Raw genomic sequence first — 461,373 nt, forward strand, 5'->3', positions numbered from 1 at the left:
CAACGATTAACATTTTTAGTTTATCTTTTTTAACATATTTTAAAAGTGGCAGCGCTGCTTGAGCGCCAAGAGTTACTATGTCTTGATTGTTTGGAGGAACAGATTGTTCGCTTTGCCCAATGCCAATAGTGAATTTGTTTGGATCTATTTCGCGAGCTTTAGCTAAATCTGTTAAATCAACGTAATAGTGCGGTGTTGTAAAGCTGATTCTGTCAATTCCAACGGGATTGCTTTCAACGCTTGTGTTTTCATTATCTTTAAAAAGTTGTTTAGCGTGGTTGCTCTCAATGTTTTTAAGAGAAAAAGTCATTTTTTACTCTTTTCTTCTTTAAGAATTTCGTAAATCTTCAAGAAGCATTTTTGCAATTTTAATATTTCTATTTTTATCGCTCATGCTTGCAAGCTTATTCGTTATTTCTTCAATCTCTTGCATTTTCGCTCCTGCTGCTATTGCTATATTAGCTGATTGCAAGCGCATATGACCTTCTTGAATTCCAGGACCTGCAAGAGCGCGTAATGCTGCTAGATTTTGAACTAGTCCAAGAGAAGCTAAAACGTTTCGATACTCGTTACAAGTAGAGTATTTTCCAACGTGTATTGCTATTTGCGCTAATGGCAATGAGCTTATAGATCCGCCAACTATTCCTATTTGAAGTGGGATTTGGATTTGTCCGTAAAGTATTTTATCTTCGAGGCACCATGTTGAAAGAGGCATGTATCTTTTTGAGCGCGCAGCCCACGCATGAGCAGCTGCTTCTAGCGCTCGCGTATCATTTCCTGACGCGAGTGCAGCACCAACTATTCCGTTGAGTATTCCTTTGTTATGCGTTGCTGCGCGCTCTGGGTCAGCGGCGGCATATGCGCTTAATGCCGCGATGCGCTGCGCGAGTCGCGCACCTTCCTCTGCTCTTTGACTTTCAGGCAATTTTGTTGAAGCTAAAGCAATTGTAGGAAGGTGCACTTCTGCTGTAGTCGATTGTTTGCTTGTGTTCGTGAGTATTGCTGTTAGCGCTCGCGCGCCGAGCCAGCTTTCCAGCTGGGCTTTTACTGCTTCGCCAATAGTGTTTACGATGTTTGCGCCCATTGCATCGCAAGTGTCTACGTCAATCGACAGTTTGGCGAAGTTCGTAAAAGCTTCAACGCGGCATTCTCGCGCGCCGCCGCCTCTTTGCACAATCGATGGGTGAGCATCCTTTGCAATATTTAATATTTTTGTTTTTTCAGTTTCAATAATGTTTTTTAATTTCTGAGCGATTTTTCCGTTTAAGTCTTCGAAAATTATTTGTACTGTTGTTAAATATTTTTCAGATGATGCTATAACGCCATGTTCTTCGCTCATCGATGCGATTCTAGCTCCGTTACATGCTGCTGCAATCACAGACGGTTCTTCTGTAGCTAGAAGTACATTGTGTGTTTTGCTGTTTACAATCAATCCTCTGACTACGCCAACTGGGAGAGTGTATTTTCCGATTTGATGTTCAATCATGTGGTTTGCAACATCTGCAGGTATGTTAGTTTCAGAGCTTTCAGCTAATTGTTTTAGTAAAAGTTGTGATTCTTCTTCGTTTAGAAAACCTTCTGATTGCAACGTTTTTATGCGATTTTCTACGCTTAATTCACGGAAAGCAGTCATTGAAATCTTTTCCTTGTTTTTACTTTTACTATTTTTTTTTAACTTTATTCTTTCGCCGAATTTTTTTAAATTTTCCGCTTAATCAGACAAGCTTATTCAGCAATCTTAATCTGCCATCTTAATCTGCATCGCGACTCCAATTCCGCCGCCAACACATAATGCTGCAACTCCATTTTTTTGTTTACGCTCACGCAAAGCATATATAAGCGTTGTTAAAATTCTTGCTCCACTTGCTCCTAACGGGTGTCCGAGAGCGATAGCTCCTCCGTGCACATTTAACTTTTCTTCGTCAATATGCAATTGTTCGGAAACTGCAATACTTTGAGCTGCGAAAGCTTCGTTTATTTCAAACAAATCAATATCTTTAACGCTAAATCCTGTAGAATTTAGCATTCGTTCCATAACGTGTTTTGGAGCATAGCCCATTAAATCAGGGTCAATTCCACCTTCAGCAAATCCCACAATTTCAGCAAGATACTCAATTTTGTGTTCAATCGCGTAATCTTTACTCATAAGAACTAAAGCTGCAGCTCCATCGTTAATTCCACTCGCGTTTCCAGCAGTTACAGTTGATTCGTGTGAGCAAGCTAATTCATTTGAAGTATTAAAAAGCGTGTGAAGTTTAGATAATTGTTCAAGGCAAGTATCTTCTCTAGGGTGTTCATCTTTATATACAACGCTTCCGTCTTCAAGAGTTACAGGCGCAATTTCTAAGTCAAAATCACCATTTTTTTGTGCTGCTACAGCTTTGCGATGAGAATTTAGTGCAAAAAGATCTTGAGCTTCTCTTGTTATTCCAAATCGTGCTGCAACGTTTTCTGCTGTTGTGCCCATTGCGTTGCCAGTGAAAGCATCGTTTAAGCCATCTCTTTTTAAGCCGTCAACAAGAGTGAAATCACCGTATTTGTGTCCGCTAAAACGCATGTTAGTTGCGTAAAAAGGAACGTTGCTCATGCTTTCTGTGCCGCCTGCAACTACAACTTGCGCATCTTTCATTACTATTGCAGATTGTGCTAAACGTATTGCTTTTAAGCCAGATCCGCATACTTCGTTTATTGTCATTGCACAGCTAGATGTATCTAATCCTGAGCGCAACGCAATTTGTCTAGCTACGTTTTGACCGCTTCCAGCTTGTAACACGTTTCCAAAAATAGCTTGGTCAACATCTTTAGCGTCAATTGATGCGCGCTTGATTGCTTCTTTTGCTGCAATCGCTCCTAGGTCAACTGAGGATAGCGAAGATAAACTTCCGCCGAACTTTCCGATAGGTGTGCGTGCTGCGCTTGCAATCACAACTTCAGACATATGTTTAGCCACCTACTCAATTGTTTATGCGTATATTTACTAACCAGAGTACTTTACCGTATTTTTATGCAAAAGTGAGATTTGCGCAAAATTCTTCTCGTTTCTTTCACATTTTTAGATAGATATTTTTCAGGTATATTTCATGCACATATTTTAGATATCATTTTTAGGTAGCTATTTCATTTGCATATTTTACGTATCTATTTCAATGCAGTTTTCATATGCTTTAGAATAATCTATATTTTTAAAAATACTTTCACGCACTACTTACGTAAAGCACTACTTACGGAAAGCACTACTTACGTAAAGCACTACTTACGGAAAGAAATAGAGCCATCTGTTGGATTCATTTCCTCAACAATAGCTAGAGAATCTAAATCGTATCCAGCGTCACGTAACGCATCTCCGCCACCCTGGAAACCTTTTTCAATCGCAATTCCAATTCCAGCAACCGTAGCTCCAGCATGATTACAAATATCAATCAAACCTTGTAAAGCTTTACCATTAGCCAAAAAATCATCAATAATCAATACTCGATCTTCTTGACTTAAATATTTGCGAGAGACAATCACAGGAAACTCGCGTTGTTTAGTAAAAGAAAAAACAGTAGATACGTATTGATCTCCATCAAGATTTATAGATTGCGCTTTCTTAGCGAAAACTACAGGAATATTGCCAAAATGCCTTGCAGCTACGCACGCAATTCCAATTCCAGAAGACTCGATTGTAAGAATCTTAGTTATATTTGAATTTTTAAAATGCTCAGCCCATTCTTTGCCCATTTTGTCAAATAATTCAACATCGCATTGGTGATTAAGAAAAGCATCAACTTTCAAGACGTTTCCAGGTTTCACGATGCCGTTTTTGCGGATGCGTTCTTCCAGTTCTTGCACGATTGCTTTCCTTTCATAACAGTTTTCTTACGTTTTTAGTTTTTAATTTTGCAAACTTTAAATCTTTTTGCTAGTTGTGTGTGTGCATGAAATATTTGCATAAACACGCAATGTAAGATAGTAAAACTCAAGCATACCCCTGACTGTAATACAAATACGTATAGAAGCTTGTAAATTATGCTATTTTACTTGATTTTATTTGATCTTACTTGATTTTAGTATTATTTTCTTTCGCGATTTAATGACTGTTTTCTGCTTTTAATTATTATTTATTATTATCTTCATATTTTTTAAAAAAACTAAAAACACTAAAAGCTATTTTTAATTCAAATTCGATATTAAGTGACCTTAGTATGTGGTAAACCTGAGTGAATGAGTTTAAGCATGTACGTTACTGATTTGTTTGGCAATCCAGTTGAAAATGATGATGATAAAAATCATAAAAATCATATTTCAAAGTCATCTTCTAAATTGTCTCTCGAGTCTAATCTGAAAGCAGATAAGACTAAATCGCATATAAAAACTCCGAACACGCAGAATCGTATGTTGAGTGCGCAAAATCAGTCTACTAGCTATGGCAATCAGGATGCTATCTATCGAAATCAAATGTCTAGTTACCAGAGCAATCAAGACGCTGACGATTATGTCACTACTGACACTCCTAACACTCATGCCACTCATAAGTATCGTCAAAATGATTTTCAACAAATCGAAATTGATCCGCATAAACTCATAGACGGTCTTAACGAACAACAATCTAAAGCAGTGCAATACAAAGGTTCTGCATTATTGATTGGTGCAGGTGCAGGTTCTGGCAAAACGCGCGTGCTAACTCGAAGAATCGCTTGGATTTTAAGCCAATTTCACGAGTGGCCAAGTCATATTCTTGCAATCACGTTTACAAATAAAGCAGCTCAAGAAATGCGCGAACGCTTAGCTACGCTTATAGGGAATGAAGCTCTTAATATGTGGGTTTCTACATTCCATTCAGCTTGCGTAAAAATATTGAGAAGAGATGGAGGAATGATTGGTCTTAAACCAGGATTTTCTATCTATGACTCTTCAGATAGCGAGCGTTTGATTAAGCAAATCGAAACTGATCTAAATATTGATATTAAACGATTTACTCCAAAAGTTTTACGAGGAAAAATATCTGATTTCAAAAATAGTTTGATAACTTGGCAAGATCAATTGGAAGCTTACGCTCCAGATTATCACGTAGGAGTAGGCGGACAGAAGATTTCTAAAGTAGGTCAAAGTGAGTCTTTATACGCAACTGTTTACGCAGAGTATCAATATAGGCTTTCTATTGCAAATGCTGTTGATTTTGATGATTTAATTATGCGAACTGTGGAACTTATGAGAAAAGTTCCGCAAGTTGCGCAAAAATATCGTAGAAAATTCAGATACATTCTAGTTGACGAGTATCAGGATACGAATCACGCTCAATACGTGCTCATTCGCGAACTATCGGGAGTAGATGCGCAAGTTAAAGGATTTGCAGGATTTGCAGGATCTTCAGAATCTGCTTCAGCTCAAGTTTCAGGATCTTCAGAATCTGCAGGATCTTCAGAATCTACACAGAACGTTTCTAAGACTGTTTCACAGCATGTTTTATCACCTGCATCAATTACTGTTGTAGGTGATTCAGATCAGTCTATCTACGCTTTTAGAGGTGCGGATATACGAAACATACAGGATTTCGAAGAAGATTTCCCAGACGCTAAAACAATTATGCTTGAGCAAAATTATCGTTCTACTCAAACGATTCTTGACGCAGCAAACGCCGTTATATCTCATAATCAAGAGCGCAAGCCGAAAAAATTATGGACAGCATTAGGCAAAGGCGATCCAATAATTGGCTACGGTGCTAAAAACTCTTCTCAAGAAGGATTATGGATTGCTGAAGAAATATCCAGACTTAAAACTAAAGAAAATATTCCATACTCAAATATAGCTATTATGTACAGAGCTAATGCTCAATCGCGTGCTCTTGAAGATGCTTTAATTAAATCTGGATTACCATATCAATTAGTTGGCGGAACGAAATTCTACGAACGCAAAGAAGTTAAAGACACTCTCGCTTATATGCAAAGTATTGTGAACCCAGACGACGATATAAATATGCGTAGAATCTTTAACGTACCTAAAAGAGGTCTTGGAAATCGCGCAGAATCGCTTTTACTTTCTTATGCTAAAGCTAAAGGAATTAGTTTTTGGAATTCGATTGAACAATGTGAAAATATATCTGGAATGCCAACGCGTAGTATTACTCAAATCAAAGCATTCCACACTCTTATGTGTGAGCTTATGCAAATGGCTGTAAAAAATGATTCAAGACCTTCCATAATAGTTAAAAATATACTCGATTCAACAGGTCTTTTAGATGAGTTGAAACGTTCAGAAGATGAACAAGATTTAAATCGCGTTGAAAACTTATCGCAATTGCAATCAGTTGCATCTGAATATGAGCAGAATGCAGATGAAGTGACCCTTGCTGGATTCCTTGAGCAAACAGCTCTTGTTGCAGATTCCGATCAACTTCCTACAAGTAGTGAAGATACGGGAAAAATTACGCTTATGACTTTGCATACTGCAAAAGGTTTGGAATATCCTGTTGTGTTTCTAACAGGTATGGAGCAAGGAACTTTCCCTCATTCTCGTTCAATGGATAATGAATCTGAGCTTTCTGAAGAAAGACGATTAGCTTATGTTGGAATTACTCGCGCGAAGCAAAGATTGTATTTGACTTACGCATCTGTGCGCTCGCAATGGGGAGATGCGATGGATATGATTCCTAGCCAATTCCTTGATGAAATTCCTGAAGATTTGATTCATTGGAATTCTAAAAAGCCGTCTTATGATTATGACTCAGATGATGATTTTGATGATGAAGTTGATGATTTCGATGATGATTTCGACTATGACGATGATTTTATAGATGATTTTGACGATTCTTACGCTTCTCGTACTTCGTTTGGATCTCGCGCGCATAAGTCTAGCTCGAGTTTGAAATCTGCTAAAACACGTAAGAAATCTTCGTCTTATGGGAGTAGTTCGCGCTCGTCTTATGGATCGTCTTATGGATCTTCGTATTCAAGTAGTTCGCGTTCGTCTTCGTATGGTTCTTCTTCGCGCTCATCTTATGGTTCGTCTTATGGAAGTAGTTCTTCTTATTCAAGTGGTTCGTCTTATGGATCTTCTTATGGATCATCAAAATCGCGTTTTAAATCTAGTTCTGTAACTACTCGTAAATCTTCTATTACTTCTTCTCGCTCGTCTTCTAGTTCTGCTTCGCGCGATAATCAAGTAAATCGCGATAATCAGTTAAATATAGAAGATTTTCACGTTGGAGATAAAATTACGCATGACCAATATGGATTGGGAACTATAGTTGCAACGCAAGATAAAGGCAGAAATTCGATTATTACAGTTGATTTTGGCTCTGATGGCGTAAAGCGTTTAATGTTGAGAGTAGCTCCTATTGAGAAGTTATGAAGTTTTGAAGTTGAAAAGTTTTATCTAATGTATGAAACAGTAAATTTAAGAAGCTTTATACTTGAAAATTTGAGAGTTTTTCGTTTGTAAAATGAAATTTTTCGCAAATGAATTGATAGTTTTCTTAGAAAGTTAATTATAAGAATTTGTGATTATATCTATGAAAAGAAAATATTCAAGACTTGTTTTCTTTTTGCATGTAAGAAAAAATAAGAATGAAAGTAAGTACAAAAGATAAAACAAACAAAATAATTGAATATAAATAATTGAATAGGAACATGCAATAACTGAATAGAAATAATTGAATAGGAACATAAAAATAACTGAATAAAAATAACAGCTACTAAGACTATTTAATAGCTTTTGGGGGAGTTGTTTTAAGTGAGCTTGAAAAATTAAAGATTTTAAAAGACGTGGCGTTTGCAAACGTGAGCGCCGTATAGCGTGTTGCATTAGAGAAAATGTGACACAAAAATATAAAAATATATTTAGAAAGAGATATTTATGAAAAACAAATTATTTGCATCAATTCCAGCGATTGTTTTCGGAATACTTATTGCTATTGCTCCGTTCACTTTTGCAAAAGTATGCGGTTCAATGGGTATGTCAAAAATGCATATGATGCATGGAGCTTGCTATTACACTGGACAAGCAGCATTGGGAATAGGAATTATTATTGCTTTACTCGGAGTTGTTGCTTTGTTTGTAAAAGCTCCTGTTCGTGCTGGTATTAGCATTGCAATAGTTGCAAATTCATTATTGATGATTGCCGTTCCTACTTTCCTTATTGGTGTTTGCAATAGCCCTATGATGAAATGCAATTCAGTTACTCGACCAACTTTAATCGTGTTGTCTGTTCTTACAGCTGTAATTTCAGCATCTTGCGCATACTTCGATTTGAAGAATGAGTCGGAAAACTAAAATTGCATAATAACAATTTGTATAATTTCTAATTATTATGCAACGAATTACATTAAAGCGTTTGCCGCTGGAGAATCTTAAACGTAAGCCATTAAGAACTATTGCTCTTATAGTAGTTGCTGCATGCTTATCTGCTGTATTCTTTGGCGGCGCGCTTATTTCTATGAATTTATCTCGCGGATTAAAAAGTATGCGTGAACGCTTAGGCGCGGATATTATGGTAGTTCCACAAGGTACTAATACTAAAGCTGAAGCTTTGCTCACAAATGGCGGTTCAAGCACTTTTTATTTCACAAACAATATAGAAGATTTAGTTAAACGCGCGCCCGGAGTGAAAAAAGTTAGTGTACAAACGTATATTTCTTCACTCTCTGCAGGTTGCTGTGCTGAAAAGTTGCAAATTATAGGATTTGATCCTTCTACAGATTTTGTGATTGGACCATGGATTTACTCTCAGCATAGTTCTGTTTTGCATAAGGGAGATATGATTGCAGGCGCAAATGTTAGCGTATCTTACGACAATACTGTGCGATTGTATGGTCATAAATGGAATGTTGTTTCTCAACTTGCAAAAACCGGTACTAGCTTAGATAATTCTGTGTTTGTAAATAGGCAAACTGTGCCGCAAATAGTTGAATATTCAGCAAAAGTAGGCCATGTTGCTATTCCAAAAGAATATGCGACTAAAGCTATTTCTGCAGTTCTTGTGAAAGTAGATAAATCATATAGTCCTCAAAAAGTTGCAGATAATATTCGTAAAACAAGCGGATTAAGCAGCATTGGCATAATTTTCCCAGGTGGTATTACAGCAACAACTAAAGAGAACCTATCTATAGTAACTCGTTCAATTACAGTTGTAGTTGCTATTTTGTGGCTTATTTCAATTATTGTTATGGTTACAGTTTTTGCATCTTCTATTAGCGAACGCAAGAAGGAATGCGCGTCTTTAAGAATTATTGGCGTAAATCGAATAAGTTTAGTGAAAATTATTGTCAAAGAATCTTGCATAATCGGTTTATCTGGAGGTGTGATTGGAGTAGCTTTTGCATCGCTTATCTTATTCCCTTATAATTCTTTGATTTCTAAACAATTGCAATTGCCTTATCTTGAAATTACTGCTATTCCTGTTGTTATTTTGATTATTGTAGGCATTTTAGTTTCATTGATTACTACTCTTTTGACTTCAATTGTTGTTACGCGAAATATTGCTGTAGGTGAAGCGTATCTTAAACTTCGTGAAGGGGAATGAGATCTTGCTATGAGTGAAAGTAATTCTTTAAAAGATACTGAAATAGTATCTCTTAGTAATGTTACGCGTAATTTTATTCGCAGAAAAAAGATTTTCTCAGCTGTAGATAACGTTAATTTTTCGTTGAAATCCGGAGAATTTGTGGCGATTGTAGGGAAGTCTGGTAACGGAAAAACAACGCTTATAAATCTCATTGCAGGTTTGCTAAAGCCTACTTACGGTGATGTGGTTGTGTGTGGCTGTAATATTTCTTCATCGAATTGTTCCGATAATGAAATATCAAAATTGCGAGCTACTAGTATAGGCTATGTTTCTCAGACGCAAACGCTACTCCCAAATCTTACTGTGTGTGCAAATGTAATGTTGCCTATGTATGTAGCTTTTCCTGATTGTCAAGAAGATGATTCATATATTACTAGAGTTATGTTTTTGCTTAAAAAACTCGGTATTGATGATTTATTATGGTGTTATCCTAAAGAGCTTTCGGGCGGTGAAATGAAAAGAGTTATGATTGCTAGAGCAATGATGAGCAATCCTAAGCTTTTAATTTTAGACGAGCCAACAAGTGATTTAGATTCTGAACATACTCAGATAGTTATGGATATGCTAATGGATGCAGCAAATAATGGCTCAGCAGTTTTAATGATTACTCATGATTTGAAAGCAGCTAATTGCGCGGATCGCATATATTCCATGGATTGTGGAGTGCTCTCGCTATTAGAGAATAATGTTAATTGACAACGCGCGCTTTGCTATTAGTTAGGCAGAGATTTAAGATTTTTCGCCCTGAATGAGATCTTTAGTGCCATTTTTTATCGCGCACGCACTAACAGTTCGACACTTCGCTGGCAGGGAAGTCCACTGGACTTCCCCTCTGTGCCAGCTCACTCATCGAAGGAGCTTAAAGCGCACCATGCAGCTTTAATCTCAGTCGATTCGCAGCCCGATGGTGATTCATCGAATGAAGAAGAAAAATCGAAAAATCTCAGTGATTAACCGAAGATTAAAAGACTAAACATGCAAAGAGATCTCGGAGTTTCTCTTAGAGCAATGTAAAAATCTTGCGATGAGAGAAACTCCGAGAGCTCAGCCCCATTTGATAGGAAAATCCTGTAAATATTGGCTTAGAAGTTGCATACTTTTTGTTTACAAAGCATTGACCCCCGCAATGCGATCTGCATAGCAGGGGTCAAGCTGTATGTCCTTAAGAATGAAATCCAGAATTTAGCGAGCGTAGTACTCGACAACGTACTGAATGTTGACTTCAACTGGAATCTGATCGACTTCCGGTTTACGAGTCAAAGTAGCCTTCAAAGAGGCAAGATTCACATCGAGGTAACCAGGAACTGCTGGCAAAACATCGCGATGAACGCCTTCTGCAGCAATCTGGAATGGAACCATAGTCTGGCTCTTAGCACGAACTTGAATGGTTTGTCCTGGCTTGACGCGGTAAGATGGGCGATCTACAAGATTGCCATCAACCAAAATATGACGATGCACAACAAACTGACGAGCCTGAGCTGTGGTGCGAGCAAAGCCTGCACGCAAAACCAAAGCATCAAGACGAGTTTCCAAATCGGTGAGCATTGCGTCACCGGTCTGACCTGCAGTGTGCGTACCCTTTTCGTAAACAGCGCGAAGTTGTTTCTCGGAAAGACCGTACTGTGCGCGAAGACGCTGCTTCTCACGAAGACGTACTGCGTAATCGGACTCAGTACGACGACGAGTGCGACCGTGCTCACCTGGAGCATATGGACGCTTCTCGAAAATACGCTGAGCTTTTGGAGTTAAAGCGATGCCGAGGGAGCGTGAAAGACGCACCTGACGGCGAGAACGCTGAATATTAGTCATAACTAATCCTTTTAATTCTGTCGTTATCTGAACGGAACGCGAATCAAATCTTATGATTATTCGCGCTGAGCCGGCCTCTCCAGTGCTTCTTCGTGCATTACACACGAACACGTAAATAGCAAGATTTGCGTGCCGACCCACTGATGGGCTAAGGCTCCAGATGATGTCTATAAAAATAGACATCGCAAGATATGTTACACGTAGTGTGGAATATTAGTGTTAAGTAAGTTTGATTGTACTTTATTGGCAAATGTTTAGATTATTATATTTTCTCGGCGTTTCGTAAAAGTTTACATTTTCTTACAAAAATATGTTAAAAATACACACACATATGATATAATCTTTACAAGAACGCTCGTTATGTTACAAAATCTAACATAGTGAGTGCGCAATATAGTAATAAAGCATAGAATAGAAAAAACTATGCATAGGTATCTTCGGATTCGAAGACGATGGAGTCGAGATGTCTTACAATATTTCAAAAGAGCCAGCTCGGGAAAATGGCAGCGAGGGAGATAAGTTCAATAATGGGGGAACATCAGATAATACATTATTTCGTAATACAATTAATGATAATTTACTAGAAAATGAGAAGACTTTAACGCAAAACTTAGAAAATCAAAGCAAGAGTTACATTATGGAAAATAACATGAGCGATACTGAAGATTATTCAACAAGTAAATCTGATTCAAACGAAAAAACTTTCGCTATGGACGGTTTACATTCAATACCAACTAATGCAGGTTTTGCAGGCGCAGGCGCAGGGTTTGAAGGTGGAGCTGCTGCCGGTTTTGAAATCGACGAAAAAGGATCTGTCCGCTCTAAAATAAGCGATTCTCAAGTAATTAAAAGCTTAGAAGATACAGATGCTTTCGATGCTATAGACGTGGATTCAATTCGCGCATCGCAACAAAAAAATACTCCTGTAATCAATAAAATAACTAGTACAGGCGTTGGAGATTCTTCTCTAAGCGATCTTGTAACAAGCACAGAAGAACAATCCTCCTCGCTTCTTTCTTCTGAAGATGATTCTCCAGTTATATCAACTATTGCGCAAAGTCCTATCCGCGATTTTAACGGCGAATATCCATATAAACTGTATCGTCCTGGAACGTATGCAAGAGAGCATATTCGAATTACTGCTACAAAGCTTGCAGATGGACGTGATTTCTTCTATATGGACGACAATCCAGAATATGTAAGCGGTCGTAAAACTAGAGAGTTAAAAGATCCTCGCAAATTACCGTATCGCTTCTCGTATTTAGTAGATTCGGAAGGAAACGAAACGCCTTATACTGCTCCGCAAATGCGCCAAGATCCTCTTACTGGAGATTGGATTCCAATGGCAACTGCTCGCATGAACAGACCTATTACTGCAGGTCCAACTGTTTTAGCTAAAAGCAATCCTTTAGCTGCACGCAAACCGGGAGATCCTTATCAAGACGGTGAAGTTCCAGATACTGATTATGATGTTGTGATTTTTGAAAATCGATTCCCATCAATGGTTCAAGTTCCTGGAGAAAGCCGAGATATTAAGTATATTGATGGAAATCCTTTATGGAAGTCAGCTCCTGCTGCTGGTCGTTGTGAAGTGATTTGCTTTGGTCCAGATGAAAATCTACTTCCAGCAAATCTTTCAGTTTCTAGAATGCGTACAGTTGTTGAAGCTTGGGCTTTTAGAACTGCAGAAATCAGTCAAATTGATGGAATTGAGCAAATTTTCCCATTTGAAAATCACGGTGCAGAAATAGGCGTATCCCTAGCTCATCCTCATGGTCAAGTTTATTGCTATCCATTTATTGCTCCTAGACTTGAGCAAGAATTACGACATACAGAAGCATATTTTGATCGCACTGGTTCAAACTTGCTCAAAGATTTAATGAAAGCAGAACTTAATGCCTCAACTCGCGTGATTATGCGAAATCATAGTTGGGTAGCTTATGTTCCTGCTGCTGCTCGCTGGCCGCTAGAGGTCCATGTTGCTCCTGTTCGTGACGTTTTAACTTTAGATCAATTAGACGATCAAGAACGTTGGGATTTAGCGCAAATGTATATTACTTTGTTGCGTAGAGGTAATAAATTCTTTGTGACTAAAGATGGTGAAGGAATGGATTTGCCTTATATTGCAGCATGGCATCAAGCTCCTGTTCATGATTCGAGAAGAGCGCATTATCGTTTGAATTTGCAATTCTTCTCATTCAGACGAGCTGCTAATAAGATTAAGTATTTAGCAGGATCTGAATCTGGTATGGCTGCTTGGGTTTCAGATACAACTCCAGAGCTTATCGCTAAGCGATTCCATGAAATTGGAGAAATAGATTTAGATTAAATTAACAGAAGGCAGATATGTTATTACATCTTTACTTAGTTCGACATGGTCAGACTATGTTCAATCGCTATAATCGTTTACAAGGGTGGTCTAATTCTCCGTTGACGGATAGCGGTATTGCAGATGCTTATAAAGCTGCCGAAAAATTGAGTGATATTGATTTTGCAGCAGCGTATTGTTCAGATACAACTCGCGCTCTGGAAACTGCTGAAACAATTCTCGATGTAAACGAATCATCTGGACACTCGCGACCAAATCTTGTAAGCGATATGCATTTTAGAGAACAATGCTACGGTTATTTTGAAGGTCAAGATATGTCTATGGCTTGGTGGGCTGCAGGTGCTCCACATGGAGTGCATTCTTATAATGAAATCGTTGAAAAATTTGGGCTTCCTGCAACTCGCGACATGCTTAAAGAAGCAGATCCTTTTCACGATGCTGAATCAGATGTTGAATATTGGACTCGCGTAGAAGGCGGTTTTTTGCTTATCGCAGCGAATAAGAGTTTGCAGAATGGAGATAATGTTTTACAAATCTCACACGGAAACACTCTTTTAAGTCTTATGCATCGTTTTGCGCGTGGCGCTTACGATCTAAGTGAACGTCCTCGTAACGGTAGTATTACGCGTCTTGATTTTGATACAACTAAGCCTTTAGATAATGCAATTAGTGTTCAAGGTTATAACGAGTAATCTTAGGTTTTATCTTTTTATGCATGATGATTTTTCTCTAATTTGCTGCTGTGATAAGTTGCTTTTATGAGTCGCGACCGTTAGTTAGTCTTGTGTCATTGAAATACGGCAATTTTAAGTAGCAGTAGTAGCAATATTAGTGAAAATCTTAAAATAGAGGAAAGAGGTACGATGAGCGTTGGAGAAATTGCGGGACTTATTGCAGCAATTGCGTTTGCAGTACTTTCTGGCGTTTTAATTTACCCACTTATTCGATTGGGTAAAATGTTTGATCAAATTGCAAACACTGTTAAAGATTCAGGCGATCATGCTATTGATGCAATTGACGAGTCTTTAACTACTATGCAAAAAGTTAATAAGACTTTAGATGATGTAAACGCTATGTCTGATTCTGCTCGCACTACATTAACGAATATCAGCGCTCTTACTGATTTGTATGGTTCGTTCTTAGGAAAGCCGATTATAAAAGTTGCATCCGTTGGGTATGCAATAAAAGATACTTTTAATTCCTTCTTTAATAAGCCTTCTGTTCCAACTTCTTCTGCTTCTTTTGCTTCTTCGAGTTCTGATTCTTATGGATCTTCTAAGAGCAAATCATCAAATTCTGCTAGTTCTTCTAATTTTTCAGGACTAAAAAATTCAGCTGGTCATATTTCTGATGCAGCTTCCTCTATAGCAATGTCTGTAGTTTCTTCATTAGCTTCAGTTGTTGCTTCTGCTGCAACTGCTTTTGAATCTGTTTCTACTTCATTTTCAAAGTCTTCAGGTAAGTCTTCGGAAAAGTCTTCAGGTTTAAAGAGTGAAGATAAGTCTTATGAGAAGTCTTCGGATGAGAAGCGTGATGAAAAGCGTAACGAAAATGGCTTGGAAGATCGCGCAGAACAACCTGCTGAGAACGAAAAACAGTATGTAAAATCATCGAAAAAGATGCGTGGAAGTTCGCGTGGAAATTCTAGCGGAAGTTCTCGCGGAAAATCGACATCTTCTAAATATTCTAAATATTCCAAATATTCTTCTAGTTCTTCTAATCTAGATTCCTAAAAAGGAGTAATGATGCTTAAGCGATTGTTTTGGATTAGTATTGGTTTTATTGCTGGAGTTTTAACTGTTAGCAAGTTTCGTGCTTATTTGAAAACTAGGCTTTCATCTACTGGAAGCAAAATTTTAGATGATGAGAATCCAGATAATATTACTTTGCAAACTCTTTTAATTCTATTCAAAGATTTTAATTCAAGTCGCAAAAAGCGTGAAGAAGAATTAAATTCTAAATATGCAGAGGAATTTAACGTTTCCAAATACGAATATCATGATTTAGAGAGTTGATTTTTAAATACTCGTAGGATTATTTACTATAGCGTAGGATTATTTACTATAATTAACAATCCTGAAGATAATAAAATATTGCAGATTTATATATCTGTCTTAGCGCCTTAAGCATGATGGTATGATATTCTTTTGTGCCGCACTGTTACACGGCGTTTAATATAACACAAGGAGTTCATACCTATGCGCACAGCAGAAATTGCAAAGCGTTATCTTGATTACTTTGGTAATCATGGTCATATGGTCATGCCTTCAGCATCGCTGATTTCACCAAATCCAACTACACTTTTCACTATTGCAGGCATGGTTCCATTCATACCTTATCTTTTAGGAGAGCAGACACCTCCATCGCGCAGAATGGCATCGAACCAGAAGTGTGTAAGAACGTTAGATATTGACGAAGTTGGTAAAACTACTCGTCATGGCACATTCTTCCAAATGGTTGGAAACTTCTCATTCGGTGATTACTTTAAGGAAGAAGCAATTCATTACGCTTGGGAGCTTTTAACAACTCCACAAGATAAAGGCGGTTACGGTTTTGACCCAGAAAAACTTTGGGTTACAACTTATACTGACGATGACGAAGCTCGAGCAATTTGGAAGAACGAGGGCTTTGATCCAGAGCATATGCAAGTTTTCGGAATGGAAGATAACTTCTGGACTACTGGTGGCCCTGGTCCAGGAGGTCCATGCTCTGAAATTTACGTAGATCGCGGTCCTAAATATGGTAAAGACGGCGGTCCTGCTGCAGATGAATCTCGATTTATTGAGATTTGGGATTTGGTTTTTGAAAACTTCCAAGTAGATAACGTTAAATCTAAGACTGATCTTCATATTGTTGGAGAACTTGATCAGAAGAATATTGATACGGGCGCTGGTTTGGAGCGTTTGGCATACCTTATGCAAGGTAAGGAAAATATTTACGAAACTGATGAAGTTTATCCTGTTATTGAAGCTGCAGAAAAGCTTAGTGGCGTAAAGTATGGCAGCAACGCTGATGCGGATGTTCGTTTCCGTGTTGTTGCAGATCACGTGCGTTCCGCGTTGATGATTATGAGCGATGGAGTGCGTCCAAGCAACGTTGGTCGCGGATACGTGCTTCGCCGTCTTCTTCGCAGAACTGTTCGCGCAATGCGCATGCTTGGCGTGCAAGACCCAGTTTTGCCAACCTTGTTCCCTGTTTCTAAGGGCGCTATGGAACCAAGCTATCCGGAGCTTAACGATACTTTCCATGAGGTTAGCGAAGCTGCTTACGGTGAGGAAGATGCGTTCCGCAGGACTCTAGAAAAGGGTACGACTATTCTCGATTTGGCTGTTGAAAAAGCTAAGAAAGAGCACAGGGATGACCCTATGGTTGGAGGTGCAGACGCGTTTACTTTGCACGATACTTATGGTTTCCCAATTGAGTTGACTTTAGAGATGGCAGCTGAGCAGGGTGTTAAAGTTGATGAAGCTAAGTTCCGCGAGCTCATGAGTGAGCAGAAGAGCCGTGCACGAGCAGATGCTTTGAAGAAGCGTCATAATGTTGATGTTAGCGTTTATGACGATATTAAGAAAGCATTAGAAAAGCCGATTGACTTCCTCGGTTACACTGATTTTTCAAGTCGTTCCAATGTTCTGGCGATTGTTGAGGCAGGTAAAGGCTCTGTTAAAAGCGTTAGTGCTCCTGCAAACGTTGAGGTTATTCTTGATCGCACGCCATTTTATGCTGAACGCGGTGGTCAGATTGCAGATCAAGGAGAGATTATTTCCGATGATGGCGCAATTTTGGAAGTTGATGATGTTCAGCGTCCAATTAAGGATTTGATCGTTCACAGCTGCCGACTTACTGAAGGTACTTTAAGTGTTGGTGCTCCCGTGAACACGAATATCGATCAAGTTCGAAGAGCTGCTTTAGCTCGTTCTCACACTGCAACTCATACTCTTCACAAGGCTTTGCGCGAGGAACTTGGACCACAAGCAACTCAGCGTGGTTCTGTGGTTGATCCAGATCGTTTGCGTTTTGATTTCCAGTGGCAAAAAGCTGTTGATAAAGACGCTTTAAGACGTGTTGAAGCTCGAGTAAATGAACGTATTCGTGAAGATTTGCAAGTAGTTCCAAAAGAGATGCCAATTGATGATGCTTTCAAGCTTGGAGCTATGCACTTGTTCGGCGAAAAATATGGTGACGTTGTGCGAGTTGTTGAGATTGGCGATGGTTGGAGTCGTGAGCTTTGTGGAGGTACTCACGCTAAGAGCACAGGCAAGATTGGAATGGTTACGATTTTGTCTGAGTCTTCTATTGGCTCTGGAGTTCGCAGAATTGACGCTTTATGCGGTGAAGCTGCATATGAGTATGGTGCTCGCGAACATACTTTAGTTGCGCAGCTTGCAGACATGGTTAATGCCCGTCCAGATGAGTTGGCTGAACGCTTGGAATCTTTGCTTAATAAGATGAAGGATTCTGATCGTAAACTTGCTGCTGTTTATGAATCTCAATTAAATGAGTCTATTCCTTCTCTAGTTGAAGCTTGCAAGCAAAGCGATGCAAAAATTAAGCTAGTTGTGAAGAATGTTGGTAACTTTGGTTCTTTCGATGTTTTGCGAAAGACTGTTCTAGATGTTCGCTCTCGTTTAAGCGAGGATTATCCTGTAGTAGTTGCTCTTGCTGGAGTAAACGAAGAGGATCGTCCAATGGTTGCAATCGCTACTAATAATGCTGCTCGTGAACTTGGCGCTAAAGCTGGCGATTTAGTACGTACAGCTTCCAAGGTTCTTGGTGGTGGCGGTGGCGGCAAGCCAGACTTTGCTCAGGGCGGCGGCACAGATGCATCTAAGATTGATGATGCACTCGAATCAGTTAAAAACGAAGTTGCTAAGCTGTGAAGCATGATTATTTAACTTAAGCTTACGATGATTTGGCTGGGTGTTGATTTAGGTGATGCTAGGGTCGGTCTTGCTCTTTCCGACCCTGAGCTCACCTTTGCACATCCGATTGGGAATGTGCAAGTTCAGGGCGATTCTTTTAGGGCTATTGATGAAGTACTTTGCGTTATTGAAGATAACAGTGTTTCAAGAGTTGTGATTGGTTTGCCTTTACAACTCGATGGTTCTGAAGGTAAATCTGCTAAAAAATCTCGCAGGTGGGGTAAAAATCTTATAAAAAGAATGCAATTATTGCGTGATGAAAATGATTGGGAGTTATCTTACGTACCGGAAGTAGTTTGGAAAGATGAGCGTTTAACTACAGTAAGCGCTCACCGCCAGCTTTTACAGGCGGATCTTTCTACTAAAAAGCATCGTCCAATGGTTGATCAGCAATCTGCAGTTTTGATTTTGCAATCAGCTATTGATGATTACAGTAATGGAAGATGAAGGAGAGTATCTTGCCTGAGAATTTTGATGATTTTTTTGAGCGTCATGCTAAATGGACTAGCCAAGCTTCCGAGCAAGATGAGTTTTATGAGGATGATTCGCATGAGGATGATCCTCATGGTGTTGATTCGCATGGTGTTGGCTCGTCTAAATCAGATTCTTCTACAGATAACTTGTTGAAATCCATTTCATCAAACTCAAGTCCTATTTCATCAAACTCAACTTCTAGCGCGTCTAGTTCTTCTGAATCTAGCACGTCTAACTCATCTAATTCTTCTAGTTCATCTGAATCTAATTCATCAAAATCTAATTTACTTAATAGCAGAAAACACCGGCGGGCAATGCGAAGAAATAAATCTAGAAACTCAAGAAAATCGCGAAAACAAAAGCGTTTTAAAGCAATAATCGTTTTGCTTATTGTTGCTCTTATTGTGTGCTTTGCAGGTTATGGTTTGGCGCGAGCTGTGCGTTCTATGATTGGGTATCAAAGTTTATCTGCATCAGAGGATTGGCCTGGTCCTGGTGAAGGCTCAATAAGTTTTAGCGTTGAAGTTGGTGAAAGCGCGAATTCTATTGGCTCTAGACTAGAAAAAGAAGAAATAGTTAAGTCTAAAGCTGTTTTTACAAGTATTGTTTCTTCTAATAATAAAATTTTGTATCCTGGAATATACGAGCTAAAAAAGCATATGTCTGCTATAGATGTTGCAGATATTCTTTCAAATAGAAAGAAAGCTACAGGATTTTTGGAAGTGAAAGCTGGCGAGCGTTCTGTTGATATTATTAAGCGCGCGTCTGAAATTTCCGGTATTGATTATTCTAAGTTTAAAGCGATCTTACAAGCAAAAGGAGCTGGAATTTTACCTCAAGAAGCGTCTGGTAGCTTTGAAGGTTGGTTAGAGCCTGGTGTTTATAACGTTAAGGCTATGAAATCTGCTGAAAAAATAATGTCTGCAATGGTAGAAAAGCGAATCGCTAAGCTTAATGCAATTGGTGTACCTAAAGGCGATAAGCGAGAAAATATCTTGAAGATTGCATCTATTGCGGAAGCTGAAGTAAATAATCGCGAATATTATGGGAAAGTTTCGCGCGTGATTTTGAATCGCATAGACAAAGATATGCCTTTAGGAATGGATACTACTATAGCGTATGGTGCTGGTGTGAGAGCTATAGATCTTACTAAATCAATGTTAGATAACGCAAATAATCCTTATAATACTCGAATTCATAAAGGTCTTCCGCCTACTCCTATAAGCATTCCTGGTCCTAACGCTATTGCTGCTGCAATGCATCCTGAAAATGGTTCGTGGCTTTATTTCGTTACTACTGATTTGAAAACAGGAGAAACGAAGTTTGTAAATACTCATGAAGAATTTTTGAAGATTAAAGATGAGTATAAGCGTAATAATAAGGATGCTAATTAGGCGCTTGGCTTGGCTGTTTGGCTTGCTGGCTTTATGGTTTGATGGTTTGCCGTCTAACGGCTTCTGCTTGCTTGTGAAGTATGTGCGCTTTAATGCGTAATGCGCAAGGTGGCTGGATGTTGGCTAGTTAGCGGATTTGCTTGAAGTTTTGTTTGTTTAGTTAAGCTAGTTGGCTGGCATTTGGTGGCTGGCATTTGGTGGCTGGCTTTGTATTAAGTTTTCTGTTTTGTTAGATTTTCATGCTAGATTTTCATGCCAGATTTTCATGCCAGATAAATTGCTATTGCAATAATTGCAGATAATACTTCAACTGGGATGAATGCAATTCTATTTTTATAGTTGCTTTCGCTGATTGAGATAGAGTTTGTGTTTGAGTTTGCGCTACGGATTGCGCTTGCGCTTGTGATTGTGTGAGAGTTTGCGTTGTTCATGCTTGCGTTATTTTCGCGAAAGTTTTGATAGTTTTTGTTAAATTCTGCACTATTGATTGCTTCTGGTGTTTTTCTATATTTTGTGTGAAATATTTCATGAAATTTTTTATGTATATTGCATATAATAATTGCAAAAATTCCGATTACTCCAGTAAGTGCAATCCATGTTATTATGCTTTCGAATCCAAATAATATCAACGCTTGAGCGAGCATAGTTGCACAAGTTATATCTCCGAATCCAAGTGATTTTTTGCCTGCGATATAACGCATTATGACGTATAAACAACAACAGATAGCTGCGGAAATCCACCCTAAAAAAGTTATTGAAAAATCGTGTTTTAGAAGAATCGAATATATTGAAGTTGAAAGCGTTTGCAAAATAATCGCAAATATTACCCACGCTCGTGGCACAACAAAATAAAGTATATCTGTAAAACACAATGCTATTGCGCATATTAGCGTTGGAATAGCTGCTATCAGTGCACTAATTTGAATCATGAAATTATGTTAAGAATCAAGTATTTTTTATTCAAGAAAATTCTTGTAGTGTGGTTAGAAGTTAGCGCATGTGGTTAGAAGTTTTTATACGGTTGTAAGCGGTTTTTAATTGTGTGTCTAATTTTAAATATTGTTCTAAATTCTTGTAGTGTGGTCAGAAGTTAGTGTATGTGGCTAGAACTTCTTCTATGGTGGTTAGAAGTTAGCGTATGTGGTCAGAACTTCTTTTACGGTGGTCAGAACTTCTAGAAGTTATTTATATGCTTTGAGAATATTATTGAATGAGTACAATGAAGTTTTAAGAATCAGCATTATGGGAGGATATATGTTACGTTGGCAAACTGCCGGTGAATCTCATGGTGAGGCATTGGTCGCTCTTATTGAAGGCGTGCCTGCAGGAGTGAAGATTACGAGTGAAGATATTGTTTCTGCACTTTATAGAAGACGCTTGGGTTATGGTCGTGGCGCTCGCATGAAATTTGAGCAAGATAAAGTTCGTATTTTAACTGGAGTTCGTCATGGATTAACACTCGGATCTCCAATTGCTGTTGAAATTGCAAACAGTGAGTGGCAAAAGTGGAGTGAAGTTATGAGCGTAGATCCTTTGGACCATGAGATACTTCACGAAGGTCGTAACGCTGCGCTTTCTAGACCGCGTCCGGGGCATGCTGATTTAACTGGAATGCGAAAATATGGTTTTAATGATGCTCGTGAAGTTTTAGAACGTTCTAGTGCAAGAGAAACAGCGTCTAGAGTTGCAATAGGGGCAATTGCTGCTAATTTTTTGTATCAAGCTTTGTCTGTTCAAACTGTTGCTCATGTTATTTCTATAGGTGGAATTTATGCTAGTAAATCTTCAAAATTGCCTACTCCTAAAGACGTTTCTGCTTTAGATTCTTCGCCTGTTAGAACTCTCGATAAAGATGCTGAAAAGCGCATGATATCGCGTATTGACGAAGCTAAATCTGCTGCAGATACGCTTGGTGGAGTAGTGGAAGTTTTAGCTTACGGTGTTCCTGCAGGTCTTGGCAGCTATGTTGAAGCAGATAGAAGATTAGATGCAGCTCTTGCTTCAGCTCTTATGTCAATCCAAGCAATTAAAGGAGTTGAAATCGGAGATGGTTTTGAAGAAGCAAACGTTTCTGGTTCTGTTGCTCACGATGAGATTGTAAGAGATGAAAATGGTAAAATCGCACGTTTAACTAATCGAGCTGGTGGAATTGAAGGCGGAATGTCTAACGGTGAAACAATTCGCGTTCGTGCTGCAATGAAACCAATCCCATCTATTCCTCGTGCTCTTCGCACAATCGATATACTAACTGGTAAGGCTGCTCATGCAATAAATCAGCGTTCTGATTTCACAGCTGTTCCTGCTGCGTCTATAGTTGCTGAAGCTATGGTGAGATTGACTTTAGCAAAATATGCTTTAGAAAAGTTTGGTGGAGATTCATTGCTTGAAACAAAGCGAAATGCTGAATCTTACATAAATTCTTGGCCGGAGTATATGAAGTGAGTACGAATCAAATGCCTTTAGGTGTAATCATAGGTATGCCGGGTGCTGGAAAAACTCGAGTTGGCAGAGAAGTAGCTAATTTAATGCATATTCCTTTTATAGATACAGATGCAGAAATTGAGCAAGAAATAGGAATGAGCGTTGCGAAATATTTTCAGTCGCATAGTCAAGAAGAATTTAGAGTTATAGAAGCTAAAATAGTTCGAAATGCGATTGAAGGTTCTACTGCTTGTAGTGGAATTGTTTCTTTAGGGGGAGGAGCTCCAACTGATGAATCCACTCAAGAAGTTTTGAAAAAATATAGAGCTAATGGTGGCAGAATTGTATATTTGCAAGCAAATCCTAATGAAGCTATTGAACGTGTTGGAAGAAATAATAATCGCCCTATTTTTTCGGGAAGTGATTGTGCTACTCGTTGGCTTGAATTATATGAAAAACGCAATCCAATATTTCGAAGTCTAGCTAATATTTACATGCTCACGAATGGTGCTACTGCAAAAGGTGCTGCAGAAAAGTTAAAAAATATGTTAAATCAGCGTATGATACACGTGCCTTGCCCTGGAATTGAAGAATATGATGTGCGAATTGGAGAAGACGCGCTGGAACTTCTTCCTCAAATGCTTGGTGATTCAGTTAATCGAGTTGCTTTAATACACACTCAGCCAGTACAGCGACATAGTGATAAAGCTCGCACGATTTTGCGGCGTGCTGGATACGATGTGTATGAAATGCTAGTTCCAGATGCTGAAGCTGGAAAGACTGTGCGTGTGGCGGATTCTTTATGGTCGAAATTGGGTGATTTAGGTTTCACTCGTTCGGATGCAATAGTTGGTTTAGGCGGTGGAGCTGTTACAGATTTAGCTGGATTTGTTGCTTCAACGTGGATGCGCGGAATTCGCTATGTGAATTGCCCTACTTCTCTTCTTGCTATGGTTGATGCTTCTACAGGTGGTAAAACTGGCGTAAATACTTCTGCTGGAAAGAATTTAGTTGGAAGTTTTTACACTCCTGCAGGTGTTTTAGCAGATACTTTTACATTTTCTACTTTGCCTAAAGATATTTTTATTGAAGGCTTAGGAGAAGTTGTGAAATCTGGATTTATTCGCGACTTAAATATTCTACAAATTTTAAGCGATGAGCATAATAATAAGCTAATAAAAAGCTTTGATAGAAATGTTTTTGATAAAGCCAGCTCTATTAAAAACGTTGAGCTTAGCAATCTTATAACAGATCTTATTGAGCGCACTGTGAGAGTAAAAGTATACCATGTTTCAAAAGATTTGAAAGAACAAGGACTTCGTGAATTTTTGAATTATGGACATACTTTAGGTCATGCGATTGAACAGATAGAGCATTTCCGCATGCGTCATGGAAATGCTGTTAGCGTTGGAATGGTTTTTGCTGCTCAATTGGCGAAGAATTTGGGATATTTGACTTGTGAAGATGTTAAATATCACAAAGACTTGCTTTCTTCTCTTGGTCTTCCAATTTGTTGGACTAGTAGCACAGATTCTGAGAGTATGTTTAATAACGTATTAGATTTAATGCATAAAGATAAAAAAGCTAGAGGAAATATTCTTAGATTTGTGATTTTAGACGGCATTGCGAATCCAATTCATCTTGAAAATCCGCCTATTGAAGCTGTTCGAGATGCTTTTAATAGCGTTTATAAGCAAAAGTGAGATATTGTTTGAGGTAAATATGGAAAATAATAATCAAGCGAAAAAAGTTCTTGTAGTAAACGGTCCTAATTTAGGCATGCTTGGAGTTCGTCAGCCAGATGTTTATGGAATCGAAGATTTTGAAACTTTGCGCGCATATTGCCAACAATGGGCTTGTGAGCTTGGGCTGAATGTAGAAGTGCTCCAAAGTGATGACGAATCGCAAATGATTCAATGGATGCATGAAGCTGCTAAGTCGCATACGCCAGTTGTTATGAATCCTGCAGCTTTCACGCATTACAGTTATGCGCTCGCAGATGCAGCTCATATGGTTAAAGATGCTGGAGTGCCTTTAATGGAAGTGCATATTTCTAACCCTGCTGCGCGTGATTCTTTTCGTAAGATTAGCGTGATAAGCCCTGTTGCAACTGGAACTATTACCGGCATGGGGTTATATGGTTATAAGCTTGCGCTTGAGTCGGTTGCGCATTTAATTTGAGCTTGCGCTTTACTTGCTTTTATTTGCTTTTACTTTCTTTTACTTTCTTTTGAGCTTTGAGTATAGTTTAAGCAAGCCTTTTTTGCACAACACTTTAAGCGTCTAGGCTCGAAGATACCATGGAGTTCCATGGTTAGAAGAAAACATGGTAACTCTCAGGAGCATATTACAAAGCATATTTTTGTTACTGGCGGCGTTGTTTCGTCTTTAGGAAAAGGTCTTACTGCATCATCTTTAGGCAGACTTTTACGGAGCAGAGGACTTCACGTATTACAACAAAAACTCGATCCTTATATCAATGTTGACCCGGGTACAATGAATCCATTCCAGCATGGTGAAGTTTATGTTACAGAAGATGGAGCAGAAACAGACCTCGATATTGGTCATTATGAACGATTCCTTGATGTTTTCCTAAGCCAAAAAGCAAATGTTACTACTGGTCAGATTTATCAGTCTGTACTTCGTAAAGAGCGCGCAGGTGAATATTTGGGGCAGTGCGTGCAAGTTATTCCGCATATTACTGGAGAAATTAAGTCGCGTATGCGTGCGCAAGCTTCAGATGATGTTGATGTGATTATTACGGAAATTGGCGGCACTGTTGGAGATATTGAATCTCAGCCATTTTTGGAAGCTGCTCGCGAAGTTCGTCGCGATTTAGGTCCTGAAAATTGCATGTTTGTACACGTTTCTTTAGTGCCTTATATTGCTGCAGCGCATGAGTTGAAAACTAAGCCAACTCAACATTCTGTTATGATGCTTCGCTCTCTTGGTATTTCTCCAGACGCGCTTGTTTTGCGTTCAGATCGCCCTCTTAATCAAGGCATTAAAGACAAAATTTCGCTTATGTGTGATGTTGATGCTGAAGGCGTTGTTAATTGCGTTGATGCTCCGAGCATTTACGATGTTCCTAAGATTTTGTTCAACGAGGGCTTGGATGCGTACGTTGTTCGTGAGCTTGAGCTTCCATTCCATGACGTTGATTGGAATGAGTGGGAAGATTTGCTTGAGAGAGTACATCACCCTAAGCATGAGCTAAACATTGCAATCGTTGGAAAGTATATTGATTTGCCAGACGCATACCTTTCTGTTACTGAAGCGATTAAGGCTGGTGGATTTGCAAATTGGGCTAAAGTAAACGTGCGTTGGGTTGCTGCAGATAAGTGTGAAACTCAAGAAGGTGCTGCTGCAGCTCTCGATCAAATGGACGGTATGGTAATTCCTGGCGGATTTGGTATTCGTGGTATTGAGGGTAAGATTGGCGCACTTCGTTATGCGCGTGAGCATGGTTTGCCAACTCTTGGACTTTGCCTTGGATTGCAATCTATGGTGATTGAGTATGCTCGTCATGTTCTTGGTCTTGAGGATGCTAATTCAACTGAGTTTGAGAAGGATTGTGGAGATCCAGTAATCGCAACTATGGAAGAGCAGAAAGATATTGTTGATGGTAAGGGTGATATGGGTCACACGATGCGACTTGGTTCTTACCCTGCTCTTCTTGAAGAAGGCTCTATTGTTGCTGAGCTTTATGGCTCTACGCATGTTACTGAGCGTCACCGTCATCGTTACGAAGTGAATGTTGCGTATAAGGATCGTTTGCGTGAAGCTGGTTTGCGCATTAGCGGTCAAAGCCCAGATGGTAATTTGACTGAGTTTGTGGAACTTCCAAAGGATGTTCACCCATTCTACGTTGCAACTCAAGCTCATCCAGAGTTTAAGTCTAGGCCAACTAAGCCGCATCCATTATTTGCTGGATTAGTTGCTGCAGCTCTTGAGCATCAATCTAAAATGAGCAGCAAGTAGAATGAGTAGCAAGTAGTTTTAAGATTGTTGATTTTTACTCAGGTTGGAAGTGAGATGTGTTTCCAACCTGAGTTTTTTGGTGTTGGTGTGGCTGGGTGATGTGGTGTGTTGCGTGTTGTGGCTGAGTATGGTGTGTTGATGTGTGTTTTGTGCGTTTTTGATTGGTGTTTTTGAGTCTGTTTTGTGCGTGACTTTTGTGAAACCTTAAAGAAACCTGAAAAAATTATTAAAAAATTCTATATTCGGCGTGTTTTGTATATTTTTTGATTTTCTGCAAAAAAATTCGTAATTTATGATGTATTTTGAATGTTTTATGCAATTTTTACTAAAATCTTTATAATTAAAGCTTAATATAAGCTGAAAATTTTGGTTGAGTTTTCTTAAATCGTGATGTAATGTTTGAGTCAGTTACCGGAGGAATCCCTAGTTCCACTGGTACAAGCGGGAAACCGCAAAGGCAAATTGTTCTTCGCATACCCTAGTGCGAAGGAGAAGAAGAAAAGGAAAATATCATGTTAAATAAGAAGGCTATCGCCGCTTTTGCTGCTGGCGCTACTTTGCTCGCCGGCTTCGCTATGTCTACCCCAGCTTTCGCTGCTGATGCCAAGGCTGATAAGTGCGCTTCACTCCAGCAAGCTGTAGATGCTGCTCGCACTGAAAAGACAACTGCTGAATTGAAGAAATCTTTGAAAGAGATTGAACTTAAAGGTAAGACTGCACTCTATAAGAAGGCTGCTGCAGCAGTAGCATCTTATAAGACTGCCCTTAAAGATTATACTGACAAGAAAGCAGCTTATACAACTGCTACTGGTGATAAGAAGGATGAAGCTAAGGTAGCTCTTAACAAGTCAGTTGAAGCTCTTAACAAAGTATTGAAGTCTATTAAAGATGCTAACTATGTTGGCTTTAACGTTCCTACTGATGCAACTGTTGACACGTTCGCTGGAACTGAAGATACTTTCAAGGCTGCTCTCGAAGCGCCTACTTTTAAGCCAGCAGATGATTTTCTTAAGGATGTAAATGAAGCAGTTCAGAGGGCAGAGGATGCTTTGACTTTGGCTGAGAACCATCTTGCTAAGGCTGGTTGCACTGCAAAGCCAGATAAGAAGAAGCCAGGCAAGCAGAATCCTCAGGAGAAAAACAAGCAGAATTCTAAGGATAAAGGCAAGCATAACGTTCACATTAACACTAAGGGTCGTAAGGGCAAGAAGCAGCTCAGCAAGACTGGTGTTGGTGTAGCTTTCGCTGCTTTGGCTGCAGCTCTCCTCGCTGGCATGGGTGCTGCTGTTCGCAAGATCCGTCACTAAATTAACTAATCTAGTAATAATAGTTTGAATAATTTGTATGCGTTTACGTTTGTAAAATGCGTTATATTGCCATAAAAATGGTTTTATATCGTTGCATATGATTTCAATCTTTTGCTAGAATAGTGTGAATTTAAAAAAGGGCTAGGATTAAAATCTTAGCCCTTTTTAATATATTTTCCGGTCTATTTAAAGAAATCAACTTCTTTTAATTCTTAAATATATTCTTAAATATATGTTTCTAAAAACTTTTAACACTTAATAAAGTTTTAGAATTACTAGTTTTATTAACGTTCTATGAACAATAAACATAGAATACATACCACTTGCATGGTAAATTTACAAACTATGGCTCAGATTAAAGATATGTTGGAATCGTTGACACCTATTCGCATAGACGGACGTGCTGTAGACGAATTGAGACCTGTAAAAATCACACGCAATTTCACAAGTGTTCCAGAAGGTTCTGTGCTAATTGAATGTGGGAATACTCGCGTTATGTGTACTGCAACTTTTACAGTTGGCGTACCTAGATGGCGTAAAGATTCAGGACTCGGATGGGTTACTGCTGAATATTCAATGCTTCCGAGAGCCACTGAGCAGCGCACGGATCGCGAATCAGTTAAAGGAAAAGTAGGCGGTCGCACGCATGAAATCAGCAGGCTTATAGGTCGCTGCTTGCGTGGAGTAGTAGATATGAAAGCAATGGGTGAAACGCAAATTCAAATCGACTGCGACGTTTTACAAGCGGACGGTGGCACTCGTACAGCATCTGTAACTGGAGCGTATGTTGCACTTGTTGACGCATTGCGTTGGGCAGAAAAAAATAAGCATATTCACTCTGCTGATCGCGTTCTTAAAGACTCTGTATCTGCTGTATCTGTGGGAGTAATAAATGGTACTCCAATGTTGGATTTGCCATATATAGAAGATAGTCAAGCAATGACAGATATGAATGTTGCTATGACTGGTTCTGGGACTTTTATTGAAATTCAGGGTACAGCAGAACATCGCCCATTTAATCGCGATGAGCTAAACGTTTTACTTGACTTAGCTACTAAAGGAAACAGGGAACTTCAAGAAAAACAGCGTGAAGCACTTAGATCTTAATCGGATTTAAATGTGTTTGCTAAAGAGAGTTTGAATTGTATTAAATCATCTTATGAATTCTATGAGAAAGGCAGATAGAGTGAAAATTATTGTGGCAACGCATAATGAGGGTAAACTTGTGGAAATTAAGCGCATACTTTTTGAGGAGTGTGAGGATTTTGCGTGCCAGGTCACTCTATTAACAGCAGGCTCTTTAGGTCTTCCTGATCCAGTTGAAACAGGCGTAACTTTTGAGCAAAACGCTTTGCTTAAAGCTCGTTGCGTTGCAAGCCTTACAGGTTGCCCTGCGATTGCAGACGATTCTGGACTCATAGTTGATGTGCTTGGAGCTGCTCCTGGAATACTTTCTGCGCGCTGGAGTGGTGTGCACGGAGATGATTTAGCAAACAACACTTTACTTCTTAAGCAACTTTCAGATATTCCAGACCCATGTCGTACTGCTAGATTCCGTTGTGCTGTGGCTTTGGCTGTTCCTGAAGATTGCAATCAAATACATCAAGAAAGTGCTATGAACCATTCTCATAGTTTTGAAATAGTACGATTTGGTGAAATGACTGGCAGGCTTTTGCGCGAGTCTAGAGGTGAAAATGGTTTTGGATACGATCCGCTTTTTGTTCCAGATGATCAGCCTGTTAGAAATGGCGTGCAAATGGAAGGATTGACTTCTGCTGAGCTTAGCTCGGAAGAAAAAAACGCGATATCTCACAGAGGTAAAGCCTTGAGAGCGCTACTACCAGAATTGAAAGCAATGTGCTTTACTGAATGAAAGAATAGTATAGTAAAAGGCGCGCGCAAAGGCGAGTTAAGTAAAACTAATCTAGTAAACTCAGTAAGTATTCTAAAAACTAGTTTTAGTGAGCCAGAGGAAATTTATGTCTAAGTTCTTATTGAACAGAAAGTCTTGTGCACGTTCTTGCGAATCGGATAATAATATTGCGAATCGCAAAGAAGAAGAGCTTAGTGAAACTAAATCTGAAACTTCTGCTGATACTTCTTGCGAAACTTCATCTCATGCTTCGCGTCCTGAAACTTCCACTAAAACTTCCTCTAAAACTTCCTCTAAAACTTCCTCCAACACTTCCTCTGAAACTTCCTCTAAAACTTTTGACTCGTCTAAAGCTGCACAGCTTGCTATTTCAAGTTCTCCAGATTCGCCGAATCCTGCTTTTAGTTCGTCTGCTCGCACAATTTTTATTGGCATGATTCTCACTCTTTTAGGCGGAGCACTTTGGGGCACGAATGCAACAGTGTCTAAGATTCTTATGGGCGATTATCATGTAACTCCCTTGCAAATTGCGTGTGTTAGACAACTTGCTGCAGGCGTTCTTTTCTTCATAACAGCTAGTATTTGCACAAGAAAGCAATTAGTTAGTGCAGTGAAATCTACGCGTTCTTGGGGAATGTTCGTTTTAACTGGAATAGTATGTGTGTTGCTAACTCAAGTTTCATATTTATGGGCAATTGATTGGACTAATTCCGGCACTGCAACTGTGTTGCAAAGTCTTAATCTTGTGTTTGTGCTCGTATACGCGTGTTTGAAGAATAGGCGATTTCCTAACGTTCGTGAAAATGTTGGTGTTTTACTCGCTTTTGTTGGCACTGCTTTAATGGCAACTGGTGGCGATTTTTCTAAATTATCTCTACCTATTATGGGGCTTATCTGGGGGCTAGTAGATGCTGCTTCAACAGCAGCTCTTGCGATTATGCCAGTTAAATTGATTGCTAAGTGGGGAAATCTTTCAATAAACGGCATAACGTTTATTGTTGCTGGGCTGATTTTGTTGCCTTTTGTTAGACCATGGGAAACTATGCCTGCGTTGGATTGGCGTGGAATCGCTCTTTTTGCTTTTACTGTAGTTGGCGGAACTTTTGGAGCGTATTGGCTGTTTCTTTCAGGCATAATGCGAGTTGGTGCTGTTCGCGGAACTCTGCTTGGTGCTAGTGAGCCAGTGATGGCTGCGATTACAGCTGTAATGTTTACTGGTGCAGTGTTTTCTTGGGCTGATTTTGTTGGTTTTGCTCTTATATTCATAATGATGACTCTTCTTAGATGATTTGATTATCTGATGATTTGATTATTTTCTCGTAATCTTCCTCTAAAGCTCTAAAGAAATTATTTAATAAATTTTTGCTAAATTTTCTATACTTTCGGATTTTTTGATACTTTGGGGTTTTTCTATACTTTGGGATTGTTCGATACTTTCAGAATTTTCAGTATTTTCGAAATTCTTAGAACTTTTTCTACTTTCAGAATTCTTAGAATTCTCAATAAAATTCACGTTAAATTTTAGAAGAATTTCAACACGCTACTATTGCATATGAACATTCAAAATGTTATAGTTGCGGTAACGTTACCGCAAAAGGACGAGTAAGAAAATCGTTCTTAAGCAGTATCGGGCTTACTAGATATATGATCGGCGCCGATGGAATATCGAAGTAAGAAATAATTATTGATTGTGGTGTCTTATGCGTGGTTGCTTAAGAGCCGTTTCCCAAAGACGAGAGGAGTATATGGAAAACGTAATAGAAAGCTGAACGTGAGTAAAAAGAGCTTTTCATTATGCGAATAACTAACATGTAATAAAAGCCAAAGTAAAGCAATACTAAAACTCAAGTTAGAGTTTAGATAAGTGAACAAAATCTAAAGCAAGAGTTCTGGTAAGAGTTCGAGCAAAATCTAAAGTAAGAGTTCTGACAAGATCTAACGAAAGATTTCGAGTAAGATTTCTAGCAAAATCTAAAGTAAGAGTTCTGGCAAGAGTTTAAGTTAGCTTGAAAATTAAACGTAAATTAAACGTAGATCAAACATAAATTAAAAGTTCAACGCAATAATATAAGCTACAAATTAGTAAAGTATGTTGTGTTAAAGCTGGTAACAAAATCCAACGTGAAACTGTTGAGGAGGTGTTTATGACGTACATCACTATTCGCGATGTTGCTCAACGTGCAGGAATTTCAGTTTCGACTGTTTCTCGTGCGCTTAATAATAATGGTCGTATATCATTAAACACTAAAGCAAAAGTTGAGCGTGCTGTAGCGGAATTAGGTTATATTCCGGATTCTCGCGCTCAAGCTATGCGATCTTCTCGTACTAAAACAGTTGGATTATTAGTTCCAGATATTCGTAACGCGTACTTTGCTGAATTAGCTTATACTGTTCAAGACTCATTGTTTGATGCGGGTTATTGTGCGTTTATAGGAACATCTTCTGAAAGCGCAGCTCGTCAAGATTCATTCCTAGCAAGCATTCTTTCTCAAAGAATTGATGGTGCAATTATTGTTCCTCAAGGCGAAGTGACAGAAGCTTTGGAAAAATTGATTGAGCAGCATCTCCCATTGATGTTCATGGATCGACATGTAGAACCTCAATCTGGCGGCTTAGAGAATGTGCCTGTTGTTGATTCAGATCCTACTAACGGCATTTGTGACGCTTTGAAAGACATAAAACGTCATGGCTTTCTTTCTGTTGGTTATATTTCTGGGCCTATTGTCGCATCGCCTTCATTGCAAGAGCGTGAGCAAGTGTTTCGCAATGTTGCTTCGAAGATGTTTGGTGAAAATAATGTTTTCGTTGAATCAACAGGGTTTGATCAATCATCTTGCGCTAATGTAGTGAATCGTATGAGAAATTCTGGAGTTAAGGCGCTTATAGTTGGATATTCTCCGGATGCGTTGCGTGTGATGAACGTTATGGCTCGGGAAGGTTTAGTTATTGGAAAAGATATGTCGTTGATTTCATTTGATGATGTTGAAGTTTTCCGATTAGCTACTCCGCATATTTCAGTTATTTCGCAGCAGGTTCAAATAATTGGTCGCACTAGTGCTGAGCTATTTTTGGATATGCTTGAAAATAATTCTGAAGTGAAATCTCATCGCGTAGAAACAGTTTATATTCCACGCGAATCGCTTGGGAACGCGTGACTTTTGTAATGCGAATACGTTTAGAAAATACGTCTAAGTATTAAGTATTAAATATTAAATATTAAATACTAAATAATAAATACGTTTAGAGAATACATCTAAATACGTTTGCATAATTCAACATAATCTGTAATTTTTCGTAAGGCAATGATGCTAAGCGAAGGAGGCAAGACATGACGGAGCTGTCGTTAGTAGGAGTATCGAAAATATTCGGTAATTCTACAGTAGTTGACAATGTTTCTGTAACTGTTAAGCCAGGAGAAGTGCATGTACTTCTTGGTGAAAACGGTGCTGGAAAGTCAACTGTTATTAAAATGATGAGTGGTATTTATCAGCCAGATAAAGGCCATATTGAAATTAACGGTGAAACAGTTCGTATTCCTAATGTGGATGCGGCTCGTAAGTTTGGCATTGCTGTAATACATCAAGAGCTGAATCTAGTGCCAGAACTTTCTATTATGGAAAACCTGTTCTTAGGAACTATTCCTACAAAATTTGGCTTTGTGGATCGTGCCACAATGCGTGCTAAAGCACAAGATGCTTTGAAAGTAATAGGTCTTTCAGAAGATGTTAGTAAGCCTATGGGTGAGCTTGGTGTGGCTCGCCAGCAAATGGTTGAGATTGCAAAAGCTTTAATGCAACATGCGTCAATTTTGATTCTCGATGAGCCTACTGCTGCATTGACTAAGCGTGAGTGTGAACAGCTTTTCAGCATTATGGAAGATTTGAAAACTAAGAATGTTGGAATGGTTTTCATTTCGCATCATTTAGATGAAATCGCTAGGATCGGCGATGTTGTAACTGTACTTCGAGATGGAAAGTATGTTGACACTGTTGATGCGAAAGTTCCAGAAAAAGAGCTTGTGCGACTTATGGTTGGTCGGGATATTACTAATCAGTTCCCACACGGAAATCGCTATAAGGGCGAGGAGCTGCTTAAAGTTGAAGGCTTGACTAGAAAAGGAGATATTCAAAACGTTTCCTTCAGCGTGCATGCTGGGGAAGTAGTTGGATTGGCTGGCTTAGTTGGAGCTGGTCGTACTGAAGTTCTTCGTGCTATTTTTGGCGCTGATACTTATGATTCTGGTTCTGTGTATGTTGATGGCAAGAAGATTCCTAAAGCAAATATTGCAGGTAGCATTGATGCAGGTCTTGGATTAGTTCCAGAAGATAGACGCACTCAGGGCTTGATTCTTGAAGCATCGGTTGCTGAAAATCTTGGAGTTTCGACTTTGATTCCTACATCTCGCGTTGGTTTTGCTGATTTGAAAGGTCAGCGTGAACGTGAAGAATCGACTGCAAAACTTTTACGTATTCGCATGGAAAGCATCGATCAGCTTGCTGGTTCTCTTTCTGGCGGAAACCAGCAGAAAATCGTATTTGGTAAGTGGTCAATGGCAAAAGTAAAAGTGTTGCTTCTTGATGAGCCAACTCGCGGTGTTGATGTTGGTGCTCGAGTTGAAATCTACGAACTTATAAACAGTATTGTAGAAAATGGCGGCGCTGTACTTATGGCTTCTTCAGATTTGCCAGAAGTGCTTGGAATGTCTGATCGCGTGCTTGTGATGTCGAATGGAAAGATTAGTGGAGAGTTGGATGCAAGCCAAGCTACACAGGAAAGTGTGATGGAACTAGCTGTAACGCATTTGGATTCTTAATCTTTGACTAAAGAGATACGGAAATATAAATAAAACTAAAAATAAATTATCGATTTTTGATAATACTTATAAAAATATCGATAAAAATCTTATAAAACGTAAAAAGTTGCGGATTAGTTAAATAAGACTTGCGCATTGAAGCGTGAGAGTTATTTAAGATTCGCATATATATGAGGACAAAATCCGCATAGATAAAGGAGTATCGACGATGACTACTGAACAAAGTACGAAATCTCAGAGCTTAGGTTATGGCAAGAAAGATAAGGGTTTTCTGCCTGTAATTAAGCAATTTGCATCCCGTAATGGTGCGCTTATTGGTTTGATTATTTTGTGTGCAGTACTTTCTTGTGCAACGCCAGCGTTTTTGACTAGTGTCAATATTATTAACGTTGGTATTCAGGCTGCAACTGTTGCTATTTTGGCATTCGGACAAACATTCGTTATTGTTTCTGCTGGAATTGATTTGTCTGTTGGTGCAGTAGCTGCAATATCTAGTATGTTAGTTGCGTACACTGGTGCTTCAATGGGATTGCCTCCAATTCTCACTATTTTAGTTGGCATATTAACTGGTGCTGTATTTGGCTTAATTTCAGGTGTTGCTAATGCTTTCCTTAAACTTCCATCATTTATTGCTACTTTAGCTATGATGTCTGTAGCTCGTGGACTTACGCTCGTAGTTTCAGACGGTAGACCAATTTCTACATCTGGTATGGTGAACTTCTTCGGAGCTACTGTGGCTGGTATTCCAATGCCAATTGTGATGATGATTATTATGGGAGTTATTGCATCTGTAACTTTGAACTTTACAACTACAGGACGTTCTATGTATGCAGTTGGCGGAAATATGGAAGCTTCCAGACTTTCTGGCATTAACATTCATAAGACTCAGATCATGGTGTTCATTCTTTCTGGAGTTTTCTCTGCTATTGCAGGTTTGGTGATTGCAGGTCGTTTGCATTCAGCACAACCTCAGGCTGCAACCGGTTATGAGATGGATGCAATCGCTTCTGTTGTAATTGGTGGTGCTTCACTTTCTGGCGGCAAAGGTAAGATTTCCGGTACTTTTGTTGGCGCAATTTTGTTAGCAGTTATTCGTAACGGCTTGAATATTTTGAACGTTTCTTCCTTCTGGCAGCAAGTCGTTATTGGCTTAGTGATTGCTTTCGCTGTGAGCCTTGATACTTTGCGTAGAAAGGAAGATACTCACTGATTTTTAGGTTTCTTTATTTTCTGACCTCTCCTATGAGAAAGGAGGTGTGCTTCCTCAAATGGTATTGATTTAATACGTAAGCAAATCGATACCAGCACAAATAAATAAATACGGAAAAGAAAAATAAAATATAACTGAAGAATATAACTGAAGAATATAACTGAAGAATATAACTGAAAATATTGGGCTAAAGTCCAAATTTATAACTTAATGAATAACTTAAAATTTATAACTTAATGAATAACTTAAAATTTATAACTTAAAGGTAATGATCAAAAACAAAAGCATAATGATTACACATCGACTTGCTTAGCGAAGATTTGCAAATTGTAGCAAATTTAAGCAAAAGCGAGCGAGATATATTCGTAAAGTTTTGCGAGTGTATCTGATGATCAAAGGAGATATGATGAACAATCAAACATTGCACCGCAGTATTAAACTAGTTTGCGCAGCGATGGCGGCTGGAGCGCTTGTTTTAGGTATGAGCGCGTGCGGAAATTCAAATTCTAGCGATAAAGTTGCATTGTTAGTTTCTACATTAAACAATCCATTCTTCGTGGATTTGCGAGATGGAGCACAAGCTGAAGCAAAGAAGTTGGGTGTTGAGTTACAAGTTTCTGATGCTCAAAACGATTCTTCAAAGCAGCAGGATCAAGCTCAAAATGCTCAATCGCAGGGAGCTAAAGCAGTAATTATTAACCCAGTTGATTCAGATGCTGCTGCTCCTTCTGTTTCTCCATTGTTGAGTGCAAATCTTCCTGTAATTTCTGTTGATCGCTCTGTTACAGGTGTAGAAGTTACTTCACACATTGCTTCTGATAACGTTGCTGGCGGCGCTCAAGCTGCAGATGCTCTTGCAAAAAGCATGGGAGAAAAGGGAGAAGTGCTGATTTTGCAAGGTATTCCAGGTGCTGCTTCTACTCGTGATCGTGGTAAAGGTTTCAAGGATCGTATTAAGAAATACTCAGGAATCAAGGTTGTTGCTGAGCAGACTGCTAACTTCGATCGCGCTGAAGCTTTGAATGTTGCAACAAATTTGCTACAATCTCATCCAAATGCAACTGGAATCTACGCTGAAAACGATGAGATGGCATTAGGTGCTATCCAAGCGTTAGGCGCTAAAGCAGGTAAGGATGTTAAAATAGTTGGCTTTGATGGTACTGCTGATGGCATGAAAGCAATTAAGGCTGGTACTATGGCTGGCACTATTGCACAGCAGCCGAAGGAACTCGGTCGCGCAGCTGTTGAAGCAGCTGTTAAGGCTATTAAAGGTGAGAAAGTTTCTAAGACTGAGCCAATTACTGTGAAGACTGTAGATGCAACGAATGTAAGTGATTTCGAGTAATTGCTTAAAATTTGCATTTCGAAAATATAATTGAAAATCAAATTAAAAGCTATAACTGAAGAATATAACTGAAGAATATAACTGAATATATAACTGAAAAATAACTGAAAAATATGAGCTATGCTCAAAATATAACTAAAAATATAACTAAAAAATAATTAAATATATAACTGAAAAATAATTAAAAAATAATTAAAAAATATGAAAATGATTATATGGCGTTGGAATCGTTGCTTGATTGTAAATTGATACAGCGTTTTCAACGCCATATTTTTAAGAAGACTAATCATTCTAAAGTAAGCGGCAATCACTGTCGATACCGCACAATTGTAGAGTTTTCACGTCATAATTTAAGGAGAGAAAATGCTTACTCATGGTGTTTTGAATGCGCAACTAGCTCAAGCTATGGCTGGATTAAGGCATAAAGATCAATTTGTGATTTCAGATTGTGGTCTTCCTGTACCTGATGGCGTTGAGGTTATTGATTTAGCACTAGTATTTGGCGTACCTCGTTTTAAAGATGTGTTGGATGCTATTAAAGGCGATTTAGTGCTCGAGTCTGGTGTGATGGCTGAAGAAGCTTTAGGAAAAGAGCCTGAATCTTTAGTGAAAGACGCATTTGCAGTACCTTTAACTTATGTTCCTCACGATGGTGAAGATGGTTTCAAAGCATTGGTATCTCAAGCAAAATTCGTGATTAGAAGTGGGGAAACAACGCCATATTCTAATGTGATTTTGCGTTGTGGTGTGCCTTTTTAAAAGTGAATTGTGTAGAAAAATTGCGCTTGTTTTAAGTTGAATTTTATTGTTTGCTGTTATTGGCAAAAATCTTAGTTAGAGGAATAAAATGAGGCATTACGAAGAACTTAGCTCGCTTGAGAATTTGAGTAAAATTGCGGCTGTAAAAAATTTAAATGCAAATAGTGAGTCTGATTGCGCGGCTTTATCGCGTAAAAATGGCATTGCAGTAGTTGGCTCAATGAACGCAGATTACACGATTGTGGCAGATCGTTTGCCTAATCCTGGAGAAACTGTAAATGGCAATGAGATATGCGTGCTTCCTGGAGGAAAATCTGGGAATCAAGCTGTGTCTGCTGCAAAAATTGGTGCAAACGTTTGCATGTTTGGTGCAGTCGGAAATGATTCTAACGCTGATTTTCTTATAAATTCTTTGAAATCTGCTGGAGTAGATACAAAACATGTTCGTCATGTAGAAGATGTTAAAAGTGGAGCTACAGTAATCACAGTAGATTCTAAAAGTGGTGAAAATACAATAGTTTATGCTTCTGGATCTAACTGCAAAGTAGATGTTGATTATATTGAATCGGACTCAGTAAAGTCTGCTTTAACAAGCGCAAAAGTTTTAGGACTCTGTTTTGAAAGTCCTATGGAAACGGTTGCGCATTGTGCAAAATTAGCGCATGAAAATGGTGTTAAAGTATTGATTAACGATTCACCATTTTTAGATAAAATTCCTCAAGATTTAATTGATTCTTCAGATATTTTGCTTGTAAACGAGCATGAGATGGCACAATTATTGCATATTCGTGAGCCTGAAGATGGCGATTGGGATTCATTTGACTGGGAGCATACAGCGAAAGTTATGCATGATTTCGGTTTTGATGAAGCTATTGTGACTCTTGGATCAGAAGGCTCTGTTGTGTTGAATTATGCTGAAAAGGATCCTGTTTGCCGAATCCTGCCGCAAAAAGTTAAAGCAGTCGATACAACAGGATGCGGTGACGCTTTTATGGGCACAGTTTTAGCTTGCTTATCTTGCGATATGCAATTAGACGATGCTGCTGCTCTTGCTTCATACGTGTCTGCATACGCTGCTACTGGATTTGGCGCTCAAGCTTCATATGGAAGTGTAGAAGAGATTCGTAAATATTTTGGCAAGTGATTTTGAAAGCTTATCTTGAGAGATTACTTTGAAAGATTACTTTGAATCGTTTCGAGATTGTTTCTATTCGTTTCAAATCGTACTTTGAAATCGTACTTTGAAATCGTACTTTGAAATCGTACTTTGAAATCGTACTTTGAAATTGTACTTTTGAATCGCTTTGAATCGTTTTGAAATCGCCTATTTTCCTCACGACTTTACCAACTGGTAACATAAAGACCAGTATGTGCAATTTCGAAGGAAGGCTGATATGTCTACGATTCTTGAAGGTAATCCTACAAAGCACTTAATGCTGGTAACTGGTAGAGCATATCCGCAACTTGCGGATGAAACAGCACAATATCTTGGAATTGATGTACTAGAAACTACAGCTTACGATTTTGCAAATGGTGAGATGTACGTGCGTTTTACTCAGCCTGTTAGAGGAGCTGACGTATTTGTTTTACAAGCGCATACAGATCCTATTAACAATTGGATTATGGAACAATTGCTTATGGTTGATTCTTTGCGCAGAGCTTCCGCTAGAAGTATTAACGTTGTAGCTCCATTCTTCGGATATTCTCGCCAAGATAAAAAGCATCAAGGAAGAGAGCCTATTACAGCGCGATTGATGTTTGACTTATTCCGCGCTGCAGGTGCAACTCGCATCTTGACTGTAGATATGCATGCTGCTCAAGAGCAAGGATTCTTCGATGGTCCAGTTGATCATTTAACTGCAATGCCTGTGTTAATTGATTATGTGCGAAATACTATGAAGCTAGATAATGCAACAATTGTTTCGCCAGATGCTGGAAGAATTAAAGTTTCAGAACAATGGGCTGCAAAGTTAGGCGGTTTGCCTTTGGCGTTTATTCATAAAACGCGCGATATAACTCGTCCAAATCATGCAGAAGCTCATGGGATTATTGGAGATATCAAAGGTCGCGATTGTATTGTTGTTGACGATATGATTGACACAGCAGGAACGATTTGTGAAGCTGTTCGAACTTTGCGTCAAGCAGGTGCAAAGTCTGTAACTCTTGTTGCAACTCACGCTTTGCTTTCTGGTCCTGCAGTAGAGCGACTTAAGAATTGCGGAGCTCGCGAAATTATTTTGACAGATACAGTTCCAGTTCCAGAAGAAAAGCGTTTAGAGAATATGACAGTTCTCTCTATTGCTCCGCTTTTAGCTGCTGGAATTAGATCCGTATTCCGTTCTGGCTCGCTCGTTTCCTTGCGTAATGCACTTCCTGAAGATATGAAGCAGAGGAATATTTACGCGCATTAAGCGATAAATATGGATATTGGATCTTTTAGATTAAGCTAATTTTTACAGTCGTTACTTTAAGTTAAACTTAACAGGTTGTTCGTGTGGCAAATAAGCTACTGTGAACGACTTGCAAACACACTCCTGCTATGGAAAGCCCATAGCCGATAGTCCGAAGGAGGTGGGTGATGTCTGCACATAAGTATGAACTGATGTTCATTGCTGATCCAGAGCTTGATGATCGCGGTCTTAAGAAGTTGACTGAGCAATATCTTGAGCTCGTCACCAAAGAGGGCGGTTCTATTGATAACGCCGATTATTGGGGTCGTCGTAAGCTTGCTTATGAAATCAATGGCAAGACTGAAGGCAACTATGCTGTGGTGAGCTACACTGCTGAGCCATCTGTTAGCGATGAGCTTGACCGTGTTTTGAATCTTAATGAGTCTGTAATTCGTACGAAGATTCTTCGTAAGGATGCTAAGTAAACAGTAAAAACAGTAAAAATAAATAAGTACTGTATAAATCTGTAGATAAAAACTGTATATAAAGCAATAAGTAAAATTACACAAAATCACATTGATTTTATAAGACGGATTTTTTAAATCGCGTATATTGCGAAAAGCTTTAGAAAATCTGTGATATTTAAGAAAATCGATTGTATTTTGTAAAACGCAAGTCGAAAATATTCTCCAACTGCGATTCAAAGGGAGACTGATATGGCAGGTGAACCGGTTCTTACAGTGGTGGGAAACCTCATTGCAGATCCTGAATTAAGGAATACGCCTAGTGGCGCATCTTTAGCGAGTTTTACTGTGGCTTCTACGCCGCGCTCGTTTAATCGCAATTCAGGTAAATATGAGGACGGCGCTACTTTATTCATGCGTTGCACTGCTTGGAACGATTTAGCAACACATTGTGTAAATAGTATTCACAAAGGTGTTCGAGTAATTGTTCAAGGCCGTGTAGTTCAGAACTCATACGTAGCTAAAGATGGTTCTAAGCGTAATACTATTGAAATGGTTGTGGATGAGATTGGTCCATCACTAAGATATGCGACTGCTCAAATCACAAAAGTTTCATCAAATAGTGGTTTCGTTGGGAACGCCAATTCTTCAAATCAACCTATGAATGGTTCTAGCGGTTATGATGGAGGTGCGAATTATACTAACACCAACAGTAATTCTATGAATGTAACTCCTGCAGAAGATCCGTGGAGTGCATCTGCTCCTTCAAATGATGGTTTTGCAACATTTGGTTCAACATCAGATTTTGGCGCAGCAGGTGATGAGCCTGAATTCTAAATTGAGTTTAGGAATTTAATAATTTGCTTATTTGCTTATATTTACTAATAAAACATCAGTTAAAACGTATTTGAGAGAGGACATCCTATGTCACGCAAAAGGCCGCAACCACCGGTCAAGCCTTTCAAGAAGAAGCCAAATCCTTTGAAGGCTGCCAAGATTACTGAAATTGATTACAAGGACGTTGCATTATTGCGCAAGTTCGTTTCGGACCGCGGTAAGATTCGTTCCCGTCGTATCACTGGTGTAACCGTTCAGGAACAGCGCAAGATCGCGAAAGCAGTGAAGAATGCTCGCGAAATGGCTTTGCTCCCATACGCCACCACCGGTCGCTGATTGAGAGGATAAGAACATGGCTGAAACCAAGGTTATTCTCACGAAGACTGTTGCCAACCTCGGTCACTCTGGTGACGTTGTTGAAGTTAAGTCTGGCTATGCACGTAATTATTTGATTCCTCAAGGCTTAGCTTTTGCTTGGAATAAGGGAGCTGCTTCACAAATTGAGGCAATGCGCCGCGCTCGCCTTGCTAAGGCTGTAGCCACTCGTGAAGAGGCTGTAGCTCAGAAGGCTCAAATTGAGGGCACTGTTGTAGAAATCTCTGCTAAGGTTTCCGAATCCGGTAAGCTTTTCGGTGGTATTTCTGCAGATAAGATTGCTTCTGCTTTGTCTTCTAAAGCTCAAGTTGAAGCTCGTGCAATTAGTGTTGCCGCTATTAAGACTACTGGTGAGTTCCCAGCAACAGTTACGTTGCATCCAGAAATCACTGCTTCCTTTACTGTTAAGGTTGTAGCCGAGTAGTTTGAATAATCTGTGTTTATAGGTGTCTTACATTTTATTTAGATATCTAATTCAGGTTTTTCATATAACTCGAGTAGTTAAACGTGTTTAGTCTTCTAGTTTGACTAGTTAAATTCCTTGAATTCTTTCTTCGGATTTTTGAATTCTTTGAATTCTTTGGATTTTTCGAATGTGTAAAGTAGAGCTAGAAGACAAGTCCATTTGGATTGATCTTAAGCATTTACCTCGTGCATGTATGTAAAGTGTTTACAGCGTGCGCGAGGTTTTTTCATGTGCTATATCATAAATTCACAGTATGGGCAATTAGTCTACTATCATATAAATATGCCTAATATTCTCGATTTAATTACAAGCGATTTTCGTACTTTTGCACAGCGTCCATTTAACGCTACTGATTCGCTTGTATTTTGTGAATTATCTTATCTTCGTATGCCTTCGTCTGTGCCATTATATAGTGCGGATTCAAAAGGAATATCCACTGTTCCTATTACTGATTTACTCAGAGCTGAAGAGTTTTCAACGATGTTCTCTTGCGGTTCTCCTAAAGTGGATGAATTTCGTAAGAATTTACTTATGGCTGTTTTAGCAAATCCTAGATATCGCGGATTGCGTGTTGGCGAAGTTTTAGAACGCTTTGATGAATCGCATGAACAACAATTTGCTGGAGTTACTTTTGACTTAAGTAATTGTGAAGGTATTGATGATTCGTTTTTTGATGCAAAATCTAAGATGATTGGTTCTGGTTCTGGAGTAGCTGGTTCTGGAGCAACGGGTTCTGATTCTGTGTTTGGGGCAATAGGTTCTTCTGATTCAATTAACTCTGTTGACTCTGATTCTGCTGAAACTGACTCTGTTGTAAGTGATTCTGTTGAAACTGATTCTACTGAAACTAGTTCTATTGAAAACTCTTCTGATTCTGGAATTTCGAATAATTCTAGTCGATTCGGATTTTTTGCAAGTGCTGTAAAGCTTTTCAATAATATTCATAATATTTCGCAATTATTCGGTAAAAAATCCTCTATGTTCTCGAATCTTTCTAAGAAGAGATCATATTCTGGAGCGCTTGTAGTCGCATTTAGAGGTACTGATAATACGCTTGTTGGTTGGAAGGAAGATTTCAATATGGCATTTCGTTGCCCTATTCCAGCACAAGAATCTGCAGAAGAATATTTAACTTCTGTAGCGAAAAGATCTTCAAATAAGCGTTATAACTTGCGCTCAAATATACCTAGATTGCTTGTTGCAGGCCATTCAAAAGGCGGAAATATGGCAGTTTACGCGTCTATGAAGTTGGATTCGAATGATAAAAAATTAGGAAGTCGTATTGAGAAAATTTACTCTATGGATGGTCCCGGGTTTGCATCTGATGTAGTTAATATGGAAGTTTTTTCAGATGTTTCTTCGCGTGTTGAAAAAGTTGTTCCGACTTCTGCATTCATTGGATTGCTTATGGATTCAGCTTTAAAGTATCGCGTTACGCAAGCAGAATCTATAGGCTTAATGCAACATTTTGGAATGTATTGGCAAATTAAAGATGGCGATTTTGCTTATTGTGATTCCGTCACTCCGCGTGCTTTAGCGGTTTCAAATGCAGTTAATCATTGGATGTCTGGACTAGATTTTGACGATCGTAAGCGCAGAATAGATAATGTGTATAACGCGTTATCTAGTTTAGGCTATTGCACTTTCGATGAGATGTCTTTGCATTGGTCTGAAGTGTTGCCTAAATTATGGCAAATAACTTCTAATCTAGATGTGAAGTCTAAAGAATTATTGCGAGATGTTTTAATGGCTTTCACTGGTTTATCAAAGTAGTTTGAAAAAAATAGAAAATATGAGGATATTTGATGAGGATTCGCTTAGATTTTGCGTATGACGGTAGTGGATTTTATGGTTGGGCTAAACAGCCTAATTTGCGAACCGTTCAAGGTGAATTGGAATCTGCTTTGCATAAAGTTTTGCGAGTTCCAGAACGCGATTCAGTCAATCCTTTGCGTCTAACAGTTGCTGGACGTACTGATACAGGCGTTCACGCATCTCATCAAGTTTGTCATTTAGATGTTTCGCAAGATGTTCTAGAAAATTGTATTGGTCACATGTCTTGCGATTCTTTGAGTGCTCTTGAATACAGATTGCGTCACGTTTTACCTCAAGATATTGCTATTCATCGTGTTAGTGCAGCTCCGGATGGATTTGATGCTAGATTTTCAGCATTAGAGCGCACGTATGTGTATCGCATTGTTGACAGATCTGGTTTTGCGTTTGTAGATCCGCGTATGCGAGGATTTGTGTTACAAGTTGATTATGCGTTAAACGTTGATTGCATGAATCAAGCTGCTAAAATGATGGTTGGTTTGCATGATTTTGGATCTTTTGCAAAGCCAAATCCTGGTGGTACTACTATTCGCGAAGTTAAAAAAGCGTATTGGAATAGAATCTCACAGTGCGCTTGCAATCGTCTTGTTCCTCATTTAGAGCAAGGCTTATTGGAGTTTACGATTGTTGCAGATGCTTTTGCGCATAATATGGTGCGCTCGCTTGTGAATGCTTCTGTGCAAATTGGAATGTTGAAGCGTTCTCTTGATTGGTTTGACGATAAAATTCATAATCCTGTTAGAGAAGGGTCAACTGGACCAATTGCACCTCATGGTTTGACTTTAGAAAATGTTGCTTATCCTTGTGATAGTGATCTAGCTCTTCGTGCTAATGCTATTCGTGCGCGCCGTGATATTTCTGAACTAAATTAGTTATTTAATTAGTTTTTTGTTTGTGATTTGGTTGGGTGATCTGGTTTGGCTGCTCTGGTTGGGTGAGTGGTTGTGAGTGTTTTGTGGTTTGGTTTATGAGTGTTTTATGGTGTGGTTTACTTACTCAAACTCGCAGGTAGCTTTGCATATTCGCACGTTGGTTTATAATCGAAAAGTTGCATTTGCTTTCAGCTCACAGTTTTGTGATTGCAATGATTGGATGAATGTCCGAGCGGTCTAAGGAGCACGCCTCGAAAGCGTGTGAGGGTTTACGCCCTCCGCGAGTTCAAATCTCGCTTCATCCGCGAATAGGGTTTCTGGCAAATCGCTAGAAGCCCTTTTTTCATGCCTACATACTAGTGAGTAATGGCTGTTACTTGTCTCACAGACGTTACGCTCTTATGAGGTGCATTGTCATTATGCTTGTGTTACTAGTCTTTAGATTTTTAATTTAACTTTTTCGGAAATAACCCGAAATATCAACGTTCCTGACTTGTTTTCTGTGTTTTGCTGTTGTTGTGAGGCGTGGAAAATACTTACCTCACAGGAGCTTCAACTTTTTACGCATTCTCAAATGTTATTGCTTGTAGTAGTAAAAGTTATATTTTAACTTACTTTAGTTTTACAAATAGTTTGGATTAGGTGTAACTTCTTCAAACACCGTTTCGCTTTTTATTGTTCGTTAAGTATTTTCCGCACCTCACTTGTACATAATGAATGAGAAATTACATTGTCAACAAACTATTATTTTGATTACAAACGGTGTGTTTAGCGTGGGGAGTAAATGAATAATCATGTGTAAATAACATAAAACACACTGGTGATGTTGTTATAACAAATTTAGTGATGAAAATCACTGTATAAATAATTTGAAATTTATGAATATTTTGGTATTATACACAACGTATATCTGTAGTTTGCGCACGTTGTGTTGCGAAAAAATGATGCGAAAGATGATGCGAAAAACTAGCATTTGCGCTAATTATAGATGTCAAAAAATGAGAACAAACGATATTTCTGTTACTTTAGTTTTATGCAAAACGGCAGCAACAGTTGAATAAACGGAGCGAAGAAAAATGAAGAGGAATGTGAATATCAATAATTTTGTTGATTTACAAAAAATTGCAAAAAAGAATTCTTATGCGCCACTTTCTAAGAGTGTGTGTGCAGCAATGCTTGCAGGTGCAATGGTCCTTGGGGGGGGGTATTCATTTCTCCTTCGCTTGCATATGCTGACGGTTATGTAGCTCCTGACGGAAACATTTACTACGGTTACAAGTCAGACGCAGATTATAGTAAAAACCGCATTAAAATTGAAGTTCATTACTACAGCAACAAAGAAGATGCTGATAAAGATGAGAACCGAGATCCTCTTGGCAAGTTTGTACGCGTAAAGTACGTTGCAAATCTTAATTCTAAAGATAATTCATTTGATAGATGGGCATTCCGTCCAATGTGGTGGTATGGTGTTCCAGCTGGTTTAACTGACGTACACAATATTATCTACAGCCGTTTTGAGAAGTATACAGATGCAGGAACGCCTTCTACTTCGCAGCCTTCTGCTCCAGGTATTAGAAAAGATAGTGATAACGTAACTAAGCACTACAAAGACGCAAAGGACTGGAAGAGTATTTCCAGATTCTACGTTGAAGATCCAAGCAAGCTTAAGTCTATGAACGGCTTGAAAACTCTACTTGGAATAGATGGCGGTCAAAACAAAGGTTACGATGGTAATACTGCTGGCAATTGGGCAGAATTTTATGCTGCTTCCAAGGGCATGCAAGGAATGTTTATTGATTGGGAGTCTGCAGGTAAGCGCTTCTATGAGATGACTTACGTTGCAGAGTTGAAGGATGACGCGTGGAAGAACCGTGACGAGCATCCGCTTCGTTTTGCTGCTGGTGTTTACCGTTTCGCTGGTAATTGGCATATTGCTACTGGTCAGATTCACCGCGCTCCAAAGATTGCAGATAGCTTGAAGAACGTTAAATATCCATCTTTGACGACTGTTGTTAATGCTAATGAACTTAATGGTACTGAAAAGACTTCAGTTGAGACCGCTATTAGGAAAGCTAATGAAAACACCACAAAGCATTTCACAGATCTTCTTGACAAGATTGATGTAGCTAAAGACGGTACTGCAACTCTTACTTTCCATGACAAGACAACGATTACAATGCCTGGAAAGTTGCTTGTAGTAGAAGATAAAAAAGATAACGTTAAGTTCCCACCTGTATACCCTGCTCCGATTGGCGTTGTGAAGCCTGAGAGTTTAAGTGATGCGGATAAGCAGGCGATTATTAAAGGCTTTAAGAAAGCTAATAAAGACAAAGACTTCCTTAATAAAGTTAAGACTAATGATTCTGAAGCCTATAAGTTTGACAACACCAAGCAGGAACTTACTATTACTTATACTGATGGCTCTACAATCACAGTTCCTTATTCATCTTTGGTGTATCAAGGTGCAACTATCGCTGATTGGGCTCCTTACGTTGTGCCTTCTCCAATTGAGGTTGAAAATCCTTCAAGCTTAAGTGAACAAGAAAAGAAACAGGTTACTGACGCTTTCGACACAGCAAACGCTGACTTGGATGTTTACAATAATGCAAAGAAGAATGGTGCAACTCCTGTAACATTTGATGATGGTTTTAAGAACGCTATCATTACTTGGGCTGATGGCTCTACTAGCGCAATTCCTTCATGGCAATTCTTAACTAAGAAGCCTGCTGCTCCAACTCCTCAGCCACCTGCTCCAAAGCCAGCTGAAGAAAAGAAGACGTTCACGGTTGATTTGCCGGTTAAACCTACTTCTGTTAATTTTAATCCATTCAATATGAAGGACTCGGATTTAACAGATACTAATAATTCTACGCAACTTGATTCTATTAAAGGCGTATTGAAAGCAAAGGGTGGTAAGGATTCTAAGAATCCAAATACAAAAGTAGCCATTGATAGCGTTGAATATAGTGTTGAAAACGGTATAGGCTACATCACATTTAAGGCAACTGGATACGAAAATGCCAAGTATCCAATGGGTATGTTCTTTAAGCAGAAACCTGGTATGCAAACTCCTAAGGAAACTGAACATAATCCACAAGGAAAGACTCAATATAAGTACAAAGTTCAGCCTGTAGAATATGAAGGTGATACCGCTAACGCTCTAGATTGGGTAAAGGCTTTGAAGCAGTTTGTTAAGTCTAACTACGGCAAAGATTTAACGAATGATCTTACAGTTACTGAAACATATGTATTGCCTGAAGGTATAAAACCTGTAGAAGGTACTCAAGGATTACAACGTTTCGTTAAAGGTGAGAATGACGATAATGGTGTAGCTACTATTCATATTGGTGATAAGGGAGTCTTAGAAGTACAAGGTTACGAAAAGGGAGATAGTAGTCCGAAGACTCTATTCACTGTTCCAGCGAGCGAGTTGTACGTTAAGAAGAATGCTAGTGGCATTGATCACACTGTTTCGGATTTGAAGGATCTTGCTAAAAAGATTCGCGATGCAAAGAAAAACAGTGGTGTAACAGACAACGATTTGAAGCGCGCTGGTATTGATGCTAGTGACAACACTATCAACGGCATGAATGACGAAAAGGCTCTTCGTGAGCTTATTCGCAAGCTTACTGATGCAAAGAAGGCGGAGTATAAGTACAATACAAATCCGTACGAGGTTAGTAATCCAACTGCGCAACCGACTGATAATGATTTCCAAGCTGCAGTTAAGCAATTCCTGAAAGCCAATTACGATGATAGTAGCGCAACCGAGAAGATTGATAATCTTACATTTGCTGCAAACAGCGCAACGCTAACAGGTAAGGGCTGGACGCCAAAAGCTGGTACTTCCTGCTTGGAGCTTAATTCTGATACGGTAACATATGGCATTACTACCGTTTCTATTAACAATGATGGCAAGAGCGTTGACTTCAAGAATGGCGATACTGTTCTGTTTACAGTGTCTGCAACTGATCTCTACAAGAAGAAGACTGTTGCTCCTGAACCTGCTCCAACTCCAGACGCTTTGGTGCAGATGAAGGAGGATGCGAAGAAGATTATCGACCGTAATCCAAATCTGACTCCTGATCAGAAGCAACAGTTCAAGGATAAGATTGATCAGGCTACAGATCAGAAGGGTATTCAGGATATTCTTAATGATGCCAATAATAAGGGTAAGGAGAATAAGAACAACACAACTGATCCTAATATTCAGCAAACCATTAACGATAACAAGAATGGTGGAAAGGAAAAGAAGGATCAGGAGCTTAAAGCTGCTAAAGAAGCTGCTAAGAACGCAATCGAGAACCTTCCTAATTTGAGTGAGGAAGAGAAGAATACTCTTAAGGGTGAGGTTACTTCTGCAACTGACATTGCAGGTGTAAACACTGTTCTCGATAAAGCTAAGAAGCTCAGTGAACTTAATACCGTTAAGAAAGAAGCTAAAGAGGAAGCTAAAAAGCTTTACTTCCTTGACCACGGTACTGGTGCTGATGGAAATACTGCAGATACTCACACTGAGGATGCTGCTCTTAACAGCGTGCTTGGCTCTACTCCTGCAGAAGATTCTACTCTCAAAGCACTTGATGGTAAGTTGCAAGATTCTACTGCCACTGCAGATGATATTCGCAAAGCTTTAGATGCAGCAAAGGATGCTAATGTGAAAAACACGCAGAAAGCAAAAGATGCTGCAACAAAGAAACTTGAAGAGAAGAAAGATGCGCTTAGAAATGCTTATGATGCATTGACTCCTGAACAGCAAAATACTGCTAAAGAGAAGTATGAAGCTGCTATTCAAGCAATTGATAGTGCTGAATCTTCTGTGAACAAAGCAACTAAGCCTTCTGAAATCAAGACTGCTCTTGAAAGCGTGAGTACTGACACCATCAACGCTGCAAATCAAGCAATCGAAGCTGCTAAGCCTAAGCGCGATGCTTCTGGTAACGACAACGATAATGCTGCTGCTCTTGAAAAAGAGAAGAAGGAACAGATTGATCGCATCAATGAAAGTGACTTGCCTGAAGATAAGAAGCAAGAAGCTATTGGCAAAATCAACAAGGCTGATAAGCTTGGTGACCCAACTGGTATTGCTAACCGTTATTTGAAAGCTAAGAAGATTGATGATGCTAAGCAAGCTATTGACAACTTCAAGCATTTAAACAATGCTCAGAAGGATGCTTTTAAGGCAATTCTCAAAGATACTGATGCTTCTGATCACAAGAACGATGACGGAACAACTTCTGACGACATTGACGATGTGCTCGCTAACGCTGCAAACACCGATAATGCTATGGCTCGTCTTGAAGAGTTGGAGAAGAAAGCTAACGAATTTAAGAATGAGCAAGGTGGCAACTACTCTAAGCTAACTACTTCTGAAGAAGATCAGAATAAGAAGAAAGCATTCGATGATTATCTCTCGGATGCAACAACTCTAACTAAAGTTGATCAAGGTGCTGATAAGAGTGCTGATGAAGTCAATACTTTGTATGACGATCTTCTTAAAGCAATGCGCGCTATTGATCCTAATGCTCAAAGCGCAGGTCTTAAGACTGATGCTCTTCAAGCTGAGATTGACTCCGATAATACCTACAAGCCAGATGCTACTGCAGATCCTGCAAAGCCGGGCAATCCTGTTTACAACACTTCTTCTAAAGAAAAGAAAGCTGAGTTTGATAAGGTTTTGGGTGAAGCTCAAACAGTTTTGAAGGAAGCTGCTAAAGCTGATATTTCTACTGCAGAGAATGAATCAAAAGAGCAAAAGGAGATTGACGCTGCTCTTGAAAAGCTTGTTAAAGCTCGCTTAGCTCTTGACGGCGTTGACACAACTGATTTGCAAAATGAGATTGGTCAAGAATCTGCAACTACTTCTTCCGATGCGTATAAGTATGATTCTGAAGAAAAGCAGAATGCTTATAATAGTGCTCTTAATGCTGCTAAGAAACTCATCGAACAGTTGACTAGCGATAATCAGCAACACGATTCATCTCAAGGCGGCACGCAGAAGCCAAAGACTCAAGCTGAAAAGCAAAAAGCTGTTAATGAAGCTCTTGCAAATCTTCAAGCTGCTCGCAAAGCTCTGAAAGGCGTTGCTCCATCTAATTCAGGTTCTGGAGATAGTGGCAGCACTGGCGTTTCAGATTCTGAGCCAACAACAGTAGACAAGAGTGAGTTGAACTTGCAAATTGATAGCACTGAGTCAGATATTAAAGATGGCAATGCTGGTACTTCCGGCACGTCTTCTAATAATGCATCTGGCGAAGGTAATTCTAATGCTATTAAGAAAGCTGTTGAGGATTCTAAAGAAGTTAAGGAAGCAGATTCTAAAGTTGCTCAAGCTCAAGCTAATTTGGATGCAGCATTAGAAGAAGCTAAGAAAGTTTATGAAGATCCTCAAGCCACTCAAGCTCAAGTTGATGCTGCAACATTAAAGCTTAAAACTGCTCGTAAGGCTTTGGAAGATGCAAAAGCTGCTGCAGCTAAAGTTCGCGCTGATGTGCTAAAGAAGTTGCTAAAGTCTAAGAAACTCAGTAAGACTGGCAGCAATGTATCTGTGATTGCTATGTTTGCTTCTATGATTTCAATAGCTGCAGGCGCAATCTTCGTTTCAAAGCGTCGCGGAATCTCACGTCACAGCAATAAGTGAGATTGTGAAGTAAAAAGCGCAAGTTAAAATCCTCGCTTATAATCTTCGGATTGTAAACGAGGATTTTTTATTTAGAAGACTTATAAGTTAAGCTTGAAGATTCGCCTGTAGGGTATCCGAGTGAGTATGCGCGAAGAAGCCTTGAAGTAACTAATTTTATAAGTATTCGCTTGAACTTATTGACTATGTCTTTCTCGTTTAAGCTTTTGTTTTCGCTTTTGTTGCTGATTTCTTCTTCGCTGTTATCGCTTTCTTCGACTTCGTTTTTACTGTTATAAGCAGTTATATACATACTTGTATTAAAAGCTAGAAGTTCTTCTCGAGCGCATTCCATATATGTGATTGCAGCAATGTCTAAAGTTTTTGTGCTAGTATAATCGCGTGTTTTTCCAGAAGATAGTGCATCAACTGGCATGTTATAAGTCTTTTTTCGCACATCTTCGCCATTTCCTGCAATGTGCATAAAAATATTTGATATGCTGGCGATATTATCGCTTAGTTTAATCAATTTTTTATCTAAATTCTTAGCTGCTAAAGTTTGTAAAATAAACGCAAGCCTGTCTTCGCCTGCAGCTGCTTGAGCTAAAGGATTGTGCGACAATCTCAAACTTTCATTGTTGTGAGTAAATTCTCGAATGCTTTTAATAGCAGATATTTCTTCGTTTTTAGCGTAATCATTTATTTTGTTTGATGAATTGTTGGATGAGTTGTTTGATTTTTGCGAAAGTTTAAGCATTATTTGTGCATTTTTTATTGTTGCTTCTGCAAATTTTGTATCGCATTGGATTGCAACTTCTTGCCATGCTTTTGCAGTTTCCTTAAGAAAAGAATCTTTAATTGATTTGCTTATTTTACCTTTAGATTTATTACCAAAGCTGCTATTTTTGCTTCTGTCTTTACTTGTGTTTTCGCTCTTGTTGTTGCTTGAGTCTTTGCTTGAGCTGACGCTTTTTCTGTTATCCGTTCCGCTGTTTTCACTATCTACAATCTTTTGTTTTCTTTTTGCAATCGAATAAATTTTATTGCATAACTCCAATTCTTTTTGTGAAGTTTCAAGTGCTTGATTGTCAATACGAACAGATTTGCATGCAGATAAGTTAACAGTTAAACATATGCATAATGCTATGTAAATCAACGTTTTGCATATGTTTTTTGTGATTTTCAAGAAATCCTGAAGTGTCTGCATAATCTAATAGAATAGGCAAACAGTGTGACCAATTAGCAGCCTTGAGATTTTCAATAAATTGAGAGTCTTAAGAATATTTGTTAAATAATGGTCTAATTAGCGTGATTTTCTTAATAAAATTGCGTAAAGTTATCTAATTGGTTTAGATAATTATCTGATTGATTTAGATAACTTAAATAATTAAATAAGATAACAAAAACTGAAATTATAAATGAAATATACGAGAGGACGTGCACGATGGAATTGGATTTGGCGGGAATGCATCAGCTTGCGGCACAGCAGGGGATAAATGCCGAAGAGCTGGACGAGGCACTCGCCGAGGCTTTGCGTCTTGCATATATGAAAACTTCGCATCCTGCTAAGCATGCTCGCGTTGAGTTAGACGAGCGCGCTGGCACTTTTGTTGTATGGGCACGAGATGAGATTCCAGGTGTTCCTACGGAAGATAATCCTCATCCTTCGCCAACTCTTGGAGAAGAGTATGACGACACTCCTCATGATTTTGGTCGTCTTGCTGCTGCTACTGCGCGACAAGTTATTAGTCAGCTTTTCCGTAAAGCAGAAGATGATAGAGTTTTTGGAGCTTTTTCCGGTCAAAAAGGCAAATTGATTAACGGTATAATTCAGCAAGATTCCAAGGATTCTGCAAATATTCACGTTGCTGTTGGAGATGTTGAGGCTATTCTTCCTCGCCGAGAACAAGTTCCTGGTGAGCGTTATCGTCACGGAGAGCGCATTCGCGTTTACGTTGTAAATGTTGCTCGTGGTTTGCGTGGTCCAGAAATAGTTGTTTCTAGATCTCACCCTGATTTAGTTAGACGTTTGTTTGAGCGTGAAGTTCCAGAGCTAGTTTCTGGAGCTGTTTCAATCATGTCTATTGCTCGTGAGGCTGGTGCTAGAACTAAGATTGCTGTTCGCGCGAATACTGATGGAGTAAATCCTAAAGGTGCTTTAATCGGACCTGGCGGTGCTCGAGTTCGTGCTGTTATGGAAAATCTTGGTCAAGAGAAGATCGATATTGTTGATTGGTCTGAAGATCCTGCAAAATTTGTTTCGGCTGCTCTTTCTCCAGCTATTGCAACTCAAGTAACTGTTATAAGCGAAAAGAATCAGACTGCTATTGCTTATATACACGATGCGCAACTTTCTTTGGCGATTGGCAAAGAAGGTCAGAATGCTCGTTTAGCTGCAAAGTTGACTGGTTGGAAGATTGGCGTTGAATCAGCTGAAGAACATGCCAAGAAAGTTGAGGCTGCTAAATTAGCTCAAGCTGATTCTTTAGCAAATAAGTAAATTTTTAGCAACTTCGGAATCCAACGTTTCCGGTATGCTATTAGCTGGAATCTGGGCAAATTGCTTAACAAGTTGCTTTGTGAGTTGTTAAGCATGTGGATGACTCTGTAGTCCAGCTGTAAACGAGGTACAAAATCATGGTCGCACGATGATATATCGCAAGGTAAAATATCGCACGATAATATATAAAAAGCTCGCAATAATATAACGTGGCTGCGTAAATATTCGCGCTGCCACAGACTGAGGAGAACACTGAGTGGTAAAAAAGCGCGTGTACGAACTAGCCAAAGAATTTGGTGTAGACAGTAAAACTGTGTTAGAGCGTTTGAAGAGCATGGGAGAATTTGTAAAATCTGCTTCTTCAACTGTTGAGGCCCCTGTAGCACGCCGTTTGAAGACGGCGTTTGCATCCGATAACAATAATGCAAGTGCTACACTAAAACCTTCGAATAATAAAGCAGCTGATTTTGCAAATGATTCTGTTTCTGCAAAAGGCTCATCTACAAATGTTGCGTCACATTCTTCATCTAAGCAAAGTGAGCAGAAAAAGCAAGTTACAAGTGATAATTCGGACGCTGACGTTGCTAAAGCTGTTAAAGATTCTAAAGCTACTAAAGCTGGCGATTCTAAGAGCGATTCTAAGAGCGATAAGTCTTCCTCAAAGTTACAATCTAAGCAATCGTCTAAAGAATCTTCAAAGTCGCAAGCTAAAAGTGAGCTTAGCGCTAATTCACACGTTGAAAATCATGATTCTCACGCTAATAGCGGAAGTGAAAAGTCTGAAAAGTCTGAAAAGTCTTCAGCTCCTAAACCTGGCGCTCGAAATCGTTCTCATCAAAGTGTAAATACTTCTGGTAATAATTCTAATTCAGCTGGAAGTGCAAATAATAACGATCGACGTAGTGAACGTCATGAGTCAGCACGTTCTGGATTCCGTAATGGAAAATCTGGTCAAAGTCAGAACCAAAGCCAGAACCATTCTTCAGATTCTTCCCAAATGCCTCCACGTCCGCGTCCTCATCAAGTTCACGGAGCAAATTCTGGTACTCCTCGCCCTGGTAACAATCCATTCAGCAGAAAGCAAGGAATGCATGCTCCTACTCCAGGAGATATTCCTCGTCCTCATCCAATGTCGCGTCCATCATCAGAAAATGGTCGCGGTGGCAAACCTGGTCAGGGCGGTCAGGGAGCTGGCAATGGTCGCGGTCGCGGTCGTTCAGGAGCACGTCAAAATCAAGGTCAAGGTGCTCAAGGTGCTGCATCACGTCAAGGTCAGTGGAGTGGTTCACGCCGTTCTCATTCTTCAGGTGGCGCAAATTCTCGTCAGACTTCTAGTAATGAATCTCGCTTTGCAAATGCACAAGCAGCAGCAGGATTCCAAGCAGCAGCTGCAGGTGCTCCAAATGGTGGGCCATCGCGTGGTGGTCGTGGCAGAGCTGGAGCAGCAGGAGCATTCGGTCGTCAAGGCGGAAAATCTTCTAAAGCTCGTAAGAATCGTTTAGCGAAACGCCGTGAATATGAAGAGCTTAAAGCACCAGTGATTGGTGGTGTTCGTATTCCTTCTGGTAATGGCGCTACTATTCGTTTACGTCAAGGTTCAACGCTTTCTGATTTAGCTGAAAAAATCAACGTGAATCCAGCTGCTTTAGTAACAGTGCTTTTCCACTTAGGTGAGATGGCTACTGCTACACAATCTTTGGATGAGTCTACATTCCAAATTTTGGGCGAAGAAATTGGCTGGAATATTAGCATTGTTTCCGCTGAAGAAGAAGATAAAGAGCTTTTGCAGCAATTCGACATTGATTTAGATGAAGAAGAATTGCAAGAAGATGATGATCTTTACTCTCGCCCTCCTGTAGTTACAGTTATGGGCCATGTTGATCATGGTAAGACTCGTTTGCTTGACACTATTCGTAAGTCGAATGTTATTGCTCGCGAAGCTGGTGGTATTACTCAGCGTATTGGTGCTTATCAAGTTACTGTGAATCTTGAAGGAAAACCTCGTAAGATTACATTCCTTGATACTCCAGGCCATGAAGCGTTCACTGCTATGCGCGCTCGTGGTGCTGAACTTACAGACGTTGCAATTTTGGTTGTTGCAGCAGATGATGGCGTTATGCCTCAGACAGTTGAAGCTATTAACCATGCTCAAGCTGCTCATGTGCCAATTGTTGTTGCTGTAAACAAGATTGATGTTGAAGGAGCTAACCCTGAAAAGGTGCGTGGTCAGCTCACTGAATATGGTTTAGTTGCTGAAGATTATGGTGGCGACACTATGTTTGTTGACATTTCTGCAAAGCAAGGCACTAATGTTGATAAACTTCTTGAAGCAGTTTTGCTTACTGCAGATGCTGAGCTTGATCCTAAAGCAAATCCAAATATGGACGCTAGAGGTGCAACTATTGAAGCTCGACTAGATAAAGGTCGTGGCGCTGTTGCTACAGTTCTTGTTCAGCAAGGCACACTTCATGTTGGTGATTCTATTGTTGCTGGTACTTCTTATGGTCGCGTTCGCGCTATGCTTGACGAAAACGGCAATCACTTACAAGATGCAACTCCATCAACTCCAGTTCAGGTTCTCGGCTTGACTTCTGTTCCAACAGCAGGTGATTTGTTCTTAGTTACTTCAGATGATCGTTCTGCTCGTCAAATTGCTGAGAAGCGTCAAGCTACTGAGAGAGCTGCTCAGCTTGCTAAGCGCCGTAAGGTTGTTTCTCTTGAAAGCCTTAAAGAACAGTTCGCTAAGTCTGAAGTTGATATGCTGAATATCGTTATTAAGGGTGATTCTTCTGGTTCTGTTGAAGCTTTGGAAGATTCCTTGATGAAGATTGAAGTCTCTGAGGAAGTTGGAATTCAAGTCATTCACAGAGGTGTTGGCGCAATTACTCAGAACGATGTGAACTTGGCAACAGTTGATAAAGCTGTGATTATTGGCTTTAATGTGCGTCCAAATCGTCAAGTTGCAGACTTGGCTGAGCGCGAAGGCGTGGAAGTTAAGTACTACTCTGTTATTTACAAAGCTATTGAAGATATTGAAGCTGCTTTGAAGGGTATGCTTAAGCCAGAATTTGAAGAGGTTGTTACTTCACATTCAGAGATTCGCGAAATCTTCCGCTCTTCCAAGTTCGGAAATATCGCAGGTGTTATGGTCCAAGACGGCGAAGTCAAGCGTGGTACGAAGTGCCGTATTTTGCGCAATGGCGTTGCAACAGTCAACGACTTGGAGATTTCCAGCTTGCGTAGATTCAAAGACGATGTTCAATCAGTCAAAGAAGGTTACGAAGCAGGTATTAACCTTGGTACTTTCAATGACATTGAGCTTGGCGATATAATCGAAACATTTGAGATGAAACAGATTGAGCGTAAGTAATTATGGCAGGAACTAATCCTCGTGCAGCTAAAATTGCTGCGCTTATACAGCGTGTAATTGCTTCTAATATGGAGTCGCATTTGCATGATAAGCGTCTTTCTAATGTAACTATTACAGAAGTACGCGTTACAAATGATTTGCAAATCGCGAAGGTTTATTGGACTCAGCTTTCTCATTCTGGTAAAGAGCAGGGGGAGCGTCAGCGTGCTTCCCAGGCTTTACAGCAGGCTCACGGACGTTTGCGTTCTTTGGTTGGAGCTAAAGCTGGATTGCGTTTGACTCCGCAATTGCAATTTATCTACGATGAAGTGCCAAGCGAAGCGCATGAAATTGAAGATATTTTGGTTACTGCGCGCGCGAGAGATAAAGAATTAGCTAAAGCTCGTGAAAACGCTAAATATGCGTGGGAAGCTGATCCATATAAAAAGCCTCGCGAAGTAGAGGATTTTGAGGATGAGGATGAGTTTGATGATTCTGATGAGTCCTACGATTCTGAGGATTCTTACGAGTCTGAGTCTGATGATTCTGAGGAGTCTGTTAAAAGCTTAGAAGATTCTAAGGATTCAGAAGATTCTGCTGAAGACTATGAAGATTCTGCTGAAGACTCACAGTTAGATAGTAGCGAATTGGACTAGATTTCTCTAATGAGTGATCAAGCAGCAGATTCAGGTCTTATTCTTATTGATAAGCCTAAGAATGTAACTAGTCATGATGTAGTTGCGTGTGTCCGACACCTTTTACACACAAAACGTGTTGGACACGCTGGAACTCTTGATCCTCAAGCAACAGGTTTGTTGATTATTGGATTTGGTAATGCTACGCGCTTGTTGAATTATTTGCTCGGTCATAATAAATCATATGAAGCTGTTATTCGTCTTGGCGAATCAACTACTACTGACGATGCTGATGGGCAGATAATTTCTTGTGATGGCATTGAAAAAATTTGCAAAATAGAAGATTCTTCTGTAATTCTTAAAGAATTACGGTCTGTAGTTTCTAAGAATTTTCTTGGAACTATTATGCAAGTTCCAACAGCATTTTCTGCAATTAAAATCAACGGTAAGCGCGCATATGATTTGGCTCGTGAAGGTAAAGAAGTACATTTAGAGCCTAGGGAAGTAGTTATTAGCGATTTTTCATTATTTGATCCGCAATTTTCTACAGGCTTAAGTGGTGCAAAAGTACTTGATTTGCATGCTAATGTTTCATGTTCAAGCGGTACGTATATTCGCGCTTTAGCTCGTGATTTAGGGCAATTGCTTGGCGTTGGAGGACATTTAATAAAATTACGGCGCACTAGTATTGGCGATTTTTCTGTGAAAGATGCTCGCGTGTTGAAGCTTTGTGCTAAAACTCATGAATTTGTAGATCGAGATGGCGTTTTACAACATCGCTTTAAAGCTGTTCCTGAATCTAATTTTGATGAAAGTAAAGATATAAATAAATATTGCATAAGTATGATAGAGAGTGCAAAATATACTCTTCCTTTGATTGAAGTTGATAGTAGTCAAGCTAAAGATTTGCGTTTTGGGCGCTGGATTACGATTGAAAATAGTCAAACGTATCCTGCAATCGCATATGTAAAGCACGAAAAAACTGGTGATTGTGACGTTGTAGCAGTGCTTCAAATTGCAAAAAATAGTAAATATAAGCAAATCAAACCTGTTGTGGTATTTCCGGCAACACAGAAGACTGGTAAACTAGACAAATAGTGGATAAGATCATGACTTTATACGATGATTTTGTGGCTAGTCGTGATAAACAGTGAACGTGATAGTAGGGGTATGATGAAGGTCATCGATATTCGACCAGATGCTAACGGTATGATCAATTGGCCAACGCTAAGTGCTGAGCGTAAGTCGGTTGTTACGATTGGAGCTTTTGACGGCATGCATCGTGGGCATCGTGAGATTATTGGCAAAACAGTAGATATTGCGCATCGCAATGGTGCTTTTTCTGTTGTGATTATGTTTAATCCACGTCCTAGTACTGTGCATAATAATCCAGATAAATATGACGATTTTGGTGATTCTGAAAGTCCTGTTCCTGTTGACGATCAAGCCTTGAGCAGCGTGCGTCAGCGTTTGCGAGTTATGGCAGATTTGGGCGTGGATCATGTTCTTGTAGTGCGTTACAGTTTAGCTTTTGCTGCAAAATCGTATCGTTTCTTCTTGGGACAGCTTGTTGGCAAGTTGGGTATGCGCGCATTAGTTTTAGGCAAGGATGCTGAGCTTGGTGCTCATCGTTCTGGCAATATTCACACTATTGGAGAACTTGCTCGCGCTACAGGCGTTTTTGAGTTAGTTGTTGTTGATGATTATGGTCCAGGAGATGTTCGAGTTCCAGATCCTATTGTTCGTGAATCTCCACAAGAAATAGGCGATCCATCAAATCCTTCAGACGGTATGAATAAAGCTGAATATCGTGCTTGGAGTAAGGGAATGCAAAATAAAAAGGTTCGCGCTTGGAGTTCTACGAATGTACGTTGGATGCTTGCAACTGGGCGTGTTAAAGAAGCTTTTGAAATTTTGTATCAGCCGCATCGCGTTGAAGGAACAGTAGTTCATGGCGAGGAGCGTGGACGTGAGCTTGGATTCCCAACTGCTAATTTAGGTGAAACTATTGATGGATATGTTCCTTCAGACGGAGTTTATGCAGGTTGGCTTATTGATTTAGATTCTGATGCTGTTAAAGGCGTTGGTGCTTCTGATAGTGAAGAAAATAATTCTTCAGATGTTATTCCAACTGCAAGCTTGTTGCGCCGCGATGAATTGCATTTAGGAGCGCGTTCTCCATGGCGTTTTAAGGCAGCGATTTCTATTGGTTCAAAGCCAACTTTTGCCTCTGATGGTGAGCAAAAACATACAGTAGAAGCTTATGCTTTAACTGATGAGTGGAAAGATTTGTATGGGCATCGAGTTTGTTTGGAGTTTGCTCATTTCTTGCGTCCTCAAATGACTTTCAGCTCATTGGATGAATTAAAAGATACGCTTAAGAACGATGTTGCGAAAGTAGAAGAGCTTATAAGCAAAGAAGATTGTGAAACTCAAGATTCTCTTGTGTAGCTGAAAGAGTGTTTTGCATAAAAATATTTGATTATGCAAGACTTAACATTCTCTTTTATAGTTGAAAAATAGTTTCACTAGCTTAATCCCAATGCTTCTAAAGCATCTTTTATACAATGTACTTCGATTATTTCTAATCCTTGTATATTAGGCTTTTTTCTCATCTTGCATACGATCGCGCGTTTATATCCAATTCTCTTGGCTTCTCGAAGTCTAGGTTCAATGCGCGATGCTGATCGTATTTGTCCGTTTAAGCTTACTTCTCCAATTGCGCAAGTCTTATCTATAACAGGCTTAGTTTTAGCTGCGCTCGCTAATGCTGCGATTATTGCAAGATCGCATGCAGGTTCTTTTGCTTTTGCTCCAGCGATTGTTGAAACATATAAGTCTTGAGATAAAAGATTTATATGACCATGTCTATATAGAACTGCTGTAAGCATTGCAATTCGATTCGCATCTGCTCCTGAAACAGCTCGTCTAGGTGTTGGAAGTGCGGAGTTAGTAACAAGAGCTTGTATTTCAATAGGCAAACTTCTATGCCCTTCTAAAGTCATTGTTACACAAGTTCCTTCTGTGTTATTTTCTTGAGAAGATAAAAATAGCCCTGAAGGGTCCACAACTTCTTCAATGCCTTCTCCGCTCATATCAAAGCATCCAACTTCATCAGTTGGTCCAAAACGATTTTTAACAGCTCTGAGCATGCGCAAAGCTGTTTGAGAATCACCTTCGAACTGGCATACTGTATCTACTAAGTGTTCTAATGTTCTAGGACCTGCTATTGAGCCATCTTTAGTGACATGTCCAACTAGAAGTACAGGAATTGAATACGATTTAGCTACGTCAATAAGTGCGCTCGCAACTTCTCGAACTTGAGTTGATCCACCTGTAATACCTTCAACATCTTGTGAAACAATCGTTTGAGCGGAATCAACTATTGCTAATTCTGGTTGATATTTTTCTATAAGAGATAGAACTACGTCTAGGCTTGTAGTAGATGCTAAAAGAAGGTAATCGTTTATAGCGTTGATTCTAGAAGCTCTTAGTTTAACTTGCTCAGCAGATTCTTCTCCTGAAATATATAAAACTGGCTTAGATTTTGAAACTTCTGATTTTTTAGCTACTTTTCCAGCTGTTTCAAGTAATAAAGTCGATTTTCCAATTCCAGGTTCGCCAGCTATTAGTGTAACTGATCCTGGAACTAATCCGCCGCCTAAAACGCGATCGAATTCTTCAAATCCGCTTGATAATCTCATGTTATCGTTCGCTTGAATTTGTGTGATTGGTTGTGCTATTAAGTTGTTATCAGAGTAGTTTTGTGCTTCAAACTTGTTAAAAGAATAGTTATTCTCTGCTTTGTTTTGATTGTTGTTTTGATTGTTGTTTTGATTCAGATTGTTCTGTTGACTTTGGTTATTTTGCGTTCTTTTAGTATTTAAGTTTTGCATGTTGAACGTTTGCGTGCGAGTAGTAGATCTACGTGATTGTGACGCTTTAGAAACGCCTATAATTCGCGCTTCATGAAATTCATTTACAGTTCCCCATTCTCCGCATTCCGGGCAGCGTCCATACCATTTTAGTCCGCTCCAACCGCATTGAGAGCAAAGATAATGAATTGTAGATTTTCCAGCCATGCTTAGACGCTATATGTCTTTCAAGACATTTGTAAATACATTTGTAATGTTTTGCGTTTTTATATGTAATGAATTGTATTTATTTGCCGTCATCGCACTGTGAGATAATACAAGCATGTCATATAGCAGCAATTCAAATTCTAGTTCTCATTCTCATCGTGGGCTATTTATTGTTTTAGCTTCTGCAGGTTTAGTAGTTGTGCTTGCATTCTTATCTGCATTTGTGTGGCCTGGGTGGGCTTTGAATCATTCTGATAACACTCATTCTAAGCATGTTGCTACAGCGCCTAAGACGCCATCTATTCAAGCTAAAAAGTTGCCAACTAACGCTAGTGCTCTTTTGAAAGCAATGCCAGACAGTGTTCTTGATTTTGCTCGAGTAGATGCTTCTGCAAGTGCTATATGGAATAATGCATCTCCTTTAGAAGAATACACATTAAAGTATTCGACTGGAGAAAATGGAGATGATGTTTCCGTTATTGTTGCTCAATGGCCAACTAAAGATTCATCTACTAAGCAATATGAGGCTTTGGTTTCTGGCTTGAAAGGTGATGATTTAGCTACAGGAAAGATTCAAGTTTCTTCAAAGACAGTTGGCAGTTATATAGTGCGATCGTCTGAAGAAGATAAAAATCATGCTACTGTTATTTGGCAAAACGATACAGCTGTATTCCAAGTTTCTGGTGCTAAACAAGCAGTAGAAAGATTCTATCGTAGTTTCCCTATGTGATTTCTTGTTTTTAAAGAAAATAGCGTGTAATACAAGATATTCTCATAATGCTTTATGTTGCGTTTTGCAATTTGTGACATATTGCTTTTAATACATGCTATATTTGGAAAATATTGCACTAAAATAGTGTTTTGGCGTGAAAGTCGTTAAAACGGTGTACCATTAGCCAAGTTGCACACTTTACTAGGATTGGAGGCTTCAAATGGGTTCTGTCATTAAGAAGCGCCGCAAGCGGATGAGCAAGAAGAAGCACCGCAAATTGCTGCGTAAGACTCGTCATCAGCGCAAGTAATATATGCTGAGCGCGTCTGCCCGTTTGGGGGCACGTAATACTTTTAAAGCGTCGGAGATTTCCGGCGCTTTTTATAATTTTGTTTGAGTTTTTTGTTTGAGTTGGTTTGGGTTAATTTGAGTTGATTTTGGTTGGTTTGAATTAGCTTGAAATAACACTAATTAGCCTGAATAAATCTGAATAAATCTGAAATAGCTTGGATCAATCCGAAATAACGCGCTTTAAACCGAAATAATCCAATAATATTTTTTAGATATAAAAAAATAGAGCCTGCAAAATCGCTGGCTCTACTTTTATTTTTTACTTACTTATTTGGATTTGTAAGAGTACGTGGTCCGTTTGGATCTCCTACAATCACTGTATCTACCATGTTTAAGAACAATCCGTGTTCCACAACGCCAACAGTTTCAATCAAATCTTTAGCTAATTCTTGTGGATGTTCAATACGCTCAAGATGTAAATCAACTACGAAGTTGTTTTCATCAGTGCGGACTTCTTTGCCATCTGCATCTAAACGCAATACTGGCTTGTATCCGCGCTTTTCAAACTTACGAATCACTTGAGCAGATCCGAATGGAATCACTTCAACAGGGAGAGGGAATTTGCCAATTGTATCTACTACTTTGCTTGCGTCAACAATCCACACAATCTTGTTTGAGTTAATTGCAACAATTTTCTCCCAAAGAAGAGCTGCTCCGCCGCCTTTAATGCCATTAAAGTTTTTATCGACTTCGTCAGATCCGTCTATTGTGACGTCAATATGGTCAACTTCGTTGATGTCTAGAATTTTGATTCCGTAGCTCTCAGCTTGCTCTTGAGTGCGTCTTGAAGTTGTAACTCCTGTAAAGCTTAAGCCTTCTTCTTTTACTCTGCGTCCAAGTTCATCTACCAAAAAACGAACTGTAGAGCCTGTTCCAAGACCTACCATCATGCCATTTTTTACGATTTTTGCGGCTTCGATGCCTGCTGCTTTCTTAAGCGCATCTTGTTGTGCTTTATCCATTGTTCCTGCTTTCTTTTGTGATTACACAGCTTAATAGAAGTTTTGTGAAACTAAATGCGTTTTATACTTCCGTAAACTCATCAATAAGCTTCCGTAAACTTCTATATATGCTATGTATGGTGCATAGTTATATGCACTCATATATACATATACATATTATCCTTTAGGTTGATTTTTAACGATTGTTTGAGCTGGTTTGTATATAAAAAGATGTTGGCTCTAATTGAAGTGTTCCATCTGGCTGAACGTATCCGCTTATGTTGATTCTTCCGCTAATGAATCGAGCTTCGCCTGTAAAACTTGGACTTGTTGCAGGAGCTGGAGTGAATTTTAATATTCCAGATACGCTTAAGCCTTGTATGGATTTGTAATTATTTGTGACTGAGTCTTGTGGGTTTGTGTTTTGTGAGTTTGAGTCTTGTGGGTTTGTGTTTTGTGAGTCTAAGTCTTGCGAGTCTGTATTTTCTGTATTTTCTATATTGTCTAAGTTGTCTAAAGGAAAATCGCTATTCGTAGTATCGCTATTCGCGGTATTGCTATTTGTAGTATCGCTATTTCCAAAATCAGGATTAGTATTATTCCCAACAGTGCGATTCGCGTGATACTCCTCATTAGAAATCTTGTTTTCAAGTAAAAGTTTTGCCTCGTCAGGAATATCTGTTCCGCTTGCATAAGGAGAAGAAAGTAGGGATTTCCAGCCTTCTAAAGGAAGATACCCTTTTTTTGCTCCTTTTGCACAATCTTCTGCATAAGTTCGAGCTAAAGTATCGACTTTTTCATTTCCAGCGTTTCCTGCATGCCCTTTAACCCAAACGAATTTTACAGATCCTTTTCTTTTAGATATTTCTGCGTCAATCGCACGAATTAAATCAGAATTTTTAACAGGTTCATTTTTCGAATTTTTCCAACCATTCTTTTTCCAACCGTGAATCCAAGTAGTTGAACAGTTGATTGCATATTGTGAATCAGTTTCAATTGTTAAGTCTTCGCTTCCAGGATGCGCTCGCAAAGCTTCTAAAACAGCGCATAATTCACCAATCTGATTAGTTCCGTTACTAGCTCCGCCAGCATCTGCATTTCCTGTATGATTGTGTTCGTGAGCAGTTCCAATTTCATCGCTATGATCTGCCCAAGCCCATCCCATTGAACCATTCGGATTTCCAAGAGCTGAACCGTCAGTGGAAACAACAATCATTTTTCAAGCCTTTCGAATTCCATTTTTACGCTAATAAATTATGATTTATATCACAAATTTTAGCGTATGTTAAAACAAAATCATAAATCTTTTTAATTGCTTTGTGTTTTTGCGATTTTCATGTTTTTATGTTTTATATTAGATTTTTTGATTGCGCCAGTGTTCATTTTATTAGTATTTGAACACGTGTTTGTTCCTATTAGTGTTTGAATAAGTGGCATGTATTTTGATAAAAGTAATACAACATGGCGTAATTCGTATTATAAGTGAAAAATTTTTTTGTTACTTTTAAAGTGCGATTTTCCAAATCGTTGATATTGCTAATAAATCTGGGGGGGGGGTATTAGTTTGTTAGTGTTCACTGACTTTTGTTTATATTTTGAATGAAAATTTGTCTAGCTTATAAGTAGTCTTATTTAGTGTATTGGAGGTTAAAAGTGTGCGTTTAACCTCCAATCAATAGTCATATTGTAATAACGAATGCCTATTATCGACCTTTATTTGTTATTACGTCATTACTTTGTAATTGTGGCTATTTGAATTTTAAAAATGAAACAAATTTCATATGAGATTTGTGCGTAAAAAAGAGGGAATATGCGTACGACTACTACTAATTTAAAGCGCATTGTTGCGCTATTTAGTGAAGCTTTAATGCTATATGCATGCTGCATTTCAATATGTTGCAAGTTGTTTTCTGCAAAGTTCATGCATTTGTGTAAATAAGTTTAAAATTTACGGAACTGTATTTGCATAAATATTACTTTTTAGAAATTTTGCAATGTTATTCGTTAATTTTTAAATGTATTGCTATAGGTTTTTGTAAATCTTTTAGTATTCGATTTTAAGTTTTTAATCTTTTAACGTTTAACAATTGTCAGTGGAGTTGCTTTTAAGTTATTGCTAATTACGCGATTCTTTTAGCGTGTGTGATGCTTAGAGCGTATGGGTTGGTTTTGCGTTGGAGCGCATTAAAAGAATTATGAGAATGTTTAAGTTAAGTGAAGTAATGAGCAGCATTTGGACGATTACGCGAGATGCTTTCGCCTTTATAAGTGCGCGTGCTAAGAGCATATCTAAAACTATTCTTATTTGTGTGATTTCGGTTGCGATGTGGCTTCCGATGTGCATTGCTCCAAGCGCTGCTATTGCTAGTGAAACTGTTGTATCTAAAGCAAACGATTCTAAAACTAGTGCGTCTAGCTCGTCAGCTTCTTCTGGTTCATCTTCTTCCAGCTCGTCTTCGTCCAGCTCGTCGTCCGATTCTACTGATTCTTCCGATAGTTCCGATTCCTCCGATAGTTCAAACGCTGTATCTAACGCGTTGCGTTCCTTACAATTAGCTGCATCAAACTTAAGCGCAAATTCAAATAATCCTTTTACAAAAGCGTCTATTGCTAATAGATTTGTTAAAGATAGTTTTGGTTCTAATCTTTTCAATCTTAAAAATACGAGCAATCCTTTTAACGCTATATCTAGATTAAGTAATTTAGATGCGCAATCACAAAATCGCGCAGCGCAAAATCGCAGCGATGATCGCGATTCTTACCCGCCTTACACTCCTGGTTGCAATAAGGATTACGCTTTAGGTGAATGCTTCACTACTAAAGGTGATGGCGCTGGTTTGCGCGCTACTAACGGACACGATTTGGATGTTAATGGTATAGGATATAGGCAAGGTGGCGCTTTTGAGCGTAATCGTGGATACTATAAGAATGGCCCAGTTCCTGAAGATCCTTCCGGATCTAATCATTATGCTGAAACTTACTTCACGCCTTACCCTAAGGGTACGTATATTGTTAAGCGTCTTCGTAATCTTGCTTACGATGATGCAGGGCGAGGCATTGATACCAATAAAACACCTTTGGATGATGTTGCAGACTTCGTGTTCGTAAAGCGCACACCTAAGGCTTCCGGCGGCGGATTTGTGTGGGATGTTATTTTTAATGCTGGAGGTCGTACGCATGGTGCTGCAGATGCGCTAAATTACTTCACAGTTCCAGAAAATCAGATTCTAGACAAGGGTAGCGAAGGCGGAAGGCAGTATATTCAGCGCGTATTGTACACGGGTAGGGAACGTTCTGCTCTCTACTTAAAGAATAAGCACAATGAAGATTTAAAGAAGCAGAAGAAGCCAGAAGATCCGTCTTACGTTCCTCCTCGTGAAACTTGCTCATTCTCTTGGGATAATCCTAATGGTTTGTGCAGCATTGAAACTACCGGTGGCGATGTTTTGCCTAGTGAAACCATAGAAGATGCTTGGATTAAGTCGAATGATCAGATACGTGGCAACAATGGTTACTCGCATATTGTTAACACTCCTCAAATTGGCGAAGGTGGAAATCAGAAAGAGAACTATGAAAAGAACGGCAACTTCATAGGCACATGTAACGATGGCTATGCTCTTGACTGCATGCACAGCACGAATTACGCTTTCCCTTCTGGTGGTGACCATCAGCTTGCTCCTAAACTTGAAGGAGCGTATTCAAGAGGTTATAGCCCTGCGTATGTGAAGCTAATTGACAATCTTTATAAAGCTATTCGTGGCACAAAAAAGACTAAAATATTCCTCTTCACTAACAAGCTTAAAAACGGTGATTTGATTCCGTACACTTACAAGATTCATTTCACTACCACTACTGCTAGAGGCCATGAGAATGATTCGTTCTTCTATGGTGCAGGATCTTATTTTGGTGCAACTTCTCCTTCTTTAACGTATGGTAAGACTGATCCATTTGGCGCTTGGAGTAGCATTTACTCGCTGAAAGCAGCAGGTCGTTTTAGTAAGTCGTATCGTTACACTTCGTTGTATGAACAGTGGTATGGTGTGCCAAGAATTATGGATGTGCAGAGCCCGCGTCTTCACTTCCTTAAGGGTACTGGTTTAGGACCATTCGGCCCTGGTTTGAATAAAGATGGTGAATTCCCACTTGATGGTGATGATGATCCTTCAACCTACGGAAATAATGGTAAGTACATTTCTCGCTACGGTATATGCCTTGATTCCTCTGGTAAGGTTAATGAGAATTGTAAGATGGAAATTTCAAGTATGTTGCTTGAAGATGAGAATGGCAATCCTTTAATTAACAGGGCTTTGGCAAGTTCTCCAGGTATTCAAGAGACTAAAGATATTCGTTTACTTCCTGATTTTTATTCTCCAAATAACAATTATGCGCGCGGTAATCAGTGGTTCCGATACCCTGGCGTGGACGATCATAATACGAAGGATTCAACTCCTGGAAGGCATAATCTTCAGCTGAAGTATCGTAATGATTACTATCAAATCAGCGAAACGCAGGATTTGTGGTACAGAATTATTACGCAAGCAGATGTGTTTAAGCCTTTGCAAACTGAAGAGTGGAATAAAGACGACAAAACTCCTACGTATTATTCTTACGATAAGCCTCTTCCGAATCCGATTGTGCTTAATTCCGGTAGTGAAAATAAGGGATTTGTTAATTTTGAAAACAATAAGGGTCGTTTGTATGATCAGGTGAAGTCTTTTGATCCTAACCTTTACACAGACGTGCTTAATAGCGATCTCATGGGTAACCAGTTCAAGTACGGTTCAGTAAAAGATACGTATCCACTTGATAGAACCTATGAAGGAAGTAAAGATAATGGCGCAAACGATGCAATAAAAGATAACGCCGTATACAAGGCTGAGTGGACGGATAAGTGGGGAGATAATCTTAAGTCGAATACTCTTAAGGATGCTGAAACTAAGATTGCTGTCAAAGTTCCTATTGTAACTGTTTCAAACCGTTGCGCTCATTCTAAGATTCTTGACGATTTTAAAGATGAAACTGATGAGTCTAATAGGTCTGCTTCTAATGGCGATCGCTCTGCAAATTATGCGAATAGAGATGGTGGCGACAGGGATAGCGGTGACCGAGATAGCGCTGACCGCGATTCTAATATTCCTGAATGCTGGCCTAAGCCTCAACAATCAACTGCGCGTAATGTTTGGTATATTTACTATGCTCCTAAAGGCTCAAAGCAGGGTGATCCTGTGCCTGAAAAGCTTATAAATAAAGCTAAAGATAAAGCTGGTAGTTTATATCGCACGTGGATGCGTAATGGTTACAGCGCACAGTTGCAGGATGGTAAAAGTCCTGAAGTTTTGCCAAATTACGTGTTTGTAAAATATTTAAAGATTACTTTCTGGGACGATTCAACTACCGTTATACCTGTTGTGTTCCCGTACGTTGATTACGAGAAGCCAACGCTGGATGTAAAAGTTAGCGTTAATAACGGTAAGCCTATGACTGTGCCTGCTGATGGTTTGAAGATTGCAACTAAGAGCAGGATTAAGTTCTGGGTTAAAGGCCATGACGACAGGAAGATTATGCTTGGCGTCAATGGTAAAAACGATGATCAGAGTAAGTACAATGCAGAAATCAAGAAGTATGTTGGTAAGGATTTCTACAACGACTTCGAAATGATAACCAAGAGTAAGTCTGGCAAAGATTGTGCTAAAAATGGATGCGGTAACTTTAGCACAATAAGTTATGACGATTTTGTGCACGATAACGGTATGCCGAATACTGAGACAGACAAAGAGGGCTGGGTTATTAAAGATAAATTCAACGGCTCTAATGGTGGTTCGCCTCAAGTTGACGTTGCAGATAGAGGTGTGCACGATTTAATATTCCACGGCTGGGATGAAGTTGGAAATTCTGTAATAAAGAAGATTAGGCTGATTATTGTATCTCCTGGCTACGGTTTGCCAAACGTTTGGTGGGATAAGAAGAGGAACGGACATTATGTTGGTCGCGTGAATCCTTGGGATGAAGATAAGCGCGTGCGTTCAATTATGGTGAGAATTTGGCCGCGCGGTAAAGATGGTCCTGCGGAAACGAAGGATAAATCCCATGGCAAAGACTTGAGCTTTGACGAAAAGTGCCCTACGGATGGCAGCTGCTATGGCATTATTATTCAGCGGCACGGAAATACTGATCGTTGGGAGCAGGTTAATACTTATAAGGGTAAGAATTTAGCTGCTGGAGCAGATGCTTCTAGGGCGGCTGCTGATGACGATAGGGCTCATACATCTGACGATCAATTGCGTGAGAAATATTCAAAGCGCGTAATTACTTCTGATCTCGATAAGTACTTCAAGGGTTGCACTGCTAAAGATGGCGACAGTTGTGAAATCACTTTTGACCCTGCAACAGGAAATATTGAGATTCCAGAGTACTTTGCGGAAATTGGTTCCAGAATTTATGTGGACGCATACTCTGTAGCGGAAAATACTCCAAATAAGAGTCAAAATAATTTGTGGCCTATTATTGGAGATTATGCGGATCACTATAAGGATCACGAAGAGTCCGATCCGCTTCCGCTCGATATTACTTGGCCAAACGGATTAGTGCAAGTAAGCCCATTTGAATTAAACGATTCCGAAACAGGAGCTTTGCTTACTTGGATGCGTCACGACAATAAGAATGAGCGAATTTTTGGATACCGCAAGGAAGAAATCGGTATTAAGGGCGAAGATAAGTACGATACTTACAACCGCTACGATGCTTCTAACTCATTTACTTACGCATACGGTGAATCGAAGCCTCAGTACTCTTGCAAGGCGGATAATAGTCATAAGAATGATTTGCAATGGAAGTTGTGCTTGGATATTAGTCCTAAGCATGGCAAAGTCATCAAAGATGATAGTGATCTTGCTAAAATGGAACACTCTAAAAAGAATCTCACTATAGATAAGTTGGAAGCAAAGGATGAAACTGTTCTAAATCCTGCTACGCATGAAGTTACACGATATGTGAATATGCGAAAAGATTACAAGTGGGATCTTAAAAGCACAAAGGTTAGTGGAAGAGACTCTGACCCTGGTCTTAAGTGGTACGGAGATAGAGATTTTGGCAACGAATATTTAGTGTATAAGTGGGATATCAACACTAATAAAAAACTTAATACAGATGAAGTGTTGAATTTGATTAAAGGAACGCCTGTAATTCCAGACCCAACGAATAAGCCGCAACCATCGCTTAAAGGTCTTGACGGTTCAAAGAACAAGAACGAAATTTTGAAGACTTGGAATAATGGAGATACTCTTCCATATCGTGGAAATTCTTTTGGTTATGCTCCTAAGGATGGAACATGCACGCTTGGTCAAGATTCGAACGGTAATTATAACTCGTCAAATACTGGAAAATGCCAGTGGGAGAACGTGCTCAACTTAGTAAAGTATACACAAAAGAGTCTTGGTAACACATGGGGTTCTTTTGAAAGCAATGTTGACGTAAACATGGAGCTTAAAAAGAATGGCAAAGGTGAGTACGTTGAAACAGGTAATGAAGTTTCTATTACAGACAGAATAAACGAAGGCGAAAAGCATAGTACGTACGCAATTCACAAGCATTTCCTCATGCCTGGTGGAGCAAATGTTAACGGCCAGGCGGATGGCTTGGATATTGGTGACACGGATGATGACACTAAAGATGGCATAAAGCATGGAGTCATACTTGAAAATAGGAGAGTAAGGTATGTAAACGCCTATGATGATGTGCCAACTTTGAAGGTTGGTGTTGAAAATGATGAGCAACACGCAAAAAGGTATTTTGCTAAGCGGCCGTTCATGCATGCGCAACTGTATGTTAATAATGGTCAAGTTAACAATGATCTTATATTCCGCGTAAATGGTGACCAAAATACCACAACAAACGTAATCAACGTGTGGTTTGTGCCTGTGGATGGTCAAAAGCCAACGATTAGCGGTAAAAGCTACCCTGAAAAAAATAAAGCTTGGAATATTCACGGCAGCTGCATGCTTCCAGGTCAAGGCAAAAAAGAATGTAATCCAGTAGATAACGATTTAATTGATTTAGAGAATAACAATTGGTATAACACAGATACTGGTACATTACTTTTGCCTGAAAATTTGAAGCTGGATGACGACTTTAACGCATATACGCCGACCGGTTCGTACACTATTGGCAGGTGGCCTAATAGAAAGACGATTGATACAGGTCAATCAAGTAAAGCGCTTTTAGGCAATTTGCAAATAGATATTGAAGCAGAAGGCGTAAAAGATTCTAAAGGTAGAACTCCTCGAATACGTTTTGTGCGCGATGGCTATGAAGATAAATATTTAATCCGCCGCTTTATTGAACGTTACAGAAGCACGGATTTGCAAAATCCTGACCCTAAAAAGCCAACCACCTTTAGGCTGTTTGCTAAAACTTCGGATTCCGTTGGAAACGAAAGCGAAGAAACTGCTGTGGGCTGCTTTAAAACTAAGTGGACGAAAATGGAAAGTCCAAGCGTTGTTGCTTACTATGATGGCGAGAACAACGATCAGTCTGCAAATTCAGACAAGCTTTGGCTTAATGGAAACGACAGTTACGTTAAGAGGAATGGTCAAGCTGTTACAAACGCTCACAGAAATAATGTTGTTAAAGTAACATCGCCTCAATACTCTAAGCGAATGGTAGTTTACTACAATCCTAATAACAGCGCTGATAATGCTGTAACTGAAGATAAGCTCAGTATTGGAAAAACGCTTTCTGTTTGCTGGTTTGGTAACAAGGATTGGAGATATTGTGATGATAGTGAAAATAAGCCTTCTTCAGATGAAGTTGAGATTAAAAATGAAAACGGTAACGCTGTTGTTCTTTTCAAGAGAGGCAAGTTAGCTCCTGGAAGCGTGGTTAGAGCGCGTGCGCGAAGAGATATTGGACCATGGACGTGGATGCCTGGTGTTAAAAGCATTGAAGAACTCGTAGAAAATTCAGATGTGAGGAACGGGAATAGGAATAAGAGTGCTCGTGCGGCTTTAGTTGAGCCTGCTGGTGCAAGTAATCGTTCTAGCTCGCGTTCGTCTTCAAAAAATAGAGCTTCCGATGCTAATGAAGACACGCTTGACGTTCTTCCAATGGAAATAGCAAAAGAGAGAACAGACGAAGTGTGCAGGCCGGATGATGTTAAGCCAAGTGATTGGAAATCAAAGCCTTCCGATTGTGTGTACTTTGATGTTTCGATGCGCAGACGTATTGTGCAAGTGCACCCAATGCTGCTTAGTAATCCTGAGCAGCGAGCAATACGACTAGAGCTCACTAAAGAAAACCACAACACAGGAAAGTGGCTTGGTAACGATAGCGAAGTCGTCACAAATGATGACATAAAGCTGGGCGCTGGCAAGACTATGGTGACATTTAGAGAGTATGACTACAGGCAAACTGATGAGGACGGAAAGAATATTTATACAAAGCCTAAAGTAACTCCTAGCTATGGATCTATACCTCAAGAAAAGCAAGATTTGGTTGTGTTTACTAGTGGTTGGCGAAGCCGTGTGCTTGTGCCACTTCCTCAAAAGAATCAAGTTACGCGATTTGTGCGATTGCGCTCAGTTTATGGAATCAATAGCGATGGTAGTGGAAACACTAACGATGGCAAGGATGACGATGGCTTAGGAAACGGTGCCGCAGATTACGTTGTAGACGTGCCTATGAAGAATGAAACTCAAGATAGGTCTAAAGCGCCTAAGATTGAAGGTAGACCGGATGATCTTGGTCTTGTTCTATCTAAAGATAAAAAGTCGCTGTTCTACGTTTACAATCTTTCGGACAAAACTCCGGTTGACTACAATGCTGTGCAATCAGTGGTAAATCTTAAGCTAAATAAGAAGTTGCATCCAGATGATGAGTGCAAAGGCTTAGATGGTAAAACACCTTTGCCATTTGCGGATTGCCAGCCTTCGCTACGAGCTGAAATAAAAGGTAACGATAAAGTTATTGCAGAAACGACTCGTACTGACGGACTTAACGCAATAAATGGCAACATGATGTATACTCTGTCGGAAAGCTCAGAAAAGACGTCCTTCATAAACATTATTGATATGCAGGATATTACTGATAGAAATGGTCACAACGGTGGCGGATTCTCGCATATTAACGTGTGTAGAAAAGTAGACGACAAGCAGGTTTGCGGCGAAACTGCTGAAGATAACGCTTCTAGTCGTAAAGTAACTGATTTTGCTGGCAAACCTCGCTGGGGTAGCTCTGGAGCAATCGACCGTAGCTTTAAGCTTACTGACACGAATAAGATTTTTGAGTCTACGGGCAGTGACGGGCGAAATCGCTTGGATAACAGGCTTATTATGTCCCTTGGTGTGAGCTGGGTAGATAAGACGATTTACGATGCTCGCGGACGCGAATCTGAAGGAAGCGACCACGCAAAGCAAGACGCGAACGATAGTGTTGACGAAGCTGTAATGCCTGTGTACTTGGTTGCAACAGACAACGTTAAGCCAACAGTTAAAGCAGCTGGCGCGCTTGAAGGAACTAGTGTTACGAACCCTTACGGTGTTGACGTGGATAACATTGACTTCACGTTCAATACTAAAGACGAGAATAATCAGCATTCTGACTCTAGTGTTTCTAAAGATGGAGATAAGAAGAGATTCATAGACGCTTATGACGACTACGATACGCGCGCAACAGTTAAGAACAAGCTTAAGGTGTACGTTCGTAGGCTAAATGGCGGGAATCCGCAGAATCCTGAGTGGACTATCACTAAAGCTGACGGAAGTGTTGATACCGATGAACTTAAGAAGTTATTAGCACAAAATGGCAAAACTGCAATATACGCTGTGTATGCTCAAACTGAGGATTCGGTTGGCAATAAAAGCGAAGGCTATGATGCGCCTAAAGAGGATGGGTCTGCAATATTAGGTTACATACAACTCGGTGGTATAAACGTTAAACCAATTGCTCTTCCATTTAGTGGTGGTAAAGCTGCAATATGGTTCACTTTGTTGTTTGGCGTTCTGCTTGCTCTATTCTTGGCATCAGGAGCGTTCGGAAAGCGCGGATGGCTTGTATCAGTGATTAGAGCTAAAAGATTCGCACGCGCTTTTGGCAAGCATTGCAGCTCTTCTTTAAGAAACTATTAGAAGTAGTAGTTTCTTAAAGCAATTAAAGCTATAACGTATTTTCGTGATCGTAAATAATTTTAATTGCTTGTGTAGTTTTGCGTGCGTGTGAAAGCTTACACTATTGAATAATAAAAATAAGACTTGCGTTAGAATAATAGATTTAATTCCAGCGCAAGTCTTAATTCAAATTTATAAGTTATTTTAAGCTAAAGCTTTATCTACTACAGCAGTAGCTTCTTCAAGAACTTTGTCTAGAGCTTCTGGAGAAACAAATGACTCAGCATAAACTTTGTAAATGTTTTCAGTTCCAGATGGGCGAGCAGCGAACCAATTATTCTTGGTAGTAACCTTCAAACCGCCAATCTTAGCACCGTTTCCAGGAGCTTCTGTAAGCTTTGCTGTGATTTCCTCGCCAGCAAGCTTAGAAGCTTCAACATCGTTTCCGCTCAAGCTAGCGAACTTCTGCTTCTGCTCAAGAGTAGTTGGAGTGTCTACGCGCTTGTACCAGCTTTCGCCAAAGCGAGCAACCTGATCTTGGTGAAGCTGAGCTGGGTTCTTGCCTGTCTTTGCAGTAATTTCAGCTGCGAGCAAGTCTGGAATCAATCCATCTTTATCAGTAGTCCAAACGCGACCATCCTTGCGTAGGAAGCTCATTCCGGAGCTTTCTTCTCCGCCGAAAGCAACCTCTCCGCTAAAGAGTGGATCAACGAACCACTTGAATCCAACTGGTACTTCCACAAGTTTTGCGTTAATAGATGCAGCTACGCGATCAATCAAAGAAGAAGATACAAGCGTCTTTCCGATTGCAGTATTCTTTGGCCAATTTGGACGAGCACCACCGAACAAGTATTCAACGCACACAGCAATGTAATGATTTGGGTTCATAACTCCCCAGTTAGGGCACACAATTCCATGTCGATCTGCATCAGGATCTGTGCCACCAACTAGATCATACTTATCCCAAGCGCCAGCGTTAAGCTGATCAACTAAGCCTTTCATTGCGTAAGGGGAGCTTGGATCCATTCGAATCTTACCATCGTGGTCAATTGTCATGAATCGCCAAGTTGGATCAACTTCTGGACGAACAACGCCAATATTCAATCCATACTTTTCGTTCATAAGTGGCCAGTAGTTTACGCTTGCTCCACCAAGTGGGTCAATTCCTAAACGTACGCCACTAGAGCGTATTACATCAAAATCAATTACGTTTGCTAAATCACTTACATAGTGTTCGCGGTAATCGAAGCCTTCTACTAAATCAGATTTGATTGCCTCTTCGAAAGGCACGCGCTTTACTGACTTGTAGTTGTCAAGTAATTCGTTTGCGCGAGCTGCGATTGCGTTAGTTACGTCTGCAGGAGCAGGTCCTCCTGTTACAGGATCGTACTTAAAACCGCCGTCAGTCGGAGGATTGTGTGAAGGAGTCACAACAATGCCATCAGCCAAACCTTCACCGCTGAAACGTTGAGTGCCATCTGCTGCGCGATTATGCGTCAAAATTGCTTGTGACACAACAGGAGTTGGCACGAAGTCGCCGCGAGAATCCACACGAACGTGAACGCCGTTAGCAACTAAAACCTCAATAGCTGTCTTTTGAGCAGGCTCGGAAAGAGCATGCGTATCGCGACCAATATAAAGAGGTCCAGTTACGCCAGCTTTCTTGCGATATTCAGCAATAGCTTGCGTAATAGCCACAATATGAGCTTCGTTAAACGAAGTTTTCAAAGCTGAACCACGGTGACCGGAAGTGCCGAAAATCACGCGCTGTTCTGGAATATTTGAATTTGGAACTTCATCATAGTATGCGCCGATTAAAGCATCGACGTTGACTAGATCTTCTGGGGTGGCGGGCATACCCGCATTTTTTGCTACCATAATTTTTTATTTTGCCACGGCGGTGGTATTTTGGCTTACAGAAGACTCTAAGCTTTCTGGTACTCGCACGCATAATGCTTGTTTATCAACGCTAAAACGCAAGTGTTTTGTGTATCCTAGAATATCACCGTCTACTTGTACAGGAGCGGATCTTTCCAGCAATACTTCAGCTTCTAAACCTTGAAGTTGTTCTATTTTAGAGTTTGTTGAAAGTGGACTTTGTTGAGCTTTTCCAGTAAGTGTTTGATGCACTACATCACCAAATAAATTAGCCCATCCAATCAATCCGCCAGTAGTATCAATAATCTCAAAATCAAGTATTCCATCATCGTATGAAGCTTCTGGCATAAGCGAGAACATGGGAATCTGCCCACAATTTCCAGACATTAGTGTGCGGAATGATATTTCTTTTTTGCTGCTTTTAGTTCCATCTATTTGTGTAAAAATCACATTTCCTTTATATTTTGGTGCAAATAAGTGTTTTACACCTGATACGAAGTATGCGAGCCAACTTATGTTCTTTTTTAGTGATGGATTAGTGTCATCAATCATTAACGCATCGAATCCTATGCCTGCAATAATTAAAAATGCGTGACCGTGATCTTCATAAGGTTTATCTAATATCGTTACGCGCCCCATATCTACGCGCAACGATCCATGCGATGTTGCAACTTGAAGAGCTGCATATGCATCATCTACAGGAATTCCCATATTTCTTGCGAATAAATTACCTGTTCCAATAGGTATAATTCCCATTGCGTGTTCTGTGCCGCTCATTGCGCTCGCAACAGTTCTAACTGTGCCATCTCCGCCGACTGCTACTACTACATCCGCTCCATGTTTAAGTGCTTCTAAAGCACATTCTCTACCATCTTTGTTTAGCAAAGTATCAATAATTTCATATTGCATTTCATGAGATTGGCAATATTCTTTTATTGTTTTGCGATATTGTTCTGCTTGAGGTTTAGAAGGATTTAGAATAAATGCATAATGCACTAAATCGCCAGTTCTTGCTGCAACTGTTTCATTCATATGATGCTTCTTTAAGGCACGAGAAATAATCATGATGACGAAAGGCGCGCAAACAAGTGCAAACACAATCACCATGAGTATTATCGTGGCTTCAATTGGCATACTTATTATTTTTGCACAATATTTTATCAAAATGCGATATTTTTTATAATAATGTAAATATTTACGTTTTTTACACATTTAAATAGATAAATTTGAGTGCTTTTAATAAATGTTTGAGATGTGTGCTGTTGGTGTGAGTGTGGGTGTGCTGTGGGTTGTGTGTGTTGGCGTGAGCTGTTGGTTGTATGTCGTTGACGTTTAAGATGTGGATTTTTACTTGCCTAATCGGCGATAATCCCATCTATCGAAATGCTCCCAAATAAGTAATATTATTCCAATAAAAAATCCCATAGCACTTACAAATGTAAAGAAAATAGAAATAACATGTAAAAGAGCAAGCAGTAGCGTAACAACTAGTGCAATAAACCATATAATCGTACCTATAGCAAATGTAGTGCGTAAATCTACGCGTAACGGTTTTGGCGTATCTTTTCGCGCGTCTGGATTGATAATTGGTGCGAATTTCATAACGGCAATGATACAACGTGCTAAAGTCTTATATTTTTCTAAAGTCTTATATTTTTTCTTATAAAATAAGGCGTGGCTAGTCATCCGTAGTGCGTTGTATCCTTACTAAATTGAGAGTAAAAATGTGGGAAGTGTTTTTGGATTTTATTACGTTTCCTGCGTGTTTAGTTGATTTTTGTTGGGTGGTTTTTTATGAGACATGCTGCACATGGCGCTAAGAAAGTTTCACGTAGTGGTGATTCGTTTTTATCGCTTTTTGCATCCAGCCATGGATCTCATTCCGCTTCACATGTTTATAAGATTGACTCTGATTGTGGAGTAAATTGTGAAGTAAATTCCACTCCTGAGCTTAGTGTTGCGAATGAGTATGACGCAATTGTTTCTAATAGCGTTCACGATATTATTCCACAAACAAGGCGAGAAATTCGTTTAGCACGTTTAGCTACTGAAAGACGTAAAAGAACTATTATTTCTGCATCATTGATTGCGTTGGTTGGCGCTGTTATGACATCTAGCGTTGTTAATAGCTCTTCTAATTATTTAGTTGGTTCTAAGTCATATGAAGTCCCTGCTGATTCTTATCAGTCATCTGTAGAGAAGAGTTCGGATTCTGCTTCTAGATCTTATAATCGCGTTGCGCTAAATAGAGTTCGTTCTACGAGATCAAGTTTTTATGAAAATAGAGCTGTTGTATTAAATGGTCTTTCTACTGCTTCTTCTCACAATTCTAAATGGTCGCTTAATTCAGATACTAATTTCGATATTTCAGAGCTATCGCGTTCTGTTGCAAATAATCCGCAAGTTGCTTTATTGATGGAAGCAGATATAAGTAATTTGCCAAAAGGCTTTAATCCTAATCACGATAGTGGAGATAAAGGCAATACTTATGAATTCAGCCAATGCACGTGGTGGGTTTATGTGCGCCGTCATCAATTAGGCTTACCTGTAGGCTCTCATATGGGAGATGGCCGTATGTGGGCTAATTCTGCGCGTGCTCTTGGCTATTGGGTTGATCGTAGTGCAAGGCATCCGGGAGATATAATGGTATTTGCTCCGGGTCAGGCTGGTTCTGATCGTTATTATGGTCATGTTGCAATAGTCGAAAAAGTAAATTCCGATGGTTCTATTGAAACTTCGGAGTCTGGCGCAAAATTGCATGGAGGTACATTCTCGCGCAAATTTGAAGCTAGTGAAATTTCGAAATATCAATTCATTCACTATTAAATATTCTTATTTTTACGATAATTTTTCTTATATTTCTCGTTCTCGCTCATACTGTTTTATTTGTTCATACTTATGTGAGAACTATTGATTGTATGAATATGTGACTGTACTTAAATCAATTATGTATTAAGTTTATGCTAACATTTTCGAGATGGTTAAAAATAGCTTTTATTCACGTGTTTATGCTGCGATTGTTGCATGCGCGCTTATTCTTGCCATAATTCCAATCGCTAATGCATTTGCTGCTGATTCTAGTGATGCTAATGTTACGTCCACTCGTTCATTCCCTAAGGTCAACAGTGTAAAGCGTGATTTGTTTACGGAAGCTGTTTTTACTGATGTCGATTCTGATTCACATTGGGGTGGAATTGAAAGTCTAAAAGTTCCACAAACAAAAAGTGAAGCTGAGAGAAATGCTGATGCTGAGCGTCTTCGTATTTTAAATCGCCAAAATGCTTATAGTGAAGCAGCAAGCAGAAATTCAGATCGTGGTTCTGTAAATCGTGGCTCTTCAAGCAGAGAGCAATATTTTACTGTAAATCCTCCAGACGAGCGTTCAAGTGAAGCTTTGTTGAACTTTGCTGCTCAATTTGTTGGGAAAGTTCCTTACGTTTGGGGTGGCACAACTACTTCTGGTTGGGATTGCTCTGGTTTTGTTGGGTATGTTTACTCTAAGATGGGAGTAGATCTTCCTCGAACTGCAAGAGCTCAAGCTCAAGTTGGTAAAGCGGTTGCAAGCCTTGATGAAGCTCATCCTGGGGATATTATTGCTAGTAGTAGTCATGCAGCTATTTATGTAGGTAATGGCATGATTGTTAATGCGCAAAATAATGGTACTCAATATGCTCCGCTCAGGCAGATTTTCCGCGGATCATATTCAATTCGCCGCATACTTTAAGTTTTGAACGATTCAAGAATTATTATTGTTTCTTTTATTCTTTATTTCTAGCATATATTGTGTTTTTAAATATATGTTTTGCTTGCTTGATTTTGTGTCGCATTGACGTTGACGTTTGAAACGCGCTATTCTTGTTTTAAGTAATAAAATTAAGCATGACGATGTAGTTGTGCATACAAGACTGGAGGCGTGATTATGAACGATAAAGCCGTTCTTGTTGGTGTTGATGGATCGCACGCAAGTTATAAGGCTGCATGGTGGGCAGCGAATTACGCCAAACATGCTGGTTTACAATTACAAATTGTTTGTGCATATTCTTTACCAAGCTATGCAGCTGTTTCTTTTGATGCAACTTATTCAGCAATTGGCGATGATAATTTAGCGCATCGAGATGCTCAAGAGATACTTTCTAAAGCAAAAGCTGTTGCTAAAGAGCAAGGTGTAGATGCAACAACTCTTATAGTCACAGGAGATCCTTCTTCTGTATTTATTGAGCTTTCAAGAAATTATAAATTGATTGTTATTGGAAATCGTGGTAAAGGTGGTCTTGCAGAAAGATTGCTTGGCACTACGAGTTCTTCACTTCCTGCATATGCGTATTGCCCTATTGTGGTTGTTCCATATACTGATGACAATGGTCAGCGTATACATTTGAATAATACTATTCAAAAGATTGCTGTTGGCTCAGATGAGTCTAAATGGGGTCTGAAAGCTTTGGAAATTGCTTCAGATTTAGCTTATAGCTGGAATGCCCAGTTAGATGTGATTTCTGCTGCTCCTTACGTGCAAGGCGCAGAAGGCGATACTGCAGTTATGGAATCCTATATGGATGATCTAGAAGCTAGAGTTAAGCCGATTTTAGATAAGACTCCAGATTTGCAAATTCATTGCTCTGTTGTCCCTGGATCTGCTGTGACAGCTTTGACTCAAGCAAGTTTAACTCATGATCTTGTTGTAGTAGGTTCTCGCGGACGCGGAGGATTTACCGGATTATTACTTGGTTCTATCAGCCAAGGTTTGCTTCAACATTCTTCTAGACCAGTGTATGTTGTACCTCGCAAATATGTTGAATCGGATGCTGCAAAAGGTGCGTCTTTGGATTCTCATTCGATTCCTGTTGACGATATTAACGGTGTGCATGAAGTTGATGTACCTAAAGCAGATGTTTCTGAAGCTAAACAAATTGAAGAAACAATAGATCCATTGCATTAGATTTTCGCTGTATTTACTTCAAATTCATAGTTTGTTTTACAGAATTATCTTATTTGTTGTGGCTTCGCTCTAGGAGTTTCTCTCATTGCAAGATTTTTATTTTACTGTGTTTGTGAGGTGTGGGAATTACTTACCTCACAGGAGCTTCAACTTTTTACGCATTCTCAAATGTTGTTGCTTGTGGTAGTAAAAGTTAGATTTTAGCTTACTTTAGTTTTGTGAAGAGTTTGGATTAGGTGTAACTTTTAAATACCGTTTCGCTTTTTATTGTTCGTTAAGTATTTCCCACACCTCACTAGTACACAATCTATACTTAATTTACTTTTAGTGAATAAATTCATAGTTTATGCGTTTACTTCAAATTCAGCAGCAATCTAGTTGCAAAGTTGCAAAGAATTTTCAGCTGTTTTTGAGAATATTAGCTAATCCTAGATTTTTCAGTCGTTCTTCGCGCTTTAACTTTTTATTCTCGAGTTCAGCTTTGTTTATTTCAATAGCTTGCTTATATATTTCGATTAACTCTTGAGCTTGTTTCTTAAAATCATTGTTTTTCGAATATTCAAGCACATTTGCTTTAAGCTGATCTTGCTCAACTTTATTCATATTTATGACTTTAGTGAAAACAGCTTTGAAATCCTCTTTAGAATCCCATTGATAGCCATTTTCCCCGCTAATAATTTGATTTTCATTAGGCGGATCATGTTTAACAAGTGCAAATAATCCAGAAGCCATTGCTTCAAGCATGGAAAGAGAATGCATTTCTGAAAGAGAAGCTGTTGTGTAATAATCCATTGCGTATAAATATTTAGTAATATCGTCATGCGCAATAGGTCCTAAAAGATAAATTCTATCTTCAAATCCTTTTTCTTTAACGTATTCTCGCAAATATTCCAAATCTGGTCCGCCGCCTATTACGAATAAGCGAGCTTTTTCGCGAGGAAAATCACAATAAATGAAATTATCAATAAGCTCTTGAATATTTTTCTCAGCGCCTATACGTCCAACGAATACAAATGATTTTGTAGAATCTGAAATATCGTATTTTTTACGGAATTCTTCACGGAAAGCAAGTCGTTCAGGTGTAGGTAGGAATTTTTTATATTCAACAGCATTGCTTAGAACGACCACTTTTTTATTCACTTTTTGGCGATCAATATAAGCTTGAGCTTTAGAAGACATGCTTGTAATAATTGTGGCGTTTTTGGAGAATCGCATGAAATATTTTGAAGAAATATTTTTTGAAAACTCAGTAAAATGTTTTAGTCCAATATAAAACAAGAATTTATCGTATTCTGTGTGAAGAGTATAAACAACAGGTATATGCTCTTTTTTAGCAACTTCCAAACCGATTTCACCAATACCAAATTCATTTTGGATATGTATGACATCAGGTTTGAAATTGATAGGGAATTTTTTGCGCATGTATCCAATTGGGATTGCAACGCGATATTTATAAAGTTTTTTAAGCATAAAACCTGGAACATAAACTACGCCGTCAACTAGCTTAGTTTTATATTGCTTTTCAGATCCAACAGTTACTACTAGTACTTCATGTCCCATTTCTTCATACATTTTTTTCAACATGTATGATTGTGTTGCTACGCCATTTATGTATGGTGGATACGTTTCAGTAAAAATAGCTATTTTCAAAGTTTCCTCCAATTACATAAACAACATATCTAGTATATTATGTTTTTCCAAAATTTTTGTACGAATTTTTGATTTTTTAATAATAATCAATCTTTTTGTATTTTTTATTTTCCTAATGTTTGATTGTTACAGAAATTCTCACAGGAGAAGAGGATTCGAGAGTGTGCTTGACTGTGCATCCTTTGTTAATATGTTTTTCCATTCTATCTTTTAATGCGATAACTTCCTCTTCTGTAAGTTTATGATCCGCGATTGTTGCATCAACTGTTATATCTTCGTTAAATTGGCTGTAAGCTCCTTCGTCTGCATCGTATTTGCCACTTACTACTACGCGTGCGGAGGAGTTTTCTCCAATAGCATGTTCTATTGCGTATTGAGTGCTTAATGCAGTGCACCCAGCTAATGCTATTTGCATAAGCTCAACTGGATTGAACATTCCTTGCCCTTTGCCAAAAGTTAATCTAGCTCCATCATCGCTTAATGCTTCCCACGTGCCATCGTCTTTACGTTCTACCCATAATCTTCTGGACATTTTATGCTCCTTTGCTTTAGATGTGCATTGTGATTTTTGTTTGTTTGCAAAATAATTTGTATGTGTATATGTTATCACTTTAATGTTTAATGCGTATTGTGCTCACCGTATGCTAATCTCGTCTAGTTCAAGATTTGTAGTAATTACGTGTAATCACTGAATCACTGTATAAATAATTATGAAAGGCTATTGTGCCACACACTCATTATGCTGCGCATTCAATGCACAGCGGCGCTAAAAATACTAACAAAAGTCGCCGTAATAATAAAAAATATAATTCAAATAATTCTAGAAACTCATCTTTCAATAAGTCTAATGAGTTTGATGCTACTAGCAAAAACGTTAGTAAGAATAAGAATATTAGCAAAAACGTTAGTAAGAATGCTGCTAAGAATGTTGCTAAGAATGCTAATAGCATCGCAGTCAAGAATGTTAATAAGGAATCTAGAAAGAACGCTAAAAAGCGAAATCCTTTTGAATATAAGGCAAATAATAAGGCAAATAATAAAAATTACGAGCTGAATTCTCGTAAAAGTCGTAATCGTAAAGCAGATAAATTACGTGAAAGATTGCGTGAAAAAGCTTTACAATACGAAGAAATGGCTATTCGTGAAGCAGAACAAGATTTTGCAAATAAGTCTTCATTAGAACCATTAGATAGCAGTAAGTCTTCATTGCATAATAGTAAGTCTTTATCGGATAGAAATAAGTCTTTATCTCGTAAGTCTTTATCTCGTAAGTCTTCCGATTCAAGTAGGAGATCTTTCGATAACCATAATAATTCTTCTGTTAATCCAAAGAAAAATTCTGTAATAATTCCAGATTGTGCAATTGAATCTCGTGAAAGTTATAAAGATGATGTAACTTTCGAGCAACTTGGAGTTCCATCTTCTATTGTTGATGTTTTGCGTGCAGATGGGAAAATAAATGCGTTTCCAATTCAGCAAGCTACTTTACCTGATTCTTTAAAAGGCAAAAATATTCTCGGGCGTGGTAGAACTGGTAGTGGTAAAACTTTAGCATTTGCGATTCCGCTAGTTTCTCGTTTAGCAGAAAATTTTGTTGATTTAATTAACTCTGATAAAAAATCTAAGAATCGTAAAAATGAGGATTTGCCTTCTCCGCGTGCGCTTATTTTAGCTCCTACTCGTGAGCTTGTTCATCAAATTGACGATGTTGTTGCACCCCTTGCTGCAGCTTATGGTATGCGCACGGTTACTGTTTACGGTGGAGTTAGGTATCAGCGTCAAATATCTCAGCTTAAACAAGGAGCTCAAATTGTGCTTGCTTGCCCTGGGCGTTTGGAGGATTTGCTTCGTCAAGGTGCTCTTAGCCTTGAAAAAGTAATAGTCAGTGTGCTTGATGAAGCTGATGAAATGGCAGATATGGGTTTTCTTCCTGCTGTTACTAGACTTTTAGAACAGGTTGACCCAGATGGTCAGCGTATGTTGTTCTCTGCTACTTTAGATAAACAAGTTGCGACTCTTGTGAATAAATTCTTGCCGAATGCTGTTGTTCATGCGCTTGACGATGCTGATAGTCAGGTTGATACTATGACGCATCATGTTTTTGCAGTATCTTCAGGAGATAAATATGAAGTTTTGCGAAAGCTTGCGTCTGGTAAAAAGCGCTCAATATTCTTTACTCGCACAAAGTGTCAAGCTAAGAATATGGCAAAGAAATTTGTGCAACAGGGTATTCCAGCAGTGGATTTGCAAGGTAATCTTTCACAAAGTCAGCGTGATAGACATCTTGCTGTTTTTTCTGAAGGACAGGTTCGAGTTTTAGTTGCAACTGATGTTGCTGCTAGAGGTATTGACATTAGTGATGTTGCACTTGTTGTACAAACAGAGCCTCCTGAAGATCCTAAATCATTCTTACATCGTTCTGGTCGTACTGCTCGTGCAGGCGAAGAAGGCGATGTTGTAACTCTTGTGCTTCCAAATCAGAAGCGTTCTGCGCATATAATGCTTCGCCGTGCAGGTATTCATGCTCAAACTCAAGATGTGAATCAATCTTCTCCAATTCTTGATGAGATTGTTGGAGATGCAGCGCAGTTGCAAGAAGGTTGGAGTATGCCTGAGCCTAGCCAAAACAAGCGAAAGTCAAGGGGAGGTAGATCTCGCGGACGCGGCAGATATCGCGGACGCATGCATGAGCGTTCGCACAGCAATAGTGAAGGGAATGAATGATATTTATTAAGTTTACGGAAACTTATTAAAAGCTTTTAAAATTCTAAACTTTGCCGACACGCCGATATTTGCAGATGCATAGTCAAAGTGTTAATATCATATGGTTTGGTTAAAGGCCCCCTTCGTCTAACGGTTAGGACACCAGACTTTCAATCTGACAACAAGAGTTCGACTCTCTTAGGGGGTACAAATTAAAACGTCACTTTTGTAAGTGGCGTTTTTTCATATCTCGAATTATGTGATTTTTGGGGATAGTGCGATTTTTGGAATAGCCACCGTTTTTACGTATGTTTTATATTGAAGTGTTAATTGTCCTATAAACACAATTAGAATGTAGTTAAAAGTGAGTAAGGAGGCTGAAATGTCTGTGAGAAATGATCAATACGAAAATTCTAGTAGTTCTGATAACAATAATTATCAAAATGCGAATAATGCTCAGAATTTAGCGAATAATGGCAATGCATCGTTTTCTGCAAATCAGAATTCTTATAATCAAAACTCTTATAATCAAAACTCTTATAATCAAAACTCTTATAATCAATCGCAATATAATCAAGGCTCTTATAATCAGCAGCAATACGGTTATAATCAGAATTCTTATAATCAAAACTCTTACAATCAATCGCAATATAATCGATCTTCTCAGCCTAGCCAATATAATCAGCCTTATTTTAGTCAACAAAATCCTCAATATAATCAAAATCAGCAGTATTCGTCTAATCAGACGCAAGCTAACAGGCAGCAATTAAATCAGAAGCAGGTTAATCATCCTCAAACTAATCAGCAACAGGTTAATCAGCAGCAATACGGTTATAATCAATATAATCAGAATCAGCAGGCATGGCAGGCTCCTCAAGCTCAAAGATTCTCCAATCAGCCTTCTGCTACAGAAGCTAAATCTCCTTCTTATCCAAATCATAATCCTCAAACAGTTTCTCCTGTTTCTCCTGTTTCACGCGCTGTTCCAGGCAGCTATAATGCAAATAATGCATCTCAATCTTCGTACTCATATAACAATTCTTATAATTCTCAAAAAACAGATGTAAAACAATGGCCTGATCTTTGGGGTGATTCATATTCTTCATCTGCAAGTGACGAAATTACGCATAATGATTCAAATCCTAAGCCAGTCGAGAAAAGCGATGAACTTAATAAATGTGCTTTTTGGGGTCTTATTCTTGCATTCTTCTTCCCGGTTGTAGGATTTATTTTATCTGTGATTGCATTAAGCCAAATCAGAAAGACTGGTGAGCGTGGAAGAGTAAGAGCTTGGATTGCAATTGTAGTTAGTATTTTAATTGTTATACTAGCGATTAACGGTTTAGCTAATCATCTCGATGCTCAAACTTCAAAGTATTATTACCCTGAGCATGCGTATATTAAAGTTGGAGAAGATGGAAAAGATGATTATTATAACGATTTAGACGATGATGGATACACTGATTACGTTGATCCTGGAACGTCTGATTCTTCTTCTGATTCTTCTTCTTCGTCTGACTCTTCTTCTGACTCAAATTCGTCCGATAGTCAAGATAATTCCAATTCATCGGATGCTAATTCTGATAGTTCAAGTGATTAGAACAAAGATTTTTTATGCTGATGTCGATTGATCTTTGCTGGTCTTGGTTTACATTGATTGACATTGATTGTGTCGATTTAGATTGATTGATTGATGTCGATATTGATATTATTTTTTGGTGCTAATAGTAGCTTTTCGACACGCCGTAAATCCTTTAATTGTCACCAAGACACGCCGATTTTCATTTTTGACTTGCATTTGTTCGTTATTCATGTAAGATAGTGACTCGGCTGTTCAAGCGAACAAGCCACGGCCCCGTAGCTCAGTTGGTTAGAGCGCCGCCCTGTCACGGCGGAGGTCACCGGTTCAAGTCCGGCCGGGGTCGCGATGGTGAAAGCCCGGTTATTCCGGGTTTTTTATTCATCATGGCTCTGTAGCTCAGTTGGTAGAGCGAACGACTGAAAATCGTTAGGTCAGCGGATCGATCCCGCTCGGAGCCACGACTTGTGATTTAGCGCAGAAACTTTGTTTCAGCGCTTTTTGTTTTATTTAGCTATTCTAAGTTTTCTTAAGTGTTATTTTCCCAAAAGTGTGTGGTTGTTTCTGGTTATTTCCCAAAAGTGTTGTTATCTCGGGTTGTTTCTGGTTATTTCCAAAATGTTGTTATTGCGTTATATGGGTTATGTGCCAAAAAGTCTGTTATACGTGTCATACATCAAAAAAAAATTGGGGTTATAGGACAAAAATTAAGCGATCACTAATTTAATTAGTAATCGCTCAATCGCTCAATTTAGTTAATTTAATTCATTTAGCTTATGAAGAAAATCAATCGGATTGCTTCCAAGATTCAACGTCAATATGATGTGCTGGATTTGCTTGCCAAGCTTTCCATGCAGACTCAACAATATCTTTAACGTTATACTGTGCGTGCCAATTCATCTCTTCGTTAATACGAGTTGGATTTCCAATCAATTGAGGAGGATCTCCAGCACGGCGTGGCAATACTGCTTCTTTGAATGGTAGTTTTGTCACTCTACGTACTTCTTCAACGATTTCGCGCACTGAAGTTCCAGTTCCTGTTCCAACGTTGAATGCGTCATACTTTCTTTCATCTAGATCCAAATATCTTAATGCAGCAATATGAGCATCTGCTAAATCTGAAACGTGAATGTAATCGCGAATGCAAGTTCCATCTGGCGTTGGATAGTCATCGCCAAAAATAGCAGGTGCTTTGCCGCGCTGCAATCGCTCTAAAAGCATAGGAATAAGATTCAAAACTGCAGGATCTTCTAGTTCAACTGGTCCGCATCCAGCTACGTTGAAGTAACGCAATGCGCAGAAGCGTATTCCATAAGGCTTTTCACAAGCGCGAGCCATCCATTCGCCAATGAGTTTGGTTTGTCCATATGGATTGATTGGGACCATAGGAGATATGTCTTCAGGAACTACCTCTACAGGTGGTTCACCATATGTTGCTGCTGAAGAAGAAAATACGAGTTTTTTAGCATCGCTATGGCGCATTCCTTCTAGAACGTTTAACATGCCATTGAGATTTTGCTCGTAGTACCAAAGTGGCTTTTCCATTGATTCGCCAACTTGTTTGCGTGCTGCAAAGTGTATTACTGCATCTACATGCTCACTACGCATGATTTCTGCAAGTCGCTCTCCTGAACCTTGGGCTGCAATGTCCATTCCGTAAAGTCGAGCACCTTCAATGCGTGTTGGTTTGCCGTAGCTTAAATCGTCCACAACGACGACTTCTTGCTTGGCTTTATGAAGTGCGTGTACAACGTGTGCGCCGATGTATCCGCATCCTCCTGTAACGAGAACAGTCATGATTGACCTTTCTAGATATACTGATGAAACAAAAATGTTCGTTTTTGCTCACATCTGTTATGTTTTGCACTTTTAGTATACATCAATATGTAAAAATATTTTACATATTTTGTAATCTACAATAAAATACAAAAATGGCTAAACAGGTTTGAAGAATACGAGTCTGGATGATTATGAATAATGAAGATGCAGAACAAGAAAATAGTAGCATGATTTCAAAAGATCGTGCTGTGTTGTCTTTTGTTAGAAGATCTGCACGATTAGATGCTAGGTTGCAGCGCGCTAAAGATTCGTATTCTTCTAAATACTTACTAGATGTTTCTGAAGGTAATGGTTCTTTGCGCTTGACAAAGAATCTCATAATTGATAGAGAATGGATTTCTAAAAATTGGGGGAATAGCAATCCACTTGTTGTAGAAATTGGCTCTGGTCAAGGCGAAAATATTGTTTCTGCAGCATCCGCTAATCCTAATACGAATTTTTTGGCGTTAGAAGTATATGATCCAGGTGTAGCGCATACTATGTTGCTTGCTTCTAAATGTGAAAGTTCGTGCGAATCTGAGTCTTCTAGCGAGTCTTCTGGCGAGTCTTATAGATCATTAAAAGAATCTACTTATGATTCTTTTAACAATTCTTCTTATAACAATGAATCTAAAATCTCTAAAGGTCTAAAGAATTTAAGAATCGCACAAGTTAATGCTCCTGATTTTTTCAAGGCTTGTGACTCTAATGTGATTAGTGAAATATGGACTTTCTTTCCGGATCCTTGGCCGAAAATGAAGCATCATAAGCGTCGTATTGTTCAGAATGAACTAGCTCAAGATATTCACAAAGCATTATCTAAAGGCGGCTTTTGGAGGATTGCAACCGATATTGAAGATTATGCGTTGCATGTGCATGAAGTGATGGATAATAGGCTTGATTTCAAGAACATTGGACATAAATCTGTTAGTTTGCCAATTGAACATGTAGGTAAAGGTAATGCAGATGAAGCTGAGACACTTCCTCATGCTGATTTTTGCGAATCGGAGAGATTTGAAGGTAGAGTTCTTACGAATTTTGAGCGTAAAGGATTAGAAGCATGTCGAGTAATTCATGATATTACTTATATGAGTATTTAAGCTCCTATGAGTGTTGAAGCTCATATTATCGTTAAATATGATAGTTGTTGAGATTACTGAGATTTCTTATATTGCTGATATTGCTGAGATGTTGAGTAGGAAATAAAGAATGCGTGTTATTTCTGGGCGATTCAAGTCTATGCCATTAGCGTCTGCTAAATCGTGTACAAGACCTACTACAGATCGTGCGAAAGAGGCTATATTTTCACGTCTTGATGCATGGAATGTGCTTGAAAATGCTACTGTTCTCGATTTGTTTGCAGGAACAGGAGCTTTAGGTATTGAAGCATTATCTCGCGGAAGTTGCAAATTAGTATCTGTAGAAGCAAATTCTGCTGCTGCATCTCTTATTAGTAAAACAGCTAAACTACTACACGAATCTGCATTTTGGGATGATTGTCTTTCAATGAAAGTTGACAGTCGAAATGCAGAACAATTTGTGAGGGATTATAAAGGAGAAGCGTTCCAGCTTATATTTATAGATCCTCCTTATGCTTATGAAACTTCTGATTGCGAAAAATTGTTACAGTGCATAATTGACAATGGAGTAGCAAGTGTTAAATCTGATACTTTAATTGTTCTTGAACGTAGCACAAGAAGTGTTTTGCCTAAGCTTCCTCAAGGATGGGAAATTTTTGACAATCGACATTACGGTGAAACTGCTGTGCTTTTTATACAATCTAGTAGTGTTGAATAAAAGCGTGTTTTAGTAGTGTTGAATAAAAGCGTTTTGTTCAAGTTATAGTAAATCTTAGTTGTTTAACTTACGTGGATGCTTTCCAGATACTTCCCACCCAAGATTTATAAGTGTTTTCCTGTCTGCTTTATCTAAAGAAGTGCAATCTAATTTCTCAATTAAATCTGGACGAATTGCGTCAGTTCTTTCTAAAGCTTCATCTCTTCTAAATCTATCGACTTTCGCATGATTTCCAGATGTAAGAACTTCAGGCACGCTTAACCCTCTCCATGTAGTTGGACGAGTGTATTGACGATGTTCTAGAAGCGCGTCATCTCCCGTGTAGGATTCTTCTACAATTGATTCAGGATTGCCCATAAAACCAGGCATTAAGCGAGTGATAGCTTCAACCATTACACTTACAGCTACTTCGCCTCCGTTAAGTACGTAATCGCCAATAGAATATTCGCGAACGTCTATTCCGCATGACTTGTAATAATCAGGAATTCTTGCATCGTAGCCTTCGTACCTTCCACATCCAAAATCAAATGATTTGCTCTGCTTAATTCTGTTGCATCTACTTGATTAAAAAGTGGTGCGCAAGGATTTGGGAATATTAGTATAGGATAATTATTTTCTTTAATTGATGTATTAGTAAAGTTTTCATTAGTAATTTTACTAGATGTACTATTAGAGTTTTCATTAGTAATTTTACTAGAGGAATCATTTAAGCCTAATAACTCGTCTAAGCATTCAGACCATACTTCTGGTTTCATTACCATTCCAGCTCCGCCGCCAACAGGAGTATCGTCAACTGATTGATGAACATCATGCGTCCAATCGCGTAAGTTATATGCTTTTATGTTTAATAAGCCTTTATCTTGTGCTTTTCCGAGCAAGCTTAAATTGAGCATATTGAAATACTCTGGGAATACGGAAATAATGTCAATGTTCATCATAATTTGCTGTTTTAATTGAGCTTAAGAGTGCTTATATTAGTTTGATTAGAATTTACAGAATTTGTGCTAATTGCTTTGTTCTAATTGTTTTGTGCTGAGTTTGTTCTTACGAGCTTATGTTTAGTTTGTTCTTACGAGCTTTATATATTGGACTCATTGTTTTGAGTGGTTCAGCTATGCTTTTTATTTGAAGGATTTTATTGGATTATTTTCCATTAAAATCCGGGAATTAGTCCTCCAGGAGGGTTGATAGTTAAGTATTGATCCTTAATATCAATTTCTGGTACAAGCGCTTCAACAAACGGCACAAGAGCAGTTTTATTGTCTTCATCAATAGGATTAACAAGTCGAATTTTTAGCAAAGATTGCGCACCATCTAGAACATCTACAACTTTTCCTATAACTTGTTCAGGTTGCCCTAACTGGTTATTTTCGCATAATCTAGCTTCTAGTCCAACTAAATCCTTTATATACCAAGCGTTATGCTGTGCAAGATTTTCTGCGCTCTCAGCTGGAATATATAATTCCAACCCATTCAATGCTTCAGCATCGTTCCTATTTAAGGATTCTTCAAATAGCAGAATCCATCTGTTTTTGAATGTTCTAGCATTTTCAACTACTAGTTCGCGCGATCCATCTTGAGTATATAGGTGAGTTCCTGGTTTAAATCTTTCATATGGTTCATCTGTGAAAACTTGTACAGTTACTTCACCTTTAAGACCTTGAGCCTTACCAATACGACAAACCCTCAGCAGGTTATTGTAATCCTGTTGAGGGTCGTCATATGCGCGTTGGTTTTCTGCCACGTTCAATCTCACTTATGTATGATTAAATCACTTACGTACATCCATAATATCAACTCGCACATTATGATCGCTTAACGCTTGCATAACAGTACGAATTGCATTAGCTGTACGTCCTGCGCGGCCTATTACACGACCGATGTCTTCTGGGTTCACTCGAACTCGCAATAATTCACCGCGAGAATTTTCTAGTGAGCGTACAGAAACATCGTCTGGAAAGTCCACAATATTTTTAATGAGATGTTCCACAGCTTGAGCCAACATAACTACTCAGCCTTTTCCTCAGTATTGGCTTCTTCTGCTTCATTTGCAGCAGCTTCAATTGCAGCTTGAGCCTTAGCAGCTGCTTCAGACTTTGCAGCCTTAAGCTTTTGCGCTTCAGCTTCAACAGCTTCAACTCGAGCTTGCGCATCTGGGCCAGCTTCAGAAGTCTTTAATGTGCCTTCTGCACCTTCAAGACCTTTGAACTTCTGCCAGTCACCGGTAATCTTCAGAAGCTTTAATACTGGTTCGCTTGGTTGTGCACCAACGCCAAGCCAGTACTGTGCGCGCTCAGAGTCAATCTGAATCAACGATGGCTGCTTATTTGGATCATATACGCCTATTTCTTCAATAGACTTGCCGTTACGCTTGTTGCGTGAATCGGAAATCACAATGCGGTAGTAGGCGTAGAATTTCTTGCCCAGTCGCTTAAGACGAATCTTGGTTGCCAAAATGGCTCTCCTTGTATCTAAAGTCGTGAAATTTCGTTAGGGTGTGGGGCACTCCTTACGAGAATTCACTATGTTCCTCACGTAGTTGTGAAGAGGGCTACAACATACGCAAATAACTTTTCTATTATGCATATCGGCTTGGACGATTTAACTCAAAACTTATGCAAGTAATATATGCTAAATGATCAGTGCCTTTCACAGCAATAGACTTATGTGACAGCGCGTGAGATGAACAATTATGAGCGTTAAAAAGAATATGATCAAGTGTAAAATTCGGCCATCGTAGCCATGTAGGCCATGTGCGAAGTCTGCAGCCAAGTTCAATTGCGCTGTCTTTTAGACCAGATGACAATAATTTTCTAAAACTAGGATGATCAATTGTTGAGTTGAAATCGCCTGCAATAATAGTAATAACTTTGCTATTTTCTAATCTAAAAGTTTTTAGAATTTTAGAAAGTATTCTTATTCCTTCGCTCCAAGATACGCATCCTCTCATAGGGGATTTTGGATGAGCAGATGCAAAATTTAATGTAATATCGTCAATTTTTGTTGTTACTAAAGGTACGTTTGACGCGTCAATATTTACTGTTTTATCTAGTGTTCTTTGAGGAGAATATTTAGTAAAAATTGCGTTAAATCCGCCGTTGTCGTTTTCGCTTTCCTCGCCTAATTGTTGTGTTGAGAAGATATCTTCTATATGAAAATCATGTAATTTTTTTATGAGCTGCTTGTTCACTTCTTGCAATAGAAGTGTGTCAATATTATTTTCTTTTGCTATTTCAACTATTTGTTTTGCGTTTGCGCGACCATAACGACAATTTAACGTCATTATACGAATTTTTTTATTATAAGTTGATTCGTGATTATATGTATTTGATTTTGATTTAAAGAAGAAGTGAAAAATTTTTTTAATCTTTTTAAATACGTAAGGAGTATGTGAAGTAAAAGAAATAAGCAATATTATTATTGACGCTATACACTCATGCTTCATATTGAAAGCTGCGCTAATTATTGCTATTAGGAGCAACGGAATATACGAAAGTTGCAATAATGCAATCACGTATGGAAGTGGATTAAGTTTATCTGTGCCTGCTGGAATCCATCTAAGTAATTGCCATATAGCTAGTATTGCAAGTATTGCCCATGTTATTTGGCATAACAAGAGATGTGAGTCCATATTCCGCTGCTCCTGAATATTTTTGTTTTTCTATATGTTAAAAGGATTTATTGATCCTAGTTGTTCATAAATTTTTTTGCATTCAGGGCATACAGGATAATTTTCTGGATTTTGCTTAGGAACCCACACTTTTCCGCATAATGCTACGACTGGTCTTCCTGTAAGAAGTGATTTTTGTACTTGAAGTTTATCAACGTAGTGAGCGAAACGATCTGCATTTGAGCCATCGTCTAAACGGGCATCTTCTTTAGTATCTGGACGCTCTAGTATTGCAGTTGAAGTTCCAGATCCAGAATCTGGTGAAGACTCTGATTCACTCGAATTAACTACATTTGTTTTATATATTGATGACTTTAGATTTAAAGAGTCTGACTGTTCTTCATAAGACTGTTCTTCATAAGACTGTTCTTTGTAAGTCATGGTCTTCCTTTCTTAAAATATTTCAAGTAGATATATAAATTTAGTTTTACTTAAATTTTATTTAAAGATTGTGCTAAAGGTTTTATTTTTGCTCAAGATTTTATTTGTGTTATAGGTTTTATTTAAAGCACATCAATTTCTGTAGGGATAGCAGGATCTCCTCGCATTAAGCTTTGAGCAGAGATTGGCAATCGGCTTAAAGCTTTAGAGCAATGCTCTTGAGCGTTCATAATTGCATCATGACCAATGTATTTGGTATCTTCCTTACCGTCTATCATATAGTCAACTAGCAAATTCTCCCAATTTTCTTTAGGTTTAAAGTTTTTAAGAGATTCTTCAGATCCAGAAATAATGTGCTCCGCGTCAGCTATACCATTTTTAGAAGTAGAAAAATCATAAGATCGATAAGCTAATTTACGACCTGGAACAGTTGCTTTGTTCTTAGACTTCTTAGCAACAGGATGCATAATTCCATTTTGTCCTTCGCGTTCAGTCAACTTGTAAACCATAGCGCAAGTTGGTGCGCCTGATCCTGTAACAAGCATTGTGCCAATTCCATAAGAATCAACTGGAGCATTTTGCAATGAAGCTAAAGCGTATTCGTCTAAATCATTTGTAACAGTTATTTTCGTTGTTGTTGCTCCTAATTTGTCAAGCTGTTTTCGCACACGCATTGCCAACTCGCCCAAATCTCCAGAATCAATACGAACTCCGCCTAATTGCGTTCCAGCAACTTCTACAGCAGTCTTTACAGCTTCTTCAATGTTATAAGTGTCAACAAGCAAAGTAGTTCCTGTGCCAAGAGTTGCAATCTGTGCTTTGAAAGCATCGCGCTCATTATCGTGAACTAAAGTAAAACAATGAGCTGCTGTGCCAATAGCTTTCAAATCGTAAATTTGAGCAGCTAACAAGTTTGCTGTTCCTTTGAATCCTCCAATAATTGCAGCTCTTGATGCAGCAATTGCTGAAAATTCGTTTGTTCGTCTTCCTCCCATATCCATGCAAGGTCTTCCAGCAGATGCGCAAACCATTCGTGCTGCTGCAGATGCAACAGCGCAATCATAATTCAATATAGAAAGAAGTAGTGTTTCTAGTAATGTACATTCACCGAAAGTGCCTTCAACTTGCAAAATTGGAGAATTAGGGAAGAACATTTCTCCTTCGCGATATCCTGAAATTTTTCCACTAAACTTGTAGTTTTCAAGCCAAGAAATAGTTTCTTTACTTACTATGTGACGATCTGAAAGGAATTTCAAATCTTCTTCACGAAGGTGGAAGTTCCTTAATTGCTCAAGTATGCGTCCAGTGCCTGCAACTACTCCATAGCGGCGTCCTTCAGGAAGATGTCTAGTAAAAATTTCAAATACGCATTTTCTATTAGCTGTGCCATCGTGCAATGCAGCATCAAGCATTGTATATTCATACATATCTGTCATAAGCGCAGATGAAAATTCAGACATAATGTTCCTTTCATAAAACTAATGAATCGTCAACTAACAAATGCAGTGCATTACTCGCGAACATTCTGTATAGCTAATGAATTTTTATGCTTTGAAATTATCATATATCTAAGTCTATGCACTCGCTTTTTAGTTATTTTTTGATTTCATATTATGGGCTTAAATATTCAGTATGAATTGGGCTTAAATATTCAGTATGAATGAACACTTATAATGGCAACTATGCTTAATAATATGGGACACAAATCTTTAACTAAAGCTGCATCTGGGATGCGACTTTATAACACTGCATCGCATACTGTTTCTGATTTTAAGCCAATAAAACCAGGCCATATAGGTATGTATGTGTGTGGAGCAACTGTACAAAGTTCGCCACATATTGGGCATATTCGTGCTGCAATTGCTTTTGATATAATTCGTCGTTGGATGATTCGCTTGGGTTATGACGTAACTTTTGTGAGAAATGTGACTGATATTGACGATAAAATCATGAAAAAATCCACTCAAGCTGGTCAACACTGGTGGGAACGCGCATATATTTACGAAAGAGAATTTAGCGAAGCTTATAACATGTTAGGAGTATTACCTCCTACAGTAGAGCCAAGAGCTACTGGTCATATTACAGATATGATTGAGCTTATTGAGCGTTTGATTGAGCGCGGACATGCTTATGTAATTAAAGATGAGTCTGGAAATCCTACAGGAAATGTTTATTTCGATGTTCCAAGTTGGGAACATTATGGTGAACTTACGCATCAAAATCAGAATCAAGATAAAACTTTTGCAAGTGATTATGCATCTCAGGTTGCTGATGCTCTTGGTCCTAGCGTAGATAATATTTCAGAAGATAAATATAATCCTGTTGATGCTGCTGATGCGTCTAAAGATAAACATGATTCTCGTGATTTTGCACTTTGGAAAGCTCCGTGCGATTTTGATCAAAGTGATGCTAAATGGTCAACTCCTTTTGGTGTAGGTAGACCGGGATGGCATATTGAATGCTCTGCAATGAGTCACAGATATCTTGGAGATGAGTTCGATATTCATGGTGGTGGTTTGGATTTAAGATTCCCTCATCATGAGAATGAGATGGCTCAAACAACTGCAGCTGGTTGGAAGAGTGCTAATGTTTGGATGCATTCTGCTTGGGTTACAGCTAAAGGCGAGAAAATGTCTAAATCTTTAGGCAATGGACTTTCTGTTCCGTCTGTTTTAGCAAATAATAGCTCTTGGGTTGTTAGATACGCTTTGGGTTCTGTGCAATATCGTGCGATGTTAGAGTGGTCTGATCAAGCGCTAGTTGAAGCTAAATCTGCATATGATCGCATTATGAATTTCTTAGAGCGTGCTGGTCGTGCTATTGGTGAACAACCTTCTCGTGAAGAGATTACGTCAATTAACGCAGATTTGTTACCAGAAGAGTTTACGCAATCTATGAATGATGATATTAACGTTTCAGGTGCTCAAGCGGCTATTTTTAGCACGATTCGAAAAGGCAATTCTTTGCTTAATAATATTTCAGGAAGCGGAGATGATTTTAAAGAATCTCTTAGAAATGTAGTTGTAAGCGTTCGCGCAATGCTTGATACTTTAGGATTAGATCCTTATGCTCAGCCATGGGTTTCTAATTTTTCTAAAAATGACACTTGTGAAAACAATAACGCTGAGCATAATGCGCTATCTTCGCTTATTTGCTCTCAGCTTGAAGCGCGCGCAAAAGCTCGTAGCGTTAAAGATTTTGCAACTTCAGATGCTATTCGCGATTCTTTAAGTGCTGCTGGAGTTGTAATAGAAGATACTCCTCAAGGTTGCTCGTGGCATTTGTTGAATAAGTAATGATAGGATAAAGAGATTATGGCAATATTTAGTTCTTTAACAGACCGACTTTCTTCTGCATTTAAAAATTTGCGTAGCAAAGGCAAACTTTCTGATGCTGATATTGATGGTACTGTTCGTGAGATTCGTCGTGCATTACTTGATGCAGATGTTGCTCTTGAAGTAGTTAGATCTTTTACAGCTCGTGTTCGCGAACGTGCTCTTGGTGAGGAAGTTTCGCGCGCGCTAAATCCTGCACAACAAGTAGTTCGTATTGTAAATGATGAATTGACGCAAGTTCTCGGTTCTGGTGTTGATAGACCTTTGAATTTTGCAAAATATCCTCCTACTGTAATAATGCTTGCAGGCTTACAAGGTGCTGGTAAAACTACTTTGGCTGGAAAGCTTGGATATTGGCTTAAAGATTCTGGTCATACTCCTTTGCTTGTTGCAGCTGATTTACAACGTCCTAACGCTGTTACACAGTTGCAAGTAGTAGCAGAGCGTGCAGGAGTTGCAGTATATGCTCCGCAAAAAGGTGTGCAAACTGGTGGAGATAATTTAGCTGCCCCTGGAGTAACTGTTGGAGATCCTGTTAAAGTTGCTAGTGATGCAATCGAATTTGCTCGAAATAAAATGTATGACACTGTGATCATTGATACAGCAGGTCGTTTGGGCGTAGATGATGCGTTAATGCAGCAAGCTCGTAATATTCGCGATGCTGTTAATCCTCAAGAAGTGCTTTTTGTTATTGATGCAATGATTGGTCAAGATGCTGTTCGTACAGCTCAAGCGTTCAATGAAGGTGTTGATTTTACTGGAGTTGTGCTTTCTAAGCTTGATGGCGATGCTCGTGGTGGAGCTGCATTATCTGTAGCGAGTGTTACAGGTAAGCCAATTTTGTTTGCTTCAACTGGTGAAGGTTTGAAGGATTTTGAAATCTTCCATCCTGATCGCATGGCATCTCGCATACTTGATATGGGAGATATTCTCACTCTGATAGAGCATGCGCAAAAGCAATTTGATGAGGAAGAAGCTCGTAAAGCTGCATCTAAGATTTCTGAAGGTACTTTTGGATTTGATGACTTTTTAGATCAACTTCAGCAAGTTAGAAAACTTGGATCTATGAAACAATTGCTTTCAATGATTCCAGGTATGGCTCAACATCGTAAAGAGCTTGAGCAATTTGATGATCGAGAAATAGATAAAACTGAGGCGATTATACGTTCTATGACTCCGTTTGAACGTAGGAATCCTAAGATTATTGATGGTTCTCGTCGTGCTCGTATTGCTGCAGGATCTGGTTGTACTGTGAGTGCTGTTAATTCATTATTGCAACGTTTTGAGCAAGCAGCAAAGTTTATGAAGCGTATGGGTGCAGGTGTTCCAGGAATGGGCGGTATGCCTGGTTTTGGTGGACCTAGCCAGAAATCAAAGCGTAAAGATAAGAAAAATTCTAAGAAGAAGGGTTCTAAGTCAGGGAATCCTATGCGCCGTGAAGCTGAACAAATTGCACTACGCGCGCGACTTAGCGGAGCTGGTTCGTATAATAATTCCACAAATTCTTACGATAATAACAATGTGGATTCTGAGCCTAATATGATGAATGTTCCTTCAAGTCTAAAAGATTTGCTTTCGTCACAAGGTCAGAATAATTTATCTGATTTGCCGCAAATGCCTGATTTGCCGCCAAACTTAGGCGAAGGATTATCTGGTCTTTTTGGATCGAAGTAAAAGATATTTAGTAGTGAGGTTTATTTATGCTTTGGAATATTTTATCTCAATATGGCTTATTCTTAATGAAAGTTATAACTGGAGTTATTGCTCTTGTATGTATTTTAGCTTCGTTTAAAAAGTCAAGTAAATCTGATGATGACGATAAAAAAGAGATTACTATCGTCAATTTGAATGAAAAATATGATGATCAAAAAGATAAGCTTGAAGATGTTATGATTCTTAGTGGTTCTAAAGAAGAACGTAAGGCATCTAAAGAAGCAGAAAAACGAAAGAAAAAAGAAGAGAAGGAAAAGAAAAAGGAAGAGAAAGCAAAGTCTAAACAAGAAGCTAAGAATGCTTCTAAAACTTCTAATGACACTAATTTGGAAGTTAAAGATTCAGATGCAAATTCTTCTAAAAAGTCGCGTCTTTTCGTTCTAAAATTCTCTGGAAGTGTTAGCGCTAATGAAGTGAACGATTTGCGCGAAGAAATTACAGCTATGCTTTCTTTAGCTAAAGATGGAGATGAAGCTTTACTTCAGCTTGAAAGCCCTGGAGGATCGGTAGACGGATACGGCTTAGGTGCATCGCAATTACAACGTATTCGAAATCATAATATTCCTCTTACTGTTGCAGTAGACAGAGTTGCAGCTAGTGGCGGATATATGATGGCTTGCATAGCAGATCGCATTGTTGCAGCGCCTTTTAGTGCTATTGGATCTATTGGAGTTGTGGCACAAATTCCTAATGTTCACAGATTCTTGAAGAATCATGATGTTGATGTTGATGTTGTAACTGCTGGTAAATATAAGCGCACTATGACTGTTTTTGGAGAAAATACTGAAGAAGGAAAGCAAAAGTTCAAAGAAGAATTGAATGAAGTTCATCAATTGTTCAAAGATTTTGTGAGTACGCATCGTCCGCAAGTAGATATCGATAAAATCGCAACAGGAGAGTATTGGTATGCTGCGCGCGCTATTGAGTTAAAACTGGTTGATGCTTTAGGAACTAGCGATGATTTAATAGTTGATGCTATGAAAGATAAAGATGTTTATCTTATAACTACTAAAAAGTCTAAGTCCTTAGTAGAAAAAGTTGGTTTGCGCGCTGAAGCTGCAGTAGAAAATATTATTACTAATGTGATATATAAGAATTCTACTAACGCACGTGTTATGTAATTAACATGTTTAGACATGTTTAGCTATATTTAGCTAGTTGGTTATATCTAGATAGCTAGTTATATTTAACTAGATTTAGTAATTTTTGTAAGTATTTCAAGAAGACTTATTAAGAGATTTTGAAGGTATAGTAATGGTCAATTCAGAAGAGTCTATGCGCGATGTTAGCGAATTTTCTGATTCTGATATTGTAAAAAATATATCTTCTAGTGATTCTTCTAGTAGTAATTCTTTAAGTAGTGATACTTCTAGTGATTTTTCTAGTGAGTCTTCTGATAAGTCTTCTAGTGATACTTCAAGTAACAATACTTTAAGTAGTTCTTCTATCGGGCGTTCTCGTAATTATTCTTATAAATTACGCTGGTTTACAGTAATAGTTTCTTTTATCTTAAGCATTTCTGTGGCTTTTTCGTATATTTTATTTGATATTTACGATATTATTCCAGGTCCGCTAACTATCAAATCCGTAAATCATGTAAATCCAATCGAACGAGAAGATAGTTTCTTAAGCGTTTCATCCGTTTCATCACAAGCTGAAGCTGGAAGTAGTATAGATAAGGATTCAGCACAATCTCTTATAAAATCTTTAGTTGAAGATGCCGGTGTTGGAAATGATGTTTCTGTTGTAATAGAAGACTTTCATGGTAATGTTGTTGCAACGCACAATCCAGACATACCTAGAGAGCCTGCTTCTACTCTTAAAACTCTAACTGCTGCTGTTGCGTCACACACATTAGATATGGGATCTACTTTAGACACATTCGTATATGCTCTTAACGCTAAAGCTTCGAAGATTGTGTTAAAAGGCAATGGAGATATGCTCTTAGGTGCAGGTGAAAACGATATCAACCATGTAAATGGAAGAGCTGGTTTAGCTACTCTAGCGAAGAATACTGCTATAGCTTTGAAGAATAGGGGAGTTTCGTCTGTTCATCTTTCTGTTGATGATTCGTTATTTGGTGAAAAACGCTATCCACCTCTTGTTCATGAAAATAACGAAGGAAATTATTATTATGAGCCGACTTCATCTATGGCTATAGATTGCGGTCGTAAGCGTAATTTTAATTATTGGCTTAGCTTGGGTCATGATGCAGATGATTTAGATGATTACCCTCCTTTAGATCAAAATCAACCTAAAAAGGTAGCAGAAACTTTCGTTGATTTGTTATCGAAGCAAGGTATTAGCGTTGATTTTTCTGGTGAAATAAGTAAAAGCAAGTCTTTAATTACTGCGAATGCTTTTCCAATTGCGCATGTATCATCTGCAACTTTAAGTGAGATACTTGGATATATGCTTAGACGTTCTGATAATTCACTTGCAGAAGAATTTGGACGTTTAACAGCTTTAGCTAAAGGTGAAAGTAATTCTCCTGAAGGTGCTATTAAAAGTGTTGTTGAAGGATTAAAAAAATTAGGTGTTAATACTGAAGGTTTACATATGTCTGATTGTTCAGGACTTTCACCTAAGTCTTCATTGCGAGTGACTACTTTAGCTCAAGTGCAGTTACTTAATTTGAGAGCTGGAAAAGGTTCTGCTGCTGCACAAGGATTAGCTTTGCCTGGATTTATTGGTTCTGCTCGTAGATTGTTGAAAGATGAGTCTGCTCTTGGAATGATAAGAGTAAAAACTGGATCCTTAGATAAAGTTACTTCTTTGACTGGAAACGTAACTCGAAAAAAGGGTGGTACTCTTGTTTTTGCTGTTGTTGTAAATAATCCTAAGAGTCATGGAATGTCTTTTGCAGCAATTAGTAAATTTATGAGCGCTTTACCGAATTTATAAAGCGTAAAGTTTTAATTTATAAAGTGTAGCGTTTTATAATAAGAATATGGTTTATTCATCTCGTGTGCGTGCAGGAATTGGCGAAATTAGCCATTGTTTTGACGAATTAGATTTAACTGTTCAAGATAAACAATTTCTTCGCCATGGCTTTCATGCTCCGAAGTGTGATGCTCCATTGGTTCTTATAGCGTGTTCTGGCGGCAGGGATTCATTAGCTTTAGTTGCGTTAGCGTCAAAAGTTTGTGCAAGCAGAGGCTTGCGCTGTGGAGTTGTTATTGTTAATCATAATTTGCAAAGTTCTTCTGAAAAAGTTGCTATTGAAGCATCTAATCAATGTAAAAAATTGGGTATTAGCTCTGATTTAATTTATATCGAATCAATAAAAGTATTAGATAGCGGTATTGGTATAGAAGCTGCTGCTAGAGATGCTAGGTATGCTGCTATTATTCGCCGCGCTAAAATTTTAAATGCGTCAGTCGTATTATTAGCTCATACTGCTGATGATCAAGCTGAAACCGTTGTTATAGGTTTGCGCGATTCTTCAGGTTTGGAAGCGATTGCTGGTATGAATGCGATTATTTTTAGGGATGGTATTAGATTTGCTCGTCCACTTTTGCAAATTACTCGTGATGAAACTACGGGAATTTGTGAAGATTTTTCAATAAAGTGGTGGGATGATCCAACTAACGGCGATTGTGTACCTAAAAATCAAGAATTGCATAAGAATTACCCGTTGCGTTCTCGCGTAAGGCATACGCTTATTCCGTATATTTCTCATTTCTTTAATGCAAATATTGTTAATCTTTTATCTAGAGGTGCGAAGTTAGCACAAGACGATTTAGAATATATTAATTCTCAAGTTGATGATGTTGTTTCTAAAGTTATGACAGTTAATTTTTATAGTTCTACTTTTAACGATTCTGACTCTAAGCATTGTGATAATTGCGCTTGTGATAATTGCGCTAGTAGCATAACTTCGGATAATAAAAATATTGAGATTACTTTAGATGTTAAAACTTTAAAGGATTTCCATATATCTATTAGAAGACGTGTTATTGCTCGCGCACTTAGTCTTATGAATCTCAGATTTTCTTCTAGCCATATAACTTCTATAGATGAACTAATTAGTAATTGGCATGGTCAAAAGCCAGTTTCTTTACCTTGCAATGTCAAAGCGTGTCGCGTAGGCGTAAAAAACGCTTCAGTCATTCGTTTATGCAATTATAGGTAGCATGCAGATTTCAGATATACGCGATGACATTGACTATGAATTGATTAGTCATGATGACCTTATGAAGAGAATCCGTGAGGTTGCATCTCAAGTTAGTGAGGATTATAAGAATAGTAATCTTTTGTTAGTTGCTGTTCTTAAAGGAGCTGTGAACACGCTTGCTGTATTCTCGCAAGAATTGAGTATCAATGCATCTATGGATTTCATGAGTCTTTCAAGTTATGGTTCTGGTACTAAAACAAGTGGTAATATTACTGTCCGCGAAGATTTGAGTACTGATGTTGCAGGTCGCGATATTCTTATCGTTGAAGATATTGTAGATTCTGGTCGTACTCTAGATTGGTTGGTAAAAGAGCTTAAAAGTCGCGGTGCTGCAAGTGTTAAAGTATTCGCGTTGCTCACTAAGCCAGCTCGTCGTGAAGTAGATGTAGAGATAAATTATAAAGGTTTTGAAATTCCTGATGCGTTTGTTGTAGGTTTTGGAATGGATTACGATGAACGATACAGGAATTTGAATTCTATAGCTGTTTTAAAGCCATCAATATATGAGTCTTAATATATCAGTTAAGTAATTTGTATTTGAAAATATTATCTGAATTTATGTGTATTTAATGGAGTTTGAAAGGAGCCTGATTGTATGGGCGCTTCTCCTATGACACCGCGTGGTCCAATGGGAAATCCTCTTGGTGGAGGGGATAACAATAATCCATTTATGAATCCACGATCCCCTCGTAAAGACGGCAAAAAAGGGAATGATAATCGCGATAATCGTCAAGATAATGACGATTCTCGTAAGCCATTTTGGAAATCGCCTTGGACTTGGATTATACTTTTAGTTCTACTTTCCATAGTCGGTTTCCAGATGTTTGCGCATAATGGAGCGCAAAATATAGACACAAATGATGGTATATCTTTGTTGAAATCGCATAAGGCGAATTACGTAGAAATCATTGATAATAAGCAATTAGTTAAGCTTACGTTAAATGAAAACTTCCGTAAATTAGATACTCGAAGTAAGCAAAAGCGAGATTATGGTAAGGAAGTGCAATTCTACTACGTTTATGCTCAATCTAAAGATATTGTTAAGCAAGTTAAAGATGCTAAGCCTGTAAATGGTTGGAATGTGAACATTCAGCAGTCTGGTATTCTTTCTTACTTGTTTACTTCACTTTTGCCTATTTTCATTTTCCTCGGCATGATTTGGCTCTTGTTTAGCAAAATGGGAGGCAATGCAAGTAGTTTTCTTGGAATGGGTGGACCTCGCGGACGAGGAAAACTTATTGAAGGTAAAACTCCTAATACTAAGTTTTCTGATGTTGCAGGTGAACAGTCTGCAGTTGAAGAAGTTGAAGAGATTAAGGACTTCTTAAAAGATCCATCTCGTTATAAAGCTTTGGGTGCTAGGATTCCGAGAGGTGTGTTACTTTATGGCCCTCCAGGAACTGGTAAGACTTTGTTAGCTCGCGCTATAGCTGGCGAAGCAGGAGTACCGTTCTATGCTATGGCTGGTTCTGACTTTGTTGAGATGTTTGTTGGTCTTGGTGCTTCTCGTGTGCGTGAGCTTTTCGATGAAGCAAAGAAGAATGCTCCTGCAATTATTTTTATTGATGAGATTGATGCAGTTGGACGTCGTCGTGGTAGCGGTATGAATGGTGGACACGATGAACGTGAGCAAACTTTGAACCAGCTTCTCGTGGAAATGGATGGCTTCGATAATGATACGAATTTGATTATTATTGCAGCGACTAATCGTCCAGACGTTCTAGATCCTGCATTACTCCGACCGGGTCGTTTTGATCGTCAAGTTGCTGTAGAAGCGCCTGATTTGGAAGGACGTGAGGCGATTCTGAAGGTACATGCTAAAGGTAAGCCTTTTGTTCCAGATGTTGATTTGCACATGGTTGCTGTTCGTACTCCTGGTTTCACTGGTGCTGATTTAGCTAATGTACTTAACGAAGCTGCACTTTTGTGTGCTCGTTCTGGCGCTCAATTGATTGATAATCGCGCTATTGATGAAGCTATAGATCGTGTTCAAGCAGGACCTCGTAGAAGGTCAAAGGGAATGGCTCTAGATGAGTTACGAAATACTGCTTATCATGAAGGCGGTCACGCGCTTGTTGCTGCTGCATTGCATCATACTGATCCAGTCACAAAAGTGACGATTTTGCCTCGTGGGCGCGCTCTTGGATACACAGCTGTTATGCCTACTGCAGATCGCTATTCTGAATCTAGAAATGAATTGCTTGATCAAATGGCTTATGCTATGGGTGGAAGAACTGCTGAAGAAGTTGTATTCCATGATCCAACTACAGGAGCTTCTAACGATATTGAGAAAGCTACTGCAATTGCAAGGAAGATGGTAGTTGAGTACGGTTTTTCATCTAAGCTTGGTTCTGTAAAGTGGATGGATGCTGATGATGATTCTTCTGGCTCTCTTGATTCTTTGCAGCCTAGAAAGTTCTCAAATCGTACTGCTGAAGTAATAGATGAGGAAGTTCATAATCTTATTGAAACTGCTCATAGCGAAGCATGGGAGATTATCAATAATAATCGCGATGTGTTAGATGAGTTAGTTCGTCAATTGCTTGTAAAAGAAACTTTGAACGAGAAAGAGCTAAAAGAAATATTTAGTAATATTCGTAAAGCTCCTGAACGTGATTTGTGGCTTTCAAACGAGCAACGACCAGATTCTGATATTCCTCCTGTTGAAATTCCAGAAGTTTTGAAGCGTAATGTTTCTGATAAACAAAACGCTGATTAGTATTTCTAGTAGATAAGGTTATTTTGTAAATCATTGTAAATAAATATCTTTATAACTAAGTGAATATTTGGAAATAAAATCTTTTAAGTATTGTTGCTTAGTTATTTAAGTTGTATAAAGATATAAATAAATGATTATTATTAAGTAATCGCTCGAGAGTGAAAAAAGGGGGTCAATATGGATGCCATCAAATTTACAGGGATTAGGCCTAAAGGTGGGAACGTTCTTATTGGCCCCTATTGTATTACTGGAGTTGATGTAGCATTACGTCTTTTTCTTCATGCTGCTGTAAAAGGTGAAGTTTCTCAAACAATTGATATAGCTCAAGTTACTCAACGTCTTGCTAGAGATTTACGTGCGTGCGAGAGTGAAGATTATATTCTTAGCAATCCTTCTATTACTCTTGAGCTTGTAGCTGGTAGATTGATTGATTCCGCTTTGCGCTCATGGCAAGTCAATGAAGCTGAAATTACTGTTCATGCAGCTTTTCGCGCGAATAAAGAAAATGATAATACTGCTGAGAGTGATATAAAGGTTTGCGAAGTTAAAGAAAATAGTGATTCTAATCATGTTTCTTCTTCTCATGAGCCAGCTGAGTCTTCTAAGTCAACTGATTCTTCAAATGGTTTGAATGTTGAATTAGATGATATTTCTGTGACTCTTCGAAGAGTTGCAGATGATGTTGATAATTCTCTTGAAAATCCAATGAAATCTTTGTCTGCTCCTTCTTATCCTAATTATGATTTGAATTATGATGATTTCGACTATGACGATGAGAGATATATTCCTGACTCTTACAAACCTTATGAAAATGATGATAGTAAAGAGTCTGATTTAAATAACAATCAAGATTCAAATAATAGCTTGAGCAAATCTTATGATGATTCAGGTGATGATTCAGAAGAAGATTCATTCGATAATTCAGTAGAAGATTCATTAAACGATAATGAAGATTCTCACGCTCGTCATGCAAATAAAAACGTATTTTCTTCTAAAAATGATGCTGAAAACTTAAGTGAAGATGATTATATTAACCTGGAAAATGGTGTTCCTTCACTAAAGAATTTAGGATTTACTAATCATAAATCATTCTTGTCATATGACTGCGAAGATGATAGTAGGCTTGATGATTACTTTAGCGGTATGCAATATGACGATAATGTTATAGATTGTGGAAGCGATGCTGTCAGTTATGAGTGTGAAGACACTGATTCGGAATATAAGCCTCGTCCTTCTCAATATTTCCCTATGAAAACTACTACGATTGTAGCTATGCGTGGTCCTGCTAAAGATGTTACTCGTTTAGCAATGTTCGATAGCATGGTAGCTTGTGAGCAAAGCAAAAAAGTAGTGATGCGAATTGACGGAATTTCCGCTCTTTATATTGTAAGTAGTGATTCTTCAGACGAATATTCTGCTGTATTTGTTGTGTCTTCAAATGTTGATGAATACGATACTATTCAACGATTGTTACAAATTTCTCGTGCTCATTCTAAAGATATACAAATTCATATTATTGGAATGCGTTTGTATAGTGCTCCAGAAAAATCTACGAAATCAGTTGATACAAGTATTTTGGAAGCTAAAGATGCAAGTATTGTTTTGTCTAAGCTTTCAGCTGCTGAGTTACTTCCATGGGATCAAGTTGAAAAAGATGCTTTTATTGATGGAAATCCTATAGGGTATTTGATGGCGTTTACGCCTGATTCTCCAAATGTTGGTATTTATTCAGAACGTTGGATTATGGGGAATTGCTAATGAAAGCTTATCGTACTCCTTGGTGGTATTTTGTACTTGGTTGTATAGGCGGATTTGTGCTTGGCGCAATGTCTGTTTCTATGACTGAATCCAGTGCAATTATGGTTGCTGGAGCGCCATGGATTGTGATTCTAGTAATGATTATTCTAGGTATTACAACTTTTGTACTTGCTTGGCAAACTCATCAATATGCAACAGCGAAACCTGAAGATCGCAAGGTGCCGAATCATCGTAAATTCGTTATTGCACTCATGCTTTCTAAGTCATTGGGTATGGCTTGTGCAATTTTAATAGGCTGGTACATTGGGCAAATTGTTATGAGTGTTTCTCATAGTGAAGTTCCTATTTATGCATCTGTTGTTCGTGAATGTTCTATAGCAGCGTTAGTTTGCTTTATTGACATGATTATTGGAATTGTTGGTGAATGGTTGTGTCAATTACCGCCTGAAGATAAAAATGAGAGAACTGAGGATTCTCAGCGTGCGTCTGCTCCAGTCGCATAGTTTGACCTTAATTTAATCAATATGCGTGTTGTTTTTAGATTTTTTACACTAGTTTCAGTAGCTGTAATGATTGTTTCTCTTACAGCATGCGAGCCGCAAGGTGAAGCTGTTGGGGATTCTGGTAAATCTAACGATATTGTTCATGATGGAATTGATGTGAATGATATTCATATTGTTCTTATAGGTTCATCTTCTTTCTCTCTTGATACTTCAGTTCTTGATTCTTGCGCTAATTCTGGAATGAAAGCATCTTATGTTTCTATTTCAGATATTAAAAATCCTGCTAGTGCAGCTTATGATGCTATTCGCGATGCTTCTAGCCGTAGGTCTTCTTTAGTGATTATTAACGAGATTAACGTTAATTCTCATGACGATAGTGATTCGTATGATTCGTCTGATTCTTATAAGTCGTCTGATTCGTCTGCTTTTTCTAATAAAAATAGCTCATCTAAGCAATCTAATAAATCGAAGTCTAATAAATCGAAGTCTAAAAGTAGCGAAAACATGTCATCGTTAAGAAAATGGGAATCTGCTTTGCTTGATGTTAGGCGTGCAGGAATTCCTGTTTTGTTAGTTAATCCTATAAAACCTCCTAGCGATACTACGCTTTATGCAGCTAAAGCTTATTTCCCAACGTATTTAAAAGATAAAGAAAAAATAACAAAAACGATTAAAAATAGAAATATTAAAAAAACGTCTTTATCTAAAATTGTTCGTGCAATAATTGACAATATTCCACATGAAAAGGAAGTGATTGTTGATGAAAGATAAATTATCAAATAGTAATAATGATATTAAATCTTCTAAGGAATCCAATTCTTTGAGAGCCTATTCGCATTCTGAAGCATCACTTCCGTATGTTGAAGAGAATGGTTTATCGGATTCGCAAGTTGAACAAGCTGTGTTAAAAGGTGATGTAAACATTACGTCTAAAAGAACTTCACGTTCTATTGTAGATATAGTTAGATCCAATGTTTTCACGCTTTTTAATGCGATTATTTTTATTGCAATGGTTGTAGTTTTGTCTACTGGCTCATGGAAAGATGCTGTTTTTGGGGCAGTAATTTTAGTTAATACTGGTATTGGTATTGTTACAGAACTTAAAGCAAAGCATACTTTAGATAAACTTTCTATTCTTATAGCATCGCGTTCAATAGTTAGACGAAATAATGAAAATGTAGAAGTTGAGCATAAAAATATAGTACTTGGCGATTTGCTATGGGTGCGTTCTGGCGAACAAGTTCCAGCAGATGTAGAAGTTTTAGATTCGTGGGGTCTTGAGATGGATGAATCCATGCTTACAGGCGAATCTGCTACAGTGCGTAAAATTACTGGCGATTGCGTATATTCTGGCTCTACAGCAGTTTCTGGAGTAGCTTTAACTCGAGTGATTGCAGTAGGGGAGAATAGTTATGCTTCTAAGTTAGCTTGCCAAGCAAAAGTTTATACAAAGACTATTTCGGATTTAAGTCGCGGAATAAATAAGATTTTAAAATATATGACTTTTGTAGTTGTGCCTTTATGCGTATTGCTCGTATGGTCGCAAATGCATAAAGTTGGAGGATTTGTATACGCGTGGAGCACTGGAGAGTGGAGAGGTGCTGTAGTTTCAGCTGTGGCTGGAGTTGTTGGAATGATTCCTGAAGGTCTTGTATTGCTAACATCTCTTAATTTTGCTGTTGCTGCTATGCGTCTTGCGCGTAAGAATACATTAGTTCAAGAGCTAGAATCTGTTGAAACTTTAGCTAGAGTTGATTGCTTGAATTTAGATAAAACGGGAACTATTACAGATGGCGGTATTGCTTTTGTTGGAATAAAAAATCTTAATAATTTTGAATCTAGTTTAAGTGATTTAAATAAGTTAAGCGACACAGCTTATCCAAGTGATTTAAGTGACATAAGTGATTTAAGTATTTCTCAAGCTCTTTACGATTTGTCTAATGAAGAAAATCCAAATGCTACTGGAAAAGCTATTATAGATGGTTTAATGCAAAGTGGTATTAAGCCTAGTGAAAATATTTCTGTAAGACTTCCATTCTCATCTTCAAGAAAATGGAGTGCAATATGCTATGAATTTTCAAATTCTGAATTTGCTACTTGGTATATTGGTGCTCCAGAAGTATTAACAAGTTCTTTTGAGTGCGAAGAAGATTATTCTTCAATTTTGAATCTTGTTAATTCGTATGCTGAACAAGGTGAACGCGTGCTTATGCTTGCGTGTGTAAAAAATAATTACAAACAAAGTTTTTCAGATAATCCTACTATTTGCTCTAAAGCTAAGCCGATTGCTTTAGTTCGTTGTTCTGAAAGAGTGCGTGCTGATGCGTATAAGACTCTTGAATGGTTCCGCAATCAAGGTGTTAGATGTAGAGTGATTTCAGGAGATAATCCAACAACTGTTGCTTCTGTTGCTCGCAAAGTTGGTTTAACTGGAGATGCAAAGCCAATAGCAATGGATGCTCGTAAACTTCCTGATGATATTCATGAATTAGCTAAAGTTATTGAAAACGTTGATGTTTTAGGAAGAGTCCTTCCTGAGCAAAAGAAAGCTATTGTTGAGGCTCTTCATATTAACGGTCATGTTGTTGCTATGACTGGTGATGGAGTAAACGATACTCTTGCTTTGAAGGAAGCTGATCTTGGAATTGCAATGGGTAATGCTGCTCCTGCTGCTAAGGCTGTAGCGCAAGTAGTATTAGTTGATTCTCAATTCTCACATCTTCCGGATGTCGTAGCTCGTGGGCGTCAAGTAATGGCAAATATGGAGCGTGTTGCTGGACTTTTCTTAGTAAAAACTGTGTATTCTGCATTGATTTCTGCAGGTGTTGTGTTACTTGGGTTGCATTTCCCTTATTTGCCTAGACACATAACTTATATTGGCTCATTGACGATTGGAATTCCGGCTTTCTTGCTTGCTCTAGCTCCTAATACACGCAGATATTTGCCAGGATTCTTGAATAGGGTTGTAAGATTTGCTTTGCCTAGCGGTTTTGCTATAGCAGTATCTGTACTTTTAACAGCTTTTATTGGTAGTATTCAAGGTATTACTACTATTCGCAGCATATGCGCTGTTATTGTTTTCGTAATTGGCATTCTAGTCTTGTCTAGAGTTTCACGTCCTCTATTTTCATGGCGAGCAATTATGGTATTGCTTTTTGCTTTGATTGGCGTTTTAGGTGCTTTTATACCATTTGTATCTAAATTCTTTGAAATTCATATACCGACTTACGGATTTGAACTCATATTTATGATTAGCGCTGTTATTTGTGCTGTAATACTTTGGTTTGTATGCGTTACGATATCTTTTAATATTCGTAAAGTGTTGAATAATATCGTTAAGCGCTGAATAATATTCGTAAAGTGTCGAAGTGCATTACTTTTATGCTTACAATAGAATTGTGTTCAGTATTTTAGAAATGTTTTCTGTTGGTGTTGGTCCTAGCTCTTCGCACACAGTAGGGCCTATGCGTGCTGCTTATGATTTTGTTACTTCTCTCAAAGACAAAGGAATATTGCGTAATGTAAAACACGTATCAGTAACACTTTATGGCTCGTTATCTCTTACAGGTTTAGGTCATGGTACTGATCGTGCTTGTGTTGCTGGTCTTGAAGGTAATCTTCCAGATGATGTTGACACTGAGCACATGATGACTATTAGGCAAGATTGTAAAGCAAGTGGTACTTTAACTCTTGCTCATGAGCATACTATTGATTTTGATTATGACAATGATGTGATTTTTGAAAAATGGAAACGTATGGTTGTTCATCCAAATGGTATGCGATTTGTTTGTACTGATTCAAATGGTGATTTAGTTGATGAGCAAGTATGGTATTCAATTGGCGGAGGATTCATACGTATTGGCAAACCTGATGATGCAATGGTTGGATTGCATGATCGCACTGATGCAGAAAGTGATGAATCGAATAAATTAGATAATCCTAAAAATAACGACTCTATTAAAGATTCAACAGTTCCATATCCATTTATTTCGTGTGATGAGCTAATTTCTATTTGCAATAAAGAGCATATGTCTATAAGTGATGTTGTGTGGCAAAATGAATTAGCTTTGCATGAAGGCGATTCTTGCTATGTGCGCAACTATTTATTACATGTTTGGAATGTGATGAGTAAATGCGTTGAAAATGGTTGCAAATCGACTCAGAATATTTTGCCTGGAGGATTAGATGTTCCTCGTCGTGCTCCACGAATGTATAAAAGACTTTCTGCTAATTCAGATATGTTGCGAAATGATAGATGTCGCGCTGATTGCGCTTTAGAGAGTTCTGATTCTGCTTGGGTGAATCTTTTTGCGCTCGCTGTAAGTGAAGAAAATGCTGGTGGTGGGCGTATTGTAACTGCTCCTACTAACGGCTCTGCTGGCATTATTCCTGCGGTATTGCAATATTATTGGCGTTTTGTTGATTCTGCTGATGAAGATGGTATTGTGCGATTTTTGCTGGCTGCTGGAGCTGTTGGTTATTTGTTTAAGAGGAATGCTTCTATTTCTGGTGCAGAAGTTGGTTGTCAAGGTGAAGTTGGTTCTGCTTGTTCTATGGCTGCTGCTGGATTGTGTGAGGTTTTAGGTGGAACTCCTGAGCAAGTTGAAAATGCTGCAGAAATAGGAATTGAGCATCATTTAGGTTTAACTTGTGATCCTGTTGGCGGTCTTGTGCAAATACCGTGTATTGAGCGTAATGCTATGGCTGCAAATACTGCTATCAATGCTGTTAGAATGGCTATGCTTGGAGATGGTTCTCATATAGTAAGTTTAGATAAAGCAATTAAAACTATGAAAGAAACTGGTCACGACATGATGTCGAAGTATCGTGAAACTTCTAAAGGCGGTTTAGCTGTAAATGTCGTTGAGTGCTAGTTTTTAATGTGAACTTTAGTACTAGTTTTTAATGTGAACTTGAGTGTTAGATTTTAAGTATGTATAAGTATGTAAATATGTACTAGTTTATTAGCGTTGCAAGTGTATAGTAAACGTAATACTTGAGTGCTAATCTAAAACACGTCATAATACTGTATAATTGTGTAACCTATAGCATGTTTCAAAAGTTTATAAAGGAGGTAAAATGTCAAAGGATATGCCGCAAGTGCTTGCAGAGTTTGGTACTACGCCAACGGTGACGTTCCCAACGGCCACGCCGCCAGCAGGTCTTAAGATTGTTGAATTGGTTGAGGGAGATGGTCCTCTTGTTCGTTCAGGAGATACTGTAACTGTTAATTATCATGGAGTTGTTTGGGGTTCAGATAAGCCGTTTGATTCTAGTTTTACTCGTCATACTCCTGCAAGTTTTGCAATTGGCGTAGGTCAGGTAATTCAGGGTTGGGATCGTACTGTTCCGGGTCATAATGTTGGATCTCGTTTGTTGGTTTCAATTCCTCCTGAGTGTGGATATGGTTCTCGTGGAGTTCCTCAAGCTGGAATTCCTGGTGGAGCTACGCTTGTATTTGTGATTGATATTATTTCGACTCGCTGAATTGCGTGTTGCGTCGAGTAAAGGAGATTGCTATGGAAGAAGAAAAAACAATTTTGTTGACGCAAGAAGCGTATGACAAATTAAAAGAAGAGTTAGAGCATAGAGAAGGCGAATATCGCGAAGAAATTACTGAGCGTATTGCAGCTGCACGAGCTGAAGGTGATTTGTCTGAAAATGGAGGATATCAGGCTGCTCGTGAGGAGCAAGGTAAGAATGAAGGGCGTATCAATGAGCTTATTGTTAAGCTTCGTAACGCTAAGATTCTTGAAGCTCCAGAAGATGGTTTAGTTGGCAATGGCTCGTTAGTTGTTCTTGAATTAGCTGGAACAGAGATGACTTATGTAGTTGGTTCTAGAGATATTGCTGTTGCAACTGAATACGATGTAGTTAGCCCTGAATCTCCAATTGGTGCAGCTATTATGGGAGCGCATACTGGAGATACAGTTACTTACTTCACTCCTAATGGTCGTCAAATGTCTGTAACTATTAAGAGTGCTCATCCAATGTCTTGAGTATAACTCGTTTAGATATTAAGAAACGGCATCCGTTATTCGGATGTCGTTTTTTTTTTATGATTTTTTGCCTATAGCTTTGATTTTTAGCTGAAAAATCATTCAATTGAATTTTTAAAAATCAAAATAGTGGAAAATCCTCATTAAAAAAATATATTTTTTGTAAAAAGTGGGGATTTTTGGTGATGGGTGGAGTAAAATGGGGAGCATTGTGCACGTGGCATAGCGCATATTGTTAAGGAGGTGGTAGTATGGTACGTTCTTCACATAGCAAAGAATCGCACAATATTGCCAATTCTTCCTCTGAAGCTATGCCTAATGATGTTAATAATTCTCAGAAAATGCATATGCCAGTGCAAAAGTATGATCAATCTAAAGCATCAAATAATAGTGCGAATGCGCAAACATCTGCAGTTTATTCACAAAACTATTCAGATTCTTCTGCATGTTACTATGCTCAGCAAGCTCCTCAGCCGGTGTTTAACTCTCCTTTGCCGCCTAATTGCCAGCCTGCAATGCCTATGTATTATGCTCAAGCACCTCAAGCTCCTCAGGTGACTCCTCAGCAAGTCCCTCAGCAAGCTCAATTGCGCACCATGCCTGTGCAATCTCCGATGCAAGTATCTCAGCCTACATCTGTCATACTTTTAGGAACGTATACTCCAAAGATTGATTCTAAGGGTCGCGTTGCTTTGCCTGCTAAGTTTCGTGCGCAATTGGGAACTGGTTTTGTTATGGCTAGAGGTCAAGAGAGATGTGTTTATGTGCTCCCAATGCAAGAATTCCAGCGTATAACTTCTCAAATTCAGCATACTTCAATGAGCAATAAATCTGCTCGCGATTATTTGCGAGTATTTCTTTCTGGAGCGGTTGATCAAGAACCAGATAAACAAGGTCGTATCGTTGTTCCTCCAATGCTTCGCGAATATGCAAATCTCGAAGATGAAATTGTCGTTATAGGCGTTGGAACTCGTGCTGAAATTTGGAATAAGACAGCTTGGAATGAATATCTTGCGGATCGCGAACAGGGATACGCTGATATTGCGGATGATGTACTTCCGGTGGTGATGTGATGACAGATATTACAACTATTCACCAGCCTGTACTTCTACAAGAATGTGTTGATCTTGTTTCTCCTGCACTAAATCATGAAGGAGCAATAGTTGTTGATTGCACTTTAGGACTTGCAGGTCATGCTAGTGCATTTTTGAAAGCTGCTCCTCTTGCAACATTAGTCGGAATAGATAGAGATAGTGAAGCACTTTCATTAGCTACAGCCAGAATGCGTAATGAAGGTCTTGAAAACCGTTTTATTCCAGCACATGCAGCATTTGATGAAGTAAGTGATGTGCTTGAATCTCATGGAATTGATTTCATTGATGCTGCTTTTATGGATCTTGGATTATCAAGCTTGCAAATTGATGAAACAAATCGTGGATTTTCATATTCTCATGATGCTGCTTTAGATATGCGCATGGATGTATCTCAATCAACTACTGCTGCAACTATTCTTGCAACTTATGATGAGAAAAGTCTTATAAGAATTTTCCGTGAATACGGTGAAGAGCGTTTTGCTGCTCCTATTGCTCGTAAAATTGTTAAAACTCGTGAATCTAATCCTTTGACTACTTCTAGCCAACTTGTTGATTTAGTAGATAATGTTATTCCAAAAGCACATAGAGCACCTGGAAATCCTGCTAAGCGTGTATTCCAAGCTTTAAGAATCGAAGTTAATGGAGAATTAGATAAGCTTTCTAGAACTTTACCTCAACTTGCTTTGTATTTGCGTAAAAATGGGCGTCTTGTTGTTGAGTCTTATCATTCTTTGGAAGATATAACAGTTAAGCGTTTTATGAATCAAGGTTTAACTGTTGATGTTCCGTCTTCAATGCCTGTAATTCCAGATGATGCGCAACCTTTCTTTGAGTCTTTGACTCGTGGAGCAATTAAAGCTTCTAGTGAAGAAATAGCTCATAATACTCGTTCTGCATCCGTTCGTTTGCGTGCAATTGAGTTGAAGCGTGATTTGCCTGCTCATTTCCGTAAGCGTTTTGAAGATGAAGCTTTAGGTGTGTTAAGTGTAGATGGCAAGTCTGCTTTTAATCGTATTTCTCGCGCTAAAGGAGGTAGATAATGAAATTGCCTTCTTTAAAAAATCGTTTGCCAAGAGTATCTTCGTCTACTTCTTCTGCTCCAGCTGGCAGATCAAGTGTTAAAGATACGCACACTCGTAATGAGTATTCAGGTAGCGTGAATAAATCTCGCTCATATTCAGAATCTGTTAAATCGCCTATTTTAGAGCATTTTAATAAGGTTGTTGCGTGGAGTAATACGAGTATGGTTCCTGTTTTTAACATTATTATCATCGTGTTATTCCTAGTTATTGCGCTAACTGTTTCATTAGCTATTCGTACGCAAATGGCTGCTCTTTCTTTTGAACAAACAAGATTACAAATAGCTATTTCTAAAGAGCGTCAAGATCTTGAAAGTAAGCAAGCTCAATTGGATGCGTTAGAAGCTCAGTTGCCTGCTAAAGCTCAAGAAATGGGTATGATTCCTCAACAAGGTGCAATCACTATTGATTTAAGCGATTATGCGAAAAAGCATGATGATAAAAAAGATTCTAAATCCAGCTCTAAGAATGATAAGTCTGGATCTAATTTTGTTGAGAAATCTGACTCTAATTCTGGTTCTAATAAAAAGTCAGAAACAAGAGAACAAAAAGATAAAACTTCTAAATCAAAAATTAAGACTAATAAACCAGCAACACAGGAGAAACGATAATGTTCAACGCTATAAAGAGATTCATTTCTCAATACAGTGTATTTACACGTAAATGTATGACTATCGTATTCCTTTTTATGTTCTTAGCTACAGTAGCTATAGTTAAACTCAGTTCCGCGCAGATTATAAATTCTCGCCAAACTGCTGAAGCTGCACAATTAGAACGTAGTAGAGTGCGTAAGATTGTTGCTCGTCGTGGACGAATACTTGATGCTAATGGAACTGTGTTAGCGCAAAGTATTGAAAGATACAACATTATTGGCGATCCTTTGAATGCGCAAACATTTATTCCTACTGCTTGTAGTGCTAAAACGAAGAATAATTGCCATTCAATTAACGGAAAACCTGTTGAAGCAACTGGTGCTTTAGCGGTTGCACGTTTGCTTGCTCCTGTTTTACATATGACATCTATGGAAATTGGCGGTAAATTAGCTACTTCTGGACGTTATACTGTTATTAAGCGTGATGTAAGTCCTGAAGAAAAGCAAAAAATTGATAAATTAAATCTTTCTGGATGTATTTACGCTGAGAAAAGTAGTAAGCGTGTGTACTCTAGCGGTAATATTTTAGGATCTTTTATTGGTGCTGTTGTTGATGCTGGAGAAACTGATTCTAAAGTAGCTAAAGGCCGTAAAGGTGATGTTGGAATCTCAGGAATTGAATTAAGTGAAGATAAACAATTGACTGGAGTTGACGGTTATCAGCGTTATCAGGGGAATGGAACTGGTTCTCAGCGCATTCCTGGAACTGTTTTGGAAACAAAGCCTGCTGTAAATGGTAACGATGTGAAATTAACTATTGACAGCGATGTTGATTGGTATGTTAAAAAAGCTTTAATGGATGGTAAAAATACTTATAAAGCTGAATGGGGTATCGCTGTTGTGCAAGATATTCACACTGGTCAAATCCTAGCAATTGAAGATACAGATACTATTGATGCTGGCAGCGTAGAAGCTAAGCGCAATATTTCTCGTGCTGTTAGCCAAGTTTTTGAGCCAGGTTCTGTTGGAAAAGCATTGTCTATGGCTGGAATGTTGCAAAGTGGAGCTCATAAGCTTACAGATCAATTCGCTGTTCCAGGATCTATTAACAAGAATGGTCAAGTTTTCCATGATGCTCACAGCCATGGTGTTGAGCGTTTGACTTTGGCTGGAATTTTAAGAAAATCTTCTAATGTTGGCATGATTCTAGCAGGCGAAAAGTATCCTAATAACAAGCGTTATGAGTTTCTTTCAAAATTTGGTATTGGACAATATACTGGCTTAGATTTGCAAGGTGAATCTAAAGGAATCTTATCTAGTCCACAATCTTGGGATGGACGAAAGCAATATACTGTTTTGTTTGGTCAAGGATATGCTACTAATGCTTTGCAAATAACTAATGCAATCGCGACTATTGCAAATAAAGGTGTAAAGCTAAAGCAATCTGTTATTAAGTCTGTAATCGATCCTAGTGGAAGAGTGAGTGAAAATAAGCGTCCTGAAGCTACGCGAGTTTTGGATGAAAATGTTGCATCTCAAATGATGGATGCTATGGAAAGTACTGCTGAATCTTATAAGAAATTCTTGCGTATTGATGGCTATCGTATTGCTGCTAAAAGTGGTACTGCACAGGTTGCTGGTTCAACAGGTAAAAGTCTTACTTCTATTGTTGCTGACTGTGCTGCAGTTATGCCTGCAGACAATCCTAAATTTGCAATAACAGTTGTATTGAAAAATCCTCGAGGAACGTATGGTGTTGTTACTGCAGCACCTATAGTTAAAACAATTGGTGAGTTCTTGATGCAAAAGTATGATATTCCTCTGTCTGCTCCTCGTGGAAACGCAACTGCTGTAGAATGGTAATGCATTACAAGTTAGAGCGAGTGTGAATATTGAATATGAATGCTGTTGATGAGTTTTCAAGAACTCGTGTTACGTTAGGTTATGCTGCTGAAAATTACGGTTTTGAAGTAGTTCCAGAATTTTGTTCTGGTGTTACTGTGACTTCTGTTGCTTCAGATGTGCGTAAAGTGCGTCCTGGTGCATTATTTGCGCCGACATGTCATGTTGATCGTCGTCAATTGGAAGCTGCTCGTGATGCAGGTGCTTATGCTGCTCTTGTTCCTCCTGAGTTTAAGTCAGAAGCGAATAATATTGGCATGCCTTTACTTATTTCTTCTTTCAATCCAATTTCACTTGGCAAGCTTGTTTGTGATGTAAATAACGATCCATCTTCTTGTGTAGCTACTTTTGCTGTTGCTGGAGATGACGATGATGATATACACGCTAATGTATTGCGTTTAGCTGATTTTCTTCATATGCTTGGTAATCCTGTTGGTGTTATAAGTGATGCTGGATCTTCATCTTTGCAACGGGAATTGCAATTAGATTATCCTTTAGGAATTGCTGATTTACAACATAATCTTTCTGTTTGTGTAGAAGATGGTGCTGCTGCTGTTGTTATCGCTTTGAATTCTCAAACGTTAGAAAAAGATGCTTTGCAATCTGTAAATATTGATGTTTTAGGTGTAGAGAGCGAAGAGAAGCGTACAATTTCACTGATTCCTCCAACTCCTCCTGAAGAATCAATTAAGAATTTCTTAAGTAGAAATAGCTATAAAGATTCTTCTAAAAATGAGAATAGTGAGAATAGTAATAGTAGTGAAAATAGTTTTAATGCTAATACTATTCATTCTGAGAGCTTTAAAGATTTCGATTCTGATTCTAAGTTGGATTCTAAGTTGGATTCTAAGGATTCTAATGTACTTGTACAAAAGGTTGATGTTAAGCCTGTTGTAAGTTTCTATTCTTTGCAACAGCGTTACGGCTTTTATTGTCGTGAGCGTTCGTATTGCATCACTAGAACTAAAGAATCAGATGAATTAGCTGATTTAGTAGATAGCATTGGTGGAAAAGATGTGAATCGTCATCTTTCTCTTTCTATTGCTATGGTTCTCGCTGCTGGCGTGCGCCGCGGAACAATAAAAAGTGCATTGCGAGTATCTCGTGAATTACATTGATAGCCGTGTTATACATTGATAGCCGTGTTATAATGCAAAAATTTAAGATTTTGTTGCTATTATATATTTCGGTCGTTTGTATTTTGTTGCATGAACAAGTTATGAACATGAAATGAATAATGCTGATGTATGCCGATACGATGCAAAATCGTTATTAGGAGGATTTGATGAGCTGCACTGAAAGCGCTGATAGTTACAAATCTCATATTGGCATGATGCCTATGAGTGTTAGCGAAATTGCGCAAGCAGTGAACGGTGATGTTCATGTTGATGCGTCTTATGATTGTAATAAAGTTTGCGCTTTTTATACGTGTAGTGATTCTCGGCAAGTACGCGAAGGTTCTGTATTTGTAGCTATTCAAGGCGAGCGTGTAGATGGACATGATTATGTAGATAAAGCTGCAACTGTGGGCGCTTCAGTTGCGATTGTCAACCATTTAGTTTCTGGTGTTTCTTCTTGTTTTCCTCAAATTGTTGTTAAAGATACTGTTAAAGCTTTAGGTTATCTTGCAAAGCATAATATTGAGCGCCGCCGTGAAAGTAGTTCTCCTTTTACGATTATTGGCATTACAGGTTCTGTTGGTAAAACGACTACAAAAGATATGCTTAGAACATTGTTAATGAAGATGGGTGAAACTGTTGCGCCTATTGGTTCATTTAACAATGAAATCGGTCTTCCTTTAACAGCTTTGCGTGTTGGAGAAAACACTAGATTCTTAGTAGCAGAAATGGGAGCTAATCACGTTGGTGAAATCACGTATTTAACTAATATTGCTCCTCCTGATATTGCTATTGTGTTAAAAGTTGGTGTTGCTCATTTAGGTGAATTTGGTTCTGTTGAGCGCATAGCTCAAGCAAAGAGTGAGATTGTAAAAGGCTTAGTTCCTCACGGCGTTGCTGTTTTGAATGCGGATGATAGTCGTGTAGCTGCTATGCAATCTTTAGCTGATGAAGATAAAATACGTTGGTTTGGAATTAAAAATAAAAAATCGCAGTATTGCATTATTGCTGAAGATGTGAGTTTAGATAGCTACGGTTGTGCTTCAGCTGTATTTAAAGAGTTTAATGCATGTGAATCTGGCGTTAGTGAATCTAAGACTACGGAATCTGGTGTTAGTGAATCTAAATCGCATGAATCTAGCCAAAATATCCATCTTTCGTTGCAAGGTGAGCATAATATTATGAACGCTCTTGCTGCTGCTAATGTCGCTAGATATTTTGGAATGAAGTTAAAAGATATTGCTGAAGTTTTGCATAACGTTTCGCATATAAGCCCTCATCGTATGCAAGTTTCAACTGTTTGCAATAATAATAATAATAATCAGTCTTTCACTCTTATTGATGATTCTTTCAATGCTAATCCAGATTCTATGAAAGCTGGAATTGATGGATTATGTGCTTATGAACGTTGTGATAATAATTCGCTATTTCGTATTGCTGTTCTTGGTTCTATGTTGGAACTTGGAAAAGATGAAGATTTTCTTCACGGCAATATTGGCGCTTATGCAGTTTCGCATAAGATAAACGCTATTATTGCAGTCGGCTCTAAGGATTCTAAAGATTTAGATCATTTAGCTGAGTGTATTGTAAATGGAGCATTAAGCTCTTCAAAAAATAATTCGCTTGAAAAATTAGATGATTCTGCATCAAAAACAGAAGTTTTTTTGGTGCATGATACGATTGAAGCAGATAAAAAAGTTTGGTCGCTTGTTGCGCAGCATTCGCGTAGTGTAGTGTTGTTAAAAGGATCTCATGCGTCTGGTTTAAGCGCGTTGGCTGAGAAATGGGATTGTTTGCAATCTTCTAAACAGCAAGAGGTTACTTGCGTTGAATCTTGTAGTCAAATGGAGGTTAAGCGTTGATTGCTCTTATTGTAGGAATCTTAGTGGCTCTGCTTGTAACTATTATCGGAACGCCTCTTTTGATTCGTTTAGTAAATCATTTGCATTACGGTCAATATATACGTCAAGATGGTCCTCAATCTCATAAAGTTAAGCGTGGAACGCCTACTATGGGTGGAGTAGTCATAAACTTGGCTGTTGTTGCAGGATGGTCTGCATCTGCTTTATACCGTTATTTCTCGTCTAATCGTGCTCCTTCGTGGTCTGCAGTGCTCGTGTTATTTGCAATGCTTTCCATGGGTTTGCTTGGGTTTATTGATGATTTTGCTAAAGTTCGTAAAAAGCGTAATTTAGGTCTTTCTGTTGGCGCTAAACTTACTGGCCAAATCATTTTTGCAAGTTTGTATGCTTTACTTTCTCTTATTCTTCCAACTCCTTCTGGATTCTCAAGTGCTCAAATGGGCGTGAGTTTTATTGAGAAGCCATTTTTTGATTTCTCTATTTTTGGAACTTTTATAGGCACAATATTATTTATTGTTTGGGTTAATTTCTTAATAGCTGCTTGGTCTAATGCTGTTAATTTGGCTGATGGCTTAGATGGATTAGCTTCTGGATCTTCAATGATTGCGTTTACTGGTTATGCGCTAATTGCTTTTTGGGAATCGTATCACGTTAAAGGTTCAGTTAGACCAGGATTTTCTTACGCTGTTTCCGATCCGCTTGATTTAACTATTATTGCTGTTTGTGCAGGAGTCGCATGTTTCGGATTCTTATGGTTTAATTCGAATCCTGCTCAAGTCTTTATGGGAGATACTGGCTCTTTGGCTTTGGGTGGATTATTTGCATCACTATCAATTGCTACACATACAGAATTTTTGGCTGTTATTTTAGGCGGATTATTTGTGATTGAAACTATGAGTGATGTTATTCAAGTCGGTTTCTTTAAGCTTACTCATAAAAGAGTGTTTAAGATGGCTCCGATTCATCACCATTTTGAGCTTCTCGGTTGGACTGAAACAAAAGTAGTTGTTCGTTTCTGGATGATTGAGTTTATGTTTGTGCTTTCTGCATTGATGATATTCTATGCAGATTGGGCTGGTCGTACTGGATTATTGATTTGATTGAATCCAAGATTGTCTTTTTAATCGGAAGATAATAATTGGATTGTTGCAATTAGATTGTGTTAGTTAAATGGTTGCAATTTAAGGATGGCAAATATGACATGCGATTTTAGTGATAATTGCAAAGAATTTCCATTTCGCAGAGTTCTTGTTGCAGGTTTGGGTATTTCTGGTCGTGGAGCTGTAGAAGTATTGCATAAAATCGGTGCAAGTCCTATTAGTGTAGATGAAAATAAGCCTGAAGCAGACCTTCATGATTTTAATGCGATAGATTGGTCGAATATAGACGCTGTTGTGACATCTCCTGTATTTAATCCTCGTACTAAGTTTTTGTTAGATGCAAAGAAACACAATATTCCAGTCATGAGCGAAGTAGATCTTGCGTGGCGTATTCGCGTAAAATCTCAAAAAACTAATTCTCCTGCTTTATGGGTTGGTATTACTGGTACTAACGGTAAAACTTCAACTACTGAAATGACTTCATCTATGCTTAGTGCATGTGGTTTTGATGCACCAGCAGTTGGAAACATTGGCCATTCTTTATCTCATGCTGCTTTAGATAAAAGTCATGATGTGCTTTGCGTAGAATTGAGCTCTTTCCAATTGCATTTTACTAATTGTTTGAATCTTGATTGTGCAGCTATAACTAATATTGCTGCAGATCATTTAGATTGGCATGGCTCGATTCAAGCATATGCTGCAGATAAATCTAAAGTTTTTAACGGTGTTAAAAAAGTATTAGTATACAATGCTCAAGATTCTAGGGTTTGTGCTTTAGCTAAGTGCGCGAAGATTGAATCTGGGTGTAAGCGTGTAGGTTTTACGCTTGAAGCTCCTAAAGATGGAGAAATTGGCGTAGAAAATGGTTGGATTGTAGATAAAAGTGGTATTTCGGGTGCTAAGTACGGAGAACCTAAAAACATTGTTCTTATTAAAGATTTGAAACATTTATGTGAGCCAGATGGAACAGTTTATCCTCATTTATTAGCAGATGCTTTAACTGCTTTGGCTTTAACTTTTGGAGTAACAGATAATGTGAGTAAAGCTGTTCAAGCATTGTGTGATTTTACTCCAGGCGGACATAGGATTCAAACTGTTGCAAGTTTTAAGCCAAGTAATTTACGTGCAGAAGATTCGATTCGTTTTGTTGATGATTCTAAAGCAACTAATGCTCATGCTGCATCTGCATCGATATCTAGTTTTTCTAAGAAATCAGTAATATGGATTGCTGGTGGATTAGCTAAAGGCTCTCATTTTGAAGATTTGGTTGCTTCTTCTAAAGAAATCATTAAGGCTGTAGTTGTTATTGGAACAGATCAAAGACCTATTATTGAAGCTTTACGTAAATCTGATTCAAATATACCTGTAACAATAATTGCTCCTGATGCTTCATATTCTCACTCTTATAAAAATGTTGATGATTCTCTTGTAAATGAGATAGAAAATGAGAATATTATTTCTCCTGATTCTTCTTTAGGTCAGGAAGTTATGCACAAAGCTGTTGAGGCTGCTGGAAATTATGCTGAACCTGGAGATGTAGTTCTTATGGCTCCTGCTTGTGCTTCAATGGATCAATTTGTTTCTTATGCGGATCGTGGTAATCGCTTTGCTCAAGAAGCTCAACGATGGGTACAAAATCATGTCAAATAAACGATTTTCTTGCAAGCGTTCTGATAAGAAGAGTTCTAGCGTTGTTCATAGCATAATTAGAAGTATTGTTCGCAATATTGTTTATGCTCTAACGCATGTAATCTCAATGTCTGATTACGTTGAAAGCGATTCTAAAAATTCTAAGTCTTCTAATAAGTCTTCTAATAAGTCTTCTAATAAGTCTTCTCGTTCAGTTAGTAGTGGTTCGTCTTCTACTAATTCTTTTAGTTTGTTCGATAATTCTAATTATCGTAATGGCGGTAATGGTGGCAATGACGCGCAAGAATCATTGAATGACGCGAAGAGCGCGAATGAAGCTGAATCTCAAACTTCATTCAATAATAAAAAATTACAAAAATCAGCTTTTCGTAAATATATAGGAGTTCGTAGTATTTTCAATCCTTTGTGGTGTTTGTATGGATTGAGATTATCTGTTGTACTTCTTTCTGTTTTTGGTGTTTTTATGGTGATTTCTAGTTCATCTATAACGCTTATAAGTAGGAATAATTCACCTTGGGGTAAAGGACTTTGGCAAGCTGGATTTTGCATTGCTGGATTTATTGCTTATTTTCTTTTATCGCGTGTTGTTCCAACTAATTTCTATAGAAAGAAGATTGGACTTATATATATTTTTGCAATCGCAATGCAAATTTTGACGTGGATTCCAGGTATTCGTCACGAAGCTAACGGTAATGCTGGTTGGATTAAAATAGGCTATATTTCGTTGCAGCCTGCAGAGATAACAAAGCTTGCATTATGTATGTGGCTTCCTATGGCGTTGTTGATTGCTGCGAAACGTTATAAGAGTATTGGATTTAAAGCTTATTTTCCTGTTCTTATTGGTTTAGCTTTCCCTGTTCTTCTTATTGTTGCTGGTAAGGATTTAGGTACGGCATTGATAGTAATTTTTATTGCTTTCGTGTCTTTCTACATTGGCGGTTTCCCTACTAAGTGGTTATTTGTTATTGCTGGATTAGCTATTGCAGGCGTGTTGTTGATGATTGTTACAAGTCAAAATCGTATGCGAAGAATTTTTGCTACTTTCTATGGATGCGATGCAAAAGATATTCGTGGCGTTTGTTTCCAGTCTATTCACGCTCAATATGCTATTGCATCTGGCGGTTTTCTTGGTGTTGGTATAGGTAATTCTCGTGAAAAATGGAACTATTTGCCTTATGCTCATAATGACTTTATTTTTGCGATTATTGGTGAAGAAATGGGCTTTTTAGGAGCTTCTATCGTTATTGCATTGTATATAGTTATTGGTTGGTGTTTGATTGCTTCTGCACTGAAAGCTCGTAGTAGGTTTATATCTATAGTTCTTGTGTGTATTGCATCTTGGATTGTTGGGCAAGGCTTAGTTAATATTCTTGTTGTTGTTCAAGTATTGCCTGTTATGGGTGTTCCTATGCCGTTTGTTTCTGCAGGTGGTTCATCGCTTGTGATGTGTCTTGCTGCTATAGGTGTAGCTGATTCTTTAATGAGAGAAAATCTAAGAACGTTGATTGTTTATAATGTTCCGATTTCTGGATTAAAAAAATCTTCTTTAAGTAAAGTTGGAAGTGCTAAAGATTCTGTGCGCTAATGTTGTTAAGTTATTTCAGTAATACTTAGGAATCGCAATGCTTAGGAATCGCAATGCTTAGGAATAGTAATGTTTAGGAATAGTAATGCTTAGGAATCGCAATGCTTAGGAATCGCAAGTAGAATTATTTTAGTGTAAAATATATGCAGTTTTGTTTAGTGTTTCATCGAATTTTAATGTGGATTAGGGGTGTCAATGAAGTCAGATAATGAAAAGCATTTACATATTGTTCTTGCTGGTGGGGGCACTGCTGGGCATGTGAATCCTCTATTAGCTGTAGCAGATGCTATAAAAAATCGCGAAGCTGATGCTTGCATCAGTGTTATTGGTACTTCTGTTGGTTTAGAGAAAGATTTAGTTCCTTCAGCAGGATATGAACTTGATGTTATTGAAAAAGTTCCTTTTCCTAGAAAACCTAATTTAGATGCTCTTAGTTTTCCTTTCAAATGGATACGTGAAAGTCGCAAAGTTCATGATATTTTAACTTCGCGTAAAGCAGACATAGTAGTAGGGTTTGGTGGATATGCGTCTGCTCCTGTTTATGCTCAAGCGCATGCTATGCATATTCCGATTGTAGTTCACGAACAAAATGCTAGAGCAGGTATGGCGAATCGTCTTGGCGCTCGTTGGGCATCTATGGTTGGTTCCGTTTATGAATCAACTGGATTGCAAACTCAAAAAGGTGTTAGTGTTGAACGTGTTGGATTGCCTTTGCGTCCAGCTATTTCACAACTTTGTACACAGCTTTCTGCTGATTGTGATGTTGCTAGAGAGCAAGGAGCTCATAATTTAGGATTAGATCCGAATCGTCCAATTATATTGGTTACTGGAGGTTCTTTAGGAGCTGCAAGTATAAATCGCGCTGTTGCGAATGCGTCAGATGATTTGCTTAAAGTAGCGCAAATAATTCATTTAACTGGTCGTGGTAAAGCTGAATCAGTTCGAGCATTGGTATCTGTTCATGCTGGTTCTTCAAATATAAATGATATTAAGCCTGAACATGCAGGTCTTGGCGATTATCATATAGCTGAATATTTAGAGCGAATAGATTGGGCTTTTGCTTGTGCTGATTTAGTTATATGCCGTTCTGGTGCAGGAACAGTTGCAGAAATTTCTGCTTTAGGTTTGCCTGCAATATATGTACCTTTGCCTATTGGTAATGGTGAGCAGCGTTTTAATGCTGAGCCTGTTGTTGATGCAAATGGTGCAATCATGGTTAATGACGATGATTTTACAGATCAATGGTTAAGAAGTGAGTGCCTAGATTTATTGAACGATAGTAAGCGTCTAGAAGATATGAGAGATAAATCATGGAGATATGGCATTCGCGATGCTGCGGATGTTATGGCGAATAGGATTCTTAAAATAGTTTTAGAAAGTGGAAGATAATTATGAATATTCGTGCAAATTCTACTGGTAGTGTATGCGAAAATTCAGATAAGAATTCAGATAAGCGTTTTGGTGAGAATTCAGATAAGAATTCAGATAAGAATTCATACGAAAATATAGTTAAAAATGTAGCAAAAAATATGAATCCTCAATGTGCAGCTTTTGATCATAATAAAACTGTGTCTTCTTTAGGGCGAGTGCATTTTATCGGTATAGGCGGATCTGGAATGAGCGTACTTGCTCAAATGCTTCATGAAGATGGTGTGGAAGTAACAGGATGTGATCGTGAAGAAAATGATCATACTAAGCATCTTCGTAATTTGGGAATGAAAATATATATAGGTCAATCACCTTCTCATATTCATGAGTCAGATGTAGTTGTGTATTCAAGTGCTATTAAGCCTACAAATAGTGAAATTGTAGAGGCTTTTAATGAAGGTGTGCAAATTGTGCATCGAAGTGATATTTTATCTTTGCTACTTAATGATAAGCGAGGTGTTACTGTTGCTGGAGCACATGGAAAAACAACTACTAGCTCACTGATATCGCATATTCTTTCTAGTAAAGGATTGGGCGATTTAGCAGATCCGAGCTATGCGATTGGTGGCTCTCTTCAAACAGTTAATGGCGCTCCCGCAGATGGCGGTCATGCTGGTTCTGGTTCGATTATGGTAGCTGAAGCAGATGAATCTGATGGTAGTTTTGAAAAGTATCATCCGTATATTGCTGTTGTTACAAATGTAGAAGCTGATCATCTTGATCATTATGGGAATGAAAGAAATTACAGAAAGGCTTTCGTTGAGCATCTTTGCCACGCTGAAGGTCATATAGTTATATGTGCTGATGATGAAGGTGCTAGATCGGTGTTAGAAGAATTACCTGATTCTTCTCTTTCTAAAACAATTGCTTATGGATTGGCAGAAAATTGGCATAATAAAGTGAGCAAGCGTGTGCTAGAAAATGTTTCGTTTGTGAGTATTGAACAAGAGCGTGAGCAAGCTGGTAGTGGTAGAGAAGTATTCTCTTTGATTTTACCGTGTAATCTTTCTAAGCTTTGTGCTTACTCAAATAATGATGAAGCTCTCGAAAATTGTGCTGTTTCAAATAGCGATTCTTACGATAAAACTAGTGTATTTGTTTTACAAGTGAGCTTAATGATTCCTGGATTGCATAATGCGAGAAATGCTACTGCTGCTATTATTTCAGCGATACTTTTAGGCATGGATCCGCACCTTGCAGCACAAGGTGCTTCTGATTTTCGTGGAGCTTCTAGAAGATTTGATATTCGTGGTTGTGTAAATGGTGTTACAGTCGTGGATGATTATGCTCATCATCCTACTGAAATCGAAGCTTTATTGCGAGCTGCTAGAAGAAGATATCCTGATTCTAATATTCGCGTTTTGTTCCAACCTCATCTATTTTCTCGCACTCGCTGTTTTGCGCATGAGTTTGCACATGCATTAAGTCTTGCAGATGATGTGATTGTTACAGGAATTTTCCCAGCACGTGAAAAGCAAGAAGATTTTCCAGATATCCATGCAGAAACTATTGTTCGCGTAGCTAGAGAAGATGGTTTGAAGACTTCTATGCAAGCAGTAGAAGATATGTTTGAAGCTGCAAAGATTTTGAGTGCTCGTGCACAGGCAGGAGATGTACTTTTTACTGTTGGTGCAGGAAGTATTACTAATATGACTTCTGTAATACTTAAATCTTTAGAAAACAGGTGAAGAAATTATAGTTGGTATACTTGTAGGTAGACTTATAAGTAATGTATGAGTGTAAATATCGGTAGTTATTTAAGAATTGCGATTAGACTAAAAAGCAATTAAGTCTGTGAGTGACTCTATAGGTAATTATGTAAACAACACGTATAGATACGTAGGTAAGGTATGGCGCGCAGTATTTTTGGCACATCTAACGATGATTCGCATAAGCGTAAGTCTTCACCTCGCATAGCTGTTTCTCATGAATATGAAGATGAGCTTATTGACGATGAAGATTTGAGTCATAAAAATGTGCGTTCCGTTAAGTCAGCTTCTTCTAAGGTGCGTTCTGCAAAGTCCGCATCCTCTAAGGTGTGTTCCGTTAAGTCTTCGAAATCTTCTAAGTTAAAATCTTCTCGCTCTTCTAGAGAATTACGTTTTGCAGAATCTTCATATAAAACACAAGAAAATCTTGATTCTAAAAAGGTTAGTTCTGCTAAGTCAGCCTCTCCTAAGGTGCGTTCTGCAAAGTCCGCCTCGACTCAATCTATTTCGACTCAATCCATTCCTGTTAAATCTGATTTGGCTGGTCCTAGAACTGAAGAATCGCATTTCGTGGATGCTAGGAAATTAAGTGTAGCTGATTTCGTATCTAAAATACTCTCTAGTACAGCTGGATCGTTGGGGGTTATTTCTAGACCTAAAGTGATTGATTTTAGCGCGCGTAAAAAAGAGAAAAATACAGTCCGTGTTCGTACTTTTGTTATTAGACTGTTTTTAGCAATCCTTTCGATAGGTATAGCAGGATTTTTAATTTGGTTATTGCTATTTTCTCCAGTCTTTTGTTTGGAAAAAGATAATATAACTATTGTTGGTGCTAACGAATGGGTTAGTAAAGAAAAGATTTCAAATATAGCTTCTGGGCAAGTAAATAAGTCGCTATTTTTAGTATCTTCACAAGATGTGATTAAGCAACTTAACGATATTCCTGGTGTAACTGAAGCGAAAGTTGAAAAAGATTTTCCTAAAAGCTTACATATTACTGTATTGTCGCAAAAACCTGCTGCAATGTTAAAGAATAAAGCTAATGGTAATTTAACAGCAGTTGACGTTAAAGGGCGTGTTTTGAACGTTGTAAGTCATGTGTCAATTAGTGGAATACCGGTTATTGAAGTTGACGATGTTGACCATAGTTTAAGCACCAGAGCGATTTTAGAAGCTATTAAAGTTGTAAGTTCAATGCCTGAGTCTTTAAGAATGCAGATTACGAAAGTTAGTGCTAAAACTCAAGATTCAGTTGAAACTGAGCTAGGCGCTTCTCATAGAAATATTGTATGGGGAGATGCGTCTGATTTGAAATTAAAGAATGCTATTGTAGATAAGCTTATAAATGATCCTAGTAAGATTGGCAATAAAACTCAGATTGACGTTTCTGCTCCTACTAGGCCGATTTTAAAGTAAGACTTAAAGTAAGAGTATAAAGTAAGAGTATAAAGTAAGAGTATAAAGTAAGAGTATAAAGTAAGACTTAAAGTAAGATTAAAGATTTTGTCTTAACTTGTTGTATAATAGTAATTCGTGTGTGCCAACGGCGTGCCTTATGTTATAGGTGTGTCTGTTGGGATATCCCAAGCGTTGAAGATAGAGCGCAGTAATGTGTTTCTGGAGATGCGAGGGCCATCGGGCCGGTGGACTGTGGCTTTTACTCTTTAACTGATTCATGCGTTAAGGTGTGCTGCAGTGTGGCGGTTTCACCAAATATAAGATATTAATGAATCGGAGAACTTAAGTTGCCTACGATTGAACAACTCGTCCGTAAGGGACGTCAGGCCAAGCCGAAGAAGTCAAAGACTTTGGCCTTGAAAGGTAGCCCGTTGCGTCGTGGCGTGTGCACTCGTGTGTACACAACCACTCCTAAGAAGCCAAATTCCGCGCTTCGTAAGGTTGCTCGTGTGCGCCTCAGCTCGGGTATTGAAGTAACCGCCTATATTCCAGGCGAAGGTCATAACTTGCAGGAGCACTCCATTGTGCTTGTGCGTGGTGGCCGTGTGAAGGATCTCCCAGGTGTGCGTTACCACATCGTGCGTGGCGCACTCGATACCCAGGGTGTCAAGGACCGCAAGCAGGGTCGTTCCCTGTATGGAGCAAAGAAGGCGAAGTAAAACATGTCACGTAAAGGACCTGCAAAAAAGCATCAGCTGCTTCCTGATCCAATCTACGGCTCGACCGTCGTGGCTCAGTTGATTAACAAAATTCTTCTCGATGGCAAGAAGTCTATCGCAGAAAACATCGTCTACACCGCTCTTGAGCAGGTGAAGGCTAAGACCGAGCAGGAGCCAGTTTCCGTGTTGAAGCGCGCTCTTGATAACATTCGTCCAAGTCTTGAAGTTCGTTCACGCCGCGTTGGTGGCGCAACTTACCAAGTGCCAGTCGAAGTTAAGCCTGCTCGTGCAAATACTTTGTCCCTTCGTTGGCTTACAGACTTCTCACGCGCTCGCCGCGAGAAGACAATGGCTGAGCGTTTGGCTAACGAAATTCTCGATGCTTCTAATGGCTTAGGTGCTTCTGTGAAGCGTCGTGAAGATACCCACAAGATGGCAGAAGCTAATAAGGCTTTTGCTCACTATCGCTGGTAATCCGCAAGATATTCGGTATCGTAAAGAGCTAAGGATAAAATTATGGCACAAGATGTGCTTAACGACCTGAATATGGTTCGTAACATCGGCATCATGGCGCACATTGATGCTGGTAAGACTACTACAACCGAACGTATTCTCTACTACACTGGTAAGAACTACAAAATCGGTGAAACCCATGATGGCGCTTCTACTATGGACTTCATGGCACAGGAGCAGGAACGCGGTATTACTATTCAGTCTGCTGCAACTACATGCTTCTGGAAGCGTCAAACTCATGACATAGATGATCGTTACCAGATCAACATCATTGATACCCCAGGACACGTAGACTTCACTGCTGAAGTGGAGCGTTCTTTGCGTGTTCTCGATGGTGCTGTTGCTGTCTTCGATGGTAAGGAAGGCGTGGAGCCACAGTCTGAAACTGTTTGGCGTCAGGCAGATAAGTACAGCGTTCCACGTATTTGCTTCATCAATAAGATGGATAAACTTGGTGCTGATTTCTACTACTCTGTTAAAACCATTAAGGAAAAGCTTGGCGCTAAGCCACTTGTTATTCAGCTCCCAATTGGCGCTGAGAACGATTTTCTTGGTGTTGTTGATTTGATTCGTATGAAGGCTTACGTCTGGAATGACGTTAAGGACGATATGGGTGCTCACTATGACACCGTTGACATTCCTGCAGATTTGCAAGAACGTGCAGAAGAGTATCGTGCTGAACTTATGGATCAAGTTGCTGAAGCTGATGAAGAGTTGCTTGAGAAGTATCTCGAATCTGGAGAACTTTCTGAAGAAGAAATTCGTTCTGGTATTCGTAAGCTTACTATTGCTCGTGAAGCATTCCCAGTAACTTGCGGCTCTGCATTCAAAGATAAGGGTGTTCAGCCAATGCTGGATGCTGTTGTTGATTTCCTTCCAAGCCCAGAAGATGTTCCATCTATTAAGGGCTTCAAGCCAGGCGATGAATCTGTTGAAATTGACCGTAAGCCAGTTAATACTGATCCATTCGCAGCTTTGGTCTTCAAGATTTCAACTCATCCATTCTATGGCAAGCTCGTGTTCGTACGTGTTTATTCTGGTGAAATTAAGCCAGGCGATTCTGTGTACGATTCTACGAAGTCTAAGAAGGAACGCGTTGGTAAGATCTTCCAGATGCATGCAGATAAGGAAAATCCTGTAGATTCTGCAGAAGCTGGTAACATCTACACATTTGTTGGTTTGAAGAATGTCAGCACTGGTGACACGTTGTGTGACGAGAAGAATCCAATCTCATTGGAATCTATGACATTCCCAGATCCTGTTATTGAGGTTGCTGTTGAGCCAAAGACAAAGGCTGATCAGGAAAAGATGAGCTTGGCGTTGGCTAAGCTTTCTGACGAAGATCCTACGTTCCAGGTTAAGACTGACGAAGAATCTGGTCAGACTTTGATTTCTGGTATGGGCGAACTTCAGCTCGACATTATCGTTGATCGTATGCGCCGTGAGTTCAAGGTTGAAGCGAATGTTGGTAAGCCACAGGTTGCTTATCGTGAAACGATTCGCAAGGCTGTTATGAACCAGGAATACACTCATAAGAAGCAAACTGGTGGTTCTGGTCAGTTCGCAAAGGTTTTGATGAACTTCGAACCTCTCGATACAGAATCTGGCGAAACCTATCAGTTCGTAAATGAAGTCACTGGTGGTCATATCACCAAGGAGTTCATTCCTTCAATTGATGCAGGTGTTCAAGAAGCTATGGAATCCGGCGTCTTGGCAGGCTTCCCAGTGGTTGGAGTTAAAGCAACAGTCACTGATGGTCAGACACACGATGTTGATTCTTCTGAAATGGCATTCAAGATTGCAGGTTCTATGTGCTTCAAGGAAGCTGCACCAAAGGCTCATCCAGTAATTCTTGAGCCAATTATGGCTGTTGAAGTGCGTACTCCAGAAGAATACATGGGTGACGTTATGGGCGATTTGAACTCTCGCCGTGGAAACATTCAGTCTATGACTGACGCTACTGGCGTTAAGGTTATTGATGCGAAAGTTCCTTTGAGTGAGATGTTCGGATACATTGGTGATCTTCGTTCTAAGACTCAAGGTCGCGCAATGTTCACCATGCAAATGGATTCTTACGCAGAAGTTCCGAAGGCTGTTTCGGACGAGATTATTAAAGCACAGCGCGGCGAGTGACGCGCACGCTACTTCGGTGTTTTGTGTCCCCGGTCAACGCTAGAATTCTGTTCGTTGACTGGGTTCTGGCACCGAAGTGGCACCTAACCCAGAAACCCAGTAATATGTAGCGAGATGCTTCACATAAGATTGTGATGCAAACTACTAGACGTCCAGGAGGACAAACACATGGCAAAGGAAAAGTACGAGCGTACTAAGCCGCATGTCAACATTGGTACCATTGGTCACGTTGATCACGGCAAGACTACCCTGACCGCGGCTATCTCCAAGGTGCTGCACAGCGAATATCCTGATTTGAACCCTCAGTATGACTTCGATCAGATTGATGCCGCTCCAGAAGAGAAGGAACGCGGTATTACTATCAACATCGCACACATCGAGTATCAGACTGATGCTCGTCACTACGCTCACGTTGATGCTCCAGGCCACGCCGATTATGTTAAGAACATGATTACCGGTGCTGCTCAGATGGATGGCGCAATCCTCGTGGTTGCTGCTACTGATGGCCCAATGGCTCAGACTCGCGAGCACGTTTTGCTTGCTAAGCAGGTTGGTGTCCCGAAGATTCTCGTAGCTTTGAACAAGTGCGATATGGTTGATGACCCAGAGCTTATCGATCTCGTTGAAGAAGAGGTACGTGACCTCCTCGAAGAAAACGGCTTCGATCGCGATTGCCCAGTCATCCGCACTTCTGCTTACGGTGCTTTGCACGATGAAGCTCCAGATCATGACAAGTGGGTTGAAACCGTTAAGGAGCTTATGAAGGCTGTTGACGAGTATGTTCCAACTCCAGTTCACGATCTTGACAAGCCATTCTTGATGCCAATCGAAGACGTATTCACCATCTCCGGTCGTGGTACCGTTGTTACCGGTCGTGTTGAGCGTGGTAAGCTCCCAATCAACACCCCAGTTGAGATTGTTGGTTTGCGTCCAACTCAGACCACTACTGTTACCTCCATTGAAACCTTCCACAAGCAGATGGATGAGGCTGAAGCTGGCGATAACACTGGTCTTCTTCTCCGCGGTATCAACCGTACAGATGTTGAGCGTGGTCAGGTTGTGGCTGCTCCAGGTTCTGTAACACCACACACCAAGTTTGAAGGCGAAGTTTACGTCTTGACTAAGGATGAAGGTGGCCGTCACTCGCCGTTCTTCACCAACTACCGTCCACAGTTCTACTTCCGTACCACCGATGTCACTGGCGTTATCACCTTGCCAGAAGGCGTTGAAATGGTTCAGCCTGGCGATCACGCAACCTTCACTGTTGAGTTGATTCAGCCAATCGCTATGGAAGAGGGCTTGACCTTCGCTGTTCGTGAAGGTGGCCGTACCGTTGGTTCCGGTCGTGTGACCAAGATTCTTGCCTGATTTTCTTCTATGAATTATCAAGCATAATCGTTAAAGCGATAGCTTAATAAAGACCTCGTGAGTGTGTATTTCACTCGCGAGGTCTTTTTGTATTTTTTGTACTGTATTTTTCGGGAAATAACGGCTCAAATAACACGGGAAAATCACGAGAATGACATGAGAATAAGGCGAGTGCTAGTTTATGAAGTTAATGCATATTTATATTTTTAGGAATTTTTACGAATTATGTATGTAAATTAAATGTTAAATAAAAATATTTTCGATGTTAATTAAGTTTATTCAATGGGGGGGGGTATTGGCTTTATTATGCCATTTTTTAGTATGGTAGATAATTTTTTTCTGTTTTAATACTGCTTTTATGCTGTTAAATCAAAGATTTTTATTACATAAATAGTGATAAAGTTTCCAACAATATTTCTTCTGCGCTTTAGTCGTTTGGGGGATATGTTCATATTCATTCGAGAGGAGATTGTTGTGAAGTTCACTAGAACGTCATACCTAACTCGGTTAGCAGCATTAGGCATTGCTGCAGCAACATTGCTCGTGCCGTTAAGCCAGGCAAATGCTTCTGAAAATAAAAATAATGAAGAAACTAGTACAAGTTTTGCTATAAAAGATACAAAAGATAAGTCATCTAATCTACTAGAGTCTTCTGCTAAAAAATTAGCTCACAAGAATCTTATAGATAGTGAAAAGCTATACAAAAAATTTGGTTCTAAAACAGTTGTAAATTCTAAAAAACCAGTTACTGTTATAGTCACTTTAAAGAAGCAGCCGAAAACTCCTTCTAAGCAACAAGAACAGGATAACAAATTTAATCAAGATCAATTGATTAAAAAATGGTCTTCCAAGTACGATATGAGCGTTCGCCGTCAATTCGGCTATCTTATGAATGGATTTGAAGCAACTCTTCCATCTAATAGAATTGTTGACTTACAAAATGAGCCTGAAATCGCTTCTGTTGCAAAAGAACGTCTATATTATCCTCTTGAAAATTATGCTCGCACGTTACAGGGTGTGAATGAAGAATTTAAGAAGAAGGGTCTTGATGGCACTGGAATGCTTGTTTCAATTATTGATACAGGTATTGATCCAACACATCAAGATATGAAGCTTGATGATTCAGCTAAGAGCCATTTGAAAATGAAACCAAAGAAGGGCTTCACAGATAAAGTTCCAGATGGTTATAACTACGCTGATGAAAATTATACTATTACAGATAACGGTGCTGAACAGCATGGCATGCACGTAGCTGGAATTGTTGCTGCTAATGGAGATGAAGGAAATAAATTAGCTAAAGATAATTGGCGTGTTGATGGTGTTGCTCCAAACGCACAGCTGCTTGCTATGAAAGTGTTCTCAAACATGCCGGGTTCACATGGCGCTCGTGATTCGGATATAGTTGCTGCAATTGAGGATTCTGTGAAACTCGGTGCAGATGTAATTAACATGTCACTTGGATCCGATAACGGCTTTAGTGGCACATCAAGTGCTACAGGATTAGCATTAAAGAAAGCTAGAGATGCAGGAGTACTTCCAGTTATTTCTGCTGGAAACTCCGGTTTGAATTTCTCTCCATCTGGTGGTGAAGACGATGCTCTTGGAAAATGGGATGATGCAACTTTAGGATCTCCTGCAGCTTTCCCTGAAGCTTTTAGCGTAGCTTCTGTTGAAAATTCTAACGTTACTCAGCTTAAATCCGAGTGGTTTGACAAGGATAATACTAAAACTGGAATTCCGTATTCACCTGCCTCAGGAAAAGCTGATAATAAAGCTCATGAGCTTGTAAATATTAACTTTGGCGAAGAAGATGATGTTAAAGATTTGGATCTTACTGGAAAATATGCTTTAGTTGAGCGTGGTAAGATTTCATTCGTTGATAAGTTCCAGAATGCTATAGATCATCATGCTTCTGGTGTGATCGTTTATAATAAAGCTGGGGATTCATCACAGTTCCTTGGCATGGAAGGCGTTGATAAATTCACATGCTTTGGAGCATCAATTCGTCGTGAGGATGCTTTGAAGATTGTTGACGCTATGAAAAACGGGAAAGTGAAAATTTCCTTTAGTGATTCATTTATGGTTAATAATAATCCTGAGTCTTTAAAGCCATCAACGTTTACATCTTGGGGTCCAACGCCAGAACTTGATTTCAAGCCTCAGATTGCTGGCATCGGAGGTAATGTTTGGTCCACACAGAATGGAAATAAGTACACAAGCATGTCTGGTACTTCCATGGCTGCCCCAAACGTTTCCGGTCTTTCAACTTTAGTAATTGAGAATTACAAGAAGCGTTTCCCGAATCTTTCTCAACAAGAGCGAGTTAAGAGAGTAACTCAAGCGTTGATGAATACGGCGCAGATTCTTGGCAAATCTAAGAAGGTCAATGATATTGGTACTAATAAACTTGTCCCATATGCTCCTCGTCAAATTGGTGCTGGTTTAGCGCAAGTTGATAAAGCTGTTGCTACTAACGTGATTGCTACAGTAAACGGAAATTCTTATGTAGCGCTTCGTGAAGTTAATGGTGAACGTAATATTACTGTTAATCTCCATAATTACAGTGATACTCCAGTTGAGTATGAAATTCCTAATCAAGATGTTGTTAATGAGTCAAACGATAAGTCAAAGAATACTGAAACATTTATTAGCGCTAATGATTCTTTGACAACTTTAACTAGAACTGTAACTGTTCCAGCTCAGCAAACGGTTAAAGTTTCGTTCAATCTTGGAGTTGATTCTTCACATGATCATTATGTTGAAGGTTGGGTACGTTTCATTTCTAAGACCAGTGGTCAGCCTGATTTAGCAGTTCCATATTTAGGATTTGCTGGTAATTGGAATCGTGAAAATATTATCCTTGCTCCTAAGGATACTTATGGTAAATCTGCAACTAAGCTACTTGCAGGACCTTATTTCATGATGCCTGCAGTGCAAGTAAATAAGGAATCTGACAGTGCTTATGAGTTCTCTCCTAATGGTGACGGCGTATTAGATTCCTTAGTTCCAACTATGGTCTTGTTGCGCAATGCTGCTGATTTGCGTTATTCGATTCTCGATAATAACAATAAAGAATTGCGAGTGTTAGGTGAGGAGCATGATGTTTCAAGAATTAGCTTAGGTAATTTTGGTTCTCTTGATGCAGCTGAAGCTGCTTACACTTCTGCTGTAACTAAGTTTGATGGTAAAGTATACAATCCTCAAACAGGAAAATTTGAAACTCTTCCTGATGGATCTTACAAGTATCGTATCTCAGCTCGTTTAGGTGATAAATTCGCTTGGCAGCATTGTGATATGCGATTCAATATTGATACGCATAAGCCAGAAATGATAATTTCTGATCCTCAAAATGTGAAAGTTGATGATAAAGATGATGATGGTCATCCAATAAAGGGTGATGATGGTCAACCAATAAAGAAAGATGCGCAAAAAGTTACTATTCGCGTCAAAGATGCTATGAAAAGCGAACTTAGTAATTTGATGGTTTCAAGTCAATCAAATGATCAAACTATCAAAATGTATGATGACGATTATGAAAAAACACCATGCAAGACAGATAGTGAAGGTTATCACGTATGCGACGTTATCTTAGATAAAGATGACACTTATATCAGTGCAAGCATAAAAGATATGGGTGGCAACTGGAATGATCAAAGTAAAGTCTTTAAAGCTAAGTCTTTGTATCTTACAGGTAAAAGCATACTTGATGGCGAGAAGCTTGGTTTGAAGGATTTGAAAAATGGTAAGGTTGATCTTATAGGCTATGTAAGTAAAGATATAAGTACTGTGAAGGTTAGCGTTACTAACGGTAGTGATACTGTTCAAACTCTTGATTTGAAACCTGAAAACATGAAGTTTGACGCAGGCTTATTGTTGAAAGACGGTAAGAATGATGTCAAAGTTGAAGCTTTTGATTCTTCAGGAGCGTTAGTTGCTTCAGATAGCCTTACAATTTACTTTAATTCTAATATGCCAACTATTAGTGTAACGAATACTAACAGTGATGGAATGTTAGCTGTTAATGCTGATGGTTCAGTAGAAATCAAGGGTAAAGTTACGAACACAGATAAGCTACAAGTTTGGTATAAGCGTGCAAAAACAGCTTCAGATCCTGATGAAAGTGATGATTGGCTGTTTGGCGGTAGTAAGAAAACTACTGTTGACGCTCGTGATAAAGTCAAAGTCGAATCTGATGGAACTTTTGATGTTACTGTAAAACCTCTTGAAAGCGAAAAGAGTATCACATTAGTTGCTATGAATGATGGTAACAGTGTTAAGCAAGATATTGGCTTAGCTGGTCGTGCTACTGTATCGAAAGCTAATACTAGCGATGAAGATGAGTCTTTGAAGTTGATTGTTGCTGATAATATGAATCTTCTAGATAAAAACTATACTTGGATTCATAGCGATAAAACTGATTCAAAAGATATCACTAAAGATTCGCTTACATTAAGAGGTCATGTAGATAAGAGTAAGAATATTACGTCTATATCGTTTACTAAAGCAAATCATGTAAAAGATGATGGCGAATATGAAAATCCAGAGCCAATAACTACAGCGCCGGATGAAGAAGGTAATTTTGCTATAACGTTGCCTATGCATCCTGGAGTTAATGATTTCCATCTTCTTATTCAATCTGGAGAAAATAAACTCTTTGATGGTCCAGCTGCTATTTACTTTGATAATGAAGCTCCAAAAATTACATTATCTAAGCCAGAGCTTTATGATAATACGCTCTTTACTAATAAAGATACTGTAGATTTTGAAGGTACTTTAAGTGATGACGCATTTGGATATGATTTCTATATCAATGGTTCTGTAGTATCTGATTTTATGTCTTACGATGGTGGTGGAGCTGATGTAAATCGTAAAAGCTTTACTACTACTGTTCCTGTATCCAATAAAGATCATATTCTTATGCAATTTGGAGATAAGAATAAGTATCAATTTGCTGGAATGATTCCTGTAGTTGTTGATAAAGATTTGCCAACTATTGATAGTAATTTGCAAAAGAATCAAAAGATAGACGATTCATATAACATTACAATTAACGCAAAAGATAAGAATATTAAATCTCTTCATGTGTTGATTGATGGTGTTGAAGTTGGTTCTGCAGAAAATAACTTACGCAAGACATTAGCAGCAAGTTTGCTTTCTGAAAAAGAAAGTGATGTAGAGAATAATAAACCTGCAGTTCCAGATAAGGATAATTTGACTGTTAATGTTTCTGGTAAAGATATCAATGCTGGTAATCATACAATTACTATTCAAGCAGAAGATTATGCAGGAAATATTGCTGTTGATAATTCGTCTATCGATTTTGTAAAGCTTGCTCCGCCAGCTCCGTCTGTTGACGTGAAAGCTCCTCAAGCGCCTGAGTCTGTTTCGAGTCTTGATAAGTCTGTTAAGGGTAATCTTGTTGTTGGTGCAAATGAGAATAATGTTGCTCGAGCAGGTATTGAGAATCCTATGATTTTGACTTTCGCAGGCTTGCTTGATGCGAATACTGGTTCTGGTACTGGTGATTCAGATGGTTCTGGTTCAGGTTCGGGTACTGGTTCTGGTGCTCCGTCTGGTTCTACTCCTAAAGCTCCAGGTGTCGCTAAGGGTGAGAATGATGTTTCTGCTACGCGCGAGTTTGTTAAGGATCTTATTAAGAATAAGGTTGCTTATGCTTATGCGTATATTTATTCTTCGCCTAAATTATTAAAAGGTGAGAATAATACTAATTACGTGAAAGTAACGTTAGACGGTAAGAAGGTTAAGTTTAATGCGATGATTCCAGGAAATTATTCTGGTATTCATACTATCGTGTTGCTTAATTCTAAAGGTCAGCAGATTGCTTGGACTAATGTTTATGTGATTCCTTCTAATGCTGATCAATTTGTTGAAGCTAATGCTGAAACGTATTTGAAGTATTATGAGAATCCTGTGTCTTATGACAGTTCTAGTGAGTCTAGTGACTCTAGTGTGAAGTCAGATGATTCTAAGAATGATGTTAAGAATGATTCGGATGATTCTAGGTCTTCTAATGACTCTAGTGATTCTCATCGTAATCGTCGTCATGATTCTGTTAAGAAGTCTAAGTCTAAGGTTGCTCATACTGGCGTAGATGTTATGCCTGTGATGATGATGAGCGTTATGCTTATTGTTTGTGTCGTATTCTACGTTAGTGTTAGAGAGGTTAAGGAGTTAGTTTCTAGAGTTAATGTGTTGAGCTAGTTTTAGTTCGATTGCGGCTGTTTTAGTTGCAATAAGTTTAATGCTCTTCGTTTTGTGAAGTGAAATTCATGAAGCGAAGAGCATTTTTGTTTTATTTAATTATTAGTTTGTTTTATTTAATTATCAATTGTTTTTAGCTATTGCTTAGTTAATCAATTTTATGATTTGTAAATATAAGCATTATTTAATATTAAATTTTTAGGAATTTTTACGAATTATGTATGTAAATTAAATGTTAAATAAAAATATTTTCGATGTTAATTAAGTTTATTCAATGGGGGGGGGGGTATTGGCTTTATTATGCCATTTTTTAGTATGGTAAATAATTTTTTTCTGTTTTAATACTGCTTTTATGCTGTTAAATCAAAGATTTTTATTACATAAATAGTGATAGAGTTTCCAACAATATTTCTTCTGCGCTTTAGTCGTTTGGGGGATATGTTCATATTTATTCGAGAGGAGATTGTTGTGAAGTTCACTAGAACGTCATATCTAACTCGGTTAGCAGCATTCGGCATTGCTGCAGCAACATTGCTCGTGCCGTTTTCTGCAGTTCCTGCTTTTGCACAAACAGTTGCAGATGTAAACAATAACGAAAAATCTGCTTCTGTTGACGCAAATAAATTGCTTAGTGACGCTGCGCAAAAAGGTCACGTACCAACAGAAGCTGAGATTAAAAAAGCTATTAAGGCTTTTTCTGAAAATCATAAGAATTCTGATGATGTTCCTAAAGGTTCAATACTTGAAAAAGCAATAGAAGATTATAAAAAAGCATATAAAAATGAATTCGACTTCAATTCTAAAAAAGAAGTGAATGTTATAGTTACACTTAAGGGTAAAAGTGGCATAGGGAAGGGTGTTGCTTCTGCTCGTATGGCTCAGCAAAATAAGCTACTATCTAAATGGTGTGAAAAGTATCAAATGAAAGTTCGTCGCCAGCTTGGATATTTGGTGAACGCATTTGAAGTTACAATGCCTCAGAATCTCGTTTTAGAGCTTAGAAAAGAGCCAGAAGTCGAATCTGCTCATAAAGCACGTAAATTCCATACTATGGAAAATAATGCGCGTGTTCTTCAAGGAGTGTCTGAAGCGTTTAAGAAATATAAGCTTGACGGTACCGGTATGTTAGTTTCAATTATTGATACCGGTATTGATATGAATCAGCCAGATATGAAGCTTGATTTAAGCGCAAAAGCTCATATTAAAATGCAACCAAAGCCAGGTTTTACAGATAAAGTGCCTGACGGTTATAATTTTGCAGATCAAAACAATAACGTTAGAGATGACATTAGTGAAGAACAGCATGGCATGCACGTAGCTGGAATTGTTGCTGCTAATGGAGATGAAGGAAATAAATTAGCTAAAGATAATTGGCGTGTTGATGGTGTTGCTCCAAACGCACAGCTGCTTGCTATGAAAGTGTTTTCTAATGAAGCTAGTAGAGCTGGCGGTGCGGATGACGCTGATATAGCTGCTGCTGTTGAAAAATCCGTTGAGCTTGGTGCTGATATTATAAACATGTCTCTTGGTTCAACCAATGGTTTTAGTGGAGCTTCAAATATTACAGGTCTAGCCTTGAAGAAAGCTAGAGATGCTGGAGTTCTTCCAGTTGTTTCAGCTGGAAACTCTGGTTTGAATTTCTCATCTAACGGTGAAATAGATGATGTTTTAGGAAAGTTAGATGATGCAACTCTTGGAACTCCTTCTGCGTTCCCTGAAGCTTTTAGCGTAGCATCTGTTGAAAATTCCATTATGACAGAGAAAAAAGCTACTTATAAAGCAGATGGTTCCGATAAAGGTACAGATATACTTTATAGGTTAGCGACTGGTAAACCTGATGGACAGGAGCGCGAAGTTGTTTCTGTAGGATACGGAAGATCGTACGATGATGATTCTGACGATCCTGATATAGATGAGTATGATGGCGTAAACGTTCACGGTAAATACGTATTAGTTGAGCGTGGTAAAATCAATTTTGCTACAAAATTTAAGCATGCTTTTGAAGCTGGTGCAGCAGGCATACTTGTTTACAATAATGATAAAGGTACAGAACAATTCCTTGGTATGGCTGGTATTGAAGGATTTGGTAAAAAATTTGGAGTATCGATTAGACGTTCTGACGCGTTGAAAATGCTTGATGAGCTTAAACAAAATAAGAAAGTTAAGATTTCTTTCAGCAATAATTATGTAAGTGCTCCAAATCCTGATAGCATGCATCCTTCAGGATTCACTTCTTGGGGTCCAACGCCAGAACTTGATTTTAAGCCTCATATTGCTGGAATTGGTGGAAATGTATTCTCTACTCAGAACGGTACAGGCAATTATGTGAATATGTCTGGTACTTCCATGGCTGCTCCAAATATTTCCGGTCTTTCTGCTCTTATGGTGCAATATTATAAGAATCGTTTCCCGAAGCTTTCTGCAAAAGATCGAGTAAAAAGAGCAACTCAAGCATTGATGAATACAGCTAAGATTCTTACATCTAATGGTAAAGATGATGGTGTTCCATATGCTCCTCGTCAAATTGGTGCTGGTTTAGCGCAAGTTGACAAAGCTATGGATACTAATGTTATTGCAACTGTAAATGATGAATCTTATGTACCTCTTCGTGAAGTTAATGGTGAACGAACTATTACAGTCAATTTGCATAATTATGGAAGCAAAGATTTAACTTTCAACGTTCCAACTGAAAAAGTATTAAATGAATCTAATGAAGCTAATAAAGATACTGTTACAAATATAAGTAATGAGAATTTAACTCCTCAAAATTGCAATGGCAGTATTTTAGTAAAAGCTAATAGTGTTGCAACAGTTGAATTCAAGCTTAAACCAGATACTAGTAAAGATCACTATATTGAAGGTTATATTCGATTTGAATCAAAAGATTCTAATCAGCCAAGTCTTTCAGTGCCATATCTTGGTTTTGTGGGAGATTGGAATAAGGAACCGATTCTTGTTGATCCAAACAATGAGTACTCTTCCGATGTTAAAGCAAGTACAACTCTTGTTTCTGCAGTAAGCAATACTAATAAAGTAAAAGTGAATCGTGAAGGTGAAGCTGCTAAATTAGGTTCATTCTCTCCTAACAAAGATAAGCTTTTAGACACTATTATCCCATCTTTAATGATGTTCCGTAGTGCTGAAGAAGTTAAGTATTCTATATATGACGCTAAAGGCAAGCTGATTAAAGACTTAGGTTATGATAATTATGTTAGCCGTAGCGATTACAGGAGTCTTAAAGGAAGCGCTCATGGTAATGAGAGTTCGACTGGTGAATGGGATGGTAGTGAATACGATCCTAAAACCGGTAAAGAAGTAACTGCTCCTGACGGAATATATACGTATAAGGTTACAGCTAAATTATCTAAGAATTCTGATCGTTTCCAAACCTACACTATGAAGGTTGGTCTTGATACAAAAGCTCCTAAGATTAAGGTTTCTGATCGTGACTCTAATGGTGATGTGATTATTACTGTTGTGGACGATTTGAGTGAAACTTATGTGCCTGATGTTCATATAAATGGCAAATGGGCTGCAGTTAGAAATGTAGATAAAACATGCCAGGAAAAAGATGAAAAAGGCGCTTGTAAGTTAAACTTTGATCCTTCTAATCCTGCAACAAAGCATACTTATAAGGTTCATATTGGCTCTGATGCTAAATTCCTTTATGTCTCAACTAAGGATTCTGCTGAAAATAAGAGTGGCTATGTTTATAAGATCTTCAAGGATTCTACAGATTCTAAAGATGTTGTTATAAATGGTGCTTCTAAGCTTGCAAGTAAGACTATGGCAATTAGGTTCATGTCTAAATTCGATGGTGACGATAATCTTTATCTTCCTATCGGCGGTTATGCTTCCGATGATGTGAAAGATATTAAGGTTTCAGTTACTTATAAAGATAATGGGAATAAGACTGTAACTGTTGATGATAAGCATAAGAAATTCTTCGAAGATAAATCAGCTTTTGCAGCTTATGTTCCTCTTGAAAACGGTGTTAATCACATTGTTGTTACAGGTTTAAACTCTGCAGGTTCTTCAATTGGCACTGCTGAAGTTGATGTAACTTTCAATGCTCATGCTCCAAATATAACAGTAACTAATTTGAACAAGAATAATAATCTTGATGTTAAAGAAAACGGCGAAGTTACTATTAAAGGTAAAGTTACTGACGATAAAGGTGACAAGCTTTCGATGCATTTGGATTATGTTAAAACAGCTCAAACTCCTGATGGTGGTGTTTCTGTTGGTAGCGGTTCTTCTTCTGGAGAATTTGTAGATCCTGATGATGTAAAGCTTAATGATGACGGTTCATTTGAAGTTACTGTCAAGCCTGATGCTTCCGCTTATACAGTTACTCTAACTGCATCTGATGGTGCGAATGATTCTTCTAAAGTGTTTGCTTTAGAAGGTCGTACGAAGCCAGTAGATAAGTTTGATAATGAAGTTCATAGGATATTCAGCAAGGATTATGACTTTGAAATAGATAAGGAATCCGCAAATAAGTTTGAAGGAATGAACACTTATATAATTCAACCAAAATTGAAAGACGGTAAGCCAAATCCTAATATAAGTGGTAATTCCTTTACAGTAACAGGTAAAGTTGGACCTAAGATTTCAAACATAGTGTTCACTCCTTCTGCTGAAGTAGTTGATGGTCATATGAAATTGAAAGATTCTATTGTTGCTGTAATTAAAGATGGTCGTTTTTCTGTGACTCTTCCTATGCATGTTGGAATAAATGATTTCCGTATGCAACTTAAAGAAAAAGTTAAGAAAGAAGGATCAACTGAGGAATCTGAGAGAAGCTTCCTTGATACTAAAACAAGATTCTACTTTGATGTAAATCCGGCTAAGGCTGTGTTTAGTACTCCTAAGCTTTACGGAAATACGTTGTTTACAAATCAAGATTCTGTAGACTTCGAAGGTTCTATGAGTCAAGATAGCTTTGGATATTCTCTGCTTATAAACGGCAATATAGTTAGCGAATTCTTCTCAACAGATGGTGGAGGAGAAAAAGTAAACGAATCTTCATTCAATAGGAAGTTTGATGTAAAAGATAAGGATATTATTCATGTAGAAGTGAATAATACAACCGCTTCATCTTTGCAAACATTCATACCTGTAGTTGTTGATAAGTTGAATCCTAAAGTTAATATTGGCGTAGAAAGCAATGAAACTATTAAAGATAATAGATCCGTCAAAGTGAAAGTTAAGGATGATAATCTCAAACTTGTAAAAGTATATGTTGATGGTAACGTTGTTGCTTCTAGTGAAAATCAACTTGTTTCCAAGAGCATTGAAGATACTCTTACTGATGCAGATTCAGATAATAATAGTGAGAGTAATGTTTCTGCAGATAAGCCAGATAAAACAGAGTTTGATTTTGATATTCCAACTTCTGATTTAACTAATGGTAAACATGTTATTAAAGTAGAAGCAGTTGATTATGCAGGTAATATCACAACTGATACTGGTGATAGTAGCGATACTATTTCAAAAGTAATTGTGGTTGACCACTTAGAGCCTCCATCTTCTTCTGAAGAAGCTCCTGAAGCTCCTGAGTCTGTTTCGAGTCTTGATAAGTCTGTTAAGGGTAATCTTGTTGTTGGTGCAAATAAGAATAATATTGCTCGAGCAGGTATGGATAATCCTATGATTTTGACTTTCGCAGGCTTGCTTGATGCGAATACTGGTTCTGGTACTGGTGATTCAGATGGTTCTGGTTCGGGTTCGGGTACTGGCTCGGGTGCTCCGTCTGGTTCTGCTCCTCAAGCTCCAGGTGCTGCTGGTGAGAATGATGTTTCTGCTACAAGCGAGTTTGTTAAGGATCTTATTAAGAATAAGGTTGCTTATGCTTATGCGTATATTTATTCTTCGCCTAAATTATTAAAAGGTGAGAATGATACTAATTACGTGAAAGTAACGTTAGACGGTAAGAAGGTTAAGTTTAATGCGATGATTCCAGGAAATTATTCTGGTATTCATACTATCGTGTTGCTTAATTCTGAAGGTCAGCAGATTGCTTGGACTAATGTTTATGTGATTCCTTCTAATGCTGATCAATTTGTTGAAGCTAATGCTGAAACGTATTTGAAGTATTATGAGAATCCTGTGTCTTATGACAGTTCTGATGACTCTAGTGACTCTAGTGTGAAGTCAGAGGATTCTAAGAATGATGTTAAGAATGATTCGGATGATTCTAGGTCTTCTAATGATTCTAATGATGATTCTCATCGTAATCGTCGTCATTATTCTGTTAAGAAGTCTAAGTCTAAGGTTGCTCATACTGGCGTAGATGTTATGCCTGTTGTAACAATAGTTTCGTTGCTTCTTGTTTGTGTCGTATTCTACGTTAGTGTTAGAGAGGTTAAGGAGTTAGTTTCTAGAGTTAATGTGTTGAGCTAGTTTTAGTTCGATTGCTGCTGTTTTAGTTGCAATAAGTTTAATGCTCTTCGTTTTGTGAAGTGAAATTCATGAAGCGAAGAGCATTTTTGTTTTATTTAATTATTAGTTTGTTTTATTTAATTATCAATTGTTTTTAGCTATTGCTTAGTCAATCAATTTTATGATTTGTAAATATATAATATTTATTTACTATTCTCGTCTATCTCCAAGTAATTGAAGAAGATAAACAAACATATTTATGAAGTCTAAGTAAAGTTGCAAAGCGCATAAAATAGACAATCTTTTTATAGCTTCAGGCTCATTTTCATATTGCTCAAACAAAGCACGCGTTTTTTGAGCGTCATAAGCTGTAAGACCAGCAAAAAGTAATATTCCAATAGCAGCAACTATCTTAATTAAGTTATCTGATGGAGCAAAGAATGATAGTGCTAGTTGTGAGATAACGAGTACTATCACGCCAACCATAAGAATTGGTCCAGCTTTAAGCATGTTGACTTTAGTAGTAAGTGCAAGCATTGTTAAGCATAGGAAGAATCCTGCTGTAAGACAAAATACTAAAGCTATTGAAGCTGTTGTGAAAATATCGAAAATCACTCCTAAAGTAAATCCTGTAATTGCAGCGTAAATATAGAATATAGCGCGCGCGACTCCAACTCTCATTTTGAAGATGCGTATGCCTAAAACAGTCGACAATATGATTTGAACAAGTACAATGCCAATCCATCCAAACATTCCAGTGCTTTGAATAAAGTAATAGAACGCGTGAGTCGTTTGTGTATACATTGCAACAAGCGCAGTTACTAACAAGCCAATTGTCATTTCGCCATAAACTTTAGTTATTGACGTGTGTTTTGCTCGTTCATATGCGTAAACAGCATTAGTATCAATAACAGGTTGTGAGTTTCCGTATGACTGTTGATCGTAATATGTCATATCGCTCCTTACTATTTGAAACTTATATATTTAAAAGTAAATAATTCACTATAGCACAGTTGAATTAACTTTAGTATAGTTACATTTTTACATTATTAGAACTTATGAGTTATGAATGAGGTGCATTTTCTACGCGAGGAGTACCGTTAATATCGCGGTGGATTCCTTGCATTAAAGCTTCAATTTTTTGCAAATTGCAAGCGCAATCAAGCAATGTTTGTGAATGTTCTGCAAGCTTACTATCTGGTAAATCAGCTTTATAACGCAAAGCGTGTTCCAAACTAGCCCAATAATCCATTGCGATAGTGCGGAATTGGACTTCTACAGGCGTGTAATGAGCGCCGGAAGAAAGGAATACTGGAACTGCGTAAATCACGTGCAAGCTCCTATATCCATTAGGCTTAGGATTTTTAATATAATCCTTTACTTGTAGAACTTGAATATCTGTTTGCTCAGAAAGATATTGAGCTACAGCATAAACATCATCGCGATAGTTGCATATAACTCGTATTCCAGCAACGTCAAAAAGGTTATCGCGTATAGCATGAGTAGAAATATCTAGATTACGTCTATGAAGTTTTTCAAAAATAGAATGCACAGATTTTAGACGGCGTTCCATGTGATGAATAGGATCGTGTGAGAAGCGAACTTGGAATTCGCTATCTAGAATTTCAAGCTTTGTGCTGATTTCATACATAGCTCCTTCATAAACTTGCATCATGTTTACGAAGTCATCTATCTGATCATTAGGCAATTCTGATATATAGTCACCTTCTGCTACCTTTGCATCGGTGCTTCGCAGACGTGCATAAAGCTCTGCGGAATTTACGCGGTTATGACGATCAAGTATCACGTCTTTATATCATACACATAAAGCTTTGAAATTGCCTGAGAATCTTTGCTAATCTTTGCTGATCTTTGCTAATCTTTACTTAAATGTATCGCCAAGATGATGTTGAGTGACGTTAGTATTTAAATAATTAGTTGAATCTGCATCATGAATAATTGACATAGCAGCATCTGTAAGATCTGGTCTTAAAGCATCCAGCCAATGAATGCGAGCATCGCGTCCAAACCAGCCCATTTGTTTACGTGCAAGTCGTTTAGTTTTTTGTGCAATATCTGCGAAAGCATCGTCTTCGCTACATAATCCATCTAAATAATTGATAATTTGCTGATATCCAAGAGCTCTAGAAGCAGTAACGCCTAATCGATTCCGAATTTTAAGAACTTCATCTACAAAACCTTTTTCTCGCATTATTTGAGTTCTAATATCAATTCGTTTGTCTAAATCTTCACGTTTCAAATCTAATCCAATTTGTACGCAATCAATCACATACTTATAGCGCGGAAGACTTGCGGAATATGGTTTACCTGTTAGCTCAATAACTTCAAGAGCGCGAATAGTACGCCGTGGATTACGCGCGTCCATTTTAGATGCAGCAACTGGATCTTTTTCTTTTAATTCTTCAAATAAAGCTAGACCTCCAACTTTCCGCTCACGCTCTTCTAAAGCTTTTCTAATTAACGGATCTGTTCCAGGGAAAGTAATATCGTCAACTGCGGCGCGTGCGTATAATCCACTTCCGCCAACTAAAATTGGTCGTATTTCACGATCTTGAAGTTCATGAATACAATTTCTAGCTAAAGTTTGAAAGCGAGCAACGCTCATAGTTTCTTCTGGATCAATAATATCAATTAGGTGATGTGGAACTTCAGCTTGTTCTTTTGCGCTTGCTTTAGCCGTACCAATATCCATATATTTATACATTTGATAAGCATCTGCGTTAATAATCTCAGCTTTAACTCCATTTTTAGCTAAACGTTTAGCTATCAAAATGCCTAAAGATGTTTTGCCTGAAGCAGTTGGGCCAACGATTGAAATAACTTTTAATGAATTATCTTTTTCATAAGATAGACACATATTCGTTAGACTCCTGTTACGCTTAATTTTCAATAATGTAGCTACACTTGTTGAATTATATAAAAACTGACGTGATATGTGCAAAAAATATTATTAGTTTGTATTAAACTACGTATTCCGTATGCTCAAAATTATTTTAATAATTGAGGATGGCAATAGTTATGTTAAATATGTTGAAATTGAAAAAATTTTTGATTTTATTATTTACGTTAATAATAGTTATACCTCTGTTTTCTGGATGTTCAAACAGTAAGCAGAGTAGTAAAAAATCTGGATCGATAGAAAAAGTATGCGTTCATAATGCAAAAACTGCTGCATTGTATAAAAAAGTTTTAGCAAATGCTAGTAAATATAATTTTGATCCTGAAGGAACTGAGGATTCTGATAATAATCCTAAAGAAACTAAGTATTCTTATGCATTGGTCAATATGAGTAATAGAGATGTTCCAGATCTTATTCTTCGAAAAGATGCTAATTACATGTATCCTTTGAAGCTTTTTACTGTAAATAAAGACTACAGTGATGTTGTTTCTTCAGATGACTTAATTCATGAGGGTATGTATGTTTCAAATGGAATTAGAGTTTTTGTAGAACAATATGTAAATACTAATGCGCTAAGATACACTGAATTGTCTGGCGGAACAGGTGAAGCTGAAATTTATAAAGTTACTATGAATATTGCGAATAGTAATCCTGTTGAAAAAGAGAAATATTGGTCAGGGATAATTACTGATTCTCCTAAAGATAAAGTAAAACAAATCAATTTTGTTAGTGTAAATAACACTAAAATTCTCGATGATTTAGCTAAAACTGAAGATAATACTTATAAGAAGTCTATAAGTAGAAAAAGTGGAAAATCTGAATCGAAGAATAAGAATTCTAAGAAAGAGAATAAAAAATCTAAGAATGTTAAATCTTTAGCTAAGAAGATCGAGGACGAAAAAGCGAGTGGGCGACAAGTTGTTTTCGGAACTGTGAGAGTTCTTTCATATGATCAGGTTCTTAAAATGCAGAATATGCCAGATCCTAATCCCGGTTATGATCACAGTCGTGAAAACTTTATGCTGCTTATTTTTGATAATAAATCAAGCATTCTCTTAAATCATAGCGGAGATATGGGTAATACTCCTAAACCTAAAGATGCAAGTATGTTTGCATTAGAAAAAGATAGTGAAGCAGAACGAGCTATGAAAAAATATATTGGGAAAAAAGTTTATGTAAGCTTTAGAGTAAATGACGGATTCTTCCCTTCTGATACTAGCTTGCCTTTAGGTGAGCCACGGTTGGAAGAGCTAAAAGTTATTGAATAATTTTTAGCTCTTTCAAAAACAACTAATAGACTTTGCAATGTATATAATTTGTGATGTCTATTAGTTGTTTTTTTAAATATTGCTTGCGTTCATTAGTTTATTACTTAATTTTTCTAAAGCGAGTGGTTGGTGTGAGTGTGCGGTTTTAGAAAGTAGATGTATAAACTTCTTCAATAGCACTTTCACTCATCGGCATATATGAGTTTTTCAAAAGGCGTTGCTGTTCTTTAACAACACTTTTAGACCAGCTTTGAATCATATCTTTTTTCATGCCATACTCGTGGAGCTTATGCTTAGGAAGAATTGTGTTAAGCACTTCATCAAGCTTATCTAGAACATCATCTTTAGAGCATTCAAGAATGTTAGACATAAATTCGAAAAGTTTAGAAAGTTCAGTGTTGTTCTTTTCGCTGTCTTTGTTTTTTTCGTTATTTTCACAATCGTGTTTAGCATAATAGCGTAAAACGCTTGTAAGAAGAGATGCATTTGTTTCGCCGTGAGCAACGTGGAAAGTACCTCCAAGAGGATAAGCCATAGCGTGAACGCAGCCACATCCAGCATTACCAAAAGCGATGCCAGCGTAAAGACTTGCTGAAAGCAAATCGTCTACAACTTGTTTTTTCGCGTTATCTCCGGCGTTCACAACTTTCATATAGCTTTGCAAAATAAGACCACAAGCCTTATAGCTAAACATTTTCGTAAGATCAGTTGCAATTGGAGAAAGTGCAGACTCAATTGAGTGTGTAAGAGCGTCAATAGAGCTTGTTGCAAAAACGTAGTCTGGAAGGCTTTTCAATAATTCTGGAATAAGAATTGCGTCACTAGCGTAGCAAGCATCGTTTGCTAAACCCTTCTTGGTATTGCGCTTAGTAAGCGAGAACACTGCAACGTTCGTAACTTCTGAGCCAGTTCCGCAAGTAGTTGGAACAAGAATAAGATCTGCTCCTTTTTGTACAGGAATCTTTCCGTCAACTAAATCTTCAAGTGGGCTAGTATGTTTTAGTGCGCAAACTTTAGAAATATCTAAAACTGTGCCGCCGCCAATTCCAATCACGCGTTTTGCAGGAGTGTGAATATCGCTCATAATTGCGTCAACCATTGCATCGCTTGGTTCGCCTTTACCGTAATTTTCTTGGAAAATCACATCGCAATCAAGATTTAAATTGCCAAAATATGGTTCCCAAATGTATTTGTTAGTTATAACTAAGTCGCCTTCTTTAAGATTAAACTCTTTTGCAAAATCTAGAGCATTGTCGAATTTGTGAATAGTTGGCTTAATTGATAGCTGTTTCATCCTAGACTCCTTTGTTTAATCTACTTGTATTGTAAGCTGAATTGAAACAAAATAACTACTTTATTGTAAGACGTGCTTACGTTAAAAGCAGATGGTTTTTAATGTCAGACATGTAAGTTTATGACGTGTGTGTAGCTAAGTGAATTGTAAGCATACTCTAAAATGCGCGGATTTGTGACTTGCATATTAAGTGTACTCTAAAGATAATTACGCATACTTGTGAAGTTTCAGTCGCGCGCTTAACAAGTTGCATGTAAGTGCTTAACGAGTTTTATGTAGGCGCTCAAGCGCGCATAGAAGTATGCGCAAGACGCGTGTGCTTTTCGTTGAGTTACTTGCTTTGACCTTTGCCGAAAGCGCGTAAGCGAATTCCATTCCAGTCTGCACTTACAGTCAGAGGAGTTGCTGCATTCATTCCAGCTGTTTTTGCTGCAGATTGAACAGTGCTTGAACTTGGAGCTCCTGGGCGCCCTGGCTTAGGAATGAGAACCCACATTGGAGCGTCATCACTTAGCATGTTAGTGGCATCCATGATTGTGTCAGCAAGCTCATCTTCGTCATCGCCATCACGCCACCAAATGATTACGCCATCTACTGCAGAATCATAATCTTCATCTACAAGTTCTACGCCAGTAAGTTGTTCAATATTTGTACAAATGGCATCATCGACATCGTCATCCCATAGCCATTGTTGTATGACATCTCCGGATTGGAATCCAAATTCTTCTGCATGTTGAAAAGCTGTCTGTTCCACGTCACTCAATATATCAAATCGTCGCGAAGTGCGCTAAATTTACGGCGTGTATTCACATTTTCTTCTTTTTGTATATAAATTTACTTCAGTTATGAATTCGGATATTGGTGATTTTAGTGATAAAAATAATAAATATTTTAACTAAAAATAGTAATTTTTACAGTTTAATTTCGAGCGATTTCGTACGACACGCTTAAGACGCGCTTGAAAAATAAAGGATTTTACATAAATCACTATATATTGTGAGGATTCTTTGCTTTAACACTAGATATTGGATATGGTTCGGGTTATAGTTAATCGAGTTGCTCAAGATTAAGCATGATTTTTGTTTGATTTTGGCATTCATTTTACGGCAAAATCGTAGAAGTTAAATTAAAACTGAGAAATCAAGAAAGGTCTGTACAATGCAGGTCTACGAAACGACTTTGGAATCGACATCAAAAGATGAAGTTATCGCAGAAGGAAATGATTCTTCTAGTGATTCGCAGAAATCTCGTGTACTTGTTGAGAAGCGCGATGGTCGTGTGGTTGATTTTGATCCAATGAATATAATTATGGCGATTAAAGCTGCTTTTAAGGACTTAGGCAAAGAAGTTGGTCCTCAAGAAGAGCAGATGATTCGAGATATTACGGATCATATTGAAGCTGAGATTCAAGATCGTTATAATGGTCCAGCAAAAATTGAAGACATTCAGACTTTGGTTGAGCACAGTCTTATTGAAAATCATTTGTATGAGGTCGCTCGTTGCTATACAAGCTATCGACTAAATCGAGATATTGATCGTGCTAAAGCTACGGATATCAATGAAGCTGTTAATCGCCTTGTGAATCGTGATGAATCTTTGGTTCGTGAGAACGCAAATAAAGATTCAAATGTTTATGCAACTCAAAGAGATCTTCTTGCTGGAGCTGTTTCTAAAGCATCTGCATTCTCTATGCTTCCTCACGCTGTTTCTAATGCTCATATGAAAGGCGATATCCACTTCCATGATGCTGATTATTCGCCTTTTACTTGCATGAGTAATTGCTCACTTCCAGATTTTGGCGACATGCTAGCTAAGGGATTCGCTCTTGGCAACGCTATGATGGATAGTCCGAAGTCAATTGGTACAGCTGCTACTCAAGTTACTCAGATTATTAAAGATATTGCTGGTGCGCAATACGGTGGTCAGACTGTTAATCGCACTGACGAAATGCTTGAGCGTTATGCAAAGTGCGATTATGACAAGAATCTTTCCATGGCAAAAGCAATGATTCCTGATTCAACTCCAATTCAAGTCGCTAAAGATATGATTGATGGTTTGAAAGCGCAAGAACCAAAGAATCTTCATTGTTCAGATAGAGATCCTCTTCCACCTGACGCGCCATTTGACGATAATTTGAGTGAGCTTGATCAGATTCGTGAAATTTACGCGAAGATTATGACGCGCAAAGCTATTTATGACGCTATGCAAACTATGGAATATCAAATCAACTCTAATCGTGTTTCTAACGGTCAGACTCCGTTTGTAACTGTTGGTTTTGGCTTAGGTACTTCTTGGTTTGCTCGTGAAATCCAGCGTGCTATATTGCTAAATCGTATCCGCGGACTTGGTAAAGATCGTCACACTGCAATCTTCCCTAAACTTGTGTTTACTATTAAGCATGGTGTAAATGCAGACCCTCAAGACCCTAATTACGATTTGAAGCAACTTGCTCTTGAGTGCTCTACAAAGCGCATGTATCCAGATGTTGTGTTCTATGAGAATATTGTTAAAATTACTGGCTCATTCAAAGCGCCTATGGGTTGCCGTTCATTCCTTCAGGGTTGGATTGATCCAAAAACTGGTAAGGATGTTGAAGATGGACGTATGAATCTTGGCGTTGTGACAGTCAATGTTCCTCGTATTGCTCTTGAATCTCATGGAGATGTAAACAGGTTCTGGAAGCTTTTTAATGAGCGAATGGAAGTTGCTCACCAAGCATTGAGATTCCGTATTATGCGTTGTAAACAGGCAACTCCAGTGAACGCTCCAACATTGTTCCGATATGGTGCTTTTGGTCGTTTGGAAGCTAACGAGAGTGTTGATCAGCTGTTCCGCAATGAACGCGCTACGGTTTCTTTAGGATACATAGGATTGTATGAAGCTACTTCTGTGTTCTATGGCAAGGATTGGATGCAAGATCACAGTTGGAATGAGGATGGCAAGCAATTTGCGCTTTCCTTGGTTCGCCGTATGAATCAGCTATGCCAACAGTGGTCTAAAGCTGAAGGTTACCATTATTCTGTTTATTCGACTCCTGCTGAGTCCTTGACTGACCGCTTTAACCGTATGGATCGTCAAAAGTTCGGTCGCATTGAAGGCGTAACAGATCACGATTTCTACACTAATTCTTTCCATTATCCTGTTTGGTTGCAACCAACTCCTATGGAAAAGCTTCGCTATGAAGTTGATTTCCCGTATCTTGCTTCTGGTGGATTCATTAACTACTGTGAATTCCCATGCTTGCAGGCAAATCCTAAAGCTTTGGAGGCTGTTTGGGATTATGCTTATAAGATTGGCATTGGTTATTTGGGTACGAATACTCCAATCGACCATTGCTTTGTTTGCGGATTCCAGGGCGATTTTGAGCCAACTAAGGAAGGTTTCCGTTGCCCTGAGTGTGGCAATAGTGATCCTGATAAGTGCAATGTGACTAAGCGTACTTGCGGATACTTGGGCAATCCTGTTCAGCGCCCAATGGTTCACGGTCGTCACGAGGAAATCGCGCACAGAGTAAAGCATATGTCTGGTGAAACTGGTCATGTGACTCTGGATAATGGCGAATCTCGTGAGTGGTATGAGGAAACCAAGTAAGTAAATAGAAAGTTTGCGAAATGCTTACTTCGAGTTCGTGAAATGCGTAGCTCAAGTTTGTAGCTCAAGTTTACAAAAGTAATCGTGTTTCTTGTGTTTGTTGTTTGGTGATAATCTAGCCGTTAGAAAATGTACGTTGCGTTTTGTAATTACATTTTTTGACGGCTGGATTTTATTTTATGATTTATTTGGAGTTTATTTAGTAATTTATATGGAGGTATGTCATGGCTCGCATCAGCTTGCATGATTTTGCGCCTACGGACGCAAATCGTGGGCCATGGATTCCTACATCTCTTTCTAATAATCCTCGCGCAGGTCAGTGGTCAAGTGGACGAATGAGTAAGGGGATGGTGGCTGATTATAAGCGCTTTCTTATGACAGATGGAGAAGGTATTCGCTGTTCGCTTTATGTTTCTGGATGCCCATTTCATTGTGTTGAGTGCTATAACGAGTCTATTTGGGATTTTCGCGCAGGTTATCCTTATACTCAAAAGCTTGAAGATCAAATTATGTCGGATTTAGCTGAGCCTTATGTACAAGGATTAACTCTTCTTGGCGGAGAGCCGCTACTTAATACTGGCATATTGATTCCTTTATGTAAGCGTATTCGAAACGAATTTGGTCATACGAAGGATATTTGGAGTTGGACTGGTTACACTTGGGAAGAGCTTATGCGCAAAGGCGAAACTTCAGATAAGCTTGAGCTTTTGCAATATGTAGATATTCTTGTTGACGGTCGATATATGAAGGATTTGCACGATTCGTTATTACAATTCCGCGGATCTAGTAATCAGAGGATTATAGATGTGCCTAAATCGCTAAAAAATCCACATGATCCGCCTGTTATTTGGGAAAAATTACATGATCAAGAGCGTTTTATCCCATCTATTTACGGTAAAGATCGAGCTAAAGGTGAAGGTGACGCATCATAATAGTGTTAAAACGCATCGTAATAGTATTAAATAAAATAATACGTATATTCAACTAGCAATGTAGCTTTTGTGAATGCTGATAGCAGTGTAGCTTTTGCGGATACTAATAGCAATGTAGCTTTTGCGGATACTAATATCAATGTAGCTTTGTGAATACTAATAGCAGTGTAGCTTTTGTGAACGCTAAATTGCTCTATGCTTTCATACGATTTTTCTCTTATACATAAATTTTATAAATGTTATAAAAATAACAGATTGTTTTATTGAAGTTGATAAATATGCGCGTTTTAGATGATACAGTAGCCTTTGGTGTTTTCGCCCAGGCTGTGTAGGTCAGGGAACATCCATTAGAAATTACAATACGCAGCGTAAAGTTGAAGGAGCTTTTATGACTCATACTTTTAATAATGAAACATCTAATTCGAATATCACAAATGATGAAAATAAGTTAAGGAAAGATGTAAGTAAATCAACAGTTGATGCAAGTAAATCAATGGATAATGCCAATAAATTTGAGCTTCCTTCAATGATTAAAGTTAATAAATTACGTTGGCGCGTAGCAGATATAGCATTAGCTTCTGCTTTAGCTGCTGTTTTTGGTGTGGTCTATTGGGGATTTACTATGTTGTTCTTCTCTCAGATTTCGCCTATCTTGCGAAGTATTGTCCCTGGTTTTGCAAGTATTTTGCATGGTGTTTGGTATATGTCTGGACCCCTCGCTCTTATTTTAATTCGTAAGCCTGGCGCTGCAATTTATGTGAATGTTATTGGAACTATGTTCGAGAATATTCTTGGACAGCAATATTCATCTTTTATTGTTCTTCTTTCTGCAGCTTTGCAAGCGATTTTTAGCGAGATTCCTTTCTTGCTTACTAAATATCGCAAATATAACATTAATTTGAGTATTTCGTCTGGTGTTTTAACTTCTATTGAATATGGTATTTATTTAATATTTGTTTTTTATCAAGGTCGAGGATCTAATTATTATACTGTTCACATGATTTGTGAGATTATTAGCGGTTTTGTGATTGCTGGTGTTCTTCCTTGGGTTTTGTATTTTGCTATACGTAAGACTGGTGCTTTAGATAATTTTGCATCTTCTCGTTATATTGTTACTGAAAGATGATTTAACGCTGCCGGTTTTAACATTTTCGACTCACTGAGATTTGGAAACGTTTATGGGTGTGTGCTAATCTAGTCGTTGCTGAGTTTATCAGCGTGGGGCTTTAGCTCAGTCGGTTAGAGCAGCGGACTCATAATCCGCCGGTCCAGGGTTCAAGCCCCTGAGGCCCCACAAATAAAAGTAAAGCTTCAACTCGTTTGATTGATATCTTGCAAGTTGAAGCTTTTTATTTTTTATTTTTTGCCTATAGCACTTGTTTTTGTTTTTTTATCTTATTTATTTTATTCGCTATTTTTTATTTTTAACATTTTCGCGAATCTATGCCACTTTATGCAAATGCTCGTGAACATCATGATTCACGAGCATTCACACTTGTTTTTTTAATCGTAAATTTTTACAAACCTGATTCAGAAAGGTAGTCTGTTATATTTTCAGGATACTTTGGCCACGCTCCAGCTTGAGTGCATACATAAGCTGCAGTGTTTATTGCATTGCGATGAGCTTGCTCAACAGAGTCACCTAATAATATTCTTGCCGTAAAAGTACCGGAGAATGAATCGCCTGCTCCAACAGTATCGTTTACATCAACGTGAGGTGTTGGGAATGTTGAATTCTCGCCTGTTTTTGTTGTAATAGTGCTGAATGTAGATCCACCTGTCAAAATAACATAATCTAATCCGTAGCGCGTTTGGAACCACTTGCAAGCTTCATTATCTGAAGTTTCACGAATGTTGAACATATCTCTTAGCAAAAGAAGTTCTGAATCATTTAGTTTAAATACAGTAGCTTCTTTAAGGAGCGCTTCAATCAAATCTTTTGAATAGTGGTCACTACGAATGTTAATGTCAAAGAACTTCATTGCTTCTGGTTTAGCATGTTTTAGAAGTTCTAACACAGTGTCGTGTGTTTCTTGAGATCTTAATCCAAGCGTTCCAAAGCATATAGCATCTGCTTTCGATACCAATTCAACTAATTCATTAGTGTAAACAATGTGATCCCATGCAACATTTCTAACTATTGTGTATTCAGGTATGCCATTTCTAAGTGCTACGTTTACTGTGCTAGTTGGCCAAGCATTTTTTTGTATGATGTTCTTAATTCCGGCTTTTTTAACTTCTTCAATAAGTTCGTTGCCGAGGTCGTCTTCTCCAACTGCGCTAATAACATAACTTTCAGCTCCATTTGCTTGAGCATGATAAGCAAAGTTCGCAGGCGCTCCGCCAACTCGTTTCCCTTGGGGGAGTAAGTCCCAAAGTAGCTCTCCAAGTGAAATGACAATTGGCTTAGACATAGATTTCCTTTCAAATACGCTAATTTTTATAATTTTTATAGTTGTTAATGCGCATTTTTGAATTTTATGATGCGCAAATGTTATAAACAGATTTGTAAATTGTCATAACATTATAATTATGGTGTATACGTGCGATAAAACAAAACTTCTATTTTTTGAATATATCATTTTTAGCACTTTGCTCAGCCATCCAAGCTTCAACATCATCAATTTGCTTAGGAATATCTATTGAAAGCCATTCTGGTCCGTTTTCAGTCATCAAAACGTCATCTTCAATACGAATTCCGATTCCTCTCATTTCTTCAGGAAGCATCAAATCGTTTGTTGCGAAGTATAATCCTGGCTCAATAGTGAAGATCATTCCAGGAGTTAATGGAGCGCCTTGGTAAGCTTCGTAGCGAGCTTGAGCGCAATCGTGCACATCTAATCCTAAATGATGCGCTACTCCGCATGCATGCCAACGGCGATGTTGCTGTCCTTCAGGAGAAAGAGATTCTTCTACGCTAACTTTCAAAATACCCCAGTCATGCAAGTGCTCAGCTAATACGCGCATGCATGCATGGTGAATACTTGAATAAGTTGCTCCTGGCTTAGCTGCTTCAAAACCGGCTTGTTGAGCGTCAAGCACACATTGGTAAAGCTTTTTTTGCAAGTCAGAGAATTTACCATTAGTTGGGAAAGTGCGTGTTATATCAGCAGTGTAAAGGCTGTTTACTTCAACTCCAGCGTCAATTAAGAGAAGTTCTCCGTTAGAAACAACGCCAGTATTTCGCATCCAATGTAAGATTGGAGCATGCTTACCTGAAGCAACGATTGTGTCATATCCGACTTCGTTTCCACATTCTCGCGCTACAGAGTTAAATGCGCCTTCAATCATGCGCTCAGAATTTTCTTTATCAAGTGCATTAGGTAAGCGTGTGAGCATTCTATCAAAGCCAAGCTTTGTAGCTGCAATTGCCTTACGCATTTCACGAATCTCATACTCATCTTTAAGCATTCGAGCTTCTGCTGCAACTTCATGTAGTTTATCGTCAGAAGAAATATTTTCATCTTCATTTGTAAAACCGCTTGCTGCACGTAGTGCATCAACGTGTGATGTTAAGTTTTCATCAGCTTCGCGAATAATACGTACTTTCACGTTTTCTTTTGCGCTCATATTTTTAGAAAGAGCGTCATCTAGTTCAGCAATATCTCTAGTTTCAATTCCAGTCATCGCTTTAAGTTCTTTCAAACCTGCGCGAGGACCAACCCAATATTCTCCGTAATGAGGATCCTTATAGAATGCAGAAGTGCTGTTGTCTGCGCGAGGTGCAACGAAAAGCTGGCAAGTATGTGTTTTTCCAGATTTTTCTTCTTCGCTACCTTTTTTAACTGGCTCCATTACGAGTACTGCTCCAGCCTCATAATCTTGACCTAAGCCAGTGTAGTATGCAAAAGTTGTGTCTGGGCGGAATGCGTAATCGCAATCGTTGTTGCGTACTTTGTGCTGTCCTGCTGGAATAACAAGACGCTCGCCAATAAACCTTTTACCTAGTGATTCGCGGCGTGCAAGTGTATATTTTGAAGATTCAAGTGGCTTTATTTCTTGTTCCTGATTGTCCCAGCAACTTGTCATGAAATCTTTGAAGGAATCGCTATTTGGGCGAAGAGAACGATTGTTCACTCTGTCTTCGACTTTCTGTGTTCCGTCAGCATTTAATTTCTCACCATGTTCAGTTGGCTTGTTCTCAGCCATTTCTTGCTCCTTGAATCTTGTTTTATTATTTTTTGATCTTTAGATTATTAAGATTTGAATTTTTGTTTCGTTGTTCTTATTAAGAAAAGTCAATAATTACTAACATAGTATGATTTACGACTTTTTTCGACTTAACTTAGATTATTTTCAAAGATTTTATATGTAATTTACAAATATAGGTGAGTATAGATTTATAGAATTCTCATATTTATCTCTGCTGAGCTGTTTTCAACGTGCGCGATGAAAGTGGAACTAAAAATCTAATTCAGGGCGAAAATCTTAAATCTATGCCTAAATAGTGTCTATGCGCTAACAGGAAAATAAATGTGTGAAAACTTTTAAATCTTTTCTTAACTGATAGTAAAGTATATTTTGTAAATAATCTTGGTAAGAATCTTCGTTTTGTAATCTTATTCATAATGCTGAATTTTTTTATTCTTTTAGTTGTTGGTATCAACTAATCTAGTTACATGGAAAATGAGTGATTGTGTTTACTAAATATGGGGGAGATTTTGTCTATAGAAAATCCAAATCGCTATAATGAACGTCTTATAGATGTTGAACGTAATATTATGAGCAGAGCTCCAGAGCATAATAAAACGAACCTTGATCTTGATCGTATGAAGCTTATTTTAGATATTTTAGGTCATCCAGAACAGTCTATGAGAGTTATTCATATTACAGGAACTAACGGTAAAGGCTCTACTGCTCGTATGGCAGAGTCTATTTGCAGAGCTTACGGGTTGCGTACTGGATTATATACTTCTCCTCATTTGCAACGAATAAACGAACGAATAGTGATTGACGGTCAAGAATTGAGTGATGATCAATTTGTTGATGTGTTCGATCAAATGAAAGACATCATAGACATAGTAGATGCGCGAATGGAATCCGCCGGAAAGCCGCGTATGAGTTTCTTCGAAGTTCTAACATCTATGGCTATTTGGGCTTTTGCAGATGCTCCTGTTGACGTTGCTGTTATGGAAGTTGGCATGGGCGGAGAATGGGATGCAACGAATGTTATGAATGCAGATGCTGCAATTATTGGCCCTGTTGATATGGATCACATGCAATGGTTAGGAAATACTGTTGAAGAGATTGCGCGTACTAAAGCTGGAATTATAAAGCCTAATTGCACAGTTATTTTAGGTCCTCAACCTCATGAATCTAAAGTTCTTCCGATTATTCAAGAAGTTGCAGCTAAAAATAACGCAACTTTGCTAAGGGATGCTTCTTATGGTCAAGGGGAGCTTGAAGTAGTTTCGCGCACTCCTGCTGTTGGTGGTCAAATTGCTACTTTACGTACGCCTAATGGCACTTATGAGGATGTTCCGATTGATAAATTTGGAAAGCATCAAGCTCATAATGCTTTGGCAGCTCTTGCTGCATCTGAAGTTGTGCTCCCTGTTAATGGTGCTCTTGAAGGTGATTTAGTTGCTGAAGCTTTAAGTCAGGTTAAAATTCCAGGACGAATTGAGCAGGTTCGTAATTCGCCAACAATCATTATTGATGGTGGTCATAACGTGAATGCTGCTGAAACTTTAAGAGCTACGATTGAAGAAAACTATCATTTTGATAAGCTTGTTGGAATTGTTGCAATGATGGCAGATAAGCAGGTTGAGGAGTACTTAGGCGTACTAGAACCAATATTGTCTAAGATTGTTGTGACTAGCAATTCGTGGCGCGATCGTGTTATGCCTCCTAAAGAATTAGAAAAGATTGCTATAAAAGTATTCGGTAATGATCGTGTGATTCGCGAAGATGAGCTTCCTGATGCTATTCAAACTGCAGTTAATTTAGTTGATGAAAGCGATGAACTTGGTGTTGGGTATGGCTTGGGAGTTCTTATTTGCGGAAGCTTTGCTACAGCAGGTGATGCTCGTACTATGCTTGTAGAGCATATAAATCCAGATTTGTTAAAGACAAAAGCTGAACGAGCAATTCATCCTAATATAGATGAATCTGGGTCTAATCTAGAGTCATGATATTTAATTAGGGTTCAGACAATTAAATGTTTGAACCCTAATTTTTATCAATTTGCTAGCGTTAAGATTTTTGGGGAATAACCCAGATTTTTATGTTTTTCTACTTATTTTGACTAGCGAGTTACTAATTATTTAACTATTTAACTATTTAATTATTTAACTTCAAAAAGCCGTTTTACAATGAAAGAATCACCTTCATAAGGAACATGCTTATTTTGGTGTTTAATCCATCGCTCATCGCCTTTTCCTATTATTAGGATTATGTTTAGTTGATTATCGTTTTGGTTCGAACATTTTCGTGCATCGTAAATACTGTATTCAACTGCATCAGGTCTATCTACAATTATGTGCGATTTTACATTTTGATTTGTTATATATTTTCGCATGTCTTTGCAAATATCCATCGCGTCTTCAGTATCAGTATCTTCAATAGTGAAAACGAATTGGTCAATTCTATCTTGAGCTGCTTCAACAATCTCTTTTCTGCGGTCGTAGGCTTTATTTCCCGCAGATCCTGTTACAAGCGTAATGCGAGGATCATCTTTCCCGTATTTATTTTCTACAAAATCAAGTAATGCTTTCATAGAAATATAATTATGTGCATAATCTACTATTGATATAGTGTTTGATTGAGAGTCTTTGAAATATTCCATTCTTCCAGGTATTTTGATACCTTCGATTGCTTTTAATGCACTCAAATCTGTTTCTTGGTTAATTCCTAATTCTCCTGCAATAGCAATTGCAGCTAGTGCATTTTCGTAATTAAAATCTCCTGCAATTGATAACGTAAAATCGTCAATAGGGCAGTAGTATGTTGTGTCTGTGCTGTCATTGCTGTCTTTACTGTCATTGCTAGTGATTTCGCAATTGTCAACGTGATTGCTATCGTAATCTTCTTCTTGATCATCTTTTATAGCAATGTAATGTTTTTCACTATTTTCTTCAGGTATTGCAATGTAATCAGGAGTAATAAGCTCACTGTAATGCTCAATGTCGCATAATGATGAAGAATCTTCTTTAATATTTTTAGTATCTTTAGTATTGTCGAAATTATTGTTATCGTTTTTGCAAGAGTTTTCTAAGCTTTCTGCTTCCTCGTCTTTCTCGCTAGAATTCTTAGAGTTCTCGTTGTTTTCCTCGTACTCGTCATCCCACACGTCTTCTACTATTTCGTTCTTCTTAATTCGAGCAAAAGTTGTTACATTCACATTATGATTTTTTGCATCTTGTAATAAAAGATCCGCATGATCTGCATCAGCGTTAAGTACTAAGCATTTAGAATTTGCAATAAGCTGACGTTTGCAATACAAGTAATCTTCGAAAGTTGGATGCTCTATTGGACTTATATGATCTGGACTAATGTTTAAGAATGCTCCAACGTTAAAGTGCAATCCGTAGACGCGATCCACTTTGTATGCTTGAGAGGAAACTTCCATCACTAAGTACTGCATACCGTTATCTACAGCTTCACGCATCATTTTGAAAGCGTCAAAACTTTCTGGAGTAGTCAAATCTGATTCAACATATGTTTTACCATCTAAACAATTGTCTACAGAAGAAAATAGTGCAGCTTTTCCATGAGAATATTCGTTAAGAATTGCATGAGTAAAGTATGCAGTAGTTGTTTTTCCTTTAGTTCCTGTAATTCCAACTACAGTAAGTTTTTCTTCAGGATTTCCAAAGAACGCTGCCGAAAGCACGCTCATTGCTTTACGAACATCGTTGACAATTAAGCCAACTGAGTTAGTGTAATTTGCGTAACTTTTCTCAGCAACATACGATACAAGACCTTTAGAATCTGCATCTACAAGATATTCCGATTTAAAATTGCCTTTAATAAATAAAAGTGTTCCATTCTTAATATCGCGTGAGTCATAAGTTGCGTGAGTAAAGCAAGAATCCGCGTCAATATTATCAAAATAATACGGATTTAATGACCATATCTCATTTTTAGAATGAGTGGAATCCTCGTTATTTTCGCAATGCTTAATAGTACAATCTGTTTTTGGTTCTTTGTGTTGAATCATCTCTCGCAATAAACCATGTTTTTGCAGCAGTTCGCTTGCTGCTTTTAAGGATAATTTACTACAGTTACTCACTTTATTCCCTTTTATTCATATCGATGTGTGAATCGTATGCAATAATGATTTTTTAAAATTGCTTATAACTTATAATATTTGCTTTAAAATTAGGATTCTAGGATTCTTATAACCATTCTCCGCGAATTGGCTCTCTACTTCGAGATTCAAGCCATCTATTAAAGCTATCTTTCCATTTGCAATAAGCTTCTCGCTGCCAATCCATCATGTTCACTAAAGTCATATTGCGTACTTGATCATACAATGCGCTCATTGGAGCAATTAAATCAAGAGCTGCAACTGTGTCTGCTGTAGCATCATGAAAATCTCCAATAGGTTCAACTCCATAAAATTGCGAAGCAAGAGTAAGAGTTCGCTTTCCAGAACGTTGAGAAAGTGCGCGATCGATAACAAGAGGATCAACAGTTAATATGTCGTTTTCGCTAAGAGAGCTTATATTGCAAGTTGCTCGATTATTCAAAGATTCAAGATCCCAGCGTTTTAAATCACTACGCAACATTGCAATATCAAACGGAGCATTATATGCAAGCAATGGAATATTTTTTGATTGCGCAATACTCACAGCTTTTGCTAGTAATTCTAACTCTTGAACAGGCTCGCCGCCGTGAGCTTGAAGATATTGATCGCTAAAACCATTTACTTCACTAGCTTTAGGATTCATAGGCTGATGTGGGTTAATAAGCCAAGTAGACACAATATCTGCACTATGCCCTGCTTCAGGATTTCTTAAAACAAGTGTAGCGGAAACAATGGCATCTTTACCAATAATCGCTCCTGTAGTTTCAGTATCAAAGCCAAGAAGCCATGATTTTGAAAGCAAAGTATTCTCATCTTGCTCATTAGATGAGTTTAAAGCATTTAAAAGTTCTTGAATATTAGTTGGCATAGTAACAATATTACAGCAATATGTTTATGGCGCGCGATAACACGATTTTGTTATAACAAAAAAGCTCACGTAAAACGTGAGCTTTGAAGTATTTGTAAGCGAATTACAGCTTAAGCATTTGGTCTTTTGCCGTGATTTGCTGCTTTTTTACGACGCGCTTTGCGCTTACGTCCACGCATGCCCATAATAAACTCCTTAACGATTAAAAGCATAACCTTAGGGATTATCGCACGTTGGCAAGACGTTTAGCGATGATTTGTTTTTACAAGATTTTTCGATTAGGCTGCTATGTCTGCAACAGTCGCGTTTAAAATGCTAACAATATCTTTAGGATTAAGAACTACATCAAGTCCACGCTTTCCGCCTGAAACAAGTATTTCGTCAAATTTCATAACGCTACTATCTAGAACTGTTTCGTGATGAGTTCTCTGCCCAAATGGAGAAATTCCTCCAACTACATATCCGCTTTCTCGTTGAGCTACTTCTGGACTAGTCATACTTGCTTTCTTAGCGTGAACTGCGCTCGCAATCGATTTCATACTTAATCGCCCATTTACTGGCACAATTCCTATTACGCGTTTTTCGCCTGTGTCTACCATTAGAGTTTTGCACACTTGTTCTGCGTTTACTCCAAGTTTTTCAGCTGCTTCTAATCCATATCCGTCTTCCATGTGATCTGAATCGTGTTCATATTCGACTACTCTGAATGTGACTCCTGCTTTTTCTAATTGTGCTATTGCTGGAGTTGATTTCGATGTTTGCTCATGTTTCTTGCTCATTTTATATCCAATATTTGTGTGAATTTTTTACTAGTTCAATACTTAATACTTATTTTTCAGTAATTATTTGTTTAGTAATTATTTGTATTTTACTGTTTAATTTATCGATGTGTAGTAATAAATATTTGGTTTATAACCTAACTATTTTAAATATTTTTTGCAATTAACACTTATGAAAACCCCTTGCGATGAATCACCGCAAGGGGTTTGTTTTTAGCTTAATATATTCGTTTACTTTTACTTTACGAATTCAATTTTTAAAATTTCACTCGGAAATTTCAGCAAAGTAGAGAAGTGTACGAATCATGTTAGCAGTGAAGCCGTATTCGTTATCGTAGAAGGTAACTGTACGAGCCAAAGTTACTCCATCAACAGTGTTTACGTCAGTTTGAGTTGGATCGAACACGCCACCGTGTGTATCTCCGATGATATCGGAAGACACGATATTGTCGGCATTGTATCCGAAGTACTCGCAATGTTCAAAAGCCTTCTTGAATGCTTCGTTGATCTCTTCAGTAGTAGCTGGCTTTTCAAGAACGGTTGTCAACTCTGTAACAGATCCATCTGGAACTTGAATGCGCTGAGCGTGACCTTGGAGCTTTCCGTTTACTTCTGGAACAACCTTGCCGATTGCTTTAGCAGCGCCAGTGGAGTGCTCAATAGTATTGCAAGCTGCAGAACGATTGTTGCGTGGCTTGCTTCCGCGTGGTCCATCGAGAATCATTTGAGTTCCGGTGTATGCGTGGATTGTTGTCATGAATCCAGACTTAATGCCCCAGTTATCTTGCAATAACTTAACCATTGCAGCCATGGAGTTAGTGGTGCAAGAGCCTGCAGACACAATGTTGTCGGTTGGCTTCAAGATTTCGTGGTTAACGCCGAACACAACTGTTGGAGTGGTGTCATCTTTAGCAGGAGCGGAGATGAGTACCTTCTTAGCTCCAGCATTCAAATGAGCTTGAGACTTTTCTGCAGAAGTGTAGAAGCCTGTGCACTCGAGTACAAACTCAACTCCATCGTTCTTAACCCATGGAATGTTATTTGCATCTTTTTCTGCATAAACCTTGTAAGTCTTGCCGTCAACTACGATTGCATCTTCAGTTGATGTTACTTCAACTGGAGTGCCGTCATCATGGCGGAAAGTGCCGTGAGTGCTGTCGTACTTCAACAAGTAGGCAAGCATTGAAGGAGTGGTCAAATCATTGATGGCTGCGACTTCGATGTCACCAGCCTGACCGCCACGAGCTTGAAGCTCAAAAATGCGGCGGAATGCTAAACGACCGATACGACCAAAGCCGTTAATACCAATCTTGACTGTCATGTGGTTCTCCCTTGAGTAAGACCTTTATTGTCACGCCTTGTGCGAGTTTTTCTCGTTGATTACAAGACGCGCTGTAGGCCTTCGTTATATTGAACTAACGTGTTCATTCTAATGTGCGGTATGTACTAGAAATGCTAATGAATGACGTTATTATTGGCACATATAAGCATGTGAATAGTTAGCGTTCACATGATGTGTTTTATGAAAGTTTCATTATAAATTTATGATAATTTTTGTGTAGTTTTTGTTTATTTGCAATTTTTCATAACAATTCTTTATTTGCAACTTTTAGAACAATTCTTGGTATGTATTTTATACTGATTTTTCGAAACTTTTTAGCATATAATTACAAGTTCACTGGAACTCAATGCAAGTTTCAATGTAATTCTCAATACAATTCTCAATACAAGTTCACTGATTATACTAGTAACTTATACGCATAATCAGTTTAGATTATTTCTATATCTCATATACGTGTACAAACCGCTATTTGTTCTTCAGATAGTTCTTCAGATAGTTCTTCAGATAGTTCTTCAGATAGCATTTATTTAATAAACAGTTCATAGACAGTTTATAGAGAATTAGAAAATGAAATGTTGATTAAATCTAGTATTCATTCCTTAGATGTCATTGATTGAGCAGCTGCTGTAGTTGAATCAGTAGGATCTGATTCGCTATCTAAAGGAGTTGCTAACGCTTCAGATATTGAGAAATCAATTGAGCCTAAATCTCCACTAGGTCTTTTAAACCAGCTAACTTGTGGCAGTGGTGCATTGATTGGGAAAGTAACTATTAGAGTACCTTCATGAACGTCTACGTGAGCTAAAGTGTTGTCTATCAATTCGTTACTTAGCCCTTGGACAGCATCTCCAAACATTTTCGCATGTTCAAGTTGATATTTTAATCCTCTTTCATTTACGTCATACGAAACAGGAGTATGTGAAAATACTGATACCATGCGTCCTTCGCCGCCGCATGATTCAGGGAAGTCTAGTGAAGCATTATGTATTGCTGTAACAATCTGACCGTTGCCATATAGGAATCCGATTCCACCTCGTACAGCAAGCCTTACCATAAGTTGAATATTAGAAATAGTGTGATCAACGCGGCCGCCAAGTCCTCCAAAAATATGGAACTCGCGCGCACCTTTTGCCCAACCAACTTTTAATGCTGAAAGCAAATCGGGGTCATCTTTTTCTTCTGGAAGACGCGTTATAGTTGCATCATTAGGGAGTTTTAGTCTTACTGAATCAAAATCTCCTATAAGAGCGTCTACATGTAATCCAAGCTCACATGCGTGATCCCATCCGCCGTCAGCTGCAATTGTTAAAGCTCTATCAGGTATTTGCTCGCGTGTGTGATCGTAATAATCTCCAGCTGCTAATACTACGCAACGTTGTAAAGGTTCCATGCGTTCATAGTCTACCTGTTTTGTTTGCTAGCTCAAGTGTTCTCATATATTTTATTGTGACATTTTTGTTACATTGCTATACAAATGTTGATAGACGCTAACAAAGTTACAGTATTTTTAGCATTTAAATATTGTCTGGGCTGTTAGTATAATGAATATTCGGCTTGAGTAATCAAGAAAGTGGGATTCCCCACCTGGAAGCCGTAGCGGTTTCGGGTTCATGACTTTGGTCATATGAATGCTAATCATAAGCATGTTTTGTATTTAATCAAATATGCGTTTTGATTAGTTACGAATCTGCTATTACTTCTTGGTTTGTATCTCGCTAGATTTATAAGGATTGGAGTCATCATTAGCGACGAACCACGCATTAACGAAGAGATTCGCGTTCCTCAGGTACGTCTTATAGGACCAAAAGGCGAACAAGTTGGGGTTATTGCAACCTCAGTTGCGCTAAATTTGGCTAGGGAAGCGAATCTTGATCTCGTTGAGGTTGCACCTACTGCTAAGCCTCCTGTAGCCAAGCTTATTGACTATGGCAAGTACAAGTACAACGAAAAGATTAAAGCTCGTGAAGCGCGTCGAAATCAGAGCACTGCTGAGATTAAGGAAATTCGTTTCCGTCTTAAGATTGATGATCATGATTTTGAAGTAAAGAAGAGCCACGTACTTCGTTTCTTAAATGGCGGCGATAAGGTAAAAGTTACTATCATGCTGCGTGGCCGAGAACAATCTCGTCCGATTGGTGGCGTGGAGTTGTTACGTAGGCTAGCAGATGAGGTTTCGGAAAGTGGAACAATTGAGTTTGCTCCAAAGCAAGAACTTCGCAATATTGTTATGACTCTTGCACCTAAGGGTAAAAAAGTTCATACGCAATCCGAGCAGCGTCGTCGTGGCGCAGAGTCACGTGCTGAACGTCAGGCTCGTCAGGCCGCACGTCTTGCAGCTAAGCAGGAAATCCAAGCCCAGGCCGCGGCTGCATTAAATTCCGCGCAATCCGATCAACATCATAAGGAGGGCAGCAATGCCGAAGATGAAAACTAATTCCGCAGCGTCCAAGCGCGTTCGCCTTACTGGTACTGGTAAGGTAATGCACGATGGTAGCGCAATGCGCCACAACTTGGAGCATAAGTCTGCTCGCAAGCGTCGTGCTTTGTCTGAAGATAAGGTTTTGGCTCCAGCACAGAGCAAGAAGCTCAAGGGCTTACTTGGTAAGTAAGCATTACTTATATAGCTTGTAATAAGACGCATAAAATATTTTTTAAGAAAGAGGAATACTTATGGCACGAGTAAAACGCGCAGTGAATGCTCACAAGAAGCGTCGCGTTGTTCTTGATAGGGCTTCGGGTTATCGCGGTCAGCGCTCCCGTCTTTACCGCAAGGCAAAGGAACAGCTGCTCCACTCATTTACTTATAACTTCCGTGATCGTAAAGCTCGTAAAGGTGACTTCCGCAAGTTGTGGATTCAGCGTATCAATGCCACTGTCCGCGCTGAAGGCATTACTTACAATCGTTTTATTCAGGGATTGCGTTTAGCTGGCATCGAATTAGATCGTCGTGCTCTTGCTGAGCTTGCAGTTTCTGATATTGAAACTTTCAAGGCTGTTGTTGATGCAGCTAAAGCAGCTTTGCCGGATGATGTAAATGCTCCAGTTGAAGCATGATTTAATCGAGTCGCTCATAAATAAAATTTTTAGCATGCTTAGTATTGCGTATTAGCATTATTAGAATTGTTGGCATTATTAGCATGTTATGTGTAAAATGAGTTGAAGATTTCTTCTCCTTTAAGCCCGTCATTTTGGCGGGCTTTTTCTTTTGTTTTTGGGAAATAACACGAAATAACACGTTATTTTTTTAATTTATCTAGCTCTAGGATGGCTCATCACATATGCTTCAATCAAAGCATCTGGGCTAATATGCGTATAAATTTGCGTTGTTGTAACAGAAGCATGTCCAAGAAGCTCTTGAACAGTGCGTACATCTGCTCCGCCTGCGATCAAATGAGTTGCAAGTGAATGTCGTAAAGTATGAGGATGTAATTGTCTTGAAAGTTTTGCGCGTTCTCCAGCTTCGCTAACTATTAACCATGCTGATTGTCTAGAAAGTTGATTGCCACGTTTATTCAAAAAAATAATTGACAGCTCATGTTTACTTCTAGATGCTAATATTGGGCGAGATTTTTCAAGATATTTACGAAGTGCTCTAATAGCGCATCCGCCAATTGGCACTAAACGTTGTTTAGAACCTTTGCCAGTTAGTTTTACAACTGATTCGTCTAAGTCAAAATCTTCAAATTTTACTCCAACAGCTTCAGAAATTCTCGCTCCTGTAGCATATAAAAACTCTAGTAAAGCGCAATCTCTAAGCGAAATAGCGTCTTGACTGCCGAAGTTTGAAGCAGCATCAATCACTCTATTCACTTCTTCTATGCTAAGTACGTCTGGCAAGTGTTCTGCAAGTTTGGGAGATTTTACGGATTTAGATACATCTACTTGTACATATGAATTAGATAACATAAAACGATGCCATTCATGAATGCTAGAAATCCTTCGAGCAATAGTATGTGAGCCTAATCCAGATTCAGTTAAATATCGCACATAAGATTCAATATCTAGTTGTGAAATGTCATTAACGTTGTTGATATTTCGATTATTTTGTAGCCAATATGTATAATCTTGCAAATCTGAAGTGTATGAATATATTGTTTTCTTTGAAAGTCCTCGCTCTATATCTATATACGCAATAAATCGTTTCAAGTATGTTGTAAAAGACTGTGAGATATTGGTTATGTTATAAGAAGAATCAATATTTGAGCGCATATTTTCAATTATATTACTTATATTCGTTACTTATTTATTACTAAGGCTGAATTAGATAATCCGAGTTTCGTTAAGCATACCTATTGATAGCATGGAAAACATGCCTACTGATTTACTTGGACGTGAATATGAAACTTTTTGCGCGCCTGAACCATTGACTTCTCATGGACCTGCGCGTGTTATTGCTATGTGCAATCAAAAAGGTGGTGTTGGTAAAACTACAAGCTCTATCAACATTGCTGGTGCGTTAAGTCAGTATGGTCGTAAAGTTTTAATAGTTGATTTTGATCCGCAAGGTGCTGCAACTGTTGGTCTTGGAATTAACGCCAATGCTCTTGACAATACTGTTTATACAGCTCTTTTCGATTCTTCTGTAGATGTTCATGATGTGATTCGTCATACTGCAACAGAAAATATCGATGTTATGCCTGCAAATATTGATCTTTCTGCTGCTGAAGTGCAATTGGTTACTGAAGTTGGTCGCGAACAGATTTTAGCTGGCGTTTTACATAAAATTCGCAATGAATATGATGTAATTATTGTCGATTGCCAGCCTTCATTAGGTTTGCTTACTGTCAACGCTCTTACAGCAGCTGATGGCGTTATTATTCCTGTTGCTGCTGAGTTCTTTGCATTGCGCGGAGTTGCATTACTTATGCAATCGATTGAAAAAGTTCAATCTCGTATTAACCCTAATCTGGAAGTTTTTGGCGTGCTTGTAACAATGTATACGCGCACTCTTCACAGTGAGGAAGTATTGCAACGAATTTATGAGGCATTTCAAGGTCGCGTGTTACATTCTGTAATCTCTCGTTCAATTAAGTTGCCTGATTCAACAGTTGCAGCAGTTCCGATCACTATTTTTGCTCCTGAGCATAAAACAGCTAAAGAATATCGTGAAGTTGCACGCGAGTTAATTTCTAAAGGCGTTGTAGCATAGTTTTAGTTTTAAAAACTTGGCTTTATTGTTTCTGTCTAACTTTGTTGTGCAAGCTGTCTGCGCTCGCGAGTAGAATCGGCGAGGTTTGGCAGTTTGACGATTTTGGTTTTGCCAATAACATTATGCAGCTATTTGAGTTATTTTATGCTTTAGTTAGCTGTGTTTGAAAATTACTTAAACGCGAAGAATGGAAGAGGTTTGTGATGACTGTTCGCGGTGATATTCGAAATGTGGCAATTGTGGCTCATGTCGACCACGGTAAAACCACTCTGGTAAACGCCATGCTTCAGCAGTCGCACGTATTTTCTGAGCGCGAGGAAGTTCCAGATCGCGTTATGGATTCCAATGATTTGGAACGCGAAAAGGGTATTACTATTCTTGCTAAGAACACGGCTGTTCAGTACACTGGCCCATTGGCTGAAAAGTATGGTCACCCAGAAGGCATCACTATTAACGTGATTGATACTCCAGGACACGCTGATTTCGGTGGAGAAGTTGAGCGTGGAATTTCTATGGTTGATGGCGTTGTTCTTCTTGTTGACGCTTCTGAAGGCCCACTTCCGCAGACTCGCTTTGTGCTTCGTAAAGCTTTGGAAGCTAAGCTTCCTGTTATTTTGTGCGTAAATAAGGTTGATCGTCCAGATGCTCGTATTGAAGAAGTTGTTGGAGAATCTACTGATTTATTGCTTGGCTTAGCTCAAGATGTTGTTGAAGAAGGAATTGATCTTGATCTCGATGCTTTGCTTGATTTACCAGTGATTTATTGTGCTGCAAAAGCTGGATATGCTTCTGTAAATCAGCCAGAAAATGGAGCTCTTCCAGATAACGATAATTTGGAGCCTTTGTTTGATTCTATTATTTCCAATATTCCTGCTCCGCAATACGATGAAGGCTCTCCTCTTCAGGCTCATGTTGCAAACATTGATTCCTCTGATTTCCTTGGACGTTTGGGCTTAGTGAGAATTTACAACGGAACTTTGGAGAAGGGTAAGACTTACGGTCTTTCCCGCGTTGATGGTTCTATTGAAAACTTCCGTGTTTCCGAGCTTCTTCGCACTCAAGGTTTGGAGCGTACTCCTGTGCCTTCAGCTGGTCCTGGAGATATTGTGGCTGTTGCTGGTGTGAACGATATTATGATTGGCGAAACGATTGTTGATCAAAATGATCCAAAGCCACTTCCATTGATTCATGTTGACGATCCAGCTATTTCTATGACTTTCGGTGTAAATGATTCTCCTCTTGCAGGAACTGAAGGCAAAGATCATAAGCTTACTGCTCGTATGATTAAGGATCGTTTGGATCGAGAGCTAATTGGTAATGTTTCTATTAAAGTTATTCCAACCGATCGTCCAGATACTTGGGAAGTTCAAGGTCGTGGCGAGCTTGCGTTAGCTGTTTTAGCTGAGCAAATGCGCCGTGAAGGATATGAGCTTACAGTTGGTCGTCCTCAGGTTGTTACTAAGACTATTGACGGCACGATTAACGAGCCTATGGAAAGCACAACAATTGACGTTCCAGAAGAATATATGGGTACTGTTACGCAGCTTATGGCTGATCGTAAAGGTCGCATGGATTCTATGAGTAACCACGGTTCTGGCTGGGTTCGTTTGCAATTTACTGTGCCTTCACGCGGACTTATTGGTTTCCGTACAGCTTTGCTTTCTGCTACTCGTGGAACTGGTATTGCAAGTTCTATTTCTGCAGGTTACGCTCCGTGGGCTGGTCAAATTGTTACTCGCCAGAACGGTTCTATGGTTTGCGATCGCAAAGGTGTTGCAACTCCTTATGCTATGCAACGCTTGCAAGCGCGAGGTGTCTTCTTCGTAGATCCGCAAAGCCCAGTTTACGAAGGTCAAATCGTTGGTATTAACAACAAGCCAGACGAGTTGGATGTAAACATTACTCTTGCTAAGCACATGACTAACATGCGTTCTTCAACTGCTGATGTTCTCGAAACTTTGACTCCGCCAATCAAGATGAGTTTGGAAGAGTCGCTTGACTTTGCTAATGAAGACGAGTGTGTTGAAGTTACTCCTGAATCTATTCGTGTACGCAAGATTATTTTGAGTCGTGACGAGTGGTATAAGTGGCGTGCAAAGCAGCGCCGTCAGAATAATGCTGCGTGATTTTATATAGTTTTATTTGGTTTATAAATAAAATGCGCGTAATTTATGTATTGAATTGTAATTTTGCATAAGTTACGCGTGTTTTATATTTTGTAGCGGTAGGTATTGTTATGAGCGTAAAACCTTGGTCGCATAATCTTCCTATTTGGGGTAGATATGCTGTTACTTTGTTATCGGCTATTTTATGCGGATTGATTGGCACGTTTTCTCATAGAGTTGGTGCTGTAAGCAATATTCCTATTGGCTTAATTGTAGCTTTATTGCTAATAAGTTTATCTGCTTGGTGTGCAAGGTCTAGGACGGCAACGCTGGGACTTTTAGCTCATACTGTATTCAGTAGTGCTGTTGCGTGGATTTTAGCTTTAAGACTTATTGGTACTGCTGTGATAGTTCCAGTTGGGTTTAGTGGACAACTTCCGTGGCTTTCTCAGCATGCAGGATATATATGGCTTTATGGCGTGATTTTAATTCAACTAATTATGTTGCTTCTTCCATCTAAATGGTTTGTTATTAAACCTAGCGTGTCACTATCTGCACAATCCGAAAAATCAGCTTTTGATGAATCTGTTTCTGATGAATCATCTTCTGATTCAAAGAGTTCTTTAAAATAAGCTTTTGATGAATTGGTTAATTGAACAAATCATCTAATGATCTTGAAAAGTAAAGTTACTTTATAATATAACACTGGATTTTAGATATTACTCTAAAATCCAGTGTTAAAGAAAAAATCCATATATTTTTTACTATTTTTCTTGATCGCGATTTTCAAGTATTTTATCGACTAATTCATGTTTTGCATCGATTTGATTGCTAAAACCTGGGCGAATGTCTAATTTAAGCAAAACTCCTGTGCGATATCCTTTTTCAACTAATACCATTGTTGCGTCTTTCACAACTCGCATAACATCATCGAATTCGCCTTCAATATTTGTAAACATTGCATTTGTTTCGTTTTTTAATCCAGATTCTCGTATTACTTTTACTACATCTGCAACGTATGTGCTAAGTTCTTCTCCAACTCCACTAGGAGCAACACATAAAGCTGCTACTGTGTTAGTTTTATGCTCGTTTTTAGTTTGTGTATCATCTGTATTAGTCATATCCGTAATCCTTTCAAAATATTTGCATAAAATTTACGTTCACTTTCATAATATACGCATGCTATGTGTTAATAAAATTGTGTGATTGAATAGTGTGCTTACAAGAATAGTTCATGTAAGACTTTGTAAATATTTAGATATTTATTTTTGTATATTTATATGTGCTTATAATCCTTCTTGTGTATTTGCTTATGCGTATAGCTTATTTGATAGTCATTTTGCGCGTTTTGGCTAGTTTTGGGTTGTTTTTTGCTGGTTTGTTACTTGTGTTTAATTTGTTTTTGGCTAGTATTCGTGCGTATAGAGAACTAAAAGTCTGATTAAAATTATGTTTCGCGTCACAGGGTTTTTCTATAATAAACACCGTTTTCACCCAGATTTCTTAAATTTTCATGAAAAAGGTGTATTGTGGCTGTTTCTAAGCTTGATGAAGTTGTGTCGTTGGCTAAGCGTCGCGGATTTGTGTTCCCTGCTGGCGAAATTTATGGTGGTACGCGTTCTGCGTGGGATTATGGTCCATTGGGCGTTGCATTGAAAGATAATATCAAGCGCGAATGGTGGCGTTACATGGTTACAACGCGCGGAGATGTAGTCGGTGTAGATACTTCTGTGATTTTGCCTTCACAAGTTTGGGTTGCGTCTGGTCACGTTTCTGTGTTTAATGATCCTTTGATCGAGTGCTTGAATTGTCATAAGCGTCATCGTGCAGACAAGTTGGAAGAATCTTATGCTGAAAAGCACGGCGATAAAATGCCAGAAAATGGTTTAAAAGATATTGCTTGCCCAGATTGTGGAACTCGAGGGAACTGGACTGAGCCGCGTGACTTCAACATGATGCTTCGCACTCATTTAGGTCCTGTTGAAGATGAAAATAGCTTGCATTATTTGCGCCCAGAAACAGCTCAGGGAATTTTCGTTGACTTTAAAAACGTCATGACTTCAACTCGCCAGAAGCCTCCTTTTGGTATTGCAAATATTGGTAAGTCTTTCCGTAATGAAATTACTCCTGGAAACTTTATTTTCCGCACTCGCGAGTTTGAGCAGATGGAAATGGAGTTCTTTGTAGAGCCTGGAACTGATGAAGCTTGGCATCAATATTGGATTGATACTCGCGTTCGTTGGTATGTTGATTTGGGAGTCAATCCTGAGAATTTGCGTATGTATGAGCATCCTAAGGAGAAGCTCAGCCATTATTCAAAGCGTACTGTAGACATTGAATACAAGTTCGGTTTCCAAGGATCTGACTGGGGAGAGCTTGAAGGTATTGCAAATCGTACTGACTATGATTTGTCTGCGCATTCGAAACATTCTGGTGAGGATTTGAGTTACTTTAATCAAGCTACTGGCGAAAAATACGTGCCTTACGTTATTGAGCCTGCTGCTGGTCTTACTCGCTCGCTTATGGCGTTCTTAGTTGACGCTTATGACGTTGATGAAGCTCCAAATACTAAGGGTGGAGTTGATAAGCGTACAGTTCTTCGACTCGATCCGCGATTAGCTCCTGTTAAGGCTGCAGTTTTGCCATTGAGCAAGAAGCCAGAATTACAATCGGTTGCTCAAGATTTAGCTGCAGATTTGCGTCAGCATGACTGGGTTATTGACTACGATGAAGCTGGCGCTATTGGCCGCCGCTACCGCCGTGAAGACGAAATTGGCACTCCTTTGTGCGTAACAGTTGATTTTGATACTTTGGAAGATCATGCTGTTACTATTCGCGAGCGCGATACTATGAAACAAGAGCGTGTTTCTCTTGATAAAGTTGCTGATTACGTGGCTGGCCGCATTAACGAGAAGCGTGTTAAGTATCCTCAAGGTCCTGTGGAAATTGTTGGTACTCGTGCTGCTGATGGTGCTATGGATGTTGCTAAAGAAGCAGGAGAGGATGAATCTCAGCCTGTTAAGATTGCTCAAGCTGGTGGCTTGTACTAATCAAATGGTGGCTTGTACTAATCAAATATAGTTTTTACGCTAATCATTTGAAATAAACTTTAATAAAGCATATTTATAAACACAACGAATGGAGATTATAGCAATATGAATTTTTCTATAAAACCAGTAGATTTAGGTAAAGTTCATATTGCTACTCCTGTTGTTCTTTCTCCAATGGCTGGTATCACGAATTGGCCTTTTCGTGTTATTTGCAAGGAATACGGTCATGACGGGCTTTACGTTGCAGAAATGATTACAGCGCGTGCTCTAGTTGCAAGAAACCCAAAAGCTCTTAGACTTTGTCGTTTTGCTCCTAGTGAAAAAGTGCGTTCTCTTCAACTTTATGGAGTGAATCCATCTATTGTGGAGCTTGCTGCTCGTATTGTAGTTGATGAAAATATGGCGGATCACGTTGACTTAAACTTTGGTTGCCCTGTGCCTAAAGTTACGCGTAAAGGTGGCGGATCTGCTCTTCCTTGGAAAACAGATTTATTGCAAGAAATTTTGCATCGCGTTGTAAGCGTGTGCGAGCCAGCTGGAATCCCAGTTACTGCTAAATTTCGTGTTGGTATTGATGATTCTCATGAAACGTTTATTCAAGCTGGTCATATTGCGCAAGAAGAAGGTTGTGCTGCTGTAACTTTGCATGCTCGAACTACTGCTGAATATTATGGTGGTCATTCAGATTGGAATCGTATCGCTCAGCTTGTAGAAGCTCTTGATATTCCTGTTTTTGGAAATGGTGACATTTGGGGTGCAGATGATGCGCTAGAAATGTTTAAGGAAACAGGCTGTGCTGGTGTTGCTATCGGTCGCGGTTGTCAGGGTAGACCATGGTTGTTTGCTGATATTCTAAACGCTTGTAATGGTAGTAGTGAGCGTGTTAATCCAACTCTTGCAGAGGTTTGCAATGTGATTCTTCATCATTTGGAATTGCTTGTTGAATTTTATGATGGCGATGAGCGCATGGCTGTTCATGATTTACGAAAACATATCGCATGGTATCTTAAAGGATTTCCTGTTGGAGGCGGAACTCGCAAAAACTTTATGGAATGTGAGTCTGTTGAAGATGTTAAGCGCAATATTGATTTGTTAGATGGTTCGTTGAAGTTGCCTGAGCGAGTTTTAGACACGCCGCGCGGAAGAATACGATTTGCTAAAAAAGTTCACTTGCCTTATGGCTGGTTGGATTCGCGTAAAACATCTCACGAAGAGCGTGAAGAGCTTTTTGGGGACGATCCTATGGATGCTAGTTATTAAATTTTATTAGTATTTTCAAGGGTTTTCTGCATTTTGAGAAGAATGATAAACTTTTGTTTATGCATCTAAACTTATATAAGCAAAAACGCAATAATAATTTGCGTATAGGAAGGTGTATTATCTGACTAGGTGATTTTTTTAAGTTTTATTAGTAAAAAGTCGCCATTATCGAGCGTTTTGCGCTAAAGTATTGCGTAAACGTGCTTGAGTGACAGGAGACAACGGTGAGCGAGATTGCCCAGACTGACAATTTCAACGACAAAACCATCATTAAGGTAGTCGGCGTCGGTGGTGGCGGCGGTAATGCCGTCAACCGAATGATCACCGAGGGCTTACAGAATGTAGAGTTTGTAGCTATAAATACAGATGCTAAAGATTTGATGCGCTCGGATGCTGACGTAAAGATTTCATTATCAGACGCTTCTAGTAGAGGACTTGGAGCTGGAGCAGATCCTGAAAAGGGTGCTAAAGCTGCTCAAGATCATCAATCCGATATTGAAGAGGCATTAAAGGGCGCCGATATGGTGTTTGTTACTTGCGGCGAAGGTGGTGGCACTGGTACTGGTGCTGGTCCTCTTGTTGCTCGTGCAGCTCATCAGCAAGGTGCATTGACTATTGCTGTAGTCACTCGTCCATTTAGCTTTGAGGGCCCTCAGCGTGCTGCCTCTGCAAATCTTGGTATTGAAAATCTTCGTAAAGAAGTTGATGCTTTGATTGTTATTCCTAACGATCGTTTGTTAGAAGTTTCTGATCGTGCTATCGGAATAATTGATGCTTTTAAGTTAGCTGATACTGCTTTGCTTTCAGGTGTTCGTGGAATTACAGATATTATTTCAACTAATTCATATATTCATGTTGATTTTTCTGATGTAACAGCAATTTTGCGCGGTGCTGGCACAGCATTGTTTGGAATAGGTGCTGCTAAAGGTGAAGATCGTGCAACTCAGGCTGCTGAGATTGCTATTAGTTCTCCTTTGCTTGAAGAAAGCATTGAAGGCGCTCATGGTGCTTTGATAAATATTGCTGGTCCTTGCGATTTGAAGTTGCAAGAAGCATCTGCTGCTACTGAATTGGTTCGTAAAGCAATTCATCCTGAAGCTCAAATTATTTGGGGTCTTTCTTTGGATGACGCTTACGGTGATGAAGTACGTGTTACTGTTATTGCTGCTGGTTTCGATGCTCATTGCAAGAAGGATGATTCTGGTTTAGCTGGTAAGTTTGTAGATATGCAAGCTGGCGTTGATCATGTTGCTCCAGCTCAATCAACATCTCAGGTTTCTGCTCAACAGCAGCAAGCGCAATCGCGTCCACAAACGCAAGCTACAACGAATGCTCCTTCTATGTTTGAAGAGCCTGCTGCTAATCGTTATGAAGCGCCTGCGCCTTCTGCTCAACCTGCTGAAGAACTAGATGAATTAGATATCCCTGATTTTCTGCGCTGAAACTTAATAGAGGAGGGTTGTTAAATGGCTGGATTAGTAAATCACTTAATGTCATATATGGGCATGTCAGACGTACAAGACGATGATGTGATTGAATCTGAAGAACAAGATAAATCGTTTGATAACGATTATTCTGTAGCTCCAGTTAGTATTCAGCATGATGATACTTCTCGCAGTAGGGATACGTTTTCTAGATCTAGCGGAGCTAATCGTATGAGTAGAATTACTACTATTCATCCTAAGTCATATGATGATGCGCAAATGGTCGGTCGTGCTCTTCGAGATGGTACTCCTGTTGTTTTGAATCTTACAGGTGTTTCAGAATCAATTGCGTATCGTATTGTTGATTTTTCGGCTGGTGTTGTGTTTGGTGTTGGTGGTTCTATTGAACGAGTAACTCCGAGAGTATTCTTACTAAGCCCTTCTCAAGTAAATATTAAGGTTGAAAGTACTGCTAAGAGCAATTCAGCCAGGGATTTATTTGCGGACTAGACTGTTAGCAAATCGCATTAACATATGTTGATTTGATTACACAATTTAATATTTATTTTATGTAAGGCAATGCTTTTGTTAAAATGCATTGCCTTATGTTTTTAAATATCGCTTTTTATTGTTCACGAAGTTTTCTGTGTGGGGGGGGGGGGCAGGTTCTTTGCCTATAGCACAGTTTTTTCATACAGCAATAGTATGCAATCTGTTTAGCTTAACTTAACTTACAAAATCACATATAATTAAAGACTACGAATATAAATTGATGGAGTTTACTTAGATAATATGATTAAAATTTTGTTATTTTTTATAGTACTTGTGTTATCTCTACTTATTGACGCGTATATGACAATACTGTTTTTGCGAGTTATTTTTGATTGGTTGCATGTATTTTTCCCTTCATTGCGTTTTAAAGGTGTGTTAAGTATTATTCTTCGCGTTATTTACTATCTTACAGATCCGCCTTTAATGTTTTTAAGACGTTATATTCCTCCTATGAATATGGGTAGAATAAGTTTTGATACGTCATTTATTGTTTTGTATTTTGCTTTGATAGTTCTGAAAAATCTTATTTATTTTCTATAAATAATTTCTAGCGTGTAGATTATTGAAGTTAGTAGTGATTTTAGATGAGAGTTTGAGTCGTGATCTTGATACTAAGATTACAAGAAATGAATAATATGTAGCGCGAGCAATGCTTGAAGAACCCTAAAAAATAATGGATTTAGTGTAGGATTTCCTAGTTATTATCTAAAAATAAATTAGATATGAAAACAAATATTATTTGTAATTTTATTTTTAATACTCGTGTTTTGATGTAATTGGTGACTCAACGTGGTAGCATCAAAGAGATATATATCTTGGAGCATCGTCCCCAAAAGTGAGGTGTAATGCATTATGACTCTTTTAACGCCTAAAGATATTCGAGAGCATACTTTTCAAATTGTTCGTTTTAAAGGCGGATATGACGTTGACGAAGTTGACGATTTTTTGGATCAAGTAACTGAAACTATTGAAGCTCTTGGTCAGCAAGCTGTTCAGGGGCTTGGTGCTTCTACTCAGTCGCTAGGTCAGGATGTTGCTGGATTAAATAAAAAGATTGCTGAGCTTACTTCTCAAGTTGCATCTTTGAATGAAGAAAATGAGTCTTTGCGCGCATCTTCACAGCAAAATTCAGATAAAGAAGATGTTGTTTCTGCAAAGCTTAGTGAAGCTGAAGAAAGTAATCGCGCGTTGTCTGTGCAAAACGAGCAGCTTAAAGAACAGCTTGATGCTATGAGCAATCAAATTGATCAGCTTACAGCACAAGCAGCTAAGTCTGATAATGACGATAAAGCTCAAGCTCAGGAGCTTGAATCAGTTAAGCGTGAACGTGATGATTTCCGCGCTAATAGTGAGAATTTGAGTCGTGAGCTTGATTCTATTCGTCAACAACTCGTTGTAACGCAACAAGAAAATGTTAAAGTTCAGGATTTGACTCGTCAACTTGAAGAATCTCGTCAGCGTGAAGAGCAATTGCGTCAGCAGGTTTCAAAGTTAGAGCCTAATACTGAAACTGGTAGCTTGCAGAAAATTGCTGGAGCTGGCGCTGAAGCAGTAGGTTCTGAACCAGAGCGTGCTACAGCAATGTTGACTCTTGCAATGCAATTGCATGATCAATATGTTGATAAAGGTAAAGCTAAAGCTCAGCAGATTGTTGAAGAAAGCCAAGCTCGTTATAACGAAGTTATTGCTAAGGCTGATGATTATTCTAATCGCACTCGTTGCGAAGCAGACGCGTATAGCAAGCAGACTCGTGATGATGCTGATGATTATTCTGCACGTACTCGTTCTGATGCTGATGCTTATGCTGCTCGTGCTCATAATGAAGCTGATGCTTATTCTGGCAAGGTTCGTCAAGCTGCAGATGATTACTCTAAGCAAGTTCATGATCAAGCAGATCAATATGAAGCAGAAGTTCAGCATCGTGCTGCAGATTACGATGCAGATACTCGTACTAAGGCTGATGCTTATGCTCGCCAAGTTCGTGAGAATCTTGAGAAGCAAACTAAGGTTATTGAGGGCAACATTCAGAGTCTTAAGCAATTTGAAACTGAATATCGTACTCGCTTGACTGATTTCCTTGGTCAGCTTGTTGCTCAAGTTTCTGACGAAAACGCATATGCTGCTCTTGGTCAGAAGCAGACTTCGAATGAAGATAAGCAGGAATAGTTTTAAAGACTAGCGTAACTTTTAAATGTTTTCGCTTTTAAGTCGATTCTATTTCTATTACAGATCGGATAAAAATTGACGCATAGAGATGTGCGTGTGGAACGGCTGCGTGTTCGCGCAGCCGTTTTTGCACTAATTGTTTTTGCTGGCGTAGCATTAGATCGAATAACTAAAATTTGGGCTTTAGCAACGCTTAGTGATGGGAGAAAAGTAGAGATTCTTCCACGTTTGCTTTCTTTAACTCTTGTACGAAATCCTGGAGCATCTTTTGGTTTAGGATCCTCTTTTACATGGGTTATTAGCATATTAGCTTGTGCTGCTTGTGGTGCAATGATAGCTGTTCTTAAGCGCACGAAATCTTTGTATTGGACTTTTGCGCTTGCTTTAGCTTTTGCTGGAGCTTTTGGAAATCTTATAGATAGAGCGCAATACGCTGATGGCTTTTTGGACGGAAAAGTCGTAGATTTTATAAATTACGGCTGGTCTGTTGGTAATGTTGCAGATATTGAACTTTTCGTTGCAGCTATTTATATAGTTTTGCTTGTTTTTGTTGGACTTCCTCTTGTGGAAAAAAGTGATAATACGATTAAGGATTTTGCAGAGTCTAATAAGTCTAAGGATTCTGAAGATTCTGATAAGTCTGATTCGTTTAAGAATAAATTTGCAGATTCTGATTCTTTAGATAATGATTCTAAAGAATCTTGTATAGATACTCATTTAGATAGTGAATTATAGAGAGCGTGTATGAGCGATTCTTTATTGCCGATTCCTAGTGAACTCGTTGGAAGTCGTTTTGATATAGCATTATCAAAAATGATAGGTGTTTCTAGAGCAAATGCAATATCTTTAATTGATAGCGGGCAAGCAAAAATTGCAGATAAAAAATCTCATAAATCATCTATTTTGCAAAATGGCGATTTAATTATACTTTCTAAAAAAGAAGATATAGTTTCTAAACCTGTTTTGTGTAATATGCAAATCGTGTATAACGATGATGACATTGTAGTCGTAGATAAGCCTGTAGGAGTGGCTGCTCATGCAGCTGCTGGATGGCAAGGTGCAACTGTAGTAGAAAACCTTCTTGCTATGGGCATAAACATTAACGTAACAAAATGCGAATCTTACAGACGAGGAATAGTAAGTCGATTAGATGTTGGTACTAGTGGACTTATGCTAGTGTGCAAATCTGATTTAGCTTATGAAGTTATGAAACAGCAGTTTAAAAATCATGATGTTATAAAAATCTATCATGCTTTAGTGCAAGGAAATATTAAACAAGATAAGGCTACTATTGATGCTCCAATTGGTAGAGCAAAAGTTTGCGATTTTCGTTTTACTGTAACTGAATCAGGAAAGCCTGCGATTACACATTGGGATGTTATAGAGCGCTTTAGGGGAGCTACTTTAGTAAAAGTTAATTTAGAAACAGGTAGAACGCATCAAATTCGCGTTCATTTCTCGTCAATAGGACATCCTGTTGTTGGGGACCCTATGTATGGAGCAAATCCTCAATTAAGTAAGACTTTGGGGCTTTCTAGGCAGTGGCTTCATGCAATGACTCTAAAATTTAAGCATCCTCGTACGAATAAATTGATTGTTTTAGAGTCAAAATATCCTTCAGATTTGCAACACGCTTTGCAGGCCGTGCGCCAATTATGAAAGAGAGCATATTTATAAAACAGGTCATATTGAATCTATAAAATAGCGACTATGACACATCCAGAAACTTCTTTTGTTCACTTGCACAATCATACGCATTATTCGCTTTTAGACGGTGCTTCTAAGATTCCAGATCTAGTTGCGCGCGCAAAAGAGTTAGGTATGCCAGCTATTGCGATTACAGATCACGGAAATATGCATGGCGCATACGAAATGTGGAGCACTGCTGTAAAGAACGGTATTAAGCCTATTATTGGAATCGAAGCTTATGTTACTCCAGAAACAGCTCGTCAAGACAAAAGCAGAGTTCATTGGGGAACTGAAGAACAAAGAAGTGACGATGTTTCTGGCGGTGGATTGATTACACACATGACAATGTGGGCTCAAAATGATGAAGGACTCGAGAATCTTATTAAAGCGTCTTCTATAGCTAATCTTGAAGGTCTTGTTATGAGATATCCGCGTATGGATAAAGACTTGCTTTCAACTTATTCTAAAGGCGTTATAGCGTCTTCTGGATGCCCATCTGGAATTATTCAAACTCGCCTTCGTCTAGGACAATTTGATGAAGCTCTTAGAGCAGCTGGAGAGTTTCAAGATATTTTTGGTAAAGATAACTTTTTCATAGAATTGATGAATCACGGTCTTTCTATTGAAACTCGAGTTACAAAAGATTTGCTTGAGATTTCTAAGAAGTTGAATGCTCCTCTTCTTGCTACTAACGATTTACATTATGTTCGAGAAGAGGATCGTGAATCACAAGATGCAATGCTTTGTATAAATTCTGGTTCTAGACTAGACGACCCGAATCGTTTTAAGTTTGACGGTTCTGGCTATTACTTAAAGTCTGCAGAGCAAATGCGTGAGCTTTTTAAAGAATTCCCTGAAGCTTGTGATAATACTTTAGAAATTGCTCGTAGATGCAACGTTATGTTTGATGACGGTGAAGATGGCGCTTTTATGCCACAATTTGACTGCCCTGAAGGTTGGGATGAAACTTCGCTGTTTCTTAAAAAAGTAGAAGAAGGTTTGGAACGTAGGTATAACAATAACGTTCCTATTGAAGTGCTTAAACAAGCAGACTACGAGTGCGGTGTTATATGTCAAATGCAATTCTGCGGATACTTCCTTGTTGTTGCAGATTATATTAACTGGGCTAAAGAGCATGGTGTTATGGTTGGTCCAGGCAGAGGAAGTGCAGCAGGTGCGATGGTTGCGTATGCAATGGGAATCACTGAATTAGATCCTATGAAGCATGGTTTGATTTTTGAACGATTCTTGAATCCTGAGCGCGTGTCTTTGCCTGATATTGACGTTGATTTTGACCCTGATGGACGAGCTAAAGTTCTTGAATATGTTGGTGAAAAGTATGGTAAAGATAAAGTAGCACAATGTGTTATTTATGGAACTATTAAAACTAAGCAAGCTCTTAAAGATGCTGCTCGAATAATGGGTTACGAGTTTTCAGTTGGAGAAAAAATAACGAAGATTTTACCTCCTGCAAAAAACGGTAAAGATATGAGTTTGCGTGAGATTTTTGACGAAAATTCTAAGCGTTATGCTGAAGCTCGAGAATTCCGTGAAATGTATAATTCAGATGAAGATATAAAGAAAATTACAGTAGAAGCAAGAGGTATTGAAGGTTTGATTCGCCAAACTGGTGTACATGCTTGTGCAACAATAATGGGATCTGAGCCTATAACTAATACTTCTCCTCTTCTTGAACGTACTGATGGAACTATTACAACAACTTTTGAATATCACACTTGCGAAACGCTTGGCTTAGTTAAGATGGACTTTTTAGGTCTTTCTAACTTAACTGTTATTAGAGATACTATTCGAAATGTTGAGAATAATCGTCATACAAAAATTGATTATACGAAAATACCTTTAGACGATAAAGAAACTTACAAACTTCTTGCAAGAGGAGATACTTTAGGAGTTTTCCAGCTTGATTCTGATGGTATGCGAGCTCTTCTTCGTACTTTAAAGCCAGATAATTTTAACGATATTTCGGCTTTGATTGCGCTTTATAGGCCAGGTCCTATGGATATGGATTCTCATACAAACTACGCTAAGCGTAAGAACGGTTTGCAAAAGATTACGCCTATTCATCCAGAAGTTGCAGAGCCATTAAAAGATGTTCTAGGCGAAACTTATGGTTTGATTGTTTATCAAGAGCAGGTGCAATCTGCTGCGCGTATTTTAGCAGGGTATAGCCTTGGCAAGGCAGATGTTTTGCGCCGAGCTATGGGTAAAAAGAAGCCAGAAGTGTTGGCTAAAGAGAAAATCCCGTTCTTTAAAGGTATGCAAGAGCATGGGTATTCTAAAGAAGCTGCTCAAGCTGTGTGGGATGTTTTAGTTCCATTCTCTGGTTACGCGTTTAATAAAGCTCATTCTGCTGCATACGGTTTGATTTCATATTGGACTGCTTACTTAAAAACGCATTACCCTGTTGAATTTATGGCTGCGTTACTTCAAAACGAACGCACGAATAAAGATAAGACTGCACTGTATTTAGGTGAAGCAAGGCGCATGGGAATTCGTATTTTACCTCCTGATGTTAATGAATCAGTATTAGAGTATTCTGCTGTAGGCGATGTTGTGCGATTCGGTCTTGGAGCAATTAGAAACGTTGGAGATAAAGCTGTAAAAGATATTATTGCTGAACGTGAATCTTCTAGAGGACGTTTTGTGAATTTCAAAGATTTCGTTAAAAGAGTTTCTTTCGATGCTCTTAACAGAAGGCTTGTTGAATCTTTGATTAAAGCTGGAGCTTTCGATTCTATTGATCCTAATAGGCGTGCTATTTGGGAAATTTGTGGACAAATGATAGATTCTGTAATACCTATTAAGCGTAAGCAATTGGAAGGGCAGTTTGATTTATTCTCTAGTATTGATGTAGATAGTACAGATAAGTCGTTTTTAGGCGATGTTGAAGTAAATGTTCCTGATGTAGAAGAATGGGATAAAAAAACAAAGCTTAATTTTGAGCGTGAAATGTTAGGACTTTATGTTTCTGATCATCCTTTGAGTGGTCTTTCTGCTGTTTTAACTAGCTTGAGTGATATGAGTATTGCTGAATTGATTGATAAAGCAAAAACTATGAATGATCACACTCAAGTGACTTTAGCAGGTCTAATTACTGGTGTAGATAGACGTGTTTCTAAACAAGGTAATGCGTGGGCAATAATCACATTGGAAGATATGGAAAGTTCCATACAATGTATGTTCTTCAGCAAAGCGTATGAAGCTGCTGCAAATGATTTTGCGATTGATCAAATAGCTCAAATTCGAGGAGTAGTTGAGGTTCGTGATGAAACAGTTTCTTTGCGTGGTAAATATTTTGAAATACCTTCTTTGGAATCTGTAGATTCAAGACCTCTTAATATTGTTCTTCCTCATATGAGTATCAATAAACCTAAATTAGACAAGTTAAGTTCTATATTATGTGAGCATCCTGGTTGTTGCGAAGTTAATTTAGCTATTGTTGACGATCAAGGAAATTCGAAAGTATTTGTATTTGGAGATAAGTTTAGAGTTAAACGTGATACTTCGCTTTTTGCTGAAATTAAAATACTATTCGGTCCTAGTTGCTTGCCAAGCGCGTGATTATTTTAATTGAAGTGATTAACGTATAGCGTATTCGATTTAACTTATTGTAAAATATAGAGAATATAAGCTGAATTTTGTAAATATTTGTGATGTTTACAATAATGTGTTTAATATGCTGATTGATAAGCTCTAGTGAAAGCTGATGAAAGTAGTTTTAGGAAGCGGAGTATTAAGATGAGCGGGGATGCTAAATCGCAAGAACAAGATAATTATAAGGATTCTATTGAGGGTCAGGATTCTATTGAGGGTCAGGATTCTATGTCTGATTCTAAAGATAATCAAAATAAGAGCGATAATGATAATGCTCAAAGTGATCAAAATAATCAAAGTAAAGAAGATTCTTCATACGATTCTAAAGATAATTCGCATGTAAGAACTTCGTTTACTGATGAAGAACTTGATGCAGCATTAGCTAATTTTGAGCGTGAATTTGATGTAAATAATATAGATTCATCTTCTAATGTTGAAAATTCTAATGAATCTTCTAGAAGCTCTTCAACTAAATCGGAAGAATTAAATAATCCTGATAATCTAAAAGATGGAAATCAAATTCCTGAAGCCATAGATATGACTACTCTTCATAGAAGTAAAGAAGCTGAAGAAGCTGCTAAAAAGTTTGAAGAAAATACGTCTTTTGAAGATACGCTTGAAGGTTTAACTGGTCAGAAAGCTCGTTCTGCAGTAATTAGCACTTATGTTAATAAAGCAGATTTATTAGCTGCATTTTGTAAAATTTCTAAGATTTCTGCTATTTGTGTTCCGTCAGAAACCGGTAGCATAGCTATTTTAAGGAATCTTAATAATGATGAGCCAGAATGTGCAGTAGTTCGATTAAGTGAATTATTAGGTCCTGTTGCAATGATTCTTTTAGTAAACAGAGCTAATAAACTTGATGTATCTGTATACGAAGCTGGAAAGACAAAAGAGATGTTTCTTCCTGCTCCTTTAGCTCTGACAATTTTACCTGATGAAGTAGCAGATGTTGTTTTAGGTGTGAGTGCAATGAAAGATTTTCAATTAACAGATGAAATCTTTGATTCTGAGAAACTAACTTTTAACAATGCGATGTCAATTTGTAATAAATATTTTACTAAGTTCGGTATGTGAGTAAAATAGATTTGCTTTGTGCGATTTGATTATAGATCACATTAACAATAGGTAAATTCCTCATGCATATTCATAAAAATAGACATGTATAAGGGATAATAAATATACGGTAAGATTTTCCGAATTTATACAGGACTATAAAGATTATGGATAGACAGCAAGAGTTTGCTTTGCGCACAGTTGAAGAGCGTGACGTACGATTTATTCGACTATGGTTCACTGATGTATTAGGAACATTAAAATCTGTTGCTATTGCTCCAGCTGAACTAGAAGCTGCATTCGAAGAGGGAATTGGTTTCGATGGTTCTGCAATAGAAGGAATGACTAGAGTTTTAGAAGACGATATGATTGTAAAACCAGATCCTTCTACATTCCAAATTCTGCCTTGGCATGGTGGCCCACAGGGGACAGCTAGGATGTTTTGCGATGTTTTAACTCCTGATGGCGAGCCTTCGCTTGGAGATCCTCGTCATGTGCTTAAAACTGCGCTCGCTAAAGCTAAAGAAAAGGGCTTTACTTTTTACGTTCACCCGGAAATAGAATTTTATTTATTTGAATCTCAAGATGATTGGTCTAAAGCTCCTGTACCTATTGATGAAGGCGGATATTTTGACCATGTTCCTAGAAGTTCGGCAATGGATTTCCGCCGTAGTGCTGTAAGCATGCTTGAACAGATGGGTATTTCTGTTGAGTATTCGCATCATGAGGGTGGTCCTGGTCAAAACGAGATTGATTTACGTTATGCAGACGCTCTTACTACTGCAGATAATATTATGACTTTCCGCACTGTTGTTAAGGAGATTTCTCTTGAGCGTGGAATGTATGCTAGCTTTATGCCTAAGCCTTTGACTGATCAACCTGGTTCTGGAATGCATACTCATTTGAGTTTGTTTGAGGGAGATACGAATGCTTTCTATGAAGCAGGTCAAGAGTTTAATATGTCTTTGATTGCTCGCCAATTTGCTGCTGGTATTTTGCATCACGCGTCTGAGATTTGTGCTGTTACTGATCAATATGTCAACTCGTATAAGCGCTTGTGGGGTGGTGCTGAAGCTCCAAGCTATGTGTGTTGGGGTCATAGTAATCGATCTGCACTTTTGCGTGTTCCGCAATATAAACCTGGGAAAGGCAATTCTTGCCGTATGGAGTTTAGAGCTCTTGATCCTGTAGCTAATCCTTATCTTGCATACTCTGTTTTGCTTGCTGCTGGTTTGGATGGTATTGATAAGCAAATGACTTTGTGTGATCCTACTAGCGATGATGTTTGGGAGCTTACAGATGCTGAGCGTCAAGCTATGGGAATTCAGCCTCTTCCTGAGTCTTTGGATGAAGCTTTGAAGATTATGGAGAAGTCTGATTTTGTTGCTAGCGTTTTAGGTGAGCATGCTTTTGAATACTTCTTGCGCAATAAGCATCAAGAGTGGGAAGAGTATCGCCGTCAGGTAACTCCTTATGAGCTTGAAAAGTATTTGCCACGTCTTTAAGTTTTGCTTATCTAAATTTAAAGTTTTGCTTATCTAAGTTTAGACGCTTTAGTTTTTCTGAATAGTTTTGAATATTTAGTGAGTCTAGGGTTGTCATTAAGATAGCGTAGGTTCCGGTTCACGCGAAGCTATTGGGGTTTTGCGACCCGGGTCGCCTGGATTCCATAGGAGACATTATGAAGCAGGGTATTCATCCCGATTATCACGCAGTGCAGGTTACATGCTCATGCGGAAACACTTTCGTAACACGTTCCACAGCTAATGGTGATCATATGACTGTTGATGTGTGCTCAAAGTGCCATCCATTCTATACTGGCAAGCAGAAGATTCTCGATACAGGCGGTCGTGTTGCTCGCTTCGAGAAGCGCTACGGTAAGAAGACTAAGTAGCTTTTATAACGCCAGCCTTGTTTTCGTGTAACTTCACGAATCTTGGCTGGCGTTTTTAGTTTAGTTGATTGTACTTAATTCGTTTAGAATGCGTAAATTATCTTAATTGTGTTTAAGCTAGTAAAATCAGCGCTTCTATGTGTGAAGTACAATGCAACGTACAAATAAAAGCAAAATAAAAGCATAATTATAAGCAAAATAAAAGCAAAAGTATAAGCAAGATAACGTAAGATAACGTAAAATTAACGCTTAATTTATAAATTTCTTTAGTCATCTATCAAAGGAATACAATGGCTGAGTCAGTAGATGAACAGTTCCCATCGGCTTCAACAGCGTTAGAAGAATATCGCGATATTGAGGCTCGCATGGGAGATCCAGAAGTAGCATCGAATCCAGATGCTATCCGTAAGCTTGGTAGAAGACATGCTGAGCTTGGTTCAATTGTGAATGCGTATCTCGCTTATAAGCAATTATGTGAGGATTATGATGCAGCTAATGATATGGCTAGTGAAGATCCTGATTTTGCTGAGGAAGCTAAGCGTTTAGAAGAACAATTGCCTGTAGCTAAAGAAAAATTGCGTACTGCTTTAATTCCTAGAGATCCAGATGATGCGCGAGATATGATTATGGAAATCAAAGCTGGCACAGGTGGTGAAGAAGCAGCTTTATTTGCTGGCGATTTGTTGCGTATGTATATGCGTTATGCTGAAAAACGTGGATGGACTACTGTTATTCAGAGCGAGAATTCAACAGAGCTTGGTGGAATAAAGGATGTTCAGCTTGCGATTCGTGCAAAAGGCACTCCTGCTCCGGAAGACGGCGTTTGGGCAAGTATGAAATATGAAGGTGGCGTACATAGAGTTCAGCGAATTCCAGTTACTGAATCTCAAGGTCGTATCCAAACTTCTGCTGCTGGTGTGATTGTGTTTCCGGAAGCAGATGAAGATGATGACGAAATTGAAATCGATCCAAAAGATTTGAAAATTGATATTTTCATGAGCTCTGGTCCTGGCGGTCAGTCTGTAAATACTACGTATTCTGCAGTTAGAATGACTCATATTCCAACAGGAATTGTTGTAAGCATGCAAGATGAAAAGTCACAAATTCAAAATCGTGCTGCAGCTCTTCGCGTATTAAAATCACGTTTGCTTGCTATGAAGCATGAGCAAGAAGCTCAAGAAGCAGCAGACATGCGCCATTCTCAAGTTCGATCTCTTGATCGTTCAGAGCGAATTCGCACGTATAATTTCCCTGAAAATCGTATTGTAGATCATCGCACAAACTACAAAGCTTATAACTTGGATCAAGTGCTTGATGGTGATTTACAGCCAGTTATTGACAGCGATATTCAAGCAGATGAAGCAGATCGTTTAGCTCAAGCTAAATAGTGATTTTATATTTATTTCGTTTGTTATGCTTTTACTTTTGCAAAATGCTATTGAGCGCCTTCGTAAAGCAGGCGTTGAGTCAGCAGAATATGACGCTCGTTTGTTGTTAGCTCATGCGTGCTCAGTGAGTTTATCTGAACTCGATAAAGCTCTGATTATGGGAGATTATAAGAGTTTTGACGTTGAATATAAAAATCGTTACGAAGAATTTATTATAAGACGTGCTTCCAGAGAGCCTTTGCAATATATTGTTGGCTATGCGTCTTTTCGTTATTTAGATTTGAATGTTGCTAGCGGAGTGTTTATACCGCGTCCTGAAACTGAAATAGTTGTTGAAGAAGGATTGAATTGGCTACGTGAATCTTGTATAAAAAATCCTATTGTAGTTGATTTGTGTGCAGGATCTGGAGCTATTGGTTTGTCTGTTATAACTGAATTTCCAAACGCGCGCGTGTGGGCAGTGGAAAAATCTTCTGAAGCATTCAAATATTTATGTAAAAATGTTGAGCATACTTCGAAAATATATAAAAATATTGATATTTTATCTAATTATCACGCGATTTTGGCAGATGCTACAAAAAACGATATACCTGAATTGTTAGATATAAAAGGAAAAGTTGATTTAGTTATTACAAATCCGCCTTATATACCGCAAAATCAAATTCCTGAGCAGATTGAGGTTCGTGATTATGATCCAGAAATGGCGTTATATGGCGGTTCGTTAGATGGCTTGCGTATTCCAGAGCAAATTATGCGTGTATCTTATGAGCTTGTTAAGAAAAATGGTGTAGTTGTTATGGAACATGATATTTCGCAAGGCAAATCTCTTAAAGAATATGCTATGAGTATTGGTTTTTCGTATGCTGATGTGCGCAATGATTTGACGGGAAGACCGAGGTATCTATTTGCTTTAAAGAACGTAAAATAAAATTGCGTAAGCAGTATTGTATCGTAAAATTGAATATTTTTGTATTTTGTAATGAAATTAAGATTGTAATGAAATTAAGAGGCGAATATGATGAGTAAAATTTGTAGTATTAATGAAGAATCACTTCAGCTCGCTGCTCAAATTATCAATGCTGGTGGAGTAATAGTAGTTCCAACTGATACTGTTTATGGAGTTGCTTGCGATCCATTTAATGAAAAAGCAGTTGCGAAGATTTATGAGCTTAAGCGTAGACCTAGAACGAAAGCATTACAAATTTTAATGAGTGGTGTTTGTGATTTAGAAAAGCTTGGATTATATTTACCGGATCCTTTAGATAAATTAGGTCAGAAATTCTTGCCTGGTGGTTTTTCTCCGATAGCATTTGTTAAGAAGAATTCTAATGCTTCTAAACTTGCTACTATTTGTGTTGCTAATAATAGTGTTGATGAAGCTACTCAAGGTGTACGTGTTCCAGATTGCCCGCGCTTGATGGAAATTTTGCGTGTTACAGGTCCTTTAGCTGCTTCTAGCGCTAACAGAAGTGGTGATACAAGTGCTGATAGTGTTGAAGAAGCATTTGATGCATTTGGTGAGGATATACCTTTGTACTTGGATGCTGGTCGAACTCGTTCACATGTTGCAAGTACGGTTGTTGGAGTTGATAAGAACGATAAAGATGGAATAGTTGTATTTCGTGAAGGCGTAATTTCAGATTGTGAAATACGTAACGCATTACATTAAACACGTTTTTTAGTAGCGTGCGTTATTTGCGTTTTATGAGAAGTGTTGTGTGTTATGTGTTTTATGTTGTGTGAGTGTCTTTTTGCAAGTAAATGTGTGTTTTGAGCTTATTAAATTTGATAAATTTTATTGATATAAGAGAAATAATAATATAAGAATATGTGTTCAACGCGTGTTAAGAAAGGCATTTAATATGAGAGTGTACTTGTTTATTTCGGCAATTGCCGGTGGTGCAACTTGGCTCATTATGCCTCTTATACGTCATCTTGCTATAACTATGGGTGCAGTTGGGAAAGTTAGAGCTAGAGATGTTCACACTATACCTACACCTCGTATGGGTGGTGTTGGTATGTTATTTGGTTTGGCTGTATCTTTGGCTTTTGCAAGCTCTATGCCTTTTATTTCTGGTCTTTTTGCAGGTACGTATCAGCCGTGGGTAGTTTTAGCTGGAGCTGTAATGATCTGCTTGCTTGGAGTATGTGATGATATTTGGGATTTAGATTGGATGCTAAAGTTATCTGGACAGCTTCTTATAGCAGTGTTTGTAGCATGGGGTGGATTGCAAATTGTTACTTTACCGTTAGGCTCTCTTGTCACTGCTTCTCCAAGTTTATCTATTGCTATTACTGCATTCTTGATTGTTGCATCTATTAATGCAGTAAATTTTGTAGATGGATTAGATGGACTTGCTTCTGGAATTGTTGCAATTGGTGGAATCGCATTTGCTACATATTCCTATATTCTTGCTAGGACATCTCCAATATATGCTTCTATGGCAACTCTTATTGATGTAGTTATGGTGGGTGTTTGCATAGGATTTATATTGCATAATTGGCATCCTGCAAAACTATTTATGGGTGATTCTGGTTCTATGTTAATAGGATACTTAATTACTTGCGCTTCGATTATAATGACTGGCCATATTGATCCTTCAGCTGTTCATACGAGTGTATATTTGCCTGTGTTTATGCCTATTTTATTGCCTATTTTGGTTCTTTTCTTGCCTGTGTTAGATATGTGTTTAGCAATTGTTAGAAGAGTTAGTAAAGGTCAGTCACCTACACACCCTGATAGAATGCATTTGCATCATAGAATGCTTAGAATTGGTCATTCTGTGCAAGGTGCTGTTTTAATTTTATGGGGATGGGCTGCACTGATTTCGTTTGGATCTATAATGATTCTTTTCTTCAAAGCTATTTACGTTATTATTTGTATGATTATTGCAACACTATTGCTTACTGTTCTCACTCTTATGCCTTATTTGCGTAAGAGATTGCCGGAAATTCATAATTCTTAGAAACGCTATTTTTACAAACGTCATAGCAAAAACGTATAGTAACCCTATGGCTACAACTGATATTAACGCGGAAATCCTGTATGCTCCTGTCCCTCCAGTTTTTGAGAAGCTTGGACTTGCTTATGACGATGTTCTATTGCTTCCAAATGAAACTGATGTTATTCCGTCTGAAGTGGATACTTCTACTCATTTGACTCGTGAGATTACCATGAAAGTGCCTGCTATTTCGGCAGCTATGGATACTGTTACTGAGTCAGATATGGCTATCGCTATGGCGCGAAATGGTGGCATTGGTGTATTGCACCGCAATCTTTCTATTGATGATCAAGCTGCGCAAGTAGATATTGTTAAGCGCAGTGAGTCCGGTATGATTACCGATCCACTTACTGTTCACCCAGATGCAACGCTCGCCGATTTAGATAAATTGTGCGGGCGATTCCATATTTCTGGTTTGCCAGTAGTAGATAGTGAGAATCGCCTAGTTGGTATTATCACTAATCGCGATATGCGTTTTATTGCTTCCGAAGATTATGATCGCTTGAAAGTTAAGGACGTGATGACTCGTGAGAATCTAGTCACTGGTCCTTCAAATATTTCTAAAGAAGATGCTCATCGTCTTTTAGCAGACAATAAAGTTGAAAAATTACCTTTAGTTGACTCTTTTGGTAAGCTTACTGGTTTGATTACAGTAAAGGACTTTGTTAAGACTGAGCAATATCCAGATGCTACTAAAGACGATCAGGGTCGCTTGCGCGTGGCTGCTGGAATTGGTTTTCTTGGTGATGCTTGGCAGCGTGCTTGCGCTCTTATGGAAGCTGGAGTTGACGTTCTTGTGGTTGATACTGCAAATGGAGAAGCTCGTTTAGCTCTCGACATGATTCGCCGCATTAAAGCAGATAAAGCTTTTGATGGCGTGCAAATTATTGGCGGTAATATTGCTACTCGACAAGGCGCTCAAGCTATGATTGACGCTGGTGTTGACGCTGTAAAGGTTGGCGTAGGTCCAGGTTCTATTTGCACTACTCGCGTTGTTGCAGGCGTTGGTGTTCCTCAACTTACTGCTGTTTACGATGCAGCTCAGGCTTGTAAAGCTGCTGGTATTCCTTGCATTGCTGATGGTGGTATTCACTATTCTGGCGATATTGCTAAGGCTTTGGTTGCAGGTGCAGACACTGTTATGCTCGGCGGTACATTGGCTGGATGTGAGGAAGCTCCTGGTGAGAAGGTTTTGCTTCATGGTAAGCAATACAAGCTTTACCGTGGAATGGGATCTCTTGGTGCAATGGCTCCTCGCGGTAAGAAGTCTTACTCAAAGGATCGTTACTTCCAGGCAGACGTTACTAGCTCCGATAAAGTTGTTCCAGAAGGCGTTGAAGGTGAAGTTCCATACCGTGGTCCGCTTAATGCTGTGCTTTACCAGTTGCTTGGCGGATTGCATCAGTCTATGTTCTACGTTGGTGCGCACAATATTAAGGAATTGCAAGAGCGTGGACGCTTTATTCGCATTACAGATGCAGGGCTGCGCGAATCGCATCCTCACGATATTGTGATGACTGCAGAAGCGCCAAACTACAGCGGTTTCCATAATTAAATCGCGTGGTGCGCGTGGTGCGCGAGTTACGTGAGTTGCGCGTATAAGTCGCGTATAAGGCGCAATTAATTTTGCACTAAACGGCGAAAAGTTACGCAAGTTATCTACAACTTGCATGCTTTTCGTCGTTTTTTGTTTTGACAAGACGGATAAAATTATTATATAGTTAGTGGGATATCCCACTAAAAATGAGGTGATTTTGTGGAAGTAGTGAAAGATTATGACGTTCGTCTTGATAGTAAAAAGCGTGTAACTCTGCGTGGTGCTAAATATCCTTATTACAATGTTAAAGAATGTGATAATGGTTGTATTTTATTAGAACCTCGTGAACTTACTGTTCCAAAGAGTATATCTTCTAGAACTCTTAAAAGTATGGATGAAGCAATTCGCAATTTTAAAATTGGCAAAGTCTCTGAACCAGTTGATTTTTCTGACGAAGCTCGTCGTCAAGCTGAAGCTCATGAGGGAAAATCATTTAATAACACAGATGAACTTATGCAGGATTTATTAGATGCTTAAATCAGTATTTCGTACAACTTAGTTCATAGTAGTCTCTACGAAGATGTAGGCTGATGGGTTCGAAAAAATATTAGGAAAGGATAAAAATGGTTGAAGCTAAGGAAGATCTTACGTTTACTCCGGAAGAATCGCGCTTAATTTGGATTGATTGCGAGATGACTGGTCTTGATATTTTCCACGATGAATTATGCGAAGTATCTGTAGTTCCAACCGACTTTAATCTGAAAGTTTTGGACGATGGCATTGATTTAGTAATTAAGCCAAGCGAAGCTGCTGTGGCTCATATGAATGATTTTGTACGCAATATGCATACGTCTTCTGGGCTCGTTGATGAGTGGAATAAGAACGGTTTGCCACTAGAAGCAGCGCAAAAGCAGGTTGTTGAGTACGTAAAGCGTTTCTTGCCAGCTCGCGGGAAAGCGCATCTTGCAGGAAATTCTGTTGGATCCGACAAAAAGTTCCTCGACCGTTACATGCCAGATTTAATGGCAAATTTGCATTATCGCGTAATAGATGTAAGTACGTTGAAGGAGATTTCTCGTAGACTTTACCCAGACGTTTATCGAAATAAGCCGGCAAAACACGGCGGTCACCGCGCGCTCGCGGATATTATTGAGTCGATTGACGAGCTTCGTTACTATCGCGATATGATGTTCGTAAAAGCTCCAGGTCCAAGCGAAGCACAGGCAAAAGCAGGTGCACAGCACATTGAAAGCACGAGCTTGCTTCGCGATTACGAAAATCGTGGAGAAGCGTTAGAAGACGTAAATTCCGCAGAAAAGCGCGATTATTAAACACACAAGGTACTGCCAATGAAGCAATCTGAAGCCTTAAGCATAATTGACGCTGGTGCAAGCGTATTTGTTACTGGTGCTCCTGGTTCAGGTAAAACATATGTGTTGAATAAAGCTGTTCGTTCATTGCGTAAGAATGGATTAAGTGTTGCTTTAACAGCTTCAACAGGTATTGCTGCTACGCATTTGAACGGACAAACTATTCATTCATGGAGCGGGATTGGCGTATCTAATACTCTTACAGCTACTCTTCTTAAAACTATTCGTTCTCGGCGTGCTAAAAATATTAAAGCTACTGATGTGCTTGTTTTGGACGAAGTTTCAATGATTCATGCGTGGCTTTTTGATATGGTTGATGAAGTTTGCCGTAAAATACGCAAAAATTCTGCTCCTTTTGGAGGATTGCAAGTAGTTATTTCAGGTGATTTTTTTCAGCTTCCACCTGTGAGCACATCTGCTAGAAATCGTGATATGTTTGATCCAAGTCCTGAGTTCAATTCTTCGCGTAAAAGATATGCTGATGCAGGTAAGAATCCTGAAGGATATATTACAGAATCATTTGCTTGGGACTCTTTAAATCCTACTGTATGCTATTTAACTGAGCAGCATAGGCAAGATGACGAAAAGTTACTTGATGTTTTAACTGATATTCGTTGCGGTTCTGTAACCTATTGCGATAAACAGCTGCTTGCTGGACGTCTTGGTGAGTATCCTAAAGATGATTCTGTTGCTGTGCATCTTTTTCCAACAAATTCACAGGCAGATGGTTTGAATAATGTTAAGCTTAATTCAATTGATGGCGAATCTTATGAGTTTGTTGCAACTGGTGATGGACCTAAAGATCTAGTTGAACGATTGAAGAAGAATATGCTTGCTCCAGAGCATTTAGTATTAAAAGCTGGAGCTGCTGTAATGGCTTTAAGAAATGATCAAGACAAACAGTATGTGAATGGTTCAATTGGTAAAGTTTTAAGATTTACTGCTTCATCTAAAGGTGGCTGGCCTATTGTTGAGTTTGAAAACGGTAATATTGTTACTCTTAAGCCAGCTACTTGGGAAATGACAGACGGTGAAACTGTTCTTGCTAGTGTGAATCAAGTTCCGCTTCGTTGCGCTTGGGGGATTACGATTCATAAATCACAAGGCATGACTCTTGATGCTGCTGTAATGGATTTGAGAAGGACTTTTGCGCCTGGAATGGGTTATGTTGCGCTTTCTAGAGTAGAAAATCTTGAAAGTCTTTACTTAGAGGGAATTAACGATCGCGCGTTTAGTGTTTCTGCTGACGCTGTTCTTCTTGATAGCGTATTGCGCCAATCTTCACAGCATGCAAGTGAAATGCTTGCTAAAGATGGTGCAGTTGCTTTTGTAAAAAATAATAATGAAGACGATTATGCGAAAATACAAGAGCTTGATGTCTTTGCAAACAATCACAAAGATGATGCTGTTAATGCTAATGCTGATGATGCTGTCAACGATGAAAAAGATGATGCTGTCAACGATGAATTTGTATTTAACGATGAATTTTGATTGCATATAAATGAAGTTGAAATATATGTGAATATGGTAGTGAATATTGTAGTAAATATTGTAATGAATATGGATTAACAATTATGCATAAACTATTGTATATGTGCTTAAACAAGTGTTTATGTCCTCATGCGCAAATAGATTGGAACGCATGAATTCCAATGTACTTCGTATGTCTAATATGTTTCTTCGTACGCTGCGCGAGGATCCTGCAGATGCGGATGTGACTTCCGCAAAACTAATGCAGCGCGCAGGATATATTCGTAAATCCGCTCCGGGCGTGTGGACGTGGTTGCCGCTTGGTTTAAGAGTTTTAAATAAAGTTGAAGCGATTATTCGCGATGAAATCAATGCTATTGGTGCACAGGAAGTCCACTTCCCGGCACTTCTTCCGCGTGAGCCTTATGAGGCTACTAACCGTTGGGAAGAGTACGGAGACAACATTTTCCGCCTTAAAGATCGTCATGATGCTGACTATCTTCTTGCTCCTACTCACGAGGAAGTTTTCACTCTTCTTGTAAAAGATATGTATTCTTCTTACAAGGATTTGCCAGTTACTTTGTATCAGATTCAAACAAAGTATCGCGATGAGTTCCGCCCTCGTGCAGGTCTTATTCGTGGACGCGAGTTTATTATGCAAGACGCTTACTCGTTCTCTATTAACGAAGATGGTTTGAAGTCTGCTTATGTTGACGAGCGTGCTGCTTACGCTCGTATTTTCGACCGTTTAGGAATTAAGTATGTGATTGTTCATGCTGTTTCTGGTCCAATGGGCGGCTCTGATTCTGAAGAGTTCTTAGCTCCAATGCCAATTGGTGAAGATACTTTTGCTCTCGCGCCTTCCGGGAAAGCTTGGAATGTTGAGGCTTTGACAACTCCAGAAATGCAAGATGTTGATTACTCAGCAACTCCTGCTGCTCTTGCTCTAGAAACTCCAGATGCTAAGACGATTGAAGCTTTGGTTAAGGTTTCTAACGATTTGCATCCTCGCGAAGATGGCAGAGCTTGGCAGGCAAGCGATACTTTGAAGAACTTGATTATTGCTGTTAAGCATCCTGCTGACGCTGAAGGTGGCGAGCACGAGGAGCCATGGCGCGAAATAGTTGCAATTGGTATTCCTGGCGACCGACAAGTGGATATGAAACGTCTTGAAGCTCAGTTTGCTCCTGCAGAAATTGAAGAAGCAAATGAGGAAGATTTGAAAGCTCATCCTGAGTTTGTTAAAGGATACATTGGATTTAGCGTATTAGGTCCTCAAGCTCGCCAGGATGGTAGTGGAATTGAAAATCCAGTTCGCTACTTGATAGATGCGCACGTTGCAAAAGGCAGCGCATGGATTACAGGAGCGGACGAGGAAGGAAAACACGTTTATGACGCTGTTTATGGACGCGATTTTGAAGCGGACGGTGTTGTTGAAGCAGCTCTCGTTCGAGATGGAGATATGAGCCCAGATGGTTCTGGTCCGTTAAGTTTTGAGCGTGGCGTGGAAATAGGTCAAGTGTTCCAGCTTGGATTAAAGTATTCTAAAGCCTTGGGCTTAAGCGTTCTTAATGAAAACGGTAAAGCTGTGCCAGTGTGGATGGGTTGCTATGGTATTGGCGTTAGCCGTGTGATTGCGTGCTTAGCGGAAACTCATCATGATGATTCTGGTCTTGCGTGGCCAATGGCGATTGCTCCAGCTCAAGTTCATGTTGTTGCAACCGGAAAAGATCAAGTTGCTTTTGACGCTGCTGAAAAGGTGGTTGAGGAGCTTGATAAGCGAGGAATTGAAGTAATCTTTGACGATAGAGCAAAGGTTTCACCAGGTGTAAAGTTCAAGGATGCTGAGCTTATTGGTGTTCCTCTTGTTGTTGTTGCAGGTCGAGATACTGTGAACAATGGAACGATTGAAATTCGCAATCGAGATGGCTCAAACGTTGAAGCTGTTCCAGTTGAGGATGCAGTGGATCGCATTGTAAGGCGCGTGACGACCTGCTTGAGCGCTGCGATTTAGCGCGCAAAAGCAATTCGGAGCGCCGAGCTTGCTTAGTATTGAAAGTCCAGTGGACTTTCAATGCAAGCGAGGTATGACTTTGTGTTTTTAACGAAGGCATGGTGGGTTTGTTTGGTTTCACTTTAGGGATTGTGTGTTGAGTGTAGTGCGTGACGACCTGCTTGAGCGCTGCGATTTAGCGTAGCTTTTTAAACTGAGTCACAACTTGTGAAACTTGCCGTCAGGAATATTGTTATATTCGCATATTAAAGCGTTTTATATGAAGAATATAGATATTCTTGACGGCAAATTATATAAACAAGTTATATAAGCAAGTTAAATTATAGGCAAAATTTTATATAAGCAAGTTATATAAAATTTAGTTTTTAATTTACAAAAATATTTGTGTTATAGACCAAATATTTTTATTTGCTATCTTTCACCTAAATATCTAAATCACTGTCAAATTCCTTATTTACAGATTGTGAGTTAGAATTAGATTTTTCAATATTATCATTCCCAGTTTTGTTGATATTATTAGGTTGATTACTATTTGACTGATTTGCATGCTTTGTGAATTGAGTAGTTCCACGATTGAGATCGTGTCCGATTGCAGAAGCTTCTAAGATTACTCTGCTATAGTCAGATCCATCTTTTTGCCATGCTTCAGTGTTTAGAATTCCACATACAACAATCGCATCGCCTTTGTGTACACTTTGCAATACGTTACTTGCTAAGTTTCTGTATGCTTTTACTGTCATCCATGTTGTTGGTTTATCTACCCAATGTTTTTCTTCAGCATGATAGTAAGAAGGTGTATTGGCTATACGTAGCGAACATGCTGTAGTTCCTCCATTTCTGCCAAATTCTATAGGGTCTGCGCTAACATACCCACTCATAGTAATAGTTGCTTGTTGCTGAACCATATTTAATCCTTTCACAAAATTGGACTGCAGCTATTTCAGCCCCGAAACCAGAGCCTTCATTGCCCCTGAGCTTCGCAGCTCTCAGGAAACGCTGCAGTACTATCTACTATGAAGTATGTTCGAAGTTTTGCATAGAAAAAAATGCTTTTGTGGTCAGAAGTTATCTTCTATCCACAAAAGCATTAAAATCTTGACTTTTTAATTGAAAAGAGTTACTAAGTTCAATCGAGTATGTAGTAGTAGCTTGCTTTTGAAATTCAAATTATAAAATAGTAGATGATAGTAGAAAATAAATAATTGCGCTACTTGCACTATTTAGTTACTACTATCATCTATTCATCTATCTTTTATTCATTTATTCATCTATTCACTTATTCATTTATTCATATTTTGGTCTATAGTCACATATTTTAAATCTTTAAATCTCTTAAAGTATTTAAAACACTATGCTTTACCAAATATGCACACGCTCGCTTGGAGCAAGCCACATTTCATCGCCTTCTTTAACGCTGAAAGCATCGTAGAACAAGTCCACGTTGCGCGCAATTCCGTTAGTGCGGCATTCGGCTGGGGAGTGTGGGTCGATTTGAAGGTATTGCTCTGCAATCTCATTACGAGCTTTGGAACGCCACACAAGCGCGTAGCTTAAGAAGAAGCGTTGCAAAGCAGTGAAGCCATCAATTGCAGGAGCGTTTAACAAAGTTTCGCGAATTGCATCGTCACTTCCGTCAATCTCTTGCCCATTGCTCTTTTGCAAAGCAAAAGCGTACGCTTTAAGCGCAATAGTTACGCCGCTTAAATCGCCAATATTTTCGCCGATTGTTAAAGCACCGTTTACGTGAGGCATTGCATTGCGCTCTTCTTTGCTCTTTAAGTGAGAGTATTTAACAATAAGTTGCGTTGGCGTAAAAGCATTGTATTGCTCAATAAGCGCTTTAGTGCGCTCAGTAAAGTTGGTTTTGTCTTCTTCAGTCCACCAATTGTTAAGAACACCATCGCCATCGTATTCGCAACCTTGATCGTCAAAACCGTGACCGATTTCATGACCTATCACAGCACCAATAGCACCGTAATTTGCTGCGTCTGGAGCGCTCGGGTTAAAGAATGGAGGTTGCAAAATTGCAGCGGGGAACACGATTACGTTAAGCAGCGGATCGTAGTAAGCGTTCACAGTTTGCGGAGTCATCTGCCATTCTTCACGATCCACAGGCTTTCCAGCTTTTGCAGTATACCTACCAAAGATAAATCGAGAAACTTCGCGCATATTTTCAATTAAGCCAGCGTATTCCTTAATATTTAGCGCAGAGTAGTCAATCCAATGGTTTGTGTAACCAATATTTGGCTCAAACTTGCTAAGCTTTTCCAAAGCCTTTGCCTTAGTCTCCTCACCAAGCCAGCTGCTGTGAGAAATAGATACGCGGTATGCGTTAATAAGATTGCTAACTAAGCCTTCCATATACTTTTTAGAAGACTCAGGGAAGTGCAAGCGCACGTACTCGCGGCCAACTTCTTCGCCACAAGCATCGTCAACAACTCCGATTGCGCGCTTCCAGCGGTCGCGCTGCTTGGTGGCGCCAGAAAGGACTTTGCCGTAGAAGTCAAATTTCGCTTGCGCAAAATCTTCGCTTAACATGCTTGCCCAGCACAAAATCACATGAACGCGTGCCCAAAGCTTTAGATCTTCTAAGTCAGCTTCTTGCCAAATCTTATTCAATCCTTCTATAAAGCTTGGCTCGTGAACTACTACTTTGATAAAAGCTTTACGAAAATCTATTGGCTGATTCTTTGCTTCTTTTGAATTATCGTAAGCTTTTTGAGCAGAGTCTAAGAAAGCGTCAAGATTTAACGCTTCAAGTGTTTTTGCTAAATCAGCATAATTGTAAGGATTATAAGTTTTTTGAGAATCGCGTGTTGCTACATTATCCCAATGTTTGCTCGCGATTTGTGTTTCCACCTTCAAGAAACGTTCCGATTGCTCGCTTGTAGTAGTGGCATCTCCGTAACCAGCTAATCGCAGCAACTTTGCTACCATTTTTACGTATTCAGCGCGAATCGGAGCGTAATTATCTTCGCGATAGTATGCTTCGTCTGGCAAGCCCAATCCAGCCTGCTCAATGTGCATAATATTTGTCTTAGGATCTTTAGGATCGCCGTAAACACCAAAAGCAAACATTGCATTTGGTCCGCCGTAAGGGTTAAGCGTGCCGAGAGTGCGAACCAAATCTTCCTTGCTGTTAGCTGCATCAACAGCATCTAAATCGCTTTTAATTGGCGTAATTCCAGCTTTTTCGATAGCTGCAGTATCCAAATAGTTACGGTATAAAGCTTGAGATTTTTTGGCTGAGCAGTCTTCGCTTTCTAAAATATCTCGAATTTGCTTCTCTGCATCTTCTGCGAGTTTGTGAAAAGCTCCGAACATTGGTCTGTCTTCTGGAAGAGTGTAAGTGTCAATCCAAGGACCATTTACATAGCGGAATAAATCGTCTTGTGGGCGAATAACTGATGAGAAGGAAGCTGGATCAAAATCTACAGGAGAAATCTCTTTCTTTGCTTCCTCAATATTGTTATTATTGTTGTTTTCATTGTTATTAAGCATGAGCCTAGCTTACAAGTATTAAGCGACAGTGTTTGTTGTAAAGTGTGCGTTGATATATTTTTATTATTTTCTAATTATTTGCAGCTTTTTTGTTTCATTTTCGTCTTATTTTTGCGCTATTTTCGTGCTATTTTCGTGCCTGCGCGTTAGTCTTAAAGCATGATTGAACTTAAAACTCCATCTGAAATTGAAGCGATGAAACCTGCAGGTCGCTTTGTCGGTAGTATTCTTAAAGATTTGAAAGCAATGACTAAAGTTGGAACGAATCTTCTTGAGATTGATGACTTCGTTCGCCAACGCATTATTAGCCGCAAAGGTGCGTCTTCTTGCTATGTTGACTACGCTCCTGATTTTGGAACAGGTCCTTTTGCGCACTACATTTGCACTTCTGTAAATGATGCTGTTCTTCACGGTGTTCCGTTTGATTACAATCTTAAAGATGGCGATTTGCTAACTCTCGACTTAGCAATTAACGTTGATGGTTGGGTTGGGGATTCTGCTATTAGTTTCGTTGTAGGAAAGCATGCTGATCCTGAGGATTTGCGTTTGATTAAGTGCACTGAGGAAGCTTTACAAGCTGGTATCAATATGGCGCAGCCGGGGAATCGCCTTGGAGATGTTTCTGCAGCTATTGGATGCGTTGCTCATGATTATGGTTACAGTGTAAATCTTGAGTTTGGTGGTCACGGAGTAGGCCATATTATGCATGGTGATCCGCATGTTCCTAACGATGGAACTGCTCATCATGGTTATAAACTTCGCCCAGGCTTGGTAATTGCTATTGAACCGTGGTTCTTAAAGACTACTGACGAGATTTATCAAGATCCTAAGGACGGTTGGACTCTTCGTTCTGCTGATGGTTCTCGCGGTGCGCACACTGAACATACGATTGCAATTACTGAGAATGGTCCGGAGATTTTGACCGTACGCTAAAATTTGAATAGTAATTGCGTAAAACGTATATAAAGAGGTACTTTAAGTAAATGGCGGAATTTGATTTTGCTCAAGCGTTAAATGATGTTGAAGCAAAGTATTCTTCTATTGCTAAAGCAATAGACGTTGAGACACTAAAAAATACAATTGCAGATTTAGAAAAGCAAGCTGCAGAGCCTGGGCTTTGGGATGATTCCGAGCGTGCTCAGAATGTTACGAGTAAGCTTTCTGCATCTCAATCTCAATTGAAGCGTTTACAAGATGTAGAACAACGTATTGAAGATGCTAAGACTTTAATTGAGCTTGGTCAAGAAGAAGACGATGCATCTTCCATGAACGAAGCTCAAGAAGAGCTTGTAAATATTGCTCATGAGTTGGATGATATGGAAGTTCAAACTCTTCTTGACGGCGAATATGATGCGCGTTGCGCAGTTGTTACGATTCGATCTGGCGCAGGTGGCGTGGATGCTGCTGATTTTGCGCAAATGTTGCTTCGTATGTATTTGCGTTGGGCTGAGCGAAATGGCTACAAAACTAAGATGATGGACACGTCTTATGCAGAAGAAGCTGGTATTAAATCTGCTACTTTCCAAGTAGATGCACCTTACGCATATGGTCGTCTTTCTGTGGAAGGCGGAACTCACAGAATGGTTCGTATTTCTCCTTTTGACAATCAAGGTCGCCGTCAAACTGGTTTTAGTGCAGTTGAAGTAATTCCTTTAGTTGAAGCTACAGATCATATTGATATTCCAGATTCCGATATTCGAGTTGATACTTTCCAAGCGTCTGGCCCTGGCGGACAAGGTGTGAACACAACGTATTCTGCTGTTCGTATTACGCATTTGCCAACTGGATTAGTCGTTTCTATGCAAGATGAGCGTAGTCAGATTCAAAATCGTGCTGCTGCTATGTCTGTTTTGCAATCGCGTTTGCTTGTGCTTAAGCATCAAGAGGAAGCTGCAAAAAAGAAGGAGCTTGCTGGTGATATTAAAGCAAGTTGGGGAGATCAGATGCGTTCTTACGTACTTCACCCTTACCAAATGGTGAAGGATTTGCGTACCGGCTACGAAACTTCGCAAACTCAAGCTGTTTTTGACGGTGATATTGACGGTTTTATTGAAGCTGGTATCCGTTGGAGACATGAGCAAAGAGTTGAAGCTCAAAAAGAAGCTGAAGCTCAAAAAGAGGCGGAAATGTGATGTTTGCGCGTCTAACAAAAATATGAATCTTTGTGCTTTTATGTAGAATTTTGTAGCTTTACATAATTATATGCAATACAGAACTAGATAATAAAAGTAGGATAATAAAGGAAAGTCAACATGTCACTGATGTCGTTAGAACATGTGTCTAAGATTTACCCGAAGGGTTCGCGTCCAGCTTTAGATGATATTTCTTTAGATGTTAATCGCGGTGATTTCGTATTTTTAGTAGGCGCTTCCGGATCTGGTAAAACTACTCTTTTAAGTTTGCTATTGCGTGAAGAAGAAGCGAGTAGCGGAGAGATTCATGTTGCAGGCAATGATTTAAGACGCTTAGCAAATCGCCAAGTTCCTCAATATCGCAGATCTCTCGGATTTATATTCCAGGATTATAAGCTTTTAAACAATAAGACTGTTTATCAAAATGTTGCTTTTGCTTTAGAAGTGATTGGTACGAGTAGAGCTACTATTCGTTCGCTAGTTCCGCGTGTTTTAGAAACAGTTGGATTAACAGGAAAAGAAAATAATTATCCTCATGAGCTTTCAGGTGGTGAAGCTCAACGTGTAGCTATTGCTAGAGCGTATGTAAATCATCCTCAAATTATTCTTGCCGATGAGCCTACTGGTAATTTAGATCCGACTACTTCTCTTGGAATTATGGAAGTTCTAGATGCTATTAACAGAACTGGCACAACTATTGTTATGGCTACGCATAACGAAGAAATCGTGAATTCTATGCGTAAGCGTGTTGTTGAGTTGCATGCTGGCAAGATTGTTCGAGATGAGCGTGAAGGCTCTTATGATTCTGCTCTTTATTTTCCAGATGCTGATGTTGAGCAAAATTCTAAAGCTCAGCAATCTGTTGATTTATCTTATAAAAATAGCGAATCAGAATCCGCCAAAACAGAAGAAAATAAAAATGATTCGTATAATAATTCTGCCTCAACTGCATCTTCGAAAAATAATGCGAATGAGTTTGATAGCGATAGCGAAAATGCGTCATCAATTGACTCTTCAAAATACGATGCAAAATCTGAAAAAGTTGAATCTGATTCTAAAGAACGTGAGAGTTCTAATAATTCGCAATCTTCAAATTCTTCTAGCTCATCTTCTAGTTTTTCGTATAGTAGTGAATTCAAGAATGGTGCTCAACATAAGAGATTGTCTAAAAAAGAGCTTCGAACATTACAAGCTCAGCAGGCTTTAGATTTAGTTGCTAATACTTTGAAGAATTCAGAATCTGAAAATGAGGGTATTGCGCGTTTAGCTCAGTCAGTGCATTCCGGTCGTACAGGTCGTTATGGTGAAGTTTTCCAATCTTTGGAAACAACTATGACATGGGGGCGCGGATTAGTGTTGGATTCTGGTAATGATTCTGAGTCTGGTCATAGTTCTGAGCTTGGTTTGGATCATAGTTCGGATCCAAATTCTGGTTCTAATAATAATCCTCCTGCTCCTCCAGCTCCTCCTGAATTTAATAAAAATGATAAAAAGCGCTCTGCGTCTAGTAGTTCTAAAGCTGATTCTTTAGAGCAAGGAAAGAATAATGCTGAAAATAGCGATAATAATTCTGCTAATGGTTCTTTCAGTAGTAATTCTTACGCAAATGATGAAGATGCAAATTCTATTATCGATGGAGAGAATAAATGAGATTACGATTCATATTTTCAGAAACATGCATAAGTTTACGCCGCAATGTTTCTATGATTCTTTCTGTCATGCTAGTTACGTTTATTTCGTTCCTTTTCATAGGTTCTTCTGTGTTAATGCAAGCTCAGATTACTAAAGCTAAAGGTGATTGGTACGATAAAGTTGAAGTTGTTGCATGGCTTTGTCCTGACGGAACAAGTCAGTCTGCAACCTGTGCTTCTGGTAAAGCTCCAACTAAAGAAGAGATAGTTAAACTTGAGGAAGTTGTTAATCAAGAGCTTGGAGATGACGTTTCTCACATTACGTATGTTAGTAGGGAAGATTTTTATAAGAATACTTTTTTGAAACAATATCCACAAGGAATTTATCAAGGTCGTACTCTTACTGCTGCAGATATGCAAGATTCTTTACGTTTGAAATTGCGTAATCCTATGAAATATCAAGTTGTTTCTGAAGTCCTTTCAGGTCGCAGCGGCGTTGAAAGTGTTGTCGATCAGCGTCAAATTTTTGATCCTGTTTTTAGTGTATTGAATCGAGCTACTGCGATTACAGTCGTATTAGCTGCTGTGATGGTTATTGTTGCTATTTTGCTTACTGGCACGACTATTCGTATGTCTGCTGCTTCTCGTAAGCAGGAAACAGAAATTATGCGACTTGTTGGTGCTTCAAATTGGACTATTCGCATGCCGTTCATTCTTGAAGGTGCTATAGCTTCATTCATGGGTTCGCTACTATCGGGTCTTGTGTTGAGTGCCGTTGTAAAAGTGTTTATTACAGATTGGCTTGCTCAAAAAGTTAAGTGGATGCCATTTGTCAATCAAGCTACTGTATGGGTGACTGTTCCAATGCTTGTTATAGGTGCTGTAGTTCTTTCTATTATTGCTTCTTCTGTTGCATTGCGTAGATATTTGAGAGCATAATACTCAAGAACTTAAAAAGCTGTACTTAAGATTTAAAAACTGTACTTAAGACTTAAGATTTAAGACTTAAGGCTTAAAAACTTAAAGGATTGAGAACTTAAAAACTTAAAGACTTGTACTTAAAAGGTTTATTTAACTTATTTAAAGTGTGAATTTTATATGATTCTTTTACTTTTGTAAGTTTTTATAATTCAATTAAAATGTTATACTTACACGAACAGAAGCGTTGAAAGGATGATTATGAAGACTGTAATGAACTTCAATAGTCGTTTTCATATTGCGATTAGTATGTTCATGGCTTCTACATTAGTTCTTTTTAGTTGTATAGCAATGTCTTTGTTTACTGTTTCTCCTGCGAATGCTGTTAGTATGCGAGAATACAACAGGAAATTGCAAAACAATGCTGCATTGCGTAAAAAATTATCTGGAGTTAGTAAAAAACTTGCAGATAAAATAGTGGAATTAAATGATCTTAATGAGCGTCAAATTCCTAATCAAATTCGTGCAGCTGAGCAAGCTCAACAGCAGTCTGAACAGGCTCGTAGTCTTGTTGAATCAACTAATCAACGTCTTGAATCTGCAAAAAAAGATAAGCAAGATTTAGAAGAGAAAATTAAGCAAACTGGTGCAGATTATGATGATGCAAAAGCAGCTGTTGCACAGCTTGCGCGCGAAAGTTTCCATGGCTCTAGTTCTTCGCATATTATGGCTATGCTAACTAATTCCACAACTACAGAACAGTTTGTAGGGAAGTTGCAATCTGATTGCGCTGTTGCTCGTAGTGAGTCTAATGCGGCTCATAATGCTGCTGTAACTCTTAATAATTCTATGAATCGCAAGCAGCGTTTAGAAGCTATTGAAGCAGAAATCGCAAAGCTAAAGCAAAAAGCGCAAGATCAAGCAAAAAGCGCTGAGGCTGCTGCTGCTGCTGCTAGAGATAAGCAAAAACAGTTGCAAGATTTGCGAGATCAGGGTGATGCGATTCGTAAACAATTGGAGAGTGAAAAGAGTAGTTTGAAATCTCAGCAAGCTCGTGAAGCTGCAGAGATTATTCAAATGAAGTCTGCAATTGATGCTCAAGCTAGAGCTTTAGCTAATAGTCCTCTTGCTCGTCTTGATCCTAGGAATGGTAATCGTCAGCAAGGTGGTAGGCGTATATCATTGAATCGTCCTGTTTTGCAGCCTATGCCTGTTTCTGATGGTTTTGCTAATGGAATGGATTACACTGTTCCTGGAAATTGTCCTGAGGGTTCTGGATTCTGTTACGGGCATAACACTGGAAATACTGGCGGACCTGTTACGTATCCTGCGCGTAATTGCACTCTTTGGGCGTATTTGCGCAGATCGCAATTATCACTTCCTGTTGCAACTCATATGGGTAATGGTGCTGATTGGGCTAATACTGGTCGCCGTTATGGCTATTTAGTTAATAATATTCCTCATGTTGGTGCAGCTATGGTGTTCCCTCGTGGTGCAGCTGGATCTGACAGAATGTATGGGCATGTTGCGATTGTTGAGCGCGTGAATTCCGATGGATCTGTTTTGATTTCTGAAGGCGGAGTTGTGTTTTCTACTTTCCCTCATTACAGAACTATACAAAATGCGTCTAGATACGAGTTTGTGCATTACTAATATGTGATTTGTAGTCTAAATAATAGATAGCTTCTTGTAATTTTTATGAGGAGCTATTTTATTAAGAATTTTATAAGAAGCTAGTATTTTGGAGTGAAAAGTGGATAAGAAACCTGCTCAAGATGGTACTTTAACGGTTGCTAATAATCGTAAAGCTTACCATGATTATGCTGTTGAGGATTGCTATGAAGCTGGTCTTGCTCTCACTGGTACTGAAGTAAAATCACTTCGTGAAGGTCGCGCTTCTTTAGCTGAGTCATTTGTAAGTATTGATAGACGTGGTGAAATGTGGTTGGAAGGTGCGAATATTCCAGAATATTTGAATGGAACTTGGAATAATCACGCTCCTAAACGTAAACGTAAATTATTACTTCATGCTATTCAAATTGCTAAGCTTTCTAGGCAAACAGAAGCTAAAGGATACACTGTTATTCCTTTGAGATTATATTTTCGTGGCAGTTTCGTAAAAGTTGAGATTGCTTTAGCTAGAGGTAAAAAAGAATTCGATAAGCGTCAAGCTTTGCGTGAAGAGCAAGATAAGCGTGAGGCATTGCGTGCTATGCGATATAAAAATTTGCGTTCTCGTGCTATTTGATATTGTTTTAGCTATTTTGTATGAGTTTTATCTTTGTAAAAGAAAGCATTTTAACTTTTTCGATATTGCATGTAGATGCTTGTTTTAGTAACAGTAGTTTTCAGAATAGTAGTTTTAGAAATAATAATATTAGCAATAGTAATATTGCAGATTGTTAAATTGTTTCGCGACACATAATTATTCATTTTTATGAATAATATACAGTTTTATTTTTGCGTATTCTTATTATTGCGCTAAATCGCTGTATGTGTATTCTTGTTTATGCAAAACTTGTATAAATTCTGCCCTAAATTGTAACGTTCTCCTGTATAGTTATACATATCAATGTAAATTATTTATTTTTAAACACTGATTTTAGGAGAAGGTTATGTTTAAATCCGTTAAGAATGTTTCTGTTGCTGTTTCATCGTTATTATTGTTAAGTCTTTGTGCATGTGGTCCAGCTGATTCACAGGCGTCTGATCCAGATATTGCAAGAAGTTATGATGTCAACTCGATTAAAAAAGACCCTGAAATTGCTGCAATGCTTCCTGAAGATGTTATTAAAAGCGGTGAACTAACTGTAGGTGTAAATGTAAGTTATGCTCCTGCAGAATTTTTTGCTGCAGATGGAAAAACTCCTGTTGGATATGAAATTGATTTTTCTAAAGCTTTAGCAAAAGTATTTGGATTGAAAGCTAAGATCGTTCATGCTCCATTTGATGCAATTATTCCTGCTATTGGTAGTAAATATAATGTTGGAATTTCTGGTTTTACTGTTAATGCAGAGCGAATGAAAAGTGTTGATTTTGTAACTTATGCTAATGCTGGATTATCTTTTGAAGTTCGTAAAGGAAATCCAACTAAAGTTAATCCAGACAATTTATGCGGTAAAAAGGTTTCTTTACAAACTGGTTCAGTAGGGGAGCCTGTTATGGAAGAAGCGAAGAAACAGTGTGAAGTAAAGAAAGATAAGCCGCTTGAAATTATGAGTTTCAAAGAACAAACTGATGCTACTGTAGCTTTATTATCAGGTAGAGCAGATGTTATGTATGCTGATACTCCTGTTGCAGGTTATGCGTCTATTAAAAATGATGGAAAATTGGAAATCATAGCTAATAGTAAAGATTCTGAGCCAATGGGTGCTGCTGTCAAGAAGGGTGATTCCAAGATGCTTAAGGCTGTTAAAGCTGGTATTGATAAGCTTATGCGCTCTGGCGTTTATAAAGACATCTTGAAAAAATGGGGTGTTGAAAATGTTGCTGTTGATAAGTCAGTTATAAATCCTGAAGTTTAAGCATGTTTAAACAATTTTGGAGTAAATATTATGGACTTAAAAACAGAACAATTTTCTAAAAATAACTCTTCTGAAGAACAGTTTGAGAAGATTTTGCCTGTTAAGAAAATTGGCCCTATTGTTGCAGGTATTGTAAGCGCAATTATTGCATGTGTTCTTTTATATGGTATTCTTACGAATCCTCGTTTTGAATGGGATCAAGTTGGAATATATCTTATAAGCAATAATGTTCTTTCTGGTATTTTCTGGACTTTGTGGTTGACTTTGCTTTCTATGGTTATTGCGATTGTGTTGGCGCTTTGTTTGGCGATGATGCGTAAGAGTGTTAATCCTGTTTTGCGTGGTGTTAGTTGGTTTTTTATTTGGTTTTTTAGGGGTACGCCTGTTTATACTCAGCTTGTGTTTTGGGGTATGTTTGCTGTTCTTGTTCCTAAGTTGAGTTTGGGTGTTCCGTTTACTAGTGTGGAGTTTTTCTCTATTGATTCTAATGTTGTTATGACTTCTTTTAATGCTGCTGTTATTGGTTTGTCTTTGAATGAGGCTGCGTATTTGTCTGAGATTGTTCGTGCTGGTTTGGAGGCTGTTGATGTTGGTCAGGTTGAGGCTGCTAAGTCTTTGGGTATGTCTCGTTCTTTGATGATGTGTCGTGTGGTTCTTCCTCAGGCTATGCGTATTATTGTTCCTCCGTTGGGTAATGAAACTATTGGTATGTTGAAGACTACTTCTTTGGTTTTGGCTGTTCCTTTTACTCTTGAGTTGCAGTTTGCTACGAATGCTATTGCTAATCGTATTTATAAGCCTATTCCTCTTCTTATTGTTGCTAGTGTTTGGTATTTGGTTATTACTTCTGTGTTGATGGTTTTGCAGTCTATGTTAGAAAAGCATTTTGGTAAAGGCTTTGAAGCACGAGATATTGTAAAACATACGCAATTGTATGCAAATACGGATCAGCGTACAGATGAGTCGTTAAAAGTTCAGCAAAAAAATGTTCAAAAGCGTAATGATGCTACTATGTTAGGTTTTAATGCTTAGTGATAGCATATTTACATTATTTGTGTGATTTTAAGGATGATAATTTAGTAGTATTATCAATGGTAGTTATGACGGGGTGTGAATATGGATACTGAAAATAATGAATTTGTTAATAAAAATATAGATGATTCTAAGTCTTTTGAGGATAATACTTCAGAAGATGCAAGCAATAGTCTAGATGATGCAAGCAATAGTCTAGAAGATGCAAATAGTACTTCAACTGTTGCAGTATCTTTAACGAATGTTCAAAAATCTTTTGGATCTATTCAAGTATTAAAAAATATAAATATTACTGTTGATTCTGGCAGTGTAACAGTTATTTTAGGCCCATCAGGATCTGGTAAATCTACTTTATTGCGTTTAATAAATCAACTTGAAACTCTTACTTCTGGGAGCATATGTATTTATGGAAAGCGTATTGGAGTAAAGAAAGTAATATATAAAGGTAAAGAGCGTCTTCGAGCTCTTAACGATAAAGAAATTTCCAAACAGCGCTCTAAGCTTGGAATGGTATTTCAGCGTTTTAATTTGTTCCCACATATGACAGCATTAGAAAATGTTATGGAAGCTCCTGTTCATGTGTTAGGAATGAAAAAACAGGATGCGCGTGATTTAGCAATTAAAGAGCTTAAACGAGTTGGAATGCTTGAACGCATGAATCATTATCCTGCTGAGCTTTCTGGAGGTCAGCAACAACGTGTTGCAATTGCTCGTTCTCTTGCTATGAAGCCGGAGATTATGCTGTTTGATGAACCAACGTCTGCTCTTGATCCCGAACTTGTTGGTGAAGTTTTGAATGTTATGCTAGATCTTGCAAAAGAAGGTATGACTATGATTGTTGTGACTCACGAGATTGGTTTCGCAAAAGAAGTAGCAGATCAGGTTGTGTTTATGGATGATGGAATGGTTGTAGAGCAAGGCGATGCAAGTATTATTGACAATCCTAAAACAGATAGATTGAAAGATTTTCTTAAGCATGTTCTTTAGCTTATAGCTATGCAATTTCTTGTAATCAAAACTTCATGTACTTTGCTTACATAAATTTTGTATGAATTCTTATGAAAGCTATGATTGTTTATGTGTTGATAGTGGTAAAGTTGTGAGCGTATTTGCTATCTTGCTTTAAGGGATCTTATGATTGAAGAACGTTTTGATGCTACAAATAACAATTTGCATCGTAAAAAGAGGTTTTCTTTATTACCTCCTTCTCGTTTGATACGTTCTATTGCTGCTTTTATTTCCGCAACACTAATAGGTATTTCTGGAGCATGTGGAACATCTGACGTAGAAGGTAGCGATCCTTTATTATCTCGCAGTTATAACGTTAATAATATTAAAAAAGATGAGAAAATAGCTTCTCTTCTTCCTAAAAAGATTTTAGAAAGAGGAGAACTCGTTATGGGAACGAATATTGGTTATGCTCCTGCTGGATTTTATGCTCGAGATGGCAAAACTGTAGTTGGCTATGAGATTGATCTTAATAAAGCATTGGCAAAGCTTATGGGAGTTAAGCTAAATATTGTAAACGCTCCATTTGATGCCATTTTGCCGTCTGTTGGAACTAAATTTGATATAGGTGTTTCTGGCTTCACTGTTAGCAAAGAGCGAGAAAAGTCGGTTGATTTTGTGACTTACGCGGATGCTGGTTTGCTATTTGTTGTTCGTAAAGGAAATCCAACGAAAGTAAATCTTAATCATTTATGTGGCAAAAAGGTTTCTGTTCAAGTTGGAACTACAAGTGAATCTCAAATGTATGATGCTCGTGACTTGTGTAAGATTAAAAATGATTCTCCTCTTGATGTTCTTCCGTTTAAAGAACAAACTGATGCTACAACGGCTGTAGTAGCAGGGCGAGTAGATGTTATGTATGCTGATACTCCTGTTTCTAGTTTTGCTATTGAACAAACAGATAATCAACTTGAGCCTTTAGGTAAGAGTAAGGATAAAGCTTTGATGGGTATTATTACGCAAAAAGGCGATGAGCAGCTTGTTAAGGCAATTCAAGCTGGTATAGAAAAACTTATTCAAACAGGTGATTATAGAAAGATTATGGAGTCTTGGGGAGTTGAAGATATTATGATTAAGAAACCTGAGATAAATCCTAAAGTATGATTTTTGCTTTTGTTAATTTGCAATATATATGCTGATTTTGATTGTGTCTAGTGTAATATTGTGAGTATGCTTTCTAAAGAGAATAACAATGATAAGATTTTGCCAGTTAAAAAAATTGGCCCTATCGTTGCAGGCATAATCGTTGGGGTAGTGTCTGTATTTTTACTGTATTCTATAGCTGCAAATCGTAGATTCGAGTGGAATATAGTACTTAAGTATATTTTCAATGAAAATGTTCTTTCTGGTATTTTCTGGACTTTGTGGTTGACTTTGCTTTCTATGGTTATTGCGATTGTGTTGGCGCTTTGTTTGGCGATGATGCGTAAGAGTGTTAATCCTGTTTTGCGTGGTGTTAGTTGGTTTTTTATTTGGTTTTTTAGGGGTACGCCTGTTTATACTCAGCTTGTGTTTTGGGGTATGTTTGCTGTTCTTGTTCCTAAGTTGAGTTTGGGTGTTCCGTTTACTAGTGTGGAGTTTTTCTCTATTGATTCTAATGTTGTTATGACTTCTTTTAATGCTGCTGTTATTGGTTTGTCTTTGAATGAGGCTGCGTATTTGTCTGAGATTGTTCGTGCTGGTTTGGAGGCTGTTGATGTTGGTCAGGTTGAGGCTGCTAAGTCTTTGGGTATGTCTCGTTCTTTGATGATGTGTCGTGTGGTTCTTCCTCAGGCTATGCGTATTATTGTTCCTCCGTTGGGTAATGAAACTATTGGTATGTTGAAGACTACTTCTTTGGTTTTGGCTGTTCCTTTTACTCTTGAGTTGCAGTTTGCTACGAATGCTATTGCTAATCGTATTTATAAGCCTATTCCTCTTCTTATTGTTGCTAGTGTTTGGTATTTGGTTATTACTTCTGTGTTGATGGTTTTGCAGTCTATGTTAGAAAAGCATTTTGGTAAAGGCTTTGAAGCACGAGATATTGTAAAACATCAATTAAAAAAGTAAATTTATTTGCATATAATGTGTAAATCTTGAGATAAACAACTATATTAAAGTACAATAAAAGATTATGTGTGGCATTGTTGGATATGCAGGTTTTGGAAAGATTTGTTCTAAACCTTTGCAAGTTTGTTTAGATGGATTAGAGCGTTTAGAGTATCGTGGATATGATTCTTCTGGTGTAGCTCTTGTAGCTTCCGGGATGAGTGTTGCATCTGTGCGTAAAAAAGCAGGTAGGCTTTCTAATTTACGTAATGATATTATTGAAAATCCTATGCCGCAATCTAGTGCAGCAATAGGTCATACGCGTTGGGCTACGAACGGCGCTCCTTGTGACGTGAACGCACATCCTCATACAAGTGCAGACGGAAAAATTGCACTTATTCATAATGGAATTATTGAAAATGCTGTTGTTCTAAAAGAGCAGCTTCATGAAGAAGGCTATGAGTTTTCTTCACAAACAGACACTGAAGTAGCTGCAAAATTACTTGGGAAAATTGCTAATGAGATTGTAGAAGAAACTGGTAAGCCGGACTTGTTTGCTGCGATTCGTCGTACTGCAAAAATGCTTAAAGGCGCTTTTACTCTTTTAGCAGTTGATGTTCGTCAACCTGGTATTGTTGCTGCTGTTCGTCACGATTCTCCGCTAGTGGTTGGTATTGGAGATAATGAGTATTTCTTAGGGTCTGATGTTGCAGCTTTTGTTGCTTATACAGATCGAGTTTTAGAAGTCGGTCAAGATCAGGCTGTGTGCGTTGGAGATATTGATGGTTCTGGTAAATCAATCCTTTTGCTTACGGATTTTAGTGGGAAAGTAGTCGATAATCCTACTTTCTTTACTGTAGATTGGGATGCGTCCGCAGTAGAAAAAGGTGGATGGGATTCCTTTATGGATAAAGAGATTCATGAAGATCCTCATGCTGTCGCAGATACTTTAAGAGGAAGATTTGATTCTAAAGGAAACATAATTCTCGATGAAGTTCGTATTAGCCAAGATGTATTGCGAGCAATAGATAAAATAATCGTTGTTGCTTGTGGAACTGCAAGTTATGCAGGTTTAGTTGCAAAATATGCTATTGAACATTGGGTTCGTGTACCTGTAGAAGTTGAATTAGCTCATGAATTCCGTTATCGTGATCCTATTTTAACGCATCGCACTCTTGTAGTTGCTATTTCACAATCTGGTGAAACTATGGATACGCTTATGGCTTTACGTCACGCACGCGAGCAGGGTAGTAGAGTGTTAGCAATATGCAATACTCAAGGTTCTAGTATTCCTAGAGAGTCTGATGCTGTGCTTTACACACATGCTGGCCCAGAAATCGCTGTTGCATCAACTAAAGCTTTTGTGGCGCAAATCGTGGCAGCGTATATGCTTGGTCTTTATTTAGCTCAAGTAAAAGGCACAATGTATCGCGATGAAATACAGCAAATCGTAATGCAATTAAAAGCTATGCCGGATAAAATTCAAGAAATACTTGATTCTCAAGAAAATGCTATTTTGCAGGCTGCTAAAAGGACTTTAGAAGCTAAATCTTTCTTGTTCTTAGGAAGACATGTAGGCTATCCAGTTGCAATGGAAGGCGCTCTAAAGCTTAAAGAAATTGCATATACTTTTACAGAAGGTTTTGCAGCCGGAGAGTTAAAGCATGGTCCTATTGCGCTAGTTGACGATGGGGAACCTGTTGTTGTAATCGTTCCTTCATCTCGCGGACGTGACGTTTTGCATTCAAAAGTAATCTCAGGTATTGAAGAAGTAAAAGCGCGAGGTGCTTTTACAATAGCAGTTGCTGAAGTTGGTGACTTGGATGTTGAACGTTATGCGGATATAGTTTTCTGGAGACCTAAGTGTCCAACTCTTTTAAGTCCTCTTGTTGATGTTGTTCCTTTACAAATATTCGCTATGGACATGGCTAAATTAAAGGGTTATGACGTTGATAAGCCTCGTAATCTTGCTAAGTCAGTAACTGTTGAGTAGCGTGTAAAAATTATATGTGTGCGCATAAAAGTAACATTTCAAGGCTTGACTTTAAATTTGTTAGATACTTTAGAATTCCTTATGTGTTTCGTAATTCTTTGTATCGCTTTTTAATATTGCTTTTATGTGCTATTTTCGTAATTTTTTCTGGTGCTTGTGGATCTGCAGATTTTAGAACGCATATTACTGTTTGGTCTTGGGAGCCAAGCATGAAGCGTATCGCGAAAGAATTTGAAAAAAGTAATCCAGATGTTCGCGTTACTGTTAAAGATACGAGTGGTTACAATGTTCTAAATAATGCTATTCAAGACGGTTATGGTATGCCAGATGTAGCGCAATTAGAGTATCACGCTTTGCCTCAATATGCTGTTAGTGGTCAGTTGCTTGATATTACAGATAGAGTTAGAGATACTAGAACTTTTTATACTCCTGGAACTTGGTCATCTGTTAAGTTAGGGGATAGGGTTTATGGTTTGCCTATGGATTCTGGTCCTATGGCATGGTTTTATAACGATGATGTGTTTCGTCAAGCTGGAGTAGATGCATCAAAAATTCATACTTGGGAAGAATATAAACATGCAGCTCGAAAATTGAAAGATATTGGTGTTTATATTGCTGCAGATTCGGGTGATGCTAGCTTTTATGATGCGATGATTTGGTTAGCTGCAGGAAGACCTTTTGTAACTTCGAATGATGGAAAAACTGTAACCGTGCGTTTAAATGAAGATGAAGGAACGAAGCAATTCACTAAGTTCTGGCAATCTATGATCGATGAAGGTCTTATTGAAACTAGACTTAATACGTGGTCTTCTAGTTGGAAGGCTGCTATCGGTGATGGGAAAGTGGCGTCAGTTTTTGCTGGAGCTTGGATGACTTCTTTGCTGTTATCTAATGTTCCAGGTAGTTCTGGATTATGGCGTGTTACTACTGTTCCTACTTTGCATGGTGAGAATAGAAATGCTGAAATGGGTGGTTCTGCGTTATCTGTTTTGCAATCTAGTAGGAAACCTGAGGCTGCTATGCGTTTTGTGGATTATGTATGCCATAGTTCTAAAGGAATTCGTATTAGAGTAGATGGTGGAGCTTTTCCTGCAGATATTGTTACGTTACACGATGAATCATTCTTGAATAAAACAACAGTACGTGATTTACGTGGTATTGACATACCTTATTTTGGAGGTCAAAAATTTAATCGTATTTTTTCTGTTGCAGCAGATTATGTTGATACAAGATACAAGTATCTTCCGTTTGAAGTTTATGCTCGTAGTGATTTTAGGTCAACAGTTGGTCAAGCTTATGATTGGAGTCGTAAATCTCGCGCGCGATTAGAAGTGCAAACAATGATCGATGCTGGTATAACTAATGCTGATGGTTCTCAATTAAGTCTTCCAGATGATCCAGGTCCTAGAATTTCTTTAGAAAAGGGTCTTGCTTTGTGGCGCAAAGATTTGCAAGAATACGGATATAATCAAGGATTTGTTGTTCGATAAAATCAGATTATATATGTGCATGTTATTCCTAAATCATATATGCATATCTGTTTCTTGACTTTCTAATACTAAATAATCCACCAAAGTAATGCTAGATAATACTAAGTAGTACTAGATAATGCTAAGTAATACTAGATAGTGCTAGATAGTGCTAAATAACACTAAATCTAAATAATGTATTTGTATGTATTAGTTACTAAAACGTGTTTCGATTGTAAATTTCTGCCATACCTTCGAAAATTAGATTAGGATCATAGTAGTCTATTTCTTCTATATCTTTTTCAAAAAGTCTACCTAATCCGCCAGTAGCAATAACTTTAAACGGCTCATTTATTTCACTTTTGAATTGTTTAATAGTGCGTTCAATTCCGCCGAGAAAACTATAATACAGTCCTGCTTGCATTGCTGGGCGAGTTGATTTTGCTAATATCGATTCTGGTCGTGAAATTTCTACTTCTGGAAGTTGCGCTGTGTTATCCCATAAAGCTGCTGCAGCTGTGCGAATACCTGTGCATATGAGTCCGCAAGTTATAGCTCCATTTTTATCAACATAGTTGTATGTTGTTGCTGTTCCAAAATCAATTACTAGTGCTGGTCCGCCGTATTTTGCGAATGCTCCAACGCAATCTGCTAAGCAATCTGCTCCAAGCGTTTTAGGCTCGTCTATTCGAATATTCATTCCAGTTTTTACACCAGGGCCAACAATCATAGGGTCAATATTTAAGAATTTAATAATACTTGAACGGAATGAGTGCATTACTTTTGGCACAACAGAAGCAACTATGACATCATCTACATCTTTTATGCTAAATCCACTTAGATGAAGGAATTGCGTAATCATAATTCCATATTCATCTGAAGTGTGATTCGCTTTTGTAGTCATTCTGTAAGTTCCAACAATATTATCGTTTTCTAAAAACCCTAGAACTATATTTGTGTTGCCAATATCAACTGCTAAAAGCATATTTTCCTCGCTGTGAACGTGTTTTGTTTTTATATATTCTACATTTTATTCTTCATTGTTTTCACAATATTCGTAATTCAAAGGAAGAGTTATTTCAAAGTTTGGACCACGTTTATCGTCTACTACTTTTACGCTACCATGATGAAGCTGTGCTGCCCATCTTGCAATAGATAATCCTAGTCCTGTTCCTCCAGATTCTGTTCCAATGCCTTGGTTTCCTTTTACAAATCGCCGGAAAATTTCAGATCGTTCTTCTTTTGGTATTTGCTTTCCAAAGTTAATAACATTACTTATTAGAGCATTGTTTTGAGAATCTGCATAAGCTGTAATTAGTACTTTTGTATTATCTGGAGAATGTTTAAGAGCATTAGAGATAATATTTGTAAATAATTGTGAAAGTCTATTTTGATCTCCAGTAAGTTGTATATTATCGTCAATTTTTACGTAAATATTATGATTGTGTCCGCTATCTGCTATCTCTAAAGGTTCTACTATTGAATCAATAAATTTCGAAAAATTAAACGATGTTATATTAAGATTTTCTGCTCCTGCTTCTACTCTAGATAAGTCCAATAAGAATGTAATAAGATCTGCAAGTTTATGTGTTTGATTTAATATAGTTTCCATATTTGCAGGAGTTGGTTCGATTACTCCATCTGCAAGATTTTCTAGCATTGCTTGTAATGCTGAAACTGGTGTTCTAAGTTCGTGGCTTACGTTTGCTATAAGATCTCTTCGCATTTGGTCTACGTGTTCTAATTCTTCAGCCATCTCGTTAAATGCAAGAGTAAGTTTTCCTACTTCATCACTTCGATTTTCAATTTCTACTCTTACTGAATAGTCGCCTTCAGCCATTGATTCAGACGCATCTCGCATTTGGCGCAATGGTGCTATTAAGCCGCGCGAGAATGTATATGTTATTCCTAGTGCTACTGCAAGAGTTAAAGGCATTGCAATCCATCCATTTAATCCCATTTTCAGAAGGAACCACGCCATAACAAATGCTATTGCTGTAGCTACAACAATAATCGCTGATAACTCGCTTTTTAATGACGAGAAGAATTTTAGTGACGAGAAGAAGCTTAGTGGATGTGATAAGTTTTTTATATTTTTAACACTATCCACATTAAAGTTTTTGAGATGATTATTTTTTCTTTTCGACTTAATATCAATATCAATATCAGAGTTTGTGGTGGAGTTTTTTCTCGATTGTGATTTTTTCATAAGATTATATTATCTTTAAATTGTGTAAAAATTGTTTTATGATTTGTTACTAATTGTAGTTAAATACACTAACAAATCTTAATGTTATTTCATTTCATTACATCACATCATATTACTTATAAATTTTAAGTTATTTGTATTTTAAAATATATGTTTATTTATAGAATTTTCCTATTTGTTGTTGCTGAGCTGTCGGAGTTTCTCTCATCGCAAGATTTTTACATTGCTCTAAGAGAAACTCCGATAGCTCTTGGCATGTTTAGTCTTTTAATCTTCGGCTAATCACCGAGATTTTTCGATTTTTCTTCTTCATTCGATGAATCACCACTTCGTGCTGAGGTTCATCTCATTCAGGGCGAAAAATCTTAAATCTCTGCCTAACTAACAGCAAAGCGTACGTTGTAAAACAAACTATAAGTAGTTTGCAAGTTAATATTCGATGGCGTAAGAAAGTGGGGAATATGTGATTTGTTAGCTTTGCGATTTAGTGGACTTAATTTTCTATCGTTAATCGTTTGAGCTGTTGCAATTCTCGCTTATCATAGGTTCAAAAGCGTATCCAATTCCGTGTACTGTGCGAATCCATGAAGATCCTATTTTGTGTCTTAAAGACTTTATATGTGAATCAACTGTTCTAGTCCCAGAAGCGTCTGGCCAATCCCACACTTTTTCAAGCAATTTTTCGCGCTTAAATACTGCATGAGGTTTACGAGCCAATGTTGCTAATAAGTCGAATTCTGTAGGAGTAAAATGAACTTCTTCATTGTCAATAGTAACAATACGCTGACGAGGATTGATAACTAGATTTCCAAAAGTCATTGTTCGTTCATTTTCCAAATTCTTAGCTATTTGAGTAGCGCGATCTACGCGCCGCAACAGTGCTGCGCATCTTGCTATAAGTTCTCGTGGCGAAAATGGTTTCGTCATGTAGTCGTCTGCTCCAGCGCTTAATCCCGATATTTTATCTGATTCAGCATCTCTAGCTGTTAGCATAAGAATTGGTACAAGACGTTTAGAAATAATCCTTTTAGTTGCTTCAATGCCATCCATTATTGGGAGCATAATGTCCATAATAATTAGATCTGGCTTAAGCTGTTCTGCTACTTTAACAGCAGACGCTCCATCAGATACGACCCTAGCGCGCCATCCTTGTGCAGCTATGCGCTGTGCAATTGCCGTAGCTAAATCTGGCTCATCTTCAACCACAAGAATAGTACGAGGAACTCCGTTACCTAATGGAGCGTTAAGCATAATCTAATAAACCCTTTCAGTGTTTCACTGGTTTCAAGAATACTGCGCCTAATGCTGGAACAGTAATTCTTGCTGAGTATGGGCGAGAATGATATTCTTCAGCTGCTGCAGTAAATGTTCCATTGTGAATATCTGAACCGCAATACTTTGCATCGTCAGTTGTAAGAATTTCTTCCCACTTGCCACCCTTTGGAAGTGCAACTTGATAGTCTTGCCAAGCCTGACCAGAGAAGTTCACTACAACAACAATTTCTTCGCCATCGTCACCAATACGCATGTAGCTCAAAGTATTGTGATCAGAATCATCGCTTGTAAGCCATTGGAATCCATCAGGCGTAAAGTCTTGACTCCAGAATGCTCTTGAACTCTTGTATAAAGCATTCAAATCAGCAACAAGCTTTTGAACACCTTGATGGAACGGCCATTGCAATTCGTTCCAATTAAGCGAATTGTTGAAGTTCCATTCGCTTGATTGTCCAATTTCTCCACCCATAAATAGTAAGTTCTTTCCTGGGTGAGACCATTGATAGGCGAGTAATGCGCGCAATCCTGCGAATTGTTGCCATTCGTCTCCTGGCATCTTGCCAAGTAATGAGCCTTTTCCATACACAACTTCATCGTGGCTCAAAGGCAAAACGTAATGCTCAGAATAAGCGTATACCATTGAGAACGTAATTTCATTGTGATGCCAACGTCTGTTGATTGGTTCTTCTTTAAGATATTGCAACGTATCGTGCATCCAGCCCATATTCCACTTCAAGCCGAATCCTAAGCCACCCATATCTGTTGGTGCAGTAACTCCTTGATAGGCTGTTGATTCTTCTGCAATCATCATAATGCCAGGATTATTTTTGTAAGCAGTGGCATTTGCTTCTTTAATGAAGTCGATTGCTTCAAGATTTTCGCGTCCACCATAAATATTTGGTCTCCACTGACCTGCCTCTCGGCTGTAATCTAAGTAGAGCATTGAAGAAACTGCGTCAACTCTGAGTGCATCAATGTGATATTCGTCAAGCCAGAAGCATGCATTCGCTACTAGGAAGTTACGAACTTCGTGACGTCCAAAGTTGAATATGTATGTTCCCCAATCAGGATGTTCACCGCGCATTGGATCAGGATCTTCATACAAAGCAGTACCGTCAAAACGTCCAAGTGCGAAATCATCCTTAGGGAAGTGTGCAGGTACCCAGTCCATTATTACGCCAATTCCGGCTTTATGGAGCTTATTTACTAAATACTTGAAATCATCAGGAGATCCAAGTCTAGAATCTACTGCGTAATAACCAGTTACTTGGTAACCCCATGAACCGGAGTACGGGTATTGTGTAAGAGGCATAAACTCAACGTGAGTAAATCCTTCTTTTACTACATAGTCAACTAGGCTGTCTGCTAACTCGCGATAATCGCTTAAATCACGATTCCAGCTATTGGCTTGTACTTCGTAGATGCTTATTGGACCATTATGTGCATCGCTTTTAGCGCGCTTATCCATCCAATCTGTATCATGCCACTTAAAGTCTGAATCTACAACAACAGATCCAGTGTTTGGTGGAACTTCGTGAGAACGTTCCATAGGATCTGCTTTCATAATCCAAGATCCAGATTGTGTAAGAATCTCAAATTTGTAAACTTCTCCTGCGCCTACGCCTGGAATGAAAAGTTCCCAAATTCCAGAAGATCCTAATGATCTCATAGCATGACGGCGTCCATTCCAATAGTTGAAATTGCCAACTACTCGAACAGCACGAGCATTTGGTGCCCAAACAGAAAACGCTGTACCTGTGACTTTTTTGACCATTTTTCCAGTTTCAGGAGAAACAAGTCCCCATGAATCTGTAATGGTTTTAACGTGTGCGCCTAATGCTTCCCACAGGCGTTCATGTCTTCCTTCGCCGAACAAATACATGTCTAATTCGCCAACTTGAGGCAAATAACGATATGGATCATCGTCAACTGACTCAGTCCCGTCTATTTCAACAGTGCGAACTCTATAGCTTGGTACTGAAAACTCTTTTGAACGAGCATGTTTAGTTGCAGGAACAACAGCTGTAAAAATGCCATTATATTCGTGCTTAGCTTCATATTCACCAGATTTGGTGATGATAATTACTCTTTTCGCCATTGGTCGCAAAACGCGCACAGTGGCAGTGCCTTCGCTTTTGCCTGTTCCAAGATGTCCACCAAGGACCTCGTGTGGATTGTAATATTCTGCATTGCTCACCGCGGCTAATACATCCTGTCGGACTGCAACCGCGACTGCATCCTCATTGATGGTAGAAACTGTACTCATGGTTTCCATAATACATGCTTTATGGAAGTAAGTCGCGTGTTTTTTAATATCTTATTAAAAAATATTAAAAATTTCTTCAAGTCGTTAGCTTATGAGAAACTTTTATGAGTTTTTCTGTGCATACGGAGGGTTCTGTGGGATATCAAGTCGGCGATATGGTCGTCTATCCTCGTCATGGTGCGGCGCGTGTCGAGGAAATCAGCGAGCGGACAGTAAAAGGAATAACACGACAATATTTGCGTCTTGTTGTTTTGTCATCAGATGGTTTAGAGATTAACGTTCCTGTTGACAGCGTTAAAAAAGTTGGCGTTAGAGATATTGTAGGCGCGAAAGAAGTAGCAAAAGTATTTGAAATTTTGCGTACTCCAATCATCGAAAAAGAGATGAATTGGTCAAGACGCTATAAGCTTAATGTTGAGAAGATTGCTACTGGAGATGTCAATAAGATTGCAGAAGTTGTGCGTGATTTATCTCAAAGAGATATTGATGAGCACGGACTTTCAGCAGGTGAAAAGCGTATGCTTTCTAGAGCTCGTAGCATTTTAATTTCTGAAATTGCTTTATCTGAGAAAATTGATGAACAGGAAGCTGAGCGTTTGCTTAATGTAAATCTTGGTTATGCTAAAGCTAAGGATGGTGACGAAAAGCATCATACTTCTTTCCCACAAGAGCCTGCTTCAGAAACATTATTGCTACTTGCTAAGAATTCACGTAAATCTCGCAAAAAGTAAGTAACTATAAAATTTTCGCCACAAGAATTAAGTATTACAAGAATTAAGTGCATAAAGTAAGAATTAAAATAAATCCTGCTTTAACATATCGCACATTTTTGTTTAATAACCAATAAAATAAGCCTTATCTAAAATCTACTTTCAGACAAGGCTTATTTTTTAAATTATCGTTAAACTTTTGCAGATAAACTAATAATTAAACTTTTACAAATAAACTAATTGAATTACTTTCCAGGATCTTTTTGCCCTTCATTAGAACGAACTGGACCTGGAAGAACAGGTTTTGGTTTCTCTGTAATTAGTCTACTAGGTTTTTCTTGCTTATCTATAGCCAAACGCATTGAAGCACTTGTTTTTGTTCCATTTTCGATGTCATCTAAAATTTTAATAATCCAAGTGTCAAGTTGTTTAGCGTATGAAGGCATTAACTCACTTACATTAACTATGCTAGTGTAGCTTCTTCCAGCAATTCCATTGATTACGTTAATATTGTCATTCTTATTTTTTTGTGAATCGTTTATAAGAACGTCAATATGCCTATCTTCAAGCAATTTACTGAATTCACCTATGCTTTGAGTGCTTGGATCTGTACCTTGAGCAATTGATGAAATGTAATCTTTAGGTGCACTATCTTTAATATTTATGTCTGAAAGAAGCCAGAATATAATAGGTGATGTTGATGCAATCTTATATTTTGCATGAACACTTGCAAACTTATTTAGATAAGCATCGAGAGTTTTTTCCTTATCTTTCCACTTATTAAAGCGCGAAGTAAAATCTTTGCGTTTTGCAGGATTTATTCGCGAAAAAGTTTCGTATAGAGAATTTGCCATTGCGCTTCTAGCATCTCTTGAGAACCACAAATATGGGTTATCTCCGTTTAATGCTCCAACAGTACTTGCTGCACTTACTAATTCTGTTTTCTTTGGTAAGTTTTTTGTTGCCCAATCATCATAACCTGCGCCGTTTACTACTATAACTTGAGCAGAATGCAATGTTTTAGAATCATTATCGCTTAATTTTGCGTCATCGACATTTGCATTTGATCCGTTTAGCAAGTTGACTACTTTTACATCTTCTCCGCCAATTTCTTGAGCTAAGCTACCCCAAGTGTCTAGTGTAGATACTACTGAAATTGGCTTGTTGCTTTTAGCTTCTTCTGGTTTTGTTTGAGTGCTAGGTGCTTGAGATCCGCATGCAGCAACACCAAATCCAACAACCAATGCTATTGCGTACGTTGCAATAGCATTGATTGTATTCTTCAAAGTTGTAACAGTGATACGCATTGAAACTCACTCCTTCCGCCGCGTCCACGCCGGCAATTGTCGTACGCTCCACATGTCCACGTATATTACATACAGCTGTCGTACACTTTTTATATATCTCACGATAGTCTATGGATACGAATTATGCGAGTTGGAAAGTGATGATTTTATGGTGATTGTATTAGATGGTAAAGCGTTATCGAATAAGATAAAAATAAGTTTAGCAAAGCGAGTTTCTTTACTTAAAGAAAAAGGTATTGAACCCGGATTAGGTACTTTGTTAGTTGGCAATGATTCTAGTTCTATGAAATACGTTGCAGGTAAACATCGCGATTGTCAGGAAGTTGGAATTCGTTCTATTCGTTATGATCTTCCTCAAGATGCTAGTGAGGAAGATGTTCTTAAAGCTGTTGAAAGTTTAAATAATGATCCTTCTTGTACAGGTTTTATTGTGCAATTGCCTTTACCGAAAGGCATAGATGAAAAGAAAATAATTGAAGCAGTTGATCCTAAGAAGGATTGCGATGGTATGCATCCTTATAATTTAGGGGAACTTGTTATGCATATTTCTGGAAAGATTACAACGCCTTTGCCTTGTACTCCGAGAGGAATATTAGCTTTGCTTGACGAATACAATATTAACCTTGATGGCAAAGAAGTTTGTGTTCTTGGACGTGGTATTACAGTTGGACGCACTATTGGATTGTTGTTGACTAGACGTGGTGTAGATGCAACAGTTACTTTGTGTCACACTCATACGCGTAATGTTCATGAGATTATGCGCAGATCGGATGTAATTATTGCAGCAATTGGTAGTGCTGGGTTTGTAAAGCCTGATGATGTTAAGCCAGGCGCTGTTCTTGTTGATGTAGGCTTGTCTTTTGTATTTGATGAAGAGTCTGGTAAATATCGTCTAAAAGGGGATGTTGACGTTTCGTGTAGAGATATTGCTGGAGCGTATTCGCCTAATCCTGGTGGCGTTGGTCTTATGACTAGAGCAATGTTGTTAGCTAATGTTGTAAATATTGCAGAAAATCAAGTTTGCTAATATTTTGCATCTTTAGGTTGTTTGTTAGCTGGTTGTTTGTTAGCTGGTTGCGTGTTTGTTGTGGTTGATTGCATGGATGCAATCAAGAGTACTTGCATTGAAAGCACACTGTGCTTTCAACATTGAGCAAGTCCTCTCGCATTAAGCTCGTTTGAAGCGCGAGCTTTGCTTCAAACGAGGGTAATGCGACACACCCGAGCTCCTAAGCTAACTTTGGCTATGCCTATCTATAACATTGACAGAGCGTGTGCGAAAAGCTCACGTTACATATACAAACATAATTTAATATCGAGTAATATCCACCCCAAGAAGAAACCACTAATAACTAATGGCAGAGAATAATAACGAAGTCGCCAAGGTTGCGATTAATGATATTGGCACCGAAGAAGACTTCATCAAGGCAGTCGATTCAACCATCAAGAATTTTGATGATGGTGATTTAGTTGAAGGTACAGTCGTAAAGATTGATCACGACGAAGTATTATTGGATATCGGCTACAAAACTGAAGGTGTAATTCCTTCCCGTGAACTTTCCATCAAAAAAGACGTTGATCCAGATGATGTCGTTGGAGTTGGCGACACTATTGAAGCACTTGTTGTTACTAAGGAAGACAAGGAAGGACGTCTTATTCTCTCCAAGAAGCGTGCGCAATACGAGCGTGCTTGGGGCGATATTGAGAAGATTAAAGATGCAGACGGTATTGTTGAAGGTACTGTTATTGAAGCTGTTAAGGGCGGCTTGATTGTAGATATCGGCTTGCGTGGCTTCTTGCCAGCATCCTTGGTTGAGATGCGTCGTGTACGCGATCTTTCTCCATACATTGGTCAAAAGATTAAAGCTAAGATTCTTGAGCTTGATAAGAATCGCAATAATGTTGTTCTTTCTCGCCGCCAGTTCCTCGAGGAAACCCAGTCTGAAGTTCGCGAAACATTCCTTTCGCAGCTTAAGAAGGGTCAGATTCGTGAAGGCGTTGTGTCTTCTATCGTAAACTTCGGCGCATTTGTTGATCTTGGCGGTGTTGACGGTCTTATTCATGTTTCTGAGCTCTCTTGGAAGCATATCGATCATCCATCTGAGGTTGTTAAGGTTGGAGATAAGGTCACTGTTGAGGTTCTCGATGTTGACTTCGATCGCGAACGTATCTCCCTTTCCCTTAAAGCAACTCAGGAAGATCCATGGCAGCGCTTTGCTCGCACACACGTTCCTGGACAAGTTGTTAAAGGTAAAGTCACTAAGATTGTTCAGTTTGGCGTGTTCATCTCAGTTGAAGATGGAATTGAAGGCTTAGTACACATCTCTGAGCTTGCTAATCGTCATGTAGAGAATCCTGAAACTGTTGTTAAGGGTGGCGAAGAAGTATTCGTTAAGGTTATTGACGTAGATCTCGATCGTCGTCGTATTTCCCTCTCCTTGAAGCAGGCAAATGAGGCTGTTGATCCAAATTCTGAAGATTTCGATCCAGCTCTTTACGGTATGCCAGCTGAGTACGATGAAGAAGGAAACTACAAGTATCCAGAAGGATTCGATCCAAATACTAACGAGTGGATTGCTGGTTATGAACAGCAGCGCGAAGAGTGGGAAGCACAATATGCAGCAGCTCATGAATTATGGGAGCAGCATAAGGTGTTTGCCGCTAAGGAACTTGCTGCTGCAGCTGAGTCTGCTGCTCAAGATGGTCAGAGTGAAGAAGCTGAAAAGAAGCCTGAAGTAAAGGAAGAAAAGAAAGAAGAAGTTGCTTCTAATTATTCTTCTGAAGCTCAAAGCGAAGGTACTTTAGCTGATTCTGATCAATTAGCTCAATTGCGTGAGCAGTTGTTAAGTGAAAAGAAGTAGTTGTAAGTTTTGTTGCAATTATTTAATTCATAAATAATATTTATGTGCTCTGGAAATATTTTCAGAGCACATTTTTATAAACAATAGCTATTGTTTATAATACGAATAGCTATTGAATATCTATTGTAATTAGTTTTATGCGGTTAGTGGTAGCATGATTTTTGGTTTGCGACTGAAAGTCTACTAGAGGTTTGAGAGTATGAGCGAGCATAACAATTTTGATGATTTTAATGATGATGCGAATAATTTCAATAACGCTGATTCTTCAATCTACAATGTTTCAAATAATGAAGATGACGATGCGACTACTTCTATGAGTATTTCTGATATTGAAAGCGCGTCTAAGAAATCATCCGATGACCTTTTCAACAATGTATCTGAATCTTATAAGAATGGTGTTAAAGATCGTGTAAAAAATCGTTCTGCTTCTGCATTCATATATTCCTTGTTGATTGTTTTAGTTTTAATTATTGCAGGTTATTGTTTAACAGCTTGGTATTTCCACGATCGCGTAGTTCCTGGTGTGCATTTTGGTAATGAAAAATTTAGCGAACAAATTGTTGGAAAGAAAAGTGATGAAGTTGCTCATATTGTTGAGCAAGCGATTTCTGATTCTTCATTTGAAATAAGCGATAACAGAGGCGGTAGTCTTACTTCTAGCTTAGGTGATATGAAAGTTAAGTCAGATGTTCAAGCTACTGTTCGCAATATTATTAGCGCTAAGCACGATAATTTGTTTACTATGCTCATGCCTTGGGTAACTCGCAATGTTCCACTTTCTGCACAGCGTAATGATTCTGAAATGAATAAAAGCGTTGTAACTTATTTTGTGAAAGATAAAGATAGAGCTATTCCATTTACTTCTAATTTCGATGAAAAAGAGTCGAAGTTCGTTGTTAAAGATGGTGAAGCTGGTAGTTCTGTTGAAACTTTGCCGGTTCGTGAAGCTGTAAAAAAGATGATTGCAAATCCTGGTCATGTTGCTAAAGTATCGGTTGTTTATAGGCGTGTTGATTCTCCTATTCAGCGTGATGAAGCTCAAAAGTTAACTGATCAACTTAATTCTGTTATTTCAAATGAAATTAAGTTCGATAATGGCAATGGTAAAGATTTTGTTGTTCCTAAGAATGTAATTTCTAAGTGGATATCTATTGATGTAGATGAATTTAAGCATAAGCTTTCTTATGATATTGATTCTAAAGCTGTAAATGATTGGTTGTCTGGAAATCTTCCTAAACAGTTGAATCAAGTAAAAGTAGATCAGGAAGATTCTGTAGACAAGAATGGGAAAGTTATTTTCACTGCTACTAAAGGCGTTGATGGTGTTTCTATCAAGTATTCTGATTCTGTTTTAAAGCAAGTAGTTGATGCTTTAAAGAATAAGAAAGCTGTTAAGATTTCTGTTCCTTCTGAAGTATCTAAGTTTAGCGTTGAACGCAAGCTTGTTGAAATGCGAATTGTAGTAGATAAATCTTCTCAGACTGCAACTGTGTATAAGAATGATGAAGTTGTTAAGACATTCCCAGTTTGCACTGGTCAGACTAATTTGACTGAGTCTGATTCTGGTACTTTCCATATTTATTTGCGTTACGATGTTAAGACTATGCGCGGTAGACATTATGATGGAAGACCTTATGTTCTTCCTGGAATTCGCTGGGTTAGCTTCTATAATGGTGGCGAAAGTTTCCATACTGCTGCTTGGAATTCTGTTGGCATTGCAACAGGTGATCCTAAACGACATGGTTCTAATGGATGCGTGAATATGTATGAAGCTGATGCTCATTGGATTTACGATAATTGCCCTCGCGGCACTATTGTTCAAGTTATTGGTGAAACTCCAGAAAACCCGGTGCGTCCGTGAACGATCCTAAAGACGCTATAGCTTTAGATTCATCTGAGCTTAATAGCGCTAAATCTAGTGTTGATGAAACTAAGCGGGGAAAACTTGCTGAGAAGAATGAGAAATCTTCCCCGCTTAAACCTGTTAGGTGTGTTAGTAGCACGCCTATACCGGTTCATGTTACGTCTACTTTGTTTGATACTCCAACTCCTGAAGAGAGAATTGACAATAAGCCGTTTTTAGTGAGGTGCACTAGGCGTTTTATAACTTCAGTTGTTGGATTATGGATGCGTTTGGCTGGTAAAATCTCGAGAAAATGCGGATTGTATCCTAGTGTTGAGCCTTATATTGGATATGGTACAGATAAGTACGCTCGACTTATTTGTAGGACTGTATACGCTCCCAAAAATGGCAATCATTCGGTGTTAAAGCGCGGAATTTACGCAATGCTTGTTGTTCCTGCTGTAAGAGTTCGCGTATCGATTTCAATTGATAATATTCCTGTTGAGAGTGCTCAAATCGGTGATTCTGAAGCGTATGATAAGCCGGATTCTTCAGGTGTAGGCGGTGCAGAATATTGTATTTCAGATCGTGCTGGGTATCTTGATTTAATTACAGAAAGAGCTTTGTGTGTTGGCAAGCACATTGTTAGCTATAGTGTGGAAGGCCGTGAGCCTGTAGAATCAAGTTTATTTGCTATATCTTCATCTGCTTGTATTGGTGTTATCTCGGATGTAGACGATACTATAATGGTTACGCAAGCTCCTTCTATTATTAAAGCTTCGTACAACGTTCTTATTATGAATCCTGAGCATCGTTCTCCAGTAAGTGGCATGGCATCAATGTTTTCAGATATTTCTAATCTTCTTCCGGATGCTCCATTTTTCTATCTTTCTACATCTCCTTGGAATGTTGAAGCTTCGATTAGACATTTTATTTTGCGAGAAGGTTTTCCAGAAGGTCCGCTTTTATTGCGTGATTTAGATCCGCGTCCTAAAACGTTTATTCCTACTGGGCCTCAGCATAAAATGGAATTTGCTGCTCAACTTATGGACGATTTTCCGAATATGCGTTTTATTTTAATTGGCGATGATGGTCAAAGAGATCCAAATACTTATTCTCGAATTATTAAGCAATATCCAGGTAGGGTTGTTGCTGTTGGGATTCGTCAATTAAAAAATCATGCTACTGTTAAAGATTTTCGCAATCGTAGTAATCGTGATTTTAATATATCTCTTTCAACTTCGCGTATTGCATATAGTGATATTGATAATACTGTTGAAGCGTCTGGTGCTGCTGGAACTGTTGATGGAGTACCATTTTTTGTTGCTCCAGATGGAGTATCTCTTGCTAAAACTATGTTGCCTTATTTACAAAATTTTAAAAATAAGAATGATGTAATTCGCTAATTATTTTTATTTAATTCAATAGTTATTTGTGTAGTAATTCGTTAGTTATTTGTGGTGTAATTTTGGGAAATAACCCATAATTTTCTAGTTTGTTGTGATGTAATTTTCTAGTTTGTTTTAGCTTAATTCGTTAATTTTTAGCTTAATTCGTTAATTCATAAAAGCGAAAAATGCAACTGTTAATTTCTTAATTCGTTTTAGCGTTTTGTTGAATTAATCTTAATAAAGGCTTTTTGCATAAGATTTTAGGCTATTTTATTGAGTTTAAGTACACGTATATGTGTAAGATTTCTATCAACTTGAGTTTTGATTCTTATTAGTAATCTTAATTTAATGTTGTATGAATTGTATATATAGAGAAAGCGTGAAAGTTATGGATAACACTAACGAGCAAAACAATGTGTATTCAAATCCACAATCTCAGCCACAGCAGGCTCCTCAGCAGGCTCCACAGTATAGCGAGCCTCAGTATGCTCAGCCACAGCAGGCTCCTCAGTATGCTCAACCTCAGTATGCTCAGCCTCAGCAAGCTCCACAGTATACTCAGCCACAGTATGCTCAACCACAGTACGGTCAGCCACAGTATGCTCAGCAAACTCAATATTCATCGTTGACTAATAATACTGGTGTTTACGGTCCTACTAGTAGTAAGAGCAAGCTTGCAGCAGGTTTGTTAGGTATTTTCCTTGGCGTTTTCGGCGTACATAATTTTTATCTTGGACACACAGGTAAAGCTGTTGGTCAATTGCTTATCACTATTCTTTCTTTCGGAATGTTATGGTTTGTTTCTAGCATTTGGGGTTTGATTGAAGGTATTTTGATTCTTTGCTCCAAGCCTGGAACTAAGTGGCATAAAGATTCTGATGGTGCAGAATTGCAAGACTAAATTTAGAATTTTGCATTATAATCAAGAATTTTAATTTTTTATGTAATACCCTAGTGGCTCTAAGTTGCTAGGGTATTATTTATAAGTTATTAGGGGATTATTTATAATTAAAATATGACGATGATGCGTATTGCTGTAACTGGAGGAATTGCAGCTGGAAAATCTACTGTTGTAAATCATTTGCGCTCTCTTGGTGCGTTTGTTATTGATTATGACGTTTTAGCTCGTAAAGTTGTTGAGCCTGGAAGTAAAGTATTTAAAGAAATTGTTCGAGTTTTTGGTAACAATGCAATTACTGGTGACGGATATTTAAATCGTGCTTTTATTGCAGATTGCATTTTTGGGGATGATAGCATTCATAAGCAAGCATTAAATAAGGTTGAGTCTATTATTCATCCTGCTATTTATGATTGCGCGAAGCTTTTAGAGAAGGAATATATTAGTAGAATTTCTAAAGAAAATCCGTATAACTTAAATTGTTTTAGTTGCGTGATTGTGCACGATATTCCTCTTCTTGCTCAAGTGGTAGATACTATTCCATTTAAATTTGACTATATTCTTACTGTTGAAGCTCCTAAAGATATTCGCGTTGCGAGGATCCTTCGCGAAAGAAATATGACTGAAATTCAGGCTTTAGCACGCATAAATAATCAGATTGGAAGCGATGCTCGTAAAAGTATTGCAAATTATGTAGTTGATTCAACTAAACCAATTGATTTTATGCTTAAAAGTGTTGAAGATGTGTTGAAATCATGGTTGCGAGATGTGAATATGCGCGATGTGAATATGTGCGATGTGAATATGCGCGATGTGAATCAGCGATGTGAATAGGTGTGATGTGAATAGTAGTGTTTTTAAGTAGTGGTGTGAGTAGTGTTTTAACTAGTGATGTGAGTAATAGTGTTAGTAATAGTGCGAGTAATAGTGTGAGTAATAGTGTGAGTAATTTAAGTAGTAATTTAAGTAGTAAAGCGCTTGGAAGTGAAGAATAATGTCAAATAAAATTCAGCGCACAAATAAGCCATTTGTAGTAGAAGCGCCTTTTAAGCCTTCAGGAGATCAGCCTAAAGCAATTGAAGAGTTGTCGAATCGTATTGAAAATGGAGAAAGTGATGTTGTTCTTATGGGCGCTACTGGTACAGGTAAAACTGCCACAACAGCTTGGCTTATTGAGCGTTTGCAACGTCCGACTCTTATTATTGAGCCAAATAAAACTTTAGCTGCTCAGCTTTGTGCTGAGTTTCGAGAGCTTATGCCGAATAACGCTGTGAGCTATTTTGTGTCTTACTACGACTATTATCAGCCGGAAGCGTATATTCCACAAACAGATACGTATATTGAAAAAGATTCTAATATTAACGATGATGTTGAGCGTCTTCGTCACGCTGCAACAGCAAACCTTTTAACTAGAAGAGATTGTGTTGTTGTTGCTACAGTTTCATGTATTTATGGACTTGGTACTCCAGAAGAGTATGCAGATCGAATGCTTGTTTTAAGTGTTGGTGAGCAGATTGACAGAGATGATTTATTACGTCAATTTGTAAGCATGCAATACAAGCGTAATGACATTGCTTTTACTCGTGGCACTTTTAGAGTTAGAGGAGATACAGTTGAGATTATTCCTGTTTATGAGGAATTAGCTGTGCGAATTGAGTTCTTTGGAGATGAAATTGACAATATTACAATGCTGCATCCGCTTACTGGGGATGTAATTCGCAAGGAGAGTAGCGTTCATATTTTCCCTGCATCGCATTATATTGCAGGTCCTGAGCGGATGGAGCACGCGCTAGAAGCAATTGAGGTTGAAAAAGAAGAAAGAGTAGCTCAACTTAAAAAGCAAGGTAAGCTTTTAGAAGCTCAGCGTCTAGAAATGCGAACTACTTACGATTTAGAAATGTTAAGACAAGTTGGAGTTTGCCCTGGAATAGAGAATTATTCTAGACATTTTGACGGTCGTGAAAAAGGCACTCCTCCTCATACTCTTCTTGACTTTTTCCCAGATGATTTTCTGCTTGTTTTAGATGAATCTCATGTAACTGTTCCGCAAATTGGAGCAATGTATGAGGGTGATGCTTCTCGTAAAAGAACTCTTGTAGAGCATGGTTTTAGGTTGCCTTCTGCAATGGATAATCGCCCGTTGAAGTGGAAAGAATTTTTGGAGCATGTTGGTCAAACTGTGTATCTTTCTGCAACTCCTGGCGACTACGAGTTGGGTCTTTCAGATGGTGTAGTTGAGCAAATTATTCGTCCTACTGGTTTACTCGATCCTAAAATTGAGGTTCGTAAAGCACAAGGACAGGTTGATGATTTGTTAAATGAGATTAAAGCAAGAATTTCTAAAAATGAGAGAGTTCTTGTTACTACTCTTACTAAGAAGATGGCAGAAGATTTAACTGATTATTTTCTTGAGCTTGGTATTAAAGTTGAATACTTACATTCGGATGTTGATACTTTGCGCAGAGTGGAGCTTTTGCGATTTCTTCGTGAAGGAAAGATTGATGTTATTGTTGGCATAAATCTTCTTCGTGAAGGATTGGATTTGCCAGAAGTTTCTCTTGTTGCGATTTTAGATGCAGATAAAGAGGGATTCTTAAGATCTTATCGTTCTCTTATTCAAACAATTGGTCGAGCTGCAAGAAATGTTTCTGGAACAGTTCTTATGTATGCGAATACTGTTACAGATGCAATGAGTAAAGCGATTAGTGAAACTGAGCGCAGACGTAACAAGCAGATTGAATACAATAAAGCGCATGGTATTGATCCTACGCCTTTAAGAAAGAAAATTAGCGATGTAAACGATATGTTAGCTAAAGAAGATGTTGATACTCAAACTTTGCTTTCTGGAGGCTATAGGAATGCTGGTAAGGTTGGTAATTCGCATTACGGAATACCAAAAGAGCCTAATCTTTCTCGTGTTAGTAAAGAAAAGCGTATTGCTAATGTTTCTGAACTTCCTAAAGATGAGATTATGTCTTTAATTAAGAATTTGAGTGAGCAAATGCATGTAGCTGCGGAGCAGTTGCAATTTGAGCTTGCAGCGCGTTTGAGAGATGAAATACGCGATTTGAAGAAGGAATTGCGCAATATGGAGAGTATGTGATTGTGAGAGTATGTGATTGTGAGAATATGTGATTTGGAGAATGTTTGCTTTTGGGAATGTTTGATTGTGAGAATTTGATTGTGAGAATATTTCTGTGAACGTTCACAAAACGCCGTATTATTATACTTTTAAGGTCATAATAAGTTGATACACTAGATACCGGAATTTGAGTATTTTACTCATAACAATCAAGAAGAAATAGGTAGGCATTATGCGTAAAGCCAAAATCGTTGATACTATTGGTCCAGCTACCGAATCGTTAGAGGGCATTACTAAGCTCGTTGAATCTGGTATGGATGTTGCTCGTCTTAATCGTTCTCACGGTACTCCTGAGGATCATTTGCGTGTGTACAACAATGTGCGTGCTGCTTCTAAATCCACTGGCCGTAATGTGGCTGCTCTTGTTGATTTACAAGGTCCAAAGATTCGTTGCGGTTGGTTCAAAAAGAATGAGAACGGCGAAGATAAGGTTTATTTGAAGGAAGGTCAAGAGTTCGTAATCACCACTGATGATATTGAAGGTGATGAGCATCGTACTTCCACAACTTTCAAAGGTTTACCTGGAGATTGCCATGCAGGAGATCCGATTTTAATTGACGATGGTAAGGTTCGCCTTGAAGTCACTAAAGTTGAAGGCAATGACGTACATACGAAGGTTGTTGTTGCAGGACCAGTTTCTAGCCACAAGGGTATTAACCTTCCAGGTGTTGCTGTTTCTCTTCCAGCTTTAACTGAAAAAGATGAGGCTGATCTTCGTTGGGCTATTCGTACTGGCGCAGATATTATTGCAATGTCTTTCGTTCGTTTTGCAAGCGATATTGATCGCGCTCATGAGATTATGGATGAAGAAGGTCGCCGTATCCCAATCGTTGCTAAGATTGAGAAGCCACAAGCTGTAGAAAACTTGGAAGAGATTGTTAAGACTTTCGATGGCATTATGGTTGCTCGTGGAGATATGGCTGTTGAAATGCCTCTTGAAGAAGTTCCTCTCGTTACTAAGCGTTGCATTGAGCTTTCTCGCCGTTATGCAAAGCCAGTAATTGTTGCTACTGAGGTTCTTGGAACTATGGTTAATTCTCCAGTTCCAACTCGTGCAGAAGCTTCCGATTGCGCTAACGCTGTTCTCGATGGTGCTGACGCGACTATGACTTCTAACGAAACTGCTGTTGGCAAGTATCCAGCTGTTACAGTCCAAACTATGGCTCGTATATCTCAATTCGCTACTGAGCACGGTTACGATCGTATTCCAGCTGTTGAGCTTGATATGTCTAGTACTGGTGCAGTTTCTTCTGCAGCTGTTGATTTAGCAGATAAGCTTAATGCTAAAGCTATTGTTGCTTACACCCAAACTGGTCGCACGGTTCATCGTATTTCGCGTGAACGTCCTGTTGCTCCAATTTACGGATTGACAAACAACGAACATACGTATCACTGGTTAGCTTTGAGCTGGGGTACTGAATCCTTCTTGATTGACGAAGATTATCACGAGATGAATCGTCATGATTTGATGATTTTCACTGATAAAGTTCTTCGTGAAGCTGGTAAGGTTTCCGATGGAGATAAGATTGTTGTTTTGAGCACTGCACAGGGTGAGCGTCAAGCAGGTCGCACTGATTCTATTTACGTTCATACTGTTGGAGCTTGCGACTAATATTACGCTGTTTTGACTTGCAACTTACATCTTATAGGTTGTAGGTTGTAAATTTTAATTTGTAACTTGTAATGCGCGCTTCCTATTTTTAGGTTGCGCGCATTGCTTGTATCTAATCACAAATATTCGGGTTATAGATAAAATATTCAATACTGCGACACGCGCAAAATTTGTAAACCTTTGAATATGAAAAAAAGTGTGGTATAGTCAACAAGTCGCACGAAGTTGCGAATAATTAAAAATGCCCCTGTATCCCAATTGGTAGAGGAAACAGCCTCAAAATCTGTACAGTGTGAGTTCGAGTCTCACCGGGGGCACTGTATTTGTTAAGATATTTTTATTTTTATTGATTTTCCTTTATTTGTTGCTGATTTTTCTTATTACTACTATATATTGTGCTTCAAGTCGTTCTGTTTTGTGTCATATAGTGTTATTAAGTTTGTGAGTGTTGTTCTCGCTAAAGTATCAAGAGTTTAAAATATTAAGCTTTTAAGTTTTTTTAAAATTATTTCGCGATGATTTTCTCATAATCTGGTGATTTAAAAAAATATTACTAATTTTCTATTTTTGCTTGAAATTAACCATGGGGGGGGTATAGTTCTACTCGTAAATGCGAATATCTGGTTACCGTGCAGCAAGATTTAGTGCAGTTTTTAAAAGTTGCATTGAATTTTGAGTATTTAAGAACAGCGTTTATAACAACATAAGGAGAGTAGTTATGACTGCTCTGAAGTATGGTTTCTTAAAGTGTGCGTGTGTGATTCGCGATTTCGTCGCCCGCCACTATAACTCTGGCGTTGCAAGAGAGTTTAAAAGGTCTTCTTGCGCCGCTTTGCGCTCAAATGCGCCTAAAAACACATCTGTAAAATCATCCAGAAGCGAATTGCAAAGCGTATCTCAAAAAGCATTTCAAGTTATTGCCAAAAACGAGTTCGTAAAATCATTCAAAAATGCGCCTAAAAGCGCTTCTAGTTCGCATGTTATAAGAGCGTTACTTTCATTATTTGTTGCGTGTGTGACTTTGCTTGCTGCTTTTGTGATTGCTCCAACTTCTGCTTTAAGTGCGAATCAGAGTAGTAGTAAAGAAACTGGCAGTGAGAGAGCTGTTGATGCAAATGCTGGCTCTGCTAAGGATGGATCTTCTAAGGTTAGCTCTTCTGATACTAGTTCTTTTAAGACTGATAGTGATAAGAAGACGTTTGAGCAGAAAAATGAGTCTAATAATATTGACCATACTAAAAGCAGCACTGATTCTTCTAAAGATTTATTAAATAATAAGGAATCGAAGTCCGTTGAAAAGCAGAATCTTGTAGGTTCATCTGTTAATAAAACTAATTCAACTGATTCTGTTTCTCATAAAAATTCTGTAGGCTCTGATTCTACGGATTCTACTAGCAATATGGATAGAAGTGCTGGTGAAACACCTGAGCTTCCTGCAACGTGCAAAGGTAAAAGGTATGATACTTTCGCAACGTGCTACACCATTAAATATAAAGATGTAACAGTTAAATCAGGTGAGTCTGTTATTGCTCAAGCAGAAATAAAAGTTCATGGTCATAAGAAGAAAGACCCTCCTGTATCATTACCTAAAGGTACGCGGATTGAATTATCTCAGAGTGTAGGTGATGGCAAGAATAACGCATACGATTTTGCTTTCTTCAATGGCAGTGATGGTGATTACAGTGCTAAATCTATTGAGAATGTAAATAATAATAATAATCTTTCTATATTATTCAAGCCGAACAAATTTTATGCAGGTGATTATAGCCTTAAAGTAATCGCTTATTATCCTGATAACTCTAAATCTGAAAAATCATTTAGCATGAAAGTTACTAAGACTATTGGTGAGAATGATTTAAAGCTTAGCTTATACGATTTTGGAAAAGAGCAGGATGGTACTGCGGTAAGTGGCAATAAAATTACTATAAAACCAAAGTCTAAAGGTGTTGCCGGAAGTACTACTGGCGGTACTGATAAGAAAGATACTTACGATTCTATTAATAAGCTTTTTATTGATTCGCAGTCGAAAGATAAGCCTGGTGTTATTCATCACCATATGATTTGCTATAAGAGTGGCAGTACTGATTATACGTTAGACAGTGTTAATGGTTTGAGTCTAGGTACGCAGACTCAGTTCAAGCATATGGAAGGTACTCGACCTGATGGTGCAAAGGATTCTGCTGTGTATGAGAGTGATCCTTATACTGAGGAATCTCAAAGCTGGATTAGTGGCAAGCCGAGCGGTGACGGAACTTTTGAGTGCACAGTGTTTGCTTTTAAGGATGCTAAATTACTCCACGACCCGAATGGTGGAGGGGGTAAATTCCAGCCAGATTCTACATTAGTAAAAGAGTTTGATAATAGAACAAAAACTTCTACAGGCTTAGAGTCTATGCTTAAGGGAAACATTGTTGAAGATAAGTGGTTAAATAAAGAGGATATTAAGCTAGGCATTGACTTTAGTTATCAGAAGATAACAATCCAATTTGGCGGTAAGGATCTTTCGCTGAAAGTGTATCCGTTTAAAAATGCCGATGGAAGTTTGCCTGATGCTTTGGCTGATGGAAGTGACAGTTTTTCTCTTATACAAGGCGCTGAGATTAAGCCGTTTATTGATGCAGTTTCGCAATCAAATAACTCGAAGATCACTTTGCGCATGCTGTGCTCGAAAGGCGAGAAGAAGAATAATTCTACTGGTACTGGTACCGGTACCGGAAGCGCTGGCTCAACTGACGGTAATAGCAGTGCTGGCTCAAGTGGCGCTAATACTGGCGGTGGCTCGACAGACTCGCCTTCTGGATCACAATCTTCTCAATCTGAACAGCAACGGGATTTACTTGAATACAAGACTTGGAAAACTAGCATTACTGGTCTTGGTGTTACTTTGCCTAGTGATCAAAAGCCTTGCGTTACTGACTCTAAAGGCAATACACAATGCACGTCAGTTGATAGCAAGACTGTTGCTGCGCGAACTAATATAGAAGCGAGCATAAAGCCTGAAGAAGTTGGCGACTATAAGTGCGTTGTTTACGCGTTAAAACAGAATGTGCTTGACTCTGATGCTTGGAAAACTTACGAAACTAGCTTTAAGAATAATAGCGCCATAACAAATGGTGACTCTTTGTTAGAAGGCAGCAATAAAGCTAAGTTTGCTGATTTTAAGCAGGGCACTGATTGGCAGAAGTACATGCTTAAAATTCAAGTTGTTAAGTTTAGTCTTCCTAATGCTGGAGCGCGCGGTTGGAACATGTTTTTGAGCGTGCTTTGCGCTCTAGTTACAACTTTGATTGCTATTTATGTTGTTTCCGATTCAATTAAGCGTTACCATTCAATGCTAAATGGAAGGCGGCGATGCTGATGTGAAAGCTGCCTACATAATCAAGTTTTGCTCGTGTATCCGTGTACTACGCGTAGCGAAAATAAAAACATAACTAGATTAACTAATCCAATATATCCAGGGTAGTCAAAACAAACAGAAAACAAACATAGAAAGTGCCGAGTAAGTACGTAAACAAGTGCAAAATCGGTACTCGAACGAACACATAGTAACAAACACAAAAACAAAACAACTTAACTCAACTTCTATTAGAAGCGTGAGAAAAGGAGATAATATGAACAGATTATCAAGAAAATTCGCAGCGACACTAGTTTCGCTTGCGATGGCTGGCACGCTGTGCATTGCTGGCGCTGTAACCGTGTCCGGAGTTGCGTGGGCTGCTCGTCCGCCTGTTCATCAAGGCGGTGCTAAACCTAAGGATCCGTGGGTTGAGGGTGCTCCTAAAACTGGTACTATAACCATTCTTAAGTGTGAGAAGAAGAAAGCTGATGATAAAGATACTTCTCAGACAGAATGCCCAACTGGTTTTAAGCCACTTAAAGGCGCTAAGTTCACGTTGACTAAAGTCACTTCTGTTAAGGAAGGAAACGAAAACGTTACTTTAGATCTTAGCAAATTTGAGTCTTGGCAGAAGATTGCGAAACTTGTTTCTAAGCTAAATGATCACACTATTAAAGAAAATGGCGATGAAATTACGCTTGGAACTACAAAATCTGGTGACGGTCAGAATGTATTTGAAAGTGCAGAAACTGGCGAGGACGGTCAAGTAAAGTTCGAAAATAAGGATCTTGGCTTGTACAAGGTTGAGGAAACTAAAGTTCCTGACGGCTACATGGTTTCTGATACGAAATCCTTCTATATGACTCTTCCTTTGCCAGAGTACACTACAACAGGCGAGGGTGATAATGCTAAGACGAGTGTGAAGTATAACTATAACCCTACTGTTTACCCGAAGAATATGAGTACTTCAGACTCTATTGAGAAGGTTTACGATAAGGCTAAGTTCGCAAGCGTTAAGGATAAAGTGCCTTTCACAATTACTGCGAAAGTGAACAAATTTAAGTCTGAAAAGGCTTTGACTGCTGAAGATCTTCAAGGTTATAAAGTCTTCGATGATGCTCCAACTTCTGCTTTCAAGACTATCGATAAAGCTGTTGTAAAGAGCGTGAAGATTAACGGCGAAGAGGTTAAGAATAACGACACTACTACCTATTACAATGTAGAAGATCCTATTGCGAACAGTACTCAAGATGACTACAAGAATGATGATGCTAATGAAAATCAGAGAGGTCTTGTTGCTGGTCACACTCGTATTTTAGTTAAGTTCGAGAAGGCAGGTCTTGAAAAGATTGCTGACGCTATAAACGCTTGCAAGAATAACGGTGACACTGTTAATGTTGAAGTAAATCTTGAGTTTGAGCTTAGCGATACTTATAAGAACACTAAAGTGACTAATGGTTCTGTTGCTGATAATGATAAATCGCAGGATGAGATTGTAAACAAGTCTGGTTTCTTCCCAGCTCATGAAAAGAGTGAGAAGGCACCTTCTCCAATCATTCCTAACGGTGAAAAATCTAACGCGACTATTGACTTTGGCTTCCTTCAAGTTCACAAGTACTACATGAATGGCAGCACTAAGACTGATCTTGCAGGTGCTAAGTTCAGGATTTTCGCTGATAAAGATAAGGCGAAGGCTTGCGCTCAAGGACTTGCGGATCTTACCAAGAAAGCAAGTGAAATCCCAGAGTGTGAAGCTGCATCAACTCTTGCTGATGCTCCTAAAGATCCACAAGCTGGTGCTACTGATGACCTAAAGACTACTGCTGCAACAGACGCTAAAGGTAACTTCACAACTCCATACAAGGTTCGCGCGAAAGACACTGTTTATCTTGTTGAAGTTGAAGCTCCTCAAGGTTACGCGCTTTCTCCTGAAGTACACGAAGTGACTGTTCAGAAAGATTCTGCTACGCCAGAAGAGTTTGAAGACCTCAAACTTAGCTCTAAGGGCAGCAAAGACGGTAAGACCTACTTCTGGTTCAACCTTCCTGCAACTGGTGCTGCTGGTGTGTTGATTTTCGCGTTAGCTGGCATTGGTTTGATTGCTGCTAGTGTGATTCTTTACATTAAAAACCGTAAGGAAGAAGAACAGAAGACAGCTTGATTTGTTTTCTAAAACTGGCTTTGTAGTCAAATAACAAAGTGTGAGTCTAGGGTTTTTAGATAAATCCTAGACTCACTTGCTCTATCAAGAGAAAATCCCAAACTCGCGCAACGCACAATAAATTACTTACATAAACATTAAGAAAACGAGGAAGCATGAAATTAAACAATGCTGTTAAAAAATTATGTGCTCCCTTCAACAAAATTGTTTCGCGCAAGCGCAAAAAATCACATTTGCGTAGAATTCTAGAGCCAATTATTCTCGCTCTCGCTGCAATACTATGTTTCACTTACCCAGTTGCATCAACATTGTGGAACAACAAAGTGTCGAAGGAGATTTCCGTCGCTTATGATCGTTTAAGTCGAAAGAAGACTGAGAGAGCTAGAAAGAAAATTTTACAAGCAGCTCGTAGTTATAACAAGCGACACAAGTCTATTATCACTGTTGATCCTTATAACGGAACTACAGATTATATGCAAACTCCTGAATATAAAGATTATATAAAGCAATTGGCTGAGCCGATGGGAATTATGGGCATTGTTAAAATCCCTAAAATTGGCGTGAAATTGCCGATTTACCACGGAAGTTCGCAAGATGTTTTAGCTAAAGGTGCAGGTCACTTGTATGGCACGGATTTGCCTGTTGGCGGTAAGAATCGTCACACGGTTGTGACAGCGCATACGGGTTTGCCGGATGCAACAATGTTTGATGCTTTAGTTGATATTAAAAAAGGCGACTTCTTCTACTTTGACGTGCAAGGAGAAACATTACAGTACAAAGTGTTCCGTATTAGCATCGTTGACCCACATGATATTAGATTGCTTCAACGCGAACATGGGCGTGACTTAGCAACACTTCTTACTTGTACTCCGTATGGAGTTAATACTCAGCGGCTTTTAGTAACTGGGTATCGTATATTGCCGAATCCTGTAGAGTTGCCAAAAGACTCTTTGCAATGGCCGTTTTGGATGACGATGTTTTTAATAGCTGTAATTAGTTGTGCAATTATTCTCACTACTATGATTATTGCTATGGTTCAAAAACATAAACGCGATCGCTTGCAACGCGCTAAGCATTTAATTCTCAACTAGTTTTCAGCAAGGTTTTATTACTGTACTGGTGAGTTGTGGAAAATACTTACCTCACAGGAGCTTCAACTTTTTACGCATTATCAAATGTTATTGCTTGTAGTAGTAAAAGCTAGATTTTAGCTTACTTTAGTTTTATAAAGAGTTTGGATTAGGTGTAACTTCTTCAAGCACCGTTTCGCTTTTTATTGTTCGTTAAGCATTTTCCACACCTCACTAACACAGTCAGCAACAATCAATAGGAAAATTCTGTAAACCTACGAGATTATTGCTAATTAGATGTAGCAGATGAAACACATGAAAACGGATTATTAAGTTTTGCGTTAATAAAGAATATAATAAATAACGTTTAGCGTGAACGCTTGTGTTGCAATGTTTGAAAGGAACAAAGATGATCCATAATGCAAAGTTTTGCGTAAAGATGTGCAATGTGCGCAAAAACAAGACGAATATAAAATCGTATGCGATAATTGCTTTTATATTATCGTTAGCATTATTAGCATTATCAATCATCCCTTTTAATTCAGCGTTTGCTTCATCTGCAGATAATAAAAGTCTTGCCTTTTCTAAGGGTGTTATTGTTACTGCTTTTCAGCAGAATTGGAATAGTGTTGCTAAGGAATGTGAACAAACTTATGGTCCTGAAGGTGTGAAGTATGTTCAGGTTTCTCCTCCTCAAGATCATATTAAAGGTGAAGCTTGGTGGACTTCTTATCAGCCTGTGAGCTATAGCTTAAATTCTAAGCTTGGCACTGAAGCTGAGTTTAAGAATATGATTACTACTTGCAAAGCTAAGGGCGTTGGAATTATTGCTGATGCTGTTATTAACCATATGACTGGTTTTGATAATAAAGATACTGTTGGTGTTGGTGGAAGTAAGTATGATGCGTCTACTCAAACTTTTACAGACGCTGGATACACTAAGGACGATTTCCATCAAATAGCTGAAAGCATTAGCAACTATAATGATCCTGAACAAGTGTGGAATTATAGGCTTGTTGGATTGCTCGACTTGGACACTTCTAAGGCGCACGTGCGTGAAGTTTTAGGTAAGTATTTTGCTAAGCTTTTGAATCTTGGTGTTGCTGGTTTCCGTGTGGACGCTGTTAAACATATGTCTCCGGAGGATGTAAAAGGAATCAAACAAGCTGCTGCTTTAGCAGCTCATACTACTCCAGATAAAATTTGGTGGATGCAAGAAACTATTGGCGATATTAATGGCTCTAAAAAAGTTCAGCCGGATCAATATCTTGCAACTGGTGAAGTTGACGAATTTGAGTATTCACATCGTTTGCGTAATTATTTTTATGGTTCTATTGAAAATTTGAAACATATTACAGACAATCTTATTCCTAGCGATAAAGCTGCTATTTTCGTTACGAATTGGGATACTGAGCGTGATAGCTCAACTCGCGTTCTTACTTATAAGGATGATGAAAAATATGAGTTAGCTAATGCTTTTATGCTCGCTTATCCTTATGGAACTCCTAATATTTATTCTGGATATAAGTTTGCGAAACGTGACGAGGGTGCTCCTGGTGCTACTGTTACATCCGTTCCGAATGTGACTTGTGGCAAGGATTCCAATTGGCAGTGTACTCAGCGTTGGACTTCAATTCGCGGAATGATTGGATTCTATAATGCTGTTAAAGGCACGAAGGTGACTAAATGGCAAGATGACGATGATAATAATATTGCTTTTAGTCGTGAGAATAAAGGATTTTTAGCTATAAACAATACTGATAATCCTCATAAAGTTTCTTACAAGACTGATTTGCCTGACGGCGAGTATTGCAACGTTTATGTTTCAAACAAGTGCGCTCATACTGTTAATGTTAGCGATGGGAAAATTGATACTACGATTCCAGCTAATTCTGCTGTTGCTATTCATGTTAAAGCTGTGAAAAGCTTTGGTAATTCTTCTAGAAGAACTATGATTATTTGGGTTTTTGCTGTTATTGCTTTAGTGTTTGCTTTCTTGATTAACAGGCATATTGCATCTCGTAACATAAAACTTAAGAATTCTTCTGCGTCTTCTACATCTAATTAGAAATAATCTTGTAGGTTTGTTTTACAGGATTTTCCTATTTGTTGTGGCTGAGCTGTCCTATTTATTGTTGCTGAGCTGTCCTATTTATTGTTGCTGAGCTGTCGGAGTTTCTCTCATCGCAAGATTTTTACATTGCTCTAAGAGAAACTCCGACAGCTCTTTGCATGTTTAGTCTTTTAATCTTCGGCTAATCACCGAGATTTTTCGATTTTTCTTCTTCATTCGATGAATCACCATCAAAGATGCTGAGGTTCATCTCATTCAGGGCGAAAAATCTTAAATCTCTGCCTAACTAATAGCAAAGCATACCTTGTCAACAAACTATAGATTATCGAACAATAATAGTTGTTAGATTTTTTGTTATATGGACTGATATACTCTATAGTTTGATGGGTACGTTTTCTATTAATGCGTTTTTATTGTAACGTGGCGGTTCTTTAAAAACGTTGTTAGTAGGCATTGTGCATGTAAATGTTTACGTGTTCATCAATGTCAATGTAAACGATGGAGAATATGCGTTGGCACCAATGAAGGAAAGGATAATGATGAATCGTCATCGGGATTTCGCATCGAAGATGGTTTCAATAGCAGCTTCAGTTGCAATGCTTGTAACATGTTTTGCTGTTACTGGTAATGCGAATGCTGAAAATACTGCCGGGGAGGGGGTTGCTTCCGGTAGCAAAGAAACTTCTAATAATGTAACACTTACTGGCAAGGGTGTTATTGTTACTGCTTTTCAGCAGAATTGGAATAGTATTGCTAGTGAGTGCACTAATACTTACGGTCCTGAAGGTGTGAAGTATGTGCAAATTTCGCCTTCTCAGGATCATATTAAAGGTAAAGCTTGGTGGACTTCTTATCAGCCTGTGAGCTATAGCTTAAATTCTAAGCTTGGCACTGAAGCTGAGTTTAAGCATATGATTACTACTTGCAAAGCAGCGAATGTTGGAATTATTGCTGATGCTGTTATTAACCATATGACTGGTTTTGATAATAAAGATACTGTTGGTGTTGGTGGAAGTAAGTATGATGCGCCTAATCAGTCTTTCCCGGATGCTGGATACACTAAGGACGATTTCCATCAGAGCACTGAAGAGATTAAAGATTATACGAATGCTGAAGAAGTTTGGACTCACAGGCTTTCAGGCTTGCTTGATTTGGATACTTCTAAGGCGCACGTGCGCAAAGTTTTAGGTAAGTATTTTGCAGATTTGTTGAAACTCGGTGTTGCTGGTTTCCGTGTGGATGCTGTTAAGCATATTTCTCCAGAAGATATGAGGGGCATTAAAGCTGAAGCTATAAAGCAATACAACGAAAGTGTTGACGACAGCAAAAAGATTAATGACATCTGGTGGATGCAGGAAACTATTGGCAATCCTTCTGAAGCTGAACAAATTAAGCCTGCTGCACATTTAGGCGAAGGCGAAGTCAACGAATTTGGCTACTCTTACCAGCTTAAGCAAAACTTTAAAGGCTCGCTGATGAAGGCAAGCAAGCCGTTGAACAAAATTCAAGACGGAATGGTTGAAAGCGATAAAGCTGCTATTTTCGTTACGAATTGGGATACAGAGCGCGGTAACAGCGTGCTTACATATAAGGACGGTCGCCGTTACGCTTTAGCAAACGCGTTCATGCTCGCGTGGCCATACGGCACTCCAAACGTGTATTCCGGATACAAGTTCGATAAGAATGATGAAGGTGCGCCTGGTGCAACTGATATTTCTGTTCCAGATGTAACTTGTGGTAAGGATTCCAATTGGCAGTGCACTCAGCGTTGGACTTCGATTCGTGGAATGGTTGGATTCTACAACGCTGTTCAAGGTGCGAAAGTTACGAATTGGCAGGATGATGGCGATAACAACATTGCTTTTAGCCGCGAAAAGAAGGGCTTCTTAGCGATCAACAATTCGCTTGACGAAAAAGAAGTTTCTTATAAGACTGATTTGCCTGATGGTGAGTATTGCAATGTGTACGCTGCAGGTGACTGCTCTAAGACTGTTAAAGTTGCAAATGGTGAAGTTAAAACCAAGATTGGCGCTCGCGAAGCAGTAGCTTTACATGTTAATGCAACAAAATCTAATCATCCAAAAGGCTCTGCTGCAGACGCATCTGATCCTCAATATGGTGTAGAAAAGCCTGATGCAGGCATGCCAGAAGATCCTACAACAACTATTTACTTTAAGCCAGATGAAAAGTTTAAAGATAAGAAAGTATATGTTCATTACGGCATAGGCTCAAGCTGGACTACAGCTCCTGGCGAAGAGATGCAAAAGGCTTGCGATGGTTGGTATAAGAAGACAATTACAACCAATGGCAAAGCTTATGAAGCAGTGTTTAATAATGGTGAAAACTACTGGTATCACGAAGGAGATAATAATAACTTTAAGATTCCAGCTCACACTGATTCGTATGTAGCTCAAGATCACAAGGGTAGTGTTGGAGTAAATCCTTGCCCAGTAGCATATAAGCCAAAAACTACTGTTCGAATCCACTACAAGCCAAAAGCTGGTGATAGTCGTGATATTGTCATTTGGTTGTGGGGCAAAGACAAGGATGGTAAAGATTTACCTGGAGCTTGGCATGAGTTCAATGGCAGTGATAAATTCGGCAAAGTTTTTGAAACTACAGTTGATGGAGCTTTTGAAAACAAGTCGCTTTCCTTTATTACTACTACAAAAGATTGGAATAAAGACGGTGGCGATCGTGCTATTGAAAACTGTGCAAGTGGTCTTGCTGAAGCTTGGGTAACAGGCGGAACTTGGACAAATCCTAATGAAAAAGATACTAGCGATAGCACTAAGTTCACTGCTCCAGACAATCTTAAGAATAAGCCAAAAGAGTTAAAGGTAACAGTTCATTATCGCAGGAATGCTGGCGATTATGAAGGTTGGAACATGTGGACTTGGAACGACGGAACCAGTGGTACTGCTCGTTACTTCACTTCGCATGATGATTATGGCAAAGTTGCAACCTTTACTGCTAAGAATGCTGGCGGTATTGACAGTGTTGGCTTCAAAGTTAGAAAATCTACGCCAATTAACGCTTGGGATAAACAAGATCCTAGTGACCGACTTATTCCAAACAATGCAATTAAGCTAGATCCAAGTGATCCAAACAAGGGTAGTGCTGAAGTCTGGTTAATGCAAGATGACATGACAGTATACTTAAACGCTACTATGCCACAACTTACAGCTCACGTGATGTCTGCTGATATTGCTGGCTTAAAGAAGTTATCTGTAAAAGTATCTGGTGACGTGTCTTCTGTAAAAGACTCTGACGTAACACTTTTGGATGCTAGTGAAAATCCTGCCACGACTGTTGAGATTGCTTCTGTTAAAGCTAATGGTTCAGAGATTACTATCGAAACCAAGAATGACCTTAATATTAAGCATAAGTATGAGTTGAGTATTAAGGGATTAGCTAAAGATATTAAGCTTTCTGCTTCCTCAAAAACTGGTGCTAGCGTAATTCGTACCGATGAATTCGATAAGAAATATGCTTATACTGGCAATGATTTAGGTGCTGTGTATTCTGCTTCTTCAACTACTTTCAAGCTTTGGGCTCCAACAGCAACTGAAGTAAAGTTGATTACTTATAAGTCGACTCAAGAAAATGCTGAAAAAGACAAAGAAACACCTATGACAGCAGAAGATCATGGCGTATGGTCTGCAAAGCTTGATGGCGACAAAGCTAATACAGCTTACGCATATGAAGTTCATTTTGCTGATGGCACAGTGAATGTTTCTGCTGATCCTTATGCGAAAGCTGCAGTAGTAAACGGTGAGCGTTCTGTTGTATTAGCAGATAAAGACGCAGGTAACGCTGGAAATCGTATGCCAAGCTTTACGAATCCAAGTGACGCAACAATTGCAGAAATGGATGTTCGTGACTTCTCAATCAATCCAAACTCTGGTATTAGCGATGCTCATCGTGGTAAGTATCTTGGCGTAATAGAAGAAGGTACTAAGACTAAAGATAAGCAGAATGTTTCTGGCTTTGATTATTTGAAGTCGCTTGGTGTCACTCACGTGCAAATCATGCCAATGTATGATTTTGGTTCTGTGAATGAAACTGGTGACTTGAGCTATGGAAAGCCAGGCGCTCAAAATTGGGGTTATGATCCAGAGAACTACAATGTTCCTGAAGGATCTTATTCTACTGATCCTGCTAATCCAACAGCGCGAGTTAAGGAAGCTAAGCAAATGATTGCTGGTCTTCATAAAGCTGGCTTGCGTGTGATTATGGACGTGGTTTACAACCATGTTTATGATGTGCAAAAGCATTCGTTTAACAAGACAGTTCCTGGATACTACTTCCGCTATAAGGATGGCGCTCTGAATGGTAATTCTGGATGCGGTAACGATACTGCGTCTGAGCGTCAAATGATGCGCAAGTATATTTTGGATTCTGTAAAGTATTGGGCTACGAATTACAACCTTGACGGCTTCCGATTTGATTTGATGGGCTTAATTGACTTGAAGACTATGCAAGAAGTGCGTGCTGAGCTTAATAAGATTGATCCTTCAATTATTGTGCTCGGCGAAGGCTGGGATATGAATAAACTGCTTCCTAAGAGCGAGTCTACTATTCAACCTAATGCTTATAAGATTCCAGGAGTAGCGTTCTTTAACGATTCATTCCGTGATTCTATGAAGGGTTCTGTGTTTAAGGATGAGAGTACTGGTTTTGTAAATGGCAATACAGATAAAGGTGTTAAGGCTTTGCTTGAGCATAATTTGCTTGGTTGCCAATTTGGCACGAGTACTGTTAAGTGCTGGAATGGTAATGCTGAAACGCACTTTGCTGATGCAGGTCAAATTGTTCAGTATGTTGAAGCTCACGATAACTTGTCGTTGTACGATAAGCTAAAGGTTTCTGCGCCTCAAGACACTGAAGACGTACGATTGAAGCGAGTAAAGCTTGCAAATTCAATGATTTTGCTTTCGCGCGGCATGCCATTTATTCAGCTTGGTCAAGAATTCTTGCGAACTAAGAACAGTAACGCTAATAGTTACAATGCTGGCGATAAAGACAATGCTCTTGATTGGAATCGTGCTGCTGACAAGTCTGATTCCGTGAACTATTTCAAGGGATTGTTGAAGCTACGCAAGAGCATTAAATCTCTTCGTGATTTTGATTATGCAACAATTAACAAGAACATGAAGATGATTGATGGCACTCCTGATGGTGTAATTGCTTACACGCTTAACGATGCAGATAAGCAATATGTTGTAGTTTTCAATGCTAATAATGCTGAAACTCAAGTAAAGATTCCAGCAGGAAAGTATTCTGCTCTTGTTGCTGATGGCAAAGTCAATGAAACTGCTCAAGAGGCTAGTGTTTCTGCTGACGGAACATACAAGGTTGCTGCTCTTTCGACTGCTGTGTTGCTTAATGCTGAAAAGAAGAGTGAGCCTGTAACTCCATCTCCTCAGCCTGGTCCTGTAACGCCTGAGCCTGGTCCGGCTCCTCAGCCACCTGCTCCGGTTGTTCCTGCGCCAGCACCTCAACCACCAGCGCCAGTAGTGCCTCCAGCTCCTGCGCCTTCTGCTCCTGCAGCTCCAGCTCCTAAGTCTGTTAAGAAGCTTTCTCCTGAGTTGAAGAATACTCTTACTGTTGGTAACAATAATGTTGCTACTGCAGGTGTTGCAAACAAAGTTATATTGAATGTTTCAGATAACGAGTTTATTGAAAAACTTAAGAGTGATGGAGTGATTTACGCTTACGCGTATATTTACTCTAATCCTCGTTTGCTTAAGAGTACTGATGGTTCTAAGTATGTGACTGTTCGAATGGTTGATGGCAAGCCTGAGTTTAACGCTTTGTTCCCATCTGATTATTCGGGTAAGCATACTGTTGTGTTGGTTGATGAAACTGGTAAACAGATCGCTTGGGCTAATATCACTGTTAAGAACACTGTTAAGAAACAAGTTAAGAATAATAGTGAGTCTAAGAGAGCCAAACGCAACCTCACTAACACTGGCGTGAATGTTTTGAGCGTTCTTGTTGTTAGCTTGTTAGCGTTTGCTGTTGCGTGTGCTCTGCGTAAGCTTCGCGCAAACTAAACATAAGCAATACAACTGATATAACTGAATAATTGATATTTCGTAATATCAGTTTGCGATTACTAGGGGTGGAAGATTTGCTCTTATAGCAGTCTTCCACTCTTGTTTTTATTTAATAGTAGATATTCTAAAAGTCGTATGCTTTTAAATTTGATTTTAAGTGTTTTATTTTTTAATTTGACATACCATTGATTAACGTATTTTTTATAAAAGTGCTAAAATTTTTTCGGTATAGTGATGCAATAATAGACTATATTATTAAGTTTATTTTGTGTGAAGTTCTTATATTAGAGCTTTGAGTTATACTATGCATGGTCTTGAGCTATCAAGACTTTTTATCACGGGAGCTTGTTCTATACAGGCTGAGAGGGCGAAAGCCGACCGGAAACCTGATGCGGGTAATGCCGCCGTAGGAAGGAGTATCATGCGAAATATTCGTATTATTGGTGCAGGTATCATTGGTTTAGCAACAGCGTGGAGACTCACGGAAGCTGGCGTTAAAGTCAGCATTATAGATCCAAATCCAGTTTCTGGCGCTTCTCATCATGCTGCCGGCATGTTAGCTCCTACAGCAGAAATGCAATATCAGCAAGAAGCGTTATATCCACTTATGTTTGAGTCTGCAACAATGTACAAGGAATTAGTTGATTCGGTTGCAAAGTATACTGATAAGCCAACCGGTTACTTAGAGTGCGGATCTTACGTAATTGGTGGCGATGCAGCAGATAACGAGCACGTAAACGAGTTGCTAAATTTGCAGCACCGTTACGGACGTAGAGCTGAGCATATTTCTGTTAGTAAGCTTCGTGAGATTGAGCCTGCTCTTTCGCCAACTATTGCTGGCGCTGTGAGTGTTCCAGATGATCATCAAATAAATCCTCGTCTTTTCACTGCAGCAATGATTGATGCACTTGAAAAGCGCGGAGTTGTGATTGAACGCCGCTCGAGCACTCCAGATGATTTAGGTCCAGATACAGTTTTGGCTTCTGGTTTAGGTGCAAAAGATATGCTTCCGCAGCTTAAGCTTCGCGCTGTTTGGGGAGATATGATTCGAATGACGATTCCGGAGCCATTGCGTCCAATTCTGAGTTCTGTTGTTCGAGGTTTTGTGCACGATCGACCAGTGTATTTAGTTCCTCGCGCTAAAGAAACTGGCGAGCTTGTGCTTGGTGCTACATCTCGTGAAGATGATCGTGATATTCCAAAAGTTGGTGGAGTTCTTGATTTGCTTCGCGATGCAGCAAGCGTGCTTCCTGGTATTCAGGAATGCTCTATTACAGAAGTTACTGCAGGAGGTCGTCCTGGAACTCCAGACGATTTACCATTTATTGGTATTGATCCTAAGACTCATACTACGATTTCTACAGGCTACTTCCGTCATGGAATTTTGCTTACAGCTTTAGGATCTTCTTTAACTACAAAGCTTGTGCTTGAGCAAGAGCTTACAGAAAAGGAAAAGGGATTCTTGGAAAGCTGTGATCCTGCACGTTTTTAGTATTAAATTTTTTAATAGACGTTAATAAAGGTTGAATTATGCAAATCATCGTCAATGGTGAAACTATTCAAGTGCAAGATGGCTTAACAATTGCTGAGCTTATTGCGAAACGATATGGCTCTGATGCGGGTCCTGGCATAGCAGTAGCGATTGGCGATGATGTGCTAACTCGTGCTCAATGGAAATCAACGCTTATATGTGATGGAAATCAAATTGAGATTCTTAGCGCAGTACAAGGCGGATGACTTTAAATAATTTGAGTATCTTTGTAAAAATTTATATAAAAGGCTTAAAATGACAGAAAATAATTCTAAAGACAATGTAGAAGAGAATAGTGATTCATGGCAGCTTTGCGGCAAAACCTTACATTCAAGGCTTTTGCTTGGCACTGGTGGTATGACTAGCATTGACATTATGGAGAAGTCGCTTGTGGCTTCGGGTGCACAAGTCGCAACTGTTGCGCTCCGCCGTCATGCAAAAACTGGAGTTGATATTTACGGCATGTTGCAGCGTCATAATATTAACGTTTTGCCTAATACTGCAGGATGCAAAACTGCTCATGATGCTGTTCTTACTGCAAAAATGGCTCGCGAATCTCTTGGAACCGATTGGATTAAGCTTGAAGTTATTGCAGACGATGATACTTTGCTTCCAGATACTCGTGAAGTTTTGATCGCTGCTGAAAAGCTTGTTGAAGAAGGCTTTAGCGTGCTGTGTTACACGAATGACGATCCAATTGTGGCTCGTAGATTAGTTTCGCTTGGTGTGAAAGCTATAATGCCGGGCGGTGCTCCAATAGGTACAGGGCTTGGAATTTTAAATCCTAGAAATATTGAGCTAATTGTTCAAGAAAGCAATGAATCAAATATTCCTGTGATTTTGGATGCAGGCGTTGGTACTGCTTCAGATGTTGTTAAAGCATTTGAACTCGGATGTTCTGGAGTGCTTCTTGCAAGTGCTGTAACTCGTTGCCAAGATCCTGTGAAGATGGGTTATGCAATGGCTGCTGCAGTGAAAGCTGGAAAGCTTGCTCATGATGCTGGTCGTATCCCTAAGCGTGAACATGCACTTGCTTCTTCTCCTGTTGAAGGTCGCGCTTGGGCTGACTCTGTATTATAAGTGATTAAATGTTGATTGATAAAACTTATGATAACGTGCAGGAGCTTGAGGATGAGCGTACTTGCCGCAACAAGCTCTTGCCGTATTTTACTTATGAGCATCAGAAATTATTGCGTAATGCGAAAGTTTGTATGATTGGCGCTGGAGGGCTTGGTTCTCCATGCTTGCTTTCTCTTGCTGCTGCTGGCGTTGGTGAAATAACTATTTGTGATGATGATGTTGTTGAGCTTTCTAATTTACAAAGGCAAACTTTATACACTGTTAATCAATGCGGAGAATCTAAAGCACAACTTGCTAAAAAGCGTTTGCAAGCTTTATCTCCAGGATTAAAAATAAATCTTGTGTCACGTTTTAATAAAGATAACGCTGAACAACTTGCAAAGAATCATGATTTAATAATTGACGGCTGTGATAATTTTGAAACGCGTTTTTTGATTGCAGATACTGCTTGGAGTGTAGGAACTCCAGAAGTTTACGGTTCTGTGCTCTATTATGAAGGTCAAGTAAGCGTTTTTGTTCCATTTAAAGGTCCAAATTTACGAGATTTGTATCCTTGCCCTCCTCCTGAAGAAATTGTTCCAAAGTCTGCCGTTTTAGGCGCTACTGCAGCTATTATTGGTGCAATGATGGCTACTGAAGCAATAAAGCTTATAACTGGTTTAGGTCGTCCTCTTATCGGGGTTTTAGCTCGTTATAATGCTTTAGATAATTCTTTAAGGCATTTCAAGTTCTCTTCTTGATTTTTTACTTTGTTATTACGTCTTTTAGAGTTTTTGCAACTTCTTTAGGGTTTTTTGCGCGCATAAGTGCAGAAACAGTACATACTCCATCGATTTCGAGATTTCTAATAGGGAATACTGTATTTTCGTGGATTCCTCCGATAGCTAATGTTTTTACACCCATTTTATGAGCTACTTTAGCTACTTCATTAACTCCGTCAATTCCAAGTGGTGGCACATCGTGTTCTTTAGTTGTTGTAGCGAAAGCTGCTCCAATACCTATTACATCTGGAAGAGGTACATCGTGTTCTTTGCACTCTCTATAAGCTTTTTCCATTAAATCAGGTCTTGCACAAGATAATCCAACCATCCATTCTGCAGGAATCTGTTTGCGTGCTTCAACGAATGGCATATCTTTTTGACCTATATGCAAATTAAATCCGAGTTTAGAAGCAACGTTGACTGAATCATCAATGAAAATAGGTACATTTGCATGACGTGATTTTATTAACGCTTTTCTAAGTTTTATAGCTTTAGAAGAAATTGTTGCATCGTCACAATATTTATCTCGTAGTTGTAATACAGTTACTCCGCCTTCTACGCTATCTACAGCTACGTCTTCTTCAGCACGGTTGCTCATTTTAGGATCAGTAACTAAGTACAAAGTCCAATCTGTTGGTTCAATAGTGAACTCTATATTTGTGAGTTCTAGCATTTTTTCAACGCTTAGAGTTGATAATGCGTCAATCCACAAAGTGCGGAATGTTCCTGGTGCTATTGAAAGTTGTTCAGCGTATGATCCTGCAGCTTTAGCGTGAACGTGAGCTGCTACTGTTGCAGCTAATGGTCGTTCTGGGTTTGCTCCAACATAAGCTGCTATTAGTGCTCCAAGAGTGCAACCAGTGCCAACCACTTTTGTCATGATCTTACTTCCGCCTGTTATTCTAGCGAAGCATCCGTGTGCGTAAACTGCGTCTTCTACTCCAGAAATTGATATAACAGACCCGTATTTTTTGGCTAGTTTTCTAGCTGCTTGGATAGCGTTGTCAACTGTATCTTTAGCGTCAACGCCTTTCATATCGCTTTTTATTCCTGAAAGAGCTAGAATTTCAGACGCATTAGCGCGTATAACAGTTGGATTATGTTTTATTATATCTTTTACAAAATTATTTCTAGTTTCTAATGCTTCTAATCCAATTCCAACAGGATCTAAAACCCATGGAGTTCCTGATTCTTCACAACCTTTAATAGAACTGTATATTGCGCGCGATCTTGAATCTTTTTGGAATGTTCCAACGTTTACGAGCACTCCGGATGAGATTTTTGCAATATTATATGATTCTTTCGGATCGCATACCATAATAGGAGATGCTCCTGCTGCTAACAGTGCATTAGCTGTTATGTCTTGCACAATTATGTTTGTTATGCAATGCGTTAAAGGATTATTTTTGTGTACTGTTTCAATACATTTTCTTACGTCATTTATAAACATTCTTTTGCGCGCTTTTTTTGAAAATGATGTATCGAAATATGTATTTTCGTTTTTAATCATGTTTTCGTGTTTGTTATCGTTATTAAGCATTTTATATGATATTCCCTTCGCTAGTTCTAGCTAGATCAGGTTCAACGGGTGTAATCTCAGCGCATTTTGCGCACCCCGAACCGTGATATCACGCGATGTCATGTGATATCTAGATTTTTGATTTTATCGCTTTGGATGTATTTACTGTATTCGAGTTTTATGCATATTTTGATTGATATTGATAATTTGTGTCTATATTTTAATTGTATATAATTGACTTATAGTGTTTATTTTAGGCGTTTTATTTCGTTAAAATACATTGGAGAAGAAGATATGAATTGCTCGAAGTGCGGATATAATAATTCTGAGGATTCTAAATTTTGTGAAAACTGCGGTAATAATCTTGTAAGAAAAGATGATTCAAATTCTAAACCTACATACATTCTAGATCAGCAAAAGTCGTTATCGAATCAGCCGAATTTTAGTAGAACTAATCAATCTACTCAATTTAGTAAGGGTTTAGCGTTTAATAATTCTCCGAATAATCTTTCACGATTCAATAACACTAATATTTCTGCTTCTAGTGGAAATAATAATTTAAATAATAATGATATTAGTTCTAGCAATGTAAATCCTCATACAAATAATCCTCATACAAATAATCTGAATCAGGCTCCGAATCAACCTTTGCATCAACCTTCTTTTGGAAACGGTTCTTCGTCTTCTTCGTCTTCTCAATCTTCTCCATACAGTCAGTCGAATCAATACCAATCTTCACAGTATTCATCTAATCAAGGCTACGGTTATCAGCCTAATTCTCATATGAGTCAACCAGGATCTGGGCAGTCGTCTTATTCTAATTCTTATCAAAATAATGGTTCGTATTCGCCTAATAATTCATATTCAGTTGGGAATAATCCTCAATATTCTAGACCGTATGGCGCTCCTCAATCAAATCCTTCGTCAAATTATCCAACAAGACCTTACGGAAATCCTAAAGGAATTCCTTCAAATAGTGCGTCTTCGTCTGCTGGCGTTCAATCTTCTGCTGGAGTTCCTGCTCAATCGTCTGTGACATCTAGTTCTGTGCCATCTAGCTCTGCATCATCTAGCTCTGCATCATCTAGCTCTTCTGTACCATCTGGTTCTTCGCCGTATTATTATTCGAATTCTCTTAGTTCGACACCTAATGATGCAATGGACTCTGCTATTTCATCTATTGCTAATGGTTTTAAGAATGTTGCTTATGGTACTAAGAATGTGTATTCAAAAATTGTTCTTTGGCCTTTGTGGGTGAAAATCGTATCTGTGATTTGCACGATTCTTATTATTACTGTTCCAGCTGGATTGATTTCCTATTATAATTGGGTAAATCGCTTCCAAATGCCATACGGTAAACTTCGTTCAGCGATTACTCAAAACGTAGCTGATAATTACAAAATAAGAATTGTTGGCTCTGACGTTAGAGATTATCCTCATGTTAAATTGTATTTTTCTGTGACAGATAATACTGGAGAATCTTTGGAGATTGAATCTCCAACTGCAGCTATTAAAGAAAAAGTTGGTAAAGGTTCAGATATTGAACGTAGAATTCGCAATATTGAGCGTATAAAAGACAAGCAAGGCGTTGGCTATGAAATTATGCTCGATAAGTCGTATTCTATGTACAATTCAATGGACATCATGAAAAATACAATGAAAGACTTCGTTAGAGCTCTTAATTATAAAGTTGGAGATAAAGCTGAAGTTATTTCTTTTGATACTTATTTGATGTATATGGCTTCTTATACGAAAGATGAAGATAATCTTCTAAACGGCATAGATAATATGGAGCCTTACGGTAATACTGCTTTATACGATGCTTTGTACACTGGCGTTACTAATGCTTCTAAAAGAATTGGAGCTAATTGCGTTATTGCGTTTACAGATGGCGAAGATAATATGAGCCAGCATAGTATGGATGATGTAATTTCGTTTGCAAAGGATAAAGGTATTCCGATTTATTTGATTGGTACTGCAGATGCGAATACAACTTATTTGCAAACTATTGCTGAACAAACTGGTGGATACTTCTGGAACTTGAAATTTATCAAAGATATGAGCGAGGTTCTTGATCGCATTAAAGCAAACCAAGATAATGTTTATTGTCTTGAATACGATTCTGATTCTTCTGCTGACCCATATGCAGATCGTGTTATTTCTGCTCTTCTTGCTGATTCTAAGCATAGTTATTCTGGCGGAATAGGCGATGATCTTCCGTTTAATCCTATTAGAGGAGAAAAGGTTCAGAAAGCTTCTTACACAGTTCATAAAGGCGATGTTACTTGGACTGAAGCTAACGCTGCGTGTATGCAAGATGGAGCGCATTTAGCAACTATTCCTACTAAAGATGAAGAAGATAAACTTATTCAATTAGCTGAAGAAAATGATATTAAGTATGTTTGGATCGGTGGATATACGTCTGAGCGACCAAATGGAGATGTGTTCGCGCATTGGATAACTGGTGAAAAAACAACTTATACAAATTGGATGCAAGGTGAGCCAAGTCGTAATGATCGAGATGGTTCTCCTGAGTTTTATCTTATGTTGTGGAAAGTTGGGGATCAATGGTCTTGGAATGATGAGAGGGATAATCTTTATAATTCTTCTTATTTGCATGACACTTTTTCCGGCAAAACAGGATACATTTGCAAAGTAGATTCTAAGAATTGATGAGTATTTTAAACTTTTATAAGTTTATAAAAGTTTAAATTATTGATAAGTTTAAGCGCGTAAAATCAAAACGTGGTGGTGAATATGTTTAATTGCAAAGATCCGCGGTCTTCGGCTCACTCGAACCCACGCATAAGACGTGATGCAAATCGCGCAACGCGTGTATGTATGCGGCGTGTTCACAGCTTTTCGTTGCGAAATATATTTATAAGTTTTGTGTCTGTAATTGCAATTATTTCTGTTATATCTGTAATTATTTTTGGCGCTTATAAAATTTATGAAAATAGTTTGCCTAGCGGTTTTAATGCATCTTCGCGAGAAAGTATACTATCTAATTCTAGAGATAAATCTCATAATGCTACAAAAAAATATCGTTTTCGTTTTAATGTTTCAAATGAAGAAGTCGATAAAATACTGAAATCTATGACTCTAGAAGATAAAATTGCTCAAATGTTTATGGTAACTCCTGAACAATTGATTGGTGTGAAGAATGCTGTTACTTCCACAAATAGAGCAACATATAAGAGATTTTACGCGATTCCTGTTGGCGGAATCATGTATAAGTCCGAAAATTTGTTAGATCCAAATCAAACTAAAAATATGATATCTAGTTTTCAATCTTTAAGTCAATCTAGAGTTAGTTTGCCTGCATTGATTTCAGTAGATGAAGAAGGTGGAACTGTAGCTCGTGTTAGTAAAAATCATGCTATGAATGTTAAAGATTCTCCTAATATGAGCGATGTTGGTGCGTCTAAAAAGACTATCAAAGCGTTGCAAATTGGAAGATATATGGGCAAGTATCTTTCTGATCTAGGATTTAATGTTGATTTTGCTCCTGTAGCAGATGTTTTAACTAATCCGAATAATGAACTAATGCGTAAAAGATCATTTGGTTCTGATCCTAATCTTGTAACTAATATGACTTCTGCTTTTACACAAGGATTGCAATCTTCTAATATTTTTGCTACTTATAAGCATTTCCCTGGTCATGGTTCTACTAAAGAGGATTCTCATAAAGGTATTACTATTTCTGATCTTAATGAAAAAGAATTGGAACATGTTGATTTGAAACCATTCAAAGACGCGTCTGAAATTGGAGTGCAATTTATTATGGTTTCGCACGTGTCTTATCCGAAAGTTACAGGCGATAATACTCCAGCGAGCATGTCTGAAAAGATTGTTACAGGTTTAGCTCGTAAAAAGTTGAAGTATGACGGTGTTCTTATATCTGATTCTATGGGTATGGGTGCTATAACTAATTCTTTCTCATCAGGTCAAGCAGCAGTTCAAGGTATTCGTGCTGGATTAGATATGCTTTTGTGCCCTCAAGATCTTTCTGTAGCTTATAAATCCGTATTGAGAGCTGTTCGAAATGGTTCTATAAGTGAGAAACGTATTGACGAGTCTGTTCGCCGTATTATTAGAGTTAAGTTGCATCTTGAATCTTCATCTTTAAATTAGTTATTTTGTTTTGCTTTTTTTGTTTTATTTTTTTGTTTTATTTTATAGTTTTTCAAGTTGTTTTGTTTCGCTATATTTATTTTTTATTCAAATTATATTTGCTTTTGTACGCTTATAGTGTTAGCATCAATGACAACACAAACTTATATCTTATTTGAATTAAGTTTTGTGAATAACCACTGTAAGTGTATGAATTTGGGAGGTAGATATCATGCGTAACATGAATGCTCAATCTCTCGATGTTCGTAGTGCTGTTCGTATGTGGTGGTGGCAGACTTCTCTTTGGCGTAAGTTTACTCTGAAGTTTTAGAAGCTGCACAAATAAAGTAAAGCTTGTAAAGACCTCCGGGTAAACCGGGGGTCTTTTTGTATAACAAGCTTAATTTTCAAAATCACAAAAATTCGATTGCGCTATATTCGCTTATAGAGCATAAACAAGGAGAGAAATCATGGATAACGAAATGAATGAAAAAAATGGAGTTGACGCTAATATTACCAATCCAACAACTTATGACGCATCATCAATGATGCAAAATGTGAAAGTAAAGCATCATGCTTTAGATATTACTTCATTAGTTTTAGTTGCAGTTTTATTTGCTGCAGGATGCATTCTTGATTTTACTGTTGCTAAACCTCTTCGTATTGGAAATATCCAGCCTGAGTTTGTTATTGCTTCCTTCTGCTTGGCGATTTTATTAGTTCGTCCAAAGATTTATCAAGGAGCTATTATTGGAGCCCTTGCTGCAACATTAATTCAACTTAATACTTCGATTCCATTCCTTGAATATGCGTGTGATATTCCTGCTGCAATTATTATGACAGCTATTTTAATTGGATATGTCCATCTCTTCCCAAAGGATGCTGCTCGTAAAGTAAGTGTTTTCCCATTTATTGCTACTTTTGTTACAACAGTAATTTCTGGCTGCATTTTCGCTTCTATTGCTACTTGCTTTATTATGCATTCCCCAGAAATGATAATAGGAATGTTGCCAATTATTTTTGGCACTGCTGCGTTTAATGCTATTATTGTTGAGATTCTTTACACTCCAATAAGGCTTGTATTGCATAAGTAAGTGAATTCAGCTACGTAAAATGCATGTAATTTTATTTGTTATTATTTGTAGGCATAGTGTGCGTAGTTATGAATTAAGCGTAGTTATGAATTAAGCGTAGTTATGAATTAAGCGTGGGTTGGCACTAGCTATGAATGTAGTTAGTGCCAACTTGTGGCGTTGTTTTATGCAAAAATTCGTGTGTTTGTGCGAGTGTGTTAGAGTTGAGAATTGTTATGCAAACAAAAAAAGAAGAGATTTCAGACAATCGCTTACTTGAACGGACGGGACAGCGTAAAGAGATTATGGAAGAAACTCATGATTCCAACAGTGTTAAGCCATTGCTTGAATTAAACGATGTATCTTTTCAATACATTATTCATCGTGATGGAAATAATGAGTCTAAAGATAAGAAACATAATGAAAGTAATCTTAACTTTGCTCTTAATAAAGTAAATCTTAGTATTTATACAGGTGAATTTGTTGGAATTATTGGACCAAGTGGCGCTGGTAAAACAACTCTTGCTTCGCTTTTTTCTGGTGCTATTCCTCATCATTATTCAGGACATCTTTCTGGAACTGTGAATATTGCAGGATATGACACTAATAGTCTTGAACTTACTAATATTGCTTGCTTAATTGGTTCTGTTATTCAAGATATTGACGCTCAAATGGTTGCTGCAAATGTGGAAGACGAGTTGCTTTTTGGTTTAGAAAACTTTTCAGTTCCGCACGATGAAATCCTTCCTCGTATAGAGAATGCTCTTGAAACTGTTGGTATTACTAACTTGCGTAATCGTGATTTAGATACGCTATCTGGAGGTCAGAAGCAGAAGGTTGCTATTGCTGCTATTTTGGCTTTAAAACCTAAAGTTATGGTATTAGATGAGCCAACTTGTGCGTTAGATCCAGTTTCTTCTCGTATGATTTTCGATGTTTTAAGAGATTTGAATAGAAACTTTGGTATTACTGTTGTAGTAATTGAGCAAAAAGTGGCTTTATTAAGCGAGTATTGTAAGCGTCTTATTGTGCTTTCTAAAGGTGAGCTTGTGATGGATGCTCCTACAGGAGTTGCTCTTAAAAATGCTGATTTGCTTAGTGAAGTTGGTATCAATTATCCGCGTACTACTCATCTAATTAAGCAATTGCAAGAGGAACAAATTTGTAGTAATTCTGAGCTTACTGTTGGAGTTGAAGAAACTGTAGATACTATTGTTAAAACTTTGCAATCTGATATTCCTAATACTTCTAATACTTCTGATTCTTCTAATTCTTCTAATACTTTTGATTCTTCTAATATTTCTGAAACTTCTGATGAAAATAATGCAAATATTTTAGAATCTGTTAATGAACTTTCTGACTCTCGCATTATAAAATCTAATAGTTTTGCAAATCCATGCTTATCGCTGAATCATGTGAGTTTTGCTTATACAAATGGTGTTAAAGCTCTTGAAGATGTTTCATTTAATGCAAACAGTGGTGAATTGATTGCGTTAATTGGAAGAAATGGCGCTGGTAAAACAACTATTACAAAGATTATCAACGGTTTATTAAGACCTACAAAAGGTAGTGTAATAATCGATGGAATTGATACTAAAACGCTACGAATCAGTCAAATAGCAAAATATGTATCTACATTATTCCAAAATCCTGATTATCAATTATGCAAAGAAACTGTTCTTGAAGAAGTAGCTTTTAGTTGTAAGTTAATTGGTGAAGATTCTAATCAAGCTCAAGCGCATGCAATGGAAGTTATTGAAAAACTTAATCTTAACCCTCTTGATATTCCGTTCATGTTGTCTCGCGGTCAGCGTCAAATGGTCGCATTGGCTGCAACTGTTGTAACGTGTCCTAAAATACTAGTTCTTGATGAACCGACTTGTGGTCTTGATTATCGCGAATGCGTTCGAATTATGCAAGTAGTTGAAGATTTGCGAGATCATGGATGTTGTGTGATTATGGTTTGCCACGATATGGAAGTAGTACTTGATTACGCAACTCGTCTTATAACAATCAATGATGGGAAACTTATTATTGATGGATGTGCTCGCGATGTTTTTGAAAATCCAGAAGTTACTAAAGCTGCTTCATTATGTCCGCCATTACTTTGTTCTGTTTCTAAAGGTTTAGTTGAGCACGGTTTTAAGCAATGTGATGGTTTATATGTTAGATCTGAACTTGTAGAAGCATTGCGAAACGCTAAATCGCGAATAAATAGAGATTTTAATTGTGAAAAGTAAGGTAGCTGATATTTATGAAAACGAAATTATTGACTTACCAGCATGGAAATACATTTTTTCATAAAGCAAATCCTATTGCTAAACTTGCTCTTGCAACAAGTGCAGTAATAAGTGTGTTTATTGCTCAACAGTATAGTGTTCTTATTGCTTTAATAGTTCTTACATTAGTATCAATAGCTTGTTCACATATTTTCTCTTCTATGCTTACTCTTATTAAAGCTGTTATTGTATTCACTCTTGTTATGTTTATTATGCAAACAATTGTTATGCAAAAAGGTCACTATATATTTTTATGGTTTACTCAAAGTGGTGTTGATATTAGTGCAAAATCTTCTTTAAAACTATTTTGCTTTGCATTGCCTTTAGTTAGCGTTTTTAATGTAACTAAATTAAACGATCTTGCAAATTCTATAGTTCAATATTTGCATATTCCATATTGTTATGCGTTTACGATTACTACTGCTGTTCGTTTTGTGCCAATTTTCGCACAAGAAATGTCTGCTATTAGTGAAGCTCAAACTGCTAGAGGAGTCGAGTTTGATACGAAGAATCCTTTTAAAAAGTTAATACTTATGGCTCCTTTAATTGTGCCTTTAGTTATAACTTCTGTGCGCAAAGCAGATTCGTGTGCTTTAGCTGCAGAACATAGGGGATTTTATCTTAGAAATAGCGCATCTTCATATTATAAATATTCATTCACTTGGCGCGATTTGATTATATTTACTATTTCTGTGATTCTTCTTGTTGCTCCTATACTTATTTCGTGTTTCGCTCCATACATAGTGTGATGCAAGTTCTTAGTATGTGTAAATCTGAATATAGGTTGTTTTAACATTCAAGCGTTTTGTTAAAAGCATTGAGGTGTGTAATGAATAATATTAAGTTTTGGATTAAAGGCGCTCGCATATACACGCTTCCTATTGGCTTAGTTCCAGTTGTTATGGCTGGTGTTGTGGCTTTAAGAGTAGTTAGAAATTCATATTGTTTTATTAGTTCAACTAATGTTTTTAGGTTAATAATACAATTCATACTTTGTATCGGTATCGCGCTTTTCTTGCAAATATCTGTTAATTACGCTAATGATTATTGCGATGGCATTAAAGGTTTGGATGATAATCGCAATTTGCGAAATACAGTCAATAATGATTTTCAAGAGAAGAATAAGTCATCATTATGCGATGTTTCTTGGAAGTTAGCTGATGCTGGTATTACAAGACATCAAGTTCGTAACGCTATGATTATTTGCGCATTATGCGGATGCTTATGCGGTTTGATTGCTGTTGTTATCTCAGGATTATGGTCGTTTATTTTAATAGGTATCTTATGTTTAGCTTCAGCATGGTTTTATGCAGGAGGTAAACATCCGTATGGATATTACGGTTTTGGGGAAATAAGCGCATTTACATTTTTTGGACCTGTTGCATTCATTGGAACTTTATGCATTATTTTTTATGGAATTGGAATTTCAAATCATATTGTTATAAATTCTCCGCTTTCTTCTTTTGCATGTGTTGCAATGTCTTTTATTCCAGGAGGTTGTTCTGCATGCTTAATGATGATTAACAATCTTAGAGATATAAATGTAGATAAAAATCACGGAAAGCTAACTGCAATGGTGCGAATTGGTGAAAAAGCAGGGCAGACCTTGTGCTCTTATGTAGTAGTTATGGTATTAGTTTTTATGACTTTTTATTCTGTTGCTAGTTTGATTTTCCCATCTTTTATGCCATCTGTTTGGCATTTTGGAGTTAATTTTAAAGACGGATTGATTCAAGGTTTCGCGTTTAATACTTTTAGATTATGTTTATTTATATCTCAATGTATTTTGCAATTAGCTGTTCTTGCAATTATGTTCATTAAAGGAATTTCATTGATACGAGTATTGCATAAAAGCGATTACAAACGTGCTTTTCCATTATGCGTTAGTGTATCTATGTTAACTGCAATATCTACATTGTTATCTTTGTTATCTATTTTGTGATATCTTTTGTGATATCTTTTGTGATTATAAAAATTACTTTTACTGCCTTAACTTTTTATATAAAAGCGTTGCCACTTGCGCGTCTTATACATGCTTATATGTACGATTGATACTCACGAACGTTGTGCGCGTTATGCCTGAATTGGGTAAAAATTACACATACTACCGTGTGGTATATGTGAATGAAGTGTTTGTTGGCATGCGCTCGCTAAAAGATACACGGCGGTGTTGCCTAAAGTTGGGCAAGGAAATGAGGTTTGTATGTCTGAATTACGTGATGGTGAAGCATCTGGCGAAATGCCTGTGGTGCTTACTGATGAGGAGCTTAAAGCCGCTGCTAATGAAAATCCTAGTGAAGAATCTAATGTAGATGATGGAATGCGCACTGTAGTTGTTGCAGAAGATGAAGCTGTTAATCGCATGGATTTAGTCGCAATGCTTGAAGACAATGGTTACAAAGTAGTTGGTCAAGCTGCTAACGGTGAAGAGGCAATTGAATTAACTCGTAAACATCATCCGGATGTTGTTTGCATGGATGTTAAAATGCCGGTTGTTGATGGTATTCAAGCTGCAGCTACTATTTGCGATGAAAATATTGCTCCAGTTGTTATGCTTACTGCATATTCTCAAACTGATTTAGTTAAGAAAGCAACAGGCGCAGGTGCTATGGCTTATGTTACTAAGCCTTATGAGGAGTCTAAACTTCTTCCTGCATTAGAAGTTGCTATGGGTCGTTTTGGTGAAATCAATGATTTGCTTGATAGCGTTGAGCGTACAGAAACTCAGCTTCATGATACTGAAGATCAGTTGCGTGCAACTGTTGAAAAGCTTAAGAAAGCTGAAGATACTCTTGAAGAGCGTAAGCTTGTAGATAGAGCTAAAGGCATGCTTATGGATAAAGCTGGGTTCTCTGAGCAAGGAGCTTTCCGTTGGATTCAAAAGACTTCTATGGATCAGCGTATTCCTAAGAAGCGTCTTGCTATGGCAATTATCGCGAAATATAGCGATGATAAGCCATCTGAAGAGTAGTGATATTTTTTGTTATTTTATTTTTAAAAATAAGTTATAGTTATACGGAATGTAGGTGAGTGGTCAACAGTGAATTCCAACATCGTCGAACCTTCAGATAGAAAGAACGAGAAAGGGACGTTGCTGGTTGTTGATGGCCATTCGCTTGCGTTCCGTGCTTTTTTTGCTATACCTTCAGAAAAATTTGTAACTCGAGATGGTCAGTCAACAAATGCTATTTGGGGATTCATGACCATGCTTTCGACTGTTATTGAATCAGAAAAGCCAAATAAATTAGCGATTGCTTTTGATGTTAAAGGTGGAACTTTTAGAAATAAAATGCTGCCTCAATATAAAGGCACGCGAGATGCTGCTCCAGAAGAGTTGATTTCTCAATTTCCAATTTTGCAAGAATTATTGAAGTCTTTAGGTGTTGTTTACGTAGAAAAGTCCGGATTTGAAGGTGACGATATTATTGCAACAATTGCTACGATGGGTGAAAAGGATAATTATCGAACTTTAGTTTTATCTGGAGATCGAGATGCTTTTCAATTGATCGATGATCATATTACAGTGTTGTATCCTGGTCAGCATTTCAAAGATTTGAAACATATGAATGCTGAGGAAGTGTTTAATAAATATCAAGTTTTTCCTAATCAATATCCTGATTTAGCAGCATTGCGTGGTGAAAAATCCGATAATATTCCTGGTGTTCCTGGAGTTGGTGATGGTTATGCTGCTAAATGGATAAATCAGTTTGGTGATTTAGAAAGTATTTTTGCGCATGCTGATGAAATTACTGGTAAAAGAGGTGAAGCTTTACGAGATAATATTGAGCAAATCCGTTTGAATCGTAAAGTTAATGCACTTGTTAGAAATGTAGATTTAGATATAAAAATTGACGATTTAAGTTATGGTGCGGTTGATGCTTCTAAATTAGGTTCTATTCTTTCTCGTTTGGAATTTGGTGAGAATAAGAAGCGAAAAATAATGCGTGTGTTCAATTATAATAAAAAAGATTTGGACGACGACATGTATACTATGCTTCATGCTTCGCAAGATAATTATTCTAAAGAATCTACAAGTAGTAATTCTAGTAGTTCTAGTAATTCTAGTAATTGTGATTCAAATAAAGCTTTCGAGAATTCAAATTATAGCGAATTAGACAATTTAGAAGATGAGATTGACAAATGTGAAGTTACTAATATAACTTCTGTTAAAGATGTAAATGATTGGTTTAATTCTGTTTCGGATTATCTGGATTCCCAGTTGAATTCTCAGCTGGATTCTGATAATAATGAGAAAAATATTAAATGTCCGCTTGTGCTTTATGCAAATGAAACTCAGCATGATAATTATAATGGTGTCCCTCGTGCGGACTCTCTTGTAATTATGGTAGATTCTAAAGTTGCTGTTATTAAATTGCAATCTTCGCAATTACTTTTCTTGTCTAATTTGCTGAGAAATAATGTAGATTCTAGCGGAAATAATATTTGTGATTCTTCATCTAATTTGCACAAAGCGACTGAACTTTCTAGTGATTCTTCTGCTAACGCGCATAATAGTGACCATAATGATAGTTCTTCTAATAAGAAAACAATTTTGCTAATATTTGATGCTTTGCGATCATATATACGAAAATATTCTTCGTTAGTAGTTCTTCATGATTATAAAAAACATTTAGCATTATTAAGATTCCTAACAGTTATTGATTCTTCAAATGATTTCACTCCTGCGATGGATACTCGTTTAGCTGCTTATCTTGTTGAGCCTGATTCAAAGTCAGAAACTATTGAAGGAGTTGTAAAACACTTTTTTGGCGTTGAGATTGAAGCGTCTAACGAAACAGTAGCTACTAAGCAAGGTGAATTAGATATTCTTCTTGATACAGATTCTGCTGATTTAGAACAGCAATCAGTACAAGAATCAGATAGTTTTAAACAACTTATTACTAAAGCTATTCTTATTCGTGCGTTATTTACGTATTTTACGCCAATTCTTAGCGAACGTAAGCAAACATCATTGATGTTAAACCTTGAAATGCCAATTTCTAGAGTTCTTAGAAGAATGGAAGATTGCGGTGCTGCTGTAGATATGAATCGCTTAATTGAGATGCGTGATCAATTTGTTTCTGATTCGCAATTGGCTCAAAATATCGCGTGGGATATTGCAGGTAAGCATGTTAATTTGCAAAGCCCTAAGCAAGTGCAACAAATCCTTTTCGAAGATATGGCATTAAAGCCAACTCGTCGTACTAAAAGTGGATCTTTAACTACAAATGCTGAAGCTCTTCAAGAATTGTATGCGAAAATAGATCCTGATGAGCCAGCTAGCCAATTTTTAGGAGCTTTACTTAAGCATCGTGAAACTAATAAGTTGAAGCAAATTGTTCAAAGTCTTATAGATGCAGCTCATTATAAAGATGGCAGAGTTCATACTACCTATGAGCAAACTATTGCAGCTACAGGTCGTTTAAGTTCAGTAGATCCAAATTTGCAAAATATACCTAATCGTAATGCTCAAGGTCGTGAAATTCGCGCTGCATTCGTTTCAGGTGAAGGTTATGAATCGCTTATGAGTTGCGATTATTCGCAAGTGGAATTGCGTATTATGGCTCATGCTTCTAAAGATGAATCTTTAATTAAAGCATTTTGTTCTGGTGTTGATTTCCATAGATACGTAGCAAGTATGGTTTATTCAATTCCTATGGATGAAGTCACTTCTGATCAGCGTACTCATGTTAAAGCTATGAGTTATGGTTTGGCTTATGGTTTAAGCACTTATGGTTTAGCGAAACAGCTTTCTATTGCTCCAAGAGAAGCATTGGTGTTGAAAAATAAGTATTTTGCTACTTTTGGTAAAGTTCATGATTATTTGGAATCTTTAGTAGATAAAGCTCGTTGCCGTGGATATACAGAAACTATGTTTGGTAGAAGAAGATATTTCCCTCAATTACATTCTAAAAATCGTGTTCTTCGTGAATCTGCTGAGCGTGCTGCTTTGAATGCTCCTATTCAAGGAACTGCTGCAGATATTATGAAAATGGCGATGATTAAAGTAGATAATGATTTGCGTGAAAACGGAGTTTTAAGTCGAGTTATATTGCAAATACACGATGAACTTGTTCTTGAAATAGCTCCCGGAGAGTTAAAACAAGTTGAAAATATTGTTCGTAATGCTATGGAACATACTGTTGATTTGAGTGTTCCTCTAAGTGTTTCAACAGGTGTAGGTTCTGATTGGCAATTGGCTGCTCACTAATTTATATAGTTGTTTAATATTGGAAGACTAAGAAACGCTAAAAGATAGAAAAAGAGAAAATTATGGCGTCATTATTTCAAACAGTACAAGCGTTAGAATCGCTTTACCCTCTTGAATTTGCTGAATCTTGGGATGAGCCTGGACTTATTGTTGGAGATATGTCTGCATCTGTTAAACGTATTGTATGCGCAGTTGATCCTACTTTAGAAGTTGTTAAGCGCGCGTGCAATATGGGTGCTGATTTATTAGTAACTCATCATCCTCTATTTTTCCGTGCTGTACATGAAGTTTCTGGTCGTTCAGTACGTGGTGAAATTGTTCGTAATCTTGTAGAAAATCATTGCGGATTATGGGTTGGTCATACTAACGCTGATTGCGCTTACAGGGGAGTTGCGCATGCTGCAGCTGATTCTTTAGGTTTGTTTAATCAACATCCTCTAGTTTTTCAAACGAAAGATTCTAATGGTAATGAAGTTGGATTAGGAAGAATCGGAGAATTAGATAGTCCAGTTAGCTTGAGTGAATTTGCTAATAGAGTGTTTAATGCAATACCTCATAGTGAAGTTGGAATACAAGTTTGTGGCGATACTGATGCTCAAGTTTCTAAAATAGCAGTTTTGCCTGGGTCTGGGGATTCGTTATTTAATGAAGTTAGAGCAAGTGGTGCAGATGTATATGTTACAAGTGATTTGCGCCATCATCCTGCTCTTGATGCTATAGAGCAAGCTCGTTACGAGTTTTCGTTGCGTAAAAATTGTGGATTATTGGATTCATGTGATTCTAATTTTAAGCCTATGCTCATTAATACTGCTCATAGTGCAATAGAGTCATTGTGGTTTAACTATGCTGTTGAAGACATATCTAAAGCTGTTGAATCTATTTGCGGTAGTGCTCCTCAAGTTGTTTTGCTTAAAGAGTCTACAGATCCGTGGAATTATGTAATTCACTAGTTTTAGCGTGTTTATAGTTACTTCTATGTAGCTTTTTGCGTTTTAGTTTGTTTTAATTACATAAATTTTATTGATAAATTTCTGAAACAACACGCAAAATAAGGCTGTTTATAAACAAAAATTTGCACAATAAAAGTATTTTTAGCGTATTCTTTATACTTTTCTAAAGAAACGCTAATATATTCATGAAACTTGCAAAAATATATGCGATACTTAGATTATGCAGATTAGACCAGGTTCTATGTACCCGCTTGGTGCCACGTATGATGGCGCGGGTGTGAATTTCGCGCTATTTTCAGAAGTAGCAAAGCGTGTTGAATTATGTTTGTTTGATGAGCAAGATAATGAAACTCGTATTGATATTGCAGAACAAAATTCATATGTGTGGCACACTTACATATCGGGTGTTCAGCCTGGTCAACGTTATGGGTATCGCGTTCATGGACCGTACGATCCAGCGCACGGATTGTGGTGTAATCCAAACAAGTTACTTCTGGATCCTTATGCGAAAGCTATCGAGGGTAATATTGACGGAGATGAAAGCCTATTTTCTTATTGGTTTAATAATCCAGACGATATTACAGCAATGAACACTTTAGATTCTGCATCTCATACAATGAAGGCTGCAGTAATCAATCCTTACTTTGATTGGGGTAATGATCAGCACCCTATGATTCCTTACCATGACTCAGTTATTTATGAAGCTCATGTTCGTGGTATGACTAATTTAGATCGTCAAGTTCCTCCGGAAATTCGTGGAACTTATGCTGGCTTGGCTCATCCAACTGTTATTAGTTATTTGAAGAAATTAGGTGTTACTGCTATAGAGTTAATGCCTATTCATCAATTTGTAAATGACTCATTCTTGCAAAATAAAGGTTTGAGTAATTATTGGGGATATAACACAATTGGATTCTTTGCTCCGCAAAATTCATACTCTAGCTCTGGTCAGCGCGGAGAACAAGTTAATGAATTTAAAGCAATGGTTAAGGCTTATCATGCTGCTGGTATGGAAGTAATTCTCGATGTAGTTTATAACCATACTGCTGAAGGTAATGATAGAGGTCCAACTTTAAGTTTCCGTGGTATTGACAATCGTGCTTATTACCGTTTGGTTGACAACGATCAAAGACATTACTTTGATACTACTGGAACAGGTAATTCTCTTCTTATGCGCTCGCCTAAAGCTTTGCGTTTGATTACTGATAGTTTACGTTATTGGGTTACTCAAATGCATGTAGACGGTTTCCGATTTGATTTAGCTGCAACTTTGGCTCGCCAATTCCAAGAGGTTGATAAGCTTTCAGCGTTCTTCGATATTATTGAGCAAGATCCAATTATTTCAAGTGTTAAGCTTATTGCTGAGCCGTGGGATATTGGAGTTGGGGGATATCAAGTTGGAGGATTCCCTCCAAGTTGGTCTGAGTGGAATGGAAGATATCGCGATTGCGTTCGCGATTTTTGGCGTTCTCAGCCTTCAACACTGCCTGAGTTTGCTAGCCGTCTTATGGGAAGCTCAGATTTGTATGAGCAAAATGGACGAAAGCCTGTTGCTTCTGTGAACTTTATTACTGCTCATGATGGTTTCACTATGAATGATTTAGTGAGCTATAACGAGAAACATAATGAAGCAAATAAAGAAGGCAATAATGATGGTGCTAACGATAATCGCTCTTGGAATTGCGGTGTTGAAGGACCAACAAGTATACACGATGTAAATGATCTTCGTCAGCGCCAAATGCGTAATCTATTTTCAACTTTGTTAATGAGTCAGGGCATTCCTATGATTTGTGCTGGCGATGAGATTATGCGTACTCAAAATGGTAATAATAATGCATATTGTCAGGATAACAGTATTTCTTGGATGAATTGGGAAGTGAATGAAACTCAACAAGAAATGTTTGATTTCGTTTCGAAACTAATTCATTTGAGATTGGATCATCCTGTATTGCATCGTCGTAGATTCTTTACTGGTCGTCAAGCGGATGATGATGTTTCAGAAATTCCGCAAGTTGAGTGGTTTGATCACACCGGTGTTGTTATGGATATGCATGCGTGGACTAATACTCACGCGTTGTCGGTTATGATCTATTTGAATGGTTCAGATATTCCAGAAACTGACTGGTATGGACGGAGAATGGTAGATAATGACTTCATATTGATTTTTAACGCACATTATGAGCCTATTACATTCACTTTGCCAGATAAAAGATATGGTGAAAAATGGACTTTAGTTGTTGATACTAATAATCCTAAAGGTCCACAATTGCATTATGAATCTGGTTTTAATATCGTTGCACATTCAAGGAGTTTTTTGCTTTTGATGAGCGAGAAGTAGAGCGTCAAATAACGTATACGTTTGTTTACAGAATATGACTGTTGTTGTGAAGCGTGGAAAATACTTACCTCACAGGAGCTTCAACTTTTTACGTTCGTTTAAATGTTGTTGCTTGTAATAGTAAAAGTTAGATTTTAGGTTACTTTAGTTTTATAAAGAGTTTGGATTAGGTGCAACTTTTTTAAATACCGTTTCGCTTTTTATTGTTCGTTAAGTTTTTTCCACGCCTCACTAGTACATGATGAGTGCGAAATTACATTGTCAGCAAGCTTATACGTAGTTTTACAAAACTCATCATTTTGATTGCTAGTCAAAAAGTGTATAAAAATTATTTCGCAAACAATCACATAGTTGAAACATAATGCGTAGAATCTTTGTATTTTACGCATTATGTTTATTTTGTGAATATGAGTTACCTTGTATTCTGTCGCTTTGTAGTGCTGCAACTTGTCGAGAAAATACTATAATCCATCCTAAAAATAGAAGGCATGATAGTGCTTCAACATTTGTTAGAGTGTTGTGCCCATTTAACCATTGAGTTCCAGCTAATGAAGTAATAATTATTGCTAAATCGGATGCTATATAAAAAGTTCTTGAAAGCTGCGGTGCTAGCCATGGAAGTCCAATAAGAACTGCTCCTACTAATAGTGTTACACCGCGAGCGCATAAATCGTGTATGAATGGGTGAGGAGTATATCTAAATGTTCCAATTCCTATGAATGCTATTCCTCCAAGAATCAGTAGGGTAGCCATAATGCTAGTGCGAATATAAAAATATTTTATAGGATGATCTTTATGATTATTGCATTTGTTGTTTGTTTGTTCGTTTAGCTCATCTTGTGTTTGTGTATCTGATTGTATTTTGTTTTTAAGAGTGTGTTGAGCTTCTATGAATTCTTCAATTGCGAAGTAACTTGTAATAATAATGCAAATTCCAGCCAATATTAGTGTTGCGTTAAACATGCTAGCTGCAAATGTTGTTCGATCTCCTAATTGTGAAAAATTATTGTTATACCAGTATGGATCATCTGATGTTAGTCCAGCTGTTGCTGCTCCTGAGATAACAAAAATAGGTAATAATGATGCAACGGTTTTTGCTTCTAATAGTTCAGCTTGCACTAGTGTTGCGTATCCTACTATTCCTGAAAGACCTGAGCAAAGTATAGGAAGATAACTGTTGACAACTGCTCGTCCTACAATGCTATTGATTATTGATAGTAGTGCGAAAGACATGAGAAACATTGTTGCGCCGTAAATAGTTGATAATGCGCTTATTTCAAAAGTGTTTTTTATGATTTTTATTAAGCGTTTTTTGTCGAATTCTCCATGAGTGCGTAAATATCCTACTATGAAAGCTCCCATGCTGCATATTGCGACTGTGCCTGAGGCAACTGTGAATAAACGTTGGCTTACTTGCCAAATGGCTGGCATAGTACCCATGTAAATATACATGATAGCTATAGCTAGTATTGCGCAGACTAGGAATGATATAAGACCTGCTGCTTCTGCGCGTTGGAATTTACCCATCATTTAACCTTTCTTGTTTCATGTATATTGTATTAGTGCGTGTTGAAATGCTGTTTAGTGTTTGGGTTTGTTTAGTGTTTGGGTTTGTTTAGTTTGTTAGAATTATTCGTATATAAAACGAGTTTTAATAAGACGTGTTTTAAACACATATTGGAAATATATTTTTATAATTTATATATTTACAGCGTGTCGCATTTGTGTTGAGCGATGATTTGCGCTACACTAATCACTTGTGCTTGGAACTGGATTTCAGTTAAAAGCATCGGGGTGTAGCGCAGTTTGGTAGCGCGCCTGCTTTGGGAGCAGGATGTCGCAGGTTCGAATCCTGTCACCCCGACCATCAGTAAAGCCTAGGTGTGAAGCCTAGGTTTTATTATTTCTTTCACAATATATTTGATTTTTGCTTATAATCAGATTTTTTGACGTACGTCTTTTAATATGTCTTACTAACGTGTAATGTTGTAGTGTTAGGCTTTCGCAATTATAGATTTTTGCGTTCGCCTTGTTTATAAAAATATTGACTCGGGAGCCGCAAGGCTGAGAGGAAGCATTAGCTTCGACCGATTGAACGTGAGCTAAGCAATATTAGCAACGGAAGTCGCTCTTTTCCCGTGCCCAAATCTATTTATTTTAGAAAGAAAGGCACTTATTATGGTTGATACTTCAGTATCTAAGCATTCTAATCATTGGCGTGTTATTGACATTGTTATAGCCGCTATTATCGCAGTTGCGTCTGGCGTATTGTTCTGGGCTTGGGACATTGTCTGTGCAGCTCCTATTGGTTTTTGTGCAAGTCTTTTGCCTGGCGCTGAAGGTTTGTGCAAAGGTTTTTGGCTGTTTGCTGGTCCTTTAGCTGCATTGATTGTTCGTAAGCCTGGTGCTGCTTTGTTTGCAGAAACACTTGCTGCATTTGTTGAACTTTTATTAGGCTGCCAGTGGGGTGTTGGTTCATCTTTAATTATTGGAATTATACAAGGAATCGGAGCAGAACTTGCTTTTATCTTCTTCTTGTATAAGTCTTGGAATTTTCTTACAGTGTCTATTTCTGGAGCTTTAGCTGGCTTAGCTTGCTTCTCATATAACTGGTTAGTCAAAGGACAAAAATGGAATGCACAATATGCTTTAGCAAATGTTGTTACTTCTATTATTTCAGGATTGATCATTGCTGGCATTCTTATGTGGGTTGTACAAAAAGCATTAGCTGCAACTGGTGTGCTTGATCGTTTTGAATCTGGACGTCCTCAAGCTTTAGTTTGATTAAGTGTCAATAATGTCATGAAAATCGCGCTTTATTGTCATACGTGGCTTTAAAGCGCGATATTTTAATTATTTATAAAGCTTTTAAATGAAAGTTTATTATTATGCAACTTGCGGATAATGCTGCTTGGAATCCTGCTAGTGTTGTTGCTAAGGATTGGGGTTGGCGTCATGCGACTCGTAAAGATTTTGTATTGCGGCATATAAATATTAAGATTCAACCTGGTCAGAGAGTGCTTCTTTTAGGGGCTTCAGGAGCTGGTAAAAGTACGTTGATGTCAGCTTTAGCTGGAGTTCTTGGTGATGAAACTGAAGGAATGGCTGAAGGAAGTCTTTCTATTGACGATATTGATGCTTCTAAAGCTCGCGGAAAAGTCGGTTTAGTTATGCAAGATCCTGACTCGCAAATAATACTTGAGCGCATTGGTGACGATGTTGCTTTTGGTAGCGAGAATATTGGTGTTTCTGCTGACGAAACTTGGAATCGTGTTCGTCAATCACTTAAAGCAGTGGGGCTTGAAGATATCACTTCTGGTAGTATCGGACTTCGCCGTTCTACTCAATGTTTATCTGGAGGTCAGCGTCAGCGTCTTGCTTTAGCTGGTGTACTTTCTATGCATCCTGGTTTGCTGCTATTAGATGAGCCAACTGCCAATCTTGATCCTGAAGGTGTAAAACAAGTTCACGATGCAGTTTCTAGAGTACTTAACAAAACTGGCGCAACTATGGTTGTTGTTGAACATCATATTGATGTGTGGATGGATTTAATTGACAGAGTTATTGTAATAGGAAAACCTTGGCAAGCTCAAGAAAATAATAGTTGTAAAGAAGATAGTAATATTGCTGATTCTTCGAATGAAAATAATTCTTGTGTAGTTGAAAAAAGTAATGATGTTTCTTCATGCTGTGTGATTGCTGATGGTAAGCCTGAAGAAATATTTGCGAAGTATGGAAATATGTTAGCTGATGGAGGAGCATGGGTCCCAGGTCGTAAGATTAAGTCTTTTGCTCCTAAAAAATCACATGATAATAGCTCTAAATTAGCTCTTTACACTGATGATTGTGCGTTTGGTAGAAACAAGCCATTAGCAGAGCATGTTAATATAGGTTTCCGATTTGGAGAAGTAAGCGTTTTAATGGGACCTAATGGTGCTGGCAAGACCACTTTAGCTCTTACTTTTGCTGGATTGTTAAAGCCTATATCTGGAAGCGTATGTTTAAATGAAGATTTAGTTCCAAAAGGGCGTAAAAACAATCTTTTTACTTGGAAAAGTCATGAGTTGCTAGGAAGAGTTGGAATGGTATTTCAAGAACCTGAACATCAATTCATTACTCAGTTTGTGCGTGATGAAGTTGCAATAGGTCCAAAAAAGCAAGGTAAAAGTAAGCAAGAAGCTTATAAAATTGCAGATGAAATGCTTGAAAGAATGAATCTTAAACGTTTCGCTCTAGCTAATCCTTATACTCTTTCTGGTGGTGAGAAAAGGCGTCTTTCTGTTGCGTCTTTGCTTGCTGCAGCACCTCGTGTTGTTATTATGGATGAGCCAACTTTTGGTCAAGATTTTACTACTTGGACTTCTATGGTTGAGTTGATTGCACAAATTAGAGATAGTGGTTCTGCTGTAGTTATGGTCACTCATGATGATGCTTTAGTTCAGGCTTTGGATGCTCGCGTAATCAGGGTTGCTTCTGAAGATTCTACAGAAAATACAAGTTGCGATGAAAGGAATGTAAAATAATGAAGAAAACATGCGATATCGCAACAGTTAAAAAAATAAGTGAAGAAGATTTGCTAAAAATTTCGCGTATTAACGTAACTCCATCATCGGATCGTGTAGAGCCTGAAAGACTTAAATCTCCATCGTGGTTTATTCGTAAACTTAATCCGATTAGTCGTTTTATTGGAGCACTATTTCTATGTTTACCAATGTTTATTACGCTTGATATCGTATCTTCTTCAGTAGCTTTCTTATTAGATTTAATTCTTCTAGCTATTGCTGGAGTTATGCCTTGGACTGTTTTACGTAATACGTGGCCAGTGTGGATTGCTGCATCTGGAAGTTTTATCTCTGTTCTTTTATACGGACAAAGTTCTGGAAAAATGCTATTTCAATTTGGCTTGATTCATATTAGTCAAGGATCAGCATATTTTGCTTGTAGCACATTTGTACGTGTTGCTGCAGTAGCAGTGCCTGGAGTTATTTTGGCTATTGGACTTGATCCAACTGATTTAGCAGATGGTTTAGTGCAAATCTTACATTTTTCGCCTAGATTCGTATATGGAGCATTAGCAGGATTGCGTATGTTTACCTTATTACAAGACGATTGGCGTGCTTTCGGTCTTGCTAGACGTTCTCGCGGTGTAACTGATAGTAAGGCGATACAACGTATGTTTTCTCAATCTTTTGGTTTGCTTGTTCTTTCTATTAGACGTGGTACAAAACTTGCAACTGCTATGGAAGCTCGAGCTTTCGGTAGTGATATTAAGCGTTGCCCAGCTAGGGATTCAAAGCTAACAATTGTAGATTGGATTTTTTACGCTATATGTATTCTAGTTCCTGCTATTGCTCTTACCGCTGCAATAAAAACTGGATATTATCATAATGCTTTTATACATATGTAAATAATAATAATAATAAAAGTGTGTTTGATACTTTAGTATGATTACAGAATTGCTTTTAGTGTCAAACACGCTTTTTATTTTTAAAATAACGCTTTTTTATTTTGTGTAAAAGACGCTTTTTTATTTTAAAACATGCTTTTTCTTTTTGCGTACATATTGCTAGATAGTATCGTAGTATGAGTGAGCTTAACGAAACAATGCAATCCGATTTTTGGTATGCTCCATATGTTTCTAATCCTTTGAATGCAACTGTAACTTTGCCTGGTAGCAAATCTTTGTCAAATCGATATTTAATTCTTGCATCTGTTAGCACTAAGTCAGTTGTCTTACAAGGATTATTGCGCTCGCGTGATACTGAACTTATGCTTAATGCACTATCTGTATTTGGTGTTAAAACTGAGTCTTTAAGTGATGATGGGACGAAAATTCGTGTGATTGCGCCCAAAGATGGAGTTTTTCATGTAAAAAATAATGCTGAAGTATATTGTGGGTTAGCTGGAACTGTAATGCGATTTGTTTCTGCTTTAGCTTTGTTTGCGGATAATTCAGTGCGTTTTGATGGCGACTCGCAAGCATACGCGCGTCCTATGAAACCTGTTCTTGATGCTTTAGAGCAACTTGGTGCAAAAGTAACATACCATAGGGAAGTTGGTTTTTTGCCTTTTACTGTTACTCCGCCTTCGAGTGAAATTCTTAAAAATAGTTTTAAAAAGATTGTGCGCATAGATTCGTCAGCATCTTCACAATTTATTTCATCATTGCTGTTAATTGGTTCACGCATTCCTGGCGGATTAGAGCTTGAGCATATTGGTAAAACTTTGCCTAGTATTCCTCATATACGTATGACTATAGACGATATTTGTAAAGCTGGCGGGGAAGTAGAAGTTCTTCAAAATAAAGTTTGGAGTATTAAATATAGCGATTTAACATTGCCTGATATTGTTAGCGTAGAGCCAGATCTTTCAAATGCAGCGCCATTTTTAGGAGCAGCATTGATTGCTGGAGGAAGTGTTAGCGTACCTAATTGGCCGCTTTCTTCAACTCAACCTGGAGTCTTGCTTCCTGAAATATTAGAAAAAATGGGTGCAAAAGTTAGTTTTGAAAAAACAAGTGATGATTCTGGAATAATTCATGTAGTAAGCAATGGTGTTATTAAAGCAATTCCGTATCTTGATTTAAGTCAAGCAGGGGAGATTGCTCCAAGTATTGCAGCTATTTTAGCTTTTGCAGATGAGCCAAGTGAACTTCATGGTATTGCGCATTTGCGTGGTCATGAAACTAATCGTTTGCAAGCTTTAGTTAAAGAATTGAATCGAGTTGGTATTGGCTCTAGAGAACTTGAAGATGGAATTCGTATTGAGCCAAGGAACAATATGCATGGTGAGATTATGGAAACTTATGCAGACCACAGAATGGCAACGTTTGCTGCAATGCTTGGATTGCGTATAGAAAACATTCGCGTCAAAAACATTTCCACAACTCGAAAAACTATTCCTGATTTTCCAGGCATGTGGCATAAAATGATTGAATAAACAAATACTTGAATAAAAAATGACCGAATAAACAAATAATCCCGAGCCTAAATGGAACCCGGGATTATTTATTTAGAATTTAGTAGACGCTAAAATTTTTGTTTTTAGCGCTCAAACTTGTTGCCGTAGGTATCTTCGCCAGCTTCAGCAATAGCTGCAGCCTTGCGTGCAATCGCCAACTCTTCATTAGTTGGAATAACAGCAATAATCACAGAGCTATCTGGAGTGGAAATAATGCGTGGCTCTTTAGAGCGAACCAAGTTCTTTTCTTTATCGAGCTTTACACCGAATGGTTCAAGCTTTTCGCATACTTTAGCGCGTACGATTTCATCATTTTCACCAACGCCAGCAGTGAATGTGATTACATCGACTCCGCCCATTTGAGCAGTGTAATTGCCAATGTATCCTACGATGCGATGAACGTATACTCCGAGAGCGAGCTTAGCGTCTTCATCGCCTTGAGCAATAAGTTTATGAATATCACGCAAATCACCATGACCAGTCATGCCCATCATGCCGGAACGCTTGTTGAAGAGAGTATCAAGCTCATCAACGTTCATGTGAGCATTACGAATAAGGTGGAATACTACTGCTGGATCGATATCACCAGTGCGTCCACCCATCATTAAACCTTCAAGTGGTGTTAAGCCCATAGAAGTTTCAATTGGCTTGCCAGAAATTTGAGCAGAAGCGGAAGCGCCATTGCCAATGTGCAAAACGATTTGTTTCAAACCTTCAGCAGGTTTTCCAACAACGCTTGGAACAACGGAACCAATGTATTCGTGAGAAGTTCCGTGAGCACCGTATCTGCGGATATGGTAGCGATTTGCAATTTCCTTGTTCAAAGCGTAAGTTGCAGCAACTTGTGGCAAATCGTGGAAGAATGAAGAATCGAATACCATAATTTGTGGAACGTCTGGCAAAAGTTCGCTCATAACTTCTGCTCCAACAGCTTCTGGACCGTTGTGAAGTGGAGCTAAAACTGCCAAGTCTTTAACTTTGTTAATTGTCTTGGCATTTACTAATGCAGGCTTAGGGAATGTTAAGCCACCTTGCACAACTCGGTGACCTACAGCTACAATGCCAGATTCAGAAAGCTTTGGACCATATTCTTCGAAGAATCCAAGTACGCGTTTCAAACCTTGCTCATGATCGTGAACTGGTTCATCGAATTCATGTTTTTCGCCATTGAATACGTGCTTATAGTGGCCATCAACTGGCTCACCGATTTTCTCAACTATACCGGAAGCAATACCTTCGCCGCTTCCAAGATCAACGAGTTGATATTTAATTGAACTAGAACCAGAATTGATAACAAGAACGGTTTTTGCCATGGGGGCATCCTCCATAAAGTATTGATAAGGCTAGTAAATTGCCACAGCCAAGTGTACATGCAAGTTTATACAACACTACTTATAGTACATTAAATGTTTGTAAGTAATTTACAGCATTTTTAAGTTTGTTAGTTTATTTATTTGTTTGTTAGTTAGTTAGTTTATTTATTTATTTATTTATTTGGATTGTGCTTCAATAGCTGTAAGTGCTACTGTGTTAATAATATCTTGTACCAATGCTCCTCGGGATAAATCATTAACAGGTTTATTAAGTCCTTGTAAGATTGGGCCTACTGCTAATGCTCCGCTAGAACGTTGTACAGCTTTATAAGCAATATTGCCTGCACATAGATCTGGGAATACAAATACATTCACATGACCTGCAATAGAGTTTCCTTTAGCTTTTGATGATGCAACAGTTGGGGACCATGCTGCATCAAATTGAATAGAGCCAACAACTTGTAAATCTGGCGCTTTTTCATGAACTAATCGTGTTGCTTCTTCCACCATATCTACGTCTGGCCCTTTTCCAGATCCGAGAGTTGAGTATGAAAGCATGCCTACTTTAGGATCTAGTCCAAATGCTTTTGCAGTATTCGCTGATTGAATAGCGATATCAGCTAATTGTTCAGCATTAGGATTTGGATTAATAGCGCAATCTGCAAATATTGCAACGTGATCTTTGAAGCACATTATAAATGCTCCAGAAACTAATTTTGTTCCAGGCTTAGTTTTAATTACTTGGAGTGCAGGGCGAACTGTATTTGCAGTTGAATTTATTGAGCCAGAAACAAGACCGTCAGCTTGACCTAGAACTACTAGCATAGTTCCAAAATAGCTCGCATCTTTCAGCTGCTCTCTAGCTTCCTGTTCGCTCAGCCCCTTCTTTGCACGTAGTTCACAAAGTTTAGTAATCATATGCTTAAGCATTGCTTCGTCATTCATAGATTGGAAACTTGCTTTGCATATATAATCTAGATTCAATTCTTCAGCGCGTTCTAAGATTGAATCGCGTTCGCCTACGATAATAAGATTTACTATATCTCGTTGCAAGAGGTAATCAGCTGCTTTAAGAATGCGATCCTCTTGTCCTTCTGGAAGAACTATTGTTTTTTTATTTTCTTTAGCTTTACCTAAAAGATTGTATTGGAAAGCGTAAGGCGTAATCGCGCGTTTGAATGTTTGGTGTAGTGCGTTTAATACGTCTTCTTCTTTAACTGATTCTTCGAAAGTTTTTATTGTTTGCTCAATATTATTGCTATCTATTTCAGGAAGAACCCAAAGCGGAGTGTTACGTATATGAGAAACTTTACCTTCAATATTTGAGCAATTTTGAGATGTATAATCTCGTATTATTTCAGAGCCTATTTTCTCGTTGCAATCCGTGACGAAAATGCCTATAACTTTTGAACTTTCTTTAACGATTCTTGCATTTTGTGCATCGATAGTTTTTAATACTTGTTTCGAGGTGCGATTTTTTGATGAAACAACAAGGAAAATTGGAGATGCTAAATCCGCTGATATTTGTGCATCAAAAGCGAAAATGTCAGGATCGTATACTGGAGTGTAATCGCTTGTAATAATTACGCAAGCTTGAGCTTGTGTCTTATTTAATAATTCGTTGTAAGATGCAACAATATCTCCTCTTACTACTTCTTTATTATCTTCTACTTCTAAATCGCTTACACCTATAACATTATCAACGCTAGTGTTGCTGTTAGTTAGTTTTAAAAGTGAAGCAGTGAAAGCATCGTCTTTATGAGCATATGGTCTAAAAATAGTTGTTGAAAGTCTGTGTGCTAATAAATTTGTGATTCCTATAGCAACAGCATTACGCCCATTATTGCATTGCGCACTTATGATAGAAACATTAGTTAGTGACACGCCTTTTCTCCTTTGATTCGGTTCGTGTTTAATATGCATTTAATCATATATTAAATTTTCTAGAACAAAGTTGTGTAATTTTGCATTGTATATGATTGTGCGAACTGCGCAACTTTATTTTCGTTATCATTCTAAACCATTTTAATAGTGTACATGCGAAGTATACGCGTTTTGTTTTAGTTTTATGTAGATTAGATTGTTTTGGTTTTGGTTCTGTTTTTGGTTTTATTTTTGTTTGATTATGATTTTTAAGACGCGACTTATAATTTACAAATAAAAAAATAGTATTGCCAACATATGCTGACAATACTATTTTTATATCGATTTTATATCGATTTATTCCCATTCGATTGTTGCAGGTGGCTTAGAAGTCACGTCAAGTACAACTCGATTGATTTGACGGCACTCGTTCGTTATGCGAGTGGAGATTTTTGCTAAAACATCATAAGGTACTCGTGACCAATCTGCTGTCATTGCATCTTCAGAGCTTACTGGACGAAGCACAATTGGAGATCCGTATGTGCGTTCATCGCCCTGAACTCCAACAGAATGTACGTCTGCTAGAAGTACAACAGGGCATTGCCAAATATCACGATCAAGACCGGCTTTAGAAAGTTCTTCTCGAGCGATAGCGTCAGCTTCACGAAGAAGTGCTAAACGTTCTCGAGTAATCTCTCCAATAATACGAATACCCAAACCTGGGCCTGGGAAAGGTTGACGCCATACAATCTCATCTGGAAGTCCAAGTTCGTGTCCAATAGCGCGAACTTCATCCTTAAATAAAGTTCGTAAAGGTTCAATAAGCTTAAACTTTAAGTCTTTTGGTAGTCCTCCAACATTATGGTGAGATTTAATATTTGCAGCTCCATCGCCGCCACCAGATTCCACAACATCTGGGTAAAGCGTGCCTTGTACTAGGAATTTGACTTCTGCGCCAGATTTTCCAGCTTCTTCAATAACTTGACGTTGAGCTTTCTCAAAAGTGCGAATGAACTTTTCGCCAATAATTTTACGCTTACGTTCTGGTTCGCTTACGCCTTTAAGTGCATCGAGAAAATCGTCTTCTGCATCTACTGCAATAAGTTTAATTCCTGTTGCTTTAACGAAATCGTGCTTGACTTGTTCAACTTCACCTTTGCGAAGTAAACCATGATCAACGAACACACATGTCAGTTGGTTTCCAATTGCTTTATGAACTAATGCTGCTGCTACAGCTGAGTCAACTCCACCTGAAAGACCACAAATAACTTGTGCATCCCCAACTTCGGCGCGAATTTTTGCAACTTGCTCATCGATTATATTTGAAGGATTCCAGTCGTTTTCTAATCCTGCGCATTTGTGTAAGAATGTAGAAATAAGCTCTTGACCCAATGGAGTGTGCTTTACTTCAGGATGCCATTGAACGCCATAAAGTTTACGAGATTCATCTTGCATTGCTGCAACTGGAGCGCCTTGAGTGTGGGCGAGTACCTCAAAGCCTTCTGGAGCACTCTCAACTGCAACGCCATGACTCATCCATGTGTTTTGTTCTATAGGAGAATTTGCAAGTAATCCTTTTGTGTTGTCAATTTTTGCTTCAGTTTTTCCGTATTCGCCAAGTGCAGCTTTATCTACGTTTCCACCTAATTCATGTGCCATAACTTGGAATCCATAGCAGATTCCTAATACTGGCACTCCTGCTTCAAAAATTTTTGGATCAATATCTGGAGCTCCTGGCTCATAAACTGAAGCTGGTCCACCTGAAAGGATAATGGCTTTTGGATCTTTTGCAAGCATTTCGTCTACAGGCATAGAGTGGGGAACAAGTTCTGAATATACATTTGCTTCTCTAACTCTTCTAGCGATAAGCTGTGCATATTGTGCGCCAAAATCAACGACAAGCACTGGTCCTTTTGCCATGATTCTCCTTTATATATTTCAACACGATTCAACTTATAATAGTGGCGCTTTTAGACGTTAGTGTTTGATTATGTTGAATTTCTTATACAAATATATTATGTGTGTGCTTTATGGTTATTTTTCTTTATGCCTATGTTTGTTTAGAAGATTGCGCTGTTGTAAAAGCATATGATTTGTTAGTTTCTTGTTAGTGTGTTGTTAAGAATTAAGGTATTTAATATATAAAACGAACATAAAACTTAACATAATATATACAAACAACTATTTTTTTGTGCACTTAATCGCACATTTTTTCAACATAAGTGCACGAAGAAGTAACCAAACGAACAAAAGTCAGGCGCTGGAACTATACTGGAGCAGATGGAAAAAGAGGTGCAATACTTTTGTTTTGCAGCCTCTATAACCAAAATGGTAATGATCAAATGCACTGAAAAGTGCTTTAGTACAGGAGTACACATGACGAGTCCTGTTATTGGCACCCCTTGGAAGAAGCTCAATGCTCCAGTTTCCGAGGAAGCTATCGAAGGCGTAGACAAGTATTGGCGCGTTGCTAATTATCTCGCTATCGGTCAAATTTATCTTCGCAGCAATCCTCTAATGAAGGAGCCTTTTACTCGCGAAGACGTTAAGCATCGTCTGGTGGGCCACTGGGGTACTACTCCAGGTTTGAATTTCCTTATCGGCCACATCAATCGTTTCATCGCTGATCACCAGCAGAATACTGTTATTATTATGGGTCCGGGCCACGGCGGCCCAGCAGGTACTGCTCAGTCTTACCTTGACGGTACTTACACTGAGTACTATCCAAAGATTACGAAGGATGAAGCTGGCTTGCAGAAGTTCTTCCGTCAGTTCTCTTACCCAGGCGGTATCCCTTCACACTTTGCTCCTGAGACCCCAGGCTCTATCCACGAAGGTGGCGAGCTCGGTTATGCACTTTCACACGCTTATGGCGCTGTTATGAACAACCCAAGCTTGTTCGTTCCAGCAATCGTTGGCGATGGTGAAGCTGAAACTGGTCCTTTGGCAACTGGTTGGCAGTCCAACAAGCTTGTGAACCCACGTACTGATGGTATCGTTCTTCCAATCTTGCACTTGAATGGTTATAAGATTGCTAATCCAACTATTCTTTCCCGTATTTCTGATGAAGAGCTTCATGAGTTCTTCCACGGCATGGGTTACGAGCCATACGAGTTCGTTGCTGGCTTCGATGATGAGGATCATCTTTCTATCCACCGCCGCTTTGCTGACATGTTCGAAACTATCTTCGATGAGATTTGCGATATTAAGGCTGAAGCACAAACTAACGATGTAACTCGTCCTTACTATCCAATGATTATCTTCCGCACTCCAAAGGGTTGGACCTGCCCGAAGTTCATCGATGGCAAGAAGACCGAAGGTTCTTGGCGTGCACACCAGGTTCCACTGGCTTCCGCTCGCGATACCGAAGCTCACTTCGAGGTTTTGAAGAACTGGATGAAGTCCTACAAGCCTGAAGAGCTTTTCGATGAAAAGGGTGCTGTGAAGGAAGACGTTCTTTCCTTCATGCCAAAGGGCGAACTCCGTATTGGCGAAAATCCAAACGCTAACGGTGGTCGTATTCGCGAAGACTTGAAGCTTCCAAAGCTTGAGGATTACGAAGTCAAGGAAGTTAAGGAATTCGGTCACGGCTGGGGTCAGCTCGAAGCTACACGTCGTCTTGGCGTTTATACTCGTGACATTATCAAGAACAACCCAGATTCCTTCCGTATCTTCGGACCAGATGAGACCGCTTCCAACCGCTTGCAGGCTGCTTATGAAGTAACTAACAAGCAGTGGGACGCAGGCTACCTTTCTGGCTTAGTCGATGAGCACATGGCTGTAACCGGTCAGGTTACAGAGCAGCTTTCCGAGCATCAAATGGAAGGCTTCCTCGAGGGTTACTTGCTCACCGGTCGTCATGGCATTTGGAGCTCCTACGAATCCTTCGTACACGTTATCGACTCCATGTTGAACCAGCATGCAAAGTGGCTTGAGGCTACAGTTCGTGAGATCCCATGGCGTAAGCCAATCTCCTCTGTGAACTTGTTGGTATCTTCTCACGTATGGCGTCAGGATCACAACGGCTTCTCGCACCAGGATCCAGGCGTAACTTCCGTGCTCTTGAACAAGACTTTCAACAACGATCACGTAATTGGCATTTACTTCCCAGTAGATTCCAACATGTTGCTTGCTGTTGCTGAAAAGGCTTACAAGTCCACAAACATGATTAACGCTATCTTCGCTGGTAAGCAGCCAGCTGCTACTTGGTTGACTCTTGACGAAGCTCGCGAAGAGCTCGAGAAGGGTGCTGCTGAGTGGAAGTGGGCTTCCAACGCTAAGAACAATGACGAAGTTCAGGTTGTTCTTGCTGGTGTTGGCGATGTTCCACAGCAGGAATTGATGGCAGCTGCCGACAAGTTGAACAAGCTTGGCGTTAAGTTCAAGGTTGTAAACGTTGTTGACTTGCTTAAGTTGCAGTCCGCTAAGGAAAACAACGAAGCTTTGACTGACGAAGAGTTCACTGATCTCTTCACAGCAGACAAGCCAGTCCTCTTCGCTTATCACTCCTATGCACATGACGTTCGTGGCTTGATTTACGATCGTCCAAACCACGACAACTTCAACGTTCATGGTTACAAGGAGCAGGGCTCCACAACAACTCCATATGATATGGTTCGCGTGAACGATATGGATCGTTATGAGCTTACTGCTGAAGCATTGCGCATGGTTGATGCTGCTAAGTATGCCGACGAAATCAAGAAGCTTGAAGACTTCCGTCTTGAAGCATTCCAGTATGCAGTCGACAAGGGTCTTGATCACCCAGACTACACTGATTGGGTGTGGCCAGGCGTTAAGACCGACAAGCCAGGCGCTGTTACCGCTACCGCTGCAACTGCTGGCGATAACGAGTAGTGTGAATACTGTTAGATTCATACTTGTTTAGCTAATTGTTAGCTTAATCGGGAGTTAATTTTCTAAAGATTAGCTCCCGATTTTTATATCTGTAAAATGGTGATTTGGCACTCTAATACTTGATTTAGCACTGTAATACTTGATTTAGTAATCAAATTATTTGTGAATCAATAAAATTATTTGTGAATTGTTTTATTATCTTTTAATGTAATAATTAAGTCATATTGGTCGCAATCTTCCAAACATTTTTAATAAAAACATGTTGAAAACTAAACAAATGTTTAGACAATAAAACATATGTTTAATTTTTTGAAAAAATGTAAAATAAATTTACAATTTAATTTATTTATGATTTTGACCTTATATTTTTCCGTTTTTCGGCGTGTCGAATCCGTATTTTTTCCATATAATATTATGAAAATCATAAATTTTTATAAGAAAAACGTTGTTATGTAGGTTTTTATATCGTTAAAAAGATATTATTAAAAAGTACATTAAAATACATGTGAGCTATACGATATTGAAGGTAGAGATTAAAGATAGAGTAGTTCTATCAACTTGTCATGTTCGCTTGCTTTGCACTTACTTTAATGCACTTTATTGATTCTGTTTTGCATTAGATTTGCTAAACAGAATATATCGTCATTTATTATGCAAAGTTTCGTTCAACTTCGTTATTGTTAGCAGGCTCAATATTTATTTATAAATATAAGGAGTGAACCGTGAACGGTGTTCTATCTGTGTTGCTTGACATTTTTCGACAGCCAGCAGTAATTGTTGCGTTAATATCTATGATTGGCCTAATCGCACAGCGTAAGAAAATATCAGATATTTTGCAAGGTTCTATTCGTACATTAGTTGGTTTCTTAGTATTAGCTGCAGGATCTGGAGTTATAACAGATTCGTTAGCTCCTTTTGGAAGTATGTTCCAGCATGCTTTTAGAGTACAAGGTGTTGTACCTAATAATGAAGCGATTATTGGTACTGTATTGTTGAAATATGGTTCAGAGTCTGCTCTTATATTCTTCTTCGGAATGATTGTAAATATTGTTTTATCTATAACTTCTCGTTTTAAGTTCATTTACTTAACTGGTCATGTTGCATTTTATATGGCTAGTATGCTTGCTGTTATATTTAATGTATCTGGATTTGCAATGTGGGAAGTATTGTTGTGGGGCTCTATTGCTCAAGGCTTATTTATAACTATTTCTCCTGCTATTGTTCAGCCTTTTATGACAAAAGCTGCCGGTAAAGACGATGTTGCTTTAGGTCATCCTGCATCTGCTGGAGTTGCATTAGGAGCAATAATTGCTCGACTTACTTCTTCTAAAAAGAAGCCATCTAAGTCGACTGAAGATATTAAGTTCCCTTCTGCTTTAGGTTTCTTGCGCGATACTACAGTTCTTATAACAATTTCAATGGCAATAATTTATGTTGTAGTAGCTTTATTTGCTGGTTCTCAATATATTGAAAGTCAATTATCTCATGGTCAAAACTTTATTATATTTGTAGTTCTTAAAGCTGCAACGTTCTCTGCAGGCGTGTTTATTATTCTTGCAGGAGTTAAGGTTGTTTTAGATGAAATAGTGCCTGCTTTTAAAGGTATTTCTGAAAAGTTAGTTAAGAACGCAAAACCAGCTTTAGATGCTCCAATGACTTTTGGTTTTGCTCCTAATGCGGTTCTTATCGGATTCTTGTCAAGCTTTGTTGGTGGTCTTCTTGGAATGATTATTATGATAGTTTCTGGCTCAACAGTTGTAATACCTGGAATTGTTGCACATTTTATGGCTGGTGGAGTTGCAGGAGTTTTCGGAAATGGACAAGGCGGACGCAGAGGTTGCGTAATAGCATCTTTCGTAAATGGTATTTTTATCACGTTCTTACCTTTGTTGCTTTTGCCAGTGCTTGGCGATTTAGGTTCTGTAAATTCAACGTATTCTGATGCTGATTATGGAGTTACTGGTGTAGCTCTTGGATATGCTAATGTTTTTGGCGGTCGTGCTATCTTAGTTACTTCTGTAATCGTTTCAGTAATAATTTTCTATGTTGTTTCTTTTATTACGGCTCGCTGCAAAGTAGAAAATAATATCGAAAAAGTTGTTTTAGAATCGTAAATTATTTCATAAGATTTTCATATTGCTTGAATAAGTATCCGTAACTTTGATACTATTGATTCACATAGTAATAAACAAAAGCCGTTGTTACTGTTTTGATTGTATAGCGTTATTTTGCGCTTATGATTATTATTGTGGCAACGGTTTATTGTAGTATTGTGAAGCAATTAAGAAGATTTTAACTTTTAAGATTGTTAGATTTTAGATTTATTGTTATTGCAAAGGCTCTGTTTACTGTATTTGATTAAACATTGGAGAGTGATGTCATGCCTGATGGAGTGCCAAAATATATAGCAGTTCGAGATAATCTTCGTCAGCGCATAGATTCTATGAATCCCGAAGAACAGTTGCCTCCAGAGGTTGAGCTTTGCAAACAATATAATGTTAGTCGTATTACGCTCAGGCATGCTGTTGATAGTTTGATATTAGAAGGTTTGCTTGTTCGAGAGCAGGGTAGAGGTACTTTCAGAGCTAAAGGGATAATAAATAGCCAAAATAGGGAATTTATTTCTGATCGTATACAAGGATTTTATCGCGAAAGTGGTTCTTCTAGTTGTTCTATTAAATATAAGGTTTTGGAAAATAATGTTATAAATGATGAAGAAGCTGCTTTACAATTAGGCTTGAATGCTAATGATGATCTTATTTGTTTAAAGCGATTGCGCTATGTTGATAATATTTTATCTCATTACAGCACAGTGTATTTAAATGCTTCTCGTTTTCCTAAGATTTTAACGCATGATTTTTCTGAATCTTCTTTAGCTGATTTTCTTTTTAGTACGTATGCAATATCTCTTGCTGAAAATGAGATTTCAGTTCACGTTGAAAAACTTTGTAATCGAATGTCTGAAGTTTTAGAAGTTGACGAAGGCACTCCTGCTCTTGTTGCTCAATCTGTTGTAAAAGATAAGTTTGGAACTATTATCGCTTTTTGTGTAGCTGTTTATACTCCGAATTATGGAGATATACATTTCCATTTGCACTCAATCAATTAGTTTTTGGGTATTGCTCGAATTTATTGATATTTTGGATTAAATCTTGATATCTTGATGTTTGCTGTGATATCTTTGGCTGATTACTTTGTTATCTCGTTTGTTTGCTCTGTTTTGCATTGCTCTGTTTTGCGCGTGACTTTAATGTTTAATTTTGCGTGATACTTAGGATTCTTACATAATTTACGCTTAATTTATGGCATTTAATCGTTGCATATGCATAAAGAAAAAATAAAATCACAGAATTTTGCACATTATTTACAAATTTAGCCTATTTTTAAGGTGTAAAAATAGGCTAAAAATGTTGATATATCAGCTCTCGCTGTATGGTGTCCGGAGCGGGAGTTGAACCCGCACGCCTGTAACAAATAGGCACTAGCACCTCAAGCTAGCGCGTCTACCATTCCGCCACCCGGACGTATTTTAGGCAACAGATAGAACTATAACACCTTTTTGTGAACTTTGCTTCGGCGTGTTGCAAATTATTTGATATTTTGAAGAATAATTTTAGTTGCATCTATATTCGGTTGAAAATCAATAATATTGACAGGTTTGTTATATATTTTATTTTGATTGTCAATAAAAGAATGCTGCGGAAGAATTGCGTTATTGTGATTAGGGTAGTCGAGCCTAGTGAAAGATCCGCGTGATTCGTGGCGATTTAACGAAGCGTAAAGTATTGCTTTAGAAAGAGTAATCATATTTTGTAATTCGTATATTGTTGTCATTTCTTGGTTGAATATAAGAGAAGTGTCGCGTGGTTTTAATTCTCTCGCGCTTTTTTCAATTTCGCTAATTGAATTTAATGCTTCAAGAATTGTTTTTTCACTACATCTAACAGCAATAGCATGTTCCATTACTTTCCCTAATTGTGTGAATAAGGCATAAGGATTACTTTCTGTGCTTTGTTCTGTGTTTTCTACTGTGTTATTTATTGTTTTATCTTTTGTTTCGCTAAGCATATGACGAATTATATTTGCTCGCTTAAATGTAAGATTTTTAAGTATTTCATTAGATGATTTATTTATTTCATGAGTATTTTCAGTATTTTCAGTATTTTCAGTTTCAAAATTTATATTATTTAGCTCATTGTTTGTTTGCGTGTTTGTTTGCGTGTTTGTTTGCGTGTTTGTTTGTAAGTAGTTGTCATTTGAGTTGTCATTTGAGTTGTCACTAGTGTTGTAACTAGAGTTGTCATTTAAGTTGTCAGTCGTGTTGTTTTGCAAGTTATTTTTAGAGTCAATTTGTGAAGTTTTTATTGAATTTGCTATTGATATTCCAGCTTTCGTTCCAAAAAGACAAGCTTCTAGTAAAGAATTTCCCCCAAGTCTATTTGCTCCATGCACTCCAACGCATGAGCATTCTCCAGATGCATATAATCCTTGTATAACTGATTTTTGATTTCCATCCCACTTATATACTTCTCCGTTTAAGCTAATCGGGATTCCTCCCATAGTGTAATGTGCTGTTGGCTTTATTGGTATGAAATAATGAGATGGATCGTAATTGCCGTATTTTTCTATTGTTTCAAGAACTTGCGGTAAAACTTCTTTCATATGATCTTTTTGTATATTCGTCATATCTAGCCATACGCAATCTTTTGATAAGTTATCGCTATGAGTATCTTCTACGCCTCTGCCTGCATCTATTTCTGAAATAATCGCTCTGCTTACTACATCTCTTGGTGCTAAGTCTGAGTGTATGGAATCGTAATTTTTCATGAATGCTTCATTTTTAGAATTGCGTAATATTCCTCCTTCGGATCTAGCTGCTTCAGAAATCAATATTCCTGTGTGAGATAATCCTGTTGGATGGAATTGTATGAATTCGCAATCTTCTAGTTGTAATCCGGCTTTTAGTGCTAAAGCCATTCCATCGCCTGTTAAATCCCATGAATTTGATGTTGTACTAAAAAGTCTTCCTGCTCCGCCAGTTGCAATCAATAATGATTTAGTAGATATAGATAGAATGTTGCCATTTGATTCATTGTATGCAACAATGCCTTCAACTCTATTTGACTCGTGATTTATTGCAATATCCGTTACATAGCATTCTTCTGCAAAATTAATATTTTCAGCTACGCATTGTTGCCATAGACTATACAATATTTGATGTCCTATTCTATCTGCAGCATATGCTGCACGACGAATCGGTTTTTGACCGAATTTAGAAGTGTGTCCGCCAAAATTTCGTTGAGCTATGTGTCCATCGTTTGTGCGACTAAAAGCAACTCCATAGTGTTCTAGTTGTATAACTGTTTTTGATGCTTCTTTTGCTAGTATTTTTGCAGCATCTTGGTCACTAAGCCAATCTCCTCCGTGAACAGTATCGTAATAATGCCATTGCCAATAGTCTTGATCAATATTGCTTAAACTTGCAGCTATTCCGCCTTCTGCAGATCCTGTATGTGCTCTTAAAGCTTGTAATTTAGATATAACAAGTACAGATGGTTTTTTGCCATTTTCTGTTAGTTTTTTATATGAATCTGACTTTACTATTCCAATAGCTGCAGAAAGTCCTGCTGCTCCTGATCCAATAATCACAACATCGTATTGCAATGATTTAATATTTGGATATGAACTTTTATTTGTAGTTGATTGTTCGCTAAGAGTTGATGGCATAGTTCTATTTTCTCACAATATTGAATTATTTATAGCAAAATATTCTAGATTTAACGTCAGGATTTCTTTGTTAGTATTAAGCTATCGTTGTATCTTTTAATAAAACCATTTATTTCGAGCATAGTTATTATTCCAGAAAATTCTGCAATAGATGGCATTGAGTTTAGAATTGCTGTTGAGTCTGGCATAGCTGTTGAGTCTTGCTGTGTTTCAATTTCAGAATCTGTTGTTGATTTACTTTTCTCAAATCTATTTTCTTTTCCTTTTATTATTTCTAAAGTTGTGTTGTATATTGCATCCATATTTGCAATCATGTGACGTTTTTTGCATAGTTTGATTGCGTGCAAAATATAATTTTGTAAATTATTATTTATAGATTCTTCAAAATAGTTTTCTTCATTGTTTTTTGTTTCTTTCTTGAAATTAGATTCACAATTATTTATCAATTCGCTATTGCAAGACTTTGTGTGGTTGTTTGTGTGGCTGTTTGTGTCATTATTGATTTTCTTATGCGAGTTCATGTTTGTATCATTGCTACTGTCATAGCAGTATTTTGCCTTAAAAGTCTTATTTTTAATTGAATCTTCTAGTTTTGCTTTATGCTTATTCGGGTATATAGATTCAATATCTCCAAAAGAACATATCATAATAGCTTTTCCATCGCTAATTAGCTCATTGCATCCTGTGTTATGCGGACTAGTAATATCTCCAGGTATTGCATATAGTTCACGATTTAGATTTGTTGCCCAGCAAGCAGTGTTAAGTGCACCAGATCTAATTCGAGCTTGAGCTACTATAACTTTAGAAGCGAGTGCTGCAATAATACGATTTCTTATTAAAAATCTTCTAGCAATCGGTGTTGTATTTGGGCATAATTCGCTTATACATGCTCCACCATTTGTGATTATTTTTTTAAAAAGATTTGCATTAGAGCTAGGACCAATATTATTTAGTCCTCCTGCAAATACAGCAATTGTTGATCCAGAAGGAGTTGATTGTGATTCGCAAACTTCGCGTGATTCTAATGAGCCCCAATGTGCTGCTGCATCGATTCCCATAGCTCCTCCAGATATTACTGTATGACCTCTTAATGAGCTTTCGTACGCTAATCTTCTTGCTATTTCATGTCCATAATCATCGCATCCTCTTGATCCAACGATTGCTATAGGATGATTGCATTGTATTAAAGCTCCAGGGTTTCCTAATCCCCATAAGCATAGTGGTGGAGCCCATCTTCCATGTAGTGCCAAGTCTTGAAGTTGAATTGGCCAATAAGAGCTGCTTGGAGAAATAATCCATTGAGTTTTGTTCATTGTAAACCATGAAGTTAGTTGCTGAATATTCCATGATGGTAAATGACTTAATCTCATACACCATTTTATAATTGAGCGATGTAAAGTTGAAGTTAAGCCTTGAGTATTGTTGTATCCCCATGATGAAAGTCCTTGTAAAAAGTATTGTTCTAAAACATTAGTATGAGGATTGCTTTCAATTATCTTAATAAATTCTTTATTTGAGTTTTTATCTGTAGAAGAATCGTAATTTTTACATATTTGTGTTTCGTGTTTATATATCTTTGATTCATCATTATTTATATTCTGTTTGCTATTTTCTAAGCTTGTATTGGATTTCGTTATTTGAGTTTCGTCTAGTATAAGTTTCAATTGTTTATTGTCGTTTTTATGTGTAGATTCGTATTTTTCGCATAAAATTGCTGTAATCATACGTAATTTTTGCACTATTGCGCAAGCGTTTGGTGCTCCAAGTATTAAAGCATACATAATCGCATCTGCTCCATCTAAGCAGAATGTCAATATTGCTCTTGATAACGTTTCTGCGTCAATTTCATAAAGATCATTTGAACTTGATTCTTTTACTTCGCTTAAATTATCTGTCTGACTATTGTTATTATTTTGTTTAACGCAAAAATTGTTTTCATTTAATGATTCTTTTGTGGTATTTTCTGTTTTTTGCACCCTTGTGCGTAAATTATTTATTTTATAAGTGTTCATATTTTTTCCTTGTTTTTAAATGTATTGTTGTAGATACTTTTGCTGTATCATTCAGTTTGCGTCTACATGTTTGTGTCTAGCAGAAACGCTTTCGATGACGACTGTTTTGCCGTTTAGTTTCAATGTTTGTTTTTGCATGTTTTGTTTTTGTAAGTTTTGTTTTGGCTGTTTTCGCTGTTCTGTTTTTACTTATATTCTTGTTCTTAAGCTAATTGCTTGAGCCATATCTGTTACGTCAGGCGAAACGTGACCTGCAATATCTGCAAGAGTCCATGCAAGTCTTAATGCTCTATCTGCTCCTCGTAAACTCAATTGATGTTTTTCTAGAGCGTTATTTACAAGCATTAAAGCATGTTTTGAAGTATATTTTCTTAGCCATGTACCAGAAGCTTGTGCGTTGCAATTCCAGCCTTGTTTGACGAATCTAACTTGTGCTATTCGTCTAGCTGTTGTAACATTTTTCCGCATCATTGCACTAGTTAGTATAGGCTTTCCATTGTAGAGAGCATTATTGTTTAAGTTATTTTGTTTTATATAACTTTGCTGTTCTAATTTATTAGTTTCATAATTATTTTTCTCATTATTGCTTAAATTAGAATTGTCAACGTTTGATCTTATATCGCGCGTATTTTGTGGAATTATTATTCTTTCAACTGGTGGCACATCCATTTGAATATCAATTCGATCTAAAATTGGTCCTGAAAGCCTAGAAAAATAGCGTATTCTGTCTTTCTCTTTGCACGTGCATCTTTCGCCGTTTCCATATGCATATCCACAAGGGCAAGGATTTGCTGCAATTATAAGTTGGAATTTTGCAGGATAAAAAGTAGTTCCTTTAGATCTCGATACTGCTATGAATCCAGATTCCAAAGGTTCTCGCAATGTTTGTAAAACTCGTGGTGAAAATTCTGGTGCTTCATCCATGAAAAGAACTCCACAATGTGCGCGTGTAATAATTCCAGGTTTTGCGATTCCTGTTCCTCCTCCTATAAGAGAAGCAGATGAAGAAGTGTGGTGAGGTGCTTCGAAAGGCGGTATGTCACTAATTCCGTAATATGGTAAAGTTCCGCATAAAGATCTTATAGATGCTACTTCTATCTGCTCTTTTTCATTAAGAGGGCACATTATTCCAGGCATGCGTGAAGCGAGCATAGTTTTTCCAGATCCTGGAGGTCCAATCATCATAACATGATGTCCTCCTGCTGCTGCAACTTGCAAAGCCCATTTTGTGTGTTCTTGTCCAAGAACTTCAGACATATCTCCAATAGAGTGTTGTATGTCTGATTCTAAAATTGATTTTTGCGCTGATGTGTGTTTTTGCTCAGCTTTTTTCTGATTTTCAGTATCATTTTTATTGCTATAGTCGAAATTATTACTATTATTTTCGCCTCTATTGAAATTTTTGTTGCAGCGCTCGCTTACTTGTATGTGCTCATATGAAGAGTTTCCAGTTGCTTGTAATGCGCGTTCTCTGTTTAATTGTGCATATTTTCTATTCTTAGAATCAAGTTTTCCATGAAGTTCATCAACTAAATCAAGAATATGTTTTATTCCAATTGCATCGATGCCGTCTACTAAATTAGCTTCATCAAGATTTGCTTGTGGGATAATCATCCTTTTTATTCCCATTTCTTGAGCAAATAAAGATATTGGTAGTAATCCGTTAATTGGAAGAACTGTTCCATCTAAGTTAAGTTCTCCTAAAATAACAGTATTGTCTAAAGATTGTAGAGGAATAATACCTTTAGCGCTTAAAATGCTTGATGCAATTGCTAAATCATATGAAGATCCGCTTTTAGGCATAGAAGCTGGTGAAAGATTGACTGTTATTCGTGATTCCGGCCAATCGCAATGCAATGATTGATAAGCTGATTTTACTCTTTCTCTTGCTTCGCTAAGTGAAGTATCTGGTAATCCGATAATAGAAAAAGCTGGAAGACCTGGGGATATGAATGATTGTATTTGTATTGTAAATGCTTTAAGACCTATAAGACCTACAGATAACGCGTTTCCGATTGTCATTAGAATGCTCCTTGAACGTGTTTGAATTGAATATTTTCTTCTATTGATTCATTGTTTTCGTAAAATTTCTTTTTGTTACTGATGCTGCTGGTGCTTGTGATGCAAGGGATTTCGTTAGTAGTGCTTGTGTTTTTACTTGTGATGCTTGTGTCTGCGTTAGTGATGTAAGGGATTTCGCTTATAACAGCGTTTTCTTTTATAATTTTTGTGTTATTTGCATTGTTGTTCACGTTTTTCGTTGCAATTGTTATAGATATTGCATCGAATCTTGTGATGTAGTGGCAAATTTTTGAGCCATTTTCTTGTAACCATTTCATAGCAGTTTTGCGCGTTTTTACACATTTTTTATAAGTTATTGCTTCCATTGGTGTTCCGCATTTAATGCTTCTTCTGGTTTTTACTTCTACAAAAACTAATATTTTTTGAGGAGTTATCATCACAATATCTAATTCGCCAAATCGGCAATGCCAGTTTCGATCTAGAAGTATCCATCCTTTTTGCATAAGTTTTAACGTTGCGTATGATTCTCCTAGAGCGCCAATTTTCTTGCTATCTTTTTCTTCGCACATAGATTTTGCTGTGTGCGAGAGTTGGTTTGAAATATACTTTTCCCAATTGTCGAGTTCATAGTTTGCTGAGTTGCTAGCATAATATGATTCGCAATCTGTGTTTGTTTCATAATCGTAATGTGTTTCTTCCATGTTGTTATTTCATCAATGAAAATCGAAGAAATCCAGTTTTTTGAATCTATGTGGTCAGAAGTTCTTTAACGGCGTGTTGTGTTTAAAATCAATAATTAAAATTTCAAATCATACTTAAGTTTGAGTTAAATTTTTTTATTTAATAAATTTCAATCTTTAGAACGATATCAATTCATAATAATTTACTTTAAGTTTGATTATTAGCAATAGGTTTACTATGCAATCAATTAAATCTATAAAGGAGCTGGAATGGATAGTGAATATGGACAAAATTCATATGCGAATAATACGTATGAATTTGGAATTGATGCAAAAGATAATAGATTTACTTCAAATAATATTGATTCGGAGCTAATTGGTGAAACAGCAGTTGCAGCTTTGCATGTTGTAAAAGATTTCGGAAAGGGTGCAGGTATTGTTCACGCTTTGCGCGATGTAAGCGTTAGCTTTGAGCGTGGTAAATTTACTGCAATTATGGGCCCGTCTGGCTCTGGTAAATCAACTTTAATGCATGCTTTAGCTGGTCTTGACAGCGTTAATTTCGGAAAAGTTTTAGTTGATGGCTTAGATATTACAACCATGAATGACAAACAGCTTACGCTTATGCGTCGTGAAATGGTTGGTTTTATTTTCCAAAGTTTTAATCTTCTTCCAATGTTTGACGCTGAGCAAAATATTCTTATGCCTCTTACTTTGGCAGGCAAAAAGCCAGATAAGCAATGGTTTAACACTTTGGTTTTAACTCTTGGCTTGCAAGATCGTTTAAAGCACAGGCCTGCTGAGCTTTCTGGTGGTCAGCGTCAGAGAGTTGCAATTGCTAGAGCTTTGATTTCTAAGCCTTCCGTAGTTTTTGCAGACGAGCCTACTGGTAATCTCGATTCTGCTTCTAGTTCAGAAGTTTTGCGTTTCTTGAAGAAGTCTGTAACTGAGTTTGGTCAAACTGTGATTATGGTTACGCATGATGCAGTTGCAGCGTCTTATGCAGATCGAGCAATCGTATTTGCAGATGGTCAAATCGTTGAAGACGTGCAAAATCCTACTGCACAAGGCATGAGCAAGATGCTTATGGAGCGAAGTGAAGAGCCTAGCGTATACGTAAATTCTGATGCATCTTCTAATTCTTATAATTCTGCTCAATTGCAATAACAAGGTGGTGAAGTTAGAATGTGGAAAATTGCACTAAAACTTATGCGTAAAAGCGTACGCATGCTAATCGCCTCTGGAATTGCAATTCTTATAGGCAGCATGTTTATGAGCGCTACTTTGCTTTTTGCAAATAGTGTTGACGACTTGGTTGTTCGCAATGCAACAGAAGAATTTGGTAGTGCAAATTATGCAATCTCATTTAAAAATCCTAACAGTTCTCCAAGTAGTGAAATTCATTACAAAGACCTTCATCTAGATGAAATATCGAAGATGCCTGGTGTTAATGGCATTCGCAGTGATGACGCGACTGCGCTTGTAAAAGTAGAAAAAGGTGATAAATCAGTTACGAGTATTGCTTGGTCTAGTGGTTTGTATGGAAATCTTCCTGTTTATAAATCAACAGAAGGTAGGGATCCACAAAAAATAGGCGAAATTACGCTTATTAAAAGTATTGCTAAATCAATACATGCAAACGTTGGCGATACTATAACTTTGGTTAAAGTAGATGACACTGGCGGAGATAAAGAAAAATCGTACGATGTTCGTGTGGTTGGTCTTGTAGACGATGGAGAACATTCTCAAATACCAACTTCATATCGCGGTACGTATCTTGGTGGCGTAACGAATGATTTTTGTGCAAAACTCAATAATCTTAAGAATTTTGACAATCAAGTTGTGCAAAGCAAAGTATACATGAGTATTGATGAATCTAAAATAAACGATTTATCTCATAAGATTAACGCTTTGCTTCCAGAGCAATTCTCACTTATGTCTAGGCATGAAGTTGGTGTAAGAGCTGTTCGAAATATTTCCAACGGCACTAATTTTATAACTATGTTCCTTATGTCGTTTGGTGTTTTAGCTCTGCTGGTTTCTTCTCTTGTTATTGCAAACACGTTCCAAGTATTAGTTGCACAGCGTAGGAGAACTCTTGCACTTTTGCGCGTGATTGGCGCACAATCGCATCAGCTTTATGCAGCAGTTTTACTTGAAGCTGCAATACTTGGAGTTATTTCTGCTTCTATTGGCGTGCTTTGTGCAATTGGATTTATGGGCGCAATTAGTAACGTGAATATTAATTCTGGACCATTATCTAAGATTCCTTTGATTGTTTCACTTCCTGCGATTGTATGGCCAATAGTAATTGGCGCAATTGTAACAGTTCTTGCTTCTATGAGTGCTGCTCGTTCTGCTACAAAAGTAACTCCGATGGAAGCGTTGCGTCCAATGGATTTGATTAAAGATAAGCGAGCAAGTATTCTTCGTGCTGTTTTCGGAGTGATATTTATTGTTGCTGGTATTTTAGCTACAGCTTTAAGTATTAATATTTTAGCAAGCATGCTTGCTGGGAGGTCAGTTAATGCTGGTTCGAACTCTTGGATGACTTTGCTTGGAGCGATTTTTGGATGCTCGCTTGTGTTCATTGGTATTGTTATTACTGCAACATTCTGGATGCCGTTTGCTATGAGAGCAACTGGCGCAGTTATGGCACTTTGTGGGCCTTCATCTAAAGTTGCTAACGCAAACGTACAGCGAAATCCTAGAAGAGTTGCAGCGACTGGAACTGCTTTGCTTATTGGTGTAACGCTTGTTTCAACAGTTGTAACTGGCGCAATTTGCGGTAAAGCAACTCTTAAAGGTGTTGTTGACGATCGTTACAGTGTTGACATTATTGTTCAAGGTAAGAATGTTGATGAGTCTTTAGCTGCTGACATTTCAAAGATTAGTGGAATAAAGCATACTGAGTTGCTTCCTGCAGTTCCTATGACTTTTAAGAATGCTAAAGGTGAAACTGAATACACTCTGGTAGCTGGAGTTGATAATGTAGATCAACTTCGAAATGTAATGCACACTGATCTCGATGGCGTTAATATAAACAAGGATTCTGTGCTTTTACCTAAGCCTGATGAAGGTGAAGAACCTTTTGATCTTAAAAAGGGAAGTCTTAATTTGCAAGCTTACGTAGAAAAGTACAATTCTAATGACGATAATAATGATAATTTTACGCCATTTACTGGCATGAATACGGATTCTAGTAACAATAATAAGAGTATTACTGTAAAGCAAGTTCAGTTTAAGAAGTATCGAAATGTTTCAGTAGATTCAAACAATACTTCTTTTGTTAGCAAATCTTACTTCAATAACTACCTTAAGCCTACAACGCATATTCTGCTCATTTCGCTGAATTCTAGAAATGCGAATCTTATAGATATTGTTAAAAATATTCGAAATGTTACATCTAACTATGCGGAAGTTATGTCTACAGGAAGCGTGTTTGAGCGAGCGATGTGGGAGAGTGCTATTGATACAATGATGATGCTTCTCGTTGGCTTAATAGCAGTAGCTGTTGTGATTGCTTTAATAGGCGTTGCAAACACGCTAAGCTTGTCTGTTATTGAGCGAACTAAAGAATCTGCAACTTTGCGTGCAATAGGCATGACAAGGGGACAGGTTAGGAGATCTCTTGCGATGGAAGCAACATTGATTTCACTAACAAGCACTGTTTCTGGCTTGATTGTTGGAACAGTGTTTGGATGGATTGGATCCTACATGGTGTTTAGCGTAATTGGCAAAGTTCCGTTTGTAATTGATTGGACTATTTACGCGGTTCTCGCTCTAATTGCTTTGTTTGCAGCGCTTCTTTCCAGTGTGCTTCCAGCTCGTAGAGCAGTTAAGTCTTCGCCTGTTGTTGCTCTTGCAGACGAATAGTATTTACAGTAATTAAAGGGTTATAGGCATCTTGGTCTATAACCCTTTAATTATGCATATTTTTAACTAAATGATATTACTTTATTCAGCAGCTGCTGCAGCGGAATAAACAATGTATACAATAATTAAATAAAATATGTGCAATGAAAAATATTAAGTAATTTCTCATAGTGGCTGAAAATTTTATGTAGCTAAAACGTTTAAAGTAGTGCTGACATGTTTAATCACATGTTGGCATTATTTTTTTCTGTTAAGATTTCGACACGCAGAGTGTAAGCGGTTTTAATTTGTAAAAAAGTAAGTATTGTTTACGAATAACATTCAACATAGTGTATATTTATCCACTGTATAATCAAGTTTTTCAGTATATTCTTGAATTTGTTATGTTTAATATACGTAATCAATTTGTTAACAGGAAATATTCCGTATCTTTTGACTTGTTTTTGTATTTATTACTTTGTTATGCTCAGATTGACTGCTGACATAAGTTAGACATGAAGGCCGCTACGAGCAAGGAGTAGAAAATATGGTAACGGTCAATAAAAAATCTGCCGCAGTAATCGCAGGATTGTTGTTGTCTTTGCAAAGTCCAATGCCAGCATGGGCTAAAGATGCAGCGAACGAAGTAAAAGATAATACTCTTACGGTATCAGAGACGACTGTTAATGCGTCTACTGAAAATAAATTATTGCAAGTTGAGCATAACATTGAAGAATTAAAGTCCAAAATTGATGAGCAAACTAAAAATCTTGAAGATGTAGTCAATAAATTAAATAAGACTATAGAGGAAATTCAGACTCTAACAAAAGGTATTGCACAAAGACAAAAAGAACTTGATGGAATAAAGAAAGTTATTGGAACTGATTTAGCTCAAGCACAAGCTGCTATAAAAGATCTTAAGAAGCAAAAGCAGCGAAAAGAAGCAGAACTTAAAAATCTTGAAATTCAAAAGAACAGTCTAAAGATAATTATGAAAAATCAAAAAATGAATTAGATTCTCTTATTTCTCTTGAGAGTGAAGAATCTTCTAAGAAAGATTCATACGAGAAAATATATAAAAACTATGAGAATAAGATGCAGGTTCTTAATTCAGACATTAAAGTTCTTTCTGAAGAAATAGAAAAGGATAGAGCTGCTCTGCTAAAACTTATTGCTAAAGTAGATGAAGCTTCGAAATCATTGGATGATGCAGAGCATCAAGATAATGCAGATTATGATAAATTGCGTTCTGATCTTGAAAATGCTGAAAAAGAGTTTAATTCTTTAAATCAGGAAATTGGTGTAAAGAAGCTTAAGCTTAGCGATATGAATTCTACTTTGAATCAGCTTGAGCCTAAGTTTAATGAAGCTGTAAAGTCGTTCGAAGAGCAATCTAAGCAGCTTGAAAGTATTAAGCAAGATTTAGAAATTGCAAAACAAGATACAGAAGATAAGCTTAAAGATTTGAATGATAAGACTAGTTCTATTGAAAACATTAAAGAAGAGCTTTCTGCAATAGAAGTAGATATCAACAGTTATGAGCTTTCTTATAATGAATCTGAAAGAAATAAAAAGATTGATGGTTTGCAAACAAATATTGCTGTACTTAAAGATCTTCTAAAAAATTTACAAACTCAAAAAGAAAACGGTGAAACAGCAAAGAATAATTTAGAAGATACTTTGAAGGATCTTAAGAATCAGCATAGTCTTGCATTAGCTGAACTTGAAGCTTTGAAAGCTTACAAAGCGGAAAATAAGAAGAAGAGCTCTGAAAGTGGCTCTACTTCATCTGTTCCTAAAAGAAATAATTCTGATTCTCAAACACAATCTAATGAATCTGAAAGAAGAATTGCTCCTAATAATCCGCAATCTTCTGTAAATTCAAAAGATAATTCTGATTCTTCGGGAGCGCCTTCTAAAAAGCATTCTGGAACTTCTTCTGAAACTCCTTCCGAAGCGCCTTCAAGTGAAACTAAAGAAACTTCTTCTAATCGTGTTAATAAAGTAGAAGAATCTGTTAAAGTAGTTAGCAAATCTAAAGAAGAAAAACCGGTTAAAGCAGCAGTAGTTCGTGTGTCTAAATCTTCGAGTAAATCGAATGATTCAGCAAGTAAAGCTCAATCGCATACGAATACTAATTCGAACAATTCTTCTAAAAATGGTAATTCTTCTGACTCTCAGGTTCCAGAATCAAATGCTAAAGAAGTTGAAAGCACTGAAGGAAGTGAAGAAGTTAAAGAAAAAGAGCCTGTTGCTAGAGATAAATCGCATACTGAAGCAAGCTCTGTAAGAGAGAATAAGGTTGCTGAAAATATAATTTTGGCTGTTGTAGCGCTTGTTGCTTTTGCAGGTATTGCAGCTACTGGTGTTACTGTTATGCGTCATCGACGTAAGTAATAAGTACAGCAGAATCGAAATATTATGTAGCTTCTTTAAGCTTATATCACAGTTTGTGACTAGAAAGAGGTTGAAATTGCATAGTGCATTTCAACCTCTTTTGAATTTAGTAATATGTATTCTTATCTAATAGATAATGATAAAAGAATTGAGTTTTGAATGTTGCATTATTACTAAAACTATTGAGCAGATATGAAGATAAGTAAGATAAGTAAGATACACGCTTAAAAAATACTTATAAATAAGTTTTATAATAAATCGTAAAATTAAACTTATTGCAAGAATAAGATTAAAAGTATAAATTTAATGTTTAATTAAATTATTTTCGTATGCATAAACAACTGCTTGAACTCGATCTCTAGCATTTATTTTAGATAGAATATGCGCTACGTGTGTTTTAACTGTTGGTAGTCCAATGAATAATTTGCTTGCAATTTCTTGATTCGATAATCCGTGTGCAAGTTCTATTAAAACTTCTAATTCGCGATCAGTTAATTCTGATACTTTAGTATTCGTTATATTTTGTGAATTTTTATCGTTATTATTTGAATAATTGCTTGAATTATGTTCCATCATATTTTCAATCAAGCGTTTAGTTGCACTAGGTGCAATAATTGCATTCCCTTGATAAACAGTTCTTATTGAATTAAGTAATGTTTCTGGTTCTGTATCTTTAAGTAAAAATCCTGATGCTCCAGCATGAATTGCAGCCATAACATATTCGTCAAGATCAAAAGTTGTTAGAATAATAATTCGAGTATTTACGCTTATTTTTTGTTGCAAAATCTTACGAGTTGCTTCTAAGCCATCCATGCTTGGCATTCTAACATCCATTAAAATAATATCTGGTTTCTCAATTTCTGAAAGCTTAACCATTTGCTCGCCGCTGTTAGCTTGAGCTACAACGCGCATATCTTTTTGTGAGTTGATTACCATTGCAAAGCCAGCGCGTACTAGCTCTTGATCATCTGCGATTGCTATGCGAATTATTCCAATGTTTTCCATAATTTAATAGTATCAAGTTATTGTTGCTTATTTTCAATACTGTGTTGAATTTGTTCATCAATAGAAGATGCAGGATGTAATACTAGTTTATTGTTTTTTGAATTGTGAACATTTGTATTTTTATTTATTGCTTCATCGCTAGAGCCGGTTTCTCGTAAAATTCCAAGCAAATTTCGCATATATTTAAGAGCTGAGCGACCTTCGCTACCAATATTTTTGAATGCTTTTTCAATATCTTCTTTTTGTTGATCTATGTCATTTGAAGGTTGCAAATTGTTGTTTTTGTTGTTTTTGTTGTTGGCTTCTATATTGTTGTTGTTATCTATATTTGTGTTGTTGTCTTCGTTGTTGTTTTCGTTATCTTCTGTATTCTCGTTGTTTTTTGCTTTTTCGTATTCGTTTAGCATTGAAATTCCATTATTTGCAGCGTTTATAACTCTGTGCAATGTAACAGAAACTTCTTGTTGAATATTTGCGCTAATACGTTGTCTTTCTGCGTTAGCAATAAGAGTTTGTAATTGTTGTTGTTCTTTTTCTAATTCAATTTTTCTAGTTTTAAGAAGTAACAAGTTATTATTGTCATTTCGCTTATAGTATGCAAAAGCAATCACAATAAATAAAACTATAGAAAGTAAAAATCCTATAATAAGTCCAATTGCTATAATTTGCGTGAAATCATAAAAATTGGAAATATTATACTTAGAATCGAAAAATTGGAACAGAGTTACGTTCATTGTAAATTTTCGCGAAGAAATAGCAGTTTTTATGCCGAAAATAGTGCATTCAACAAGAGTGGCTGCGCTAACCCATTTCCATGTGTTCTTTTTCCCATATAGAACTGATGCATAGATAATAGCAGGCACAGTTAAGTTTGCATAAATAATATTTTGTAAGAAAATCAATTGTAATGCAGAACAAATTGAAACAATTATAGCGCATGCTGTTGGAGCTTTTCGCCGAAACATCATAGGAACTATAGTTGTTAGTGTAAATACTCTATACATTATATTAACGAAAATTGTATTGCAATTATCGTAAGGTACTGTATTTCCTAGAATTGAATCGTATGTTGGAATTATAAGGAAAAGTATGAGCCATGGAGAGTAACAAATAATATCTCCTATAAGCCAGTGTTGTTGCATCCATTGAGATATTTTTTCAATATTATTTTCTGATCTAACTTTTTTACTATTAAATCCTTTTCCTGTATCTTTTATATTTTTTATATTTTGCTCACTATTTTCTATTAAAGTTTGTGTTTCATTTTTATTAGTATTTTCTATATTGATAGGATTTGTTTTTAAGTTTGAACTAGTTGCTTCAATTCGTGAGCTTGAGTGTTTTATTTCTGATATTCTATTACCTAATAATTTTAGTGTCGCTTTATCGTTTTGATAAGAATATGGTATGAAAGCAATAATATTAAATGATCCATCTTCTAGTTTTCCGGAAGTTAATTTACCGTTTATGCGCTCAAGTCGTTCTTTCATTCCGATTAAGCCATATCCGTGTTTTGTTTTTGAGTTGATATTTTGAGAAGATTCTGATCCATTTTTATTTATTTCATTGTTAATTATTAAAGTTAAGCCTTTAAGATCCCATTGTTCATGAATTTTAACTCTAACGCTATCTCCAGCATGCTTTCGTATATTACTAAGTGCTTCTTGTATAACTCTATAAGCTACGGCTTGCGCTTGTGAATCAAGCATGTTTGAAGAGTTTTTCCCATCGACAGTATGCCAAAAAATATTATTTGGAGATGCAACTCTAGCTTGCTCAATAAGTGAAGATATTTCAGAGTAATTATCTTCATGTGAAGAAGTTTCGCTTAATGCTTTTAGCATTTTCTTCATATCGTTAATTGCTCGTTCTGCTTCATTTTTAATTATGATCATAGTTTTTTTAGCAAGAGGAATATCGTGTGACGCAGCATATCTTCCGCCATCTGATTGCACTATGATAATCGAAAGCGTATGTGCAACTATATCGTGCATCTCTCTAGCAATTCTTGCACGCTCAGAAGTGACGGTAATATGTTGCCAGTGTTTGCGATTAGCTAAAATAGTTGCATTATTTTCTTGCAAAAGTTTAATAAAATGCAAGCTTGAGCGTTGCCAATAACCAATAATAACTGTGATAGTAGTTGCTATAATTGCAAAAATTACTGAAGGTAGCGCGAAATTCAAAATAATTGATGTGCACACAGCTGGATGGTTTGCTGAAGGATTATAAATTTTGCAAGCGTATATTATTCCTTTACTTGCTTTTCCTGAAAATGATCCTATTACGATTGACCAAGATATTGAAATAGCAGACAAAATAGTAGTTATATAAGCAGCAATAACAAATGCTCTAGAATGTTCAGGTTTTCCTCTTGAAATAACGTTAGAAAGTAAAATAAATCCTAGAAAATCATCAAAAAGTAGAGAAGGTCCTAAAAGCAAGTGGATTATGCAAACGCAAATAAATATAATAGCTACTTGGCTTGGCCATATTTTACGCACGCATATCAGTGATGCAATAACAATTCTAACTATTATGACAGTTACTATACTTCCTTGTGTTATAAGACCATCAATTCTATTCCAAGGATATTTAAACATTGTAAAAGATATAAAAATAATGAATATACTACAAATCAAATCTTTTATTGTTATTTCATTTCTTAAGCGATTCATTGCATTTCGTAGTGCATGCTGTATATTCATATCTACTAGGCTAATGCATAGTTCTTTATAGAACAATCGAACTTTAGTATGATTTGCGATTTTTAGCATTTTTGATTTTGTGTTTTTGTTGAATGATTTCGTATATTCGCATGATTTTGTGTTTTATTCTAATAGAGTAAAATATAGTAAATTCGTAGTTAATTTCACATTGATAGATTATTTGTTAGTAGAATATGTCTTATAGTTATCTATAGTTTCGCTTAAGAATTTTGTGTAGAAAGGCGAGTTGTCATGACTTTATTAACACATTATTACGTACCAGGGTTATACGTAGAAGAACGTGCTATAGATGTGCCTCTTGATTGGGAAGGAAATACTCCAGGAGATCAAGTTAAAGGTGAAACAATTCGTCTATTTTGTAGAGTTATTACTTCTCCGCAGCACGCGCATGACGATTTGCCGTTGCTTGTGTTCTTGCAAGGAGGACCTGGTGGGCAGTGCCCTCGTCCTCTTTCACCTTCTAGTGATGGTTGGATTGAAGAAGCTGTTAAACATTTTAGAATAGTTTTGCCTGATCAGCGTGGAGTTGGTCGCTCTTCTAGAGTTGATGCTTCAACTATGAAACGTATGGCTGCTGACGGTGTTAGTGTTGAACATCAAGCTTGGTATTTGAAGCGTTTCTTAGCTGATTCTATTGTTCGTGATTTTGAGCATTTGCGTATTAGTGAATTTGATGCTAAGCCTTGGGTTTCATTAGGGCAAAGTTATGGTGGATTCTTAACTCTTACTTATCTATCGCTATTCCCACAAGGTCTAATCGCTAGTTTCACAACTGGCGGTATTCCTCATGTTCCAGCTAATGCTCGCGAAGTATATGAACATACATTCCCTCGTATGGCCACAAAAACAGAGCAATTCTATGAGAGATATCCGCAAGATGTTGCTAGAGTTGCTGCTATTGCAGATAGAATTTCGCAAGGAGATGTAGTTCTTCCTAATGGTGAAAATCTTACTGTTGAAAGATTACAAACCTTAGGCTCGTCTTTTGGTATGAAACCGAGTTTTGAGAGAATTCATTGGGTGCTCGATTCTGCTTTTTCTGATGCAGATGGTTCTCTTAAAGCATTTAAACATAGTGGTGGTTCTATCAGTGGTTCTCTAAGTGATGAATTCCTGTATTCAATCATGGATGAAACTTCTTCTAGTCCTCTTTATTGGCCTCTTCAGGAGTTTATTTACGCTGATGGTGAATTAGATAATCCTATTCGTTGGGCAGCTCAACAAGTTCGCGACTCTATGCCTGAATTTTCTTGTTCTGCTCGTCCTCTTCTTTTTACTGGGGAAGCTGTATTCCCTTGGATGTTTGATCAAGAACTTGCGTTAAGTCCGTTTAAGCCTGCTGTTGATAGTATGATGGAAGATAAAAAATTTGGAAAGATTTATGATGAGGAACAATTATCTAATAATGAAGTTCCTCTGCAAGCAGCTGTTTATTTCGATGATTTGTATGTTGATTCTGGATTGCAATTAGATACGTTGTCGCGTATATCTAATTCACATTATTGGACTACAAATGAATTTGAGCATGATGGTGTTCATGGTTCTAAAGTATTTCGTCATTTGTTAGATGAAGCTAGAGATAGGGGAGATTTACAAGCTTTATATAAGTAAGCTAATGATTTATTATAATGATCTATTATTAGTAATCTTGAATAGTGATTTAGATTCGCAGTTCATGTATTGTAAATAATCATGCGTGAAAATAGGAAAATTGGTCAAATTTAGATGGGATTTTATTGGAAATGAGTTCTGATTTCGTTGCAACAGTAGGATTTATTGGATATGGAAATATGGCGCAAGCAATTGCAAAAGGACTAACTAAGTCTGGTGTTAATGCTTCAAATATTGTTGCATGTGCTGCACATTATGAGAAATTAGAACGTAATTGTTCTTTGCTTGGCATACGTCCTATGCGTAGCGCTTTAGAAGTATGCCAAGTAAGTGATGTGATTATTATTGCAATAAAGCCTCATCTGATTGAGTCTGTGCTCTTGCCTCTTTCTGATTTGATTGTTAAACGCGGCATTGCAATAATCTCAGTTGCTGCTGGTTGGAATTTAGAGCGTTATAAAGAAGTTCTTGGGAATGCTGCAAATGTTCAATGCATTATTCCTAATACACCTATTGCTGTTTGCAATGGAGTAACTTTAGCTGAATCTACAAATAGTCTAACGAAAGAGCAAATAAAAATGTTTAATGCTCTTTTTGAACCTATATCTCTAATAGAGTATGTTGATGCAAAAGATATGAATATTGCTATGTGTGTTTCTAGTTGTGCTCCTGCTTTTACGTCAATGTATATGGAAGCGTTAGCAGATGCAGGCGTAAAGTACGGATTGAAACGTGATTGTGCTTATCGTCTAGCAGCTAAAATGATTGAAGGAGTTGGAGCATTGTATATGGATTCTCGAATGCATCCAGGAGAGATGAAAGATTCTGTATGTTCTCCAGGAGGAACCACTATTCGTGGTGTTGCAGAATTAGAATCTCGTGGTTTTAGAGGAGATGTGATTGCTGCTATAGATGCTATTGAAAAAAATAAATAGTCGAATTGTAAAGTAAATTAGTATTAGTAAATTAGTATTAGTGTCGTGCTTTCCGCGCGCAGGTCTAGACTAGGTGAATATGTCTTTAACAATAGGAATTGTTGGTTTGCCTAATGTTGGCAAGTCCACTATGTTTAATGCTTTAACTCGCAATAATGTATTAGCAGAAAATTATCCATTTGCAACTATTGAGCCGAATACTGGTATTGTTCCATTGCCTGATCATCGTTTACCAGTATTAGCTAAATTAGTTCATACTGAAAAAATCGTGCCAGCAACAGTTACTTTCGTAGATATTGCAGGTATTGTTAAAGGTGCATCTGAAGGTGAAGGTTTAGGAAACAAGTTCCTTGCAAATATTCGTGAAGCAGACGCAATTTGTGAAGTTGTTCGTGCGTTTAACGATGACGATATTGTTCATGTGAATGGCAAAGTTGATCCTGCAGACGATATTGAAACTATAAACACTGAGCTTATTCTTGCAGATATGCAAACTATTGATAATGCATTGCCAAAGCTAGAAAAAGATTTACGCGGAAAGAAAGTAACTCAAGAGTATGTTGATGCTGTAAATCTTGCTAAAAAGATTCTTGCTTCTGGAAAGACAATTGATCAGGCTCATAACGAAAAGCTTATTGATAAAAACGATGTGTATGATTTGCATTTGCTAACTGCTAAGCCGTTTATTTACGTGTTCAATGTTGATGATTCTGAGCTTTGTGACGAAGATTTAAAGTCTAAACTTTCAGCTTCTGTTGCCCCTGCTAAAGCAATATTCTTGAATGCTCAATTTGAGTCTGAGCTTACTGAACTTGATGAGGCTGATGCTCGTGAAATGTTAGAAGATGCTGGTTTGAAAGAATCAGGTTTAGATCAGCTTGCGCGAGTTGGATTTGATATTTTAGGACTTCAAACTTACTTAACTGCGGGTGTTAAGGAAGTTCGCGCTTGGCAAATTCATAAAGGCTGGACTGCTCCTAAAGCTGCTGGAGTTATTCACACTGATTTTGAGCGTGGATTTATTAAAGCAGAAGTTGTATCTTACAATGACTTTGTAGAAGCTAATGGTTCTATGCCTAAAATCAAGGAAGAAGGAAAGCTTCGTCTTGAAGGTCGCGACTATGTGATGCAAGATGGCGATATAGTTGAGTTTAAGTTTAATGTGTGATTCTGTATTATTGATGGAGATGTTATGCGAGTGTTTAGTGCCGTGATTAACGATATAAAGAAGTTTTCTAATACGATGAAGAGTTTTTTTGATTCGTGGGCTCATGGAACTATGTTGCATCGTTTTATTGGCTTAATCATTATTATTGTTTTAGTTATTGACTATTTAGAATATGTTGATTATTCAATAAAAAGTGTTGCTTCTGTTAATAGTAAAATTTACAGTGTTTCCAATAAGAAGAAACATAATATAATTAAGCTCAAAAAACGCAATACTGTGCCATCTCCAGTTAAAAATTCTAAAAAAGATGCTGCTGAAAAAAAGAATCCTGACGACATCTGGAAGAATCCTACTGGAGGAGCGTATCCTGATATTAAAAATTTAGATAAAAAGAATATTTATTTGAAAGTAGACACAAGTTCACAAACTGTTACTGTATACAATGGTAGTGAAGTGCTTTACACTATGATTGCAAGTACTGGAATCGGTAATTTAACTCCTAAAGGTACTTATAAGATTACTGATCGAGGAACTCATTTTTATAATCCTAAAGAGCGTTTAGGTGGAGATTATTGGGTTGGGTTCAAACAGTCCAAATACTTGTTCCATACTGTTCCAACTGGTCGCAGATTTGGTACTTATATTAAATCAGAAGCTCGTAAATTAGGTCACAAAGCTTCTAATGGTTGTGTGCGATTAAGCGTTCCAGATGCTAAGTGGATTTATGTAAACATTCCACAAGGCGTGAAAGTGAAAATTATCTAAAATTTCATAAAATATACGATGCTGTTATTTAATAGCATCAACTAATTACATGAGAGTTTAGATACGGAAACTATGCGCGCAAAACATTATGCGTTCGTTCAAGAGGTTTAAGTTAGCTCTGTGATGTTCGCAAAATTCATTATTTTTTCTTTGAGTTGTTCGTTATTTTAATCTTTTTTGTGACCATTTTGTAATGTTTTAATCATTTCTAATAGTTGCTTAGGATTTGTTTCTGGAAGGTAAGAGCTTGTAACAGCAAGTGATATTTGAGCGAGTTTCGCTGAATCTTGATAACAAATGTATACAGGATTTGCGTCTGGTTGGAATTTCTTTTTGAAGAAGTATAAAGATTTAAATCCGTATGCTGGTTCTAAAATGTCTGAAACCATAGTTAAAGCATGATTTATAATATTGCTTTCATTGGAGTTTTCTTGTATATCTTTATCTATATCTTTATCTATATCTATATCTATATCTTTATCCTCAATATCTTCCATACCAGCTAGAGGAGCAGCAGATAAGCTCATAAATTTTACAGCTGATTCTGTGTGTTCTAATCCTTCATCTCGTAGTCTTTCAGCCATTCTAGCTATGAGGAATTCCATAATTCCGTTAGGGCTATCTGTGCGATGTCTCATAAAATCAAGAGTCCAACCAATTATCTTATTGTGCTGATATGAAGGCATCCAACTTGTTATTCCTAAAACTCTGTTATGTAAATCTATTGCGTAAAGAAGAATAACTCTAGAATCTTGTAATTCTTCAATTCCGCCAAGAGTAAATTTCATTTCTGGTAATGCTTTAAGTTCTGCCCATTCTTCAGAAATTTCAACAATCTGTCGTTTGATATCATCTTGCGCTTCATCAAAAGTACTCATTATATCTGTAATGCCTTCGCGCTTAGCTTTATTTATTGCAGTGCGAATATCTTGCCATTTTTTACCACGAGTTTGCCAACTATTTGGATTAATAATCATTTCAGTTCCGACTTTTATAGAAGAAAACCCTAATTCTTCTAAAATCTTACGTTGACTTTCATGTACAGCATAAAAAACAGGTGCCAACGAATTTTTTTCGCAAAATTGTATAAATCCTTTTATGCTTTGTCTATATTCGCTTTGTTCTCCAAAAGGACCTGTAAGAGTTAAAGCAATACCGTATTTAACGCGATAAGCTATTGCTGAATTTTCACTAGGAGAAAACCAGTAATGATTTCCTTGCCAAGTGGTCATGAAACTCATTGTTTCTCCGCCACATTCTACTAGTTTACTTGCTTTATTGCGGTCTTCTTCATTTAGAGAAATAATAGTTCTAAACCATTTTACGCAAACAAATACTACTGCTGCCCAGAAAATTACGCCTATACTTTGCATAACTACTGATATAAGTGTGCTTCTAGGTATAAGCATTATTCTTGTTCTACTTGCGAATCCCATTGGCATCCATCGCCCTGGTAAATCTAGTATTAAGTTATATAAATTAGCTGTAGGATGGAATTTTTGAGGCAATAGCAATCCTATTGAAATGTATGCTATTGAAGTAAATAGTAATGTTAAAAATATGATTGTAAGACCTATTATTACTTGACGTTTATCTGTATGAATTGAGAAGTGTTTAATGTTTGAAACTAATAAAATAACAATAATAATAGGTGGAAAAGCTGTTAGTGCAAACGCAACTGCAGAAGCATTATGACCTGTATTAGGAGTGTTTTGCATAGATGCAATTAAAGGCAAAATAGTAAAGTATGTTGTTGCAAAAATTGCTGTGATAGTATTAACTGCGATTGCTGTCCATGCTGCAAGTCGTCTTCCACGTAGTAGTCCCCAAGCTATTAAAAGCATTGCAGCCATTGGTAAGGCAGCGCGAATCCATAATCCTCCATAAGCTGTGTGATGTAATCCTACATGTAGTAAGCAGCTTGCAGAAGTTGAATTGCTCATGCATCTTGTAAGCCAAGATTTTCCTCCTAATTCTGGAGACATGAACAATCCTAGCATTGTTAAAATTCCAGCATGAGAACGAGATGAAAGAGCTAATATTGGTCCTATTGCCATAACTAATTGTGATATTGCAAATAACCTTCGTACTTCGTAGTCTGTTCCTTGCCACCATTGTCTTTGTTTTTTTGTTTGTGAAGATTTATCTGTATGGGATTTTAGTGAGAGTTTCCCTATTATTTGACCTGTAATAGCAGCCATAAGAGTGCAATAATCTCCTGGATTACCGCTATATAACAGCATTGCGAATGTTATTGTGTATCCAACTACCAGCATTCTTCTTCGAAGAAGTAAAGATTGGTAGTATGCTGCAGCCATAAAGATTCCTACAAATAATGTAAATGGTGAAAGCCGAATTGGAATACGTCTGATCCAACCTAAATTGCTAATAATCGTTGAAAGTGCGCCTATAAGTGTTAATCCAAATATTATTCCTGAGCATGTGCTGATAAGAGAAATACTTATCATGCGTATTTTTTTCATGTGAGTTTCTGCTAAACCAATCAAAATAATTGAAAGCGCAGCGTTAATCACAAGTGAAGATACGCTGTTGACATAAACAAGTGTTTTTAATAATTGTGATAAAAATACAGGAATATTATTGTGACCAAAGAATAATGCGTTTGCAATTTTTGGTTTTCTGTATACAAATAATCTAGATAAAGTTGCGTCTGTGCCATTAGCGTACAAGTGAGAGATCGTTGTGAAAATCCAATTGACTATGTTAATAATAATCAAGGTTGCTGCTGTGTATGTTGCAAGAACGCGTCCGCGAATCCAAGACATTATGTCTTTAAAAATTACGCGCATGTGATTGTTGTGTGCGTTTGGTTTCTGTGTTTTAAATGGTATTTTTTGAGAAGTGTTTGTATCTCTAGTTGTCTGTTGATTTAGAATTTCTTGGATTGTTTGAGTGTTTTGCTCAGTGTTTGGTGAGTTTGGTGATGGATTCTGGCATGTTTTCGCGGAGTTTTGCTCAGCGTTTGGAGTGGTTGGAGTTTTTTGCGTGTATTGCTCAGTGTTTGGTAAATTTTGCTCATCATTTTGCTCATTTGATTGTTCTTTTACAGATGTTGCTTGCATTTTATTCTCGTTTCGCTATTCTCAGATTTAACAATCTTTATATCGCTATACGTGTAAAGAGGTGGGAGAGTGTCGCTGATTCCTGTTCTTTTAGAAAAACGATCTATTGCTACTTGTAAACCTGCTTTTACTGTATACCAATCATGACCATGAGATTTTGCAATCATAGTTATAACATTCATTCCTGCTTTATGAGCAGCTTTAGATATAATGTTTTGATTTTTTTGTGAATCCAAATCCCATTGACCTGCAATAGAATAATAATATTGGTTAAGAGGAGCTTTTTTGCTCATAATTACTGTAGGAACATGATTTTCATACGCTTTAGTGTTTCCGTCAAAATAGCGATTTATAGTTTGTAAACGATTTTTATAAGTAGGTTCTAATTCGCCGCCTGCTGCAAAAATATTCCCATAGATATCTGGATGAGCAGGTACTAATTGCGTACTGCAAGTTCCTCCTTGAGAGAATCCTCCCATCATCCAAAAATTAGGATTAGTGTCGACAGTAAGATTTTTAATTATCCAATTTGGAACGTCTTTAGTGAGATATGTTTCAGCTTTACCATAAACATTCGTGTCTGCGCATAGAGAGTTATGCGATTGATCGCCATTTTGATCAGGAGATATAACTATAGGTGCAAGACCATTATGCTTTTTTGCAAAATCATCTAAAGTGTTCACAATATCACTTGCTGAAAAGAATCTATTAGGGCTTCCTGGTTGTCCGGCTAACATAACCATTACAGGCAATTTTGGAGGATTTTTTACTAAAGCAGCAGGTGGAAGATATACGTTAGCTATACGAGCGTTAAAATGTGATTTTGGAGCAGGAATTTTTACAGATCTAGTAATCCCATTTTTAGGTATAGTAGGCAATTTATGTTTTTTTGCTAACTCTTTCCATTGTGTAATGCTTAAGTTTGAAGATTTTTTCTTAGTTTTTTCTAATTTAGGATATCCGCCTAATCCAAAAATCGAGCCAATAGTTGTGTATTCGCCATAAATTATATCTACTTGCACAAGAGTGCTTAATAATACGAGAATTATTGTAAAAATAGCAAAAATTCGCTTTAAGCCTTTCGATAACACTGCACTAGTTATGCTAAATGCGATTAAGCTTATTCCTATTGCAATGCTTATGTTTACAAGCCATCCGAGGCTTACTCCAAAAATAAGAAAAACATCTGAAATAAGCCATATAATAAGCAAACCTATCAGAAATGCTATGAAAGTTATTCCAAGTTTTATTAGAGTTGGAATAATGTATTTCTTTTTCTTATTAAAAATAGATTTAGAGCATAATAATATTATTAGTGACAATCCAGTTAGGATGAATAAACTTATTGGTAGCCATCCTTTTATAAGACTTATTGATTCCAGTGCCTTCATAATTTTATGATTCTCGTCCTTAATTACTAAACATATCCGAAGTAAATATAGTTTAAGCTTTTGAGTTTTTCCATAAAAGTTTTATTTTTTTTTACATCTAATATCATGATATAAGTAATAAATATTTTCGCATCAGTTAAAAGTATGAAATTATTTTTAAGTAGTTTTATGAAATATTTGTTTTTGTTTTTATTTTTATTGTTATTTTTTATTTGTTAAGCTTTTTATCTTTTTTGTTCTTATCTTTTATTCTCTTTATTGTAGAGATTATTTTAGAAAAATTATATGTGATTTGAGCTTGTATATATGTGATTTGAGCTTTATGACGATACTAATAATTACAATATAGACATATTGCGTATTTTTAGGTGTATTTATTAAGAATGATTGGAATAAGTTATGAATGAAGTTGCTCAAGAAGCTTTAGAAGATGAAAATAAGGATGGTGTAGATAAAAGTAAAAAGTTTTTTGATAAATTGAAAGTTCAATTATCTAAGTTCCAAGTGCCAATTCCTAGATGGCTTTATATTGTATTTTTCATTCTTAACGATATTGCTTTAGTAGTGATTTTCCAATTGGGAGTGCAAACTGGAAATAGAGAGCAAGTTTTACAAAGTTTGCAAGAAAATCTAAATCGCATGTTCCAAAACATGATAAATCAGTTGAACTTTGTGCTCATTCTTAATTTACTGATAGCTGCTTTTATTTACGCAATATTGCTGTTTATAACTAATCGTTTTTGGATTACATCGATGATAATTCTTTCAGTTTCGCTTGTAATTTCAATTATTGAGTATATGAAAATATTCGTGAGGAATGAGGCTATTCTTCCAGCAGATTTAAATTTTCTTCAAAGTGATACAGGATCTATATCGACATTTTTGCCTTATAACGCTAGTAGAGTAATTTTTTACGCAATTGTTGGAGTAATTTTATTGGTCCTGATTTTTATGTCTATTCATTTTATAGATAAGAATCGTGGAAAAGTAGTATGGTTTGAGCGTCCTCAATTGCGATACGGTGTTCGCGGTGGCATTGTTATTGTTATTTTCAGTATTTTTGCATGGTATGTTTCAACTGTAGGCACAGTGAATTCTTTTGCAAATTCATTCAATCAATCTATGGGCGATTATCCAGTTATGTGGGATTCTGCTTATGATGCTCAAATGAATGGACCATTGTTGGCTTTTATGCGTCAAGTTAATACGAAAGTTATGACTGAGCCACAAAATTATAATGAGAAAACAATGCGTCAAATCGCTGCTAGATATGAGAAAGAAGCTAAGAAACTTAATTCTTCAAGAACTATGAAGATTAACGATAATACTCTTATTATGGTTCTTTCTGAATCATTTGCAAATCCGGAACGCATTCCAGGACTTTCATTTAATAAAAGCGTTGTGCCTTTTATTGAAAGCGTGAAGAAGTCAAATGATAGCGGTCTTATGCTCTCGTCTGGCTATGGTGGAGGCACTGCAAATCTCGAATATATGTCTATGACTGGTTTGAGTATGGTTAATTTTGATCCTTCTCTTACTAGCCCTTATCAACAGTTAGTGCCAAAAGTTTCGTTTGTTCCAACTATAAATCGATATTGGAATGATGGTAAGAATTCTGTTGCTTTCCATCCTTTTGAGCCTTCTATGTATTTGCGTGCGAAAAATTATAAGAAATTTGGATTCACTAAGTTTTATTCATTACGAGAGCCAGATGTTATTTCTTATCAGAATCATATTGATGACGCTCCTTATGTTTCTGATGAATCTGCTTACGATAGTGTTTTGGAATCGCTTAGAATTAAGAATCAGCCAGAATTCGTACAATTAGTTACTATGCAAAATCATATGCCTTATAACAATTGGTATAAGGATAATGATTTTAAAGTTACTTCTACTGATTCAAGCAAGCCTTTAGGAGTAGAAGAGTCATCTATTATTCAGACTTATGCTAAAGGTGCTAATTATACAGATAAAGCTACAGAGAAATTCCTTGATAGTTTAGATCAATTAAATAAGCCAATAACAGTAATGTTCTATGGTGATCATCTTCCTGGAGCTTATTCAAGTGCAAGCGCGAATAAGAAGAATTCTCTTGTATTACATTTAACTGATTACTTTATTTGGTCAAATAAGTGCGCTCGCAATGAAATGAAGTCGCCTGAAAGTATTCGTGTTGAACCAGAATCATATTCTTCTCCAAACTTCTTCATATCGCAAATTGCAAAACATATGAATGCGAAAGTTTCACCATATGTAGCTTTCTTGACTGTATTGCGTAGTCATGTAAGCGCTATGGAACCTCCAGTAGTGAATACTATTCAATCGTGGCAAAGAATTCCTGAAGGTAATTCTATTTATCTTGACAATTCTGGAAAGCCAATGACCTATTCGCAATTAGATAAAGAAACTAAGCGTTTGTTAAACGACTATAAGCTCATACAATATGATGTTACAGTTGGAAAGAATTACATGCGTGATATGGGTTTCTACACTATGCCGTAAATATTAGATTTGCTTCTAACGCTTGATTTTACAATGCTTTAGAAGCAATATCATGTCTAAAGAACATATGTGTAAGATTGAGTTTGTCTAATATGCTATAAACCTTGTTTTGCGCATCTAAAACATTTTTCCCGTGTACTTGTACAAGAGCTACTCTTCCAGAAGAAGTGATTAAAGTGTTTTTATCTTCTTTATCACTTTTAACTCCTGCAAAATAAACGTGTTGACATTGTTCTTCATCAACAGGAATTTTAGGGAGAGTTGCTCCTAAAATAAGTGTTCCAGGGTATCCTTCGCTAGCAATAATTACTCCAAGTGTGATTCCATCTTTTTTCCATGTGAAAGTTGGATTTTTATGATTTAGAATATTCCAAATTGCTGTAGCAAAGTCTGAAGTTAATCTTGGAAGAACAACTTCAGTTTCTGGGTCTCCAAATCTAGCATTAAACTCAATAACTTTAGGTCCCTCTTTAGTTGCAATTAAGCCAGCATAAAGTATTCCTGTAAACGGAGTTCCTTCTTTTGCCATGCCTTCTACTGTTGGGCGCACAATCTCGTTAATAGCTCGTTCGACTATTTCATTGCTTATTTGAGGTACAGGGCTGTAAGCTCCCATTCCTCCAGTGTTTGGACCAGTATCGCCGTCATGAGCTCGTTTATGATCCTGAGAAATTGGCATAACCCAAAAATCAGTTCCGCTTACAAAACTCATAAGAGAAAATTCTTGACCTTGCAAAAAATCTTCTATTACTACTTTTGCTCCGGCAGATCCAAAACGTTTGTCAACAAAAATATCTTCTAAAGCATCAAGAGCAGTTTTCTCGTCCATTGCAACAGTAACGCCTTTTCCTGCTGCCAAGCCGTCTGCTTTAATTACAATTGGAGCGCCATGCTCAAGTACGTAGTTTTTAGCTGGCTCTAGGGATTCGAAAGTTTGATACGCTGCTGTTGGAATATTATGCCGATCCATAAGTTTCTTAGCGAAATCTTTAGAGCCTTCTATTTGAGCAGCGGCTTTATTTGGGCCAAAAGCGGGAATGCTGTGAGCTTCAAAATCGTCCACGATTCCGTTCATAAGTGGCACTTCTGGTCCAATGAACGCAAAATCGTAGTTGTTATCTTTAACGAACTTAATAAGAGCTTCGTGATCCGACTGGCTTATGTTTACGGTTTTAATTCCGTCTGCTTCAATACCAGGATTTCCAGGAGCAACAGTTACCTCTTCAACGCTTTCACCTTTAAGAAGTGTGTGTGCAATAGCGTGTTCGCGTGCGCCTGAACCAATAACTAAAACTTTCATTTTCTGTCCTTTATAGTTTTATTGCAACTCAACTGCAGCGTTTTCGCGCTCAATCATTTTGCCAATAACATAAGCTGTTTCATTATTTTCGCTTAGTGTGCTCAGTGCTTCTTCAGCTTTGCTTTCATCAACCGCCAAAACCATGCCAATACCCATATTAAACACGTTGAACATTTCTGTATGATCTACATTCCCTGCTTTTTCAATAACGTTGAAAATAGGTGGAATACTCCAGCTATTAGTGTTAATTTTAGTTGCAAGATTATTTGAATACATGCGAGGAATATTTTCAATAAATCCGCCACCTGTAATATGAGCAACGCCTTTAATAAGATGTTTTTCAAATAATGGTTTTAATGCTTTTACGTAAATGCGAGTAGGTTCGAGCAGAACTTCGCCAATAGTTTTTCCGTCAAGCTCTTCAAGTTTAGTGTTTACATCGTATCCTGCTTCTTCAAACAAAGCTTTACGCACAAGCGAGAATCCGTTCGAGTGAACACCGGAAGAAGGTAATCCTATTAAAACATCACCTTTGCAAATAGTAGATCCGTCAATAATGTTAGATTTTTCGGCTACTCCTACTGCAAATCCTGCTAAATCGTATTCATCTTCATCGTACATTCCTGGCATTTCAGCGGTTTCGCCGCCAATTAAGCCTGCTCCTGCTTGAATGCATCCATCTGCGACTCCTGAAACGACTTGTTCGAGTAATTTTGGATTATTTTTTCCGCAAGCAATGTAATCAAGGAAAAATAGTGGCTCTGCGCCTTGAGCTGCAATGTCGTTCACGCACATAGCAACGCAATCTATTCCGATTGTGTTATGCTTATTCATCATTTTGGCAATCATGAGTTTTGTTCCAACTCCATCTGTGCCAGAAATTAAAACAGGTTCTTTGTATCCAAGACAAGCTAAATCGAATAGGCCTCCGAAACCTCCAATGCCACCCATAACGCCTTTGCGTTCAGTGCGTTTAACATGCGATTTAATACGACGTACTACTTCGTATCCTGCTTCTACACTTACGCCGGCTTCTTCATATGCGTGTGGCATAATAGATTCCTTTCATAATTTATAATTGTTAAAATTCTTTAAGTTGCATGTCAATTTCAAAATATACGAGTTTTTCTAATATATTTTGTTTTTTTTTGTTGTTTGTTTTGTTATTTTTATTTTGTTATTTTGCGCTAAGAGTTTATTGCTTTTTATTTATATGAATACTTACTTTTTGCTCGTATTTCATTTAAATGTTCACGTTCTTTTTCAGAAAGTGAAGATAAAAACTCATTTGCATAATCGTCTAATGAAGTAGGGTAGTCGCCATTGAAATAAGCAACGCATAAGCCTGAATAAGGAGCAGGCTTATTTAAACCAATCGACTCAATTAAGCCATCTAATGATAAGAACGACAAAGAATCAGCTCCAATATATTCTCGGATTTCATCAATTGAGTGTTTAGAAGCAATCAATTCTTTAGTAGTTTGAATATCAATACCATAGAAGCAAGGATATTTAAGAGGTGGTGAAGAGATACGCATATGTACTTCTTTAGCACCAGCTTCTCTAAGAAGTTGCACAATGCGTTTAGAAGTAGTTCCTCGAACAATAGAATCATCTATAACTATTACTCGTTTTCCTGCAACTACACCACGTACTGCTGAAAGTTTCATGCGTACGCCTTGTTCGCGCAATTCTTGAGTAGGTTGAATAAAAGTTCGAGCAACATATTGATTTTTAATCAATCCCATTTCGTTAGGAAGTCCGCTTGTTTCAGCATAACCAGCTGCGGCAGAAAGAGATGAATTTGGTACTCCAATAACCATATCTGCTTCAACAGGAGATTCTTTAGCAAGACGAGAGCCCATACGCTTTCTAGCAGAGTGTACGTTAATTCCATAAATATTAGAATCTGGGCGTGCAAAATAAATAAATTCCATTGAACACACAGCATGTTGAACATGCTTTGCATAACGTTCAATTCTGTAGCCGTCATCGTTAATAACAATAATTTCGCCAGGCTCAATATCTCGTATAAATTCTGCGCCTACAATATCAAGTGCGCATGTTTCAGATGCTAATACGTATGCTCCGTTGCTCATGCGACCTAAGGAAAGTGGACGGAATCCGTTAGGATCTGTTGCTCCTATTAGAGCATTACCTGTGAGCAATAAGTAAGCAAATCCGCCATGAACAGTTTGCAAAGCTTCTTTCAAACAATCCATGAAACTAGTTTTATTTGATTTGCGTATTAAATGCATTAAAACTTCTGTATCTGAATTTGAGTGGAAAATCGCTCCTTCATCTTCTAATTTATGTCGAAGAGTTGTGAAATTAGTCAAATTTCCATTATGACCTAAAGCTACATCTCCATCATGGAATCTAAATAAGAATGGCTGAATGTTTTCAATACTACCTGATCCTGCAGTAGCATAACGGACGTGTCCTATAGCGCTATTTCCAGTAAGTCTATCTATTATTTTTTCGTCACTAAAAACTTGCGTTAATAATCCTAATCCTCTATGTCCGTGCAATTTACCGTTATCGTTCGATACAATTCCTGCACCTTCTTGACCGCGATGTTGTAATGCATGCAATCCGAAATAAGTAAGCCGCGCGGCATCAGGATGACCCCATACACCAAATACTCCGCACTCCTCGTGTATATCTTCAAGTTCTGCAGACATATTCACCCCCTAAAATCAAGTGTGTAAGTCAATGTGTTAGTCACTCAAATAAGTATATTGTTATATTTCAAGTTTTTACGAATATTTCGTAAATTATGCTGTGAAATATTGGACTCCTGCACTAAATAAATCTTGAGTTTTAAAATCAGGAATATTCACATATAGTCCTTTTCCGCTACGTTCGCAATGTCCCATCTTTCCGAAAACTCTTCCGTCTGGGCTTGTAATACCTTCTACGCATTCAATAGAACCATTTGGATTCACATCTAAATCCATAGAAGTTTTACCGTTAGAGTCAACATATTGAGTTGCGATTTGGCTATTAGAAATCAAAGCGCTCATTACTTCAGGAGTTGCAACGAATCTACCTTCTCCATGAGAAATAGCTACAGAATGTACATCTCCAACTTGAGTATTGTAAAGCCATGGAGAAAGATTTGAAGCTATTCGAGTGTGAACAATACGACTTTGATGGCGTCCAATAGTGTTAAAAGTAAGAGTTGGACATTCTGAATCGATTGGAACAATATCTCCAAATGGAACTAATCCAAGTTTTATAAGAGCTTGGAAACCATTGCAAATGCCGAGCATTAAGCCATCACGGTTGTTTAATAAATCTCTTACAGCATCGCTAACTTCTGGATTCCTAAAGAATGAAGCTATGAATTTTGCAGAACCATCTGGCTCATCTCCACCTGAGAATCCGCCTGGAATCATAACTATATGACTGTTTTTAATCTCTTTTACTAGCTCTTTAGCGGATTCAGTAATATTTTTAGCATTAAGATTGTTAATAATAAGAGTGTGTACGTCTGCTCCTGCTTTTTCAAAAGCTGCTTGAGTGTCGTACTCGCAATTATTTCCAGGGAATACTGGAATGATTACTCTAGGATGTTTAAGAGGCTTTAACCTGTGCGAGCGCATATGATTCTTCTTGTAAATCCTAGCTTTAGTGCTAATAGTTTGAACTTTATTATTGATCTCATTTTCAAGATTTGCGCTTTTATAAGGGAATATGCTTTCCATGCTAGATTCCCAATCTTTTTGCAAATCGTTTAAATCAATTCGTTCTCCTGAAGACGAAGTGAAGTAATAATCTTCGCAAGTTGTACCAATAACGCTAATAGATACATTATTAGACTCTTGTGGAATAGATTCTTCGTTTTCAATCTCAACATAAAATGTTCCATATGCATTTGCAAACAAATCATCATCGCTAATATTTTGTAAAGTAATACCTATGTGATTTCCTAGCGTCATCTTAAATAAGCTTTCTGCACTAGCACCATAACCTGGCGTTGAAGCAGCTAAAGCTTTTTTAGATTGTGTAAGATTTTGCATAATTTGCAATGCTTCTAAGAAGCTTTCGCTCTCAGGCGTAATTCCATCCGATTTATAACGCGGAGAAATACGTATAACTTTATGATTTATTCCTTTAAATTCTGGGGAAACTGTTAAACGTGCATCTCCAGTAGAAACAGCGAAAGAAATTAAAGTAGGAGGTACGTCAAGATTCTCAAAGCTTCCACTCATAGAATCTTTTCCGCCTATTGCTCCAACTCCATAATCAATTTGTGCGCTTAATGCTCCAAGAACTGCTGCAACAGGTTTTCCCCAACGTTCAGGCGCGTCTTGAGGTTTTCCAAAGTACTCTTGCAAGCTCAAATATGCGCGTTCTTTAGTAAATCCGCTTGCAACAAGTTTAGCTAGAGATTCCACTACAGCAATGTAAGCTCCTGTGAATTGATTTTTTTCCATCAAATATGGATTAAATCCCCAAGCCATTGCAGAAGCTGTATTTGTTTCACCAAATACAGGGAATTTAGCAACCATAGATTGTGCAGGAGTGAGTTGGTTTCTTCCTCCGAAAGGCATTAAAACAGTTGCAGATCCTATAGTTGAATCAAAACGTTCACAAAGTCCTTTATTTGAAGATACGTTTATGTCTGATACAAGTTCGCGCATGCGAGATTCTAATGGCAAATCAGATTGATTTTGCCATGGATTTTCATATGTTTCTCCGGAAACTACATGTAAAACTTGTTTTTTTGCAGCTCCGTTAGACGCTAAGAATTCTCTGCTTAAATCTACAATGGTTTTTCCTCGCCATGTCATACGCATGCGAGCTTCTTTTGTAACAGTAGCAATAATTTCTGCTTCTAGATTTTCTTCTCGAGCGTATTTTAAGAATAAATCAGCATCGAGCGAAGAAACGTCTACTGCCATTCTTTCTTGAGATTCAGAAATAGCAAGCTCAGTGCCATCAAGCCCTTCGTACTTCTTAGAAACCTTGTCTAAGTTAATAATCAATCCATCTGCTATTTCACCAGTAGCAACAGAAACGCCACCTGCTCCAAAATCATTGCAACGCTTAATAAGTTGGCAAGCATCCTTGCGTCTGAAAAGTCGCTGTAATTTGCGTTCAATAGGCGCGTTGCCTTTTTGCACTTCAGCTCCGCATTCTTCAATACTATCTGTATCTTGTGCTTTAGAAGCACCTGTAGCGCCACCAATTCCGTCACGTCCAGTACGTCCGCCAAGAAGAATAATTACATCACCTTGAGATGGTGTTTCTCTACGTACATGATTTGCAGGTGTTGCTGCAACAACAGCGCCAACTTCCATACGTTTTGCAACGTATCCTGGATGATAAATTTCATGAACTTCACCAGTCGCAAGTCCAATTTGATTACCGTAAGACGAATAACCAGCTGCTGCTGAAGTTACGATCTTTCGTTGTGGTAGTTTTCCAGCTAAAGTTTCGCTGATAGGAGTTCGCGGGTCTTTAGCTCCTGTAACTCGCATAGCTTGATAAACATAAGAACGTCCTGAAAGAGGATCTCGTATGCATCCTCCAATGCAAGTTGCAGCTCCGCCGAAAGGTTCTATTTCAGTAGGGTGATTGTGTGTTTCATTTTTAAATAAGAACAGCCAATCTTCGTCATGTCCATTGACGTCGACTTTAACTTTAACAGTGCACGCGTTTATTTCTTCAGATTCATCAAGATTTTTTAATTCTCCAGTATTCTTCAAATATTTTGCGCCAATAGTAGCCATGTCCATAAGGCATATTGGCTTATTTTCGCGATTTAATTGTCTTCGCAAATCTAAATAACGATTGAAAGCTTTACGCACTAAATCATCGTCAATTGAAATATCTGTTAGTTCAGTTCCGAAAGTTGTATGTCTGCAATGATCAGACCAATATGTGTCGATAACGCGAATTTCTGTAATAGTAGGATTTCGTTTCTCAGCTTTAAAATAATTTTGGCAGAATTTTGCGTCAGCCAAATCCATAGCTAATCCGCGATCTTTAATAAAATCTTCTAAACCAGAATCATCTAAATCGTTGAAACCGTTAAGTATTTCAACATCTGCAGGTATTATGCTTTCAGTTTTAAGAGTATTAAGTGTATCTAAAGATGCTTCGCGTGCTTCTACAGGATTTATAACATATCGCTTAATAGCTTCAATATCTTCGTCTTTAAGATTTCCAGTAAGTGCAATTACTTTAGCGCTACGAACTTGAGGTCTTTCTCCTTGACTAATAAGCTGAATGCATTCGCTTGCTGATTGTGCTCGCTGATCGAATTGTCCAGGTAAGAATTCAATTGCAAAAACATGTTCGCTTGTGCGAATAGGCAAATAATCGTAAGTATTATCAACAGGAGGTTCGCTTAATACTGTTTTCACTGCTGTATCAAATAATTCTTGTGATATACCGTCAATATCATATCTATTTATGATTCGTAGTGACTTTAGTTTGTCTATACCAAGAATTTCCTTAAGTTCGTGTAGAAGTTGTTTTGCTTCTATCGCAAAATCGGATTGCTTTTCTACATACACGCGAAATACCACGGTGAACCTGCCTTGTATTTTGTCTGTTTGTTAAAGTTTTTAGTTTTAGCTTTTCATCAAGTTTTGTGTTTTGCTTATTATTCTTTAAGTCTTTATTTAGATTTATTGGAAGTTTATTGTCTTATAAGACTTAAGGATATTTTGGCTTATAACATGATATTTTTCTTTTAAGAACACGCATGGCTCGCACCTAAAAGATGCGAGCCATATTTTTTAATGTTCGTTATATTCGTTCGGATTGATTTCCTCGCAATTAAGATTTTCGCTTTGAGCGAGAGATTTCAATCTGCTGTATATCTCTTCGTATGCAGGAATTATATCTCCTAAATCTCTTCTAAATAAATCTTTATCTAGATGATTTACATGAGAAGAATCTGAATCTGTATTTCGTTTATCCCAAAGTCTGCAAGTGTCTGGCGTAATTTCATCAGCTAGAAGAATGTTTCCTTGTGAATCTACGCCTTCTTCAATCTTAAAATCAACAAGTTGAACATCAATCTTTGAGAATATGTCTAGCAAAGCATTGTTTACTGCATGAGCTTGTCTAGTTATTTCTGCAAGCTCTTGTTCCGTTGCTAAACCTAGAGCTAAAACTCCTTCAGGGTTTATGAACGGATCTGCAAGTTCATCTGATTTGACGCAAAACTCAAGCAATGGCTTCTTTAGTGGAGTGCCTTCTTTAACTCCATATCGTTTTGCAAAAGAACCAGCAGCAGTGTTGCGCATGATGATTTCTAATGGGAACATTCGCATGCGCTTTACGAGTTGTTCTGTGTTGGAAATACGCCCGAGGAAGTGGCTTTTAACTCCGCGTGCCTCGAGTAGATGGAATAGTAAAGAAGTTATTCTGTTATTTAAGCTACCTTTACCTTCGATCTGAGCTTTTTTCAGACCGTTACCAGCGGTTGCTTGGTTCATATATTCAACCCATAGCACATTGGTGTCATCGGTAGCATACAGTTTTTTGGCTTTGCCTTCATACAACTTGTCAAGTTTTTCCATTGACTCGCCTCTCTTTGTGCATCTATAGTTGCAGGCGCAAACCAACAATATTTGTAGGTTTACCTGACCGTGGCCAGCACGTTTAGACTAACAATTGTCACCTACATTTTTATTACTTAATTATTGGAAATAAACGATTTGTAAATTTGTATATTCCTTTATTTTCAATGTCTTTAACATATGTTTAGGCATTTTGGAGTATAGAAGCGATGCGTGTCGCGTTATGTCGAGCGTCACTTTCAGTTCGACCTGTTGCTAATGTGACTGCCATTCTTCTATGTCCATGAACTTCAGGTTTGTTGAAAATGCGAATATTTAATCGCGTATTTTCGTTTTCTTGTTTTTGTGAATCAAAATTTTCTAGTTGTTCTAAATCTAGAGCGTTGTTAAGGTTGGTAAAGCCAACAGGTCCATCTCCATTTACGACAATTGCGCAACTTGCAGCTACTTCATTTTTGCGAAGAGAAAGTGCAACGTGGCTGCGAGTAATCGGTACACCTAATATAGCTAAAACGTGAAGAGCAAATTCGCTATAATATTGAGAAATCATTGTAACCATGCCTGTGTCATGTGGGCGAGGTGAAAGCTCATTAAATAGTAGAGAACCATCTTTTAGTACAAATAACTCCACTCCATAAACGCCCCAACCTTTTTCGCCTTTTTCTTGAGCTAAATTAGTGAGTCCTTCTACTGCTGTTTTTGCTATTTCTTTCGCTTGAATGCGTATATTTTCTGGAATGTTAGCTGGCTGCCATGATTCTTTATAGTCGCCATTTTCTTGGCGCTGTGCTATGGGTTCACAAGTTATGATTCCAGCACAAGAGCTTACTGTTAGTACAGTTAATTCATAATCTAGTGGAGCTAAAGATTCGACTATAACGCGTGAATTATTATTTGATTTAGAAGATGCTGCACGGCGACCATGTTGTGCTTCATTCCAAGCATCAAGTAATGATTCTGGTTTTCTAACTATTGACTGTCCGTGTCCTGAAGAGCTCATGACTGGTTTTACTACGCAAGGGTAACCAATTTGTTTTGCACTTTCGCATAGTTCTTCATAGTTTGATGCAAAGCGATATGGGGTAGTTGGTAAATTTAAATCCTCGTGAGCGATTCTACGCAGCTTTTCACGATCCATTGCTATTGATGCAATATTGGAACTTGGAACTACTTGAATATTATCTTTTTTAGCATTAAATAATACTTCTGTTGCTATTGCTTCTACTTCAGGAATAATAATATCTGGTTTTATTTCTTCAATAAGAGCGCTTAATAATGAGCTGTTAGTCATATCTAATACGCGTGCAACATGTGCAACTTGCATTGCTGGAGCATTTTCGTAGCTGTCTGCTGCGCATACTCTTACACCTAATCGCATTAGTTCAATTGCTATTTCTTTTCCTAATTCTCCTGATCCAAGAAGTAATGCAGTTGTGTTATTTTTTTGCGTAATTGAGCCAAAAATGCGATTGGTTGAATCATTTTTTTGTGCGTAATCGTAAGAACTCATACGTCTATTGTGTCATTGAGTATTGAATTTAGATATTTGAATAGCGACTCGCCGAGAAACATCCACTAGCAGAAAATAAAAAAATAGTGTATAGTATCCCTTTGTTGTGTGAATTTTTCACACATATGGTGGCTATAGCTCAGTCGGTAGAGCATCTGATTGTGGTTCAGAAGGTCGCGCGTTCAAGCCGCGTTAGCCACCCCACTTATTTAAACGGCTTTTTAGCCGTTTTTTTTTTTTATGGTTTTTTGGGGAATAACCCATTTTTGTGGAATAACCCCGAATTTGCATGTTAATTAACACGCATTACGTTTTAGAGTATTTTGTGGAGTAATCTGAGTAAAATGTAAAAAGGTTGGTGAATAAGGATATTTGCGTTTAAGGAGTAATATATGGCAGACAAAAAGTCGTCATCTGAAGCTTGGTGGAAGTCTACTTTACTTTTTATTCCGCGCCTTATTGGTAAGATTGTGCGCTCGCTTTTTGGTGTAGGTGAATATGATGAAGCATACAGAAGAGATGGGCTTTGTTTTATTATGCTTGCATTTTCAGTGCTGTTTTGTGCATCTGAATGGTTTAGAGTAAAAGGCTTTATTGGTGTTTGGTTACATATTTTAGCTTCTAGCATTTTAGGTGTAATGAGTGTGATTTTGCCTGTATTGCTAGTTGTTGTTGCGATTAGATTGATGAGAAATAGCGGAGTAGGCTCTGGTAATACTCGCGTTATTGGCGGATTCTTTTTGCTATTGTTGTCGATTTGCTCAATTATAGACATATCTTGCGTGCCTAATAATGCTTCTTTTAATATGAGTAATTTGCAAAAAGCTGGAGGATTATTTGGATTTGTTTTAGGTTCGCCTTTTTCATGGGGACTTTCTCGCACTTTTGCGCTAGTTCTGTTTACGCTTATTTTGCTATTTTCGTTATTGTTAATATCTAGATTGCATGTTACTGATATTTCTGCTTTCTTTATGCGTGTAATCAAAAATAATTCGAAAAAGTCTTCTGATAAGTCTTCCGATAAGTCTTCTGAAAAATCGCATAAAGATTCTCGATTAGTTAGTAGTTCCTCCGATTATGCTGATAATACGAGTAATTCAAACGGTGACGCTTTGGAGTTTGCTGAAGGTGTTCCTACTCACGAAATTAGCGATGAACAAGAAGTTAATGAAACTAAGCCTTCATTATTTAAATGGATTAGATCGTTGTTTAATTCAAAGAATAAGAATGATAATAAAGAATTACTTGATAAGTATGCAGGGGATGATGCTTTTGATTCTGCTGCTTTCGTTCATGGTGTATCTAATGAAGAACCTGTTAATCACACTAGAAGAATAGCAAGTAATAATCCGTCTTATGAATCTAGAGTCAATGATGATTCTAGATATGGTGATTGCGTTGGAAACACAGTTCCTGTAGATGTTCCTAGTGATTCTAATCTAAACGCTTCTTCCAAGATGAGCATTGATGAATTTCCTAAAGCTCCAATGAGTTCTTTGGGATCTATGGCTGGGGCAGCTCCAGTTGCTTCATCGCTAGATCCTTGGAGTGCTATTCCAGAAGAGCAAATGGAAGGATATAGAAAATCTCAAGAGCAGAATGAAAATGGTTATTCTATTGCAAGCCAGAGTAATTCTGCTAATTCTGCTAACAATTCTTCTAATAACGAAAATTCTTCTAACAATACAAGCGATGCAAATTTGGAAGATAAGCCATATGTTCTTCCGGATATGAATTTATTGGCTCATGGAAAACCTCATGTTGCTCGTACTGTTGCAAATGATAATGTGATTCGTGCTCTGACTTCTACTTTTGAGCAATTTGATGTTGATGCTCACGTTATTGGATTCCTTAGAGGTCCATCTGTTACGCAGTATGAGGTAGAGCTTGGACCGGGTGTAAAAGTTGAAAAAGTCACGAATTTGCAAAAAAATATTGCTTACGCTGTAGCTAGTACTGATGTGCGTATTTTGTCGCCAATTCCAGGAAAATCTGCTATTGGTATTGAAATTCCAAATGTTGATCGCGAAATCGTTCATTTGGGAGATGTTTTGCGCTCTGAGAAAGCAATGCAGGATCCTAATCCTATGCTTACAGGCGTTGGAAAAGACGTTGAAGGTCATTTTGTAACGGCTGCTCTAGATAAAATGCCACATTTGCTTGTAGCTGGTGCAACTGGCTCTGGTAAGTCGAGTTTTATTAACTCAATGCTTACGTCAATTATTATGAGAGCTACTCCTGAGCAAGTTCGTATGATTATGGTTGATCCTAAGCGCGTGGAGCTTTCCGCGTACGCTGGCATCCCACATTTGCTTACACCTATTATTACTGATCCTAAGAAGGCAGCTCAAGCTCTTGAGTGGGTTGTTAAAGAGATGGATGCTCGCTACGACGACTTGCAATTCTTCGGTTTCCGTCATGTAAAGGATTTCAATAAGGCTGTTCGCGAAGGAAAGGTTCATGCTCCCGCTGGATCTGAGCGAAAAGTTGCTCCATACCCGTATTTGCTTGTTGTTGTGGACGAGATGGCTGATTTAATGATGGTTGCTAAGAATGATGTTGAAAGCTCTATTCAACGTATTACTCAGCTCGCTCGAGCTGCAGGCGTGCATTTAGTTTTGGCTACTCAGCGACCTTCAGTGGATGTTGTAACTGGCTTAATTAAAGCAAATATTCCTTCTCGTTTGGCTTTTGCTACTTCGTCTGCAACAGATTCCAGAGTTATTCTAGATACAGTTGGAGCAGAAACTCTTATTGGTCAAGGAGATGCTTTATTCCTTCCAATGGGAGCTGCTAAACCTCAACGCGTGCAAGGTTCATGGGTGAGTGAATCTGAGATTCGTAAAGCTGTAGAGTATGTTCGCACTCAGCGCAAGCCTAAGTATCGTGAAGATATTGAGCAAATGGCTCAAAAGGCAGATGCTCAAGCTCAAAATAAGCTTAAAACAAGCGATATTGGCGATGATATGGATGAGTTGTTGCAGGCTGCAGAGCTTGTTGTTGGATCGCAATTTGGCTCAACTTCAATGCTTCAGCGAAAGCTACGTGTTGGATTTGCTAAAGCAGGTCGTTTGATGGATTTGCTGGAATCTCGTGGTGTAGTTGGTCCTTCTGAAGGTTCTAAAGCTCGTGAAGTTTTGGTTCAGCCGGAAGACTTGCAAAAAGTTTTGGCTTTTATTCGCGGAGAATCTGATTCTATCGATTAGTATAGGTTTTGCGTTTGCTATACCATATTTGTATAGCTGTTAGGGAGGTACATAAATGAGAAAAAGCGTTAAGTTTTCTTTGTTTGATGGTTGGAATTATGCGCCTAATATAGTTACATATGTTCGCATTGTGCTTGCGATTGTATTTATTGGTTTATATCTTGCTTCTGGTGCATATGGTGTTCATTCTGTTGGTGCGCGTTGGGGAGCATTTGTTATTTTTGCATTAGCTGCATCAACAGATAAATTAGATGGCTATTTGGCTCGTAAATATAATCAAGTTACTGAGTTAGGTAAATTATTAGATCCTATTGCTGATAAGCTTTTAATATTATCTGCTTTAATTATTGGTGCAATATTTTCTGAAATACCATGGATTGTCACATTGCTGTTTGTTGTTCGTGAAATTGGTATAACTGTTTTGCGTTTTTATGTTATTAAAAGAGGTGGTAAGGTAATTGCTGCTTCCTCTCTTGGTAAATATAAGACTGTTGCTCAATCTTTAGGTCTTGCGCTTATTCTTCTTCCTGTTGTAAATACTATTGTTAATTTAAGAAAAATATCTGCGTTTGGTATAGCATATCTTGCGCTTGCTGATGCTTTGATTTATATTGCATTGCTTTTAGCTCTATGCTCTGGTTATACATACACTAAAGGTGCTTTTGCTGCGCTTAGTGCTTTAAAAGATGGGGATCGCGGAGTTGTTGATGTTGAATCTACTTTAGTTTCTGAAACTTCTGAAGATGATTTGAATTCTGTGGATTCTGAAGAATCTTTTACGAGTAAATCTGGTAAATCTTCTAAATCTGGTAGTGATAATTTAGAAACTGAAGAATTTTGATTTTGATTTAGAACCTGATTTTGATTTTAATGGAAGATGATTGAAATGCACAGTGACGCATCTGTTGTTATTGAATATTGTGCGCAAAATCGTTTGCATGTTGCTGCATCTGAATCTTTGACTGGTGGTTTGCTTGCTAATGCTTTTGTTAGTGTTCCTGGTGCGTCACAAGTGTTTTTAGGCTCTGCTGTAACGTATGATATTCACGCGAAAGCAAAGATTCTTGGAGTAGATGCTGATTTTCTTAAATCGCATGGTGCTGTGAATGCTTCAGTTGCAAAACTTATGGCTATTGGAACTGCGAGATTATATAGCGGCTCTGGTTGGGATTATAAAAATAAAAGCTGTGAGAAAGATTTACAAGATTCCAATTTTCCTGTAATAGGACTTTCTACTACTGGTGTTGCAGGTCCTGGTCCGGATTATGATGGCAAGCCTGCAGGCTTGGCTTATATTGGTATTTTTTTGCCTAAATCAGTTATGCTTTCTGTATTTTTAGATAGTGAATCGTTGAATAATTCTTTTAATAAAAAAATATTGCATATTAAAAGTATTGAAAACTATTCGAATTTGGATGTGTGTGAATCTGATTCCGGAACGTTTATTTCTTGCGAATTGCAAAATAGTGGTAGTCGTGAAGAAGTTCGTAATAGTGTTGTTCAAAAGTTGATTAAATTGTTGTATTTATTGCTATGTAAGGATTGTGAAAGCGTTGCGTGAACGTGAATTTTGGGAACTTCTTGAAGAAGTTTTTGGCAGTAGCCTTGGGCGTAGCATAGCTAAGGATCAATGTTTGCAAAAACTTGATGGTATGAATGTTTGCCAAGCTTTGCAAGCAGGTATTGAGCCGAGGGTTGTTTGGAACGTTTTATGTGATCATATGGGAATTCCAGATAATAAAAGATGGGGTAAAGATCATAATGCTCCGCCTATGCCTGCTGCATAATTTTTCAAGAGGCTTGAATATTTTAGCGCAACACGCGAAATCGAACAAATGTTCGTAAAGTGTTATATAATACTTTTGTCGGGCTGGTTGCAGCGTGGAAGGCTATGTAAATGTCTTATTGCGTGTGCGTAGTTTATATAAATAAATTGAGCTACGTAAATGCAATGTTACGGACTTCTGACCACATTGCTCTCAAACGCTTGCACAGATGTCATGTGCAGGTTAATCTCATCGATACAGACCGCACATGTGAAAGGAGTAGCAAACATGGTGCAACAAGCAAAATCGAAAACTGCTGCTGGTAGATTGATTGATGCAGATCGCACAGATCCTCGCCGTCAAGCAGCTTTGGAAACTGCTTTAGCGAATGTAGAAAAGCAATACGGAAAAGGTTCTGCTATGCGATTGGGAGATAAACCAATGCAAGATGTGGAAGTTATTCCAACAGGATCTTTGGCGTTAGATATGGCACTTGGCATTGGCGGCGTTCCTCGCGGACGTGTTGTTGAAGTTTATGGTCCAGAATCCTCTGGTAAAACAACTTTGGCATTGCATATTGTTGCTAACGCTCAAAAAAATGGTGGTGTCGCTGCTTTTATTGATGCTGAGCATGCATTAGATCCTGTATATGCGAGAAAGCTTGGAGTAGATACTGATTCGCTTATAGTTTCTCAGCCAGATAATGGCGAACAAGCATTAGAAATTGCTGATATGTTAATACGTTCTGGTGCTTTAGATGTTATTGTTATTGATTCAGTTGCAGCTCTTGTTCCTAAGGCTGAAATTGAAGGTGATATGGGAGATAGCCATGTTGGTTTGCAAGCTCGTTTAATGAGTCAAGCTTTGCGGAAGATGACTGGCGCTTTAGCTCAAGCAGGAACTACTGCAATTTTTATTAACCAGCTTCGTGAAAAAATTGGTGTTTTCTTTGGTAATCCTGAAACAACTACTGGTGGTAAAGCTTTGAAGTTCTACGCTTCAGTGCGTATGGATATTCGCAGAGTTACTACTATTAAAAACGGCGAGGAGGCTGTTGGTAATCGTACTAAAGTAAAGATTGTAAAGAATAAGATGGCTCCTCCTTTCAAATCAGCCGAATTTGATGTACTTTACGGTGAAGGAATTTCCACTGAAGGATCCGTAATTGATATGGCTGTACAATGCGGAGTTATTAAGAAATCTGGATCTTGGTTTACTTATGAAGGTGATCAATTAGGTCAGGGTAGAGAGAATGTTCGTAAGTTCTTGAAAGATAATCCTGCTATTACTGAAGAAATAAGTGATAAAGTTAAAGCTGCTTTTGGACTTATGCGCCCAGAAGATCAATTTGCTGAAAATGATGATGATTTACTAGATAATACATCTGATAAGTCTTCCTCACTTGCTTCTGATAGTGAAAAGTCTTCTAAAACTTCTTCTAAGTCATCTAAGTCTTCTAAAACTTCGAATTCTGAATCTACAGAAGAATCAGATTCGTATTTAGAATCAGGTGAAAACTCTACTGAAGAATAATCTGCCTTTTTGGGTGGTAGTGTAACGCAGTATTCATGAATAGGTGATTGTATAAAGCAATATTGGTAGCGTAAAAATGATTAGTGTTGAAAATTTTCTTCGCAGCCATAAACCTGTTAATTCTTCTTCATACAATAAGAAGTCTATAAAACAGGTTGATACTAGTAAAGCGAATGATTTTGACAGTTGTAAGGAAGCTGCTTTGCGCATATTAGATTATGCTGCAAGATCTTCTTATGATTTGAAAAATAGACTTCTAATAAAAGGTTATGAAGAAAATACTGTTGACACAGTAGTAAATCGCTTAGAAGAATTGCATTTAATAGATGACAAGCGATATATACAAACTTTCATACAATCATGCGCATCTAGAATGCTAGGTGAGCGAGCTACCAGAGTTGAATTACAAAGAAAAGGTATTCCTTTAACTGTTTCATCGCCATTATTACAAGAAGCTAGAGAAAATGGAGTTTTTGAAGAAGCTGCTTGGCAATTAGGTAGGAAAGTTGCTTCAAGAACTAGGAATCTTGACTTATTAGTGCGAAAAAGACGATTCTTTTCAGCTGGAGCTAGAAAAGGGCATGATTTAAGCGTAATAAAAGAGATATACGAAGAGCTTTTTACGAACAATGAAGAGTAACTAGATATGTTAATTGATAAGCTAATTGTATAGAGCTTTAAGCAGTAAGTCTAATTGTAAGGCTAATTAAAGGTCTGCTTAAAAGTCTAATTGTAAGGCTAATTAAAGGTCTGCTTAAAAGTCTAATTGTAAGGCTTTTAATTGTAGAGATTTAGTTGCTAATTTTAGAGATTTAGATGTTAATTGTTAGAGAGGTTAATTTTACATAATTAGCCTCTCTAACCTTAAAATGTTTATTTTATTTGATGCTTAACTTTTTATTTAGTAAAATCATGCGCTTGTTTTTGAACATAGTTAGTCATTTCAGTGATATCAATAACATCGTTAAATCTTGGAGTTTGATTTTCAAGATTCCTAAGCATGCTTGGAGCTTTAGTTCCTGTAGCAATACTTAGGGCATCCATGCATTTGAAATCATCCATATCTTGTACATGATCGATATTCAAAGCACTAGCAACAACTCGAGGGAACTTATAAGGACTTGCAGTACTCAATAGAACGCGTGGCACGTTAGAATCATGAGGGATATTTTGCATAACAAAATATCCGCATGCTGTATGTGGATCAATCACATAATTGTATTTATTCCAGCAATCAGATATTGCTTCTCTTATTTGATTTTCATTAGCCCAGCCACATCCAAATAATTTTCGTATATTTTTAAGTACGTCTTCAGGTATTTCAAATGCTCCCCATTGTTGTAAGTCATTCATAAGCATTTGTATTAAACGCGTATCTTTATTGCACATATAATACAGCATTCTTTCCAAATTAGATGAAACTAAAATATCCATAGAAGGAGCAACAGTGTGATGGAATTCACGCTGACGGTTATATGTGCCACTTAATAAGAAATCAAATAATACGTTGTTGCTATTGCTTGCAACAATAAGATGTTTAATCGGAAGACCAAGCATTTTTGCATAGTATCCAGCAAGAATATTGCCGAAATTTCCAGTTGGTACGCAAAATTCTATTTCGTCGCCAATTTTTATCTTTTCGTTTTCAATTAGCTGTTTGTAGGATGCAAAATAATAAACAACCTGTGGTACTAGGCGTCCAATATTTATAGAATTTGCAGATGAAAGCGATACATTATTTTCAGAATTTAATTCCATCTTAAGCTTATTATTAGTGAAAATCTTTTTAACTCCTGTTTGAGTATCGTCAAAGTTTCCTTTAACTGCACAAACTTTCACATTTTTTCCGAGTTGAGTAGTCATTTGCAATTCTTGTACACGGCTGACTTTTTCATATGGGTAAAACGTGATTATAGAAGTTCCTTTTACGTCAGCGAATCCTTCTAATGCAGCTTTGCCAGTGTCGCCAGATGTAGCAGTTAGAATCATAGTGTTTTCATCGCTTTTAGCATTTTTAGCGTGCATCATAAGTTGTGGCAAGATTTGCAATGCAATATCTTTGAAAGCGCATGTAGGTCCGTGGAAAAGTTCTAAAACAAAATCGTTAGTCTCTCCAAGCTGCTTAATTGGAGTAATAGAATCATTAGACCATTGACTTCCATAAGCTTTATTTACGCAATCTTCAAGTTCTTTTGAAGAAAAATCTGGAAGTAGAATAGTTAAAATATCTTTGGCGATTTCTTGATATGATTTTTTTGTAAGCTCACAAATGTCGTAGTGTTGCTTGCCTAAGGAATCTGTAATAAATAATCCTCCATCCTCGGCAATTCCTTTACATATAGCTTGCTTTGATGTACATGACTTAGCTGTTGAGCGTGTGCTGTGGAAAATTGCATTATTTTCAGATTCCATGATTCCTCCGAGTTTGAAACGCTTATAGCTTATAATCATGCATTTTTAATATGATTTTATATAGTACTAGATGCGCTAGGCTAGTGTGTTTATGATAATCTCATATTTATAATAATTGCTAAGTTTGTAACAAAAATGAATTCAATAATTTTTTAAGGGGTGAATCTTTGTTGGTTGGTGAAGAGTCTATTAGTGTTAATCGTTTCAGCAGTATGCCTTCAGATAATGGGGAAGAGTTGCATGCAAGTAATGGGGAAGAGTTGCGTGCTGATAATCTAGTAAATAATCGTGCTATTGACGCTAGAAAAGCTCAAAGAGATTTTTCTCATGTAAATACTTGTTCTAAAAATAAATTGTTAGTAAAAATTGCTGAACGCTTAGAATCTTCTGCAAAATATATTGCAAAAGCAAATGCAATAGATATGAGTGAAGCTAAGAATAATGGTATGGACGCTGGCAAACTAGATAGGTTGCTTTTTGACGAGGAACGTATTAAAAAAGCGGTTCAAGGTGTGTTTAAGATTGCGCAATTGCAAGATCCTGTTGGTGAAATCGTTCAAGGATATACGTTACCTAATGGGATCCGTCTTTCTAAAGTACGTGTTCCTATAGGAGTAATGGGCGTAATTTATGAAGCTCGACCTAATGTGACTCTTGATGTTATAGCTTTATGTATTAAATCTGGTAATGCTGTCTTATTGCGTGGTGGAAGTGCTGCACAGCATACTAACAGCGCTAGTATTTCTGTGATTCAATCTGTTATAAAAGAATCAAATTACAATGCAAATATAGTTCAATCAGTTGATGATTTAGGTAGGCTAGGTGCTAAAGCAATGATGCATGCACATGGTTATATTGATGTTTTAGTGCCAAGAGGTGGTTCAAATCTTATTTCTGCAGTTGTTAAAGAGTCGACTGTTCCAGTTATTGAAACTGGTGCTGGAAATGTTCACATTTATGTAGATAAAAGTGCAGATTTTGAAAAAGCTATACCAATTATTATAAATTCAAAAACACAGCGTGTTGGTGTGTGCAATGCCGCAGAAAAATTACTTGTACATAAAGATATAGCGAAAGATTTCTTGCCTAAAATTGCATCTTCTTTAGCTGAATATCACGTAGTATTACACGCTGACAATGAATCTTATAATATTCTGAAATCTTCTAATATTTCTGACTTGAACATTGAACATGCTACTTGTGAAGATTGGAATCGCGAATATTTGTCTTTAGATATGGGAGTAAAGATAGTAGAAGATGATATTGATGCGACTTGTCATATTGCAAAATATTCAACTGGTCATACTGAAACAGTTATTGCAGAAGATTATGAAACTATTCAACGTTTTATCTCTAATGTCGATTCAGCAGTAGTTATGGTAAATGCTTCTACGCGTTTTACAGATGGCTCAGAGTTTGGTTTTGGTGCAGAGCTTGGTATTTCTACGCAAAAATTGCACGCACGCGGTCCAATGGGATTGCGTGAAATGACAACAACTAAGTGGATTGGGTATGGAGATGGTCAAATAAGGTCATTAGGCGAGGTATTGTAAGAATATGGTTGATGAAAAAGCAAAGGATTCTCATTTAACTCCTTTAGAATCTTTAGACGTTGCTGCGCAACGTTTGTCAATAGTTCGTTATGTTTTTCTAGTGCAAATTGAAGATGGTATTTCATCAGCTTCTGCTCGTTCGTCGTTGGAATATGCTGATGCTGTTCTTATGGGATGGCCTGAAGGTGATGATAATGACGTTATTATGCCTCCAGATGATTCATCAATGCAAGAAGTTTATACAACTATGCGTTTAATGGAAGATAATATTGCTTCATTTAGTGAGTTTGAGCGCTCTGGTGACATTGACAGAATGTCTGATACGTTAGTAGAAATAACTAATAACGTTGCTAAGATTCGCGGTATATTCCAGCCTAATTTCCCTCTTCCTACTTTCGCTGAAATACAGCGTGTTGTTACAGATGAATGGAATGAAGAAATGGGCAACATCGATCCTGATAGTGCAAATGATGCTTCAGAAGTTAAAAATGAAACTCGATTGGAAGAGAAAGAAGACGAATCGCATGAGTCATGATTCCTCTTCTTCTACGAGTCCTAATTATTTTTTAGATACTAGTTGTAATTCAACTCGTGAAGATTGCCGGCGAATGTCGGATTTATTTCAAGGGGATTTAAACAAAGCTATAGCTGCACCACCTACTGTTGCAACAGCTAATTCTATGCGTAAATCAACTAGGGGTAATGTTCACGCGCGTCAGCGTATTGGAATTATGGGTGGAACATTCGATCCTATTCACAATGGGCATTTGGTTGCAGCGTCTGAAGTTGCTTGGGTTTATGATTTAGACGAAGTTATTTTCGTTCCTACAGGTAGGCCTGTTTTTAAGCTTGATAAAAAAGTTACAAATGCTGAAGATCGTTATCTTATGACAGTAATTGCAACCGCTTCAAATCCTAAATTCACTGTTTCTAGAGTAGATATTGACAGACCTGGTGTTACTTACACTATTGACACTTTAAAAGATATTCATTCTCAACATCCAGATGCAGAATTGTTCTTTATTACAGGTGCTGATGCTATTGCAGAAATTATGCAATGGAAAGATGCTCGTGAGATGTGGAATTTAGCGCGATTTGTTGCTGTAACTCGTCCTGGATATTCTAGACCTGAAAAATTAGCTTCTTCTCATTCTCCTTTAGTTCCTCGTGCTGCAAATATGAATATTTCGTCTATTGACGATATAGCAAATAGTGATTCAAAACATCTTCCTGTTGATATTTTGGAAATACCTGCCTTGGCTATATCTTCAACTGATGTTCGTAGACGCGCGCAAAATTCTGAACCAGTATGGTATTTAGTTCCAGATGGAGTAGTGCAATATATTGTTAAGCACGGTTTATATGTGAAAAGTTAGGCGTTTATTGGCTTGTCGCTTTCGTCTTCGCAAATGGCTAGTATTAAGTAAGTTCAACTCAGCGAACTAGCGTTTGGAGATATGGTGAGCATAATCCTTGAAGGAAAGCCAGATAAAAACCTTGTTCTTGTTACCGGTCGTGCCCATCCGAAACTTGCTCGTGATGTGGCATCTCAGCTTGGTATCGAAGTGTTGGAAACTACGGCATATGATTTCGCTAATGGTGAAATGTATGTTAGATACACGCAGTCTGTGCGTGGTACTGATGTATTCGTTTTACAAAGCCATTGTGATCCTGTTAATAAATCTATTATGGAACAGTTGATTATGATTGATGCTTTGAAGCGTGCTTCAGCTAGATCTATAACTGCCGTTTGCCCATTGCTAGGGTATTCTCGTCAAGATAAAAAGCATCGTGGGCGTGAGCCTATTTCTTGCCGTTTGATGTTTGATTTATTGAAAACAGCTGGTGCTGATCGTATTATGAGTGTTGATTTGCACGCTGCTCAATCTCAAGGCTTTTTTGATGGTCCTGTTGATCATTTGATTGCAATGCCTGTTCTAGTTGATTACGTGCGAGATCGTTTCCGCGATGATCTAGATAATGTTACTGTAGTTTCTCCGGATGCTGGTCGTATTAGAGTTGCTGAACAGTGGGCACAGCGTTTAGGTGGCGGTCCATTAGCTTTTGTGCACAAAACTCGAGATATCACTTGCCCTAATAAAGCTGTTGCGAATAGGGTTGTAGGCGATGTTAGAGGACGCGATTGTGTTATGGTTGATGATTTGATTGATACAGCTGGAACAATTGCTGGTGCTTGCAACGTGTTGAAGGATGCTGGAGCTAAGTCTGTGACTGTAGTTGCAACTCATGGCGTGCTTTCTGGTCCTGCTATAGAGCGTTTGAAATCTTGTGGCGCTCGCGAGGTAGTTTTGACTGACACTGTTCCAATTCCAGAAGGCAAGCGTTGGGATGGTTTGACTGTTCTTTCTATTGCTCCACTTTTAGCTAGTGCAATTAAAGCAGTGTTTGAAGATGGATCTGTTGCAAAGTTATTCGATACTTATCCTGAACATCACGGTCAAGGTTTCTTGTTTGCATAAAAATTAAGTTAGATTAGTGTTTTTATTTTATGAAGTATTCGAAAGTGCTTTTAGGTTACTGTAATGCACTGGAAAATATATAAAAATAAATACTAGAAGGTGACGCGCCACGCCAATTTGACGTTTTATGATATTGTGGCATAATTGAGTTTTGGCGGTTTTTCCGCCGTTCCCTCATGGTGTAAAGGCAGCACACGGGTCTTTGGAACCCTTAGTCTTGGTTCGAATCCAGGTGAGGGAGCTTGTTTTAAGCGCTACTTGGTTTTCCAGGCGGCGCTTTTATTCTTTTATAGATATCATGCGATAATTCGTAATAGAATGAAAGAAAAGTAAAAATGACTTTAAGCAAGGAGCATGAGTGGAAGATTATAAAGTAGCTGCTGCGATTATATTAGCTGCAGGTGATGGAACGCGCATGCGTTCAGATACTCCTAAAGTATTACATTCTTTTGCTGGTAAAACTTTCTTAAATCGCGTAATGGATGCTATGTCTGGAGTAAATCCTGCGCAGCTTGCAGTAGTAGTCCATGCTCAAGCTGAGCGTGTTTCTGCAGCTGCTTTGAGTTATAACGCTAATGCGAGAATAGTGAATCAAGATGATAAGCCAGGAACTGGTAGAGCAGTGCAATGTGCTATGAAAGATCTTAACGAAGCTAAGAAGAACAGTGAAAACGGAGATTTGCAAGGCGCTGTTTTAATTGCTGCAAGCGATATGCCACTTCTTGATACTCAAACACTACAGTCGTTGATTGATTTCCATAAAAACCATGGCAATGTTGCTACTGTTCTTACAGCAGTTTTAGATGATGCAACTGGTTATGGCCGTATTGTTCGCGAAGCTAATGGAGATGTTTTGCGTATTGTTGAGCACAAGGATGCTAATGCAAACGAATTAGCTATACATGAAGTTAATACTTCAGTATATGTCTTCGATGCACAAGTTCTTTCTGATGCAATAGCTAATTTGAATTCTCAAAATGCGCAAGGAGAATTTTATTTGACTGATGCATTAGAGCACGCTCGCACTCTTGGGCGTGTTGGAGCTATGGCTGCTCCAGATCCTTTAAGTGTTGAAGGTGTTAATACTCGCGTTCAGTTGTCTGTTCTTTCAAAAGCTTATAACAAGAGAGTATGCGAGAAGTGGATGCTTAAAGGTGTGACTATTTTAGATCCAGATACTACTTGGATTGAAGATGATGTTGTGCTTTCTAAAGATGTAACAGTTCTTCCTGGAAGTTTTTTGCAAGGTCATAGTGTCGTTGCAAGTGGTGCTGTAGTTGGACCTTATACTACTCTTATTGACGCTAGAGTTGATGAAGATGCTACAGTTGAGCGCTCGCGTGTGCAAGAATCGCATATTTGCCGCGGTGCTAATATTGGTCCCTGGACGTACTTGCGTCCAGGAAATGTTCTTGGCGAAGAATCTAAAGCTGGCGCGTTTGTTGAGATGAAGAAAGCTCATATTGGGAATGGTACGAAAGTTCCACATTTGAGCTATATGGGTGATGCTGATTTAGGTGAGCACACGAATATTGGCGGTGGCACGATTACAGCAAATTACGATGGTGTACATAAAAACCATACGACTATTGGATCTAATGTGCATGTTGGAGCGGGAAATCTGTTTGTTGCTCCTGTTTCTGTTGCAGACGGTGTTACAACAGGTGCAGGATCTGTTGTGCGTCACGATGTTCCAGCGGATTCAATGGTGTATTCTGAGAATACTCAGCATGTTGTAGAAGGTTGGAAGCCTGCATGGGAGCGCTAGTTAAGTGAGCGCTAGTTAAGGAGAAAAATAACTATGACAGCTTTAGAAAGTTCTGTAAATGCTATCCGTATTGCTGCTGAAGCAGCTGATAGGTTAAAAGCTGCTAATTGCCAAGCTTTTGACGTTAGCAATTTGCTTGGAATTACAGATGCTATGCTTGTTGTTTCAGCTTCAAATGAGCGTCAAGTATTGTCTGTTGCTGAAGAAGTCGAAAAAGACTTGTACTTAAAAGATAACAAGCGTAAACCAATATCTCGAGAAGGCTTGGAGTTAGCGCAATGGATTTTGCTTGATTTTGGTGATTTTGTAGTTCATATTATGCATGAGGAAGCTCGTCAATTTTATCGCTTAGAGCGTTTATGGAATGATTGCCCTGCTATAGATTTGCAACTTAAAGACCATAGTGAAGATGATGCGTATGGCGATAATCAAGAGTCTGAAAGGTAGTGCCAAGTAATGGTGGATTTTGTTGAAAGCGCTGCTAAAGCTTGTCATAATACGAACTTAAACAGTTCCCATGAAGGACTTGCGCGTTCTGTTATGCTTATTCGCCATGGTCAAACGCCTTATAATGCTCAATTTCGTCTTCAAGGAATGATTGATATTGCTTTAGATGATTCAGGAATAGATCAAGTGACTCGTTCTGGTAAAGCTTTGCGAGTGCTTTTTGGAGCTTCCGATTTAGAAGATCCAAAGAATCCAAATAGCGAAGAGTGCGTGCGTATTACTCCAGAAGAAGCAGATGCAAGTTTTGTTGCTATTGTTTCTCCTCTTATTCGCGCGCAGCAAACAGCTCACGCTTTTGCAGATAAGATTGGGCTTAATGTGCACGTTGAAAATGGCGTGCGCGAGCGCTTCTTTGGCGAGTGGGAAGGACTTAACCGCCAGCAGATTAGCGAAAAATGGCCGGAAGATTTTAACGCTTGGGTAAAAGGCGAAGGCGGAGAGCTTAAGCACGGTGCAGAAACTAAGCAAGAGGTTGGCGAGCGCGCAGCTGCAACTGTTGAACAATGGGCGCGCAAAACCGGATCGGATCGAGATTTACTAGTGTTTTCGCACGGCTCTTGCCTTTCGCAAACTGTTCATAAGTTACTTGGATTAGATAAAGTAGATCCTTCTTATAAGACGATTGGTGGAATGGGAAACGGCCGCTGGGCGCGTTTAATTCCAAGTCTTAACGCGGATGGTTCAATTCATTGGCGTTTGGATGCTTACGATCAAGGTCCTGCAGCAGATCCTACAAGCCAACGTCTTATACGCATTTGGGGTGCAGCTTAAGTGTCATAATATCTTCTTTTTTGCCACTTATATTCCAAAAGCTACCGTTTAGCGATTTTGTAAAGACAGACTATTTACAGTGCCGTATAGTCAAAATTACAAAACAAAAGCTAGTAAACGCTAAGAAAAGTTAGCAAAAGCTAGTAAACGCTAACGGTAGCAACGGTAGTATACGGAAGGGAGGCTTGATGAAAGTAACGATTGCTATTGTGCCGCCAGAAGAAGAGCAGCACGCTCAATTGTCAGTTCACAATATTGACGACAATCTTAAACGCATCATAGCTCAGTTGCAAAGCGTTGATTCTAAAAATGCAAAAGCAAGCAGCGCTGATAATAGTACTGTGAACACTGAAAATAATACTGCGAATGCGGCAAATAGCAACAGTAATTCATTTATATATGGTTATATTAACGATTCGATTATTGTTATGCACGAGCCAGATGTGATTATGATTTGCGTTGAAAATTCGCGCGTAATCATCCACAGTGATAAAGGCGAGTGCGTGTCTTACAAGCGCCTAATGGATTTCGACAATCCGCAATTCGCGTCTTTTGTGCGCATATCTAAATCTGCAATCGTGAACTTGAATCGCATTGTTCGAGTCGATCCAGGATTCGGTGGAAGCATGAGCGTAAAAATGGACGATGGAAGCGTTGAGTGGATTAGTCGCAGATGCTTGAGCTCATTCAAAAAGCGCTTAGGGATGTAGTTATAAACGTAATAACGAATGTAGTCAAATATAAAACTATCAAAATTTTAATACTGATTTTTTAATACTAGATTTTAATACTAGATTTTAATACTAGATTTTAATACTAGATTTTAATACTAGATTTTAATACTAGATTTTAATACTTAAAAAGGAAGCGATTATTATGGAAAAGCAAGTTGCAACAATAGGAAAAACAATTGTAAAAAACATTGTTAAAGGCATTAGCATAGGATGCATTATTTTTACAGTAATGTCTTTTATTTCAAGCCTATTAGCTCATAGCGCGGTTGGAAACAGAATTGCGTCTTATGCTGTTGCATCGTTTGTTATAGGCATAGGCTATGGAGTATTCGCTATTTTTTGGTCGAATGATCGCATGTCAAATGTTGCAAAGTTCGTTTTTGCGCTAGTTCCACCAATTGCTATTCAATTTATTGTGTCTGTGATTGTTGGGTGGATTTCATTCAAAGATGAGCCAGCTGTGATTTGCGGATGGATTGCGTTCACTGTTATTTTCCCGATTGCGATTGCTGCAATAATTTATTACTTCGAGAAGAAGAAAGCGGAAGAAATGAACGCTAGATTGCAAGCATTGCGTAAAGAAAATAAGTAAATTAGTTACAACTAAATAGTCGAATAAGAATAGTCGAATAAGAATTGAGTGGTGTTCATCTTCGCCTTTGAGGACGAACGCCACTCGATATTGTATGACGCTTGTTGAAAACGTACTAATTCGGCGTTTTGCAATATAATTTTTAAGAATTAGTCTTTTGTTATTGTTTTACCTGCATTAGCTCCAGAAGTTAAATCTTGAATTTCGCTAATTTCCATAACTGGAACTGCTGCAGGCTTTTTTGTGCCTTTTTCTTCTGCAATTCGCACTTGCTCCTCGTAAATCGCGTCATCTGTGTGAAGAGTTACAGTTCCGCGGAAGCGATAGCCTTTCTTTTCTGCTAAATTAGCAAACGCAACTACTAGCTGGCTTCCGTCTTGTAAGTTCTTAAAATGCTGTCCTGCAGTGCGTTCATGGTAGGCAAGGTGATTGTCATCAAGTACGAACATAGACATTTTTGGCCCTAAATCAAGCTCGCCATCTTTACTAATCGTTGCGATCCAAGCTAAATTATTTGCAATAAAATCTTTCATATCATCTGTGAGCTTTGCCATAATATTCCTTTCTATATTTTCAATTGCATTCATTATATTTATTTTATGCAATTAAGTTACAAGTAATCTTTATTGATACATTACGCTTATTGTGGATTGTATACGAGAGCTTAACGTAAAAAATTTCAAAGTTGTGATATAAATCACCGATTCCGAAATATATAAAGTCTATTTACATAATACGACTGTTGTTTGGGGTGAAATTTCGGAAATTTTACAAAAAAACGCTGAAGAGCTGTACTTTTCCTTTATTTGTGTATATTCTTATGATTTTATAAAGCATTTTTGCCAACTTAAAGAAAAATTTAAGGCATAGAATTGGAAGGAGTGACATGAGTATACAGAATGATGTTCAACCAAGGCAGTCTAATCGAATGAGCGTAAATATTGCTCGAATCATGTTGCTAACTTGTGCTGCGATTTGGGGCGGTAGCTATGTTTCTTCAAAATATGCTCTTAATGTTTTTCACCCTCAATGGCTTATGGGTGTGCGCATGATCGGCGCATGCTTAATAATGGGCGTGATTTTCTTTAAGACTATTCGTAAAACTTTTACGTCTAAGTTGATTATTCCTTCTTTATTAACAGGAATTACGTATTACGCAACGCTTGTATTGCAAACTGAAGGTTTGCGTTGGGTTGATCCTGGTAGAAGTGCATTTCTTACTGCCGCGTATTGTGTGATTGCGCCATTTTCTGCATGGCTTATTATTAAAAAGAAGCCTACTGTTCTAGGCATTGTTGCAGCTTTCACGTGTGTAGTAGGTGTTGGTTTTGTTGCTTTGAAGCCAGGTATGTTCGCATTAGCATTCTCTAATGGTGATCTTTTGACTTTAGCGTGCGCTGCTGCATTCGCGTTTAATCTTACTTTTTTGGCTTATTATTCGCGAAAATATAATCCTATAACATTAACCTTTGGTCAATTCGTTGTTTCAGGAGTTCTATTTTTAGCTGGAGCTGTTATTAGTGAGCCATTACCAAACTTTAGTGAATGCACTCAATTAGGCACTATTTTCAATATGTTCTATTTGATTGTTGTTGTAACTGTAGTTGCGCAGATTATGCAAAATTATAGTCTTGTTTATCTTTCTACAGCTAATGCTTCTGTGATTATGTGCACAGAGAGTTTGTTTACATTGGTTTTTTCAAGTTTGCTTTATGGTGAGCGTGTAACTTATATGGCTTTTGTTGGGTTTGCTTTAATCTTTGCTGCTATTTTGCTTGCTAGTCTTTCTGAGCATATAGCGCATAAAAAGATTATTAAGAATACTCAAAATAATACGAAAGAGAAAGATTGTGTTGCATTGTTGCCTGTAACTTAAATGCTAATCTTAAGTTTTGTAACATTGTTTTGCTTACAATCCAGATTTTGGATTGTAAGCATTTTTTTATTTTCTACGAACGAAAACGCTGAATAACTTTATAAGTTTGTTTCTGTTTTTGCTTAAAATGTTGATATTTCAAGGGCTTTTAGTATGAAAAAGGGCTCCTAGTGATTTGCTAGAAACCCTGTTGTGGAGCTAGGGGGATTCGAACCCCCGACCCCCTCCATGCCATGGAGATGCGCTACCAGCTGCGCCATAGCCCCGTTTTTAAATATACAGTTCAAACGAACCTTTGATAGAATACAACAAATCTTCTTTTTATCCAAATGCGGCGTGTCGTATAGTTTTATATCTAGTCGTAGATGCAATTGCTAGTATTCTTAATATATTTTCGTTTTTTTTTACTATTGTTTTTATTTCTTTCACTTTAAGATTTATTTATTTAATCAATCAATCAATTTAATCAATCAATCATCCACTTACTAAATTACCTAATTACACAATCATTTAATCATTTAATCAATTGCTTTTAGGCATATTAGTTACTACCTGTTCCAGAGTTTCCTTTAGTAGAGGAGCTTCCAGATCCTGAAGATGAGCTAGATCCTCCAATAGATCCTGATGAGCTTCCAGATCCTCCAATAGATACTGAAGAGTCATCTTGAGATCCAGATTCTGAAGATGATTGAGATCCGGAAGAATCCTCTGTAGAACTTTCTCCATTAGATTGTCCATTTGTATCTGTTTGAGAACTATGATTTGGATCATTTTCATTATTACGCGTTGTACTATTATTAGTATTCGATTCTGATCCAGATTCAGAATCTTTAGATTTCTCGTGTGAATCGTTAGAATCGTTTGAATCCTCATAATCATTATTTGAAGGATTTTCTGTATTATTTCCTTCCTGATTTTTCTTTTGTTTATAATTCTTCTGATTTTGATTCGTATTTTGCTGTTCTATAGGCTGATTTATGTTATCTGTGCCTTTTCCTTGAGTTAATAATAATATTGCTCCTGCTGTTATAATCACAGCAACTAAAGCACTTAATATTGCTACAATTATTACCAATTTTTTATATTTATTTTCGGCTATGTCGCTATTGCTGTTTTCGTTATTGTATAAATTATTGCGATTATATGAATTTGTATAATTTTGTGAATTTTGTAGTGCTTTTGAAAGTGCAATAGGCTCATCTGAACCCTCTGAAAGTTCCATATCTTCTTCGCGTTGCTCTCGAATTGATGCAAGTTCCATAACGCGAGTGTTGTTAATACTTTCTTCATGCGCTTCTGAGCTAATCGTTCGTGCTTTATGTGTTTTATTATTGTTATTACTGTCATTTACTAAGTTTGCAATATTGGTCATGTTTTCATCTCCAATTGTTTGCATAATCTCAGTGTCGTCTATTTTATTAGATGTGCGACTCAGGTTTTGGATTTTTTCTTTTGAAGCACGTATAAGATTTTGATAAAATTGCGATGCTACAGCAGATACTATTGAACCTATTGCAGCTCCAATTACAGATCCTGCTATTCCGATTTTTGACGACAATAAGAGTGATGTTACTGCTGCAAGAGAGCCTGCGAGTACTTGTATAAATGATATGCCTTTGAAGAAGTTCTTCACGAGTACTACCTTAAACGAAATTATTATGTAACGCTGATAATACTAAAGAATTATACACAATTATGCAACTAATAATTATAAAAAGAATCCTCGCTACATTTAAGTAACGAGGATTGCAATAAACTCTAGTCTGCATGCAGTTACATGCACGAACCTCACAGAGCGTTAATCGCGAGGGCGAGAGCAGACTTACGGTTAGCAGCCTGATTCTTGTGAATCACGCCACGACCTGCAGCCTTGTCAAGCTTCTTAGCTGCGACTGCGAAAGCAGTTTCAGCTAAAGCTTTGTCACCGGCGGCGATAGCTTCGCGAGTAGCGCGGATAGCGGTTTTCAAAGCCGACTTAACGGCTACGTTACGCTTATGCGCTTTCTCGTTAGTGAGCACGCGCTTCTTCTGCGACTTGATGTTTGCCACTGTTACTCCAAACGACGTTTGCTATATAAGGACATACAGAGGGAAAGCATAGCATGATTGTAGGATAAATTGTTTTTATGAAATTGATTAGTGTAGATAATTTCATATTGTTCGCAAATGACTAATATTAAGGTAATATAGTTTACTTGCAGCATAGTTGTGAATTTTTGGATTACATATTCTTATATTTGTGATTATAAATTTTACTATGTTGCATCGTATTTGACTTATTAGCACGTATAGAAGGAGATATTTGCTTTGATTACATCGCATAACCAGCCAGGATTTACGGATCAATCGTTGATACGCAATTTCTGCATTATTGCGCATATCGATCATGGCAAATCTACTGTAGCTGATCGTATTTTGCAACTTTCCGGAATAGTTCCAGAGCGAGAGATGAGAGATCGTTTCTTAGATCGTATGGATATTGAGCAAGAGCGCGGTATTACTATTAAATCTCAGGCTGTGAGAGTTCCATGGACTTTTGAAGGCAAAGAGTATTCTCTTGGAATGATTGATACTCCAGGACATGTTGATTTTACTTATGAAGTTTCGCGCGCGCTTGCAGCTTGTGAAGGTGCTGTATTGCTTGTTGATGCAACACAGGGGATTGAAGCACAGACTCTTTCTAATCTTTATATGGCAATCGATCATGATTTAACTATTATTCCTGTTCTTAATAAAATTGATTTACCTAGCGCTGAGCCTGATAAACATGCTGAAGAAATAGCTGGTCTTATTGGTTGCAAGAAGGAAGATGTTCTAAGAGTTTCTGGAAAAACTGGTGAAGGTGTGAAGGATTTGCTAGATCAAATTGTGTTAGAAGTTCCTTCTCCGCATGGCGATCCAGCTGCTCCTGCTCGTGCTCTTATTTTTGACTCTGTTTATGATTCTTATCGCGGAATCGTCACATATATTCGTATGGTTGATGGAGAATTAAAATCGCGCGAAAAACTTCATATGATGGGCATTAGCATGACGCACGATCCGATTGAAATTGGTGTTATTAGCCCAGACATGACTCCTACTAAGGCGCTTGGAGCTGGAGAAGTAGGTTATGTTATTACAGGTGCAAAAGATGTTAGCCAGTCTAAAGTTGGTGACACTATTACTTCTGCTGCAAATCCTGCGACTGAGCCTTTAGAAGGATATCGTGATCCAAAGCCTATGGTTTATGCAGGCTTGTTCCCGATTGATAACGCTCAATTCCCTGAGCTTAGAGATGCTCTTGATAAGCTTAAGCTTAATGATGCTGCTCTTATTTACGAGCCTGAAACGTCAGTTGCGTTAGGTTTTGGTTTTAGATGTGGATTCTTAGGACTTCTTCATATGGAGATTGTTTCTGAACGCTTAAGTCGTGAATTTGGCTTGGATCTTATTTCTACTGCTCCTAACGTGACTTACGACGTGACAAGCGAAGATGGAACAGAGCATCATGTAACGAATCCTAGCGAATTCCCAGAAGGCAAGATTAAGCGAATTATTGAGCCAATGGTTGCTGCTGATATTATTACGCCGAAAGAATTTATTGGCGCTGTAATGGACTTATGTCAAGAGCATCGAGGTGAGATGGGAACAATGGAATACATTAGTTCCGATCGCGTGGAAATGCATTACCGACTACCTCTTGCGGAGATTGTTTTCGACTTCTTCGATCAACTTAAAAGTCGTACGAAAGGTTATGCTTCTCTTGATTATCATGAAGATGGTGAGCAATCTGCTGATTTAGTTAAGGTCGATATTCTTATTCAAGGCGATAAAGTTGATGCTTTTAGTGCGATTGTGCATCGCGATAAAGCTTATTCATATGGCGTTATGATGACTAAGAAACTTCGTGGTCTTATTCCACGTCAGCAGTTCGAGATTCCAATACAAGCTGCAATTGGATCTCGTATAATCGCGCGTGAAACTATTCGTGCTCTTCGTAAAGATGTGCTTGCAAAGTGTTATGGCGGAGATATTACTCGTAAACGCAAGCTACTTGAAAAGCAGAAAGCTGGTAAGAAACGAATGAAGATGCTTGGTCATGTTGAAGTTCCTCAAGAAGCATTCGTTGCAGCATTGTCAACAGATGAAAGTGCAAACGACAGAGATACTAAAGATAAGATTCGCGCTGCTCAAAAATCTGAAGGCTGATGTGTGTTGGAATCTGAAGTAAGTAAAGATGCGAATATTTGCGATATGAGTAATTGCAAAATTAAAGCAGATTCGCTCCAATTATTGAATATGCATACGCCGTTTGAAGTATATATTCACGTTCCTTTTTGCTTAAGACGCTGCGGATATTGCGATTTTAATACATATACTGCGAGCGATATGGGTGAAGGCGCTAGCAGAGAAGGATATGCTGATATTGCGATTCGCGAAATGAATCTTGTACGTAAATGGCAAGAATTTCATGGAATTTGTGAGCCTGAAGTGCAATCTGTTTTCTTTGGAGGTGGAACTCCTACTGTTCTTAAAGCGCGTGATCTAGTGCGAATTTTTAAAGAAGTGAAGAATCTTTGGGGTATATCTAAAAATGCTGAAATTACTACTGAAGCAAATCCAGATACTGTAGATGAAGCATATATTTCAGAGCTTAAAGATGGTGGTTTTACAAGAATATCGTTTGGAATGCAATCTGCAGTGCCACATGTTCTAAAAACTCTTGACCGTACGCATACTCCAGAAAATGTCGCTCGTGGAGTAAATGCTGCTAGAGATTGTGGTTTGCGTTCCAGTGTTGATCTTATTTATGGCGCTCCTGGTGAGAGTTTGTTTGATTGGAAAAAGTCAGTAGAAATGGCTTTAAGTTTGGGTGTTAATCATATTTCAGCTTATGCCCTAACTGTTGAGCCACATACTAAAATGGGTCGCCAGATTTCTAAAGGTATTATTGAAGCTCCAAATGATGATGATGAAGCTCAAAAATACGAGATAGCAGATGAACTGTTTTCATCTTCAGGATTTTCATGGTATGAAATTTCTAATTGGGCGCGTTCAGGATTTGAATCTATACACAATCTAGGTTATTGGAAGAATATTGATTGGGCAGGTATTGGTCCTGGAGCTCACTCGCATTATAACAAAGTTTCAATGCTCTCAAAACAAAGTATGGATTCAAATGCTTTGAAAGCGGATTTGAATAAAAATTATAATCTTCGATCATGGGATATTTTACATCCAAAACATTGGGCTCATGCGATTAACTCTGGAAATGTTCCATGGCAAAACTATGAGTGTATAAACGAAGAAGATGCTTTGATTGAAGAAGTTATGCTTGGGCTAAGGATTAGAGATGGTCTTGATATAGAAAATCTTAAAAAGAAAATGCGTAATAGCTGTAATAGAAATAATAATAATTTTGATGATTCGTATTTGAAAATGGCTATTTGTGAAGTAGTCGAAGAAGGTTTAGCAAATTTGAATGAAGGATGTCTTGTAGCTACAAGAAAAGGCAGATTGCTTAATGATCTTTTAATAGAAAAAATTGTTGATGCTTGCGAAGATGGTAAAGCAACACGCTAAATCTAATTCTTTAGAAGAAGTTCCAAGCATGGCTCTTGTATGCGATACTATATTGTTATATTGCATGAAACGAGCGTAGAAAGGAAATAGATCATGGCGAACAGGAAAGAACGTCGTGCTAGGGATAAGCAAAGTCGCAAAGGAATCCCATCTCAATATGATCAAACTAAAGGGCGCGGTCGTGGTGGAATGCTTGACGAGTATATTCTTCAAGATCGTTCTAGAAGACTTTCATCATATAAAAATGGAGAATGGAAGCCTACATCAAATGTTACAGCTGAAGAAGAGAAATTTACGCGCGCAGTTCGCCGTGCTAACTGCGGTGATGAAACTTTCAATGCTGTTCGTAAAGTTATAAGCGTGTTCTCATGGGCTGTGATTTTGATTTCTGCTTTCGCATTCTTTGTGCTTATGTGGTTTAAGAATCAGCCTATTTCACTTGTTATTACAGTATCGGTATTGTTTACTATTGGAGTTTTTGGCTTGTTCTTTACAATTGGTAATGCTAAAGGAAATCCTCGTCTGGATGATCATGGCACAGCGCTTTAATTATTTTGAGTTATCAAAATAACAAGTATTGCTTAATAATATTGCTTAATAATATTTCTCGATATTATTAAGCTTTATTTTTTGCGCTCGCACTATATGTACAAAAATAGAGTTGTAGGACAAAATCTTGTGTTGTGGAACAAAATCTACAACGTGGCAATTTGTTATAATGTATTGATATTTCTTTGTTGTAATAGTACGTTCTCAAAAATTTTCATATATATTCCGAGTAAATAAACAGTTTATTCAAATGATTTCTTAAGGTTATATATGTTAGTCTTTTTCGATATATTAAAGTAAAAGTTTTACTTTAATAAGTGAATAATGATATAAATAATAGAAAGTATGTAAATAAATTATAAAAATATTCCGTGTAATGTATTTCAGTGGAGAAAGGCATTTTATGACATTTATTTCTCGCGCAATTCGATATATTGCAAGAAAGCGCATTAAGAGTTTGATAATTTTTGCTATTCTTACTTTAATCTCAACGCTATTATTATCTTCTCAAGCTGTTAGTTTTGCATCTCTTAGAGAAAGTGAAAAAGTAGAAAGTCAATCTTCGTCTAGTTTTGTTCTTTCTAATAATCCTCAATTTAATACTGGAACTCCTAGGGGAGCTGGCACAGTAAAGCCTGAAGACGTAGCTAAAATTTCTAAAATTTCCGGAATTTCCTCGTATGTAGTTCGCCAAAATGTTACTGCTGATTTAGTTGATGCTAAAGCTGCGCGTATTAAAGGAGTCAAGGATTATGATTCAAAGCGCGAAAAACAATTCGGTAATGCTGTTAATTTAGAAGGAACAAATGATTCTGCTTCTCTAAATGCTTTTGTGACTAAAACGATTTCTTTAGTTAAAGGAAGGCATATAAATTCAAATGATTCTCATACTTCATTTATTCATGAGGATTTAGCTAAATTAAATAATTTACACATAGGCGATAAGCTTATTTTAAAAGCTAATCCGTATGATGCAGATAATGTTAATCAATCTAAAGAAAGTGTCACAACTACTATTGTTGGTATATTTGGTGGCGCTAATAATCGAAGTGTTGCAACAAGAGCGGAACTTACTGCGAATACTATTTACACTGATTTGAAAACCACTAGAGAGCTTTATAAGTATGAGCCTCAAAAAGAAATATATCAGGATGCGATTTTCTTTGTTAAACATGGTTATGATGCAAATCAAATTATAAAAAAGGCGTCTTATTTGAATATTGATTTGCAATCATATCAATTAACTAGGAATGATCAATTTGTTTCTGGTCTAATATCTGCTGCTAAAGGTGTTCGTTCTATGATGAACGTTACGACTATAGCTGTTATAGTCTTCGCAATTATTGCTTTAGGATTGGTTTTGCTTTTGTATCTTAATGAAAGACGCAAAGAAATGGGAGTGCTAATTTCTATTGGAGTAAAGAAAATTTCGATTATTTTCCAATATATTAGTGAGATTCTTTTTATATCAATTTTCTCAATCATAGTTGGATATTGCATGTCATTGTTTGTTTCCAAATGGATGGGAAGTTCTGCATTAAATTCTGTCAACAGTTCTTCTGCTAGTGAATTGAGTAATATGGGTCAAGCTGGTGGAAATCTTGAGTCAAGTATGGCAACAAGAACAATAGATAAACTTATTGTTAGTGTTGACTTGAATTGTATTTTAATTACATCTTTAATTATTGTTTTCATAGTCGTAATTGCAGTATTTATATCAAGTTTGCCAATATTAAAGAAAACTCCTAAAGAGTTGTTGGGAATGCAAAAATAGTTTTTATAAATTTTATAAAACTGTGTATTTTTCAAGGAATGAAATGTATCAACCAATAAAAACTGTGTTACATAGGTCTTGGATTTCTGTTGTAAGGAAGCCTAGAAGAAGCGCTATGTTAATGTTGATTATTACTTTAGTATTGACTTCTTTAGTTTCTCAAGCAGGTGTGATTGCTGCTATCGAATGCGTTCAAGAAAATATAAATAATAATATTGGATTAGGTTTCAACGTTTATTCTAAAAGTAATTCAGATAGTAATGTAAATAAATCTGAAGTTGCTGATTTAGAAGCGGCTGGCTCTGATTCAAGTAATTCTGCGTCAAGTAATTCTGATTCAAGTAATTCTAGTGAAACTAATAAAGTTAGTAGCTCTGTAAATAATTCTCAATTTGGAATTAGTTTAGAGAAAGCTAAAATGTTTTCATCAATAAAAGGCGTGAAAACAAGCTCTTATGAGTCTGAAACTCTTGCTTATGCTCGTGGAATGCAACTTGTAACGGTTTCTTCTGGGCTTAGATTAGATAATGATAAATTAAAATCATATGAAGGTGTTATTGGAACAACATCTTCTAAGCTAGCATCTGGATTCCAAGAAGGTTTGTATAATCTTGAATCTGGAAAGCATATTGATTCTCAAAGTTCTCATAGTGCGATCGTGCATAAAGCTTTTGCTGATAAGAATAATCTTCGAATAGGTTCTGAAATTACTCTTAATCAAGGTAATCGGAATGTGAAAGTATCGGTAGTTGGCATATTTTCTGGCAAAACGCAAATTAAAGGAATTATGCCATATGATATTTCGGAGAATAAAATTTTTACAGATATTGAAACAGCTTTTACTCTTAGCTCAACTAGATCTATAAATTCTGTTAGATGCGTTATGAGTAGTGATGATTTATTGCATAATGCTCTTATTGAAGCAAGAAAAATATCAAAAGGAAAATTTGATGTTGAAGATAATTCATCTCGTTTTAGTGCTGTATTGCAATCTGTAAAATCAGTTAAATCAATGGTAACTATGATTTTTGTGATTCTCGGATTAGTTGGAATATTGATTTTAATATTGGTGCTTGTTTTCTTTGTGCGCTCTCGCGTTCATGAAATAGGAGTATTTGTAGCTCTTGGCATTCATAAAGTTTCTATAGCTGCTCAAATGATTTTTGAAATTATTATTATTTCTTTAGTTTCAGCATGCTTATCTCTTGTATTTGGTGCGTTTTCTTCACGCTCAATAGGGCATGTGATGCTTTCGAGTATTTCAGATTCTTCTATTTCGTCATTGCATATTCCAATATTGCCGTTTAGTCAAACTGTATTTGCGTTGCTTTTAGGATTCATTATGGCGATCCTTGCGTTGCTGCTTGCGTTGATTCCATTATTTGTTTCTAAGCCTCGCTCTGTTTTAAGTTCTATGAGTTAAAAGTAGGTATATAGACAAAATTTATGAAAATATTTTAATTTAATTTATTTTTGCATAAAAATTTTAATAATGAATTATTGCGATAAAAGGAGTGATTATGAAAAATTTATTAGAGTTGAATAATGTTGAATATTCTTATGGTCCTGCAAATATAGCTGTTCTTCGCGAAGTTAATGCTGTATTTGAATCAAGTAAGATGTATAGCATAACAGGACCATCTGGTTCTGGAAAGTCAACAATATTATCTTTGTTAGCTGGTTTAGATTCTCCTAGTAAAGGTAGTGTTCTTTTCAACGGTGAAGATATTGCAAGTACTGGATATGCTAACCATAGAAGAAAGCATGTTTCTTTAGTTTTTCAAAGTTTTAATCTTATTGATTATTTAACTCCGCTAGAAAATTTAAGACTTGTAGATCCTAAAGCGAAAATCGATGTTTTATATGAGTTAGGTCTGAGTAAACAAGAGGCGACTCGTAATATTACGCAACTTTCAGGTGGTCAACAGCAACGTGTTGCAATTGCTCGTGCGCTTGTTTCTTCTTCTCCAGTTATTTTAGCTGATGAGCCTACAGGAAGCTTAGATCCTGATACTACTTGTGAAGTTATTTCTTTGCTTCGTGATGCTGCTCATAAACGTGGAAAGTGCGTAATTGTTGTTACGCATTCATCTGAAGTTGCATCTGCTGCGGATGTAAAATTAGTTCTTAAAAAGAAGAGGCTTATTTTAAAATGATTTTATAGAGTTTGTTCTTTGATTCTTTAGTCTAATATTTTATAAATATTAGACTAAAGAATCATTAAATTGCATATTTTGTCTTCAGTTGTGCTAATAATAAACACATCGATCAGAGGTTGCATTCGACAAAAGTATCCAATATGAGCTTGAAAGTTGCGAAGATTATTGGTGAAAGGGGAGAATGCCGAAATTTACGATAATGCTTTCTTATTCGTAAGTTGGGATTTGATTTAATAAGTCAAATACTGTCGCAGTATATTCGGCGTATTGCTGCGGAGAGCTATCGACATGCATGCTGTGCTTGTTTACCTCTGAGAGTTATAAAGGAGGAAACGTGGAACACAGTTCAAACTCGTCACAAATCCATGGAATAAATGATTCTCATATTGTAAGTGGTGAAGTAAAGCGCAGTCTTAAAACTCGCCATATTTCTATGATTGCGCTTGGTGGAAGTATTGGCACAGGCTTGTTTGTTGCTAGCGGTGCTACTATTCATATGTCTGGTCCAGGTGGTGCGTTGTTAGCTTATGGCGCAATTGGCATTATGGTTTATTTTCTTATGACTTCGCTTGGAGAATTAGCTACTTTTATGCCGATTAGTGGATCTTTTGCATCATATTCTGGAAAGTTTATTGATCCAGCTTTAGGTTTTGCTATGGGTTGGAATTATTGGTTTAATTGGGCGATTACTGTTGCTGTAGATGTTAGTACAGCTGCAATAGTGTTAAGATATTGGTTTCATAATGTGCCGTTATGGGTATTTTCGTTAGCAGTTTTGTTAATAATATTTTTAATAAATGTTCTTACTGTAAGCTCTTTTGGTGAAACTGAATATTGGCTTTCAATTATTAAAGTCATTGCAGTTATATTCTTTATTGTTGTTGGAATGCTAACAATCGTAGGCATTTTTAATAATAAAGCGCCTTTTTTGACTAATTTCACGTATAAGGATGCGCCTTTTGTAGGAGGTGTTCCTGCTGTGTTAAGCGCATTTGCTATAGCTGGATTCTCATTCCAAGGAACTGAGCTTATTGGTATTACAGCTGGTGAATCAGCTACTCCAGAGAAGAGTATTCCAAAAGCTGTTAAACAAGTATTTTGGCGTATATTGCTATTTTATATTCTTGCTATTTTCATTATTGCGTGCATTATTCCTTATACTAGCCCTAGTTTGCTTGGCTCAGACGTAAAAGATATAGCTATGAGCCCGTTTACTACTGTTTTTGAAAGAGCTGGTATGAGTCTTGCTGCAACAGTTATGAATGCTGTTGTTTTAACTTCTGTAATTTCTGCAGCCAATTCTGGAATGTATGCGTCTACTAGAATGTTATATGCGTTATCTAAAGAAGGACATGCTCCTAAGATATTTGGAAAAGTTAATTTACATGGAGTTCCAATTCCAGCTTTGCTTTTAACATTTGCAGTTGCATTGGTTACATTCTTTATGAGTATTTTTGAATCCAATATTTACTTATTCTTAGTAGCAGCAAGTGGATTAACAGGTTTTATTGCTTGGGCTGGTATAGCTGCATCTCATTATAGGTTCCGCAAAGCTTATTTAGCTCAAGGTAATTCATTAGATAGCCTTAAATATAAAGCAAAATGGTATCCGTTTGGTCCGATTATTGCGTTCTTATTATGCGTGCTTGTTATAGTAGGGCAAGATTTAGAATCATTTAGTAAGCTTAATTGGCAAGGAATTGGAATTACTTATATGTCTGTTCCTTTATTCATTGTGTTTTATTTAGCATATAAAATTAAGAATCATACTAAAGTAATTCCTCTTAAAGAAGTAAATCTTAAAAATAAGTGATTTGATTCAAATATGTTTGATGCCTTGCGACTTACGTTGCAAGGCATCAAACATATTATTTTTTATTTTTAAGTCAGTAATATTTAGCTTTTATTTAGTTTTACTTTTAGCAGGTGGCACTTTAGGATCTGGTTGTGGAGGATCTACAGGCTTCTTTGGTTTAGCTGGCTCTGGAGTAGGTGCTGGAGGAGCTGGTTGCACTGGAGGAGCAGGCTTAGCTGGATCTTTCGGAGTTTCAGGCTTTTTTGGTTTAGCTGGCTCTGGATCTTTCGGAGTTTCAGGCTTCTTTGGTTTAGCTGGCTCTGGATCTTTCGGAGTTTCAGGCTTCTTTGGTTTAGTTGGATCTTGAGATCCGCCTTTGTTACCTTTATTTTCTTGTTTATGTGTTTGTTTTGTTTTAGATTTTTGTTCTTCTTGTTTTGTTTTGCGCTTATTTGGTTTATTTTTATTGGTTTTTGTTTGCTTATCAGGTTTCTTTGAATCCTGCTTATTGCTCTTGTTGGAATCTTCTTTCTTTTGTTCTTCTTGGCTATTGTCTTTGTTTTGATCTTGTTTATCGTTCATCTCTTTAACTAAAGACACAGCTAGAGCGCGTATATCTGTTGACTTATTTGAATACCATTGCAATGCTGCTAAAGCTTCAGCGTTGCGAGAGCCTAAATCTTCAATCGAATTCGCATTGCACGCAACTATACTAGGAGATTTTTCTTCAAGCATTTCAGATAGTTTTTTACTATCATCATTATCTTGATGAGATAAGTTTATTAAAAGTTGATTATTTACAAGCTTTTCATAGGATTTACGAGCTTTTGAAACTTGCGCTACTTGTTCTTCACATTGGCGACGCGCTTCTTTTACTCTTGATGATTGTCTTATGTACCAAAATGCACCTAAAGATGAAATCGCAATTGCAAGCACAACTATTCCAACTATAAATTTTATAAGTTGTCTTTTCTTTGCGGATGCTCCAAGTGAAACTTTTGTTGCCATATGTATTCCTCTACTTGTTAATCGTGTTATTCGAACATGTGTAGCAAATAACGCATTAAGAATATTTTACGACATAGTATTTATGTTTGTATATGCTTTATAAATTTTTTCGGATATTAGCTTTTGTTAGGAATCGTATAGAGAGCTTACGAAATATCTTGTTTATCTTTCGATTCTAAGCTTTTCCATACTATTCTTCTCATAGATGCTTTAATCTCAGGATCTTCGTAAATATTACGACTTATTTTAAGTCCCCATTGAACGCATGAATTATCGCAATGATCAGATCCGATAGACACATAACCAATGAATTGTCCTCGTTTTACAGATTCTCCTACATGCATATCTGTTGTCGCAGGTTCAAAAGTTGAAGTAATGTACCCGTGCTTAATGCTTACAACTTTTTTATTTGCTACTTTTCCAGAAAAACTTACAATTCCATCTGCTGGTGCAAAAATCTCAGTTCCTTCTAATGCTTCTAAATCAACTCCTCTGTGTCCAGGCATCCAAGGCTTAACTGGCGAGTAAAAAGGACGCAATACTTCGACTTGTTTAACTGGCCAGTTCATACTTGCTTCACATATGCCGTTTATGAATGGTTTCTTATCGTTTACAAATATTTGCTTGTAATTTGCGTTAGTAATTTTATTGCAAGTATTGTGTGATATAAAAGTTTCTCTGTTGTAATTGTTTGAGTCTAAAATAATCAAGTTGTTTATGTTAAAATAGCAGATTATTAAAGCAATTAACCAAATCAACAAAATTATTGAAATTGATATTGTGTATATAAACTTACGATTCTTATGATTGAGATGAGTTTTTTGCGTATAAGTTTGTAAACGTATTTCCAAAATCTTTTTTAAACAGTTTATAGAATTCTCTATAATGTAACCTTTAAACAACATTGACGCCAACCTTTAATATTCAAGTTCATATAAAGCAGATAATAAATAGAAATTTATATGATTATGAATCAAGATTTACAAAAATGGAAACAAATCTAGCTATTGTGGTCAGAGGTTTGTGTGGGAATGATGGTTATTTGTGGATGTTGACAGTTATTGTCAGATGTTGATGAAGTAAGTTTATTGGCGGAGGTTAGTGAAAGTTGACGAAACGCGACACGCCAAAACTAAGAAAATTTGCATATCAAAAAAATCCGTGTAATATAAATGTCTTGTGCACAGCACACAGCTAAACACAAAGGATATTCCTGCGTAGCTCAGTTGGCAGAGCGTTCGACTGTTAATCGAATGGTCGCTGGTTCAAGCCCAGCCGCAGGAGCCATTAACCACCGTTTGCGCGGTGGTTTTTTATTATATGAATTTTTGCGTCTACACATGCTTATTGCATTACTTCAAAAGTGTAGCGTTATTTCGAGTTATTTCCCAAAAATGTAAGATACTTAAGCTATAAGCCAAGATACTTAGTTATAAGCCAAGATACTTAGTTTTGTATAGAATGTTAGTGCAATCTACTAAAAGTGAAATGATTCACGATCTAAAGGGAGCGTTATGCAAGAATATTCTCGTCCGCTTAATGAGCACATTGAATATGATGCTAATATATTTTCTATTCTTGAAGATCGTGTTGAACGTCATCCTGATGATCCATTAGTTGAATATATTGATGAGTCAGGTAAATGGCAATCTTTTAGTGCAAAAGAATTTAGAAACAAAGTTGTTTGCGTTGCAAAAGGTTTAATTGCTCGCGGGATTATGCCTGGTGATTCTGTGTCGATTATTGCACATACTTCTTGGCAATGGACTGTTCTAGATTTAGCAATTATGTCTATTGGTGCTTTGACTGTACCAGTTTATGAAACGAATTCACAAGCTCAAATGATGACGATTTTTAAAGATTCTAACGTATGTTCAGTATTCGTAGAATCGCCAGAGATGCAAGAAAAAGTTTTGAATATTAAAGATCAAGTCCCAAGTGTAAAAGATGTATACGTTATTTCTCGTGATGCGCTTGATGCTTGCATAGAATATGGTAAAGCTGTTACTGATGCTGAATTTTATGAGCGTGAGAGTGCGATTGTTGGTGATGATTTAGCAACAATCGTATATACTTCAGGCTCTACTGGAGAACCTAAAGGAATAGAGTTATCTCATAGTAATTTTGTTTTTATAGCTAAATCTGGAGTAATTTCTATGCCAGATATTGCTATGAAAAAAGATGCAAGATTGCTACTGTTTTTGCCTTTAGCTCATGTTTTTGCTAGATTCATGCAATTTTTCTGTTTTGCAGGAAATGTGACGCTTGGATTAACAAGTAATTTGAAAACAATTCTTTCTGATTTCAAAACATTTAAACCGACATTCATATTGGGTGTACCTCGTATTTTTGAAAAAATTTATAACGCTGCTTCACAAAAAGCTGGTAGAGGTATAAAAGGATTCATTTTCGCTCGTGCTGCTTCTGTAGCTATTCAATGGTCTAAAGCTCAACAATCTACATCGCTTATTTCTCCGGTATTAGCATTAAGCCATTCTATTTTCAAAAAGCTAGTGTACAAGTCAATTTTGCAAGTTTTTGGAGGATCAGTTGAATACGCTGTTTCTGGTGGAGCTCCACTCGATTTATCAATAGCGCATTTCTTTAATGGTGTAGGTCTTCCTTTGCTAGAAGGATATGGTATGACTGAAACATGCGCTCCTTCTATGGTGAACCCTACAGTTGGGTATCGCATTGGTACTGTTGGCTTGCCTGTTAAAGGCGTAACGGTCGCAATTGACGATGAAGGCGAGTTATGTATTAAAAGCCCTGCTGTTTGCAAAGGGTATCACAATCATCCTGAGATTACTGAAAAGCAGATTGTGAATGGATGGTTGCATACAGGCGATTTTGCTTCTTTGGATAGTGATGGTTTTGTGCGAATCACTGGTCGTAAGAAAGATCTTATTATCACAGCAGGTGGAAAGAATTTATCTCCTGGTCCTTTAGAAGCGTCTATTATGACTTCTCCTGTTATATCTCAATGCGTAGTTATAGGTGATAGAAAGCCTTTTGTTGCAGCTATTATTTCTCTAGATTTAGCAGAAGTAAATTCATGGTTGAAACAAAAAGGTGCTTTGCCTGTTGCCTCTCTTGCTGAAGCATCTAGGAATTCTATTGTTCGTTGCGAAGTTGAGAGAGCTGTTTTGAAAGCGAACACTATGGTTTCTCGTGCTGAATCAATTAGGCGCTTTGAAATTGTTGCAGAAGAATTTACTCAAAAGAATGGGCTTATTACTCCAAGTATGAAAGCTAGAAGAAAAGCAGTAGTTGAACACTATAAAGACTTGATTGAGCAAGTGATTTACGCTCCACGCAAGAGCAAGTGATTAGCTAGTAGATTAAGCTTTGCGAGTTCGCTAGTTTGCTGACTTGCGAGTTCGCTAGTTTGCTGACTTGCGAGTTCGATGGTAGTTAATTACTACTTGATTATAGTTAATTACTACTTGATTATAGCTAATCGCTGATCGCTTATTGATAATAGTTAATCGATAAGCGCTACTTGGCTCTCACTAATCTTTAAGTAAGTGCTTTTTAATAATCAATGCTTATAATCCAGCATCTGCAAGACTTACGTATCCTGGATCAATAAGTCTTGCTTTTAGATTTGTTGCACTTACAGCAAGAATATTTTCTGTATAAAGTGCTATTTGCTTATTGTTTATTACAATAGTTGACATTCGTTTATTTATTTCTAATTTACCTGTTTGATTTAATTCTTTGCACGCTTTTGCAATATCGAAAGCAGCTTCTTGCTTATGCTCGATAGTTGTAATCCATTGCTTTCCATTTACTATATTTGGTAGAGCATATTTATATGCTCCATAGCCAGTTATTATAGGCCATTTAAATGTTGAATTATCATTTTTATTTGATTCGTCACTGTTATTGTTCTTGCTGTTAGTGTCAGTGTCTAAATCATTTTTATTATTTGAATCATTTTTATTATTTTTGTTACTTTTTATTTGTGGTTGAGGAACAGGTTGTTTATTTAGATTGCGTTTTCCAATAATATTGCCAATAATATTTCCAATAACGTCTTTAATAGTTATTGAAGGGTTAATATCTGCTGCACTTCCTTTATATCCAAAATCAGTTAATGTCTTTTCTGTTTTTGAAGCAGTATTATCGTCTAATGCAATAATTCCATCAATATGGACATATTTGTCTTCTAAAATTCCTTCGTGTTTAACTAATCTTTTCGATAATTCTTTTTTAACAGAGTCTGCGTTATTCGCGTAAAAAGCAACGTTGGACCAATCTTGATCTGTCACGTTTGCGTTAAGCTTTCCGGATGGTGAAACTAATGTGCCTTCTGAAAAATAAGGTTGTAATATTCTCCAAATTCCTATAAAAGCATGGTGAGCAAATTCATCTGTATTGTACTCATCGTTTGAGTCTTTGTTGTTTTTAGTGTCTTTTTCATCTTCGCTGCTTTTAGTATTTTCGCTATTTTCGCTGTTTTCATTTTTTGAAGAGAAATGATTTTGATTGCATGGTAAAAGAACTTCAATAGATTTTGGATTATTGCTTGTTGCTCTATATAAAGCTAATTTTTCAACTAATGCTTTAGCTTGAGCTTCTCCAATTCTTTCAGCTGTAGAAAAATTAACTAATGCATCTGGCTCAAAATTTTTGATCATTCGAGATAAAACTATTACGTGAATACCTGATTTTTGAGCTAATTTCAACGATTTTGATATTCTGTTTTCTGCTTCATAATCTAATTTTTTATCATTTGATTCTTCGTAATTTTCGTTATTCTTAGAGTCTTGAGAGTCTTTAGAATCTTTTGAATTTTTTACATTTTGGGGTTTTTTATTGGATTTCTGTTTTGTTTTTTCTTCAATTTTAGAATTTAAGTATGATTCATCTTCTGGTTGTGTAGCGTAATCTCCGTAGTTGTTATTGCCGTTCTTGTTAGTGAAAGGAGCAACAATAATAGTAGTTTGCGAATCTTTATTATCTTTATTATCTTTATTTTTATTTTTTATTTTTTTATTATTTGAATTATCTTCAATACTTTTCTCTTTTTTCTTTTCAATTTTATTTACTACATAATCTTGGATTGATTGACTTTGTTCGTGCAAACTTGATGAAGAATGTAATTCAATTTTTGATTCGTTAAAGCCGTGTGATTTTAGTGATTTTACGATTTCTGGAACTAATGAGTCCCAAGTACTTAAAGGAGTATTTCTAGTTAATGAAATACCGTCTGATGGAGTAAAAATAACTACATTTCCGCTTGCTGCCGATGAATTATTTGCTTTTGTATTACTTTGTTGTGTAGATGTATTGCATCCAGTTGTCATAAAAAGCATAACTATAGTTACAAGCATTGCAACTATACGATGTAATGGTTTACGCAAGCGAATCATACTGTAATGCCTTCCATTAGTTTAAAGAATAAAACAAGTATTTTTAACTTATGCTATTTTATACGTATTGCTCGTATGTTTAATTACTTTCGTGGCGTGTCATAAGAATATTTATCGAATTAAGCATTGCGAAGTAAACTCATGCACATATCTCGATATTCTGAAACGTAACCACCTGAAAAGAATACGCAATGGCCAGCAATAGGATACAATTGCCATATTGTAGTTCTCTTTTCAAAGCCAGCTTTAAGAGGATGTACAGATTGATATCCATCTAAGATTTGTTTGAAATAACTAATTCCGAACAGTTGTAACATAGATAAATCTTCTTCTCTATGCCCTCCATGCGCTGCAGGGTCAATAAGAACTGCTTCAACAGAATCTGTGTTTGTATCTTGAGAGTTTAATTTGCTGTTTATATTTAAATCGTCTTCATTACTTTTAGTCCATAGCACGTTTCCACTCCATAAATCTCCGTGAACGCGTGCAGGTTTATCTTCGCCAGATTTACCAAGCAAATCTGGAAGTGCATCTATAACGCGATTAGTGAGATCTAAGTCGTCTTTAGTTAATGCTCCTCTTTCAATTGCAAGCTTTACCATTGGACGCAGTCTTCCATCTGCTAAATAATCAATCACGTTATCCCAAGATCCTGTGTCCATTTTTACAGGATCGCAAAGAGGTCCAAAATAGCATGTTCCATCGTAATTAGCTGGAGGTTCTCCAAAAAATTTAGCTCCATAATCGTGCATATGAGCTAAAGAAGCTCCAAATTTGTATGCAGATAAAGCAGTAGGTCTAGATATTTCGATTCGCTCGATGTTTAGGTAGTCTGAACCCCAATCGTATACTTTTGCAACTTTAGGACCTCCATGGCTGTGAGCTTCATTCAGCCACTCTAATCCTTTGCCTTCGCACTCAAAGAATCGCTTCGGTGCGTATGATCTGCTTTTTCTATATACATTGTTGTTCATAGCAACCTTCTAATTTTTAAGTTTTATGTTTTAATACTTATTTCTTAGAATTACATTCTACTTCTAATTGTTTGTAATTCTAATATTTTAATTGTTTATTACTGTTTATTACTGTTTATTACTGTTTTATGTTTTACGATTTTATGATGTTCTATTACTGTTTGTTTATGATATTTAATTATTGTTTATGATGTTCAATTACTTCTAGTATTTATATTACTTTTATTATTTGTTGATTTTTCTAAATGAAGCTTTAAAGAAGTTGTATCCAAAAAGTATTCCAGCTGAGAATAATGCGCTTCCTAATCCAGTGTAAAATATTGCAATAAATTGTTCTGGAGCAATGTTGCTTGCTCTTAAAAGTATTCCTCCAGTCATCATAAAAGCCATAATTGCGAATGATTTTACGTCAAAGAATTTTAGGAAGAATTGTTTTTCTGTATAAGAAGTGATTCTTGCAGTATGTTTTTTTACTAACTTATTAAAAATGAATACGTGAAATATTGCAAAAACTATTAAAGATAAACCATAGTTGATTATAGATAGATACTCTGTGTACGCTAAAAGTCCTATGCGAAGTATATTTAATCCTGCGATTAACCATACAATACAAGCGATCAATAGAAGAGTATTTTTTTGTACTTTCATAAAATAAATTCCTCGTGTTTTATTTGTATAAATAATATTTAGTAATATTATCAGTGTTTATTTAATAATTTTAGCAATTCTTTGTTGTATAAAGATAATCAAAGCAAATTTCATTATAATAACAATAAAATTTTTGTTCTATTATACTTTTTATTTATTAAACTTGTAAAAAGTGTTGCAAAATGACGATATGACTCGCTATAGTCCTTATTTATGAACGACAACAATAATAGCCATGAAACATCTGAAAATAATACTTCTTTAGAGCCAGCATTTCGATATAATGCTCAGTTAGCTCAAGATATTGAGAAGCGTTGGCAGAAAATATGGGATGAAAAAGGCACATTTTGGGCTGCAAACGTTAAAGGCGATTTGAAAGATGGAGATGGCAATAATGCTAATGGTCGTCCAGCTTTCTTCGCTATGGATATGTTCCCATATCCATCTGGCAAAGGTCTGCATGTTGGTCATCCATTAGGTTATTTGGCAACTGATGTAGTTAGTCGTTATCACAGAATGAAGGGTGAAAACGTATTACATGCTATGGGCTATGACGCATTTGGCTTGCCTGCAGAGCAGTATGCAGTTCAAACAGGTCAGCATCCTCGTATTACTACTGAAGCGAATATTGCTAATATGCGTCGTCAATTGCATCGCATGGGATTGAGTTTTGATAATCGTAGATCTTTTGCAACAATTGATGAAAATTACGTTCGATGGACTCAATGGATTTTCTCTAAACTTTATGATGCTTGGTATGATCCTGATTTTGTGCGCTCTGATGGTGGTAAGGGTTCTGCGCGTCCTATTAAAGAACTTATTGGTGAGTTTAAAGAAGGTAGTCGTGAAATTCCTGGTTTTGAAGGAAAAAATTGGGAAGATTTAAGTAAGTTAGATAAGTTTGATGTACTTAATAATTTTAGGATTGCTTATATTTCTAAATCTCCTGTTAATTGGTGTCCAGGATTAGGAACTGTTCTTGCGAATGAGGAAGTTACTGCTGAAGGCAAGTCTGAGCGTGGTAATTTCCCAGTATTTCAGCGTAATCTTCGTCAGTGGTCAATGCGCATTACTGCTTATGGTCATCGTCTAGTTGAAGATCTTTCTACAATTGATTGGCCGGAAAAAGTAAAGCTTATGCAACGAAATTGGATTGGTGAATCTCATGGTGCATCTGTTCATTTTGATGTTGAATGCGCTGATGGTAAAACTCGTGATTTAGAAGTTTATACTACTCGTCCAGATACGATTTTTGGCACTACTTTTGCAGTTGTTTCAGTTGATCATCCTTTGCTTAAAAACGTTCCTGAAAATTGGAATGATGATGTTCCTGAAAGTTGGAAGGGTGGTTATACAAATCTTAAAGAAGGTTTAGCTGAGTATCAAGCTCAAACTAGAGCAAAAACAGCAAAGGATCGTAGTGAGGATGCTGGTGTTAAAACTGGTTTGTTCACTGGTCTTTATGCTATCAATCCTGTAACTGGTGCTAAGCTGCCAATTTTCGTTGCAGATTATGTGCTTATGGATTACGGTACTGGTGCAATCATGGCTGTTCCTGGAGGCGATCAGCGCGATTATGATTTCGCTAAAGCTTTCGGATTGCCTGTAATTTACACTGTTAAGCCTCTCGATGATTGCGATGAAAAACTTTCAGATTATGAAGGTAAAGCTCCTTTTGTTTCTCATGATGGTATTGTTATAAATTCTGAAGTAGAGCACACGTATAAACTCCAAGATGCATTGTCTATTAACGGATTACGTGTTGATGATGCAATAGAAAAAGTAAATGCTTGGCTTGAATCTGCTGGTGTTGGTAAAGGCAGAGTTTCTTATCGTCTTCGTGATTGGCTATTTTCTCGTCAACGTTATTGGGGTGAGCCATTCCCAATTGTTTATGATGAAGATGGTGTTGCGTATTTGCTTCCAGATTCTCAATTGCCTATTTCTCTTCCAGATGTTCCTGATTATCAGCCTAAAACGTATGCTCCAGATGATGCAAATTCTGAGCCTGAAGCTCCTTTAAGTCGTAATGATGATTGGGTGAAAGTGCAGCTGGATCTTGGTGATGGAGTGAAAACATATTATCGAGATACAAATACTATGCCAAACTGGGCTGGATCTTGCTGGTATTACATGCGTTACCTTAATCCTAATGATTCTGAACATATGGTTGATTCAGAAGAATATAAGTATTGGATGGGTGTAAAATCTGAGCAAAATTCTAAAGCTGGCGGCGTTGATTTATATATTGGTGGTGTAGAACATGCTGTTTTGCACTTACTTTATGCTAGATTCTGGCATAAAGCTTTATATGATTTAGGATATGTTGGAACTCCTGAGCCTTTCCACCGTTTGTTTAATCAAGGTATGATTCAAGCTTATGCTTACACAGATGATCGCGGTCAATATGTTCCTGCAGCTGAAGTTGAAGAAGGTGCTCCAGATTCTAATGGCGAGCCAACTTTTACTTGGCATGGTGAGCATGTTAATCGCGAATTTGGAAAGATGGGCAAGAGCTTAAAGAATATTATTACTCCAGACGACATGTATGAGAATTATGGTGCAGATACATTCCGTTTGTATGAGATGAGCATGGGTCCTCTTGCGGAATCTAGGCCGTGGAATACTAGTAATGTTGTTGGTTCAATGAGATTCTTACAGCGTTTATGGAGGAATGTTGTAAACGAAGAAACAGGCGAGTGCGTAGTAACTGACGACAAGCTTGACAATAAAACTCTAAAAATTCTTAATAACACTATTGCTGATGTGACAGTTGAAATGGAAGCAATGCGTCCTAATACTGCTATTGCTAAGCTTATTGTTCTTAATAATCATATAACTTCTTTGCAGCATGTTCCTCGTGAAGCTGTAGAACCACTTATTTTGATGCTTTCTCCTATAGCTCCACATATTTGTGAAGAAATGTGGAATAAGCTTGGGCATACAACGTCTATTTCTCATGCGAATTGGCCGGAAACTGATTCTAGATATGTTGGAGTTGATACTGTTGTTGCAGTTGTTCAAGTAAAAGGTAAAGTTCGAGCCAAACTTGAAGTTGATCCAAATATTGATGCTTCTGAGCTTGAAAAACTTGCTTTACAAGCTGTTGCTGATCGTTTAGGCACAAAAGCTCCTAAAAAAGTTATTGTGAAAGCTCCTAAAATTGTGTCTATAGTTCCTGACGAAAACTAGTAGTAATTTATACGATTATCTTGCGCTTATCTATATCATGTAGAGATACACGATGTAGGTAAGCGTAAGTTTTAATGCAAAATTAAAGATTTTTTAAAGCTTATGCTTTTTAATCTAGCGTTAAGTATTCATATGTTGTGCTTAATTATCTTTTAAGTTAGCGTTAAGTATTTTTATTTATCGGAATTAACTATTTTCTATTTTGTTTTAAATAGTAGTTTTATGAACTTCTGACCACATAGCGTGATTTTTCTTTAAATATTCTCATTTCTTTCATATATTCGAATATAAATACTTTTATTGCTTTTAAGTTTACGAAGAAAGTAAAAGTTTGGTTTTGGGGGATTAGTTATAAGAAGTATTGCTAAAGGTTGGGAGTTTATATGCAAAAGAACAAAGCTCGATCTCTAAATGATTTAATGAATTCAGATTCATATTTAGAGAGAAAGAAAAGTGATTCTTTTAATAAAGAGTGCATAGTGAGAGAAAATAGTAATGCCAATAAGTCTGGCGTTAGAGTTCATTTTAAGCCTATTCATGCGCTTTCGCTATTGCTTATTTTAGTTGTAGCTTTGTGTGCTAGTCTTACTTTACTTATTACGCAATCTATCAATTATTCTCGTGCTGAAAATTATAGGATTAGTTCATTGAAAAAATATTCTCAAAAAGGAGCTAATTTAGACGAAAATAACTCTATTAACGCTGAATATTGCGAAAATCACAATGACGAAAGTAAGTGTAAAAAAATAGTAAAGAAAATAAGTAAAGTTAAAGCGAATAAAACTAAAGAGAGTGAGCATAAGACGAATAATAATGCTTTAGCTGAACCTGTCAATGATAATGACAACGGTGATTTAGATAAAAATAATTCAAGCGCGAAGAATAAGAATAATAATGCAAATAAATCTTGTATAAATATAAATACTGCTGGAATTGATCAATTGCAAACATTAAATGGTGTCGGTCCTAAAATGGCTGAGCGTATTTTGGATCAAAGACGTCGTATTGGTAGTTTTAAGAAAGTTTCTGATTTGATGAAAGTTAAAGGCATAGGGCAAAAAACATTAGAAAAATTTAAAGGAAAAGTATGTGCTAAATAACGAGTATTTTAGGGGGATTATTGTGAAGAAAGATAGGTTGGGAATTTTAAAAAGAGAAAACGGCAATAAAGATTGGCGCATGCTACCTATAGCGATAGGTGTATGGAGCGGATGTTTTTTAGGAAAATGGTTTAGTGATTTTATTTGTTGTTCTTCAAAAATATCATCTAAAGAAAATTTTCACAAGGATTCAATTCAATCTATAAATTCTACTGTAATTACATGTGTGTTTGCGTTTTTCGTGCTTTGTATATGCGTTATTTTATACGTATTAGTTTTGAAAAGGAATGCTAAAACGCGTTGCGATAAAAGAAAATATTCTTTTAACCGTACTTGTGTTATTTATTTTAGATTATTTTGGTTGCGTAATTGCATTCTTGTATTCTTAATAATTTTTGCGATTATGTTGGCTTTTATTATGAGTTTTATATCTTCTAGTAAAGAGTATTCAGATATATTAACGCAAATTGCTCGTAATAATAAAGTATCAAAATCATTTAGTGCAAATGCTAATCATAGAAGTTCTCGTAATATAAAAGGTGATTTTAAAAATAGTAATCGTAGTAGTAATAGTAGTAGTAATAGTAGTAGCAATAGCATGAAAAGTAGTAGCAAAAATCGTTATGAAAATGATATTAAAAATTCTTATAAAAATTCTATAGAATCTGAAAATACGCATTTTCTTGCAGATTTAACTGTTGACACTCCGCTTAGAGTGTCTAACTCGTTTAATGGAGATTGTTCTGCAAATGTTTCTGTATCTTCTTTACGTTTTAAAACTAGTGATTTGAAAAGTGTAGTTTACAAATCTAGTTCAAGTGCAAAATTATATGCGTATAAGCCTATTTGTGCTTTTGTTGTATATGGTTCTTCTTTTAGAAGCGATGTGACGATTAGTATTTCAAAATTTAATTCACAGATTATAGAGATTACGATTCCAAAAACTGCTAGTAGTGTAACTTTATTAAAAAATCCCAGTGTGTATCATTCGATGTTAAATTCTTTATGGAAGTCTTTTTATAAAGTTACTGAAAATTTAGATGATCAAGGTCGAATACTTGTTCCAGGTCTTACTGTTGGATTGTTAGGACAAGAATATTTTCCATCAGATTCTTCTAATAGTGAATATGAAAATACTATTGATTCTACATATGCTGATTGTGTTAAAGAAAATTTCAAGCATGCAGGAATAATGCATCTTATGGCTGTTTCTGGAGGTCATTTTTTGCTACTTTCAGCATTTATTCGCCGTCTTTGCTCATATTTTCTTATTCCTAAGCGTTTTACTGCTTTTCTAGAAGTATTGTCTTGTGTTTTTCTAGCTTCAATAGTTTATCCATCCGCTAGTGTTTTTCGCGCTCTTAGTATGTGTTTAATTTCATCTATTGCATTTGCAATTGGTAGACCTTATCAATCTATTAGTGCGTTAAGTTGGACAGTTTGTTTAACTCTGCTAGTAAAACCTTGCTTCGCATGGGATTATGCATTTTCTCTTTCATGTGCTGCAACTATTGGGATTATTATTATGGGTGTTCCTTTCCAAAAATATTTAAGTATGTTATTGCCTAAATGGTTAGCATCTGCATTAAGTATTACAGTTTGCGCGTGGTTTTTCACTATGCCTATACAAATATTGATGCAGCCGGAAATATCATTTATGTCTACGTTTGCAAATCTGATGGTTTCTCCGTTTGTTGATTGGGCTACTATATGTGGGCTTATTTCTTTAACTTTTTCAATATTTAATAATTCTGTTGGTTTATTATTTGCTAGAGCTTCCTCTATTGGCACGGGAATTATGGAGCGTTGCGCTTATTTGTGTAATGAATATGCTTTAGGTGTTTTTCCTTGGATGAAAGGTGCTTTAGGTGCATGGCTTATTTTAGGAGTGGAATTAGTTTTATTTGTTTCACTTATTATTATTTCTAAATTAGTTCGCAAATTGAATATTGTTAGTCAATCATATATAGCATTACAATTAACGAATAATAAAGCGAAGCGAATTGTGGATGATTCATTGAAATTATTTACGTCATAGTAACATAGTTTTCGCGAGTATTTGCTTATAGTTTTAAACGTTTGCTTATAGTTTTAAGCGTTTACTTGTGGTTTTAAGTATCGTCAGATTCGTGTAATTTGCAATACTTATACTTGTCTTATTCAATAAGATGTAGGGGGATTTATGTCGAGTAATCGCATGATTTCTCCATTGACGTTAGTTGTTGGTGGAGATGCGTATCTTAACGAGTTAAATGCAAAAGACGTGCGTGATAATATTCTCCTTAAATATTCAAATGTAGAAGTATTGAATTTAGATGCGGCTTGCCTGAGTTCCGCCGCTTTTAATGAATCAATAGGCCCTTGCCTTTTAAGCGATGGAACTATAGTTGTTATAGATAATTTACAGCAAGCAGAAGAATCGCTTGTTGATGCAATTGAATCATTTGTTAAGACTTATATGAGCCAAGAATCTAGTGATACAAGTAACTCTTTTTATCAAAATAATCGCTGGGTTATTGCACGTCACGAAGGTGGATTAAAAGGTAAATCTATTATTACAAGATTATCTCGTGATGGTGCTCGAGTGCTTAACGTTCCAGATTTAAAGAAGCCTGATGCTCAATTAAATTTTGTTATGAATATCTTTGAAAGATCTTCTAGGCGCATTGCTCCTGATGCTGCTCAAAGATTAGTTTCAGTATTAGGTGGCAAAACGGAAGAATTAGCATCACTATGTTCACAACTATGTTATGACTTCGATGATAATCCTATTGATTTGAAAATTGTTGATCAATATTTGATTTCAAATACGCAAGTAACAGGATTTTTTGTAGCTGATAAAGCTGTTTCATCTAACGCAAGTGAAGCAATATTGGCTGTGCGTACTGCTATAAGCCAAGGTGTTGATCCTATTGCTATTATTGGTGCTCTAGGCGCAAAAATGAGAATAATTGCAAAAGCAATCGCAATAAAAAATGGTGAGATTTCTCAATCTGCTGCAAAAGTTAATCCTTGGGCATTGAATATTGCTATGAAACAATTAGCTGGGTGGTATAGTGATGGAGTTTGCCAGTGTATTAAGTGCTTAGCTTGGGCAGATGAGCAATGTAAAGGCGGTTCAAATGATCCAAATTATGCTTTAGAAAAGTGTATTATGCTTATTGCATCACGCGGTAAAGGGAAGAATAATTACGATGTCAGCTAATGAAGAAAAAAGTATAACTCTATGTGTTCCTACAGATTCGCATATGCGTGCCTTAGGTGAATCTATTGCTCATATTATGCGAGAAGGAGATGTTGTATTACTTTCAGGTCCTTTAGGAGCTGGTAAAACAACTTTTGCTCAAGGTTTGGGTAATGGACTTAAAATGAACGGTCCTATTGTTTCTCCAACATTTACTATCGCTAGGCAATTGCATGGAACTTTTGCAAATGGAAAACCTGCAACACTTGTTCATGTTGATGCTTATAGATTAGGCGGACAGGATTTTGCTCCAGGTCAAGATAGTGTGTCTAGATTGTTAGATGAACTTGAATCTTTAGGTTTAGATGAAGCTTTAGAAGATCCAGCAGAAGGAACTGTAGTTCTTATGGAATGGGGGGAGCAGATGGCTGGAGTGCTCTCTGATACTCGTTTAGAAATACATATTGATAGACCTTTGCAATCTGATTGTGCAGAAAAATTAACAAGTGATGGTAATCGTATAGTTACTTTAATACCTTATGGAGGAGATTGGTCTAAGAGAATATCTTTATTTTCAAATAAATAAGCTAGTTAAGAATAGCAAATAGTAAACTAATTAAATTAGTTACGTTAAGGGATAGATATGGTAAATACTCTGGTTATTGACACGTCATACGGTTCTACTGTAGGAATTGTGGGATATGAGCCAATTGTAGAAACTGATTCTCACACGCATGTAGAACGTTTACAAGTAAATATTGCGTCTGTAGTTGAAAAAGCAGGATTGAGTGCGAAAGATATAAATCGTATTGTGGTTGGAGTTGGTCCAGCTCCATTTACTGGTCTTCGCGCTGGAATAGTTGCAGCTAAAGCTATTGCTTTCGCAAATAAATCTTCAATCATTGGATGCGATAGCTTGTTGCCTCAAAGTAAAATGGTTCGTTGCCGCGAATTTGATAAAGCTTTGAAAGATGGTCGTGTTTTAAAAGAGTCAATATGCAAAAAATGTGATGAAACATCTTCTCATCATTATGTTCTTTCGCTTAACGATGCGCGCCGCAAGCAAGTATACATGTCTTTATATAACGAATTTGGCGAATCTGTTATAGACATGGATATAGATTATCCAAATAACATAGTAGAGCGCGTAAATAAGTATTTAGAAAGCTTAAATAGCTTTGATTATTGTGTAGACGTATTAGGCCATGGTGCTAAAAAATACTTTGAAGATTGGCAAAAAATTTCTAAAGTAGGTTTTATTGCAGACGTTTGTGCATTAGATTTAGGAGCTAAAGGGTTAGAAATTTTTGAAGATTGCGCGTTAGATCAATCACAGTCTACTTTAGATCAATCTCAGTCTACTTTAGATCAATCGCAACTTAATAATAAAATAGCGCAAAAAAATGTTGATCCGTTGTATCTACGAAGACCAGATGTATCTGTGCCTAATCCTTTGAAACATGTTTTAGGATCCGGTGCTGCAAATAAGTTGTGTGATATAAATCAAGTTGATAAGAAATGATAGTAAATATAACGCGCTCTAAATATCCAGCTGATGCAAGTAATCTTTCTAAAATTCTTAACAGTGATATTAGTTATAAAAAAGTTATAAATCAAATATCTATTATAGAAAAAGATTTATTCTCTAGCGGATGCTGGAATGAGAATATGATTTCTCAAGAATTAGAAGCTCCTATGCGTCAATACTATGCTGATATAGATGACGAAACACACGATATACGTGGGTATGCAGGATATTGGTTTGACGGTTTTGACGCGCAAATTATGACTATAGGCGTTTGCCGCGTAAATCAAAGATCTGGGATTGGATCTTCTCTTTTAGATACTATGATGCGTTCAGCTAAAAATATTGGCGCTGAAAGAATGCTACTTGAAGTTAGAGTAGATAATTCTCCTGCGCTCGCTTTATATAAAAATTATGGATTTGAAATAATGGGCTTGCGTAAAAGATATTACCAACCTGAGAATGTAGATGCTTATACAATGTGTGTTAGTTTAAGTTCAGCTTCGGAAAGTGATAAGACAATCGAGGAAAATAATGAGTGAAGCAATTGTTTTAGGTATTGAATCAACATGTGATGAAACAGCTGCAGCTATTGTGCGCGGCCGTACTTTGGTTTCTAATGTAGTTGCATCTTCTATGCAAGAGCATGCGCGTTATGGTGGCGTAATACCAGAAATTGCTTCACGTGCTCACGCTGAGGCTTTTGTTCCTGTTGTTTCTAAAGCTTTAGCAGATGCAAATATGGATTTGAGTGATGTTGATGCAATTGCTGTAAGTGCTGGTCCTGGTCTTGCAGGTTGCTTAGCTGTAGGAGTTTCTGGAGCTAAAGCTTTAGCTTGGTCTGCAAATAAGCCTATTTATGGAATAAATCACGTAATTGGGCATATTGCTGTAACTCAGCTTCAATTTGGCGATGTACCAGATGACGTTCTTGCTCTTATTGTTTCTGGTGGACACACTTCGCTTTTACATGTTAATGATATTGCGCGCAGCATTGACGTTGTTGGTACAACGTTAGATGATGCTGCAGGTGAATGCTTCGATAAAGTAGCTCGTTTACTTGGATTTCCATATCCTGGTGGTCCTCATATAGATAGGCATGGTCGCAATGGCAATCCTAATACTCTTAAAGTTCCCCAAGGATTGACTCAAGGACGATCTGGAAAGGATCATCCTTATGATTTCAGTTTCTCTGGCGTTAAAACTGCTGTTGCTCGTTGGGTTGAAGCTCGTAATGCTCAAGGCCTTGAAATTCCTGTTGATGATGTTTGTGCTTCTCTTGCAAATTCTGTTGCAGATGTTCTTTCTAAAAAAGCTATTATGGGTTGTGAACAATATGGTTCTAAGACTCTTATGATTGGTGGAGGATTTTCTGCTAACTCGCAACTTCGTGAACATTTATTAGAGCAAGGTAAAGAACATGGAATAGAAATTCGTTTGCCTGAGCTGAAACTATGTACAGATAACGGAGCTATGGTAGCTATGTTAGGAGTTAATTTAGTTGAAGAAGGAGTAAGACCTTCTAATCCTGATTTTGCGATAGATTCAGCAATGCCTCTTACTACAGTGAGTTTGTAGTATTTTTATTGTGGGTTTGTCGTAAAATGATAGTCAATACGAATGTACATTGATGAATCAATCGGTTTTAATGTATTTGTAGAATATTTATAAATTATTTACTGATTATTTTTAAGGATATTCGTGGTTCTTATTAAGTGAGGTGTTGAGTGTCAACAAGTAATTCGCGCATTAGAGTTTTGCATAGTGGAGAAAAAGTTCAATTCACTGATCGCAAAGGTAAGCGAATTACTGCTCAGCTTATTTATGATGGTGTAACTCAAACTGAACACGGTCTTATATGCCATAATGACGTTATAGGTAAAAGTGAAGGAATTGTAGTTACAACTGTTACTGCTAAACGTAATTTAAATGATGCGCTCGAAGATAATGACGTTAAAAAGCCTTGGAAAGTAGCGCGCGCTATTGGTGGCTGGGATTATGTTGCAATGCGTCCTAGGCTTGTAGATTACGTGCTTTCAATGCCGAGAGGTGCTCAAATTATGTATCCTAAAGATATTGCTCAAGTGATTTCTCTTGGCGATATTCGTTCTGGTATGCGTGTTTTGGAGTCAGGAGCTGGCTCTGGAGCTATGAGTTTAAGTTTATTGGATTCTGTAAGTGAAAGTGGTGAATTAACTACTATTGAACTTCGGTCAGAATTCGCAAAAATAGCAGAATCTAATGTTACTTTATATTATTCAAAGCGTCCTGAATGGTGGAAATTGCTTACAGGTGATTTTGAAACTGTTGCAAAAACTTTACCTAATAATTATTACGATCGAATAATGCTAGATATGCTAGATCCTTGGAATAGGCTTGAGGAAGCTTATCGAGTAATAGTTCCTGGAGGCGTTCTTATAGCTTACGTTACTACTACAACGCAAATGTCTAGATTAGTTGAATCTTTGCGATCAATGGGAACTTGGAGTGAACCTGAAATTCAAGAAACATTAGAACGTACTTGGAAAGTTCAAGGATTAGCTGTAAGGCCTGATCATGAAATGATTGGTCATACAGGTTTTCTTATTGTTTCTCGTGCTATGGCTGAAGGTTTTAATGCTCTTAAAAAACGTGAGCATGGTACTAAAGATACTGTTAGTGATATTGACGATTTGACTCCTCAAGAGCGTTCTAATCATCTTGAAGATTTGAATCTTCGCGATATTTCCGACAGAAAATTGAGAAAAGTATTGCGTGATTTAGATATACAACTTGGCTATTTATCTGCCGGGAGGTAATTATGGCGACTTCAATAAAGAAAATTGCTAAAAAGGCTCATCACAGTAAGTATGTTTTATTACTTATGAGACATGCGAAGTCTTTAGCACCATCTATGGGAGATGATTGGGGTCGCGATCTTAGTGATAAAGGATTAAAACAATCTAAAATCATGGCAAAAGGTTTAGAAAGTATGAAACTTGTGCCTGATTATATAGCTTGTTCTAGTGCAAATCGTACAGAGCAAACAGTTAAACGCATGCTTAAACGTTTTGGCGACAAGCCTATAGTTTCTTATCGTAAAAGTCTTTATGATGGCGGAATGCAATCTGTAATGGATGAATTATTATCTGCTAATGACTCAAAAATAACTATGATTGTAGGGCATGAGCCTACTATGTCTATGGCAGCTCAATGGCTTTCTTCTAGCGAATCTGATCCTGATATTTTAGGCAAAATGCGTTTAGGTCTTTCTCATGCTTCGCTTATTATTCTTACTTGCGAAAAACCGTTTTCTACATGCGGTCTAAGAGGAGCAACAGCTATTGCAGTGTTGAATCCTAAAGATTTTGATTAGATTTTACTAGATTTTACTAGATTTTATTTTGATTAGGCTTTGATTAGATTCTTATTAGATTTTATAATAGATTTAATTATTTGCTAAACGAAAGGAAAAATATGGACGATTATAATTATGGTTCATATAATTCAGATAGAGCCTCATCAAACCCTCAAAATGCAAACAATCAATATAACTACCAAGATAATTCATATAATTATCAAAATCAGCAAGGTTCGCAGCAAAATTATTATGATCAATCTCAATATTATGCGAATGATCCTAATAATTCTTATGCAAATAATCAAAGTGATTATCAGTCATATAATCAACAAAACGGATATTCTCAAGCCAATTATTCGCAAGTCAATTATCAAAATAATCCTAATCCAGCTCAGCAGTATCAGCAACCGCAAACTCAACAGTCTTCGCAATCATTTTCTTTTATGCAATCTAACGCATATAGCTACATGAATACTGTTCAAACTAAAGAACAGCTTGCTTCGAAAGTATTTATATTTTCTTATCTCACATCGTTAGCATCTTTAGTTATAGTATCTATTTTGTTCCTTATATTACCTATTATGGTATTCTCAACAGTTGTAACTTATTTTTCGCACATAAGAATTGATCTTATATACGCATTATGCTTTATTGCAATTATTTTAGCTCCAGCAGCTCGATACTACTATATATGGAAAAATCCTATAAAAAGTATTATTGAAATTTTGCCATATGAATATGCTTCACCAATTGTAAATGGTCCAGTTTTTGATGTTGTAAATGATTTAAGCGCTAGAGTTGGAATTGCATCTCCTGCAATTTATTCAACTTGCATTACTGCAAACGCTTTTTCTATGCGTGATGACAGCGGAAGTGCAATTTTTATTAGCGAAGATTTAATAAATAATTGTACTGTTGACGAAATAAGAGCTATTATTGCTCATGAATTTGCTCATCTTACTAGCAACGATTGTATCGCTAGATCGCGTATTGTAGCTGCATTATCTCGTTTAGCATATTACAGGACTAAGGGACTTAATATTGCTGAGTCTTATTGCCATGGAAGTGCAACTCTTAATCTTGTAGTTAAAAGAACTGCTATTGAATCTGAAAATATGCTTGGAACTTTGATAAAATACCAATTGGCAGATATTGTGTTATTTATTGTACTTTGCTTAATAACGTTAGCTAATCCTTTAATAGGAGTAATGATGTGGCTTATTGGTGCACTTCTTGAAGCGCTAACTATTTCAGCAATATTGACATACTTTGCTAATGCATGTTTCTATCGCCTTATACGATTAACAAATGTTTATCATTATATTCTAAAATATGTTAAAACTAATACAACTTATCAGGATGAATATGATGCTGATGCGTATGCTGTAAATTGTGTTCAAGATCCTTTTGTATTGGCTTGTGCAATGTATAAATCTCTAAAATCTATGAATACATATGCATCTGAGCAATTTAGTGTTTTATTAACAGATACATATGCTGAGCCATTGTTACTTATAGGTTTTAATCCTTATTATATTCAATCAAGAATTGATATAAATCGTTTTAATACTCTTTGTGAGATGTACCCAGGTCTAAGTTCGCAATTCCCACCATTGCGTTATTTGGATCAAGAAGAAATCTTAGAACAATAACATTTTCTTATTTATTAAATCAATCAATTCTTAAGTATTAAATACGAGGTAAAAATGTACGGAAATCAACCTATGTATAACAATCAAGTGCAATATTCAAACCAGCAATTTTATTCTAATCCGGTATTTGATGTTGGAAAAGTTAAAGATTTTACGAATAAATTTATTAAGCGCAATATGATTATGAGAAGTCTAATATGGTTTTTTATACTATTTGGATTTTTCCCGCTTAATATTATTTTAGCGCCGATAATAGGAATAGTTTATGAGCTTATATACAATTATGTAATCACAGGAGATTTAATTAGTAACTACTTAGGTAAAAACAAAGAACCATTGAGAGTAGGTCGAGTAGTAGATTTGACTGAAGAAATGTGCTCAAGATTAGGTGTTGTTATGCCTGAGATTTATACAAAAGATTGCATAAAAGCAGATGCTTTTGTATTAAAAGAAGCTTCTCGTTCTGCAATTATTTTCAGCTCTAATTTAATACTTATGGCAAATGATGACGAATTAAGATGTGTTATAGCACACTTGCTTCGTCAATTGCAATTGCCTGAATGTAGCGAGATTTCAAAGATGATTATTAGATTGCATAAGATGCTTATGATATGCAGGACAGAATACTCAATGATGTTGCGTCATATATTATTTGCAAGGATTGGATACAATATGGATAGAAAATTTGCAAATAAGCGCATTGCAGAAATAAGAGATGTTCTTTGTAATTATTCGCGTTATGAAAGTCTTGACGATTTCGCTGTAAGTGTTACAGGAAATCCTCAAGCAATGGTTTCAATCATGAACAAAATCAACTCTACAATTCTTGAAAGTGATTGGAAGACTGAACTTGATAACAATAACATCGATTTTGATTATGATGCTTCTGCTTTTATAGGTTTCACTTTCAATGATCAAAGTGATTGTCATCTTTTTGAACGCGCTCAAAGCATTTGTTCTAAAATGAATATGTAACAAGTTCAATATTGAAATTATCTGTTTTATTTCTGTATGATTTAAAAACAGCGTAAATTGTTGCTAGTTATTTAATAACTAGCAACAATTTTTTGTTTAAAATCTGGGTTATTTCCCAAAATCTTATGAATGCGATTAGCTTGACTTCATCAACGAAATCATTTAATTTACATAATTCTCCTATTTGTTGTGGCTTCGCTCTAAGAGTTTCTCTTATTGCAAGATTTTTACGTAATTGTTTTCACTGTTTTTGTGAGGTGTGGGAATTGCTTATCTCACAGGAGCTCAACTTTTTACGCTTGTTTAAATGTTGTTGCTTATAGTAATAAGATTTAGATTTTAGCTTATTTTAGTTTTATAAAGAGTTTGGATTATTTGCTATACTCTTCTTAACCTATTTATAAGTTTCACGAGAGGGGAGTAAATTATGATAAAAAAATTAAGTATTGTGCTAGTCTCATTGCTTACATTTTCTTTTCTACTTTCTTCATGCGCTTCAAAAGAAGAAACAGTAGCTATCAATGCTTTCCAAAAAGCAACTAACAGAGTAGAGCTTATGAACAAAAATCTTGATAAGCAAATTTCTGAAGCAAAAAAACTTATAAATAAAAATGAAAAATCTCTAGATGAAAATTCTATTTCAACTCTCGAAACGGCATTATCTAGCGCAAAATCATCAAAAATAATCATACCTAAACAGCCTTCAGACTTAAAATCTTTAAAATCCGAAACTGATCGTCTCAATAAAGTAGATTACACAAAACAAATTAAACATCTTAGTGAATCTAAAATTGCATATAAAAATGGCGTAATGCAGCTAAAGAAAGTTACTAATCCTAGCGAAAATTACATTATTGAAAAAATAAAACCTATAGAAGGAATTACAGGAATTTCCGCTGTAACGGAAGATAATGACCCTAACGGTCAACTTGGCAAACAAGGCGGATATACTGCACAAATATATTTCTCACATAAATTAATAAATCAAAAAACAGTAGATGGGAATAGTATTATCGATAAAGGAACGGATTGTGGTGGCAGTATAGAAGTTTATAAAACAGCCAAAGATGCAAATAAAAGGAATGAATATTTGGCATCATTTGACGGAGGACCTTTTTCTTATGGATACCATTCAGTGCATGGAAGCGTAATTATTAGAATTTCCAACTTATTAACTGCTTCGCAACAAAAAGATTTAGCAGCAAAAATTTTAAATAGTTTAGTTGAATTAAAATAAAATAAGAAATCTATTAATTTTTTGAGATGATGATAAAAGCTAGAAGGTGAAAAATATGAAAAAAAATTTTTGTTTTCACTGTGGAATGAAATTAAATGATGATTCCAAGTTTTGTGAAAATTGTGGTCAGAAGGTCAATGATGATACTCAGGTTTCTGAACATCTAGTCAACCAATCCTTTATAGAGAATTCTACAGAACGCAAAACTATTTATGATGGCAGTGTTCATAAATGCTCAAACTGCGGAGAGATAATAGGTTCGTTTGTTACTGTATGCCCGACTTGTGGACAAGAGATTCGTGGAGTTAGTTCTATATCTTCAGCTCAGGAGTTGGTAACAAAATTAGAAAATATATCTGCCAAGAAAATGCCAATTACAGAAGAAAAAAGATCTGTTATGAAAATGGTATTTGGCAAAGATTTTAAGAATGAAGACGCGCTCAAAGAAGCTCTTGACGATTTTGAAGACCAAAAAGATGAAGAAAAAGCATCTCTTATAATTAATTTTACTGTTCCAAATTCCAAAGAAGACATTATGGAATTTATGATATTAGCAGCATCTAACATCAACGCTAAAAAGGGAACTGGTGATGTAATTACGAAGGCGTGGATTGCAAAATTAGATCAAGTCTATCAGAAAGCAAAAATTATCATGTCTGATAATCCTAGCTTTGTTGAACTAAAAAATATGTACGAAAATAAAAAGAAGGAGATAAAACGAGCAAAGCTAAAACTTTATTCGATTCTTACAGGGCTTTTTATAGGACCTTTTTCATTTATATTATTCATGGCTGGAATCGAATGGAATCCTATTGCAACTATTGCAATCGCAGTAGTTATCGTAATAATTGCCATTCTGGTTATATTTCTGTTAAACAAACGCTATAACTTGTTAGATAGGTTGTAAAAATGTTTTTATTTGATAAACACAAAAGAGGCGTAGGAATTATGGACGAGATACGCTGCGATGAGCCTTCGTATCTAATATGGAAATGGCGTCCTTCTGGCTCAGAGCTTGGGGAAAATAATAGAGAGAATGCTATTCGTTTTGGATCCTCTTTAAGAGTCAAAGATGGCGAAGTGGCAGTTTTTGTATATAACCAAAAAAATGGCATTATGCAGGATTTTATTGTTGGTCCGTTTGATCAAACAATTAAAACCGATAACTTCCCTGTTCTTGCAAGCATTGTTGGGCTTGCGTACAAAGGTGGAACTCCTTTCCAAGCAGAGGTTTATTTTATTAATCTTGCTCAAGTTATTCAGGTAAAATTCGCTGTGCCGTTCTTTGATGTATATGATCCAAGGTTTGTAGATTTTGGTGTACCTGTTGCGGTTCGAGGAACAATTAGTTTTAGCATCAAAAATTACCGAGAATTTATTAAATTGCACAGGCTTAATAACTTTAACCTTGAAGATTTTAGTCACCAAATTTGCGATGCAGTTAATCGCTATATAAAAAATATTGTGACTAATGCACCTACAAATTATAGGATTCCCGTAATTCAGCTTGAAACAAGAACGCAACAAATAAACGATGCAGTAGAACATGACATAAGAGAACGACTAGAAACAACATTTGGCGTTGTATTATCTGCTGTTGATGTTGGCGCTATTGAAATAGATAAAACAAGCGATGGATACAAGCAGCTTATGCATGTAACTAAGAATATAGTAAGTGCTACTGCTGAAGCGGAAGCTGCAGCTCATATTAAAAATATTTCAGATAAACAACAAATTGAGATAAAAAACTATGAAGAAACTTTGCGAGTTCAACGCGAAGAAGGTCAGTATGCTCAGCATAAGGCAACACAATCTACAAATATCGGCGCGTTCCAGATTGAGAAGCAAGCAGAAGTAGGTGTTGCTGGAGCAAACGCATTAGGTCAAATGGGAGAAAATGGTGCTGGAAATATAAACCTTGGAGATGGCGGTTTAAGTGGTTTTAATCCTGCAGCAATGATGGCAAGCATGGCTGTTGGAGGCGTAGTTGGAAATAATATTGCTGGAGCTGTGAATAACATAATCGGAGGTATAAACCAACCGGTACAATCTAACGTAGCGCCACCACCAATCCCTACTTCATCTTATTACGTTGCTGTCAACGGTAATCCAGCTGGACCTTTTAGCATTCCAACATTGACGCAAATGGCCGTTTCTGGACAATTAACTGCTAATGATTTGGTGTGGAAGAATGGAATGGGAGAATGGCAAAAAGCTGCCATTGTTGATGAATTAAAATCATTATTTAACACTATCCCACCAATACCAAATCAAGGTGAATAGATAAGGAAAATCCAGTTAAAAAATTCTAAAACTACAAAATAGCCTGCTGATTTGCAACACTTTGCGATTTTCAGCAGGCTTTTGCAATAATTGATTGCGCAACATTGCGCCAAATCAGATAATATGACTACGCTTTATTCACAGCTCCTTTAGTATATAAAGCTTCTAAAGCATCGCGCAAAGCGCCACTGTAACTGATGCCAGCTTTTTGCGCCCAAGTGTCAAGCCAAGCTGGAACAGTAACATTTTTACGAACTGCCTGAGAACCGTATTTTGCGGCATAGGAATCCATATCAAGCGCAATCATAGATAACTTTGAATTAGGATTTTCTACAACAATATCACTAATATCACTAGCTTTTGGCGCAGGCTTTCCGCTTTCCAGTTCTGTAAGAACCCATCCGCTTGCTGCATCTTCTGCCATAATCAAAGCATCTGCAAGATTACTACCGCCAGTCACACACCCTGGCAAGTCAGGGACTTCTGCAACAAAACCTCCACTATTATCTTCGTATGGAGTAAGAATAACAGGATATGCTAATTTCATCATTTCACCTTTGTTTCACTAATTCCTGCCTGGCGCCAGATTGACTTAACAACCGATGGGTTAATATCACCTGGATGCTTAGGTACTGTGACTTTACCTGTTTTAGTTTTGTGTACGAATTGGCAATGACTTCCACGCTGTGCAAAAAGTATCCAGCCGTCCTTCTTAAGACGTTTTTCAATCTCTTTGTATCTCATGGAAAGATTATACACATTATGCGCATAAAATAAAATAAAATAATCAATCAAATTCCTGTTGAATCATGCATACGCCTATGTTGATTAACCGAGGACTAGTTACTGACGCTTTGCTAGCATTCCATATATAAATATTCCAAGTATTATCAAAACACTCCGTCATTAGAATATTTCATAATATGTTTTTTAAAAAACTAACATTTTGTGAAACTTTTTTCAAATACCGTTTCGCTTTTTATTGTTAGCGAAGTTTTTTCACATCTCACTAGTACATAATCTGTATTTAACTTACTTCGTAAACAGGAATATAAAAATCTTTACGTAATTGTTTTTGACTGTTTTTGGTGTTAGTGAGAATTACTTACATTATTTATTATTAGCTCAACTTTTAGCATGTTCACATAACATATTATTGCCACTTCAGTTAATTTTTCATTTTAGGAGTATCTATAACATTGTATCCGTGTTGAGTTAATACGGATTTGAGCTGTGAAAGGTAGCGTAAAGACGCTTCTGAAAGCTGAGTTCTTTCATTCTTGATCCAACCAACAAGCATTGTTTCATCGCATTCTAAAGGAATCGTTACAATCTTTTCGTTATTAAGATCACCATTATCAATTCCCGTGCATATGGTGTATCCGTTTAAGCCAATAATGAAGTTCAAAATTGTAGCACGGTCTGTTACGTTTATTTTTTTAGGCGGATGATCAGGCCACACTGCTTCTTCTGTGAAGAAGAAACTTCCGTTTTCACCTTGCTCATATTGTATAAAAGGATATGGCTTCAAATCTTCTAAAGTAAGTCTAGTTTTATTTGCGAGAGGATTTGTCTTAGATATAAATACGTGAAGTTTGGCTCTAAAAAGAGGGTGAAATTCAAGATGCTTTTCACGTAACATCTTGCCAATAACATCTTTGTTATAGTCAGAAATATAGAGTAAACCAAGATCTGCACGCATATCAGCAACTTGATTGATAATAGTTTTAGTTCGCGTTTCTCTAATTGAAAACTCATATTCTTCAGAGTTTAGACTTTTAATCATTTCAACAAAAGCTTCAACAGCAAACATATAATGCTGTGTTGCAACACTACATAATTGACGGCGTTGTTTTACGTTTTTATAACGTTCTTCTAATAAATCAGCTTGATCTAAAACTTGTCTAGCATATTTAAGAAATTCTGCTCCTTCAACAGTTAAAGCAATTCCTTGAGATGAGCGCGTAAATATCTCTATACCTAATTCGCGTTCTAAATCTTTTACTGATGAACTTAAAGCTGGCTGTGAAATGTAAAGTTCGTGAGAAGCTTCATTCATGGATCCGCACTCAACAATTTTCACAATGTACTTTAATTGCAACAGTGTCATTATATTTTAATGCCTTTCAATTTAGGATTTATTTTCGAGAAATTACACAGGAACATTCTATTTTAGCGACTAGTATAAACTATGATTTTGTTGATGAAGTAATTCTTAATAAAACATTTGAAAGAAGAATGCGTTTAGCAGATTTATAATTTAACTCCTAAGGATGCTAAGTCTTCTCGTGCTTTTTGTGTGTCTGTAAACACGAATCCATGTATGTTCATTGCATTAGCTGAATCAATATTTTGTATTTTATCGTCAAAAAACACAGTTTGTTCTGCTTTAATGCCGAATCTGTTCATAGCTAATTTGAAGATTTCTGGTTGTGGCTTGTGTAAATGTTCAACTCCAGAAATAACAGTGCCTTGTAAAAGAGTTGAAAGTTCTGGGAATTTGCGTAGTGCAAGTGGGAAAGTTTCGCTAGACCAATTTGTTAAACCCCATACTGTGTATCCAGCTTTACGTAAGTCATTCAAAAGATCAACTATTCCAGGAGTCATGCGTGTAAGAACTTGATCGTAATTAGCGCAATACCAACGGAATGCTTCAGATAGTTCCTTGCCAAATCTATTTTCGTATTCTGGCATAAGATCTTCAAGAAGTTCACCTGAATCCATTCTGTCTTCAAACTCGTAGAATCCAGCTAAATCATCTTTTCCAAAGCTGCCGTTAGGGCAAATTATATCAACTAAGTTCGGGAATTGTTTTTGTAAACAATCGCGGCAATTCCATTCAAGTAAAACTCTGCAATAATCAAACATTACATTATGTATTTCAACAAATTTTTCATTGCTCATTATTTTATCTTTCTTGTTATGTTGTATGTTATTCGCTTAAGAGTTTTATAGTTTCATAATAAGCCCAATTGCTTGTTCGAGTGCTTCAATTATGTCTTTTGCAACTATTGGATGTTCTATTATTAGATCCTCTTTTGTATTTAGAATTTTTTTAATTTCGTTATTATAGTTGTAGTTTTGAGTTTTATGTGATGCCAAAATTGATGCAAAGCTGTGTATTGTTGCTGCGCTTGATGCAATCAATGCATAGTTAAGACTGTTTTCTTGTTTGCTGTTTTCTTGTTTGCTGTAGTCACTTGGATTCGAATAGTTTTGTGCTAGTAGAGCTCCTAAAATTCCAGCTAAAACATCTCCAGATCCTGCAGTAGCAAGCCAAGATGGTCCGTAATTAGAAATGTATATTGGAAGATCTAGATTTTCTGGTGAAGCAACAATAGTGTTTGAACCTTTAAGTAAAACTGTTGCATTCGTTAGATTTGCTGCAAGAATTGCGTAGTCTATTGGATTTGTTGCTATAAGCTGCGCGTTTGCGTAAATCTCATATCTTTTTAAAAGTGAACTTAATTCCGAATAGTGTGGAGTTAATATAACTTTTGATGATACTTTTTCAGGCAATAGATCTAATGCTCCAGCATCTACACAAATAGGGGGAGTGTCTTGTTGTAATACATTTTCTAAATTATTTGTATTCGTTTTGTTTTCATCTTTTTTGTTTATTGAATATAACTTCAAAATTTCTGAAATATATTCTCTTTGCTCTTTGGTTTCATTATCTTTACAATGTTTTGAATCTGGAATCCCTGATCCAAGTGTTATAGCGTTGACTTTTCCTTGCAATTTTTGTGAAACAACTATCTCTGGTGATGCTTGCAATACAAGATTTTGAGCGCGTAATGCTCCAGCGTAATGTACCATGCCAATATTGCTTTTTGATGCAGTGCTAGTTGTTAGTATTGCAGCTCCTGGATATTCATTTGAACCTGTTATAACTCCGAGGACTCCGCGTGAATATTTGTTTGAGTCTAAATTAGGCTTTTTAAGGTATTTATTTGCGTCTTTTAATTCAACGAATACAGTTTGGCGTGAATTTGAAGATTCTTTAAGAGTAGCTTGGCATAGTTTCATTCTTATAATTGTAGTAATAATCTTGTCTTTAATTGATGTGTATGTTTTTGCGAAAAATAAGAGAAAATTAAAAATTTTTTAAGTTTGGCGTGTCGCGGCGTGTTGCCATGTTATCCTATGCGATTTTTCTTAAATGAATGTAAGCAAAAATCTTTGTTTAGCATTAGATAAATTATGTATGTTGCTTGTTTATTTACTTTAGTGAATTTTATTACAAGTTTTAAGAATCTTGCATTATATCAGATAGAAGATTTAAAAAATGCTTTTTTGCAAAAAAAAATTTGTTTTTCACAATTTCGTTGACCTTGCACTAGATTTTTTCTATGCTATAAGCGTTATTGCTAACGATAATCTTTCCTAATTAAGAAATTGGAAAATATCGTGAACTAGATAATAAAACAGAATTTAAAACTGACTACAGTAAAACTGACTAGAGATTTAAAGCGCGAATAGCGTAAGTTCCCGAAAGGAAAATTGTGAAAACTGCACGAATTTTTGCAACTGTTGCTACAGCTGCGTTGGTTACATTAAGTATGTGTGCTTGCGGATCTTCTACTAAAACTACGGATCAAAAAGCAAGTGGAAATCAAGTAAATGTTGTTGCTACTACTACACAAATTTGTGATTATGTTACTCAAATTGCATCTACTGCAGATGCAAATTCTGGACTAAGTCTTAATAAGACTGATTCTCAAGGTAAGAAGTCTGTAATAGGAGCGCCTAAAGATAAAGCAAAATCAACTATTAACTTGACTTGCTTGCTTGCTCCGAATGCTTCTGCTCATGAGCATGAAATGACTCCATCTCAGTCTAAAGCTCTTTCTAAAGCAGATTTAATGCTTGTTTCAGGCGTTGATCTTGAGCATTTCTTGGATCAAGCTGTTGAAGCAACTGGCTTTAAAGGTACGATGGGTGTAACTTCTGGAATTCTCACAGCAAGCGAAATTAAAGATCTTAATGGAGAACTTGCGAAAGAAAAGAATCTTCCTTACAAAGTAGATCGTGGAATCGCGAAGGTTCATGCTGAAAAGTGGCCATTCCCTCCAGAAGAGGGCGAGAAAGAACCTGAATTCCAATATGATCCACATATTTGGACTAGCACTAAGAATACGATGATTCAAGTTAAAAATATCGGCGCTTTCCTTGGTAAAGCTCTTCCGGAAAGCAAGTCTATTTTTGACGAGCATGTTGAAAAGTTTGTTAAGTCTTTAACTGATTTGGATGCTTGGGCAACGCAAGCTCTGAATAGTGTTCCTAAAGAGCATCGTGTACTCTTCACTTCTCATGATGCATTTGGATACTTCTCGCGTGATTATAATGTGAAGTTTATTGGTGCTGCACTTTCTGATTTCAATAGTCAGCAAGATGCTACAGCAGACCATATAAAGAAAGCTGCAGAAGATGTTAAGAAGTCTGGTGCTGTAGCATTGTTTGCTGAAAACTCAAATAATTCGAAATCTATTAAGGCTGTTGCTTCTGCTGCAGGTGTTAAAGCTATTATCGGCGATGATGCGCTTTATGGTGATTCTTTAGGACCTGTTGGATCTGATGGTGAAACTTACATTGGTTCTATTGTTCACAATGTTAAAACTCTTGTAAATGCATGGAATGGTAAGGTTCCAGACCTTCCGGAGTCAGTTAGTGATTCATTAAAGAAGTAAACTATATAAAGGCAAAAAATTGAGTAAGAGCGTCCTTGCAATGAAGAATTGCGACCTAGCGTACGGTTATAAAACTGTTGTGACTGGGATTAACGGCAATGTACAAGCTGGTGAAGCTTTGGCTTTAATAGGTCCTAATGGTTCTGGAAAAACAACGTTTTTGCAAGCTATTATTGGTATTGTACGTGTAAGTCGTGGCGAATTGAGTATGCCAAAAGATATATCTATTGGTTATGTTCCTCAGCAAGTAGATTTAGACTTGACTTTTCCAATTACAGCACGTCAAGTTGTAGCTATGGGCTTAAGTAGGAAAACAGGATTTCTTGGTTTGCTTAAAAAAGATCAGAAAAAAGCTGTTGAGGACGCTCTTAAACATGTTGGATTGTTTAATAGAGCTGATGTAAGATTCGGTGATCTTTCAGGAGGTCAACGCCAGAGAATTTTGCTTGCTAGAGCTATTGTTGCACATCCAACGCTTATATTACTTGATGAGCCTTTTAATGGGCTTGACGAGCCAAATCGTAAAGAATTACTTAACATAATGAAATCAGCTAAAAAAGATGGTATTTCGTTTGTTGTTTCAACTCACGATTTAGTTATTGCTGATGCGATTTGCGAAAAAGCTTTGCTTTTAGCTGGGCGTCAGGTTGCTTTTGGATCTCTTCATGAAGTAATGACTAAAGAGAATATTTCTATTGCTTACGGTGGAAGTATTCCTGCTGATAGTGCTGGTCTTACGCTTTATAAGCTAGCTGAAGAGGATTCTAAGATTAGTGATTCTAAATCCGATTTCCCGCAAATTTCCAAAATTACAGAAGTCTGACACATATGCTTGCACAATTAGTTGAGTCGTTAAGAAAAGTTCTTGAATCAATCCCAGGCTTTGACTTTATTGCATCTGCGCCTTACATTTTCCGTCCTTTTTGCTTGCTTATAGTTCTATCTATAGCTAGTGGAATTGTTGGAGTATTCGTGAATTTACGATGTGCAGAGTTTAATGCTGAAGCGATAGTTCATGGAATTTTTCCAGGAATTGTGGTTGGTGCTTTATATGGTGGAATAAGTCAAATTATTCCGGGAGCTTCAATATGTGCGATCTTTTTGGTTGCTGCACTAGTTTGGGCTTCTCGTTCTACTCGTATAAATGAGTCTATTATTGCTACTGTTTTAACTACTTTTTTCGCTCTAGGTGTTGTAATTTCTCTTAAAAAAGGAGATATGTCTGGCCAGCTTGAAGCGCTTATGTTTGGTAGACTTCTTGATGTTACAAATGAGCGCATGAGTCAAGCTATCTGGATTTGTTTATTTGCAATTGTTGTTCTTCTAGCAACTTGGAAGAAGCAAATTATAGTTGCGTTTGATAGAGCTTCCTCACCTCTTATGGGTGCAAATACTTTGCTTGTAGATATTGTGTTAAATGTTGGTATTGCTGCTGTTGTAGTTTCAGCATCTTCTGCAGTCGGCGTTTTACTTGTTATTGGATATCTTGTAATTCCTGCTTCTAGTGCTCGATTGGTATCTAGAACTGTAGGACGAATGGTTGCTGTTGCTATTACTGTCGGTATTTTAGGTGTGATTCTTGGAATGTATGTTATGAATCTTGAGCTTGATCATCCTATTTCTCCGCAAGCTGCTGTTGCTTTAAGTATGTGTGCGATGTTTGTAATTGTGTTGATCTTTAGATTCTTCTATAGAGTTTTCTGTGCAATGTTGGATTCTAATAGAAATAAAGTTCATCGTGTACTTAAAGAAAATGAAACTAGTGCAGATAGTGCCGATAGTGCAGATAGTTCTAGTGTTTCTTGCTCTAGTGAATCTGATTTTAATAAAGGTATGTGCAAGTAATGGTAAGTATTTGGCAAATTATTGCGCTTCCTATTGTAGAAGCAATTGCTGTAGGAGCTTTATGCGGATTAGTAGGGTCTTTAGCATTGCTAAATCAGCGCGTATTTTTTACAGAATCTATTACGCATGCAGCTTTTCCTGGAGCTGTACTTGGCGTTGTTTGTGCATCTTTGTACACAATTGATCAAAATGTGATGTCTACAGGTCTTTTTATTGGTGCAACTTTATCTTGTATTTTTCTTTCTCTTGTTATGCATTTTGTTTCTAAATTAAAAGGTATATCTTCTCAAGCTGCTGCAGGAATAACTTTGACTGTTGGTTTTGCTAGTGGATACTTTCTAAACAAATGGTTTTCTCCCTTGCCTCTTAAAATTGAAGGATTTTTAACAGGTTCGTTACTTAATTGCACTCCAGTTGATGTGACTTTAGCTATATTGTCTTTTGTAATTGCTTTAGGTGTATGGAGTTTTAATTGTTCTAATCTTATTCATTGCTCATTTGATCCTATTGATTACAAAGCATCCGGTGGAAGATATGGTTTAATGCAAGTTGTTGTATTGGCGTTAATTATTATCACAGTTTCGGTTATTATTCCTGCTGTTGGAACTGTTGTGTCTGTATCTTTGATTGCTGCTCCTGCTGCAGCTTTGAAGAATAGGATATCTTCTATAAACAAGTTTGTTTTTACTTGCGTAATTTCATCTATTTTTATATCGCTTGTTGGATTAGCGTTATCAGTAATCTTAAAGCTTTCTGCGGGAGGAACTATTGCAATTGTTGCTGGATCTTTCTTCTTGATTATGAAATTTAGTGAATGGTTTGTTTTTAGTGTATTTAAGAAACAAATTAAATCAGCGTAATATTTAAGTCTTAAGAGTGTCATAGAGTATCAATGAATTGTGCGTGAACAATGCGCATGATTGACGTCGTTTAGCGATTTAATCTTAAAATTTAACCGCATTAAATTCGACGCCACGCAAGTCCAGGTCTGCACATTAGTAACGCAAGACCCCGATAGAAAAGGACAATTATGGCTGAAAATACCATCTCCATCACAGTAAACGAGGAACGCAAGGAGGTGGATGCAAGCTTCACTGGCGTACAACTTTTCGCGGAAGATAAAAATATTATTGCTGTGCGTTTAAATGGAGAGTTGCGTGATTTGTACACGCCTCTGCATAATGGCGATACCGTGGAATCAGTGGCTCTTGATAGTGAAGATGGCATCGCAATCATGCGTCATTCCGCTACTCACGTGATGGCTCAAGCTGTTCAAGAAATTCGACCAGACGCAAAGTTGGGCGTAGGTCCTGTAATTAAAGACGGCTTCTACTATGATTTCGATGTTGATACTCCGTTTACTCCGGACGATTTGAAGCAAATCGAAAAGCATATGCAGCGCATTATTAAAGAGTCGCAATCCTTCCGTCGCCGCGTTGTAACTGAAGATGAAGCGCGAGCTGAAGAAGCAAATCAACCTTATAAGTTGGAGTTGATTGAAGATAAAGAAGCTGCTCTTGATCCTGCTGCCTCTGGAGAAATCAGCAAGCATGAGCTTAGCATGTACGACAACTTGGATCGCGAAGGCAATAAAGTCTGGAGCGATTTGTGCAGAGGTCCTCACTTGCCAAACACGCGTTATATTAAAGCTTTTAAGCTTGAGCGTGTTGCTGCTGCTTACTGGCGTGGCTCTGAGCATAATCCTATGCTTCAGCGAATTTACGGCACTGCATGGCCTAGCAAGGAAGAGCTTAAGGCTTATACAACTCGTATGGAAGAAGCTGCTAAGCGTGATCATCGTAAGCTTGGTCAAGAGATGGATTTGTTCTCATTCCCAGATGAGATTGGTCCAGGATTGGCAGTATTCCATCCAAAGGGTGCTGCGATTATTAACGCAATGGAAGATTATTCTAGAGAGCAGCATCGCAAGCATCATTATAGCTTTGTGCAAACTCCTCATATTACTAAAGGTGGTTTGTATGAAACTTCAGGCCATTTGCAATGGTATAAGGATGGAATGTATCCTCCGATGAAACTTGATGAAGAACGTGACGAAAATGGTAACGTTACTCGTCAAGGTGCTGATTACTATTTGAAACCAATGAATTGCCCAATGCATAATTTGATTTTCAAATCGCGTCAGCGTTCTTATCGTGAGCTTCCTTTGCGCTTGTTCGAGTTTGGTACTGTATATCGTTACGAAAAGTCTGGTGTTGTTCATGGTTTAACTCGTGTGCGCGGATTAACTCAAGATGATTCGCATATTTATTGCACTCGTGAACAGATGCGTGATGAGTTAAAGAGCTTGCTTAACTTTGTGCTTGGTCTTCTTAAAGACTTTGGTTTGAATGATTTCTATTTGGAGCTTTCTACTAAAGATGAGCACAAGTTTGTTGGTTCTGATGAGATTTGGCAAGAAGCAACTAGCACTTTAGCTGAGGTTGCTAAAGAGTCTGGTTTGGAACTCGTTGACGATCCAGGTGGAGCTGCATTCTATGGTCCTAAGATTTCAGTGCAAGCGCGCGATGCAATCGGACGTACTTGGCAGGTTTCTACTATTCAGCTTGATTTCAACTTGCCTGAGCGCTTTAAGTTGGAGTATATTGCAGCTGACGGTAGCCATCAGCGCCCTGTTATGATTCACCGTGCACTCTTTGGATCTATTGAGCGTTTCTTTGCTATTTTGCTTGAGCATTATGCAGGCGCATTCCCAGCATGGCTTGCTCCAGTGCAAGTAACTGGTGTTCCTGTTGCAGACGAGTTTGCTCCGCATTTGCAAAAGTTTATTAGTGATTTGGAAGAGAATATGGTTCGTTGCGAAATGGACAGTTCTGACGATCGCTTTGGTAAGAAGATTCGTAATGCTTCTAAATCTAAAGTGCCATTCACTATTATTGCTGGCGAAGAGGATGTTAATAATAATGCTGTTAGCTTCCGATTCCGCGATGGTAGCCAATTGAATGGTGTTCCTGTTCAGCAAGCTAAAGAGTGGATTTTATCCATTATTAAGCAGCGCGTTCAGGTGAATACTTCTGAAGATTTCGAGCGCTATACTAAATGATTAAGTTATCTAACTTAATAAATAGCTTAATCTTTTGTATAAGTTGAATCTTAAATAACAAAAGCCCACGCTTCTTAACGTTGTGTGGGCTTTTGCTATCTTTTTGCTATTTTCTTACATACTCACGGTACTATAAAAGTGTTAACTGAACACAAGTTTTACTTGTGAATGAGCTAGGAAGGTTTCATTTAATGTTGGAATCATTGCGAAGCGGCTTTAAGCGCATTATTGCTCCGGTTGCAAAATTGCTAGTTCGCTTAGGTGTAAGTGCTAATTCTGTAACAATTGTTGGCACGTTAGCAGTAGTTGTTACAGCATTTGTGACGGCTTTTACGGGTCAGCTTATTATAGGAACTATATTACTTACTATTTTTGTACTTGCAGATGGTTTAGATGGCTCTGTTGCATCATTGACAACTGGTGGTACAAAATTCGGTGCATTCCTTGATTCAACTCTTGATCGCATTGCAGATTGGTCATTATTTGTTGCAATAGGGATTTTATTGTATCGTGCTAAAAATTCTTACGTATGCATTTTCCTTCCATCTGTACTTGGAATTTCATTAAAATATATTGGTTTACTTAGTTGCGCAATTGCTCTAATGGCAGCTTTCGTAACTTCGTATACTCGCGCTCGCGGTCAGTCAATTTCAGTTGATCCTAAAAGTGGATTGATTACTAGAGCTGATCGAGTTGCTGTGATACTTATTTCTATGGCTATTTCTGGTTTAACTAATCAGCTTTTTTGGTTAAGTTGCGCTATGATATTGCTTTCTATTGGTGGTATTGTGACCGTTGTTCAGAGAATTATTGAAGTAAAACAAGGTCTTAAATAAAAATAATAATAAGATTTGTCGCTAAAGTGCATTAAAATCGTCACGTTTGTATAACTGTACATTTGTTAGGAGCATCATGTCAGGTCATTCCAAGTGGGCGACCACAAAGCATAAGAAAGCTGCTATTGACGCTAAGCGTGGTAAGCTTTTTGCTAAGCTTATTAAGAATATTGAAATCGCTGCACGTTTGGGGGGTGGCGATCCTGATGGTAATCCAACATTGTATGATGCCATCGTTAAAGCTAAAAAGGCTTCTATGCCTGCCGATAACATCAAGCGCGCTGTTAAGCGTGGCTCTGGTGAGGAAGCTGGCGGCGCAAACTATGAGGAGATTGTTTACGAAGGCTATGCTCCTGCAGGCGTTGGTTTAATTATTGAATGCCTCACAGATAATAGAAATCGTGCTGCTGCTGACGTTCGTTCTACTCTTACTAAAGGTAATGGTTCTTTGGCAACAACTGGTTCTGTGAGTTTCAACTTTGAGCGTAAAGGCTTGATTGAGGTTTCCTCTGAAGGCGTTGATTACGATAAGCTTTTCGAGGTTGCTGCTGTTGCTGGTGCTGAAGATGTTGCTGATGACGGCGATGTGTATTCTGTATACACTGATCCAAGTGATTTAGTAACAGTTCGTAAAGCTTTGCAAGAAGCCGGTTTTGATTACGATTCTGCAGATATTATTATGCATCCGAATAATGAAGTTGAGCTAAGTTTTGAAGATGCTCAAAAGGTTTCTCGTTTGATTGATAATCTTGATGACCTTGATGATGTCCAGAATATTTATAGTAATTGGACTGCATCTGATGAAGTTATGGCTCAGCTTGAGGAAGCAGAATAGTTTCATATGATGATTTTTGGCGTTGACCCCGGGCTTACTCGCTGTGGGGTTGGCGTGATTGAAGCCGGCGTTTCGCGTCGGCTTTCTTTTATTCACGTCGATGTGTTGAGATCTGATCCGGATCTTTCTCAGGATTTGCGACTATTAAAGATTTACAATGGTCTAGTTGAAAAGATTGAGCGTTTTTCTCCAGACGTTGTTTCTATTGAGAGAGTGTTTGCTCAAGAGAATCGTAATACTGTTCTAGGCACTGCTCAAGTAGCAGGTATTGCTATGCTTGTTGCTGCTCAGCGAAATATTCCAGTTGCTTTACATACTCCTACTGAAGTAAAACTTGCGGTTGCTGGTAATGGAAAAGCTGAAAAAAAGCAAGTTGAGCGTATGGTTGCGCGCCTTCTTGGTCTTAATGTTTTGCCAACTCCAGCTGATGCTGCTGATGCCTTAGCTCAAGCTATTTGTCATGCTCTTCGTCCATCTGGAGCATTGCAAGGAGGAGAGCGAGAGCAGCATCTAACAAATGCCCAGAAACAATGGGCTTTAGCTTCGCGCGCGGCACGCTGCAAATCAAGTGTCGCTCGAGGCATGTAGTATACAAAATAGAACAGATGTTCTACTGCGATTGTTTTCAGAATGTTTGTTGCAACTTTTGTTGTAATTGTTTTGTTGCGATTGTGGCGGCTTTTAGATGGTTTTACAAGTTCTTAGAAGACGAAGGTGAGCGTTTATGATTGGTATGCTTGTTGGGCAAGTTGTGTCAGTTGATTCTCGTACTGCGCTTATTCTTGTTTCGTCAGTTGGCTACGAAACTTATATGTCGTCTCAAGATTTGTCTTCTTTGCATGAAGGGCAGGAAGTTCGTGTTTACACGTCAATGCAAGTTTCTCAGGATGCAATAACTTTATATGGTTTTACATCTCAAGCAGCTAAACGCATGTTTTTGCAAGTTCAAAAAGTTAGTGGTATTGGTCCTAAAGTAGCTCTTTCTTTACTTTCAACTCTTAATGTTGATCGTTTAGTTAAAGCAATTGCGGATGGGGATGTAACTTCGCTTTCAGCTGCTCCTGGTTTAGGTAAGAAGGGTGCTCAGAAGATTATTTTGGAACTTAAAGGGTCGCTTGATTCTGCTTTATTTGCTAGTGATAATAGTGATACTTCTAAGTTGCAAAATAAGAATGTTGATTCCGCAAAGCAGTCTGTTATTTATGGTCTTGTATCTCTTGGTTGGCGCCAAGTAGACGCTCAAAAAGCTGTTGAACAAGTTTGTGCTGAAAATAATATTGTTGCTCCTATAACTGAAGCAGATATGCCTAATGTTTTGCGCATGGCATTGACTTTGCTAGATAGGGGTAGATGATTATGTTGCTTAATAATTATAAAGTATTGGGGGAGTTGAAGTGAGTGATGAATATACTTCTGCGGTAAATACTGGCGTTGCTGAAGAATCATTGCGTATGGTTTCTTCATCTTCTTTAGGAAATGAGCAAGTTAGCGATGAGGAGCTTCGTCCGCACGCTTTAGAAGGTTTTATTGGACAGCCTCTTTTAAAAGCTCAGTTGCAACTCTTTTTAGATGCTGCGAAAAAACGTGACGTTCCGCCTGATCACATGCTTTTAGCTGGTCCTCCAGGTTTAGGTAAAACTACTCTTGCAATGATTGTAGCTAACGAATTGCAAGTTCCTATTCGTATTACTTCTGGTCCTGCTATTCAGCATGCAGGTGATTTAGCGTCAATTTTGAGTTCTCTTGATGAAGGAGAAGTATTATTTATTGACGAGATTCACAGGTTGCCGCGTGCTGCTGAAGAATTGCTTTATATTGCTATGGAAGATTTCCGCGTTGATGTTATGGTTGGTAAAGGTCCGGGAGCGTCTTCTATACCTTTAACTCTTCCACGTTTTACAGTAGTTGGTGCGACCACTAGAGAGGGTATGCTTCCTTCTCCATTGCGAGCGCGTTTTGGTTTTACTGCGCATTTGGATTTTTACCCACACGAAGAGTTGGAAAAGCTTGTTAAACGTTCTTCGTCTGTTCTTGGAGTAAAGCTTCAAAATCAAGCAGCTAAAGAGCTTGCTGTCCGCTCTAGAGGAACTCCTAGAATTGCAAACCGTTTGCTAAGACGTGTTAGAGATTGGGCTATTGTTCACAATCTTAAAGAAGTTAATTGTGATGATGTAATAGAAGCGTTATCTTTGTATCAGATTGATACTCAAGGGCTTGATCGTTTAGATATTTCTGTACTAAAGGCTATTGTTTGCCAATTTAATGGAGGTCCTGTTGGGCTTAATAATCTTGCAGCAATGGTTGGTGAGGAATCAGAAACCGTTGAAACAGTTTGTGAGCCGTATTTAGTTCGTGAAGGATTCTTAATTAGAACTCCTAAAGGTCGTGTTGCAACGCCTAAAGCTTGGAAACATTTAGGTTTAAAAGAGCCTGATAATGTCAGCTCGCTATTTTAAAATAATCATTTTGGACGGCATTTCGCCCGTCTTAGGGTTGGATATTTAAGGAGTTAGTTGTGCCTTCAATCTTTAATAACTATGGTCTTATTATTTTTTTGGTTTTTGCTATTGGCTTATTGTTCTTCCAATCGAGAAGCATGAAAAAACGTCAAGCTGAAGCACGTTCATTCTATGATTCTTTGAAACCTGGTACTGAAGTTATCACTATTGGTGGCATTATTGGAAAAGTTGTTAGCGTGGATACGAAGTATGAGGAAATCGTTATTGATTCTGAAGGAAGTTTATTGCGATTCTCATTCCGCGCTGTGAATAGAGAATATACACGTCCTGCTTTTATTAGCGATGAAGAGTCTGAAGACGATAAAGCAGAGTCCAATGCAGAGTCCAATGTAGAGTCCAATGTAGAGGATTCTAATAAGAATGCTGAAAACTCTTCAGAAAATACTCATGAATCTAATGAAATAGAATCTAGCTTAGAAGTAACTAATAAAACTAGTAAAGATGAATCTATTGAAGATTCTAATGATGACAATACTGTCAGTGAGGAAGAATAGTAGGAACTAATAATTCTTACAATCTTAATAAAAGCATAAAGTATATCTGAATTTTCAGCATTATTCCCTTCGTTTTAATGCAATTGATTAAAAGTTAAGAGTTTTAATATATAGGTTGTTGAAAGTCGAAACAATAATGCTGTTTGATTCCAATTGTGAGAATAAATGCATATTGGAGCCAGTATTCTTCATTAGTTGATATATATGAATTGTTTTCATCAAAATGTTTGAGAGAAAAGAATAGTAGGATTATGCAAATATCGGATGTAAAAGCGGGCAAAACAGCTGATATAACAGTAAAGCCACTTAAAACAATAAGCAAAGAAGATTCTCAATATTTGGCTTCTCTGATTCGTACTGTTCCAGGATTTCCTAGTCCAAATATTATATTCCGTGATTTTCTCCCTATATTTTCTTCTACTCGTGGAATGAATATATTAGTAAATTCTCTTATTGATGCTTTGCCTGTTCCAGTTGATTCTTTTGATTTGGTAGCAGGATTAGAAGCTAGAGGATTTTTATTTGGCCCTCTTCTTGCTGCGCGATTAGGCAAGGGTTTTATAGCTGTTCGTAAAGCAGGTAAATTACCTCCTGATGTTATTAGTGAATCTTATTCTTTAGAATATGGTGAAGCTAAAATTGAGATTGAGTGTAATCTTGTTAAGCCTGGTCAAAGAGTTCTAATTGTTGATGATTTGATTGCTACAGGTGGAACTGCTAAAGCTGCTGCAAAATTGATTGAACGCTCTGGCGGCGTTGTTGCAGGTTTCTCTTTTGTAATGGAACTTACTGGTATCAGCGGTATGGATGATTTGAGATCATATAATTGTTCAAGTTTAATGACTATGCCAGCGTAGATTTTATTTATAATATAAAAATAGTAGGTTGTTGGATTTGTTCGAATGCGACCGAAGAAAATAGGAATAGTTTGTAGTATTCGGAGGCAATTATGGAAAGATTAAAATCTTATGTTATAACTTTCCTTAAAGGAATTGCATCTCCTATTATTACTATGATTGTGTTTGCATTAACAATCGGATTGTTTTTGTCTTTAACATTACTTGTTATTTCTATAGAAGAAGGAACAGGTAATTTTTCTGATTCTGCTATGTCTATTACTTGTGCCACTTTAATGCTTGCTCAAGGTGTTGGGCTAGGATTTGATGGTTTCATTTTAACTATAATTCCGCTTGGATTAACTTTTCTACTTATAGCATTTATGTCTTGGCTTATTAGTCGTTTTAAAGGAAGCATACCTGTTTATATTATTGGTTTAGTTTGTTGGATTATTTTAAATGGAATTATTTCGCGTAATACTTCTATTGAATTGTTAGACTCACTTCCAATATTATTAGTAAAAAGTTCTGTTATATACATAATTTCTTTACTATTTGCTGTAATTCCAAATAGTAAAATTATGAATTTTGTTAAAGATTGGATTAAAAAATATATTCCTTCTATTGCTTGTAAAGCTATTAGACTTTCAATAATTGGTACTTTAGCTGTAGTAATTGTTTATGCTGTAGTTTCTTGTGTTTTTATTGTACTTTTCTCTGTGTTGGGTGCTGAAAACGTTGAGTCGTATTTTGTGACTTTAGATATGCAACAAGGTTCTAGAATTCTGACTACTATTGCTTGCTTAGCGTGGCTACCTAATGTTGTTTTATGGATTTTGTCATGGATATGTGGTGCAGGTTTTTCGTTTGGCAGCGTTGCTTCTTTTGCACTGAATCATGCATCTTATAAACAAATTCCTCCAGTTCCAGTGTTTGGAATATTTCCGCATGCTGTCACGGGGAATTTACAACAATTGTTGATATTAGGTGCGATTCCTGTATCCATGTTTATATGTGCTTTATTTATATTATTCCTTAAAAATGGATGCAATATACGTTTGCGTTGTAGTTCAAATAAGATTGATTATAAGCAAACTTTTATCGATTTTTCGTTTTCTGCTGTCTGCTTAGTTGCTATTGCATCATGTACAACAATTGTTATGACAATTATTTTTAATTGTTGTAATGGTTCTCTTGGGCAATATCGCCTTAAGAATGTAGGTGTTAATATTATTGAAAGTGTTCATGCTGTTGGCCAATCTACTTTGTTGCCTTTTATTTCAGCATGGCTTGTTTCTTTAATTGGAATCGTATTATTATGCTTAATTCGTCTTTTATTAGACTTTATTAAGAATAAATATTTTCCTCATAAAGATGATAATAAAATCAATTCTTCAGCTTCAGATGAAGAAAAAACTATTATTAGTTCTTCAAGTAATACTAGTGAAAAAAGTTCGAGTGGCTCTAACAGTTCTAACAGTTCTAACAGTTTGAGTACTTCAAGCAATTCGAGTAGCTCAAACAGTTTGAGTAATGCTAATAGTTCAAGCAGTTCGTGTAATACTAATAGTTTGAGTAGTTTTAGTAATACTAATAGTTCGTTTAAGTCACGCGAAAATAATAATGAAGATGCTTCTAAAGAATCATCTGATAATCCACCTTTGTCTTCAAAGCATAATGTTCCTAGAACAGTACGCTCGAAGACTGTAAAAGAATAAACCTCATCCAATATAAGGAGGGAAGACCGCCGTGCAACAGATACAGCGCCATGAATCAGAGGCAGATGTGCTGATAACCACAGGTAAACGGTCAATCAAACGAGTACTGGTTTCAGTGTTTCGTAAAGAGGGACTTGATACGCTTGCAAAAGCGTTTATCCACGAAGGTACTCAGGTGGTATCTACAGGTTCAACAGCTGCATATCTTGAAAAATTAGGTGTTCATGTTGTTGAAGTTTCTACAGTTACAGGTTTCCCAGAAAGCTTGGATGGTCGAGTAAAAACTTTAGATCCTCATATTCATGCTGGTATCTTAGCTGATATGAATAATGCTGAACATGTTCGTCAGCTTAAAGATTTAAATATTGATCCTTTTGATGCAGTAGTTGTTAATCTTTATCCTTTCGTAGACACTGTTAAAAACGGTGGAAATGAATCTCAAATTATTGAAAAAATTGACATAGGCGGACCTTCTATGATTCGCGCTGCAGCAAAGAATCATGCGACAGTAGCTGTTATAACAGATCCAAATGATTATACTTTGCTTGCTCAAAGAGTGCTTTCAGGTGAAGGTTTTAGCTTGGATGAGAGAAAATACTTAGCTCGTAAGGCTTTTGCTCATACTGCTGCATATGATGCTGCTATTTCTCAATGGACTAGTGATAATTGGCTAAAGCCTGAGAGTTTATGTGATGAGTCTTTGAAGGATCAAGAAACTCATGAGAATAATTCGATTATGCCGCATGATTTTACTCGCACGTATCGCATAGAAAATGTTTTGCGATATGGTGAGAATCCTCATCAACAAGCTGGATTATATGTAGATCCTTTGCGAAAAGGTGGATTAGCGCAAGCTGAACTTTTAGGTGGAAAACCTATGAGTTACAACAATTATGTTGATGCTGATTCAGCTTGGCGTGCTGTGTGGGATTTTGCTCCGCGAATCGCTGTTGCTGTTTGCAAACATAACAATCCTTGCGGATTGGCGATTGGCGAAAGTGCGGCTGAGGCTCATAAAAAAGCTCATGCTTGTGATCCTGTTAGTGCTTATGGTGGTGTTATAGCTACTAATACGACTGTTACTCTTGAAATGGCGCAAAGTGTTCGTCCTATTTTTACAGAAGTAATTGTAGCTCCGGATTATGATCCAGAAGCATTAGAATTATTGCGAACTAAAAAGAAGAATCTTAGGATTTTGAAAGTTGCTAAACCGCCTGTTTTTGGTTTGCAACTTCATCCAATTGATGGTGGTGCGTTAGTTCAAACCGCAGATTTGATTGATGATAAAGGTGATAGTCCAGAAAATTGGAAGCTTGTTTCTGGAGATCCAGCAGATGTTGATACTATGCGAGATCTGTTCTTTGCGTGGCGTTCTCTTCGTTGCGTAAAATCAAATGCTGTCTTGTTGGCTAATAACAATGCAACTGTTGGTATTGGAATGGGACAAGTAAATAGAGTTGATTCTTGTAATCTTGCTGTTGAACGTGCAAATACTTTAGCTGATGGAGTTGAGCGAGCGCGCGGATCTGTAGCTGCTTCTGACGCATTCTTCCCATTTGCTGATGGTCCTAAGATTCTTATTGATGCTGGAGTTCGTGCAATTGTTCAGCCAGGTGGATCTATTCGCGATGATGAAGTTTTTGAAGCTGTGCGTAATGCCGGAGTGACAATGTACGTTACTGGTACTCGTCACTTCTTCCATTAAAAAGCATGAAAGAAAAATACTCTTAAAAATTAGTTTGTAAAATTAGTTTGTAGAATTAGTTTTTCGGGTGTTGGTAGTTTCTAGTTGATATTGCTTATTTAAGAGAGCATATTTGGGCGCGAATCTTTTCGACACCCGATTATTTTATATATTTCTACTTTAGTGATTTTATTTTAATTTATATAATTTTTGGGTTGTACTAACCTAATTTTTTGTTGTTTTTGCTTTATAGATTTTCGTTTTGTTGATTTATAGATTTACAACATATTGTATTCTGTATCTTGTTGTAAAAGTATAATATGCATAAATTGTTAGGCGTAATTGTTATGCATAATTGTTAGAGAATAAAAATTATAAAAATATGGTAAGTGGCAATCCTATGAAGCATTTAAATAAGATAGTGAAAGATGAAGCGCAATCAAATAATACTCATCCTTATGTTTCTGAGAAAAAGGAAGGTAAGCCTTACGCAGAGTGGATTGTAGCGTGCTTAGTTGTTTTATGCGCTCTATTAGCTTTTTGTGGATATACATTGATTGCTACTGTTATTATCTCTGTGACTTCTATAGTTCTTGGAATTATGCGAATAATTCTTCAAAAACGCAGCCCCTGGAAAGTAAGAAGTGTTTTATTTGATTCTGTGATTTCAATATTTTTAGGTGTTGGATTGCTTATAACATATTTTTCTATTACGCTATTCTTCTAATTAAACGCTATTTAATAAGTTTTAGTTTAGTTTTAGTTTAGTTTAAGTTTAGTTTAAGTTATGCGATTTATTAAACTGATTTGATTATTTAATTGCACTGTATTTTTTAAATAGAGATTTTAGATAAAGTAAATATTAAATTAGCCATTAGATACTTAAATATCTAATGGCTAATTTCGTTTTTGAGAATTTTAGCGACTTTTGCTATCTCAATTTTATCTAACTTAGTTTAATCTAACTTAGTTAGACTTATCTTCGTTTGTTTCAGTGTTGCTATCTTTAGTATCGCTAGATTTAGCGTCATAGAATAGTTCATTGTTTGCTGATGAATCTAATTCTTCGATACGCAAATTTGAATTTGCATCACTTACGTTTGCAACTGTATTCATTGAATAGTCTTTTATCAATTTGCCAAGTAATATTACAAGTCCAACGATTGCAGATGCAAAAATAGGCGCTACCCAGAATACCCATAATTTACTTGATGGAGATTCGAGAAGTGTTTGGGTGAATACTTTGAAAGACTTGAATTTCAGCATATTGCAAGTTATTACAAATGCAATACCAGTTGAGCGAGCAGGATTTAATCCGACTCCTGTAATAGGGTACGTAATCAAAGCGCCTAATGCGTAAACAATACCCATTGTGCTTGAGAAATTCTTTTTGTATTTTCCATTATTTTTAGTCAAAATAATATAAGCTGAAACAATTAAGATAACTGCAATTATTTCTATTACTATAGCTGTAGTAACTTCAAACGATAGATTTACGCTCTTAAGCAGGTTTGCAGACATAGAAGAGCTTCCATAGCCGTTTGCTACTGAAGAGAACCATGTTTTAATCGGTAAAGAATTTGAATGAGGGAGAATCAAAATAAGAACTAAAGCTGAGAATATTGATCCTAATACTTGAGCTACGATGTAAAGTAATTCAATAAGACGGCTTCTGCCAATAAGTATAGAAGTAATAGTTATTGCAGGATTAAAATGCCCGTTTGAAATTCTTCCGAAAGTTCCAAGTACTGCAGCGTATGCGATTGCTGTTGTAACAACAGTAAAAAGAACTCCAACTCCAGTTAAGGACGTGTTAAGACTGTTGAAAACAAAAATAATAGTTGAGAAGAAGTAAATTGTAAAAGTTATAAAAGCAGTTCCAATAAATTCTACACCAAAACGAGTTAAAATATCGATTTTATTTGGTGATTTTTTTGAATCTATAGTGTCCATAAAAATCCTAACTTTCTAATGTGCGATATTTCGCGCGATTGTTAAACGATTGCTATAGTATCACGGCTATGCCATAGGCTAATATAGAAACTCATGATAATTTCATATTTTTAATGAAATTATTACAAATATAATTACAAATATAATTAAAAATAATAAAAATCATGTTTATGAGTAGTAGTTCTGTTGCACTATTTGCTGATATTTATAGATATGAATAATGCAAATAATGCAAATAATGCAAAGAGTTACTATTCTTGAGGTCACGTTGGGAGAACGATGCCAAACGCATATTCCCGCGCCAATCAGGCGCAACAAGAAGCCACAAACGCCATTCGACTGCAAAAGCTACTTGCTGAAGCGGGATTTGGTTCACGCCGCAAGTGTGAAGAAATTATTCTAGATGGTCGTGTTGAAGTTGATGATGAGCTAGTTACAACACTTGGTACAAGAGTTGATCCTAAGCGTCAAAAAGTGCGTGTTGATGGTTCGCGAGTTAAATTTAATACAAAACTTGTGACACTTGCGTTACATAAGCCGAAGCGTGTTTTAAGCGCAATGGATGATCCTAAAGGTCGATTTACGCTCAGAGATATTGTTGGTGACAAATACGATCGAATTTTTCATATGGGTCGTTTAGATTACGATTCTGAAGGTCTTATTTTAATGACTAATGATGGTGAGTTAAGCCAGCATGTTATGCATCCAAAATATGAAGTTGAGAAAACTTATATTGCAACAGTAGAAGGAAAAATTAACGGTCTTGTGTGCAGACGTTTAGTTTCACAAGGTGTTAATCTTGAAGACGGTTGGATTAAATTAGATCGTTGTGCAATAATCGATCAAAATCATGATACGACAATTGTAAAAGTTGTATTGCACTCTGGTAAAAATCGTATAGTACGCAGAATTTTTGGTGCTGTAGGTTTTCCTGTAAAGCGCTTAGTTCGTACACAAATAGGTCCTATTAAACTCGGGGATTTAAAAGCTGGATCTTATCGTGTGCTTTCGCAAACTGAAGTGCTCTCGCTTTCTAAGGAGGTTGGTCTGTGATTTGTGTAGCTATTGATGGGCCAGCAGGAGTAGGTAAATCTTCAACTTCTCGTGCTTTAGCTAAATACTATGGTTTTGCGTATTTAGATACAGGTGCAATGTATAGAGCTGCTGCATGGTGGTGTTTGAAGAAAGGTATTGATCTAAGTGAACAACTTTCTTTAGACGAAGAAGGTAAGCCAACAAATCCTGTGGATATTGAGCGTTTTAACAAAATAGTTGAATCTGTTGGTGAGTTATTTACAGATGATCATGTGAAGTTTAACGTTGATCCTGAAAATCCTATAGTTGTAGTTGATGGTGAAGATATTAGCGATAAATTGCGTCTTTGCGAAGTTTCTTCTACTGTTTCTACTGTTTCTTCAATACCTTCAGTTCGCAGAATGCTTATTGCTGCTCAGCGTGCATATATTGCTGAACAGTCAGAAGAAGACTCTTTTTCTAAAGGTGAAGGAATAGTTGCAGAAGGCCGTGATATTACTACTGTTGTAGCTCCTAATGCTCAAGTTCGAGTATTGCTTACAGCGCGTGAAGATGTGCGTCAAGCTAGAAGGAATAAACAAGATATTTCGCAAGAGAATTTGCAAAATAACGAGTCTGAAGAAGATAATATTCGTTCTCGCGATGCTAAAGATTCTAAAGTTACGAGTTTTCTCTCTGCTGCAGACGGTGTTACAACGCTTGATAATTCTGATTTAACGTTTGATGAAACTTTGAATGCTCTTGTTGAAATAGTTGATGATGCTATTGAGCAGGATGAGTATGATCGTTATGTAGCAAATCTTGAAGGTTATGATCTTGACGATGAAGATCGTGAGCTTCTTAGCGGAGATTTTGCAAGTAGTGACGAGCAAAAGGATTCTCAAGCTGTTGGTGTAATCGCCGTAATTGGTAGGCCAAATGTTGGAAAATCAACACTAGTAAACAGAATTTTAGGTCACAGAGTTGCAGTTGTTGAAGATACTCCAGGTGTGACTCGTGATCGAGTAAGTTACGATGCTGAATGGGCTGGAACTAACTTTAAGTTGGTTGACACTGGAGGATGGGAAGCTGACGTTGAAGGTATAGATTCCTCTATAGCTCAGCAAGCTCAAGTAGCTGTACGCTTAAGTGATGCTATTATTTTTCTAGTCGATGGTCAAGTTGGTTTAACAGCAACAGATGAGCGTATTGTTTCTCTTCTTCGCGCTGCAGGAAAACCTATTACGTTGGCTGTTAACAAAGTTGACGATGCTAGAAGTGAGTATTTGACTGCAGAGTTTTGGAAGCTTGGAATGGGTGAGCCATATGGAATCTCTGCAATGCACGGAAGAGGCGTTGGTGATTTGCTTGACGCAGCTCTTGCATCTTTGAAGAAAGCTAATAAAACTTCTGGATTCTTAACTCCGCAAGGTCTTCGTAGAGTTGCTTTAGTCGGGCGTCCAAACGTTGGTAAATCGTCGCTTTTAAATCATTTAGCTAATGAAGAACGTGCTGTTGTAAACGATTTAGCTGGAACTACTCGTGACCCTATTGATGAAGTTGTGCGAGTTGATGGCGAAGACTGGCTTTTTATTGATACAGCTGGCATTAAGAGAAGACCGCATAAGCTTACTGGAGCAGAATACTATTCTTCACTTCGTACGCAAGCTGCAATTGAGCGCTGTGAACTTGCTTTAATTCTTTTTGACTCTTCTCAGCCTATTGCAGAGCAGGATTTGAAAGTTATGAGCCAAGCGGTAGATGCAGGTAGATCAATCGTGCTTGTGTTTAACAAGTGGGATTTAATGGATGAGTTTTCAAGACAACGTATGGAACGCTTGTGGAAAACTGAATTTGATCGTGTAACTTGGGCTGAGCGTGTTAATCTTTCTGCAAAAACTGGATGGCATACAAATCGTCTTGCGCGCGCTATGCGAACTGCTTTAAACAGTTGGGATAAGCGTATTCCTACAGGAAAATTAAACGCTTTCTTAGGACGTATCCAGTCTGCTCATCCTCATCCTCTTCGTGGCGGAAAACAAGCGCGAATTTTGTTTGCAACACAAGCTTCAACTAAGCCTCCTCGTTTTGTGATTTTTGCAACAGGATTCCTTGAGCATAGTTACCGCCGTTTTATTGAGAGGTCTTTGCGCGAAGAATTTGGATTCGAAGGAACACCAATTCAAATCTCTGTGAAAGTTAGAGATAAGAAGAAACGTAAATAGCAAATAAAATAAGTGGATATTGTGTGATGTAATTTGCGTGATATCCACTTGCTAATTTTGCAAAATAAATATTTCATAAAGCGTGGGGTAAAGGTGAAATATGACTGTGTTAAGCGAGTTAGCTCTTGATTTGCATCATGCTAGCGAAGATGAAATTTTTCAAGCATTCGTTGATTGGGTTAAAACTAATAAGCATGTAGATTTGTGGCAGCATCAAGAAGAATCCATTATGGATTTACTTGCAGGAGATCATGTAATCTTAAACACTCCAACTGGTTCAGGAAAATCATTGGTTGCACTTGGAATGCATTTTGCTGCACTTGCAACAGGCAGACGCTCATACTATACAGCTCCAATCAAGGCACTTGTATCTGAAAAATTCTTCGATTTAGTATCGATTTTTGGTCGAGATAATGTTGGTATGATCACAGGTGACTCGCATATTAACACAGATGCTCCAATAATTTGTTGCACTGCAGAAATATTAGCGAACCAAGCTTTACGAGAAGGCGCAAACGCTGAAGTTGATTGCGTTGCAATGGATGAATTCCACTATTATGGAGATCCAGAGCGCGGATGGGCTTGGCAAGTGCCGCTACTAACACTAGCTAACACTCAATTTTTACTTATGAGTGCAACTCTTGGAGATGTAACAGATATTGCTGAGCGCTTAGAGAAAACAACAAGACGAAGCGTTGATATTATTGCGAACGCTCCTAGACCAATTCCGCTTGAATATGAGTACACTGATAAGCCTCTTGCTACAACTGTTGAATTATTATTTAATAAAGGTTTAACACCAATCTATGTAGTACATTTTTCGCAAGATTCAGCTCTTGAAACTGCTCAAGCACTCGCTAGTACAGGAGTTTCAAGTAAAGAACAGCGCGATAAAATCGCACAAGCTATTAAAGGCACAAAATTTACTACAGGTTTTGGAAAAATTCTGCAAAGAATTTTAAGAACTGGTGTTGGTGTGCATCATGCAGGCATGCTTCCGCGCTACCGTAGACTTGTTGAACAGTTAGCGCAGCAAGGATTACTTCCTGTTATTTGTGGTACAGATACTTTAGGTGTTGGAATTAACGTGCCAATTCACTCTGTTGTTTTAACTTCTCTTACAAAATTTGATGGAAATCGTAGTCGTAAACTTCGCGCTCGTGAATTTCATCAAATTGCAGGCCGTGCAGGCAGAATGGGATTTGATACTGAGGGCTTAGTAGTTGCAGAGGCTCCAGAGTTCGAGATTGAGAATGCTCGCTCTGTTGCAAAAGCTGGAAATGATCCTAAAAAGCTTAAAAAAGTTAAGAGAAAGAAAGCTCCAGAAGGATTTGTTGTCTGGAGCGAGCAAACGTTTAATAAGCTTATTGAAAGTAATCCTGAAACGTTGAATCCTCATATGGTTGTTACTCACTCAATGGTGTTGAATGAAGTTGCTCAAGGTGGGGATGCTCGCGCTAGAGTAGAAAAACTTATTGAAGATAGTGCGCAAAAGATACAAGATAAAGAGAAACTTCTTGAGAGGTGCGATAATATTTTCCAAACTTTATTAGATACAAAAGTAATTGAATGTTTTAAGCGTCAAGATGGAACTTATGATTATGAGCTTGACGTTACTATTCCAGAAGGATTTGCGCTAGATCAGCCGCTTTCTCCATTTTTGCTTGCTGCTTTAGAACTTCTTGACCCAGAGTCTCAAAGTTACTCTCTTGATGTTATTTCTATTGTTGAATCTACTTTAGATGATCCTAAGCCTGTTTTGCGCTCGCAGGAGCGTAAAGCGCGCGATGCAGCTATGTCCTCTATGAAAGATGATGGCATTGATTATGAAGAGCGCATGGAGTGTTTAGCTGAAGTTAGCTATCCTAAGCCACTTGAGGATTCGCTAACTCCTGCTTTTTTGCAATATCGTAATGATGTTCCGTGGGCTAATGATTATTGGATTAAGCCTAAATCTGTTCTTCGAGATATGGTCGAAACGGCTTGCGATTTTAATGGTTATATTTCGCGTTATGGCATTGCTAGAAGTGAAGGAACGTTGTTGCGCTATCTTTCAGATGCTTACCGTTCTCTTGCGCGTACTGTGCCAAAAGACAAGCTTAATGATGAATTGCGAGATATTATTTCTTGGCTTCGCATTGTTGTGCGTTCTATTGATTCTAGTTTGCTTGATGAGTGGGAGAGTGCAGGTGGATCGGATGCTGAAGCTAATGCTGTAACTACGGCAGCTCCATCAACTTCAGAATCTGTGGTTGAAGATCGAAGAGGACTTATTGTTCTTATTCGAAATGCTATGTTTCGTAGAGTTCAACTTATGGATCTAGAAGATTCTGATACTCTTGGTGAGCTTGATAAAGCTTGGGGTTATGGTGTTCACGAGTGGAATGATGTTCTTGACGAATATTATGAGGATCACGAGTATGTTGGTATTGATGCTAAAGCTCGTAGTGGTGACTTGTTTATTTTGGATGATTCATTAGAGAAAAGTGAACATACTTGGAAAGTTCGACAGATAATCGATGATTCAGACGGCGATCATAATTGGGCTATTACTGGAATTGTAGATTTAGATGCTACACAAGATACAGGCGAAGTTGTGTTCTTTGACTACAGTGTGTCGCATGTATAGCATTGTTTTATATATGTTTTTAGTAAAATCTAAAAAATATCGAACGTTTGTTCTATAGATTGTGTATACTTAGATTATGGTTCAGGATTTGTTTTCGTCAATGAGCGCGTCTAGTGATGTAACTCGCCCTCTTGCTGTTCGTATGCGTCCAAGTGCAATTGAAGATGTGCTTGGTCAATCGCATGCTCTTAAGCCCGGTTCTCCTTTGCGTAGACTTGCTGATCCTCAATCTGAATATTGTCTTACTTCTCCAAGTTCTATTATTTTGTTTGGACCTCCGGGAGTTGGTAAAACTACTCTTGCTCATATTGTCGCTCGGCAATCTGGACGTGTTTTTGAAGAGCTTTCTGCTGTAACTTCAGGAGTAAAAGATGTGCGAGAAGTATTAGATCGAGCTCATGAGCGTTTAGTTAGCAAAGGTCTAGAAACAGTACTGTTTATTGATGAAGTGCATCGTTTTTCTAAATCTCAGCAAGATGCTTTGCTTCCAAGCGTAGAAAATCGTGATGTAACTTTTATTGGAGCTACTACAGAAAATCCAAGTTTTTCAATTATTAAACCACTACTTAGTAGATCTGTAGTTGTTAAGCTTGAATCGCTAAGTGTTGAAGATTTACATGAGCTTATTAAGAGGGCTATTGTTAGCGAGCGCGGTTTTAATAATCAAATTGAAATTGAAGATGATGCAATAGATTTTATTATTCGCTTTAGCGCTGGGGACGCTCGTAAGACTCTTACTATTTTAGAAGCTGCAGCTGGAGCGATTACAGGAAATTCTATTCACAAGCCTGGTGAAAATAAGCCTGTAATTAGTGCGGATATTGTTTCAAGAGTAGCTGACGTAAATATTGTCAGATATGACAAAGATGGTGATGACCATTACGATGTCATTTCTGCTTTTATTAAGTCAATGCGAGGAAGTGACGTAGATGCATCTTTGCACTATTTAGCTCGCATGATTAGAGCAGGTGAAGATCCTCGTTTTATTGCAAGACGAATTATGATTGCAGCTGCTGAAGAAGTTGGTATGGCAGCTCCGCAAATTTTGCAAGTAACTGTTGCTGCAGCTCAAGCTGTTGCGCTAGTAGGTATGCCTGAAGCGAGAATTATTCTTTCAGAGGCTGTTATTGCTGTAGCTACAGCTCCTAAATCTAATGCTAGTTATAATGCTATAAATCAAGCTTTGCAAGATATTGATTCTGGAAATATTGGTCAAGTCCCACTTCATTTGCGTAATGCTCCAACAAAATTGATGAAAACTTGGGGTAATCATGAAGGTTATAAATATGCGCACGATTATCCTGGGGCAATAGTTTCACAACAATACTTGCCTGATGAATTGGTTGGTCGCAAATATTACAATCCTTCAGATCGCGGATATGAACATGAACTATTACAACGTGTATCTCAAATCCGTAATATTCTTAATAAGAGTGATGATTCTGATTAAGCATGTTGGATACTGATATTTGTGTAGAATATTTTATAGTTTTAATTATGTAAAATGTTTCAATGTTTTGCATAAGTGTATTTTATACTTTTAAGCTCGCTTTATAGAAGTGACGAAAGAGAGATGTGGCAATGAAGAAGCACGGTTTTATAATTTATTGCGTTGTTCCTATCGTTTCTATAATTCAAATAGTTATTTCTGCTCTCGTTTTTCGTTCTTCAATAATTTTCTTCGGTGATTATCCGTATTTTATGAGGAGTTTAATAACAAATCCTATTTTAAGCAATCTAAGAGGTCGTAATCCAGAAGATTTGGCTATTGCTGCCGGTAAGGAATATAAGAACGTATTAGAAAATATAAATCAATACGAGTTTAGCGGAGTTCCTCAAGGCGATTACAACTATGCAATATGGGACGTAAATAGCGATGGAATAGATGATTTAATATTAACTGATTTTTATAAAGTAAAAAATGATTCAGGATATTATGTTACTAGATCTGCTACAAAAGTATTTTCTTATGATGGTAAAAAATTGAATGTTATGAATGGAGTTATACATTCAATTCAAAACAAGTTTGAAAGTTCCACTTTGTTCTTTTATAGGAATCATAGAGGATTAGTTCTTTATATTCCTGAAAGTGAACAGTGGTATGAAAAGATGAAGAGTAATACTCTTGGGAAAAATGAAGTATTCCCATGGAGAGAAGTTTCGTATAGATTCTTTGGAACTAAGATTAAAACTAAGACTAAAGTTGTTAAAAATCCTCTTCCTAAGAATGAGAATGATGAAGCTGAAATGTCTGATGTAACTCCACCATCTTATATTCCAGTTTCTGATTTAACAGATGTAAATAGTCTTATAAATATTAAAAAACGTGATTATTGGACTCAAGTTAATGCTAAACAAAAATTGAAATGGCAAGAAGATGGATACCAAGTTTTTACTGGAGTAGTTGAAAAAATTAATATGTATCAAGCGTATGATTTCCCTGGTACTTCTCCTGAAGACTCTGGGATTAGTATTGATAATTATATGAGTTCTTCTTCTGGTTCTAGTAATACTATAGTTTTGACTTTAGATTCTCCTCGCTCAGCTGCATCACATTGTAACGGTACTGAATGTGGGTATAGACCTATGCAGAATGAAATTCGTAAAGTTGCAATAGTACTTAGTAATAGTAGTAGTGATAAGAATGATGATGATTTCACTCGTTATATTGGCAAGAAAACTATTGTTGCAACTAAAAATATGTATGTTACAGCAGCAGATTTTCCTTGGAATCAGCCAATAATTAGTTCTTCTGAATACACAATAGTTAAGTTAATGAATCCTGTTGAAGATTCTACAGTTTACAATAAGTAGTTTCTACAATAAATGAATTTGCTAAATTTGCAACAGATTCATTGAAGTATTCTATTACTTACCTTATAGAGTAGCTCACAAAGTATCAGTCTATTCTTTAATAAGCATAATATGATTAGTGTTTTCTCGAGGTGATACTCTAAACAGCACAAAACGATTTCCGATAACTTGTACAACTTCAGCTTTAAGTTTTTCTGCTAACTTTATTGCTGCTTCTTTTGCGCTTAATCCTGAACCATCTTGTACAGCGCATTTCATAAGTTCATGATATTGCATCGTTTCATCAGCTTGTTTTATTGCAGCGTCTGTAATATCGTTTTTGCCAATATAAAGCATAGGACTTAAAGTGTTTGCTAAAGCGCGCAATTGTTTAATTTGCTTTTTAGTTAATGGCATATGTCCTCCAAAAGTATACATAATTGGTTTTAAATAATCATGTTAATTTCAATGCTTATCGGATTATACATCTAACCATGCTAATCCAATATTCTATTGTTTTTATTAAAAGTAATTTTGTAAATTTGTATTCATAAAATATTTGTAGTTTTAGCAATAAGAATTGTAATAATTATGCTAAAAATTGCTAAAGCAATATCTCTAAATCTTATTTTTAAAACGTGAAAGTGTGTGCGTGCTTCTTGCGGAATGTAGCATCTAGAATCTAAAGCTAATCCAAGATTATATGCATGCCTAATTACACCTGCAAATCCTGGAATAATAAGAGATGTCATTGCTTGAAGTCTTTTTTTAAGCGATCCGTTTTTTATGCTTCCACCTCTAGCTGTTTGCGCAATTGAAATAGCTTTTGCTTCTTTTGAAAGAGTTGGAAGAAATCGTAATGCTAAAGTCATAATAAATGCTATTTCTTGCGTAGGTAATTTGAATACTTTAAGTGGAGAAATAATAGATGCGCATGCTTGAGTTAGTCTTGTCGGAGTGAAAGTTAATATAACAGTTAATCCAATAAGCATTGCTAAAGAAAGTCTAGTAGAGAAAAGTATTGTAAAGTTTACTCCGTCAAATGTTATAGGTATTGAAAAAAGATAAAAAAGTATGCGACCTGTTTTTACGATAAAGATATTTAGAATACCTGAAAATATGAATATTGATATGAGAACATGCAAAAACGATATTAGTTTAGAAAACTGTATTCTTGCAAAAATTGTGAGAATAAGAGTTGCGATACTAAGAATCCCAAGTTGACTGTAATTAGTGACTCTAAAAGCGCTGAATATTAGAATAAAGCAAGAAATTAGTGTAACTCTAGGATCAAAAGAGCTTAGAAAAGAGCTGTCGGAAGAGCTTAGAAAAGGGCTTGTGGAAGAACTGTTAGAAGTGCCTGTTGAAGAGCTGTGTACATTGCCCTTAAAATGGCTATTTTCTTTAATAGTTGATTTTTTACTTTCATCATCTTTTTCTGTTTTAATTGTAATTATTCTAGCTTTAAGAGCTTTTGCTTCATTCATATCATGCGTAATAAGCACAATAGTTATGCCCTTTTTATGTAAATCTTCTAATATTTTTCTCAATCGCATAGCTGATTCAAAATCTAAACCTGCACTAGGCTCGTCTAAAACAAGTATTTTTGGATTATATGCTAAAACTCCAGCTATAGCTACTAGACGTTGCTGTCCTCCTGAAAGTTCAAAAGGAGAAAATTGTGCTAAGTGTTCAATATGTAGCATTTTCAAAGTTTCGTTTACTTTATTATTAAGTTTTTCTCCTTCTAAACCAAAATTTTTAGGACCATAAGATACGTCTTCAAATACTGTTTGCGCGAAAAGTTGCTGTTCTGGGCATTGCATAACGTAGCCAATTGTTTGCCGCAGTTTTTTAGTATTTGTTTTGTTTTCTTTAGCGTTCAAAGGAATACCTTGTATTAGAACAGTTCCAGAATCATATTTAAGTAATCCGCATATTGTTTTTGCTAAAGTTGATTTTCCTGATCCATTTTCTCCTGTAATTGCAACGATTTCTCCATGCTTTACTTTGAGAGAATAGTTATTTATTACATGTTTAGCGCGTTTAGAGTAACTAACGTTAAGATTAGATACTTCGATTGCAAATGTTTCATCATTAGTTTGATTTTGCAATAAATCTTGATTTTTTTCGTCTTGCTTATCTTTTTCTTGATCTTTTTCGTTGTATTTTTCCTTTTCTTTTTCTTTATCAGGTTGATTTTCGCATTTTTTAGCGTATTCGGTATCTATCGCATTTTTATAATATTCTTTTAATTCATTAGAACTTATATCGCGAATTTGACCTTTATTTACTAGAAGTATTCGATCTGCGTAAACGCATTCATCAAATTTATGTGTTATGTGAACTATTGTGAATCCGCGTTTTTGCAAATCATCAAATAGTGAATTAACGTATTGCAAAGATTTATAATCAAGCATTGATGTTGGTTCATCAAATATGAGAAGTTTTGGCTTTGTAACAATAGTACTTGCGAGCGCAATTTTTTGTTGCTGTCCTCCGCTCATATCACTAGGGTCATCATACCTGTGGTTTTCCATGCGAACAGATTCTAATGCATTTAGAATCATTTCATTCATATTTGATTGTTTTACGCATAAGTTTTCTAGTCCAAAAGCTATGTCGTCTTCGCTGATCGTTGTTATTATTTGATCTTCTGGATTTTGGAAAAGAGTTCCAATAGATTTTCTTGCAATTTTATACGCATTGGAATCAGCGTGATCTAAATCGAAAACTTTATTGCCGCATAATTGCACGAGTCCTGAATCAGGAGCTATTAAACCTGATAGTATTTTAGACAGTGTAGATTTTCCTGAACCGTTAAGTCCTACTATTACAACTCTTTCTCCATATTTAATTTTAAGATTTATTCCATTAAGAATCCATGTTTTCCCGGAATCATACGAAAAATATACGTCTTTTAATATTGCAGCAAAAGATTCTTGTTTGATATTGTTTTCTTTATTCATTATTTTAAGTTCTATTCTATTTATTAAAGCTTGCAAAAAATATTAAAGAAAGTGAAATTTATTAGATATATTACATTTAATCTAATAAATTTCACAAATACATAAAATTTAATGTTATTTTACTTATAACGCTTTAACAATTTTGAAATCGGCTTATAAATAAGAACAGTCAAAACTATATGAAGTAAAATTTTTGCTGCATTGAACGGTAATAGGATTGGAATAATAATTGATGCAACATCCGCGATAGTAAATTGAGGTAGATACAAAGGAGTAATAATCAAATTTCCAATAATTGCAATCGCAATAGATACTATGGATCCAGCTATAAGACTTAATAAAGCTCCTTTTTTAGTGCGCATTTTCTTATAAATAAATGATGCTGTAACAGATAATCCTAGTGATACTGATATAGCAATAATTGAGCCTAAAGGATTGCTTAGAATGTGTGGAGCAAATCCTAATATGCTTACGATTGCTGCTGCAGCTGGTCCGTAAGCGTATCCTGCTATCAAACAAACTATGCCTGAAGGATCGTATTTAAGATATGAAAATTGTGGTCCAGGAATAATTGGGAATTCAATAAAACTTAAAGCCATAGATAAAGCTACGAAAAGAGCATATTGTGCGATTCTTTTCGTTGACCAATAATTTGAAGTATTAGTATCTGTGCTGTGCTGTGTGTCTAAATAACCCATTAGGGCCTCCGTTTCTTCCATCCGGACTTTAACCGTTGGCTTCGGAATTTGACCGAATCAGCAGATTTTATCCGCTCGCGGGCTTCAAGATTGATCTTGCTACCGCCAGTAAGGATTTTCACCTTCCCTGAAACTACTTTTCCTTTTTATAACATGGAGTGAACAATATAAAATTTGTTAAATTTTTCTGTGGCGAGGGTAAGTGCAAAAATAGGCATTATGAGCAATATGAGTAGTAGTAAATCTAGTAGTAATAACACTAAGACTAGTAGTAATAACACTAAATCTAGTAGTAATAACACTAAGACTTTACTTAAAGATTCAAATAAGAGTATGAACAATAAAGTAAGAGAAAAAATGTTGCAAAGTATTGAACGATTAGCTGTTGTTGTAGTTACATATAAAAGGCAAGAGTTGTTAAAACGTTTATTTGCTTCTTTTGAGAAATTAAAAGAGTGCCCATGGCGCATTATTGTAGTTGATAATGAGAAAAGCGAGCGAACGCGTCAAATGGTTGATTCTTTAAACAAGAGTTTGACTATAAAATGGGGTAGTGCTGATGGGGATGATGACGGTAATTTTGAGCACGTTCTTTATGAGCCTCAAAAAGATAATTTAGGCGGAGCTGGTGGATTTTCCGCTGGTGTTAAAAAAGCTTATGAGATTGGTGCTAAATGGTTCTGGGTTATGGATGATGACGTAGAAACAGTTCCTGAATCTATTTCACGCTTGAGTAAATGGACTAAGAAACATTCTGTGATTCAAGGTAGTAGATTGGATTACGATGGCGGTAAATTCTATTGGCAATATGAGTTTTTAGTTCCAATGGGTATACCAAATCCATTTGCTCCTGCAGCTTTTAGTAAAGCTGGTTACAGAGTTATGAATACTATGTGCTTTGAAGGCGGATTATTCCGCAGAGATGTAGTTGAAAAAATAGGTTTCCCTGATCCTCGTTACTTTATTTATTGGGATGATACAACTTATGGTTATCTTGCTAGTAAAGTCACTAATCCTATTGTAATTCCAGATATCGTTCTACGCCGTACTCGTGATATTCCTAATTGGGATATTGCTGGAATACGCCAATTAAATTCAACATCCGATATGAATAGATATCATATTATGCGTAATCGTGGTTTTATGGCGCGATATTTTATGATTCATGGAGATTATCATCCTCTTATGTTTGCAATAGGCACTATTGCAACAGCTGCAAAAGAGTTTATTCGTTTGCTTGCTGTTGATAGAAAGCACATCATACCTGGATCAATAAGATTATTTAGTGGTTGGATTGCTTCAAGAAAGATTTTGCATGATTCTAATTGGAAACCAATGCCTTCTTTAAAGTAAATCTATAATTTTTTGTAAATGGTTTGCATTTTCGTATAATTTTTGGTTATTATACTGAGAAAAACAGTATTGCAATCGTTGGCAATAATTAAATTTGTTTTACGCGTGTCGTTCTGACGATATTGTAGAATGAACTTGATATTCCATTGTCAACACATTCAGAGGAGAGGTGTTAGCGATGATTAACACTGCACAAGCTTTCGGCGTAGATATCGGTGGTTCAGGCATTAAGGCTGCACCTGTCAATCTAGAGAAGGGTGAATTTGCTGAACCAAGGTATAAAATTCTTACTCCAGCGGTTTCTACACCTCAAGCAGTTGCGGATATTGTTCGTCAGCAACTTGAGCATTTTGAAGTGACTCCTGATATTCCTGTTGGTATTGCTTTCCCAGCTCCGATTAAGCCTGGCAAGAAGCTTGAATATATGGCAAATCTTGACCAGTCTTGGGTTGGCGTTGATGTTACAGAAGTTTTCAGTGAAGCTTGTGGAAGACCTGTTACTGTTGTAAACGATGCTGATGCTGCAGGTTTAGCAGAACAGCATTTTGGTTCTGCAAAAGATAAAGACGGTTTAGTTATTGCTACAACACTAGGAACAGGTATTGGAACAGCGTTGATTTATAACGGAGTTCTTATTCCTAATACTGAACTTGGTCATATTCAGCTTGAGAAAGGTAAAGGAGATGCAGAAAAGTATGCTGCTTCTTCTGTTCGTGAAAAGTTGGATATGGGTTATAAGAAGTGGGCTAAGCGTTTAACAAAGTACTATGGTTTGATGGAAAAGTACTTCAATCCAGATTTGTTCGTTGTAGGCGGTGGAGTAAGTAGAGTAAGTGAAAAGTTCTTGCCGCATATTGATATAAAGACGCCAATCGTTGTTGCTTCTTTGCATAATGAAGCTGGTATTATTGGCGCTGCATTTTATGCTATGCAACAGCGAGAAAAGTAATGATGTTATCGTAAACGCATTGTGTTTATGTAATAACGCATTATTGAATGTGTTTTTAAGATAAATATTGTTAGCGCTAGGCGTATTCGATTTTTAGTTTTTACTAATTGATTTCGTCTAGCGCATTTTTATTAGATTAAATAGAAAATGTTGCGAAATAACCCAAAATAACACAGATTTTGTGTTATTTCAAGAAAATTTTAATCTAATGTTTAAAAGTCTAAACGTAATAGCGATGCTTTAAATTCATATTGGTGCAATGTGTATTAGCTAAAAATAATATATCTTTAATATAAGCTAATGTAGTCATGTGAAATTTTCTTCTCGAGTAGATGTAAGCGAACCTAATCCTATTATCGTAGCTGAAAGGGATGCTTTAGCTTGCAATATCAAATTAACTAAGCTTAATGATTCTAATCCAACATCTCATAATCTTGCTCCTATTTGTTTATCTAGTAAGTATGTTGCAGATCCTCGAGGGCCTATTGAAATTCGCAAAATGCTAGCAGATTTTATAAATAAGCGTGACAATCGTGGTATTTATTCAAGCGAATCTAATGCAAATACAAAAAGTGAAGTGATAATTAAAGATCCTAGTTGTAGTGCTTGTTGTGCTAGTGCTCTTAATCCAGAAAATATTTATGTTCTATCTTCTACATCTCAAGCTTATGCATGGCTTATGATGCTTTTATGTGATGCAGGTGATGCTGTTCTTGCTCCAAAACCTGGGTATCCTTTAGTTGAATCTATTGCTCGTCTGAATCTTGTAAAAACAATTCCTTATTCTTTGAGATACGATGGTTCTTGGACTATTGATTTAGCTAATGTACGTTCTTTAATAGAAGATGAATCGAATAATATTAAAGCTTTAGTTCTTATAAATCCCAATAATCCAACAGGCTCTTATATAAAGATGCAAGAAAGAGGAGTGTTGTTGGAATTATGTCATAGGCATGGTATTGCTATTATTGCAGATGAGGTTTTTTATGATTACTCACTTGAGCCTTTTGATTTTAATGCTCGCTTAGCAGGTGAAACTTCGACTCTTGTTTTTGCTTTAGATGGATTTTCTAAAATGCTTGCTGCTCCTCACGCAAAAGTTGGTTGGATTGAAGTTTCAGGACCTGTTGATGAAGTTTGTGAAGCAAAAAAACGTCTTGATGTGATAGCAGATGATTTTCTTCCTATTGGTGCGACTGTTTCAGATCATATTCATGAATTGCTTGATTGCGCGTGTGAACAGACGAATAAAGTTCGTTTGCGTATAAAATCTAATCTTTCTACTTTACGCAAAACACTTGCTCAATGGCCTAATTGTTGCGTTGATGCTTTAAGAGCAGAAGGAGGATGGAATGTATTATTGCGAGTTCCATCTTGTATTGATGATGATGTACTCGCGTTGCGTTTGATTCGTGATTATAAATTAGTTTCTCAACCTGGATACTATTTTGATATGCCAAATAATGGATATCTTGCGCTATCTTTATTGCCGGCACCTGATCAATTCAGTAATAATCTTAAGCTAACGCTAAAAACAGTTGATACTTTATTAAATGAGATTATAAGAGATTAAACCAAGCTCGTACGCTATACCATAATTCTGGATTATATTGTATTAGCGAATCTTCTCTACCGATAATAAACCAGCTTAAAAATGTTATAACAAGAGAAAACACAAGTAGAATTGCGATTATAGCTCGTATTGAATAAGAACATGCTTTAGTTAAAATAGTGTCTTGGCTTGTTATTATTGCAGCTTTTTCTAAGAATAATGCGATTCCGATAACAGCGCTTAATCCTATAAGCCAGCTGAAATCTGCTATATATCTCCATCCAATTCCTGCTTTTAAGCTATCGAATATTATAACTATAATTCCCAAAACAATTGATGTTATTGCAAATTCGTTTACATATTTGTTTTTATTACGTTTATAAAAAATGAATGATGCGATTTGACCGAGTAAAGCTAGTGGAGATATGCTAAATATTCCTCCGATCGTTGGCTCTGCATATTGCCATTTGCTAAAAGAAATAGGTTGAATTGCAATCCAAGGGAATTTTGTAATAGTTCGTAAAGGTAGAATTAAATAACTAAATATAGAAGGCAATATGTTTTCTGATGGTATATGCATTCTAGTCATATCTGTTACTGTTATTTGATATTCATTTCCAAAATTAAAAGGAGAGCCGAAACGAATCGCATTATAAAAACCAAGTGGTAATGCGATTATTGCTATAGGTATAAGTGTTATCGAAGTAAGTCTAGCTAATTGTTTCCAAGAAGATTGATCATAATATTTTGTAAAAGTATTATATAAAGTATTGAAAATGTAATGTCTGAAAAGTGGTAAAGCTAAAAGTAAAGCAATCGTAAAAGTAGGTCTACATCCTAGATTTAGTGATATGAAAAATGTTCCTAAAGAAAAATAGAATGAGTTTATTGTTATATCGTCTTTGCGCGCTTTAAGCCAACAGCATAATCCTATAGTTGTAAACATTAAAGAAGAAACTATAGGAATTGAATAGAACGATGGTCTAAACCATAGATAAGTTATGTTAGAAGTTATTAAGAATAATGCTACGCATATTACTGTTGTTGCAAGAAGTGGAGATTCTTTAATCTTTTTTATTAAGTTAATTATCAATAGAGATCCTGCTATAAGGAATACAATAATGCAAAAGAACGTGACTGCACTTGTTGGTAACATTCTTCCATTTGGAACGAAAAGCATGCTTATAGCTCTATATGGTAGGAAGAAGAAGATTGTTGGTATAACGCCAAAGTAAGAATACCAATGTCCTTGATAATATGCGTGATCCCAATAAATATTTCTAACTCCGTTTGATAAAAGTATATTTCTTGCTGAAGGATCGTATGGGTTAGATAATTGTCGAAGTTCGTGAGGAACAGGTAAATTTAAGTAGGTTTGTCCGTGCAAAATCGCTTGAGCTGTGTGATCGTATTGATCAAAATCGTACGTATAGTTTCCAATTACATCGAAGTGTAGTGGTGTTGAATATATAAAGCTATCAATAATAGATATGAAGGCGCTTATTATAAAAGGCGAAAGAATTACTATAAAAAGTAATCGTTGATAAATACTTGATGTATTAAGTCTTATTTTCCAAAGATGTGACCATGGGTTTAATAATGCAATAACAAATGCTGCTATAGCTAACATTGCTACGCGACCCCAAGACCAACTGAAAGGTGCTCTAACGTTTGCTCTAGCATCTTCTAAATCTATTATTGAATTAAAAGGATGTTGTATCCAGATTCTTAAAATATTAGGTTTTCCAATAGCTTCTTCTGGTACTGGTATTAGAGCATTATTTGTAGCTCTTGGATTAGCGCTAGTTAATTTTCCTGCTATTCCATTTACGTCTACTCTTACGTGAATGTCGCTAATAATTGGTGTTGTACCAACGTTTTTAGGTTGTTTTATAGCAGGTTGTAAACGTATGTAAGGAGATGAACCGTCTGAAATAACTTCAATATATGCTTCTGAAGGATCTACGATTCTCAATCCTCCTGAGTGCAAACGTTGGATTCCTGCTCCGATGTGATTATGAGCTGAAAAGCTATCAGTGCTACCTGCAACGCTTTTCCAAAATGGTATGTTTCCTATAGTGCATTCAAATAAGACTATAAGTAGCAAAATTGCTAATGGCATGCGCAATATTCGTAGTATATACTTTCTGCGAAAGCATTTTCTTTGCAATGATTCTTGCAAAGTTTGAGATAAAGAAATTGCCATCATATATCCATTCTAACGGATTTTGGCTCTAGCGTTCGCTTAATTATTCTTCTGCAACAAGATCCAGATATTCATCGTTCCATAAATCTTCATCGCCATCTGGCATAAGAAGAACACGTTCAGGTTTTAAAGCTTCAACTGCTCCTTCATCGTGTGTAACAAGCACAATAGCGCCTTCATACTTCGATATAGCTTTAAGAATTTCATTTCTAGAAGCTGGATCTAAATTATTGGTTGGCTCGTCAAGTAAAAGTACGTTAGCTTGTGAAGTGACTAGAGTTGCGAGCGCAAGACGTGTTTTTTCGCCGCCTGAAAGTACTTTAGCTGGTTTCATTGCATCATCACCAGAAAATAGGAAACTTCCTAACATTGAACGAGCTTGTGTGTCGTTTAAGTTTGGAGCAACATGTTGAAGATTTTCTAATACTGTTGCATCTAAATCAAGAGTATCGTGCTCTTGTGCAAAATACCCGATTTTGCATCCGTGACCGTATTGTACTTCACCTGTATCTGCTGTTTCTTCTCCTGCTAGAATGCGTAGTGTTGTAGTTTTTCCAGCTCCGTTATATCCGAGTATAACTACTCGCGAGCCTTTATCTATAGCAAGGTTAATTCCTGCAAAAACAATATTAGATCCGTATGCTTTAGAAATATCTTTTGCCATAATAGGTGTTTTTCCGCATGGGGATGGTTCTGGAAAACGTATATCTGCAACTTTTTCGCTTCTTTGCGCTTCACTTGTTTCGCTAAGTAAACGTTGTGCTCTTCGCATCATATTTTGAGCTGCAACTGCTTTAGTTGCTTTTGCATGTAAGCGAATACCTTGTTTCATAAGGCGTTCTGCTTTCTTTTCTGCTACTTCGCGTTCGCGTCTTCTGCGTTCTTCGTCAACAACGCGTTGATGTAAGTATGCTTTCCAACCCATAGAATACATGTCTATTTTCGCTAATTGCGCATCTAAATGCCATACTTTATTAACTACTTCATCAAGCAATTCAGTTGAGTGGGATATTACAAGGAATCCACCTTCAAAGCGCTTAAGATAGTTTCTGAGCCATATTATTGAGTCTGCATCAAGGTGATTTGTAGGTTCGTCAAGAATTAAGGTATCTGCATCAGAAAAAAGTATTCGCGCTAGTTCAATGCGCCTGCGTTGACCGCCTGAAAGAGTTCCAAGAGATTGTTGCATAACTTCTTGTGGAAGACCAAGACTACTTGCCATTGAGATTGCTTCAGATTGTACAGAGTATCCTCCTGCTTTCTCGTAATCTTGCATTGCTTTATCGTAACGATTCATTGCTTTCGTCATAACATCCGGATCTGGATCTGTCATTTCTTTTTCAGCTTTGCGGATTCTAGATACGATAGATGCTATATCTCTTGCGCTCATAATTCTGTCAATAACGCTTTGCTCTGGATCTGCAGCATGGGTATCTTGTGGCAAATAACCTAATTTTCCACTGACTCGAACTGAGCCTTGTGATGGGAGCATATCGCCTGTTATTACGCGTGTTAATGTTGTTTTTCCGGCGCCGTTCCTGCCAACTAGACCAATTTTATCGCCTTTAGTAACGTGAAAATCAGAAGAGTTTAATAGCGTACGCGCACCAATTTGTATGGTTAATGCTTGTGCGTCAATAGGCATATTTGTATCCGTTTCATTAAAATAAAGGCTCATAATATATTGGCTAAATAAAATATTAAGCCAAGTGAGAAATTATATCGCGTGGGGTAACGAATTTTCGTTGAGAACTTTACTTTTTCGAACAAGTGTTCTATAATAAAGTTCTTATCTTGTAAGTTGTTCATTTTTATATGTGAGGTGCTAATGAGTGAGGTACAAAAATCAGATGCATTGCAAATATTGCTAGATAAAGCTCCACTGTGCTCATCTCATGGAACTCTTATATCAGATTTGTCTAATGTTCCGTCTGAATGGAAGATAACTATTCAAGGTGCTAGAGAGCATAATCTTAAAAACGTTAGTCTTTCTATCCCTAGAAATCGGATGGTGGTTTTTACTGGTCTTTCTGGATCAGGTAAGTCATCTCTTGCTTTTGATACTTTATTTGCTGAAGGTCAAAGAAGATATGTTGAATCTCTCAGTGCTTATGCTAGACAATTTTTAGGTCGTATGGATAAACCTGATGTTGATTTTATTGAAGGTTTAAGTCCTGCAGTTTCTATAGATCAAAAAACAACTAATAGGAATCCTCGTTCTACAGTTGGTACGATTACAGAAATTTATGATTATTTACGTCTTCTTTTTGCTAGAGTTTCAACGCAATATTGTCCTGAATGCGGCAGAAAGGTCAGTGCTCAAACTACTCAACAGATGACTGATACTTTGCTTTCTTTGCCGATGCGCACGCGATTGCAAATTTTGTCACCAATAGTTAAAGGTCGTAAAGGTGAATTTAAAGACACTCTTGAACTTTTACGTTCAGATGGTTACGCTCGTGTGATTATTGATAATCAAATGCATGAGCTATCTGAAGATATTAAACTTGCTAAGCAAAAGAAACACACTATTGAAGTAGTTATTGACAGATTAGTTATTAAAGATGGCATTAGAGTGCGTCTTAATGATTCTATTGAAACTGCATTGAAATTATCAAATGGAGTTGTGGTTGCTGATTTCGTTGATGAGCCTCAAGACTCTTCGAATCGTAGGCAGTCTTTTTCAGAACATAGAGCATGCCCTAACAATCATCCTCTAGAGCTTGACGAGATTGAGCCTAGAACTTTTTCTTTTAATGCTCCTTATGGTGCTTGTAAAGATTGCTCAGGAATAGGATATAACTTGGAGATTGATCCAGAATTAGTTATTCCGAATATTGAAAAATCACTTGCACAAGGTGCTATTGAGCCATGGGCTATGAATAAATCTGCTGGCATGTATTATCAACATGTTCTAAAAGGACTTGCTAAAGATTTAGGCTTTAGCATGGATACTCCATGGAAAGATTTGTCTGAAGATGTTAAACATGCTGTTTTGTATGGTCATGATTTTATTGTTACAGTTTCGTATAAAAATAGATGGGGAAGGCAGCGAGAGTATTCTACTGGATTTGAAGGCGTAATTCGCACTCTAATGCGTAAGCATGATGAAACTGATTCAGATCAGATGCGACAATACTACGAGTCTTATATGCGAGAAGTTCCATGTAGAGCTTGCAAAGGTAAACGTTTAAGACCGGAGGTTCTTGCTGTTAAAATTGGAAATTGTTCTATTGCAGATGTATGTGACATGCCTGTTTGTGAGAGTTTGAATTGGATTAACTCGTTGCAATTAAAAGGTTCTCAGGCGATTATTGCTGGTGAAGTTTTAAAAGAGATTCGCGCTCGCCTTGGATTCCTAAATGATGTTGGCTTGAGTTATTTAACTCTTTCTAGAGGAGCGAAAACATTATCTGGAGGTGAAGCGCAACGTATTAGATTAGCTACGCAAATCGGTTCAGGTTTAGTTGGTGTTATGTATGTTCTTGATGAGCCTTCTATTGGTTTACATCAAAGAGATAATGAACGTTTAATTTCAACTTTACATCATCTTAGAAATCTCGGTAATACTCTTATAGTTGTTGAGCACGATGAAGATACTATTCGTAAAGCTGATTGGCTTGTTGATATTGGTCCTGAAGCTGGGGAGCGTGGAGGAGAAGTAGTATATTGCGGACCGTCTTCATCTATTGCTAATGCAGAGCGTTCTATCACAGGAGATTACATTTCTGGTAGACGTTCAATTCTTATTCCTAAGATGCGTAGAAAAGTAGATCCTCTTCGCATGTTAAAAATTATTGGTGCGCGCGAACATAATTTGAAAAATATTGATGTTTCTATTCCTCTCGGGGTTTTTACTTGCATTACAGGAGTTTCTGGATCTGGAAAGTCAACTTTAATAAATTCAATTCTTTATCCAGTTCTTGCAAATAAATTAAATGGAGCTCGTATAGTTCCTGGAAAGCATAAAGATATAAAAGGTATAGATAAATGCGATAAAGTCGTCCACGTTGATCAAAATCCTATTGGTAAAACTCCACGTTCTAATCCTGCTACTTATACTGGTGTATGGGATAAAATTCGTTCTTTATTTGCTCAAACATCCGAAGCAAAAGTTAGGGGATATGGTCCAGGACGATTCTCTTTTAATGTTAAAGGAGGTCGTTGTGAAGCTTGTCATGGTGATGGCACTTTGAAAATTGAGATGAACTTCTTGCCGGATGTTTATGTTGAATGTGAAGCTTGTCATGGTAAAAGATACAATCGAGAAACGTTGGAAGTTAAATATAACGGAAAATCAGTTTCAGATGTTCTAAATATGCCTATTTCGGATGCTGCAATTTTCTTCAAATCGTATCCATCAATATCGCGTTATTTGAAAACTTTAGTAGATGTTGGTTTAGGGTATATCCGATTAGGACAGTCTGCTCCAACGCTTTCTGGTGGAGAATCGCAGAGAGTTAAGCTTGCCACTGAATTGCAACGCAGATCTACAGGTAAAACAGTATATATTCTTGATGAACCTACAACTGGTCTTCATTGTGAAGATGTTAGAAAATTATTGATTGTTCTTCAATCTCTTGTTGATAAAGGCAATACGGTGATTGTTATAGAGCATAATCTTGATGTTGTAAAGTCAGCGGATTGGATTATTGATTTAGGTCCAGAAGGAGGAGATGGAGGAGGAAGTGTTGTAGCACAAGGCACTCCTGAAAGCGTTGCTGAATGTGACTCGAGTTGGACTGGTAAATTCTTAAAGCCAATGTTAAATATCTAATACACGTAAATTTAAATTGATGGAATTTTTAGAAAATTAAAAGAAGGAGGTGAATAAATAATATGGGGGATTTAAGAAATTATGAGGATTTGAATTATTCTTTAGATTCAAACATTTTTAGTGATTCTAGTGATAGTTATAGTGATAGTTCTACTGATAGCTCTAGTGATATTTCTACTGAATACGCAGCCAATTCTTACAATAGTTCAAGCAGTAGTTCTGTTAGTGCTTCTGTTAGTAGTTCTGTTAGTGCTTCTAGTGATAGTGTTCATTGGCATAAGACTAAGAACGTGTCAGATTCAAAAAGTAGTTTAGGTTTAAATTCTTTAGGAGCTCCATTGCTTTCAGATAGTCGTGATTTATTCAGACCTGCTTCTCGCGATATACCACCTAAACCAGGAGTTTATAAATGGCGTGACGGGGATGGCCGAGTAATTTACGTTGGAAAAGCAAAGAATTTGAGAAATAGATTAGCAAATTATTTTCAACCTTTAGATCAATTGCACCCTCGCACTCGATCAATGGTTTTGTCTGCTCGTAGTTTAGAGTGGACTGTTGTAGAAACAGAATTTGAAGCGCTTACACTTGAATATACTTGGATTAAAACATTTAATCCAAGATTTAATGTTGTTTTTAGAGATGATAAAACTTACCCTTATGTTGCAGTATCTGTTGAAGAAGAATTTCCTAGGGTTTGGATTACTAGAAATCGCTCTTTCAAACATGCTCGTTATTTTGGACCTTATGCAAAAGTATGGCCACTAAAACATAGTCTTGATTCCCTGTTAAAAACTTTTCCTGTACGAACTTGTTCTTCTTCAGTGTTTAGTAGAGCTCATAGAACTGGGCGTCCATGCTTATTAGCTTCTATTGGAAAATGTTCTGCTCCATGTATTGATAATGTTTCTCAAAGTGAGCATAGAAATAACGTAGAACATTTAGTCGGTGTTCTTACTGGAAGTATAGGCTCATCGTATATTTCAAATCTTAACGCTGAGATGAAAAAAGCTAGTGATAATTTAGAATTTGAACGCGCTGCAAAATTGCGTGATGATATTTCATTATTAAATACTGTTTTGCAAAAAAATTCAGTAGTTTTTGATGATGATGTTGAAGCGGATGTATTTGGCTTATCTTCAGATAATCTTGAAGCATCAATTCATGCATTTTTTGTAAGATCTGGAATGATTCGTGGAGAGAAAAATTGGTATGTTGAACGAAATGATGAAGTTGACGATAGTGATCTTCTTGCTGATTTGTTGACGAATGTCTATGCAGAATATGGAAATTCTTATGATTTAAAATCACATAATTGTGCTAACATCAAGCAAATTCGTGATGCGTTTAGTGATATTAAAAATGCTAGTGCAATTGATTCTGTTCTTAGAGCTAAAGCTACTAGAACACGTCATGAGCGACAAGAATCAACAGGTCGCGAAGATTTATTAGCGCCTATATCTCCTGTACCTCGTGAAATTATAATCCCTATAGAATTATGCGAAGAACGACAGAAAGAATTAGAACTTTTATTAAGTAATATACGTGGATCTAAAGTAACTATTCATGTTGCGTCACGTGGAAGTAAGCATGATTTAATGAATCGTGCTAACGAAAATGCGAATCAGGCTTTAGTGCGCATGAAATCAAGTCGAATCAATAGCATTGAAATGCGTACTCAAGCTATGAATGAGATAGCTCAAGTGCTTGGATTGAGTAACGCTCCGTTGCGTATTGAATGTTACGATATCTCTAATACTATTGATGGAACGTATCAAGTTGCATCAATGGTTGTATTTGAAGATGCAATAGCTCGTCCAAGCGAATATAGACGATTTTCTATTCATGGTGAAGATGGAGCTGGTCAATTAGATGATTTAAGTGCTTTATATGAAACTATTAAAAGAAGATTTACATACAATGAAATTGATTCTGGGGAGTCTAAAAATAATAGTTCTAACTCTGATAGAAATAAAGTAAAACGACGTTTTGCTTACAAGCCTAATCTCATTATTGTAGATGGCGGCAAACAGCAAGCGATTGCAGCTAAACAAGCTATGTTGGATTGTGGTGTAAATGATGTTTTTGTATGCGGTTTAGCAAAGAAGTTAGAAGAAGTATGGCTTGCTGATGGTGATTATCCTATTATTTTTAAACGTGACTCAGAAGGATTGTATTTACTTCAAAGAGCAAGAGATGAATCTCATAGATTCGCTATTGCATATCATCGTAATAAAAGGAGAAAAGGTTTATTGAAATCTACTTTAAATTCAATTCCTGGAATTGGCTTAGCTTACTCTAAGAGATTATTATCTGTTTTCGGAAGCGTTAAGAAAATTTCATCTGCTTCATTAGAAGAATTACAAAAAGTTCCAGGTATCGGATTAGAAAAAGCGAAAAATATATATAATGTTTTTCATAAGTAATCTAAATATTGTTATATTCCGACATTTGTATTCTTTTTAGTCAACATCGAGCATTAGCCTAATAAGTATGTCACAGGAAATTGAAATAGGTTTGGGCAAAAAGGCCCGCGTAGCGTATTCGCTTGATGATATTGCTATTCTTCCTTCTCGCCGTTCGCGTGATCCTCAAGCTGTTTCTACAGCTTGGCAGGTTGATGCATACAGCTTTGATGTTCCAATTATTGCTGCTCCTATGGATTCAGTTACAAGTCCAGATACTGCAATTGCAATGGGACAAATGGGTGCTTTAGGTGTGCTTGATTTGGAAGGACTTTGGACTCGTTATGAGAATCCTGAGCCTTTATTGAAAGAAATTTCTGAATTGCAATCTGAACAAGCCACAAAACGTATTCAAGAGATTTATTCAGAACCTATTAAGCCTGAACTTATTGTTAAGCGTTTGCACACTATTAGAGATGCTGGTGTTACTGTTGCAGGCGCTCTTTCACCACAACGTACTCAAGAATTTTATACTACAGTTCTTGAAGCAGGTGTTGATTTGTTTGTTATTCGTGGTACAGCTGTTTCTGCTGAACACGTTTCTAAAGATCATGAGCCTCTTGATTTGAAGAAATTTATCTATGATTTAGATGTTCCAGTTATTGTTGGCGGTTGCGCTGATTACACATCCGCATTGCATTTAATGCGAACTGGAGCTGCTGGAGTTTTAGTTGGATTTGGCGGTGGAGCTGTTTCTGCAACTATGAACACTTTAGGAGTTCAAGCTCCTTTAGCAACTGCTATTGCAGATGTTGCTGAGGCGCGCCGCGATTATTTAGATGAATCTGGCGGTAGATACGTTCATATCATTGCAGATGGTGGAATGGGTAATTCTGGAAACTTTATTAAAGCTTTGGCAATGGGAGCAGATGCTGTAATGCTTGGAACTCCTTTGGCTCGTGCTACTGAAGCTCCAGGTCGTGGAATGCATTGGGGTGCTGAAGCGCGTCATTCTTCTCTTCCTCGTGGTATGCGTACGAATGTTGGTACTGTTGCTCCTCTTGAAAACATACTATTTGGTCCAAGTCATAAAGCGGATGGAACTACTAATTTTGTTGGTGCATTGCGCCGTACTATGGCTTCTACAGGATATGTTGATGTCAAGAGCTTCCAGCGTTGTAGCGTAGTGTTTAATCCTTTTCATCAAGATATACGATAAGTAATAAACGATTCTTATGGCTGAAATGGTAGTTACTGTTTCAGCCATAAGTTTTATATAGGATTTGTTTTACTATAATTTTAAATTTGACTGTTGGTTTATTCTTTGATTTGTCTATTTGTTGGTTTTACTGTTAGCTTATTTGATTTTTAGTTTGACTGTTAGTTAGTTTGACTGTTAGTTTATTTATTGGTTTACATTGTCTTACATTTCAAGACTATATATAAAGTTTATATATTTTTATACATTTTTATATATTTACATAAGTAACAACACACATTTATAACATGCGTTACATCTTATATACTTGACGATAGTGTTTAAAATACACGTTAAATGAATCTGATTGGGGCTATACATATCGGTTCATTGTATCTATTTGGAAAGAATGGGGATTATGGTTGATAACATGCCACTAAATGCAAGCTATGAGCGTGACGATGAAGTTAGCGAACAAGCAGTATCTAAAAGCATGACTTCATCAAATAATTCTTCTAATTATTTTAATTCTTCAATAAACAATGATTCATTAAGCACAAATCAAGATACGGATGTAGATGTAGATGACGAAGATGATTCTTCTGATGATATTTTTGTAAAAGTTCCCATCTTCGCTAAAAAGCATATTTTTAACGATATAAAAGGCTTGCCTGATGGAATAAAATACGGCTGGATTCGTTATTGTGATATAAAACATAGTAAATCTGAAAATGGCTCTAAGAATATTTTTAGTAGTAAGAATTCTAAGCCAATGATTTCTTTAGGATTATTTGAAGATAATAATAGGAAATTTAGGCAATTAGCTATTGCTGATTATGAAGGTAGAGTTTATTTAGGCAATGATATGACTGTTGAAGATATATATTATCGTTTTACGTCACTTTACCTTTTAAAGCAGCAAGAAATAATTCTTGAAGATAAATCTAGATTCTACGGGAATAAATTACCTAATAAATTTAGTGCTTTTTGTAAAAATATAAATGAAGCTTTCAAGGAAACTTATGATCCTAAAAGTGATGATAATTTAGCATTTGAAAATTATAAAGATAGTGAAAGTATGGATAAGGAGATTGAAGAAATTTGCTCACAATCTCCTGAACTTATTCACGAAGTAGAAAAAATATCTAAGTTATATGATGCTCCAGATAGATATGACTTCCCATTTTATGACGACACAGATGGTGATTGTGTAGATATAGATTGTGTTGACGAAGATAATGATTTGATTATTACTGGAAGTAATAAAATCGTAGCTTGCGATTGTGCTAACAGTGATGATGAAGATGACTCTATTTATAATAATTTTGACGCGAATCAATTCTTTCAATCTCATGAACTTAATGAAGAAGAAAAAGCTCGTAAAGAGGTTCAAGAAAAAAATAAACTTGAGATAAAAAAATCTCATACTTTTTGGGGTAGAATCAAGTTTTTCATGCATACTTTTTCTCAATTGTGTAAATCTTCAACATTCCGGGTTTTGCGCGGAGATGTTGTTATTCATACAGGTCCTTTTGAAGGTCCAAGATGGGTTGCTTCGTGGCTTTGTGCAGAAAATAATGGTCGTAAATCATATACTATTGAGCAAGCACGTACGCCTTTAGCAGGGTCTCTTAGATATAATCTTGAATACAAAGATGCTATAGCTATAGTATTTTTTGCTACTTATTTAATTCCAAATATTTCAGAGATTTTAACAAGTTTTGGTGTTGAGAATATTTTCCATAGACTTCATACGCAAGCACCTTTGTGTGCTATTAGAAACAGTGTAAAAGATATACAAAATATTCGAGTTGCTGGTCTTAGATATTCTGGATTAGAAGCATATTTTGAGCGTTTAATGCATGAGTCTGGAGCTCTTAATCCTATACGATCTTTAGAGCAAAAGCATGGAGCTGAAGTTTTGCATTTGAATGAATCTAGTGTTTCCAGAAATTATGAGATTTCTTGGGATAATGCTCTTGATCCAGAATCAGCTCTTGTAGTTTTGTCTATTGAAGGTGCATTGAATAGGATTCATGCTATTAGCGATTGTATAGAAGAAAGTTCTTCGTCTGGCAGTAATTTTACAGAAAATGAAGTCACGTATAAGCAGGCAGCACAAATAGATTTTGCTTTGATAGAGGATCCAGCTTTTGGTGCTTACTTAAAATTCATAAATGATTTTGGAAGTCCTTTACAAGACGATAAAATCAAGCCTCTTGAAACTATATGGAAGCAAATTCGTTATGAGAGAAAAAGTTCTATGATCAAAGACTATAGAACTAATAATGAATGGGCGTATAGGCAGAGATTATCGCATTGGATTCGTACTATGCGCACTCCCTTTAGATTCGATGCTGATTTTCGTTCTAATATTGAAGATGGAAATGTTGCTATAGGATTTATGGCTGTTGGACCTTCAGTTATGCCGCGCCGCTCTTACGATGCTTTTAAAAAGCATTGGGTTAATTTGAGCGCTTCAAAAATAGCTACTATGACAACAGAATACAATTTGCGATTGGGAATTATATTAGCTTTAATAGCTTTTGCTGCAAATCCTGCTGTAAAAAATGTATCTGTTAGATTAGATTCGATTTGCTTAGAGGAAATGGTTGCAGCTAATAATAATGCTATTGATAAGCTTTTGAATCGTACTTTAAGCGCGTTAAATGATTTAGTAAATCAACAAACGCATATAAAAGGTGAGCCGAAAGATGGGGATGTTCATGGTAATCCTGAACAAATTCATGAAGCAAAAGCATATGATTCTTCTTGTGATTCTAGTTCTATTAGCTCACGCACTGAAAGCGCTAATAATATAAGCTCTTCTAGCTCTTCTAGCTCTTCTAGTGATTCTACTATTTCTAGTAGTAGTGAATTTGATGATAAAAATAATTCAGATGAATCATCGCGCTCTTTGTTAAATGAAAAATCTCGTAAAACTTTAATGACTGTTACTTTTACTCGTAAAAAATTCGTTGAATATTTACGCTCTAATGGTTTAAAAAATCCAATAAAAACATATAAAGAGTTTTTTGCAAACATGAATATTGATTCTTCTGGTGCATTAAAATCAGTTGATCCAACATTTGATTTAAGAGATACTAAGTTTGCTCCTAGAGGAGCTCAAGAAGAGCCAGAATTCTCAGATCGTCAATTTAATGATTATTTAGAATCAATATTAGGAACTTGTTGTGCTAAAGGTCTTGCAATTCAGAGAGAGGATTTATTGCAACAAGCTGTTTCTGACTTCCATCATATTGCATCAGAGCTTATGCCAACAACTGCTGAAAAAGCTCATATGGCGATGGATATTATCAATTCAATAGATGATCCTGAGTTGAGCGAAAAATCTGGAATTATAACTAAATCTCTTATAGATGAGGATCCTATTCCTGAGCTAGACTTTCATATTTCTAAAGATATAAGAAATATGCGTCTTAAAGCTCATACTCAATTAGAAATGGGTGAAATATCACAAGGTATTGAAGAATATGAGAAAAATGTAGCATATTATGATGCGATGTTTTCTGAAGGTAAATCAATACCAAGGTATTTCAATTCATATGCTGAGAGAGTTATTTATAATCGTATGTTTGCTAATAATAACGAGTCTATGCGTTTAATACCAGATGGTCTATTTTATTCTCATATGGAATTAGCGGACATATACTCGCAATTGCACGATAGCAATAAAACTTTGCAGCATTTGCGCTCAATGGTTGTTTATGCTCCTACATATGCTCTTTCGCATTTGCGCTTAGCTACTGAGTTATCTCATCATGAGGATTGGGATTCAGTTTTCGCAGCATGTTTGAATGCTTTGAGAGTTGCTCTAGATCAAGATGATGCTGCATTCGCATACTATAGATTAGCTTATGCTGAGTGGATGCGAGATCATTTTGATAGTGCTTTAGCTTCTTATCAAATGGCAGAAAGTATTGCTCCAGAACATATTGAAACTTTAAATATTGAAAAAGAAGAGCTTTTAACGAGAATGAAATCTCAAGGCATGCAAATATTTGACGAGATGGACGATATAATTAGGATTCTTAAAGCAAGAAACATACCTTATTGGCCAGATACAAATGCTCGCTCTATTATAGATTCAGCTGCTAAAGAAACAGTAAATAATGGGATGTTTGTTATCGCTAGGACACTATGCGTTGCTTCAGCTAGAATGAATTATTCTAAAGAAAATAATGACGTTAGCAATGCAATACAAATGCAATTCTTGCGATCTCTTAACGCATAGTAGATTTGCGATTGTAACGCACAGTAGATTCTAAAAATTGATAATGTGTTTTTATCTAATAATGTGATTTATATAATGATATAACGTTACTTGCGTTGAATTATCATATTGTATAAACGATAGTAATTTGAAAATTGAACTTGTTTATTTATTGGATTTTTGATAAGAAAGGGATTAGATATGAGTATAAGCAAAAAAGATGCTGCTAATTCAAGTATTCAGCCTTCGCTTTTTGATTTTGATAATAAAACTTATACTCAAGATTCCTTTGATAGTCCTTCTAATGCTGCAGATAGTTTATCTAATGCAGACGGTATTCCTTCTAACGATGCAGATAGTTTTTCTAGTGATGCAGATAGTTCTTCTTCTAGCGATGCTCATATATGGAATCCTAATTTAAATAATGATGAATGGATTGCTAAGTTAGAGCCTACAGATGCAGATGCTCTAGCATTAGAAAATATTCAACTTTCATTCTTTACAACTGAACAAGCTGCTAAATTGTGGTCTAAATTAGCTGCTTGGGCTCAATCAGATCAAATTGCTTATTATGTTGAAGATTGCCCTACGAGTTCAGATGCAGCTTATGATGCGAGAATGAGAATGTTAAGTTCTTTGGAATCTGCTTTTCCGACATTAGACAATCCTCAATCTCCAACACATAGAGTTGGTGGTACTTTTTCAAATGATTTTACTCCTGTAAAGCATCCATCTCGGATGATGAGCTTAGATGATGTGTTTTCTTTCGAAGAATTACATGATTGGTACAATAGCGTGTTAAGAGATTTGCATTGGTCGCAAAATGAACCATTGCCTATGACATGCGAAGTAAAGATTGATGGTTTAGCTTTAAATTTAATTTATCGAAATGGTACTCTTGAGCAAGGTCTTACTAGAGGCGATGGAGTAACTGGTGAAGATATTTCGTTAAACGTAAGAACTATTGATGCTATACCTACGCAATTAAATGCAAATGATCCAGAAGATATACCGGAATTTGTGGAAATTCGTGGCGAAGTTTTTATGTCTTGGGAGGATTTTTATAAGCTTAACGAAGAACAAGAGAATTCAGGTAAATCGCCTTTTGCTAATCCTAGAAATGCTGCAGCTGGATCATTGCGTCAAAAAGATCCTAGAATTACATCAACAAGACATTTAAGTTTTTTTGCTCATGGTTTAGGTCAATTACGTTGGAAAAATTCAACTCGTCATGCAAATAGCGAAACGACGTTTAATCAATCAGATGCTTATGAACTTTATAAAAAATGGGGTGTTCCAGTTTCTCCTTATACTCGAAATGTAAATAATTTTGAGCAAATTCAAGATATGATTGATTATTATGGAGAAAATCGTTCTTCTATAATTCATGCTTTAGATGGAATTGTTGTTAAAGTAGATGATCGTGCTTTACAGCGTAAACTTGGTGCAACATCTCGTGCTCCAAGATGGGCTATTGCGTATAAGTATCCTCCTGAAGAAGTTAATACTGTTTTAAAAGATATTATTGTTCAAGTAGGTCGTACAGGCAGAGTAACTCCAGTAGCTGTTCTTGAGCCTGTAACTGTAGCTGGTTCTACTATATCTCGTACTACTTTGCATAATCCTTATGAAGTTGAACATAAGGGCGTTTTAATTGGAGATACTGTTGTTGTTCGTAAAGCTGGAGATGTAATTCCAGAGCTTGTAGGACCTGTTTTAGGTGCTCGCAAGGGTCGTGAGCAAAATCTAAGAAGATTTGTGATGCCTGAATTTTGCCCTTCATGTGGAACAAAGCTTGCTCCTGCAAAAGAAGGGGATAAAGATATTCGTTGTCCTAATGTTGAAAATTGCCCTGCACAACTTACAGAGCGAATTATTCATTTAGCATCTAGGCAAGCGTTCGACATTGAGAATTTGGGTGATGCTGCTGCATTAGCATTAGCGAATCCAGAGGATTCTAGGCCTACTACTTGTGAAGTGTATCGCCCTGATATAGATAAAATTACTATTGATAGAGGTTCGTCTTCTAAGCCTAATATTCCGGAAGCTCACTTTAATCTTCCTGATTATCAATCTCCAATTCTTCACAGTGAAGCTGGAATTTTTAATATTAAAGCAGAAGATTTACAAAATGTTATGGTTTGGAAAGAAATTCCTCTTGTTGAACAGTGGAATGAATTAGGGGAAGATGGAAAACTAAAGAAAAGGTCTAAAAAGATTGGCGGATCTGGATTATGGAAACAGGTTTCAGCTTTTTGGACTCGTGAGTTAGAAGCTAAACGTAATTTGTCGAATTTTTCGTCTACTGATTCTCAAGATGAGTTTAATAGTGATTACCCAGATTTTGAAGTTCCTTTAGATGCTTTTGTAACTAGAGTTAAAAATAAACAAGTGCGCAAAAATGGTGATCTTTTGACTATTAGCGTTCCTTGTTATAGGCGTCCGAGTGAAACAACTAGAAGTATGCTGGATGAAATTTCGCAAAAAGGGAAAAACGCTGCATTATGGCGTGTTCTTGTTGCGCTTTCTATTCGACGTTTAGGTCCTCCTACTGCACGACTGATTGCTCAACATTTCGGGTCGTTAGATAATATTTCTAATGCTTCTATTGAAGAGCTTACAAATATTGATGGTGTTGGATCAGAAATTGCAAAAGAAGTATTCGAGTGGTTTGATAAAGCAAAGAATATAGATGATTGGCGATATGAGATATTAGCTTCTTGGAAAAATGCTGGCGTTGCTGGCAAATCTGATTCTTCTAGTAGCAATCAGACACAGACTCTTATTGGCAAGACTGTTGTTGTTACAGGTTCTTTAGAGGATTTCACTAGGGATTCTGCTAAAGAGGCAATTATATCTAGAGGAGGTAAAGCTGCTTCTTCAGTAAGTAAAAATACTTATTGTGCGATTGTTGGTGCTAATGCTGGTTCTAAAGCTACTAAAGCTATAGAACTTGGTATACCTACATTAAATGAGAGTCAATTTAAGATTTTACTTACAACAGGTGATGTTGAATTGGCTTTGCGTAACGATATTACGCTTGATTTGCAAAGTGAATCATAGAATATGAGTAATAAGTTGATTGAATTAGAAACTCGTATTTATGATTTGTTGGGTAGTGTTATTGACCCAGAATTAGGAAAATCTGTTACAGAATTAAATATGGTAACAGGTGTTCGTGTAGTTGCGAATCATGATTATTTAGCTAATTTTAATCATTTAGATAATGTTGATAAAAGCTTTGCTAATTCAAATTGCGCTATTGAAAGCTGCGCTATTGAAAGCAATAGTAATAAAAATCGTGTAGCTTATGATGTTTTTGTTGACATTGAGCTTACTGTTCCAGATTGCCCGTTAGCTCAAGTTATTACGCAAAAAATTAAGTCAGCTGTAGAAAAATATCCCTCTGCTCATCTGATTCCTCATGTAAATATAAGTGCTATGAGTAAAGAAAAGCTTTCAAAACTCGTATTGGATTTGAAAGCTGAGCGTAAAGAAAATCCTTTTAATAAAAATGGTAATACTACGCGTATTTTTGCTATCGCATCTGGAAAAGGTGGTGTTGGTAAATCTTCAATAACTGCTAATCTTGCTGCAACTTTTGCATCATTAGGATACGATACTGCAGCTATTGATGCAGATGTTTATGGTTTTTCTTTGCCTGGTATGTTTGGCATACATTCTCAGCCAACTAATCTTAATGGAATGCTTATGCCTGTTGTTTCTTGGGGAGTTAAGCTTATTTCTATTGGAATGTTTGCTGGAACAGATCGAGCGATTCTTTGGCGAGGTCCTCGTTTGCAACGATCTTTAGAACAATTTCTTTCAGATGTTTGGTGGGGTAGTCCTGATGTTCTTTTACTTGATTTAGCGCCTGGTACAGGAGATATGGCATTAGCTGTTGCTCAATCGTTGCCCAATGTTGAGCTAGTTGTTGTTACTACTCCTCAGCCAAGTGCTTCAGATGTTGCTGTTCGAGCAGGTCTTATGGCGTTGCAAATTCCTGTTAATGTGCGTGGCGTTGTTGAGAATATGAGTTGGTTTGATAACAATGGTGAGAGATTAGAAATTTTTGGTTCTGGCGGAGGCGAGCGTGTTAGTTCTCAGCTTTGTAGAGCTCTTGATAAAAATGTTCCTCTTCTAGCTAAAATTCCTTTAAATACTTCTATCAGAGAATTGGCAGAGAGTGGGCGTCCTGCAGTTTTAACTAAAGAAGGTAAATTAGCGGATTCTTCTTTAGCTAATACTTTTATTAAGCTTGCTAAAGATTTAATTGAAAAATCTTAAAATTTTTTCAAATCGTGTTTTGATTTAATTTGTTATTTTGATTTTATTTAATCATTATTTGCATAAGTAATTATTATTTCTTTGAGTATTGTTGGTTATTGTTGAGTTTTGTTGAGTCTTGCTTATTTTTCTTGATTTTTGTTGATTTTTCTCTTGATTCCCAGCTCTAACTTTTTTGATTTTTCTTGATTTAATATAATGTTTAGCAATAAAAAATGAGGCTACGCGATAACTTGCGCAGCCTCATGAGTTTATATTTTATTTAATAGCGTTGAGCCATTGTTCTTTTGTTGCTTTTTCTGCTTGAAGTTTTGCTTTTCTCTTAGAATCTTTTTCGTTTGCGATTCTTTCATCTAGTTCGTCAAGTTGAGCTTTCAATTGCAAAGCAAAGCTTGATTTACGAGCGTTAGCTTCTGGATCTTTATCTTTCCAAGCAGCTTCTTCAACAGCTTTAATCTTTTTATCAACTTCATTCAAACGGCTTTCAATGCGGCGCATATCATCGCGAGGAACGAATCCGATAGCATCCCACTGTTCTTGAATTTCAGATAAAGCTTTTCGTGCTTGTTTTGCTGATTCTTCATTTTCAACAGGCAGCAAAGCTTCAGCTTGTTTGAGTAGTGACTCTTTTTTAGCTAGATTCTCTTTCTCGCTTGCATTCATCTTTTCACGATCTGCTTGACGAGCGTGATAGAATACGTCTGCAGCTTCACGGAACTTGGTCCATAATTCGTCATCGTGTTGACGTCCAGCATTTCCAGCTTTCTTCCAACGATCCATTAAGGCATTAAACTTCATGGAAGTTTCACGCCAATCTGTAGAAGTTTTTAAGCTTTCTGCTTCTGCAATAATAGCTTCTTTAACATTCTTAGCATTATCGCGTTCGCTATCTCTTTGTTTAACCCAAGCATTACGTGCTGTTGTAAAAGCAGAGCGAGCTTTAGAGAATCGTTGCCATAGGTCGTCTGCATCTGCTTTAGCTAAATGAATACTTGTACGCTGATGTTGCTGCCACTTGTCAAAAAGCGAGCGCAACTTATCTCCTAAAGAGCGCCAATTAGTTGACTCTGTCATATTCTCAACTAACGATTCAGCTTGTTCAACTATTGCTGTTCGCTCTTTAAGAGCTTTTTCGATTGCATCTTTGCGAGCTTTTGCAATTTCTTCTTTTTTATTTTCTCCACGAGCCTTTAATTCGGCGTGTCGCGCTCGTAAAGCAGCGATATCTCCAACAACTGCAGGCTCACTTAATTCGGATTCTAAAGTGTTGACTGATTCGTCAATTTCTTTAGGTTTCACATTTGTTGATGCGAGTCTTTTTTCAAAAAGATCAAGTTTAATCTTTAAATCTAAGTAGCGGTGCACGTAGAAAGTAAGGGCATCTTCTGGTGTACCAGTAGAGTATTGTCCTACTTCACGTTCAGTGTCACCTTCTCGCACGTAAACGGTGCCATTTTCATCAACTCTGCCAAACTTTTCAGCGTTTTTTACATCTTCCTCACTATAAGAAATAGTAGGGGTTTGAGCTACAACTCGAGTTTTATTAGCAAAATTCGCAGGCGACGGCGCATGCGGTTTTGGTGTAGCATTGAGTTGAGTAGTTTCTTCTGGTTTAGTCTGTTCGCTCACGGGACAACTCCTTACAGCATATGCACGGTAACAGTGTTACGAATAGTATAACTTTTGGTCACAATTTTCCGTAACATCACCTATTATAGTGGACATGGTACAAGGCTCATCAATATCTGGTTTCCCTGAATGGCTTCCTAGTGAACGTGCTGTTGAACAACGCGTGATTGATACACTTAGAGAAGTCTTTGAACTCAACGGTTTTATTGGCATTGAAACGCGAGCTGTTGAGCAAGGTTCAAGTTTATTAAAAAAAGGTGAAACAAGTAAAGAAATTTATTTATTATCTCGTTTGCAAGAAGTTGGTAATGAATCTAAAACTCCTGTTGAAGAACGTATAGGATTGCATTTTGATTTGACTGTTCCGCTTAGTCGTTATGTTGTTGAGCATACAGGCGACTTGGCGTTTCCGTTCAAGCGTTGGCAAATGCAAAAGGTTTGGAGAGGGGAGCGTCCGCAAGAAGGTCGTTTTCGCGAATTTGTACAAGCGGATATTGACGTTGTTTCTAATGGCGATTTGCCATCCCATTATGAAGTTGAATTACCGTTAGTTATGGTTGAAGCTCTTGAGCGTTTGCGTGAGTTTGGACTTCCTAAAGCCACTGTTCATGCTAATAATCGTAAGCTTTCAGAAGGTTTCTATCGTGGGATTGGTTTAAGTGATATTGAAGGAGTTCTACGAGAAATCGATAAATTAGATAAAATTGGCTACGATGAAGTATTTAAACTTCTTGTAAAAGAATGCGGTGCTACAGATTCTCAAGCTGCTGCTTGCTTAGAATTAGCGCAGCTTCGCGCTAAAACTGGTGAAGAGCTTAAAGAGCGTTTTAATTCTCTATGTGATAAGCATAATATTGTTCGAGATGAAGATAACGAATCATATGCTCTATCTTTACAAGGAGTTGAAACGTTATCAATGATCGTTGATGAAGCATCTAAGATTCGACCTGGTAGTGTTGTTGCTGATTTGAAGATTGCTCGTGGTCTTGATTATTACACTGGCTCAGTTTATGAAACTTTCCTTGATGGTGTGTCATCTTTAGGATCTATTTGCTCTGGAGGACGCTACGATAATCTTGTTTCTCAAGGTAAGAAAAAGTATCCTGGAGTTGGTCTTTCTATTGGATTATCTCGTTTAGTTTCTTATATGCTTCACACGGCTCACGCAACTGTTTCTAGAGTTTCTCCTGCAGCAGTACTTGTTGCAGTGTGGAATGAGGAAGATCGTCCTCATTGCAATGCTATCGCTAAAGCTTTGCGTGATCGTGGTATTGCAACTGATGTTGCTCCTACTGCAGCAAAACTTGGAAAGCAAATAAAGTACGCCGACAAGCTTGGTATTCCTTACGTTTGGTTCCCTGCAGATAGTACCGAATCTGAGTCTTGTCAAGATGAAGTAAAGAACATAATTACAGGAGATCAAGAATCAGCAAATGTCACGTCGTGGCAACCAGATACTGTGTATGCCCGGCAGACAGTTTCCTGTGCTAAATAGTTTGCGCGTATTTTTACTCGCGTAAATAAGCACAGATTTGTGTCAATGGAAAAATGATTACATCATTATTAGAACATAGAGGAAGTGGACTTATGAGCCAAACGGCGTATCGTACGCACCATGCCGTTGAAGTGACTGAAGCATTGGTCGGGCAAAAAGTAACCATCGCAGGTTGGGTTGATCGTCGCCGTGATCACGGTGGCGTTGCCTTTGTTGATGTTCGAGATAATACAGGATTAGTACAAGTTGTTATCTATGACGAAGAAACAGCTAGACCATTAAGAAGCGAATTTGTTGTGCAAATAACAGGCGAAGTTCGTCTGCGTCCAGATGGTAATGAAAATGATCATTTGGCAACAGGTAAGATTGAGATTGTTGCGCAAACAGTTACTGTTCTTGCAAAGTCAGATGCATTACCATTCCAAGTTTCAACAGCTTTGGAAAACGAGTCCGAAAACAAGCTTCCTAGCGAAGATGTACGTTTAAAGTATCGTTATCTTGATTTGCGCCGCCCGTCTATGCAACGCAATTTAAAACTCCGCTCTGATATGGCTAAGGCTGCTCGTCACGCTTTGGAAGATATGGACTTCACTGAGGTTGAAACACCAACATTTATTAAGTCCACTCCAGAAGGAGCGCGTGACTTTGTTGTTCCAGCACGCTTGGTTCCAGGCTCTTGGTATGCTCTTCCACAGTCTCCGCAGCTCTTAAAGCAGCTTCTTATGGTTTCTGGCGTTGAGCGTTACTATCAGCTTGCTCGCTGCTATCGCGATGAAGACTTCCGTGCAGATCGTCAGCCTGAATTTACTCAGCTCGATATGGAAATGAGCTTTGTAAGTCAAGAAGATGTTATGGCTATGGCTGAGCGCGTTATTGCTGCAATTTGGAAGGAAGCAGGACATGAAATTACTCTTCCTTTGCCTCGCATTACTTGGCAAGAAGCAATGGATAAGTATGGTTCCGATAAGCCAGATTTGCGTTTTGGAAACCCACTTATTGAGTTGACTGACTTCTTTAAGGATACTCCATTTAGAGTATTCCAAGCGCCATATGTTGGTGCTGTACTCTTTAAGGGTGGTGCTGCAACTCCTCGCCGTCAGTTTGACGCTTGGCAAGATTGGGCTAAGCAGCGCGGAGCTAAGGGATTGGCTTACGTTGTGTTTGGTGAAGATGGCGAGTTGAAAGGTCCTGTTGCTAAGAATCTTTCTGAAGAAGAGCGCGCAGGTCTTAAGCAAGCTGTTGGAGCAGATGATGGCGATGCAGTGTTCTTCGCAGCAGGAAGCCGCGAATCTTCACAGCTTTTGCTTGGTGCAGTTCGTGTTGAGCTTGCAAGCCGTGCAGGATTGCTACATCCAGATGAATTTGCTTTTACTTGGGTTGTTGACTTCCCACTGTTTAAGCGTACTGATGATCCAGATGATGATGATGTTGCTGTCGGTCACTCAAAGTGGACTTCTATGCATCATCCGTTTACAATGCCATCTGCTGATTGGATTGATAAATTCGATAAAGATCCTGAGCATGCAATGAGTGATTCTTACGATATTGTGTGCAATGGTAATGAAATGGGTGGCGGTTCTGTGCGTATTCACAGAGATGACATTCAAGATCGCGTGCTTAATGTTCTTGGAATTGATAAAGAAGAAGCAGATGAAAAGTTTGGATTCTTGCTTGAAGCTTTTAAGTATGGTGCTCCACCTCACGCTGGTATTGCTTTAGGATGGGATCGAACTGCTGCTATTTTGGCAGGAGCTAGCTCTATCCGCGATGTTATTGCATTCCCTAAGGCTGGTGGCGGTCGTGATCCTCTAACTGGTGCTCCAGCCCCAATTTCAGACGAACAACGTGCAGAAACTGGCGTTGATTACGATCCTGATGAAGAATAAAAATATTTAGTATTTAGCAGATTTTTCATTAAATAATCTGCATATGTTACGAAAAAGTATGCCGTTGATAACAAGAAGTATTGATTCTTCTATATCAGCGGCATATTTGTAACTTAAGAGTTACAAAAAGTAACTGCGTTGATAACTGTGTGTAACACAAATATATTAAGCTCTTTCATATGAGTAAAGAAGAATTAACTACAAATCATATTGAAAAAGATACAATTCAAAGCGACAATCAAACGCGTGAAAATTCTATGCCTTTAGTGGAATTAAGTCATGTTGAAAAATATTTTGGTAAGCTTCATGTTCTTAAAGATATAAATCTTACAGTTAATAAAGGTGAAGTTTTAGTTATAGTAGGTCCTTCAGGATCTGGAAAATCCACTATGTGCAGAACTATAAATCGTCTAGAACCAATCGATTCAGGTGATATACGTATAGATAGTAAGCCTCTTCCTCAAGAAGGTAAAGAACTTACAGCATTACGTGCAGAAGTTGGTATGGTATTTCAATCCTTTAATTTATTTGCTAATAAAACAATTCTAGAAAACGTAACTTTAGCTCCTATTAAAGTTCGACACATGGATCAACAAAGTGCGCAGAGTTTAGCAATGGATTTGCTTAAGCGAGTTGGTGTAGATAGTCAAGCGAATAAAATGCCTTCTCAGCTTTCAGGCGGTCAACAACAACGTGTTGCTATTGCTAGAGCTCTTGCTATGCAACCTAAGGTTATGCTTTTTGATGAGCCAACTTCAGCTCTTGATCCAGAAATGGTCAATGAAGTATTAGACGTTATGGTTGAACTTGCAAAAGAAGGTATGACTATGATTTGCGTTACTCACGAAATGGGATTCGCGCGTATCGCTGCAGATCGTATTGTGTTTATGGCAGATGGTCAAATTTTAGAGCAAGGTACTCCAGAAGAATTCTTCGAGCATCCTAAAACCGATAGAGCAAAAGATTTTCTTTCGAAGATTCTTACGCACTAGTAGCGCTTTCATTTTCCTTTTAGCTTAAATACTAAAACTTATAAAAACAGTTCTTCTGAAGGGGAATATATGAAATTATTACATAATCGTATTTTTCGTGCGATATTAGCAATGCTTTGTGCTCTATGTTGTGTTATGCCGCTTACTGCTTGCGATCGTAGTGATGGTAAGAAAGTAATACGCATTGGAATTAAATTTGATCAGCCTGGTATCGGTTTTAAAAAATCTGGAACTTATGTTGGATTTGATGTAGATGTTGCAAAATATATCGCTAGGGAATTGGGTTATTCTGAAGATCAAATTGTTTGGAAAGAATCTCCATCTAAACAGCGTGAAGCAATGTTACAGAATGGCGATGTAGATATTATTGTTGCTTCATATTCCATTACGGATGCTCGTAAGAATACAGTATCTTTTGCAGGGCCTTATTTTGTTGCAGGACAAGATTTATTAGTAAGAAAAGATGAAACAAATATCAATGGACCTGAAGATTTAAACGGAAAACGTTTATGCTCGGTAACTGGATCAACGTCTGCGATAGTTATTAAAGAGAAATTCTCTTCAAAAGTACAACTTATGCAACAGCCTGGTTATGCTGAATGCGCTACTGCATTATTCTCTGGAATAGTAGACGCAGTAACAACAGACGATATTATTTTGGCAGGTTTAGCTACTGCATCAAGAGGACGACTTAGGTTAGTCGGAAAACCTTTTACGGCTGAATATTATGGCATTGGAATTAAAAAAGGGAATAAGAAACTAGCTAAACGCATTAACGAAGCGTTAAAAGGCATGATTAAAAATGGATCATGGAAACGAGCTTTAGATGATAATTTACGTGGAACTAATTTCAAACCAAATTCTACTTATAATCCGCCAACTCCTAAGGAAGGTGAGTGATAATGCAAGATTTTATTCAACTTTTTTCGTCATATAATATTCTTTCTGCTTTCCTTGTTAATATCGAAATAACATTGTGGAGCATATTATTTTCTGTGATTATTGGCATTATTTTGGTAATTATGAGAATAAGCCCTATTGCATCACTTCGTATTGTTGCAAGTGTTTATGTTGAGTTTTTCAAAAATATGCCGCTTACAATAATCATGGTTTTTATGGTTCTTGGAGTTTATGCACAATTAAAACTTGGTTTTTCTAAAATCTTTGATGTTAATTTCTTCTGGCTTGCTATTACAGGATTATCGCTTTATACAGCAGCATTCGTATGTGAATCTTTGAGATCTGGATTGAATACTGTTCCTATTGGTCAAGCTGAAGCGTGCAGAGCTTTAGGATTAAATTTCTTCCAATCTGCTTTTAATGTAATACTTCCACAAACTTTTTGCGGATCTGTTGCTCCTTTAGGAAATACGTTTATAGCATTATTGAAAAATTCAACTGTTGCAGCTGCTGCTTCTGTTGCAACAGAAACTTCAACAATGATGAGTGAGATGATTGAAAGACATGCAGATTTGATTATTCCAATCTTCCTTATTTTTGCTTTTGGCTACATTATTTTGATTATTCCAATAGGTATTCTTACAACGTATCTTTCTAATAAACTTGCTGTGAGAAGATGACAGAAGGTGAATATTATGTCTAATAAAGAACAATCGCTTTTATTTGACGCTCCTGGTCCTAATGCATCTAAAAAAATACGTATCGCTAATATTATTGCGGGTTTCGTGTTTGTTTTAATTGTTATTGCTATTATTGCGCGTTTAACTAATCCTCCTCATGGTGAAAATCAATTATCTTTAGAACTTATCAAACCTGCTGTTGAGTCTGAAGCTTGGATTGATTTTTATCTTCCAGGATTATGGATGACTTTAAAAGCTTCATTGCTTGCAATAGTAGGGTCTATAGTTTTTGGATTATTCTTTGGATTATGTCGTCTTCTTCCTAATTTTCTTATTAGAAGTGTTTCTGCAATTATTGTAGAATTTTGCCGAGCTGTTCCAGTTTTATTGCTTATGATTTTCTTGTGGAGAGGATTTGCTTTTTCTGGAATAAAAAGCGCATCATATTGGGCTGTAGTGCTTGCTTTAATCTTATATAATGGTTCTGTTGTTGCGGAATTAGTGCGTTCAGGCGTAGGTAATTTGCCTAATGGTCAGCGTGAAGCATCTCTGGCTCTTGGATTAAGCCATTATCAATCTTTAACTCAAATTGAGATGCCGCAGGCTGTTATTGCTATGATGCCTGCTGCTGTAACTCAAATTGTAGTTGTTCTAAAAGATACAGCTTTAGGTTCAATCATTATGTATACAGATTTGTTACAAGAATCTAGACGATTAGGATCTATGTATTTCAATATTTTGCAAACTCTTAGTATTGCTGCAATAATCTACTTCTTGATTTGTTGGGCTCTTTCATGGTTTGCAC

At 37.5% G+C, this 461,373-nt stretch carries 324 protein-coding genes, 12 tRNA genes, 8 pseudogenes and 3 riboswitches (2 of these 347 cut by a window edge); of the genes and pseudogenes, 255 read left to right on the top strand and 89 right to left on the bottom strand.

Going from position 1 to position 461,373, the window contains the following annotated elements; all coding sequences use genetic code 11:
• The 4 genes from HXT27_RS03265 to HXT27_RS03280 all read right to left on the bottom strand — a co-directional run.
• Window positions 1–310 carry the 5' end (the start) of a hydroxymethylglutaryl-CoA synthase gene (locus tag HXT27_RS03265; protein WP_103042834.1) on the bottom strand. It extends 1,076 nt beyond the left edge of the window, so 310 of the gene's 1,386 nt are visible here — the first part of the coding sequence; the start codon lies at window positions 308–310; its stop codon lies beyond the left edge, outside the window.
• A gap of 18 nt (window positions 311–328) precedes the next feature.
• On the bottom strand, window positions 329–1,681 hold the full coding sequence (locus tag HXT27_RS03270; protein WP_255408288.1) for a hydroxymethylglutaryl-CoA reductase, degradative: 1,353 nt from the start codon (window positions 1,679–1,681) through the stop codon (window positions 329–331).
• Between the two features lie 57 nt (window positions 1,682–1,738).
• A complete protein-coding gene (locus HXT27_RS03275) occupies window positions 1,739–2,938 on the bottom strand; it encodes an acetyl-CoA C-acyltransferase (protein ID WP_103042836.1) in 1,200 nt (399 codons plus the stop codon).
• A gap of 311 nt (window positions 2,939–3,249) precedes the next feature.
• Window positions 3,250–3,831: a xanthine phosphoribosyltransferase gene (locus HXT27_RS03280; RefSeq protein WP_199172704.1), complete on the bottom strand. Its 582-nt coding sequence runs from the start codon at window positions 3,829–3,831 to the stop codon at window positions 3,250–3,252.
• 372 nt (window positions 3,832–4,203) lie between these two features.
• Here HXT27_RS03280 and HXT27_RS03285 point away from each other — a divergent pair, with 372 nt between their 5' ends.
• From HXT27_RS03285 to HXT27_RS03300, 4 genes are all read left to right on the top strand, one after another.
• Window positions 4,204–7,329, top strand: coding sequence for an ATP-dependent helicase (locus tag HXT27_RS03285; RefSeq protein ID WP_103042838.1), 3,126 nt, complete (start codon window positions 4,204–4,206; stop codon window positions 7,327–7,329).
• Window positions 7,330–7,833: 504 nt separating this feature from the next.
• A complete protein-coding gene (locus tag HXT27_RS03290; RefSeq protein ID WP_103042839.1) occupies window positions 7,834–8,250 on the top strand; it encodes a DUF4418 family protein in 417 nt (138 codons plus the stop codon).
• A gap of 37 nt (window positions 8,251–8,287) precedes the next feature.
• A complete protein-coding gene (locus tag HXT27_RS03295) occupies window positions 8,288–9,499 on the top strand; it encodes an ABC transporter permease (protein WP_103042840.1) in 1,212 nt (403 codons plus the stop codon).
• Between the two features lie 9 nt (window positions 9,500–9,508).
• Window positions 9,509–10,237 carry an ABC transporter ATP-binding protein gene (locus HXT27_RS03300; protein ID WP_103042841.1) on the top strand — a complete coding sequence of 243 codons (729 nt, stop codon included), beginning with the start codon at window positions 9,509–9,511 and terminating at the stop codon, window positions 10,235–10,237.
• A gap of 486 nt (window positions 10,238–10,723) precedes the next feature.
• Here the strand turns inward: HXT27_RS03300 and rpsD are convergent, their stop codons facing one another.
• Window positions 10,724–11,350: a 30S ribosomal protein S4 gene (gene rpsD, locus HXT27_RS03305; RefSeq protein ID WP_075524039.1), complete on the bottom strand. Its 627-nt coding sequence runs from the start codon at window positions 11,348–11,350 to the stop codon at window positions 10,724–10,726.
• A gap of 1,063 nt (window positions 11,351–12,413) precedes the next feature.
• Here rpsD and galT point away from each other — a divergent pair.
• The 7 genes and pseudogenes from galT (at window position 12,414) to mltG (ending at window position 20,469) form a co-directional block, all read left to right on the top strand.
• Entirely contained in the window at window positions 12,414–13,679 is a 1,266-nt protein-coding gene (gene galT / locus HXT27_RS03310; protein WP_196489661.1) for a galactose-1-phosphate uridylyltransferase, read from the top strand.
• Between the two features lie 17 nt (window positions 13,680–13,696).
• Window positions 13,697–14,371, top strand: coding sequence for a histidine phosphatase family protein (locus HXT27_RS03315; protein ID WP_422113094.1), 675 nt, complete (start codon window positions 13,697–13,699; stop codon window positions 14,369–14,371).
• 171 nt (window positions 14,372–14,542) lie between these two features.
• A pseudogene (locus tag HXT27_RS03320) lies at window positions 14,543–14,965 on the top strand (DUF948 domain-containing protein); the annotation flags it as partial.
• 456 nt (window positions 14,966–15,421) lie between these two features.
• Window positions 15,422–15,694, top strand: coding sequence for a hypothetical protein (locus tag HXT27_RS03325; RefSeq protein WP_422113095.1), 273 nt, complete (start codon window positions 15,422–15,424; stop codon window positions 15,692–15,694).
• A 183-nt stretch (window positions 15,695–15,877) separates the two neighbouring features.
• On the top strand, window positions 15,878–18,559 hold the full coding sequence (gene alaS / locus HXT27_RS03330) for an alanine--tRNA ligase (RefSeq protein ID WP_103042844.1): 2,682 nt from the start codon (window positions 15,878–15,880) through the stop codon (window positions 18,557–18,559).
• A gap of 27 nt (window positions 18,560–18,586) precedes the next feature.
• Window positions 18,587–19,048, top strand: a complete 462-nt coding sequence (gene ruvX, locus HXT27_RS03335; RefSeq protein ID WP_103042845.1) for a Holliday junction resolvase RuvX — start codon at window positions 18,587–18,589, stop codon at window positions 19,046–19,048.
• Window positions 19,049–19,254: 206 nt separating this feature from the next.
• Window positions 19,255–20,469: an endolytic transglycosylase MltG gene (gene mltG, locus HXT27_RS03340; RefSeq protein ID WP_369803146.1), complete on the top strand. Its 1,215-nt coding sequence runs from the start codon at window positions 19,255–19,257 to the stop codon at window positions 20,467–20,469.
• Window positions 20,470–20,732: 263 nt separating this feature from the next.
• Here mltG and HXT27_RS03345 read toward each other — a convergent pair whose 3' ends face one another.
• On the bottom strand, window positions 20,733–21,170 hold the full coding sequence (locus HXT27_RS03345) for a hypothetical protein (protein WP_103042846.1): 438 nt from the start codon (window positions 21,168–21,170) through the stop codon (window positions 20,733–20,735).
• 553 nt (window positions 21,171–21,723) lie between these two features.
• On the opposite strand from HXT27_RS03345, the gene aroC reads away from it, so the two are divergent.
• The 23 genes from aroC to HXT27_RS03460 all read left to right on the top strand — a co-directional run bounded on the left by aroC (window position 21,724) and on the right by HXT27_RS03460 (window position 52,055).
• Window positions 21,724–22,911, top strand: a complete 1,188-nt coding sequence (gene aroC / locus HXT27_RS03350; RefSeq protein ID WP_103043252.1) for a chorismate synthase — start codon at window positions 21,724–21,726, stop codon at window positions 22,909–22,911.
• 11 nt (window positions 22,912–22,922) lie between these two features.
• Entirely contained in the window at window positions 22,923–24,593 is a 1,671-nt protein-coding gene (locus HXT27_RS03355; protein WP_103042847.1) for a bifunctional shikimate kinase/3-dehydroquinate synthase, read from the top strand.
• 19 nt (window positions 24,594–24,612) lie between these two features.
• Window positions 24,613–25,071, top strand: a complete 459-nt coding sequence (locus HXT27_RS03360; protein WP_075524032.1) for a type II 3-dehydroquinate dehydratase — start codon at window positions 24,613–24,615, stop codon at window positions 25,069–25,071.
• 129 nt (window positions 25,072–25,200) lie between these two features.
• Window positions 25,201–26,871: a CTP synthase gene (locus tag HXT27_RS03365; RefSeq protein WP_075524031.1), complete on the top strand. Its 1,671-nt coding sequence runs from the start codon at window positions 25,201–25,203 to the stop codon at window positions 26,869–26,871.
• A gap of 512 nt (window positions 26,872–27,383) precedes the next feature.
• Window positions 27,384–28,178 carry a hypothetical protein gene (locus HXT27_RS03370; RefSeq protein WP_103042848.1) on the top strand — a complete coding sequence of 265 codons (795 nt, stop codon included), beginning with the start codon at window positions 27,384–27,386 and terminating at the stop codon, window positions 28,176–28,178.
• Between the two features lie 345 nt (window positions 28,179–28,523).
• The gene (gene rph / locus HXT27_RS03375; protein WP_075524046.1) at window positions 28,524–29,285 is read left to right on the top strand and encodes a ribonuclease PH; all 762 of its coding nucleotides are present in this window, start codon (window positions 28,524–28,526) and stop codon (window positions 29,283–29,285) included.
• Between the two features lie 79 nt (window positions 29,286–29,364).
• Window positions 29,365–30,051, top strand: a complete 687-nt coding sequence (locus tag HXT27_RS03380) for a non-canonical purine NTP pyrophosphatase (RefSeq protein ID WP_103043253.1) — start codon at window positions 29,365–29,367, stop codon at window positions 30,049–30,051.
• A gap of 106 nt (window positions 30,052–30,157) precedes the next feature.
• Window positions 30,158–31,339, top strand: coding sequence for a DMT family transporter (locus HXT27_RS03385; protein WP_103042849.1), 1,182 nt, complete (start codon window positions 30,158–30,160; stop codon window positions 31,337–31,339).
• An 856-nt stretch (window positions 31,340–32,195) separates the two neighbouring features.
• A complete protein-coding gene (locus HXT27_RS03390; protein WP_103042850.1) occupies window positions 32,196–33,206 on the top strand; it encodes a LacI family DNA-binding transcriptional regulator in 1,011 nt (336 codons plus the stop codon).
• A gap of 173 nt (window positions 33,207–33,379) precedes the next feature.
• Window positions 33,380–34,864: a sugar ABC transporter ATP-binding protein gene (locus HXT27_RS03395; protein ID WP_103042851.1), complete on the top strand. Its 1,485-nt coding sequence runs from the start codon at window positions 33,380–33,382 to the stop codon at window positions 34,862–34,864.
• Window positions 34,865–35,072: 208 nt separating this feature from the next.
• Window positions 35,073–36,074 carry an ABC transporter permease gene (locus tag HXT27_RS03400; RefSeq protein WP_075524027.1) on the top strand — a complete coding sequence of 334 codons (1,002 nt, stop codon included), beginning with the start codon at window positions 35,073–35,075 and terminating at the stop codon, window positions 36,072–36,074.
• Between the two features lie 403 nt (window positions 36,075–36,477).
• Entirely contained in the window at window positions 36,478–37,419 is a 942-nt protein-coding gene (locus HXT27_RS03405; protein WP_103042852.1) for a D-ribose ABC transporter substrate-binding protein, read from the top strand.
• Between the two features lie 363 nt (window positions 37,420–37,782).
• A complete protein-coding gene (gene rbsD, locus HXT27_RS03410) occupies window positions 37,783–38,178 on the top strand; it encodes a D-ribose pyranase (protein WP_103042853.1) in 396 nt (131 codons plus the stop codon).
• Between the two features lie 88 nt (window positions 38,179–38,266).
• On the top strand, window positions 38,267–39,322 hold the full coding sequence (locus HXT27_RS03415; RefSeq protein WP_103042854.1) for a ribokinase: 1,056 nt from the start codon (window positions 38,267–38,269) through the stop codon (window positions 39,320–39,322).
• A gap of 250 nt (window positions 39,323–39,572) precedes the next feature.
• The gene (locus tag HXT27_RS03420) at window positions 39,573–40,589 is read left to right on the top strand and encodes a ribose-phosphate diphosphokinase (RefSeq protein ID WP_075524023.1); all 1,017 of its coding nucleotides are present in this window, start codon (window positions 39,573–39,575) and stop codon (window positions 40,587–40,589) included.
• Between the two features lie 167 nt (window positions 40,590–40,756).
• Window positions 40,757–41,053 (top strand): 30S ribosomal protein S6, encoded by a 297-nt coding sequence (gene rpsF, locus HXT27_RS03425; RefSeq protein ID WP_075524022.1) that lies wholly within the window; start codon window positions 40,757–40,759, stop codon window positions 41,051–41,053.
• Window positions 41,054–41,284: 231 nt separating this feature from the next.
• Window positions 41,285–41,869 carry a single-stranded DNA-binding protein gene (locus HXT27_RS03430; protein ID WP_103042855.1) on the top strand — a complete coding sequence of 195 codons (585 nt, stop codon included), beginning with the start codon at window positions 41,285–41,287 and terminating at the stop codon, window positions 41,867–41,869.
• Between the two features lie 87 nt (window positions 41,870–41,956).
• Complete coding sequence (gene rpsR / locus HXT27_RS03435) at window positions 41,957–42,205, top strand: 30S ribosomal protein S18 (protein ID WP_004105399.1); 249 nt, start codon at window positions 41,957–41,959, stop codon at window positions 42,203–42,205.
• Between the two features lie 16 nt (window positions 42,206–42,221).
• Entirely contained in the window at window positions 42,222–42,668 is a 447-nt protein-coding gene (rplI, locus tag HXT27_RS03440) for a 50S ribosomal protein L9 (protein ID WP_075524020.1), read from the top strand.
• A gap of 522 nt (window positions 42,669–43,190) precedes the next feature.
• Window positions 43,191–44,483: an Mbeg1-like protein gene (locus HXT27_RS03445; protein ID WP_422113212.1), complete on the top strand. Its 1,293-nt coding sequence runs from the start codon at window positions 43,191–43,193 to the stop codon at window positions 44,481–44,483.
• A 32-nt stretch (window positions 44,484–44,515) separates the two neighbouring features.
• Window positions 44,516–45,415 (top strand): tRNA pseudouridine(38-40) synthase TruA, encoded by a 900-nt coding sequence (truA, locus tag HXT27_RS03450; RefSeq protein ID WP_103042856.1) that lies wholly within the window; start codon window positions 44,516–44,518, stop codon window positions 45,413–45,415.
• Window positions 45,416–45,633: 218 nt separating this feature from the next.
• Window positions 45,634–45,720, top strand: a tRNA-Ser gene (locus HXT27_RS03455).
• A gap of 857 nt (window positions 45,721–46,577) precedes the next feature.
• Complete coding sequence (locus HXT27_RS03460; RefSeq protein ID WP_103042857.1) at window positions 46,578–52,055, top strand: GA module-containing protein; 5,478 nt, start codon at window positions 46,578–46,580, stop codon at window positions 52,053–52,055.
• A gap of 67 nt (window positions 52,056–52,122) precedes the next feature.
• Here the strand turns inward: HXT27_RS03460 and HXT27_RS03465 are convergent, their stop codons facing one another.
• The gene (locus HXT27_RS03465; protein ID WP_146024446.1) at window positions 52,123–53,241 is read right to left on the bottom strand and encodes a hypothetical protein; all 1,119 of its coding nucleotides are present in this window, start codon (window positions 53,239–53,241) and stop codon (window positions 52,123–52,125) included.
• 237 nt (window positions 53,242–53,478) lie between these two features.
• Between HXT27_RS03465 and nusA the strand changes: the two genes are divergently transcribed.
• From nusA to ribF, 6 genes and pseudogenes are all read left to right on the top strand, one after another.
• On the top strand, window positions 53,479–54,534 hold the full coding sequence (nusA, locus tag HXT27_RS03470) for a transcription termination factor NusA (protein ID WP_075524016.1): 1,056 nt from the start codon (window positions 53,479–53,481) through the stop codon (window positions 54,532–54,534).
• A 256-nt stretch (window positions 54,535–54,790) separates the two neighbouring features.
• Window positions 54,791–54,941 (top strand): annotated as a pseudogene (locus tag HXT27_RS03475) (translation initiation factor IF-2 N-terminal domain-containing protein); the annotation flags it as partial.
• A gap of 575 nt (window positions 54,942–55,516) precedes the next feature.
• A pseudogene (gene infB / locus HXT27_RS03480) lies at window positions 55,517–57,904 on the top strand (translation initiation factor IF-2); the annotation flags it as partial.
• Window positions 57,905–57,906: 2 nt separating this feature from the next.
• Window positions 57,907–58,539 (top strand): 30S ribosome-binding factor RbfA, encoded by a 633-nt coding sequence (rbfA, locus tag HXT27_RS03485; protein WP_103042860.1) that lies wholly within the window; start codon window positions 57,907–57,909, stop codon window positions 58,537–58,539.
• A gap of 9 nt (window positions 58,540–58,548) precedes the next feature.
• Window positions 58,549–59,616: a tRNA pseudouridine(55) synthase TruB gene (gene truB / locus HXT27_RS03490; protein WP_103042861.1), complete on the top strand. Its 1,068-nt coding sequence runs from the start codon at window positions 58,549–58,551 to the stop codon at window positions 59,614–59,616.
• A 75-nt stretch (window positions 59,617–59,691) separates the two neighbouring features.
• Entirely contained in the window at window positions 59,692–60,969 is a 1,278-nt protein-coding gene (gene ribF, locus HXT27_RS03495) for a bifunctional riboflavin kinase/FMN adenylyltransferase (RefSeq protein ID WP_103042862.1), read from the top strand.
• A gap of 77 nt (window positions 60,970–61,046) precedes the next feature.
• Here the strand turns inward: ribF and radA are convergent, their stop codons facing one another.
• Entirely contained in the window at window positions 61,047–62,600 is a 1,554-nt protein-coding gene (gene radA, locus HXT27_RS03500) for a DNA repair protein RadA (RefSeq protein ID WP_103042863.1), read from the bottom strand.
• A gap of 115 nt (window positions 62,601–62,715) precedes the next feature.
• Here radA and HXT27_RS03505 point away from each other — a divergent pair, with 115 nt between their 5' ends.
• Both HXT27_RS03505 and HXT27_RS03510 read left to right on the top strand, forming a co-directional pair.
• Window positions 62,716–63,330 (top strand): hypothetical protein, encoded by a 615-nt coding sequence (locus HXT27_RS03505; RefSeq protein ID WP_103042864.1) that lies wholly within the window; start codon window positions 62,716–62,718, stop codon window positions 63,328–63,330.
• A gap of 202 nt (window positions 63,331–63,532) precedes the next feature.
• Window positions 63,533–63,622, top strand: a complete 90-nt coding sequence (locus tag HXT27_RS03510; protein ID WP_004268639.1) for a 30S ribosomal protein bS22 — start codon at window positions 63,533–63,535, stop codon at window positions 63,620–63,622.
• A gap of 304 nt (window positions 63,623–63,926) precedes the next feature.
• On the opposite strand, the gene rpiA is transcribed toward HXT27_RS03510, so the two are convergent.
• Together rpiA and HXT27_RS03520 are read right to left on the bottom strand one after the other, a co-directional pair.
• Window positions 63,927–64,625 carry a ribose-5-phosphate isomerase RpiA gene (gene rpiA, locus HXT27_RS03515; RefSeq protein WP_075524009.1) on the bottom strand — a complete coding sequence of 233 codons (699 nt, stop codon included), beginning with the start codon at window positions 64,623–64,625 and terminating at the stop codon, window positions 63,927–63,929.
• Window positions 64,626–64,800: 175 nt separating this feature from the next.
• Window positions 64,801–65,820 (bottom strand): ribonuclease H family protein, encoded by a 1,020-nt coding sequence (locus HXT27_RS03520; RefSeq protein WP_103042865.1) that lies wholly within the window; start codon window positions 65,818–65,820, stop codon window positions 64,801–64,803.
• 1,006 nt (window positions 65,821–66,826) lie between these two features.
• On the opposite strand from HXT27_RS03520, the gene HXT27_RS03525 reads away from it, so the two are divergent.
• Window positions 66,827–75,724, top strand: coding sequence for a hypothetical protein (locus HXT27_RS03525; protein WP_146024447.1), 8,898 nt, complete (start codon window positions 66,827–66,829; stop codon window positions 75,722–75,724).
• Between the two features lie 183 nt (window positions 75,725–75,907).
• Here HXT27_RS03525 and pgm read toward each other — a convergent pair whose 3' ends face one another.
• From pgm to HXT27_RS03540, 3 genes are all read right to left on the bottom strand, one after another.
• Entirely contained in the window at window positions 75,908–77,581 is a 1,674-nt protein-coding gene (pgm, locus tag HXT27_RS03530; RefSeq protein WP_103042867.1) for a phosphoglucomutase (alpha-D-glucose-1,6-bisphosphate-dependent), read from the bottom strand.
• A 6-nt stretch (window positions 77,582–77,587) separates the two neighbouring features.
• Window positions 77,588–78,715 carry a diacylglycerol/lipid kinase family protein gene (locus tag HXT27_RS03535; protein WP_075524042.1) on the bottom strand — a complete coding sequence of 376 codons (1,128 nt, stop codon included), beginning with the start codon at window positions 78,713–78,715 and terminating at the stop codon, window positions 77,588–77,590.
• 213 nt (window positions 78,716–78,928) lie between these two features.
• The gene (locus HXT27_RS03540; protein WP_103043256.1) at window positions 78,929–79,183 is read right to left on the bottom strand and encodes a DUF2530 domain-containing protein; all 255 of its coding nucleotides are present in this window, start codon (window positions 79,181–79,183) and stop codon (window positions 78,929–78,931) included.
• A 192-nt stretch (window positions 79,184–79,375) separates the two neighbouring features.
• On the opposite strand from HXT27_RS03540, the gene HXT27_RS03545 reads away from it, so the two are divergent.
• From HXT27_RS03545 to HXT27_RS03555, 3 genes are all read left to right on the top strand, one after another.
• The gene (locus HXT27_RS03545; RefSeq protein WP_103042868.1) at window positions 79,376–80,407 is read left to right on the top strand and encodes a CHAP domain-containing protein; all 1,032 of its coding nucleotides are present in this window, start codon (window positions 79,376–79,378) and stop codon (window positions 80,405–80,407) included.
• Between the two features lie 151 nt (window positions 80,408–80,558).
• The gene (locus tag HXT27_RS03550; RefSeq protein ID WP_103042869.1) at window positions 80,559–81,305 is read left to right on the top strand and encodes a C40 family peptidase; all 747 of its coding nucleotides are present in this window, start codon (window positions 80,559–80,561) and stop codon (window positions 81,303–81,305) included.
• A 192-nt stretch (window positions 81,306–81,497) separates the two neighbouring features.
• Window positions 81,498–82,517 (top strand): universal stress protein, encoded by a 1,020-nt coding sequence (locus HXT27_RS03555; RefSeq protein ID WP_199172721.1) that lies wholly within the window; start codon window positions 81,498–81,500, stop codon window positions 82,515–82,517.
• Between the two features lie 399 nt (window positions 82,518–82,916).
• Here the strand turns inward: HXT27_RS03555 and HXT27_RS03560 are convergent, their stop codons facing one another.
• Both HXT27_RS03560 and HXT27_RS03565 read right to left on the bottom strand, forming a co-directional pair.
• Window positions 82,917–84,167, bottom strand: a complete 1,251-nt coding sequence (locus HXT27_RS03560; protein ID WP_103042871.1) for a glycosyltransferase — start codon at window positions 84,165–84,167, stop codon at window positions 82,917–82,919.
• A 112-nt stretch (window positions 84,168–84,279) separates the two neighbouring features.
• Window positions 84,280–84,699, bottom strand: a complete 420-nt coding sequence (locus HXT27_RS03565) for an OsmC family protein (protein WP_103042872.1) — start codon at window positions 84,697–84,699, stop codon at window positions 84,280–84,282.
• Between the two features lie 191 nt (window positions 84,700–84,890).
• On the opposite strand from HXT27_RS03565, the gene HXT27_RS03570 reads away from it, so the two are divergent.
• From HXT27_RS03570 to HXT27_RS03590, 5 genes are all read left to right on the top strand, one after another.
• Window positions 84,891–86,891: a DEAD/DEAH box helicase gene (locus tag HXT27_RS03570; RefSeq protein ID WP_233186088.1), complete on the top strand. Its 2,001-nt coding sequence runs from the start codon at window positions 84,891–84,893 to the stop codon at window positions 86,889–86,891.
• A gap of 115 nt (window positions 86,892–87,006) precedes the next feature.
• Window positions 87,007–87,078: transfer RNA gene (locus HXT27_RS03575), tRNA-Glu, on the top strand.
• A 174-nt stretch (window positions 87,079–87,252) separates the two neighbouring features.
• Entirely contained in the window at window positions 87,253–88,470 is a 1,218-nt protein-coding gene (locus tag HXT27_RS03580; RefSeq protein WP_103042873.1) for a DUF4190 domain-containing protein, read from the top strand.
• 251 nt (window positions 88,471–88,721) lie between these two features.
• Window positions 88,722–88,795: transfer RNA gene (locus HXT27_RS03585), tRNA-Asp, on the top strand.
• Between the two features lie 42 nt (window positions 88,796–88,837).
• Window positions 88,838–88,910: transfer RNA gene (locus tag HXT27_RS03590), tRNA-Phe, on the top strand.
• Window positions 88,911–89,235: 325 nt separating this feature from the next.
• Here the strand turns inward: HXT27_RS03590 and galE are convergent.
• Window positions 89,236–90,246, bottom strand: a complete 1,011-nt coding sequence (galE, locus tag HXT27_RS03595) for a UDP-glucose 4-epimerase GalE (RefSeq protein ID WP_103042874.1) — start codon at window positions 90,244–90,246, stop codon at window positions 89,236–89,238.
• 167 nt (window positions 90,247–90,413) lie between these two features.
• On the opposite strand from galE, the gene trmB reads away from it, so the two are divergent.
• Together trmB and rsmD are read left to right on the top strand one after the other, a co-directional pair.
• A complete protein-coding gene (trmB, locus tag HXT27_RS03600) occupies window positions 90,414–91,367 on the top strand; it encodes a tRNA (guanine(46)-N(7))-methyltransferase TrmB (protein ID WP_369803120.1) in 954 nt (317 codons plus the stop codon).
• Between the two features lie 109 nt (window positions 91,368–91,476).
• A complete protein-coding gene (rsmD, locus tag HXT27_RS03605) occupies window positions 91,477–92,064 on the top strand; it encodes a 16S rRNA (guanine(966)-N(2))-methyltransferase RsmD (RefSeq protein ID WP_103042875.1) in 588 nt (195 codons plus the stop codon).
• A 54-nt stretch (window positions 92,065–92,118) separates the two neighbouring features.
• Here the strand turns inward: rsmD and HXT27_RS03610 are convergent.
• The 8 genes and pseudogenes from HXT27_RS03610 to HXT27_RS03645 all read right to left on the bottom strand — a co-directional run.
• Window positions 92,119–92,669 (bottom strand): annotated as a pseudogene (locus tag HXT27_RS03610) (tRNA (guanosine(37)-N1)-methyltransferase TrmD); the annotation flags it as partial.
• Window positions 92,670–92,767: 98 nt separating this feature from the next.
• Window positions 92,768–92,999 (bottom strand): annotated as a pseudogene (locus HXT27_RS03615) (tRNA (guanosine(37)-N1)-methyltransferase TrmD); the annotation flags it as partial.
• A gap of 218 nt (window positions 93,000–93,217) precedes the next feature.
• Window positions 93,218–93,808, bottom strand: a complete 591-nt coding sequence (gene rimM / locus HXT27_RS03620) for a ribosome maturation factor RimM (RefSeq protein ID WP_199172705.1) — start codon at window positions 93,806–93,808, stop codon at window positions 93,218–93,220.
• A gap of 27 nt (window positions 93,809–93,835) precedes the next feature.
• A complete protein-coding gene (locus HXT27_RS03625; RefSeq protein WP_296156591.1) occupies window positions 93,836–94,069 on the bottom strand; it encodes an RNA-binding protein in 234 nt (77 codons plus the stop codon).
• Between the two features lie 2 nt (window positions 94,070–94,071).
• Window positions 94,072–94,518, bottom strand: coding sequence for a 30S ribosomal protein S16 (gene rpsP / locus HXT27_RS03630; protein ID WP_075523030.1), 447 nt, complete (start codon window positions 94,516–94,518; stop codon window positions 94,072–94,074).
• 124 nt (window positions 94,519–94,642) lie between these two features.
• Window positions 94,643–95,695 carry an endonuclease/exonuclease/phosphatase family protein gene (locus tag HXT27_RS03635; RefSeq protein ID WP_233186089.1) on the bottom strand — a complete coding sequence of 351 codons (1,053 nt, stop codon included), beginning with the start codon at window positions 95,693–95,695 and terminating at the stop codon, window positions 94,643–94,645.
• A gap of 30 nt (window positions 95,696–95,725) precedes the next feature.
• Window positions 95,726–96,115, bottom strand: a complete 390-nt coding sequence (locus HXT27_RS03640; protein WP_103042878.1) for a DUF3039 domain-containing protein — start codon at window positions 96,113–96,115, stop codon at window positions 95,726–95,728.
• 122 nt (window positions 96,116–96,237) lie between these two features.
• The gene (locus tag HXT27_RS03645; protein WP_103042879.1) at window positions 96,238–97,575 is read right to left on the bottom strand and encodes a nicotinate phosphoribosyltransferase; all 1,338 of its coding nucleotides are present in this window, start codon (window positions 97,573–97,575) and stop codon (window positions 96,238–96,240) included.
• A gap of 222 nt (window positions 97,576–97,797) precedes the next feature.
• On the opposite strand from HXT27_RS03645, the gene cysS reads away from it, so the two are divergent.
• From cysS to HXT27_RS03805, 32 genes are all read left to right on the top strand, one after another.
• Entirely contained in the window at window positions 97,798–99,411 is a 1,614-nt protein-coding gene (gene cysS, locus HXT27_RS03650) for a cysteine--tRNA ligase (RefSeq protein WP_103043259.1), read from the top strand.
• Between the two features lie 18 nt (window positions 99,412–99,429).
• Window positions 99,430–101,124: a signal recognition particle protein gene (gene ffh / locus HXT27_RS03655; RefSeq protein WP_103042880.1), complete on the top strand. Its 1,695-nt coding sequence runs from the start codon at window positions 99,430–99,432 to the stop codon at window positions 101,122–101,124.
• 26 nt (window positions 101,125–101,150) lie between these two features.
• Window positions 101,151–102,284, top strand: coding sequence for a protease SohB (gene sohB / locus HXT27_RS03660; protein WP_103042881.1), 1,134 nt, complete (start codon window positions 101,151–101,153; stop codon window positions 102,282–102,284).
• 133 nt (window positions 102,285–102,417) lie between these two features.
• Window positions 102,418–104,067, top strand: a complete 1,650-nt coding sequence (locus tag HXT27_RS03665) for a D-alanyl-D-alanine carboxypeptidase/D-alanyl-D-alanine-endopeptidase (RefSeq protein WP_233186090.1) — start codon at window positions 102,418–102,420, stop codon at window positions 104,065–104,067.
• Between the two features lie 46 nt (window positions 104,068–104,113).
• Complete coding sequence (tilS, locus tag HXT27_RS03670) at window positions 104,114–105,298, top strand: tRNA lysidine(34) synthetase TilS (RefSeq protein ID WP_103042882.1); 1,185 nt, start codon at window positions 104,114–104,116, stop codon at window positions 105,296–105,298.
• A gap of 1 nt (window position 105,299) precedes the next feature.
• On the top strand, window positions 105,300–105,854 hold the full coding sequence (gene hpt / locus HXT27_RS03675) for a hypoxanthine phosphoribosyltransferase (protein WP_075523035.1): 555 nt from the start codon (window positions 105,300–105,302) through the stop codon (window positions 105,852–105,854).
• Window positions 105,855–105,935: 81 nt separating this feature from the next.
• Window positions 105,936–108,059: an ATP-dependent zinc metalloprotease FtsH gene (gene ftsH, locus HXT27_RS03680; protein ID WP_075523036.1), complete on the top strand. Its 2,124-nt coding sequence runs from the start codon at window positions 105,936–105,938 to the stop codon at window positions 108,057–108,059.
• A gap of 177 nt (window positions 108,060–108,236) precedes the next feature.
• On the top strand, window positions 108,237–109,817 hold the full coding sequence (locus tag HXT27_RS03685; protein WP_103042883.1) for a hypothetical protein: 1,581 nt from the start codon (window positions 108,237–108,239) through the stop codon (window positions 109,815–109,817).
• The gene (locus HXT27_RS03690) at window positions 109,817–110,320 is read left to right on the top strand and encodes a DUF3180 domain-containing protein (RefSeq protein ID WP_075523038.1); all 504 of its coding nucleotides are present in this window, start codon (window positions 109,817–109,819) and stop codon (window positions 110,318–110,320) included. Before HXT27_RS03685 ends, HXT27_RS03690 begins: the two co-directional genes overlap by 1 nt.
• 66 nt (window positions 110,321–110,386) lie before the next feature.
• Window positions 110,387–111,091: a hypothetical protein gene (locus tag HXT27_RS03695; RefSeq protein ID WP_103042884.1), complete on the top strand. Its 705-nt coding sequence runs from the start codon at window positions 110,387–110,389 to the stop codon at window positions 111,089–111,091.
• Window positions 111,081–113,666: an HAD-IC family P-type ATPase gene (locus HXT27_RS03700; RefSeq protein ID WP_103042885.1), complete on the top strand. Its 2,586-nt coding sequence runs from the start codon at window positions 111,081–111,083 to the stop codon at window positions 113,664–113,666. Before HXT27_RS03695 ends, HXT27_RS03700 begins: the two co-directional genes overlap by 11 nt.
• A gap of 52 nt (window positions 113,667–113,718) precedes the next feature.
• Window positions 113,719–115,194 (top strand): L-serine ammonia-lyase, encoded by a 1,476-nt coding sequence (locus tag HXT27_RS03705; protein ID WP_255408279.1) that lies wholly within the window; start codon window positions 113,719–113,721, stop codon window positions 115,192–115,194.
• 205 nt (window positions 115,195–115,399) lie between these two features.
• Window positions 115,400–115,807, top strand: a complete 408-nt coding sequence (locus HXT27_RS03710) for an FKBP-type peptidyl-prolyl cis-trans isomerase (protein ID WP_075523041.1) — start codon at window positions 115,400–115,402, stop codon at window positions 115,805–115,807.
• Window positions 115,808–115,839: 32 nt separating this feature from the next.
• Window positions 115,840–116,319, top strand: a complete 480-nt coding sequence (locus HXT27_RS03715) for a GreA/GreB family elongation factor (RefSeq protein WP_075523042.1) — start codon at window positions 115,840–115,842, stop codon at window positions 116,317–116,319.
• A 251-nt stretch (window positions 116,320–116,570) separates the two neighbouring features.
• Window positions 116,571–117,392 (top strand): division/cell wall cluster transcriptional repressor MraZ, encoded by an 822-nt coding sequence (gene mraZ / locus HXT27_RS03720; RefSeq protein WP_199172706.1) that lies wholly within the window; start codon window positions 116,571–116,573, stop codon window positions 117,390–117,392.
• Window positions 117,392–118,453 carry a 16S rRNA (cytosine(1402)-N(4))-methyltransferase RsmH gene (gene rsmH, locus HXT27_RS03725; RefSeq protein ID WP_103042886.1) on the top strand — a complete coding sequence of 354 codons (1,062 nt, stop codon included), beginning with the start codon at window positions 117,392–117,394 and terminating at the stop codon, window positions 118,451–118,453. The genes mraZ and rsmH overlap by 1 nt, the downstream gene beginning before the upstream one ends.
• A complete protein-coding gene (locus HXT27_RS03730) occupies window positions 118,453–119,103 on the top strand; it encodes a hypothetical protein (RefSeq protein ID WP_103042887.1) in 651 nt (216 codons plus the stop codon). Before rsmH ends, HXT27_RS03730 begins: the two co-directional genes overlap by 1 nt.
• A complete protein-coding gene (locus tag HXT27_RS03735; RefSeq protein ID WP_103042888.1) occupies window positions 119,103–120,947 on the top strand; it encodes a peptidoglycan D,D-transpeptidase FtsI family protein in 1,845 nt (614 codons plus the stop codon). The genes HXT27_RS03730 and HXT27_RS03735 overlap by 1 nt, the downstream gene beginning before the upstream one ends.
• 35 nt (window positions 120,948–120,982) lie before the next feature.
• The gene (locus HXT27_RS03740) at window positions 120,983–122,104 is read left to right on the top strand and encodes a UDP-N-acetylmuramyl peptide synthase (RefSeq protein WP_103042889.1); all 1,122 of its coding nucleotides are present in this window, start codon (window positions 120,983–120,985) and stop codon (window positions 122,102–122,104) included.
• 167 nt (window positions 122,105–122,271) lie between these two features.
• Window positions 122,272–123,966 (top strand): UDP-N-acetylmuramoyl-tripeptide--D-alanyl-D-alanine ligase, encoded by a 1,695-nt coding sequence (locus HXT27_RS03745; RefSeq protein WP_103042890.1) that lies wholly within the window; start codon window positions 122,272–122,274, stop codon window positions 123,964–123,966.
• Window positions 123,963–125,066 carry a phospho-N-acetylmuramoyl-pentapeptide-transferase gene (gene mraY, locus HXT27_RS03750; RefSeq protein WP_103042891.1) on the top strand — a complete coding sequence of 368 codons (1,104 nt, stop codon included), beginning with the start codon at window positions 123,963–123,965 and terminating at the stop codon, window positions 125,064–125,066. Before HXT27_RS03745 ends, mraY begins: the two co-directional genes overlap by 4 nt.
• A gap of 87 nt (window positions 125,067–125,153) precedes the next feature.
• On the top strand, window positions 125,154–126,716 hold the full coding sequence (gene murD, locus HXT27_RS03755) for a UDP-N-acetylmuramoyl-L-alanine--D-glutamate ligase (RefSeq protein ID WP_103042892.1): 1,563 nt from the start codon (window positions 125,154–125,156) through the stop codon (window positions 126,714–126,716).
• Window positions 126,717–126,822: 106 nt separating this feature from the next.
• Window positions 126,823–128,301, top strand: a complete 1,479-nt coding sequence (locus HXT27_RS03760) for an FtsW/RodA/SpoVE family cell cycle protein (protein WP_103043263.1) — start codon at window positions 126,823–126,825, stop codon at window positions 128,299–128,301.
• 195 nt (window positions 128,302–128,496) lie between these two features.
• Window positions 128,497–129,690, top strand: coding sequence for an undecaprenyldiphospho-muramoylpentapeptide beta-N-acetylglucosaminyltransferase (murG, locus tag HXT27_RS03765; protein WP_103042893.1), 1,194 nt, complete (start codon window positions 128,497–128,499; stop codon window positions 129,688–129,690).
• Between the two features lie 140 nt (window positions 129,691–129,830).
• Entirely contained in the window at window positions 129,831–131,417 is a 1,587-nt protein-coding gene (locus tag HXT27_RS03770) for a UDP-N-acetylmuramate--L-alanine ligase (protein ID WP_103043264.1), read from the top strand.
• Between the two features lie 162 nt (window positions 131,418–131,579).
• On the top strand, window positions 131,580–132,854 hold the full coding sequence (locus HXT27_RS03775) for a cell division protein FtsQ/DivIB (protein ID WP_103042894.1): 1,275 nt from the start codon (window positions 131,580–131,582) through the stop codon (window positions 132,852–132,854).
• Window positions 132,855–133,183: 329 nt separating this feature from the next.
• Entirely contained in the window at window positions 133,184–133,555 is a 372-nt protein-coding gene (rpsL, locus tag HXT27_RS03780; RefSeq protein WP_003813881.1) for a 30S ribosomal protein S12, read from the top strand.
• 3 nt (window positions 133,556–133,558) lie between these two features.
• Window positions 133,559–134,029: a 30S ribosomal protein S7 gene (rpsG, locus tag HXT27_RS03785; RefSeq protein ID WP_075523050.1), complete on the top strand. Its 471-nt coding sequence runs from the start codon at window positions 133,559–133,561 to the stop codon at window positions 134,027–134,029.
• Between the two features lie 42 nt (window positions 134,030–134,071).
• Window positions 134,072–136,201, top strand: coding sequence for an elongation factor G (fusA, locus tag HXT27_RS03790; RefSeq protein ID WP_075523051.1), 2,130 nt, complete (start codon window positions 134,072–134,074; stop codon window positions 136,199–136,201).
• A gap of 168 nt (window positions 136,202–136,369) precedes the next feature.
• A complete protein-coding gene (gene tuf, locus HXT27_RS03795; RefSeq protein WP_075523052.1) occupies window positions 136,370–137,569 on the top strand; it encodes an elongation factor Tu in 1,200 nt (399 codons plus the stop codon).
• A 474-nt stretch (window positions 137,570–138,043) separates the two neighbouring features.
• Window positions 138,044–143,791, top strand: a complete 5,748-nt coding sequence (locus tag HXT27_RS03800) for a S8 family serine peptidase (protein ID WP_158245132.1) — start codon at window positions 138,044–138,046, stop codon at window positions 143,789–143,791.
• Window positions 143,792–144,259: 468 nt separating this feature from the next.
• Window positions 144,260–150,196, top strand: coding sequence for a S8 family serine peptidase (locus tag HXT27_RS03805; protein WP_422113096.1), 5,937 nt, complete (start codon window positions 144,260–144,262; stop codon window positions 150,194–150,196).
• Window positions 150,197–150,385: 189 nt separating this feature from the next.
• On the opposite strand, the gene HXT27_RS03810 is transcribed toward HXT27_RS03805, so the two are convergent.
• The 3 genes from HXT27_RS03810 to miaA all read right to left on the bottom strand — a co-directional run bounded on the left by HXT27_RS03810 (window position 150,386) and on the right by miaA (window position 153,053).
• On the bottom strand, window positions 150,386–151,129 hold the full coding sequence (locus tag HXT27_RS03810; protein WP_103042897.1) for a Bax inhibitor-1/YccA family protein: 744 nt from the start codon (window positions 151,127–151,129) through the stop codon (window positions 150,386–150,388).
• Window positions 151,130–151,238: 109 nt separating this feature from the next.
• A complete protein-coding gene (locus HXT27_RS03815) occupies window positions 151,239–151,931 on the bottom strand; it encodes a GTP pyrophosphokinase (RefSeq protein ID WP_369803148.1) in 693 nt (230 codons plus the stop codon).
• A 126-nt stretch (window positions 151,932–152,057) separates the two neighbouring features.
• On the bottom strand, window positions 152,058–153,053 hold the full coding sequence (miaA, locus tag HXT27_RS03820) for a tRNA (adenosine(37)-N6)-dimethylallyltransferase MiaA (protein ID WP_103042898.1): 996 nt from the start codon (window positions 153,051–153,053) through the stop codon (window positions 152,058–152,060).
• A gap of 161 nt (window positions 153,054–153,214) precedes the next feature.
• Between miaA and HXT27_RS03825 the strand changes: the two genes are divergently transcribed.
• The gene (locus tag HXT27_RS03825) at window positions 153,215–154,363 is read left to right on the top strand and encodes a hypothetical protein (RefSeq protein ID WP_103042899.1); all 1,149 of its coding nucleotides are present in this window, start codon (window positions 153,215–153,217) and stop codon (window positions 154,361–154,363) included.
• A 145-nt stretch (window positions 154,364–154,508) separates the two neighbouring features.
• Here the strand turns inward: HXT27_RS03825 and HXT27_RS03830 are convergent, their stop codons facing one another.
• Together HXT27_RS03830 and HXT27_RS03835 are read right to left on the bottom strand one after the other, a co-directional pair.
• Entirely contained in the window at window positions 154,509–155,657 is a 1,149-nt protein-coding gene (locus tag HXT27_RS03830; protein WP_103042900.1) for a 4-hydroxybutyrate dehydrogenase, read from the bottom strand.
• A 331-nt stretch (window positions 155,658–155,988) separates the two neighbouring features.
• Window positions 155,989–156,411 carry a DUF3052 domain-containing protein gene (locus HXT27_RS03835; protein WP_082266204.1) on the bottom strand — a complete coding sequence of 141 codons (423 nt, stop codon included), beginning with the start codon at window positions 156,409–156,411 and terminating at the stop codon, window positions 155,989–155,991.
• A gap of 404 nt (window positions 156,412–156,815) precedes the next feature.
• Between HXT27_RS03835 and nrdD the strand changes: the two genes are divergently transcribed.
• From nrdD to HXT27_RS03855, 4 genes are all read left to right on the top strand, one after another.
• A complete protein-coding gene (nrdD, locus tag HXT27_RS03840; protein ID WP_103042901.1) occupies window positions 156,816–159,248 on the top strand; it encodes an anaerobic ribonucleoside-triphosphate reductase in 2,433 nt (810 codons plus the stop codon).
• Between the two features lie 224 nt (window positions 159,249–159,472).
• Window positions 159,473–160,180, top strand: a complete 708-nt coding sequence (gene nrdG / locus HXT27_RS03845) for an anaerobic ribonucleoside-triphosphate reductase activating protein (RefSeq protein WP_103042902.1) — start codon at window positions 159,473–159,475, stop codon at window positions 160,178–160,180.
• Between the two features lie 493 nt (window positions 160,181–160,673).
• Window positions 160,674–161,306, top strand: coding sequence for an ECF transporter S component (locus HXT27_RS03850; protein WP_369803149.1), 633 nt, complete (start codon window positions 160,674–160,676; stop codon window positions 161,304–161,306).
• A gap of 94 nt (window positions 161,307–161,400) precedes the next feature.
• Window positions 161,401–161,474, top strand: a tRNA-Ile gene (locus HXT27_RS03855).
• Between the two features lie 223 nt (window positions 161,475–161,697).
• On the opposite strand, the gene HXT27_RS03860 is transcribed toward HXT27_RS03855, so the two are convergent.
• The gene (locus HXT27_RS03860; RefSeq protein WP_075523061.1) at window positions 161,698–162,594 is read right to left on the bottom strand and encodes a carbohydrate kinase family protein; all 897 of its coding nucleotides are present in this window, start codon (window positions 162,592–162,594) and stop codon (window positions 161,698–161,700) included.
• Window positions 162,595–162,742: 148 nt separating this feature from the next.
• Window positions 162,743–164,329 (bottom strand): aminopeptidase P family protein, encoded by a 1,587-nt coding sequence (locus HXT27_RS03865; protein ID WP_103042904.1) that lies wholly within the window; start codon window positions 164,327–164,329, stop codon window positions 162,743–162,745.
• Window positions 164,330–164,841: 512 nt separating this feature from the next.
• On the opposite strand from HXT27_RS03865, the gene HXT27_RS03870 reads away from it, so the two are divergent.
• A complete protein-coding gene (locus HXT27_RS03870; RefSeq protein WP_075523113.1) occupies window positions 164,842–166,314 on the top strand; it encodes a bifunctional folylpolyglutamate synthase/dihydrofolate synthase in 1,473 nt (490 codons plus the stop codon).
• A 152-nt stretch (window positions 166,315–166,466) separates the two neighbouring features.
• Here the strand turns inward: HXT27_RS03870 and HXT27_RS03875 are convergent, their stop codons facing one another.
• The 6 genes from HXT27_RS03875 to HXT27_RS03900 all read right to left on the bottom strand — a co-directional run bounded on the left by HXT27_RS03875 (window position 166,467) and on the right by HXT27_RS03900 (window position 172,810).
• The gene (locus HXT27_RS03875) at window positions 166,467–168,413 is read right to left on the bottom strand and encodes a UDP-N-acetylmuramoyl-L-alanyl-D-glutamate--2,6-diaminopimelate ligase (RefSeq protein ID WP_103042905.1); all 1,947 of its coding nucleotides are present in this window, start codon (window positions 168,411–168,413) and stop codon (window positions 166,467–166,469) included.
• A 106-nt stretch (window positions 168,414–168,519) separates the two neighbouring features.
• Window positions 168,520–169,299 (bottom strand): exonuclease domain-containing protein, encoded by a 780-nt coding sequence (locus HXT27_RS03880; protein ID WP_075523064.1) that lies wholly within the window; start codon window positions 169,297–169,299, stop codon window positions 168,520–168,522.
• A gap of 110 nt (window positions 169,300–169,409) precedes the next feature.
• Window positions 169,410–169,484, bottom strand: coding sequence for a 50S ribosomal protein bL37 (locus tag HXT27_RS03885; protein ID WP_369803150.1), 75 nt, complete (start codon window positions 169,482–169,484; stop codon window positions 169,410–169,412).
• A gap of 93 nt (window positions 169,485–169,577) precedes the next feature.
• A complete protein-coding gene (gene ybaK, locus HXT27_RS03890) occupies window positions 169,578–170,078 on the bottom strand; it encodes a Cys-tRNA(Pro) deacylase (RefSeq protein WP_075523065.1) in 501 nt (166 codons plus the stop codon).
• Between the two features lie 265 nt (window positions 170,079–170,343).
• On the bottom strand, window positions 170,344–171,399 hold the full coding sequence (gap, locus tag HXT27_RS03895; protein WP_103042906.1) for a type I glyceraldehyde-3-phosphate dehydrogenase: 1,056 nt from the start codon (window positions 171,397–171,399) through the stop codon (window positions 170,344–170,346).
• A gap of 613 nt (window positions 171,400–172,012) precedes the next feature.
• Complete coding sequence (locus tag HXT27_RS03900) at window positions 172,013–172,810, bottom strand: thiamine diphosphokinase (protein WP_075523067.1); 798 nt, start codon at window positions 172,808–172,810, stop codon at window positions 172,013–172,015.
• 333 nt (window positions 172,811–173,143) lie between these two features.
• Here HXT27_RS03900 and infC point away from each other — a divergent pair, with 333 nt between their 5' ends.
• The 3 genes from infC (at window position 173,144) to rplT (ending at window position 174,474) form a co-directional block, all read left to right on the top strand.
• Complete coding sequence (gene infC, locus HXT27_RS03905; protein ID WP_082266212.1) at window positions 173,144–173,854, top strand: translation initiation factor IF-3; 711 nt, start codon at window positions 173,144–173,146, stop codon at window positions 173,852–173,854.
• The gene (rpmI, locus tag HXT27_RS03910) at window positions 173,835–174,029 is read left to right on the top strand and encodes a 50S ribosomal protein L35 (RefSeq protein ID WP_075523069.1); all 195 of its coding nucleotides are present in this window, start codon (window positions 173,835–173,837) and stop codon (window positions 174,027–174,029) included. Before infC ends, rpmI begins: the two co-directional genes overlap by 20 nt.
• 61 nt (window positions 174,030–174,090) lie before the next feature.
• Window positions 174,091–174,474: a 50S ribosomal protein L20 gene (gene rplT / locus HXT27_RS03915; protein ID WP_103042907.1), complete on the top strand. Its 384-nt coding sequence runs from the start codon at window positions 174,091–174,093 to the stop codon at window positions 174,472–174,474.
• Window positions 174,475–174,669: 195 nt separating this feature from the next.
• Here rplT and xerD read toward each other — a convergent pair whose 3' ends face one another.
• The gene (gene xerD, locus HXT27_RS03920) at window positions 174,670–175,629 is read right to left on the bottom strand and encodes a site-specific tyrosine recombinase XerD (RefSeq protein WP_103042909.1); all 960 of its coding nucleotides are present in this window, start codon (window positions 175,627–175,629) and stop codon (window positions 174,670–174,672) included.
• A gap of 100 nt (window positions 175,630–175,729) precedes the next feature.
• Between xerD and HXT27_RS03925 the strand changes: the two genes are divergently transcribed.
• The 3 genes from HXT27_RS03925 (at window position 175,730) to HXT27_RS03935 (ending at window position 179,306) form a co-directional block, all read left to right on the top strand.
• Window positions 175,730–176,569, top strand: a complete 840-nt coding sequence (locus HXT27_RS03925; RefSeq protein WP_075523073.1) for a ParA family protein — start codon at window positions 175,730–175,732, stop codon at window positions 176,567–176,569.
• Between the two features lie 203 nt (window positions 176,570–176,772).
• Window positions 176,773–178,695, top strand: coding sequence for a translational GTPase TypA (typA, locus tag HXT27_RS03930; RefSeq protein ID WP_075523074.1), 1,923 nt, complete (start codon window positions 176,773–176,775; stop codon window positions 178,693–178,695).
• Window positions 178,696–178,805: 110 nt separating this feature from the next.
• Window positions 178,806–179,306, top strand: coding sequence for an alcohol dehydrogenase (locus tag HXT27_RS03935; protein WP_233186092.1), 501 nt, complete (start codon window positions 178,806–178,808; stop codon window positions 179,304–179,306).
• 132 nt (window positions 179,307–179,438) lie between these two features.
• Here the strand turns inward: HXT27_RS03935 and HXT27_RS03940 are convergent, their stop codons facing one another.
• Entirely contained in the window at window positions 179,439–179,795 is a 357-nt protein-coding gene (locus HXT27_RS03940) for an MTH1187 family thiamine-binding protein (RefSeq protein WP_075523075.1), read from the bottom strand.
• Window positions 179,796–180,203: 408 nt separating this feature from the next.
• On the opposite strand from HXT27_RS03940, the gene HXT27_RS03945 reads away from it, so the two are divergent.
• The 21 genes from HXT27_RS03945 to HXT27_RS04045 all read left to right on the top strand — a co-directional run bounded on the left by HXT27_RS03945 (window position 180,204) and on the right by HXT27_RS04045 (window position 206,161).
• Window positions 180,204–181,724, top strand: a complete 1,521-nt coding sequence (locus HXT27_RS03945) for a glycine--tRNA ligase (RefSeq protein WP_103042911.1) — start codon at window positions 180,204–180,206, stop codon at window positions 181,722–181,724.
• A 105-nt stretch (window positions 181,725–181,829) separates the two neighbouring features.
• Window positions 181,830–182,984: a tRNA dihydrouridine synthase DusB gene (dusB, locus tag HXT27_RS03950; RefSeq protein WP_075523077.1), complete on the top strand. Its 1,155-nt coding sequence runs from the start codon at window positions 181,830–181,832 to the stop codon at window positions 182,982–182,984.
• A gap of 224 nt (window positions 182,985–183,208) precedes the next feature.
• Window positions 183,209–184,426 (top strand): cell division protein FtsZ, encoded by a 1,218-nt coding sequence (gene ftsZ / locus HXT27_RS03955; protein WP_103042912.1) that lies wholly within the window; start codon window positions 183,209–183,211, stop codon window positions 184,424–184,426.
• A gap of 24 nt (window positions 184,427–184,450) precedes the next feature.
• On the top strand, window positions 184,451–184,918 hold the full coding sequence (locus HXT27_RS03960; RefSeq protein ID WP_075523079.1) for a cell division protein SepF: 468 nt from the start codon (window positions 184,451–184,453) through the stop codon (window positions 184,916–184,918).
• A gap of 282 nt (window positions 184,919–185,200) precedes the next feature.
• Complete coding sequence (locus tag HXT27_RS03965; protein WP_075523080.1) at window positions 185,201–185,500, top strand: YggT family protein; 300 nt, start codon at window positions 185,201–185,203, stop codon at window positions 185,498–185,500.
• A gap of 312 nt (window positions 185,501–185,812) precedes the next feature.
• A complete protein-coding gene (locus HXT27_RS03970) occupies window positions 185,813–187,126 on the top strand; it encodes a DivIVA domain-containing protein (RefSeq protein ID WP_075523081.1) in 1,314 nt (437 codons plus the stop codon).
• 96 nt (window positions 187,127–187,222) lie between these two features.
• Window positions 187,223–187,861, top strand: a complete 639-nt coding sequence (locus HXT27_RS03975; protein ID WP_369803124.1) for a signal peptidase II — start codon at window positions 187,223–187,225, stop codon at window positions 187,859–187,861.
• Window positions 187,862–187,870: 9 nt separating this feature from the next.
• A complete protein-coding gene (locus HXT27_RS03980; protein WP_103042914.1) occupies window positions 187,871–188,785 on the top strand; it encodes an RluA family pseudouridine synthase in 915 nt (304 codons plus the stop codon).
• 51 nt (window positions 188,786–188,836) lie between these two features.
• Window positions 188,837–192,397 carry a DNA polymerase III subunit alpha gene (gene dnaE, locus HXT27_RS03985; protein ID WP_103042915.1) on the top strand — a complete coding sequence of 1,187 codons (3,561 nt, stop codon included), beginning with the start codon at window positions 188,837–188,839 and terminating at the stop codon, window positions 192,395–192,397.
• 177 nt (window positions 192,398–192,574) lie between these two features.
• The gene (locus HXT27_RS03990) at window positions 192,575–193,507 is read left to right on the top strand and encodes a hypothetical protein (protein ID WP_103042916.1); all 933 of its coding nucleotides are present in this window, start codon (window positions 192,575–192,577) and stop codon (window positions 193,505–193,507) included.
• 146 nt (window positions 193,508–193,653) lie between these two features.
• Window positions 193,654–194,991: a type I glutamate--ammonia ligase gene (gene glnA, locus HXT27_RS03995; protein ID WP_075523085.1), complete on the top strand. Its 1,338-nt coding sequence runs from the start codon at window positions 193,654–193,656 to the stop codon at window positions 194,989–194,991.
• Between the two features lie 176 nt (window positions 194,992–195,167).
• Window positions 195,168–195,380: a 50S ribosomal protein L31 gene (gene rpmE, locus HXT27_RS04000; RefSeq protein ID WP_075523086.1), complete on the top strand. Its 213-nt coding sequence runs from the start codon at window positions 195,168–195,170 to the stop codon at window positions 195,378–195,380.
• A gap of 290 nt (window positions 195,381–195,670) precedes the next feature.
• Window positions 195,671–196,768, top strand: coding sequence for a peptide chain release factor 1 (prfA, locus tag HXT27_RS04005; RefSeq protein WP_075523087.1), 1,098 nt, complete (start codon window positions 195,671–195,673; stop codon window positions 196,766–196,768).
• Between the two features lie 25 nt (window positions 196,769–196,793).
• Window positions 196,794–197,696: a peptide chain release factor N(5)-glutamine methyltransferase gene (gene prmC, locus HXT27_RS04010; RefSeq protein ID WP_103042917.1), complete on the top strand. Its 903-nt coding sequence runs from the start codon at window positions 196,794–196,796 to the stop codon at window positions 197,694–197,696.
• A 90-nt stretch (window positions 197,697–197,786) separates the two neighbouring features.
• Entirely contained in the window at window positions 197,787–198,437 is a 651-nt protein-coding gene (locus tag HXT27_RS04015) for an L-threonylcarbamoyladenylate synthase (protein WP_103042918.1), read from the top strand.
• A 193-nt stretch (window positions 198,438–198,630) separates the two neighbouring features.
• Window positions 198,631–199,734, top strand: coding sequence for an MraY family glycosyltransferase (locus HXT27_RS04020; RefSeq protein ID WP_075523090.1), 1,104 nt, complete (start codon window positions 198,631–198,633; stop codon window positions 199,732–199,734).
• A gap of 46 nt (window positions 199,735–199,780) precedes the next feature.
• The gene (gene guaB, locus HXT27_RS04025; RefSeq protein WP_075523091.1) at window positions 199,781–201,325 is read left to right on the top strand and encodes an IMP dehydrogenase; all 1,545 of its coding nucleotides are present in this window, start codon (window positions 199,781–199,783) and stop codon (window positions 201,323–201,325) included.
• A 201-nt stretch (window positions 201,326–201,526) separates the two neighbouring features.
• Complete coding sequence (locus tag HXT27_RS04030; protein WP_082266207.1) at window positions 201,527–201,844, top strand: hypothetical protein; 318 nt, start codon at window positions 201,527–201,529, stop codon at window positions 201,842–201,844.
• A gap of 86 nt (window positions 201,845–201,930) precedes the next feature.
• The gene (gene orn / locus HXT27_RS04035) at window positions 201,931–202,638 is read left to right on the top strand and encodes an oligoribonuclease (RefSeq protein WP_103042919.1); all 708 of its coding nucleotides are present in this window, start codon (window positions 201,931–201,933) and stop codon (window positions 202,636–202,638) included.
• Between the two features lie 18 nt (window positions 202,639–202,656).
• Window positions 202,657–204,168 (top strand): DEAD/DEAH box helicase, encoded by a 1,512-nt coding sequence (locus HXT27_RS04040; RefSeq protein WP_103042920.1) that lies wholly within the window; start codon window positions 202,657–202,659, stop codon window positions 204,166–204,168.
• Between the two features lie 151 nt (window positions 204,169–204,319).
• Window positions 204,320–206,161 (top strand): proline--tRNA ligase, encoded by a 1,842-nt coding sequence (locus HXT27_RS04045; RefSeq protein ID WP_103042921.1) that lies wholly within the window; start codon window positions 204,320–204,322, stop codon window positions 206,159–206,161.
• 422 nt (window positions 206,162–206,583) lie between these two features.
• On the opposite strand, the gene HXT27_RS04050 is transcribed toward HXT27_RS04045, so the two are convergent.
• Window positions 206,584–207,066, bottom strand: a complete 483-nt coding sequence (locus HXT27_RS04050; protein WP_103042922.1) for a single-stranded DNA-binding protein — start codon at window positions 207,064–207,066, stop codon at window positions 206,584–206,586.
• 451 nt (window positions 207,067–207,517) lie between these two features.
• Entirely contained in the window at window positions 207,518–209,662 is a 2,145-nt protein-coding gene (locus HXT27_RS04055; RefSeq protein WP_075523096.1) for a M13 family metallopeptidase, read from the bottom strand.
• Between the two features lie 159 nt (window positions 209,663–209,821).
• On the opposite strand from HXT27_RS04055, the gene map reads away from it, so the two are divergent.
• From map to HXT27_RS04120, 13 genes are all read left to right on the top strand, one after another.
• Window positions 209,822–210,595 carry a type I methionyl aminopeptidase gene (gene map, locus HXT27_RS04060; protein WP_075523097.1) on the top strand — a complete coding sequence of 258 codons (774 nt, stop codon included), beginning with the start codon at window positions 209,822–209,824 and terminating at the stop codon, window positions 210,593–210,595.
• A gap of 50 nt (window positions 210,596–210,645) precedes the next feature.
• Window positions 210,646–211,794: a peptide chain release factor 2 gene (gene prfB / locus HXT27_RS04065; protein ID WP_075523098.1), complete on the top strand. Its 1,149-nt coding sequence runs from the start codon at window positions 210,646–210,648 to the stop codon at window positions 211,792–211,794.
• Window positions 211,795–211,914: 120 nt separating this feature from the next.
• Entirely contained in the window at window positions 211,915–213,444 is a 1,530-nt protein-coding gene (ftsE, locus tag HXT27_RS04070; protein WP_233186093.1) for a cell division ATP-binding protein FtsE, read from the top strand.
• Complete coding sequence (gene ftsX, locus HXT27_RS04075; RefSeq protein ID WP_075523100.1) at window positions 213,441–214,364, top strand: permease-like cell division protein FtsX; 924 nt, start codon at window positions 213,441–213,443, stop codon at window positions 214,362–214,364. The genes ftsE and ftsX overlap by 4 nt, the downstream gene beginning before the upstream one ends.
• Window positions 214,365–214,658: 294 nt before the next feature.
• The gene (locus tag HXT27_RS04080) at window positions 214,659–215,996 is read left to right on the top strand and encodes a CHAP domain-containing protein (protein ID WP_233186118.1); all 1,338 of its coding nucleotides are present in this window, start codon (window positions 214,659–214,661) and stop codon (window positions 215,994–215,996) included.
• A 100-nt stretch (window positions 215,997–216,096) separates the two neighbouring features.
• Window positions 216,097–216,591, top strand: coding sequence for an SsrA-binding protein SmpB (smpB, locus tag HXT27_RS04085; RefSeq protein WP_103042924.1), 495 nt, complete (start codon window positions 216,097–216,099; stop codon window positions 216,589–216,591).
• Between the two features lie 367 nt (window positions 216,592–216,958).
• Entirely contained in the window at window positions 216,959–217,867 is a 909-nt protein-coding gene (locus HXT27_RS04090) for an ABC transporter substrate-binding protein (RefSeq protein ID WP_103042925.1), read from the top strand.
• Window positions 217,868–217,897: 30 nt separating this feature from the next.
• Window positions 217,898–218,899 carry an amino acid ABC transporter permease gene (locus HXT27_RS04095; protein ID WP_422113097.1) on the top strand — a complete coding sequence of 334 codons (1,002 nt, stop codon included), beginning with the start codon at window positions 217,898–217,900 and terminating at the stop codon, window positions 218,897–218,899.
• A gap of 84 nt (window positions 218,900–218,983) precedes the next feature.
• On the top strand, window positions 218,984–219,886 hold the full coding sequence (locus HXT27_RS04100) for an amino acid ABC transporter ATP-binding protein (RefSeq protein ID WP_103043551.1): 903 nt from the start codon (window positions 218,984–218,986) through the stop codon (window positions 219,884–219,886).
• A 147-nt stretch (window positions 219,887–220,033) separates the two neighbouring features.
• Entirely contained in the window at window positions 220,034–221,011 is a 978-nt protein-coding gene (locus HXT27_RS04105) for an ABC transporter substrate-binding protein (RefSeq protein ID WP_075523293.1), read from the top strand.
• A gap of 66 nt (window positions 221,012–221,077) precedes the next feature.
• The gene (locus HXT27_RS04110; protein ID WP_296156356.1) at window positions 221,078–221,956 is read left to right on the top strand and encodes an amino acid ABC transporter permease; all 879 of its coding nucleotides are present in this window, start codon (window positions 221,078–221,080) and stop codon (window positions 221,954–221,956) included.
• A 64-nt stretch (window positions 221,957–222,020) separates the two neighbouring features.
• A complete protein-coding gene (gene glmS, locus HXT27_RS04115; RefSeq protein WP_103042927.1) occupies window positions 222,021–223,928 on the top strand; it encodes a glutamine--fructose-6-phosphate transaminase (isomerizing) in 1,908 nt (635 codons plus the stop codon).
• A 14-nt stretch (window positions 223,929–223,942) separates the two neighbouring features.
• Entirely contained in the window at window positions 223,943–225,418 is a 1,476-nt protein-coding gene (locus HXT27_RS04120; protein WP_103042928.1) for an ABC transporter substrate-binding protein, read from the top strand.
• A gap of 196 nt (window positions 225,419–225,614) precedes the next feature.
• Here the strand turns inward: HXT27_RS04120 and HXT27_RS04125 are convergent, their stop codons facing one another.
• From HXT27_RS04125 to glgB, 4 genes are all read right to left on the bottom strand, one after another.
• Window positions 225,615–226,382, bottom strand: coding sequence for a type III pantothenate kinase (locus HXT27_RS04125; RefSeq protein ID WP_103042929.1), 768 nt, complete (start codon window positions 226,380–226,382; stop codon window positions 225,615–225,617).
• Between the two features lie 45 nt (window positions 226,383–226,427).
• Window positions 226,428–227,606 (bottom strand): sensor histidine kinase, encoded by a 1,179-nt coding sequence (locus HXT27_RS04130; protein ID WP_103042930.1) that lies wholly within the window; start codon window positions 227,604–227,606, stop codon window positions 226,428–226,430.
• 507 nt (window positions 227,607–228,113) lie between these two features.
• On the bottom strand, window positions 228,114–228,857 hold the full coding sequence (locus tag HXT27_RS04135) for a response regulator transcription factor (RefSeq protein WP_103042931.1): 744 nt from the start codon (window positions 228,855–228,857) through the stop codon (window positions 228,114–228,116).
• 16 nt (window positions 228,858–228,873) lie between these two features.
• Window positions 228,874–231,147, bottom strand: a complete 2,274-nt coding sequence (glgB, locus tag HXT27_RS04140) for a 1,4-alpha-glucan branching protein GlgB (protein ID WP_199172724.1) — start codon at window positions 231,145–231,147, stop codon at window positions 228,874–228,876.
• A gap of 134 nt (window positions 231,148–231,281) precedes the next feature.
• Here glgB and HXT27_RS04145 point away from each other — a divergent pair, with 134 nt between their 5' ends.
• Entirely contained in the window at window positions 231,282–231,878 is a 597-nt protein-coding gene (locus HXT27_RS04145) for a CarD family transcriptional regulator (RefSeq protein ID WP_196489643.1), read from the top strand.
• Window positions 231,879–232,102: 224 nt separating this feature from the next.
• Here the strand turns inward: HXT27_RS04145 and HXT27_RS04150 are convergent, their stop codons facing one another.
• Complete coding sequence (locus HXT27_RS04150) at window positions 232,103–233,164, bottom strand: metal ABC transporter solute-binding protein, Zn/Mn family (RefSeq protein WP_103042933.1); 1,062 nt, start codon at window positions 233,162–233,164, stop codon at window positions 232,103–232,105.
• 148 nt (window positions 233,165–233,312) lie between these two features.
• On the opposite strand from HXT27_RS04150, the gene HXT27_RS04155 reads away from it, so the two are divergent.
• The 19 genes from HXT27_RS04155 (at window position 233,313) to HXT27_RS04245 (ending at window position 262,966) form a co-directional block, all read left to right on the top strand.
• A complete protein-coding gene (locus HXT27_RS04155) occupies window positions 233,313–234,191 on the top strand; it encodes a bifunctional methylenetetrahydrofolate dehydrogenase/methenyltetrahydrofolate cyclohydrolase (RefSeq protein ID WP_103042934.1) in 879 nt (292 codons plus the stop codon).
• Between the two features lie 328 nt (window positions 234,192–234,519).
• On the top strand, window positions 234,520–236,025 hold the full coding sequence (gene rpsA, locus HXT27_RS04160) for a 30S ribosomal protein S1 (RefSeq protein WP_075523532.1): 1,506 nt from the start codon (window positions 234,520–234,522) through the stop codon (window positions 236,023–236,025).
• A 199-nt stretch (window positions 236,026–236,224) separates the two neighbouring features.
• Window positions 236,225–237,886 carry a L,D-transpeptidase gene (locus tag HXT27_RS04165; protein ID WP_103042935.1) on the top strand — a complete coding sequence of 554 codons (1,662 nt, stop codon included), beginning with the start codon at window positions 236,225–236,227 and terminating at the stop codon, window positions 237,884–237,886.
• Complete coding sequence (locus HXT27_RS04170; RefSeq protein ID WP_075523530.1) at window positions 237,883–239,274, top strand: phosphatase domain-containing protein; 1,392 nt, start codon at window positions 237,883–237,885, stop codon at window positions 239,272–239,274. Before HXT27_RS04165 ends, HXT27_RS04170 begins: the two co-directional genes overlap by 4 nt.
• 373 nt (window positions 239,275–239,647) lie before the next feature.
• A complete protein-coding gene (locus HXT27_RS04175; RefSeq protein ID WP_103042936.1) occupies window positions 239,648–240,160 on the top strand; it encodes a TM2 domain-containing protein in 513 nt (170 codons plus the stop codon).
• Window positions 240,161–240,274: 114 nt separating this feature from the next.
• Window positions 240,275–240,991 carry a dephospho-CoA kinase gene (gene coaE, locus HXT27_RS04180; protein ID WP_103042937.1) on the top strand — a complete coding sequence of 239 codons (717 nt, stop codon included), beginning with the start codon at window positions 240,275–240,277 and terminating at the stop codon, window positions 240,989–240,991.
• A 35-nt stretch (window positions 240,992–241,026) separates the two neighbouring features.
• Window positions 241,027–241,152 (top strand): hypothetical protein, encoded by a 126-nt coding sequence (locus HXT27_RS04185; RefSeq protein ID WP_255408280.1) that lies wholly within the window; start codon window positions 241,027–241,029, stop codon window positions 241,150–241,152.
• On the top strand, window positions 241,152–243,260 hold the full coding sequence (gene uvrB / locus HXT27_RS04190) for an excinuclease ABC subunit UvrB (protein WP_103042938.1): 2,109 nt from the start codon (window positions 241,152–241,154) through the stop codon (window positions 243,258–243,260). Before HXT27_RS04185 ends, uvrB begins: the two co-directional genes overlap by 1 nt.
• A 211-nt stretch (window positions 243,261–243,471) precedes the next feature.
• The gene (gene pyk, locus HXT27_RS04195; RefSeq protein ID WP_103042939.1) at window positions 243,472–244,911 is read left to right on the top strand and encodes a pyruvate kinase; all 1,440 of its coding nucleotides are present in this window, start codon (window positions 243,472–243,474) and stop codon (window positions 244,909–244,911) included.
• A gap of 243 nt (window positions 244,912–245,154) precedes the next feature.
• Window positions 245,155–245,228: transfer RNA gene (locus HXT27_RS04200), tRNA-Leu, on the top strand.
• A 401-nt stretch (window positions 245,229–245,629) separates the two neighbouring features.
• Window positions 245,630–248,269: a hypothetical protein gene (locus tag HXT27_RS04205; protein WP_103042940.1), complete on the top strand. Its 2,640-nt coding sequence runs from the start codon at window positions 245,630–245,632 to the stop codon at window positions 248,267–248,269.
• 253 nt (window positions 248,270–248,522) lie between these two features.
• Window positions 248,523–250,409 (top strand): SpaH/EbpB family LPXTG-anchored major pilin, encoded by a 1,887-nt coding sequence (locus HXT27_RS04210; protein WP_103042941.1) that lies wholly within the window; start codon window positions 248,523–248,525, stop codon window positions 250,407–250,409.
• A 155-nt stretch (window positions 250,410–250,564) separates the two neighbouring features.
• A complete protein-coding gene (locus tag HXT27_RS04215) occupies window positions 250,565–251,500 on the top strand; it encodes a class C sortase (protein WP_103042942.1) in 936 nt (311 codons plus the stop codon).
• Window positions 251,501–251,888: 388 nt separating this feature from the next.
• Entirely contained in the window at window positions 251,889–253,547 is a 1,659-nt protein-coding gene (locus HXT27_RS04220; protein WP_103042943.1) for an alpha-amylase, read from the top strand.
• Between the two features lie 575 nt (window positions 253,548–254,122).
• Window positions 254,123–259,612: a type I pullulanase gene (gene pulA / locus HXT27_RS04225; RefSeq protein ID WP_103043266.1), complete on the top strand. Its 5,490-nt coding sequence runs from the start codon at window positions 254,123–254,125 to the stop codon at window positions 259,610–259,612.
• A 424-nt stretch (window positions 259,613–260,036) separates the two neighbouring features.
• Window positions 260,037–261,107 carry a glycine oxidase ThiO gene (gene thiO / locus HXT27_RS04230; protein ID WP_103042944.1) on the top strand — a complete coding sequence of 357 codons (1,071 nt, stop codon included), beginning with the start codon at window positions 260,037–260,039 and terminating at the stop codon, window positions 261,105–261,107.
• Between the two features lie 38 nt (window positions 261,108–261,145).
• Window positions 261,146–261,352 (top strand): sulfur carrier protein ThiS, encoded by a 207-nt coding sequence (thiS, locus tag HXT27_RS04235; RefSeq protein WP_103042945.1) that lies wholly within the window; start codon window positions 261,146–261,148, stop codon window positions 261,350–261,352.
• Between the two features lie 49 nt (window positions 261,353–261,401).
• Window positions 261,402–262,226 carry a thiazole synthase gene (locus tag HXT27_RS04240; protein ID WP_103042946.1) on the top strand — a complete coding sequence of 275 codons (825 nt, stop codon included), beginning with the start codon at window positions 261,402–261,404 and terminating at the stop codon, window positions 262,224–262,226.
• An 8-nt stretch (window positions 262,227–262,234) separates the two neighbouring features.
• Complete coding sequence (locus tag HXT27_RS04245) at window positions 262,235–262,966, top strand: HesA/MoeB/ThiF family protein (RefSeq protein ID WP_103042947.1); 732 nt, start codon at window positions 262,235–262,237, stop codon at window positions 262,964–262,966.
• A gap of 4 nt (window positions 262,967–262,970) precedes the next feature.
• On the opposite strand, the gene thiM is transcribed toward HXT27_RS04245, so the two are convergent.
• The gene (thiM, locus tag HXT27_RS04250) at window positions 262,971–264,527 is read right to left on the bottom strand and encodes a hydroxyethylthiazole kinase (RefSeq protein ID WP_103043267.1); all 1,557 of its coding nucleotides are present in this window, start codon (window positions 264,525–264,527) and stop codon (window positions 262,971–262,973) included.
• Window positions 264,522–264,615, bottom strand: a riboswitch (TPP riboswitch). It overlaps the preceding gene by 6 nt.
• A 185-nt stretch (window positions 264,616–264,800) precedes the next feature.
• On the opposite strand from thiM, the gene HXT27_RS04255 reads away from it, so the two are divergent.
• The 10 genes from HXT27_RS04255 to glgX all read left to right on the top strand — a co-directional run bounded on the left by HXT27_RS04255 (window position 264,801) and on the right by glgX (window position 281,470).
• Window positions 264,801–267,179, top strand: a complete 2,379-nt coding sequence (locus HXT27_RS04255; RefSeq protein ID WP_233186094.1) for a VWA domain-containing protein — start codon at window positions 264,801–264,803, stop codon at window positions 267,177–267,179.
• Window positions 267,180–267,263: 84 nt separating this feature from the next.
• Window positions 267,264–268,640, top strand: coding sequence for a glycoside hydrolase family 3 protein (locus HXT27_RS04260; RefSeq protein ID WP_103042948.1), 1,377 nt, complete (start codon window positions 267,264–267,266; stop codon window positions 268,638–268,640).
• A 449-nt stretch (window positions 268,641–269,089) separates the two neighbouring features.
• Window positions 269,090–269,713 carry a hypothetical protein gene (locus HXT27_RS04265; protein WP_103042949.1) on the top strand — a complete coding sequence of 208 codons (624 nt, stop codon included), beginning with the start codon at window positions 269,090–269,092 and terminating at the stop codon, window positions 269,711–269,713.
• Between the two features lie 284 nt (window positions 269,714–269,997).
• A complete protein-coding gene (locus HXT27_RS04270; protein ID WP_233186120.1) occupies window positions 269,998–271,932 on the top strand; it encodes an ABC transporter ATP-binding protein in 1,935 nt (644 codons plus the stop codon).
• A 14-nt stretch (window positions 271,933–271,946) separates the two neighbouring features.
• A complete protein-coding gene (locus tag HXT27_RS04275; protein WP_075523120.1) occupies window positions 271,947–272,720 on the top strand; it encodes an energy-coupling factor transporter transmembrane component T family protein in 774 nt (257 codons plus the stop codon).
• 80 nt (window positions 272,721–272,800) lie between these two features.
• The gene (gene menA, locus HXT27_RS04280) at window positions 272,801–273,913 is read left to right on the top strand and encodes a 1,4-dihydroxy-2-naphthoate octaprenyltransferase (protein WP_103042950.1); all 1,113 of its coding nucleotides are present in this window, start codon (window positions 272,801–272,803) and stop codon (window positions 273,911–273,913) included.
• A gap of 261 nt (window positions 273,914–274,174) precedes the next feature.
• Window positions 274,175–274,942: an ANTAR domain-containing response regulator gene (locus HXT27_RS04285; RefSeq protein ID WP_075523118.1), complete on the top strand. Its 768-nt coding sequence runs from the start codon at window positions 274,175–274,177 to the stop codon at window positions 274,940–274,942.
• 69 nt (window positions 274,943–275,011) lie between these two features.
• Complete coding sequence (gene polA / locus HXT27_RS04290) at window positions 275,012–278,182, top strand: DNA polymerase I (RefSeq protein WP_103042951.1); 3,171 nt, start codon at window positions 275,012–275,014, stop codon at window positions 278,180–278,182.
• 62 nt (window positions 278,183–278,244) lie between these two features.
• A complete protein-coding gene (locus tag HXT27_RS04295) occupies window positions 278,245–279,132 on the top strand; it encodes a Nif3-like dinuclear metal center hexameric protein (protein ID WP_103042952.1) in 888 nt (295 codons plus the stop codon).
• Window positions 279,133–279,352: 220 nt separating this feature from the next.
• Window positions 279,353–281,470: a glycogen debranching protein GlgX gene (gene glgX, locus HXT27_RS04300; RefSeq protein WP_075523115.1), complete on the top strand. Its 2,118-nt coding sequence runs from the start codon at window positions 279,353–279,355 to the stop codon at window positions 281,468–281,470.
• A gap of 381 nt (window positions 281,471–281,851) precedes the next feature.
• Here the strand turns inward: glgX and HXT27_RS04305 are convergent, their stop codons facing one another.
• Complete coding sequence (locus HXT27_RS04305; protein ID WP_075523270.1) at window positions 281,852–282,997, bottom strand: ABC transporter permease; 1,146 nt, start codon at window positions 282,995–282,997, stop codon at window positions 281,852–281,854.
• A gap of 263 nt (window positions 282,998–283,260) precedes the next feature.
• Between HXT27_RS04305 and HXT27_RS04310 the strand changes: the two genes are divergently transcribed.
• The 5 genes from HXT27_RS04310 to aroA all read left to right on the top strand — a co-directional run bounded on the left by HXT27_RS04310 (window position 283,261) and on the right by aroA (window position 288,409).
• Window positions 283,261–283,337: transfer RNA gene (locus tag HXT27_RS04310), tRNA-Pro, on the top strand.
• Window positions 283,338–283,648: 311 nt separating this feature from the next.
• Window positions 283,649–284,254, top strand: a complete 606-nt coding sequence (locus tag HXT27_RS04315; protein WP_103042953.1) for an ECF transporter S component — start codon at window positions 283,649–283,651, stop codon at window positions 284,252–284,254.
• A gap of 104 nt (window positions 284,255–284,358) precedes the next feature.
• Complete coding sequence (locus HXT27_RS04320; RefSeq protein ID WP_103042954.1) at window positions 284,359–285,993, top strand: ABC transporter ATP-binding protein; 1,635 nt, start codon at window positions 284,359–284,361, stop codon at window positions 285,991–285,993.
• Window positions 285,993–286,877 carry an energy-coupling factor transporter transmembrane component T family protein gene (locus HXT27_RS04325; protein WP_103042955.1) on the top strand — a complete coding sequence of 295 codons (885 nt, stop codon included), beginning with the start codon at window positions 285,993–285,995 and terminating at the stop codon, window positions 286,875–286,877. Before HXT27_RS04320 ends, HXT27_RS04325 begins: the two co-directional genes overlap by 1 nt.
• 176 nt (window positions 286,878–287,053) lie before the next feature.
• Window positions 287,054–288,409 carry a 3-phosphoshikimate 1-carboxyvinyltransferase gene (gene aroA, locus HXT27_RS04330; RefSeq protein WP_103042956.1) on the top strand — a complete coding sequence of 452 codons (1,356 nt, stop codon included), beginning with the start codon at window positions 287,054–287,056 and terminating at the stop codon, window positions 288,407–288,409.
• A gap of 104 nt (window positions 288,410–288,513) precedes the next feature.
• Here the strand turns inward: aroA and HXT27_RS04335 are convergent, their stop codons facing one another.
• The 3 genes from HXT27_RS04335 to guaA form a co-directional block, all read right to left on the bottom strand.
• Window positions 288,514–289,743, bottom strand: coding sequence for an acetate/propionate family kinase (locus HXT27_RS04335; RefSeq protein ID WP_075523265.1), 1,230 nt, complete (start codon window positions 289,741–289,743; stop codon window positions 288,514–288,516).
• A 177-nt stretch (window positions 289,744–289,920) separates the two neighbouring features.
• On the bottom strand, window positions 289,921–291,627 hold the full coding sequence (gene pta / locus HXT27_RS04340; protein WP_103042958.1) for a phosphate acetyltransferase: 1,707 nt from the start codon (window positions 291,625–291,627) through the stop codon (window positions 289,921–289,923).
• A 336-nt stretch (window positions 291,628–291,963) separates the two neighbouring features.
• The gene (gene guaA / locus HXT27_RS04345) at window positions 291,964–293,526 is read right to left on the bottom strand and encodes a glutamine-hydrolyzing GMP synthase (protein ID WP_075523263.1); all 1,563 of its coding nucleotides are present in this window, start codon (window positions 293,524–293,526) and stop codon (window positions 291,964–291,966) included.
• A gap of 456 nt (window positions 293,527–293,982) precedes the next feature.
• On the opposite strand from guaA, the gene HXT27_RS04350 reads away from it, so the two are divergent.
• From HXT27_RS04350 to HXT27_RS04360, 3 genes are all read left to right on the top strand, one after another.
• Window positions 293,983–296,460 carry a phosphoketolase gene (locus tag HXT27_RS04350; RefSeq protein ID WP_075523262.1) on the top strand — a complete coding sequence of 826 codons (2,478 nt, stop codon included), beginning with the start codon at window positions 293,983–293,985 and terminating at the stop codon, window positions 296,458–296,460.
• 722 nt (window positions 296,461–297,182) lie between these two features.
• Window positions 297,183–298,574: a PTS ascorbate transporter subunit IIC gene (locus tag HXT27_RS04355; protein WP_422113098.1), complete on the top strand. Its 1,392-nt coding sequence runs from the start codon at window positions 297,183–297,185 to the stop codon at window positions 298,572–298,574.
• Window positions 298,575–298,840: 266 nt separating this feature from the next.
• Window positions 298,841–299,569, top strand: coding sequence for a GntR family transcriptional regulator (locus HXT27_RS04360; protein WP_103042960.1), 729 nt, complete (start codon window positions 298,841–298,843; stop codon window positions 299,567–299,569).
• A 324-nt stretch (window positions 299,570–299,893) separates the two neighbouring features.
• On the opposite strand, the gene HXT27_RS04365 is transcribed toward HXT27_RS04360, so the two are convergent.
• The 6 genes and pseudogenes from HXT27_RS04365 to HXT27_RS04390 all read right to left on the bottom strand — a co-directional run bounded on the left by HXT27_RS04365 (window position 299,894) and on the right by HXT27_RS04390 (window position 306,922).
• Window positions 299,894–299,984: transfer RNA gene (locus HXT27_RS04365), tRNA-Leu, on the bottom strand.
• A 64-nt stretch (window positions 299,985–300,048) separates the two neighbouring features.
• Entirely contained in the window at window positions 300,049–302,187 is a 2,139-nt protein-coding gene (locus HXT27_RS04370; protein ID WP_103042961.1) for an FAD-binding protein, read from the bottom strand.
• A gap of 56 nt (window positions 302,188–302,243) precedes the next feature.
• The gene (locus HXT27_RS04375; protein ID WP_103042962.1) at window positions 302,244–304,199 is read right to left on the bottom strand and encodes a DNA-processing protein DprA; all 1,956 of its coding nucleotides are present in this window, start codon (window positions 304,197–304,199) and stop codon (window positions 302,244–302,246) included.
• 189 nt (window positions 304,200–304,388) lie between these two features.
• A pseudogene (locus HXT27_RS04380) lies at window positions 304,389–304,688 on the bottom strand (ATP-binding protein); the annotation flags it as partial.
• A gap of 150 nt (window positions 304,689–304,838) precedes the next feature.
• Window positions 304,839–306,221, bottom strand: a pseudogene (locus HXT27_RS04385) (YifB family Mg chelatase-like AAA ATPase); the annotation flags it as partial.
• Window positions 306,221–306,922 (bottom strand): YraN family protein, encoded by a 702-nt coding sequence (locus tag HXT27_RS04390; protein ID WP_199172707.1) that lies wholly within the window; start codon window positions 306,920–306,922, stop codon window positions 306,221–306,223. The gene HXT27_RS04390 and the pseudogene HXT27_RS04385, both read right to left, overlap by 1 nt.
• Before the next feature lie 249 nt (window positions 306,923–307,171).
• On the opposite strand from HXT27_RS04390, the gene HXT27_RS04395 reads away from it, so the two are divergent.
• The 4 genes from HXT27_RS04395 to HXT27_RS04410 all read left to right on the top strand — a co-directional run bounded on the left by HXT27_RS04395 (window position 307,172) and on the right by HXT27_RS04410 (window position 313,153).
• On the top strand, window positions 307,172–308,068 hold the full coding sequence (locus HXT27_RS04395) for an ABC transporter ATP-binding protein (protein ID WP_230955892.1): 897 nt from the start codon (window positions 307,172–307,174) through the stop codon (window positions 308,066–308,068).
• Window positions 308,069–308,086: 18 nt separating this feature from the next.
• A complete protein-coding gene (locus HXT27_RS04400; protein WP_075523257.1) occupies window positions 308,087–310,777 on the top strand; it encodes an ABC transporter permease in 2,691 nt (896 codons plus the stop codon).
• Between the two features lie 526 nt (window positions 310,778–311,303).
• On the top strand, window positions 311,304–311,771 hold the full coding sequence (locus HXT27_RS04405; RefSeq protein ID WP_422113099.1) for a hypothetical protein: 468 nt from the start codon (window positions 311,304–311,306) through the stop codon (window positions 311,769–311,771).
• A gap of 80 nt (window positions 311,772–311,851) precedes the next feature.
• A complete protein-coding gene (locus HXT27_RS04410; protein WP_422113100.1) occupies window positions 311,852–313,153 on the top strand; it encodes a hypothetical protein in 1,302 nt (433 codons plus the stop codon).
• A 303-nt stretch (window positions 313,154–313,456) separates the two neighbouring features.
• On the opposite strand, the gene HXT27_RS04415 is transcribed toward HXT27_RS04410, so the two are convergent.
• Window positions 313,457–314,158, bottom strand: a complete 702-nt coding sequence (locus HXT27_RS04415) for a response regulator (RefSeq protein ID WP_075523255.1) — start codon at window positions 314,156–314,158, stop codon at window positions 313,457–313,459.
• 17 nt (window positions 314,159–314,175) lie between these two features.
• A complete protein-coding gene (locus HXT27_RS04420) occupies window positions 314,176–316,866 on the bottom strand; it encodes a sensor histidine kinase (RefSeq protein WP_103042965.1) in 2,691 nt (896 codons plus the stop codon).
• A 252-nt stretch (window positions 316,867–317,118) separates the two neighbouring features.
• On the opposite strand from HXT27_RS04420, the gene HXT27_RS04425 reads away from it, so the two are divergent.
• The 4 genes from HXT27_RS04425 to HXT27_RS04440 all read left to right on the top strand — a co-directional run bounded on the left by HXT27_RS04425 (window position 317,119) and on the right by HXT27_RS04440 (window position 321,366).
• Window positions 317,119–318,498, top strand: coding sequence for an alpha/beta fold hydrolase (locus HXT27_RS04425; RefSeq protein ID WP_103042966.1), 1,380 nt, complete (start codon window positions 317,119–317,121; stop codon window positions 318,496–318,498).
• Window positions 318,499–318,629: 131 nt separating this feature from the next.
• Window positions 318,630–319,433 carry a pyrroline-5-carboxylate reductase gene (gene proC / locus HXT27_RS04430; RefSeq protein WP_103042967.1) on the top strand — a complete coding sequence of 268 codons (804 nt, stop codon included), beginning with the start codon at window positions 318,630–318,632 and terminating at the stop codon, window positions 319,431–319,433.
• A gap of 79 nt (window positions 319,434–319,512) precedes the next feature.
• Window positions 319,513–320,601: a redox-regulated ATPase YchF gene (gene ychF / locus HXT27_RS04435; RefSeq protein WP_103042968.1), complete on the top strand. Its 1,089-nt coding sequence runs from the start codon at window positions 319,513–319,515 to the stop codon at window positions 320,599–320,601.
• 24 nt (window positions 320,602–320,625) lie between these two features.
• Entirely contained in the window at window positions 320,626–321,366 is a 741-nt protein-coding gene (locus tag HXT27_RS04440; protein ID WP_075523250.1) for a L,D-transpeptidase, read from the top strand.
• A gap of 167 nt (window positions 321,367–321,533) precedes the next feature.
• Here HXT27_RS04440 and HXT27_RS04445 read toward each other — a convergent pair whose 3' ends face one another.
• Complete coding sequence (locus HXT27_RS04445) at window positions 321,534–324,176, bottom strand: bifunctional lysylphosphatidylglycerol flippase/synthetase MprF (protein ID WP_103043270.1); 2,643 nt, start codon at window positions 324,174–324,176, stop codon at window positions 321,534–321,536.
• A gap of 254 nt (window positions 324,177–324,430) precedes the next feature.
• Entirely contained in the window at window positions 324,431–325,840 is a 1,410-nt protein-coding gene (locus HXT27_RS04450; RefSeq protein ID WP_103042969.1) for an alpha/beta hydrolase-fold protein, read from the bottom strand.
• A gap of 399 nt (window positions 325,841–326,239) precedes the next feature.
• Here HXT27_RS04450 and HXT27_RS04455 point away from each other — a divergent pair, with 399 nt between their 5' ends.
• A complete protein-coding gene (locus HXT27_RS04455) occupies window positions 326,240–328,342 on the top strand; it encodes an LTA synthase family protein (protein ID WP_103042970.1) in 2,103 nt (700 codons plus the stop codon).
• A 28-nt stretch (window positions 328,343–328,370) separates the two neighbouring features.
• Here HXT27_RS04455 and purD read toward each other — a convergent pair whose 3' ends face one another.
• The 6 genes from purD to purT form a co-directional block, all read right to left on the bottom strand.
• Window positions 328,371–329,642, bottom strand: coding sequence for a phosphoribosylamine--glycine ligase (purD, locus tag HXT27_RS04460; RefSeq protein WP_075523248.1), 1,272 nt, complete (start codon window positions 329,640–329,642; stop codon window positions 328,371–328,373).
• Window positions 329,643–329,660: 18 nt separating this feature from the next.
• Window positions 329,661–330,695 carry a phosphoribosylformylglycinamidine cyclo-ligase gene (gene purM, locus HXT27_RS04465; protein WP_075523247.1) on the bottom strand — a complete coding sequence of 345 codons (1,035 nt, stop codon included), beginning with the start codon at window positions 330,693–330,695 and terminating at the stop codon, window positions 329,661–329,663.
• A 152-nt stretch (window positions 330,696–330,847) separates the two neighbouring features.
• Window positions 330,848–332,326, bottom strand: a complete 1,479-nt coding sequence (purF, locus tag HXT27_RS04470) for an amidophosphoribosyltransferase (RefSeq protein ID WP_103042971.1) — start codon at window positions 332,324–332,326, stop codon at window positions 330,848–330,850.
• Between the two features lie 93 nt (window positions 332,327–332,419).
• Window positions 332,420–336,184: a phosphoribosylformylglycinamidine synthase gene (locus tag HXT27_RS04475; protein ID WP_103042972.1), complete on the bottom strand. Its 3,765-nt coding sequence runs from the start codon at window positions 336,182–336,184 to the stop codon at window positions 332,420–332,422.
• 213 nt (window positions 336,185–336,397) lie between these two features.
• On the bottom strand, window positions 336,398–337,186 hold the full coding sequence (purC, locus tag HXT27_RS04480; protein ID WP_075523244.1) for a phosphoribosylaminoimidazolesuccinocarboxamide synthase: 789 nt from the start codon (window positions 337,184–337,186) through the stop codon (window positions 336,398–336,400).
• Between the two features lie 184 nt (window positions 337,187–337,370).
• Window positions 337,371–338,696 (bottom strand): formate-dependent phosphoribosylglycinamide formyltransferase, encoded by a 1,326-nt coding sequence (gene purT, locus HXT27_RS04485; protein ID WP_103042973.1) that lies wholly within the window; start codon window positions 338,694–338,696, stop codon window positions 337,371–337,373.
• A 128-nt stretch (window positions 338,697–338,824) separates the two neighbouring features.
• On the opposite strand from purT, the gene HXT27_RS04490 reads away from it, so the two are divergent.
• From HXT27_RS04490 to HXT27_RS04520, 7 genes and pseudogenes are all read left to right on the top strand, one after another.
• Window positions 338,825–338,900: transfer RNA gene (locus tag HXT27_RS04490), tRNA-His, on the top strand.
• A 188-nt stretch (window positions 338,901–339,088) separates the two neighbouring features.
• The gene (locus HXT27_RS04495) at window positions 339,089–341,902 is read left to right on the top strand and encodes a DNA translocase FtsK (RefSeq protein WP_103042974.1); all 2,814 of its coding nucleotides are present in this window, start codon (window positions 339,089–339,091) and stop codon (window positions 341,900–341,902) included.
• A 55-nt stretch (window positions 341,903–341,957) separates the two neighbouring features.
• Window positions 341,958–342,566: pseudogene (gene pgsA, locus HXT27_RS04500) on the top strand (CDP-diacylglycerol--glycerol-3-phosphate 3-phosphatidyltransferase); the annotation flags it as partial.
• 222 nt (window positions 342,567–342,788) lie between these two features.
• Window positions 342,789–343,463, top strand: coding sequence for a CinA family protein (locus HXT27_RS04505; protein WP_297643710.1), 675 nt, complete (start codon window positions 342,789–342,791; stop codon window positions 343,461–343,463).
• Window positions 343,456–343,689, top strand: coding sequence for a DUF3046 domain-containing protein (locus HXT27_RS04510; RefSeq protein WP_075523287.1), 234 nt, complete (start codon window positions 343,456–343,458; stop codon window positions 343,687–343,689). The genes HXT27_RS04505 and HXT27_RS04510 overlap by 8 nt, the downstream gene beginning before the upstream one ends.
• A 267-nt stretch (window positions 343,690–343,956) precedes the next feature.
• A complete protein-coding gene (gene recA / locus HXT27_RS04515) occupies window positions 343,957–345,201 on the top strand; it encodes a recombinase RecA (protein ID WP_233186095.1) in 1,245 nt (414 codons plus the stop codon).
• A 76-nt stretch (window positions 345,202–345,277) separates the two neighbouring features.
• Entirely contained in the window at window positions 345,278–345,841 is a 564-nt protein-coding gene (locus HXT27_RS04520) for a regulatory protein RecX (RefSeq protein ID WP_103042977.1), read from the top strand.
• A gap of 257 nt (window positions 345,842–346,098) precedes the next feature.
• Here HXT27_RS04520 and thrC read toward each other — a convergent pair whose 3' ends face one another.
• Entirely contained in the window at window positions 346,099–347,613 is a 1,515-nt protein-coding gene (gene thrC, locus HXT27_RS04525) for a threonine synthase (protein ID WP_103042978.1), read from the bottom strand.
• 212 nt (window positions 347,614–347,825) lie between these two features.
• Here thrC and HXT27_RS04530 point away from each other — a divergent pair, with 212 nt between their 5' ends.
• From HXT27_RS04530 to HXT27_RS04575, 10 genes are all read left to right on the top strand, one after another.
• Window positions 347,826–349,166, top strand: a complete 1,341-nt coding sequence (locus HXT27_RS04530) for a glutamate-5-semialdehyde dehydrogenase (RefSeq protein WP_075523286.1) — start codon at window positions 347,826–347,828, stop codon at window positions 349,164–349,166.
• 4 nt (window positions 349,167–349,170) lie between these two features.
• Window positions 349,171–349,701 (top strand): phosphoribosylglycinamide synthetase, encoded by a 531-nt coding sequence (locus HXT27_RS04535; RefSeq protein WP_103042979.1) that lies wholly within the window; start codon window positions 349,171–349,173, stop codon window positions 349,699–349,701.
• A 73-nt stretch (window positions 349,702–349,774) separates the two neighbouring features.
• Complete coding sequence (gene nadD, locus HXT27_RS04540; RefSeq protein WP_199172728.1) at window positions 349,775–350,542, top strand: nicotinate-nucleotide adenylyltransferase; 768 nt, start codon at window positions 349,775–349,777, stop codon at window positions 350,540–350,542.
• Window positions 350,543–350,623: 81 nt separating this feature from the next.
• Window positions 350,624–351,646 carry a ribose-phosphate diphosphokinase gene (locus tag HXT27_RS04545; RefSeq protein ID WP_103042981.1) on the top strand — a complete coding sequence of 341 codons (1,023 nt, stop codon included), beginning with the start codon at window positions 350,624–350,626 and terminating at the stop codon, window positions 351,644–351,646.
• Window positions 351,647–351,816: 170 nt separating this feature from the next.
• Window positions 351,817–351,887 (top strand) — tRNA-Gln (locus HXT27_RS04550).
• Between the two features lie 117 nt (window positions 351,888–352,004).
• A complete protein-coding gene (gene glmU / locus HXT27_RS04555; protein WP_103042982.1) occupies window positions 352,005–353,414 on the top strand; it encodes a bifunctional UDP-N-acetylglucosamine diphosphorylase/glucosamine-1-phosphate N-acetyltransferase GlmU in 1,410 nt (469 codons plus the stop codon).
• A 33-nt stretch (window positions 353,415–353,447) separates the two neighbouring features.
• The gene (rsfS, locus tag HXT27_RS04560) at window positions 353,448–353,861 is read left to right on the top strand and encodes a ribosome silencing factor (protein ID WP_103042983.1); all 414 of its coding nucleotides are present in this window, start codon (window positions 353,448–353,450) and stop codon (window positions 353,859–353,861) included.
• A 9-nt stretch (window positions 353,862–353,870) separates the two neighbouring features.
• Complete coding sequence (locus HXT27_RS04565) at window positions 353,871–354,692, top strand: histidine phosphatase family protein (protein WP_103042984.1); 822 nt, start codon at window positions 353,871–353,873, stop codon at window positions 354,690–354,692.
• A 188-nt stretch (window positions 354,693–354,880) separates the two neighbouring features.
• A complete protein-coding gene (locus tag HXT27_RS04570) occupies window positions 354,881–355,402 on the top strand; it encodes a LytTR family DNA-binding domain-containing protein (RefSeq protein WP_103042985.1) in 522 nt (173 codons plus the stop codon).
• Window positions 355,403–355,568: 166 nt separating this feature from the next.
• Window positions 355,569–356,018, top strand: coding sequence for a DUF3021 family protein (locus HXT27_RS04575; protein WP_075523233.1), 450 nt, complete (start codon window positions 355,569–355,571; stop codon window positions 356,016–356,018).
• A gap of 149 nt (window positions 356,019–356,167) precedes the next feature.
• On the opposite strand, the gene HXT27_RS04580 is transcribed toward HXT27_RS04575, so the two are convergent.
• Window positions 356,168–356,572, bottom strand: coding sequence for a pyridoxamine 5'-phosphate oxidase family protein (locus HXT27_RS04580; RefSeq protein WP_075523232.1), 405 nt, complete (start codon window positions 356,570–356,572; stop codon window positions 356,168–356,170).
• A 332-nt stretch (window positions 356,573–356,904) separates the two neighbouring features.
• On the opposite strand from HXT27_RS04580, the gene HXT27_RS04585 reads away from it, so the two are divergent.
• Window positions 356,905–357,894 (top strand): DMT family transporter, encoded by a 990-nt coding sequence (locus tag HXT27_RS04585; RefSeq protein WP_075523231.1) that lies wholly within the window; start codon window positions 356,905–356,907, stop codon window positions 357,892–357,894.
• 193 nt (window positions 357,895–358,087) lie between these two features.
• Here HXT27_RS04585 and HXT27_RS04590 read toward each other — a convergent pair.
• From HXT27_RS04590 to rpsT, 3 genes are all read right to left on the bottom strand, one after another.
• Window positions 358,088–358,160, bottom strand: a tRNA-Ala gene (locus HXT27_RS04590).
• A gap of 275 nt (window positions 358,161–358,435) precedes the next feature.
• Entirely contained in the window at window positions 358,436–359,527 is a 1,092-nt protein-coding gene (locus HXT27_RS04595; RefSeq protein ID WP_103042986.1) for a hypothetical protein, read from the bottom strand.
• A 155-nt stretch (window positions 359,528–359,682) separates the two neighbouring features.
• Complete coding sequence (gene rpsT, locus HXT27_RS04600) at window positions 359,683–359,943, bottom strand: 30S ribosomal protein S20 (RefSeq protein WP_075523229.1); 261 nt, start codon at window positions 359,941–359,943, stop codon at window positions 359,683–359,685.
• Window positions 359,944–360,201: 258 nt separating this feature from the next.
• Between rpsT and lepA the strand changes: the two genes are divergently transcribed.
• The 7 genes from lepA to HXT27_RS04635 all read left to right on the top strand — a co-directional run bounded on the left by lepA (window position 360,202) and on the right by HXT27_RS04635 (window position 369,751).
• Window positions 360,202–362,082, top strand: a complete 1,881-nt coding sequence (lepA, locus tag HXT27_RS04605) for a translation elongation factor 4 (protein ID WP_103042987.1) — start codon at window positions 360,202–360,204, stop codon at window positions 362,080–362,082.
• A gap of 45 nt (window positions 362,083–362,127) precedes the next feature.
• The gene (hemW, locus tag HXT27_RS04610) at window positions 362,128–363,456 is read left to right on the top strand and encodes a radical SAM family heme chaperone HemW (protein WP_103043272.1); all 1,329 of its coding nucleotides are present in this window, start codon (window positions 362,128–362,130) and stop codon (window positions 363,454–363,456) included.
• A 93-nt stretch (window positions 363,457–363,549) separates the two neighbouring features.
• Window positions 363,550–364,005, top strand: a complete 456-nt coding sequence (locus HXT27_RS04615; RefSeq protein WP_075523227.1) for a tripartite tricarboxylate transporter TctB family protein — start codon at window positions 363,550–363,552, stop codon at window positions 364,003–364,005.
• 403 nt (window positions 364,006–364,408) lie between these two features.
• Entirely contained in the window at window positions 364,409–365,779 is a 1,371-nt protein-coding gene (locus HXT27_RS04620) for an ABC transporter permease (RefSeq protein ID WP_103042988.1), read from the top strand.
• 43 nt (window positions 365,780–365,822) lie between these two features.
• Window positions 365,823–367,202 (top strand): ABC transporter permease, encoded by a 1,380-nt coding sequence (locus HXT27_RS04625; protein ID WP_103042989.1) that lies wholly within the window; start codon window positions 365,823–365,825, stop codon window positions 367,200–367,202.
• Window positions 367,203–367,299: 97 nt separating this feature from the next.
• On the top strand, window positions 367,300–367,935 hold the full coding sequence (locus tag HXT27_RS04630) for an ABC transporter ATP-binding protein (RefSeq protein ID WP_103042990.1): 636 nt from the start codon (window positions 367,300–367,302) through the stop codon (window positions 367,933–367,935).
• 104 nt (window positions 367,936–368,039) lie between these two features.
• A riboswitch (Lysine riboswitch) is annotated at window positions 368,040–368,229 on the top strand.
• A gap of 142 nt (window positions 368,230–368,371) precedes the next feature.
• Window positions 368,372–369,751 (top strand): amino acid permease, encoded by a 1,380-nt coding sequence (locus HXT27_RS04635; protein ID WP_082266229.1) that lies wholly within the window; start codon window positions 368,372–368,374, stop codon window positions 369,749–369,751.
• Between the two features lie 90 nt (window positions 369,752–369,841).
• Here HXT27_RS04635 and HXT27_RS04640 read toward each other — a convergent pair whose 3' ends face one another.
• Both HXT27_RS04640 and HXT27_RS04645 read right to left on the bottom strand, forming a co-directional pair.
• Entirely contained in the window at window positions 369,842–370,741 is a 900-nt protein-coding gene (locus tag HXT27_RS04640; RefSeq protein WP_103042991.1) for an EGFR-like transmembrane domain-containing protein, read from the bottom strand.
• 146 nt (window positions 370,742–370,887) lie between these two features.
• The gene (locus HXT27_RS04645; protein WP_103043273.1) at window positions 370,888–371,310 is read right to left on the bottom strand and encodes a M23 family metallopeptidase; all 423 of its coding nucleotides are present in this window, start codon (window positions 371,308–371,310) and stop codon (window positions 370,888–370,890) included.
• 642 nt (window positions 371,311–371,952) lie between these two features.
• On the opposite strand from HXT27_RS04645, the gene HXT27_RS04650 reads away from it, so the two are divergent.
• A tRNA-Asn gene (locus HXT27_RS04650) sits at window positions 371,953–372,028 on the top strand.
• A 227-nt stretch (window positions 372,029–372,255) separates the two neighbouring features.
• A complete protein-coding gene (locus HXT27_RS04655) occupies window positions 372,256–374,070 on the top strand; it encodes an AMP-dependent synthetase/ligase (RefSeq protein WP_075523222.1) in 1,815 nt (604 codons plus the stop codon).
• A gap of 219 nt (window positions 374,071–374,289) precedes the next feature.
• Here the strand turns inward: HXT27_RS04655 and HXT27_RS04660 are convergent, their stop codons facing one another.
• The 3 genes from HXT27_RS04660 to HXT27_RS04670 all read right to left on the bottom strand — a co-directional run bounded on the left by HXT27_RS04660 (window position 374,290) and on the right by HXT27_RS04670 (window position 377,741).
• A complete protein-coding gene (locus HXT27_RS04660) occupies window positions 374,290–376,119 on the bottom strand; it encodes a hypothetical protein (protein WP_103042992.1) in 1,830 nt (609 codons plus the stop codon).
• A gap of 119 nt (window positions 376,120–376,238) precedes the next feature.
• Complete coding sequence (locus tag HXT27_RS04665; protein WP_103042993.1) at window positions 376,239–377,093, bottom strand: fructosamine kinase family protein; 855 nt, start codon at window positions 377,091–377,093, stop codon at window positions 376,239–376,241.
• A 225-nt stretch (window positions 377,094–377,318) separates the two neighbouring features.
• Window positions 377,319–377,741: a hypothetical protein gene (locus HXT27_RS04670; RefSeq protein ID WP_075523219.1), complete on the bottom strand. Its 423-nt coding sequence runs from the start codon at window positions 377,739–377,741 to the stop codon at window positions 377,319–377,321.
• 213 nt (window positions 377,742–377,954) lie between these two features.
• Between HXT27_RS04670 and leuS the strand changes: the two genes are divergently transcribed.
• The 15 genes from leuS (at window position 377,955) to HXT27_RS04745 (ending at window position 396,229) form a co-directional block, all read left to right on the top strand.
• Complete coding sequence (gene leuS / locus HXT27_RS04675; RefSeq protein WP_103042994.1) at window positions 377,955–380,933, top strand: leucine--tRNA ligase; 2,979 nt, start codon at window positions 377,955–377,957, stop codon at window positions 380,931–380,933.
• Window positions 380,934–381,316: 383 nt separating this feature from the next.
• Window positions 381,317–382,033, top strand: coding sequence for a ComEA family DNA-binding protein (locus HXT27_RS04680; RefSeq protein ID WP_103042995.1), 717 nt, complete (start codon window positions 381,317–381,319; stop codon window positions 382,031–382,033).
• A gap of 418 nt (window positions 382,034–382,451) precedes the next feature.
• Window positions 382,452–384,071, top strand: a complete 1,620-nt coding sequence (locus HXT27_RS04685) for a ComEC/Rec2 family competence protein (RefSeq protein ID WP_158245133.1) — start codon at window positions 382,452–382,454, stop codon at window positions 384,069–384,071.
• 144 nt (window positions 384,072–384,215) lie between these two features.
• Complete coding sequence (holA, locus tag HXT27_RS04690; protein WP_103042997.1) at window positions 384,216–385,238, top strand: DNA polymerase III subunit delta; 1,023 nt, start codon at window positions 384,216–384,218, stop codon at window positions 385,236–385,238.
• On the top strand, window positions 385,228–385,803 hold the full coding sequence (gene tsaE / locus HXT27_RS04695) for a tRNA (adenosine(37)-N6)-threonylcarbamoyltransferase complex ATPase subunit type 1 TsaE (RefSeq protein ID WP_075523214.1): 576 nt from the start codon (window positions 385,228–385,230) through the stop codon (window positions 385,801–385,803). Before holA ends, tsaE begins: the two co-directional genes overlap by 11 nt.
• A gap of 57 nt (window positions 385,804–385,860) precedes the next feature.
• The gene (gene tsaB, locus HXT27_RS04700; RefSeq protein WP_103042998.1) at window positions 385,861–386,739 is read left to right on the top strand and encodes a tRNA (adenosine(37)-N6)-threonylcarbamoyltransferase complex dimerization subunit type 1 TsaB; all 879 of its coding nucleotides are present in this window, start codon (window positions 385,861–385,863) and stop codon (window positions 386,737–386,739) included.
• Window positions 386,736–387,284, top strand: coding sequence for a ribosomal protein S18-alanine N-acetyltransferase (gene rimI / locus HXT27_RS04705; RefSeq protein WP_103042999.1), 549 nt, complete (start codon window positions 386,736–386,738; stop codon window positions 387,282–387,284). Before tsaB ends, rimI begins: the two co-directional genes overlap by 4 nt.
• Window positions 387,277–388,320 (top strand): tRNA (adenosine(37)-N6)-threonylcarbamoyltransferase complex transferase subunit TsaD, encoded by a 1,044-nt coding sequence (tsaD, locus tag HXT27_RS04710; protein ID WP_103043000.1) that lies wholly within the window; start codon window positions 387,277–387,279, stop codon window positions 388,318–388,320. Before rimI ends, tsaD begins: the two co-directional genes overlap by 8 nt.
• Window positions 388,321–388,469: 149 nt before the next feature.
• A complete protein-coding gene (locus HXT27_RS04715; protein ID WP_103043001.1) occupies window positions 388,470–389,540 on the top strand; it encodes a tRNA (adenine-N1)-methyltransferase in 1,071 nt (356 codons plus the stop codon).
• Between the two features lie 2 nt (window positions 389,541–389,542).
• Window positions 389,543–390,097: a SixA phosphatase family protein gene (locus HXT27_RS04720; protein WP_075523209.1), complete on the top strand. Its 555-nt coding sequence runs from the start codon at window positions 389,543–389,545 to the stop codon at window positions 390,095–390,097.
• Window positions 390,098–390,198: 101 nt separating this feature from the next.
• Complete coding sequence (locus HXT27_RS04725) at window positions 390,199–391,734, top strand: M48 family metalloprotease (RefSeq protein ID WP_103043002.1); 1,536 nt, start codon at window positions 390,199–390,201, stop codon at window positions 391,732–391,734.
• 54 nt (window positions 391,735–391,788) lie between these two features.
• Window positions 391,789–392,709 carry a M48 family metalloprotease gene (locus HXT27_RS04730; RefSeq protein ID WP_103043003.1) on the top strand — a complete coding sequence of 307 codons (921 nt, stop codon included), beginning with the start codon at window positions 391,789–391,791 and terminating at the stop codon, window positions 392,707–392,709.
• 427 nt (window positions 392,710–393,136) lie between these two features.
• On the top strand, window positions 393,137–393,946 hold the full coding sequence (locus tag HXT27_RS04735; protein ID WP_103043004.1) for a hypothetical protein: 810 nt from the start codon (window positions 393,137–393,139) through the stop codon (window positions 393,944–393,946).
• 55 nt (window positions 393,947–394,001) lie between these two features.
• Window positions 394,002–394,853, top strand: a complete 852-nt coding sequence (locus HXT27_RS04740; protein ID WP_103043005.1) for a zinc ribbon domain-containing protein — start codon at window positions 394,002–394,004, stop codon at window positions 394,851–394,853.
• 41 nt (window positions 394,854–394,894) lie between these two features.
• On the top strand, window positions 394,895–396,229 hold the full coding sequence (locus tag HXT27_RS04745; protein WP_103043275.1) for an SPFH domain-containing protein: 1,335 nt from the start codon (window positions 394,895–394,897) through the stop codon (window positions 396,227–396,229).
• A gap of 127 nt (window positions 396,230–396,356) precedes the next feature.
• Here HXT27_RS04745 and HXT27_RS04750 read toward each other — a convergent pair whose 3' ends face one another.
• The 5 genes from HXT27_RS04750 to HXT27_RS04770 form a co-directional block, all read right to left on the bottom strand.
• On the bottom strand, window positions 396,357–396,776 hold the full coding sequence (locus tag HXT27_RS04750; protein ID WP_103043006.1) for a type II toxin-antitoxin system HicB family antitoxin: 420 nt from the start codon (window positions 396,774–396,776) through the stop codon (window positions 396,357–396,359).
• Window positions 396,776–396,973: a type II toxin-antitoxin system HicA family toxin gene (locus HXT27_RS04755; protein WP_032841657.1), complete on the bottom strand. Its 198-nt coding sequence runs from the start codon at window positions 396,971–396,973 to the stop codon at window positions 396,776–396,778. The genes HXT27_RS04750 and HXT27_RS04755 overlap by 1 nt, the downstream gene beginning before the upstream one ends.
• A 424-nt stretch (window positions 396,974–397,397) precedes the next feature.
• Entirely contained in the window at window positions 397,398–398,339 is a 942-nt protein-coding gene (locus HXT27_RS04760; protein WP_075523206.1) for a LysR family transcriptional regulator, read from the bottom strand.
• A 143-nt stretch (window positions 398,340–398,482) separates the two neighbouring features.
• Entirely contained in the window at window positions 398,483–399,133 is a 651-nt protein-coding gene (locus tag HXT27_RS04765) for an HAD family hydrolase (RefSeq protein ID WP_103043007.1), read from the bottom strand.
• Window positions 399,134–399,178: 45 nt separating this feature from the next.
• Window positions 399,179–400,258, bottom strand: a complete 1,080-nt coding sequence (locus tag HXT27_RS04770) for an ADP-dependent NAD(P)H-hydrate dehydratase (protein WP_103043008.1) — start codon at window positions 400,256–400,258, stop codon at window positions 399,179–399,181.
• A 476-nt stretch (window positions 400,259–400,734) separates the two neighbouring features.
• Between HXT27_RS04770 and HXT27_RS04775 the strand changes: the two genes are divergently transcribed.
• From HXT27_RS04775 to HXT27_RS04845, 15 genes are all read left to right on the top strand, one after another.
• On the top strand, window positions 400,735–401,919 hold the full coding sequence (locus HXT27_RS04775) for a metal ABC transporter solute-binding protein, Zn/Mn family (protein WP_103043009.1): 1,185 nt from the start codon (window positions 400,735–400,737) through the stop codon (window positions 401,917–401,919).
• Window positions 401,920–401,959: 40 nt separating this feature from the next.
• The gene (locus tag HXT27_RS04780) at window positions 401,960–402,742 is read left to right on the top strand and encodes a metal ABC transporter ATP-binding protein (protein ID WP_075523201.1); all 783 of its coding nucleotides are present in this window, start codon (window positions 401,960–401,962) and stop codon (window positions 402,740–402,742) included.
• A gap of 5 nt (window positions 402,743–402,747) precedes the next feature.
• Window positions 402,748–403,764 carry a metal ABC transporter permease gene (locus tag HXT27_RS04785; RefSeq protein WP_103043010.1) on the top strand — a complete coding sequence of 339 codons (1,017 nt, stop codon included), beginning with the start codon at window positions 402,748–402,750 and terminating at the stop codon, window positions 403,762–403,764.
• Window positions 403,764–404,624 (top strand): metal ABC transporter permease, encoded by an 861-nt coding sequence (locus HXT27_RS04790; protein WP_103043011.1) that lies wholly within the window; start codon window positions 403,764–403,766, stop codon window positions 404,622–404,624. The genes HXT27_RS04785 and HXT27_RS04790 overlap by 1 nt, the downstream gene beginning before the upstream one ends.
• Window positions 404,625–404,794: 170 nt before the next feature.
• A complete protein-coding gene (thrS, locus tag HXT27_RS04795; protein ID WP_103043012.1) occupies window positions 404,795–406,825 on the top strand; it encodes a threonine--tRNA ligase in 2,031 nt (676 codons plus the stop codon).
• 191 nt (window positions 406,826–407,016) lie between these two features.
• Window positions 407,017–407,661, top strand: coding sequence for a CDP-alcohol phosphatidyltransferase family protein (locus HXT27_RS04800; RefSeq protein WP_103043013.1), 645 nt, complete (start codon window positions 407,017–407,019; stop codon window positions 407,659–407,661).
• 76 nt (window positions 407,662–407,737) lie between these two features.
• Window positions 407,738–408,496 carry a YebC/PmpR family DNA-binding transcriptional regulator gene (locus HXT27_RS04805; RefSeq protein WP_075523197.1) on the top strand — a complete coding sequence of 253 codons (759 nt, stop codon included), beginning with the start codon at window positions 407,738–407,740 and terminating at the stop codon, window positions 408,494–408,496.
• Window positions 408,497–408,502: 6 nt separating this feature from the next.
• Window positions 408,503–409,084, top strand: a complete 582-nt coding sequence (gene ruvC, locus HXT27_RS04810) for a crossover junction endodeoxyribonuclease RuvC (protein ID WP_075523196.1) — start codon at window positions 408,503–408,505, stop codon at window positions 409,082–409,084.
• 136 nt (window positions 409,085–409,220) lie between these two features.
• Complete coding sequence (ruvA, locus tag HXT27_RS04815; protein ID WP_103043014.1) at window positions 409,221–409,850, top strand: Holliday junction branch migration protein RuvA; 630 nt, start codon at window positions 409,221–409,223, stop codon at window positions 409,848–409,850.
• A gap of 97 nt (window positions 409,851–409,947) precedes the next feature.
• Window positions 409,948–410,952 (top strand): Holliday junction branch migration DNA helicase RuvB, encoded by a 1,005-nt coding sequence (gene ruvB, locus HXT27_RS04820; protein WP_369803152.1) that lies wholly within the window; start codon window positions 409,948–409,950, stop codon window positions 410,950–410,952.
• Between the two features lie 59 nt (window positions 410,953–411,011).
• Window positions 411,012–411,509 carry a preprotein translocase subunit YajC gene (yajC, locus tag HXT27_RS04825; protein WP_103043015.1) on the top strand — a complete coding sequence of 166 codons (498 nt, stop codon included), beginning with the start codon at window positions 411,012–411,014 and terminating at the stop codon, window positions 411,507–411,509.
• 251 nt (window positions 411,510–411,760) lie between these two features.
• Window positions 411,761–412,366 (top strand): adenine phosphoribosyltransferase, encoded by a 606-nt coding sequence (locus tag HXT27_RS04830; RefSeq protein ID WP_075523192.1) that lies wholly within the window; start codon window positions 411,761–411,763, stop codon window positions 412,364–412,366.
• A 92-nt stretch (window positions 412,367–412,458) separates the two neighbouring features.
• Window positions 412,459–414,063, top strand: a complete 1,605-nt coding sequence (locus tag HXT27_RS04835) for a DUF6350 family protein (RefSeq protein WP_103043016.1) — start codon at window positions 412,459–412,461, stop codon at window positions 414,061–414,063.
• 31 nt (window positions 414,064–414,094) lie between these two features.
• Window positions 414,095–415,768, top strand: coding sequence for a bifunctional phosphoribosylaminoimidazolecarboxamide formyltransferase/IMP cyclohydrolase (gene purH, locus HXT27_RS04840; protein ID WP_103043017.1), 1,674 nt, complete (start codon window positions 414,095–414,097; stop codon window positions 415,766–415,768).
• Between the two features lie 379 nt (window positions 415,769–416,147).
• Window positions 416,148–416,474, top strand: a complete 327-nt coding sequence (locus tag HXT27_RS04845; protein ID WP_075523280.1) for a rod shape-determining protein RodA — start codon at window positions 416,148–416,150, stop codon at window positions 416,472–416,474.
• Between the two features lie 239 nt (window positions 416,475–416,713).
• Here HXT27_RS04845 and HXT27_RS04850 read toward each other — a convergent pair whose 3' ends face one another.
• The gene (locus HXT27_RS04850) at window positions 416,714–417,700 is read right to left on the bottom strand and encodes an aquaporin (RefSeq protein ID WP_075523190.1); all 987 of its coding nucleotides are present in this window, start codon (window positions 417,698–417,700) and stop codon (window positions 416,714–416,716) included.
• Between the two features lie 279 nt (window positions 417,701–417,979).
• Between HXT27_RS04850 and HXT27_RS04855 the strand changes: the two genes are divergently transcribed.
• The 5 genes from HXT27_RS04855 (at window position 417,980) to HXT27_RS04875 (ending at window position 426,382) form a co-directional block, all read left to right on the top strand.
• Complete coding sequence (locus HXT27_RS04855; RefSeq protein WP_103043018.1) at window positions 417,980–418,753, top strand: pseudouridine synthase; 774 nt, start codon at window positions 417,980–417,982, stop codon at window positions 418,751–418,753.
• Window positions 418,750–420,939 (top strand): bifunctional cytidylate kinase/GTPase Der, encoded by a 2,190-nt coding sequence (gene der, locus HXT27_RS04860; protein ID WP_103043019.1) that lies wholly within the window; start codon window positions 418,750–418,752, stop codon window positions 420,937–420,939. The genes HXT27_RS04855 and der overlap by 4 nt, the downstream gene beginning before the upstream one ends.
• Before the next feature lie 100 nt (window positions 420,940–421,039).
• Window positions 421,040–423,568, top strand: coding sequence for a DEAD/DEAH box helicase (locus tag HXT27_RS04865; RefSeq protein ID WP_103043020.1), 2,529 nt, complete (start codon window positions 421,040–421,042; stop codon window positions 423,566–423,568).
• Between the two features lie 76 nt (window positions 423,569–423,644).
• Window positions 423,645–425,018 carry a replication-associated recombination protein A gene (locus tag HXT27_RS04870; RefSeq protein ID WP_103043021.1) on the top strand — a complete coding sequence of 458 codons (1,374 nt, stop codon included), beginning with the start codon at window positions 423,645–423,647 and terminating at the stop codon, window positions 425,016–425,018.
• A gap of 125 nt (window positions 425,019–425,143) precedes the next feature.
• A complete protein-coding gene (locus tag HXT27_RS04875) occupies window positions 425,144–426,382 on the top strand; it encodes a hypothetical protein (protein ID WP_146024448.1) in 1,239 nt (412 codons plus the stop codon).
• Between the two features lie 90 nt (window positions 426,383–426,472).
• Here the strand turns inward: HXT27_RS04875 and HXT27_RS04880 are convergent, their stop codons facing one another.
• From HXT27_RS04880 to HXT27_RS04890, 3 genes are all read right to left on the bottom strand, one after another.
• The gene (locus tag HXT27_RS04880; RefSeq protein WP_103043023.1) at window positions 426,473–426,778 is read right to left on the bottom strand and encodes a YhbY family RNA-binding protein; all 306 of its coding nucleotides are present in this window, start codon (window positions 426,776–426,778) and stop codon (window positions 426,473–426,475) included.
• Between the two features lie 131 nt (window positions 426,779–426,909).
• Window positions 426,910–429,330: an energy-coupling factor transporter ATPase gene (locus tag HXT27_RS04885; RefSeq protein ID WP_103043024.1), complete on the bottom strand. Its 2,421-nt coding sequence runs from the start codon at window positions 429,328–429,330 to the stop codon at window positions 426,910–426,912.
• A 119-nt stretch (window positions 429,331–429,449) separates the two neighbouring features.
• Window positions 429,450–430,028, bottom strand: a complete 579-nt coding sequence (locus HXT27_RS04890) for an ECF transporter S component (protein ID WP_075523182.1) — start codon at window positions 430,026–430,028, stop codon at window positions 429,450–429,452.
• A gap of 5 nt (window positions 430,029–430,033) precedes the next feature.
• A riboswitch (FMN riboswitch) is annotated at window positions 430,034–430,167 on the bottom strand.
• Between the two features lie 194 nt (window positions 430,168–430,361).
• On the opposite strand from HXT27_RS04890, the gene HXT27_RS04895 reads away from it, so the two are divergent.
• The 3 genes from HXT27_RS04895 (at window position 430,362) to HXT27_RS04905 (ending at window position 433,903) form a co-directional block, all read left to right on the top strand.
• Window positions 430,362–431,381: a glycosyltransferase gene (locus HXT27_RS04895; RefSeq protein WP_075523279.1), complete on the top strand. Its 1,020-nt coding sequence runs from the start codon at window positions 430,362–430,364 to the stop codon at window positions 431,379–431,381.
• A 178-nt stretch (window positions 431,382–431,559) separates the two neighbouring features.
• Window positions 431,560–432,330 carry a polyphosphate--glucose phosphotransferase gene (gene ppgK, locus HXT27_RS04900; protein ID WP_075523181.1) on the top strand — a complete coding sequence of 257 codons (771 nt, stop codon included), beginning with the start codon at window positions 431,560–431,562 and terminating at the stop codon, window positions 432,328–432,330.
• Window positions 432,331–432,640: 310 nt separating this feature from the next.
• Window positions 432,641–433,903, top strand: a complete 1,263-nt coding sequence (locus tag HXT27_RS04905) for a pyridoxal phosphate-dependent aminotransferase (protein WP_103043025.1) — start codon at window positions 432,641–432,643, stop codon at window positions 433,901–433,903.
• Here HXT27_RS04905 and HXT27_RS04910 read toward each other — a convergent pair.
• A complete protein-coding gene (locus HXT27_RS04910) occupies window positions 433,890–436,004 on the bottom strand; it encodes a beta-carotene 15,15'-monooxygenase (protein WP_103043277.1) in 2,115 nt (704 codons plus the stop codon). The two genes, HXT27_RS04905 and HXT27_RS04910, sit on opposite strands and share 14 nt — an antisense overlap.
• A 127-nt stretch (window positions 436,005–436,131) precedes the next feature.
• A complete protein-coding gene (locus tag HXT27_RS04915; protein WP_075523179.1) occupies window positions 436,132–437,733 on the bottom strand; it encodes an ABC-F family ATP-binding cassette domain-containing protein in 1,602 nt (533 codons plus the stop codon).
• Between the two features lie 183 nt (window positions 437,734–437,916).
• Here HXT27_RS04915 and uvrA point away from each other — a divergent pair, with 183 nt between their 5' ends.
• The 6 genes from uvrA to HXT27_RS04945 all read left to right on the top strand — a co-directional run bounded on the left by uvrA (window position 437,917) and on the right by HXT27_RS04945 (window position 452,986).
• Entirely contained in the window at window positions 437,917–440,865 is a 2,949-nt protein-coding gene (gene uvrA, locus HXT27_RS04920) for an excinuclease ABC subunit UvrA (RefSeq protein WP_103043026.1), read from the top strand.
• 62 nt (window positions 440,866–440,927) lie between these two features.
• Complete coding sequence (gene uvrC, locus HXT27_RS04925) at window positions 440,928–443,288, top strand: excinuclease ABC subunit UvrC (protein WP_103043027.1); 2,361 nt, start codon at window positions 440,928–440,930, stop codon at window positions 443,286–443,288.
• A gap of 67 nt (window positions 443,289–443,355) precedes the next feature.
• Window positions 443,356–444,486 carry a GuaB3 family IMP dehydrogenase-related protein gene (locus tag HXT27_RS04930; RefSeq protein WP_103043028.1) on the top strand — a complete coding sequence of 377 codons (1,131 nt, stop codon included), beginning with the start codon at window positions 443,356–443,358 and terminating at the stop codon, window positions 444,484–444,486.
• A 397-nt stretch (window positions 444,487–444,883) separates the two neighbouring features.
• Window positions 444,884–448,720 (top strand): hypothetical protein, encoded by a 3,837-nt coding sequence (locus HXT27_RS04935; RefSeq protein WP_103043029.1) that lies wholly within the window; start codon window positions 444,884–444,886, stop codon window positions 448,718–448,720.
• Window positions 448,721–448,900: 180 nt separating this feature from the next.
• A complete protein-coding gene (ligA, locus tag HXT27_RS04940; RefSeq protein ID WP_103043030.1) occupies window positions 448,901–451,762 on the top strand; it encodes an NAD-dependent DNA ligase LigA in 2,862 nt (953 codons plus the stop codon).
• Window positions 451,763–451,765: 3 nt separating this feature from the next.
• Window positions 451,766–452,986 (top strand): Mrp/NBP35 family ATP-binding protein, encoded by a 1,221-nt coding sequence (locus HXT27_RS04945; RefSeq protein ID WP_075523174.1) that lies wholly within the window; start codon window positions 451,766–451,768, stop codon window positions 452,984–452,986.
• Window positions 452,987–453,244: 258 nt separating this feature from the next.
• On the opposite strand, the gene HXT27_RS04950 is transcribed toward HXT27_RS04945, so the two are convergent.
• On the bottom strand, window positions 453,245–454,615 hold the full coding sequence (locus HXT27_RS04950; protein ID WP_075523173.1) for a DUF349 domain-containing protein: 1,371 nt from the start codon (window positions 454,613–454,615) through the stop codon (window positions 453,245–453,247).
• A 94-nt stretch (window positions 454,616–454,709) separates the two neighbouring features.
• Between HXT27_RS04950 and hisS the strand changes: the two genes are divergently transcribed.
• From hisS to HXT27_RS04980, 6 genes are all read left to right on the top strand, one after another.
• Window positions 454,710–456,110, top strand: a complete 1,401-nt coding sequence (hisS, locus tag HXT27_RS04955; RefSeq protein ID WP_075523172.1) for a histidine--tRNA ligase — start codon at window positions 454,710–454,712, stop codon at window positions 456,108–456,110.
• Between the two features lie 92 nt (window positions 456,111–456,202).
• Entirely contained in the window at window positions 456,203–457,996 is a 1,794-nt protein-coding gene (aspS, locus tag HXT27_RS04960; protein WP_103043031.1) for an aspartate--tRNA ligase, read from the top strand.
• A 257-nt stretch (window positions 457,997–458,253) separates the two neighbouring features.
• Entirely contained in the window at window positions 458,254–458,988 is a 735-nt protein-coding gene (locus HXT27_RS04965) for an amino acid ABC transporter ATP-binding protein (protein WP_075523277.1), read from the top strand.
• A 69-nt stretch (window positions 458,989–459,057) separates the two neighbouring features.
• Window positions 459,058–459,888 (top strand): glutamate ABC transporter substrate-binding protein, encoded by an 831-nt coding sequence (locus HXT27_RS04970; protein WP_075523170.1) that lies wholly within the window; start codon window positions 459,058–459,060, stop codon window positions 459,886–459,888.
• 2 nt (window positions 459,889–459,890) lie between these two features.
• Entirely contained in the window at window positions 459,891–460,568 is a 678-nt protein-coding gene (locus HXT27_RS04975) for an ABC transporter permease subunit (RefSeq protein WP_075523169.1), read from the top strand.
• Between the two features lie 15 nt (window positions 460,569–460,583).
• On the top strand, window positions 460,584–461,373 hold the 5' portion of the coding sequence (locus HXT27_RS04980) for an amino acid ABC transporter permease (protein ID WP_075523168.1). Its footprint extends 314 nt past the window's final position; 790 of the gene's 1,104 nt are visible here — the first part of the coding sequence; its start codon is at window positions 460,584–460,586; its stop codon lies beyond the right edge, outside the window.

Origin of the sequence: Gardnerella bivia (assembly GCF_049262715.1) — a bacterium.
Taxonomy (GTDB): domain Bacteria; phylum Actinomycetota; class Actinomycetes; order Actinomycetales; family Bifidobacteriaceae; genus Bifidobacterium; species Bifidobacterium vaginale_A.

Coding starts and splice junctions, on each gene's coding strand:
- HXT27_RS03850 (WP_369803149.1), top strand. CDS start 160,674: ATGGATAATGCCAATAAATTTGAGCTTCCTTCAATGATTAAAGTTAAT.
- HXT27_RS04205 (WP_103042940.1), top strand. CDS start 245,630: ATGACTGCTCTGAAGTATGGTTTCTTAAAGTGTGCGTGTGTGATTCGC.
- HXT27_RS04855 (WP_103043018.1), top strand. CDS start 417,980: ATGCCAAACGCATATTCCCGCGCCAATCAGGCGCAACAAGAAGCCACA.
- HXT27_RS04670 (WP_075523219.1), bottom strand. CDS start 377,741: ATGAAAGTACAAAAAAATACTCTTCTATTGATCGCTTGTATTGTATGG.
- truA (WP_103042856.1), top strand. CDS start 44,516: ATGAGGATTCGCTTAGATTTTGCGTATGACGGTAGTGGATTTTATGGT.
- leuS (WP_103042994.1), top strand. CDS start 377,955: ATGAACGACAACAATAATAGCCATGAAACATCTGAAAATAATACTTCT.
- HXT27_RS03925 (WP_075523073.1), top strand. CDS start 175,730: ATGCCTACTGATTTACTTGGACGTGAATATGAAACTTTTTGCGCGCCT.
- HXT27_RS03640 (WP_103042878.1), bottom strand. CDS start 96,115: ATGACTTACAAAGAACAGTCTTATGAAGAACAGTCTTATGAAGAACAG.
- rbfA (WP_103042860.1), top strand. CDS start 57,907: ATGGCAGGAACTAATCCTCGTGCAGCTAAAATTGCTGCGCTTATACAG.
- rpsF (WP_075524022.1), top strand. CDS start 40,757: ATGTCTGCACATAAGTATGAACTGATGTTCATTGCTGATCCAGAGCTT.
- HXT27_RS03730 (WP_103042887.1), top strand. CDS start 118,453: ATGAAATTGCCTTCTTTAAAAAATCGTTTGCCAAGAGTATCTTCGTCT.
- HXT27_RS03980 (WP_103042914.1), top strand. CDS start 187,871: ATGAGCGATTCTTTATTGCCGATTCCTAGTGAACTCGTTGGAAGTCGT.
- HXT27_RS04320 (WP_103042954.1), top strand. CDS start 284,359: ATGCAACTTGCGGATAATGCTGCTTGGAATCCTGCTAGTGTTGTTGCT.
- HXT27_RS04415 (WP_075523255.1), bottom strand. CDS start 314,158: ATGGAAAACATTGGAATAATTCGCATAGCAATCGCAGATGATCAAGAG.
- HXT27_RS04270 (WP_233186120.1), top strand. CDS start 269,998: ATGGAAGAAACTCATGATTCCAACAGTGTTAAGCCATTGCTTGAATTA.
- uvrC (WP_103043027.1), top strand. CDS start 440,928: ATGGGGGATTTAAGAAATTATGAGGATTTGAATTATTCTTTAGATTCA.
- HXT27_RS04945 (WP_075523174.1), top strand. CDS start 451,766: ATGAGTAATAAGTTGATTGAATTAGAAACTCGTATTTATGATTTGTTG.
- ftsE (WP_233186093.1), top strand. CDS start 211,915: ATGTCACTGATGTCGTTAGAACATGTGTCTAAGATTTACCCGAAGGGT.
- HXT27_RS03690 (WP_075523038.1), top strand. CDS start 109,817: ATGAAAGCTTATCGTACTCCTTGGTGGTATTTTGTACTTGGTTGTATA.
- coaE (WP_103042937.1), top strand. CDS start 240,275: ATGACGATGATGCGTATTGCTGTAACTGGAGGAATTGCAGCTGGAAAA.
- rimI (WP_103042999.1), top strand. CDS start 386,736: ATGATAGTAAATATAACGCGCTCTAAATATCCAGCTGATGCAAGTAAT.
- ftsH (WP_075523036.1), top strand. CDS start 105,936: ATGGGCGCTTCTCCTATGACACCGCGTGGTCCAATGGGAAATCCTCTT.
- HXT27_RS03770 (WP_103043264.1), top strand. CDS start 129,831: ATGAATCCTCAATGTGCAGCTTTTGATCATAATAAAACTGTGTCTTCT.
- HXT27_RS04545 (WP_103042981.1), top strand. CDS start 350,624: ATGGTGAGCATAATCCTTGAAGGAAAGCCAGATAAAAACCTTGTTCTT.
- HXT27_RS04360 (WP_103042960.1), top strand. CDS start 298,841: ATGCCTGATGGAGTGCCAAAATATATAGCAGTTCGAGATAATCTTCGT.
- HXT27_RS04015 (WP_103042918.1), top strand. CDS start 197,787: ATGAGTAAAATTTGTAGTATTAATGAAGAATCACTTCAGCTCGCTGCT.
- HXT27_RS04175 (WP_103042936.1), top strand. CDS start 239,648: ATGGATAACACTAACGAGCAAAACAATGTGTATTCAAATCCACAATCT.
- typA (WP_075523074.1), top strand. CDS start 176,773: ATGACTGTTCGCGGTGATATTCGAAATGTGGCAATTGTGGCTCATGTC.
- ftsX (WP_075523100.1), top strand. CDS start 213,441: ATGAGATTACGATTCATATTTTCAGAAACATGCATAAGTTTACGCCGC.
- HXT27_RS04080 (WP_233186118.1), top strand. CDS start 214,659: ATGGCTTCTACATTAGTTCTTTTTAGTTGTATAGCAATGTCTTTGTTT.
- HXT27_RS04295 (WP_103042952.1), top strand. CDS start 278,245: ATGGCGTCATTATTTCAAACAGTACAAGCGTTAGAATCGCTTTACCCT.
- thrC (WP_103042978.1), bottom strand. CDS start 347,613: ATGGAATCTGAAAATAATGCAATTTTCCACAGCACACGCTCAACAGCT.
- ruvB (WP_369803152.1), top strand. CDS start 409,948: ATGGTTTCTTCATCTTCTTTAGGAAATGAGCAAGTTAGCGATGAGGAG.
- HXT27_RS04965 (WP_075523277.1), top strand. CDS start 458,254: ATGCCTTTAGTGGAATTAAGTCATGTTGAAAAATATTTTGGTAAGCTT.
- HXT27_RS04315 (WP_103042953.1), top strand. CDS start 283,649: ATGGTTGATACTTCAGTATCTAAGCATTCTAATCATTGGCGTGTTATT.
- HXT27_RS03510 (WP_004268639.1), top strand. CDS start 63,533: ATGGGTTCTGTCATTAAGAAGCGCCGCAAGCGGATGAGCAAGAAGAAG.
- HXT27_RS03685 (WP_103042883.1), top strand. CDS start 108,237: ATGGATGCCATCAAATTTACAGGGATTAGGCCTAAAGGTGGGAACGTT.
- HXT27_RS04680 (WP_103042995.1), top strand. CDS start 381,317: ATGCAAAAGAACAAAGCTCGATCTCTAAATGATTTAATGAATTCAGAT.
- ppgK (WP_075523181.1), top strand. CDS start 431,560: ATGATTAACACTGCACAAGCTTTCGGCGTAGATATCGGTGGTTCAGGC.
- HXT27_RS03635 (WP_233186089.1), bottom strand. CDS start 95,695: ATGGACTCACATCTCTTGTTATGCCAAATAACATGGGCAATACTTGCA.
- prfB (WP_075523098.1), top strand. CDS start 210,646: ATGGCGGAATTTGATTTTGCTCAAGCGTTAAATGATGTTGAAGCAAAG.
- pulA (WP_103043266.1), top strand. CDS start 254,123: ATGGTTTCAATAGCAGCTTCAGTTGCAATGCTTGTAACATGTTTTGCT.
- hpt (WP_075523035.1), top strand. CDS start 105,300: ATGCAGATTTCAGATATACGCGATGACATTGACTATGAATTGATTAGT.
- HXT27_RS04865 (WP_103043020.1), top strand. CDS start 421,040: ATGACTGTGTTAAGCGAGTTAGCTCTTGATTTGCATCATGCTAGCGAA.
- HXT27_RS04910 (WP_103043277.1), bottom strand. CDS start 436,004: ATGCCATTAGCAATTTTGCTACTTATAGTCTTATTTGAATGCACTATA.
- tilS (WP_103042882.1), top strand. CDS start 104,114: ATGGTTTATTCATCTCGTGTGCGTGCAGGAATTGGCGAAATTAGCCAT.
- HXT27_RS04335 (WP_075523265.1), bottom strand. CDS start 289,743: ATGGCAAAAACCGTTCTTGTTATCAATTCTGGTTCTAGTTCAATTAAA.
- HXT27_RS04105 (WP_075523293.1), top strand. CDS start 220,034: ATGATTGAAGAACGTTTTGATGCTACAAATAACAATTTGCATCGTAAA.
- murD (WP_103042892.1), top strand. CDS start 125,154: ATGGCAAATATGACATGCGATTTTAGTGATAATTGCAAAGAATTTCCA.
- HXT27_RS04915 (WP_075523179.1), bottom strand. CDS start 437,733: ATGCCTATTGACGCACAAGCATTAACCATACAAATTGGTGCGCGTACG.
- HXT27_RS04660 (WP_103042992.1), bottom strand. CDS start 376,119: ATGATTCGCTTGCGTAAACCATTACATCGTATAGTTGCAATGCTTGTA.
- HXT27_RS04625 (WP_103042989.1), top strand. CDS start 365,823: ATGTATCAACCAATAAAAACTGTGTTACATAGGTCTTGGATTTCTGTT.
- HXT27_RS03775 (WP_103042894.1), top strand. CDS start 131,580: ATGGCGCGCAGTATTTTTGGCACATCTAACGATGATTCGCATAAGCGT.
- radA (WP_103042863.1), bottom strand. CDS start 62,600: ATGGCTGGAAAATCTACAATTCATTATCTTTGCTCTCAATGCGGTTGG.
- HXT27_RS03300 (WP_103042841.1), top strand. CDS start 9,509: ATGAGTGAAAGTAATTCTTTAAAAGATACTGAAATAGTATCTCTTAGT.
- nrdD (WP_103042901.1), top strand. CDS start 156,816: ATGCAGGTCTACGAAACGACTTTGGAATCGACATCAAAAGATGAAGTT.
- HXT27_RS04090 (WP_103042925.1), top strand. CDS start 216,959: ATGTTTAAATCCGTTAAGAATGTTTCTGTTGCTGTTTCATCGTTATTA.
- HXT27_RS03700 (WP_103042885.1), top strand. CDS start 111,081: ATGAAAGATAAATTATCAAATAGTAATAATGATATTAAATCTTCTAAG.
- HXT27_RS03445 (WP_422113212.1), top strand. CDS start 43,191: ATGTTCTCTTGCGGTTCTCCTAAAGTGGATGAATTTCGTAAGAATTTA.
- HXT27_RS04245 (WP_103042947.1), top strand. CDS start 262,235: ATGTTGATTGATAAAACTTATGATAACGTGCAGGAGCTTGAGGATGAG.
- HXT27_RS04830 (WP_075523192.1), top strand. CDS start 411,761: ATGCAAATATCGGATGTAAAAGCGGGCAAAACAGCTGATATAACAGTA.
- menA (WP_103042950.1), top strand. CDS start 272,801: ATGAATAATATTAAGTTTTGGATTAAAGGCGCTCGCATATACACGCTT.
- HXT27_RS03415 (WP_103042854.1), top strand. CDS start 38,267: ATGAGGCATTACGAAGAACTTAGCTCGCTTGAGAATTTGAGTAAAATT.
- HXT27_RS03715 (WP_075523042.1), top strand. CDS start 115,840: ATGGAAGAAGAAAAAACAATTTTGTTGACGCAAGAAGCGTATGACAAA.
- HXT27_RS03960 (WP_075523079.1), top strand. CDS start 184,451: ATGGCTGGATTAGTAAATCACTTAATGTCATATATGGGCATGTCAGAC.
- HXT27_RS03830 (WP_103042900.1), bottom strand. CDS start 155,657: ATGAAACAGCTATCAATTAAGCCAACTATTCACAAATTCGACAATGCT.
- HXT27_RS04760 (WP_075523206.1), bottom strand. CDS start 398,339: ATGACACTGTTGCAATTAAAGTACATTGTGAAAATTGTTGAGTGCGGA.
- HXT27_RS03545 (WP_103042868.1), top strand. CDS start 79,376: ATGAGACATGCTGCACATGGCGCTAAGAAAGTTTCACGTAGTGGTGAT.
- HXT27_RS04725 (WP_103043002.1), top strand. CDS start 390,199: ATGGACGATTATAATTATGGTTCATATAATTCAGATAGAGCCTCATCA.
- guaB (WP_075523091.1), top strand. CDS start 199,781: ATGGCTACAACTGATATTAACGCGGAAATCCTGTATGCTCCTGTCCCT.
- HXT27_RS04655 (WP_075523222.1), top strand. CDS start 372,256: ATGCAAGAATATTCTCGTCCGCTTAATGAGCACATTGAATATGATGCT.
- HXT27_RS04495 (WP_103042974.1), top strand. CDS start 339,089: ATGGCAGACAAAAAGTCGTCATCTGAAGCTTGGTGGAAGTCTACTTTA.
- HXT27_RS03740 (WP_103042889.1), top strand. CDS start 120,983: ATGAATGCTGTTGATGAGTTTTCAAGAACTCGTGTTACGTTAGGTTAT.
- HXT27_RS04640 (WP_103042991.1), bottom strand. CDS start 370,741: ATGGCAACAAAAGTTTCACTTGGAGCATCCGCAAAGAAAAGACAACTT.
- HXT27_RS03565 (WP_103042872.1), bottom strand. CDS start 84,699: ATGTCCAGAAGATTATGGGTAGAACGTAAAGACGATGGCACGTGGGAA.
- HXT27_RS03345 (WP_103042846.1), bottom strand. CDS start 21,170: ATGCGTTATATCGCAGGCAAAAAATCACTTGGATTCGGAGATATAACT.
- ruvC (WP_075523196.1), top strand. CDS start 408,503: ATGATGATTTTTGGCGTTGACCCCGGGCTTACTCGCTGTGGGGTTGGC.
- HXT27_RS04375 (WP_103042962.1), bottom strand. CDS start 304,199: ATGAACACTTATAAAATAAATAATTTACGCACAAGGGTGCAAAAAACA.
- HXT27_RS03385 (WP_103042849.1), top strand. CDS start 30,158: ATGTCTAAGTTCTTATTGAACAGAAAGTCTTGTGCACGTTCTTGCGAA.
- rpsD (WP_075524039.1), bottom strand. CDS start 11,350: ATGACTAATATTCAGCGTTCTCGCCGTCAGGTGCGTCTTTCACGCTCC.
- HXT27_RS04410 (WP_422113100.1), top strand. CDS start 311,852: ATGCAGGTTCTTAATTCAGACATTAAAGTTCTTTCTGAAGAAATAGAA.
- HXT27_RS03525 (WP_146024447.1), top strand. CDS start 66,827: ATGAGCAGCATTTGGACGATTACGCGAGATGCTTTCGCCTTTATAAGT.
- HXT27_RS04930 (WP_103043028.1), top strand. CDS start 443,356: ATGTCACAGGAAATTGAAATAGGTTTGGGCAAAAAGGCCCGCGTAGCG.
- HXT27_RS03900 (WP_075523067.1), bottom strand. CDS start 172,810: ATGGAACCTTTACAACGTTGCGTAGTATTAGCAGCTGGAGATTATTAC.
- HXT27_RS04780 (WP_075523201.1), top strand. CDS start 401,960: ATGAAGAATTGCGACCTAGCGTACGGTTATAAAACTGTTGTGACTGGG.
- HXT27_RS04505 (WP_297643710.1), top strand. CDS start 342,789: ATGCACAGTGACGCATCTGTTGTTATTGAATATTGTGCGCAAAATCGT.
- rpsR (WP_004105399.1), top strand. CDS start 41,957: ATGTCACGCAAAAGGCCGCAACCACCGGTCAAGCCTTTCAAGAAGAAG.
- thrS (WP_103043012.1), top strand. CDS start 404,795: ATGGCTGAAAATACCATCTCCATCACAGTAAACGAGGAACGCAAGGAG.
- HXT27_RS04210 (WP_103042941.1), top strand. CDS start 248,523: ATGAACAGATTATCAAGAAAATTCGCAGCGACACTAGTTTCGCTTGCG.
- HXT27_RS04100 (WP_103043551.1), top strand. CDS start 218,984: ATGGATACTGAAAATAATGAATTTGTTAATAAAAATATAGATGATTCT.
- HXT27_RS04445 (WP_103043270.1), bottom strand. CDS start 324,176: ATGCGCGTAATTTTTAAAGACATAATGTCTTGGATTCGCGGACGCGTT.
- murG (WP_103042893.1), top strand. CDS start 128,497: ATGAAGTCAGATAATGAAAAGCATTTACATATTGTTCTTGCTGGTGGG.
- HXT27_RS04110 (WP_296156356.1), top strand. CDS start 221,078: ATGCTTTCTAAAGAGAATAACAATGATAAGATTTTGCCAGTTAAAAAA.
- prfA (WP_075523087.1), top strand. CDS start 195,671: ATGGCTGAGTCAGTAGATGAACAGTTCCCATCGGCTTCAACAGCGTTA.
- HXT27_RS04450 (WP_103042969.1), bottom strand. CDS start 325,840: ATGAAGGCACTGGAATCAATAAGTCTTATAAAAGGATGGCTACCAATA.
- nadD (WP_199172728.1), top strand. CDS start 349,775: ATGTCGGATTTATTTCAAGGGGATTTAAACAAAGCTATAGCTGCACCA.
- galE (WP_103042874.1), bottom strand. CDS start 90,246: ATGACTGTTCTCGTTACAGGAGGATGCGGATACATCGGCGCACACGTT.
- hemW (WP_103043272.1), top strand. CDS start 362,128: ATGAGTAATTGCAAAATTAAAGCAGATTCGCTCCAATTATTGAATATG.
- HXT27_RS04975 (WP_075523169.1), top strand. CDS start 459,891: ATGCAAGATTTTATTCAACTTTTTTCGTCATATAATATTCTTTCTGCT.
- dusB (WP_075523077.1), top strand. CDS start 181,830: ATGAATTTTTCTATAAAACCAGTAGATTTAGGTAAAGTTCATATTGCT.
- HXT27_RS04305 (WP_075523270.1), bottom strand. CDS start 282,997: ATGGGTAAATTCCAACGCGCAGAAGCAGCAGGTCTTATATCATTCCTA.
- HXT27_RS04750 (WP_103043006.1), bottom strand. CDS start 396,776: ATGAAATTAGCATATCCTGTTATTCTTACTCCATACGAAGATAATAGT.
- HXT27_RS04055 (WP_075523096.1), bottom strand. CDS start 209,662: ATGCTTAATAACAATGAAAACAACAATAATAACAATATTGAGGAAGCA.
- HXT27_RS03695 (WP_103042884.1), top strand. CDS start 110,387: ATGATTGTTTCTCTTACAGCATGCGAGCCGCAAGGTGAAGCTGTTGGG.
- HXT27_RS04720 (WP_075523209.1), top strand. CDS start 389,543: ATGGCGACTTCAATAAAGAAAATTGCTAAAAAGGCTCATCACAGTAAG.
- HXT27_RS03965 (WP_075523080.1), top strand. CDS start 185,201: ATGATTAAAATTTTGTTATTTTTTATAGTACTTGTGTTATCTCTACTT.
- ribF (WP_103042862.1), top strand. CDS start 59,692: ATGAAGGTCATCGATATTCGACCAGATGCTAACGGTATGATCAATTGG.
- HXT27_RS03505 (WP_103042864.1), top strand. CDS start 62,716: ATGTCATATAGCAGCAATTCAAATTCTAGTTCTCATTCTCATCGTGGG.
- thiO (WP_103042944.1), top strand. CDS start 260,037: ATGCGAAATATTCGTATTATTGGTGCAGGTATCATTGGTTTAGCAACA.
- HXT27_RS04665 (WP_103042993.1), bottom strand. CDS start 377,093: ATGAACAACAATGTATATAGAAAAAGCAGATCATACGCACCGAAGCGA.
- HXT27_RS03970 (WP_075523081.1), top strand. CDS start 185,813: ATGACTCTTTTAACGCCTAAAGATATTCGAGAGCATACTTTTCAAATT.
- HXT27_RS03540 (WP_103043256.1), bottom strand. CDS start 79,183: ATGAAATTCGCACCAATTATCAATCCAGACGCGCGAAAAGATACGCCA.
- HXT27_RS03760 (WP_103043263.1), top strand. CDS start 126,823: ATGTCTGATTACGTTGAAAGCGATTCTAAAAATTCTAAGTCTTCTAAT.
- rpmI (WP_075523069.1), top strand. CDS start 173,835: ATGCCGAAGATGAAAACTAATTCCGCAGCGTCCAAGCGCGTTCGCCTT.
- HXT27_RS03810 (WP_103042897.1), bottom strand. CDS start 151,129: ATGACATATTACGATCAACAGTCATACGGAAACTCACAACCTGTTATT.
- HXT27_RS04155 (WP_103042934.1), top strand. CDS start 233,313: ATGGTGATTGTATTAGATGGTAAAGCGTTATCGAATAAGATAAAAATA.
- ligA (WP_103043030.1), top strand. CDS start 448,901: ATGAGTATAAGCAAAAAAGATGCTGCTAATTCAAGTATTCAGCCTTCG.
- HXT27_RS04740 (WP_103043005.1), top strand. CDS start 394,002: ATGAAAAAAAATTTTTGTTTTCACTGTGGAATGAAATTAAATGATGAT.
- HXT27_RS03745 (WP_103042890.1), top strand. CDS start 122,272: ATGAGCTGCACTGAAAGCGCTGATAGTTACAAATCTCATATTGGCATG.
- HXT27_RS03535 (WP_075524042.1), bottom strand. CDS start 78,715: ATGCCAATTGAAGCCACGATAATACTCATGGTGATTGTGTTTGCACTT.
- HXT27_RS04850 (WP_075523190.1), bottom strand. CDS start 417,700: ATGGACACTATAGATTCAAAAAAATCACCAAATAAAATCGATATTTTA.
- ybaK (WP_075523065.1), bottom strand. CDS start 170,078: ATGAGCAAGAAACATGAGCAAACATCGAAATCAACTCCAGCAATAGCA.
- glgB (WP_199172724.1), bottom strand. CDS start 231,147: ATGAGTACAGTTTCTACCATCAATGAGGATGCAGTCGCGGTTGCAGTC.
- uvrB (WP_103042938.1), top strand. CDS start 241,152: ATGTCAAATAAAATTCAGCGCACAAATAAGCCATTTGTAGTAGAAGCG.
- HXT27_RS04645 (WP_103043273.1), bottom strand. CDS start 371,310: ATGAACTGGCCAGTTAAACAAGTCGAAGTATTGCGTCCTTTTTACTCG.
- HXT27_RS04275 (WP_075523120.1), top strand. CDS start 271,947: ATGAAAACGAAATTATTGACTTACCAGCATGGAAATACATTTTTTCAT.
- HXT27_RS03315 (WP_422113094.1), top strand. CDS start 13,697: ATGTTATTACATCTTTACTTAGTTCGACATGGTCAGACTATGTTCAAT.
- uvrA (WP_103043026.1), top strand. CDS start 437,917: ATGAGTGAGGTACAAAAATCAGATGCATTGCAAATATTGCTAGATAAA.
- HXT27_RS03420 (WP_075524023.1), top strand. CDS start 39,573: ATGTCTACGATTCTTGAAGGTAATCCTACAAAGCACTTAATGCTGGTA.
- rplT (WP_103042907.1), top strand. CDS start 174,091: ATGGCACGAGTAAAACGCGCAGTGAATGCTCACAAGAAGCGTCGCGTT.
- HXT27_RS04615 (WP_075523227.1), top strand. CDS start 363,550: ATGGCGAACAGGAAAGAACGTCGTGCTAGGGATAAGCAAAGTCGCAAA.
- tsaD (WP_103043000.1), top strand. CDS start 387,277: ATGAGTGAAGCAATTGTTTTAGGTATTGAATCAACATGTGATGAAACA.
- HXT27_RS04970 (WP_075523170.1), top strand. CDS start 459,058: ATGAAATTATTACATAATCGTATTTTTCGTGCGATATTAGCAATGCTT.
- HXT27_RS03860 (WP_075523061.1), bottom strand. CDS start 162,594: ATGTCTAAGCCAATTGTCATTTCACTTGGAGAGCTACTTTGGGACTTA.
- mraZ (WP_199172706.1), top strand. CDS start 116,571: ATGGTACGTTCTTCACATAGCAAAGAATCGCACAATATTGCCAATTCT.
- HXT27_RS03625 (WP_296156591.1), bottom strand. CDS start 94,069: ATGTTGGCTCAAGCTGTGGAACATCTCATTAAAAATATTGTGGACTTT.
- HXT27_RS04580 (WP_075523232.1), bottom strand. CDS start 356,572: ATGGCAAAGCTCACAGATGATATGAAAGATTTTATTGCAAATAATTTA.
- HXT27_RS04325 (WP_103042955.1), top strand. CDS start 285,993: ATGAAGAAAACATGCGATATCGCAACAGTTAAAAAAATAAGTGAAGAA.
- holA (WP_103042997.1), top strand. CDS start 384,216: ATGTCGAGTAATCGCATGATTTCTCCATTGACGTTAGTTGTTGGTGGA.
- HXT27_RS03825 (WP_103042899.1), top strand. CDS start 153,215: ATGTTAAATATGTTGAAATTGAAAAAATTTTTGATTTTATTATTTACG.
- glnA (WP_075523085.1), top strand. CDS start 193,654: ATGGATAGACAGCAAGAGTTTGCTTTGCGCACAGTTGAAGAGCGTGAC.
- rph (WP_075524046.1), top strand. CDS start 28,524: ATGGCTCAGATTAAAGATATGTTGGAATCGTTGACACCTATTCGCATA.
- fusA (WP_075523051.1), top strand. CDS start 134,072: ATGGCACAAGATGTGCTTAACGACCTGAATATGGTTCGTAACATCGGC.
- HXT27_RS04150 (WP_103042933.1), bottom strand. CDS start 233,164: ATGCGTATCACTGTTACAACTTTGAAGAATACAATCAATGCTATTGCA.
- HXT27_RS04785 (WP_103043010.1), top strand. CDS start 402,748: ATGCTTGCACAATTAGTTGAGTCGTTAAGAAAAGTTCTTGAATCAATC.
- rsfS (WP_103042983.1), top strand. CDS start 353,448: ATGACAGCTTTAGAAAGTTCTGTAAATGCTATCCGTATTGCTGCTGAA.
- HXT27_RS03645 (WP_103042879.1), bottom strand. CDS start 97,575: ATGTCTGAATTTTCATCTGCGCTTATGACAGATATGTATGAATATACA.
- HXT27_RS04835 (WP_103043016.1), top strand. CDS start 412,459: ATGGAAAGATTAAAATCTTATGTTATAACTTTCCTTAAAGGAATTGCA.
- sohB (WP_103042881.1), top strand. CDS start 101,151: ATGCTTTGGAATATTTTATCTCAATATGGCTTATTCTTAATGAAAGTT.
- tuf (WP_075523052.1), top strand. CDS start 136,370: ATGGCAAAGGAAAAGTACGAGCGTACTAAGCCGCATGTCAACATTGGT.
- HXT27_RS04350 (WP_075523262.1), top strand. CDS start 293,983: ATGACGAGTCCTGTTATTGGCACCCCTTGGAAGAAGCTCAATGCTCCA.
- HXT27_RS04285 (WP_075523118.1), top strand. CDS start 274,175: ATGTCTGAATTACGTGATGGTGAAGCATCTGGCGAAATGCCTGTGGTG.
- HXT27_RS04755 (WP_032841657.1), bottom strand. CDS start 396,973: ATGAGATACAAAGAGATTGAAAAACGTCTTAAGAAGGACGGCTGGATA.
- HXT27_RS04050 (WP_103042922.1), bottom strand. CDS start 207,066: ATGGTTCAGCAACAAGCAACTATTACTATGAGTGGGTATGTTAGCGCA.
- HXT27_RS03935 (WP_233186092.1), top strand. CDS start 178,806: ATGAGCGTAAAACCTTGGTCGCATAATCTTCCTATTTGGGGTAGATAT.
- pyk (WP_103042939.1), top strand. CDS start 243,472: ATGCGTAAAGCCAAAATCGTTGATACTATTGGTCCAGCTACCGAATCG.
- prmC (WP_103042917.1), top strand. CDS start 196,794: ATGCTTTTACTTTTGCAAAATGCTATTGAGCGCCTTCGTAAAGCAGGC.
- aspS (WP_103043031.1), top strand. CDS start 456,203: ATGAGCCAAACGGCGTATCGTACGCACCATGCCGTTGAAGTGACTGAA.
- rpsA (WP_075523532.1), top strand. CDS start 234,520: ATGGCAGAGAATAATAACGAAGTCGCCAAGGTTGCGATTAATGATATT.
- HXT27_RS04575 (WP_075523233.1), top strand. CDS start 355,569: ATGGAAAAGCAAGTTGCAACAATAGGAAAAACAATTGTAAAAAACATT.
- HXT27_RS04735 (WP_103043004.1), top strand. CDS start 393,137: ATGATAAAAAAATTAAGTATTGTGCTAGTCTCATTGCTTACATTTTCT.
- HXT27_RS03290 (WP_103042839.1), top strand. CDS start 7,834: ATGAAAAACAAATTATTTGCATCAATTCCAGCGATTGTTTTCGGAATA.
- HXT27_RS04535 (WP_103042979.1), top strand. CDS start 349,171: ATGGTTGATGAAAAAGCAAAGGATTCTCATTTAACTCCTTTAGAATCT.
- HXT27_RS03990 (WP_103042916.1), top strand. CDS start 192,575: ATGAGCGGGGATGCTAAATCGCAAGAACAAGATAATTATAAGGATTCT.
- HXT27_RS04880 (WP_103043023.1), bottom strand. CDS start 426,778: ATGCCATTAACTAAAAAGCAAATTAAACAATTGCGCGCTTTAGCAAAC.
- truB (WP_103042861.1), top strand. CDS start 58,549: ATGAGTGATCAAGCAGCAGATTCAGGTCTTATTCTTATTGATAAGCCT.
- HXT27_RS04165 (WP_103042935.1), top strand. CDS start 236,225: ATGAGCGAGCATAACAATTTTGATGATTTTAATGATGATGCGAATAAT.
- tsaB (WP_103042998.1), top strand. CDS start 385,861: ATGGTAAATACTCTGGTTATTGACACGTCATACGGTTCTACTGTAGGA.
- HXT27_RS03395 (WP_103042851.1), top strand. CDS start 33,380: ATGACGGAGCTGTCGTTAGTAGGAGTATCGAAAATATTCGGTAATTCT.
- HXT27_RS04765 (WP_103043007.1), bottom strand. CDS start 399,133: ATGAGCAATGAAAAATTTGTTGAAATACATAATGTAATGTTTGATTAT.
- HXT27_RS03405 (WP_103042852.1), top strand. CDS start 36,478: ATGATGAACAATCAAACATTGCACCGCAGTATTAAACTAGTTTGCGCA.
- HXT27_RS04020 (WP_075523090.1), top strand. CDS start 198,631: ATGAGAGTGTACTTGTTTATTTCGGCAATTGCCGGTGGTGCAACTTGG.
- HXT27_RS04730 (WP_103043003.1), top strand. CDS start 391,789: ATGTACGGAAATCAACCTATGTATAACAATCAAGTGCAATATTCAAAC.
- HXT27_RS04440 (WP_075523250.1), top strand. CDS start 320,626: ATGCGAGTGTTTAGTGCCGTGATTAACGATATAAAGAAGTTTTCTAAT.
- HXT27_RS04745 (WP_103043275.1), top strand. CDS start 394,895: ATGGACGAGATACGCTGCGATGAGCCTTCGTATCTAATATGGAAATGG.
- HXT27_RS03550 (WP_103042869.1), top strand. CDS start 80,559: ATGGTTAAAAATAGCTTTTATTCACGTGTTTATGCTGCGATTGTTGCA.
- HXT27_RS04265 (WP_103042949.1), top strand. CDS start 269,090: ATGGATAACGAAATGAATGAAAAAAATGGAGTTGACGCTAATATTACC.
- HXT27_RS04260 (WP_103042948.1), top strand. CDS start 267,264: ATGTTTAATTGCAAAGATCCGCGGTCTTCGGCTCACTCGAACCCACGC.
- HXT27_RS03360 (WP_075524032.1), top strand. CDS start 24,613: ATGGAAAATAATAATCAAGCGAAAAAAGTTCTTGTAGTAAACGGTCCT.
- HXT27_RS04400 (WP_075523257.1), top strand. CDS start 308,087: ATGTGGAAAATTGCACTAAAACTTATGCGTAAAAGCGTACGCATGCTA.
- HXT27_RS04935 (WP_103043029.1), top strand. CDS start 444,884: ATGGTTGATAACATGCCACTAAATGCAAGCTATGAGCGTGACGATGAA.
- aroC (WP_103043252.1), top strand. CDS start 21,724: ATGTTACGTTGGCAAACTGCCGGTGAATCTCATGGTGAGGCATTGGTC.
- HXT27_RS03520 (WP_103042865.1), bottom strand. CDS start 65,820: ATGATTGTTGTTTCCACTGACGGTTCAGCTCTTGGAAATCCGAATGGT.
- HXT27_RS04390 (WP_199172707.1), bottom strand. CDS start 306,922: ATGGAAGAAACACATTACGATTATGAAACAAACACAGATTGCGAATCA.
- HXT27_RS03710 (WP_075523041.1), top strand. CDS start 115,400: ATGTCAAAGGATATGCCGCAAGTGCTTGCAGAGTTTGGTACTACGCCA.
- HXT27_RS03665 (WP_233186090.1), top strand. CDS start 102,418: ATGGTCAATTCAGAAGAGTCTATGCGCGATGTTAGCGAATTTTCTGAT.
- HXT27_RS04770 (WP_103043008.1), bottom strand. CDS start 400,258: ATGAAACTATGCCAAGCTACTCTTAAAGAATCTTCAAATTCACGCCAA.
- map (WP_075523097.1), top strand. CDS start 209,822: ATGATTGAACTTAAAACTCCATCTGAAATTGAAGCGATGAAACCTGCA.
- HXT27_RS04240 (WP_103042946.1), top strand. CDS start 261,402: ATGACAGAAAATAATTCTAAAGACAATGTAGAAGAGAATAGTGATTCA.
- HXT27_RS04570 (WP_103042985.1), top strand. CDS start 354,881: ATGAAAGTAACGATTGCTATTGTGCCGCCAGAAGAAGAGCAGCACGCT.
- HXT27_RS04425 (WP_103042966.1), top strand. CDS start 317,119: ATGACTTTATTAACACATTATTACGTACCAGGGTTATACGTAGAAGAA.
- HXT27_RS03880 (WP_075523064.1), bottom strand. CDS start 169,299: ATGCCAACTAATATTCAAGAACTTTTAAATGCTTTAAACTCATCTAAT.
- HXT27_RS04405 (WP_422113099.1), top strand. CDS start 311,304: ATGGTAACGGTCAATAAAAAATCTGCCGCAGTAATCGCAGGATTGTTG.
- HXT27_RS03295 (WP_103042840.1), top strand. CDS start 8,288: ATGCAACGAATTACATTAAAGCGTTTGCCGCTGGAGAATCTTAAACGT.
- HXT27_RS04870 (WP_103043021.1), top strand. CDS start 423,645: ATGGTTCAGGATTTGTTTTCGTCAATGAGCGCGTCTAGTGATGTAACT.
- HXT27_RS03365 (WP_075524031.1), top strand. CDS start 25,201: ATGGTTAGAAGAAAACATGGTAACTCTCAGGAGCATATTACAAAGCAT.
- aroA (WP_103042956.1), top strand. CDS start 287,054: ATGAGTGAGCTTAACGAAACAATGCAATCCGATTTTTGGTATGCTCCA.
- HXT27_RS04045 (WP_103042921.1), top strand. CDS start 204,320: ATGAATTCCAATGTACTTCGTATGTCTAATATGTTTCTTCGTACGCTG.
- tsaE (WP_075523214.1), top strand. CDS start 385,228: ATGTCAGCTAATGAAGAAAAAAGTATAACTCTATGTGTTCCTACAGAT.
- rsmD (WP_103042875.1), top strand. CDS start 91,477: ATGCGTGTTATTTCTGGGCGATTCAAGTCTATGCCATTAGCGTCTGCT.
- glgX (WP_075523115.1), top strand. CDS start 279,353: ATGCAGATTAGACCAGGTTCTATGTACCCGCTTGGTGCCACGTATGAT.
- HXT27_RS04630 (WP_103042990.1), top strand. CDS start 367,300: ATGAAAAATTTATTAGAGTTGAATAATGTTGAATATTCTTATGGTCCT.
- HXT27_RS04455 (WP_103042970.1), top strand. CDS start 326,240: ATGAATGAAGTTGCTCAAGAAGCTTTAGAAGATGAAAATAAGGATGGT.
- rbsD (WP_103042853.1), top strand. CDS start 37,783: ATGCTTACTCATGGTGTTTTGAATGCGCAACTAGCTCAAGCTATGGCT.
- cysS (WP_103043259.1), top strand. CDS start 97,798: ATGCTTAATAATATGGGACACAAATCTTTAACTAAAGCTGCATCTGGG.
- HXT27_RS04220 (WP_103042943.1), top strand. CDS start 251,889: ATGATCCATAATGCAAAGTTTTGCGTAAAGATGTGCAATGTGCGCAAA.
- HXT27_RS03580 (WP_103042873.1), top strand. CDS start 87,253: ATGTCTGTGAGAAATGATCAATACGAAAATTCTAGTAGTTCTGATAAC.
- nusA (WP_075524016.1), top strand. CDS start 53,479: ATGGAATTGGATTTGGCGGGAATGCATCAGCTTGCGGCACAGCAGGGG.
- HXT27_RS04130 (WP_103042930.1), bottom strand. CDS start 227,606: ATGAAAAAATCACAATCGAGAAAAAACTCCACCACAAACTCTGATATT.
- purT (WP_103042973.1), bottom strand. CDS start 338,696: ATGAGTTCTTACGATTACGCACAAAAAAATGATTCAACCAATCGCATT.
- HXT27_RS04040 (WP_103042920.1), top strand. CDS start 202,657: ATGAAGCAATCTGAAGCCTTAAGCATAATTGACGCTGGTGCAAGCGTA.
- purD (WP_075523248.1), bottom strand. CDS start 329,642: ATGAAAGTTTTAGTTATTGGTTCAGGCGCACGCGAACACGCTATTGCA.
- HXT27_RS03370 (WP_103042848.1), top strand. CDS start 27,384: ATGTTAAATAAGAAGGCTATCGCCGCTTTTGCTGCTGGCGCTACTTTG.
- HXT27_RS04255 (WP_233186094.1), top strand. CDS start 264,801: ATGAATTGCTCGAAGTGCGGATATAATAATTCTGAGGATTCTAAATTT.
- rsmH (WP_103042886.1), top strand. CDS start 117,392: ATGACAGATATTACAACTATTCACCAGCCTGTACTTCTACAAGAATGT.
- HXT27_RS03735 (WP_103042888.1), top strand. CDS start 119,103: ATGTTCAACGCTATAAAGAGATTCATTTCTCAATACAGTGTATTTACA.
- HXT27_RS04215 (WP_103042942.1), top strand. CDS start 250,565: ATGAAATTAAACAATGCTGTTAAAAAATTATGTGCTCCCTTCAACAAA.
- HXT27_RS03940 (WP_075523075.1), bottom strand. CDS start 179,795: ATGACTAATACAGATGATACACAAACTAAAAACGAGCATAAAACTAAC.
- HXT27_RS04120 (WP_103042928.1), top strand. CDS start 223,943: ATGTGTGCGCATAAAAGTAACATTTCAAGGCTTGACTTTAAATTTGTT.
- HXT27_RS04095 (WP_422113097.1), top strand. CDS start 217,898: ATGGACTTAAAAACAGAACAATTTTCTAAAAATAACTCTTCTGAAGAA.
- HXT27_RS04885 (WP_103043024.1), bottom strand. CDS start 429,330: ATGAATAAAGAAAACAATATCAAACAAGAATCTTTTGCTGCAATATTA.
- HXT27_RS04635 (WP_082266229.1), top strand. CDS start 368,372: ATGATTGCGCTTGGTGGAAGTATTGGCACAGGCTTGTTTGTTGCTAGC.
- miaA (WP_103042898.1), bottom strand. CDS start 153,053: ATGTGTCTATCTTATGAAAAAGATAATTCATTAAAAGTTATTTCAATC.
- HXT27_RS03400 (WP_075524027.1), top strand. CDS start 35,073: ATGACTACTGAACAAAGTACGAAATCTCAGAGCTTAGGTTATGGCAAG.
- HXT27_RS04890 (WP_075523182.1), bottom strand. CDS start 430,028: ATGGGTTATTTAGACACACAGCACAGCACAGATACTAATACTTCAAAT.
- HXT27_RS04520 (WP_103042977.1), top strand. CDS start 345,278: ATGATTAGTGTTGAAAATTTTCTTCGCAGCCATAAACCTGTTAATTCT.
- HXT27_RS04565 (WP_103042984.1), top strand. CDS start 353,871: ATGGTGGATTTTGTTGAAAGCGCTGCTAAAGCTTGTCATAATACGAAC.
- purC (WP_075523244.1), bottom strand. CDS start 337,186: ATGGAAAAACTTGACAAGTTGTATGAAGGCAAAGCCAAAAAACTGTAT.
- HXT27_RS03355 (WP_103042847.1), top strand. CDS start 22,923: ATGCCTTTAGGTGTAATCATAGGTATGCCGGGTGCTGGAAAAACTCGA.
- HXT27_RS04685 (WP_158245133.1), top strand. CDS start 382,452: ATGAGTTTTATATCTTCTAGTAAAGAGTATTCAGATATATTAACGCAA.
- hisS (WP_075523172.1), top strand. CDS start 454,710: ATGGTACAAGGCTCATCAATATCTGGTTTCCCTGAATGGCTTCCTAGT.
- thiM (WP_103043267.1), bottom strand. CDS start 264,527: ATGCTTAATAACGATAACAAACACGAAAACATGATTAAAAACGAAAAT.
- rpiA (WP_075524009.1), bottom strand. CDS start 64,625: ATGGATAAAGCACAACAAGATGCGCTTAAGAAAGCAGCAGGCATCGAA.
- HXT27_RS04370 (WP_103042961.1), bottom strand. CDS start 302,187: ATGCCATCAACTCTTAGCGAACAATCAACTACAAATAAAAGTTCATAT.
- HXT27_RS04620 (WP_103042988.1), top strand. CDS start 364,409: ATGACATTTATTTCTCGCGCAATTCGATATATTGCAAGAAAGCGCATT.
- HXT27_RS04530 (WP_075523286.1), top strand. CDS start 347,826: ATGCCTTCAGATAATGGGGAAGAGTTGCATGCAAGTAATGGGGAAGAG.
- purF (WP_103042971.1), bottom strand. CDS start 332,326: ATGTCTGCAGAACTTGAAGATATACACGAGGAGTGCGGAGTATTTGGT.
- glmS (WP_103042927.1), top strand. CDS start 222,021: ATGTGTGGCATTGTTGGATATGCAGGTTTTGGAAAGATTTGTTCTAAA.
- gap (WP_103042906.1), bottom strand. CDS start 171,399: ATGACAGTCAAGATTGGTATTAACGGCTTTGGTCGTATCGGTCGTTTA.
- ruvX (WP_103042845.1), top strand. CDS start 18,587: ATGATTTGGCTGGGTGTTGATTTAGGTGATGCTAGGGTCGGTCTTGCT.
- HXT27_RS04585 (WP_075523231.1), top strand. CDS start 356,905: ATGAGTATACAGAATGATGTTCAACCAAGGCAGTCTAATCGAATGAGC.
- rpmE (WP_075523086.1), top strand. CDS start 195,168: ATGAAGCAGGGTATTCATCCCGATTATCACGCAGTGCAGGTTACATGC.
- thiS (WP_103042945.1), top strand. CDS start 261,146: ATGCAAATCATCGTCAATGGTGAAACTATTCAAGTGCAAGATGGCTTA.
- orn (WP_103042919.1), top strand. CDS start 201,931: ATGGTTGAAGCTAAGGAAGATCTTACGTTTACTCCGGAAGAATCGCGC.
- nrdG (WP_103042902.1), top strand. CDS start 159,473: ATGGCTCGCATCAGCTTGCATGATTTTGCGCCTACGGACGCAAATCGT.
- ffh (WP_103042880.1), top strand. CDS start 99,430: ATGGCAATATTTAGTTCTTTAACAGACCGACTTTCTTCTGCATTTAAA.
- ruvA (WP_103043014.1), top strand. CDS start 409,221: ATGATTGGTATGCTTGTTGGGCAAGTTGTGTCAGTTGATTCTCGTACT.
- HXT27_RS04845 (WP_075523280.1), top strand. CDS start 416,148: ATGAAGCATTTAAATAAGATAGTGAAAGATGAAGCGCAATCAAATAAT.
- pgm (WP_103042867.1), bottom strand. CDS start 77,581: ATGGTAGCAAAAAATGCGGGTATGCCCGCCACCCCAGAAGATCTAGTC.
- guaA (WP_075523263.1), bottom strand. CDS start 293,526: ATGGCAAAAGGACCAGTGCTTGTCGTTGATTTTGGCGCACAATATGCA.
- ychF (WP_103042968.1), top strand. CDS start 319,513: ATGTCTTTAACAATAGGAATTGTTGGTTTGCCTAATGTTGGCAAGTCC.
- HXT27_RS03865 (WP_103042904.1), bottom strand. CDS start 164,329: ATGGCTGAGAACAAGCCAACTGAACATGGTGAGAAATTAAATGCTGAC.
- HXT27_RS03430 (WP_103042855.1), top strand. CDS start 41,285: ATGGCAGGTGAACCGGTTCTTACAGTGGTGGGAAACCTCATTGCAGAT.
- HXT27_RS04125 (WP_103042929.1), bottom strand. CDS start 226,382: ATGCTTTTAGCAGTTGATATTGGCAACACAAATATAGTTCTAGGGTTT.
- trmB (WP_369803120.1), top strand. CDS start 90,414: ATGATTATGAATAATGAAGATGCAGAACAAGAAAATAGTAGCATGATT.
- HXT27_RS03325 (WP_422113095.1), top strand. CDS start 15,422: ATGATGCTTAAGCGATTGTTTTGGATTAGTATTGGTTTTATTGCTGGA.
- proC (WP_103042967.1), top strand. CDS start 318,630: ATGAGTTCTGATTTCGTTGCAACAGTAGGATTTATTGGATATGGAAAT.
- HXT27_RS04790 (WP_103043011.1), top strand. CDS start 403,764: ATGGTAAGTATTTGGCAAATTATTGCGCTTCCTATTGTAGAAGCAATT.
- dnaE (WP_103042915.1), top strand. CDS start 188,837: ATGACACATCCAGAAACTTCTTTTGTTCACTTGCACAATCATACGCAT.
- HXT27_RS04420 (WP_103042965.1), bottom strand. CDS start 316,866: ATGAATATACAGCATGCACTACGAAATGCAATGAATCGCTTAAGAAAT.
- recA (WP_233186095.1), top strand. CDS start 343,957: ATGGTGCAACAAGCAAAATCGAAAACTGCTGCTGGTAGATTGATTGAT.
- HXT27_RS04805 (WP_075523197.1), top strand. CDS start 407,738: ATGTCAGGTCATTCCAAGTGGGCGACCACAAAGCATAAGAAAGCTGCT.
- HXT27_RS04395 (WP_230955892.1), top strand. CDS start 307,172: ATGGATAGTGAATATGGACAAAATTCATATGCGAATAATACGTATGAA.
- HXT27_RS04895 (WP_075523279.1), top strand. CDS start 430,362: ATGAACAATAAAGTAAGAGAAAAAATGTTGCAAAGTATTGAACGATTA.
- HXT27_RS03275 (WP_103042836.1), bottom strand. CDS start 2,938: ATGTCTGAAGTTGTGATTGCAAGCGCAGCACGCACACCTATCGGAAAG.
- HXT27_RS04135 (WP_103042931.1), bottom strand. CDS start 228,857: ATGCTTAACGCTCCATTAGGTAACGGAGTTCCTCGTACTATTCTTGTG.
- HXT27_RS03390 (WP_103042850.1), top strand. CDS start 32,196: ATGACGTACATCACTATTCGCGATGTTGCTCAACGTGCAGGAATTTCA.
- HXT27_RS03465 (WP_146024446.1), bottom strand. CDS start 53,241: ATGCAGACACTTCAGGATTTCTTGAAAATCACAAAAAACATATGCAAA.
- purM (WP_075523247.1), bottom strand. CDS start 330,695: ATGCCACACGCATATGAAGAAGCCGGCGTAAGTGTAGAAGCAGGATAC.
- HXT27_RS03285 (WP_103042838.1), top strand. CDS start 4,204: ATGAGTTTAAGCATGTACGTTACTGATTTGTTTGGCAATCCAGTTGAA.
- rpsG (WP_075523050.1), top strand. CDS start 133,559: ATGTCACGTAAAGGACCTGCAAAAAAGCATCAGCTGCTTCCTGATCCA.
- rplI (WP_075524020.1), top strand. CDS start 42,222: ATGGCTGAAACCAAGGTTATTCTCACGAAGACTGTTGCCAACCTCGGT.
- HXT27_RS04800 (WP_103043013.1), top strand. CDS start 407,017: ATGTTGGAATCATTGCGAAGCGGCTTTAAGCGCATTATTGCTCCGGTT.
- alaS (WP_103042844.1), top strand. CDS start 15,878: ATGCGCACAGCAGAAATTGCAAAGCGTTATCTTGATTACTTTGGTAAT.
- xerD (WP_103042909.1), bottom strand. CDS start 175,629: ATGCGCTCAAATATTGATTCTTCTTATAACATAACCAATATCTCACAG.